Below are 461373 nucleotides of genomic sequence, written 5' to 3'. Positions count from 1 at the left end.
TCGCGAACAGCTGGCGCACCCAGGGCGACGTGGAGTGCTACTGCGGCCCCGGTCCCAACGGCAGCGGCTACCCCCTGACCGACTGGTCGCACGTCTCCTCGCGGTTCGACTCGGCGGCGTCCTGGGCGCCGTACGCGGGTCCGGGCGGCTGGAACGACCTGGACTCCCTGGAGATCGGGGGCGGCGACCAGGTGGGGCTCACGGCCGACCAGCGGCGCTCGGTGTTCACGCTGTGGGCGATGGCGGCCTCCCCCCTGCTGCTGGGCACCGACCTCACCCAACTGGACCCCGTCGACCGGGCGATGCTCACCAATGACCGGCTGATCGGCGTCGATCAGGACGGGGCGGCGGGCGAGCGGATCGTGAACGACGGCTCCCGCCAGGTGTGGCGCAAGCGGGAGGCGAACGGCGACTACGTCGTGGCGCTGTTCAACACCGCGGCCTCCGGCTCGGCGGCGGTCGGCGTCACCTGGCAGCAGGTCGGCTTCACGGGCGACGGCGAGGTCACCGACCTGTGGTCCGGCAAGCACACCGGCGTGGTCGCGGACTCCTACAGCGCGACGCTGCGCCCCGGTGAGACCCGGCTGATCCGGGTCCGGCCGGTGTCCTGACCCGCGCGGGTCCTGCCCGGTGCCACCGGCTCGGGCGGGCCCCACAGGGCACGGCGGGCGGCGGGCGGTGTGTACCGCCTGCCGCCCGCCGGCCGGCCCGGGCCCTTGAGCGGGGCGTGCTCAGGACACCGGACTCCCGTTGACCGAGACCTGGGAGAACGTCAGGTCGTCGGTGTACGCGACGCTGTCCGGCTCGCGGATGCCGGTGAACACGGACCGGGACAGGTGCACGCCCCGCAGGTGGTCCGTCGGCACGCCCACCAGGTGCAGGACCGCCTGGGCGCCGTCGATCTCCATCCGGTCCACGAAGACGTTCCGCACGGAGACCGGCTGGTCGCCGGCCTCGCCGTTGTAGTCCATGGTGATGAAGACGGCCCCCCGCTCCACCCCCTGGCCGGTGATCCGGCGCAGGTGGACGCCGTCCACGAAGCTGCCGCGCTTCTTGTTGGTCTTGATGTACAGGGGGTATTTGACGGGGTAGCGGCCGGGGAAGTGGGGCGGGTTGACGGTGCAGTCCTCGGCGAAGACGCCCCGCACGCCTCCGGACACCTCGCTGCCGACGGCCACCCCGCCCCACCGGCCCGCGAACGCGCAGTCGCGGATGACGATGTTCTCGCTGGGCACGCCGATGCGCCGGCCGTCCTCGTCGCGGCCCGACTTCACGGCGATGCAGTCGTCGTTGGTGTTGAAGCGGCATCCGGTGATCAGGACGTAGGAGCAGGCCTCGGGGTCGCAGCCGTCGGTGTTGTAGAGGGTGCTGTCGACGGTGACGTTCCGCACGGTCACGTTGGTGCAGAGCACCGGGTGCACCGTCCACATCGGCGGGTCCACGAGGGTCACCCCGTCGACGAGGACGTTCCGGCAGCGGTTGAACTGGATCAGCTGCGGGCGCAGGTAGTGCCCGTCGCCGAAGACGCGCTGCGCGACCGGCACGCCCGTGGAGCCCATCTGGCGCAGCAGTTGCTGGTCGGGCCCCTGCATGCCGCTGGTGCGGTACCAGCTCTCCCAGGGGCCGAGGCGCGCCTGCCCGTCGAGGGTGCCGGGGCCCGTGACGGCGACGTCGCGCTGCCCGTAGGCGTAGACGAAGGGCGAGTAGTTCCAGCACTCGGTGCCCTCGAAGCGGGTGAGCACGGCCGGCAGGTAGTCCCCCGGATCCGGGCTGAAGGCGATGGTGGCGCCGTCGGTGACGTGCAGTTCGACGCCGCTGAGCAGGTGGACGGCGCCGGTGAGGAAGCGGCCGGACGGCACGACGACCCGGCCGCCCCCTGAGCGTGCGCAGGCGCCCACCGCGGCGCGGAAGGCGGCGGTGTTCAGCGTCCGGCCGTCCCCTACGGCGCCGAAGTGCGTGATGTCGAAGGTGCGGTGCGGGAACCTCGGCGGTCTGATCCGGGCGAGGATGCGCGGAACCTCGCCCCAGGCGCGGTCACCGGCCGGCGGGGGGCCGTACGCGGGACCGGGGGCCCCAGGGGCGGGGGCTGCCGTGGCCGGTGCCGCGGCGACGGCGGGCGTCACGGCCGCCGCGGCGAGCAGGCCGCCCGCGGTGAGGACGGAGCGGCGGTCCATCGTCATTGACGGTCTCCTTCGTCTTCGTCACTTCTCGCTGCTGTCAGGCGCGCGCCCGGCCGGGGCCGGCCGGGCGCGCGGCGGTGCGGGCGGACCGTTCAGGACCACGCGTGGACGGCGCCTGCCCGTGCTCCCCGGCGGGACGGCGTCATGCCGGGGGGCACGGGCCCCCGCCAGTGCTCAGGACGGCGCCTTCTCGCAGGTGGTGATACCGGGGTGCCAGCGGCAGGCGAGGGCGGCGAAGCCGCCGTCGGCGACCACCGGCACGGTCAGCGTCTGGCCGCCGTGCATCACGTGCGGGACGCGCACCAGGCCGTCAGGGCCGTCCTGTATCACCTCCACCAGCCAAGGGCCCGGGTCGATCCGCAGGGGCACCTTCGCGGTGTGGGCCGCTCCGGCGAACGTTCCGCCGATGAACCACCGTCCGCCGCTCCCCCGGGCGAGCACCGCGCTCTCGCCCGGCTTCCCCGCCAACAGGCGGGTGCGGTCCCAGGCGGCCGGGATCTGCTCCAGGAAGCTGCGCGCCTCGGGGCGCTGGTCGTACGACTCGGGGGTACCCGCGAGATTCTGCACGCCGGACTCGTACAGCACCGACAGGCCCAGCTCGCTCGCGTCGGAGCCCGCGTTGGGGCGCTCGGCGCGCTGGAAGGCGCCCGGGGTGTAGTCCATCGAGCCGATGACGTTGCGGGTGTACGGCAGGGTGGCCAGGTGCTGGGGGGTGTTGGTCTTCTTCTCCTCGCCGTTCACGCCCTCCATCGTCAGCACGTTCGGCCAGGTGCGCTGGATGCCCTTGGGGATCGTGGAGCCGTGGAACTCGACGAGCAGGTGGTGGGCGGCGAGCTCCGGCAGGATCTCGTCGTACCAGCGCATCCGCTCCTGGGACTCGGAGTCCATGAAGTCGATCTTCAGGCCCTTGACGCCCCACTTCTCCAGCGTGGAGAGCCACTGCTCGCGCTCCTCGGCGGTGTCGAGGTCGCGGAAGTGCACCCAGACGAGGACGCCGACGCCCCGCTGCCTGGCGTAGTCGACGAGCTGCGGCATCCAGCTGTCCTGCTGCCAGTTCGGATCGGTGGTGTCCCACTGGTCGGGCGCGAAGTACCAGCCGGCGTCCACGACCTCGTAGGGCCAGCCGCGCTGGGCCGCGTAGTCGACGTAGCCCTCCTGCGCGGTGAGGCTCTGCCCTGCCGTACGGCCGCCCGCGAGCCAGGTCCACAGCGCGGGGCCCGGCTTGATCCAGGAGGTGTCGGCGATCCGTGACGCCGGTGCGAGGTCGTCCGTGAAGGTGGACTCCGTGACGGTCGCGAGGTCGCCGACGATCATCGCCCGCCAGGGCGTGCTCAGGGCGCCGCTCACCGCGACCCGCTGGTCCCACAGCCCGATCCGGTACGTGGAGGAGCCCGCGTCGTGCACCAGGCGGGCCGCGGAGTAGCTGCCGGTGAGATCGGACTCGGCGATCAGGGCGTAGGCGTCGCCCGTCCTGAACAGCGCCTGGTCCATGTACTCGCCGGCGGGCGCCTCGCTCGCCCGGTACTCCTTGAAGAGGTTCTCGTTGTCCTGCCGGTAGGCGCCGAGCCAGGCCTCGGCGCCGGCGGGGAGCGTGAAGGCGGAGGTCTCGCCCAGCACGTCGCCGCTGCCCGAGGGGAGTACGTAGCGGTAGGCCACGCCGTCGTGCGAGGCCCGCACCAGCAGGTCGACACGGGCTCCGCCGGCACCGGCGAACCGGAAGCGGGACTCCCTCATCAGCACCTGGCGCGAGCTCTGCTTGCCGGCGACCGCCCGGTAGTGCTCGGAGACGACGCGGTCGCTGCGGCCCTGGTAGCGCAGGCCCTTCGAGAGGTCGGCCCGCTCGGTGACGATGCCGACCGCCGACGGCTCGATCACCGTCCTGCCGTGGTCGGTGACGTCGAGGGACAGCGTCCCCTCCGCCGGGTCCAGCCGCAGCCGGGCGACGGGGTCCGCGGGGCCGGGGCCGTTCACGGTCCACCCGGCGCCCTGCCCGGGGGGCTGCGCCGGCGCCGAGGCGCGTGCGGGACCGGTGCCGAGCAGTGCCGTCGCCACCAGCCCGGGGACCAGCACGGCCAGCGTGCCGTGCCGGACGCGGTGCACGAAGCCGTGCGGGGTGCGGTGCCGGGTGCGGTGCCGGGTGCCGTGTCTGACAGATCTCAGCATGATTGCCTCCCGAGACCGACACCGTACAGAGTCATCGGATAACTAGACAGGCTTCTGACGGCAATTGGCCACCACGGAGCCTCAAATGGGGTCGATAGATCGGATCTATATATCGAGGACTCGGACAACTCGCCCAGTTCGGCGACGGCCGGCGACCCGCCCCGTATCGCGAACGTATCGAAAATCGCATACGCCGCCGCAACCGTCCGCCCTCTTCAGTGGAGCCACCGACCCCGCGGGTGGGTGATCGGTTGCCGGTAGCGGTTGCCGAGAGACCTGCCCGCGACGGCCGGTTCGTCGATTCCGTCGATCAGAAAGGACCGTGACCATGGACTCGGATCCCGCACGGAGCATCGGCAGGCGGCGGCTGCTCGGGTGGAGCGGGTTGACGGCCGCCGGCGCGGTGGCGGCCGGCGCGCCGCTCATGAACGCCCAGCCCGGCCACGCCGACCCGGCCCCGAACGGCGCCGGCATCCCACCGGACACCCGGCCCGGCGGAGCGTACGACCGGTACGTGGCGCAACTGGCCGCCGAGGACAGGTTCTCCGGCGTGGTGCTGCTCTCGCACCGGGGCAAGGCCGTGCTGTCCCGCAGCTACGGCATGGCCGACAGGGAGAAGGCGATCCCCAATCACGAGGGCGTGGCGGTCAACCTCGCCTCGGCGAGCCAGCCGTTCTGCCCGGTGGCCGTCCTTCAGCTGGCGCAACAGGGCGAGGTGAGGCTGTCGGACACGGTGGGCGCCCACCTGACGGGCTTCGCCGAGGACATCGCCGAGCAGGTCACCCTCCACCACCTGCTCACCAGCACCTCGGGTCTCGACGCCCCGGAGCCGGACCCGCAACGCGTCTTCCACAGCAGCCAGGAGGTGCACGAGTTCTACGAGGGGTGGACCAGGCAGGCGAGGCTGGTGGCCGCCCCCGGCACGGGCTCCCAGAACCACACCGCGGGCGCCGGCGCCGGCCTCGCCATCGCCGCGCAGATCGTGGAGGCCGTGACCGGCACGACGTACTGGGACTACGTGCACGAGAACGTCTTCGGGCGGTGCGGCATGAGCGGCTCGGCGTTCTACACCAGGCCGCAGTGGCTCACCGACGAGCACATCGCGCACTCGTACATGCGGCAGGCCGACGGCAGCCGGGTGGACGCGGTGCGCAACCTGGACAAGGGCAGCCTGGACCCGCAGATACCAGGTAGGAACCCGGGCCGGAGCTTCGTCGGCTACGCCCCGGGCGACGGCTTCGCCACCGCGCCCGACCTGGTCCGGTTCGCGCACGCGCTGGCCGACGGCACGGTGCTGGACCGGCCCTACGCCGACCTGCTGACCGGGGCCAAGATTCCGCATGCGGGTGCCCAGGACGGCCGGCCGGCCCCCGCCCACCCCTCGTTCATGGCGTACAACATGCCGGTCCATATCGTGGGCGGCCAGTGGCAGGCCGGGCGCGGCGGCTCCACCGGCGGCAGCACCGCCAACTGGAACATCTACCCGGACACCGGGTGGGTCGGCGTCGTCCTCAGCAACTACGACGACGTGCCGATACAGGAGATCCTCCAGCAGGAGACGCAGGCCGTCACCGGCCAGTCCTGAAGCGCGGCCACCGCTGAGGCGCCGGCCACCGTGAGGCGCGCCCACCGTTGAGGCACGGCCACCGCTGAGGCGCGCCCACCGCCGGCCGGCACGTGCGCCGGCCGGCTCGCGGTGCTCACCAGCTGATCGCTGCCGCCACCGGCAGGTGGTCGCTGCCGTTCGCGGGCAGCACCCGCGAGCTGTCGGGCTGCACGCCGCGCACCAGGATCTGGTCGATCCGCACCACGGGGAAGGCCGCCGGCCAGGTGAAGCCGAAGCCGTCTCCGGCCGCCTCCTGGGCCGAGCGCATCTGCGAGGTGAGGCCGTCGAACGCGCGGTCCTCCGTGGTGCCGTTCAGGTCGCCGAGCAGCACCGCCCGCTCACCGGCATCGGCGGCGACGGCCCTGCCGAGCGCTTGGGCGCCGATGTTCCGCGAGGCCGTCCAGAAACCGGCCCTGGGATTGGCCCGTACGGACCCCAGGTGGGCCACGTACACCGCCAGCGGCCCGTGGTCCGTGGCCACCGTGGTGCGCAGCGCACGGTTCGACGGCATCTTCTCGCCGGCCGGCTTGGTGTCCCCCAGCGGCCCGTAGTCCACGACGTCGATCGACCGGGTGTCCGACAGCGGCAGCCTGCTCCACAGCCCGACCGTGCCCCGCACCGCGTGGTACGGGTACGCCTTGGCCAGCCCCTTCTCGTACGTGCCCCGGGCCTGCTCGGTCAGCTCCACCAGGGCCAGCACGTCCGCCCCGGAGGCGGCCAGGTCGCGTGCGGTGCCGGCCGGGTCGGGGTTGTCCGTGCCGACGTTCTGCTCGGCCACGGTGAGGTCGCCGCCCGGGTGGGACCTGTCGCCGAGTTGCCCGCCGAAGAGGTTCAGCCACACCGCGACCGGCACCACCAGCGCGAGCACCGCGGAGGCGGAGCGCCGCCACAGCGCCCCGGCCAGCAGCACGGGGACGAGCAGGCCGAACCACGGCAGGAAGGTCTCCACCAGGCTGCCCGCGTTGCCGATCCGGTTCGGAATCCCGGCGTGCAGCGCCATGAGCAGCCCGAGCAGCAGCGCCAGTGCCACGAGTACCGGGCCACGCTTCCAGGGACCTGGCCGGGAGGCGGCGCGTATCGCCCGGCGGATGCGCGCGCGCCAGGTCCGGGCGCCGGTCTCCCGGGGGCCGGCGCCGCGCCGGCCGGTCCCCGCGGTGTCCACCCGCGTCCCCGCCGTGTCCACCTGCGCCCCCGCAGCGTCCACCTGCGTCATCGTCTGTCCTGGCTCGGATCGAGGCCGGCCGGATGGCGTGCTGTGGTTCATGCCGCCAGTGAACGCGGCACGGTGTTGCCGGCATGTATGGGATTTTCGATATGCCGACGATAGGCACCGGCTCGTAGCATCGCGTGCATGCGCGTGCTGATCGTCGAGGACGAACCGTTTCTGGCGGAGGCCATCCGCGACGGCCTGCGCCTGGGGGCGATCGCGGCCGACATCGCGGGTGACGGCGGCAGCGCCCTGGAACTGCTGGGCGTCAACGCCTACGACATCGCCGTCCTCGACCGCGATGTCCCCGGACCGTCCGGTGACGAGATCGCCCGACACATCGTCGCCTCCGGCAGCGGCATGCCGATCCTCATGCTCACCGCCGCCGACCGTCTCGACGACAAGGCCTCCGGATTCGAACTCGGCGCCGACGACTACCTCACCAAGCCGTTCGAGCTGCGCGAGCTCGTCCTCCGGCTCCGGGCGCTCGACCGCAGGCGCGCGCACAACAGGCCACCCGTACTTGAGATCGGGGGCCTGCGGCTGGATCCGTTCCGCAGGGAGGTCCACCGGGACGGCCGTTACGTCGCGCTCACCCGGAAGCAGTTCGCCGTGCTCGACGTCCTCGTCGGCGCCGAGGGCGGTGTCGTCAGCGCCGAAGAACTCCTGGAACGCGCGTGGGACGAGAACGCGGACCCCTTCACCAACGCCGTGCGCATCACCGTCTCGGCACTGCGGAAGCGGCTCGGCGAGCCCTGGATCATCGCCACGGTGCCGGGCGTCGGCTACCGCGTCATCGGCGCGGAGCCGGAGGCCGGACACGAGGGAGGCGGGCGTGACGGCAAGAGAGCGTGACCGGAAGTGGGCGCGACGGGAAGCGAGCCTGATCGGAAGTGGGCGCGACGGGAAGCCAGCCTGACGGGAAGTGACCGTGAACAGACCACCCGGGTTGAGCGTTCGCCTCAGACTCACCCTCAGCTACGCCGGTTTCCTGACGCTCGCCGGCGTCCTGCTGCTCGCGGTGGTGTGGGTGTTCCTCCTGCGCTACGTCCCCGAGCGCGCGCTCATCATTCCCGGCTCCACCGGCAGCACCGACGGCGTCTTTCCCGTCCGGTCCAACCTGCTCCAGGTCTTCGCTCCGAGGGCGGCCGCGGTGCTGGCGTTCCTGCTGGTGTTCGGCCTCGTGGGAGGGTGGGTCCTCGCCGGCCGGATGCTCGCCCCGCTGACCCGCATCACCGACGCCACCCGCCTGGCCTCGACCGGATCGCTCTCCCACCGGATCCGGCTACCGGGCCGCACGGACGAGTTCCGGGAACTCGCCGACGCCTTCGACACGATGCTCGCGCGGCTCGAAGCGCACGTCGGCGAGCAGCAGAGGTTCGCGGCCAACGCCTCGCATGAGCTGCGCACCCCGCTGGCCGTCTCGAAGGCGCTCCTCGACGTGGCCCGCAGCGACCCGGAGCGCGACAGGGGTGAGCTCATCGACCGCCTCCACGCCGTCAACACCCGGGCGATCGACCTCACCGAGGCGCTGCTCCTGCTCAGCCGTGCCAAGCAGCGGTCCTTCACCCGGGAGCGCGTCGACCTGTCCCTCCTGGCGGAGGAGGCCACCGAATCGCTCCTGCCCCTCGCCGAAAGGCAGGGCATCACCGTCGAGACCTCCGGCGACATCACCCCCACCACCGGATCGAAAGCGCTTCTGCTCCAGCTGACCACGAACCTCGTGCAGAACGCGATCGTCCACAACCTGCCCGCACGGGGCACCGTGTGGGTGAACACCAGCGCCCGCCCGAGCGGTGCGGTGCTCACCGTCGAGAACACCGGCGAGCGGATCGCCCCGGAGCTGGCCGCGACGCTCACCGAACCGTTCCAGCGCGGCACCGAGCGCACGCGCACCGGCCACGCGGGCGCCGGCCTCGGCCTGGCCATCGCCGAGACCATCGCCCACGCGCACGACGGAGCACTCACCCTCACCCCGCGCTCCACGGGCGGGATCCGCGTCACCGTGGAACTACCCGCGAAAGACCCGCACTCCGACGCGTGACACGGCCGCGTGCGGCGTACGCGCGCGTCAGGTCGAGCGCCCGCCGCGCGACCCGTCCCCGGACGGGTAAAAGTTCGGGCCGGGCACCCGGGGCGCCGGCGAGCGGCGGGCGGAGAGATCGTTCAATACGGACCTATGGCCTGTTTCCAGCGGAAAGCGGTGCCCCGAGCTACCGTCCGCCCTCTACCGGGCGTAAGGGTGTCGCTGGTCCCGGAGCGGCCCTTGAGGGGCGCGGGGACGGGGCTACCTCATACGCGCCGGTGACATTCGGACGCCGTATTCCGTCTGAATGCCGCCACTTTCCCGTCCGAACTCCGCCAGTCACGGACGGGGAATGCGCAATTGAACGAGCCCGGGGTTATGTCGTCACGCTTTCGAGGCGTTGACAGCCGGATGCGGCCGGCTCTTCAATCGGAGGCACAAGAGCTCAAAACGGACCGTTGCGATCTGCTGGGGGGAAGGTTCCTGGGCTCTGCAATGGTCATGCTTGCACGGCGGGTCCGCCGAGTCCGGTCAACCCGCCTTCTCCTCATTCAGGCACCATCGGAACCGTCCATTCGGGCTCTTCGGCTGCGCGCCCTTTCGCGCGCAGTCACAGCGGAACGAGTCACAAGGAGCTCTCCGAATGACCGTTGAAATCGTGGCGTCCGTCGGTACGGAGGCCATCACCCGGGAAGCTGTGGAGCAGCTTCTCGCCGAGTACCAGTCCACCTACGAGAACAGCAGCCCCGACTACTTCAAGCTGTTCGCGGCCGACGCGACGTTCTTCGTCCTGTCGGTCCCGAACCGCATCGACAGCCGCGAGGAGTTCCAGCGGGTGTTCGCGCTCACGCCGGGCACCACCCGCCGCAGCCAGCTCCTGTCCCCCGAGATCCGGATCATGGGGGACACGGCGCTGGTGAGCATGCACTCCCGGGTGGCCCTCGGTGACGAGCAGCACTACCTGCGCGAGTCCCTCGTGGTGACCCGCGACTCCCGCGGCGCCCTGCGCATCGCCCACCTGCACATCTCGCCGCAGGAGGTGCCGGCCGTGCCCGACACGCCGGAGCGTGCGCTCGAGGAGATCGCGGTGATCGAGGAGCGCACGGCCACCACGGCCAGCACCGTCGGCACCCCGAAGTAACCACCCCGGCCGGAGCAACCCGGCACCGCTGGGGCCCGCCCCGGGCGGGTCCCAGCACCCTCGTCGCGCCGTCACCCCGCGTTCGCGCCCGTCCCCGGACGACCACGCGCGCCCGGCGCACAGCACGTTCCATGGGAATTCTTCTGTATCCGGATCCTGGAGGGGTACGTTGTTGCAGAATATCGCGGCCTGCACTACCGAATACGCCCGGCGGCTCCCGGAGAAAGCCAGACCGCTCATCCGTTACCGCCGTGAGGACTTCGGCTGGCTGGCCGCGTTCCCGGACGGTTCCATGGGCATGTACGACGAGGCGGTGGAACCGCTGCTGCGTGCCGGAGAACCCCCGGAACGCTGCGCGGAACACCTCATCGACCGCCTCTCGGTCGACACGGGATTCCACTTCAGGGCGCCCGCCATGGTGTGGCTGGAGATTACCCGCACCTGCAATCTCCGCTGCCCGCACTGCTTCGTCGAGGGCGGAAAGGCGCGCAGCACCGAAATCAGCACCGAGCGGATCATGGAACTGCTCGACGAATGGGCCGCCATGGGCGTCTTCTCGCTCATCGTGACGGGCGGCGAGCCCACCATCCACCCCGACTTCAGCGACATCGTGCAGCGCGCCTACGACCTGGGGTTCGTCGTCGGGATCCCCACGAACGGCACCACGCTCACCGAGGGCATCGTCGAGCGGCTGCCGCAGGACGACGTCATCATCAGCATGAGCATCGACGGCCTGCACGGCGAGGGGAAGTACCGCAACGAGGGCGAGTTCTCCTACGTGACGCGCCGCCTGGCCGAGCTGCGCGACCGCGGCTTCAACACCAGCATCATGACGACCACCACGCACCAGAACGTGGACGACCTCCCGGTCATCATGAACTGGGCCCGGGACAACGACATCAGCCTGCGCAGCGTGCCGTTCATCCCCATGGGCCGCGGCGCCCTGCACCGCGACCTCGCCAGCACCGTCCACGACGTGGAGAACACCGCCCGCTTCTGGATCGACGAGGAGGAGTGGGCGCGGCAGAAGGACCAGACGCTCGGCCTGTGCGCGGGCAAGGTCCTGGACTTCCTCTACACGATGGTCTTCGCCACCCGCCGCTGCATGAGCGGCCGCGGGGTGTGCTACGTCAACTCCTCCGGTGACGTCTTCCCGTGCAGCACCTGCGCGGGCAACAAGGTGCTCGTCGGCGGGAACGTGCAGCTGACGCCGTTCGCCGACATCTGGAACGACGAGGACTGGCTGATCCGCAAGATCACCTGGGACAACTACAAGGACACCTGCGACGGCTGCCCCATCAACGACGACAAGTACTTCTGCACCGGCCGCTGCCCCAGCCAGTCCAGCATCCTGAGCGGCCGCTACGACGGCTGCGGCACCACGGAGTTCCAGCGGCAGAGCATCATCCGCCGCGAGGAGCTGTTCCGCGAGCACATCATGGCGGAGCCGCTCGTCGAGCTGCGGCGGGGCGGGGCGGACACCGGCGCGGACAGGCCCGCCGCGGACGTCGGCGCCGGCGAGTCCGGGCAGGCGTCATGATGAGGACCGGCCTGATCAGCAGCATGCACCTGAACCACGGCGGGATGTCCCTGCACACCGGGCCCGGGGACCCGATGCCGATGCAGACGTTCGTCCCCGTCGGGCTGCTCTCCCTCAAGGCCGCCGCCGACAGCACCGGTGTGCCCGCAGCCATCGACGTCGTCGAGGTCAACCGCCTCCTCGTCGACGGCACCATCCCCAACACCGACGCCCTCTACGACGACATCGCCGCCGCGGCGCTGGCCGCGGGCGACGACCTGGTCGGCCTGATGACCGACGCGGACTCCCTCACGCACACCGTGCTCATCGGCCAGGCCGTCAAGCGCCGCTCCCCCGAGACCCTCGTCTGCCTCGGCGGGCCCGCCGTCACGCCCATCAGCGCCGAGTTCGTCGAGCGGTTCCCGTGGGCCGACTTCATCGTGCGGGGCGAGGGCGAGCTGACCTTCGCGGAGCTGCTGCGGACCCTGCACGCGGGCGGCGACCCGGCCGACGTGCGCGGCCTGACGTACCGCCGCAAGGGCGAGGCGGTGGTCAACCCGGAGCGGCCGCTGGTGAAGAACATGGCCGAGCTGCCCTGGCCGGCCTACTACGCCTTCGACATGACGACCGACGCCAACCTCTACCTGGACGTCGGCCGCGGCTGCCCGTTCAAGTGCTCGTTCTGCGCCACCGCGCCGTTCTGGGAGCGGCGCTTCCGGATGCGGCCGATCGACGACATCGTCCGGCAGATGGAGTACGTCAGGAAGGAGTTCGGCCGGACCAGCGTCAACTTCTCCCATGACATCTTCACCTGCGACCGGAACTGGACGCACCGGTTCTGCGACGAGCTGATCGCCCGCGACACCGGCGTCACCTGGGGGTGCAGCACCCGCACCGACGTCATCGACGCCGGCCTGCTGGAGAAGATGGGCGCCGCGGGCTGCGAGGAGATCTACTACGGCATCGAGAGCGGCTCGCCGAGGATGCAGCGGTGGATCAAGAAGAACCTCGACCTCGACCACTGCCTGGAGATCGTCAGGGCCACCAAGGCGGCCGGCATCCGCCCCGTCACCGGCTTCATCGTCGGCTACCCGACCGAGACCCGCGAGACCTTCGACGAGACGCTGACGCGGTTCTTCCAGTTCCTCCGGGAGGGCGAGGGCCGCAGCCAGCTCTTCACGCTGGTCCCGCTGCACCAGTCGCCGATGTACAAGACGTACGAGCACACCCTCGACCGCCAGGCCGAGTACTACGACGCCCCGGTGACCGAGTCGCGGGCCGCGCGGATCCAGCAGTACCGCGCGGAGCACAAGGACATCTTCTGCACCGACTTCCGCTTCGCCAGCCCCGACATCGACGGGGCCCTGGTGGACGCGGCCGAGGAGCTCTCCGGGCACGTGGTCGTCCTCGCCTCGCTCTGGCCCCGGCTGCTCGCCCACTACGACTCGCCGCTCGACTGGTACGAGCGCTGGGTCCGCTGGATCGAGCGCTACAACGCCGAGCACTCGCCCGGCACCCGCTACCGCCACCAGTGCGAACCCCGCGACCTGCTGGTCTTCGCCCAGGAGGAGACCAGAAGGCTCGGCATCGAGGACAGCCCGGTCGGGGCCCTGGTGCGCTACGAGATGATGCGCCTCGACGCCGCCGGCCTCCCGGCACCCGGCCCGCGGCCGAACGCGTCCACCGTCGGACCGGACTCCGCGCTGCGGCCGGGCGACTTCCTCGGCGCGCAGTTCCCGTACGACCTCCAGGAGTTGCTGCGCGGGGAGCCCACCCGGCAGGACCCGGACGGCGGCGCGTACGTCGTGACGCGGAAGAGCGCCGCCGACAAGATCGAGACGATCCAGCTCGGCCGGGCGGCACGGGGCCTGCTGGAGCGCGCCGACGGCCGGCGCACCGCCCGGGAACTCATCGCCGAGGTCTTCCCGGAGTCCGCCGACGACGACCCGCAGCGGGCGCTGGACCGCGGCCTCGACCTGATCCGCTCGCTGGCCGGCCTGGGGCTCCTGCTCGATGGCACCGCGAACGGCAGACCCCCGGCGCTCACGCTCGCGCCGGAGGCGACCGCGGTGGAGGCGACCGCGGTGGACGGCACGGCCCCGCGAAGAGCGGAGGCGGGCTGACGTGCGGGGCGCGGAGGTGGTGCGCGTGGAGCGGGCCGTCGGCGCGGTGCTGGCGGCCGACGCCGCCGGCGGTGCGGTGCGGTGCCGCCGCACGGAGTTCCACGGCGGGCGCCTGGACCGTCCGGGCGGCCGGGCCCGGATCTTCTCGGGACCGCCGCCCGCTCCCTGGCGGTTGCCGCTGCCGGAGCCGGCCCCGCTCGACGACCACGGCGAGGCGGTGGCGGCCCTGTCCGCGCTGCGCTCCCGCTTCGGACCGGGCACCCGGCTGCACTACACGCACACGTCCGCGGTCCGCGCGGTCGCCGGCCCCGACGGGGGCCGCCCGGTTCCGCAGACGCGCCGGCTCTGGTCGCTCACCGGCGACCTGCGCACACCGGCCGGGCGCACGGTCCCGATCGGCCGCAGCGGGCGCGGCCCGGGCGGCGCCCGCCTCACCGACCCCGCCGCGCTCGACGCGGCGGGGTGGCTGCTGGCGGCCGTGGACCGGGCCCGGCCGCTGGGGACCGGCGGCCCGCCGGCCGTCCTCGCCCCGCAGGCGGCGGCCGTCCTGCTGCACGAGGCCGCGGGCCACTTCGCCGAGGGCGCGCCCGACGGCGCGCCGCCGCTCGGCCACCGGCTGCGCTGCCGGATCGCCAGCGACCTGGTCAGCCTCGACGACGACCCGCTCGCCGAGGGCGGCCCCGCGCACTACGACCGCGACGACGACGGCATCCTCTGCCTGGGCCGCCAGCGGATCGTGATCGACGGCGTGCTCGTACGGCAGTTGCACAGCGCCGCGAGCGCCGCGCGGGCCGGGGCGATGCCCACCGCCAACGCCCGTGCCGCCTCCGTGCTCCAGCCTCCGCTGCCCCGGATGTCCAACCTGGTCTGCCGCCCCGGCACGGCGTCGCTGGACGAGCTGGTCGAGAACGCCGGGTACGGCCTGCTGGTCCACCGGCTCGCCGACGGCATCCGCTTCGGCAGCGCCGTGGAGGCCGACCTCGTGCTCGGCGAGCGGATCCGCGCCGGCCGCCGCACCGGCGAGTACGTGACCGGGCGCGTCCGGGAGAGAGCCGACGTCCTGACCAGGATCGTCGAGCTGGGCGACCGCAGCGAGTTCTCGGACAACGCCCTGTGCGGAAAGGACCGCCAGATGCTGTTCGACGTCGGCACGTGCGCGCCGGCCGTCCGGCTCACCGAGCTGCGGTGCGGGTCATGACGGCGGTCCGGGTGGTCCGCTGCCACACCGCGGCGCGGGTGTCACCCGGTGGCGGCGAGCGGCGCACCGGCCTCGTGCTGCGGGCGGAGTCCGGCGCACCGGGCGAGTGGCGGCTCACCGCCGACCCGCCTGACGACTCCGGCGCGGACCCCGCCGAACGGGCCCGCACCGCCTGGCGCCTGCTGAGGGAGAAGGCGCGCCCGGTGCTGAGCGGGCACGGGCTGCTGGTGGAGGCGGGCCGCACCCGTACCGAGGTGCTGTGCGACGGGCGGACGGTGCTCAGCCGCAGCCGCGGCTACCTGCTGGTCCGGGACGGCGACCATGTCCTGCACCTGGACGACGCGCCTGCCTCGGCAGTCGCCCTGCCCTGGGTGCGGGCCGTGGAGGCGGACGAGATCCGCCCGGAGGACGCCGTCCTGCTCGGCCCGTCCGCCCTGCTGGCCCTGACGGCCGCGGTCACCGAGGAGCGGGGCGGGGCGGCTCCGGACGGGGCGGCGGTCCCGGACAGGTCGCCGCCGTCGCCGTATCCGCCGCACGACCTCTCGCTGTCCGACCTGCCGGAACTGCTCGATCTCCCCGGCCCGCCGGACCTGTCGGACCTGGCCGATCCGCCGCCGGAGGCGACCACCGGCCGCAGCCGCTGCGACCTGGAGCAGGCCTGCGAGCTGCTGGGCGATCCGGCCCTGTGGCTGGTTCCGCACGGCACCTTCGGCGAGTTCGCGGCGGGCGACCTGCCGGAGACCGCCGCCGCGCGGCTGCCCGCCGCGGTGCCGCCGCCGCGCGCGCTGGTCATCGACTCGCTGACCCCGCAGTCCCGTTCGGCCGGCGGAACCCTGCACTGGACCGCCGCCTACCGCGTGTCCGACAGCACCGGAGCCGGGCGCGGCACCGGACCGCTGCGGCTGCGCGGCGCGCCGGCCGAGCTGCTGGCCGCTGCCGGGGCGCGGTGCGGACCGTCCCGTCCCGGTCTCGGCCGCGACCCCATCGGCCGGCCCCTGTACCGACTGGCCCCCACCGTCAGCACCGCACTCCACGCGGGCCGGGTCCTCGCGCTCTGACGCGCGGACCACCCGCACATCCGACCCGCCCGCCCCGCCGCGTCCGAAGGGCCCGCGGCACCGACCCATCCACACCCATCCACACCCATCCACACGAACGTCAGAGAGGATCCGCCATGCCGGCCATGCCCGCACGCGACGACGAACCACTGAACCTGGACGGCTTCCACGACGTCCTGCTCGCACCGGTCCGCGGCACCGACACCCGGCGCGGACTGCCGATGGCGTACTTCGAACGCCGCCCCAGCCGGTTCGTCGCGAAGATCGCGCTCGCGCTGGGCGTCATCGTCGTCTGCTACACCGCCCTGCTGGAACTGCGCGGTCCGGTGACCATCGCCGTGAGCGTCCCGGTTCTGGGCCTGATGTACGGGTACCTCGTGGAGCTCCAGCACGAGTGCCTGCACGAGCACGCCTTCCGCGCCCGCTGGGCGAACCGGCTCTGGGGGTTCGTCTGCGGCATGTTCATGTTCAGCTCGTACACGCACTACAAGTACGAGCACCTCAGGCACCACGCGTTCCTGGGCACGGAGAAGAACCTGGAGTTCTTCAACTACCGCTTCCGCGGCCTGGACAGCATCCACGGGTTCGCCGGAGCGGCGCTCCACCTCGGCCGGTACGCGGACGTGGTGCGCAACACCGGCCGCTCGCTGCTGCGGCGCCCGATCCCCGGCGTCGGCCGGCCGAAGGCGACCCGCGCCATCCAGAACGAGTACCGGCTGCTGCTCGCCCTCGCGGCCGGCGCGGCGGTGGCGGGCGCCGTGACCCGCGACTGGTTCTTCGTGTGGGCGTGGCTGCTGCCGATCGTGCTGGTCAGCGAGGCCGTCCACTTCCTGATCGAGCTGCCCGAGCACTTCGGTCTGAACACCCAGACGGACCCCGACGTCCTCAGCAACACCCGCACCATCAGGGCCTCGCGGTTCGCGCGGTGGATCACCAACTACAACAACCTGCACACCGCGCACCACTACCACCAGGGCGTCCCCATGGTGAACATCCCCCGGCTGCACGACGCCATCGAGCGGAAGGTGGAGGTCGTCGAGCCGTCGTACTGGAGCTTCTACCGGAAGGTGCTGCGCGGCGAGATCGTCTACCAGGGCGACGAGCAGACCTGCATGACGCGTTGACACCCGATGCCGACCCGAGAGCCGGATAGGACCCGGGAGACCGGATGCGACCCGGGAGACCGGATGCGACCCGAGAGAAGGAGCGGTGCCCGTGAACGCCGTGGTGTCGACGTACAACGAATGGGATCCCCTGGAGGAGGTCGTCGTCGGCCGGGTCGAGGGGGCCATGACGTCCTCGTGGGACGTGCTCGACCGGATCACCGTGCCGCCGTCCTCCTGGGCGAGGATCACCGCCGCGCCCGGCGTCCGGGGCGGGCCGGTGCCGCCGGACGTGGTGGAGAAGGCGGAGAAGGGCCTTCAGGAGTTCATCGGGATCCTTGAGGAGGCGCATGTCACCGTGCGCCGCCCCGATCCGCCGGACTTCTCCCGGCCGTTCGCCACGCCGGGCTGGTCGGTGGCGAACGGCATGTCGGTGGCGAACCCCCGTGACCTGCTGCTCGTCGTCGGGGACGAGTTCATCGAGGTGCCGATGGCGGACCGGAACCGCTACTTCGAGGTGTGGCCGTACCGGAGCCTGCTCACCGAGTACTTCCGGGCCGGCGCCCGCTGGACGGCGGCCCCGAAGCCGCGGCTGGCGGACGACCAGTACCAGCCCGGCTACGAGGTGCCGCCCTGGTCCGAGGACATGGAGTTCTTCGTGACGGAGGCGGAGCCCGTCTTCGACGCGGCGGACGTCATGCGCTGCGGCCGGGACCTGTTCATGGAGCGCAGCCACGTCACCAACCGCCTCGGCGTCGAGTGGCTCAGGCGGCACCTCGGCCCGGAGTACCGCGTCCACGAGATCGTCTCCCGCTATCCGAGGGCGATGCACATCGACACCTCCCTGCTGCCGCTCGCGCCGGGCAGGGTGCTGGTCAACCCGGAGTTCCTCGACCCGGACTCCCTGCCGGAGGCGCTGCGGTCCTGGGACGTCCTGATCCCGCCGGAGCCGGTGATCACCCCGGTCATGGAGCAGGGCCTGATGAGCCGGTGGAGCAGCGTGAACGTCCTGATGCTCGACCCGGAGCACGTGGTGGTGGAGCGGTCGCAGACGCCGCTGATGAAGGCGTTCGAGAGCTGGGGCTTCGAGCCGGTGCCGTGCTCCTTCGAGCACTACACCGTCTTCGGCGGCTCGTTCCACTGCGCCACCCTGGACATCCGGCGCAGGGGCGGCCTGGAGTCGTACTTCTGATGGCGGGCCGGCTCCCTGGGGGCGCCCCGGACCCGGCGGGCGGTCCGGTGCCGGTGCCGTGGCCCGCCCAGCAGTGGGCGGCCGGCGCCCCGCGTCCCGCGCTGCCCGCCCGGGCGGTGCCGGACGCGGTCGCCGACCGGGTGCGCGCGCTGTTCGCGTCCACGGCGGACGAGCCGGTGTGCACCTACGTCTACCGGCCGGAGGCGGCGCGCCGCCGGGCGGCCGCGCTGCGCGCGCGGCTGCCCGGCTGGGCGGAGGTGTACTACGCGGTGAAGGCGAACTCCTACCTGCCGGTGCTCGCGGCCCTCGCCCCGGCCGTCGACGGCTTCGACGTCGCCTCGTCGGCCGAGGCGGACGCCGCGCTGGCCGCGAGCGGCGGGGCCGCCCGGATGATCGTCACCGGGCCCGGCAAGTCGGACCGGCTGCTGGCGGCCGCGGTCCGGGCGGGCGCCGAGTTCATCAGCGTCGAGAGCGAGTTCGAACTGCACCGGGTGGACCTCGCCGCCCGCCGCGCGGGGCGCCGGGTGCCGGTGGTGCTGCGCGTGAACTCCGCGTCGGGCCCGCTGGACGGAGCCCTGCGGATGGACGGCCGCGCCACCCAGTTCGGCGTCGGGGAGGACCGGATCGCGGCGGTCGCCGCCACCGCGCGGCGGCTGACCGGCGTCGTCCCGGTCGGCTACCACTTCCATGTGGTGTCCGGGAACCTCGACGCCGACCGGCACGCCGACCACGTCGCCTCCCGGCTGCGCTGGGCCGTCGCGGCGGCCGAGGAGCACCACGTCGAGCTGCGCGTGGTGGACGTGGGCGGCGGTCTCGGCGTGCCGGCGGTGGGCGGCGCGCCCTTCGACCTCGAACGGTTCGCGGACCGGCTCCGTGCCACTCCCCCGCCGCCCGGTGTGCGGGTGGTGTTCGAGCCCGGCCGCTGGCTGGTCGCGGAGTGCGGCTGGTACGCGGCGCCGGTCACCGATCTCAAGCGGGTGGCCGGCGAGTGGTTCGCCGTCCTGGGCGGCGGCATCAACCACTTCATGCTGCCGGCGCTGCTGGAGGTCGCGGTGGAGGCGGCCGTGCTGCCCGTCGAGCGGTGGCCGTATCCCTGCCGCCGCCCGGAGCTGCGCGAGACGCCCGTCTCGCTGGCCGGCCCGCTGTGCACCCCCGAGGACATCCTGGCCAGGGGGCTCACCGCGGACCGGCTGCGCGTCGGGGACGCCCTGGTGTTCCCCATGGCGGGCGCGTACGGCTGGGAGTTCGCCGTGCGCGGCTTCCTGGGCCACCCGGCGGCGCGGCGGGTGACCGCTCACCCCACCTCGGTGCGCTCCTCGGGGACCGTGCCGGCCAGGGGCGCCTGACGGTCCTGACCCGAGTACCGCAGCAGCCACAGCCCGGGCAGCCCGGCGAACGCCACCATCACCACCGCCGTCCAGCCGAGCCCGCCGAGCACCAGCACCGGTGCGGCGATCGCGGAGCCCAGCGGCGAGGTGCCCTGCATGAGGGTGCGCAGCGCGGCGAACGCCCGGCCGTGCATCTCGGGCGGGATGCGGCGCATCCGCAGGGACTGCGCCCACACCGTCATCGGCGCGCTCAGCATGCCCACGCAGAAGAACCCGGCCCCGACCAGGACGGCCTGCGGCGCGGCGAGCACGGCGAGGAACCCCAGCGCCGCACCCATCTGGCAGAGCGCGATTCGGCGCACGGACCCGCGGCCCGCGCGCCCGCCGGCGATCGACGCGCCCACCAGCTCGCCGGCGGCGAGCGTCGCCGTCAGCGCGCCGAGCGAGAACACCCCGCCCAGCTCGTTCCTGGCGAGCCAGGGGGCGACGACGAGCAGCAGCATGCCGTCGGCGATGTTGAACGCCATGAACGCGGCCGTGGTGGCGACGATCACCTTGTCCCGGCCGACCACCCGCACGGACACCTTCGCGGCGGGCGTGCTCGGGACGCCCTCGGCGGTCGTGGCGGCCTCGGCGGTCGTGGCGGCCTCGGCGGCCTTCGCGGCCTTGGCGGGCGGTGCCAGCGGGCGCCGTACGGTCGCCACGGCCGCGGCGAAGAAGAGGTAGGTGACGGCGTCGACGAGCAGGACGTTGGGGGCGCCCATCACGCCGACGAGCACGCCGGCGAGCGCCGGGCCGACCACGGTGGCGACGCTGAAGCTGAGCGACTCCATGGCATTCGCGGTGTCCAGCTCGGACTCGCCGACGAGTTGCGGGATGGCCGCGGGGAACCCGGCCAGCGGCACCATCTTCAGCAGCCCGTAGACGGCGGCGACGACGAACGGAAGCGCTGTCGGCACGTCCCCGAGGGCGGCGGCGAGCGGCACCGATGCCACGCACACCCCTCGGAACACGCTGTCCACGATCAGCACCGTGCGCTTGTCGAACCGGTCGAGCAGCGGCCCGACGGCGAGCCCGCCGAGCACCACGGGCGCGGTGAAGCACACCCCGAGCAGGCTGAGCTGCCCGGTGCCGCCCTTGTCCAGGACCAGCCAGCTCAGCGCCAGCAGCGTCATCCCGTCGCCGAGCAGCGAGACGGACGCGCCGAACCAGACCCGGCCGAAGTCCCCGGATCCCAGCAGCCGCAGATACGCCCTCACAGGTCACGCCCCTTCCGGCGGGTGGTGGTGTCCGCGGCGGCGTAGGGGCTGCCGGCGTCAGGAACGGCCACGTCGGGAACGGTGACGGGGCCGGCGGGGACGGCAGGCGCTGCCGGGGCGGCCGGCTGGGCGTGGGCGGCCGGCCCGAGGGCCGCCGGCGCGGGAGCCGACGGGAGCAGCCCGCCCTTCTCGTGGTCGAGCAGCCACTGCTTGACGTCCAGTCCGTAGTAGTAGCCGCCCAGGCTGCCGTCCGTGCGCCGGATCCGGTGGCAGGGGACGATCAGCGGGACGAGGTTGGAGGCGCAGGCCGCGCCCGCCGCCCGCGCCGCACCGGGCCGGCCGGCACGCTCGGCCAGCTCGCGGTAGCTGACGGACGTGCCGGGCTCGACGCGGCGCATCTCCCGCCAGGCGGCCTGGCGGAAGTCGTTGCCGAACTGGACGACGGGCAGCTCGTCCAGGGCACGCACGGAACCGTCGAAGTAGGCCCGCACCGCGGACAGGTAGGGCTCCGGGGTGTCGCGGACGCGCGGCGAGCCGTGCCGGTACGGCGGGGGCAGCTCCGCCAGCAGCGACGCCGGGTCGTCGGTGAACCCGGCGGCGACGATGCCGCCGTCCAGGGTGATCATGCTGAACGGGCCGAGCGGGGTCGGCGCCGTCACGGTGTCCATCTAGGGCGTGCCTTTCGAGCGGGGAACACTTCGGACGGGACGGGGAGATATCGGCCCAGGGGGCGTGCGGGGAGCGACCCGCGAACGGGGGGGATGAGACGGGCGGACGGGTCGGGGCGCGGGGTCGCGGGCGGACGGCGTGCGGATGGCCGGTGGTGCCCCGCCCGGGTCATCCGGTGCCGGGTCGAGCCGGTGGTCAGCGCCGCTCCCCGTCTGCCGGCGGCCGGGTGGCGGCGTGCAGGTGCATGACGGCGTAGGAGCGCCAGGGGCGCCAACGCTGGGCGTGCTCGTCCAGGTCGCGGGGGTGGACGGGGGGTCCGGGCGCGGAGCCCGGTACGTCGGGCGCGGAGCCCGGCGCCTCGGGCAGGGAGCGGACGGCCGCCTGGAGAGCCGGGTCGGCGGCGTCGAAGGCGTCCGGGTCGCCCAGGACGTGCATGGCGATCCGCTGGACGGTCCAGGGTTCGACGCCGGGCAGTCCGAGCAGCGCGGCGACCTCCGCCTCGCGGTCGGCGTCCCGCGCCAGGGACAGCTTCTCGTCGGCCGCGGCGGTCGCGAGGGCGCGCACGGCGTCGCATGCGGCGAGCGCTTCCGGGACGGGTTCGAGCGGGCCGCCCTGGGGCGGTGTGCCGGGGGCCGGCTCGGCCGGGACCGGATCGGCCGAGTCCGGATGGGCGGCGACCGGCTCGGCGGGGGGCTCCGCGGGGACTTCGGCGAGCGTCCGCCCCGCTTCCGCGAGGGCGCCGGCCAGGTCGGCCTCGGCCAGTGCCGCGGGGGTCGGGAACAGGATGGCGGGTGCGCCGTCCGGCGCCGTCAGGGGCTCGCCGTGGCGGGCGGCGAGCCAGCCGCAGAGCTGCCGGGCGCCGGGGCCCGGCAGGTACTGCTCGGCCAGCAGCCGGACCGCAAGCTCGAAGCCGTCGGCACAGCCCGGCACGCGCAGGCCCGGCCTCGCCCGCACGAGCGGGCCGAGCCAGGGGGCCCCTGACAGCGCTTCGGCGACGGCGGCCGGGTCGGAGTCGAGGTCGAGGAGGTCGCGGCAGCGCCGGACGGCGGCGGTCACATCGCGCAGGTCCGTCAGCCACAGGCGCACGGTCACCTGCTGCTGTTTCGCGTCGCGGTCGGCGCGGCAGCCGGTGAGGTCCAGCTCGGCCCGGCCGCTGCCGCGCGGCAGCCGCAGGGTCCGGCGGAGCAGGTGGTCGCCGACCTCCTCCACACCGGGCAGCGCCCTGACCCGGAACCAGTCGAGCAGCGCGGAGGCCGCGAGCGGGGGGCGGTAGCGCAGCCGGAGCGCGAGCGGCCCGGCCACCGCCCCGGGCGCCCTCTCGGCCCCCGGCCCACCGGACCGGGCCCCCGAGACGGCGCGCTGCGCGCCACCCGCCGTCCCCCTGGCCCTGCGCAGCTCCCGCGGCGAGCAGCCGAAGGCGGCGCGGAACCCGTCGTTGAACTGGCGGATGCTGGAGTACCCGGCCGCGAAGGCGACGTCGAGCAGCGGCAGCGAGCTGGACTCGATCAGCAGCCTGGCCACCTGGTTGCGGCGGTTCAGGGCGAGGGCGAGCGGGCCCACGCCGACCTCCGCGACGAGCTGGCGGTGCAGGTGGCGCTCGCTCACGGCGAGCTGCCGTGCGACCCCCGCGACGCCCATCTCGTCCACCGCCCCGCCCGCGATCAGCCGCAGCGCTCTGGCGACCAGGTCGCCGCGGACGTTCCACTCGGGCGAGGAGGGGTGGGCCTCCGGGCGGCAGCGGCGGCAGGCCCGGAACCCGGCCGCCTCGGCGGCGGCGGCGATCCGGAAGAAGCGCACGTTCTCCCGCTTCGGCGTGCGCGAGCCGCACACCGGGCGGCAGTAGACGCCCGTGGTCGTGACCGCCACGTAGAAGGTCCCGTCGAACCGGGCGTCTCTGCTGGCCATGGCCCTGTAGTAGGTGTCGAAATCCAGCACTCCGACATTCTTACGGCATTTCCCCCTCCGCGTCTGGCGGGAATCGGACGTGATGATGCGGGGTTCCGGTACGGCATGACCGCGGCAGAGCTGGGCAATTAAAATCATCGGGGCCCAACTCGCTTCAGGATGTGCTCCGGATGCGTCTCCAGGCGCCTTCCAGCCGTGCTCCGGACGCTCTCCGGATCTGCTCCGGATGTGCTCGGGGATGTCCCGTGTCGCCCCGCGACCCGGCCGAAAGGCCGTAGTGACGATGTCCGATGACAGAAATCCGATGACAAGCCGTCAGGGGGAGGCGGGAATATGCGTCCGGGTAATTCCGTGGCCATGGCCGACGCCGGAGAGGCGGAGGCGTTCCTCCGCCAGTACCACCGCGAAATCGGCCGGGCCGACCTGCTGTATCCCCGGCTCGCCGAAGTGCGCCGGGAGATCGGCGAGACGGGTTCGTACACGCACACGCCCGAGGAACTCGCCTTCGGCGCGCGGGTGGCGTGGCGGAACTCCGCCCGCTGCATCGGACGCCTCTACTGGCAGAGCCTCCAGGTCCGCGACCGCAGGCACCTCACGGACGCCGCCGACGTGGCCGCCGAGTGCGTCGCCCACCTGCGCACCGCCACGAACGGCGGCCGGATCCGGCCCGTCATCACCGTCTTCGCCCCGGACGACGCGGCCGGTCCGCCCGTGCTGATCTGGAACGAACAACTCGTCAGGTACGCCGGCCACCTCAGGTTCGAGGGCGGCTACACCGGCGACCCGCGCGGCTACGGGCTCGCCGAACTCGCCACCCGCCTCGGCTGGCGGCCCTCCGGCGGGCCGTTCGACGTGCTGCCCCTGGTCGTCGAGGCCAGGCACGAGGGCCCCCGGCTGTTCGAGATCCCCCGCGAGGAGGTGCTCGAAGTCCCGATCACGCACCCGTCCCTCGACTGGTTCGCCGACCTGGCCCTGCGCTGGCACGCCGTGCCCGCGATCTCCAACATGCGGCTGCGCGTCGGCGGGATCTCCTACTCGGCGGCGCCGTTCAACGGCTGGTACATGGGCACGGAGATCGGCGTCCGCAACCTCTGCGACGCCGACCGCTACGACATCCTGCCCGAGGTGGGCCGCCGCCTCGGCCTGGACACCTCCTGTGACCGCACGCTCTGGCGGGACCACGCCCTGGTCGAGGTCAACCGCGCGGTCCTGCACTCCTTCGACGGCGCGGGCGTGACGATCGCCGACCACCACACGGAGTCCGCCCGGTTCCTGAAGCACCTGGCCAGGGAGGAGTTGGCGGGCCGGTCCTGCCCGGCCGACTGGTCGTGGATCGTGCCGCCCATGTCCGGCGCGCTCACGCCGGTCTTCCACCGCTACTACGACGAGGGCCGCCCGAGCCCCGACTTCCACCTCGACGAGGCCGCCCGGCTGCGCGCCGAGGGCGTCGGACCGCAGCGGGACCCCCGCATCGGCACCCGTACGCCGGCGCGCAGGTGCCCGGTGGCGCACGGCTGAGTGCGGGGCGCCCGGTGGGCCGGGCGGCGCCGGCGAGTGACGGCGAGAGCGAGTGCACGGCGCACATGGCGCGCGGCGCACACGGAGCCACCGCCAGGGCTCCGTGCGGCGGCTCCCCGTTCGGCTCCGGGCCGCGGGCCCGCTCAGCCCCGGGCCGCCGGCTCCACCACCATCCCCGACAGGAACGCCGCGGAGAACTGCTGGACGTCGACCCGGGAGTCGATGACGAGGCGGGCCCGCAGGGGGTGGCGCGCCGGGCGGCCCCGCACCGTGCCGGAGCCCGCGCTCCCGGCCCCGCTTCCGTCACCGCTCCCCGCGCCGTTCCCGGAGGCGGGACCCGTGGCGAGCCCCGTGCCGTCCGCGTACTCGAGCATCAGGGCAGGTGCCGACAGCGCGTCCAGCGACAGCACCAGGTCGGCCTCGTCCCAGGCGTGGGGATCGGAGAAGTCCTGGGAGGCGACGGCCGTGAAGCCCATCCGGCTCTTGAAGGTGAACAGGCCCGCCTGGGCGAGGTGGCCGTACAGGTTCGGGTCGTCGCCGAGGGACGCCCACGCGTACCCCTTCTCCCGGGCCACCTGCATGGCGGTGCAGTACACGGCCCGCGGGTAACTCGCCCTCCGCGCCGGCTCGGTGACAGCGGACCAGCGGACGCGGATCGCGCTCTCGTCGGGGCTCTCCAGCGCGAGGCAGCCGCCGACGAGTTCGTCACCGCGGTGGAGGAACACCCCGAAGTACTTCTCCGGGCCCTGGAGGATGGCCGTGCTGAACCGCCGCGCGAACGCCACGCCGTACCGCATCGCGGAGACCTGCGCCTCGTAGAGGTCGAGGAACCGGTGCAGGCTGTCCGCGGACACCCGGTCCTCCACGGTCTCCCGGACGCCCTCGGCCGCCATCCGCCGCCGCGCCCGGTGGACGTACTGGCGGCTCTTGTGCGGAATTCCGGCGAGAAAGGCGTCCTCGGAGGCCCCGAGGCGGGCCACCCAGGTGAGGGTGGCGGGTTTTCGAACGAATCCGCGGCGGGCCAGTTCGCCCCACACCTCCGGGGGCGGATTCGTCATCCGCACCACGGGGACCGGGCGGTCGAGAAGGGTCCAGGGGGCGGGATCGCGGTCGAGATCCGCGGGTTCGATGGCCGCCACGGTTAATCCGAAGTCGTCGACGATTTCCATGGGTTCCTGGAGTTCCTCTCCCTGCGCAGCGAAAACGCCCCGGACGGAGCGTGGGCATTCTCCCAGCGGCGGTCGCCGATTTCCCGGCTGTGGGCGGAATTTCAGCCGGGCGTGGCAGCGGGCGCCGGCTCGGGCAGCCGGTTGATCGGGTGATCGTCGACCGCCCACAGGTACTGCACGGCATACGCGCGCCACGGCTGCCAGGCCGCCGCCCGCCGGATCAGCGCGGCGGGCGTACCGGGCAGCCCCAGCGCCCTGGCGGCCAGCCGGACGCCGAGGTCGGTCGCGACGAAGGCGTCCGGGTCGCCCAGCCCGCGCATCGCGATCATCTCGACCGTCCAGGGCCCGACGCCGGGCAGCGCGGCGAGGGCCACCCGTGCCTGCCGGGTGTCCCCGCCGGGGATGAGGGCGACGTCGCCGAAGGCCAGCGCGGAGACGAGGGCGAGGAGGGTGTCGCGGCGCGACCGCGGCATGGCGAGCCCGTCCGGGTCGAGCTTCAGCAGCGCCGCCGGCTGGGGGAACAGCCGGGTCAGGCCGCCGTGCGGATCGTCCACGGGCTCGCCGTGCTTCGCGGCGAGACGGCCCGCGAGGGTGCGCGCGGCGGCGGTGGAGACCTGCTGCCCGAGGACGGCCCGTACGGCGAACTCGGCCGGGTCGCTCGTCCGCGGCACCCGGCGCCCGGGGTGCGCCGCGACGAGGGGCGCGAGCAACGGGTCCGCGCGCAGGTGCCCGTCGACGCCCACCGGGTCGGCGTCGAGGTCGAGCATCCAGCGGCACAGCCGCACGGCCTCGGGGAGGTCTCCCCCGTCGCCGAGCTCCAGCTCGCATCCGACGTACCCGTCCATGGGCCGGAGCGAGACGATTCCGGGCCCGCGCGGCAGCCGCAGCGTCCGCCGGTAGGCCCCGTCCCGCCACTCCTCCACGCCGGGCGTCGCGGTGGCCGCGAGATGCCCGAAGAGATTGTCGGGGCAGAGGGGTCCCCGGTACTCCAACCGCACGGAAGCGAACATGGCCCGAGTATCCGGCGTCGGCGCCGGCCGGGAGCCGCAAGTGGACATGTTCACCCTTGTGTCGTGATCACACACCTCTCTCCATGATGCGGTTCTTCAGGTCGAATCAGGACCGAATCGCGTCAATACGCCCTGCACGCAGGCAAAGCCGGCCGCTCCGGGGTAGGTCAGGGGCCTCGACGGAACCCTCCCCGGCTGTGGCGGGAGGGTGGCAGGAGGAAGGGGCATGCCGGTAGGTGAACGGCTTCGGCAAGCCGGTACCTGGTTGTCCAGGAACAGCGGGAACGCACTGATCGTGGTCGTCGTCGGGGCCGTCGCCACGGGTGCGGTGACCCTCGCGACGACGAAGCTGACGCAGGAGGAGAAGCCGCCCACGTGTCCCGGGCAGGCGTGCGACGGCCGGAACCCGGAGGACGAGGGGTGCGGCAGCGACGCCGCCGGCTGGAAGCCCGCCACGGGCAACCCGGTGGAGCTGGAGGTCCGCTACAGCGTCCGCTGCGGGGCGGCGTGGGGCCGGATCAACAAGGGAGAGCCCGGCGACCGGTTGACCGCCCGCGCGGTCGGCGGCCCGGTGCGGGAGGCGACGATCAACTACGGCGACGACCAGTTCACCCGCATGGTGGCCATCGCGGATCCGAAGGACTTCCGGATCGAGGTGTGCGCGCTTCCCACGTCCAAGCCGGACCGCAAGACGACCTGGGAGCGGTACTGCATCCACGCCACGGAGACGACCGTCTTCCGCTGAGAGCGGCCGGGCGCGGCGTTCCGGCGCGGTCGAATCCCGAACAGGACCTCGACAGACGGTGCGGACACGGCACTGCCGCCCGCACGGGAGGGTACGGGCGGCAGTCCGGTGGTGCGTGGCGGTGCCGGTTACGGCCCCGTGACCAGGTACGTCACCTGGTGCGAGGAGTTGGCCGCCGCACCGGTGTTGTTGATGACGTGGCTGATGGTGCCGGTGCCACCCAGCGACACCGTCACCAGGTCGTGGAACCGCACTCCCGAGGTGACGGGCACCTCGAAGGAGTGCGCCTCGACGACGCTGGGGTTGGCGTTGAAGAAGGCGTAGCTGCCCAGGCCCCAGGCCTCGTGGCTGGTGACGCCGGCTCCCACCTTGTAGGCGGGGTAGCCCTGGGTGCTCCCGTTCATCCAGGCAGACTGGTCGGGCGGGTCGTAGGGCAGCTCGTTCTGGAAGAAGTACGTGCGCCCGCCGTTGCCGTTCCAGGTGACCTGCGTCTTCTGGTAGTGCTCGACGAACAGCCCGTACGCGGTGACGTCGTCGCCGTTGACGATCAGCCCGTTGTCGGCGGTGTTGCTGGTCCAGCCGACGCCGCTGCCGTGGTCGGCCCGCCACAGCCACAGATGGTCGGCCAGCACGTCGTCGCTGTTGATGACGACGCTCTGGGTGGCCTTGCCGACGCCCGCGCCGCCGACGCGCACGAAGAAGTCGCTGAGCGTCGTCGGGTCGGCCGAGTGGTCGGCCGAGGAGCCGTCCTGACCGATCCTCACGAGCAGGTTCGAGTTGGTGGTGCCCGCGTCGACGAGCAGCCCGGCCAGCTTGATCCCGTCCACGTCGGCCGTCGAGATCGCGGTCACGCCGTTGTCCGGCACCAGCGTCGCGAGGCCGAGGCCCAGCACCACGGTGTCGGGCCTGGTCACGTTCAGCGTCTGGCTCAGGTGGTAGACACCTGGCGTGAACAGCAGGTTCTTGCCCGCCGCGAGCTGGGCGTTGATGGTGGCGGCACTGGCGCCCGGCTTGACGACGTAGAACTGGTCGAGCGGCAGCGAGCTGCCCGCCGGGGTCTTGCCGTTCCAGGTGGTGCCGGAGCTGTTCGACTGGACCGCGGGCACGAAGACCTGGTAGTCCCCGGCGTCGTCGACGTAGAGGAACGGCTTCTCGCGGGTCTTCGGGGCGGAGCCGACCGTCGTGTATGTCGGGCTCGGGAAGCTCTGCGCCGGTGCGCCCTTGGCGCCGACGAAGACCTGGTTCCAGTTGGAGCCCGTCCAGCTGCCGATCTCGGAGTTCCGGGTCAGCCACTGCTGCTGGCTGCCGGAGTTGATCTGCCCGTCGACCTTGGTGTCCGAGATGAAGCCGCCGCTCGACCAGCCGCCGTCGTCGAGCACGAGGTTGCCCTTGACGTGCATGCGGCGGTAGGGAGCCGCCTGGGAGACCGCCCAGCGGTCCGTGCCGGAGCTCGGCCGCACGGACAGGTTCTCCGCCTCGCGCCAGAAGTTCTGGGTGGCGTTGCCGTCGAACCAGTCGGCCTCCGCGTGCACGGCGCCGTTGATCGTCACGTCGTCGGGGCTCATGCCGAGGCCGGCGACCTGGGTGAAGAAGCCGACGTTGGCGTCCACATTGTAGGTGCCCGGCTTGAACAGCAGCGCGTAGCGCTGGCTGCCGAACTGGTTGGTCTCCTGCTGCGCGAAGACGGAGTTCAGCTTCGCCTGGATCGTCGAGGCCGACATCGAGGGGTCGAAGATCGCGACGTTCGGGCCCAGGTCGGGGTCGTCACCGCTGGGCGGCGGGGTGGTGTCGCCCGCGCCGGGGAAGTTCCACTTCTGGTTGGCGGTCCCCGCGCAGTCCCAGAGCTGGAGCCGGGCGCCGTCGGCGTTGTTGTTGTCCTTGATGTCCAGGCACTTGCCCGACGCGGTGTTCACCAGGTCGTGCCCGGAGGTGTACTGCCACTTCTGGCTGGCGACGCTGCCGTAGCACGTCCACAGGTGCACCGCGGAGCCGTTGCCGGTGCCGCCGTTCACGACGTCGAGGCACTTGCCGAGGGCGGTGAGGCTCCCGTCGGAGTTCTGCGTCCAGGTCTGGTTGGGGCCGCCGTTGCAGCTCCACGTCTGCGCGGGCGTGCCGTCGGCCGTGGAACCGTTGGTGACGTCCAGGCACTTGCCGTTGCCCTGGTTGGAGATCTCGCTGGCCGCGGCGGCGGCGGTACCGCCGCCGACCGCGCCGAGCAGCCCCGCGGCGAGGAACACCGCCGAGGCGAGCGCGGTGGGGGGAGCGAGGCGTCTTCGGCGGCGTGCTGCCAAGGTCATAGCGGGCTCATTTCTGCTCGGAAGCGGTGGGGACCGCCGCCCGAGGTGGTGGGGTGGGCAGCGGGTCTGACGGAGAGCCACACGAGCGGGAGCGGGCCGCTCACGCATGACGGCCCACCCTGACGCGCACCCGGCCGCGCGGAGCTCGTCGGCGGCCGGCGACTACTTGTTCGGCTTTTTCTAAGGCGTGAATTTTCTAAGCCGTGAAGGTAAGGCGTCATGCAATCGCCGTCAACCCTTCACACAGTGATGACAGGTCGGGTGTACGAGGCCTCCCCCGCGCCTGCCTGTCCGGGCCCCGCACCAGCCCGTCCCGGCCCTGGTGACGCCGGGTTGGAGGCGTTCGCGGGCCGCGCGAGGGCGGCCCGGGTCGGCGGCTGCGGGAAGCAGAGGTCCCACGCCGCCGGCGGGAGTGCGCACCGCCCCCGTTCAGGAGGCGGGCTCAGGAAGGCGCGCTCATGGCCCAGGGAGGCGCGCTCACAGCCCCCTGCGCTCGATGACGCGCTGCTCCGCCTCCTCGACGGTGAAGCGGGCCGCGGGGTCATCCCCCGCACGGCGTACGGCGCCGCGCACCAGGGCGAGGTAGAAGAGGGCCGGCGCGCAGGGGGTCCAGCTCTCCTCGGGCTGTTCCGCGACGAAGTCGAGGACGGAGTCGGGGTCGGCGGGCACGAAGACGAAGCGGTCGTGCTCCCACTTGTCCGCCACGCCGCGCGTCCAGCGCAGCCGCAGGGTCTTCTCGTCCAGCTCGGGCAGCACGGCGCGGAAGAAGGCAGCCCACTGGTTGTTGCGCAGGTCGAGCCCGATGCCCAGGAGTTCGAGGTCGAGCTCGTCGGTCCTGTGCACCGCCAGCTCCTCGAACAGGGCCCGCCTGGCGACCGCGTACAGGCTGATCGGGCCCCCGTCCTTGGGGAGGTCGTGGTCGAGGGCCAGCCCCTCGTTCGCGGAGGAGTTCCAGCGCGAGCGGTTCGGGCCGACCACCATGGCGCTGCGGTGGGAGAAGACCATCCTGCCGTCCCGGCCGGTCTCCAGCGCCACGTTCACACCGAAGCTGCAGTTCATGAAAGGGGGCGCCTGGACCGGGTCCCGGCTCTCCAGGTACTGCTCGCGCAGGGTCAGCCCGTTCTTCTGCTTGCGGTCGAGGTTGATCGACGTGGTGAGGAAGTCGTAGTAGTCGGCGTCCTGGAGGGTGAGGGTGACGACGGGGTCCTCCAGGAGGTGGGTGCGCGTCACGACGACCCGCTCGACGGCGAACCGCTTGTTGTTCCAGCGGTGCGGCTCGCCGAGCGCCTCCCGGCGCTCCTCGGCCTCCTGGATGGCGTGCCGCCAGCCGCCGATCTCCTCCGGGAACTCGACCCGCTGCGGCCGGTACTTGATGCGGACGTCCGCTTCCTTGATGGGCCGCGTCCCGTCGCCCTCGAAGATGTGGCAGTCCGTCTCGCGGCCCAGCACGGTGAACTTGTCCCTGTGCACCATCAGTCAGCACTCCTTTGAATAAGGTGAAGCAGGTTGGCCGAGCGGCACGTTGGGCCCGGAAAAAGATGATACGGACGTACTGTGGCCGAGCACCTGGCGTTGATCAGATCCGAGAGACGTGCCTCCACTCTTGTCGGCACCGTGGCGGTATCCGGCTACACCCACCCGGCCGGCGGCCGCCGGCTCCTGCCCGACCTGCGGAACGTCCAAGAGGTGCGCCGCCGGTTCGCCGATGTCGCCCGGATGAGGCTGGGCTTCGCCGAGAGCATCCGCGTCGACGAGGAGGGGGCCACCCGCCGGCATCTCCGGGAGGGCCTGGAGAGCTTCCTGGCGCACGGCGCCGAACGGAAGATCCTCTACTGGACGGGCCACGGGATCGACAGGGGGCGCGACGGATACTACCTCGCCTGCGAGGACACCTGCGCGGACGGCGACTTCGCCCCGGAGCGTGCGATCGCCCTGACGGATCTCGTCGACCGGCTGCTGCGGCCGGACTGCGAGACGGACACGCTCCTGATCGTCGATGCCTGCTTCTCGCACGGCCACCTGCCCGCGGCGCTGGAGCGTGCCCTGTCGGTGGAACGGGCGAGCGTGCGGCGGGCCCGCAGGAACCGCCGCACCGGCTTCGTCGTCATCGGAACGTCCGGGATCGACGCGTCCGTGCCCGACGGGCGGTGGGTGGGGTGGCTGGAGGACGTCCTCGCCGCGCCGGACTTCGTCGCGGCGGACCGCGCCCGCCCCTTCGACCCGGCCGCGCTCTACCTGCCCGTCCCCTACCTGGTCGAGGCCGTCGACGCGATGGCCGCCGCCTCCGGCCTCGACGAGCCCGCCGGGCGCCCGGGCCACACCGAGGTCCGCTCGCTGCCCAACAGCTTCCTGGACAACCCGCACTTCGACGACGGCAACCGCGGGGTCCACACCCCGGCCGTGCTGCGCGACCCGAAGCCGTGGCTCGGCGCCGAGCAGTTCGGCCTTGAGGACGACGGCCATCTGAGGCGTCACTTCGCCGGACGGCAGGGGGCCCTCGGCCGGGTGGTGCGCTGGATGGACACCCACCCGAGGGGGCTGCTGGCCGTGACCGGCCCCGCGGGCACCGGCAAGACGGCACTGCTCGGCCGGCTCGCCCTGACCTCGCTTCCCGAGTGGCGGGACGCCGTCAGCCCGGAGCTGCTGCCCTCCACCCTGCCGCGGGCGGGAACGGTGCACGCGGCCCTGTCCTGCCGGGGGCAGTCGCTCCACTCGCTCACCACGGCGCTGTGGGGGGTGCTGTCCCCGCTCGACGGGACGGGCCGGCGCCCCGGCGGAGCGCTGACGCCCGCGCAGTGCTGCGCGGCGGTCGACGAACTCGTGGAGCGGGTGGGCTCGTTGAACCTGCTCTTCGACGCCCTCGACGAGGCGATGCCCGAGCAGGGGCACGAGATCGCGCGGCATCTGCTGAACCCCCTCTCCGCGCTGTGGGGGGTCCGGGTGGTCGTCGGCACGCGCCCGCAGCCCCGGCGGCGCACGGCCGTGAACGTCCTGGAGGAGACGCTGCTGGACACGCTCGACCAGAGCGTCGCCCCGCTGGTCCTGGGGGACGACGACGAGGCCAGGGACAGCATCGCGGCCATGGCCGCCTCGGTCCTCGCCGGCGAGGGCTCCCCCTACCGCGGTGAGGAACACCTCGACGAGCGCGACTGGATCGCCAAGCTGGTCGCCACCGAGAGCCACGGGTCGTTCCTGGTCGCGCGGCTCACCGCCCGGGAACTCGCCCGCCGGCCCCGGGCCGTGACCGAGACCGAGCTCGCGGACTGGATGGGCTCCGGAGGGATGGACCTGAGCGAGCGCCTCGCCGAGGAGGTCGCCCACCTCACGTCCCAGCCGGGCGCGGAGCGCGCCGAGGAGCTGCTGCGCCCGCTGGCGGTGGTCCAGGGGCGCGGCCTGTCCCGGCGCGGGCCGTGGCTCGTGCTCGCCAACGCCTTGCGCGACGAGGGCAGTCCCGAGCTGGCGGCCGGCGACCTGAGGCGCGTGGCGCTGAGCGCGGCCGGCGGCATCATCTCCGCCGAGCCCGCGCCCGGCAGCGGGGAGGCCGCCTACCACCTGGCCCACCCCAGTTACGGGGCGTACTTCCTGCGGCAGGCCGGGCTCGGTGTCCCCCAGGCGCACGCCAAGGTGGTGGCGGCGCTGCGCGCGCGGGCCGGGGACCGCTGGGCCCTGGCGGACGAGTACACGCTGCACCACCTGGGCGCGCACGCCGCCCAGGTGGGAGAGGAAGAGCTGCGCACCCTCTTCGACGCGCCCGAGTTCCTGCTCCGTACCAGCGCGGACGTGATGCTGCCGCTGGCGTCCACGCTCGCCCGGGAGTGCGACGGGGCGGCCCTGTACGCGCGCGTCGGCGACGCCTTCCGTGACGCCCGGGACCTCACGACCCGCAAGGCCCTGCTGCGGGCGACCGCGTTCGTGAGCCACCGCGAGCGCTCGTACCGGGCGCTGGAGCGGATCGCCGGGTTCCTGCCGTGGCAGGAGTACTGGACGGACCTGCTGCCGGACCCGGTCGAGTGGCGCCGTCCGGCCCCGCTGGGCGGCGCGCGGACGCTGAGCTGGCGCGGCGGTGCGGGGGCGGAGGCGGAAGGGGTGTCCGGGGACACGCTGGCCGCCGGAGGCCGCGGCGAGGTGCTGGTGCTGCACCCGGAGTCGGGCAGACGGCTGCTCACGCGCCGCGCGCAGGGGGCGGACCGGGCGCGCGGGGACGCGCTCACCGAGGTGAGGGAGGTGGGCACGGGTCCGCACTGGACCACCGTCGCCCGCGACGACCGGGCCCTCTACTTCTGGCGGTCCGACGCCCGGCTGCCCGAGTACGTCTACCGCTGGGGCGGCGCGGTGCGCACCCTCGCCGCTGCCGAACGCGGCCTGGAGACCGTCGTACTGGCGGCCGACACCCGGCACGTGTGGGTGTGGCGCTGGCGGCGGGGCGGCAGGCATCGCGGGGGCGAGAGCCTGGTGGACATCCGCATGTCACGGACCGAGCGGCTGGCGGCCCTCGTCCTGGGCTCCCGGCTGTTCGCGCTGGCGGCGGGCGAGCGGGCGGTGCTTTACGAGGTCGACCGCGGTGTCGGCAGGTCGGGCGGCCTGCTGTTTGGGGAGGCGGACCTCGGCCGGCTCACCGCGCCCGCGCTGGCCGCGGCGGCGGCCGCGGAGCCGCCGGGCGGGGAGCCCGGGCAGGCGGGGAGGCGGCGCGGCTGGCTCGCGGTCGCGGACGGCAGCCGGATCTGGGTCTGGCGGTGCGAGACGGACGACACCGCACCCTCCGCCCCGCCCGTGGTGGAACTGGCGCTGTCGTTCGACTCCCCCGCGCGGGGGCTGGCCTTCGGACGCCACGGCGGCGGGACGCTCCTCGCCGCGCACGAGAACCTGACGGTGCGGATCCTGTCCCTGGGGGATCCACGGCTGGAGGCGCGGTTCCGGCTGAGCGCGCCACGGGACGAGGCGATGGCCTTCAAGCCGGGCGGGCAGGGCGTCCTGGCCGTGGCCGACGGTCCGGACATCCGGATGCTGGAGGTCGGGTCCGCGCTGTCGTCGGGGCACGGCATGCCCAGGCGCCCCCACGACCAGAAGCCGCTGGTCGCTCTGGCGGCGGCGCCTGAGGGGCCGCCGCTGCTGTGCCGGGTGTGGGGCGAGCGCGTCCTGGTGTCGCGGCCGGACCGCGGCGCCCCTGCCGGCGAGCCGGCCACTGTGCTCACGCACCTGGCGATGGTGACCGCCGTCCGGGCGGTGCACTGCGGTGACGCCTGGATCGTGGTCGCCGCGGCGGGGCGGACGGTGCGGATGTGGCGCCTGTCCGGGGAGCTGGAGGATCTGGACGCTCTGGAAGCTCCGGAAGCTCCGTCGAAAGGTCCCCGCCACGACCTGGGGCTCGGCGGGGACGACGGGGACCGGGTGCCCTCGCTCGGCCTGGTCGTCGACGGCGCCGCCGGAAGCGTCCGGGTCTACGTGCCGGACGGGCAGCGCATCGAGCACGCGGAGATGCCCCTCGACGCCTCCCGGGCCTGGCGCAGGGGAGAGCCGGTCCCGGCGGGGCTGCGCACCTGCGCGGTCGCCGCGGCGGCGATGCGGGACGGGACGAGCTGGCTGGCCGCGGACCTCGGTGACGAACTGCTGCTGTGGCAGCACGGGGACGCCGGGCCGGAGATCGCCGCGCGCACCGGGCTGCCCGGCCGCGGCGAGGACCCCCAGGCCAGCCGTGTCGCGCTCGGCGAGCTGTACGACCCGGACGACGAGGAGTCGTACCCGCTGCTGGCGTGGGTGGACGGCGGCGCGGTCAAGGTGGCCGAGTACGCGGCCGGTACCGAGAAGCGGCTGACCCTCCCCGGGGAGGTACGGGACGTCACGTCGCTGGTGTTCTGCGGTGCGCCGGAACGGCCCCTGCTGCTGGTGTGCGACGAGCGCAGGTCGCCCGGGGTGTGGGACGTGCGGGCCGAGAGCTGGCTGCACGGCCGCGGGGTCCACCCGCGCGGTTACGCGGTGCGGGTCGCGGACGCGGCCCCGGACCCGGAGGGCCTGGTGGTCGCGCTCCAGGGGGACCACCGCTGCGACCTGATCCGGCTGCCCCACGCGTTCTTCGGCGTGGAGGCGCGGGGGGCGGGGTGAGGGGTGGCGGGCGCCCGGGTGCCGGGCACAGCAGCAGACCACGCACCGGAGCACATAGCGCACCGGACCACCAACGACAGCAAGCCGGACGGGCCCGCGACAGGGGCATGACGGAGGAGAGCGCAGTGAAGCACGACCTCGTGGTGTTCGTACCCGGGATTCTCGGCAGCCGGCTGACCAGGGAGGGCAGGGACGTCTGGAACCAGTCCAGGCACGCGCTGTTCCGGCTCCGGCAGCCCGGCCGGCTGCTGGAGGGCATGGCCCTGCCCGCGGGCATCGGCGACGACCGCCCCGAGGAGAGCCACCGGCTCGTGGCCGACGGGCTGCTCAGGTCCCCCGACGCCATGCCCGGGCTGCTGTCCAGCCTGGGCTACCCGGACGTCCGTGCCGCCCTCGGCGACCTGGCCGAAGGCCAGTACGTCCCCTTCGCGTACGACTGGCGGCTCTCCAACCGGCTGACCGCCCGGGACCTGGAGGCACGGATCCAGCGGGAGCTTGCCCGGTGGCGCGAGCGGGTCGGCGCGCACTACCCGGACCGAGCGGACGAGCCGAAGGTCATCCTGGTCTGCCATTCGATGGGCGGGCTGATCGCCCGCTACTACCTGGAGGTCCTGGGCGGCAGGGAGACGGCACGCACGCTGGTCACGCTGGGCACCCCGCACCGCGGCGCCGCCAAGGCGGTCCGGTTCCTCACCGGCCACGGCATCGGACCGGTCGAGGGGGACGGCCGGCTGCGCGGCACGCGCCTCGCCGCGACCGGCCGCCTGGTGAACGAGGCGCTGCGCGAACTCGCCCTCACCCTGCCCTCCGTGGCGCAGCTCCTGCCGGTCTACGACGCGGTCCGCGTCCCCGGCAAGAGCCGCCGCCGGACGCTCAACGACCCCCGCCACCCGGTGCCCGACCTGCCCACGGCCCTGGTCGAGGACGCCTTCGCGTTCCACCGGGAGTTCGAGGAGGCACGCGACGCGAACCGCCGCACCGACGCCGGCGACCGGCTGCCCTACCGGGTGCACTGCCTCGGCGGCATGGCGCACCCGACGGTGCACGGCGTCGTGCTGTCGCCGGACGGCCTCCGGTTCACCACGGATCTGGACACCAGCCGCCCCTGGTCCGGCGACGGGACGGTGCCGCAGGAGTCCGCGTTCGCGGGCTGGGCGCTCGACTACAAGGAGGACGGGATCTGGAACGGCCACCGCCACGCGGGCATGGCGGGCGGTGACGCGGTGGGCCACCAGCTCGCCGTCATCAGGGAAGGCATGCCGGCCGGCCAGATGCTCGCCGTCGACGAGGAGTTCGGCCTGGAGATCCCGGAGTTCGCGGCCGCGGGCGAGCCCTTCGAGGTACTGGCCTCGGGCGCCCGGCTGCCGGACCGCGACCTCCGGGCGGTGCTCACCCGGGACGGGGTCCCGTCCGGCGAGCCGGTCGCCTTCGCCCCCGACGGCACGGGCGGTTTCCGGGCGGAACTGGAGGGCGGCGAGGGCACCTGGGTGCTGGAAGTGGTCTCCCAGCGGCCGCGCACGGTGTGCCGGGAGGTGGTCACGCTGGTGGCCGCGGTGTGATGCGGCGGCGAACCATCGGGCAGACCATGATGATCGACTCGTGTGCCTCGGGCCGTGGTCGGCCGGATGCGCGCCACCATGGCGAATTCACGCGTGTGCGCTGCTCAGATTGGTGTTCGAGGGTGGCGACCTGTCAGGCCCGCGCCATACCCTGGACCCAGGGCGGCGGCGCCTGGACTACCCTGCAGCGGTTGGGAGTCGGGGAACGTCGGGGCCGTGACGGGGGGGCGCTTGTTAGGCGAGGGCATTGGCGCTCACGCGCCAGGATTCGAGCACGAGCTGGTAGATCAGATGTGCGCGGTGACGGGACTCGATGCTCCGGAGGGGCGCGATCTCTTGATCAATATGCTGGCCGGCCGGTTACCCCAGTTGGGCGACGTCCGCCGGCACGGGCGAACGCGACCCGAGATGCTGGAGATCGTCCGGGCATGTCTGCGGGAACCGCACGGGTTGACCGAGCTGGTCGCCACGCTGCACGACTATGCCCCCAACTCGACTCCCGTGCTCACCATCAGGGAACTCGTTGACGCCTTCCCGGTCCTGGCGGTACTGACCGAGGCCGATGTGTGGGAGGCCCACTCCCTGTTGGCCCGTGTCCCTCATCTCGACGCGCATGGAGTCCTGTACGCGGCCGCGGGTGACCTCACGCTCCCGGACCGCCCGGTGTCGACGCTCCGGGAGGCCTTCGACTTCCTCGCCAGGATCAACGCCCGCCCCGACGGCCTGCTCCCGACGATGGTCCTGGTCGAGCACGTGGTCGCGGCGCTGGAGGAGTCCGACGGCCATCGGTCGGTCGCGCACGGCCTGCGGGAGTGGAACGACCTCCAGGCCGTCAAGCTCGGCCTGAGCGCGCAGCTCAAGGTGCTGCGTGCGGAGATCGCCCAGGCCCAGGCGGCGGAACCGGCTCCCGCCTGCCTCGTTGTCCAGCTGTCCAGACACGGGATGAGCCCGGACCAGTATCTGATGTCGCACTGGCGCCAGATACGTCCGGGCCCGTGGCGGCCTGAGCGTGGAGAGGACCAGGTCGTGGCCTTGAGCGATGTCGAGGCCGCCGTGGAGCGACTGGTCTACCAGGCCGAGAAGGACTGGGCCGGGCGCCCCGGCAGGCCGGTGCTGGAGTTCGTGCTGCCCATCAGCCTCCTGAACCATCCGATGGAGTGGCTGAGGATGGCGTCGCGGTCCGCCTCCGCGACGGCTCTCTGCCTGAGCTATCCGGTGGTGCTGCGCAGCCTGGAGCGCATGCGGGCCCGGGAGTTCCACCGGCGGTGGCGCAACCGCTGGCAGCAGATGATGGGCGACCGCGACATCGTCTGCCACTGGGACACGACGGGGCGGCGCGGCCACGACCCCGTCCAGTGGAACAGCAGGCTGACCGCCGACGAACGGCTCGTCTCCGTCGTCCTCAACGCACCCCCGCTCCCCGGAACCGGCGGCAGCCAGGCCTCCCTGGAGGCCGCACTGCGCGCCGGGGTGCCGCTGGCGGTCTGGGACCGCAGGCCGGCCGCGCCGGGCGAGTTCCACAGGCGGGTGAAGAAGCTGATGAAAGGAAAGGCGATCGAGCTGCCGCAGCGGGTCCAGCAGTTGCGGAACGAGGCGGCCACCGCGGCCGCGACGCAACGGGATTCGCACGCAGGACGGCATCTCGCGGTTCTCTTCGACGACCCGAACCGCATCGTCGACTGGTCCGGTTTTCCAGGGACCGATCCCGGCAGCGCGCGGGGCGGACACCACGACGAGGGGGACTCATGAGCAGCGTCCATCATCCGGTGGAGAACAACCGGAACGGAGCGCCCGTCAGCAGCCGTAGCTGGTGGATCTACCGGGGCACCGGGCAGCCGTTGAGCGACATCCGCCTCGCTGACATACTTCCCCCGCCGCCCGGCTGGCGGGACTTCGACGGCGGTCCGGTTCTGCCGCCCGTGCCGGCCGAGAGCGCCGAGACCGACCGCCGGCTCGGTGTCGTGGGCCGCGCCACCCCCCGCCAGAATCCGCATGACATAGACATGATCAACACTGCCCTGCTGCTCCGCCGGCCCCTTCTCGTGACGGGCCGGCCAGGCATCGGCAAGTCCACGCTGGCCTACCTGGTCGCGCGCGAGCTGGGCCTGGGCCGGGTTCTTCACTGGGGAATCACCTCTCGCAGCAACCTGCGCTCCGGCCTGTACGAGTACGACGCCATCGGCCGGGCCCAGGCCTCCCTCGGGCGTGGGGCGCCCGGTGCACAGGCGGTGGCCGCGGGACCCAGCACCCCTGACGGCGCGTCCGAGCCGGCTCCGGACGGCGGTGGCGGCGGGGCGAAGATCGGCGACTTCGTGCGGCTGGGCCCGCTGGGCACCGCGTTGCTGCCGTACGAGCTGCCGCGCGTCCTGCTCATCGACGAGCTGGACAAGAGCGACATCGATCTGCCCAGCGACCTCCTGCACGTGCTGGAGAACGGCTCCTACGACATCCCGGAGCTGGTCCGCGCCCGCCATCAGGAGAGCCGGGCCCAGGTGTTCACCGACGATCCCGACCGCACGGTCACGGTGACCGACGGGAGAGTACGGTGCCGCGCCTTCCCGTTCATCGTGATCACCAGCAACGGGGAACGGCAGTTCCCGCCGGCCTTCCTCCGCCGCTGCGTCAGGCTGAACGTCTCCCCGCCGCGCGAGGACCAGCTCTCCGCCATGATCGCCGCCCACTTCCGGGACCAGGACGGACGGCATGACACCATGATCCGCGAGTTCGTGCAGCGCAGCCGGGAGAACGGCGGCCTGGCCACGGACCAGTTGCTGAACGCCGTCTTCCTGCGGACAGCAGGCGTCCGGGAGGAAGACGAGTCGTGGAGCGAGCTGCTGGACGCGCTCTGGCGTGAACTGTCGGGAGCGCCGGATGGGTGACGAGCCGCGGCCGTATCCGGAGGCCTTCGAGGTGGCGGAGGCACTCTGGCTGCACGCGTACCAGACGCTTGCGGCGCGGTTGCCCCCGTCCAGCAGTCCGCCACAGCCCCGGCCCGCGAAGCTGTCCGGTCTCTCCGGGCTGCCCGAAACGCCCGAGCGGTCCGAAGCGGTCGGCCCCGGACCGGACAGCGCTTCCGGTGGAGCGGCGGGCCAGGGGGCGAGGGGAACGGCGGACGGCGCGAAGGGCGATACGGCGGGCATCCCGCGGCCCGAGGCGTCGCAGCCCGACGTCACGGTCCCGATACCCTTCCGGCCCGTGCCCGGAGGGTCGATGGTGCCCGCACCCAGGTCCGAACAGCGGTTCCAGGGTGTGCGGGTCCGGGCGGAGCCGGCCGAGCAGTCCCCGGATCTGCGCGACGCGCCGGGCATCAGCCGTGGGATGCGGCCGCTCAAGCAGAGGGTGCCCTCGGCGTTCGAGACCGAGCTCGACGAGGAGACCACCGCCGAGCGAGCCGCCGAGGACGGCCTCTGGCTGCCCTACACCAGGTCGGCGGACGAGCGGCGCTTCGACCTGGTGCTGGTGGTGGACGATCACGCGACCATGGTGATCTGGGGGCAGACGATCACCGAGTTCACCGCCGTGGCGGAGCAGCTCGGGGCCTTCCGCGACGTACGGGTCCGCCGGCTCGGCATGCGCGACGGCCCCGGGGGCGAGGAGGCGGTGCTGCGCGGCCCGGACCCGGACCACGACGCCATCGGTGTCCCCGCCGAGCTGGTGGACCGGACGGGGCGCCGCATCATCCTCGTTCTGACCGACGGTCTGGGGCCGTTGTGGCGGACCGGGGCCGGCCGGAGGGCCCTGGAGCTGTGGTCGGCCGCGGGGCCGACGGCGGTGGTGCATCTGCTGTCCCAGCGGGACTGGCACCGCACCGCCCTGGCTCCCCGGCAGGTGCGGCTGCGAAGCCCGCGCACCGGCGTCCCCAACACCGAACTGTCCGTCCACTTCCCGGAGGAGCAGCGCGACCCGTTCGACCCGCCGCCCGACAAGTGGACGGCCGCGGTCCCCGTGCTGGAGCTGGACGCCGACTGGCTGGGGCGCTGGGCCCGGCTGGTGGCAGGCGAGGAGCCCGGGTGGGTCGAGGCGTCCGTACTGCTGCTGGGGGTCCCCGAGGCCGAGGAGGCCGAGCCGAAGGTCCCCGAGCCGCCGTTCGCTCTCCCGGCCCCATCGGTGCAGGAGCGCATCCGGCGCTTCCGCAGCCATGCCACCCCTACCGCCTTCCGGCTGGCCACCCATCTGGCCGCCGCGGTTCTCGAACCCCGCCTGGTGCGGGACGTACAGCGCAAACTGGTTCCCGAGGCACAACCCGTCCATCTGGCCGAGCTGTTCCTGAGCGGTCTGGTCGAGCAGCCTCAGCACGACGAGTCACAGGGTGCGGCCCCTCACGTTCCGCTCGACTTCGTCGACGGTGCGCGCGAGGCGCTGCTCTCCAGCGCCATGCGCACGGACACGGCACGGGTGCTGAGTTCGGTGTCGGATTTCTACGGCGCCCGTTCCGAGGCGGCCCGCGGGCTGCACGGCGTCCTGCTCGCTCCGGAAGCGGTGCCTGATCCGCCGCTGACGGCGGAGACCTTACCGTTCGTGCGCGTTGAACTGGCTGTTCTTCGCGCCCTCTCAGGACCCTATCTGCTCCGCGCCCACCGGATCAGCGCAGCCCTGGAAGGGGCTCTTCCGGAAGCGTCGATCCCGGATAATTCGGAGCATACAGGCCATAATGTCAGTAATGAACATGTAAATTCCGACACGGGCGGCCCCATGACCGACACCACTGCCAGTCAGCAACAGCGCGCAGACGAGGATTCCGCAAGCGGGACTCCGGCCAAGGCGATTCCGGCCCCGAGCCCGGACGGGCGGTCGGGCACGGGGGCCACGTCACCCGGCAAGCCGATCCCGGGCCCGGCCGCACCGCAATCGCGCCAGCCCGGGCCGCGTACCGCCGTGCCCGCCGTCTGGGGCGACGTTCCCCCGAACAACCCCAATTTCGTGGGTCGGGAGGAACTCCTCGCGCAGGTGCGAGAACAGCTGCTGACCGGCGACACGTCGGCCGTGCTGCCCCACGCCCTGCATGGAATGGGCGGTGTCGGAAAGTCCCAGATCGCCATCGAGTACGTCTACCAGTACGCGTCCGACTACGACGTCGTCTGGTGGATCCCGTCCGAACAGCCGACGATGATCCTGACCGCGCTCACCGAGCTGGCCCACCGGCTGGATCTCAACGTGGGCAGCGAGGCCAACAGGGCCGTCCCGGCGGTCCGCGAGGCACTGCGTCGGGGTCAGCCCTACGACAAATGGCTCCTCGTGTTCGACAACGCCGAGAACGTCGAGGCCGTACGCCCCTACTTCCCGACCGGTGGCACGGGGAAGATCCTCATCACCTCCCGGAACCAGGAGTGGGACCGGGTGGCCAGGACGCTGTCCGTCGACGTCTTCACCCGCGAGGAGAGCAAGGCACTGCTCCGGCGCCGTGCCCGCGATCTGAGCGACACCGACGCCGATCTGCTCGCCGAGGCCCTGGGCGACCTGCCTCTCGCCATCGAACAGGCGGCGGCCTGGCAGGCGGTCACGGGGATGGCCGTGCCCGAGTACCTGCGGCTGATCAAGGAGAAGATCGCCGAGCTCATGCTGGAGCTCGTCCCGTCGCCGGACTACCCGATGTCGGTGGCCGCCGCCTGGGACGTCTCGCTGCGCCAGCTCGAACAGCGCAATCCCGCGGCGCTCCAGCTCCTCCAGGTCTGCTCCTTCTTCGCCCCCGAGCCAATCTCCCGCCGCCTGTTCAACAACGCGCGGAGCACGTCCATCGCCCCCGAGCTGGACGACGCCCTGCGCCACCCGATCAAGCTCGGCCGGGCCATCCGTGAGATCGGCATCTACGCCCTGGCCCGCATCGAGCACCGCCACGACACCATCCAGCTGCACCGGCTGGTCCAGGCCGTGCTGGTCAACCGCATGTCCCCGCAGCAGCAGGCCGACATGCGGCACGGCGCGCACCTGCTCCTCGCGGATGCGAACCCCAACGAGCCAGAAGCGAGGGAACTCTGGCCGCGCTACCAGGCGCTGCTGCCGCACGTGGTGGTGTCACGCGCCGTGGAGTGCGACTCTCCCTGGGTGCGCAGCCTGGTCCGAGGCGTCGGGGAGTTCCTCTATGTCTGGGGCGACCACGCGGGCGCGGCGGCGATGGCCCGAGAGGCGTTGGAGATCTGGACCGAGAAGTTCGGCGCCGAGGACCAGCAGACGCTGGCGATGGCGAAGTGGCTGGCCTTCATCCTGCGCATGCTCGGTGAGTACCGGGAAGCCGCCGAGATGATGCAGCGCACCGCGGACACCTACCTCCGGATCGCGGGTGAGGACGACGAGGGCACCCTCGACGCCCTCATCCAGCTCTGCAGCGGCCTGCGGCTGAGGGCCGAGATGACGCGCGCGCTGGAGATCAACCGGTCGGTCTACGAACGCGCGCTGCGGGCCTTCGGAGAGGACGACCCGGCCACCCTCCGCGCGGCTCACAGTCTGGGCGTCGGCCTGCGGCTGATGGGCCTGTACAAGGAGGCGCGCGAACACGACACGGAGACGGCCAGGCTGCGGGCCCTCCTGCTCGGTGAGAACCACCTCGACACCCTGAACACCCTCAGCGCCCTGTCCCTCGACATCCGCGAGTGCGGCGACTACCTGGAAGCCGTCGCCCACCAGGAGGACGTCTACGCCCGCTATGTCGCCGGCTTCGGCGAGGACAACCCCGCCAGCCTCAGCTGCGCCCGCGTCCTTGCGGTGTGCCGCCGGCGCGCAGGGAACCACGAGGGAGCGCTTCAGCTCGGGGAGATGGCGTTCTCGAAGGTCGAGCGGCGCTATGGAGCCGATCATCCGGACGCTGTCGCCTGCGCGGCCAACCTGGTCGTCGACCTCCGGCAGGACGGTCAGCTGAGGCGCTCCAAGGAACTCGGTGAAGCGACCGTCGAGCGTTACGCGGCGAGCCTCGGGGGCGAGCATCCGTACACCATGTCGGCCCGTACGAATCTGGCCATCACCCTGCGCCATCTGGGGGATCTCGACGCCGCCTGGCTGCACCTCTCCGATGCGCTGCCGGGCCTGCGCGAGTCGCTGGGCGACGAGCACATCCTCACTCTGACCACCGTCATCGGTACGGCCAGCCACCACAGCGCCAAGGAGCGTCACGCGGAGGCCCTGGAGCTTGACGAGCAGGCCCTGGAGGTCCTGACCCGGAGCCACGGGCAGGACCACCCGACCACCCTGGCCTGCGCCAACAACGTGGCCCTGGACCTGCGCGCGCTGAACCGCGTGGACGAGGCCACGGCGCTGCACACCGAGACCCTGGCCCGCTTCCGCCGTAGGCTCGGCGAGAGCCACCCGGCGACCGTCGCCGCCGCCAGCAGCCACCGGGCCGAGGTGGACATCGCCCCCGTGCCCTTCTAGGTCGTGTCCGGCGGATCTTCGTGGATCAGCCTGCGGCGTCTGGTGCCGTGCATCGCAAGGCGGAGGATCGTCCTCGTACGGGGCGTACTCGGATGACTCCGGCAACGCGGCGAGGTGCGGTACTGGGGGCACTCCCCCACTGCCCTGAACGGGCGTGGGAGGTACCCCCACCCACGCCCTTCAGGCAGTGGGGGAGTCGCGGGCCCACGAAGATCCGCCGGACACGACCTAGTCCTCCGGCCGGCGAAACGCGCGAACCGGTCGGGCCAAGGGTCTGGCCGGCTCGGCGTCAGGGACCCTACGGGTGCGGTGCCGGTTCGGCGTCGGTGCCGGCGTTCGGGGCCTGCCCGGGATCCCGTAAGGACCAGGCACCCGGCGCGTTCTCGGCACCGGTCCTGGCTTCCGCGGGTCCGGGCGGCGGTGGGGCGGCCGGAGGGCGGAGCAGCCGTATCAGCGGTCCGGAGGCGGCCGTGGTCAGGAGCGCCATCACCACCAGCAGCGAGTAGAGGCGGGGGCCGATCACTCCGGCCTGCAATCCGACGTTGAGCACGATGAGTTCGGTGAGCCCGCGGGTGTTGAGCAGCACGCCGATCAACAGCGAGTCACGCCAGGCCATCCGGGTGCCGCGCGCCGACAGCGCGCCGGCGGCCACCTTGCTCACCGCCGCCGCGGCACATATCACGGCCAGGAGCAGCAGGTCTGATGCCCGCAGCCCGCCGAGCTTGACCGCTATCCCGGAGATCGTGAAGAACACCGGCAGGAGCAGACCGCCGGTCTCCTGGAGCGGGCGCAGCAACTGGCTGTCCGGGTGGCCGTCGGGCTGGCGGGGCATGACGATCCCGGCCAGCAGGGCGCCGAAGATGACGCGCAGCCCGAGCGCGTTGGTGACCCAGGCCGACCCCAGCGCGAAGGTGACGGCGACGGGGACCTGGTTGGCCATCACGGAGCCGGGCCTGCGCATCCACCACACCAGCAGGGGCCGTAGGGCGAAGACCGTCACCAGTACGAACAGGACCAGCAGGGCGATCCTGATGGTCCAAGCACGCGCCGAGCCGTGCGCACCGCCCAGCAGGACCACCGCCAGCACCGGCCAGCTCAGTGCGTCGATGACACCGGCGGCAGCCATCGCGACCACACCGGACCTGCTGCCGGCCAGCCCCTGGTCCCTGATGATGCTCGCCAGCACCGGAACCGCCGTTATGGACAGGGCGATCGCCACGTAGAGGACGAATGTCGCGTCGATCGGACGCCCGTCGTTGGCGGACGCGAATCCTCCGGGAAAGAGCAGAACGATGCCGGCACCCATCAGCATGGGAATGACGAAACCGCCCAATGAGACCGCGGTCACGGCACGCTGGTTGCGCAGCAGACCGAGGTCCAGTTCATAGCCGACAGCGAAAAGAAAGAGCACCAGGGCCACTTGGGCCAGGGAGGTCAGAATTGGCTGGATCTGATCCGGGAAGAGGGTTTCGTACACCCGGCCCGGTACCAGGCCCAGCAGGCTGGGGCCGAGGGCGATGCCCGCGAACAACTGGCCGATCACCGCTGGCTGGCCGAGCTTGCGAGCTGCCGCACCCAGGGCGGAGGAGGCCGCGATCACCATGGCGAGAGCTGCGGCGACGTGCGTGATGGTGGAGTCCGTGCTCACCGGCGTCCCCCTTCCGGCACGTGCCGCCCGCTGTGGCACACTCTCCACGGAGTGTAGCCGGTTTCCTGGCTAGTGGCCTATTATTGGGTGGATTTGGTATATGCCATCATAGGCGGGGGGCCAAACAGTGACGACGGTGTTGTTCGTGCACGGCACGGGAGTGCGCGAGCCGGGATTAAGCGGAACTCTGGAACTCATACGAGAAGGCTTACAGTCTTTACGACCCGAAGTCGGGATAAAATTCTGCTATTGGGGTGGAAGTGCCGGGTCGATGCTTCATTCGAACGGTATTTCCGTGCCGGGGTACGCGACGGGGCGCGGCATACCCGGATCGAGTGCCCCCGGGGTGGGGGACGACGACCTCGACGAGGAGGTCGAGTTCTGGGGGCTTCTCTATCTCGATCCCCTTCTCGAACTGCGCCTGCTCACCGCGGAACCCTCCGCCCGTGCGGAGCTGGCGCCGGGGACGCGGCCACCGGGCGAGGCCCTTACCGCGGCGGCCCTGTCACTCGCCGGGGACGCCGGCCTGCGGCGGCTGCTGGACGCCGCGGGGATCGGAGAGGACTTCGCCGCCGCCGTGGCCGCCGTACTCACCACCCCCGACTGCCGCCACTTCATGCGCTCCCCCGCTGCGGAGACCGAGGCGGCCGCGCTGGCAAGGGCATTCGTGGCCGAGTCGGTACGCCGCCGGGCCGGGTCGGAGGGAACGGCACAAGCCTTCGACGGCACCGCTCGCGACGAGGCGGTCGCCCGGATCGCAGCCCTCCTCCCCGGGACCGCCCCCGCACCGGACGAGGCCGGAACGCACCGCGGCCCGGTGACCCGGCGGGTCAGGCGGCTGGCCGGACGGCTGGCGGTCGGCCTGGCCTCCGCCCAGGCGGTGAGGCGGCGCTCGGCCCTCACCGACGCGGCCCATCCGGCGGCCGGAGACGTGCTGCTCTACCTGTCCCGGGGCACAGCGATCCGCGAGGCGGTCGCGGAGGCGGTCCGGGCGGCCGAGCCGCCGGTCGTCCTGCTCGCGCACAGCCTCGGCGGCATAGCCTCGCTGGACCTGCTGGTACTGCAACCGCTGCCGGAGGTCGCCCTGCTGGTCACCGTCGGCTCGCAGGCACCGTTCCTCTACGAGCTGGGTGCACTGCCCAGCCTCGAACACGGCAGCCCGCTGCCCCCGCAGGTACCGCGCTGGCTGAACGTGTACGACCGGCGGGACCTGCTCAGTTACGTCGGCGAGGGCGTCTTCCCGGGCCGGGTTCGCGACGTCCCCCTCGACAGCCGGCAGCCCTTCCCCCTCTCCCACGGCGCCTACTGGAGCAACCCGGACCTGTACCGCCTCCTCGCGGAGGAGATGCCGTGACCACCGCCCGCCCCGACCGCACGTACGCCGTCGTCGTCGGCGTGGAGCGCTACGCGGCCGGCCCGCCCTGGGATCTGCCGGGCCCCGGCGCGGACGCCCGGCGCTTCACCGCCTGGCTGCGCGGGCGCGGAGTGCCCGCGGCCAACATCTCCCTGCTGCTCGCCCCTCTGCCCGCGGCCGGCGGGCCGGAGCTCGACGTCACCGCGGGCCCCGCCGGTCGTGAGGCCGTACAGGAGGTGCTGACACGCCGCCTGCCGGCGCTGGAGGGCGATCTGCTCTGGGTGTTCTGGGGCGGCCACGGCGTCACCGACCCGCAGGGACACCGCAGGCTCTTCTACGCCGACGCTTCCACGGACGACCGGCGGAACCTGGACCTGGACGCCTGGCTGACCGCGGCCACCACCGATCTCCTGCCCGGCTTCCAGCGGCAGATCTGGCTGGTGGACTCCTGCCAGACCTTCGTCGAGGACCTCGGCTTCGCCCGCTCCCTGCCGGGCGAACTCCCCCCGGGCGGGGACCGGTTGCCGGGCCGGGAACAGTTCGTCCTGCTGGCCTCCGGGCCGGGGCAGCGTGCCGTCAACGACCCCGCGCGGCAGACCGGAGCGTTCTCCCGGGCCGCGCTGGCCGCCCTGGCCGCCGCGGACGGCGAGGACTGGCCACCTCGGATGAGCGCGGTCGCGGAGACAGTGATCAGAAAGTTCAGGGAGGGGGCACAGCGGCCCACGTCGCTCTGGTACCGGTCCTGGGCCAGCGACGTACGCCACCTCGCGTTCCCCGCCGCCCGCCGCCGCGAGGAACCGGTGCCGGACGCGGGGCTGTCCGAGCTGATCGCGCTGCTGGCGGGATGGCCGAGCATGACCGACCGCGACCAGCGCCAGCTCGTGCTCGGCATGCTGCCCGCCGACCTGTCCGGGGCCATCCCCCGGCTGGGGGCGGCACGTCCCGACATCATCAGCATCGTGCGTACCTGCCGCCGCTATCCCGGAGGCCTGGCAGCCCTCGTCGAGGCGGTCGCCATGGTCGAGCCGGGCTCGCTGGAACAGCGCGAGCTGAAGGACTGGGCCGCCCGATGGTTGACGCCGCAACCAGAGGGCTGACCGGCTGATCACAGTCTTCCGGAACACTTCTGCCTGCGCCATCATGAAGTCATCGGGATGCAGGGCGTTCTCAGGGGGAGCCGCATGAATCCGTCCACGGAGTTCCTGGGGTCCGAGTTGGCCGATCTCAGCGAGATTCCGCTTTCCACCCTTCGGTCCCAGAGTCCGGACGTCTACGCGCGTTCCCTGGAGCGGTTGCTGCATCAGGTCGAACGGCCACGGGTCAATTTCGCCGGTGACGGAGGACCCAAGCGGACTGACTGACGGGCCCCGCGGAAGGAGACCTGTGCAGACCGACGGACACGCCGAACCCGCCCGTGTCGCACACCATCTCGTTCCCTCGGCCCATTTCGAAACCCTGGCCGCGGGCAGGGGCGGCCCCGACACGATCCGCTTCCTGCGGACCACCGAGTACAGCAGACGGCTTCTGCTGCTCAGGGCCCTGCTCGACGCCATCGGCGCCACCCCCGGCGCGCTGGGCCCGCTTCCGCCCGTGGACAGCGCGTGGGAGGTGCTGACGGCAGCCCAGGAGCGCGCCCCGGAGGATTTCAGGGAGCTGCTGCTGCTCCCTCAGATCGGCGTCTGGCTGGGGCACTGCCTGCGGCGGTTGTCCCGTACTGCCTGGGGTGACGGGCCGCTCTGGACCGACCTGGGCCATCTGCACGCGGTGTGCTGCGTCGCGGCGCTGCGCGCGGGCCTGCCGTTGCGCACCACCGTGCCGCTGCGTGACGGCAGCGCGATGTTCCCCACCCTCGGGCTGGCGCGCTTATCGGGCCGCCCGCACTGGGGGACGGCGGAAGTGGTGGTGGAGGCGGGCCGGCTGAGGGTCGACCCGCACGGCGCATCCGTGGGCCCGCCCGCGCCGCCCGAGCCGCTCGACGGCGACGCTCCGGGATGGCAGGGGCTGCGCAGGCTGCGGGCGAACGCGGCCGGGCGGCCGGTGGCCGTCTGGCTGGACGACATCGACCCGTACCGCGACCTCAGCGAGCCCCTGCCTCCGCAGCGCCTCGACAAGCACGAGATCGCCCGCTGGCAGGAACGGTTCGGCCTCGCCCTGGACCTGCTGGCGGACAGCGACCCGAGCATGGCCGCCGCCATCGCGGAGGGGCTGCGCAGCGTCACGGATGTACGGTCGCCGCCGACCGGGGTGGTGCTCAGCGCCTCCTCCGGCGACGCGTTCGGCGGTCTGCTGTCCTCGCTGCCGCCCGATCCGGCCACGTTGGCCGTCACCTTGGTCCATGAGTTCCAGCACACCAAGCTGGGCGCGCTGCTCCATCTGCTGACGCTGGAGCAGGACGGTGGGATCGAGCAGCACTACGCCCCCTGGCGCAACGACCCGCGTCCCCTGAGCGGCCTGCTCCAAGGCACGTACGCGTTCCTGGGAATCACCGACTTCTGGTGCCGGTACCTGGACCACGCGCGGCAGCGGCCGCTGGCCGAGTTCGAGTTCGCCTTACGCAGGCGGCAGGTCCAGGACGGGCTCGGCGTCCTGCTCGCCGATCCCGGGCTGACCTCGCACGGGCGCCGCTTCCTGCGGGGCATGGCCGCCCCGCTGTCCGCCTGGTGGTCGGAGAGCCGGGTCCGGCCGGACATCGTCGCCATGGCCGAGTTCGCCGCCACCGACCACCGCACCGGCTGGCGGATCCGGCATCTGGCCCCCGCCCAGGATGACGTGCGTGCGCTGGCCAGGGCCTTCGCCGCCGGTGCGGCGGCGGACTGCCGAGTAGCCGAGTCCTCCGTCGTCGCGGACCTCACGGCGCCGTGGTCCCTGGCCCGTATCGGCCTGATCCGGCGGAGCCTGGGCGCGCCGCCCGACGGCGACCGTCCCGAGCGTTCCGGCGCCGACCGTGCCCTCGTCGCGCGCGACCCCGCCGCACCCGACGCCTACGCCCGCCTCCTGGCCGACGACCCCGAGGCCCCCGAAGCATGGACCGGCCTCCTCCTCGCCCTCGCCATCGCCGACCCCGCCGCCCGCCCCTTGCTCCGGCGCCCCGAGCTCCCTCGGGCCGTCCACCGCGAACTCCGCGCCGCCGGCATGGCGGCCGACCCGCGGCACATCGCCCTCTGGCTCGCCGCCGGCACCGCCTGCCGGGACGGCCGTGGCACATCGCGCAGGTAGACACGGTCCCGCAGCCGTGCCCGGTGGGGCGGGTGTGGCCAGTAGCCGTAGCCCGCCCATCCGGCCAGGTCCGAGCGCTTCACCGTGGGCCGGGACATACCGCAGGGCACCGGGGTGGAGTCCACGATCCAGCAGTCGTCGAGCCAGAAGTCGCTCGACTTGGCGAGTATCCGGATGACCCGTTTGACCAGCCCGAGCGCGGCCCGCAGCCGCTTGTTGTAGCCCGACTGCTGCGGCAGGTACGGAAACAGATCCCGCAGGTGCTTGCGGGCATAGCGCAGCCAGTGAGCCTCGGAGGTGAAGCCGAGCATCGCCTGGGCGACCGCGACACAGACCAGTTCGGAGTCGGTCAGCACGGGCGGTCTGCCCCTCCATCGGGGTCCTCCCAGCTCGTCGTCGATCTTCACGTACAGTGCAGTCAAGAGGGTGTTCAGGTCTTGCGTCACAACATGATCTTGAACACCCTCTCTTCATGCCCGATCGGCACCCCAGGACTTAGGACTTACTCGTCTAGGTCGTGTCCGGCGGATCTTCGTGGATCAGCCTGCGGCGCCTGGTGCCGTGCATCGCAAGGCGGAGGATCATCCTGGGCGTACCCGGATGACTCCGACAACGCGGCGAGGTGCGGTACTGGGGGCACTCCCCCACTGCCCTGAACGGGCGTGGGAGGTACCCCCACCCACGCCCTTCAGGCAGTGGGGGAGTCGCAGGCCCACGAAGATCCGCCGGACACGACCTAGTCCGGCCCCGCGAGGAGACGCAGCCGCCGCCCGCTGCGGAGGCGCCGCCGGCGAAGGGGACGCGGCCATGACCGAACGCACCGGCCCGGCACCCCCGGCCAGGCGCCCCTCCCCTTCCCCTTCGACGACTGGGGCAGGACATCTCCCCGCGCTACGCACATCTGCGCGGCCTGGACGCGCCCCTGCATCCGGTCGTCACGGTGACCGGCGACCGTGTCTGGCTCGCCACCCGCCACGACGTGGTGCGCAAGCTGCTGGCCGACCCCCGCCTGAGCATGACGGCCGCGCTGGAACCGGACGCGCCTCGCCAGGAGCCGGTCCCGCTGCGTGCCGAGTCCGGCAGCGGGGACTCCCTGGCGCGGCTGCGGGAGGCCGGGCTGCACCAGCTGATCGCCGACGGCATGGGGCTGCGCGCCGTGCGCCGGCACGAGGAGTGGACGCGCCGGCGGGCCGAGGACATCATGGCGGGCCTGATCGCCCAGGGCCCGCCCGCCGACCTCACCCCCGGGTTCGCCGGGCGCCTGCCGTTCGCGGTGGCCTGCCGGACGCTGCTCGGCCCGCTCGACGAGGAGGCGAGGGTGAAGCTGGACGGCTGGGGCGACGTGATCCTCACGTGGCGGGGCCACACGCCCGAGGCAGGGACCTCGGCGATCAACAGCGTGCACCGCTTCTTCCTGGAGCACCTTCCGTATCTCGTCCGGGCCCCCGGCGAGCACCTGGTCAAGCGCCTGGCCCGAGCGGGCAGGGGAGGCCGCCTGCACGCGGAGGACCTGGCGGAACTCGCCGCCCTCTTCTACATCGCCGGCTACCGGACGTCGTCGAGCTTCCTGGCCAACGCGCTGGTCACGCTCGCGCGGCACCCGAAGGCGCTGGCGGCGCTGCGGAGGGATCCCGCGCTCGTCCCGGCGGCCGTGGAGGAACTGCTCCGCTACACCCTCATGGCGACCGGCGGCGCGAAACGCGTGGCGACGCACGACGTGGTCATCGACGGCATGACCGTCAGGGCCGGGGAGTGCGTGCTGCTGTCCCTGGAATCGGCCAATCACGACGCCTCCGCCTTCCCGGACCCCGACCGCTTCGACCCCTCCCGCACGGACGGCGCCCACCTCGGCTTCAGCCACGGCAAGCACCACTGCCCCGGCAACCGCCTGGCGCGGATGCAACTGGCCGCGGTGGTGGGGGCGCTGGCCGGCAGAGCGGCTCCCGAACTGCGGCTCACCGTCCCCGCCGACCGGCTGCAATGGCGGCGCGATGTGGCGTTCCGCATTCCCGAGGGGGTTCCGGTCACGTGGTGAGGCGGGCCCGGCGCGAGTATGGGGCGGGGGTTATGACAGGGCCTTAGGAGTTTCGTCCCGGTGGGTTTCGTCCCCGCACGGACCGAGGGCCACCACGCTCGGCGTGGCGGCCCTCGGATGGCGTCTGTGCAGGCCGATGACCTGCTGGGGGTGCTGCCGCGGTGGGGCGGGTGGGACTCGAACCCACGGCCGACGGATTATGAGTCCGCTGCTCTAACCGGCTGAGCTACCGCCCCATTACGGCGCGTCGCGCACATTTGTGCGCGCCGTCTGCCGCAGCATAGCTGCTCATACGATCTGCTGCTTCGGCTGGTCGGCTTCGTACGACCATGGAGACTTCTCCCGTACGGAAGCGGTTCCCTCAGGCACAAAAAAGGACCCCTGGAGGGGTCCTTCCGGCTGCTCCCCCGACTGGACTCGAACCAGTAACCTGCCGGTTAACAGCCGGCTGCTCTGCCAATTGAGCTACGGAGGATCGAGCTCCCCCGACTGGACTCGAACCAGTAACCTGCCGGTTAACAGCCGGCTGCTCTGCCAATTGAGCTACGGAGGATCGCCTCGGTGCATCGAACGTACCTCCCGGGGTATCCGCCAGGCGGCGCGCGCTCGCTGCACCGCATACATTAGCGCAAGCAGGGGGGTGCTCCGCCAATCGGTTCTCGCGACGGTTCCCCGCTCAGGGGAGACAACGGAAGGGTGGCCGCCCATGCGCTACCGGCTCACATTCGCCGCCGGACTCGCCCTCGGTTATGTACTGGGGACACGGGCGGGGCGCGAGCAGTACGAGAAGATGAAGAGCTGTGCCCAGGGCTTCATGCAGAACCCGGCCGTGCGGAACACCGCCGAGTCCGCGGCACAGCAGAGCCGCGATCTCGCCGGACGCGCGTACCACACGGTCAGCAGCAAGGTCGGTGACCGGATGCCGGACGGGGTGGGCGGTCGCGTGCGCTCGATGCGTGAGCGCGCTCACACCGGCCAGACCCGCGACGACGACTGGGGCACCAGCACTCCCTGACGCGTGGTGCCGGCGCGACGCACGGCACCGGCACTCGCCTGCCGCCCCCGGCGCCCGCACGCCCGGGAGCCGTGACCCGTTCCGCGGAAGCGGATCATGAGGTCGCGGCTCCCGGGCGTGTCGGCCACCGCGCCGTCCCCGCGGCACGGCCGGCCGAAAATCAGCAGAGACCCCCTCCCCGCCCCGGGGCGGGGGGAACCGCGCGAACAACCACAAACCGCGGACAGCCGAGAACCGGCAGAAACCCCCCAACCCCAGGGGCGCGGGGAACTGCGCAAAAAGCCACGGCCTACGTGAAGCAGCCACCCCGCCGACCCCGGCCCCGGCCCGCTCGAAGCCGGCTCCCCGCCGTGCGGCAGAATCGGCGTATGGGGATAGTCGCCGGGCTGGACAGTTCACAGGAATTCACCCGCATCGTCGTCTGCGACACGGACACCGGGGCCGTGCTGCGGCAGGGCTTCGCGCCGCATCCGACGGAGAGCGGCGACGGCAAGCCCTCTGACATCGACCCGCAGGCCTGGCTGCTGTCCCTCGGCGACGCCGCGGGCGGCGGGCTGCTGGAAGGGGTGCGGGCCATCGGCGTCTGCGCGCAGCAGCACGCGCTCGTACCCCTCGACGGGCAGGGCTCCTCGGTCCGCCCCGCGCTGGTCGGCGGCGACAAGCGGGCCCAGTCGGCCGCCGCGGACCTGGTCGACCGGCTCGGCGGCCGGGAGGCGTGGGCCAAGGCCGTCGGGTGCGTGCCGCAGGCGGCGCAGCCGGTGACCAAGCTGCGCTGGCTGGCGCGTGCGGAGCCGGACTCCGCCCAGCGCACCGCCTCCGTGATGGGCGCCCACGACTGGCTGGTGTGGCAGCTCCTGGGCCGCCCGGCGCAGCGCACCACGGACCGGGGCGCGGCGTCCAGCACGGGCTACTGGTCGGCGGCGACCGGCGCGTACCGCCCCGATCTGGTGGAGCTGGCCCTCGGGCACCAGGTGGCACTCCCCGATGTGCTGGGCCCGGCGGAGGCGGCCGGCACCACCCCCGAGGGGCTGCTGATCTCCGCGGGCACGGGCGAGACGATGGCCGCGGCGCTGGGCCTCGGCATCGGGCTCGGGGACGCCGTGGTCTCCCTGGGCGCCTCGGGTTCCGTGATGGCGGTGCACCACGAGGCTCTGATCGACTCCCGCGGCATGATCACCAGCCTGGCCGACGCGACGGGCATGCACCTGCCCGTCGTGCACACCCTCAACGCCGTGCGCACCCTGCGCGGCGCCGCCGAACTGCTCGGCGTCGACCTGGAAGGGCTCTCGGCGCTGGCGATGAAGTCGACGCCCGGCTCCCACGGCCTCGTGCTGCTCCCCTATCTGGAGGGCGAGCGCACCCCGCACCTGCCGCACGCCGCGGGCACCCTCACCGGGCTGAGACGCGAGTCGATGAAACCGGAGCACCTGGCGCGCGCCGCCTTCGAGGGCATGCTGTGCGGCCTGGCGGACGCGCTGGACGTGCTGCGCGGCCGGGGCGTGACGGTGCGCAGGGTCTTCCTGCTGGGCGCGTCTGCCGACCTGCCCGCCGTGCAGGCCGCCGCGCCGCCGCTGCTCGGCGCCCCCATCGTGGTGCCGCAGCCCGCCGACTACGCGGCCATCGGGGCGGCCCGGCAGGCCGCATGGGCGCTCGGCGCCTCGAACGGCAGCCTGACGCCGAACTCCCCGCCGCAGTGGCCGGCCCCGTCGATGGAGGTCTTCGAGCCGGGCGAGGAACTGCCGGTGGGCCAGGCGGTCCGGCAGCAGTACACGGCCGTGCGCGACCAGGTGCACCCCGAGGCGTTCTCGGCCTCGTGACGGCGGGCGCCACCGCGCGCCCCGCGCGTCCTGCCGCGCCCGGTACGGCTCCCCAGGGCACTGCGGCGCAGTGCTCATCCCCCTGCGGTGTACACGATTCCCGCAGGTTTGGTCCGCTCTTGGCTAAAACCACTTGAGGTAACGCGGGTGGAGTGCCCGACGATAGGGGGGTGACGGCCGCTCGGGGAGGCGGTCCGCCAGGGGGAGGCACTGACCGGCCATCGCCCCGGCACGTCCGCCCCCGAGGGTTCCCGCCATCCGCCCTGCCTCCGAGAGAGCAAGAGAAAAGCGTGCTCATACGACTTTTGCGGACCTATCTGCGTCCGTACCAGAGACCTCTCCTGCTGCTGGTGCTCCTGCAACTCCTCCAGACGAGCGCCAGCCTCTACCTGCCCACCCTGAACGCCGACATCATCGACAACGGCGTCGTGAACGGCGACACCGGCTACATCCTCTCCCACGGCGCGGTGATGCTCGGCGCCACGGTCGCCCAGGTGGTGTGCAACGTCGGTGCCGTGTTCTACGGCGCCCGCACCGCCGCCGCGTTCGGCCGGGACATCCGGGGGGACATCTTCGGGAGGGTGCAGTCCTTCTCGGCGCGCGAGGTCGGCCACTTCGGCGCGCCCACGCTGATCACCCGGACCACCAACGACGTGCAGCAGGTGCAGATGCTCATGCTGATGTCGTTCACGCTGATGGTCTCGGCGCCGATCATGTGCGTCGGGGGCGTGATCATGGCGCTCGGCCAGGACGTGCCGCTGTCCGGGGTGCTCGTCGCCGTCGTGCCGGTGCTCGCCGTCGCCGTGAGCCTGATCGTGCGCCGCCTGCGCCCGCTGTTCCGGTCGATGCAGAAGCGCCTGGACACGGTCAACCGCGTGCTGCGCGAGCAGATCACCGGCAACCGCGTCATCCGCGCCTTCGTCCGCGACCCCTACGAGAAGGAACGGTTCGCGGTCGCCAATGACGACCTGACCCAGGCCGCGCTGGGCACCGGGCGGATGCTCGCGCTGATGTTCCCGCTGGTGATGACGGTGGTGAACCTCTCCTCCGTCGCCGTGGTCTGGTTCGGCTCGCACCGCGTGGACAGCGGCGCCATGCAGATCGGCCAGCTCACCGCGTTCCTCGCGTACCTGATGCAGATCGTGATGGCCGTCATGATGGCCACGTTCATGTTCATCATGGTGCCGCGCGCCGAGGTGTGCGCCGAGCGCATCGAGGAGGTCCTGGACACGGAGAGCAGCGTGGCGCCTCCGAAGGCCCCGGTGAGCGAGTTGCGCAGCCACGGCCATCTGGAGATCCGTGCCGCCGGCTTCCGCTACCCGGGCGCCGAGGAACCGGTGCTGAAGGCGGTGGACGTGGTCGCGCGGCCCGGGCGGACCACCGCGGTGATCGGCTCCACGGGCAGCGGCAAGTCGACCCTGCTGGGCCTGGTGCCGAGGCTCTTCGACGTCACGGACGGCTCGGTGCTGGTCGGCGGCACGGACGTGCGGACCATGGACCCGGCGCTGCTGGCGAGGACGGTCGGCCTGGTGCCGCAGAAGCCGTACCTGTTCGCCGGCACGGTCGCCACGAACCTGCGCTACGGCAACCCCGACGCGACGGACGACGAGCTGTGGCACGCGCTGGAGATCGCGCAGGCCAGGGACTTCGTGGCCGAGCTGGAGGGCGGCCTGAACTCGCCGATCGCCCAGGGCGGCACCAACGTCTCGGGCGGCCAGCGGCAGCGCCTCGCCATCGCGCGCACGCTGGTGCAGCGCCCGGAGATCTACCTCTTCGACGACTCGTTCTCGGCACTCGACTACGCCACCGACGCGGCGCTGCGCGCGGCGCTCGGCCGGGAGACCGCGGAGGCGACCGTCGTGATCGTCGCCCAGCGGGTCTCCACGATCCGGGACGCGGACAGCATCATCGTCCTCGACGAGGGCCGGGTGGTCGGCACCGGCCGCCACCACGAGCTGATGGCGGACAACGACACCTACCGGGAGATCGTGCTCTCCCAGCTCACGGAAGCGGAGGCCGCCTGATGGCCGGGCCGGGCGGACGGATGATGGCCGCGGGGCGACCCGAGCGGTCCATGGACTTCAAGGGCTCCGGCAAGCGGCTGATCAGGCAGTTCAAGCCGCAGAAGCCCACGATGATCGCGATGCTCTGCGCCGGGGTGCTCAGCGTGGGCCTGTCGGTGCTGGGTCCGAAGATCCTCGGGCGGGCGACGGACCTGGTGTTCGGCGGCATCATCGGCCGCCGGCTGCCGGCCGGGGTGACGAGGGAGCAGGCCATCGACGGCCTGCGGCAGCGCGGCCAGGGCGGTGTGGCCGACATGCTCTCCGGGCTCGACTTCACCCCCGGCAAGGGGGTCGACTTCGACGCCGTCGGGAGGGTGCTGCTGCTGGCGGCCTGCACGTTCCTCGTCGCGGGGCTGCTGATGTCGGTCTCCACACGGCTCGCGAACCGGGCCATCAACCTCACCGTCTTCCGGCTGCGCGGCGAGGTGCAGGCGAAGATGTCGCGGCTGCCGCTGTCGTACTTCGACAAGCGGCAGCGCGGTGAGGTGCTCAGCCGCGCCACGAACGACCTGGACAACCTGGGCCAGACGCTCCAGCAGACCATGGGGCAGCTCATCAACTCCCTGCTGACCATCGTCGGCGTGCTCGCCGTGATGTTCTGGATCTCCTGGCTGCTGGCGCTGGTCGCGCTGGTCACCGTGCCGCTGTCGTTCGTGATCGCGACCGCCGTCGGCAAGCGCTCGCAGCCGCAGTTCGTGCGCCAGTGGAGCTCCACGGGCAAGCTGAACGCCCACGTGGAGGAGATGTACACCGGCCACACGCTGGTGAAGGTCTTCGGACGCCAGGAGGAGTCGGCGCGGCAGTTCGCCGAGCAGAACGACGAGCTGTACGAGGCCTCGTTCAAGGCGCAGTTCAACAGCGGCATCATGCAGCCGCTGATGATGTTCGTCTCGAACCTCAACTACGTGCTGGTGGCCGTGGTCGGCGGGCTGCGGATCGCGTCGGGCGCGCTGTCCATCGGCGATGTGCAGGCGTTCATCCAGTACTCGCGGCAGTTCTCGATGCCGCTCACGCAGGTGGCGTCGATGGCGAACCTGGTGCAGTCCGGGGTGGCCTCCGCCGAGCGGGTCTTCGAGCTGCTCGACGCGGAGGAGCAGGAGGCCGACCCGGTCCCCGGCCAGAAGCCGGAGCTGCTGCAAGGGCGCGTCGAGCTGGAGCACGTCTCGTTCCGCTACGAGCCGGACAAGCCGCTGATCGAGGACCTGTCGCTGAAGGTCGAGCCGGGCCACACGGTCGCCATCGTGGGACCGACGGGCGCCGGTAAGACCACGCTGGTGAACCTGCTCATGCGGTTCTACGAGGTGACGGGCGGCCGGATCACGCTGGACGGCGTGGACGTGGCGAAGATGTCCCGGGACGACCTGCGCTCCGGCATCGGCATGGTGCTCCAGGACACCTGGCTGTTCGGCGGCACCATCGCGGAGAACATCGCCTACGGCGCCGCCGGGGACGTCACCCGGGAGCAGGTGGAGGAAGCGGCGCTCGCGGCACACGCGGACCGTTTCATCCGGACACTCCCGGACGGCTACGACACCGTGATCGACGACGAGGGCACGGGCGTCAGCTCCGGTGAGAAGCAGCTCATCACCATCGCCCGGGCCTTCCTGTCGGACCCGGTGATCCTGGTGCTGGACGAGGCGACGAGTTCCGTGGACACCCGCACGGAACTGCTCATCCAGAAGGGCATGGCGCAACTGGCGCACGGCCGGACGTCGTTCGTGATCGCCCACCGGCTCTCCACGATCCGGGACGCGGACACGATCCTCGTCATGGAGAACGGCTCCATCGTGGAGCAGGGCACGCACGACTCCCTGCTGCTCGCCGACGGCGCCTACGCGCGGCTGTACAAGGCGCAGTTCGCGCAGGCGGTCGCGGAGGTCGACTGACCGGGGCGGACCCCCGGCACGGCAGGGCTCCCCGGCGCCGCTCGGTGCCGGGGAGCCCTGCCGCCGTTCGGGGACGGGGATGCTCCTATGGCTGTCAAGCCGTGGGAGCCAGGTCGGTTTGAGTGATTCGTCCGGTTGGTGTGCTGGTCAAGGCGCGGTAGACCTCACGGGCGACGAAGCGCTTGAGGCAGCGCATGATGTCCTTCTTGTTCAGTCCTTGCTTGGTGCGGCGTGCGACGTAGGCGCGGGTGCGTTCGTCGAAGCGCATGCGGGTGAGCACGATGGTGTGCAGGGCGTTGTTCGCGGCCCGGTCGCCGCCGCGGTTGAGGCGGTGGCGGTGGGTGCGGCCGGAGGAGGCCGGGATCGGGGCGACGCCGGCCAGGTGCGCGAACGCGCCCTCAGGCCGCATCCGTTCGGGGTTGCCCCCGGCCGAGGCCAGCAGCTGCCCGGCGGCCTCGGGCCCTACGCCGAACAGCTCCAGCAGCGCGGGGGCGGCCTGCTTGACCAGTGGGCCGATCTCGGTCTCCAGCTCGGCTATCTCGGCGTCCAGCGCCTGGTGACGGCGGGCGAGCCGACGCAGTGATGCCCGGGTCGCCGCAAGCGGGCGGGACAGGTCGTCCCCGGGCCGCAGCCGGGCGAGCGTGGTATCAGCGCGGGCCGCTCCAGGTCGGCGACCTGCTCGCGCAGCATCGCGGGAGCCGAAACGAGCAGACCACGGATCTGGTTCATGGCCTGTGTGCGGGCCTTGACCGCGCTGCGGCGGGCGATCCGCAGCACCCGCACCGCCTCGACCACGCCGTCCCGGCTCTTGGGGATGCCGGTGGCCCGGCCGGACAGCACGGCCGTCGCGGCGGCATACGCGTCGATCGGGTCCGACTTGCCCTTCATCCTGCGCGTTTTGCGGTCCGGGCGGTCCACGTCGACGGCGGTGACCCCGGCGGCGGTCAGTACCCGGGCGAGTTCGGCTCCATAAGCGCCGGTGCCCTCGACCCCGACCGCGGTGAGAGCGCCGTGGCCGCGCATCCAGTCCAGCAGGTCGCGGTAGCCGCGGATGGTGGCGGGGAACTCCCGGTCGGCCAGGTGCCGGCCGACCGTGTCGATCACGGCCGCGTGGTGCGTCAGGCCGTGGGTGTCGACTCCGCCGGTGATCTCCGGGCCGCCGTGCGTCATGCTGGTCATGTCCGTCCTTGCCGCTTGTCCGAGCCGAGGGCGGCACGCGCCGGTCGGGCGGGTGGACAAGACAGTGACGGGGCTTCTGGACCAAGCTCCTATAAGGTCACAAACGCCCGTCCGGCCGCGTGCGTGGTGACGCCCGGCGGGTCGACAAATCCCAAACAGGACAGTCGAGACGTCAGTCAGTCGGCGAGTCAGGCCCACCCGCAGCGTCACCACGTCACATCCTCACTGTCAGTCGAGGTAGCCCCTGAGCTGGTCGGCGAGGGCGTGGTCGCGCAGCTTGCCGAGGGTCTTGGACTCGATCTGCCGGATCCGCTCCCGGGTCACCCCGAAGAGCCTGCCGATCTCCTCCAGGGTGCGCGGGCGGCCGTCCACGAGCCCGTACCTGAGCTGCACCACCTTCCGCTCCCGCTCCCCGAGGGTGGAGAGCACCGCGTCCAGGTGCTGGCGCAGCAGCAGGAACGCCGCCGACTCCACGGGCGAGGCCGCGTCGCCGTCCTCGATGAGGTCCCCGAGGGCGACGTCGTCCTCCTCCCCCACCGGCGCGTGCAGCGACACGGGCTCCTGCGCGAGCCGCAGCACCTCGCTGACCCGCTCGTGGGGCAGGTCGAGCTGGGCGGCGACCTCCTGCGGCGTCGGCTCGTGGCCGCGCTCCTGGAGCATCCGGCGCTGCACCCGCACGACGCGGTTGATGAGTTCGACGACGTGCACGGGGACGCGGATGGTGCGCGCCTGGTCGGCGAGGGCGCGGGACACGGCCTGCCGGATCCACCAGGTGGCGTAGGTGGAGAACTTGTAGCCACGCGCGTAGTCGAACTTCTCGACCGCCCTGATCAGCCCGAGGTTGCCCTCCTGCACCAGGTCCAGCATGGTCAGCCCGCGGCCGACGTACCGCTTGGCGACCGAGACGACCAGCCGGAGGTTGCTCTCGATCAGGCGGCGCTTGGCCATCCGGCCCATCACCACGAGGCGGTCGAGGTCCACGGCCAGCTCGGAGTCGAGGTCCGCGGCGCCGGCGAGCCGCTCCTCCGCGAAGAGCCCGGCCTCCACCCGGCGGGCCAGCTCGACCTCGTCCGCGGCGGTGAGCAGCGGGATGCGGCCTATCTCGCGGAGGTACTGCCGGAACAGGTCGGAGGACGGCCCCTGGGGCTCGCCGCGGACCCGTTCCCCCGCCCTCGTGATCTGGCCGGTTTCCATCGCTTCGGCGAGGTCGGGGACGGGCCGTTCGTCCGCCGCCGGGGCCTCGGACTCCTCGGCGCCGGTGCCCGCGGGCCCCGACTCGGGGTGGTGCACGGCCCGGCTCTGTGCGGGCACTGCTGGCAGGACGTCGGTCGCCGCGGCTCTGTCGGTAGAGGTGAGGGTCTGGGTCTGCACGGGGGCGACCTCCAGGGTGATCGCTGCTGAGGCAGGCGACAGCGGTAGGCCCGGACCGGCAACGGCGGCCGCGCCGCCGGCCGTCCCGGACACGATGGGCGGAACCGCGGGGGTGGGGAGCCCGCCTACGGCGGGCCGGCCGCGCTCCGGGGACTCAGGCACCGCAACCCAGTGTGCGCTACGACACATCTCCGCCACGAGGGGCGTGCGACGAGTTTCTGAGTCCGTGCTGTGACCGTTCGGTTACTCTCCCGCGCGGGCTGCCCAGGGGGCGCCTTGGCCGTTCCGGCCACCACGCCGGGGCCCGGGGCACCGTGGCCGTACCGGCCACCCCCCAGGGGCGCGGGGAACTGCGCGAGCAACCACCCACCCGCTGGTGGTCGGGAAACGACAGAAACCAGCCCCTTCAGGCCGGTGTCGACCCACAGGTCGCGCTGTGGCTGGTCGCGCGGTTCCCCGCGCCCCTTGAAGGACGGGGCTTCGCCCCGATCAAGGGTGGCCGGAACCGGCAGGCTCAGGGTTCCCCGCGCCCCTGCTGGGTGAGCGTGAGCAGCCAGACTCACGATCCTCCCGGGTCACCGTGAGCCGCCAGGCTCACAACGCCTCGGCACCCCGGTCCCGCAGCGACTGCCCGTACTGCTGGAGCACCCAGAGCTCGTTCTGCACGGCGGCCAGGTGGGCCGGGTCGCCGCCGGTGGACAGGCGGGTCAGGGTTCCCTGGATCTCGTGCACCCGGCGGTCCACCGCACGCAGCCGGACCTGCACCAGCTGCGTGGCCGCGTAGATCTCGTCGACGGTCCTGCGGAGGATCGTCTCGACGGCCAGCTCGGTCACCATGGCCCGCACCGCGTCGTCGGGCGCGGCCTCGCGGACCCGGGCCAGGTAGTCGTGGCCGTCCTGGGCCCCCTGCTCCGCACCGCCGGCCTCCTCGATGGCGATGCGCACCGCGGTGTACGGCGGGGCCGTGAACTCGTCGGCCCCGTAGGCGTCGAAGGCCGGGGAGACGAGTTCCGGGTACTGGAGCGCGAGCTTCAGCAGCTCGCGCTCGGTGCGGTGGGCGGGGCTGCGGAGGTTGAGCGCGGGGCCGCTGTGCCGCGGGCCGGCCGACGGGGCCGGGGCGGCCTGCTGGGCCCCACGGCCCGCGGGGGCGGGCCCGCGCCCGCCGCGGTCGCGGGCCCAGCGCGCCATCTGCGCCACGCGCCGCACCACGAACTGGGTGTCGAGGATGCCGAGCATGCCCGCGAGCTGCACGGCCACCTCGTGCTGCGAGGCGCTGTTCTTGATCCGCGCCACCACCGGCGCCGCCTCGTCGAGCGCGGCGGCGCGGCCCGCCGGGGTCTCCAGGTCGTAGCGGGCGACGATCTGCCGCAGCGCGAACTCGAAGAGCGGGGTGCGGGGCTGGACGAGGTCGCGGACGGCGTCCTCGCCCTTGGCGATGCGCAGCTCGCAGGGGTCCATGCCGTCGGGCGCGACGGCGATGTACGTCTCGGCCGCGAACTTCTGGTCGTCCTCGAAGGCCCGCAGGGCCGCCTTCTGCCCGGCCGCGTCCCCGTCGAAGGTGAAGATCACCCGGGCCGAGCCGTTGTCCATCAGCAGCCTGCGGAGGATCTTGATGTGCTCGCCGCCGAAGGCCGTGCCGCAGGTCGCGATGGCCGTGGGGACACCGGCGAGGTGGCAGGCCATGACGTCCGTGTAGCCCTCGACGACGACGGCGCGGCTGGCCTTCGCGATCTCCTTCTTGGCGAGGTCGATGCCGTACAGCACCTGGGACTTCTTGTAGATCGCGGTGTCGGGGGTGTTGAGGTACTTGGGCCCGTTGTCGTCCTCGCGCAGGCGGCGGGCGCCGAAGCCGACGACGTCGCCGCCGATGTCCCTGATGGGCCACATCAGCCGGCCTCTGAACCGGTCGATGGGTCCGCGCCGGCCCTCCTGGGAGAGCCCGGAGAGCAGCAGTTCCTTGTCGCTGAAGCCCTTGCCGCGCAGGTAGCGGGTGAGGTGGTCCCAGCCGGCGGGGCTGTAGCCGACGCCGAAGTGCGCGGCCGCCGCCTGGTCGAAGCCGCGCTCGGCGAGGAAGACCCGGCCCGCCTCGGCCTCGGGGGAGGTGTCGAGCTGCTCGGCGTAGAACTGGGCCGCGATGCCGTGCGCCTCTACCAGGCGGATGCGCTCGCCGCGCTGGTGGGAGGGGTTGTAGCCGCCCTCCTCGTAGCGCAGGGTGATGCCGGCGCGGGCGGCGAGGCGCTCGACCGCCTCGGAGAAGGTGAGGTGGTCGACCTTCATCACGAACGTGATGGTGTCGCCGCCCTCCTGGCAGCCGAAGCAGTGGAAGAGGCCCTTGGAGGGACTCACCTGGAAGGACGGGGACTTCTCGTCGTGGAAGGGGCACAGGCCCTTGAGGTTGCCTCCGCCCGCGCCCCGGAGCTGGAGGTACTCGGACACCACCGCGTCGATCGGGACCGCGTCCCGTACCGCTTTCACGTCCTCGTCATTGATCCGCCCTGCCACGCGAGGATTCTACGGCGCCGCCGCGGGGTGCCTTCCCGGTCCGGGGTGTCCGCCGTTCCCTCCGGGCCCGGCACCCCGCATGTCCGGGGCGGACCGGACGGTGCGTCCTCAGCCGGAGAGCGAGCCGGCGAGCCCGTCGAGCGGCACGGACGGGTCGGCGAGGGCCATGGTGTCGACCTGAGCGCCGGAGCGGATCAGGTGCTGGATGTCCTGCGTGACATCCCACACGTTGACGTTCATCCCGGCGAGCACCCGCCCGTCCCGCACCCAGAACGCGATGAACTCCCTCTTGGGCGCGTCCCCGCGCAGCACCACCTCGTCGTACGACCCGGGCGGCGCCCATCCGGAGTACTCGAGGCCGACGTCGTACTGGTCGGAGAAGAAGTACGGCACGCGCTCCTCGCCGGCGTCGCGTCCGAGCATCGCGCGCGCGGCGACGGGTCCGCCCTTGAGGGCGTTGTCCCAGTGCTCGACGCGCAGGCGGCTGCCGAACAGCGGGTGCTGGGCGGCGGCCACGTCGCCGGCGGCGTAGATGTCCGGGTCGGAGGTGCGCAGCGAGGCGTCGACGGCGATGCCGCCGCCCTCCGCGGCAGCGGCCAGGTCGAGCCCCGCGGACTCGGCGAGCGCCGTGCGCGGCGCGGCGCCGATCGCGGCGAGCACGTCGTGCGCCGGGTGCTCCTCGCCGTCGTCGGTGCGGGCCGCGAGCACCATGCCGTCCTGCCCGGCGATCTCCGTGAGCCGGGCGCCGAAGTGGAAGCGGACGCCGTGCTCGGCGTGCAGGTCGGTGAAGATCTGCCCGACCTCGGGCCCGAGGACCGCGTGCAGCGGGGTCGGCTCCGGTTCGACGACGGTGACCTCGGCGCCGTACTCCCGGGCGGCCGCCGCGACCTCCAGGCCGATCCAGCCGGCTCCGGCGATCACCAGGTGCCCGTTGTCACGGCCGAGGGACGCGAGCACGCCGCGCAGCCGCTCGGCGTGCGCGAGCCGCCGCAGGTGGTGCACGCCGGCCAGGTCGGTGCCGGGGATGTCGAGCCGGCGCGGCTCCGCCCCGGTGGCCAGCAGCAGCTTGTCGTAGCGGATCCGGGTGCCGTCGCCGAGCCGTACCGCCTTGTCGGCGCGTTCGACGGCGACCGCGACCTGTCCGAGGTGGAGTTCCACGTCGGCCCCCGCCCACCAGGCCGGCTCGTGGACGAAGACCTTGCTGCGCGGCTCCTTGCCCAGCAGGTAGCCCTTGGACAAGGGAGGGCGCTCGTACGGGTGGTCGCGCTCGTCGCAGATGAGGATCACTCGCCCGTTGAAGCCCTCCGACCGCAGTGTCTCGGCCGCTTTTGCTCCGGCCAGACCTCCACCGACGATGACGAACGTGAGATCCGCGTCGACCACTTGGTGCCTCCTCCTGGTAACCATGGCGCCCACTCCGAGCCTCCCGCACCCTGCGTGTTGCGGGAAGAGGGAGTGGCCCGAACAGGCCAGTCGCCGTCACACCCGGTGCGGGCGCGCCGTGCCCGGCGGGGTGCCCCGGGGCCGCTCGGGCGGCGCGTTCCGCGTTCCGCGGCGGTCATCCCCCTCTGCGGGTGAGCCGGTGGTGCAGGGCGCGGGCCGTGGCGTCGGTGAGCGAGGCGATCTGGTCGACGATCACCCGTTTGCGCGCCCGGTCGTCGGGGGCCGCGTCGAACAGCGCCCGGAACTGCGGGTCGAGGCCCTCGGGCGCCCGGGCGGTGAGCGCCGCGGCCAGCTCGGCGACGACGACGCGCTGGTCGGCGCGGAGCCGCTCCTGCTCGGCGCGCTGCATCACGTACAGGTCGGCGACGGCCTTGAGCACGGCGCACTCGTTGCGGGTGGCGCGCGGCACCATGAGCTGGGCGTCGTACCGGCTGAGCCCGTGCGGCCCGGCGGCGCCCGGCCGGGGCCCCCACCGCGCGCGCGTGGCGGCCTCCGCCGCCAGGCAGAACCGCCCGATGAGCTGGCTGGTGGCGTCCTTGAGGCGCGCCTGGGCGACCGCGGTGCCGTCGTAGCCGTGCGGCCACCACTCCTGCGCGAGCAGCCCGTCGAGCGCCTCGGCCAGCTCCTCGGGGTCGGTGTCCGCGGGGACGTAGCGGCCGATCGCCACGTCGAAGACGGCGCGCCGCTCCGGCTCCGCGTCCAGCACGTTGGGGTCGACGTGCCCGGCGTGCAGGCCGTCCTCCAGGTCGTGCACCGAGTAGGCGACGTCGTCGGACCAGTCCATCACCTGCGCCTCGAAGCAGGTGCGGTACGGCGGTGCGCCCCTGCGGATCCAGTCGAAGACCGGCCGGTCGTCCTCGTACACGCCGAACTTCCGCGAACCCGGGTCAGTGGGGTGGCCGCCGAGCGGCCAGGGGTACTTGGTCGCGGCGTCGAGGGCCGCTCGGGTGAGGTTGAGGCCGACGCTGATGAGCTCGTCGGCCGGTCCCTCCGACTCCCGGCCGGGGCCGCCGAGAGCGCTGTCCGCGGCGCCCGCGCCGGTCACGGTACCGGCCCGCACGAACCGTTTGGGTTCCAGGCGGGTGAGCAGCCTCAGCGACTGGGCGTTGCCCTCGAAGCCGCCGCAGTCCTTCGCGACCTCGTTCAGCGCCTGCTCGCCGTTGTGCCCGAAGGGCGGGTGGCCGAGGTCGTGGGAGAGGCAGGCGGTCTCCACCAGGTCCGGGTCGCAGCCGAGCGCCGCGCCCAGCTCGCGTCCCACCTGCGCGCACTCCAGGGAGTGCGTGAGCCGGGTGCGGGGGCTGGGGTCCCACGCGGGGCCCCGGGCCTGGTCCGCGCCGCCGCGGCCGGGCGTCTCAGGCAGCGTGCCAGGCGTGACGACCTGGGTCTTGCCGGCGAGCCTGCGCAGCGCGGCGGAGTGCAGCACGCGCGCGCGGTCGCGCTGGAACGCGGTGCGCCCCGCCCGCTTGTCGGGCTCCGCGGCCCACCGTTCCAGGGACGCGGCGTCGTAGTGGGCGGCGGGCACGGTGGAGGAGGGCTCGGGCACGGTGCCTGAGGGCTCGGGGTTGCTCCGGGATGCCGGGGAAGCGGCGGAGGAGTTGGAGGAGGCGGAGGGAGAGGGGGCGGCGGAGGAGGCCGACGGGGAAGGGGACGCGGAGGACGCGGAAGCCGAGGAGGGGGAAGCGGAGGGGGTGGAGCCTGCGGAGGGGGAGGACGACGTGGGGTCCACGTTCTCCTCCGTGCCCGGTCTGGTGCCTTCCATGCCCTGACAGTACGCGCAAAGGGGGCGTTCCGGCCGGGGCGGGTTGGTGTCGCGGAGGGGTCCGGTCGGGGAAGGTTCCGGACGGGGGCGCGGTCGCTACCGGGATCCTCGGGTCCCGGGTCAGGCGGACGCGAGTCCGTGGTGCAAGCGGCGGGTGGCGGCGGTGGTCCCGGTGGCCATGGCCTGGTCGTAGCGGTGCAGCACGAGGCGGGCCATCGCGGGATGCGCGCCGAGCGGTGCCGAGGCCCAGCCTGACGCCGCCTCAGCGGCCGCGGCGCACTGCGCGGCGAACCGGCCGGGGGCGGTGAAGTAGGCGGCGACGGCGGCGTTCCGGCCACGGGCGGCGAGCATGCGCAGCGCCTCGGGGACGCCGGGCGACGGCGCGGAGGCGAACGCGGGCGCCACCGGCACGCCGAGCCGCGCGGCGAGCAGGGCCGCCGTGGTGCGGGTGTCCACGGCGGCGTCCGGGTCACGGGAGCCGGCGGCGGCGAGCACCACGGCGTGCGTGCCCGGACCCGGGATGCGCGGGCCCGGGATGCGCTGGCCCGCTTCGAGCAGCCGCTCGTGCAGCACCTCGGCGAGCAGCGGGTGCGGCCCGAGCGGCTCGGCGAGGCGGATGTCCAGGTGCGGGGCGGCGGCGGCCGCGGCCGGTATGTCGTACGAGACGTGGTGGCCGCGCCCCAGCAGCAGCGGCACCAGCACCGCCCGGCCCGGCGGCAGTGCCGCGAGCGTGCGGGACAGCAACGGCTCGTTCAGCTCGATGTGCCCGAGCCGCACCGGCACGTCCGGCCGCAGCCCGCGTACCAGGCGGAGCAGGGCCCGGACGGTGTCGAGCGCCCGCGGGTCACGGCTGCCGTGCGCCACGGCGACCAGCGTCGGGGAAGCCTCGCCGGACCGGGTGGGGAACGCGGGGTGTGCAAGCGCAGGGTGTGCAAGCACGGGGCGTGGGCCTGTGGACACCGTCATGCGGGGATCGTGACCCGGGGACGTTGCGGTCCCGTTGCACGCCTGTCACGGCTGTTTGCAGGGGGCCTCACGGCGGTTGCGGGGGCGGTGTCAGTGGGGTGTCCTACGGTGGGGTCCGCTGGAGCTGCCGGCCTCGGCGGGATCCGCTGGACCTGGCGGCTTCGGTGAGTTCGCTGGGTTCGCGGGGCTCGGCGAGTCCGCTGGATTCGCCGACCTCGGTGGGTCCTGCTGGGTTCGCCGGCTTCGGGGGCCCGCTGGCTTCGGGGTGGCAGGGCGTGACGGGGAGAGGGACACGGGGGGATCCGATGGGGCGGGGCGAGGAGCGACCGGAGGGGCCGGGGCCGGAGGGGCCGGCGGGTGCGGAACGGCGCGCGGGTGCGGAACGGCCGGTGGGTGCGGGACGGCCCGTGGGCATGGAACGGCCCAAGGTGCCGTGGCCGCCGTGGCCGCGGTGGTCGCGGTGGCCGTCGTGGCTGCGCGTGCCGCGGGATCGCGCGGGGCGGCGGCGCGCGGTGCAGGCCCTCATGGTGCTCTGCGTGCTCGCGCTGGCGCCGTCCACGTGGATGTTCCTGACGGCGGACGGAAGCCTGCGCACCCCTGACGACGTGCCGAGCACGGAGGTGGCGGTGGTCTTCGGCGCGGGGCTGTGGGACGGCGAGCCCTCCCCGTACCTGGCGCACCGCCTGGACGCCGCGGCCCGGCTGTACGCCGCGGGCCGCGTCAAGGTCGTGCTGGTCACCGGTGACAACAGCCGCGAGGACTACGACGAGCCGGACGCCATGCGCGCCTACCTCGCCCGGCACGGCGTGCCCGGCGGGCGCGTCGTCACCGACTACGCGGGCTTCGACACCTGGGACTCGTGCGTCCGGGCCAGGAAGATCTTCGGCGTGCGGCGCGCGGTGCTGATCAGCCAGGGCTTCCACATCCGCCGGGCGGTCGCGCTCTGCGAGGCGGCGGGCATCACTGCGTACGGTGTGGCGGCCGACGACGTCCACGACGCCACCTGGTGGTACGGCGCCACGAGAGAGCTGTTCGCCGCGGGCAAGGCCGCCGTGGACGCCGCCCTCCGGCCGGACCCGCACTTCCTGGGCCCCCAGGAGCAGGGCATATCGAGGGCACTCGCCTCGCCGCGGTGAGGCTCGCCGCGGTGAGGCTCGCCGCGGTGAGGAACGGGCGGCCTGCCGGTGCCGCCGCGGGCCCCGAAGCCGCGCTCCACCGCTCCGGGAAGGGCCTCACCGTGCCCCGCCCGGTGCGGGGAGCCCACCGTACCGGCGCCGTAACCGGTGCCGCCGGGCTCCGTAACACGCGCGCGGGAGCGTGCGGTCATGCACCCGCCGACCGTGCCGAGCCGACCGAGCCCGCCGACAAGGCCGAGCCCGCCGCCCGAGCCGACCCCATCGGCGCCGGCGAGCGCGCCGGCCGAGCCGACCCCGCCGGCCCCGGCGAGCACGTCGCCCCGGCCGTCCGCGCCCACCGCCACCCACTGCCCGTACTGCGCGCTCCAGTGCGGCATGAACCTCGCGGCGGGCCCGGCGGGCGTGGACGTCCTGGAGCGCCCGGGGTTCCCGGTGAACCGCGGCGCCCTGTGCGGCAAGGGCCGTACCGCTCCCGCGCTGCTCTCCCCCGCATCCCGGCTGACCGAGCCGCTGGTGCGGGCGCCCTCCGGCCGGCTGGTCCCGGCCGGCTGGCCCGAGGCCCTGGACCGGGTGGCCGAGGGCCTGGCGCGGACGCGGGAGGCGCATGGCGCGGACGCGTGCGGGGTGTTCGGCGGGGGCGGGCTCACCAACGAGAAGGCGTACGCGCTGGGGAAGTTCGCGCGGGTGGCGCTCGGCACGTCGCAGATCGACTACAACGGACGGTTCTGCATGGCGTCCGCGGCGGCCGGGCAGCAGCGGGCGTTCGGGCTCGACCGCGGTCTGCCCTTCCCGCTGGAGGACGTCGCCCGCACCGGCTGCGTGATCCTGGTCGGCTCGAACCTCGCCGAGACGATGCCGCCCGCGCTGCGCTACCTCACGGAGCTCAGGGAGAACGGCGGCCGGCTCATCGTCGTCGACCCGCGCCGCACGAGGACCGCGGAGCACGCGGACCTGCACCTGGCCCCGCGGCCCGGCACCGACCTGGCGCTCGCGCTCGGCCTGCTGCACCTGGTGGTGGCCGAGGGACGCCTCGACGAGGAGTTCATACGGGAGCGGACGACCGGCTGGGAGCAGGCGCGGGCCGCGGCCATGGCGCACTGGCCGGAGCACGTGGAGCGGATCACGGGCGTGCCGGTGCCGCGGCTGCGCGAGGCGGTGCGGATGTTCTGCGCGGCCGGGACGTCGATGGTGCTCACCGCTCGCGGGCCCGAGCAGCAGTCCAAGGGGACGGACACGGTCGGCGCCTGGATCAACCTCTGCCTCGCCACGGGACGCGCGGGCCGGCCGCTGTCCGGATACGGAGCGCTGACCGGTCAGGGCAACGGCCAGGGCGGGCGCGAGCACGGCCAGAAGGCCGACCAGCTTCCCGGCTACCGGAAGCTGACGGATCCGGCGGCGCGCCGGCACGTCGCCGAGGTGTGGGGCGTCGACCCGGACGCCCTGCCGGGTCCCGGCCGCAGCGCGTACGAGCTGCTGGAGGCACTGGGCACGGAGGTGCGGGCGCTCCTGCTGATGGGGTCCAATCCGGTGGTGTCGGCGCCGCGCGCCGCGCACGTGGAGGAACGGCTGCGGCGGCTGGACTTCCTGGTGGTGGCCGACGTGGTGCTCTCGGAGACGGCGGCACTGGCGGACGTGGTGCTGCCGGTGACGCAGTGGGCGGAGGAGACCGGCACGGTCACCAATCTGGAGGGCCGCGTGCTGCTCCGGCGGCAGGCGGTGGCGCCCCCGCCGGGCGTCCGGTCGGACCTGGCCGTGCTCAGCGAGCTGGCCGCCCGGCTGGGCATGGAGAAGGGGTTCCCCACGGACCCGGAGGAGGTCTTCGCGGAACTCCGCCGGGCGTCCGCGGGCGGGCCCGCGGACTACTCCGGCATCACGTACGGCGCCCTGGCGGAGGGCGACGGGATCTTCTGGCCGTGCGGGGCGGAGCCGGAGGGCGGCGCCCCGCAGGAGGATGGACCGCCCGGCACCCCCCGTCTCTTCCTGGACCGCTTCGCCACCGAGGACGGCCGGGCCCGCTTCGTACCGGTGACGCACCGGCCCGCCGCCGAGGAGCCGGACGACGAGTACCCGGTGCTGCTCACCACCGGGCGGGTGCTGGCGCAGTACCAGTCCGGGGCGCAGACGCGGCGGGTGGCCGAGCTGAACGCCGCGGAGCCGGGACCGTTCGTGCAGGTCCACCCGCGGCTGGCGGCGCGGATCCCGGTCGCCGAGGGCGATCGGGTGGCCGTCGTCTCGCGGCGCGGGCGGGCCGTGGCACCGGTCCGCATCAGCACCGCGATCCGGGCGGACACGGTCTTCATGCCGTTCCACTGGCCGGGCGAGGGGCGCGCCAACTCCGTGACGAATCCGGCGCTGGACCCGACCTCGCGGATGCCGGAGTTCAAGGTGTGCGCCGTGCGGCTGGAGCGCGCCGAGGATGCCGGCACCGGCATCGACGCCCACACCGGCAAGGGCACCGGCACCGGCGACTGAGTACGCGAGGGGGCGGCCCGGGGGTTACCCGGCCGTCTCCTGCTCCATCCAGGCCAGGTAGCCGGCGCTGCCGCGCACCACCGGCGTGGCGATGACCTCGGGCGTGTCGTAGTCGTGCGCCCCCAGCAGCCAGGCCTCCAGCTCCGGGTAGCGGCCCTCGCTGGTCTTGAAGAGGATCTGCCACTCCTGCGCGGTCTCGATCTCGCCCTTCCAGCGGTAGACGGATGTCACCGGCCCGTTGATCTGCGCGCACGCCGCGTGCCGTGCCTGCACGGCACCTCGCGCGAGGTGCTCGGCCTTGTCGGCGGCGTCCGTGGTGGTCAGCACCGTCAGCCATGCGGAGGGGCTGATGTCGCTCGTCATCAGGCGTTCTCTCCTGTCGTCCGTCGTGGCGGGGTTCGCCCGCGTCCCTGCCGTGCGTCCTTCCCGCGCGTGATTCCCGCGTCTCTCTCCCGTGCATCCTGCCGCGCGGGTCCACGGATCCGCAGGGATCGCGTAACGGGTTCCCCCGGATCCCGCCGGTTCACCCCGAGCCGGTCGTCCCATGGTTCCCGCCGGCGCACCCACAACCGACCGGCACACCCACAACCCACGGGCGGATCCACAACCCACCGGCGGATCCACATCGCGTCGGCGCACCTACACCCCACAGAGCCACCCCCAACCCATCGGCGGATCGACAACCCACCGGCGCACCCGCACCCCGCCGGCCGCCCCGCGCCCCACCGGCGGATCCGTGTCCCACCGGCGGTCTCAGAACCCCCTTCTCGCGCATGGCCAACTTCCCCACGCCGGTCACCGCTCCCTCACCGCGGCACGCCCCTTTGGGGGTATGGACATGCCAATGAACTCCCCCTACACCTGATGGGACATCAGCGTGCCGCGTTATGCGCGCTCTCCCGCGTTGCCGAGGAGGCCCGACGACACGATGAGATATCTCCGAGGACCCCGTATTCATGCGCCCCTCACGCTTGCCGGCATCCTGGCGGCGGCCATGGCCCTGCTGGCCACGGCGCTCGCCCCGGGTGCCGGCGCCGACACCCCGCCGCACTGGACCCGTTCCGAAGCCATCACCAATGCCGGCGCCGCACTCGCCGGCCATGCCGCGCACCTGGACATCCTGAAGAACGAGAAGAACAGCGTCCGCGATGTGATCGTGGATCAGGACGGCAGCCAGCACGTGCGCTACAACCGCTCGTTCCGGGGCCTGCCCGTGCTGGGTGGCGACTTCGTCGTCCACCTGAAGCCGGACGGCAAGTGGCGCGGCGCGGACCGCGCGACCTCAGGGGACGTGTCCGTCCCCTCCGTGAAACCCTCGCTGTCGTCGCAGCGGGCCGCGACCCTGGGGGCCGACGCGCTGCGAGGCGCGCACCCCGGGCAGCAGCTCACCGGCATCGTGAGCAAGCCCGCGCTGGTGGTGGACGCCCTGCACGGCAAGCCCCGGCTGGCCTGGCAGACCAGTACCGCCGGCAAGGACTCGCTCGGCAACCCGGTCGCCCGCGTGATCGTCACCGACGCGCTGAGCGGCGCCCGGATCGACTCGTGGGACGCGCTGGAGACGGCGACCGGTGACGGCAAGTCGCTGTACGGCGGCACCGTGCCCCTTCAGACCACGCAGGACGGCTCCCAGTACAAGCTGTCGGACGCCACCCGCGGCGGCACCTACACGGGCGACGCCCAGAACAAGACCGACGTGTGCATCCTGAGCATCTGCATCAGCCGTGCCCCGGCGGTGCTGTTCACGGACTCCGACAACCACTGGGGCAGCGGGGCGGAGAGTGACCGCTCGTCCGCGGCCGTCGACGCCCAGTACGGCACGGACGTCACCTGGGACTACTACAAGAACGTGCACGGCAGGAACGGCATCGCCGGCGACGGCAAGGGCTCGTTCAACCGCGTCCACTACGGCAAGGACTACAACAACGCCTTCTGGGACGACTCCTGCTTCTGCATGACGTACGGCGACGGCGACGGGAGCACGTTCGGGCCCCTGGTGGCGCTGGACGTCGCGGGCCACGAGATGTCGCACGGCGTCACCGCGTCCACCGCGGGACTCACCTACTCCGGGGAGTCCGGCGGGCTGAACGAGGCGACGAGTGACATCTTCGGCACGCTGGTGGAGTTCTACGCGAACAACCCGAAGGAGCCGGGCAACTTCCTGATCGGCGAGAACGTGGTCAAGCCCGGGTACGGCGCGAAAGCCTTGCGGTTCATGGACCAGCCGTCCAAGGACGGCAAGTCCGCGGACTGCTGGAGTTCCTCGGTCAAGAACCTCGACGTGCACTACTCGTCCGGGATCGCCAACCACTTCGCGTATCTCCTCGCGGAGGGCTCAGGGGCCAAGGTGATCGGCGGGGAGCAGGAGGACGGCACCACCTGCGACGGCTCCTCGCTGTCCGGCATCGGCACGGACAAGCTGGGCGCCATCTGGTACCGGGCGCTCACGGTCTACATGACCTCCTCCACCGACTACGCGGGTGCGCGCAAGGCCACGCTCTCCGCGGCGTCCGACCTCTACGGCGCCTCCAGCGCCGAGTACAAGGCCGTGGCCGCGGCCTGGACGGCGGTGTCGGTGAAGTAGCACGCGGGCCGGCCGGCGCGGCCGGGACGGGGGGACATCAGAACATCCGCATGCGTGTGCCCCGGCCGCCGGCCGGGGCACACGCCTTTCCCCCTCCCCGCTAGCCGCCGTAAGGACGCACCTCCTTGGCGGCGCGCAGCGCGGTGGCCCACCACACGAGCTGGTCCACCATGCGTTCGGCGGCGGCGTCCGCCGCGGCCGGGTCGCGGTGCCGGCCCTCCTCGTCGAAGTGACTGCCGGCGTTGTGGAAGGAGACGGTGTCGCGGACGCTGACGGCGTGCAGCTCCGCGAAGACCTGCCGGAGGTGCTCCACGGCGCGCAGCCCGCCCGACACGCCCCCGTAGGAGACCAGTGCGACCGGTTTGGCCTGCCATTCCGCGTGGTGCCAGTCGATGAGGCTCTTCAGGGAGGCGGGGTAGGAGTGGTTGTACTCGGGGGTCAGGACGATGAAGGCGTCGGCACCGGCCAGCTTCGGCGAGACGTTGGCCAGTTCCGCCGCCACCTCGGGCGAGGGGCGCGAGGAGATCGCGGTGGGCAGGTCGGCCGCGGCCAGGTCGAGCACGTCGACGTCGAGGTCGGCGCGCTCGCGCAGCCGGGACAGCAGCCAGCCGGCGACGACGGGACCGAACCGCCCCTCGCGGTTGCTGCCGATGACGACGGCGACCCGGACCGGGACGGGCGCCGGCGCGCGGCGGGGCTCGGGATCCGGTGCGCCGTCAGGGGCGGCGGTGGGGGCGGACGTTGCGCGGGATTCTGCGCGGGGTGGTACGGGTGACGTTCCGGGTGACGTGAGAGTGGTCGTCGTGTTCATACGCAGAGGCTCCAACTTGAAGTATTGTTCAAGTCAAGCCGCTTCCGACATGACCCGGCATGGCCCGGCATTACAGTGACGATATGTCGACACATCTCGCACCGGGCGCCAAGGAGATAACGGTGGGCGAGCTCGCCGAGCGGAGCGGCGTCGCCACCTCGGCCCTGCGGTTCTACGAGCGCGAGGGCCTCATCAGCAGCCGCCGCACCTCCGGCAACCAGCGCCGCTACCCCCGCGACACGCTGCGCCGGGTCGCGTTCATCCGCACCTCGCAGCGGCTGGGCATCTCGCTCGCCAGGATCCGCGAGGTGCTGGCCCTGCTGCCGGAGGACCGGACGCCCACCCGGGACGACTGGGCCCGGATCTCCGAGTGCTGGCGGGCCGACCTCGACGAGCGCATCAGGACGCTCCAGCGGCTGCGCGACAACCTCACCGACTGCATCGGCTGCGGCTGCCTCTCCCTGGACCGCTGCGCGCTGTCGAACCCGTACGACGAGCTGGCGGCCCACGGCCCGGGGCCGCGCAGGCTGATCGAGGACTGACGGGGCGGCGGGGACCGCCGGGGCCGAGACGGGGTCACCCGTTCACACGCGTGGGGCTCTCCCTCCGGTTGCGTCCCGGGTGAACGCGGATGACCTGCGGTGACGTATCTGGCGCGGCGTCAGGACGGGCGTGCGCCGGGGCCTTTTGGCGGCACCCGGGAGGCGGCCGGGGGCGACTGGCACTTTCCTCGGTAGGACAGGGGCGCGACTGGCGCAGCGGCACCTCGGGGGTGCAGCGGGCCGCGCCCTCTCGGGAGGAGCACGCACATGCGCGCAGCACGCCTGCTGACCGGTTCCGTCCTCGCCGCCGCCGTCACCGCACCGGCCGCGGCACCCGCCGTCGCCGCCGGCCACGGCACCCTGGTGGTGTCGCCCCTGGACGCCGCCCCGGGAGCCACGATCACGGTGCACACCGCGGCATGCGGCGCGGGCGGCACGGCGACGGGCGACGCCAGCACGGTCGGCGCGGGCACCTTCGCGCTGGCGCCGGGCTCCGGACGGCAGGAGGGCCGCTTCACGATCCCGAGCACGGCACAACCCGGCACCTACGAGATCGTCGCCACCTGCCAGGACCGCACCCGGGTGAGCGGCGACCTGGCGATCAGCCTGACGGCGGCGGAGGGCGGCCCGGTACCCGGGGCGCAGGCCGCGACGGACACCGGCGGCGCGCTGGGCCCGGACCCGGTGCGCACGGCGGGAGCGATCGCCGCGCTCGGGGTGGCGACGGTGGGCGGCACGTGGCTGCTGTATCGCAGGGGGCGCGGCGACGGGCTGTAGGGGGAACCGGAGGGGACGCTGTAGCCAGGGCCAGCACCGTTGGAAGCACAGTCGTGCGAATGTCAGCCGTTCAGGTAAGTGATCTGGACGATGTAGACACGTTCGCTGCGCACGACGATCTGGTACCTGAACATGCCTCCGGGAACGATGATGTCTTCGCCCCGCGGTCCTCCCCTTCGTGACTCCGCCCGTGCACGTGGAGTGCCTCAGCCGCCCTGACGAGTTCGTCGGCCTTCCTCTCGATTTCGACGAGGAACGTCGGCGGGACGTTCCGTGCGGCTTCCTCGGCGCCGAAGACGTACTCCCATGACCAGCTCAAGCGCGCACTGCTTCCATGGCCTCGTCCAGGACCGCGGTCAGTTCGCGTAGGGCGTCCCGTGCCACAGCAGGATCCTTGTCCTCAAGATCGCTGCTCGCTCGGGCATGGCGGGCGGACAGCTCAGGGCGGCGGGCGATCTCGATATCCCTGGCCCAGGCCAGCACCCAGCTCTGCACCGGACTCAGCGACTGCCACTCCACAGCCTTGGTGAAGGCCTCGTCCTTCGTCCGCTGCATCTCCGCCAGACGGCCGGGAGCGAGGACGGCAAGGGCGGCACGCAGCGCGTCCGGCGTCTGCTCGGGACGCGGAATCAGCTCGTGTCCGTGGTCGGCCTGAGTGCTCATGGTGTCCTCCCGGGAATGTACTGGCCAGGTTAGTCGTCCGGGACCGCTGGGGCGTGAAGTCGCAAGCACGGGTACAAAAGTCCTGTTCACGGGTAGTAGAGAGGCGAAAACGGGTGCTGTCCGGGTGCGGGCCAGGGTTCCCTCAGGTTCCGCAGGGAAGATCGTCGGCCGCGCTGCCACGCGGAGGGGCGGGGTCCGGTGGCGTCACGCGCAGTTCCGCCCAGACCGTCTTGCGCGGGAAGGGGCCCTCGGTGGTCCCCCAGCGGTCGGCGAGCGCGTCCACGAGGAGCAGGCCGCGGCCCGACTCGGCGTCCGGTGCCGCCTTCGTGAGCTCCGGCGGGCGCTCACCGCGCGTGTCCGTGACCTCGATGCGGAGGGTGCCCCGGAGCACGGTCAGCGTGACGCGGAAGTCCCGGCCGGCGACGCGGCCGTGCGTCGCCGCGTTCGCCGCCAGCTCGGCCACCACGTGGCACGCGGCCTCCGACGGGAGCCCCCAGCGGCGCAGTTGCTCGTCGGCGAGCAGGCGGGCCAGGCGGGCCCCGCGCGGTGTGGACGACAACTGCACGCGGAAGTGCCGGATGTCGGGGTCGGTTTCGGCCGTGGATGCCGCGTTTTCCTGATTCACATCACTCAGAGTGGCCGACTCTGCTTACGGTGAACCGTGACATGACGGTTGCGTACCGTGACTGTCGGGGTCTTGTCCGGTGCTGTCCGGGCTGTCGGAACGGTTGGTACGGGCAGGAAGCACGGCGGTACGACCAGAGGGGGAACCCATGACGGTGGACGGCGAGGCGGTACGGCCGAAGGGTGAGGCGGACGAGTCGGGGTGGGAGGTGGACCCGGACGACGACTGGGGCATCGCCGTGGTCGCCACGGTGGGACGGCAGTTGAAGCTGCGACGGGAGGCAGCGGGGATGCGGGCCGCCGAGTTCGGTGCGGCGGTCGGGTACGGCGAGGACCTGGTCTACAAGATCGAGGGCGGCAAACGGATCCCCCGGCCCGAGTATCTCGACAAGTCGGACGAGGTGTTGGGGGCGGACGGGCTGCTCTCGGCGATGAAGGAGGACGTGCGGAGGGTTCGGTACCCGAAGAAGGTCCGGGACTTGGCCAAGCTGGAAGCCCAGGCGGCCGAGATCGGGGTGTACGAGTGCAACATCATTGCGGGGCTGTTGCAGACACCCGAGCATGCCAGGGCAGCGATCGAAGCGGCGCAGCCTCCCTACTCACAGGACGATGTGGAGCGGATGGTGGCCGCACGCGTGGAACGGCGTTCCGTCTTCGACCGCGACCCCGCACCCGCGCTCAGCTTTGTGTTGGAAGAGGCACCTCTGAGGCGCCCTCTCGGAGGCACAATGGTGTGGCGAGCACAGCTCGAACGTCTGTTGGAGGTAGGCCGGTTGCGGAGTGTAACCCTCCAGGTGATGCCTACGCACCGCGAAGTCCATTCCGGCCTGGATGGCAGGATCGAGCTGCTGAAGTTCCCTGATGGTACGGCGGTGGGACGCTCGGACGGTGCGTTCAACGGCCGCCCCGTTTCCGATCTGAGGCGGCTACGCGTCCTTGAGCTGCGGTACGGCACCATCCGGGCACAGGCTCTCCCTCCAGGGGAGTCGCTGGCACTCATCGAGCATCTGCTGGGAGAGACATGATCCGCATGACCGCTGCCGGGGGCAGCCCGGAACTGGCGTGGTTCAAGAGTAGTTACAGCGGCGGCAACGACGGCACGTCCTGTGTCGAAGTCGCCACCAGCCCCGGCGCAGTACACGTCCGCGACTCCAAGAACATCGAAGGACCTCGGCTCACGCTCACGCCACGCACCTGGGGGCGCTTCGTGACGTACGCCTCGGAGAGCTGACGACTCGACGTCACCGTGTCCCGCTCCCGCTTACACCGGGAGCGGGAGATGGTTCAATCTTCTTCGCTGCCGACCTTGACTTGATTCAAGAATTCCTTGTTGCCAAGGACCCACGGGTGGTTCGAGCCAAGTGTTCTGGTTCGGATTTCTACAACCTCTTCCAGATGGCCGATCGCCTCGGCGTCATGGCCGAGGCGGTGCAGAATCCTGCCCAGCAATTCCCGAGCGGCCAGAGCGCTGGAGGATTCAGGACCAAAACGTTCCACATCTTTCGCAAAGACTGAGCGAATATACGGTAAGGCCTCGACCGGTTGCCCAACATGATTGAGCGCATAGGCGTAAGCATGTTCTGCGGCAAGGGTAATGGTGTGCCCGTCTCCGACCTCGCGGCGGCAGTCCGCCACCAAGGAGGAACCTGCCACCATCTCGGTGACCAGTGCCGAATTGTCCAGTAAGGGTGACCGCACGATCGAGAGAGCAGCGGTCGTCAGAAGGCGTGACCGCGCGCGCAGTGTGAGAGGGTGCACCGATCCGAGCGCACGAGTTCGCCCCTCCACTGCCCGCCGAACAAGGCGCATGCCTTCCCTCTCTCGGCCAAGGTTGCAGAGAGGGATGGCCAATCCCAAACACGCGTCCAGTGTCTCCGGCGCATCGGGATCCAGCGTCCTTTCACAGACGTCCAGCACACGCGAGTACAAAGTCTCGGACTCGCCAAATCGTCCAAGCCGAAGAAGAGCCCGCGCGACACGCAGACGCAGCCTGATCAGCGCAACGCTGTCCTCACCCAGCCGCGGACTCAACAACTCCAAGGCATCGCTGCACAAGCTGAGCGCCGAGGCGTAGTCATCGGACCTGTGAACGGCGGTGACCAGCCGCAGAGCACACTCCGCCGCAGCTTCCACCGTCGGTTCGCTCGTCGCCCAGGTCATCGTTCTCCGCACGAGTGCGATCACATGCGGGGCGAGCAGGTTCACAACGGGATCCTGCGACCCCCGGTCAGGAACCTCCGGTAACGCCGCGAGACACAGCCGGACAGCAGTGGCAGCGAGCCGCTCCTGCTGGCCGCCGGGCGTGGCACGGGCGACGCTGTTGAGGAGGACACCGTGCGTGCGCAGGCAGCGCATGTCTCCGGGCGCGGGTGCGACCTCGGTGAGGGAGTGGTCGAGGAGTCCCCGCAGGGCCGATTCGACATGCGAAACAGGAAGCTCCGGGCCCAGTTCGGCGCCGAGCAGGATCGACAGGGGCAACGGGTCACTGGACCAGCACGCGAGAAGGCGCAGAAGGTGGCCCGCCTCGGGCATGCCCTGGGAGGCGAGGGCGTCGAGGGACAGTTGCCAGGTGCGGCTGGGCAGGTGCCGGGAGTCGCCCCCGACGGCCGCGGCGCCGCGTTCGATGAGCTCGATGGGGTCGGAGCCCGCGCTGCCGTCGAGCCGGCGACCGTAATCGGCCAGGCTCCAGGGCGAAATCACCTGGTGGGCGAGGAATCCGCCGGCGAGGGTGAGCGCCAGAGGGAGGCGTCCGAGGCGGTCGGCGACCTCCGCGGCGTCGTCGAGTGACCCTGCATGCGGTGCGAGGTCGCGCAGGACGAGAGCTGCTTCCTCGCGTGGGAGTACACCGAACTGGAGCAGTTCCGCCCCGGGCCACCAGTGGGCCGCCGCCTGCCGGGTCGTGACGACGACCGTGCCGGTGGGACTGGTGCGCAGCCAACCGCCGTCGCGGAGGATGGTGGGGTTGTCGGCGTTGTCGAGGACGAGAAGCCAGGGTTGGTCGGAGCGGTCCAGGTAGTCCCAGACGAGATCGGCGGCGGGGCGTAACCCGCTGCGTGCTCCCATCAGTTCGCCGTCGGTGGCTCCGCGGTCGGCCGCGACGGCTAGCATGCCGGCGCGGAGCGAGGTCGGGTCGGAGGCGTTGACCCACAGCCCGAGTCGGCCGGCCTCGCCGGTCGCATGCTGGAAGAGCGTGTAGGCGACGGCGGTCTTGCCGCAGCCGCCCAGGCCGTGGAGCACGTAGACGCCGCCTCCGACACCGGGCTCGACGGCGGCGCGCAGCCGGTCCATCTCCCCTGCACGATCGCGGAGTACGAGGGGGACGCGGCCGACCGCCGGGCGGCGCACCGAGTCCGGTCCCGACCAGTCGGGGGCGTGGTGGTGCTCGGTGATGTGCTGGTCACCGGAGGCCTGGTAGACGCGGCCTTGGCCATCGGCCCGGCCATCGTTGTGGCCGCGCATCGATGGCCTCCCCTTCAGTCGGTCATTGCCCACAACCTCAGAGTAACCAGCGGGCGCCGGTGGCTGCACGGTTCCGGTGAGACCGGCGGGCGTACCGGACCTTGGTGCGGCCCACCGTCGGACGAGCCTCCGGCTCGGCCTTCCGTACGGAAAGCGTTGGAGCCCTCGCGCCGGTCCCGGCATCCTGTTCACATGCTGATCAGGGAAGCCACCGCGAAGGACTGGCACGACATCTGGCCCTTCTTCCACCAGATCGTTGCCGCCGGTGAGACCTTCACGTATCCGATGGATCTTGGGGAACACCAAGGCCGCGACTGGTGGCTCCTGACGTCCCCTGACCGTACGGTCGTCGCGGTGGACGACTCGGGCACCGTCCTGGGTACGGCGAAGATGAATCGCAACCACATGGGCAACGCGGCGCATATCGCGAGCGCGAGCTACATGGTCGACCCGGCGCATGCTGGTCAGGGTGTGGGACGCGCACTGTGCGAGTACACGGTGGAGTGGGCGCGTGCGGCGGGATACCGCGCGATGCAGTTCAACGCCGTCGTCGAGACGAATGTCCACGCCGTGAACCTGTACCGATCACTCGGCTTCGAGGTGCTGGGAACGCTGCCGGAAGGTTTCCGGCATCCGGCAAAGGGCTACGTGGGACTGCACATCATGCACCGCGCACTCTGAGCGCGTGCTCCTGATCTCGTGGTTCGTAACGGGCCTGGTGAAGGGATCGCTCTCCGCGGGCGTGTCGCCTGAATCAGGGCTGTGCCTGTATGCGCCGCTGCTGAAATTCGGTCGTGCCGGCGGGCGCGGGCCCCCTACCGTCTGGCCATGCAGATTGTCGTGACGCTGGACTGTGTCGACACCCAAGCTCAATCGGAGTTTTGGCTCGCTGCGCTCGCGCCCCTGGAGTACCGGCGTGCCTTCGACGCACCTCCCTACCTCAGCATCACCGGGCCCGCTTCGGCGCCGACCCTGCTCTTGCAGAAGGTTCCGGAGCGGAAGGGCGGCAAGAACCGGATGCATCTCGACCTTGACTTCGGCACCGCCGATTTGGCGGCCGAGGTCCACCGACTCGAACGGCTCGGAGCCCGCCAGCTCTCCGGAGAACTGACTGAACACGGTTTCCGTTGGGTGGTACTCGCTGATCCGGAAGGTAATGAGTTCTGCTTGTTCGTCCCTCCTTCGGCCGAGTAATCGGCGACAACTTCACCAGGACTCCCGTACGCGCCCTCGTCGGCTGAGCGGGACAGGCACATGCCCGGCCGCCCTGACGCCATGGACGCCGGGCGGCCGGGTGTGCGGGTGCGCGGGTGTGCGGAGGACGGGCCGGGGGAACCGCTCCTACTTCGGCGGCTCCGCGTACCCCTCGGACCAGTAGCGGTGCCGGGAGTCCCACGAGCGGTTGCAGGACGCCTTGGAGACTCGTCTCACGCCGCCGGCGGCCCCGACAGATAGTGGCCGCCCCGGTCATAGGGCCAGGCGTTGGCCACGCACCCGTGCAGGCCCTTGATCTGCTGCATCATCACGGGGGCCGGCCTGCCGGGACCCGGGCACGTCTGGTGCTGGTGGCCGAGGAAGTGCCCCATCTCGTGGTTGATGATCAGCGCCCGGTAGTCGTGGATGGGGCCGTCGAAGGTGGGCGAGCCGTCGATCCAGCGCTTGAGGTTCACCACGAGCCCGCCGAGCACCTCGCAGTCGTACTCCCCCTCGGTGTCCTCGTGGATGCCTTCCCAGCACAGCGTGTCCGTCGTGCCCGGTGTCGCGATCCTCACCTTGAGGTCGTAGGGCCCGGAACTCACCAGTTGGAACGCGGAGTAGCCGTTGGCGGTCCAGCCCCGGGGGTCGGCGAGTATGCCGGCGATCTCCTTCGCCGTCTGCTCTGCCGATATGTCGATTCCCTTCTCGATCTGGACCATGTAGCGGAGCGGGTTCGGGCCCTGGCCGACTTTCTCTCCGGTGGCCCGCGCGGTGACGAAGGTGCCGGGTCCACCCGACGGGACCGCCGTGGGGGTCGCGCCCTGACCGGAGGCGGGAGACGTCGCGTACGACGTGGTGGAGGCAGCGCCGAACCGGTGGGAGACGACCGCGCTCGCCACGATGAGCACCGCGAGCAGGAGGACGCCCAGGAAGAGCCTTCGCGGCCGGCGCATTATCCGGCCGACCGGGCGCCCTGCGTCATCGCCCCTGTCCCGGGACGGGGACCCCTTCTGCTGCACCATGTGAGAACTCACCTTTTCGACGACGAGCAGGGATCCCCCCGCGTTCAGACCTCGCTCCGCGTTGAGGCCTCGCTCCGCACTGAGGCCTCGCTCCGCGAAGGAGATGACGGTCGGATTCCCAGAAAAGTTGCGACGCGGACAAAGCACCTTCCACGGGGCGAAAGATGCTCGATGCGCCGTCCTGGAACGTAGGCAACCAGAGGGGTGTATCGGTCTTACATCGACGCTGTATCGCCTGCCCGGTCGCTTCTGTGACGGCTCATGCCGGTGCCGGGCGACCGGACGCCCCGGCGCCCCTCACACCCCCCGCCCCCGGCAAGGGAGCGCAGCGTTCCGTGCGGGAAACAGCCGGGATCCGGTCGGGAAACACCCCCGCCGCACGCTCGTGCCATGCCGCAGCAACCGCCGTACGCCCCCGGAACGGGGCGCCCGCCGCACCCCACGGCTCCGGCCCCGGGTACCGCGCCCGCCGCGCCGGTCGTCGTCATCGGCGCGGGCCTCGCCGGGGTGCGCCTCGTCCAGCGGCTCGCCGAACTCCGCGGCACCGCACGGGACGCCGCACCCGCCCCCGTACTCATCGGCGACGAACCGCACCCCCCGTACAACCGGGTCCTGCTCGCCGAGGTGCTCGCCGGCCGCTACGGGCCCGAGGTCATCGCACTGCCCGAGCCGCCCGGCACCTTCCTGCGCACCCGTGCCGTCCGGATCGACCGGGACGGCAGGGCGGTGCACTGCGCGGACGGGGGCGTCGTCCGGTACGGCACGCTCGTCCTCGCCACCGGCTCCAACCCGGTGCTCCCGCCGCTGCGCGGCCTGCTCGCGCCCGGCGCCACCGCGCTGCCGCCCGGCGTGCACGCCTTCCGCACGATGGACGACTGCCTCGCGCTGTCCGCGGCAGCCCGGCCCGGGACCCGGGCGGTGGTCGTGGGCGGCGGCCTGCTCGGGGTCTCCGCGGCCGGCGCGCTGGCCCGCAGGGGGGTCTCGGTGGTGCTGGCCCAGCAGGCCGAGCACCTGATGGAGCGCCAGCTCGACGAGGCGTCCGCCCGGCTGGTGCGCCGTCATCTGGCGGACCTGGGCGTGGAGGTGCACACAGGCTGCCGGGTGCGCGGCGTGGGCTTCGCTGACGGCCCTGATGGCGCTGACGGTGCCGTACGGCATGTGGAGCTCGCCGACGGCTACGTGCTCGGCACCGACCTGCTCGTGCTGGCCTGCGGAGTGCGGCCCCGCACCGGCCTGGCCGCCGACGCCGGTCTCGACGTGCGCCGCGGCATCGTGGTGGACGCCGAGCTGCGCACCTCGGACCCGGACATCCGGGCCCTCGGCGACTGCGCGGAGCACGCCGGCGAGGTGCCCGGCCTCGCCGCGCCCGCGCTCGACCAGGCCGAGCTGCTGGCCCGCGCCCTCACCACCGGGCACCCGCCCGTCCGCTACCGCGGCACCCGCGCCCTGACCCGGCTCACCCTGGCCGAACGGCCCGCGCCCGCCGGCCCGATGGAGCTGGCAGCCTTCGGCGAGCCGGAGCCGCGCCCCGGCGACGACGTCGTCCAGCTCACGGACGCCACGCGCGGCACGTACCGCAAGGTGGTGGTCCGCGGCGACCGGCTGGCCGGCGGGGTGCTGCTGGGCGACCTCGGCACCGTCGGCGCGCTGGCCCGCGCCTGGGAGGCGGACGACGCGCTCTTCGACGACGCCGGCGGCAGTGGCGACGGCGCCCCGCTGCTCCACCTGCTCACCAACGACGGAGGCTCCTGAGCCATGCGCACGGACCCGAACACGCTCCCCGGCGCCCGCCCCGGCGGCGCCCCCGCGTCCGGCCCCGACGCCGCCCGGTCCCACCCGGACGTCCGGGCGCCCGGCCGGGACGAGCCCTCGACCGCACCCCGCACCGCCATGTCCCGCCCGGACGTCCCGGCGCCGGTCCAGAACGTGCCCTCGCCCGGCACCGCGTCCCCGTCCGAGGGCCCCGGCCGCCCCACCCTGGTGCTCGTCGGGCACGGCATGGTCGGGCAGCGGTTCCTGGAGGCGCTGGCCGAGTACGGCCTGACCGGCACGCACCGGGTGGTGGTGCTCGCCGAGGAGCCCCGGCCCGCGTACGACCGGGTGCACCTCACCTCGTACTTCTCCGGCAGCACCCCGGACGACCTGTCGCTCACCGAACCCGCCTTCCTGGCGGAGCACGGCATCGAGCTGCGCCTCGGCGACCCGGCCGAACGGATCGACCGCGCGGCCCGGACGGTCACCGCGCGCTCGGGCCGCGTCGTCGGCTACGACACGCTGGTGCTGGCCACCGGCTCGTACCCGTTCGTGCCGCCGGTGCCGGGCCGGGACGCGGCCGGCTGCTTCGTCTACCGGACCGTCGAGGACCTGCTCGCCATCGAGGAGTACGCCAAGGGGCGCACCACCGGGGCGGTGGTGGGCGGCGGGCTGCTCGGCCTTGAGGCGGCGGGGGCGCTCAAGGGCCTCGGGCTCACCACGCACATCGTGGAGTTCGCGCCGCGCCTGATGCCCGTCCAGGTCGACGCGGCCGGCGGCGCCGCCCTGCTGCGCACCGTCGAGGGCATGGGCCTGTCCGTGCGCACCGGCACCGGAACCCAGGAGATCACCGTCGACGGCGACGGCCGGGCCACCGGCATGCGCCTTTCCGACGGCAGCGAACTCGACGCCGACCTGGTGGTGTTCTCGGCGGGCGTGCGGCCCCGGGACGCGCTCGCCCGGGAGTGCGGGCTCGCCGTCGGCGAGCGGGGCGGCATCACCGTCGACGCCCGGTGCCGTACCTCCGACCCGGCGGTCCTCGCCATCGGCGAGTGCGCGCAGGCCGTGGACGGCCGGGTGTACGGGCTGGTGGCACCCGGCTACGAGATGGCGGAGACGGCCGCGGCGGCGATCGCCGAGGACGCCGCGGGAGCCAAGGAACCCGTAGGAGCCACCGAACCCCCTCCGGCCAGGGCCCGCGAGTTCACCGGCGCCGACACCTCGACCAAGCTGAAGCTGCTCGGCGTGGACGTCGCGTCCTTCGGCGACGCGCACGGCACCACCGAGGGCTGCCTCGACGTCGTCTACGCCGACTCGCGCGCCGGCGTCTACAAGAAGCTCGTGATCGCGGCCGACGGGGCGCTGCTCGGCGGTGTCCTGGTCGGCGACGCGGAGGCGTACGGGACGCTGCGGCCGATGACCGGGACCGTGCCGCCGGTGCCCGCCGAGCGCCTGGTGCTGCCCGCGGGCGCCGAGGGACAGGTGGCGCTCGGCCCCGCCTCGCTCCCCGACGCGGCGGTGATCTGCTCCTGCCACAACGTCAGCAAGGGCACCATCCGCGCGGCCGTCACCGAGCAGGGCTGCGCCACCGTTCCCGAGGTCAAGAAGTGCACCCGCGCCGGCACCGGCTGCGGAAGCTGCGTGAAGGTGCTCGGCAAGCTGGTCGCGGCCGAGCTGGAGGCGAGCGGCGTCGAGGTCGACAAGGGCCTGTGCGGCTGCTTCGCGGCGAGCCGCCAGGAGCTGTACGAGACGGTGCTCGCGCTGCGCATCGGCAGCTTCCGGGAGCTGCTGGACCGCTTCGGGCGGCCCGAGGCGCGCGGCGGCGACGGCTGCGAGGTCTGCAAGCCCGCCGTGGCGTCCGTCATCGCCTCGCTGGCGCCGGTGCTGGACGTCAGCGGCTATGTCCTGGACGGCGAGCAGGCCGCGTTGCAGGACACCAACGACCACTTCCTCGCCAACCTCCAGCGCAACGGCTCCTACTCGGTGGTGCCGCGCATCCCGGGCGGCGAGATCACCCCGGAGAAGCTGATCGTGATCGGCGAGGTGGCACGGGACTTCGGCCTCTACACCAAGATCACCGGTGGCCAGCGGATCGACCTGTTCGGGGCGCGCGTCGAGCAGTTGCCGCGGATCTGGGCACGGCTCGTCGAGGCGGGCTTCGAGTCGGGGCACGCGTACGGCAAGGCCCTGCGGACCGTGAAGTCCTGCGTGGGGCAGACCTGGTGCCGCTACGGGGTGCAGGACTCGGTGCGGATGGCGATCGACCTGGAGCTGCGGTACCGGGGCCTGCGCTCCCCGCACAAGCTGAAGTCCGCGGTCTCCGGCTGCCAGCGGGAGTGCGCGGAGGCCCGGTCGAAGGACTTCGGCGTGATCGCCACGGCCGGTGGCTGGAACCTTTACGTGGGCGGCAACGGCGGCGCCACACCCCGGCACGCCGACCTGCTCGCCCAGGACCTCTCCGACGCCGAACTGGTGCGGCTGATCGACCGCTTCCTGATGTTCTACATCCGCACCGCGGAGCCCCTGGAGCGCACCGCGGTCTGGCTGGAGCGGATCGAGGGCGGCCTCGACCACGTCCGCGACGTGGTGGTGCGCGACTCGCTGGGCATCTGCGCGGAGCTGGAGGCGCTGATGGCGGACCACGTCGCCCACTACCGCGACGAGTGGGCCGAGACCCTGGCCGACCCGGAGCGCCTGGGCCGCTTCGTCTCCTTCGTCAACGCGCCCGACGTGCCGGACCCCACGGTCAGGTTCGTCCCCGAACGCGAACAGATCCGGCCGGACCTGCCCCTGCTCACGGTGGGCAGGCGGCCGTCGGACACCGCCCCCGGATCCGCCGGGCGGCCCGTACTCCTGGAAGGGGCTCCCACGCGATGACGACGGCGGCGGCTGCGGCGATGACGGGCACGTCGGGGGGCGGTACGGCGGAAGGCGGTGCGGCCGTCGGGGACGGTACGGCCGTGGGGAACGCCGCGGTCGGCGGTGCGGCCCTCGGCGGGGCGGCGCACGACGCGGCCCCGCGGGTGCAGCTGCTCGTGGACGGCGGCTGGGTCACGGTCTGCGAGGGGGTGCGCCTCACGCCCGGACGCGGCGTGGCGGTGCTGCTGCCGGACGGCCGGCAGGCCGCCCTCTTCCTCGACCGGGCGGGGCGGCTCCACGCCGTCGACAACCGGGACCCCTTCACCGGCGCCTCCGTGCTCTCCCGCGGGCTGCTGGGCTCGGCGGCGGGGATCCCCTTCGTCGCCTCCCCGCTGCTCAAGCAGCGCTTCGCGCTCACCGACGGGCGCTGCCTGGACGACGACGGGGTGTCGGTGACGGCGTATCAGGCGCGGGTGTCGGGTCCGGCCCCGGCGCGCGGGGTGTCGGCCGCGGCGTCGGCTCCGGCCTGACCGGGCGGGGCGGACGCGGTCCCCATGGACGCCGGCCGCACGGATGCGGGCCGCATGGATGCCGGTCGTACGGATGCGGGCCGCTCGGACGCGGGCCTCTCGGACGCGGGCCCCACGACCCCGTTGCGACCGGGCAGGCCGAGATCGGCGTGCCGGGACAGCCAGAGCTGGTTGCGCGCCACCGCCTCCCCGATCCGCGCGACGCCTTCCCCGTGCCGGTCCCCCACCTTCCCGAAGGTCTCGGCGGCGCTCGCGAGGGCCCTGGCCGCCTCCTCGAACCGCCCACGGAACTGGAGGAACATGCCCATCTTGAACATCGACCGTGCCGCCCCCGGGAAGTCTCCGAGCTGGAGGGAGACCTTCGCGGCCCGGACACCGTCGCTGACCCAGTCCCCCGTGGCCGCGGGGTTCCCCTGGTGGGTGAAGGCGGCCCAGTGGTGGACGTGGTGGAGGTCCGTGCGGGTGGCCTCCCGGCGCAGTACGGGATCGTGGAGGGTGGGCGGCGGGGTGCGGTCCGGGTCGAGCATCCAGAGCTGGGTCTCGCGCAGGGCGTCCGGCGGGGACAGGCTCCGCGCGGTGCGGAAGTAGTGGAAGACGGCCATCATCAGGGCCGTAGAGGCGCCGTCGACGCTCCAGCGCGAGCCGACGACGTCGCCGGCGCCGCGCACGACGAGGGCGGCGGCCAGCGTCAGCGCCTCGTCGTGGTCGCGCGTGGTGAGATCCGTCTCGCACGCGCTGAGGACCACCAGCGGAGCATGGTCGTACCGCGGTTCGGTGGTCGAGGCGTCCAGGATGCGGGCCACGGTCAGGCGTCCCGCCTCCCGGTCGCCGCCCGGCGGCGCCGCCAGTTGGAGGGCGGAGCGCGTGGGGCTCGGGCCCGTGAGGGCGTGGCAGGCGATGTGCAGGACGGAGGCCGGCGCGGAGCCTCCGGGCAGGACGGTGAGCAGGTCGTTCGGGGTGCCTGCCGTGCCGTCCGCGGAGGAGTCGCCGTAGCGCAGGGCGTCCGGGTAGCAGGCCGTGTGCAGTTCTTCGGTCTCGATGTCGGTCCAGACCATGTCGGGATCGTTGACCAGGACGGTGCGTCCGCCGACGGGGATGCGCTCCCGGGCCGCGGCCCGCAGGAACTGGCCGCCGGACGGGGCGTAGCTGATCACCGCCTCCTGGCAGGCGTACCGGTGCACGGGACCGCTGCCGCCGTCCGGGCCGCGGGGCGTGCGGGCGGCGTGCCAGGGGATGACGCCCAGCCGGCCGCAGGGCACGAGCACGATCCGCGGGGGCCGGTCCCGGGAGTCGAGGGCCGCGAGCACCGGGCCGACGGCGGCGCCCCAGGCCCAGTCGCACAGCTTGTCCAGCGTCTCCTGCCAGTGCGCGTCGGCGGCGGCCCGCGACGGCTGCTGGACGGCGGGATCGGCGAGGTGCCGGGAGCGCCGGCTCGCCGCGTCCAGGTACGCCGCCAGCATGGGGCTGTCGATGCCCAGCAGCGGCAGGTTGAGGACGGCGGGCTCCGGGGTGCCGGGCCGCAGGAGCAGCGCGAAGCCGGGCATCCCCGGTTCCTGGCCGGGGATGAGGTAGACGAGGGCCTCGCAGCCGGCCGCGGCGAGGCCGGCCGCCAGCTTGGGCACGTCCGGGACTTCCGTCATCCCCCTCGCGCCGTCATTGGCGGAGACGGACAGGGTCCGGAAGACCTCGCGCCGCAGGTTGCCCGGCAGCTGGGGCCCCGCGGAGGTGTTCAGGAGCTCCCCCGGGAAGCCGTCCCGCTGCGGGTCCTGGTCGAGCTCACGCCAGCGTGCCGCTAGGTCGGGGTGGCCTTGGGCCTCCAGGCGCCCGGCGGTGCCGCGGAAGGCCGCGGCGGCCCGTAGCACCAGCGTGCGCCCCGTCTCCAGGGCCTCGACCGCCGGGGCGACTCGGCCGAACACGGCGTTGTAGTAGGCCAGCCACGCCGCGTGGCTCGACCCCGCCTGGGCCACCGACAGGCTGTGCTCCGCCCCGTGCTGGGTGAGCACATGGACGGTGAACATCTTCAGCGCCTGCTGCCGCAATGCCCAGGGCGCCTTCCATGTCCGTGTCCCGGTGGCTGTGGAACCTGCCCCGCGTCCAGAACGCCTCGGAGATGAGCGCCATCACCTCCCCGGCTCTCGGCGGCATCTGCCTCTCCCGGCCGACGACGTCCCGGATGAGAGCGAGGGCCGGGGAGAGCTCCTCGATGCACAGGTCGAGCAGCTCCCGCTCGCCGAGTTGCTGGGCGGTGCGCAGCAGGGCCCGGCCGAGGCCGTGCCGCAGCTCGATCTGCCTGAGGGCGTTGATGCTGCGGCCCTCGATGATCCGGTGGACCTCCGCGACGGCACGGTCGGCGTTCGCGCGGGTGGGCTCGACCAGGACGAGCTGGATCAGCCCGAAGACCCGCGCCTCCGGGTAGGACGAGGCCATGAAGGTGTTCAGCCGGGCGGGGTCGGCGTCCACCACGTCCCGCCAGTACGCGACGGCGGTGCGCAGTGCGGCCGGATCGCCCGTGAGCACGGCGATCTGGTGGTGCGAGTCGGCCAGCGCGGCGGCCACGGGGATGCGGAACTCGTGGCCGTCCGGCAGCGACGCCTGGAAGCGGGTCAGTTCGGCGACCTGCCGCTTGAGGGCGGTGACGTCGCCGCTGCGGTAGGCGAGCATGATCTCCTGGAACGCCGCGGCGACGGTGACGTAGTGCGAGAGCCCGAGGGAGCCCTCGTCCTGGGTGGCGCGCAGCTTCCGGAAGATCGCACGGGCGGCGTCGGCGTCCCGGAGGCTGCCGCCGAGCGTCGCCGCCTGGGCGAGGGCCGTGGCGAGCAGGCCGACCAGGTTCCGCCCGGCGGCCGTGGCCACCGCGTCGGATCCCGGCAGCGCCTCGATCATCTCCCGGAACCGGCCGACGCACCGCTCCAGGTGCCGCAGGTCGCCGGTCTGGACCATCCGCAGGCAGTCGAGCATCCCGAGCAGGTACTGCTCCTGGGTGTTCAGCCCCGTCCATACCGATCGGACCTCGGGGTTGTACTCGGGCTCCCCGACGGCCGCCTCGTCGACGTCGTCGAAGTCCAGCGTCCCGGGCACCAGGAGGTTCGTCTGCAACAGCAGGGCCGCGTGGAACTTGGCGACGCGGGGCCGCTGGTACGCCTGAGGCGGCAGGCCGCTCAACGCCCGCCGTGCCGCGTCCGCACACCGCCGGATGCCGTCGGCGAGCGGGCCGGGGTCGGGCGCGCCCGCCCTGTACCCGGCGAACAGCGCCAGCAGGGGCATGACGTCGGGCTGGTCCAGCCCCAGCGCGGCCAACTCGGCCTCGGCCTCGGCGACGGTGAGGCGGGGGCCGTACACGTCGTTGCAGGCCCACGTCAGCAGGCGCGAGAACCGCTGCGCGTCCTCGCGGGTCCAGGCCTCGGCCCAGCGCAGCACGGCGCCGACGGCGCCGGCCAGCCCGTCACGGGGCCCTCGCCCCGCCGCTCCCCCTGCCTCGGTATCCGTCCGCCGCATGCGCCGCCTCCCCCGGTCCCAGCGTCCGGAAGGGGGGCGCTTCGCGTCAATCCCCCATCGTGCCCCTTGGGGACGGTGACAATCTGGCGGTCTCGTCGTGGCTGGTCGCGCAGTTCCCCGCACCCCTGAAAGGGGCGCTTCGCGCCCCCTCCCTGCGCAACCAGCGACGGCAGGTGGTCCGGACCGGACCGATCTGCCCCTTGAGGCCGGTGACGATCTGACGGTCTCGTCGTGGCTGGTCGCGCAGTTCCCCGCGCCCCTGAAGGGGCGCTTCGCGCCCCCGCAAGGGGCCCGGGCAGACCGCCCACGCCCACCCCGGCAGGGGCGCGGGGCTGTATCGATGTGCGGCTCCGCCGCGTGGGCGCGAACAACCACCCACCAACCGACGATCCGGAACGGACAGCACCACCCCACCCGGACGGTGTGGACCCGACCGTGTCAGGGCTGAGCGCCCAGCTCCCCACGCCCCAGCCGGCGCCAAGGCACAAGAGCACCCCCGTCGTCGGCCAGCCGCCGCGTCAGCGGCTGTCGCTGGAGTGCGGCGCCGCACTCGCCCGAGCCGCCTCCAGACGGGCCACCGGGATGCGGAACGGCGAGCAGGAGACGTAGTCCAGGCCGACCTCGTGGAAGAAGTGCACCGACTCCGGGTCGCCCCCGTGCTCACCGCAGACGCCGAGCTTGAGGTCGGGCCGGGCGGCGCGGCCCGCGCGGACCGCGTTCTCGACGAGCCGTCCGACGCCGTCGCGGTCGATGGTCTCGAACGGCGACACCCCGAAGATGCCCTTCTCCAGGTAGGCGGTGAAGAAGCTGGCCTCGACGTCGTCCCGGCTGAAGCCCCACACGGTCTGGGTGAGGTCGTTGGTGCCGAACGAGAAGAACTCGGCCGCCTCGGCGATCTCCCCGGCGGTGAGCGCGGCGCGCGGCAGCTCGATCATGGTGCCGAGCGACAGGCCCAGCGTGGTGCCGGTGCTCTTCTCCACCTCCGCGATCACCTGGGTCGCCTCGTCGCGGACGAGTTCCAGCTCCTGCACGGTACCGACCAGCGGGATCATGATCTCGGCGCGCGGGTCGCCCTTCGCCGTGAGGCGTTCCGCGGCGGCCTCGGCGATGGCGCGCACCTGCATGGCGAACAGGCCGGGAATGGCGAGGCCGAGGCGGACGCCGCGCAGGCCCAGCATCGGGTTCTGCTCGTGCAGCCGGTGGACGGCCTGGAGCAGCCGCAGGTCGTTCTCGTTGGCGTCCTTGCGGGACTCCGCGAGGGCGACCCGCACCGACAGCTCGGTGATGTCGGGCAGGAACTCGTGCAGTGGCGGGTCGAGCAGCCGTACCGTCACCGGCAGGCCGTCCATCGCCTCCAGGAGCTCCACGAAGTCCTGCTTCTGGAGGGGCAGCAGCGCCTTCAGCGCGTCGTCGCGCTCGCTGTCGGTGTCCGCGAGGATCAGCCGCTCGACGAACTCGCGGCGCTCGCCGAGGAACATGTGCTCGGTACGGCAGAGCCCGATGCCCTGGGCGCCGAACCTGCGGGCGCGCAGCGCGTCCTCGGCGCTGTCGGCGTTGGCCCGCACCCGCAGCCGCCGCACCCGGTCGGCGTAGGCCATCATCCGGTGCACCGCGACGACCAGTTCGTCGGCGTCGTCGGCGCCGGCGTGCATCCGGCCCTCGAAGTACTCGACGACCGGGGACGGCACCACGGGCACCTCGCCGACGTAGACCTTGCCGGTGGAGCCGTCGATGGAGACCGTGTCGCCCTCCTCGACCACGATGCCGTCCCTGCCGGCCGCGCCGTCGGTGGCCCGCACCGTCATGCGCCGCCGCTTGGTGTCGACCTCCAGGTCCTCGGCGCCGCACACGCAGGTCTTGCCCATGCCGCGGGCGACCACGGCGGCGTGGGAGGTCTTGCCGCCGCGCGAGGTCAGGATGCCCCTGGCGGCGATCATGCCGTCCAGGTCGTCCGGGTTGGTCTCCCGGCGGATCAGGATGACCTTCTCACCCGAGCGGGACCACTTGATGGCGGTGTAAGAGTCGAAGACGGCCTTGCCGGAGGCGGCGCCCGGGGAGGCGGCGATGCCGCGGGCGACCAGCCTGACGCCGTGCTCCTCGGCGCCGCCGTCCGCCACCTTCTCGTCGAAGCGCGGGAACATCAGCTGCGCGAGCTGGGCGCCGTTGACCCGCTGGAGCGCCTCGGCCTCGCTGATCAGGCCCTGGTCCACCAGCTGGGTGGCGATGCGGAAGGCGGCGCCGGCGGTGCGCTTGCCGACCCGGGTCTGGAGCATCCACAGCTTGCCGCGCTCGATGGTGAACTCGATGTCGCAGAGGTCCTTGTAGTGGTTCTCCAGCGTCTCCATGATCCGCAGCAGCTCGTTGTACGAGGTCGAGTCGATGCGTTCGAGCTCGGCGAGCGGCACGGTGTTGCGGATGCCGGCGACGACGTCCTCGCCCTGGGCGTTCTGGAGGTAGTCGCCGTAGACGCCCTGCTGCCCGCTGGCCGGGTCGCGGGTGAAGGCGACGCCGGTGCCGGAGTCCTCGCCGCAGTTGCCGAAGACCATCGAGACGACGCTGACGGCGGTGCCGAGGTCGTGCGGGATGCGCTCCTGGCGGCGGTAGAGGCGGGCGCGGTCGCCGTTCCAGGACGCGAAGACGGCCTTCACGGCGAGGTCCATCTGCTCCCGCGGGTCCTGCGGGAACTCCCGGTCCGCCTCGGTCTTGACGATCTTCTTGAACCGCTTGACCAGTTTCCTGAGGTCGGCGGCGGTCAGGTCGGCGTCGGAGGTGGCACTCGGTGACGCCCCGCCGGCGTCGCCCGCGGCGGCCTCGGTGATCTCTTCGAGCGCCTGGTCGAACAGCTCGCCGTCGATGCCGAGCACCGTCTTGCCGAACATCTGGATGAGCCTGCGGTACGAGTCCCAGGCGAACCGCTCGTCACCGGCCTGAGCTGCAAGGCCCTCCACCGAGGTGTCGGTGAGGCCGATGTTCAGGACCGTGTCCATCATGCCCGGCATGGAGAATTTGGCTCCCGAACGCACCGACACCAGCAGCGGGTCGGTGGGCTCGCCGAGCTTCTTGCCCATCTGCTGCTCAAGGGAGCCGAGGTGCGCACTCACCTCGTCGTACAGGGCGTCTGGTACGGCCCCGCTCTCCAGGTAGACGCGGCACGCCTCCGTGGTGATCGTGAAGCCCGGCGGCACGGGGAGGCCCAGGTTGGTCATCTCGGCGAGATTCGCGCCCTTGCCGCCGAGCAGATCCTTGAGGTCCTTGTTGCCCTCCGTGAAGTCGTAAACGTACTTCGTGGCTGGGTTCCCTGCTTTTTCCGACACGGCTCTCGACTCCTCAAGAACGCGGTGGCTGCCCTGACGTCGGGGAACATACCCAGATCGAAGGCGAGTGGGCACGTCCACACGTGTGCCAGGCGGCCGTAACCACCCGTCCGCCAGCAGATCGAAAGTCAGGGCGACGGCCATTCTTCGGCCACCGCCCGTTCATTTCTTGAAGGCGGTGGGGTGCGAACGGGGAGCATTGGCGCTCACATGAGCGACTATAGCCGCATCTGATTTCAGGCGCCGAAGATCGACGGGGTGGCACTGGGTGCCACCCCTTGGAGAGTTGCAGACGTGCGGATGGCCGCTCGTTCGAGCGAGCAGCCTCGGTAAGTGGCGAAAATCACCCGCCGAGGGTGCCTTTCCGGCACCGTCGGCCGCATCCGTGCGCGCCGGTCGCGCCGGGGGTGCGGGGAGGGCGTGCGACCCCACCGCCCCCAACGGGGCCCCTGTCCTATCCGGACCTTCCGCCGTCACTGGTTGCTCGCTCCCCCACTGCCCGAAAGGCGTGGGAGGTACCCCCATCCCCGCGCCCCTTTGGGGCGCGGCCTCACCTCGGGCACGCGCCCCAGCCCGGTCTCGGGTCTCCCCCAGAAGGGGGATCCGTGTCAGAGGCGCGTCAGCCGTATGTCAGGGGGCTTCGCGACCGTTGCCGCACCAACCGCCGTGAAAGGACATCCGATGAGCCAGACCGTTCCCGTCCCGCAGGGCCTGCCCATGGTGCGCGACGCGGGTCCCTTCGACCCGCCCCGGCAGATCTCCCTGCTGCGCGATGCCCGCCCGGTCAGCCCGCTGGTCTTTCCCGACGGTCACGAGGGCTGGCTCGTCACCGGCTACGAGGAGGTCCGCCGGCTCATGGCCGACACGCGGTTCAGCTCCCGCCAGGACATCGGCATCCTCCACGTGCCGTACGAGATGAGCGGGATGCCCGCGCCCACCGAGCCGTCGCCGCAGGTGCCGGGACTGTTCATCAGCATGGACCCGCCGGACCACACCCGGCTGCGGCGCATGCTCACCGGCGCCTTCACCGTCAAGCGCATGAAGATGCTCGAAGAGCAGATCATCGGCATCGCCGAGCGGCAGCTGGACGATCTGGCGCGCCTCACCCCGCCGGTCGACCTCGTCAAGGAGTTCGCGCTGCCGGTGCCCTCGCTGGTGATCTGCGAAATGCTCGGCGTCCCCTACGCGGACCGGGAGAGCTTCCAGGCCAACTCCGCCCAGTTCCTGGTCAAGGACCAGACGCTCGAGGAGAAGATCGGCGCGTACACCGCACTGACCACGTACCTTTCGGAGCTGGTCACGCGCAAGCGCGCCGAGCCCGGCGAGGACATCCTGTCCGACCTGGCCCGCCACGACGACGTCACCATCGACGAACTGACCGGCGTCGCGTTCCTGCTGCTGCTCGCGGGCCACGAGACGACCGCGAACATGCTGTCCCTCGGTACCTTCGCGCTCCTGGAGCACCCCGAGCAGATGGCCGCGCTGCGTGCCGATCCGGACCTGCTGACCGGCGCCGTCGAGGAACTCATGCGCTACCTGTCCGTCGTCGACATCATCTACCGCTACGCCACGGAGGACATCGAACTCGGCGGCGAGACCATCACGGAGGGATCGACCGTCGTCGTCTCGATGCTGGCCGCCAACCACGACCCCCGGCGTTTCGACGACCCCGACGCCCTGGACGTCCGCCGCAACGCCCGCGGCCACCTGACCTTCGGCCACGGCGTCCACCAGTGCCTCGGCCAGCAGCTGGCCCGTATCGAGATGCGGGCCGGATTCGCCGGGCTGCTGCGCCGCTTCCCGAGCCTCCAGCTCGCCGTCCCCGCCGGCGAGGTGAAGCTCAGGACCGACATGAACATCTACGGCGTCCACGCGCTGCCGGTCACCTGGACGGAGACGGCCCGGTAGTCGGGCCGGTCCACCGCCGGTGAGGGGCGGCCTGCCCCATGCGGACCACCGGCTGGTCCTTCATGCGGGGCTGCGCCCCGATCATCCGCCCTGCCACTCACGCCAATCGTGACACCGCGGCTTCGTCGTGGCTGGTCGCTCCCCCACTGCCTTAAGAGCGTGGGAGGTACCCCCATCCCCGCGCCCCTAAGGGGTCCTCGCACTATGCCCGCCCTGACCGCAGGCGCGCCCCGAAAGGGGCGCGGGGAACTGCGCGAGCAACCGAACACGAGGGAGAGCCCGCCACCAACCCAAGGAGGCACCCCCGACCGCCGGGGCCCGGGCGCAGCCCGTGGACGGAGGGGGCACGGCCCCAGAGAACCGGGGCGCAGCCCCGGGGAACCGGGGTGACCCCTGAACACCGGGGCGGAGCCCCGAGGTCAGCCGCCGGAGGTGTCCTGTTCGGCGTCGGCGCCCAGCCCCGCACAGTCGTTGGGGTCGGTGAGCCACCCGTCCGGCAGGACCACCCGGTTCTTGCCGGACGTGCGGCCCCGCGGCCCCTCCGCCCCGGCGGGCCACGCCTGGTCGAGGTCCAGTTCGGCCAGGCCCTCGGCCAGCTCCGCCAGCGACGAGGACACCGCCAGCCTGCCCCGCATCTGGGACCCGACGGAGAACCCCTTCAGGTACCAGGCCACGTGCTTGCGGAAGTCGATCACCCCGCGCGCCTCGTCCCCGAGCCACTCGCCGAGCAGCGTGGCGTGCCGCAGCATCACGTCGGCGACCTGGCGCAACGTCGGCGCGGCCGGCCCCGCGCCGTGGTGCGCTCCCCCGGCGTGCGCCCCGCCCGCGAGCGGGTCCCCCGCGAACGCGTCGCCGCCCTCGAACGCCGCGACCAGGTCGCCGAAGAGCCACGGCCGGCCCAGGCACCCCCGGCCGACCACCACACCGTCGCAGCCGGTGGCGCGCATCATCCGGACGGCGTCGGAGGCGGACCAGATGTCGCCGTTGCCGAGTACGGGGATCTCGGGGACGTGCTCCTTGAGGCGGGCGATGGCGTCCCAGTCCGCGGTGCCGCCGTAGTGCTGCGCGGCGGTGCGCCCGTGCAGGGCGATCGCGGTCACGCCCTCCTCCACGGCGATCCGGCCCGCGTCGAGGTACGTGAGGTGATCGTCGTCGATGCCCTTGCGCATCTTCATCGTGACCGGCAGATCGCCCGCGCCGCGTACCGCCTCGCGCAGGATCGCGCGCAGCAGCGGCCGCTTGAACGGAAGCGCGGAGCCGCCGCCCTTGCGTGTGACCTTCGGCACGGGGCAGCCGAAGTTGAGGTCGATGTGGTCGGCCAGGCCCTCCTCGGCGATCATGCGCACGGCCTTGCCGACGGTCGCCGGGTCCACTCCGTAGAGCTGGATGGAGCGCGGCCGCTCGCCGGCGTCGAAGTGGACGAGCTGCATGGTCTTCTCGTTGCGCTCGACCAGCGCCCGGGTCGTGATCATCTCGCTCACGAAGAGGCCCTTGAAGGAGGACGTCCCCGCACCCTGCGCGTCCCCGGCGGGCCCCGCGCCCCGCTCGCCGCCCGTCCCCCGGGGGGACTCCTGCTCCCCGCTCCCCCAGCCGCTGCCCGCGGCGAAGTCGCGGCACAGCGTGCGGAACGGCGCGTTGGTGATGCCGGCCATGGGCGCGAGCACGACGGGCGGCCAGACGGTGTGCGGGCCGATCGCGAGGGCGCCCGCCGCGGGAGCCCCCGAGGCGGCGCTCCGCGTGGACGCGGGCGCCTGCCCGGGCGTCCCGGGGGCCTGGGTGGGGGCCGCCGGACGGGCCCCGGCGGGCGCTCCCGTGGGAGCCCCGGCGGTTGCTGCGGGCGGCGCGGTCGTCGTCATGGGCGTGAGCATCCCCTCATTGTCACGTACCGGAGACGTGCGCTCAAGGTCGTTAGTTAGGCGTACTATTGAAGTATGCCGGAGCTCAGTCACCGACGGAGAATGCTGGTTCTTGCCATCTGCTGCATGAGCCTGCTGATCGTCAGCCTCGACAACACCGTACTCAACGTCGCCCTGCCCAGCCTGCAACGGGAACTGCACGCCAGCGTCGCCGGACTGCAGTGGACGATTGACGCGTACACGCTGGTCCTCGCATCGCTGCTGATGCTCTCGGGTTCCACCGCCGACCGGATCGGACGGCGGCGGATCTTCAAGGCGGGCCTGATCGTCTTCACCCTCGGCTCGCTGCTGTGCTCGGTGGCGCCCAGCCTTCCGCTGCTGGTGGTCTTCCGGATGGTCCAGGCAATCGGCGGGTCGATGCTGAACCCGGTCGCCATGTCGATCATCACCAACACCTTCACCGACCCGCGCGAGCGGGCCCGGGCCATCGGCGTGTGGGGCGGTGTCGTCGGGATATCCATGGCGGCGGGACCGCTGGTCGGCGGGCTGCTGGTGGACTCGGTCGGCTGGCGCTCCATTTTCTGGGTGAACCTGCCGGTCGGGGTGGCCGCGCTGCTGCTGACGATGAGGTTCGTGCCCGAGTCGCGGGCCCCGGAGCCGCGCCGCCCCGACCCGGTCGGCCAGGCGCTGGTGATCGTCCTGCTGGGCTCGCTGACGTACGCGATCATCGCCGCGCCGGACGCCGGCTGGGCCTCGCCCCGGGTGCTGGGCCTCGCCGTGCTGGCCGCCGCCGCCCTGGCCGCGCTGATCCGGTACGAGCCGCGCCGCCCCGAGCCGCTGATCGACGTGCGGTTCTTCCGGAGCGCGCCGTTCAGCGGGGCGACGGCGATCGCGGTGAGCGCGTTCGTGGCGCTGGGCGGGTTCCTCTTCCTGAGCACGCTCTTCCTCCAGGAGGTGCGGGGGCTCAGCGCGCTGCGGGCCGGGCTGTGGATGCTGCCGATGGCCGCGATGACGCTGGTGTGCGCTCCGGTGTCCGGACGGCTGGTCGCCAGCCGGGGCCCGCGGTTCCCGCTCGTGCTGGCGGGCGTCGCGATGACGGTGAGCGGGGTGCTGTTCGCCGCGCTGCACGCGGAGACGTCCGACCTCACGCTGTTCACCGGCTACGTGCTCTTCGGCCTCGGCTTCGGCTTCGTGAACGCGCCGATCACCAACACGGCGGTGTCGGGCATGCCCCGTGCCCAGGCCGGGGTGGCCGCCGCGGTGGCGTCCACGAGCCGGCAGATCGGCTCCACCCTGGGCGTGGCGGTGATCGGAGCGGTGCTGGCGTCCGGAGTGGGCGCCGCCGGCTACCGGGAGACCTTCTCCGCCGCCAGCCGCCCCGCGTGGTGGATCCTCACCGCCTGCGGGCTGTGCGTGCTGGCCCTCGGGGCGCTGACCAGCGGGCGCTGGGCCCAGGAGACGGCACGGCGCACCGCGGAGCGGCTCTCGGCGCCGGAGGTACTGCAGGAGCGCGCGGAGAGCCGGGTCGGCTAGGTCGTGTCCGGCAGCGCGAACCACCGAGACGCCCAGGTACGGCACGCCCTCACCCAGCTCCTGCATGGGGCCGCACGCCACAACCTGTCCATTGCGGTCGAAGACCTCGACTTCACCACCGAGAAAACCCGCGAGAAGCACGGTCACCGCAAGCGGTTCCGCAACCTCATCTCCGGCATACCCGTCGCCAGGCTGCGCGCCCGGCTCGCCAGTATGGCCGCCGAACTCGGCATCACCATCGTGGCCGTCGATCCGGCATACACCTCCCGCTGGGGCGCCGAGCACTGGCAGAAGTCCCTCACCACGAAGACTCGCAAGGCCACCCGCCACGACAGCGCTGCCGTGGCAATCGGACGACGCGCCCTCGGGCACCGTATCCGGCGACGGACGACACCGCCCCACGACGACCAGAGCGATCGTCGCGGGCATCGGACCGGCCAGGCCGCAAACGGCACCCGGGGACGTGAGGAACCCCGCCCCCGCATTCCCGGACCACGCACAGGATGCGCGCCGCCGGACGCGGAGCGAACGCGGGCGACCAGTGCATCCACAACCGTTCGGGATGCGCCAGATACGCAGGTTCGGGTCCAAGACTCACTCCTGCTCACTGATGAGGAACGGTTCCATCACGCGTGCGTAGGTCAGCTCCGGCGTGATGGTGCGGACGTCCAGGGCCATCAGGTTCGCGTCGCCGAGGATCGTCTCCAGCGCGGGCACCAGGAAGTCCCTGCCGTGCTGGGGCGCGCCGGGACCGTAGCCGCCGCCTCGGGCGGAGACGACGACGGCCGGACGGCCGGCGCTGGGGGCCGGCCCGGCCAGCCCTGTCGTCCTGCCGACGATCATCGTCTGGTCCAGCCACGCCTTGAAGACCGGCGGGATCGAGTAGTTGTAGAGCGGCACGGCGAACAGGTACGCCTCGGCGCCGAGGAACTCCTCCACCAGCTCGTGCTGGAGGAGGAGGAACTCCTCCACCAGCTCGTGCTGGAGGAGGGCGGCGGCCTTCTGCTCGGGCGTGTGCTCGCCGGCGGGGGTGGTGCGGGCCGTGATGCCGGCCGCGTCCAGGTGGCCGACGGGTTCGAGCGCGAGGTCCCGGCGCACGACGTCGCCCTTCCAGGCGGCCGTGAAGGAATCGGCGACCTGGCGGGAGACCGAGGCGTCGCCGGAGGCGGAGGCGTCGATGCGCAGCAGGCAGGACATGGTGGACTCCGTAGGGGAGGCGGGGAAACGGTGATAGCGGGGAAGGGGCGATAGCGGGGAGTCCGTGACTGCGCGGAGACGGGGAGACGCGGAGACTCGGGGGTCGTGCGGGTCGTGCGGGTCGTACAGGTCGCGGAGGTGGCGGGAGGCCGCCGGGGTGCAGGCCGCCCGGCCGCTCGCGCGCGCCGGCGGACGGCGCGGGGCACGCGGGCACGGGAGCACTCGGGCGCGGGCGCGGCGGGCCGAGCCGCCGCATCGCCCCTGGCACCGCCCCAGGCGTGGCCCCTGACGTCAGGGCGCGGGGTGCCGGGGAACCGCGCAGCCGTCGGGACCGCACGCCTCGTGCGCCTCGCCGAGCACCTGGAGCGGCCGCGGCTCGGGGTGGGCGGCCCGCCACGCCCGTTCCATCGCCGCCAGCAGCTCGTCGGTGCCGAGGGCGCCGGGAATGGCGTACGTGCCGTCAAGGGTGATGAAGGGCGTCCCGCCGGCTCCCAGGCGCTCGGCCTCCTGCTGGTCGGCCGCCACCCGGGCCCGGTAGCGCCCCTCGCGCAGCGCCTCGGCTGCCTCCTCGCGGTCGAGGCCGGCGTCGGCGGCGAAGTCGAGGACCTGGTCCTCGGTCCACAGTTCGCGTCGCTGCCCGAAGTGGGCGCGGAACATGGCCGTCCACACCTCGCCGCCCCGCCCCTTGTCGGTGGCGAGGGCGAGCAGCTCGTGCGCGTGGTCGGTCGGGCCCAGCGTCCGTTCCAGCGCGTGATACGGATCGAGCACCTCCGCGCGGGCGGCGTCCTCGATCGGCCCGAGGATCCGCTCCCCGTTCCGCGCGGGGATCCCGTGCATCTCCAGCAGCCGCCGCTGGGTGACGCCCTCGCGCGGCAGGCCCGGGTGGATCTGGAACGAGCGGTGGACGACCCGGACGTCGCCGGCGTGCTCGAAACGCTCCAGAGCCAGCCGCAGCCGGTGGTCCATCAGGCCGCAGTACGGGCAGATGATGTCCGACCAGAACTCGATCTTCACGGCGGTCCTCTCAATACTTACCTTCTGTTCGTAGCCTCACTGTGCATTAGGATGACAAGCGATACAAAAGGCACATCCATGTGCGCGGGTCATGACGGGCAGGTCATGGCGCATAGGCCAAGCGCGCAGGTCGTGAGAGGGAGGCGGTGGGCGTGGGCGCCGGCAGCGAGATGCGGCGGAGTCGCGCGAACGTGAGGTCGAGCGTGCGCCGGGTCCCCAGCCCGTGCGCGCAGTGGGGCGACAAGGACGCCGACTTCATCCGCGAGATCCTCGACCTGGTCGGCGACAAGTGGAGCGTGCTGGTCATCGGCACGCTCTCCGAGGGAGCCGTGCGGTACTCCGAGCTCGCGGAGGCCATCCCCGGGATCTCCCAGCGGATGCTCACCCTCACCCTCAAGCAGCTCCAGCGCAGCGGGCTCGTCGACCGCACCGCGTACGCCGAGGTCCCGCCGCGCGTCGAGTACTCGCTGACCGGGCTCGGCACCTCGCTGCTGTCCACCGTGCTGGAACTGGCGGCCTGGTCCGCCGACCGGCACGCGGAGATCCGCCGCCACCAGCACGCCTACGACTCCAGGACCGCGTAGCCGCCACGCGGGCGAACCAGCCGGAGAACTCGCCGTCGAGCGCGGTCAGTCAGCGGGCGGGAGTCGACGCACGGCCTCGACCACCGCTCGGGCACGGCGCTTCCGTGTGGCCACCCGCCCGCGCCTGGCGCGGAAGAGGCGTCGGGCCGGGCAGGGAGCCGTCGGCGCCAGGCCAGGAGCCGTCCGTGCCGGGCAGGGAGCGGTCAGCGCCAGGCCAGGAACCGTCGGGGCCGGACAGGAAGCCGTCGGCGCCGGGTGGGAAGCCGTCGGTGCCGGCCGGGGGCGAGCGGCGCCCATGGCACCGCGCGACGGCGGAGAGCGGCCTCACTTCTCGGACCGCTCCTGGGCCTCCTCCGACGGGTCCACCGTCGCCTGGTGCGCCTCCGCCAGGTGCTCCTCGGCCTTCAGCCAGGGCAGGAACTGCGCGGGCTTCTTCCAGCCGCACGTGTCGCAGGTTATGACACGGCGTGGGCCCGTGCGCTGGACCCGGACGGTGTGCTCACGACCGTCCTCGTCCTGGCGCATGACTCTGCTCGAATCCATCTCCAGCATGCCTTCTCCTCCTTGCGGCAGAGCGGCCGACGCCCCGTGGGGGCGCGGGGACCGCACGAGCGGCCGCCACCGGCAGGCGGTGTACCGGCGCCCAGGGGGCGCTCGGCCACCGGCCCTCCGCCGGCGCCTCGTCGCTCGCGCGGTTGTCCCGCGCCCCTCGCTGGGCGCACCGCGTGCAGCAAGGAGTGTGCAGCAACCCCAACATCAACGGGGGATTCTCCACCGCGCGTTCACGTGCACGTCCACGTTTCACGTGCAGGTCCACGTGCGCGCGGGGCCCCTCACGCCCCGTCAGCCGATCGCGCGCGGCAGCCGCAGGCTGAGCAGTACCGTCAGGGCCACGGCGGCCAGTTGGGCCAGCAGCGTCACCACCAGGGCGTCCTGCATGCCGAGGCCGGGCACCAGGCCCAGGAAGAGCGAGCCGAGCGTGGCCACGCCGAGGGCCAGCGCCGACTGCTGCGTGGTGATCATCACACCGCTGCCGACGCCGCCGCGGGCCGGCGGCACCTCGGAGAGGATGATCCGGAAGAGCACCGGAAGCTGGAGCGCCTGCCCGGCCCCGGCCAGTGCGGTGCCGGGCAGCATCGCCACCAGGCCCAGGTCCGGCCATTGCCGCCAGGCGGCGAGCGCCAGCAGCGCGACGCCCGCGCCCTGGAGGAGCCCGCCCGCGGTGACCACCCGGCTGCCGTGCCTGGCGACCAGCCGGGGACCCGCCAGCGAGGCGACGAAGAAGACCACCGCCATCGGCGCGAGCGCCAGGCCCGCCGCCACCGGCCCGAGCTTCGCGCCCTGCTGGAGCGCGACCGCGATGACGAACATGAAGCCGGCGAAGCCGAGCGAGAACGGCACGAGCATCACCAGGCCGCGGCGCATCGACGGCACCCGGAAGAGGCTCGGCGGCACCAGCGGGGTGCGGCCGCGCCTGTCGAGGCCCCGCTCCACGCGGTAGAACGCCCAGGCCGCGACCGGGAAGACCGCCAGCGCGAGCCAGGTCCACAGCGGCCAGCCCGCGGCGCGGCCCTCCGTCAGCGGCAGGAGGAGCGTCAGCAGTGCGGTCCCGAGCAGCAGCGTGCCGGGGGTGTCGATGGGCTCGGGGTGCTGGGAGCGGGTCTCCGGCACCGTGCGCAGCCCCAGCACCAGGCCGGCCAGCACCACCGGCACGTTCACCAGGAACACCGCACGCCATCCGGTGCCCGCGATGTCCGCGGCCACGAGGACGCCGCCGAGTATCTGCCCGGCGACCATGGCCAGGCCGGCCGTCGCGCCGTACAGGCCCATGGCCCGTGCGCGGCGCGGCCCCTGCGTGGCGGACTGGATGGTGGCGAGCACCTGGGGCAGCATCAGCGCCGCCGCGGCGCCCTGCGCGACCCGCGCGCCCACCAGCGACCAGGCGTCCGGCGCCAGGCCGCAGGCCAGCGAGGTGATGCCGAAGGCGGCCATGCCGCCGAGGAAGAGCCGGCGGCGGCCGAACATGTCGCCGAGCCGCCCGCCGAGCACCAGCAGGACCGCGTACGCCACCCCGTAGCCGGCCACGACGAGTTCCATGACCGCCTCGCTCGCGGCCAGGTCGCGGTCGATGGTCGGCAGGGCGACGTTGACGATGAAGAAGTCGATGAGAGGGAGTGCCGCGCCCAGCAGCACCGTGAACAGCCCGGGCCCACCGAGCACCGCCGCCGCGCCGGCCCGGTGGCCGGGCGGGAGGCGGGTCCGGCCCCCGTCCGGGGCCGGGGACGTGGTCCCGGGGGCGCCGGCCGGCGGCGTTCCGAAGTCGATTCCTGTGTCACTCACACGACAAGACTCGGCCACGACTCAGGGGGGTACCAGAGTGTCCTTATCCTGGTAGAAGCAGTACCTGGCAACAGTCTCCGCGGTAGGGCACGCTGGTAGGCATGTCCACTATGACCGAGGAGCAGGCGGTTCGCGACGCGCCCGGGGCACCGGCGGACGGCACGGACCGCCACGGCAGAGACCCCGAGGCACCGCGGTCCTCGGAGTCCGAGGTCAGGCGCGCGGAGCTGGCCGCTTTCCTGCGCAGCCGCCGGGAGCGCATCGCGCCCGAGCAGGTGGGCCTGCCGCGGGGCGCGCGCAGGCGCACCCCGGGCCTGCGCCGCGAGGAGGTCGCGCAGCTCGCCGCGGTGGGTGTGACCTGGTACACGTGGCTGGAGCAGGCCCGCGACATCACGGTCTCCGTCCAGGTGCTGGACGCGCTGGCGCGCACCCTGATGCTGGACGTCAGCGAGCGCGCGCACCTGTTCAACCTCGCCGGGGCCGTGGATCCCGCGCCGCACACGCAGTGCACCTCGGTGACCCCGGCCCTGCGGATGGTCCTGGAGCAGATGGAGCCGTTCCCGGCGTCCGTCCAGAACAGCCGCTACGACATCCTCGCGTACAACCGCACGTACAGCCGGCTCTTCTGCGACCTCGACGCGCTGCCTCCCGAGGACCGCAACTGCATGCTGCTCACGTTCACCCACCCCGAGTGGCGGGCCGCGCTCGTGACGCCGGACGAGACGGCGCGCCTGATGGCCGCCAAGTTCCGCGCCTCCATGGCCGACCACCTGGCGGATCCCGCGTGGAAGATGCTGCTCAAGCGGTTGCAGCGGGAGTCCCCGGACTTCCGGCAGGCATGGGAGCGGCACGAGGTGAGGGGCCCGGCGAGCAAGCGCAAGCAGTTCCGCAACGCCGACGTGGGCCTGCTCACGCTCGACCACACGGACCTCTGGCTCGGCCCGGTCAACGGCCCCCGGGTGCTGACGTACGCGCCCGCGAACGACGAGACCAGGGAGCGCCTGGAGAAGCTGCACGCCCTCGCCCTGGCGGCTGCTTGATGAGCGTCCGGCATCGGGACCGGTCCCGCGTCCGGCGCAGGTGCGTCTGACCGCCGTCCGCGCCCGGCCTGGCGGAGGTCCGCCGAGGCCCGGCCCGGAAGAGGTCCGCCGAGGGCGGGGTTCCCGCGGTGGTCAGCGGGCTGCCGCGCCGGGTGCGCCGGCGGCCCGGTGCAGCGCGGACAGGAACGTGTCGACAGGCTGCGCGCCGGAGACGCCGTACGTGCGGTTCAGGACGAAGAACGGCACTCCCGTCGCACCGAGCGCCTGAGCCTCGCGGATGTCTTCCCGGACGTCGTCCGCGTACGCGTCGCCGGCGAGGACCTCGCGCACGTCATCGGCCGGGACCCCGACCTCGCTGCCCAGCCGGACGAGGGTCTCCACGTCGTCGACGACCTCGCCCTCCATCAGGTGGGCCCGCATCAGCCGCTCGTGCATCTGCGTGCCGAGGCCGTGGGCACGGCCGAGCTGGTTCAGGCGGTGGGCGTCGAAGGTGTTGACGGCGACGGCCCGGTCGAAGTCGTAGGCCAGCCCCTCCGCCGCGCCCAGCTCCACGACCTGCCCGGTCATCGCGCGGACCTGCGCCGGCGAACCGCCCGTCTTCCTGGCGAGGGCCTCGTACACGGGCTCCCGGGCACCTGCACGGTGGGCGGGGTCGAGCTGGAAGCTGCGCCACACCACCTCGACGTCGCCGGCGTGCGCGAAACGGTCGAGTGCTCTGTCGAGCCGGCGCTTGCCGATGTAGCACCACGGGCACACGACGTCCGACCACACCTCGATCTGCAACCGACGCCCGCTCACAGCAGGCACGCCCCGTCCGAGCAGGCGGGGGCGTCCTCGGCCCCGAGCACGAGCAGGGCGGGAGCCGGAGCGGCGCCGGTGGCGTCAGCCGGCTCCTCGCCGGAGCGCGCGGGATCCGGCTGCGCGCCGGCTCCGGGGACTTCGTCGAGCAGCGAGGCACTCACGGAGACATCCTTTGGTTACTTTTTGTGCGTTTCCCCAGTCTGCGGCAGCGCCCAGGGAACCGGAAGAAGGCACTTTCATGTAAGTCACGAACACGGATGTACCCAACACCGTCAAGGCCACCAACGCCGTCAAGGTCGCCAAGGCCGCCAAGGCCACGTCGCCACCGATGACCGCGCCGTAGGCATAAGGGACTACTGGAGCACCTGAGGCGCCTGGGGGACTCCCGGCAGGGCGCTAGGTCCAGACCTATTGACGACAGGTCTGGACCACTGCACTGTCATGTCCAAGACATTCCACGCCGGGAGGCCCGTATGACACGCTCGACGCCCTACCCGCACCGCACGTCACCGCCGCTGCTCCGCCGCTCGTCGGAGCTGTTCCGCCGGGCGTCACGCCTGCTGAGGAAGCCGCGCCTGCTGGGGGCCGCGCTCGCCGCGGCCTGTCTCGTCCCGCTGCTGGGCCTGGGCACGTCCACGGCGTCGGCCGCGGACACCTGTGCCGTCAAGTCCAGACCGGCCGGGAAGGTCCTCCAGGGCTACTGGGAGAACTGGGACGGCTCCTCCAACGGCGTCCACCCGCCGTTCGGCTGGACGCCCATCACCGACTCCGCCATCGCCTCGCACGGCTACAACGTCCTGAACGCCGCGTTCCCCGTGATCCGTTCGGACGGCACCGTGCTGTGGGAGGACGGCATGGACGCGGGCGTGAAGGTCGCGACACCGGCCGAGATGTGCCAGGCCAAGGCCGCCGGACAGACGATCCTGATGTCCATCGGCGGCGCGGCGGCCGGAATCGACCTCGGTTCGAGCGCGGTGGCCGACCGGTTCGTCGCCACGATCGTGCCGATCCTGAAGAAGTACAACTTCGACGGGATCGACATCGACATCGAGACCGGCCTCGTCGGCAGCGGCAACATCAACCAGCTGTCGACCTCCCAGGCCAACCTGGTCCGCATCGTCGACGGCGTGCTCGCCCAGATGCCGTCCAACTTCGGCCTGACGATGGCGCCGGAGACGGCGTACGTCACGGGCGGCAGCGTCACCTACGGCTCCATCTGGGGCGCCTACCTGCCCCTCGTCAAGAAGTACGCCGACAACGGCCGCCTGTGGTGGCTGAACATGCAGTACTACAACGGCAGCATGTACGGCTGCTCCGGCGACAGCTACCAGGCGGGCACCGTCCAGGGCTTCACCACCCAGACCGACTGCCTGAACAAGGGCCTGGTCGTGCAGGGCACCACCGTCAGGGTGCCGTTCGACAAGCAGGTCCCCGGCCTGCCCGCCCAGCCCGGCGCGGGCGGCGGCTACATGGCGCCGAACCTGGTCTCCCAGGCCTGGCAGCACTACGGCACGGGCCTCAAGGGCCTGATGACCTGGTCCCTCAACTGGGACGGCTCGAAGAGCTGGACCTTCGGCAACAACGTCAAGTCGCTCCAGGGGCGTTGACGGCTCGTTGACGGCTCCCACCGGTACCGGCGCGCGGCCCCCTCACCGGGGCGCGTTTCCCCCGGTTGCTCGCGCGGTTCCCCGCGCCCCTCAAGGGGCGCGGGGATGGGGGCACCTCCCACGCCCTCAAGGCAGTGGGGGAGCGACCGGCCACAACCAACCCGCAGACCGCGACCGGCCCAAGGGGGCACCCCCTACCGAAGAGCCCACCGCAGGTGAACCCGCCGCCGAAGCGACCGCCCACCGACAGGTGCCCCGCCGGGCATCCGCCCACCGCCAGGCGACCGCCCACCGCCAGGTGGACGCCCACCGTCAAGTGGACGCCCCCCGTCAGCAGCCGATGAGCCGGGCCGCCAGGTACCCCTCGATCTGGTCCAGGGAGACCCGGTCCTGCTTCATGGAGTCCCGCTCACGCACGGTCACCGCGTTGTCGTCGAGCGTGTCGAAGTCCACGGTCACGCAGAACGGCGTACCGATCTCGTCCTGCCGGCGGTACCGGCGCCCGATCGCCCCGGCGTCGTCGAACTCGATGTTCCAGTGCTGCCGCAGCGCCTGCGCGAGCCCTTTCGCCTTCGGTGACAGCTCGGGGTTGCGGGACAGCGGCAGCACGGCGACCTTCACGGGGGCCAGCCGCGGGTCGAGCCGCATGACCACCCGCTTCTCCATCTTGCCCTTGGCGTTCGGCGCCTCGTCCTCCACGTAGGAGTCGAGCAGGAAGGCGAGCATGGTGCGGCCGACACCGGCCGCCGGCTCGATCACGTACGGCGTCCAGCGCTCCCCGGCCTCCTGGTCGAAGTAGGAGAGGTCCTGGCCGGAGGCCTTGGCGTGCGCGGACAGGTCGTAGTCCGTGCGGTTCGCGACGCCCTCCAGCTCGCCCCACTCGTTGCCGCCGAACTGGAAGCGGTACTCGATGTCAGCGGTGCGCTTGGAGTAGTGGGAGAGCTTCTCCTTCGGGTGCTCGTACCACCGCATGTTCCCCTCGCTCAGCCCGAGGCCCGTGTACCAGGCCCAGCGCTGCTCCATCCAGTACTCCTGCCACTTCTCGTCCTCGCCCGGCTTGACGAAGAACTCCATCTCCATCTGCTCGAACTCACGGGTGCGGAAGATGAAGTTCCCCGGCGTGATCTCGTTGCGGAAGGACTTGCCGAGCTGGGCGATGCCGAACGGCGGCTTCTTCCGCGAGGTCTGCTGCACCTGGGCGAAGTTGGTGAAGATGCCCTGCGCCGTCTCCGGGCGCAGGTAGGCGATCGAGCCGCTGTCCTGGGTGGGGCCGAGGTGGGTCGACAGGAGTCCGGAGAACTGCTTGGGCTCGGTGAACTGGCCCTTGTTCCCGCAGTTCGGGCAGTTGACGTCGGCGAGGCCGTGCTCGGGAACCCGGCCGTGCTTCGCCTCGTAGGCCTCCTCCAGGTGGTCCGCGCGGAACCGCTTGTGGCAGGAGGTGCACTCGGTGAGCGGGTCGGTGAAGGTGGCGACGTGACCCGAGGCCTCCCAGACCTCGGTGGCCAGGATCACAGAGGAGTCGATACCGACGACGTCCTCGCGCGAGGTGACCATGTAGCGCCACCACTGCCGCTTGATGTTCTCCTTGAGCTCGGTGCCCAGCGGTCCGTAGTCCCAGGCGGCCCGCTGACCACCGTAGATCTCGCTGCTCGGGTAGACGAAGCCACGGCGCTTGCTCAGGCTGACGATGGTGTCGATCTTGTCGGCGGCCACGGTGCTCTCTTCTAGGACGACTGACGGTGGACTGGCGCTGCGCCATGCGCCTCGCTGGGGGAGGCCACGAGACGGGTGGGCGAATGCTTCAGGTTACCGGCGGGCAGGGTGCCCGGATCAAATCGGTCCCGCCGATCCGCGGGGGGCCGCCCCGAGCAGGTCTGCGTGGCGTGGTGCCCCCGCTCTGAGCAGCAGCGTCAGCACTTTTGACAATCATTTCCATTTTCGAGGACAATAGCCGTGGACGACGGGAGGACCGGCGTGGCGGCGGTGGCCACGGCGGAGGAAGTGACCACGAGCGGCAGCGGGGCGCATGCGGAGCGTGTACGGACGGCGGCGGTGACGCCGGCCGCGAGCGTCCGGTGCGGCCCGGCTCCGCGTCTCACGCCGGGGGGTGTCCGGCTGGCAGAATGGCGGTGAGCAGCTTGGAGGAGGCAACAGTGGCAGCCCCGGTACGAGGCCGTTCCACCCGGCAGCGTGCGGCCGTAGCGGCCGCTCTGGACGACGTCGAGGAGTTCCGCAGCGCCCAGGAGCTCCACGACATGCTCAAGCACAAGGGCGACTCGGTCGGACTGACCACGGTCTACCGCACGCTCCAGTCGCTCGCCGACGCCGGCGAGGTCGACGTGCTGCGCACCTCCGAGGGCGAGGCCGTGTACCGCCGCTGCTCCTCCGGCAGCCACCACCACCACCTGGTCTGCCGGACGTGCGGCAAGGCGGTGGAGATCGAGGGCCCGGCCGTGGAGCGGTGGGCCGAGACGGTCGCGGCGGAGCACGGATACGTGGAGGTGGCCCACACCCTGGAGATCATGGGCACCTGCGGCGACTGCGTCACCGGCGGGACGGTCCACTAGACGTCACCGACGCGGACGGCGAACCAGCCTCGTCCGTCTGCCGTGTGCGGCGCCCCTGAGGTCGGGTACGACACCCCGCGGGCGTGTACCCCGCGTGCCGCCGTTCACACCCACCGTGCACGTGATGGCACGCGAGCGGTGCATCCTACACGTACCGTCCTCACCCTGGTCGGGATTCACACCAAGCCAATCACATTCGGTCGGTAACAACCAGGTCAGGCCGTACCTATACTCCACTGGCGCAACTGACCAGCCCGGTCCGTCAGTTGGACCTGGGCCGCTGCGCATCGACCGAACAGCCCTGTGTGCCCCGCTGTGAGAACGGCTGAGGTGCGCCCCGGCACGTGTACCACGCGGGGCCGTCCGTGAGAGGACAGAACGTGTCCGTATCCGAAACGGCCGCACCCCCCGCCGATCCCCGCACTCCTCCTGCCGGCCCCGGTGTGGCCGATCCAGGCGCACTGGGTCTGGCCGGCTTCGCCATGACCACCTTCGTGCTCAGCGTCTTCAACGCCGGGCTGCTCAACGAGTCGCTGGAGAACGTCGTCCTCCCCCTGGCGCTCTTCTACGGAGGACTGGCCCAGCTCCTCGCCGGGATGTGGGAGTTCCGGCGCAGCAACGCCTTCGCCGCCACCGCGTTCTCGTCCTTCGGCGCCTTCTGGCTGGCCTTCGCCTTCTACATCTCCCAGGTCGCCCCGCACCTCGACCCGGCACACGCCAACCAGGCGACGGGCCTGTTCCTGCTGGCGTGGACGATCTTCACCGCCTACATGATCATAGCCGCGCTGCGCACCACCGGCGCGGTGCTCGCCGTCTTCGTCGCCCTGACCATCACCTTCCTGGTCCTCACCATCGGCGCCTTCGCGGAGTCGACCGGCATGGACAAGCTGGGCGGCTGGCTCGGCCTGGTCACCGCGGTGGTCGCCTGGTACGCCTCGTGCGCCACGGTCACCAACGCCACCTGGAAGCGGGACGTCCTGCCGGTCTGGCCGCTGAGCTGACCGGCCGCTGAACGACGCAGGCGGAGTCCGCGCCACACGGGAGGCACGGGACCGCTGAGCCCGGTGCCCCGCCCTTGGGCGGGGCACCGGGCGTGCGTGCGGGACCGGACCGCGGCTCCCCCGGTCCGCACCCGGCACGCACCCGGAACGCACCAAGGAGATCCGCAGCTCACCTGGGAGTACGCATGAGCGACGAAACCCTCTCCAACCTGCTCAGGGAGAACCGGCGCTTCGAGCCGCCCGCGGAACTCGCCGCCCGGGCCAACGCCGACGCCGAGACGGTCCGGGCGGCCAGAGAAGACCGGCTGGCCTTCTGGGCGGCCCAGGCGAAGCGCCTAGCCTGGGCCGCTCCGTGGACCGAGGTGCTCGACTTCAGCGCCGCCCCGTTCGCCCGCTGGTTCGTCGGCGGGCGGCTCAACGTCGCGTACAACTGCGTGGACCGGCACGTCGCCGCCGGGCACGGGGACCGGACCGCGTTCCACTGGGAGGGCGAGCCGGGCGACCGGCGCACCATCAGCTACGCGGAGCTCAAGGACGAGGTCTGCCGGGCGGCCAACATGCTCGAATCGCTCGGGGTCCACGAGGGCGACCGGGTCGCCATCTACATGCCGATGATCCCCGAGACCGTCGTCGCCATGCTCGCCTGCGCCCGCATCGGCGCCCCGCACACGGTGGTCTTCGGCGGCTTCTCCGCCGACGCGCTGCGCGGCCGGATCCTCGACTGCGACGCGCACGTCGTCATCACCGCGGACGGCGGCTACCGCAAGGGCGCTCCCGCGGCGCTGAAGCCGGCCGTCGACGAGGCCGTCGCCGCCTGCCCCGACGTGCGCAACGTCGTCGTGGTGCGCAGGACCGGACAGGACGTCGCCTTCACCGAGGGCCGCGACCTGTGGTGGCACGACCTCATGGCCACCCGGTCCGACCAGCACGAGCCGCGCGCGTTCGACGCCGAGCACCCGCTGTACATCATGTACACCTCCGGGACGACCGCGAAGCCCAAGGGCATCCTGCACACCAGCGGCGGCTACCTCACCCAGGCGGCCTGGTCGCACTGGGCGGTCTTCGACCTCAAGCCGGAGACCGACGTCTTCTGGACGGCGGCCGACATCGGCTGGGTCACCGGCCACTCGTACATCGTCTACGGGCCACTGGCCAACGGCGCCACGTCCGTGATGTACGAGGGCACCCCCGACACCCCGCACCAGGGACGCTGGTGGGAGATCATCCAGCGGTACGGGGTGACGCTGCTCTACTGCGCCCCGACCGCGATCCGCACGTTCATGAAGTGGGGGGACGAGATCCCCGCCCGGTACGACCTGTCCTCGCTGCGGATCATGGGCTCGGTGGGCGAGCCGATCAACCCCGAGGCGTGGATGTGGTACCGGCGGAACATCGGCGGCGACCGGACACCGGTGGTGGACACCTGGTGGCAGACGGAGACCGGGGCCCACATGCTCAGCCCGCTGCCCGGGGTCAGCTCCTGCAAGCCGGGCTCGGCGCTGGGCCCGCTGCCGGGCATCGGCGCGGAGGTCGTCGACGACCAGGGCAACGCGGTTCCGAACGGCTCCGGCGGCTACCTGGTGCTCACCGAGCCCTGGCCGGCGATGCTGCGCACGATCTGGGGGGACGACGACCGCTACCGCGAGACGTACTGGTCGCGGTTCCCCGGGAAGTACTTCGCCGGGGACGGCGCGAAGAAGGACGAGGACGGCGACATCTGGCTGCTCGGCCGGGTGGACGACGTGATGAACGTCTCGGGGCACCGGATCTCCACCACCGAGGTGGAGTCGGCGCTCGTCTCGCACCCGTCGGTCGCCGAGGCGGCCGTGGTGGGGGCCGCTGACCCGACGACCGGGCAGGGCATCGTCGCCTTCGTGATCCTGCGCGCGGACGGCGCGGACGGCGACGGCGACGACGGGATCGCCACCACGCTGCGGGCGCACGTCGCGCGGGAGATCGGCCCCATCGCGCGGCCCCGGCAGATCATGGTCGTCCCCGAGCTGCCGAAGACCCGTTCCGGGAAGATCATGCGACGGCTGCTGAGGGATGTGGCGGAGAACCGCGAGCTGGGGGATGTGACGACGCTGACGGACAGCTCCGTCATGGACCTCATCCGCACGGGGCTGCCCTCGGCGCCCGAGGAGTAGGTCCGGCATCCCCGGCCCCCGAGGAACGGGTCCGCGTCCAGTCCGGCGTCCTGCCGGCGCCCCTGCGAAAGGGCGCCGGCGGGACGCCGGAGCGCTCAGGTCGTCGAGGCGGCCAGGGGCCCCTCAGGGCGTTGCGCCCCCCGGAGCGATCAGGCCTCTTCCTGCCGGCCCTGCATCGCGAGCAGCTCCTCGTTGGGGATGGCTCCACCGAAGCGGCGGTCGCGGGAGGCGAACTCCAGGCACGCGCGCCACAGGTCGCGCCGGTCGAAGTCCGGCCACAGCACGTCCTGGAAGACCATCTCCGCGTAGCTGCTCTGCCAGATGAGGTAGTTCGACGTGCGCTGCTCGCCGCTGGGGCGCAGGAAGAGGTCGACGTCCGGCATGTCCGGGTAGTAGAGGTACTTCTTCAACGTGCGCTCGCTGACCTTCTCCGGGTCGAGGCGGCCCGCCGCGACGTCCCGGGCGATCGCCTGGGCGGCGTCGGCGATCTCCGCACGGCCGCCGTAGTTGACGCAGAAGTACAGCGTCATGGCGTCGTTGCCCTTGGTCTGCTCCTGGGCGACCTGGAGCTCCTGGACGACCGACTTCCACATCTTGGGCATCCGGCCGACCCAGCGGATCCGGATGCCGAGCTCGTCCATCTCGTCGCGGCGGCGGCGGATCACGTCGCGGTTGAAGTTCATCAGGAAGCGGACCTCCTCGGGGGACCGCTTCCAGTTCTCGGTGGAGAAGGCGTACAGGGAGAGGTTCTTCACGCCCATTTCGAGGCAGCCCTTGAGCACGTCGAGCACGACGCCCTCGCCGACCTTGTGGCCCTCGGTGCGCGGCAGGCCGCGCTCCTTGGCCCAGCGGCCGTTGCCGTCCATCACGACGGCCACGTGCTGGGGCACCAGCTCGCCCGGGATCTTCGGCGGCCGCGCGCCCGAGGGGTGCGGCTCGGGGGTGCGATAGGTGCGGCGGGACCGGCCGAGGATGCCGCGTCGTACTGCCATGGGGCTCTACTCTCCTGTTTCGCTTATCTTGTCCATGCTGATGGCTCCTGGTCCATGCTGATGGCTCCTACGCCTTCTCCACATAGCGTAGTGAGCGCAGGCCGCGTTCCAGATGCCAGTGCAGGTAGGCCGAGACCATCCCGCTGCCCTCCCGGACGTGCCGGGGCTCGGCGGCGTCCGCCGTGGCCCAGTCGCCGGTCAGCAGGGCGCCGAGCAGGGTGAGGGCCTCCGCCGAGGGGACGATGCTGCCGGGCACCCGGCAGTCGACGCAGACGGAGCCGCCGGCGGCGATCGAGAAGAACCGGTTGGGGCCCGCCATGCCGCACTTCGCGCAGTCGCCGAAGCTGGGGGCGTAGCCGTTGACGGCGAGGGAGCGCAGCAGGAAGGCGTCGAGGACGAGGTGGGGGGCGTGCTCGCCGCGGGCGAGGGTGCGCAGGCCGCCGACGAGCAGCAGGTACTGCTGGACCGCGGGCTCGCCCTCGTGGTCGGTGAACCGCTCGGCGGTCTCCAGCATGGCGGTACCCGCCGTGTACCGGGCGTAGTCGGTGACGATGCCGCCGCCGTACGGGGCGATGGTCTCGCTCTGCGTGCACAGCGGCAGGCCGCGGCTCACCAGGTCGCTGCCGCGGGCGAAGAACTGCACGTCGACGTGCGAGAACGGTTCCAGGCGGGCGCCGAACTTCGACTTCGTCCTGCGTACGCCGCGTGCCACGGCGCGTACGCGGCCGTGGTTCCGTGTCAGCAGCGAGATGATCCTGTCGGCCTCGCCGAGCTTCTGCGTCCGCAGCACTACGCCGTCGTCCCGGTAGAGGCTCATACGGCCATTCTCCCGTACGGGAGCCCTTGCCAGGGCCGGGGGCCGGATACGGCAGGACTTGGGGCTGCGCCCCGGTCCAGCTCTCTGCCTTTGTGCCGGCTTCCGGCTGTCTGGCTCGTCGTGGCTTGTTTGCGCAGTTCCCCGCGCCCCTTCGGGGGCGCCCCCCTTTGGGGGGCTTTAACCCCTGAGGGGGGTCGCGAAAGAAACGGCGGCGTTCGAGCGTAGGAAAGCGAAGAACGATTCATGCGACTTATATTCCGGGGCCCCGGCCGGACGGGGGCGTGATCACCAGGTATCCGTTTGCGTTATTCGCGAGCGGGAATCGCTCGCAGATGCTGTTCGTCGAACGGTGTGCCGGCAGTGGTCTCCGGTGGGTTACCGCCCCGGGCGGGGTCGCGGCAGCTCCGGAAGGCGCCCTTGTCACGGATCGGGAGCGGGCCCCGGGCGCTCGCCCCCGAATCCCCCCTCCGCGCGCCGGGGCGGCTTCCCTGCTACCGTCCGCCGTTCCTCTGAACGAAAATCATGTGAGCGTTCAGACGTGCGCAGTGGCGCACACGAGGAGCGGGGGACGATGGTGGCGGTCCGCGCGGTACCCATGCGGGTGGGAGAGACCGAAGTGCTCGTGGAGACGGTCCAGGTGACCGGCACCGAGCAGACATCGCGCGTCGACGAGGCGGTCGACGGCGTGCGGGAGGCCTTCGGCAGGGCCCAGACGGCGATCGTGGAAGTGGCCACGTCCACCGTCCGGATGATCGAGGCGTCCGGCCGGAAGGCGGCGAGGCCGGACGCGGTGGAGGTGGAGTTCGGCCTCAAGTTCTCGGCGCAGGGCAACGTCATCGTGGCCGGCGCGGCAGGCGAGGCGACCCTGCGCGTGAAACTCACCTACAAGGGCCCCGGCTCGGGCCCGCGGGGCGGGCCGGACGGCACGGAGCAGGACTCCGGCACCGGTGCCGACGGCCAGGAGCCCCGCCGGTCGCCGGCGGGACGGTGACGTCGGCCCATGCCGGACGTCCATGACCGGGGCACCCGGGTCCCCGGCTACCTCGGGCGAGTGCTGGCGCCGTCCGGGCCGCCGGCCGGGACCTGCTTCCAGACCGAGCCGGGCGTGCTCGTCACCGCCCACCACGTGCTCTCCGACATCGGAGCCGGGCACGAGGGCGCTCCGGTCCGCGTCGATCCGCTCGCGGGCGGCGAGGCCTTCGAGGGCACGGTGACGGCGGTCGACGCCGTGCACGACCTGGCGGTGATCAGAGCGGAGCGCGGCCTGCCCTCCTCGGTGACCGGCTGGGCGCGCGCGGAGATCCAGGAGCCCGGCACCGAGGTGCTGGTCACCGGCGTCCCCGAGGTCCCCGACGAGCACGACTACCGGCACCTCGACACCCGGGGCACGTACGAGGGCGGCACCCTGCGCGACGACGAGGTGCCGCTGGCCCGGATCAGGGCCGACGCGGTGTTCAGGGGCATGAGCGGGGCACCGGTCCGCCGGATGCGCGACGACCGCGTCGTGGGAGTGCTGATCGCGCGCTACAACAGCGCCGACGACTGGCTCCGGAACAGCACCTGGGCGGCCCGCAGCGAGGATCTCGCCAGGCTGCTGGCGGGGACCGCGCCGATCAGCCTGCTGCCCCCGTCGGTGCGCACGCACGCCCAGGAGCTCGCGCGCCAGGAGGGCATGCGGTACCTCACCGACGACGAGCTGCCGTTCGTGAGTCCCGACGCCGTCCACGACGCGGCGCCGGCGAATGTGCTCGCACGGCTGGAGACGGGCCCGTCACCCGGCCGGCCGGGGCACGAGGACGCCGTGCGCGGTGTCCTCCTCATCGGTGTGGCCGGGGCCGGCAAGACCCGGACCTGCTTCGAGGTGGCGAAGCTCGCCGAGCAGCGGCAGTGGCGGGTCTTCCACGTCGAGGCGGACGCCCGGCTCTCCGCCGAGGAACTCGGCGCCGTGGTCGCCGAGCAGCGGGAGCGCCGAGTCCTGCTCGTCTTCGACTACCTGGACGGCTACACCGCCCTGGACCTGGAGGGGCTCTCGGAGCGGCTGCGTGACACCAGGACCGAGGTGGCCTGCCTGGCATCCACCCGCCCCGGCTCGGTCGACGCCGCCCTCAGGCAGCACCCGGGCATCGAGCTGACGCGCATCGAACTCCAGCAGGACGAGGCGTACCAGGACCGGGTCTGCCAGGCGATCTTCGACCATGTGGCGGGCGAGGACGCGGAACTGCCGGATCGGCCGAGGCTCGCCCAGCTGTGCGGAAACCGCCCGGTGATCGCCCTGCTGATCGCCCGTGAGATCCGGGCGCGGCTCCAGGAGGGCCTGGACGTCTCGGAACTCTCCTCGCTGCGGAACATCGACCTGCTGCGCTGGCTGACCCGCCGCATCCAGGAGGACTTCGGCGGGGAGGTGGACGGGGAGGCGGGTGCGGCCGAGATGGAGACCCTGCTCCTGGCCTCCTCCGTCGCGGCGGCCGCCTGCCCCCAGGACCGGGTCGCGGTCGAGAACGTCGTGGACGCGTACCTCGACGGGCGCGGGGGCGCCACGCGCCGGCGGGACGGCCCCGGCGTGGTCGCCCGCCTGGTCAAGCTCGGCTGGCTGCTCGACTCGCGCGGCCGGCTCGACATCGTCCACGACATCGTCGCCGACCAGCTCCTGCACCGCGCTCTCATGCCCGACGGCTTCGACCTGCTCGGCGGCACGGCCAGGGAACTCCTGACGTCCTTCCTGCACAGCGCACGCACCTTCGACAGGGCCGCCGCGCACCTGCGCCGCTGGAGCGCCGACCTCGGCGACGACCGGGACCAGTTGCGCGAGACCTACCGGCGGTGGCTGAGGGGCAACGCCACCCGGCTCGGCGAACTGCTCGCCGACGACCACGAGGCCGGCCTCCAGACGCTCCTCGGCCTGCTGTCCGCCGAGCCCTGGCGGGACCCCAGCGCCGAGGCCTGGGACGCGCTCGTGGCCCCCTGGCTGCGCGGCGTGGCCGGCGGGCGACCCGAGCTCGTCCGGGTCCTGCTCGCCAGCTCCGTCCGCAACACCGCCCATGCCGTGCCGGCCAGGCTCGCCGCGGAGGCGCTGGCCTGGGCCGAGGGCAACGGCGACTGGGAGGATGCCTCCCCCGTCTTCGAGTCCCTGCTCCGGGCGAGTGGCCTGCCGGCCGAGCAGGCGCCGGCGTGCGTGGCGGCTGCTCTCGGCCGGCTGGCGGACCACGGCACGGCGCCCAGCGCGGCCGGTGTGCTGGCCGCGCTGCTGGCGAGGGACGACCTCGAATCCGGCGCGGCGGCCGAAGCCCTGGTCCAGGCGCTCGCCTGGGTCCTGGCGAACCCGCGGCTGCCGCGCACCTTCCTGGTGCTGAGCGCTCTCCTGCTCAGGGACGATCTGAGCCGCCGCCAGCGGGACCGCGTCGTCGGCGACGCCCTGTCCTGGCTGCGGTCCTTCGGCAGGCTCGCCAACCACTTCCCCGCGCTGATGCTGAGACGGCTGCTCCTCGCGCCCGGACTCACCACCCGGCTGGCCGGGCTGGTCGTGCGGTGCTCCCTCGACTGGTTGGGCCACAGCGGGGACAAGGAGGACGCCTCCCACGTTTTGGAAGCCCTTCTCAAACGCCAGGACCTGGAGCGGGAGCAGGTGGACGCGGTCGCCTCCAAGGCACTGGCCTGGGCCTCGGCCAAGGGAGCCTCCAACAGCGTCTCCTTCGTGCTCCCGCCGCTCCTCGGCCGCCACGACCTGGGAGCGGAGCAGTCCGCCGCGGCCGTCGACGCCGCGCTCGCCTGGCTCCACGGTCCCGCGACGAGGAGCCAGTCCTTCGTCCTCGCGCCCCTGCTGAACCGCACCGATCTCGACGAACGGCAGATCGCCGACGCCCTTGACCGGGCCCTCGCCTGGCTGCACGTCCACCACACCGACGAGTTCGGCCAGTTCGTCCTCACGCCCCTGCTGGACCGGCCGGCCCTCCCCCGCGACGAGCGGCATGCGGCGGTGGACATGGCGGTTGCCTGGCTGGGCCTGTGGGGCGCCGACGAGCGTGCCCGCTTCGTCCTCAAGGCGTTACTCCAGCTGCGGGGATTCCCCGGGCGGGCACACGACAGGATCCTGTATCTCGCCCTCGCCTGGCTCGAACTGCACCAGCCCACACTGCACGCGGCCTTCGTCCTCCAGGCGCTCCTCGACCGGCGCGACATCGACGAGGCGACGCGGGACGCCGCCCTGCACCACGCCATGGCCTGGCTGGAGATACACCTGCCCGCAGAGCAGGGCTCGTTCGTCCTGCAAGCACTCGTCAAACGCCGCGACCTCGATCCCGGCTCGACCCTGGACGTCGTCACCGCCGCCCTGGGCTGGCTGGAGAAGTACCTGTCCACGGAGCACGCCTCGTTCGTCCTCCAGGCGCTCGTCAAACGCCGCGACCTCGACGCCGACCCGGCCCTGCGCGTCGTCACCACCGCCCTGGAATGGCTGTCCACCCATGACACGGATCCGAACGCGCGCTTCGTGCTGGCACCGCTGCTCGCCGGCCTGGCTCCCGGAGCCGACCAGGTGCCCCGCGCCACCGATCTCGCCCATACCTGGCTCACGGCCAACGGCACGGTGATCGAGGCCGGTTTCGTCCTGGACCCGCTGCTGGCACGGCATGACCTGGACAGGGGCGCGCGGGTCCGCGGCGTGGCGCGCGCCCTCGCCTGGCTGGAGACCCACGGCCGTGCCGAGTCCGCCTGGAGGGTCCTCGCGTCCCTGACGGCCTGTTCGGAGTCCGAGGCGGATCCGAAGACGGCCGAGCGCGACCTGATACGGATCCCGGCCGCCCGAGGCCCGGGCCCCGCCCCCTCACAGGGCTCCCGGCCGGCCGTCCCGCGCCCGCCGACGATGGGGGCGGGCATCGTCAGACACGCGTCCGGATGGCTCGACAGGCACGGCGTCGACGAGCACGGCCGTCAGGTGCTGGCCGGCCTGCTCCGGCGCACCGACATCCCCCCGGCGCTGCTGCCCGAGCTCGCCTCCGCCGCGGTGGACCGGCTGGACGCCGTGGAAGGCGCCGACTACGACCTGCTCTGCGCGCTGCTGCTCCGCGACGACCTCGACCCGGAGCACCGGCGCCGCGCCCTCGACCACGCCGTCGCGTGGTCGAGGGACCACCGGACGGGCAAGGGCACCGCGAGGATCACCAGGATCCTGCTGGGGCACCCCGGTCTCGACGCCGACCGCAGGGCCGAGACCGTCGCCGGCGCTCTGGAGTGGCTCGGCGAGCACGGACCGGGCTGGCCCCTGGTGATCCCCCTGCTCGACGTGCCCGATCTCGGTGCCGGGCAGGCGGAGACGGCCGTCGACCACGCCCTGGCCGCTCTGGAGGCCGTCGACGCCCCCAACGAGCCGGCCGACCGGGTCATCCGGCGGCTCCGGACGCGGCCCGGCCTCACCGGCGAGCAGCGGGAGAGGTTCGCCGCGGTGTGCGGGCGCCTGGACGGCGCCCGCGACGCCCGCGGCACGTGAGCACCGTGGCCGGCGGGCCCGCCCGTCAGCCCCGGCGCACCGCCACCTCCCCCGTCGCCTCGGTCAGCAGGACGTGGACCGGGGTGCCGTCCGCGGTGACGCGGGTGCGGGCGTAGGTGCCCTCGGGGAGGTCCGGGAGCACGGGGCCGACGCCCGCCTCCGCGCGCACCCGGTCCATCAGCTCCCGCATCGCCGCCGGGCGCGGGCGGGTGCCCAGGTACCAGGCGGTTCCGGCGCCGTGGGAGTGCCGGGTCACCGACGGGCCGCCGGAGTCGAAGGACTCGACGGCCTCGGCGCCCTCCAGGTGGATCACCTCCGCCCAGGAGCCGTCGGCGCCCGGATCGAACTCCTCGACACGGACGCCCAGCAGCTCGCGGAACGGCGCCGGGTAACCGCCCAGGTGCACCCGGTCGTGCTCGTCGGTGATGCCCGAGAAGAACGACATCACCAGGGTGCCGCCGCCGTGCACGTACGCGGCCAGGCGAGCGGCGGCGGCCGTGCTCACCGAGTACAGGTTCGGCACCACGAGCAGCTTGTACGGGGCGAGGTCGGCGGTCACCGGGACGACGTCCGTGGCCACGGAGGCGTCGTGGAACGGCTTGTGGTGGGCGAGGGCGGTGCCCAGCATGTCGAGGTCGGCGGGGTGGGCGTCGAGTTCCAGCGCCCACCAGTTCGGCCAGTCGAGCAGCAGCGCGACCTCAGCACGGGCCGGGACGGACCCCAGCAGGTCGGCGTGGCCCGCCAGCTCCGCGCCGAGCGCGGCGACCTCCCGGTGGATCCGGGTGTCGGGGCCGCCGTGCGGCACCATCGCCGAGTGGAACTTCTCCGCGCCGCCGCGTGAGGCGCGCCACTGGAAGAACAGCACCGCGTCCGCGCCGTGCGCCACCGCCTGCCAGCTGTCCAGCCGCATCCGCCCGGACGGCTTGCGGCCGTTGCGGCGCCGCCAGTTGACGGCGCTCGGGGCCTGTTCCAGGAGCAGCCAGGGCTGGCCGCCGCGCAGGCCCCGCATCACGTCGTAGCTGAACGCCGTGCGCTGGAAGGCGGACGCATCGTGCGGGTCGGGATACGAGTCGTAGGAGACGACGTCCAGGTGCGGGGCCCAGGAGAACAGGTCCAGGGTCTTCGCGACCGGCACGAAGTTGGTGGTGACCGGCGTCCCCGGGGTGATCCGGTCCAGCACCTCACGCTCGGCGAGGTAGCAGGCCAGCAGCTCGTCCGAGCAGAACCGCTGGTAGTCGAGCTGCTGGATGGGGTTGCGGAAGGAGGGGGCGGTGCGCGGGGTGAGGATCTGCTCGAAGCCGGTGTACCGCTGCGACCAGAAGTCGGTGGACCAGGCATCGTTGAGGGCGTCGACGGTGCCGTACCGCTCGCGCAGCCAGCGGCGGAACGCCTCGGTGGAGACCGGGCAGTGGCAGTGCCGGGAGATGTGGCAGCCGAACTCGTTGCCGATGTGCCACAGGGCGAGCGCGGGATGGTCCGCGTAGTGCCGGGCCAGCTCGGCCACCAGGCGCGTGGCGTGCTCGCGGTAGACGGGGCTGGACGGGCACCAGTGCTGGCGGGATCCCGGGTACAGCGTGGTGCCGTCCTGGAGCACCGGCAGCGTCTCGGGGTGCCGCTCGGGCAGCCACGGCGGCGGCGAGGCGGTCATGGTGGCCAGGCTGACCGCGATCCCGGCGCCGGCGAGCCGGTCCATGTGGCCGTCGAGCCATCCGAAGTCGTACTCCCCCGGTACGGGTTCCGACCGCGCCCAGCCGAAGATGCCCAGGGTGACGAGGCTGACCCCGGCCTCCCGCATCAGCCGGATGTCCTCGTCGTGCACCTGCGGGCCCCACTGCTCGGGGTTGTAGTCGCCGCCGTAGCCGGGCGCACGGAGTTTGTCGTAGAAGCGCGCGAGCCGTGGCGGCACGGCAGGATGCGCGGGGAGGCGTCCGGAGGCTTCGGTCTGCTCTGGGGTGCTCATCGGGCTCCTTGCACTGAGAGCTGTTCCCGCCCCGAGGGGGCGGGGCCGTTGCGTGGTGCGGCCGCGCCGCGTGGGCGCGCCGGGTCACCACGAAACAGCCGGATCCCCACCGCCGGAAAGGGGGCGGCACCCGATCGGCCGCACGGCCCGGCGGCATTCACCCCGCGGTACCGGCCGCTCGCCCCGTCAAGGCACCGGAACCGGCGCCGGTCACTGCACTCCGCGCGTCTCCTGCACCGCACGCGCCTCGATGCCGCGGAAGTGATCGGCCATGGCCCGCTGCGCGCTGGCCACGTCCCGCTCCCGCAGCGCGGTGAGGATGTCCCGGTGCCGCTTCACGGTGACGTCGGGCGCGGGGTCCTCGGTCCACCCCCGGGCTCCGGCGACGCGGTGGAAGACGTTCCAGAACGCCCCGAGGAGCTGGGGGACGAGTTCGTTGCCGAAGGCGCGGTAGAGCAGTTCGTGGAACTCGCGGTCGAGTTCGGGGAAGGGCTGGCTCTCGCGGCTCGACGTCTCCATCCGGAGCACGATGTCCTCGAGCGCGTCCAGGTCCGCGTCGGTGAGGGAGGGGGCGATGCGACGTATCATCCCCTCCTCCAGGACCTCGCGGACCTGGAGGATCTCCACCAGAGCGTGCGCGTCGTCGCCGAGGAGCGAGAGCGTCCGGAACGTGAGCCCGTCCACGAGGGGGGTCAGGGAGGCTTGGCCGACATACGTGCCGTAGCCGTGCCGGATCTCCACTATGTCGAGGGCCTGGAGGGCCTTCAGGGCCTCCCGCACGGAATTGCGGCTGACCCCGAGGTCCTCCATCAGCTCCGCCTCGGTGGGCAGCGGAGCACCGGGCTTCAGCTTCCGGTCCAGGATGAGCTGGGTGACCTCGCGCTGGATCTGGCTGTTCACCCGCCACCTGCGGGCCGACCGCGGGCCGCGGGTCCCCTTGGAGTTCCTGGGCTCCTCAGACATGCGGTCCATCGTACGCCCGTGGGACGTCCCACGTCCCATGTCGTATCCCATCGATAATCGGCCACCGGGGAGGACCCCCGCGACCGCCCGTCACCACGACAGACGCCGAGCGGGACGCGGGTAGATCCGGAGCGTCAACCTCCGTCCCTGCGCGCCCCCTTGACCGTCCACCCGGCCCGATCTATGGTCGCGCGACAGACGTAGGACGTCCTATCTCCAAGGGCCAGTCCGGCGGGACCAGTCCGGCGGGACCTTTCACGCTTGGGGGAAACTTCCCATGGAGGCACTGTGAGCGACGCGACCTCGCAACCGGCGCTGCACCGCCGGTCCTTCCTCAAGTACACCGGTGCGATCGGCGCGGCCACCGCCATCACCACGTCCCTCTCCGCCTGCTCGTCCGGACCCGAGTCCACCAACGACACCGGCGGCGGGGGCGGGGGCGGTTCGGACTCGATCACCGCGGTCATCGGCTACGGCAACGACCAGAGCTGGGACCCGACGAAGACGGCGTCCGCGTTCACGATGGCGGCGAACCACCACATCTACGAGGGCCTGCTGGACACCGACCCGATCACGCGGCAGCCGTACGCCGCGCTCGCGACCGAGCCGCCGGCGGACCTCCAGGCCACCACGTGGCGCTTCACCCTGCGCTCGGGCGCGAAGTGGCACGACGGCCAGCCCGTCACCGCCGACGATGTGCTCTTCACCTTCGACCGGATCCTGCACCCGGGCATCGCCCTGCTGGCCACCGGGTTCATCCAGCCGTGGCTGAAGGAGGTGCGCAAGGTCGACGAGAAGACGGTGGAGCTGATCCTGAAGTTCCCCTTCCCGGAGGGCGCACCCCGGCTCACGCTCGCGAAGATCATGCCGAAGCACGTCTTCGGGAAGCCGGGCGGCTGGGAGAAGGCGGACGCCGGCACGGCCGTGGGCTCGGGCCCCTACAAGCAGACCGCGCACCACCCGAAGTCGAACACCACCTTCGCGGCGTTCGACGGCTACAACGGCCCGCGCAAGGCCAACTTCAAGACGATGAACTGGCTGTCCATCGTGGACGCCGCGCCCCGGGTCGCCAAGATCTCCGGGGCGAGCGCGGGCGCCCAGATCGCGGACAACATCCCGTACGCCAACATCGACCAGCTCAAGAAGGGCGGGCTGACCGTCGAGGGCGGCGCGGGCATGAACCACATGTTCCTGCTCTTCAACACCGCCCACAAACCGTTCGGCGACGTCCGGGTCCGCCAGGCGCTGTTCTACGCGATCGACACGGAGAAGCTGATCCAGGTGGGCCTGCGCGGGCACGGCAAGCCCGCGTCCTCGTTCCTGGACACCGGCAACCCGACGTACCGCAAGGCCAAGACCGTCTACTCGTACGACCCGGACAAGGCACGGCAGCTCCTGAAGGAGGCCGGCGTCTCGAATCTGTCCGTCGAGCTCCAGTCCAGCAACGTCAGCTGGATAGTGGACTGCCTGCCGACCATCAAGGCGTCCTGGGACGCCATCGGCGTCAAGACCACGCTGAACCCGCAGGAGACCTCCGCGGTCTTCGCGAAGCTCGACCAGAAGAAGGACTTCCAGGTCGTGGCGTCGGCGTCGAACCCGAACCAGTTCGGCATCGACGCGGACCTGATCATGCACTACAACTACGGCCCGCAGAACACCTGGATGGGGTACGCCCGCTGGGAGGGCAACTCCACCGCCAAGCATCTGTTCACCCTCATGGACCGGGCCACGCGTGAGCCCGACCCGCAGAAGAAGAAGCAGATGACGCAGGACTACATCGACATCGTCGCCGAGAACGCGGTGATATACCCCGTGGTCCACACCGAGCTGATCACGGCCTGGGACGCGAAGAAGATCACCGGAGTGCGCCCCCAGCCGTACCCCGGCATAAACCTTCTCCAGGCCAAGCCCGTCAAGGGCTGAGCTCCGCGCGGGAGCCCGGGCCGGCCACCGCCGCCCGGGCTCCGAGCTGCCCACCCGCCGCCCACCGCCGGCGTCGCGGGGAAGCGCTCACCTCCGGCGCCACCGAGGAAGGGCTCCGCCCCTTCCTCTTCTCCCGTCTCTAGGAGCCACCGTGCTAGCGATCGCCAGGATCCTGGCCCGCCGCATCGCCCTGCTCGTCCCGTTGCTGCTCGGCATCGTGCTGTTCGTCTTCATCATCATGCGGTTCTCGGACAGCGATCCGGCCTCCGCCTACTTCCAGGGGGCCAACCCGAGCCCGGCGCAACTGCACCAGTTCCGCCTGGAGAACGGCCTGCTCGATCCGTTCCCGGTGCGCTACGTGCACTTCGTGGGTGATCTGCTCCACGGCGACATGGGCATCAGCGTGCTCAACCGCGCCCCGGTCAGCGACCAGATCGCGACCGCCCTGCCGCTGACCATGCAGCTCACCCTGATGGGCCTGGTCATCGCCGTGGTGCTGTCACTCGTGCTGGGCGTCACCGCCGCCATCTACCGGGACCGGATGGCCGACCAGATCATCCGCGTGGTCTCGCTCACCGGAGTGGCCGCACCCGGTTTCTGGCTGGCGCTGCTGATGATCCAGTACCTGGCCGTGACCGCCGGGTGGTTCCCCTCCGGCGGGTACATCAACCCCGCGGACTCGTTCTCGGGCTGGCTGAAGACGATGGCGCTGCCCGCGTTCTCGCTGTCGCTGCCCATCGCCGCCCAGCTCACCCGGATCGTCCGCACGGCCGTCGTCGAGGAGCTGGACAAGGACTACGTGCGCACCGCGATCGGCAGCGGCCTGCCACCGGTCGTGGTGGTCGGCCGCAACGTCCTGCGCAACGCCCTGGTCAACCCGCTGACGGTACTGGGCCTCCAGGTCGGCTACCTGCTGGGCGGCGCCGTGGTCACCGAGACGATCTTCGCCCTGCCGGGCATGGGCAAGCTGATGATCGACGCGGTGAAGAACGGCGACCCGGCCGTGGTGCAGGGCGTGGTGCTCACCACGGCCATCGGATTCGTGGTGATCAACCTCGCCATCGACATCCTCTACCTCCTGGTCAACCCGCGTCTGAGGAGTGCCGCCTGATGACCGAGCAGGTGACTACGGCGGCCTCCCCGCCCCCCTCGCCCCAGGCACCCCGGCAGCCGCAGCTGCGCGGCGCCCTGCGGCGGCTGGCGCTGCGCCGGCTGCCCGTGCCGTCCCGGATCGCCCTCGTGGTGATCGTGCTGGTCGTGCTGATGGCGCTGCTGGCGCCGCTGATCGCCCCGCACGACCCGCTCGACCAGGCGCCCATGGTGGGCGAGGGCGGGCCCTCGGGCGGGCACTGGATGGGCCAGGACAGCCTCGGCCGGGACATCCTCAGCAGGCTGATGTACGGGGCGCGCTGGTCGCTCGCGATCGGCCTGGGCGCCACGCTGCTCGCGCTGGTCGCGGGCGCCGTGCTCGGTGCCCTCGCGGCCACCTCGCGCAAGGCCGTCGACGAGACGGTGATGCGCGTGATGGACGTCATCATGGCGTTCCCCGGCATCGCGCTGGCCGCCGTCCTCATCACCGTCTTCGGCGGCACCATCCCGATCCTGATCGGCGCGATCGGGTTCCTCTTCATGCCGCCGATCGCGCGCGTGATCCGGGCGAACGTGCTCGACCAGTACGGCGAGGACTACGTCGTCGCCGAGCGGCTGATCGGCGCCAGGACCCCGTACATCGTCATCCGGCACGTCGCGATCAACTGCGCCGCACCGATCCTGGTCTACTGCACGGTCAAGGTCGCCGAGGCCATCGTCTTCGAGGCGTCGCTGTCCTTCATCGGCGCCGGCGTCCGCCCGCCCGACCCCTCCTGGGGCAGCGTCATCTCCGACGGCAAGAACATGGTGCTCACCGGCGGCTGGTGGGCGACCGTCTTCCCGGGCCTGCTGATGCTGGTGACGGTGCTGGCGCTGAACGTCCTCTCCGAGGGCGTCTCGGACGCGTGGGCCGCACCCGCCGAGCGCCGCGGCGTCGCGGACGGCGACCTGGCCGCGCGGCCCGGCGAGACGGGGACAGGGGACACCGCGGACGCCGTGGACGCGCTGGAGGCGGCCAGGCCCGGCACGGGCAAGGTCACCGAGCTGCCCTCGCTCGACGAGGCCGCGGCCCGGCTGCGGGAGCGCGCGAGGCCGCTGCCGGGGGGCGAGCCCGTGCTGCGCGTCGAGGGCCTCGCGATCGGCTTCGAGGAGCGGCACCGCGGCGTGGACATCGTCGACGGCATCAGCTTCGAGGTGCGCCCAGGAGAGGTGCTCGGCCTGGTCGGCGAGTCCGGCTGCGGCAAGTCGCTGACCGCTCTGACGGTGATGGGCCTCGCCCCCAAGGGCGCCCGGATCGGCGGCCGGATCGTCTTCGACGGCAAGGAGCTCACCGGGATGCGGATGAGCACCCGGCGCCGGCTCCTCGGCCACGACATGGCGATGATCTACCAGGACGCGCTGTCGTCGCTGAACCCCGCGATGACCGTCCGGGCACAGCTCAAGCAGCTCATCCGCAGGGGCGGCGGGCGCAGCGCCGAGGAGCTGCTGCGGATGGTGGGGCTCGACCCCGAGCGGACGCTGCGCAGCTACCCGCACGAGCTGTCCGGCGGTCAGCGGCAGCGGGTGCTGATCGCGATGGCGCTCTCCCGCAACCCGAAGCTGATCATCGCCGACGAGCCCACCACGGCCCTCGACGTCACGGTCCAGGCGCAGATCGTCGAGCTGCTGCTGCGGCTCCGCGAGGAGCTGGGCTTCGCCCTGGTCCTGGTCTCCCACGACCTCGCGCTGGTCGCGGACGTGACGGACCGGATCGTGGTGATGTACGGCGGGCAGATCGTGGAGACCGCGGCGACCGCCTCCCTGGTGGCCGCCCCCGCCCACCACTACACGCGGGGCCTGCTGGGCTCCGTGCTGTCGCTGGAGTCGGCCGCCGAGCGGATGACGCAGATCCGCGGAGTGGTGCCGTCCCCGGCGGACTTCCCCGCGGGATGCCGGTTCGCCGACCGGTGCCCGATGGCGAGCGAGGTCTGCCGCACCACGACGCCCGCGCTGGCCGGCGGCGAGGCCGCCACGCACGCCGTGGCCTGTCACCATCCGGCGGTGCAGCTGCCGGTGTCCGTACCGCCCGCGGGCGAGGCAGCCCGCACGGCCGGGGAAGCGAGGCCCTGAAGTGACCCGGGAGAGCGAAGGCGCGGCAGCGCGCGAGGACAGCGGCACGGCTGCCGAGACGGCGTCCGGCGGTGCGGCGCGGGAGGAACCGGCGGCACCGGACGGCGGCGCGGAGAACGGAACGGAGAGCGGCGCGGAGAACGGCACGGCGGCCGACGGCGCGGGCGCGGCGGCGGACGGACGGGGCACGGAGGCCGGTGGAGGCGGCGGCGCGGAGCCGCGGCCGGACGCCGCCGGCGGACGGAGCGTCCCGAAGTCCGCGGCGAACGGGGCCGGCACCGCGCTGGTCTCCCTCGGCGACGCGAGCGTGGTGTACCGGGCGCGCACCGGCGGGCTCTTCAGGCGCGACCGCGTGTACGCGCTCACCGAGGCGGACTTCAGCGTCGCGCCGGGCGAGACCGTGGGCGTGGTGGGCGAGTCGGGCTGCGGCAAGTCGACCCTGGCGAAGGTGCTGGTGGGCGTGGAGCGCCCGACGTCGGGCACCGTCTCCCTCGGCGGCCGGGACCTGTGGACGCTGGCGGCCGGCGAGCGCCGGCGGCTGGTCGGCAGCACCATCGGCATGGTCTTCCAGGACCCGTCCACGGCGCTCAACCGCCGGCTGACGATCCGCCAGATCCTGCGCGACCCGCTGGACGTGCACCACGTGGGAACGCCCGAGCAGCGCGAGGGGCGGGTGCGGGAGCTGATGGGCCTGGTCGGGCTGCCGAAGGTGCTGGCCGAGTCGCTGCCGGGGCAGCTCTCGGGCGGGCAGCGGCAGCGGGTCGCGATCGCCCGCGCGCTCGCGCTCGAACCCGCGCTCGTCGTCGCGGACGAGCCGACCAGCGCGCTGGACGTCTCCGTGCGCGCCCAGATCCTCAACCTCCTGCTCGACCTGAAGGAGCGCCTCGGCCTCGCCCTGGTGTTCGTCTCGCACGACATCCAGACGGTACGCCGGATGAGTGACCGCGTGATCACCATGTACCTCGGACGGATCGTCGAGGAGTCGCCCGCCGGTGAGGTCACCGGGCACGCCCGGCACCCCTACACCCGGGCGCTGTTCTCGGCCACGCCCGGGCTGCTGGACCCGATCGACCCGATCCCGCTGGTCGGTCCGGTGCCCTCGGCGACACGCCCGCCGAGCGGCTGCCCGTTCCGCACCCGCTGCTGGCGGGCAGATCACTCGTGCGCGCAGGCCATGCCGGCCGCCGAGGAGGCGGGGCACGGCCACCGCTTCCGCTGCTTCCACCCCGTGGGCGCGGACGAGTCGATCCATGACCTGGTCCTCCAGGCCACAGCACCAAAGGAGTACCCATGACCCTCCCCACCCCGATGACCGGTGTCGTCCCGCCCGTATGCACTCCCCTGACGCCGGACAACGAGGTGGACACCGCCTCCCTCACCAGGCTCGTCGATCACCTGGTGGGGGCGGGCGTGGACGGACTCTTCGTCCTCGGCTCCTCGTCCGAGGCGGCCTATCTGCCCGACCGGTTCCGAAGAACGGTCGTGGAGACCGTCGTCGGACACGTGGCCGGGCAGCTCCCGGTGCTCGCCGGGGCGATCGACATGGCCACCTGGCGGGTCCTCGACCACGCCTGCGCCGCCGTCGACGCGGGTGCCGACGGCATCGTCGCGACGGCCCCCTTCTACACCCGCACCCACCCCGTCGAGATCGCCGCGCACTTCCGGGCGCTCGCCGAGCGGACCGGCGTACCGGTCTTCGCCTACGACCTGCCGGTGTCCGTGCACACCAAGCTGGCCCCGGAACTGGTGCTGGAGCTGGCCGCCGAGGGCGTCCTGGCCGGCCTCAAGGACTCCAGCGGGGACGAGGGGGCCATGCGCCGCGTCGTCGTGGGGGCCAGGAAGCGCGCCGACATCACCGGATTCAGCGTCCTGACCGGCTCCGAGGTGACGGTCGACTCGGCGCTCGCGATGGGCGCGGACGGCGTGGTGCCGGGCCTCGGCAACGTCGACCCGGAGGGGTACGTACGGCTGTACCGGTACTGCCGGGAGGGCGACTGGCAGCGGGCGCGCGCCGAGCAGGAACGGCTCTGCGCGCTCTTCGGGATGGTCCGTGTGGGCGACCCGGCCCGGATGGGCGGCAGCTCGTCCGGACTCGGCGCGTTCAAGGCGGCGCTGCATCTGCGCGGCATCATCGCCTGTCCCGCCACGGCGCAGCCGCAGGTGCCGCTGAGCGCGGACGAGGTGGAACAGGTCGGCAAGCGGCTGGCGGCGGCGGGGCTGTTGTAGGGCCCTGCCCTGTGCTTGTTGCGGGGCAGGGCCCTACCCCGCGCCCCTGAAGAACGGCGCTGCGCCCCTACAGGCCGCGCAGGCGCCGGAACTCGATCCGCTCGTACGTCCCCTGCGCCCCGGTCTCGTAGAGCAGCCCCACCGTCGCGGGATCGACCTGCACCAGGTCGGAGTACGCGGCCGGCAGCTCGGAGATCGTCACCGCGCGGGTGAACGTGGCGCCGCCGTCCGCGCTGCTGAACACGGCCATCGCGGCCCGCGAGGTGGGCACGGAGGGGCCGGAGAACAGCAGCGGCCCCTTCTTCCCCTGGGCCTGGAGCACGCTGCCCTGGACGACGGGCACGTCGTCCAGGCCGTGCTGGACGGCGTACGGCTTCACCAGGCTCCGGCCGCCGTCGGCGGAGTACGCGTCCACGCGGTTGCCGGCGGCCGTGCCGTTCTGGTCGCGGGCGTTGAAGTAGAGGCGGCCGTCCGGGAGTTCCGCGGCGCTGGACTCGTTCGCGTTGACCACGCCGTCGTAGGTGCCGTCGACGAAGCCGATCCGCCAGTGCCGGCCGCCGTCGTCGCTGTAGAGCGCGTGCGCGCCGTAGTACTTGGCCTCCTGGCCGGTGTCCGCGGAGCCGTCGGGCGGTGCGGCCGAGTAGTTGGCGGGGACCACGAGGCGGCCCTTGTGCGGGCCGTGCGCGAGCGCGATGGCGTGGCCGGGCCCGGTGGCGTACCAGCGCCAGTCGGAGTGCTTCACGTCGGCGGTGATCTCGTGCGGCGCGGAGAAGGTGCGGCCGTCGTCCGTGGACGTCTGCACGAAGACCCGGCGGCTCTGCTCGGGGGTGACCTCGCCGCGCATGATCTGCGCCTCGGTGACGGCACCGCTGTTGAAGCAGGTGAGCAGGACGACATGGCCGGTGCGCGGGTCGACGACGGGGGCGGGGTTGCCGCGGGTGTCGCCGTCGCCGGCGGCGACCACGTCGAGCGGGCCCCAGGTGCAGCCGCCGTCGAGGGAGCGCTTGCTGACCACGTCGATGTTGCCGGAGTCCCCGGCCCCGCCGACCCGTCCCTCGGCGAAGGCCAGCAGGGCGCCGTCGCGGGTGCGCACGGCGGCCGGGATGCGGAAGGTGTCGTAGCCGTCCTGTCCCGCGGAGAACGGCACCGACGAGGTGCACGGGGCGCGGCCCGCCTCACCGGCCGGAGCGGCCCGTTCGGCGGCGGAGGCTGCGGGGGTGAGGGAGGTGGCGGCGAACAAAGCGGCTCCGGCGACGGCAAGGCTGAGGGTCAGGCGGCTCTGGGCAGTCATCGCTCCCCTTGGGAAGAGTGCGGGTGGTGCCGGCCAGGACGGGGGACGTCGGACTGAACACGGGATGTCGGGCTGGACACGGATGTCGGGCTGGACATGGGACGTCGGACGTCCTTCGACGCAACCTAATGCGGTGGGAGTGGCTGGGCAATACCCGGGTGACGGGGAGTGCGGAAGCGAATACGGCGCGGGCTTGCGCGGGTTCACACCCCTGGTGGTTCACACCCCTGGGATCGGGCGGCACGGGCCCCAGGTCTCCGTCCAGGAGCCCGGAGGACACGCCCCTCCCGGACCATGCCTACGGGGGCCTCGGCCCGGGGAACGGCGGCCCAGGGGCCGGGGCGACGCCCTAGGAGCGGGCGGCCCGGGCGGCCGCCAGGAGCCGGGTCACCTCGTCCGCGCCCATCGTGAGCGCGCTGCCGACGGTCCCGAGGACCTTGCGCTCGGCCGGCGAGTAGGGCCCGTCGGCCAGCGCGATGCGCGCGCCCTGCACGAGGACGGACTCCCGGCCCGCGGGGGCGAGGTGCGGCGTCAGCGGGTCGAGCGCCTCGTGCAGCTCTATGGCGAGCCCGGTCAGCCCGCTGTCGCACTGCTCGGGCAGCCGTCCGGCGTCCGCGGCGAGCGCCTCGATGAGCGAGGTGAGCTGTTCCTCGGTGCACTGCTCGAAGCCGGCGCCGCGCACCACGCCCACCGCGGCCTCCAGCGCCGGGCGCTCGCAGGTGCCGTCGGCGGCGAGCACGGCGAGCGCGACGGTGTGCACGGCGTCCCTGAGCATCGCGGAGAAGCGGTGCGTGGTGGGGTGGTCGAGGACGTCCATGCCGAACCGGTCGTGGCAGGCGGCGCACTCGACGACGGGGCCCGTGGTGCCGCGCGGCACCAGCGGCACGCCCAGCACGGTGAACCTGCGGCGGCCGGTGCGGCGCTGGTAGTTGCGGTCACCGCCGCAGCCGGGGCAGAAGAACTCGCCGTCGGCCACGGTCGTCCACGTGGTGCGGGTTCCCAGGAGGCCCGACATTCGGGAGGTATCCGTACGGGAAGTACCTCGTCCGTTACGTCCCCATCCTGGCAGCACGTGGCACCCCTCCATAACGCCGCGGCAACAGCATCGTTGCGCCCGGTGTCGCCGCCGCCCCCGAAGAGCGGCGTACGGAAACCGAGCGGTCGCGTTGGCGTGATGTTAGCCACATTGCCGATGCGGCGTCAGTACCCCGTACATGACCTTGGCCGGGAGACGATGCGGCCCCGTGCGCTCCAAGAGCTCACGGGGCCGCGAAACGCGCCGGTCACATCCCCTATCGGGCCGCCCGGTTGACCGCGGAGACGACTGCCTTCAGCGAGGCACGTGTCGTATTCGCGTCGATCCCGATGCCCCACAGGACGGAGTCGCCGATGGCACATTCGATGTACGAGGCGGCCTGCGCGGAGGCGCCCTCGCTCATCGTGTGCTCCTGGTAGTCCAGGAGGCGTACGTCCAGGCCGATGGAGCCCAGGGCGTCGAAGAAGGCGGAGATCGGGCCGTTGCCCGAGCCGGTCAGCACGGTGTCGACGCCGTCCACCTCGGCCTCCACCGTGAGGGTGTCCACGCCGTCCTTGGTGTCGGTGGTGGTCTGCCCGGTCCTGACCTGGATGCGGCCCCAGGGGTTCTCGGGGTTGGGCAGGTACTCGTCGCGGAAGGTCGACCAGATGTCCGCCGGCGTGACCTCGCCGCCCTCGGCGTCGGTCTTGGCCTGGATGATCTTCGAGAACTCGATCTGCATCCGGCGCGGCAGGTCGAGCTTGTGCTCGTTCTTCAGCACGTAGGCGATGCCGCCCTTGCCGGACTGCGAGTTGACGCGGATCACGGCCTCGTAGGAGCGGCCCACGTCCTTGGGGTCGATCGGCAGGTACGGCACGGCCCAGGTGATGTCGTCCACGGTCCCGCCCGCGGCCTGCGCGCGCGCGTCCATCGACTCGAAGCCCTTCTTGATGGCGTCCTGGTGGGAGCCGGAGAAGGCGGTGTAGACGAGGTCGCCGGCGTACGGGTGGCGCGGGTGGACCTCCATCTGGTTGCAGTACTGCGCGGTGCGGCGGATCTCGTCTATGTCCGAGAAGTCGATCTGCGGGTCGACGCCCTGGCTGAACAGGTTCATGCCCAGGGTGACCAGGTCGACGTTGCCGGTCCGCTCGCCCTGGCCGAACAGGCAGCCCTCGATCCGGTCCGCGCCGGCCATCAGCGCCAGCTCGGCGGCCGCCACGGCGGTGCCGCGGTCGTTGTGCGGGTGGACCGACAGGCAGACGTACTCGCGGCGGGAGAGGTTGCGGGACATCCACTCGAAGCGGTCGGCGTGCGTGGAGGGCGTGGAGCGCTCGACGGTCGCGGGCAGGTTCAGGATGATCTCGCGGCCCTCACCGGGCTGCCAGACGTCCATCACGCCCTCGCAGACCTCCAGCGCGAAGTCCAGCTCGGTGTCCGTGAAGATCTCCGGCGAGTACTGGTACCCGAAGGTCGTCCGGTCGTCGAGCAGCTTGTCCGCGTACTCCATGACCAGCCGGGTGCCGTCCACCGCGATCTGCTTGACCTGGTCCTTCGAGCCGCGGAAGACCACGTCGCGCCAGACGGGCGCGGTGGCGTTGTACAGGTGCACGGTGGCGCGGCGCGCGCCCTTCAGGGACTCGACGGTCCGCTCGATCAGCTCGTCGCGCGCCTGCGTCAGCACCGAGATGGTGACGTCCTCGGGGATGGCGTCGGACTCGATGACGGAGCGCACGAAGTCGAAGTCGGTCTGGCCGGAGGACGGGAAGCCGACCTCGATCTCCTTGTAGCCCATGCGCACCAGCAGGTCGAACATCTCGCGCTTGCGGGCCGGGGACATGGGGTCGATCAGGGCCTGGTTGCCGTCGCGCAGGTCCGTGGAGAGCCAGCGGGGGGCCCTGGTGATGCGCTGGTCCGGCCAGGTCCGGTCGGGGATGTCCACCTGGTCGTACGGCTCGTACTTGTGGACCGGCATGGCGGTCGGACGCTGGAAGTGCGTCGCGCTGGTGATCGGTGTGGGCTGCGTCATGATGCGGGCTCTCCTGGATCCGCGGAAGGCGGCCGACAGTGCGCATCACCGAACTCCGCGGGGAGGGGGTCGGCCTCGACTACAGGCCCTCGCCGCGGCAGCTAAGGAGAAGCAGCCCGAAACGCATGATGCACCGCACTCTAACCGAGAGGTGCGGGATACGCGGCGGCGTATCACTATGCGGGATCGCGATGCGGGATGCGGGATCTCCAAGCGGGATCCCGCTGGATCGTTGTGGATCGCCGCGGATCGCTGTGGATCACAACGAGGGGGTCGCTGTCACGGGCTGGTGTCAATTTTCACTCCATTTCACCAATCGGGACGCCCAGTAGTGACATCACGGTCACGCAGTGCCACCGTCGTGTGTATGACCGCCACCGAGCACGCGAGCCACCAGGCCGGCCTCTCCTCCTCGGGCCCGTCCGCACCTCCCGCTCCTCTCACCACGTGCTGCACGATCGTCCCGCCGCACGTCCTCGACGCGCTGGCCCAGCACGACGACGAGGCGCTCGCCGGACCCGCCCGCCGCACGCTGGAGCGGGACGCCCAGCTGCGGACGAGCAGGCGTACCGCCACCCTGACGGCAGCCGCAGCCCCGGCGGGGGAGCCTCCGGCCGGCGCCGCCGCCAAGGTGAACCGCGCCATCCACGACGCCCGGCACGGCACCGACCTGCCAGGACCCGAGGTGCGCGGCGAGGGCGACCGCGCCTCGGACGACGCCTCGGTCAACCGCGCCTACTCCGGTCTCGGCGCCACCTTCGAGCTGTACCAGAAGGCCTACGGGCGCAACTCCATCGACGGCAGGGGCCTGGCCCTGGTCGCGAGCGTGCACTACGACCGGGAGTACAACAACGCCTTCTGGAACGGCGAGCAGATGGTGTTCGGCGACGGCGACGGCGAGGTCTTCGTGGACTTCACGCTCCCCGTGGACGTCATCGGCCACGAGCTGACGCACGGCGTGACCCAGCACACCGCGAACCTCGCCTACTCCGGCCAGTCCGGCGCGCTCAACGAGTCCGTGTCGGACGTCTTCGGCTCACTGATCAAGCAGTACAGCCTCGGCCAGAGCGCGGACGAGGCCGACTGGCTGATCGGCGAGGGCCTGCTGGCGCCCCGCGTGAGCGGCAAGGCGCTGCGCTCCATGAAGGCCCCCGGCACGGCCTACGACGACGACGTGCTCGGCAAGGACCCCCAGCCCGCCACGATGGACGGCTACGTCGACACCACCGACGACAACGGCGGCGTGCACATCAACTCCGGCATCCCGAACCACGCCTTCTACCTGCTCGCCACGGAGCTCGGCGGGAACGCCTGGGAGAAGGCGGGCCAGATCTGGTACGACGTCCTGACCGGCGGCGACCTCGCGGAGAACGCCGGCTTCGCCGCCTTCGCCCGGCTCACCGTCACGGCTGCCGCCGGCCGGTTCGGCGGAACGGGCTCCGCGGAGGCGCGTGCGGTGGTGAAGGCGTGGAACGAAGTGGGCGTCTCGTCCTCGTAGCGGCGGCGCGCCGGGAGCCGGGCTCGTCTGAGTGGTCCGTTACGCACGGGAGCGGCGGTGTCGCTTCCCGTTTGCGTACCCCACCCGCTAGACAGGACACATGCGTATCCAGGTGAAGCGGACCGGAGGGTTCGCGGGCGTCGAGCGGCACGCGGCGGTGGACGTGTCGGCTCGGGACGACGCGGAGGAGTGGCAGGCCCTGGCGGACCAGGTGCTGTCCGAGGGGCGCGGCACCCCGCCGCTCGGGGTGCCGGACGGCTTCCAGTACCAGATCACGGTCGGTCAGAAGACGGTGTACTGCGCGGATCCGCGGCTTACCGAGGCGCAGCGCAAGCTGATCACTCGGGTTTTGAAGGAGGGCGCGTAGCGCCTCCCTTCAGGACCCACCGGTACGGGTGGGCGGGGCGTCGGGGGTCTCCCCGGCCGGGGCTGCCCCTTGCGCAGTTCCCCGCGCCCCTTTCGTGCGGGGCTGCGCCCCGATCCAGCCGCCCCCTCACGCCGGCAGTCGACAGTCCGCCTCGTCGTGGCTGGTCGCTCCCCCACTGCCTTGAGGGCGTGGGAGGTGCCCCCACCCGCGCCCCTTGTCGGCTGGGGTTGTCCGTTCGGGCGACCACACAGGGGCGCGGGGAACTGCGCGAGCAACCCGCATCGACCGGTGGTCCGGAGACGACCGAGACCCACCCCTCGGAGCGGTGACAGGCTGCCCGAAGGGCCAGCCACACAGGGGCGCGGGGAACTGCGCGAGCAACCCGCATCGACCGGTGGTCCGGAGACGACCGAGACCCACCCCCTGAGGCGGTGGCGACCCGCAGGGTCGCGTCACGGTGATGGGGCGCCGAAGATCGACGGGCGGCCGTCCGGCTCCTGTGTGCACGGTGGAAGCAGCGGTGGGGGCTGACCACGCACGTGGGGAGAGCATCATGGCCAAGCGCAGCGCCCGGACCCCGGCCACCCCGGACGTGCTGGAGAACCCCCTCCGCAACCACGGCGTGGCCTTCACGCAGGCCGAGCGGGACGAGCTGGGGCTCACCGGACGCCTGCCGTCCGCCGTGCTGACGCTGGAGAAGCAGGCCGAGCGCGCGTACATGCAGATGCAGGCGCAGGGCGGCGACCTGGCGAAGAACGTGTACATGGAACAGCTCCACGACCGCGACGAGACCCTGTACTACAAGGTGCTCACCGATCACCTCGTGGAGATGTTGCCGATCGTGTACGACCCCACGGTGGGCACGGCGATCGAGAAGTTCTCCCACGAGTACCGCCGCCCGCGGGGCGTCTTCCTGTCCATCGACCACCCGGACGACATGGAGAAGGCGTTCGCCACGCTCCAGCTCGGGCCCGACGACGTCGACCTGATCGTGTGCACCGACGCCGAGGAGATCCTGGGCATCGGCGACTGGGGCGTGGGCGGCATCGAGATCTCCGTGGGCAAGCTGGCCATCTACACCGCGGCGGCCGGCATCGCACCACAGCGCGTCATCCCCGTGTCACTGGACGTGGGCACGGACCGCGAGTCGCTGCTGAGGGACCCCTTCTACCTCGGCAACCGGCACCCCCGGGTCCGCGGCGCCGACTACGACGCGTTCATCGAGAAGTACCTGCGGACGGCTTCCTCGATGTTCCCCCGCGCGCTCCTGCACTTCGAGGACTTCGGTCCCAGCAACGCCCGCCGGATCCTGGAGACCTACGGCGACTCCTACCGGATCTTCAACGACGACATGCAGGGCACCGGCGCGATCACCCTGGCCGCGGCACTGTCGGCGGTCAAGGTGAGCGGAGTGCCGATGCGGGACCAGCGGCTCGTGGTCTTCGGCGCCGGAACCGCCGGGGTGGGCATCGCCGACCAGCTCCGTGACGCCATGATCCGCGACGGCGCGCACCGCCAGGAGGCCACCGGGCAGGTCTGGCTGATCGACAAGCAGGGCCTGCTCACCAGCGACATGACCGATCTCCGTGACTTCCAGCAGCCCTACGCGCGCGACCCGGCGGAGGTCGCAGCATGGGCGGCCGACGGCGGCGCGATCTCCCTGCTGGAGACCGTGCGCCGGGTCAGGCCGACGATCCTGCTGGGCACCTCCACCCTGCCCGGGGCGTTCACCCGCGAGGTCGTCGAGGCCATGGCCGCCGGCACGGAGCGCCCGATCATCTTCCCGCTCTCCAACCCGACCTCGCGCATCGAGGCCATGCCCGCCGACATCGTCGCCTGGTCGAAGGGCAAGGCCCTGGTGACCGTCGGCATCCCGGTCCCGCCGGTGGACTTCGGCGGGACCACGTACCGGATCGGTCAGGCCAACAACGCGCTGCTGTACCCCGGCATCGGCCTGGGCACGATCGTCTCCGGAGCGTCGAAGGTGACCCCCGGCATGCTGATCGCGGCGGCCCACGCGGTGGCGGACCAGGTCGACGCCGGGCAGCCGGGCGCCTCGCTGCTCCCGCCGGTGGAGAACCTCAGGGAGTCCTCCGTGCGCACCGCGACGGCCGTGGTCGAGGCGGCCGCGAAGGACGACGTCGCCACCACCGCCCCCGCCGACCCGATCCAGGCCGTCCGGGAGGCCATGTGGCAGCCCGTGTACACCGGCGGAGCGGCGGCATGAGCGCGCGGCGAAGGGGCGAGGGCGGGGGTGACCGCGCGCCGCGGATACGCGACGTGCCCGTCGGCCTGGACGCGACCGGCACCCGGCGCGAGACGGACTCGATGGGCGCCGTCGACGTCCCGGCGGACCGGTACTGGGGCGCGCAGACCCAGCGGTCCCTGATCCACTTCTCCATCGGGGACGACCGGATGCCCAAGGCCGTCTACCACGCCTACGGCCACGTCAAGAAGGCCGCCGCGATCGTCAACGGCCGCGCCGGCCGGCTGCCGGGCTGGCAGGCCGGCCTGATCGGGAAGGTGGCGGACGAGGTCATCGCGGGGAAGCTCGACGACCACTTCCCGCTGTACGTGTGGCAGACCGGCTCCGGGACGCAGTCCAACATGAACACCAACGAGGTGATCAGCAACCGCGCGATCCAGCTGGTCGGCGGCGAGCTGGGCAGCAAGTCGCCCATCCACCCCAACGACCACGTCAACATGGGGCAGTCCTCCAACGACACCTTCCCCACCGCCATGCACATCGCCGCGCTCAAGGTGGTCAACGAACGACTGCTGCCCAGCGTCCGGGCGCTGCAGAAGGCGATCGAGGCCAAGGCGGGCCGGTGGAGCGACGTGGTGAAGATCGGCCGCACCCACCTGGAGGACGCCGTCCCGCTGACCATCGGGCAGGAGTGGACCGGCTACGCCCACCAGCTCTCCCAGTCCGTCGAGCGGGTCGGCCGGTCGGCTGAGGGGCTGCACGAACTGGCCGCGGGCGGCACGGCGGTCGGCACGGGCCTGAACGCGCCACGGGGGTTCGGTGAGGACGTGGCCGCGGAGATCGCCGCGGCGACCGGCTACCCGTTCACCACGGCCGCCGACAAGTTCGCCGCCCAAGGGGGCCTCGATGCCATGGTCGGCGCCTCGGCCGGGTTGCGCGCCCTTGCCGTACCGCTGATGAAGATCGCCAACGACATCCGGTGGCTCGCCTCGGGACCGCGCTGCGGCCTGGGCGAGCTGCACCTCCCGGCGAACGAGCCCGGATCCTCGATCATGCCCGGCAAGGTCAATCCGACCCAGTGCGAGGCGATGGTCATGGTCTGCATCCAGGTGCTGTCCGAGGACTCGGCCATCGCCTTCGCCGGCTCGCAGGGCAACTTCGAACTCAACGCCATGCGCCCGGTCATCATCGACAACTTCCTGCACGCGGCCACCATCCTCGCCGACGCCTGCGCGAAGCTGCGCGAGTACTGCATCGAGGGCACCGAGCTCAACCGCGACCGGCTCGACGCCTATGTCGACCGCTCCCTCATGCTCGTCACCGCCCTCTCGCCCGCCATCGGCTACGACAGGGCCTCGGCCATCGCGCACAAGGCCGACGACGAGGGCACGACGCTGCGCCAGGCGGCGCTGGCCTCCGGCTGCGTCTCCGCCGAGGAGTTCGACCGCGTCGTCGACCCGGCGGCGATGGCGGGGCGGGGGGACGGGGACCGGGACGGCGGGCGGAAACGGCACGGCTGAACGGCCCCCTGGCGCCGTGCACTCGCCGGAACCCACCACCGGAACCGACCAAACGAAGCCCGTCTGGGGGTACCTCCCAGGCTCTTTGGCACTGGGGGAGATTGAGGACGAGCCCGAAGGGCGACGGGGGGTCCGGGGCGGAGCCCCGCGTCGGTCACCGCGGGCCGGTGTCCCAGTCCGCGTCGGTCACCGCGGAACACGGCTCACAGAGCCACCGCACCGCACAGGTGAACCCTGACCCCCAGCTCGGCGAAGAGCACCGCTTTCACGGCCAACGCCGCGTCAGCGGCCCCCGCATCGGGCGCGTACGCCACGTTGAGGTGGTTGGCCCGGTGCCGGGCCATGAACTGGTCGCGGCTGACCCCGTGCAGCTCGGCGTGCATGATCGGCCACTGCGGGGTGGTGGCGTCGAGCCTGCGCCGGGTCTCCTCCTCGGGCAGCTCCAGCGCGGTCGCCCGGCCGAGGTCGGCGTGCAGGACTCCGTCCATCAGGAACACCCGCGACCACACCAGTTCGCCCGGCTTGGAGACCCCGCTGAGGGTGCCGCCGCCCAGCGGGAAGTACATCGGCGGCTGACGCATGCTCCACGACTTGTGGTAGCCGCCGTGGTGGGAGGCGGGCACGGCGCCGGAGATCTCCATGACCCAGACGAACCTGCCGTCGTACTCGTCGCCCCAGCGGATGTCGTGCAGGGTGGTGGCCGGGTCGAGGCCCATCGCCGTCCAGATGCGGTTGGTGACGAGCGAGTCGACGGCGACGCCCTCGTCCACCTCGTTGAAGTGGGGCAGCGGGGCGCCGGGGTACAGCTCGCGGGAGCCGTCGCGGCTCAGTACCGGCGGTCGTTGGACGTTGTTGAGCAGGCCCTCGGCGAGGTCGCTGGCCGGCACGGTGTCCTTCAGGCCCTGCTGGTACTGGATCCGGCGCCCGCTCATCGGCTCTGCAGCCCGGCAAGCGCGTGGACGGTCGCCGACGTGTCGACGTACAGGCCCCGGTAGAGCCGGTACAGCTCGTCGTAGCGGCGGGTGTGCTCGGGCCGCGGCGAGACGACCTCCCGGACGGGGTTCCAGGCGTCCACCGAGACCTCGCCGAGGAGCCCGGCCGCGAGCAGCGCGCCCCCGTAACTGGCACCGATGGAGGTGGTGCGGACCTCCTGCGCCAGGCCCGTGACGTCCGAGACGATCTGCGTCCACAGCGCGCCCTGCGTGCCGCCGCCGACCGCGACCACCCGGCGGATGTCGCCGCCGGCGGCGGCGAGCACCTCCAGGTTGTGCCGGACGCCGAAGGCGGTGGCCTCCAGCGCGGCCCGGTAGAGGTCGCCCCGGGTGTGCGAGAGGGTGAGCCCGGCGATCACGCCCCGGGCGTCCGGGTCCATCAGCGGGGTCCGCTCGCCGGCGAAGTACGGCAGCATCAGCAGGCCGTTCGCGCCTATGCCGGACTCCGCGGCGAGCCGGACGAGTTCGGCGTGGTCGCCGGCCGCGAAGAGGTCCCGGAGCCAGTTGGTCACGGCGCCCGAGGTGGCCATGCCGCCCGCCAGGTTGCGGGTGCCCGGCAGCGCCCCGACGGTCCCCCACAGCGAGGGGCTGGTCAGCGGCTCCGGCACGGTGTGGATCAGGAACATCGTCGTGCCGTACATCAGCATCAGGTCGCCGGTGCCCTGGGCGCCGACGCTCAGGGCCTCCGCCCAGGCGTCGACGGTTCCGGTGATCACGGGGATCCCCGCGGGCAGGCCGGTGGCGCGGGCGCCCTCGGGGGTGACCTCGCCCGCGGGCTCACCCGACCAGGCGAGCGGCGGCAGTTCGATGCCGGGCGCCACCTCGGCGGCCCAGGGCGCGTACCAGTCGAGGGCCGTGGTGTCGTACAGCGGTGTGCACTGGCTGGCCGAGTGGTGGTCGAGCAGGTAGTTGCCGGTGAGCCGGCGGACCAGCCAGGAGCTGGGCATGTAGAGGCGCCGGGCGCGCCGGTAGACGTCCGGTTCCCGCTCGGCGATCCAGGCGATCTTCGGGCCGGCCGCCTGGGTGCTGAGCGCGGAGCCGCAGCGCGCGATGATCCGCGCGGGGCCGAGGTGCCGTTCGATCCGCTCGATCTGGTCGACCGAGCGGGTGTCGACGCCGTAGAGGATCGCGGGGCGGAGCGGGGTGTCGTGCTCGTCGGTGAGCAGTACGCAGGGGCCCATGCCGCTGACGCCGACCGCCGCGACCTTCAGCCCCAGCGCGCCGGCCTCGGCGGTCAGCTCCCGCGCGAGTTCGGTGAACTCCCGCCACCAGACGTCCGCGTCCATCTCGAACATGCCGGGCCCCGGCCGGTCCGGCGCGTGCTCGCGGACGGCCGTGCGGAGCAGGGCCCCGTCCGGGCCGACGAGGACGCCCTTGCTGCTGGAGGTGCCGATGTCCACGCCGATGACCGCACCGGCGACCTGGCCGGTCCCGGGAAGGGCCGCCGAACCGGTTCCCGGGCCGGGTGTTGCGTTGGGAGGCATGACCGCACGCTGACAGAAATCGATTTCACGGTCAAGAGGGCGAGCCCGACAGTGCCTTGGCTCCACCGGAGACTGCGAGGCAACGGTTTTCAGCCGTCCTCGACCCTTGACACCCCTCGGGCCCAACCCTACGTTTCGGTGAAATGGATTTCATGGGTGTCGCACCGTCCGTTCCTCGCCGGTGACCGGCGCACCCGTGGCCCGCAGGGCGCTCACTCACCCGTAACTTCCCCGTGAGGGCACACACGATGACGACCTTTGGACTCGACGGAATCGCGCGCTCCTCGCGTGCGGTCAGCCGTTCCATCAGCGCCGAGAACCCGACCGGCGGCAAGTCCGCGGGTGGCATGGCCACCGAGGGCACGGGAGCCGTCGCGGCCGGCAGGCTGGGGCGCGGCTGGAAGATATCCCCGAGCATGGACATCGCCCCCGGCGAGACGGCGGAGCTGGCCTCGATCGAGGGGCCGGGCACCATCCGCCACCTGTGGTGTACCACCGCGCCCCACCAGGCGTGGCGCGCGAGCCTGCTGCGCCTGTACTGGGAGGGCGAGGACAAGCCCGCGGTGGAGGTGCCGCTGGGCGACTTCTTCTGCAACGGCTGGAACGTCTTCAGCCAGGTGTCCTCGGTGCCCGTCGCGGTCAATCCGAACGGCGGCTTCAACGCGTACTGGCCGATGCCGTTCCGCAGGGCCGCGCGGATCACGCTGGAGAACCTGGCCGCGGAGCAGATGACGCTCTACTACCAGGTGGACTACGAGCTGGACGGCGTGCCCGACGACGCCGCGTACTTCCACGCCCAGTGGCGGCGCAGCCATCCGGTTCCGTCCGGCGAGGTGCACACCCTGCTGGACGGCGTCACGGGCGCCGGCAGCTACGTGGGCACCTACCTGGCCTGGGGCGTGAACAGTCCCGGCTGGTGGGGTGAGGGCGAGGTCAAGTTCTACCTGGACGGCGACGAGGAGTTCCCCACCATCTGCGGCACCGGTACCGAGGACTACTTCGGCGGCGCCTGGAACTTCGACGTGCCCGAGCAGGGCTACACCGCGTACACCACCCCGTACCTGGGGCTGAACCAGATCCTGCGGCCCGACGGGCTCTACCGCAGCCAGCAGCGGTTCGGGATGTACCGCTGGCACATCCCGGACCCGGTGCGGTTCGCCGAGGACCTGCGGGTGACGGTGCAGAGCCTGGGCATCGGCCCCGGCCAGGGCAACGGCCTGCCGCACCGCTACCGGCACACCAGCGACGACATCGCGAGCACGGCGTTCTTCTACCTGGACGCCCCCAGCTCCGCGTCCCGCCCGGCCGCGCCGGACCTGCTGACGCTTGAGGTCGACTGAGGTGCCGCGGCGCCGCTGAGGCACGCGGCGCCGGTGGACCGCCGGGAGCGTCCGGCGGGCCGTCGTCATCCGCGTCACCCCTCGCCCTCCCTCGCCATCACCCCACTTCACGTACGTCCCTCTCCGTACGTCCCTCTCCGTACGTCCCTCTCCGTACGTCCCTCTCCGTACGTCCCTCTCCGTACGTCCGTCTCCGTACGTCCCCTCCCGACAGGAGCGCACGCATGCTCCACCACGGCAACGACGCCGGGCGTCCTCCGGGCGCGGCGGCCACGCGGGCGGCCGGTCCCTCGCGCCGCCGGTTCCTCACCACGATGACCGCCGCCGGGGCCGCGGCCGCCTCCCCGGCGCTGCTCACCGGGTGCGGCACGGCCCAGGCCAAGGGCGGCGCCCTGAAGTTCTGGAACTTCTACGGGCCGCAGCGCTCGCCCGACCCGGCGATCGAAGCGCAGTCCAAGTGGTTCACCGACATGGTCGCGCGGTGGAACGCCACCCACCGGGCCCGGATCGAGCTGGTCTACCTGCCGCCGGTCACCTACCGCAACGGCTTCAAGCTGCCCTCCGCCTTCGCCACCGGGGACGGCCCCGACATCTTCCTGCTGAGCCCCGGCGACTTCCTGCGCTACTACAACGGCGGGGTGCTCGCCGACCTCACCCCGCATCTCGACAAGGGCGTCGTGGAGGACTACGGCAGCACGCTCGCGAGCCGCACGGTGGGCGGCCGGGTGTACGCGCTGCCGATGGAGGTCGAGCCGCTGGCGATGTTCTACTCCGTGGACGTCTTCGAGAAGGCGGGCCTGTCCGAGGGCGACATCCCCACCACCTGGGACCGGATGCTCGACATCGGCGACAAGCTGCGCACGACGACCCGCGCGGGCGTGGTCTTCGAGACCATTCCGGGCTACTACCAGAACTTCACCTGGTACCCGTGGATGTGGCAGGGCAGCGGCGACGTCCTGGACGGACAGGGCCGGGTCGCGTTCGACTCCAAGGCCACGCGCGATGCGCTGCGGCTGTGGCAGGACGCGGTCCAGCACGGTATCGCGCCCCGCACCCAGCCTGATGCGGAGGACGTGATCGGTGCCTTCAAGGCCGGCCACGTCGCGATGTGGCAGAACGGCATCTGGAACGTCTCCAGCTTCAAGGCCGCCGCCCCCGCCTACCGCTACGGCGTCTTCAAGCTGCCGGCGCCGCCCGGCGGCACGTACGTGACGGCGGTGGGCGGCTGGTCGTTCTGCGCCAACGCGCAGGGCCGGGACCCCGAGGCCGCCGCCGAGTTCTGCGCCTGGGCGCTCGGCTCGATGAAGGACGAGTCGATCAACCGGATGGTGGACTGGTGCATCCGCGCCAAGTCGGATGTGGCGCCGCGCACCAGCGCGCTGGAGCGCGGGGCGGCGCGCGGCGGTTACGACTCCGCGACCATGAAGAAGTTCAAGGACGAGATCTTCCCCGGGGCCCGTGCCGAGCCGCGCTATCCCCCGGTCGTCTACAAGGCGATCTCCGACGCCATCCAGGGCACGATGCTCGCCGGCCACGACGTCGACGAGGAGGCCGCGCGCGCCGCAGCCTCCATCGAGGCCTATACCAAGAGCTACGAGGGGGCGAGCCTGATATGAGCAGCGTCGCCGCACGGGGCCGCACCACGGCCGCGCCTGGCGTGGCCGCCCCGGCGCCACCCCGGCGCCGGATGAGCCGCAAGCACCGCGAGTGGCTGGCCGCCGGCCTCTTCCTCGCGCCCGACGCGCTGGGCCTGCTGCTGTTCGTGGGGATCCCGATGGTGCTCTCCATCGTGCTGAGCTTCTTCCAGGTCAGCGGCTTCGGCAGCTACCAGTGGATCGGACTCGGCAACTACGACCGGATGTTCCACGACCCGCTGTTCTGGCAGTCGATGAAGATCACGGGGATCTACGTGGTGGTCCTCGTGCCGGTGCTCTTCTGCGTGAGCCTCGGCCTCGGGCTGCTGGTCAAGCAGCGGCTGCCCGGCATCGGCGTCTACCGGACCGCGCTCTTCCTGCCGTATGTGATCAGCCTCGTCGTGGTGGGCGTGCTCTGGAAGTTCATGCTCGACGACCAGGTGGGCGTGGTGAACCGCGCCATGCGGGCGGCCGGTTTCGACGGCGCCTCCTGGCTGGGCTCGCCTGGCCTCGCGCTCGGCTGCGTCATCGCCGTGATGGTGTGGGTGATGATGGGCTACTACATGATCATCTTTCTCGCGGGCCTCCAGGAGATCCCCAGGGAGTACTACGAGGCCGCCAGGATCGACGGTGCGGGACCGTGGACGGCGTTCCGCACCATCACCTGGCCGCTGCTCCGGCCCACCAGCTTCTTCGTGCTGCTGATGTCGACGGTCGCCGCCATCACCGGCGGACTCGACCTGATCTTCGTGCTCACCAACGGCGGCCCGGCCAACGGCACCTCGCTGGCGATCTTCTACATCTACCAGCAGGCCTTCGGCTTCGGGGAGTTCGGCTACGCGTCGGCCATGGGCTCGTTCCTGGTGCTGATCATGCTCGTCTGCACGGGAGTGATCTTCAAGCTGACGCGGGGCGGGAGGTTCGATGATGGCAAGTGAGACGAGGACGAGCGGCCCGGCGCGCACGGCGCGCACGAGGGGCGTCCCGCCGGCCGGACGGGGTGAGCCGGGCGCCGGGGCCGGCGCGGTGGGCGGTGCGGTGGGCGGCGGACGGACCGGGGCCGCCGGGCGCTCGGGGCTCTCGGGGCGGGCCGGGCTGACCGTGCTGGCCATCGTGCTGTCGCTGGTCAGCATCTTCCCGGTGCTGTGGATGATGACGTCCGCCTTCAAGACCCGGTCGACGGTGACCGACGGGCGGCTGATCCCCCGCGAGTTCACCGTCGACAACTTCGTCTACGTCTTCACCGAGGTCCCGTTCGCGCGCTACCTGTGGAACAGCTTCCTCATCTCCGCCGTGATCACGATCGCGGCGCTGTTCTTCCACTCGATGGCCGCCTACGCGCTCGCCCGGCTGCGCTTCCCCGGCCGCGAGACGATATTTTTGGCGATCTTCTCGACGCTGCTGGTGACCATCCCGGTCGTGCTGATCCCGCTGTTCCTGGTCGCCCGCGAACTGCACCTGCTCAACAGCTACGCGGGCCTGATCATCCCGGCGATCTTCAACGCCTTCGGCATCTTCCTGCTGCGGCAGTTCTACCTGGGGCTGCCCAAGGAACTGGAGGAGGCCGCGATCGTGGACGGCTGCGGGCACTGGCGGGTCTACTGGAACATCGTGCTGCCGATGTCGCGCCCGGTGCTCTCCGCTCTGGCGGTGTTCTTCTTCCTCGCCAACTGGAACGCGTTCGTGTGGCCGCTGGTCTCCACGAACGACGAGAGCCTCACGGTCGTCCAGCTCGGCATCGCCTCGTTCCAGACGCAGTACAGCTCGAACTGGAACTACATCCTGGCGGCGGCCACGATCGCGGCCCTGCCGATGCTGGCGCTGTTCTTCGCCTTCCAGCGGCAGATCGTGGAGTCGATCAAGACGTCCGGGATGAAGTGAGGGGACGCCGACGCGCGCCGGCGGTTGGGGGTTTCGGTGGGGGCCGCCGTGGCGGGCGGTCCCCCGGCGTGAGGCCGGCAGGCTAGCGGCGGGGCCCCGCCGTGCTCTCCCGGGCGTGCAGCGTGGTGCGCAGGACGACGGTCTGGAGGGCGGCCGTGCCGCCCGACATCCGTTGCAGCAGCAGGTCCGCGGCCGTGCGGCCCAGTTCGTACGACGGCAGCTCGACCGTCGTCAGCGAGGGCCGCACCAGCGACGCCCAGGGAATGTCGCCGAACGACAGCACGCCCAGGTCCGGCGGCTCCTGCCCGGCCTCGCGCAGCGCCTCCAGGACGCCGATGGCCATCAGGTTGTTCGCGACGAACACGGCGTCGGGCGGCTCGGGCATGGCCAGCAGCTCGCGCATCGCGAGCCGGCCGCCCTCGACGCGGAAGTCGGCGTGCCGCACGTAGCCGCCGGTTCCGGCGTCCGCCGGCCGGGGTGCCGCGGAGGCCAGCGCGGCGCGGTAGCCGGCGAGCCGCTCCTCCGAGGTGGAGGCGCCCTGGGGGCCGGTGATGCAGGCGATCCTGCGGTAGCCGGACTTGAGGAGGTGGCGGGTGGCGACCTCGCCGCCGTGGTGGTTGTCCACCATCACCGCGTCCACATCGGCCTCGTGGGGCCTGCGGTCGACGGCCACGACCGGGATGCCGCGCTCGATCAGCGGCCCCAGATCCGTACTGTCCCGGGAGGCCGCCGCGACGATCACCCCGGCCATCTGCTCGCCGAGCGCCACCTGAAGGTAGCGGCGCTCCTTCTCGGTGTCCTCGTCGGAGTTGCAGAGCACCACCGAGAGGCTGGTGCGCTGCGCCGCGTCCTCGACGCCGCGTGCCAGGGACGTGAAGAACGGATTGCCGATGTCCGGTATGACCAGGCCGATCACGCTGGACTGCTGCTTGCGCAGCGAGCGGGCCACGCGGTTGGGCGCGAACCCCAGCGCGGCCGCCGCCTGCTGGACGGAGAGGGCCCGTGCGGGCGTGACCTTGCCGCCGTTGAAGACGCGGGACACGGTCGCCGGTGAGACACCGGCGGCACGCGCCACGTCATGGATCGTCACCACCTGTGTCCATGTCCTTTCCGCGCCCTCTCCCTACTAGGGTACCTGGGCGTGAAAAGGATTTCATCCCGGTGTTCCCGGCGTCCGGCGCGGGGGGCCGGCGCATCCGCGCTCCGGCTCCGGCTCCGGCCACAGCGCTCCGGTGGCCTGGGCCGGTCCCCCGACGCCGGTCCGTCATCGCCGTCACTGTCGAGCGTGCCAGGACGGACGTCGGAATCGAGCGTGCCGGAAACGTCAGAAGCCGAGCTTGCGCAGCTGCCTCGGGTCCCGCTGCCAGTCCTTGGCGACCTTGACGTGCAGGTCGAGGAAGACGGGGGTGCCGAGCAGGGCCTCGATCTGCTGGCGGGACTTGATGCCGACGTCCTTCAGGCGCTTTCCCTTGGGGCCGATGACGATGCCCTTCTGGCTGGGGCGCTCGATGTAGACGTTGGCGTGGATGTCCAGCAGCGGCCGGTCCGCGGGGCGGTCGGGGCGCGGCAGCATCTCCTCCACGACGACCGCGATGGAGTGCGGCAGTTCGTCGCGGACGCCCTCAAGGGCGGCCTCGCGGATCAGTTCGGCGACCATCACCTGCTCCGGCTCGTCCGTGAGGTCGCCCTCCGGGTAGAGGGCGGGGCCCTCGGGGAGCAGCGGGATCAGGAGGTCGGCGAGGAGGCCGACCTGGCCGTCGGCGGGGCGGCCCCGGCGCGGGGCGGGGGTCCCGGGGGGCGCATCCTGCGGCGCGCCGGCACGCGCGGCTTCCGCGGGCGCGGTCCCGTCGGCCTCCCCGGTTCCCGTCCCTGCGGGGGCGCCGGCCTCTCCCACCGCCGTCCCCGCGGCGGCGCCGGCCTTCCCGGTCGCGGCGGCTCCGGTGCCGGCGGCGACGGGGCTCTGCCCGGCTGCGGGGCCCGGGATGGCCTCCACCGCGGAGACCGGGATGATCTCCGCCCACTCGATGCCGAGGTCCTTGCCGAGCTGGTCGACGGCCATGAGCTGTTCGGCGAGCGTCTGGTGGTCGACGAGGTCGGCCTTGGTGACGATGGCGACCTTGGGGGTCTTCCTGATGCCCGCGAGCTCCTTGGCGATGAAGCGGTCGCCGGGGCCGATGCGCTGGTCGGCGGGGAGGCAGAAGCCGATGACGTCGACCTCGGCCCAGGTGGTGCGCACGACGTCGTTCAGCCGCTCGCCGAGCAGGGTCCTGGGCTTGTGCAGCCCAGGCGTGTCGACGAGGACGAGCTGCGCCTCGGGCCGGTGCACGATGCCGCGGACCGTGTGGCGGGTGGTCTGAGGGCGGGTGGAGGTGATGGCCACCTTCTGTCCGACCAGGGCGTTCGTCAGGGTGGACTTGCCCGCGTTGGGGCGGCCCACGAAGCAGGCGAAGCCTGCCCGGTGGGGCTGCTGGGCCGACTCTGACGGCTGGGTGCGGCTGGTCATGCTGCCTATTGTCGCCGATGGCGGGGGGCGCTGTGCACGCAGTCGGGTACGGTGCGGAGCGCGCCGGGCGATCAGAGCCGTGGGAGCCGGCTCGCGCGCCCGCAGGACCCGCACGCACGCGGTGACGCGGGATGCGGACTCGTCCGGCCTGCCCGGCGCCGCTCTCCGCCGGCGGGACGCCGGACAGCCGGCCGGGGCCGGGGCCGCTCACCATGAGCCGAGGCCGAGGACCCGCCGGGCACACGCCGCTGCCGGGGCAGCGCCCTGCATCGGTCCATCACGTTCGGGAGCAGATGAATCCCCTGGTCACGTGATTCACTCCACCTGACCCCGTGCCCCTTCCGCCGCCCCATGAAAATGGGGTTTCAAGCTGGAGCCCGCGGGAAGGAGACGCCCTTCCCGCCCGAGAGATGTGGACGTTCGCCATGCCCGCCACGAAGAAGGCCGCTGCACGGCTGTCTCCACCCGGCCGGCCACCGCAGGGCGCGCCGGCCGCCGGGACGCCGGAGGACGACTTCGGAGTCGGTTACTACAACAGGTTGTTCACGTCCCTGAGCATCGACGCGGAGGGCAGGATCCCAGCGTCCGCGCTGGTCAGCCGTCTTCGGGAGTCCGGTATCTCGGAGACCGATCCGCGCATGGCGGAGGTGTGGTCGGCGCTGCGAGGCGATGCGGACACCGAAGGGCGGTCGGGGATCGATCTCGACCGGTTCATCGGTCTCTGCAAGGTGGGCGGGAACGTCCTCACGAAGGCGGTCAGGGGCGATTTCGTCATACCGGACTTCGGCCCGTTCCAGAAGGAGATCTCCCGTATCTACGAGGATCTCAAGCAGGTCGAGGAAGGGCATGTCGCCGACTACATCCCCCAGCTGAGCCGCGTCTCCCCGGAGAAGTTCGGGGTCGCGTTGTGCACGGTGGACGGGCAGCGTTTCGCCGCGGGAGACGCCGACACCGCCTTCTGCATCCAGTCCATAAGCAAAACGATCAACTACTGCCTGGCGTTGGAGGAGCACGGCACCGAACTCGTTCACCGCCACGTCGGCCGGGAGCCCAGCGGCCGCGGGTTCAACGAACTGACCCTCAACGGTGAGGGTCTCCCCCACAACCCGATGATCAACTCCGGGGCCATCATGTGCTGCTCCCTGCTGCACAGCGACTGGGACCTGGCGGACCGCTTCGACCACGTGGCGGGAACCTGGCACAGGCTTTCCGGGGGTGGGACCGTGGGATTCAACAACGCCGTCTACCTCTCGGAACGGCGCACGGCCGACCGCAATTTCGCCCTCGGCTACTTCATGCGCGAGAAGCGCTCCTTCCCCCTCGGCACCGACCTCATGGAGACGTTGGACTTCTACTTCCAGTGCTGCTCCATCGAACTCGACACGCGGTCCCTGTCGGTCGTCGCGGCGACCCTGGCCCACTACGGCGTGAACCCTCTAACCGGCGAGCGGATCCTCTCCGCCGACACCGTGCGCAAGTGCCTCTCGCTCATGTCCTCGTGCGGAATGTACGACTACTCCGGCGAGTTCGCCTTCACCATCGGCCTGCCTGCCAAGAGCGGCGTCTCCGGTGGACTGATGATCGTGGTCCCCGGTGTCATGGGGGTGTGTGTCTGGTCCCCGCGACTGGACGCGCTGGGCAATCCGGTACGCGGGGTCGGCTTCTGCAAGGAACTCGTGACGCGTTACAACTTCCACGTCTACGACACCTTCACTCCCGGCGAGGGGTCCGGCAAGCGCGATCCTCGGCGAGGCAGGAACGAGGAGCGGATCGCGTCGACGACGCGGCTGCTGTGGGCGGCGAGCCAGGGTGACCTGGACGAGGTCCGGGCGGTGCTCGCCACCGGGAAGGACCCGGGTTCCGTCGACTACGACAAGAGGACCGCCCTGCACCTCGCCGCCTCGGAGGGGCACGCCGACACCGTCCGGTTCCTGCTCGACCACGGCGCCGACCCCGAGGCCAGGGACCGCTGGGGCGGCACGCCGCTGTCCGACGCCGAGCGCGGAGGGCACGACAGCGTGGTCGCGCTCCTGACTCCGTCGCCGGCCGCGGTGCGCTGAGCGCGCACGGCGGCCACCGGGTTACGGGGGGTCAGGCTCACGGGGCGGCATGCAGGGCGCAGATGAGGCCCCGGTAACACCCGGGTTACGCGAAACACCCCGGAAACGCCCATGTCGCGGGAGCGAAACGGGCGGACGCGACCCTCGATCGGAGCCGCCCGTGCTGCCCTCCCCCCGTGGGAGGCGCCGCACCAGCGGCCCCCGAAGGGCCACCGGAGGAGCGATCCCGTGCAGACCGTGCAGACCCTGGCGCCGCAGGCCGCCGCGCAGACCGCCGGACTCGACAGCGGCGACACCGCCTGGCTGCTCGCCGCCACCGCACTCGTCCTGCTGATGACACCGGGACTCGCGCTCTTCTACGGCGGCATGGTGCGCACGAAGAGCGTGCTCAACATGCTTCTGATGAGCTTCGTCTCCATCGCCCTGGTCACGGTCGTGTGGCTGGTCGCCGGCTACTCGCTCGCGTTCGGCGACGACGCCTTCGCCGGGCTCATCGGAGACGCCGGCCACCTCGGCATGGCGGGGATCGGCCCGGACACCCTCACCGGTACCGTCCCCACGCTCCTCTTCAGCACCTTCCAGCTCACCTTCGCCATGATCACGGCGGCCCTGATCAGCGGGGCCATCGCGGACCGCACCAGGTTCACGGCGTGGCTGGTCTTCGTGCCGGTGTGGACGCTGCTGGTATACGTCCCGGTGGCGCACTGGGTGTGGGGGCCGGACGGCTGGATCGCCCACTCGCTGGGTGCCCTGGACTTCGCGGGCGGGCTGGTGGTGGAGATCGCGTCCGGCGCGTCGGGGCTCGCCGTCGCGCTGGTGCTCGGGCCGCGCATCGGGTTCAAGAAGGACGCGATGCGCCCCCACAGCCTTCCGCTGGTGATGCTCGGCGCGGGCCTGCTCTGGTTCGGCTGGCTCGGCTTCAACGGCGGCTCCGCCCTCGCCGCCGACGGCCTCGCGGCGGCCTCGATGCTCAACACCGTCGTGGCCGGCTGCACGGGCCTGCTCGGCTGGCTCTTCGTGGAGCAGCGCCGCGACGGCCACCCCACCACGTTCGGCGCCGCGTCGGGCGCGGTCGCGGGGCTGGTGGCGATCACGCCGTCGTGCGGGACGGTAGCGATGCCGGGCGCGGCGGTGATCGGCCTGGCCGCGGGCGTGGTCTGCTCCTACGCGGTGGCGTGGAAGTTCCGCCTGAACTACGACGACTCGCTCGACGTCGTCGGCGTGCACTTCGTCGGCGGCGTCATCGGCACGCTCCTCATCGGCCTCTTCGCGACGGCCTCGATGACGGGCGGCGCCAAGGGCCTGTTCTACAGCGGCGGAGCCGCCCAACTCGGCAAGCAGGCCGTGGCGGTGGTGTGCGTGGCGGCGTACACGTTCGCGGTGACGTACGCCATCGGCAAGGCCATCCAGGCTCTGATGGGCTTCAGGGCCTCCGGCGACGAGGAGATGACGGGCCTTGACCAGACACTGCACGCGGAGACGGCCTACGATCACGGGGTGCTCGGCCACGGCGCCCCGCAGACACCGTCTCTCACGCCTGGCCTGACGAAGGACAGGAGCCCCGCCGAATGAAGCTGATCACCGCGGTCGTCAAGCCGCACCGCCTGGACGAGGTGAAGACCGCGCTCCAGGAACTCGGCGTGAACGGCCTGACGGTCACGGAGGCCAGCGGCTACGGCAGGCAGCGCGGCCACACCGAGGTCTACCGGGGCGCCGAGTACCGCGTGGACCTGGTGCCGAAGGTCCGCATCGAGGTCGTCGTCGAGGACGCCCAGGCGGACGCCGTCGTCGACACGGTGGTGCGCGCGGCGCGTACCGGAAAGATCGGGGACGGCAAGGTGTGGGCGGTGCCGGTGGACTCGGTGGTGCGGGTGCGGACGGGTGAGCGGGGGCCGGACGCTCTCTAGCCGGCCACCCGGGCCCCCCGAAGGGGGTTGTTCCGGTCACTCCGGGACCTCCGCCCGGTGGCGGGTTGCTCGCGCAGTTCCCCGCGCCCTCGGGGCGCTGATCGGCCTTGAAGGCGCGCCCCGAAAGGGGCGCGGGGTGGGGGTACCTCCCACGCCCTCAAGGCAGTGGGGGAGCGGCCAGCCACGACGAGGCCGCAGCGAGACCACGCTCCCGAGGGGGCAGACGCCGGGGCGCAGCCCCGAAAAAGCCCCGCCGGCAGGCCAGGAGGCGGGCGACCGCGCCCGGGGACCCGCTCAGCCCGCCGGAGTCGTGGACCTGACGCTGCCGTCGGGCCCGGCAAGCAGGATGGGGGTCGCAGGACCACCAAGATCCGCCACCGCCGCACGATCGGCGCCGGACGGCGCCCCCGCCTCGGTCACCACCGCCGCCGCCTCCAACGACCGCGCCCCGGACGCCACCGCCATGGCCACCGCCGTCTGCAACGCGCTCAGCTTCAGCGAGTCCAGCGCCACCGTCCCGGCGACGTAGGTGCGACCGGTCTCGTCCCGTACGGCCGCGCCCTCCGGCACGGAGTTGCGGGCCCGGGCCGAGCGGGCCAGGGTGACGATCTTGCGGTCCTCGGGGTCGAGGGCACTGCTGTCGATCATGCCCCGAGGATACTTGACGTGTTCCCTGGCCTGAAGTCCAGGGATTCCGGCCTGGGTCGTCTGACCCTTCCGGGGGCTTCCTGCTTCACCGCGCTGTGCGGGCACGTGTGCCCGTCTTACCGGCACTCCACAGGCGTTTAGCGTCTCCGCCCGTCCGGCGGCGACGATACGGCGTCCTTCGAACAGGACGTTACGGGCTGCGTTGTGGTCGCGGTCGTGAACGGTTATCTCTAGCGCATTCGCTCTTGTCGCAGGTAGTAGCCGTGCCAATGCCGTTAGGGACGTTGGTCACGCGGAGTTGGTGCGCATCATCTTCCGCAAGCTCTGGCGGGAAGCTGTCAGGTCGTCCTCCAACTCGGTGACGCGCTCACGTAGCACCTGGTTGTCCGCCTTGGCCTGGGAGAGCTGATGGGAGAGGTCATCCCGTTCACGGGACAACTCGTCGGTGACCGCGACCAGGTTGGAGCTGTCTTGCTGGTCCAGCTCTGCTCCGAGCTGAAGCCGGAGCCGTTCCCGCAGCTTGTCCCGCTCCGCCCTCAGCTCCTTGATCTGCTGCCTGGCCAGGGCGAGGTCGGTCTTCAGGCTGTCAAGGCTGACCTGTGACTGCGGTGGGACAGCGGCCGGAGGCGTCTCGATTCCGTGCTCCAGCTGGTCCTGCCGCGCTGCCTCGATGTACTCGCGGACGCCCACGGCGTAGACGAGCCAGGTGGAGACGCCCGCGGCCTTCGCGACGCTTGCGAACGTGATCTTCACCCCGTCGCGCTGCATCCTCGCCAACACATCCAGGACGCGCGCTCGCTTTGCTTCGCTGTCCTTTTGCCGCGCGGCCTTCAAAGCAGTTGCGCGGGGATCTCCGGGGACGTTCACGGCTTCTCCTCGCGCTGGTTGACCACGGTCAGCGGAAGCAGCTTGTGCACGGAGGTCGCCCGCGCCTTCCGCAGCGTCTTGCTGGCCTCTTCGATCTCCTGCCGCTCTTCCTCGCTCAGCCCGGCGAGTGAGGTTTTCTCAACGAAGATCATTTCGCGATTCCGTTGAGGACGAGTGCGGCACGGGCGATGTCGCCGATCCGGCTGGGACTGAGCGAGACCTTCTTGAGCGCGCGCCAGCGTTCCTTGAGTTCGGCGGCTGCGCGTTCGCCGAGGGCGCGCAGATCTCTGATCAGGGTGTTCGTGGTTCGGGTATCGGTGTGGAGGGCTTGCTCAGATCTACCCTGGGGGCGGCGCACCGGGATGTGGATGCCGATTCCGGCGCCGATGTAACCCTTGTCGGCAAGAGTCGGCAAACCGTCGGCGGCGGCCTTGTACAGAACGGGCAGGACGTGGATACGGGCCGCTGTGATGTCGGGGGTGGAGCCGGGCTCGACATCGGAGACCCACAGCGGGGTGCCGTTCGGGGAGGACAGGAACTGCACGTTGCCGCCGAACGCCTTGTGCTTCTGGCTGAACCACAGGTCGTTGCCGTTGTCGCGGACGCCGGCGAGACGGTCGGACTCGATGAGTGTGCCGTCCAAAATCACGTGCGTCATTCCTTCCCGCCGGCAGCGGTTCAGGACGTCGTGCAAGTCGGGGGCTTGGGCGGCCAGCGCGTCGATGCCTTCGTGGAGGTAGCGGTAGCCGGTGGCCTGGGAGACCCCGGCGTCGCGGGCCAGACAGTGCACGCACGCCTGCTCGCGGAACCAGCGCAGCACCAGCACGGCCTGACGGAACGGACCCAGCGCCCGCGACCCCCGCGGAGTGCCCAACCGTCGCCGGTGGGCGGCCAGCAGTCGTGAAAGGTGATCCACGACATGGCGCGGAACATCGAGCGTGGCAACATAGGTGACCAACGTGAAGCCTCTGGTGGGTCGGACGAGTTCTTGTGGTGAGACCTGTCCTACCAGGGGCTTTACGTCTGCTCACGACCAGGATGAGTTCGTCCGATCCACCCCGAGGCGAGCGGTTCACAACGCTTCGCGAAGATCATTTCTCTGAGAAAACCTCAGTTGGCCACGCATCGTGGAAACGACCTCCCGGAAGCTGTCGATCTGCGCGGTGAGGTTGTCGAGCACAAACGGGGCCGCTCCGATGGCGTCCGCCATCTCCTTGTCGGCCTTGAGGCTGCGGACGTGGTCTTCGATCGCAGGCAGGTAGGACGGGTCGGGGCGGTAGAAGCTGCACCCCGCGCACTGGAAGCGGATGGGGCAGGAGCCGCCGCCTGCCTTGACGTTGCTGGGCTCGGTGCAGTTGCCAAACGGCACCGCGACGGACCCGATCTCATAACGCTGAGCGGGAATCGGGGACGAGTTTCCGAACCGGTCAACCGCCAACGGCGCCATGGCTTTGACCGCCTCGCGCTTCCGCTTCAGCGTGACCTGGTAATAGCCCATGGTGGTGTCCATCGACTTGTGGTCCATCAGGTCGCGGAGTACATCCACCGGCACCCCTGCATCCGCGTGCCTTTGGGCATAGGTGTGCCGGAAGGCGTGCGCGGTGATCTTCGACCGGTCGAACGGCAGCGGCTCCCCATCGGGGTCGATGATGTCGCTGTCGATCTGCGGGATGGAGCGAACCCAATCGCGGAGGGTGTGAGCCAAGCTGTCGACGTGGAGGCGTCCTTTCCCGCGTGCCTTGTGCATAGGGCTCGGGAACAGCCAAGGCAAAGCCGATTCCGCCAGCGAAAGCTCAGCCCGGTGCTTTTCCCACGTCAGGATGGTGTCGGCAAGCTCTTGGGTGACGGGGAGGCGGCGACCGTGGCGACGGGCCTTGTGGTTGTCGTAGATGAGCTGCGGATGCCCGTCGACGACCTCGATGCACCCTGTCTTCAAGGTCACCACTTCGCCGATTCGCCGCCCGGTGTCGCGCAGGATCGTGTAGGCGGTTCGATAGAACAGCCGGAAGGTCTCTTCGCTCCATCCGTGATGGCTTCTGGTAAGGAAGTGGAGGTTTGCGTCGAGCTGCTGGATGACAACGTCTGGCAGGGCTCGCCCGGCCTGCTCTTCGTTAGCCTCTGTGAGCTTGATGCGGTGGTGTCGGGCACGGCTGAACGAGCCCTGCACGTCTTCCATGAGACAGCTGGAGCGAGCGAAGTCCAGGACGTTGAACCACCCTCCGAGAAAGGCGACGAGGCTGCTGGCTGCATAGGGAAAGTCATCGTCTTTGCGGGCGTCCTTGATGGCCTGAACAACGGCTGTCATGTCGGCGCCGTTGAGGCGAGAAGACACTTCTCCACCGCCAGGGCGCCGTGCGAGCGCGTCTGAGGCGATGCTGAATGCTTTGAGACTGACGCGAAGCGTCTGCATATCAGGGCGAACCGAGCGGCCCCACTCCTTGATGATCTCCCTGAGCCACCTTTGTCGGACGGTGGTGAAGTCGATGGTGCCGCTGTGTGTGCCGTAGCGCCGATGCGAAGCAGCCCACAGGCCCATCGCGGCACCATCCCATACGTCTTCTAGGCTCGGGTCATCGCCGGAGAACTGCCGGAATTCGTATTCAACGGTGTATTGCATCGCCCCCAGCAGTGATCGTCCAGCTGTACTGTTCCGCATCCCACCAAAGTCAAGCGACGCGATGTCGAGGCCGCGGAGCGTGTCCACGTCCGACAGATGCTGAACCACCAGCCGTACCATTGTGGGATCGAGGCGACGTCCGGCCCTTTCGCGGGCCTGGAGAGCGAACAAGACCTCGATCCTGACCACAGGATTCAGGCCTCCAAGCCAGAATTGGTGACTGCGTAGGACCGGGAGAACGGCAGACCGGGAACAGGCCTCCCAATCTTTCCGGGACTGGTGTGACCGGCAGAGCTGGTATGTGATCTGCTCGCGGTTGCAGCCAATGAGGTTTTCTCAACGAAGATCATTTCAAGATTCCGTTGAGGACGAGTGCGGCACGGGCGATGTCGCCGATCCGGCTGGGACTGAGCGAGACCTTCTTGAGCGCGCGCCAGCGTTCCTTGAGTTCGGCGGCTGCGCGTTCGCCGAGGGCGCGCAGATCTCTGATCAGGGTGTTCGTGGTTCGGGTATCGGTGTGGAGGGCTTGCTCAGATCTACCCTGGGGGCGGCGCACCGGGATGTGGATGCCGATTCCGGCGCCGATGTAACCCTTGTCGGCAAGAGTCGGCAAACCGTCGGCGGCGGCCTTGTACAGAACGGGCAGGACGTGGATACGGGCCGCTGTGATGTCGGGGGTGGAGCCGGGCTCGACATCGGAGACCCACAGCGGGGTGCCGTTCGGGGAGGACAGGAACTGCACGTTGCCGCCGAACGCCTTGTGCTTCTGGCTGAACCACAGGTCGTTGCCGTTGTCGCGGACGCCGGCGAGACGGTCGGACTCGATGAGTGTGCCGTCCAAAATCACGTGCGTCATTCCTTCCCGCCGGCAGCGGTTCAGGACGTCGTGCAAGTCGGGGGCTTGGGCGGCCAGCGCGTCGATGCCTTCGTGGAGGTAGCGGTAGCCGGTGGCCTGGGAGACCCCGGCGTCGCGGGCCAGACAGTGCACGCACGCCTGCTCGCGGAACCAGCGCAGCACCAGCACGGCCTGACGGAACGGACCCAGCGCCCGCGACCCCCGCGGAGTGCCCAACCGTCGCCGGTGGGCGGCCAGCAGTCGTGAAAGGTGATCCACGACATGGCGCGGAACATCGAGCGTGGCAACATAGGTGACCAACGTGAAGCCTCTGGTGGGTCGGACGAGTTCTTGTGGTGAGACCTGTCCTACCAGGGGCTTTACGTCTGCTCACGACCAGGATGAGTTCGTCCGATCCACCCCGAGGCGAGCGGTTCACAACGCTTCGCGAAGATCATTTCTCTGAGAAAACCTCACTGGCGCACTTCCCGAGAGTCCTTGCTGATCGCGCTGCCCGAGAAACGGCCGGCCGAGAAGTGCCCCTCACGGAGCAGGCGCCACCGCTTGGTGGCCACCGCGCGGGGCGCCCCTGCCAGGGGACCGGAACCGTTACACCCCCGCCGCGCCCGCGCCAGCGCCCCGCTCCACCGGAGCAACCGGTTCCACAAGAACGGTGACGATCTTGTTCCGCCGCCCCGCCGCCGACTCGGCGGTCAACTTGAGCCCCCGCCCGTCCGGCAGCGCCACCTCCGCCGACGCCCCGGCGATCGGCACCCGCCCGAGCGCCTTGGCGAGCAACCCGCCGACGGTCTCCACGTCCTCGTCGTCGAAGGCCTCCAGGCCGTACAGCTCGCCGAGGTCGCCGATGTCGAGCCGGGCGGTGACCCGGTACCGGTCGTCGTCGAGCTTCTCCACGGACGGCTGTTCGCGGTCGTACTCGTCGGTGATCTCGCCGACGATCTCCTCCAGGATGTCCTCGATGGTGATGATGCCGGCGGTCCCGCCGTACTCGTCGATGACGACGGCGACGTGGGTGCGCTCCTGCTGCATCTCGCGGAGCAGGTCGCCGGCGTTCTTGGTGTCGGGGACGAAGGTGGCGGGCCGCATCGCGGTGGAGACCAGCTCGGACTCGGCCTCGCGGCTGATGTGCGTGCGGCGGGCCAGATCCTTGAGGTAGACGATGCCGACGATGTCGTCCTCGCTCTCGCCGGTCACCGGGATCCGGGAGAAGCCGGAGCGCAGCGCGAGTGTGAGGGCCTGGCGGATGGTCTTGTACCGCTCGATCACGACGAGGTCGGTGCGGGGCACCATGACCTCCCGGACGAGCGTGTCGCCCAGCTCGAAGACGGAGTGCACCATGCGGCGCTCCTCGTCCTCGATCAGGGACTCCTGCTCGGCGAGGTCGACCAGCGCGCGCAGCTCGGCCTCGGACGCGAACGGGCCCCTGCGGAAGCCCTTGCCGGGGGTGACGGCGTTGCCGAGGAGGATCAGCAGGGAGGGGATCGGGCCCATGATCCTGGCCAGCGGCAGCAGGACGTACGCGGCGACCGTGGCCGTGTTCAGCGGGTGCTGGCGGCCGATGGTGCGCGGCGAGACGCCCACGGCGACATAGCTGACCAGCACCATCACGCCGATCGCGACGAGCAGCGCCTCCCAGGTGCTGTCGAACCCCCGCAGGGACACGTAGGTCACCATGGCCGCCGCCGCCATCTCGCACGCCACCCGGACGAGCAGCGCCACGTTGAGGTAGCGGGTGGGGTCCGCGGCGATCTGGGCCAGCTTGGCGCTGCCGCGGCGGCCGGAGCGCACGGCCTCCTCCGCGCGGAAGCTGGAGGTGCGCGCGAGACCGGCCTCGGCACACGCGGCCAGCCACGCGATCAGGACGAGCAGGACCGCGCCGATGATCAACTGGACGGTCACGGCGCTACGAGACCGTGGGGGCCGGGGACGGTCCCGGCACGCCCTGCTCGGCGCGCCAGCCGTCCACGATGGCCGACTGGAGGCGGAACATCTCGGCCTTCTCGTCGGGCTCCTCGTGGTCGTAGCCCAGCAGGTGGAGCACGCCATGCACGGTGAGGAGCTGGAGCTCCTCGTCCATGCTGTGCCGGGTGGGGGCCTCCTCGGCCTGCCGGGCGGCGACCTCGGGGCAGAGCACGACGTCGCCGAGCAGGCCCTGCGGGGGCTCGTCGTCGTCCTTGGACGGCGGGCGGAGCTCGTCCATGGGGAAGGACATGACGTCCGTCGGCCCCGGCAGGTCCATCCACTGCATGTGGAGCTGCTCCATGGCGCCCTCGTCCACGACGATCACCGAGAGCTCGCTGAGCGGGTGGATGCGCATCCGGGTGAGGGTGTAGCGGGCGATGTCGAGGATCGCCCGCTCGTCCACCTCGCTACCGGATTCGTTGTTGACGTCGATCGACATGACTGCTGCTCGGTCCACTTTCCGTTACTGGGCCAGCGGGGTACGGCACCCTCGGCGGCGGTTCAGCGGCCGCCCCGGTGGGACTGGCCGCCGTTGACCGTGCCGTTGCGGCTGTCGAACTCCTCGTACGCGTCGACAATACGGCCGACCAGCTTGTGGCGGACGACGTCACCCGACGTGAGCCGGGAGAAGTGGACGTCGTCCACGCCCTCCAGGATCTCCTGGACCTGGCGCAGGCCGCTCTTGGTGCCGCTGGGCAGGTCGATCTGGGTCACGTCACCGGTGATCACGATCTTCGAGTCGAAGCCCAGGCGGGTGAGGAACATCTTCATCTGCTCGGGGTTCGTGTTCTGCGCCTCGTCCAGAATGATGAACGCGTCGTTCAGCGTGCGGCCGCGCATGTAGGCCAGCGGGGCGACCTCGATCGTCCCGGCCGCCATCAGGCGGGGGATGGAATCGGGGTCGAGCATGTCGTGCAGCGCGTCGTACAGCGGGCGCAGGTAGGGGTCGATCTTCTCGTAGAGCGTGCCCGGCAGGAAGCCGAGGCGCTCGCCGGCCTCCACCGCGGGGCGGGTCAGGATGATGCGGTTGACCTGCTTGGACTGCAGGGCCTGCACGGCCTTGGCCATCGCCAGGTAGGTCTTGCCGGTGCCGGCGGGGCCGATGCCGAAGACGACCGTGTGCTTGTCGATGGCGTCGACGTAGCGCTTCTGGTTCAGGGTCTTGGGGCGGATGGTGCGGCCGCGGGAGGAGAGGATGTTCTGCGTGAGGACCTCCGCGGGGGTCTCCTCGACGTCGCTCTCGCCGTTCTCACTCGCCCTGAGCATGGCGATCGAGCGTTCCACCGCGTCCTCCGTCATCGGCTGCCCCGTGCGGAGCACCAGCATCATCTCGTCGAACAGGCGCTGCACGAGGGCGACTTCCGCCGGATCGCCCACGGCGCTGATCTCGTTGCCCCGGACGTGGATGTCGGCCGCCGGGAAGGCCTTCTCGATCACACGCAGCAGGGCGTCTCCCGAGCCCAGGACCGTGACCATGGGGTGCTGTGCGGGGACGGTGAAGTGCGCTCGTGCCTGCCGCTGCCGCTGCGCTGGGTCGTGTGCTGTGGGTGTGTGAGTCATGGGCCGGCTCTTGAGGCCTGCAGTTCCTCCTGTGTGCGGCATCCTGCCATGCCGCCGGGGCGCTCCCGGCAGGTTCCAGGGTACGTCGGGGCACCGACAACCAAGACCCCCTTTTCCTGGAGTATCGGGGCCGGGACCGCGGCGCGGGAGCGGGCCGGGCGGGGTCGGCGGGGTGCGGCCGGGGCCCGTCCTCGGTCCGCCCGGCTCCCCCGCCGGCGCCCGGTCACGCTCCGTGGGCGCGTGTGACGGGGCGGATGCGCAAGTGGACGTTCACACGCGGCGGAAGCCGATCGTGGGCACCGCTCGGCGCAGCGGCCAGGTGCGGGCCGTGGTGGGCAGGAGCGTGTCCAGGAAGGCGTACCGCCGCAGCGCGGACGGGTTCTGGTCGTCGTACTGCTGCACGTGCCGCCACCAGGCGGCGATCTCGGACCAGCCGGGCGCCGAGAGCGACCCGCCGAACTCCTGAACGGACAGCGCCGCCGTGAGCCCCGCGAACGCCAGCCGGTCGGCCAGCGGCCAGCCCGCGAGCGTCCCGGTCACGAAGCCGGCGACGAAGACGTCCCCTGCGCCGGTCGTGTCCAGCGCCTCCACGTCGATGGCCGGCACCTCGGCCTCCTCGCCGGACGCGCCGTCCACGGCGTACGCCCCCTCGGAACCGAGCGTCACCACCGCGAGCGGCACCTGCTCGGCCAGCAGGCGTGCGGCGCGCCGCGGGCAGCTGGTGCGGGTGTACCGCATGGCCTCCTCGGCGTTCGGCAGGAACGCCTCGCAGTGCCGGAGGTCGGAGAGCTCGGCGAGGTCCCAGTGCCCGGTGTCGTCCCAGCCGACGTCCGCGAAGATGCGGGTGCCGCGCCGGCCCGCCTCCGCGATCCACGGTGCCGAGCGGCCGGGCGTGAGTGCGGCGACGGCGGCACGCGCGCGTGGCGGGCAGCGGGGCGCGGGCTCCTCCGGCGGGGGCTCGTGGCCGTGCGAGACCATCGTCCGCTCGCCCTCGTAGGCCATCGACACGGTCACCGGGGAGTGCCAGCCGGGTACCGTGCGCGACGAGGCCAGGTCGATTCCCTCGCCCTGCTCCAGCGCGTCCCAGCAGTACTCGCCGTAGTGGTCGTCCCCGAACGCCGCGGCGAGCGACGTGCGCAGGCCGAGCCTGGCCAGGGCGGTCGCCATGTTGGCGATGCCGCCCGGGCTGGAGCCCATGCCGCGGGCCCAGGACTCGGTGCCGCGCACCGGGGCGCTGTCGAGTCCGGTGAAGATGATGTCGAGGAAGACCGTCCCGGTGAGGTAGACGTCGATGGCGGGGTCCTGGGCGGCCCGCACTGCCGTGAGCGGGTCGAGGGGGACCGGACGCATCGGCTCTGCGTCGTCTTCCGTCACGGTGCACCTCCCCTGCGTGATGCTGACCAGGCCAGTGTGCCCGATGGGGGTGACAGGGGGTGGGGCCGCGCCCCGTTGCGGCGGGTTCTCTGGTACCGGCGGGGCTGCCGCCCCGGTCACCACGCCTGCCTCCTCACGGCGGGCGTGACGTGCGGGCTCGCCGTGACTTTTGCGCAGTTCCCCGCGCCCCTTTTATGCGGGGCTGCGCCCCGATCGCCCGCCCTGCCCCTTCACGCCCATTCCGGCGTGCGGCCTCGCCGTGGCTTGTCGCGCAGTTCCCCGCGCCCCTTTCGTGCGGGGCTGCGCCCCGATCAGTCGCCCTGCCCCCTCACGCCCGTTCCCACGTGCCGCGCCGTCGTGGCTTGTCGCGCAGTTCCCCGCGCCCCCTCCATGCGGGGCTGCGCCCCGATCAGTCGCCCTGCCCCCTTGCTGTCGTCGTGGCGTCTCTCGCGCGGTCCCCGCGTCCCTGCTTGGGGCGGCGGGTGCGTGCTCGTGGGGGTGTCCGTGGGATGGGGTACGTTCCGGGCCATGAGGCTGACGATTCTCGGTGGTGGCGGTTTTCGGGTTCCGCTCGTGTACCGGGCCCTCGGTGGGGGCGAGGTCTCCGAGTTGGTGTTGTACGACCCGGATCCGGCGCGGGTCGGGGTGGTGCAATCCGTGCTGGAGCAGGTGCGGGATGCGGATGCCGCGGGCGGGGGTGGGGCCTCTTTTCCCGTCGTGCGCGTCGCTGAGGGGCTCGACGACGCCCTGCGCGGGGCGGACTTCGTCTTCTCCGCGATCCGGGTGGGGGGTACGGCGGGCCGGGTGCGGGACGAGCGGGTGCCGCTCGGTGAGGGTGTGCTCGGGCAGGAGACCGTGGGGGCGGGCGGCGTGCTGTACGGGCTGCGTACGGTTCCCGTGGCCCTGCATATCGCGGAGCGGGCCGCGGCCGTGGCCCCGCGCGCGTGGGTCATCAACTTCACCAATCCCGCCGGCATGGTGACCGAGGCCATGTCAGCGGTGCTCGGCGAGCGGGTCATCGGCATCTGCGACTCCCCGGTGGGCCTCGTGCGGCGCGCGGCGCGGGCGGCGGGCAGCGATCCCGACCTGTTCCTCGGTGCGCCCCCGGCCGGTGCCGACGGTGCCGGCTCCCCCGCCCCGTCCTACGACTACGTGGGCCTCAACCACCTCGGCTGGCTGCGGACCCTGCACGACGGCACCCGCGACCTGCTCCCCGGCCTGCTCGCGGACGCCGACGCGCTCGGGGGCTTCGAGGAGGGCAAGCTGTTCGGCGCCGGCTGGCTCCAGGCGCTGGGCGCCCTGCCGAACGAGTACCTGCACTACTACTACTTCCGCCGGGAGACCCTCGCCGCGGTGCTCGGCGCCGAGGAGACCCGGGGCGCGTTCCTCGACCACCAGCAGCGCGACTTCTTCGCACGGGCCGCACGTGAGCCCGAGCGGGCGTACGAGCTGTGGGAGGACACCCGGCTACAGCGGGAGGAGACCTACGGGGCGGACAGCCGCGCGGCCAGCGGCGGCGGGCAGCGCGACACCTGCGATCTGGACGGCGGCGGCTACGACCGGGTGGCTCTCGCCCTGATGCGGGCCATCGCCGCCGACCGCCGCACCCGCCTGATCCTCAACGTGCCCAACGGCACCACCGTCCCCGAACTACCCCCGGACGCCATCATCGAGACCGTCTGCGAGGTCGGCGCGGAGGGCGCCAGGCCGCTGCCGGCCGCCCCGCTGGGACCGGCCGAGCTGGGCCTGATGCTCCAGCTCAAGGCGGTGGAGCGCGCGACGATCGACGCCGCCCTCTTCAAGGACCGCACCGCCGCCCTGCGCGCCCTCGCGCTCCACCCCCTCGTCGACTCCCCCGCCGTCGCCGCCCGCATCCTGGAACGGGCCGCCGAGGCGTGAACCGGCCCGGGGCAACCGGCCCCGCCCCTGGCCCGGAAGGGCGGACGCCCGAGGGCCTGGCGGTACCCGGGCCCCGGAGAGCCCGCCAGTGTCCCCGTCGGCCCGCATACCGCCGTCATCGGCTGTCGAGGCGGATCCGGGCCCAGGAGTTGTTGACGTATCCCTTCGGGTTCCACAGGTGGGCCGGGGACTCGGGCATGGCCGAGCCGCTGGAGTCCCACGCCCGCGCCGTGATCTCGGCCGCCCCCGCGGGCAGGTCCACCACGATGCGCCAGCGCCGCCACACCCACGGGTCCGCGTCCGCCTCCAGCTCGGCCTGGGCCCAGGAGTGCCCGCCGTCCACGGACACGTCCACGCGCGCGACGCTGCGGCCGTCGCCCGCCAGTGCGTAGCCGACGACCTCGGTCGGCCCGGGCGGCACCCGGGCGCCGTCGTCGGGGCTGAGGATGTCGCAGTTCAACGCGAGCGGCCCGAGCGAGATGCCGTCGCCGGGGCCGGCCTGGACGGGGTCGGCGCCGGGAGGCAGCAGGCGGTAGGCGGTGGCCTGGAAGTAGTTGACCGACGGCTCGGCCTGAACGGTGACGCGGGTGAGCCACTTGACGCTGCGGGCGCCGATCCAGCCGGGCACCACCACCCGCAGCAGCGCCCCGTGCACCCGTGGCAGCGGCCGGCCGTCCATCGCCCAGGCCAGCAGCACCTCCGGCCCCAGGGCCTTGGCCACGGGGATGGACGCCCCGAAGGACTGGGGCGGGTCGGCCACCGGGGAGACGTCCGGGGCGGCGAACGCGACGTGGGCCGCCTCCGGACGGGGTCCAGCCGCGGCCAGCACGTCGCCGAGCCGGGCACCGCTCCAGCGGGCGGTGGAGACGGCGCCGGATCGCCACGGGTCCTCGCCGGGGATGTCGCGCACCTCGGCGAGCCCGGCGCGCCGGTTGCCGGCGCACTGGAGCGTCGCGTCCAGCTCGGCCTCGTCGAAGCGGGACCGCAGCTCTTGCAGGGACAGTTCCATCGGCCGCTCCACGAGGCCGTCCACACGCAGCCGCCACGCCACCGGGTCGGTCTCGGGGATCGGACCGTGGTTTCGGCTGTAGAAGGACTCGACCGGCGTCAACGGCATCTCGGCCAGCGCGGTGCGGGGTGGCTCCGCGTTGAACGGTTCCCGCTCGTGCACCACCATGTCGTCCCTCTTGCCCCACAGGTCCATGCCGGCAGGTGTACCCGCCGCCGCATGGCGGGGCCGCGCCGCGAGGCCCACCGTCCCCCGTACGGCGCCCTGAGCGGCACCTTTCCGCTCGCCCGGGGCGCCGCGTCCTCCCGGGGCGGACGGGCAGGGCGGACGGAGAAGGCGGGCGGGGAAGGGGCACGCGCAGGCATCCTCCCCGCCGGGACACGGCGCGCCCGCGGGTGGTCGGGCCGGCCGCTGTGGTGCGGCCGGCCCGGACGCGGGCGGGAGCCCGGCCAGGCAGGTCCGGCCCCGTCTTCGTCAGGCGCCCTGCGCCGCCGTTCCACGGCCGTGGCGACCCGGCAGGGCCCGTCCGGTGCGGGCCGCGCCCGGCGACGACGGCCGCTCTCGCCTGACCGCCGGTGCCGCGGCCGGTGGCGGTGTGGCCCGCACCCGGTCGTTGCGGCCGCCCCCGCGGATCAGCAGCACGCTCAGCGCCGCGAGGAAACCGATCACCGTCAGGCCCACGAGCCCCGCCTTGGTGGAGCCCGTGGCGTCCTCGATGATCCCGAACGCCGTCGGGGCCACGAAGCCGCCGAGGTTGCCCAGCGAGTTGATCAGGGCGATGCCGGGAGCCGCGGCCCGCGCGTCGAGGTAGCTCTGCGGGATCGTCCAGAAGATCGGCGAGGCCGGCTTGAACCCCATCGCCGCCAGGCAGAGCGCGCCCAGGCCCACCCACGGCGAGACGAACACCGCGAGCAGCGTGCCGACACCGCCCAGTACCAGCAGCACCATCAGCACCGGACGCCGCTTGCCGATCCGGTCGGAGAGCCGCCCGGCCACCCACACCGCGAGGATCGCGAACAGCCAGGGCACCGCGGTGAGCAGCCCCACCTGGAAGTCGCTGAGCCCGCCGATGTCGTCCACGATCGACGGCAGCCAGAACGTGACCGCGTACAGCGCGACGTTGATCGCGAAGTAGATCCACAGGAAGAGCAGCATCTGCGGGTCGGCCAGCAGCCGCCAGCGGGAGACCTGCTCGGTGCGGCGCTGCTCAGCGCGGACCTGCTGCTCCGCGTCGATGACGGCGACGAGGCCGGTCTTCTCCTCGTCGGTGAGCCAGCGGGCGCCCTCGATGCCCGAGTCCAGGAACCGGTACACGACGAAGCCGAGCACGATCGAGAAGACGCCCTCGATGAAGAACATCCACTGCCAGCCCGCGTGCCCCCACACCCCGTGCATCTCCAGCAGGGCGCCGGAGATCGGCCCCACCACGACGGTGGCCGTGCCGGAGCCCATGAGGAAGATGGAGGTCGCCCGGCCGCGGTGCGAGTCGGGCAGCCAGCGGCTGAAGTAGTAGATGACCGCGGGGAAGAAGCCCGCCTCGGCGACGCCCAGCAGGAACCGCAGGGCGTAGAACGTCTCCGCGTTCGTCACGAACGCCATGGCGCCCGCCACGACACCCCAGGAGATCATGATCCGGGTGAGCCAGACCTTGGCCCCGAAGCGCTCCATCAGCATGTTGCTGGGCACTTCGAAGATGGCGTAGGCGATGAAGAAGATGCCCGCCCCGAGCCCGAAGGCGCCGGCGGACAGCCCCACGTCGGCGCGCAACTGGTCCTGCGCGAAGCCGAGGTTGACCCGGTCCATGTAGTTCGCCACGAACATGATGAAGAAGAGCGGCACGACCCGCCGGAAGATCTTGTGCACCGCGGAGCGCACGGCCGGCGGCAGCTCCGGAGCGGCGCCCGGCGAGCCGGACGCGGGGGGCGCGGGGGACGCTCCGGGCGTGGACGCGGGGGACGTTCCTGGCGCGGACGCGGGGGTGGAGTCGGACGCGGGGGTGGGGTCGGGGTCGGGACCGGGGAGTTCGGGGGAGGTGCCGGACACGAGCGGCTCGCTTCCTTGCGGCCGGCCGGCCCGCACCGCGCGACACGGCGCGGCGCGGGTCCGGTGATCGGCGATATGTCGACTTGTCGTTGGGGGGCGCGGCACCCGGGCGGCCCGGGACGGCCGCGTTCGACGCGACTACCAGCGCGGCACGGCCGGAGTGGTCCACCCCGGCTGGGTGACGCGCATGGCGGCCGCGTCGTCGCGGTCGCGCATCGATCCGTCGTCGTCGAGCCAGCGCCGGTGCAGGAACGCCAGCCGGTCGCGGTCGACCTCGACGCCCAGGCCGGGCGCGTCGGAGACGGTGACGCCGCCGCCGTCGAAGGTGAGGCGTTCGGTGAGCACGTCCTCGGACTGCCAGGGGTAGTGGGAGTCGCAGGCGTGGTGCAGGCCCGGCACGGTGGCCGCGACATGGGTCATGGCGGCCAGGCTGATGCCGAGGTGGGTGTTGGAGTGCATGGATATGCCGACGCCGAAGGTGCGGCAGATGGCGGCGAGCTGCTGGGTGTTGCGCAGCCCGCCCCAGTAGTGGTGGTCGGAGAGCACGACCTGGACGGCGTCCTTGGTGAAGGCCTCCGGGATCTCCGCGAAGGTCGTCACGCACATGTTGGTGGCCAGCGGTACGTCCGTCCGTGCCGCCACCTCGGCCATGTTCGACGTGCCGAGGGTGGGGTCCTCCAGGTACTCCAGGACACCGGCCAGCTCCTCGGCGACCTTCAGCGAGGTGGGCACGGACCAGGCGCCGTTGGGGTCGAGCCGCAGCGGGCGGCCCGGGAACGCCTCGGCGAGCGCCTGGACGGCGGCCACCTCCTCGTCCGGCGGGAACACCCCGCCCTTCAGCTTGAACGAGCCGAAGCCGTACCGCTCCGTGAACCTGCGGGCCTGCTCGACGACCCCGGCCGGGTCCAGCGCCTCGCCCCAGTCGTCGGGCTCGCTCGCGACGCCCTCGGGGTGGGCGCCGTACTTGTAGAAGAGGTAGGCGCTGTACTCGACGGTGTCGCGGACCTTGCCGCCGAGCAGGGCGTGCACGGGCACCCCGAGCGCCTTGCCGAGCGCGTCCAGGCAGGCCACCTCGAAACCGGAGGCGACGGACAGCCGCAGCTTGTCGGCCGTCTGCACCCCGCGCAGCCCGCCCACGTCCACCGCCTCGCTCACGCGCGCCTGGTCGACCGCGACCTCGTCGACGGCGCCGAGGAGCCCATTCAGACCGCTCACCTGCCGCCCGGTGAGCCGCTCGGCGAACGGCCTGGCCAGCTCCAGGTACTTGGCGTCGCCGTACGTCTCGCCGAAGCCGGATACGCCCTCGGCGGTGACCACCTCGATGATCAGCCGGGGGGTGTACGGCTGGTGCACGCCCTGCGTGTTCAGCAGCGGCGGGTCGGCGACGAGGATCGGCGTCAGACGCACCTCGGCGATGGTCAGGTCACGGCTCACGGGGCGGCTCCCAGGAGATCGCGTCCGGCCCCGTTCCGCGGGGGCGTGTCCGGTCGTGATCTCTCTATATAGATGTCGTCTACGTATGAAGACGTAGATTAGGTACGCGAACGTGATGGCGTCAACGGTCGTGCAGCCCCCCGTACGATCAGCGCATGCGGGAGAGAGACGACGCGAGGCGCGGCGACCGGGCGGGGGGCGGCGCGGCGGGCTCCGCGGGCGGGCCGGCCGAGGGCGCGGCCGCACAGGGCGGCGGCGGGGTGCGCGAGGTGAAGTCCGCCGCGCGCACCGTCGAGTTGCTGGAGGTGCTCGCGGCCCGCGCCGACCGGCCGGCGCGGCTCCAGGAACTGGCCGAGGGGCTCGGGGTGCCGCGCAGCTCCATGTACGCGCTGCTGCAGACGCTGATCCAACGGGGCTGGGTGCGCACCGACGTGACCGGGTCGCTGTACGGCATCGGCATCCACGCGCTCCTCACCGGCACCGGCTACCTGGACTCCGACCCCCGGGTGCGGGCGGTGCGGCCGTTCCTCGACGAGGCGTCGGACGCGGTCGGCGAGACCATCCACCTCGGGCGTCTCGACGGCATGGACGTGGCGTACCTCGCGACCCGGGAGTCGCACGAATACCTGCGGACGATCAGCCGGGTGGGGCGGCGGCTGCCCGCGCACGTGGGCGCGCTGGGCAAGGCGCTGCTGGCCCAGCGGCCGGACGAGGAGCTGCCGCCCGGGCCGTACGAGCGGTTCACCCCCAACACGCTCACCGACCGGGTCGCGCTGGCGGCCGACCTCGCGGAGGTCCGGCGGCGGGGGTACGCGGTGGACCGGGAGGAGGGGGTGGCCGGGATCGTGGGGTACGGGTTCGCGCTGCGGTACGAGCGGCCGGCGGTGGACGCGATCAGTTGCTCCGTGCCGGTTGCGCGGGTCACGGCCTCGCATGAGGGGCGGATCGTGTCCGTGATGCGGGGGATCCGCGAGCGGATCGAATCTGCGGTGCCGGATGGGGGGAGCCGGGTTCAGTGGCGGTGAGGGGTTTTTCGGCGCCGAGGTTTTCGCCCTTCGGGCTCGTCCTCAAGCGCCGGACGGGCTTTCTCTTCGCCCTCCGGTCTCGTCTTCAAGCGCCAGACAGGCTGTTCATCGCGCTGCGCGCTCGTCCTCAAGCGCCGGACCGGCTTCTTCGTCGTCCTCCGGGCTCGTCCTCAAACGCCGGACGGGCTATTCATCGCGCTGCGCGCTTCCTCAAGCGCCGGACCGGCTTGATCGGTCCTCACTGCCGCCGTTTCGGCAGGGTGACCCTCACCAGGTCCGAGGCCACCGTCAGTTCGCCCTCGAAGCCCGCCTCCCTCGCCTCGGTGGCGAAGGCCGTGGGGTCCGTGTAGCGCTGGCTGAAGTGGGTGAGGACCAGGTGGTGGACGCCCGCGTCGCGGGCCGTGCGGGCCGCCTGGGCCGCGGTGAGGTGGCCGTACTCCTCGGCGAGCGAGCTGTCCTCGTCGAGGAAGGTGGACTCGATGACGAGCAGGTCGCAGCCGTCGGCCAGGGCGGGCACCGCGTCGCAGAGGCGGGTGTCCATGACGAACGCGAAGCGCTGGCCGCGGCGGACCTCGCTGACCTGGTCCAGCGTGACGCCGCGCAGTTCGCCGGTGCGCTGGAGGAGGCCGATGTCGGGGCCCGCGATGCCGTGGGCGGCCAGCCGGTCGGGCAGCATGCGGTGGCCGTCGGGCTCCACCAGGCGGTAGCCGAAGGACTCCACCGGGTGGGCCAGGCGGCGTGCCTCCAGGCGGTAGGCGGGCGTGTCCGCGAGGACGGCGCCGCCGCCGGACACCGGGACCTCGGTGAGCGGGACCGTCTCGCGGTAGGCCGTCGCGTACCGCAGCCGGTCGAAGAACCGCTTGCCGCTGCCCGGATAGTGGGCGGTGATCTCGTGCGGCACCCGGTCCAGGTTGATGCGCTGGATGACCCCGGCGAGGCCCAGCGAGTGGTCGCCGTGGAAGTGGGTGACGCAGATCCGGTTCAGGTCGTGCGCGGCGACCCCGGCGCGCAGCATCTGCCGCTGGGTGCCCTCGCCGGGGTCGAACAGGATGCCCTCGCCGTCCCAGAGCAGCACGTAACCGTTGTGGTTGCGCGCCCGGGTGGGCACCTGGCTCGCGGTGCCGAGCACCACCAGTTCACGTACGGACACGTTCGGCCGTTCGAGGTGTGCGGGCGGCCCGGGCTAGCCGGGCGGCCACTGGAGGCCGCGGCCGCCCAGCACGTGCGCGTGGGCGTGGAAGACGGTCTGGCCGGCGCCGGCACCGGTGTTGAACACCACGCGGTACCCGGTGGCGTCCACCTTCTCCCCCGCGGCGATCTCGGCGGTCTCCCGCATCATGTCGGCGGCGATGGCGGGCTCCGCCGCGGCGAGTGAGGCCGCGTCGGGGTAGTGCACCCGGGGGATGACCAGGACATGGGTGGGAGCCTGGGGGTTGATGTCCCGGAACGCGACGGTCGTCTCGGTCTCGCGGACCACCGTCGCCGGCACCTCCCCCGCGACGATCTTGCAGAACAGGCAGTCGGCCTGCGGCTCTCCGGCCACGTCATGCCTCCTCGACGTCGTTCGGTTCGGCCGACGGCGGCGGCCGGCGGCCCGGCCGCGGTCCGCCCGGCGCTCCGGTGGCGTCGCCCCGGCCCTGCGGCCCTGGTGCTCCCGGCGCTCCGGCCGCGGTCCGCCGCGACAGGTACCGTGGCATGCTATCCGGCCGCCGGCTTCCTCCTGCGAAGAGCCCGGTGGCTGAGCCAGCGGGTGATCAGCAGGGTCCACAGCGCCACGTCGCCGGCCGCCCCCATGAGCAGCGCGTCCGCGCGGGGCAGCGCGACCGCCGCGACGTCGTAGCAGGCCACCAGGACCGCGGCGTACGCCATCGTCCGGACGGGGCCCGAGGCCCGCGCCAGCGTCAGCAGCAGGCGGCGCAGCCGGGGCGGGGTCCGGCTGCGGTTCCACAGCGCCCAGCCGGTGCCCAGGGCGGCCAGCGCGGCCGCGGTCACCGGCACGGCGGGCAGCAGCGGGCCGCCGTCCCTGGCGCCGGCGGTGCCCACGACGGCGACGACCAGGCCGGCCAGCGCGGCCCAGCCGGCGCCCGAGGCCACCGACCAGGCCATCACCTGGAGGTTGTACGGGGCGGACCGGTCGGTGGCGTCAAGCGCCGCGGCGTCGGCGAAGCCCTCCACGGCGCGGGCCCAGCGTCGGGGGCGCAGCCGGCTGCCCCGCATGTGCAGCAGGGAGAGGTTGTACCGGGTGGCGGCGTCCTCCGGATCGAGCCGCAGGGCCCGCTCGTAGGCCCGCTGGGCGGTGGGGGTGTCGCCGAGGCGGTGCGCGGCGAGTCCGACGAGGAAGTGGTTGCCGGCCTCCTCCGGCCCCAGTTCGACGGCCCGCAGCGCGACCCGGTACGTCTCCTGCCGGCGCCCCCGGTCGTCGGCCTTGAGGAGGACGTAGCCCAGGGTGCGGTAGCCGGCCCAGTTGTCCGGGAGCAGCCGGATCACCTCGCGGGCGGCGTGCTCCGCTTCGGCCGCGCGGGACAGCCGGGCGAGCAGCCCGGCCCGCACCACCCACGCCTGCGCGTACCGGGGATCGGCGCCGAGCGCGGCGTCGGCGGCCTCCAGCGCGCCGGTGAGGTCGCCGCCGTCCCTGTGGCAGTAGGCCAGCACCGTGAGGGCCGCGGCGTCGTCGGGCCGCTCGGCCAGGTGCGGGGCGAGCACCGCGGCGGCCTGCTGCGGGCGGCCAGCGGCGAGCAGTGCGTGGGCCCGTTCGACGGCGTGCCCGGCCGCGTGTCCGGTCACAGCTTGCGGTGCCGCCTCAGATAGGCGAGCAGGTCGTCGTAGGTGCCGCCGTCGTTGGCGAAGAGGGCGACGTTGCGGGCGGCGGCGAACCACGGCTCGGTGGAGGGCCGCACCGCGCGGGCCGCGTCCAGCAGGTCCCGGGTGCCGATCATGCGGATCCGGCCGCTGCGGGCCGAGTCGAGCAGGGCGGCCTCGGCGGCGCTCTCGCAGACGTGCGCGAGGTCGGCCCCGGAGAACCCGTCGGTGGCCTTGACCAGCTTGCCCAGGTCGACGGAGGCGATGGGCCGCTCCCGCAGGTGGTACTGGAGGATCGCCTCGCGTGCCGCGGCGTCGGGCGGCAGCACCAGCAGGGTGCGGTCGAGCCGGCCGGGGCGGCGCAGGGCGATGTCGACGTCCCAGGGGACGTTGGTGGCGGCGAGGACGAAGACGCCCTCGTTGCCGCCGTCGACGCCGTCGAGCTCGGCGAGGAGCTGGTTGACGACGTTGCGCAGCCCGCTGTGGTGCATCCGGCTGCGCTTGGCGCCCAGCGCGTCCAGCTCGTCGAGGAAGACGACACAGGGGGCCTGGCCGCGGGCGGTGCGGAAGATGTCGTGGACGTTCCGCTCGGACCTGCCGATCCACATGTCGAGCACGTCGCTGACCGCCACCGGCAGGAACGCGGCGCCCAGCTCGCCCGCGACGGCCCGCGCGATGAAGGTCTTACCGCAGCCCGGCGGCCCGTACAGCAGGAGGCCGCCGCGCAGGCTCTTGCCGTACAGCCTGCGCAGCTCGGGGTTGCGCAGGGGCGCGAGGAAGGCGGCTTCGAGGCGGTCCTTGACCTCCTGCATGCCGCCGACGTCGGCGAGCCGCACCGAGTGGACGGCCTCCACCTCCCAGGCGGGGGCGTCGCCCGGGTCGCCGCCTCCATCGGCGGCCAGCGGGGGCTCGGGGCGGCGCGGCACACCGGTGCCGCCGGCGCCGCTGACGTCTCCGGGCGATCCTGTGCCGTGGGGACCGCCGAGCCCGCCATCCGGGCCTGCGGCGCCGCGCCCGTCGTCCGAGCCGGGGCCGCCGTCGGAGCCGGATGCGAAACGCGGCGGCACCATGCCCCGGACCTCCTGCTCCGCGGCGTTCCAGTCGAACTCCTCGCCGGCGGCCGGGCGTCGTTCCGCGGGAGGCCCTTCCGCGGCGGGAGGTTCGGAGGCGGGAGCGGTGCCTGTGGCGCCCGGGTCCGCTGGGGACGAGGTGCCGGCTCCCTCGGCGCCCGGGTCCTCCCACGACCGGCTGCCGGCTCCCCCGGCACCCGGCCCGGGAACGCCACCGGGCGCACCGCCGGTTGGACGACCCGCACCCGCGCCGTCCGGGCCGTCCGGGCCGTTCCCCGTAGTGGCCGCCGGACCGGGAACGGGGCCCGGCGCGGTGGCCGGGCCCATCGCCCGCAGCATCAGTTCCCGGGCCGCCGTGTCGCCGGGCGCCCGCTGGAGCGCCACCGCCGCCTCGGAGACCGCCGCGTCCCGCTGCCCCGCGTCGAGGAGCAACTCGGCGAGGTGCAGGCGGAGCGGGATGTCGTCCGGGGCGGCGGCGACGGCCGAGCGGAGGCTGCGTATGAGGGGCGACTCGTCGGACATGCCGTCACCCTACGACCCGGCGTTCACGCCCCCGCACCTGCGCCCGGCGCTCCCCACCGGGGCGCCGGCAGCGGCGGCGGGGTCTTCGCGGGGCGCTCCTCCAGCGCGGCGAGCGCCAGCCTGATCGCCTCGTCGAGCTGCGGGTCGCGGCCCGCCGCGTGGTCCTGGGGCGTGGTGACCACCTCGACGTCCGGGTCGACGCCGTGGTTCTCCACGTCCCAGCCGTAACCCTCCACCCAGAAGGCGTACTTGGGCTGGGTGACGAGGGTGCCGTCCACGAGGGGGTAGCGGCTGTCGATGCCGATCACCCCGCCCCAGGTGCGGGTGCCGACGACGGGGCCGATGCCGAGGGCCTTGATCGCGGCGTTGACGATGTCGCCGTCCGAACCGGAGTACTCGTTGGCGACGGCGACGACCGGGCCGCGCGGCGCGTCCTCGGGATAGCTGTAGGGCCGCAGGCCCCGCGGCGCGTCCCAGCCGATGATCCGGCGGGCCAGCTTCTCGATCACGAGTTGCGAGGTGTGCCCGCCGCGGTTCTCCCGCACGTCCACCACGAGGCCGTCGTGGGCCACCTCGACCCGCAGGTCCCGGTGGATCTGCGCCCAGCCGGGGGCCTGCATGTCCGGTACGTGGAGGTAGCCGAGCCGGCCGCCCGACTGCTCGTGGACGTAGGCGCGGCGCTCGGCGACCCAGGCGTGGTAGCGCAGCGGCTCCTCGTCGTCGAGCGGTACGACCACCGCGTACCGCGGCTCGCCGCCGCCCGCGGGCGAGATGGTCAGCTCCACGGGCTTGCCCGCCGTGCCGACGAGCAGCGGCCCGGGTCCGGTGACCGGGTCGACGGGCTGGCCGGCGATCGCGATCACCGCGTCACCCGTGCGGACCGCCGCGCCCGGTGCGGCGAGCGGGGAGCGCGCGCCCGGGTCGGAGGTCTCGGAGGGGAGGATGCGGTCGATCCGCCACAGCCCGTCCTCGTGCCGCGACAGGTCGGCGCCCAGCAGGCCCTGCCGGGTCGAGGAGGTGCCGTAGCCGCCGGAGGGCGACACATAGGCGTGCGAGGTGCCCAGCTCCCCCTGCACCTCCCAGAGGAGGTCGACGAGGTCGTCGTGGGTGGCGACGCGCCCCAGCAGCGGGCGGTAGCGGTCCAGCACGCCGTCCCAGTCGACGCCGCCCAGGTCGGGGCGCCAGAAGTGGTCCCGCATCAGGCGGCCCGCCTCGGCGTACATCTGGCGCCACTCGGCGACCGGGTCGATGTTCTGCCGCACCCGGGAGAGGTCGACGGTGATGTTGGTGTCGCTGTCGTCGTCGTGCGAGGCGCGCCGGTCGCTCGGCACCACCTTCAGCTTGCTGTCGGTCCACAGCAGCACCCGCTTGCCGTCGCCGCTGACGGAGAAGTGGTCGGCGCCCGACGCCAGGTGCTCCGTGCTCTGCTGGACGAGGTCGTAGCGCTCCAGGTCGGACTTGGGGTCCTGGTCCTCGGGCCTGGCGCGGGAGGAGCCGAGCACGCCGAGCACGGGGTGCCGCAGCCACAGCAGCCCGTCCTTGGCGGCCCGCAGGGTCGAGTAGCGGCCGGCCTCCACGGGGAACGGCACGATGCGGTCGGCGAGGCCGTCCAGGTCGATCCGGGTGGCCGGGGCGCCCTCGCTGTCGGGCGTCTCGTCCTTGTCGGGCGCCTCGAAGGGGCGGCCGTGCCGCTGCGGCCCGAAGGGCGCGGGCGTGGTGGCCGAGAGGGTGATCAGGTGCGGCCGGGAGCCGTCCACGAACGCCAGGTCGAAGACGTGCTCGTCGTAGATCGGGTCGAACGACCGCTCCGAGAGGAACGCGAGGTGCTTGCCGTCCAGCGTGAACGCGGGCGCGTAGTCGCGGAACCTGAGCGGGGTGGCCTCGCTGACCGTGAGGTCGGCGGTGCCGGCGAGCTTCAGGTGCCGCAGCGGGCGGGGGCCGGGGTGCGACCATGCCAGCCAGGCCGAGTCCGGCGAGAAGACCAGTCCCGAGGCCTCGCCGTGCTCGCTCCTGTCCACCTCGCGCACCTCACCGGACTCCCGCTCCACGAGCAGCACGCGGCCGTCGTGGGAGGCGACGGCGGCGCGGCTGCCGTCCGGGGCCATGGCGAGGCCCAGCACCCGGCCGAGCTGCCCGGCGGCGATCCTGCGGGGCGTGGCGCCGGGCGCGAGGCCGGTGGCGGGCGCGAACTCCAGCGCGTCGTCGCCCTCCGCGTCGGTCACCCAGACCACCTGCTCCTCGCCGTCGGCGCGGAAGGTGCGCGGCAGCCGGGCCCGCACGCCCGCCGTGGCGGCCAGCACGCGGCTGGGGCCCTCGCGGTGGGTGACCCAGTGGATGGCGCCGCGGACCGACACGGCGCTGCCCCGGCCGGTGTGGTCGGGCGCGGCGGAGCCGAACCAGCGGGAGGCGTTCAGCGGCCGGGGCTGGAGGTCGGTGCGCTGGCCGCCGAGGCGGATGTCGAGCCGCCGGGGCTCGGCGCCGTCCAGGTCGTCCAGGATCCACAGCTCGCCCGCGCGCGCGTAGACGACGCGGCGGCCGTCGGTGGCGGCGTGCCGGGCGTAGTAGCCGTACAGGGGGGCCTTGGACGCCTCGGGGGCCTCGGGGGCCTCGGGGGTGGACTCCTCGGCCCGTGCCGTCTCGTCCGTGGGGCCGGCGGGTGGCTCGGAGGTCGCCCCGGCGCCGTCCCCGGTGCCGTCCGCGGCGGGGGCCGCGCCTTCGGCGGCGGGCGCGGGGGCGTCCGCGGGCCCTTCCGCGCCGGCGCCGTCCGCGGCCGGTGCCGAAGGGGCCGCGGGCGGTGTCCCGGGGCCGCCGCCGAGGTCCGTGTGCCGGCGCAGGTCGGAGCCGTCCGGCAGGGAGGAGTAGACGGCGCCGACGCCCTCGTGGTCGCAGAGGAAGGCGATCCGGTCGCCGACCCACATGGGCCACTCGATGTTGCCGTCGATCTGCTCGTGGACGCGGACGAACTCGCCGTTGCCCTCGCGGTCGATCCAGAGCTTGCCCATGCTGCCGCCGCGGTACCGCTTCCACCAGGCGGCCTCGCGGCTCATCGGCACGGACACCAGCAGGACCTGGCCCGCGGGCCCGTGCGCGACCGAGCCGGCCGGCCCGTAGGGCAGCGTCTCGGCGGGGCCGCCGTCCAGCGGGACCGCGCGGGCCCAGGTGCGGCGCAGCGACGCCTGGCCGTACGCGGTGACGGCGAGCACCCGGCCGTCGGGCGTCCAGCCGCGCACGGCGGTCTGGTTGCTGCCCCAGTGCGTCAGCCGCCGGGACGGCCCGCCGTCGAGGGGCGCGACGTGGACCTCGGGCGCTCCGTCGCGGCGGGAGGTCCAGGCCACGGTCGTGCCGTCCGGGGAGATCCGGGGGTGGCCGACCGGCATGTTGTCCGCGCTGACCCGCCAGGCGCGACCGCCGTCGAGAGGCGCGACCCAGACGTCGTCCTCTGCCGTGAAAGCGATGAACTCACCGTGAAGATGAGGAAACCGTAGGTACCCAGACTGTGTCACACGATCAGCCTAGGCAGGGCGGACCGTACCGGTCAGCGGTTTGGATCACTCCAGGCCGTGGGAAAAGCCTCAGTTCCGCATCCACGGGGCCGCCGCCGCGGGCGCCGCGCGGGTACCCGGCGGCGCCCTGAGCACCGCTTCCACCGGAGCGGCCACGCGCGCGTGGGCTCCGGTCAGCCCTCGGTCAGCCCTGCATCAGCAACCATTCCTGGAGTTCCACCAGGTTCCCCTCGGGGTCCTTCAGGTGCGCGACGCGCATCCGCTCGGTCATCGGCCCCGGGCCCTGTACCAGTTGGCCGCCGCGCCCGGCGATCTCGGCACAGTATGCGTCGAGGTCGTCGACCCGGAGCACCACGAGGGAACGGTGCCCGCTCGCGGCTTCCGCGAGCTCCCCCAGCACCTCGGACATCGCCACCCGGTCCTGCAGCGCCACACCGGCGGAGCCGACGGCCGGGCTGAACTTCTCGTAGGGCCCGTCCACCGCGCCCGACTGGGGTTTCAGCCCGAGGACGTCCGCGTAGAACCGGTAACAGGCGGGGAAGTCGGAGACCAGCAGCCTGACCTGGGCGAGTTCCAACGTGTCTCCTCGGTGTAGGTGACCACTCGGGTGTGGATACCGATGACCACTGATGACCACTAGGGGATGGCGACCATACTGGGTCGTGACCACCGGGGTGTGTGGACGGTCGGCCGTTAATCGAAACCATCGGGCGTCGGGACCATCAAGGGTCGGTGACCATGGGGCGGCGCTGACCACCAGGCGTTCGGCGGCCACCGGGGGGCGACCATCGGATGTCGGTGACCAGGTGACCAATGGCGGGGGCTGTCTGATCGTACGGGCCGCCCCGGAAAGGGGCGCGGGGAACTGCTGGGGGTACCTCCCACGCCCTACAGGCAGTGGAGGACAGCCACGACGCACCGGCAGACCGCGCTCCCCAGAAGAGGCACCCCCTACCGCCAAGGCCGAAGGCCAAAAAAGGGGCGCGGGGAACTGCGCAAACACCCACGACAACCCGTACACGCCACCCCCGAAAGACACCCCCCACCGCCAAGGCCGAAGGCCAAAAGCCGGACCGCGGGCCCAGGAAGCCGGCACCGCAGCCGAAGCCGGAACCGCGGGCAGCCCGAGCCGGAACCGGGGCTAGCCCCACCGCCCGCTGCGCCCGAGCAGCACCGCAGCCGCCACGGTCCCCGCGGTGGACGTCCGCAGCACGCTGCGCCCGAGCCGGCACACCCTGGCCCCCGCCTCGGCGAAGAGCGCGAGCTCCGCAGGGGACACCCCACCCTCGGGCCCGACGACGAGCACGATCTCGCCACGCACGGGCAACACAGTCGTCGCCAGCGGCTCCGCCGGGTGAGCGGGATCCTCGTGCAGCACGACGGCCAGTTCGGCACGCGCCAGAACCGCGGCCACCTGCTTGCCCGACATCGCATCGGCCACGTCGGGAAAGCGCACCCGGCGCGACTGCTTGCCCGACTCGCGTGCGGTCGCCCGCCACTTGCCGAGCGCCTTGAGGCCCCGCTCGCCCTTCCACTGCGTGACGCAGCGCTCCGCCGCCCACGGCACGATCGTGTCGACCCCGGTCTCCGTCATGGTCTCCACGGCACGCTCGCCGCGGTCGCCCTTCGGGAGGGCCTGGACGACGGTGATACGGGGCTCGGGGGCGGGTTCCTCGCGGACCGGCCCCCTGCTGAGCACCAGCCGGTCCTTGCCCTCGGCATCCAGCACCACGCAGGCGGCCCAGCGGCCCGCGCCGTCGGTGAGCACCGCCTCCTCGCCGGGCCGCAGCCGCTTCACCGCGACGGCGTGCCGTCCCTCGGGCCCGTCGAGCACGTACCGGGGCCCGTCGGCCCGGGGAGGTTCCGCGGGGCCGGGGTCGCCGGGCGATCCGGTGCCCTCGGGCGCGCCCAGGTCGTCGACGACGAAGACGGGTGCCGTCACACCGCACCGCCGTCCCCCGCCGGGGCTCCGGCGGGTCCCACGGGGTCCGCGGGGGTCGCGGACGCCTCGGCCGGGGCGAGGTGCCCGGGTCTGCGGGGCGGCGCCCAGGCGGCCGTCCTGGCGTCGTCGAGTTCGGTGGCCAGCTGCTCGACGAGCCGTGCGGCGGGCAGCTCCCGGGTCATCCGGTAGCCCTGGCCCGCCCACAGCGCCATGCCCTGCTGGTCGCCGGCCGCGGTGGCGGCCGCGCGCAGGGGTGAGGTCAGGTGGTGTATCTGGGGGTAGGCGGAGGGGGCGTAGGGGCCGTGCTCGCGCATGAAGCGGTTGACGAGGCCGCGGGCGGGCCTGCCGGTGAACGCGCGGGTGATCTCCGTACGGGCGAACAGCGAGCCGCTGACGGCCTCCTTGTGCAGCGGATGGGCGCCCGACTCGGGGGTGACGAGGAAGGCGGTACCGAGCTGCCCGGCGACCGCTCCGGCGGCGAGCACCGCGGCGATCTGGGTGCCGCGCATCAGGCCGCCGCTGGCGATCAGCGGGAGCTCCACGGCCTCGCGGGCCTCGGCGACCAGGCTGAGCAGCCCGTATCCGGCGCCGTCACGCTCCGGCTGGTCGCGGTGGGTGCCCTGGTGGCCGCCCGCCTCGATGCCCTGGAGGCAGATCGCGTCGGCGCCGGCCTGCTCGGCGTCCCGCGCCTCCTGAGGGGTGGTGGCGGTCACCACGGTGAGGGTGCCGGCCCGGGAGAGGGCGGTGAGCACCTCGCCCGCGGGACAGCCGAAGGTGAACGACACCACGGCCACCGGGTCGTCGAGCAGTACGGCGAGTTTGGCGTCGAAGCCGTCGTCGCCACCGCAGTCGGAGTCGCCCAGCTCCGTCTCGTACCAGGCGGCCTCGCCGGCGAGTTGCTCCCGGTAGACGGTGACGGCGCCCGGGTCCGCGTAGTCGGGCCCCGCCAGGAAGAGATTGACGCCGAACGGCCGGTCCGTGAGTCCGCGCAACTGCTTGATCTCGTGGTACATCCCGTCGGCCGTCTTGTAGCCGGCGGCGAGGAAGCCGAGTCCTCCGGCCTCGCTGACGGCGGCGGCGAGCCGCGGGCACGAAGCACCGCCTGCCATGGGGGCCTGCACGATCGGAAGAGGGAGGAGATCGGTCAGTGCGGAGGACATGACCGCATGGTGTCACGTCCCCCACACAAGTCCGAAACCAGCCTTACGCAAGGCATATGCCTCGGTCACCGACCGACGTCATCGCCCGTTGAAGGCATCTTTCAGCCGGGAGAACAGGCCCTGCTGGCCTGGCTGGAACTGTCCCGTCGGACGCTCCTCGCCACGCAGCTTGGCCAGCTCCCTGAGCAGCCGTTCCTGCTCGGGGTCGAGCTTGCCGGGGGTCTGGACCTCGACATGCACGATCAGGTCACCGCGGCCGCCACCACGCAGGTGGGTGATGCCGCGGCCGTGCAGCGGGACCGACTGGCCGGACTGGGTGCCTGGCCGGATATCGATCTCCTCCATGCCGTCCAGGGTCTCCAGCGGCACCTTGGTGCCGAGCGCGCCGGCGGTCATCGGGATGGTGACCGTGCAGTGCAGGTCGTCGCCGCGGCGCTGGAAGACCTGGTGGGGCAGTTCGTGGATCTCCACGTAGAGGTCGCCGGCCGGGCCGCCGCCCGGGCCGACCTCGCCCTCGCCGGCGAGTTGGATCCGGGTGCCGTTGTCGACGCCTGCCGGGATCTTGACGGTGAGGGTGCGGCGGGAGCGGATGCGGCCGTCGCCGGCGCACTCCGGGCAGGGGGTGGGCACGACCGTGCCGAAGCCCTGGCACTGCGGGCAGGGCCTGGACGTCATGACCTGGCCCAGGAACGACCGGGTGACCTGCGAGACCTCGCCGCGGCCGCGGCACATGTCGCAGGTCTGCGCGGTGGTGCCCGGTGCGGCGCCCTCGCCGTTGCAGGTGGAGCAGACGACGGCCGTGTCGACCTGGATGTCCTTCGTGGTGCCGAAGGCCGCCTCGTTGAGCTCGATCTCCAGCCTTATCATCGCGTCCTGGCCGCGCCGGGTGCGCGACCTGGGCCCACGCTGGGACGCCGTGCCGAAGAAGGCGTCCATGATGTCGGAGAAGTTGCCGAAGCCGCCCGCGCCGAAGCCTCCGGGGCCGCCCGCGCCGCCCGTCTGGGACAGCGGGTCCCCGCCGAGGTCGTAGACCTGCTTCTTCTGCGGGTCCGACAAGACCTCGTAAGCGGCGTTGATCTCCTTGAACCGCTCCTGCGTCTTCGGATCGGGATTGACGTCCGGGTGCAGCTCGCGGGCGAGCCTGCGGAACGCTTTCTTGATCTCGTCCTGGGACGCGTCGCGGCGGACGCCCAGGACCGCGTAGTAATCCGTGGCCACTTACGACTCCGCCAGGATCTGTCCGACGTAACGTGCCACTGCGCGTACTGCTCCCATCGTTCCCGGATAGTCCATGCGGGTCGGTCCGACCACGCCGAGCTTGGCGAGTGCCTCCCCGCCCGAACCGTAGCCGACGGAGACCACGGACGTGGAGTTGAGTCCCTCGTGCGCGTTCTCATGACCGATCCGTACCGTCATGCCGGAGTCCGTCGACTCCCCGAGGAGCTTGAGGAGCACCACTTGCTCCTCAAGGGCTTCGAGCACCGGCCGGATGGTGAGGGGGAAGTCGTGTCCGAAGCGGGTGAGATTGGCGGTGCCGCCGATCATCAAGCGCTCCTCGGTCTCCTCCACCAGTGTCTCCAGCAGGGTGGAGAGCACGGTCTGGACGGTGCCGCGGTCCTCGGCCTCGAAGGCCTCCGGCAGATCCTGCACGAGTTGCGGCACGTCCGCGAAGCGGCGGCCGCCGATCCTGCTGTTCAGCCTGGCGCGCAGATCGGCGAGCGAGGTCTCGCCGAACGGGGCGGGACAGTCCACCATGCGCTGCTCCACCCGGCCGGTGTCCGTGATCAGCACCAGCATCAACCGTGCCGGCGCCATCGACAGCAGTTCCACGTGCCGAACCGTGGAACGGGTCAGCGAAGGGTACTGCACGACGGCCACCTGGCGGGTCAGCTGGGCGAGCAGACGGACCGTGCGGGCCACGACGTCGTCGAGGTCCACGGCGCCGTCCAGGAAGTTCTGGATGGCGCGGCGCTCGGGTGCGCTCATCGGCTTGACGCCGGCGAGCCTGTCGACGAAGAGGCGGTAGCCCTTGTCCGTGGGGATCCGGCCGGCGCTGGTGTGCGGCTGGGCGATGAAGCCCTCGTCCTCCAGGACGGCCATGTCGTTGCGCACGGTGGCGGGCGAGACGCCGAGGTTGTGACGCTCGGTGAGCGCCTTCGACCCGACCGGCTCCTCGGTACCGACGTAGTCCTGGACGATGGCGCGCAGCACTTCCAGCCTGCGTTCACTGAGCATCGCGCACCTCCAGTTCCGTCCACCCGGACAGGTCGTCCGGCCTCGTACCCCCGGCCCCTACGTCCGGTCTCCCCACCCTGGACCCAAGCCATCCCCGATTCGCCAGGACCGGCCCCCCTTGGCACTCACCACACACGAGTGCCAATTTTCCCCGCCCAGTGTACGGCGCGGGGGTGCCGCGCGGGCAAGAGCACGGGGGCGCCGGCACGGCCCCCTTCCGACGCCGGACCACCACCGCGGCCACCGGAGAGCTGGTCGCTCCCCTAGTGCCTTGAGGGCGTGAGAGGCACCCCCATCCCGCGCCCCTTCCAAGCGGGGCTGCGCCCCGATCACCCGCCCGCCACCTCACGCCCGTCGAGACACTGCCGCCACCTCGTGGCTGTCCCCCGCTGCCTGAAGGGCGTGGGAGGTGCCCCCAGCAGTTCCCCGCGCTCCCTGTGGGCGCAGCCCCACATTGACGGGGCGTAACCCCGTTTTCAGGGGCGCGGGGAACCGCGCGACCAGCCACGACGAACCCGCCACACTCTCACGAACGCGAGAGGGCCGCGACATGACCGGGGCGAAGCCCCCGACCAGAAGGGGCGCGGGGAACCGCGCAGCAAGCGACGACGAACCCGCCACACCGTCACCGGCCCCCACATACTCGGCCACCCGGGGGCGCCAGCCCCCTACGCCGTGACGAAGTCGATCAACTCCTCGACACGCCCCAGAAGCGCCGGTTCCAGATCCTTGTAGCTGTGCACGCACGAAAGGATCCGCGCCCACGCCGCGCCCGTGTTCTCCGGCCACCCCAGCCCCCGGCACACCCCCGTCTTCCAGTCCTGCCCGCGCGGCACGCGCGGCCACGCCGCGATCCCCACGGAGGACGGTTTCACGGCCTCCCAGACGTCGATGTACGGGTGGCCGACGACCAGGGTGTCCGGCCCGGTCACGGAGGCCGCGATCCGGGACTCCTTGGTGCCGGGCAGCAGGTGGTCGACGAGCACGCCGAGGCGCGCGCCGGGCGCGGGTCCGAAGGCGTCGACGATCGCCGGGAGGTCGTCCACGCCCTCCAGGTACTCGACCACCACGCCCTCGATGCGCAGGTCGTCGCCCCACACCTTCTCGACGAGTTCGGCGTCGTGGCGCCCCTCGACATAGATGCGCCCCGCCCGCGCGACCCGGGCCCGCGCACCCGGCACGGCGACGGACCCGGAGACCGTGCGTGCCGGCACCGCGGGGGCGCCGGCGGAGGGCGGCCTGACCAGGGTCACGGGTCTGCCCTCCAGCAGGAAGCCACGGGGCTGGAGCGGGAACGCGCGGTGCTTGCCGAAGCGGTCCTCCAGCGTGACCGTACCCGCCTCGCAGCGGATCACCGCCCCGCAGAACCCGGTCCCGGCCTCCTCCACCACGAGCCCCGGCTCCGCCGGCACCTCGGGCGCCGGCTGCTGTCTCTTCCAGGGCGGGGTGAAGTCGGGTGAGTACTGGCGCATTCGGCCGACGATAGAAGAGCCGGCGCCCCGGCGGTCACGACACGCCGTAACGCAGGGCGAGTTGATCGCGCTGCTTCCGGACGAACCCGGCATTCACCGCGGCACCGTGCCCGGGCACGTAGACGGCGCCGGGGCCGCCGAGGGCCAGCAGCCGGTCCAGTGCCGCGGGCCACCGCTCCGGGACGGCGTCCGGGCCGGCCTGCGGCTCTCCGGACTCCTCCACGAGGTCCCCGCAGAACACCACGTCCCGCTCCCCCGCCCCGCCGGGCACCAGCACCGCCAGGTCGTGCGCGGTGTGCCCGGGTCCCGCGTTCACCAGCAGCACCTGGAGTCCCCCGCCGAGATCGAGCGTGCGCTCTGCTGGGACGGCGTGCCAGGCGGGGGCGCCGTCGCGGCGGGCGGCGTCGGTGCCGGTGCCTGCCACACCTCTGTCGGCCGTTTCCCGAACGAGGCGCGTCAGGGCGGCGGCTTCGGCGGCCTCCCCCGGGGCGACACCGTGGTGCACCGCGTCCGCGCGCAGGTCGTCGGCGCCGGAAGCGATCAGTGTCCCGGTGCCGGGCGCGGCGTGGATCTGCGCATCCGCGAACGCCGGGGCGCCCAGCACATGGTCGAAGTGCGGATGGGTGAGCGCGAGGTGGGTCACCCGACTTCCGGGGCCGAGCAGCCCTTCGGCCGCGGCCCGCAGGCGCGCCCCCTCGGCCAGGGTCGAGCCCGCGTCGACCAGCAGGGCCGCGCCGCGCCCCGCGACCAGCCCGCTGGTGCAGTCCCACCCCGGCAGCCTGCACCGCCCGGCCCGTGCGGACAGTTCCTCCCAGCCGGCGCCGTGCCACGCGACCCGCATCCGCTCCCGCCTCTCAGCTCAGCCCCTGCCACGCGCGCCCGTGCGTCTGCGCGGCGCCTGTCCCGTTCCGCCGTGTCGCGCCGAGACAGGCGCTCAGTCCGGGCGCCCCAGTCCAGGCGCCCCGGTCCGGGCGTGTCAGTCCACCAGGTCCCGGACGACGGCGTCGGCGAGGAGCCGGCCGCGCAGCGTGAGGACCGCCCGCCCGGCCTCGTAAGGAGCCGCTTCGAGGAAGCCCTCGGCGACCGCCCGCCGGGCCGCCGCGGCTCCGTCCCCGTGCAGCAGGGACAGCGGGCAGCCGTCCCGGAGCCGCAGTTCCAGGAGGATCCGCTCGACCCGCCGGTCCTCCGCGGTGAGCACCTCGCGCCCGGCGCCGGGCGAGCGTCCGGTGGCCAGCCGCGCCGCGTACGCGCCGGGGTGCTTGACGTTCCACCACCGCACCCCGCCGACGTGGCTGTGCGCACCGGGTCCGGCGCCCCACCAGTCGGCTCCGCGCCAGTACAGCTCGTTGTGCAGGCAGCGGCCCGCGGGGGACGCGGCCCAGTTCGACACCTCGTACCACGCGTAGCCGGCCGCGGAGAGCACGTCATCGGCGATCAGGTAGCGGTCCGCGTGCTCGTCGTCGTCCGTCATCGGTATCTCGCCGCGGCGGATCCGGCGCGCCAGTCCCGTGCCCTCCTCCACGATCAGCGCGTACGCCGACACGTGGTCCGGTCCGGCGCCGATCGCCGCGTCCAGGGAGGCCCGCCAGTCGTCGTCCGACTCGCCCGGGGTGCCGTAGATCAGGTCGAGATTCACATGCGCGAACCCCGCGGCACGGGCCTCTGCCACGCACGCCTCGGGGCGGCCGGGGGTGTGCCGGCGGTCCAGGACGTCGAGGACGTGCTGGCGCGCGCTCTGCATGCCGAAGGAGATCCGGTTGAAGCCGCCGGCCCGCAGGCGGGCCAGATAGGCGGGGTCGACGGACTCCGGGTTGGCCTCGGTGGTGATCTCCGCGTCGTCCGCGAGCCCGAACTCGGACCGGATCGCGTCCAGCATCCGCACGAGGTCGTCGGCGGCTAGCAGCGTGGGCGTGCCGCCGCCGACGAACACGGTGCGCACCGGGCGCGGGTCGTCGCCGAGCACCTTGCGGGCCAGGCGGACCTCGTCGATCAGGGTGCCCGCGTAGTTGTCCCGCGAGGCGAGCACGCCGCCGGTGCCGCGCAGCTCCGTGGCGGTGTAGGTGTTGAAGTCGCAGTAGCCGCAGCGGGTGGCGCAGTACGGGACGTGCAGGTAGAACCCGAGGGGGCGGTCGGCGCCGCCGTCGAGGGCGTGCGCCGGCAAGGTTCCGTCCTCGGGGACGGGCTCGCCGTCGGGCAACACGGAAGGCATACGTGCCATTGTCTCGTATACCGGCAGAACCCCGGGCCTCCCCGCACAGGGGGTGCCTACGGCACCGCGGTGCCGGTCCTGCGCGGTGGCGGTCTCGGTGCGGGTCGTGCCGGGTTCGTCGCGCGGTTCCCCGCGCCCCATTCTTGCGGCACCATGCGGCGCCAGTCCCGCCCCTCCAGGCACGTGACCAGCTGCCACGCCATCGCGGCTGTCCCCCACTGCCTGAAGGGCGTGGGAGGTACCCCCAGCAGTTCCCCGCGCCCCTTATCGCGGCGCCTGCGGCGCCAGTCCCGCCCCTCCAGGAGCGTGCCCATCTGCCACGCCATCGTGACTAGTCGCGCCGTTCCCCGCGCCCCTTTCAGGCGCGCCTACGGCGCCCATCCCGCCCCACCAGGCACGTGACCATCTACCACGCCATCGTGACTAGTCGCGCCGTTCCCCGCGCCCCTTTCAGGCGCGCCTACGGCGCCCATCCCGCCCCACCAGGCACGTGACCATCTACCACGCCATCATGGCTGATCGCGCCGTTCCCCGCGCCCCTTTCAGGCGCGCCTACGGCGCCCATCCCGCCCCACCAAGCGCGTAACCACCCACCACGCCATCGTGGCTGATCGCGCACAGAAGACAGGGCTGCGCCCCGATAGGGGCGCGGGGAACTGCGCGAGCAACCGAGTCGCACGCCGCGGCCTTCAGACCGCCCCAGGCACCGCTTACGGCGCCGAAGGCGCCCTCCAAGGGGCGCGGGGAACTGCGCGAGCGACCCGGTACGGCCCGCAGAGCACACCATCACCCCAGCGGGCGTGATGGCGCCGCAGGCGCCGCGATAAGGGGCGCGGGGAACTGCGCAACCGGCCACGGCGCACCGGACCCGCCCCATCGCCGCCACCCCACCCGTGGCGCCGGGGCGCGCGCAGGGAGCGAGCGGGCCCGGCGCCCGAGCCGGAAGGAGGAGGACGGAACCGGGGCGCGGGATCAGGCCTCGCGCGCCCCCGCGTACATCTCATCGATCAGATGCCGGTACTCCCGCTCCACCACAGGCCGCTTCAACTTGAGGCTCGGCGTCAGCTCCCCGTGCTCGATGTCGAGGTCCCGCGGCAGCAGCCGGAACTTCCTGATGGTCTGCCACCGCTGCAACCCCTCGTTGAGCCGCTGCACGTACCCGTCGATGAGCGCGACCGTCGCCGGCGCGGCGACGACCTCCGCGTACGACTTGCCGGCGAGCCCGTGCTCGTTGGCCCAGTCCATGATCGAGGGCTCGTCGAGCGCGATCAGCGCGGAGCAGAAGTTCCGGTCGGCGCCGTGCACCAGGATGTTGGAGACGAACGGGCAGACCGCCTTGAAGTTCCCCTCGACCTCGGCCGGCGCTATGTACTTGCCGCCGGAGGTTTTGATCAGGTCCTTCTTGCGGTCCGTGATGGTGAGGTAGCCGTCCGCCGAGAGCTCGCCGATGTCCCCGGTGTGGAACCACCCGTCGCTCTCCAGCACCTCCGCGGTCTTCTCCGGAAGCCCGTGGTAGCCCTGCATGATGCCGGGGCCGCGGAGCAGGATCTCGCCGTCGTCGGCGATCCGCACCTCCGTGCCGGGCACGGGCTTGCCGACCGTGCCGGTGCGGTAGGCCTCGCCCGGGTTGACGAAGGACGCCGCGGACGACTCCGTGAGGCCGTAGCCCTCCAGGATGTGCACTCCCGCACCGGCGAAGAAGTAGCCGATCTCGGGGGCGAGCGCGGCGGAGCCGGAGACGCAGGCCCGCATCCGGCCGCCGAAGGCCTCGCGCAGCTTGGCGTAGACGAGCGCGTCGGCGATCTTGTGCTTGACGCTCAGGCCGAAGGGCGCGGAGGCGTTGCCGGTGCGCCGGTAGGTGTCCTGGGTGGCCTTCGCGTAGTCGCGGGCCACCTCCGCGGCCCACTGGAAGATCTTGTACTTGGCGGCCCCGCCGGCCCTGGCCTTGGCCGCCACGCCGTTGTAGACCTTCTCGAAGATGCGCGGCACCGCGGCCATGTAGGTGGGCTGCACCACCGGCAGGTTCTCGATGATCTTGTCGACCCGGCCGTCGACGGCGGTGACGTGCCCGAGCTCGACCTGGCCGCTGGTGAGGACCTTCCCGAAGACGTGCGCGAGCGGGAGCCACAGGTACTGCACGTCGTCCGGGTAGATGAGCCCGGTGGAGGCGATGGCCTTGGCCATGTACGACCAGCTGTCGTGCGGCAGCCGCACGCCCTTGGGGCGGCCGGTGGTGCCCGAGGTGTAGATGAGGGTGGCCAGCTGGTCGGCCCTGATGGCCGAGACCCGCTTGCCGATGAGGTCGGGCTCCTTCTCCAGGCGGGCCGCGCCGCGCGCCTCCAGCTCGTCGAGGCTGATCACCCAGCCCTCGGGCTCGTCGGCCGGGGCCCCGTCCCGGATGCCGCGCGGGTCGATCACGACCACGTGGGCAAGACCGGGCAGGTCGGCACGCTGCGCGCGGGCCTTGGCGAGCTGCTCGGCGTCCTCGGCCACCAGCACCTTGCTGCCGGAGTCGGCGAGGATGAACGCGGACTCGTCGGCGTTCGTCTGCGGGTAGATGGTGGTGGTGGCCGCGCCCGCGCACAGGATGCCGAGGTCGGTGAGGACCCACTCGATCCGGGTGGCCGAGGCGAGCGCGACGCGCTCCTCCGGCTCTATGCCGAGCTCTATCAGGCCCGCGGCGATGGCACTCACCCGCTCGGCCGTCTGCCCCCAACTCAGCGACTTCCAGTCGTCCGGGCCCGTACCGGAGGCGGGCGGGACCGGATACCGGAAGGCCTCCTTCTCGGGCGTGGCCGCCACGCGCTCCAAGAAGACGTTCGCCACCGACGGCGGACGGTTCTCGATCAGGGTTTGTGTGTCGCTCACGACTTCCTCCGGGCCCGCGACAGTGTGCGTCTCGGCTGGGCGGCTGACTGCCCGCGGCTTGGCTGCTGTTTAACTCACGAGTAACTACCGAGTGGTGATCAGGGTAGAGGGCAGCCGCGCCGCGCGTAAGAGGCCTTGACGCGTCTCTTTACACGACACCCGGTCTCTTTGCAGAGGGTCCCGCTTTTGTGCACACCTGGACCGGCGCTCGTGTGCTAGAGACCGGTCAATTCATAGCCCGAGCCCCCGGCAACGCGGGCGAACCCACCCCCGGGACGCACCCCAAGAGCACCCGAAGGGGTGCGGCTCCGCCCCGAAAGGAGCGGGGTGAGCCGCCCGATCCGCCCCGGCGAACCCACCGGGCCGCGTCCGTCCGCTACGCCGGAGAGGGAGGCCGTGCGGGGCGGACCTCCACCGCACCGGTCCGCTCCGCACGGAGCGGACCGGCACGCCCGGCCCCGCCCCGAGGCCACCGCCTACTTCTTCTTGCCGCCGTCATCGCTCGACAACACCGCGATAAACGCCTCCTGCGGAACCTCCACAGAACCCACCATCTTCATCCGCTTCTTGCCCTCCTTCTGCTTCTCCAGCAGCTTCCGCTTACGCGAGATGTCGCCGCCGTAGCACTTGGCGAGGACGTCCTTGCGGATGGCGCGGATGGTCTCCCTGGCGATGACCCGGGAGCCGATCGCGGCCTGGACGGGCACTTCGAAGTTCTGCCGCGGGATGAGCTCCTTGAGCTTGGCGACCAGCCGCACGCCGTACGAGTACGCCTGGTCCCTGTGGGTGATAGCGGAGAACGCGTCGACCTTGTCGCCGTGCAGCAGGATGTCGACCTTGACGAGGTGCGCGCTCTGCTCTCCCGTGGGCTCGTAGTCCAGTGACGCGTAGCCGCGGGTCTTGGACTTGAGCTGGTCGAAGAAGTCGAAGACGATCTCGGCGAGCGGCAGCGTGTAGCGGATCTCGACGCGGTCCTCGGAGAGGTAGTCCATGCCCAGCATCACGCCGCGCCGGGTCTGGCAGAGCTCCATGATCGCGCCGATGAACTCGCTCGGGGCGAGGATCGTGGCCCGCACGACCGGCTCGTAGACCTCTGCGATCTTCCCCTCGGGAAACTCGCTCGGATTGGTGACGGTGTGCTCGACCGCGTCCTCCATGATCACGCGGTAGACCACGTTCGGAGCGGTGGCGATGAGGTCCAGGCCGAACTCGCGCTCCAGCCGCTCCCGCACCACGTCGAGGTGGAGCAGCCCGAGGAAGCCGACGCGGAATCCGAAGCCGAGGGCCGCGGAGGTCTCCGGCTCGTAGACCAGCGCGGCGTCGTTGAGCTGGAGCTTGTCGAGGGCCTCGCGCAGCTCGGGGTAGTCCGAGCCGTCCAGCGGATACAGGCCGGAGAAGACCATCGGCTTGGGGTCCTTGTAGCCGCCGAGCGGCTTGTCGGCGCCCTTGGACTGCTCGGTGATGGTGTCGCCGACCTTCGACTGCCGGACGTCCTTCACTCCGGTGATCAGATAGCCCACCTCGCCGACGCCGAGGCCGTCGGCGGGCAGCATCTCCGGGGAGTTCGTGCCGATCTCCAGCAGCTCGTGGGTGGCGCCGGTGGACATCATCCGGATCCGCTCGCGCTTGCCCAGCTGCCCGTCGACGACACGCACGTACGTCACCACGCCGCGGTACGAGTCGTAGACCGAGTCGAAGATCATGGCGCGGGCGGGCGCGTCGCGGACGCCGACCGGCGGCGGGATCTCGGCGACCACCTTGTCGAGCAGCGCCTCCACCCCGAGGCCGGTCTTCGCGGAGACCCGCAGGACGTCGTCGGGCTCGCACCCGACGAGGTTCGCGAGCTCCTCGGAGAACTTCTCCGGCTGCGCGGCCGGGAGATCGATCTTGTTGAGGACGGGGATGATGGTGAGGTCGTTCTCCATCGCCAGGTAGAGGTTGGCGAGAGTCTGGGCCTCGATGCCCTGGGCGGCGTCGACGAGCAGGATGGTGCCCTCGCAGGCCGCCAGGGAGCGTGACACCTCGTAGGTGAAGTCCACGTGGCCAGGGGTGTCGATCATGTTCAGGATGTGGGTCCTGCCGTGCTCGGGGCCCTCGGTGGGGGCCCAGGGCAGCCGGACGGCCTGGGACTTGATCGTGATGCCGCGCTCGCGCTCGATGTCCATCCGGTCGAGATACTGAGCGCGCATCTGCCGCTGCTCGACCACGCCGGTGAGCTGGAGCATCCGGTCGGCGAGGGTGGACTTGCCGTGGTCGATGTGCGCGATGATGCAGAAATTGCGGATCCGAGCCGGGTCGGTACGGCTCGGCTCAGGCACATGGTCAGTGGTCGCGGGCACGCAGGGTCCTGTCTCTTGAGGCGTCCATGCCTCTGCTGACTTCGAGGGCAGATCGATACGTAGCTCCCATCGTCCCATGAGCCGGGCTCTGCGACCGGTTTGGGCTGCTTGGACACTGGCTGCTAGCCTGGACCGCTGTGTCTTCGGACGCTTCCCGACCGTGTCGGACCAGCCGCTGAAAGCGGCGCGGTGCACGCGGCACGGCGGGCGCCCGGCCGAGACACGTGTGAAAGACCATCCTTCTGTAGCTGAACCTGTACCTGAAAAGGCTCTTTCGTGGCGAACATCAAGTCCCAGATCAAGCGGATCAAGACCAATGAGAAGGCCCGGCAGCGCAACAAGGCCGTGAAGTCCTCTCTCAAGACCGCGATCCGCCGCACCCGTGAGGCGATTGCCGAGGGTGACTTCGAGAAGGCCACGGCCGCCTCGCGCGAGGCCTCGCGCAAGCTGGACAAGGCCGTCTCGAAGGGCGTGATCCACAAGAACCAGGCCGCCAACAAGAAGTCGGCCATGGCGTCGAAGGTCGCGTCCCTCAAGGGCTGAGCCGCCCTGCCCCAGCCGGGCGGTCCGGGGTAACCAGTCCCCGACCGCACGATCGCCCAGGCGATCACCCGGCCAGCAGGGCCCCCGATGGCCGACATGATCATACGAACGGCCATCTGAACGCTTGACCGCCGGCGGGACCCCGAGCGGGCCCTCTCTCATCCGCTGCCCACCGGCACCCCGGCTCCGTACCAGTCCGCGTTCGCCACGACGCTGCGGCGGAGCCCGTTCCAGCAGTTCCGGAACCCCCCTTTCCGGCCCTTTCCCCAGGGCCGGGGAGGGGGTTCTCGGCTTTTCCGGGGTTTTCTGCGGTTTTCTGGGGCTTCGGGGGTTCGGGGGTTCTAACGCCGGGAGCGGGCCGCGCGGGCGATGGTGACGACCGCCTTCTCCAAGGCGTACTCCGGGTCGTCTCCGCCGCCCTTGACGCCCGCGTCCGCCTCGGCGACCGCCCGGAGCGCCACGGCGATCCCGTCAGGCGTCCACCCCCGCATCTGCTGGCGGACGCGGTCGATCTTCCAGGGCGGCATGCCCAGCTCCCTGGCGAGGTCCGCCGGGCGGCCGCCTCGCGCGGCGGACAGTTTGCCGATCGCCCGCACGCCCTGCGCCAGCGCACTGGTGATCAGTACCGGCGCGACCCCGGTCGACAGCGACCAGCGCAGCGCCTCCAGGGCCTCCGCCGCCCGGCCCTCCACCGCGCGATCGGCGACGGTGAAGCTGGAGGCCTCGGCACGGCCCGTGTAGTAGCGCCCGACGACGGCCTCGTCGATGGTGCCGTCCACGTCCGCGACCAGCTGGGCCGTGGCCGAGGCCAGCTCCCGCAGGTCGCTGCCGAGCGCGTCGACCAGGGCCTGGCACGCCTCGGGGGTCGCGGACCGGCCCAGCGCCCGGAACTCCGCCCGCACGAACGACAGCCGGTCGGCCGGCTTGGTCACCTTGGGGCAGGCGACCTCACGCGCGCCCGCCTTGCGCGCCGCGTCGAGCAGGCCCTTGCCCTTGGCTCCCCCCGCGTGCATGAGCACCAGGGTGATCTCCGGCGCGGGCGCCGTCAGATAGGCCCTGACATCCTTGATCGTGTCCGCGGAGAGGTCCTGCGCCTGGCGGACGACCACGACCTTGCGCTCGGCGAACAGCGAGGGACTCGTCAGCTCGGCCAGCGTGCCCGGCGCCAGCTGGTCCGGGGTGAGGTCCCTGACGTCCGTGTCCGGGTCGGCTGCCCGTGCCGCCGCCACCACCTGCTGCATGGCCCGCTCCAGCAGCAGCTCCTCCTGCCCCACGGCAACGGTGACGGGAGCCAACGGGTCGGACGTGTCGGCCCTGCGCGGGCTCGCGGTGCGTTCGCTGTTCCTGGCCATCGCGCCAAGCATCCCACGCACCACTGACAGCCCGGCTCGGCCAGGTCCGGCCCCGGGGCGTCTGCGGTCACCGGGTCACCGGGTCACCGGGTCACCGGGTCACCGGGTCACCGGGTCACCGGGTCACCGGCAGATGAGAGTCAGAGGCCACCGTCGGGGCGCCGGCCCGTGGGGGCGGACTCGGGTCGCCGCGGCTCAGGGGTCCTCGCGCCAGCCGTCCCACTCCTCGACGAACTCGTCCAGTTCCCGGGCATCGAGCCGGCCCCCGGCGTCCTCGACGAGCAGCAGCCACTGGGCGTCCTCGGCGTCGTCCTCCCCGGCGAGGGAGTCCCGCACCATCTGGGGCTCCTCCGCGAGGCCGAAACGCTCGCCCAGCGCCTCGGCCGCCTCCTCCGCGGCATCGCGGTCGGGCAGCACCAGAACGTGCCTGACATCGACCACGCCGTCACTCAGCTCGTCCACCGGCCCCGCACCACTCGCATCGCTCCCACGCCCCTTCTCACCTCCGCATTCTCCGGCATCCCGCCTGAGGCGACGACCGGGGCCCGGTCCGGCGGACCGCCGCCGACGCGCGGATGCGGTGGGGGTTCACATCGTGTATCCCGGCGGCGGGGGCGCTCCTCGCACGCCGGGCCCTGCGGCTCCGCGCCACCACGCCTCCCCGAGCCGGCTCACCGCCTGGGGACGAACTGCACGTCGAGGTCCACCGTGACGCTCGGCCCGACGACCGCGATGCCCTGGGCCAGCCTCGCCTGCCAGCTGACCGTGAAGTCGTCCCGGTGGAGCTCGGCCGTGGCATGGCAGGCCGCCCTGGTCTCGCCCTCCATGCCGTTGCCCAGGCCCTGGTAGTCGGCTTCGAGCGTGACCGTCCGCGTGACGCCGTGCAGGGTCAGCGCCCCGGGTATCGCCCAGCGGCTGCCGCCCTTGTACACGAGGCGCTCGCTGTAGAACTCCAGCGTCGGGAACCGCGCCACATCGAGGAAATCCGCGGACCGCAGGTGGTTGTCGCGCACCACCAGGTTGGTGTCGATCGAGGCCGCGTCGATGACCACGTGCATCGCGGACTGTTCGACCGGATCCGCGATCCGTATCGCACCTGCAAACGTGTTGAACCGGCCGTCAATGCGCGCGAGGCCGATATGCCGGGCGGTGAAACCGATCGAGGTGTGCATCGGCTCGATCTCCCACTTCCCCGGCGCGGGCAGCGGTGGCGGCTGCGAGATCCGGAGAGTGAGGTCGCCGAGCGAGGCGAGGGAGTTCTCCATGACCGTCGCGGTGGCCCGGTAGGGCGCATAGCCCTCCGCCGAGACGGCCAGGCTGTACTCCCCGGCGGGCACGGTCGCCATGAAGCTGCCGTACGGGTCCACGCTTCCTGCGACGACCGTGCGTCCGAGGGCGTCGCTGACCGCCAACTCGGCGTGCCGCACCGGCTCGTTGACGGGATCGAACACCCGGCAGCTCAGTGCCCCCGCGTCCGGTGGTACCGGCATGGCCGAGAGGAGCCCCTCCCCCAGCCCTCGTGCGGCTTGGTCGCCCCTCCTGTGGCCGAACATGGCGAACACCCCAGTGCGATGTGAGAACTTGCCAGGACGTGTGAACGTAAAGCCCTGAACGCCTGCGGAGGCGATCAACTTTGCGAAGATACCTTCACCTATCGTCGCAGCGTTCGACACAAAGGGAACCGGCCTCGCGAGAATCCGGCACTTGCGCTGGTTACTTTCCCGTTTGGGCGAAATCGTTCACACGCTTTGTCGCGGAGATCCCTGTACCGCCTTCCCCTACTCCTCTCCGACGGCCCGTCATGTGGCCATTGTCACCATGGCGATTCGGGCGATTCGGCTACCTTCAACCCGCTCCCGGCAGTGCCGACGACCGCCAGCGACCCGTCCCGATCCGTTCGCAACACTTTCGCCCCGCCCGCCTGGAGAGCCGCGACCGTACGAGGGGATGGGTGCCCGTACGGGTTGTTCGTCCCGCAAGAAATCAGTGCGAGCCTGGGCGACACCGTCCGTATGAGCAGCGGGTCCTGGTAGGCCGAGCCATGGTGGGCGACCTTCAGGACGTCCACGTGCCCGAGGCCCGCTCCTGAGGGACTGGCCAACAGTGCTTGCTGTGCCAGCGGTTCAAGGTCGCCCAACAGCAGGAGCCGTAGGCCGCCGGTGCGGACCATCAGTGCCACACTCGCGTCATTGGGGCTGTCGGGGCCAGGTGCCGGCCGCGGAGGAGGCCAGAGCACCTGCCATTCCAGCGACCCCGTCCTCCGCCGCTCCCCCGCCACCGCCTGCGTGACGGGGATGTGCCGGGCCTCCGCCGCCCTGCGCACGGACTCCGCCTCGCCCAGCGGCTCCCGGAACCCCGTGGTCTCGATCGCCCCGACGTCCCTGCCGTGCAGCACACCGGGGAGGCCGGCAACGTGGTCGGCGTGGAAGTGGGTGAGCAGCACCATCCGGACGCGGGTCACCCCGAGCCTGCGCAGGCAGTGGTCGACGAGCACCGGGTCGGGCCCCGCGTCGACCACCACGGCCGTGCCATCGCCCGCCGCGAGCACCGTGGCATCCCCCTGGCCCACGTCGCACATCACGAACCGCCAGCCGGGCGGCGGCCAACCCGACAGCACCCGCGGCAACGGCCTCGGCTGGAGAACGAAGAGGAGCAGCGCGCAGAGGCAGATCAGACTCACCCATGGGTGTCTGATCAGCTTCCGTCCCGCCGCGACCACCGCCACACCCACGGCGAGGAGCAGCAGGGCGCCCAGCCAGCCGCCCGGCCAGTCGACGCCGGCCCCCGGCAGATCGGCGCCGGTGCGGGCGACGTCCGCCAGCCACCCTGCCGGCCACCCCGCGCACCAGGCGAACACCCTGGCCACCGGCATGGCCACCGGCGCCGCCACCAGCGCACCGAACCCCAGCACCGTGGCGGGAGCCACCGCGAACTCGGCCAGCAGATTGCAGGGCACCGCGACCAGGCTCACCCGCGACGCCAGCACCACCAGCACGGGGGCGCACACCACCTGAGCGGCAGCAGCTGCCGCCAGCGCCTCAGCGACCCGCGGCGGAACGCCCCGGCCCCGCAGCGCCTCCGCCCACCCGGGCGCCAGCGTGAGCAAGGCCCCGGTCGCCAGCACGGAGAGCAGGAAGCCGTAGCTGCGCGCCAGCCACGGGTCGTACAGGACCAGCATCAGCACCACCGCCGCCAACGCGGGGACCAGTGATCTACGCCGGCCCGTCGCGATGGCGAGCAGCGCGATCCCGCCGCAGGCCGCCGCGCGCAGCACGCTGGGTTCCGGCCGGCACACCACCACGAACCCGATCGCCAGTACCCCGCCGAGCAGCGCCGTGGCGCGCAGGCCGATGCCCAGGCGCGGTGCCAGCCCGCGCCGCTCCGCCCGTTGCGCCAGGCCCGGCGGCCCGATCAGCAGGGCCAGCAGGATGGTGAAGTTGGCCCCGCTCACCGCCAGGACGTGCGTGAGGTCGGTGGCGTCGAACGCCTCATGGAGCTCGGGCGGCACCCGTGAGGTGTCCCCGACCACCAGCCCCGGCAGCAGCGCCCGCGCATCCGGTGCGAGGTCCTGCGTCGCCGTACGCAGCCCGGCACGGAGCCTGCCGGCGAGCCGCTGCGGAGCCGACGGCTTCCGGACCACCTCCGGCGGCCCGCCACCGCCGACCCTGACCACGGCGGCGATCCGGTCGTCCCCGGAGAGCGGCGGGGCAAGCCGTGCCCGCACGCGCACCCGGGTGGTGGGGAGCAGCCGCTCCCACGGTGAGGCTCGGGCCGTGACGGCCTGGGGGGCCGTGTCGTCGGATGGGGCGGTGCCGTCCAGTGGGGCCGCCTCGGCTGGTGAGGTCTCGACCGGTGGCACTGTGCCGTCCGATGGGGCCGCCTCGGCTGGTGAGACCGTCTCCCCCGTGCCCGGCGGACCCGCTCCGGCCGGCTGATGGGCGACTGCGCCACGGGCCCCGGATGGGGACGGGGGCGAGGGCTGGGACGGGGACTGTGGCGGTGCATGGGGGTCTCCGGCGGCCCGCTCACCCGCCGTCCTCGGGGCCGGCGCGTCGGCGATCACCAGGACCGGGGTCCTGGTGGCGCGGGCCGTGCCGTCGGCCGTGGTGACGCGTACGGCCCGAGCGTCGAAGACGATCACCGTCCGTGCCATGTGGTCGCCGGTGACCCGGGGCCGTGTCCGGTGCGGATCCGAGGTGACCTCCACGTCGACGGTGACACGGGCGTACCCGCGGGCCAGCGCCGGGATGGGGCCGCGTCTCAGGTCGGCACCGTGCAGGGCCGCGGAGGACGCGGAGGCGGCGACGCAGAGCAGGGTCGCCGTCGCGGACACGCGAAGCCACGTCCGACGCCGCTCCCTGCTCTGCCGGGCGCCGCGTTCGGCTCTCCTCGCCAGCAGGGCGAGGGCGGCGGCGAGCAGCAGGGACACCACCACGAGCGGGACGGTCCAGCGCGGCCCTGCGTGCAGCGCCACGGCTGCCGTGCCCCAGGTCGCGAGGGCCGGCGGAACCAGGCGCAGGTCCGGCGGGCCCTCCTGACGGGGGTGGGAGGCCCCGAGCCGGCCCGGGGCGTTCCGGTGGACCGCCGGGCGATCCTCCGGGGGCGGGCCCGTGGACCGAGCCGTGGAGGCACCCGGGGCCGGATACGGCTCCCGACCGGGCCGGGCTGCCACCGGAGCGCGGGCTGCCTGCGGGACGACGGCACGCGGGGGCTCCCCAGCGGCACGCGGCGGCTCCCTGCCAGCACGCGGCAGCTCCCCGGTTCGCGCGTCGGTCGCCACGCGGGGGCGAGGGCCGAGGGCTCGTTCGGCCAGCTGTCGCACCGTCCTGCTGCGAGGGCCACCAACTCGTCCGGCTGTTTGTCGCACCGCCCCACTGCGAGGGCCGGTGGCTCGTCGTGCCCCAGCAGATCCGATATCGGGGCCGGGACGGCCCTTGCCGACCGCGCCGGAATCGGTGTCGCCGTTCGTCCTCCGGGCGCTCATAGCCGTACGAGTTTCTGGAGGTCGGCGAAGCGGCGGTCGCCGATGCCGTTGACTTCGCGGAGTTCGTCCACCGAGTGGAAGGAGCCGTGCTGCGTCCGGTAGTCGATGATGTGCTGGGCGAGGACGGGGCCGACGCCCGGGAGCGTGTCGAGCTGGTCCACGGTGGCGGAGTTCAGGCTGACCGGGGCCACGGGCACCGCCGCGCCTCCCGCGCCGCCGCCGGACGCCTGAGCGCCCGTCGCGCCAGCTCCCACGACCGCCCCCGCCGGCGCGCCGGCCGCCTCCGGCTGCTTGCCGACGAGCACCTGTTCGCCGTCGACCAGGAGCCGGGCGCGGTTGAGGCCGTCGGTGGAGACGCCCGGGCGGACTCCGCCCGCTGCCTCCAGCGCATCGGCGACCCGGGAGCCCACGGGCAGCCGCTGCAAGCCCGGGTGCAGCACCTTGCCGCCGACATCGACGACGATCACGGTCCCGCCGGTGCCGGCCGGGTTTGCCGTGCTGTGCGCGGCAGGTGCTTCCTCGGCGGTTTCCCGGGGGACGCCCTCGGGAGCGGCGCGCACCACGTCCGGAGCCTTGACCGGCTGGCTGCGGCCGACCCAGAAGTGCTGCGCGGCGAAGGCCGCCGCGGCGACCAGCACCACCGCAAGGGCGATGACGCTGCGGCTCTCCAGGCCGCAGCGGGCCTGCAACGACTGCATCCACAGGGGCAGGCGGTCGCGTACGGCGGCGGATGCCCGCGTCCTCCAGGAACCCGCCTTGTCGAGCCCGACCTTGTCGAGCCCGCCGGGCTCGACGTGCGCGGGGTGTGCGGCACGGCCGCCGTCCGCCGGAGGGCCCACCACCGGCCAGGGCCCTTCCTGTTCGCCCAGACGCCCCGGCTGCCGCATGGGATCCCCACGACGCGCCTCCCGCCCCGCCTGCCACCCGTGGTCGCCATGTGGCGCCTCCCGCCCCGACTCGCCCCCGCGCACCGCCTGCACCGGATCGACGGCATCTCCCCATCCGGCGTCTTCAGTGCCATGCGATACCGACCCGGAAACCCCTCCCTCCGGATGCGCGAAAGATGTCGCCTCACCGGGAGCTTCCTCCTCATGGGGAGCTGCCTCCGGATCGGGAGGCGGCCCCTCACCGGGAAGTCCCCCTGCATCGGGCGTCTCCTCACCAGGAAGCGCCCCCGCACCCGGAGCAAACCCCTCGTCGAGACGCACCCCCTCCCGACCCGGCGGAGTGGCCACGCCCCCGTCCTCGACCACCGCCCCGTCCCGATAGGTGCGCACCGCCGGTCCGCGGGCCCTCGGTGGGTCGCCGAACAGCGCCGTCGTGCGTAACCGCATGGCCTCCCGCACGGCCTGGTGCCTGCGTGCACGGGCGCTGCGCATGCGGAGCCGGGACGGGCGGATGCGGCCGTCGGAGCCGGGGCCGCGGCCGGGCCCACTGCTCGCTGCGGATGTACTGCGTACGGAGAGTGATCGAGGTGCCATGCCCGTGACGCTAAAGGAACCCGCGGAACACAGTGGATCTTGGTCAATTCCCGTGGATTACTGAACAGTTGTGGAAAACTCCCTCACCCGAACGCAGGAATGACCACGACTCCACGACTCCACGACGACCACGGAGACCACGGATATAAGGGATATAAGGGAGATCAGGGAGACCGCGAAGATCACCGAGATCACGGGGAGAACACTGGGAGCACGCGAACCCCACGAACCTTCCGGCACCGCACCCCGCTCAGCGCGGTGACACCACGGCCCCGAGCAGTCCCGGCCCCGTGTGCGCCCCGATGACCGCGCCGACCTCGCTGACGTGCAGGTCGACGAGGCCGGGCACCCGGTCCCGCAGCCGGTCGGCGAGGAGTGCCGCACGCTCGGGTGCGGCGAGGTGGTGCACGGCGATGTCGACCTCGGCGGCGCCTGCCCGCTCGGCGACGACCTCCTCCAGGCGGGCGACGGCCCGGGAAGCCGTCCGTACCTTCTCCAGCAGCTCGATGCGGCCCGCGTCGAGCTGGAGCAGCGGTTTCACGGCGAGTGCGGAGCCCAGCAGCGCCTGTGCGGCGCCGATCCGGCCGCCCCGGCGGAGGTAGTCGAGCGTGTCGACATAGAAGTACGTGGCCGTTCCCGCGGCTCGTTTCTCCGCGGCGTTGACGGCCTCGTCGATGGTGCCGTCGGCCTCCGCCGTCTCGGCGGCGGCCAGGGCGCAGAAGCCGAGGGCCATGGCGACCAGGCCGGTGTCCACGACCCGTACCGGGACGGGCGCCTCGCGGGCCGCGAGGACCGCGGCGTCGTAGGTCCCGGAGATCTCGGCGGAGAGGTGGAGGGAGACGATGCCGTGCGCACCCGCTTCCGCCACGTTGCGGTAGGTCTCGGCGAAGACGGCCGGGCTCGGCCTTGACGTGGTCACCGGCCGACGCTTCTGGAGGGCCTGGGCGAGGGAGCGGGCCGAGATCTCGGTGCCCTCGTCCAGCGCCTGGTCACCGAGGACGACGGTCAGCGGGACGGAGGTGATGCCGTGCCGCTCCGCCATCCGTTGCGGCAGGTAGGCCGTGGAATCGGTGACGATGGCGACATGGCGGGACATGAGCTGGAGATTACCCGCAGCGGGTGTCGGTCGGCAGCCCCGTCCCGTCCGGCCGTGTGCAGGTCATGTGGTGTTCTCGGGACGGTGATTCTTCTGCCACGGATAGGCGGGCCGCCGAACCGGAGGGGTGATCTCCGGGCGGGTGGCCCGCTGCGTGCCGGCCTCCCGGGTCGGGCCCGAGGGATCGGGCCAGGTCTGGTCGGCTCCCGGGGTGTCCGGAGCCGGGGGCTCCGGCCAGGCGGACGCGGGCCGGTCGGTTCGAGGCTGGTGCGTCGCGGGACCCGGATCGGGGCGGGTGTGCCCGCTCGGGTGCGGGGAGTCGCTGTCGTGCGCCCAGTGTCGCAGCGCCCCCGCCTCCACGTCGATCTGCGCGCTCAGGGTGTCCAGGTCGTCGTCCGCGAAGCGGTGGGCGCGGTCGCGGGCGGCCCAGCGCAGGGCGTCCGCGGATTCCGTGATCCGCTCGGTGCGTTGGCGCAGTTCGGGGAGGCGGGCGGCCATGGTGGCGCGGTCGGGTTCGCGTTCGAGGCGCTTCAGCTCGTCGTCCAGCTCGTGCCCGTGGGCGCTGAGGCGGCTGAAGAGGCTCAGGGACTCCTTCAGCGACTCGTCGTCCGCCATCTTGGCTTCCAGGGCGTCCTGGGTCGCGCGCATCGTGGTGCGCAGGTGGAGCCGGAGCTGGGCCAGCTCGCCGGCCGGGCCGGGCTGCGCGTACGACTTGGCGCGCAGGGCGGAGTCCTCGACGGTGCGCCGGGCCTGGCTGACGTGCCGGTCGACGGTGCGCTTGGCGGCGCCCACCACCCTGACGGTGGCGTACGTGCCGAGCGCCACGAACAGCAGGAACAGCACCGCCACGACGGCGATCACGGTCTCCATGACCCCTCCTTACGGTGCTGTCGGCCCGAGGGCGGGCCCCTCGGGGCAACCGTCCGGGCGCTCGCGCGGCTTCCGCTCCTCCACCGTAAACGCAAAACACCCACCGGAGGTTCCGCCGGAACCGGCGAGCTGCCCGGGACCCGCACCCGTACCGACGGCCAACCGGACCATCGACACCATCGACACCATGGGCACCATGGGCACCATGGGCACCGTCGGCCCCAATGACGTCACCACCTGCACCACGAGCAGCAGCACCACATGCACCACCCGCCCCACAGGCAGCAACAGCACCCGCTCCCGCACCCCGGTGCCGCGAACGGAACAGGTACCCCGGAAGGGGGAACGGAGGTGCGGGTGGCGAAGCCCCCGCCAGGCGAGGCGAAGCCGAGCAAAAAAAGACGAGGGCGACATGGTCCGCGCTTTCCGCGGACACACCTCACCCTCGCACGAGTGGAGCTAAGGAGAATTGAACTCCTGACCTCCTGCATGCCATGCAGGCGCTCTACCAACTGAGCTATAGCCCCGAGTGGCCTCTCCGGTTGCCCGGCGGCTGCGCCAACATTACACGGTCCTCCCGGTGGATCACCAAATCGTTTCGGGCCCCCAGGGCCGCGGCAGCCGCTCCCGTACGTCACCCGACGGCCGCGTTGGGTCACCACCGCGCCTGCCGTACGCCGCGGTGAACCGCCGCCCCTCAGCGCACCGTCACGCCGTGGCGAACGAGTAGAAGCGCTTGAGCGTGCAGTGCTCGTCCAGCAGCCGGCCGTAGATCGGCTCGCCCTCGAGTTCCCGGTAGGTCTCGATGGGGTCGCCTTTTATGATCAGCGCCCGCGCGCATTCCTCGCACCAGTACTGGTAGTCCGGGTTGACGGGCTCCATGTCCCGGACGATCGGCGTGCCGCTGCCGCACCAATCGCACTTGCGCCTGTGTGCACCCATCGATCAGCTCCAGCTATGGCCGCAGGCCGTGCACACGTAGGAGATTCCACCGTTGTCGCCGAGCATCTGGGCGACGTGGGAGGACCCGCAGGACGGACAGAGGAGGCGGGTCTCGAGTAGAGGGTCGACGGGTGGCGCACCGGGCGGGACGTTGCGGGGGGAGCGGGCGGGGAACTGCGTTGAGGGAGTGGTCCGATCCGGGTTCATCACCGCTTCGGGGAGGCGGTCGGCCTCCCCGAGGATGCTCGCTGGCATCGCTTCTCCCTCCCGTCGGGCATCCCCTTCCGGCGGGTTTGATTCTGCCACGGGGGATGCGGGACGGTCATCGACGCAGGCGTACCAGTCCGGACACGTTACCGAGGTCGTGGCCGCCCCGGCCAGGGCATGCGCGCTGTTCGAGAAGGTTTCGCCGGCGGGTCGACCGCGCGGAAATCTCGCCCTCGACCGGGTGGCCGTCCGCGGCAACCAGGGACGCGTCCAAGCCGACGGGGAGCGTTCGTGCCCGAACTTCCCTCAGCCAGCAGGGAGTTGGCACGCCCGCGGAACACCGGATGCGCGAGCCGCCGGCAACGGCCCCCGGCCCAGGCCGCCCACGATGCCACGGGCATCACGCGCGACACCAGCAGCCACCGACGAAAACGGTGCCCCAGAAAGGGTGACCCGCAAAGGCTGCCCCGCAAATGAACCCCGGGAAGGGCGCCCCGCGAAGCCCGGGAACGGCGCCCCGCGAAGAACCCCGGGAACGGCGCCGCGGCAAGGGGGGTGCGGGTGGCGAAGCCCCCGCCAGGCGAGGCGAAGCCGAGCAAAAAAAGACGAGGGCGACATGGTCCGCGCTTTCCGCGGACACACCTCACCCTCGCACGAGTGGAGCTAAGGAGAATTGAACTCCTGACCTCCTGCATGCCATGCAGGCGCTCTACCAACTGAGCTATAGCCCCTCGTGTTCGTCCCGCTCCGTGCGGCGAACAAGCAGAACTTTAGCCTGCGAGCTGCCGGAATGTGAAATCCGGGCTGTCGCCGGGCGCCGGCGGGTCAGTCGTCGTCGCCGAGCACCGGCTCGGGCAGGGTGCCGGCGTTGTGCTCCAGCAGCCGCCAGCCGCGCAGGCCCTCGCCGACGACGGACCAGCAGCAGTTGGAGAGCCCGCCGAGGCTCTCCCAGTGCCGTGGTTCGAGGCCGAGGAGGCGGCCGATGGTGGTGCGGATGGTGCCGCCGTGGCTGACCACCACCAGGGTGCCGTCCGCGGGCAGTTTCTCCGCGTGGCGCAGCACGACGGGCGCGGCGCGGTCGGCGACCTCGGTCTCCAGCTCGCCGCCGCCCCTGCGCACCGGCTCGCCGCGCTTCCACGCCGCGTACTGGTCGCCGTACGAGGCGATGATCTCCTCGTGCGTGAGGCCCTGCCAGACGCCCGCGTACGTCTCCCGAAGGGCGTCGTCGTAGGTGACGTCGAGGCCGGTCACCCGGACCAGCTCGGCGGCCGTGTCGACGGCCCTGCTGAGGTCGGAGGAGAGGATCGCGTGCGGGCGCAGCGAGGCGAGCAGCCGGGCGGCCCGCCGGGCCTGGCCGCGTCCCGCCTCGGTGAGCTCGATGTCGGTGGTGCCCTGGAAGCGGCGCTCCAGGTTCCAGGCCGTCTGTCCGTGCCGCCACAGGATGATGCGGCGGCCGCGAGGGGTGCTCATCGCACTTCCCCGCCCAGCTCGCGGAGCTCCTTGGCCTCCTCCGCCGCCCGCTCGCGCTGTGCGTACTCCTCGGTCTTGCCCCGGGTGGCCTTGGCGTCGGCGGGCAGCTCGATCTCCGGGCAGTCCTTCCAGAGCCGCTCCAGGGCGTAGAAGACGCGCTCCTCGTTGTGCTGGACGTGCACGACGATGTCGACGTAGTCGAGCAGCACCCAGCGGGCCTCGCGGTCCCCCTCACGGCGTACCGGCTTCGCGCCCAGTTCCTTGTTCAGCCGCTCCTCGACCTCGTCGACGATCGACTTGACCTGGCGGTCGTTGGGCGCGGAGGCCAGCAGGAAGGCGTCGGTGATCGCCAGCACGTCGCTGACGTCGTACGCGATGATGTCGTGCGCGAGCTTGTCGGCTGCGGCCTGGGCGGCCGCGTTGATGAGCTCGAAGGAACGGTCAGTGGCTGTCACACTTCAGCTTTCGGTCGGGACATGGCGGCACACGGGCGCGTGGAAACGGGCCCTGTGGCCGACGGTCAGTACCCCAAGGGTCTCACGGACGTCCGACAGCGCCTCAAACGATTACCGGCGGCTGTCATGGCGTCACCCCCGAGCGGCGGGGGTGACGCCCGGCGCGCGCCCTAGGGCGACGTGCTCCCCTGCTCGGAGTGGTAGTCCTCGCCGAGGGTCACGGAGACGTCGGCGTTGGCGGCGACGTCGCCCTTCCTGACCGCGCTCGCGGGCAGGCCGAGAGTCTTGGCGACCTCGGACGCGTCCTGCTTCTTCGCCGCGTCCGCGTAGGTGACCTGCGACGACGTCTGCACGGGGGCGTTCGCCCCGGCGTCGATGAAGGTGTAGCCGCCGTTGACGAGGGCGACGCGCGAGGACTCGGTGGCCGCCTTGGCGCCGGACGCGTTCTTGACGCCCACCCGGACCGCGGCGTCCTTGGCGGGGGCCTTGACGGTGCCGCCCAGGACGTCCTTGACGACGCTGTCGGTGGCCTGCTCGCTGACCGTGCCGTCCTGCTGGACCGGGAGCACCATGGTCTTGTAGTCGCCGCCCTTGGCGTGGTCGGCGAGCTTGGCGAGGAACGCGCCGAGGTCCTTGTCGGTGAGCGAGGGGTCCATGATCTGGGCGAGGGTCTGCACGGTGACCGTGGAGGACTGCGGGTCGGACGACATCTTGCGCAGCACCCCCTGCATGACCTGACCGAAGCGGTCGAGCTGTGCGGTCTCCGGCTCGCCCGGCGCGCGGTAGGTGGCGTAGGCCACGGCCATGGGGCCGCTGAGGGTCTGGTCCTCGCCCTTCTTCACCAGTGGTGCGGTTGTCCCCTTCTGCCCCTTCTTGGGGTTGGGGTCGGGCACGTTGGCGTCGGTGGTGATGTCGATGTTGCCGACGAGTTCGACGAGGTTGTTGAGGTAGGGGGTGTCGAGCCGCCAGGTGCCCTCGATCCGGGTGCCCAGGAGGGTGTCGATCGAGTCGCGGGTGCCGCTCGAACCGTCGTCGTCGACGGACTTGGCGAGAGTGGTCGAGGTGCCGTCGTCGTCGGTCAGGCCCAGCGAGTTGGGCAGCAGGATGGTGGTGCCGTGCTGGGTGGTGGTGTTGTTGACGAGCAGCGCCGTGGAGGTGCCGCCGCCCTTGGTGTTGTGCAGGTGGACGACGATGACGTCGCGGTTCTGCGGCCCTGCCTCCTGCGCGGCGCCCTTGGCGTCGCTGCCCGAGAGGCTGGGCAGCTTGCCCGCGTACCAGAGGTAGCCGACGCCGCCGGCGAGGACCAGCGCCAGGACGACCACCAGGGCGATGACGCGGCTGCGCGCCCGCCGCCTGGCCTCCTCGCGCCGTTCGGTGCGGCTCTCGGTGAACTTGAGCCAGTCGATGACGTCCTCGGAGTCCTCGGTGGGCTCCTCGACGAACGAGAACTGCTCGGTGCGGTACTCGCCGTCGGGCCCCGGGCCGCCGTGTCCCCCGGCATCGGGGCCGCGCTCCCGCGGCGGCTGCACGGGCGGCTGCTGCGATCCGGTGTCCGTGGCGGGCCCGTAGGGGTCGTAGGAGTCCCTGTCGTGGGGCTGCCCGCCGTAGGGGGCTCTTGCGGGGTGTACGCCGGTTCCGTACGGGTCCTGCGACCTCGGCGGAGCCGGCGGGACTATCGGCTGCCGGCCGGTGGCCCCCGGGTCGTAGGGCGCGACGGGGGGCTGCCGGCCGGTCCCGTACGGGTCATGCGGGGAGACGGTCGGCCGGCGGCCCGTGCCGTACGCGTCCTGAGGCGGCACGACGGGCTGCTGCGCGGTCCCGTACGCGTCGTGCGGGGGAACGGGGGGCTGCTGGCCCGTGCCGTACGGGTCCTGCGGCGCGGCGCCGGGCTGCCGGCCGGTGCCGTACGGATCGTGCGGGGGAACGGGGCGCTGGTGACCGGTGCCATAGGGGTCATGCGGCACGCGGGGCTGCTGGCCGGTCCCCTGCGGGTCGTAGGGCGGCACGGGCGGCTGCTGGCCGGTCCCGTAGGGGTCGTCGTACCCGTACGGCCGGCCGTAGGGCTGCCGGCCGTCCTGGGTGGCGCGCTCGGGCGGCACCTCCCGGTACACGGGTTGACCGTAGGCGTCGTAGCCGACGAGCTCGTACTGGTCCCCCGGGTATCCGTCGTGTCGCTCGTTCACAGGTGGCCCTCCCGGCTCAGGTGCCGCGGTACAGGTTGCGCTTGGCGATGTAACGCACCACGCCGTCCGGCACGAGGTACCAGACGGGTTCGCCTGCCGCGACCCTCGCACGGCAGTCTGTGGAGGAGATCGCCAGCGCGGGGACCTCCACGAGCGTGACACCGCCTTCGGGCAGGCCCGGGTCGGCGAGCGGGTGCCCGGGGCGCGTGACGCCGATGAAGTGCGCGAGGGAGAACAGTTCGTCGGTGTCGCGCCAGGTGAGGATCTGGTTCAGGGCGTCGGCGCCGGTGATGAAGAAGAGATCCGTGTCGGGGTTGAGGTCGCGCAGCTCGCGCAGGGTGTCGGTGGTGTAGGTGCGGCCGGCGCGGTCGACGTCGATCCGGCTGACCGAGAACTGCGGGTTCTCCACGGTGGCGATGACCGTCATCAGGTACCGGTCCTCGGCCGCGGAGACCTCCTTCGCGTCCTTCTGCCAGGGCTGGCCCGTCGGGACGAACACGACCTCGTCGAGCTGGAACTGCGAGGCGACCTCACTCGCTGCGACCAGGTGGCCGTGGTGGATCGGGTCGAACGTTCCGCCCATCACACCCAGGCGGCGCTTGCCCGTGCTCACCGGGCCCGCCGGCACGTCCCGGCGGGCGGCCGGCCTGTGCTGACCGGTAGGCATGTCCTGCTCTCCCATGCGTGCTGACCCTACCTGCCCGGCACGGGGCCCGGGTGGGCCCCACCGGCGGCGGGAAGGGAACCGCTCGGGGTCAGCGGTCCCGGTTGAAGCGGGTGGTGATCCACAGCAGCAGAAGCAGCACGAAGAGTGCGCCGCCTCCGGTGAGGTACGGGCTGAGGCTCGGGTGGTTGCCGCCGCCCTCGCCCTCGGCGGCGAGCGTGATCATCTGGGTGGCGGTGCTGTGGAGGCTCATCGTCGGCAGGACCTATCCGGAAGGTGGGTTCGGGCTGAGGACTGAAGACTTCCGGGCCATCGTATGCGGGCGGCCCGGCGGAGCTCACGCCGACTCGGGTCTACGGCTTCCGGCCGACGTCCCCGTTCTCCCCCCGAGCACGGCCAGCGGCCGCCGAGGCCCCGGCGTCCTGCTGTGCGCTCCGGGCCCCGGAGACGTCCTCGCCCCCGGTTCCGGAGGCGTCCCCGCCGCCGGCCTTCGGGGTCTGCCGCACGGCGCCGTTCTCGGGCGAGCGGTCGCTGCGGTAGCCGCGGAGCAGGAACCACGCCATCAGCACGGCGCCGACCAGCAGCACCGCCAGAACCGTACGCAGAAGGGCGCCCGGTCCCTGCTTGTCCGCCGCGCTCGCGGCACCTGCGAACCAGACGGTGTGAGCGATGTACTGCATGGGGGGCGACTCCTGGGTAGCTGTCGCGGCTCGCACAAATGTCATGGAATGTGCACAGCCACACTCGTGCGCTGCCCTGTCACGGTATCTCCGCTTAGGCTGGTGCCCGCCTCGGGGGCACCGACACCGCATGGGGGATGGCATGACCGACGCCGACTACGAGCCGCACGACCGGGTACCCGGCAGGTCCCGCTCGCGGTTCCCCGGGATCTCCTCCCGGGCGTACGAACATCCCGCGGACCGCTCCGCCCTGGTGGCACTGCGCAGGCTCAGCGGGTTCGACACCGTGTTCAAGGCGCTCAGCAGCCTGCTGCCGGAGCGCAGCCTGCGGCTGCTGTTCCTGTCCGACTCGGTGCGGGTCTCCGACGCCCAGTTCGTGCACCTCAACGACATGCTGCGGGACGCCTGCTACATCCTGGACCTGAAGAAGATCCCGCCGATGTACGTCAACCAGGACCCCCAGCCGAACGCGATGTGCATCGGCCTGGACGAGCCGATCATCGTGGTCACCACGGGGCTCGTGGAGTTGCTCGACGAGGAGGAGATGCGGGCGGCCATCGGCCACGAGGTGGGCCACGCGCTGTCCGGGCACTCGGTGTACCGCACCGTCCTGCTCTTCCTCACCAACCTCGCGATGCGCGTCGCGTGGATCCCCCTCGGCAACGTCGCCGTGATGGCGATCGTGACGGGGCTGCGCGAGTGGTTCCGCAAGTCCGAGCTGTCCGCGGACCGCGCGGGCCTGCTGGTCGGCCAGGACCTGCGGGCCTCGATGCGCGGCCTGATGAAGATGGCGGGCGGCAACCACCTGCACGAGATGAACGTCGACGCGTTCCTGGAGCAGGCGGAGGAGTACGAGGCCGGGGGCGACCTGCGGGACTCCGTGCTGAAGATCCTCAACATCCTCCCGCGCACGCACCCGTTCGCGACGGTGCGCGCCGCGGAGCTGAAGGCATGGGGCGAGTCCCGTGACTACCAGCGGATCCTCGACGGCCACTACCCGCAGCGCGACGACGACGGGAACACCTCCGTCTCCGACTCGTTCCGGCAGTCGGCGGCCTCGTACGCGAGCGACGTGCGCAACTCGAAGGACCCGCTGATGAAGCTCGTCTCCGACCTCGCGGGCGGTGCGGGCGACCTGGGCGGCAAGATGCGCAGCGCGTTCGGCTCCTTCGGCGGCGGCACGGCTCCCCGCGACCGCGCCTCCGATCGCGACCCCTCCCAGGACGACGAGCCGGGCCCGTGGGACAAGCCCCGGCCCGAGACGGACTGACGGGCGGCAGGGGGCGGGGGCGTCGCACACGCGGGAGCGACGCGCACGGGGGCCGCTCACGCGGAGGCTACGCGCGCGGGGGCCACGTGTGCGTAGTGCCACTTACACGGAGGCACGCGCGCGTGGGCCGCGTTTTCCGCTCGGGAGCCCGAGGCCCGGCACCGCGCTCAGCCGGCGCTTGCCGTGCCGCCCTGCCCGCTCGTGCCCCGGCCCACCGCGGTGCCCGCCGTTCCGGTGGAGGCGGCCGGGCTGGGCTCGGCGGTCGGGGACAGCGTCCCGCAGAGCTCCGCGGCCCGGCCGGTCGCATACGGGTCGGTGCCGGCGTGCGGGCCGCCCGGCTGCGCCTTCTGCCCGGCGAGCAGCGGCCGCAGGCGGTCCGCGGAACCGGCCGAGCAGGACAGCGGCCCCGCCTGCACGGAGGAACCGGACACGGCCGCCTGATGCAGCCTGAGGTCGTCGCGGTCGAAGCGGAACACCATCTGGCGGCGGATCGTGAACAGCGAGACCTGGCCGGGTCCGCCCCTGCCGTGCGCGGCGGGACGCAGGGCGTAGACGAACGTGTGGTCGGAGGTGACCTCCAGGGTCTCCGGGCTGGTCTCGGTGACGTACAGGGTGCCCTGGACGCGGATCTCGGGGTCGGCCAACCGGGTGGTGGCGGGGTCGAAGCGGACCAGCCAGCCCGTGGGTGCGTGCCGCCCGTCCGCGGCGGGGTGGGCGAAGCTCCGGTCGAACTGGTCGATCTGCTGCGCGTCCACCAGCAGACGCACCTGGCGCACCGTGCGGCCCGCGAGGACCTCCGGGTCGAGCGAGGACTCGACGAGGTAGTCCTTGGCGGTGGACAGCGCGGTCACCACCTGGCTGTCGGAGAAGTGCGCGGTGCTCCGCGAGACGGGGAGGTTGATGCCCTGCGCACCGACCCTGAACTGCGCGGCGGGGCTGTGCGCGAAGAGGTACGTCGCGTTGTCGGCGCCCGGCACCGGCTTGGGTGGGGCGAGCGGGACGACGGTCATCTGGAGGGGCTCGGCGCGCGGCACGGGCGGGGGCTGGTTCGGCCGGCGCACTCCCAGGTAGACGGCGGTGCCGAAGGCGACGGCGATCAGCAGGACGAGGGCCAGGGCCTGCCGGGGCAGCCCGCGCTTCACGGAGGGGAGGCGGCGCACCGCCGGGGCGTGGTCGGCCATCCGCTCCTGGGCGGAGAACTCCTGGAGCCGGGCAGCCGCCACGAACGATTCGTCGAAGACGACGGATCGGTACTCGTCCTCACCGCCACCCGGCACTCCTTCGGGTGCGCCGTCCGGTGGGTGTCCTCCAGGCCCGCCCATACTCTCAGGGTAGGTCGCGGGGCTCTCAGGTAAACGCACTGCTGCACGACAACTTCGAACAGCTTCCACCCCCGCCCGGCGGCCGACTGCGCGCGCCGCGGCGCCGCCTGACGGCCTGTACTGCGGCTCGGGCGCCGGCAGCGGCGTGCGGGGCTCCGGCGGGCGTGCGCGCCCTGCGTGCGCCAGACGGGAGTTTGACGACAGGCCCTGGGCCGTGTCCGGCGGATCTTCGTGGGCCCGCGACTCCCCCACAGCCTGAAAGGCGCGGGTGGGGGTACCTCCCACGCCCGTTCAGGGCAGTGGGGGAGTGCCCCCAGCACCAGACGCCGCAGGCTGATCCACGAAGATCCGCCGGACACGGCCTAGGGGCCGTGGGACGCGGCGGAGGCAGCGGGCCGGCTGTGCTCGGGCGCGCTCTGGCCGTGCTCCGCGGATGCGCGGGTACGGCCACTCGGGCTGCCGCCGGAGGAGTGATCCGGGTCGTCGTCCTCGGAGGTGCCCTGGGTACCGCTCTGGCCGCCGCCCGGCGTCTTCCCGATCTCCGTCGAGGTGGGCGGCGGCACCCGGTCCTGGCGGCCGGAGGACGCACCGCGGTAGACGGCCGTGAAGGCCAGGGCGACCATGCCGACCCCCATCACCACGGCGAGTACCCAGGCCACCGGGCGGTACCAGCGGGCGGAGGAGCCGTAGCGCAGGCGGCGGCCGTAGCCGTCCTCCAGGAGGTCGGGGTCGTAGAGGTCGTCGTCCAGCTCGCGGCCGTACCGGCCGCCGCCGTCCGGGTGGAAGCCGTCCCCGTAGAGGTCGTCCTCGGAGCGCGAGCGGCGGGTGCGGGCGCGGCGGGCCTCCGCCTCGGCCGCCTCCGCGCGTGCCTCGGCGGCCTCCAGCAGGCGCTCCACGGCCGTGGCCTCGTGGACGGGCGCCGACCTCACGAACTCCTCGTCGAAGACCACGGAGGCGAACTCGTCGTCCGCGCCTCCGTGGTTGTGGTTCTCGTCGGGCTCCTTGCCGTCCGAGAACGGCGCGCCCCCCACATCCTCCGGCACATGACCAGCCTAGACCTGGGGGTTCAATTTGGGCAGACGGTAAGGAAATTCTCCCGGCTCGTGAGACGGCGCGAGACGGCGCGCCGCAGCCCCGGAGCCGCCCCCGGTCTCCGGGCCCGGATCCGGGGGCAGCCGTGTCAGCCGAGGTCAGGGGCGTGTGTGGCCGTCGCCGGTGACGATGTACTTGGTGCTGGTGAGCTCGGGGAGGCCCATGGGACCGCGGGCGTGCAGCTTCTGGGTGGAGATGCCGATCTCGGCGCCGAAGCCGAACTGGCCGCCGTCCGTGAACCGCGTCGAGGCGTTCACGGCGACGGTGGTGGCGTCGACGAGCTGTGTGAAGCGGCGGGCGGCCTGCTGTGAGGTGGTGACGATGGCCTCCGTGTGCCCGGACGACCACAGCCTGATGTGCTCCACGGCCCGGTCCAGGGAGTCGACGACGCCGGCCGCGATGTCGTAGGAGAGGTACTCGGTCTCCCAGTCGTCCGTGGTGGCCGGCACGACCGTGGCCTTGGAGCCCTCGGCATAGGCGAGCACGCGCGCGTCCGCGTGCACCGTCACGCCTGCCTCGGCGAGGGCGTCCAGGGCGCGCGGCAGGAAGGCGGCCGCGATGTCCTGGTGCACGAGGAGGGTCTCCGCGGCGTTGCAGACGCTGGGGCGCTGGGCCTTGGAGTTGATCAGGATGTCGACCGCCATGTCCAGGTCCGCCTGGGCGTCGACGTAGACGTGGCAGTTGCCCGTGCCGGTCTCGATGACGGGGACGCTGGACTCCTCGACGACCGCCCGGATCAGGGAGGCGCCGCCGCGGGGGATGAGGACGTCGACGAGGCCCCGGGCGCGCATCAGCTCCCGTACGGACTCGCGGCTCTCCCCGGGCACGAGCTGGACGGCGTCGGCGGGCAGCCCGGCGCCGCCGACCGCGTCGCGCAGCACCCGCACCAGGGCGGTGTTCGACTGGTAGGCGGAGGAGGAGCCGCGCAGCAGGACGGCGTTTCCGGACTTGAGGCAGAGGGCCGCGGCGTCGACCGTGACGTTGGGCCGGGCCTCGTAGATGATGCCGACCACGCCGAGCGGGACGCGGACCTGGCGGAGGTCGATGCCGTTCGGCAGGGTGGAGCCGCGGACCACCTCGCCGACCGGGTCGGGCAGGGCCGCGACGTCGCGCACGTCCGAGGCCATGGCGCGGACCCGCTTCGGGGTCAGCGTGAGGCGGTCCACGAGCGCGTCACCGGTGCCGGCCTTGCGGGCGGCGGCCACGTCGAGCTGGTTGGCCTCGACGATCTCGCTGGTACGGACCTCCAGGGCGTCCGCGATGGCCAGCAGTACGTCGTCCTTGGTGGCCCGCGGCAGCGGCGCGAGGTCGGCCGCGGCGGCGCGTGACCGGTAGGCGGCCTGCGCGACCGGGGACATCGAGTCGTACGGCGAGCCCGTGAAGTTCTCGGAGAGCGACGTCATGCTGGCAGCGTAATGCGACCCGGGTGGCGTTCCACGCGGTGTTCCACACCCCGAGACGGCCGGCCGGGGCACGGCGGCAGACGGGGGCGCACGGGCGCGTGGCGCCGGAGCGGGCGCGCACGGGCATCGGAGGTCGCGGGAGCGGCGGTCAGGGCGTGCACGGGAACGGGCGGCGCCCACGGCCGGGCCTGCGCCCGGGGCGGGGTGGGCGGCCTGAAGGGCGCGGGCGAAGCCACCGGGACGCACAGGTTCAGGACCGCCGGAAGGCACGGGCTCAGAAAGGGTGCACGCCGACCGGTGTAGCGGGCAGGGGGCCGTGGCCGGCGGCCAGGCGCTGGTGGTAGGTCTCCCGGTCGATGACCTCCAGGCCGACGATCTCCCAGGGCGGAAGCTTCGCGGTCTGCCGGTGCTCGCCCCACAGCCGCAGCGCCACCGCCGCGGCGTCGTGCAGGTCGCGGGCCTCTTCCCAGTAGCGGATCTCCGCGTGATCGTTGGCATACCGGCTGGTCAGCAGGAAGGGGTGGTCCTGGGCGAGCTGCTCAAGGCCCTGCCTGACGTCCTTGAGAGGGGCCTCCGAGCCGGAGACACTGAGGGTGATGTGCCACAAGCGGGGCGCCTGATCGGTGGCGTCGTGCAGCGGCTCCTCGGCCGCGACGCTCACCAGGGGCCGCCCATGGCCCACCGCGGTCAAGGCGCGGGGGGCACCGCCGCCGCGGGACGCCGCCTCTGCGGGTGCTCGTCTCACGGGGTCTCCTTTGCTGGGGGTACCTCCCGGGCCGCCGAGGGCGTTCGGGGAGGTCGAGCGGAATTCACTGCTCAAAGTTGAGCAGGCCGAGCGGTGCCGCGGGGCGCTTTTGCGGAACGTACACACCGGCAGGGTGGCCCGTCCGTCCTGGCCGGCGGGACGCGGCGGACCTCCGGATTCCGCGCCGCGGGCGGCCGGGACTCCCGCGCTCCTCGGACGACGGCTCGGGGGCCGTGCGGGGAGAGCCTTGCGCCGCGGCGCGGGCCGCGCGCCCGTGCACGCACGCGCTACCGCTACGGAGCCGGCCTCGCCGCTACCACGGCACGGTCCGTTGCGCGCCCGCGCACGCGGGGCAGCGCTTACGAGCCGCCGGCCAGGGGCTACGCGCTGCCGGCCGGGGCTACGGCCCCGGGCCCCGGGCTACCGCCCACCGCCCACCGCCCACCACTCACCGCTCACCGGCCGCCGGCTACGGGTGCAGCAGGACCAGGTCGTCCCTGTGTACGACCTCGCGCTCGTAGGCGGGCCCGAGCTCCTGGGCCAGGTCGCGGGTGGAGCGGCCGATGAGCCGGGGGATCTCCTTGGCGTCGAAGCTGACGAGTCCCCGAGCGACGGCGCGTCCCGAGCTGTCGCACAGCTCGACGGGGTCGCCCGCGGTGAAGTCGCCCTCGACGCCCTTGATGCCGGCGGGCAGCAGCGATTTGCGGCCCTCCACGACCGCCCGGACCGCCCCGTCGTCGAGGATCAGGGCGCCCTGCGGGGTGGAGGCGTGCTGGAGCCAGAGCAGCCGGTCGGCGGAGCGCCGCTCGGCGGGCCGGAAGTAGGTGCCGGTGTCCCGGCCCGCGAGGGCGTCGGCGGCCCGGCTCGCGGAGGTGAGGACGACGGGGATGCCGGCCGCGGCCGCGATCCGGGCTGCCTCGACCTTGGTGACCATGCCGCCGGTGCCGACGCCCGCCCGGCCGCTGCCGGCGATCGGCACGCCGTCCAGGTCGGCGGGGTCGCGCACCTCGGCGATCCGGGTGCTGCCCGGCAGGCCCGGGTCGCCGTCGTAGACGCCGTCGACGTCCGAGAGCAGCACCAGGAGGTCGGCGTGCACGAGATGGGCGACGAGGGCGGCGAGGCGGTCGTTGTCGCCGAAGCGGATCTCGTCGGTGGCGACGGTGTCGTTCTCGTTGACGACCGGCAGCGCGCCCATGGCGAGCAGTTTGTCGAGGGTGCGGGCGGCGTTGCGGTGGTGGGCGCGGCGGCTGGTGTCGTCGCTGGTGAGCAGGATCTGGCCGACGCGGACGCCGTACCGGGCGAAGGAGGCCGTGTAGCGGGCCACCAGCAGTCCCTGGCCGACGCTGGCGGCGGCCTGCTGGCGGGCCAGGTCGGTGGGCCGGCGGCGCAGCCCCAAGGGGGCGAGTCCCGCGGCGATCGCGCCGGACGACACGAGCACGATCTCCCGCTCGCCCGGGCCCCGGCGTGCCCGGCCCTCGGCGGCGCCCGCGCGGGCCGGCCCGCCTGCCGGCAGGCACGCGGCGAGCACGTCCACGAGTGCGTCCACGCGGTCGGCGTCCAGGCCGCCCGCGGCGGTGGTCAGCGAGGAGGAGCCGACCTTGACCACGACCCGGCGGGCGTCGACCACCGAGGCCCTGCGGATGCCATCGCCCTCGTTCACCCCTGAACCGCGCTCCCCATGGTCGTGCCTGATCGTGGTGCCCGCCTGCCGGTCCGTGCAGACGTCAGCAATCTACGTGAGGCGGGGTGCGGGGCGCGGGCGGCGTCCAGTCGGTGGACTGCCACAACCCCTGGTCACCACGCGGGTCCATCACTGCGGTCCATCAGCGCGGTCCATCACTGCGGCCCACCACGCCGGTCCATCAGCGCGGTGGCCATCATCCCGTGGCCATTACCAAGCCGCCGTCCGGTGCGTTGAGCGTGGAGCACGACCACGTACCGCAGACAGCGCGGCCGGCCCCGCCCGGGGCGGCACCCTCCGTACCACCGGAGGGCGGCACGCGCGCGTACCGCTTGGAGCAGGAGCACCCCCGATGCCTCCCACCGGCCGCCTCCGCCGCCTCGCCCGGCTCGCCGCCCTCCTGCTGCCGGCGGCGTCCTTCGCCGGGCTGGCGGCCGGTGCGGTGCTCCCCCGTGTGCCGCTGCTGATCTCCTCGGCGGTGGTGGGTCTCGCGATGGAGGCCGTACTGTACCGCTGGCAGCGCGGCGTGAGGACAGCACTCGCCCGGGTCCGCGCGGACACCGCGCTCCGGGCGGCGCTGCGCGACCTGTTCCTGGTCACGGGCCTACTGCGACTGGACGGCGCGGAGCCGGGTGCCCGTCACCTGCCGATCGTCTACGGTCTGCTGTCCTTCTACGCGCTGCACTTCGCGACCCACGCCGTGGCCCTGCTGGTCCGCCGGAGCCGGACGCTGCCCGTCGTCACCCGCAACGTGGACGCCTCGGCGCTGGGGCTGAGACCGGCTCCCCCGGCACTGCTGCTGCGCCGCCCGGGGCACCGGGTACTGCTGTTCGGGCTGCCCTCGACGGCAGGACTGCTGGTCGCCGTGGCCGCGAGCCTGCCGGTGGCGGCCGCGGCCGGGGTCGCGGTGTCCGTCGGGTGTGCGGCGGCGGGCCTCGGCGAGCTGCTGCTGCACCTGCTGCCGGGCCGCAGGGCGCCGGGCGAGGCGGAGGTGCTGGCATGGTTCGACGCCTGGCTCGCCCGGTACCGGCCCACGGTCGGCATGTACTTCTCCGGCGGCGCCTCCTCCGCCTACCAGGCGAACATGTGGCTGGAGCCGCTGGCCCGGCTCGACGGCCGCCCCCTGATCGTCCTGCGGGAACGCCCCATGGTGCAGAGGATCGCCGCCACGGACATCCCTGTCGTGTGCGTCCCCAAGGTGGCCCACCTGATGCGCCTGGAGCGCTCCACCCTCCAGATGCTGATCCATCCGGCCAACTCCGGGAAGACGTCGCAGATCCTGCGGGTCCCCACGCTGAAGCACGCCTTCGTCAACCACGGCGAGAGCGACAAGCTGTCGTCCTGCAACCCGTACGCGAAGGCGTACGACCAGGTGTGGGTGGCGGGCCCGGCGGCACGCGCGCGTTATGCGCTCGCCGACGTCGGCGTCGACGACGCGGACGTGGTCGAGATCGGACGGCCCCAGCTGGACGCCGTCCGGCCCGCGGACGGCACGGACGCGCGCGGCGCGGCAGTCGAGAACGGCGCCGGGAGGGGCGCCGGGAGGGGCGCCGACCGCTGCCTCACCGTGCTGTACGCGCCCACCTGGGAGGGCTGGGACGGCGACCCGGGCAACACGTCGGTGGTCCAGGCCGGGGAGAACGTCGTACGGGCACTGCTCGCCGACGTGCGCGTGCGACTGCTGTACCGGCCGCACCCCCTGACCGGCTCGGTGGATCCGAGGGCGCGCGAGGCGAACGAGCGCATCCAGGCGATGATCCGCGCGGCGAACGCCGAGCCGGCGGCGGATGGAGCGGGTGGCGGGGAGCGGTGGGCGGACGGCGCCGGAGAGCGGCGGCCCGGCCGGGACCGGCAGCCGGACCCTGGCGGCGACCGGCGGCGCGGCCCCACGGGTGACCCGCGGCACGACGGCAGGCGTGCCGCGGCGGAGCTGGCCCTGCGCACCGCGGAGCTCGACCGGCTGACCACCGCGGTCTTCCGGCGCGCGGCGGACGACGTGGAGCGGATGCTGCTCCAGGGCGCCCCGGAGCCCGGCCGCGCGGCAACGGTCGCGAGGGCCGCCGAGGCGTGGGAGGACGCCTACTGGGCCGCACCGCCCGCCGGACGGCACCAGGTCCTCACGGGCGCCCGCCCCGGGCTGTACTCCTGCTTCAACCACGCGGACCTGCTCATCGGCGACGTGTCCTCGGTGATCTCCGACTTCCTGGCGAGCGGGAAGCCGTACGCGGTGGCGAACACCAGCGGGCTGGCGGAAGAGGAGTTCCGGGAGGCGTTCCCGACGGTGCGGGCGGCCACGGTGCTCGGCCCGGACGCCGGCCAGGTGCCCGCCCTACTGCGGAGCGCCCGGAACCCGGCGGAGGACGAGCTGGCCCGCGCGCGTGCCGAGCTGAAGCTGCGGCTGCTCGGCCCGTCGGAGCCGCCGTCCGCGGTCCGGTTCGCCGCGGCGGCGCGGGCCCTGTGCGAGGAAGCGGCCGGGCGCCGCTCGCGCATGACCCGCCGCTCGGCGTCCACGGTGCCGGGCCAGGCGGGCGCGGCGGCACGCGGGCATGCCCCCGCGCGGGGGCGGATGGCCGCTCAGGAGCCCGCGGAGATCCCGGGGCAGCAGGTGTCCGGGTCCGGCACGAAAGAGCCTCAGACGGGCGTACAGGACATCCGCCCGGCCCGGCACCGCCCCTGAGCCGCGGACCCGGCCGACACGCCGGTCGCCCCGCCCCACCCGCGCGCCCCGCGCCGCGCCGACCCACGCACTGGCGACGGACGCCCAGGACCGTCGTCCCCGCACCCAGCCCCACCCAGCCCCACACCCGGGACCGGCCCCTGGCGCCCGCGCCCTCAGGACGCCCTCAGGACGCCGTCAGGTCCCTCCTCCGCCCCCGCCACACCCGCAGGGCCACCCGGCGGGCCGTGCGCAGGCCGGGCCTTCGCCGTCTGCGCCTCAGGCCGGGGATGGCGGCGGTCTCCCCCGCGGACGGCGTGTAGACGGAGTCCGGGATGCCCGCGGCCGCGTCGCGGAAGTGCGGGTAGGCCAGGTAGGCGCGGCGGCCGCGGCGTTCGAGGACCGCCGCCGGGGACTTCTTGCCCTTGAGGAAGGTGAGGACGTCCGCGAGCAGATCGGCGCGGCCCTTCGCCACCAGGTGCAGCCTGAGCCGCTGGTCGACCTTGAGCAGGGCGGCGACGCCCTCCGTCCAGTAGGCGTCCATCAGGGGCCTGGCCAGCTCCATCTTCTCCCGCCGCGTCTCCTCGTCGAGCTTCAGGAAGGAGGGGCCGAACTGCGGCAGGAGCGTGATGACCAGCGGCCGCATCATGAGCGTGTCGCGGCGGGGCCCGGCGGGCACCCGCTCCGCGATCAGGCGCATCAGGGCGCGCGCCGAGTCGAAGCGGGGGACGTGGCTGCCGCGCTTCGTCGCGTGGTTGCCGTCCTCGCGGCCCACCAGGTGGTAGCAGGCGTGGTCCGCCACGATGGAGACGCCGTCGGCGCGCAGGTAGGCGTCCATGGTGAACAGCGCGTCCTCGCCGGTCGTCAGCGACTCGTCGAACCGCAGGCCGTGCCGCTCGATCAGCGCGCGCCGGAAGAGCTTCTGGGCGCTGAGGGTGTACTTGATGTTCGACGAGAAGACGTCGGTGCGGGGAACGTCGCCGTTCCTGAACATGGACTTCGGGGCCCCGCGGTTGACCCCCTCGATCCTGCCGAGCACCACGTCGGTGCCGTTCCGGTCGGCGATCGCGACCATCCGCTCCAGCGCCTCGTCGCCGAGATAGTCGTCCGCGTCGAGGAGGAAGACGTAGCGGCCGCGGGCCAGGCCCAGGCCGACGTTGCGGGGGCCGCTGGGGCCGCCCGAGTTCTCCTGCCTGACCACCCGGACCGAGAGGTCCGTGCGCTCCGCGAACTTCTCCAGGTACTCGCCCGTCCCGTCCGTGGAACCGTCGTCGACGGCGATGACCTCGACGCGGTCGGCGGGCAGCGTCTGCGCCTCGACCGACTCCAGACAGCGGATCAGGTACGGCATCGCCTCGTATGCCCCGACAATGACGCTCACGTCAGGAACGTTCATCCGGCCCCCCAGATTTTCTGCTTTCCTCCAACGGTCACCAGGAAGACAGGCCACCGGGCGTTCACGTTGTATGCATGATCCGTTTCCCTCACGTGAGGTACGTCACGCGCACGTGCATACGAAGACCCGGCCCCGGGGCATGGCCCCGGAACCGGGTCTGCGGTTCCGCCTGTGACCGGACGGAGGACCGGCCGGTGCCGGCCCGTGACCGGGCCGAGGATCAGGCGATCGGCGCCTCGCTCTCGGCGGACGCCGCGTCCGGCTCGGCGTCGGACTCCGCGTCCGGCCCCTCGCCGGGCACCTCCTCGGGCACGCCGTCCTGCTCGACGCGCGGCGCGGGGATGCTGGCGAGCTCGGTGACGGCGCCCAGGCGCTCGTTGCGCACCTCCGCACGGCCCTTGAGGGCGCGCACCGCGGCGTTGAAGCGCTCCATGGACGTCGGCTCGTCCGGGCCGAGCAGGTACTCCTTGAGTTCGGCCCGGGCCGCGGCGAGCGGGTCCGCGCCGGTGTCCCGGACCGCGGCGAGCAGCTCGGGCAGCTCGTTCGCGCTGTTGGAGAGGATCACGGCGGCGCGCACGGCGGTGTTCTGCCGCTTGAACTCCTCGGCGCCGAGCTCGGCGGAGTCGGTGACGGCGTACGGCTTGCCGCTGGCGATGAAGTCCGAGACGACGCTGGAGATGTCGGAGACCATGGCGTCGCTGACGTTGAAGCAGTCGTAGAGGCGGGGCTCCGCGCCGGAGATCACCATGTGCTGCCAGGTCGGGAAGGAGCGCCAGTACGCGGCGTTCCACTCGTCCCTGAGCTGCTTGGCGCGGGCCTCGCGCGCGGGGTCCGCGATGCCGTCGCGGGAGGCCTCCGCCTCGTCGCGCTCGTCGTTGCCGCCGGCGAGGCCGGCGAGCTCCGTCTCGATCCTGGCCAGCTCGGCGCGGGCGGCGGTCCTGGCCTCCTCGTCGACGGTCCAGGCGGGGTCGGCGTCGCGCTGTGCGGCGGCCTTCTCCACCAGGGCGACGATGCGCTCGTGGGCGGCCTTGGCGGCCTTGCTGCGGGTGCCGGTGAACGGGTGCGGCTTGTAGAGGACGCGCACCGCGGGGTCGGCCGCGAGCAGCCCCCGGACGATGTTCTCGCCGGCGAGCAGCAGCGAGGTGTTGCCCGGGTCGTCGTCCCAGCCCTCCCAGGTGGGCGCGTACAGGACGGTGGCGACACGGCCCTGAGGGGTGCTCCTCCCCGGCTCGGCACCGGCCTCGGCCTCGGCGGCTGCGCCCGGCGTGCCGCTCCCGGCGGGCTGAATGGGCGCGAGCTGGGGCCGGCCCACCTCCACGATGTCATCGTCCCGCACGCCGACGTCGGCGAGGGCGTACCGGTCGCGCCCGGCGCGGCCCGCGGTCCACACCTCGTCGTAGACCTTGCTGAACGGGTTGACGCTGGCGATCTTGTCGCTGTCGCCGTGGCCGATGAAGACGTGCTTCATGGTGGGCACGCGCAGCATGTGGATGTTCTTGCCGACGTTCGCGGCGTAGAGCGCGACGCGGACGGACGAGAGGTCCATGTTCATCAGGTGCACGCCGCCGGGCACGCAGATGACGGGCACGCTGGTGCGGGCGAGCTTCTTCAGGATGACGCGCTCGCGCAGGATCACCAGGGGGCGGGTGTCGAGCTGCTCCAGGCTGTCCAGCCACATGTTGACCTGGTAGGCGGAGTCCTTGGAGCCGGAGAAGTAGAGCACCGTCTCGGGCCGGTACTCGCGCAGCCACTCGTCCACCTTGCCGAGGACGCCCTCCGCGCTGGACGGGATCCGCTTGCCGCGCACGTAGGGCAGCAGGGCGAGCAGGTAGCACAGCCCCAGCAGCAGGGTGACGCCGATGCCGGCGAAGCCGACCGCGGACATGTCGGCGACCGCCGCGACGAGCAGGCCCACGACGGCGGCGATGTCCAGGTGCAGCATCTTCTCCGCGGCCCGGTGGGTGAGCAGCCGCGGCGGCGCGTCCGGGATGTGGACCTTGGACAGGTCGACGTTGCGGGTGGCCACCGGCAGCCTGCGGCGCAGCTTGATCAGCGTGGTCAGCGCGCTGTGCGGGGCCTGGAAGCCGAAGAAGACCAGGAAGCAGGCGATGGCCCCGTAGAAGATCGGGTGGGTGGAGAGGTCCATCCGCGCCAGCAGCAGGATGAGCAGCAGCTCGCGCACCAGGAACCGGATCGACAGGCCCGCGCGGATCTTGGCGAGCCGGTTGACCAGGTAGCTCCCGCGCTGGTGGAGGAATCTGTCCGCCAGATACGTCACGGCACCCGCTGCCGCGAAGCCCCCCACGCTCGGTACCAGCGCGGCCACGGTGAGGCCGGCGTACCCCAGCAACAGGAGGACGGCTGCGGTGAGCTCGGCGGCGCTGCCCACACGGGCGACGCGGATGGCGGTGGATATCACTGAAGGACCTACTTCTCGGGGGGCATACCGGCTTTTCAGATGTACGGGCCGGGCGGCCGGACCCGTCTCGTGGTGCGTGGTCTGGTACGTGGGCGGGGTGGCCCCGCGCTGTGCGCGGAGTGTGGCCGGGCGCCGGGCGCGGGTGGCCGAAGGTGCACGGATCGTGCGTGCCGTGCAGGCCGTGTGGAGTCCGGCCCCGACGGGCGCGGGCCCTCAAGATCGCCGTATGGCGCCCCCGAAGGCCCTCGTCCAGGATTGTCGCGGAACGCTACATGCTCGCCTGCCTGTCCAGGCCGGCGGCCAGGGCCTGCTCGAATCCGGACGCCTGGTGCGCCGGCCTGGTGGGGTCCTGCTGGCGCACGTCGATGACGTGGCCGGTGAGCTCGGAGACCAGCACGTCCAGGGAGGCACGGGCCACGGCCTCGGAGGACAGCAGGCTGCCGGCCGGCTCCTGGCCGAAGGCCTTGGTGCGCATCGGGGTCGCCGTGCGCTCCGGGTTGATGCAGTTGACCCGGATGCCGTCGCCCGCCCACTCGTCGGAGAGCGCCTGGGTGAGGTTCACCATGGCGGCCTTGGTGGAGGAGTACAGGCTGTACTCGGCGCGGCCGCGGGTGTAGCTGCTGGAGGTGTAGAGCAGGAGCTGGCCCTGGGTCTCCGCGAGGTACTTGTACGAGGCGCGGGCGATCTGCACCGGTGCCAGGTAGTTGACCTTGAGGGCTTCCTCGATGGTGGCGTTGCCGGTCTCGGCGAGCTTGCCGATGCGCAGGACGCCGGCGGTGTTGATGACGTAGTCGATGCGGCCGGTCTCCGCGTACGCCTGCGAGAGGGCGTCGTCGACGTGCTCCGGGTTCTCGACGTGCGTGCCGGTGGTGGAGCGGCCCAGCGCGAAGGTCCTGGCGCCGTAGCTCTCGGCGAGGTCGGCGATGTCCTTGCCGATGCCGTAGGAGCCGCCGAAGACCACCATCGTCTTGCCGGTCAGCAGCTTGCGGTAGGCGTCCTCGTCGGCCTGCTCGGGGGCGGCGCCGGAGGCCAGCTGGAAGAGCTTGTCGGCGATGAAGACGTCGACGGGCTGGGTGACCTTCATGTTGAACTCGTCGCCCGCGACCACGTGGATCGGCACGTCCGGCAGGTACTTCAGCACCACGGAGCAGTCGTCGGTGGCCTGGAAGTGCGGGTCGTCGGCCGCGATCTCGTACGCCCTGCGGATGGTGGAGAGTTTGAAGGCCTGCGGGGTCTGGCCGCGGCGCAGCCGGGACCGGTCGGGGATCTCGGTGATGAACTCGCCGTCCTCGCCGTGCGTGCGGGTGACGATGATCGTGTCCGCGGACGGGATGGCGACGTCGACGGCCTGGTAGCGCTCCAGGGCGGCCACGCAGTCGTCGATCACGCGCTGCGAGATCAGCGGGCGCACCGCGTCGTGGAAGAGGAGGTTGCGGTCCTCACCCTCGGCCAGACCTTCGCTCAGCGCCTCGATGGCGCGCTCGGTGGTCTCGCTCCTGGTCGAGCCGCCCTCGATGATGGTGGTGACCTTGCTCAGCCCCGCCTTGGCGACGATCTTCTCCACGTCCGGCACGTAGCCCGGAGCCATCAGCACCAGCACGTCGTCGATGGAGTCCGCGCGCTCGAAGGTGCTGAGCGTGTGCTCGATGACCGCCTTGCCGGCGATCTTCAGCAGCTGCTTCGGAATCGACAGACCCACCCTTTGGCCGGTACCACCGGCCAGGATCACTGCTGTGGTGCGGGGCTTGGCTATGACCTGGGACACGGGCTACCTACCTCGGAGCTACTGGGAACTTTGCGATGGTCCCACTCGCGGTTACCGCCATGCAAGGTGACCGATGTGTACCGCACATGTGCCGTCAATCGCTGGTTCACCTTGATGCGCCAGCCAGAGGCCACCAGATCTCCCCCGTGCCGCTGTGATCGATTGCACATGGGAATCCGGCACCGCCGAACCGGATCCCAGCCGGGATCATTCCGCGGAGCCGTATGCGTTCACGCCCGGCCCTGAAGCACCCACCAGCAGACTCTTCGCCGGAAACCGATGGCAGAGCCGAACCTTTGCATATGCAGTTACGGCTCCCAGTGTGCCCGCTCCCGGGGTGAAACTCTCCGCGCGTCACTCCGGAGCCGTTCGGGCCGCGATCCCCGAGCTGAACGGTGTCCGCGCCCTCGCCGTCACGCCGGCGACGGGTGTGACCAGGCCCATTTCGTCACCTGAACGTAACCTTCAGGCTGAGAGAGGTAACTCACAGAGCGGCCGGGCTTCCGGGGGCGGCCGAGCAGGGTCGCTGGCGCCCTGGCTTCGCAGCACAGGCCGCGCGCTCCGGGCGGGGCCGCACCGGGTAGGGCGGGCTCGCTCCGGGGCGAGCGGGCTCGGGCCGGCTCCCGCGCCGGATGGGCTCCGACGCCGGGCCGGCTTCCGCGCCGTCCCGGCCCCGCGCCGTCCCGGCCCCGCGCCGGGACGGCTCCGGCGCCGGATGGGCGGGGCGGGCGGGTCAGAACGGCCCGAACTCGTCGTACTCCCGCTCGGACTCGTCCCGTTCGGCCTGGCGGTCCTTGCGGCGCTGGGCGGCGGGGCGTGGGGCGTCGAGGCGGTGGTCCTCGCCGCGGCGGCCGAGCATCTCGGCGCCGGCGAGCATGGTGGGCTCCCAGTCGAAGACGACGGCGTTCTCCTCGGGGCCGATGGCCACGCCGTCACCGGGGCGGGCGCCGGCCTTCAGGAGTTCGTCCTCGACGCCGAGGCGGTTGAGGCGGTCGGCGAGGTAGCCGACGGCCTCGTCGTTGTTGAAGTCGGTCTGGCGCACCCAGCGTTCGGGCTTGTCGCCGCGGACCCGGAAGAGCCCGTCGGCTTCCAGGGTGACGCTGAAGCCCGCGTCGTCGACGGCCTTGGGGCGGATGACGACCCGGGTGCTCTCCTCCCGGGGCCGCGCGGCGCGCGCCTGCGCGACGAAGTCGGCGAGCGCGAACGACAGCTCCCTGAGCCCGCTGTGGCTGACGGCGGACACCTCGAGGACCCGGTGGCCGCGTGCCTCCAGTTCGGGCCGGACCATCTCGGCGAGGTCCTTGCCGTCCGGCACGTCGGTCTTGTTGAGGACGACGACGCGGGGGCGGCCGTCCAGGCCGCCGTACTGCCTCAGCTCCTCCTCGATGACGTCGAGGTCGGAGACCGGGTCGCGGTCGGACTCCAGGGCGGCCGTGTCGAGGACGTGCACCAGGACGCTGCACCGCTCGACGTGCCGCAGGAACTCCAGGCCGAGGCCCTTGCCCTGGCTGGCGCCGGGGATCAGCCCCGGCACGTCGGCGATGGTGTAGACGGTGGCGCCGGCGGTCACCACGCCCAGGTTGGGCACGAGGGTGGTGAACGGGTAGTCCGCGATCTTCGGCTTGGCGGCGGAGAGCACCGAGATCAGCGACGACTTGCCCGCGCTCGGGTAGCCGACGAGCGCGACGTCGGCGACGGTCTTCAGCTCCAGCACCACGTCGCCGGAGTGGCCGGGCTCGCCCAGCAGCGCGAAGCCGGGCGCCTTGCGGCGCGCCGAGGCGAGGGCGGCGTTGCCGAGGCCGCCGCGGCCGCCCTGTGCGGCGATGCACGAGGTGCCGTGGCCCACCAGGTCGGCGAGGACGGTGCCGTCCCCGCCGAGCACGACGGTGCCGTCCGGCACGGGCAGCACGAGGTCCTGCCCGTCCTTGCCGGCGCGGTGGCCGCCCTCGCCGGGGCGGCCGTTGGTGGCCTTGCGGTGCGGGCTGTGGTGGTAGTCGAGCAGCGTGGTCACGGACTGGTCGACGACGAGGATCACGTCGCCGCCGCGCCCGCCGTTGCCGCCGTCGGGCCCGCCGAGGGGCTTGAACTTCTCCCGGTGCACGGAGGCGCAGCCGTGGCCTCCGTTACCCGCGGCGACATGCAGTTCGACGCGGTCCACGAAGGTGGTCATGGTCAGTGCCTCCAGAACGTCAGGGTTCGCCGGGCTGTCCTGCGCCGCGGCGGTGTGCGCCGGGGCCTTGTCCCCCGGGGCTTTCATACGCAGAAGGCGGACCCGCTTCCCCGCACCGGGAGAAGGGAGGTCCGCCTTCGGCAGTGGCTGTGGCGATCGGTGCCGTACCGATCAGCTCTGATCCGGCAGGGTGCCGGTCAGGGGACGGGAACGATGTTCACGACCCGGCGGCCGCGGCTGGTGCCGAACTGCACCGAACCGGCCTCCAGGGCGAACAGCGTGTCGTCCCCGCCGCGGCCCACGCCCGAACCGGGGTGGAAGTGCGTGCCGCGCTGGCGGAGGATGATCTCACCGGCGTTGACGACCTGGCCGCCGAAGCGCTTGACGCCGAGCCGCTGAGCGTTGGAGTCGCGACCGTTCCGGGTGGACGATGCGCCCTTCTTGTGTGCCATGTGTTCTCAGTCCCTTACTTCGCAGCCGTGGGGATCTCGGTGACCTTGATCGCCGTGTACTGCTGGCGGTGGCCCTGCCGGCGGCGGTAGCCGGTCTTGTTCTTGTAGCGCAGGATGTCGATCTTCCTGCCCTTGTGGTGGTCCACGACCTCGGCCTGGACCTTGACGCCGGCCAGCGCCAGCGGGTCGCTGGTGACGGTCTCGCCGTCGACGAGCAGCAGCGCGGAGAGCTCCACCGCGTCACCGACCTGGGCCGTGGAAATCTTGTCTACCTCAACGATGTCACCGACCGACACTTTGTGCTGGCGGCCACCACTGCGCACGATGGCGTACACGCGGATCTCACTCTCTGTGCTCGAAGCGGGACCTCTGACGCCAGCCGCTCACACGGGCAGAACCCGGCAACCTACGGGAACGACCCCGGCGGAAGGAACGGCCTCTTCGGACGGGCTCCTTGGGGAACCATCCGGAGGAAGGTGCTCAGAGGCGCGGCGTACAAACGCCGACGGCCAAGATTACACGGGCCACGTTCCCCCGACCAAACCGACCACCGCACCCGGAGGGGGCGCGGGGAACTGCGCGATCAACCCCCACCCGCCCGCGGCCGGCAGACAACCGCAAGGGGCACGACCGCACCCGAAGGGGCGCGGGGATGGGGGTACCTCCCACGCCCTCAAGGCAGTGGGGGAGCAACCAACCCCGTCGTGGCGAACGAGACGGCCCCCCGCACCCCGACCGGGGCACGAGGGACCGCAGGTCAACGCACCGTCACTCGTCCGCAGAAGCCGTAACGGAAGCCGGAGACTGCTGCTCGGCCGCCGTCGTCGTCTTCGACGACTTCTTGGCGGACGCCTTCTTCGCGGACGCCGCCTTCTTGGTGGCGGCCTTGGCCGCCGTCTTCCCGGCGGGCGCCTTCTTGGCGGCACTCTTGGCGGCCGTGGCCTTCTTGGCGGCCGTCTTCTTGGCGGACGCCGTCTTCTTCGCCGCGGTCGTCGTCTTGGCGGCGGCCTTCTTCGCCGTCGCCCGCTTCGCCGTCTTGCGCGCCGCCCGCTTGGCCGCGGCGGCGCTCTCGGCGTCCTCCGCCTCCTCGCCGGGCTCCTCCGCCTCAAGTGCCTCGGGAGCCTCGGCGCCTTCCGCGGTCTCCTCCGCCTCGGCTGCCGCGGCCTCCTCGGCCGCCTCCTCGTCGCGGCCCGCGGCCTCGTTGGCCTCCGAGACCTCGGCCTCCGCTGCCGCGCCCGGGGAGACGACCACGACGGCGGTCTCCTCGGAAGCGGTCGGCGCGGTGGCCTTGCGCACGGCACGGCGCCGCGGGCGGGCCGGAGCCGCGCCCTCCGCGCCCTCGGGCTCCACGGCGGCCGGCTCGGCCGCGGGCAGGGCCTCGGGCTCCGGCGCCGCGCTCTCCGGCACCGTCACCTCCGCCTCCTGCGGCGCCCCCGCCGGGGCCGCCGACTCGCGGGTCACCCTGCGGCGGCCGCGGCCCCTGGGGGCCGGCGCGGACGCGGCGGGCGCGAGCGCGGACTCGGCCAGCGGCTGGCCGGGCTCGCTCGCGGTCTCCTCGGGCTCGGCGAGCGCCTGCGGCTCGGCCGCGGCCTGCTCGGACCTGGCCGTGGCCTCGGCGCGCCCCTGCGCCTCCGCGGTGACCCTGGGCGCGCCCGCGGGGGCGGACACGCGGCGGGTGGCACGGCGGCGGCTGCGGCGCCCGACCCGTCCGGCGGCGGCCTCCGCCTCGGCGACGCTGCTGTAGAGCTCCTCGTCCGGCTCGAACTCGGGGCTGGGCAGCGCCACCGGCTCGGCGACCTCCGCGGCCACCTCGGCGGCCGTCTCGGCCGGCAGGTCCCGGTCGGCGGGCTGCGGCTCGGGACCGGCCTGCTCCGGCACGGTCTCGGCGGCGCGGCCGCGCTTCTTGCGCTTGCCTCCGCCGCCCACCGCGGACGGCTGCTCCATGTGCACGATCAGGCCGCGGCCGTTGCAGTGCACGCAGGTCTCGGAGAACGACTCCAGGAGGCCCTGCCCGACCCGCTTGCGGGTCATCTGGACCAGGCCGAGCGAGGTGACCTCGGCGACCTGGTGCTTGGTGCGGTCCCGGCCCAGGCACTCGAGCAGGCGCCGCAGCACCAGGTCGCGGTTGGACTCCAGCACCATGTCGATGAAGTCGATGACGACGATGCCGCCCAGGTCGCGCAGCCGGAGCTGGCGGACGATCTCCTCGGCCGCCTCCAGGTTGTTCCTGGTGACGGTCTCCTCGAGGTTGCCGCCCTGGCCGGTGAACTTGCCCGTGTTGACGTCGACGACGACCATCGCCTCGGTCTTGTCGATCACCAGCGAGCCGCCACTCGGCAGCCAGACCTTGCGGTCCAGCGCCTTCAGGAGCTGCTCGTCGATCCGGTAGGTGGCGAACACGTCCGTCTCGGAGGTCCAGCGCGTCAGCCGTCCGGCGAGGTCCGGGGCGACGTGCGAGACGTAGCCGTGGATGGTCCCCCAGGCCTCGTCACCGCTGACGATCACCTTGGAGAAGTCCTCGTTGAAGATGTCGCGCACGACGCGGACGGTGAGGTCCGGCTCGCCGTACAGCAGCGTCGGGGCGTTGCCGGTCTTGGCCTTCTTGCGGATCTCGTCCCACTGCGACTGGAGGCGCTCCACGTCCCTGCGGAGCTCGTCCTCGCTCGCGCCCTCCGCGGCGGTGCGCACGATCACGCCCGCGTTCTCGGGGACGATCTTCTTGAGGATCGTCTTCAGGCGGGCACGCTCGGTGTCGGGCAGCTTGCGGCTGATCCCGGTCATGGAGCCCTCGGGCACGTACACCAGGTAGCGGCCCGGCAGGGAGACCTGGCTGGTGAGGCGGGCTCCCTTGTGGCCGATGGGGTCCTTGGTGACCTGGACGAGCACCGACTGGCCGGACTTCAGCGCGCTCTCGATGCGCCGGGGGCCGCCGGAGAGGCCGAGGGCCTCGAAGTTGACCTCGCCGGCGTACAGGACGGCGTTGCGGCCCTTGCCGATGTCGATGAAGGCGGCCTCCATGGAGGGCAGCACGTTCTGGACCTTGCCCAGGTAGACGTTGCCCACGTAGGAGGTCGACTGCTCCTTGTTGACGTAGTGCTCGACGAGGACGTTGTCCTCAAGGACGCCGATCTGCGTGCGGTCGCCGTGCTGGCGCACCACCATGACGCGCTCGACGGCCTCACGGCGCGCCAGGAACTCCGCCTCGGTGATGATCGGCACCCTGCGGCGGCCCTGCTCGCGGCCCTCGCGGCGGCGCTGCTTCTTCGCCTCCAGGCGCGTCGAGCCCTTGATGGACTGCACCTCGTCGGAGCTGGTCGGCCGCTCGTCCTTCTTGCGGGGCTCGCGGACCTTGACGACGGTGCGCTCCGGGTCGTCCGAGGAGTCTCCTCCCTCGGACCCCGAGTCGCCCGCGCGGCGGCGCCTGCGGCGGCGGCGCCGGCTGCTGCTGGAACCCGAGTCGTCGGAGTCGTCACGCCGCTCGGCGCCCTCGGCCTCTTCCTCGTCGTCGCCGTGCTCGGCGTCCCCGCGGTCGCCGTCGTCGTGGTCGTCGTGCTCGCCGGAGTCGCCGCCGTCCGCGGACTCGCCGCGGCGGCGCCTGCGGCCGCCCCGGCGGCGCCTGCGGCGCGAACCGGTCTCCTCGCCGTCGTCGCCGTCGGCCGCGTCATCGGCTTCGTCGGAGTCCTGCCCGGACGCGTCGGAGTCCGGCTCGTCCGCGGGCCGCTCGGCGGGGGTTTCGGCGGCGGCACGGCGGCGCCTGCGGCGGCGCGAACGGCTCTCCGTCTCCTCCGTCTCGTCGAAGTCCTCGGAGGCATCGGCAGCCGGGCCCTCGTCGGCAGCCTCCGCGGCGGCCTCGGCGGCGGCACGCTCGGGCGTCTGGAACCTGGGCTCGGCGAACACCGGCGCCTGGAAGACGGCGACGGCGGGGCGTGCCGGCCGCTTCTCGGGCTCGTCCTGCGCGTGTGCCGACACGACCGGCCGGTCCGGATCCGCGGCGGAAAGCTGCGACGGCACGGAGGGCCCCGGCTGGGACGTCTCGGACTGCTGCGGCACGGACGGCGCCGTCATGGCCGCGGACTGCGCGGACGCAGCCGCGGTCTGCTGCCCCGGCTCCGCGAAGCCGCCGGCCGCCTTCCGCGTCGCCCGGCGCCGCGCGCGGCGCGGCTCGGCGGGCTCGTCGGTGCCGTCGTCGGAGGGGGTCGTGCCGGGTCCGGCGAGGGGTTCGGTGCCGGTCTCCGCGGCGGGCTCGGTGCCCGGTCCGGCGGAGGACTCGGTGGAGGTCTCGGGGGCGGAGGCGGCGCGCTCGGCCCGCTTCCTCCTGCGCCTGGTCGCGGGGCCGCCGGCCGCCTCTTCGGCGTCGGCCGGGGCACGGCTGGCGGGTACGGAGGCGGTCTCGGCGGTGGTCTCGGAGGCGTCGGTGGTGCCGGCCTGCGGGGTCTTCGTGCCGGTCGCGGTAGAGGCGGCGGTCCCGGCGGAGGCTTCGGTGTCCTCAGCGGTGGCCGACTCCTCCGTGTCGTCGGTGGCCTGGGTGGCCTGGGCGTCCTCGGTGTCGTCGGCGCTCTGCTCGGCGCTCGGGGACTGCGCCACGTCCTGCGCGGCGTCCTCGGCCTGCTCTGCGTTGTCCGCGGTGGCCTCGGCGGCCTGTGCGGTCTCCGCCCCGGCGGACGCGGCGGCTTCGCCGGTCCCGGCGGCGGGCGTTTCGGCCGCGACAGCGGCCTTCGGTGCGCCCGCGGGCGCCGACGCACGGCGACGCGTGCGGCGGAAGGGTGCGGCGGAGGTCTCCGTACCGGTGGCGCCGGTCTCGTGAGCGTCCTGCGCGTCGGGTGCGGAACCGTTGGCGGGAGCGGTGGGCTCCGCCGCGGCGGATACGGATGCGGTCGTCTCGGCGACGGCCGGGGTGGGTGCCGTGAAGGAGGCGGCGTCGGCCGACTCCGCACCCTTGGGCGGCGTGCCGGCGGGTGCGACGGCACGGCGGCGCCGCCGCGGGGGTGCCGCGGACTCGGCCGGCTGCTCGGTGGCGGGCTCCGGGGCGACGGCCTCGGTGCCGGCCTGCGCGTCGGCGGCCTGCGTGCTGGCGTACGCGGTGGTGTCACCGGCCGGCGGATCGGTGGGTTCCCCGACGGCCGGCTCGGACGCCGGGCCCGTGCCGCCGGTCGCGGCGGTGGGGAGGGTCATGGAAGCGGCCTCCGGCTCGGCACCGTTCTGAGACGCGCTGGTCTCGGGCGGGCCCGCCGGTCGGGACGCTGCTCGGCGACGACGCGGTGGGAGCGTGTCGCTGGGGGTCGTCATGAAGTTTTCCGAGCCCTCATTGGGTTCGTTCGGCTCAAGCATGCGGGCGGTTCTCCCGTCAGGCTCCCGGGCGCCGCGCTGTACCGGTGACGTCCGCGGTCCGCGTGTTGTACGCGGGACCGCCTTCCGGGGCGCGGGCGCCGCACGGGAGCTCTCTGTGTCCTGTCTCGCCGGTTCCGTAAGCCGGTGCGAACGGCCTGGCGAAAGTCTTCTGGTCGGTGCGCTGCCCGACCCAGGTGGCTCCCGAGTACGAGGGCGGCGCTACGACGACCGTCCTACGCGGGACCTTCCGGCGCCGCTGCCTGCGCGGCGGCGAGTGCGGCGGCCCCTGGCCCCTCGGCCGGGGCGGCCGTGCCTGCCTCGCGGTCGGGCGCGAGCGGGTCGGTCACCGTGCCGCTCTCCTCATCGAATGGCCCCTGCGCCAGCCTGGTCACCTCTACGGGGACCGGCGGCGCCAGGTCGGCCACAGCTCGGAGACCGGACAGAACGTCGTCGGGTCGCACGGCAGGCGTCACGTGCCGAACAACCAGGCGCAGTATCGCACAGGGCTGGGCCTCCGGCCTATCAGGCACGGTGTCCAAGCTGCCGGGACCCGTCGTCCCCGTACCGGGAACCGCGATGTCCACGACGGCCGCGCGGGCGTCGAAGGTCCGCATGCCGCTCTTGGTCCTGCGCTGAACCTCCACCGTGTCCGCGGCCTTGAAGGCGGCCACGGCACGCTCGGCGTCGGCCGGCGTGACACCCGCCATGCGCAGCTCCCACACGGATGCGGTGAGCCGCTCGGCGAGGTGTGGAGTGCGGGCCTCCACGGACTCGATGACGTCGAGCCCGGTCGGCAGCGACTCGTCGAGGAGCTCGCGCACCTTGTCCGGGTCACGCTGCTCCGCGAGTGCGATCTCCAGATACTCGGCCTCACTGCCCGTACCCGTGGGGGCGGCGTTGGCGTACGACACCTTGGGGTGGGGCGTGAAGCCCGCCGAGTAGGCCATGGGGACCTCGGCCCGGCGCAGTGCGCGCTCGAAGGCGCGCTGGAAGTCTCGGTGGCTGGTGAACCGGAGGCGGCCGCGCTTGGTGTAGCGCAGTCGGATGCGCTGCACCGCGGGTGCGGGCGGCGGGCCTTCGGGCTGTCGCTTGCCCAGTGGTACGTCTCCTTGCCTGCTGCGGTCCGCGGCGCCTTACCCCTGCGTGGCCGGCGGCGCTCGTCCGTCGCCGTCCGGCCGGGTGCGGCTCCGCACCGGCGGAACTCAGACGCGCCCGAACCTTCCCTCAAGAGTACGCGCCAGGTGGCCGTGGAGTTCCCCACACGGGGCCGGAGAGGCCCCGGAGAGGGCCCCACGGGATCCCGTGACGCCTTGAGCGGCCCCTGCGACCGTGCGTGACAGGGCTTGCGGGCGGGTCTCCGCACGCCGCGTCGGCCCCACCGGCAAGGCGTACGGGCTCGGCATGACCGACGAGATGCTGGCCCTCGCCCTGCGCAACGCGGAGAAGGCCGGCGCGACGAACGTCGAGTTCCTCAAGGGGACCATCGAGGCGATCCCGCTGCCCGGCGGCACCATCGACGTCGTGATCTCCAACTGCGTGATCAACCTGTCCACGGACAAGCCGGCCGTGTTCGCGGAGGCGTTCGGCGTCCTGCGGCCGGGCGGCCGGATCGGCGTGTCCGACGTCGTCGCCGACGACGCACTGACGCCCGAGCAGCGCGCGGAGCGCGGCGACCGCGTCGGCTGCATCGCGGGCGCCCTCTCCTTCACGGAGTACCGCGACGGCCTGGAGGCGGCCGGTTTCACCGAGGTCACCATCGATCCGACCCTGCCGTCGCCGACGGCATGCACTCGGCCATCGTCCGGGCCGGCAAGCCGGCGACCGCCACCGTCGGGGCCGCGGCCCACGAGTCCGAGCCCGCAGGGAGCCGTTGCGGCGTGGACGCCTGCCGCACCCCGGCCGAGACCTCCGCGGACCCCGCCCTCACCGTCGCGGACGCCGAGGCCGCCTCAGGCTGCGGTCGCCAGGGCTGAGGCCCGCACGGCACGACGCCGAGGCGGCCCTCCCCGCCGTTACGTCTCCCGGCCGGTACGACAAAGCGGCCTCGGGGCGGCCGGGTCACCGCTCCGGCCGCGCCACCCGGATGAGGGTCTGCTGCCCGTTCGCGACGAGCTTCCGCTCCTCGCCCCGGACGCCGAACACCTCCAACTGGCAGACCGTGAGGGTGCGTCCGGACTTCAGGACGGTTCCGACGGCCTCGATGTGGTCGCCGACGGCGGGCGAGAGAAGGTTGATCTTGTACTCGACGGTGAGGACCTCGGTGTCGTCGGGGAACAGCGTGTAGGCCGCGTAGCCACCCGCGCTGTCCGCGATGGCGCTGGTGGCGCCCGCGTGGAAGTAGCCGTGCTGCTGGGTGACCTCGGGACGGCTCGGGAGCACGATGTGCACGCGCCCCGGCGCGATGTGCGCTATCCGCGCCCCGAGGTGGGCCATCAGCCCCTGGCGCCCGAAGCTGGACCGTATCCGCTCCTGCACCTCGGGGCCGGCCTCGTCCTGCTGCGTCCGCTCTTCCACGTGTTCCCTTTCGCGGATTCCACGAGATTTCACCGTGTACGTATGGGTGGGCAGGAAACATCAGCCGACGAGGCGTTCCACCAGCAGGAACACCCCGACAGCGATCATCATGGCACCGGAGGAACGGGTGACCGCCCGGGCGGCCGACGGCCGGGACTTCAGGATGGTGCGGGCCAGCAGGCCGACGGAGAGGTAGACGACGGCGCAGGCGGTCATGTGGAGCATCCCGAGCAGTGCGGTCTGTGCGGCGACCGGCCAGCCACCGGAGAGGTGGATGAACTGCGGGAACAGCGAGAAGTACAGCAGCAGCGCCTTCGGGTTCAGCCCGCTGATCCCGGCCCCCTTGAGCATCGTCTGCCACCGGGAGGAACTCATGGCCACCCCCGAGGCCGCGAGCGCCGCCGGCCGCCTCAGCACACCCCACCCGAGCCACACGAGGTAGCCGGCACCGGCGACGGTCAGCGCGGTGAGCAGGGTCGCCGCGCTCGCCACGATCACGACCAGGCCCGCGACGGCGAGGAGCGTGTAACCCGCGTACCCGGCCACCAACCCGGCGACCGCCGGGACGACCGACCGGTCCCGCAGGCCCGCGGATATCGCATAGGCCCAGTCGGCGCCCGGGGTCATCACCAGCAACAGGTCCACGGCCAGGAATGCCGTCAACGTGGTCGTCTCCACGGCTCACCCCTCTCACGCGCTTCGTTACGTGAGGAAGGTTAGGTTCGATCGTCCGGAATGTGCTCCCGCATTTACCCCGAGAACGGCTCCATTGAGGGAGAATCTTCCCCATGGATGCGTTGGATCGGAAGATTCTTACCGAGCTACAGCTGGATGGCCGCCTGACGATCACCGAGCTCGCCGCCCGCGTGAAGCTGAGCGTCTCGCCCTGCCACCGCCGTCTCCGCGACCTCGAAAGAGAGGGTGCGATCCGCGGCTACCGCGCGGTCGTGGACCCCTCGGCCGTCGGTCTGGACTTCGAAGCCGTGGTCTTCGCCACCCTGCGCTGGGAGGCCCCCGACACCGTCAGCGCGTTCGAGGAGGCCGTGGCCGCCGTCCCGCATGTGACGCAGGCCCAGCGCCTGTTCGGCGAGCCCGACTACCTCCTGCGGGTCGCCACGACGGACCTGGCAGCCTTCCAGCAGCTCTACGACCAGCAGTTGGCGAGGTTGCCCGGAGTTGAGCGCCTGACGTCCACGCTCGTCATGAAGCACGTGGTCGCCGACCGCCCCCTGCCCACCTAGCAGTAGCCCGGGGGGCGCCGGGACACGTGCGGTGCCGTGAGATCGCCCCTGTGAAGCAGGCATGACGGCGACAACCGGCCTACGGAAACCACGACACGAGCCTCCGCCCCCTGGTGCTCGGCCCCGATCTCACTGATGTGGGATTCGAATCGCCCATACAGCCCCAGACACGCGATATAGACCCCTTTCAGGGCATACCGACCCATAGCGGCCGCAGCCATCGCCGGTTGGGCATCGAGTGCACTCCAGGAGGTCTTCGTGTCAGTTATCGCGGTACAGGGAACGCCGGAACCGAGAATCACAGGGCGACACCACAGGGACGAGCGCACCTGGGGGAGGGTCGCGCGGGCCTGGGTGGGATGGGCGGTGCTCGCGGGCCTGGCGGTCCCGCTCGCCGCGGCATCGCCCGCCGCCGCACAGGAGGCGCCCGCGCACGACGACCCCGTCCGCGCCTACGTCACCAACCTCGACAGCGACACGGTGTCGGTGATCGACACCAGGACCAACACCGTCACCCACACCATCCCCGTCGGCGACCGCCCCGACGGCGTGGCCATCACTCCGAAAGGCGACCGCGTCTACGTCGCCAACCAGCTGGGCGACTCGGTGTCGGTGATCAGCACCAGGACCAACACGGTCACCCACACCATCCCCGTTGGCGACGCGCCCAACGGCGTGGCCATCACCCCGAAGGGCGACCGCGTCTACGTCGTCAACTTCAACAGCGACAGCGTGTCGGTGATCGACACGAAGACCAACACCGTCAAGACCACCGTCCCCGTGGGCAACGGGCCCGAAGACGTGGCCATCACCCCGAACGGCGAGCGCGCCTACGTGGCCAACGACCTCGACGACAGCGTGTCCGTGATCGACACCAGGACCAACACCGTCACCCACACCATCGCCGCCCCCGACGGGCCCGTCGCCCTGGCCATCACCCCGAACGGCCAGCATGTCTACGTCGCCAACGCCGCCAGCGACAACGTGTCGGTGATCAGCACCAGGACCAACACCGTCGTCACCACCATCCCCACCGGCGGTGACCTCCCCAACGGCGTGGGCATCACCCCGAACGGCCGGCTCGCCTACGTCACCAACCTCAACAGCGGCACCGTGTCGGTGATCGACACCAGGACCAACACCGTCACCCACACCATCCCCGTCGGCACCTGGCCGCGGAACGTCGCCTTCACCCCGGACGGCGAGCGCGCCTATGTCGCTAACGAGCTGAGCGACAACGTGTCGGTGATCGACACCGAAACCAACACCGTCGCGACCACCGTCCCCGTCGGCAACGGACCTTTCGGCGTGGCCATCACCCCGAAAGCCGCCGCACCGAAAAAGCCTCACAGCGCGACTTCATCCTGAATGAGCGCAGGAGGGACTTCACATCCACTCCACCTCCGAGTGGATGACCGAGGAGCCCTCGCTGCGTGGCAGGGGCGTCCGGGGCAACCGCCGCGCGGGCGATCTCGGCCGCCTGCCCGGCAAACCCGCCGGCTCCCATGCGGCGGACACCTCGCCCTCGGCCACGCCCTCGGCCGCCCCTGCCGGCGCACCCACGATGCGTCCCAGCGCCCCGCTCAGGGGCTGCGGTCAGTGCGCGTGCCCGCTGGTGGACGACGTCTTGACCGTCAAGGGCAGCAGCTCCCTGCCGGTCAGCTCCTTGCCGGTCGGGCCGACCTGTATGGGCTGTGTCCATCCGCGGGCAGATGGACACAGCCCCACATGCGCTACTTGTTGACGACCGTCAGCGGCAGAAGCTTCTTCCCCGTCGGGCCGACCTGAATGTCCAGGTCGAGCTGCGGACACACCCCGCAGTCGAAGCACGGCGTCCAGCGGCAGTCCTCGACCTCCGTCTCGTCGAGCGCGTCCTGCCAGTCCTCCCAGAGCCAGTCCTTGTCCAGGCCGGAGTCCAGGTGGTCCCAGGGCAGGACCTCCTCGTAGCCGCGTTCCCTGGTGGTGTACCAGTCGACGTCGACGCCGAAGGCGGGGAGGGTGGCGGCGGCGCAGGACATCCAGCGGTCGTAGCTGAAGTGCTCGCGCCAGCCGTCGAAGCGGCCGCCGTCCTCGTAGACCGCGCGGATGACGGCGCCGATGCGCCGGTCGCCGCGGGAGAGCAGGCCCTCGACGATGCCGGGCTTGCCGTCGTGGTAGCGGAAGCCGATGGAGCGGCCGTACTTCTTGTCGCCGCGGATCCTGTCGCGCAGCTTCTCCAGGCGGGCGTCGGTCTCCTCGGCGCTCAGCTGCGGCGACCACTGGAACGGGGTGTGCGGCTTGGGTACGAAGCCGCCGATCGAGACGGTGCAGCGGATGTCGTTGGAGCCGGAGACCTCCCGGCCCTTCTGGATGACCTTGGTGGCCATGTCCGCGATCTGCAGGACGTCGTCGTCGGTCTCCGTCGGCAGGCCGCACATGAAGTACAGCTTCACCTGGCGCCAGCCGTTGCCGTACGCGGTGGCGACGGTGCGGATCAGGTCGTCCTCGGAGACCATCTTGTTGATGACCTTGCGGATGCGCTCGCTGCCGCCCTCGGGTGCGAAGGTGAGGCCGGAGCGGCGGCCGTTGCGGGTGAGCTCGTTCGCCAGGTCGATGTTGAAGGCGTCGACCCGGGTGGACGGCAGGGACAGGCCGATCTTGTCGTCCGTGTAGCGGTCCGCCAGGCCCTTCGCGATGTCGCCGATCTCCGAGTGGTCCGCGGAGGACAGCGACAGCAGCCCGACCTCCTCGAAACCGGTCGCCTCCAGGCCCTTGTGCACCATCTCGCCGATGCCCGTGATGGAGCGCTCGCGCACCGGGCGGGTGATCATGCCCGCCTGGCAGAACCGGCACCCGCGGGTGCAGCCGCGGAAGATCTCCACGGACATCCGCTCGTGCACCGTCTCCGCGAGCGGCACCAGGGGCTGCTTCGGGTACGGCCACTCGTCGAGGTCCATGACGGTGTGCTTGCTCACCCGCCACGGCACGCCCGAGCGGTTGGGGACGACCCGGGCGATCCGGCCGTCGGGCAGGTACTCGACGTCGTAGAACGCGGGCACGTACACGCCGCCGGTCCTCGCGAGCCGCAGCAGCAGTTCCTCACGGCCGCCCGGCCTGCCCTCGGCCTTCCAGGCGCGGATGGTGTCGGTGATGGTGAGGACGGCCTGCTCGCCGTCGCCGACGACCGCGGCGTCGATGAAGTCCGCGACGGGCTCGGGGTTGAACGCGGCGTGGCCGCCGGCCAGCACGATCGGGTCGTCGTCGCCGCGGTCCCGGGCCTGGAGCGGGATGCCCGCGAGGTCGAGCGCGGCGAGCATGTTGGTGTAGCCGAGCTCGGTGGAGAAGCTCATGCCGAGCACGTCGAAGGCCCGCACCGGGCGGTGGCTGTCGACCGTGAACTGCGGCACGCCGTGCTCACGCATCAGCGCCTCAAGGTCCGGCCAGACGCTGTAGGTGCGCTCCGCGAGGACGCCCTCGCGCTCGTTCAGCACCTCGTAGAGGATCATGACGCCCTGGTTGGGCAGGCCGACCTCGTAGGCGTCGGGGTACATGAGCGCCCAGCGCACGTCACAGGAGTCCCAGGGCTTGACCGTGGAGTTGAGCTCCCCACCGACGTACTGGATCGGTTTCTGCACATGCGGGAGCAGGGCTTCGAGCTGTGGGAAGACCGACTCGACAGACATCTCGGGACTTTCGTGAGCGGACACAGATGACCCTCAACCCTAACGCGGCTCGGGTACCGCTCCGTACGCCCGCTCGCGGCCCAGGCGCCGGCCGCGGGGCGGGCAAGCCCCCGCCCGGCTCACGTCTCCCGCTCGGCTACGTCACCTCTCCCGCTCGGCGATGTCACTTCTCCCGCTCGGCGGCGTTCCTCTCGTCCTGTGCCGCCTGCCGTTCCTCGCGCCCGTACATCAGCCCGTAGGCGAACGCGTTCTCGCCCGCCCCGTGCGCCTCTTCGGACAGCTCGCGGAGGGTGGCGCGGGCCATCACGCTGTCCTGGTGGTCGCCGAGCAGGGACTGCAGGCGCCTGGCCGCGGTGACCGTCTTGTCGGCCTTGGAGCCGAGCACCGGACGTGCCGCCTCGGCGGTGTACCGCAGCCGCTTGGCGGCCTTGCGGGCGCTGTGCAGTCCCGCGTCGCGGTCGGAGCCCGGGGGCTGGTTCAGTGCCTGGGTGAGGCGGCCGGTGAGCCGTCCGCGGTCGCGCCGCATCGCCTTGGAGAGCACCTTTTCGGGCTTGCGGGTGGCCGCGGGGAGCAGTGGCGGGTCGGCGAGGAGGCGGTCCAGCGTGTCGAGCAGCCGGAGGTAGCGCTCGCCGTCCAGGACCTCGGCGAGCCTGCCGCGCGTGTCGCCGCGCCGCTCGTCCGACCAGGTCTCCATGCGGCCGCGGACGGGCCCGGGGGCCAGTTCGGGCGGCAGGCCGTCGAGCGCGGTGGAGAGCCGTTCGGCGAGCACCTCGCGGTCGCGGTCGATGCCCAGCTCGCCGGCGAGCCACTTGAGCTCGTCGCCGACGGGGGCGGTCACCGTGCGGTCCAGGACCTTGCGGTACGACCGCAGGACGCTGCGCATCCGGCGGGTGGCGACGCGCATGCGGTGCACGGAGTCCGGCAGGTCGCGGCGGACGGCGGGGTCGAGGTCGACCAGGGTGTCGCGCTGCCTGTGGAGGTAGTCGAGGACGGGTGCCGCCGCGGGCATCGGGGTGTCGCCGGGCTCCGCTGCGGGGCGGCGTTCCGCGGCGGCCGCGGCGGGCTGCCCGGCGCCGGTCTCCTCCAGGGCCCTGGCCAGCTTCGACGCCGAGCGGGACGGTCGCCAGCCCGCCTTGCGCAGTTCCTCCTCGACCGCGTCCAGGAACTCGTACGGGGCGCCGTCGGCCAGTTCGACCTCGGTCTCGGTCCACTCGGCCGTACCGGCACGGGCCGCGTCGGACGGGGCCGCCAGCCGCTCGGCGCGCACCCGGTCGAGGGCCGCCTCGGCGAGGAGGGTGCCGGTGTCGTCGAGGAGGTGGATCAGCCGGCGGGCCGAGCGGAGCCGTACGACGGGCTCCAGGGGCTCGTCGCGGACCCTGGAGCGCACCAGCGAGGCGATCTCCTCGGGGGGTGCGGCCGGTGCCTCGCACTCGGCGTCCGGGCCCCGCGGGGACCGGGCGGCACCGGCGCCTCGTGCGGCCTTCGCGCCCCGCCCGGCCTGGGCGCCGGCCTTGGCGCGCCCCCCGGCGCCCTCGGCCCGGGAGGCCGTCGCTTCCGGGCCGGCCGCTTCCCGGCCGGCCGACAGCGGTACGCGGATCTCCTCCCGGATGCCCTCGGCCAGGGAGACCGGGAACTTGATGTGCCACCCCGCGTCGGTGCCGCCGGTGCGGCGGCGCAGGATGATGCGGTCGGCGGCGAGCCGCTGGTCGGACGTGTCGTAGTAGATCGCGTCCAGCTCCAGCAGGCCCTTGTCCTCCACCGAGGCGACGCCCGCGACCGGGCTCAGGTCCGGAAGGTCCGCGGCTCCGCGGGGGCCTTCGTACTTCCGTTCGATCTCGCGCTGTGTCTTCGCCGTCATGCGATACCACACACCGTGCGACGTCGTGTCGTCCTACTGTCCGGGACAGTCACCGGTCCCGCGCGGAGTCGGCCGCCCGGGTCCGCCCGGTCCGCCGCCCCGTCCCGCCCGGAGCGGGTGCGCGGACCGGCCCGGCGCCGGCTCCGCCGCCACCGATGACTTCTTCCCTTCCGGTGCCCCCACCGGACGGCGGGAAACCACGCCCCTGCGCGGTGGGGGCCGGCCGCCGGCCTACCCCAGCCCCAACGGCCTCTGCACCCGGATCGACTGGAGCAGCCCCACCGCCATCCACACGGCGAACATCGACGATCCTCCGTACGACACGAACGGCAGCGGAAGGCCGGCCACCGGCATGATGCCCAGCGTCATGCCGACGTTCTCGAACGACTGGAAGGCGAACCAGGCGATGATGCCCGCGGCCACCACGGTGCCGTACAGCTCGGTCGTCTCACGGGCGATGCGGCACGCGCGCCAGAGCACCACCCCGAGCAGCACGAGGATCAGCGCCGCTCCGACGAAGCCCAGCTCCTCCCCCGCCACCGTGAAGACGAAGTCGGTCTGCTGCTCGGGCACGAACTGCCCGGTGGTCTGGGAGCCGTGGAAGAGCCCGGTGCCCGTGAGCCCGCCGGAGCCGATGGCGATCCGGGCCTGGTTGGTGTTGTAGCCGACGCCGGCCGGGTCCAGGTCCGGGTTGGCGAAGGCGGCGAAGCGGTTGATCTGGTACTGGTCGAGGATGTGGAGCTGCCAGATCGCGCCCGCGCCGGCCCCGCCGGCGGCGATCAGGCCGAAGACCCAGCGGTTGGAGGCGCCGGAGGCGAGCAGCACGCCGAGGATGATGAAGACCATCACCATCACCGAGCCGAGGTCCGGCATCAGCAGCACGATCACGATCGGCACCACGGCGAGGCCGAGGGACTGCAGGACGGTGCGGTGGTCGGGGTGCTCGCGGTCGCCCGCGTCGACCCGCGCGGCCAGCAGCATCGCCATGCCCAGGATGATGGTGATCTTGACGAACTCGCCCGGCTGGAGCGAGAACCCGGCGGGGAACACGATCCAGGCGTGCGCGCCGTTGACGGTCGCCCCGAGCGGGGTGAGCACCAGCAGGACCAGCAGCACCGAGATGCCGTAGAGGATGGGCACGGCGGTGCGCAGGGTGCGGTGGCCCACCCAGATGACGCCGATCATCAGCGCGATGCCGATGCCGGTGTTCAGCAGGTGCCGCAGCAGGAAGTAGTACGGGTCGCCCTGGTTGATCGCGGTGCGGTTGCGCGTGGCGGAGTAGACGAGGACCGCGCCGACCATGGACAGCAGGATCGACGAGAGCATCAGCGGCCAGTCCAGCTTGCGCAGCACCGAGTCGCGTGCGAGCAGCCTGGTCCAGGAGGAGCGCTGGGGTCCGTATCCGGAGACGGAGAAGCCGTGCGGGGCGACCATCGTCAGCTACGCCTCCAGACCACGGGCTCGCCGGGCGGCGCCGCGTACGGGCTCGTACTGCCCTGCTGTCCACCGGCGGGGCCCACGACGGCGGGCGTCGCCTCCTCGCCGCCCGCGGGCGCGGCCAGGACGACCGGCTGTGCGGCCGGCTGGAGGCCCGGGGCGGCCAGCGCGGCCGGCTGCTGGTAGGCCACCGGTTGCAGGGCGCCGCCCGGTGGCTGCCCGGCCCCCAGGGCGGCCTGCTGCCCCTGGCCGCCGGGATCCTGGACGCCGGGCTGCTGGCCGCCCTGCTGGTCGCCTGGGGGCTGGGCCCCCGGCTCCTGGCCCGGGATCAGCTCACCGGTCTGCTGGTTGGTGCCCTGCCCGGCGCCCGCCTTGCCCCCGGTCTCGTCGCCGTGCGGGTTGTACGGCTTGACCTGCGGGGCGTCGATGGAGCCGTCCGACTGGATCTTGGGCAGGCTCCCCTGCGGCGCGGACAGCAGCGCCTTCTTCTTGTCGATCTTGCCGGACTGGTCGACGCCGTAGAGCGCGTCGTAGATCTTGCGGACCGCGGGACCCGAGGCCCCGGAACCCGTACCACCCTGGGAGATCGTCATGACGACGGCGTAGTCCTTGGTGAACGTCGAGAACCAGGACGTGGTCTGCTTGCCGTAGACCTCCGCCGTACCGGTCTTGGCGTGCATCGGGATCTGCTTCTGCGGCCAGCCCTGGAAACGCCAGGCGGCCGTACCGCGGGTCGCCACTCCCGCCAGTGCTTGCTGTATCTCGCCGTTCAGCTTCTTGTTCATCGGCAGCTTGAACTGCACCTGGGGCTTGATCTCGTTCACGTGCTTGCCGTCGGCGCTGACGATCGCCTTGCCGATGCTGGGCTTGTACACCGTGCCGCCGTTGGAGATGGCCGAGTAGATCGAGGCCTCCTGGATGGGCGTGACGAGCGTGTCGCCCTGGCCGATGGCGTAGTTGACGGAGTCACCGGCGCGCAGCCTGTTGCCGTCGAGGCAGTTCTCGTAGGCGATCTTCTGGACGTAGCTGCCGTTCTTCTTTCCGGACTTGCACCAGGCGTCCTTGTTGGCCTCCCAGTAGTCCTGCTTCCACTGGCGGTCGGGGACCCGGCCGGTGACCTCGTTCGGAAGGTCGATGCCGGTCTCCTTGCCGAGGCCGAACTGGTGGGCGGTCTTGAAGAACCAGTCGTTGGGCTTCTTCTTGGGGTGGCTGCCGCCGTCCCTCTTCCACTCGTCGTACCCGACGCGGTAGAAGACGGTGTCGCAGGAGACCTCCAGGGCCCGGCCGAGGCTGATGTCGCCGTAGTTCTCCGACTCGTAGTTCATGAAGGTCTGGCTGCCGATGTTGAACGAGCTGGTGCAGGCGTAGTTCCCGTTGAAGGGGTGCCCGCCGTTCACGGCGGCCGTGGTGGAGACCACCTTGAAGGTGGAGCCGGGTGCCGACTGGCCCTGGATGGCGCGGTTCAGCAGCGGGTAGTTCGAGTCCTTGCCGGTGAGCCTGGCGTAGTCCTTGCCGGAGATGCCGCCCACCCAGGCGTTCGGGTCGTACGAGGGGTTGGAGGCCATGGCGACCACCCGGCCGGTCTTGGCCTCCATCACGACGACGGCGCCGGAGTCGGCCTTGTACTTCTCGTGGGTGACCGGGTCGATCTGGGTGCGGGCCACCTTCATCGCGTCGTTCAGCTCGTACTCGGCGACCCGCTGCACCCGGGCGTCGATGCTGGTGATGACGTTGTCCCCCGGCTGGCCCTTGTCGCTGTCGGCCTGGCCGATGACCCGGCCGAGGTTGTCCACCTCGTAGCGGGTGACGCCCGACTTGCCGCGCAGCTGCTTGTCGTACTCCTGCTCCAGGCCGTTGCGGCCGACCTCGTCGGAGCGCATGTACGGCGAGTCGGTGTGCTCGGCCTTCTTGATCTCCTCGTCCGTGACGGGCGAGAGGTAGCCGAGGACCTGGGCGGTGTTGGCGTCGCCCGGGGACGGGTAGCGGCGCACGGCGGTGGGCTCGGCGGTGATGCCGGGGAAGTCCTCGGAGCGCTCGCGGATCTGGAGGGCCTGCTTGGGGGTGGCCTCGTCGGTGATCGGGATCGGCTGGTACGGGGAGCCGTTCCAGCAGGGCTGCTTGGTCTGGGCGTCGCAGAGCCGGACGCGGTCCATCACGTCCTTGGGCTTCATGCCCAGCACCGCCGCGAGCTTGGTGAGCACCGCGCTGCCGCCGTCGTCCATCTTCATCAGCTTGGTGCGCGAGGCGGACACGACGAGGCGAGTCTCGTTGTCGGCGAGCGGCACGCCACGGGCGTCCAGGATCGAGCCCCGGACGGCCGGCGCGACGACCTGCTGGACGTGGTTGCCCGAGGCCTTCCTGGCGTACGCATCCCCCTCGCGGATCTGCAGGAACCACAGGCGCCCGCCGAGCGTGAGGAAGAGGGAGACGACAAGGATCTGGATGACCACCAGCCTGATCTGGACGCGCGGCGTGCGACCGGTCGCCGGGATGTTCGTCACGGGTTCCTCCCCTCAGTCGGTGCGGTGCAGGTGCGCGGGTGCGGCGGCGGGCGGTGTGGTCACAGCCGCTTGACCCCCTTGATGCGGCCGGCCCTGGCCATCCGCGCCTTCGCCGCTCTTATCCGCAGTCCGTTACGGCGCTGGTCGCCGATGTTCAGGCCCGTGCCGGAGGAGAGCCAGCCGGAGGCGACGTCGGCGGACGTGCCGCTCTTGGAGGCCTCCGCGAGCGGGTCGTTCTCGGCGCGCCTGGCGAGGGCGATGAGGAACGGCACGGTGAACGGCGCCAGCATCAGGTCGTAGATGACGGCCGTGATCAGCAGGCTGAGCAGTCCGACGTGCCGGGCGGCGGTGTCGCCGACCAGGGCGCCCACGCCGGCGTAGAGCAGCGTGGAGGCGATGGCGGCGCCGGCGACCACCAGCATCGGGCGCAGCACGGAGTTGAGCCGGCCGAGTTCGGGCTTGGCGAGGCCCGCGGCGTAGCCGACGACGCAGAGCACGAGCGCGTAGCGGCCCGCGGCGTGGTCGGCGGGCGGTGCGAGGTCGGCCAGCAGGCCCGCGCCGAACCCGATCAGGGCGCCGCCCACGTGGCCGTAGACCAGGGCGAGGGCGAGCACGGTGAGCAGCAGCAGGTCGGGGACGGCGCCCGGCAGGTGGAGCCGGGCCAGGATGCACACCTGGAGGACCAGGGCGACGATCACGAGTGCCGTGGAGAGCAGGATCCGGTTGAAGCGCATCGTTTCCAGCTCTCCTACTGCTCCGGCTGCGGGTCGTCGTCACCCTGTGGTTGTTGGGCGTTGCCTTGTTGTTGTTGGGCGTTGTCCTGCGGCTGCCCGCCGCCGTCCTGGGGCTGCTGCGCGCCGCCCTGCTGGTCGCCGCCGCCGGGGTTCTGGTCGCCCTGGCCCTGGTTCTGCGGGGCGCCGGGGGTGACCGTCACCGTGACGGTGGGGGCGGGCGTCGGCTTGGCGGCGGGCGGCAGGACGGCGTCGCGCGGGTCCGTGCGCGGCGGCTGGACGACCACGCCGACGATGTCGAGCTTCGTGAACGACACGAACGGCTGCACGTAGACCGTGCGGGTGAGGCCGCCGCCCGACGCCTCGACACGGCTGACCGTGCCGACCGGGACGCCGGGCACGAACGGCTTGTCCGCCTCCGAGCCGAAGGTGACCATGCGGTCGCCCTTCTTCACCCGTGCCTTGCCGTTGAGGAGCTGCACGCGCATGGGGCGGTCGCCGCTGCCCGAGGCGAAGCCGAGCTCGTCGGTCTTCTCCATCCGGGTGCCGACGCTGAAGTCGGGGTCGTTGGCGAGCAGGACGGTGGCGCTGTCGGGCCCCACCGTGGTGACGCGGCCGACCAGGCCGTCGCCGTTGAGGACGGTCATGTCACGCCTTATGCCGTCGCTCGCGCCCGCGTCGATGGTGACGGTCCAGGAGAAGCCCTGGGCGGCCCCGATCGCGATGACCTGGGCGCCCTTGATGCTGTAGCGGCCGGTTCCGGCGGTCTTCAGCATCTTGTCGAACTGGTGGAGCTGGCTGCGGGTGCGGTCGTCGCTGCCCAGCTTGGCCTTCAGGGCGGCGTTCTGCCGCTCCAGTTCGGAGATCCGGTCGTGGCGGTGGCCGGAGTCGCGGACCGCCGAGATGGCGTTGCCGACCGGGTCGACGGCGCCCGCGAGGCCGTTCTCGACCGGGCCGAAGGCGGTGGCGGCGGCCTGCCGGGCACCGTCGACCGGGGAGCCCTCGCCGCCGCGGATGTCCACCGTGATCAGTGCGAACGCGATGGCGACCAGCAGCACCAGGAGCAGCCGGCTCTCTCGTGTGTCCCTCACGTGCGGCGGCCGTGCCTTCCTCTTCGGAATTCTCGGTGTGATCGTTTGTCGAAGGGTGGGGGGTGGGGATGCTGTTACGTGTGTGGCCGGCGGTGCCGGCGTCGGTCAGACGTCCCGAAGAGCCCGGGGACGGGTACTTCGAGGCACTGCGGGCCCGGAGGAGCGAGGAACCGCCGCACGGGACGGTGGGTCCGTACGGCGGGTTCCGGGCCGGTCGTTCATCGGCGCGGCTGGGCGTCCAGGACCTGCTGGAGTGCCTCGAACTCCTCGACGCACTTGCCCGACCCCAGCGCCACGCTGTCCAGGGGGTTCTCGGCGATGTGGATGGGCATCCCGGTCTCGCGGCGCAGCCGCTCGTCCAGACCGCGCAACATGGCGCCGCCGCCGGTGAGCACGATGCCGCGGTCCATGACGTCGCCGGAGAGCTCCGGCGGGCACTTGTCCAGCGTCGTCTTGACGGCGTCCACGATGGCGTTGACCGGCTCCTCCATGGCTCTGCGCACCTCGGCCGCGGAGATGACCACGGTCTTCGGCAGGCCGGAGACCAGGTCGCGGCCGCGGATCTCGGTGTGCTCGTCGGCGTCGATCTCGTAGGCGGAACCGATGGTGATCTTGATCTGCTCCGCGGTGCGCTCGCCCAGCAGGAGGGAGTACTCCTTCTTGATGTGCTGGATGATCGCGTTGTCCAGCTCGTCGCCCGCGACGCGGATCGACTGGGCGGTGACGATGCCGCCGAGCGAGATGACGGCGACCTCCGTGGTGCCACCGCCGATGTCCACGACCATGTTGCCGGTGGCCTCGTGGACGGGCAGGCCGGAGCCGATGGCGGCGGCCATGGGTTCCTCGATGATGTGCACCTGGCGCGCGCCGGCCTGCGTGGAGGCCTCGATGACGGCCCTGCGCTCGACACCGGTGATGCCCGAGGGAACGCAGACGACGACCCGCGGACGGGCCAGGTAGCGGCGCTTGTGGATCTTCAGGATGAAATACCGGAGCATCCGCTCGGTGATCTCGAAGTCGGCGATCACACCGTCCTTCAGCGGCCGCACGGCCACGATGTTCCCCGGTGTGCGGCCGATCATCCGCTTGGCCTCGGTTCCCACGGCGAGGATGCCACCGGTGTTGGTGTTGATCGCGACCACCGAGGGTTCGTTGAGAACGATGCCCCGGCCCCTGACGTACACCAGCGTGTTGGCGGTCCCGAGGTCGACAGCCATGTCACGGCCGATGAACGACATAGTGCTCCCCATGAGGATGCGTCTGGCCTTCCCAAGTGCGTGTGATGGCTTTTCAGGTCGGCAAAGGTGGGTGCGGCGGGTGCTGCTGTGGCGTGAAGGCTTCTATCGTAGTCCGGCCTGCACAGACCCTGCGCGAGGGTCTTCGCCATTGTCAGCAGATGATCCGCCGCCTCGCTAATGCAGACGTGCCGATGGTGGCATGCGTTCCCCCGATCGGCGCGCATATGCCCACCGGCCCCGGTTTCTTCGCCGCACCTGGCCGGATGCGAGGGTAGCTGACTTGCCGTCAGCCGTGGTCATGGCCCTTCGGGCATACCCGTAAGGGCGGTCGCAGGTCCGGTCGGGGTGGCGTGAACGGCACGTTCGCGGGCGGTGGGCCTGCTCGGACGGCGGCGTGCGTATGAATCGCGTACGGCATCCGTATGAACTACGTGGCCCACGCGGAGTACGCACGTAGTCCGGGGCTGGCCGGGGTGGGTGCGTCCGGCCCCCGTACCCGCGGCGGTGGGTGCGCGGGGCCGGGTGCGCGGGGTGGGGCGCCCGAGGAGGGACCCTCGGGTCAGGCGAGGCCCTCGGGTCAGGCGAGGCCGGGGAAGAAGATCTTCAGCTCGCGCTGGGCGGACTCCTCCGAGTCCGAGGCGTGGATGAGGTTCTCCCGCGTGATGGTGCCGTAGTCGCCGCGGATGGTACCGGGCTCCGCGGCGATCGGGTCGGTCGGACCGGCGAGCCTCCGCACCCCCTCGATCACCCGCTCGCCCTCGGCGACGAGCGCCACCACGGGACCGGATCCCATGAACTCCACCAGCGGCTCGTAGAACGGCTTGCCCACGTGCTCGGCGTAGTGCTGCTCCAGGGTGGCCCGGTCGAGCGTACGCAGCTCCAGTGCGGTGATCCGCCAGTCCGCCTTCTGCTCTATACGGCGGATGATCTCGCCGACCAGCGAGCGGCGGACGGCGTCCGGCTTGAGGAGGACGAGAGTGCGCTGGGTCACGGCGGTGGCTCCTTCGATGGGCACGAGTGCGGGCACTGAGATTACCGGGCGCACCCCGGTGCCCCTTCACGTGCGGCCGTGCTCGGTGGCTCTCCTCGGCCCACGCGGCCGGCGACGAGGCGGAGGGCCTCTCCGGGCGGAGCACGGTCTTGCGGCTGCGGGCGCGGTGGCCTTGAGGCGGTCGCGTCTGCACCTTCTCGCCGGTGGCGACCTACACGTTCGTTGTGGTCGCTCGCGCAGTTCCCCGCGCCCCTTTCGGGGCGCATGCCCCGATGTAAGGCGAAGCCCTGACCAGGGGCACGTGAGCTGATGTGAGGCTCAGCCCCGAAAGGGGCGCGGGGAACTGCGCGCTCAGCCGGGACGAGACCCGCAGACCGCCAGACGCAGAAGGGGCAGACGCGACCGCCTCAAGGCCACCTTCCGCAACTGTGGCGCAGCCGCACCCCCGCGCACCGCAACGGGGAACCGCACCCCCACCGCGGAGCGGACGCCACGCCGGGCCGGCGGCCGGACGGGGACCGGGGCCACCCCTCACATCGGCTCACCGGCGGCCTCTCGGGCCGCCCTCGCCGCCTTCGCCACGTCGACCTTGCGCCCGAAGTGCACCGAGCACCACCACAGCCCCGCGAAGGCCGCGCCCAGGATGAACATCGCGGGCACCGCGAAGCCGGCGGCGACCAGCGCCACCTGGAGGGCCCAGCCGAGCTGCACCCCGCCGGGCCGGGTGACCATGCCGCAGAGCAGCAGGCTGAGCAGCATCACGGCACCGCAGACCGTCCAGACCGTGGTGACGGACAGGGCGGGGTCCTTCATGGCGACGAGGCCGGCGAAGCCGACGACGAAGAACTCCCCGATCAGGGTCGACGCGCAGAGCGTACGCACAGGTCAGCCCCTTCCCAGGAGCAGTCGGGCCTCGCCGACGGTGAAGACGGAGCCGGTGATGAGGACACCCGCGCTCGCGTACTCACCCTCTTCCTCGGCGAGGGTGATCGCGGCCTCCAGGGCGTCGTCGAGGCGGGGCTCGACCTGGACGCGGTCCTCGCCGAAGACCTCCACGGCGACGCCGGCCAGCTCGTCCGCGCTCAGGGCGCGTGCCTGGGAGTACTGGGTGGCGACGATCTCGGTGAAGACCGGTTCGAAGGCCTCCAGCAGGCCCCGGACGTCCTTGCCGTCGCTGGCACCGACCACCCCGATGAGCCGGCTGAAGCCGAAGACCTCGCTGACCGCGTCGGCCGTGGCACGGGCGCCGGCCGGGTTGTGCGCGGCGTCCAGGACGACGGTGGGCGAGCGGCGCACCACCTCCATGCGGCCCGGGGAGGCCACGGTGGCGAAGGCCTTGCGGACGGTGTCGATGTCGAGGGGGCGGCCGTGCTCGGCGCCGACGCCGAAGAACGCCTCCACGGCGGCGAGGGCCACCGCGGCGTTGCGTGCCTGGTGGGCGCCGTGCAGCGGGAGGAAGACCTCCTCGTACTCGCCGCCGAGGCCCCGCAGGGTCAGCAGCTGCCCGCCGACCGCGACCTGACGGGCGACCACGCCGAACTCCAGGCCCTCCCTGGCGACGGTCGCATCGGCCTCGGCCGCACGCTTGAGCAGCACCTGCGCGGCGTCCACGGGCTGCTGGGCGAGGATGACGGTGGCGCCCTGCTTGATGATCCCGGCCTTCTCCACGGCGATCTCGCCGGGGGTGTTGCCGAGGCGGTCGGTGTGGTCGAGGTCGATGGGGGTGACCACGGCCACGGAGCCGTCGATCACGTTGGTGGCGTCCCAGGAGCCGCCCATCCCGACCTCGACGACGGCGACGTCCACGGGCGCGTCGGCGAACGCGGCGTACGCCATGCCGGTCAGCACCTCGAAGAAGGAGAGCCGGTACTCCTGCCGCTCGTCCACCATCTCGACGTACGGCTTGATGTCGCGGTAGGTCTCGACGAACCGCTCGGGCGACATCGGGGCGCCGTCGAGGCTGATGCGCTCCGTGATCGACTGCACGTGCGGCGAGGTGTACCGGCCGGTGCGCAGCTCGAAGGCGGTGAACAGTGCCTCGACGATCCGGGCGGTGGACGTCTTGCCGTTGGTGCCCGTGATGTGGATCGACGGGTACGTGTGCTGGGGCTCTCCCAGGATGTCCATCAGGGCGGTGATCCGGGTGACCGAGGGCTCCAGCTTGGTCTCGCCCCAGCGGGTCGCCAGCTCCGTCTCGACCTCGCGCAGGGCCGCGTCGACCTCCGGGTCCGCGGGGCGGGCCGGCACGTCCGCGTCGGGCGGCCCTGACTGGGCGCGCAGGGTGCGGCTGCCGGCCTCGATCACCGCGAGGTCGGGATCGCGGTCGGTCTCGGCGGACACGATGTCGTCGAACCGCTCCAGAGGATCCGGCTCGCCCTCACCCTCGCCACCGGGCGCGCTGTCGTTCGGGGGGTTCTCACTCACACCCCCAGTCTACGGAGCCCCCGGCGCCCTCCGGCCGCGCCCCGGCCCACCCATGGACACACCCCCCACGCGGTGCTCCGCCCGGCCCACCCAGAGGCGCACCCCCATGCCGGGCTCCGCCCCGCCCCACGCAAGGGACGCACCCCTCCGCTGGGCTCCACCCCGGCCCACGCAAGGGACGCACCCCTCCGCTGGGCTCCACCCCGGCCCACCCAAGGGGCGCGGGGAACTGCGCGAGCAACCACCCACCCACCGATGGTCCGGACACAACCGAAACCGCCCCACCGGGAGGGCTCCAGGCCGCAAGGCCACCGGGCCCCGGGCCTCGGCCCGGGTCAGGCCGAAGGCAACCGTCCGAGCTGCCCCTCGATCCGGCTGATGTCCTCCTCGGCCTTGGCCAGCCGCAGGCGAATCTTCTCGACCACAGGCTCCGGCGCCTTCGCCAGGAACGACTCGTTCCCGAGCTTCCCCTCGGCCTGGGCCCGCTCCTTCCGAGCAGCGGCGAGATCCTTTTCGAGCCGCTTCCGCTCGGCCGTGACGTCGATCGCCCCCGACAGGTCGAGCGCCACCTCCGCGCCGGCCACGGGCAGTGTCGCCGTGGCCGTGAAGGACTCGCCCTCCGGCTGCAGCCGCAGCAGCTGGCGGATGGCGGCCTCGTGCGCCGCGAGCGGCGTGCCGGACAGCCGGAGCCGGGCGGGGACCCGCTGGCCCGGCTGGAGCCCCTGGTCCGCGCGGAACCGCCGGACCTCGGTGATCACCTGCTGGAGAACGGCAATCTCGCGGCCCGCGGCGGCGTCCCGGAAGCCGCTGTCCGCGGGCCAGTCCGCGATCACCACGGACTCGCCGCCGGTGAGGGTGGTCCACAGGACCTCGGTGACGAACGGCACGATGGGGTGCAGCAGCCGCAGGGTGACGTCGAGGACCTCGCCGAGGACGCGCTTGCTGACGTCCGCGGCCTCGCCGCCCGCCTGGAAGGTGGTCTTGGACAGCTCCACGTACCAGTCGAAGACCTCGTCCCAGGCGAAGTGGAACAGCGCGTCGGAGACCTTCGCGAACTGGTAGTCGTCGTAGTGGGCGTCGACCTCGGCGACGGTCTCGCCCAGCCGGGACAGGATCCAGCGGTCGGTCGCGGAGAGCCGCTCCGGCTCGGGCAGCGGACCCTCGATCGTGGCGCCGTTCATCAGCGCGAAGCGGGTGGCGTTCCAGATCTTGTTGGCGAAGTTGCGGGAGCCCTGCACCCACTCCTCGCCGATCGGGACGTCCACGCCGGGGTTGGCGCCGCGCGCGAGGGTGAACCGGAGCGCGTCGGAGCCGTACTCGTCCATCCAGTCGAGCGGGTTGACGGCGTTGCCGAACGACTTCGACATCTTCTTGCCGAACTGGTCGCGGACCATGCCGTGCAGGGCGATGGTGCCGAACGGCGCGGTGCCGTCCATCGCGTAGAGGCCGAACATCATCATCCGGGCGACCCAGAAGAACAGGATGTCGTAGCCGGTGACCAGCACGGAGTTCGGATAGAACTTCGCGAGGCTGCCGGTCCGCTCGGGCCAGCCGAGCGTGGAGAACGGCCACAGGCCGGAGGAGAACCAGGTGTCGAGGACGTCCGTGTCCTGCGTCCAGCCCTCGCCGCTCGGGGGCTGCTCGTCGGGACCGACGCAGACGACCTCGCCGTTCGGCCCGTACCAGACGGGGATGCGGTGGCCCCACCAGAGCTGGCGCGAGATGCACCAGTCGTGGAGGTTGTCGACCCAGTCGAAGTAGCGCTTCTCCATCTCCTGCGGGTGGATGGCGACCCGGCCGTCGCGCACCGCGTCACCGGCGGCCTTCGCGAGCGGTCCGACCTTGACCCACCACTGCATGGAGAGCCGGGGCTCGATGGTGGTCTTGCAGCGCGAGCAGTGGCCCACGGAGTGGACGTAGGGGCGCTTCTCGGCCACGATCCGGCCCTCGGCGCGCAGCGCCGCCACGATGGCGCTGCGCGCCTCCAGGCGGTCGAGCCCCTGGAAGGGCCCGGGGACCGTGATCACGGCGTGCTCGTCCATCACGGTCAGCGAGGGGAGGTCGTGCCGCTGGCCGATCTCGAAGTCGTTGGGGTCGTGCGCCGGGGTCACCTTGACCGCGCCGGTGCCGAACTCGGGGTCGACGTGGGCGTCGGCGACGACGGGGATGGAGCGCCCGGTGAGCGGCAGCTGGATGCTGCGGCCCACCAGGTGGGCGTACCGCTGGTCGTCGGGGTGCACGGCCACGGCGGTGTCGCCGAGCATGGTCTCGGCGCGGGTGGTGGCGACGACGATGGCGTCGTCCCCGTTCCCGTACCTCATCGAGACGAGCTCGCCGTCGTCGTCCTGGTACTCGACCTCGATGTCGGAGATGGCGGTCAGGCACCGCGGGCACCAGTTGATGATGCGCTCGGCGCGGTAGATCAGCTCGTCGTCGTAGAGCTTCTTGAAGATCGTCTGGACGGCCTGGGAGAGGCCCTCGTCCATGGTGAACCGCTCACGCCCCCACGCGACGCCGTCGCCGAGGCGGCGCATCTGGCCGGAGATCTGCCCGCCGGACTCGCTCTTCCACTGCCAGACGCGCTCCACGAACGCCTCGCGCCCGAGGTCGTGCCGCGACTTGCCCTCCTTGCCGAGCTCGCGCTCGACGACGTTCTGCGTGGCGATGCCGGCGTGGTCCATGCCGGGCTGCCAGAGGGTCTCGTAGCCCTGCATGCGCTTACGGCGCGTGAGCGCGTCGATGAGGGTGTGCTCGAAGGCGTGCCCCAGGTGGAGGCTGCCGGTCACGTTCGGCGGCGGGATGACGACGGTGTACGGCTCCTTGCCGCTGTTCTCGTCGGCCTCGAAGTAACCGCGTTCTACCCAGCGCTCGTACAGCTTCCCCTCTACCTCGGCCGGTGCGTACTGCGTCGGGAGTTCCGCGGGGGACGCCTGGTTCTGCGCTTGAGTCTTCTCGGTCACGTGGTCAGTTTAGAGCCGTCACCGCCCCGCCTCGAAACCCGCAGGTTTCGTAACGGTGCCGGTCCCGAGTCCCCACAGATGCGCTGGTTGGGCCAGGATGTGCGGAACACATAAGTACATGAGGGGGAACCAAGTAATGAGTCACAACCAGCCGGGCCCGTACGGGGGGCAGCCTCAACAGCCCGGGCCGGGCGCCCAGCCGAACCCCTACGGCGGCCAGCCTCAGGCACCTGGGCCCGGCTACGGCTACCCGCAGCAGCCACCGCAGCAGCCCGGCCCGTACGGCTACCCGCAGCAGCCGGGGGCGGCCCCGCAGCAGGGCCCGTACGGCCGGCCGCAGCAGCCGGGCCCGTACAGCCAGCCGCAGCAGCCCGGCCCTTACGGCCAGCAGCAGAATCCGTACGGCCAGCAGCCCGGCTACGGCCAGCAGCCGCCGTACGGCACGCAGCCGCCGGCCGCGGGGGGCGGGAAGAAGAAGACGGGTGCCGTCGTCGGCACCGTCGTGGCGCTGGTGGCGATCGGCGCGGGTGTGTGGTGGTTCACATCGGGCAGCGGCAGCAGCGGCCTCGCGGACGACGGCCCGCACAAGCTGACCACGCCCGGCTCGATCCTCGGGGGCGACTTCAAGCGGCAGGGCCCGGCCAGCAGTCCCGAGGACGCCACGTCCTCCGACGCGAAGGACCTGGCGAAGAGCGGTGTCACCAACGCCAAGGAAGTCCACGCGATCTACTCGACGCTGAGCCTGGACGACCCCAGCTCGCTCTCCCCCACCGATATCGCGTCCTCGAAGACGGTCACCTTCAGCGGTGTGTACGGCAAGGTGAGCGATCCGGGCGCCGCCATCGACGAGGCCTTCACCGGTATGAAGAAGGACGACACCGACAAGAGCGTGACGTGGGTCGGCGACCCCAAGTCCGTCAGCCCCGGCGGTCTGGACGGCGCGCTCATGAAGTGCCAGGAGGCGCAGGCGAAGAACCAGCAGACCGGCAAGCAGGACACCGAGTACGTCTGCATGTGGGCCGACTACAGCACCGTCGGTTTCGCCGTGCCGGTGGAGGGCGGCATGGGCATACCGCTCGACCAGTCCGCGCAGCGGACGGCCGACCTGCGCAAGGAAGTGCGCGTCAAGTCGTAGTGAACGGCGCGCTCTGACCGGTGCACGGTTCCGGCGAGCACGACAAGGAGGCGCCCCGGCGGTTTCGCCGGGGCGCCTCCTTCTGTGCGTGTGCCGTGCCGCGTGCGCGGGCGCCTGTGGTGCGGTCGCGGACCCCGAACCGCGCGCCGGCTAGGCCGACTTCTGCTCGCCGGTGCCCCGGCCGCGGACGTCGCGGGGGATGAGCGTCGGGTTGACGTTCGAGTGGACGACGTCGGCGGTGATGACGACGCGGGCGACGTCCTTCCTGGACGGCACCTCGTACATCGTCGACATCAGCACCTCCTCGATGATGGCGCGCAGGCCGCGGGCGCCGGTCTGCCGGAGGATGGCCTGGTCGGCGATGGCCTCCAGGGCGCCGCGCTCGAAGTCCAGCTCGACGCCGTCGAGTTCGAAGAGGCGCTGGTACTGCTTCACCAGGGCGTTCCGCGGCTCGACGAGGATCTGCAACAGGGCCTCGCGGTCCAGGTTGTGGACCGAGGTGATGACGGGCAGGCGGCCGATGAACTCGGGAATCATGCCGAACTTGACCAGGTCCTCCGGCATGACGTCCTCGAACTGGTCCTTCTCCTCCAGCTCCCGCTTGGAGCGGATGGTCGCGCCGAAGCCGATGCCCTTGGCGCCGGCCCGCCCCTCGATGATCTTCTCCAGGCCCGCGAACGCACCGCCCACGATGAACAGGACGTTCGTGGTGTCGATCTGGATGAACTCCTGGTGCGGGTGCTTGCGGCCGCCCTGGGGCGGGACGGAGGCGGTGGTGCCCTCCAGGATCTTCAGCAGCGCCTGCTGCACGCCCTCGCCGGAGACGTCCCGCGTGATCGACGGGTTCTCGCTCTTGCGGGCCACCTTGTCGATCTCGTCGATGTAGATGATGCCCGTCTCGGCCTTCTTGACGTCGTAGTCCGCGGCCTGGATGAGCTTCAGGAGGATGTTCTCGACGTCCTCGCCGACGTAGCCCGCCTCGGTGAGTGCCGTGGCGTCGGCGATCGCGAAGGGGACGTTCAGCATGCGGGCCAGCGTCTGCGCCAGCAGGGTCTTTCCTGAGCCGGTCGGGCCGAGGAGCAGGATGTTGGACTTGGCCAACTCGATGGCGTCCTCGCGGCCTTGGCCGCCGCCGTTCTCGCCGGCCTGGACCCGCTTGTAGTGGTTGTACACCGCGACCGACAGGGCCTTCTTCGCGGCCTCCTGGCCGACGACGTAGCCCTCCAGGAACTCGTAGATCTCGCGGGGTTTGGGAAGTTCTTCCCAGCGCACCTCGCTCGTCTCGGCGAGTTCCTCCTCGATGATCTCGTTGCAGAGGTCGATGCACTCGTCGCAGATGTACACACCGGGGCCTGCGATGAGCTTTTTGACCTGCTTCTGGCTCTTTCCGCAGAACGAGCACTTGAGCAGATCGCCGCCGTCACCGATGCGTGCCACGAGGTGCTTCCCCAATCGCCTGGGAGACGCCATGATCGGCGGCTCCTGGTGCCTCTATCCGACGGTACCTTGCCTCGGCCCCCGTTCGGGCCCCCCTTGGCACGGTTCACTTCGCCGCGGCCGGGCCGTGGCCGCTGCGCGGCCCGGCGCTGCCGACGCCAAGGGGGAGTTCCCGGGGGGATCCGCCTGCAGGTCAGACGGCGGTCGAGCTGTTCATCTTCCGGGTGGAGATGATCTGGTCGATCAGACCGTACGACAGCGCGTCCTCGGCGGTGAGGATCTTGTCACGCTCGATGTCGTCGCGGATCTTCTCGACGGGGGTGCTGGAGTGCTTGGCCAGCATGTCCTCCAGCTGCGAGCGCATCCGGAGGATTTCGTTCGCCGCGATCTCCAGGTCCGAGACCTGGCCCCGGCCCGTCTCGCTGTAGGGCTGGTGGATCAGGACGCGGGCGTTCGGCAGGGCCATGCGCTTGCCGGGCGTGCCGGCCGCCAGCAGGACCGCGGCGGCCGAGGCGGCCTGGCCCATGCAGACGGTCTGGATGTCCGGCTTGACGAACTGCATCGTGTCGTAGATCGCCGTGAGCGCGGTGAAGGAGCCGCCGGGGCTGTTGATGTACACCGAGATGTCACGGTCGGGGTCCATCGACTCCAGGCACAGCAGCTGCGCCATGACGTCGTTGGCCGAGGCGTCGTCGATCTGGACGCCGAGGAAGATCACGCGCTCTTCGAAGAGCTTCGCGTACGGGTCGTACTCGCGCACGCCCTGCGAGGTGCGCTCGACGAAGCGCGGGATCACGTAACGGGACTCGGCGGTCGGGCCCGAGAACCGGGCCGCGGGGTTGCCTCCCGCGTCGTCGTGGCGGCGGTGGAGGTCGTACAGGCCGCTGCCGGGGAAGTCGTTCACTGGGTCTCCTAGAGGGGCTGAGACGGTCGGCTACGGGGCTTCACGGGGCTCTCAGGCCCCGGTGCCGCCGCCGCCCGGCATACCGGCGGCCGTGGGCATGATGTCGTCGATGAGGCCGTACTCCTTGGCCTCGATCGGGTCGAACCAGCGGTCGCGGTCGGAGTCGCGGATGATCTGCTCCACCGACTGGCCGGTGTGCTGCGAGGTGAGCTCCGCCATCCGCTTCTTGGTGTGCAGCAGCCGCTCTGCGTGGATCTTGATGTCGGACGCGGAGCCCGCGAGACCCGCGGACGGCTGGTGAATGAGGATCTCCGCGTTCGGCAGGGCGAACCGCTTGCCCGGGGTGCCCGCGCTCAGCAGGAACTGTCCCATGGAAGCCGCCATGCCCATGGCGATGGTGACCACGTCGTTCTTGATGTACTGCATGGTGTCGTAGATCGCCATGCCGGCCGTGATCGAGCCACCGGGGCTGTTGATGTACAGGAAGATGTCTTTTTCCGGGTCTGCGGCGAGGAGCAGCAGCTGTGCGGTGATCTTGTTCGCGATCTCGTCGTCCACCGGCTGGCCGAGGAAGATGATCCGCTCATTGAGCAGCCGGTTGTAGACCTGGTCGCCGAGGCCACCACCGATGGAAGGCTCGCCGGCGGCGGAAGGCATCAGATTCGTCACGTATCCACCTGCTCGTCTTGACGACGGCGCCGGGCCGTCTCACGTCTTCTCCTGGGCCTGGGCCTCCGTCACGTCGCCGCCTGGGGCGGCTGCGCAGACTCCCCTGCCCTCGTATTCATGGACCCTAACGCGCAGGCAGGCGGGTGCCATCCCGGTCTGGGAACTGTTCGCTGTCAGCGCAGGTACGGCCGGCACCTGGCCTGGCCGGTGCCCGTGTTGGCCTGGACGTGTGGCTCGGCGTGACCGGGGCTTGGCTGTCCGCCCGAGGTCTGAGTTACCGGCGAGTATCCGCTTTCCGCACCACGGGTCCTCAGGGGCGCGGAGAACTGCGCGACCAGCCCCCTCCGGCCGGTGGCCGGGCACGAGGCCGCAAGGGGCTGGGCCAGTGGCCGACTGCGGGCACCTCGTGGCTGATCGCGCAGTTCCCCGCGCCCCTATTGGGCGGGGCTGCGCCCCGATCAGGGGCGCGGGGAACTGCGCGATCAAGTACCACCGGCCGACGGTGCAGCATGGGACCTCAAGGGGCTGGGCCCGTGGCCGCACAGTGTTACGGCCCCGCGCCCCTTCCGGGGCGCGCCTGGACCGGGTCTCAGGCCTCGGGCTTCTGGTCGGCCTCGGTCGCCTCCGCGCCGCCTTCGGCGGCCCCGGCCTCGGCGGCATCCGTCGGCTCCTCGCCGCCTTCGGCGGCATCCTCCTCGTCGGAGAGGTCGACGATCTCGCCGTTCGTGTCCTTGACCGTCGCCGCCTGGACGACCACAGCGAGTGCCTTGCCGCGGGCGACCTCGCCCACCAGCATCGGCACCTGGTTGCCCTCGACGACCGCCTGGGCGAACTGGTCGGGGGTCATGCCGGAGGACGCCGCACGCCGCATGAGGTGCTCGGTCAGCTCGTCCTGGCTGACGTTGAGCTTCTCCACGGCGACCAGCTCGTCCAGGACGAACTGGGTCTTGATCCCCTTGACCGCGGCTTCCTTGGTCTCGGTGTCGAACTCCTCCTCGCTCTTGCCCTGGATCTCCAGGTACCTGGGGAGGTCGAGGCCCATCTGGGCGAGCTGGTGGTGCTCCAGGTTGTGCCTGCGGGTCTCGATCTCGTCCTCGAGGAGCTTCTCGGGGACGGGGACCTCGACCAGGTCGAGGAGCTTGTCGAGCACCCGCTCCTGGGCCTGCGTGGCCTGGTCGTACTCCTTGGTGTTCAGCAGGCGCTTGCGGCTGTCCTCGCGCATCTCGTCGAGCGTGTCGAACTCGGACGCGAGCTGGGCGAAGTCGTCGTCGAGCTCGGGGAGCTCCCGGCTGGCCACCTGGGTGACCTTGACGGTGACCTCGGCCTCCTTGCCGGACGCCGAGCCGCCCTTCAGCTCGGAGGTGAAGGTGGCCTCGCCACCGGCCTCCAGGCCCGTCACGGCCTCGTCGATGCCGTCCAGCAGCTCTCCGGAGCCGATCGTGTACGTCACGCCGGACGCCACGCCGTCCTCCAGCACCTCGCCCTCGACCCTGGCCTCCAGGTCGATGGTGACGACGTCGCCGTCCTCGGCGGGGCGCTCGACGGGCGAGGTGGACGCGAAGCGCTCGCGCAGCTCCTCGACCGCCTTGTCGACGTCCTCGTCGCTGACCTCGATGGTGTCGACCTCGACCTCGATGCCCGAGTAGTCGGGGATCTCGATCGCGGGCCGGATGTCGACCTCGGCGGTGAAGGACAGCAGCTCGCCGTCCTTGAGCTCCTTGATGTCGACCTCGGGCTGACCGAGGACCTTCAGGTCACCCTCGTTGACCGCGTCGGTGTAGAACTTCGGGAGCGCCTCGTTGACGGCCTCTTCCAGGACGGCGCCGCGACCGAACCGCTGGTCGATGATCCGGGCCGGGATCTTGCCCTTGCGGAAGCCCTTCACCGTGACCTGCTGGTTGATCTTCTTGTACGCCGCGTCGAGGCTGGGCTTGAGCTCCTCGAAGGGCACCTCGACAGTGAGCCGAACCCGGGTCGGGTTCAGGGTCTCCACGGCGCTCTTCACGGTTCGGTCTCCTTGTGGCTGACATCTGGGTTTCTGCACGGGACGCGCTGCTGCGCGGCCCCGGCGGCACGCCCTGTTCTGCTCGGACGTCCCTGGGAGGAAGTCCTGCACTGCCCCGCTGTCCTGAGGCAGCCATGAGAGCGACGCAGACACACAGACGTGCAGCTTGCATAGTAACCGCGCGCCGTAGGGGACCCACAACGTGATCACGCCCCCCGTGGCGCCCCCGGGGCACCCGGGGGCGACTGTGAGGGTGCTGGTCGGGGTGGCGGGATTTGAACCCACGGCCTTCCGCTCCCAAAGCGGACGCGCTACCAAGCTGCGCCACACCCCGTCGGTGCGACACGTAGGGTACATGCCCGCAGGCAGTGCGGCTGCCGTATTGCTCGGTGCGGGGTCACAGGGGGCGCAGGAGGCGCCTGAGTGCGCGTGAGGGGGACGGCCGGGGTGTGCGTCCGGCACGGCCGACCCGCTAGGATGCTCTGCGTGCGGTTCCGCTGACGTGCAGCGTCGGGCGGGGCAGGCCGTGCGGGCGTAGCTCAATGGTAGAGCCCTAGTCTTCCAAACTAGCTACGCGGGTTCGATTCCCGTCGCCCGCTCCACACATGTCAGGGCCAGGTCGGAGGTTCGTCCTCCAGCCTGGCCCTCAGTCGATTCCGGCTCCGGCCCCTCACCCCTGCTCCGACTCCGGCTCCCTTTCCGGCACTCTTCGGCCTCGCCGCACGGCTCGCGGCCCGTCCGGCGGATCCCCGCCGGACGGGCCGTTGCCATGTTCGGCCGGTGCCTGCCCGTGCCCGAACCGCCGCCGGGCGTGGCACGGCAGGCACTTCGGAGCGGCCGGCGACCTGGCCGAGGTCAGAATTTGATCGAGCTGATGGTGTCGGCTATCGAGTTCAGGAAGCGGTTGATGTCCGGCGCCATGCCCGTGGAGGCCAGGAAGAAGCCGAAGAGCACGGCGATCACGGCGGGGCCTGGCTTCAGCGATCCACCGCGTATGAGGACGACGAGGACGATCGCACACAGAAGGACTACGGACAGCGAAATGGCCACAACTGATCACACACCCTCGGTCGGTCAACTTTCCCGGCCCGGGGGGTACAGCCCCGCACTCCCCCGCCAGAACCATCGTGCCACCAACAGGGCCGGGGTATGCAGCGGGTGACGGAACGTCGGCCGCGTGTACGAGGAGTGTCCGCGGCACGACCGCGCCCCGCCGCCCCGAACGACGCGAACGACCGGCGCTCGTCGGCCAATTCAAGTGGGGTGCGTCACATTCGCATGCGGGCCGCTCATTCCCCGCGAACCGCACGGGGATGATCACCGAATTCGGCCGAGCCGTACGCCGTGAGACGCGCGGCACATCTCGCACGGCGGCGCGAGCGGCGGCGCATCTCGCGCCCCACGGGCGTACTCGGAGAACGGCGCCCTGAATTCCCGGGCGCGAGTTGGGACTCCAGTGAATCCAGCATCACGGCATGGGGTGTTTTGGGCGTAATGTACCGATCAAACGCCACCAACCGGGACGTATCACGAGGGGTGGAATGGTCGGTTCCGGGGTGTTGTCCGGCAGCGGGCGCCGGCCGTCGAAGCGAGATCATTGAATGCCGGAGGCGCGGCCGGCATTAACCCGTATTCGGATACGGGGTTTTACGGAATCACATGAGCGGGGCTAAACTCCGTCAGATGTTCGACGCCGCCACCTCCTCTTACACAGTGAGTCCACAGGTTCCAGGGCCCGAATGGCCGAGTTCCCGGTGGGAGGTCCCGCGATGAACTCGCTGCATCCCTTCGGCCGGCAGCCGGCACCGCTCCCTCAGGAACAGCAGGGGCCAGGCGGCGTACCGACTCCGCGCTCCGATGACTCCGGCCGTCCCGCGCAGGCCGGGACCGCGTCGGCGTCCTCCACGGCCGGCAGACCGGCCAAGCAGCGCGACGCGTTCTTCGACAACGCCAAGTACCTGGCGATCGTCCTGGTGGCCATGGGCCACGCCTGGGAGCCGCTGCGGGACAGCAGCCGGGCCGCGACCGCCCTCTACATGCTGGTGTACACGTTCCACATGCCGGCGTTCATCATCATCTCCGGCTACTTCTCGCGCAGCTTCGACATGCGTCCCGACCGCCTGCGGCGACTGGTGACCGGCGTCCTCGTCCCCTACGTGGTCTTCGAGATCGCCTACTCGCTGTTCAAGCGCTGGGCGGACCACGACCCGTCGCAGGAGATCAGCCTCCTCGACCCCTGGTTCCTGACGTGGTTCCTGATCGCGCTGTTCATCTGGCGCATGACCACCCCGATCTGGAAGATGATCCGCTGGCCGCTGCCCGTCGCGCTGGCCATCGCCGTGCTGGGGGCGATCTCCCCCGACATCGGTGACGACCTCGACCTCCAGCGCGTGCTGCAGTTCCTGCCCTTCTTCGTGCTGGGCCTCACCCTGAAACCCGAGCACTTCCAGCTGGTGCGGCGCAGGTCGGTGCGGATCGCCGCGGTGCCCGTCTTCCTCTTCGCGGGCGTCTTCGCGTACTGGGCGGCCACGCGGATGAACTCGTCCTGGTTCTTCCACCGCGACGCCGCCCAGGAGCTCGGCATGCCCTGGTGGGTCGGGATCGTGATGACCCTCGCGCTCTTCGGCTGCTCGCTGGTCCTCACCGCCTGCTTCTTCGCCTGGGTGCCGGGCCGGAAGATGTGGTTCACCACGCTGGGCGCGGGCACCCTCTACGGCTACCTGCTGCACGGCTTCGTCGTGAAGGCCGCGGGCTTCTACGGCTGGTACGACGACTTCCCGATCCTGCACAAGCCCGCCGGGGAGATCCTGGTGACGGTGATCGCGGCGGTCCTCGTGACGGTGCTGTGCACCGCGCCCGTGCGGCGGATCTTCCGGTTCGTGATGGAACCCGACATGAAGTGGGCCTTCAAGCAGGATCCGGCGCAGGCGGCCAGAGAGCGCAGCGGAACGCGCGCCTGACCTGATGGCGACCGTCATGGCCTGATGGTTATGACGGTCACGACCTGGCGGTTGCGGGGCCCGGAGCCCGCCTACGCGGGCCCGGGCCCTTTGCCTGTCGCGCGGGCGGTATGCCTGGCGCGCGGGCCGATCCGCGGCCGGCCGATCTCCCGGCAGGCGGCGCGTGGCCAGCCGGTCTCCCGGTCGGCGGCACGCGGCCGGCGGGTCTCCCGGGCCACCCGCGGCTAGCCGGTCTCCCGGCAGATCAGCAGCAGCGCGCGGTCGTCGTTGACGTCCTTCGCGACCGCCTCGATGAGGTGCCAGGCCGCGCCGTGGAAGCCCCCCGCCACATAGCGGTCGGCCTCACCGGTCAGGCGGTCCAGGCCCTCGGTGAGGTCACGGTCCGAGGTCTCCACCAGACCGTCCGTGAACAGCATGAGAACGTCGCCGGGGCGCAGCGTGCCCTTGATCGGGTCGAACTGCGCCCCGTCGTACACGCCCAGCAGGGGACCCTCGGCGGCCTTCTCCTCCCACCGGCCGCTGCCGGCGCTGAGCTGGAGCCCAGGCGGATGGCCTGCGGAGAAGAGCTCGTAGTCGCCCGACTCCAGGTCGAGCACCAGGTGGATGGAGGTCGCGAAGCCCTCGTCCCAGTCCTGCCGGATCAGGTAGCCGTTGGCGGCGGGCAGGAACGCGTGCGGGGGCAGCGAGCCGAGCAGGCCGCCGAAGGCGCCGGAGAGCAGCAGCGCGCGGGAGCCCGCGTCCATGCCCTTGCCGGAGACATCCGTGAGGACGACCTCCAGGGTGCGCCCGCCGTTCGTGCGCGCCGCCACCACGAAGTCACCGGAGAACGACTGCCCGCCGGCCGGCCGCAGCGCCATCTCGCGGTGCCAGTCCGGCGGCAGCGCCGGCAGCTTGCTCTGCACCCGGATGCGTTCCCTGAGGTCGAAGAGCATGGTGCCGCCGCGCCGCCAGGGCACGCCCACACGGCTGCGGAACTGCGCGATGAGCAGCCCGAAGAACCCGCATGCGGCGACCGCGAGCACCACGCCCGGCGTCACCCGGGACGGACCCTGGGTGTACGGGCCGAGGGCTATGGACTCCACGATGAGGGCGGTGGCCGCCCCCGCGTACAGCCCCAGCAGGCTCGCGGGCCGCAGCAGCAGCCCGCCCGCGACGATGGGCAGCACCAGGAGGGCGGGCGAGATCCAGACGCTGTTCACCACCGTGCCGCCGGCGATCAGCGGCACGGTCAGCAGCAGGCCGGCGAGCGCGATCCAGTCCGAGCCGTCGCCTCTGAAGTAGTCGACCCCGGATTTGCGCAGGCCGATGCGCACCCGGTGGAGTTGCCTCTTCATCCGGGCGGAGAACGTGTCCGCTGCCGCACGTCGTGTCGCCATCGCTCGTTGGACCCTATCCAGCGATGCCCACTCTTCGCACGGGAGGTTCCGGTTGTCCCCCGGTGGACTCCTGTCCGACGGGCGCCCGCAACCCTCCGGTCGGTCGCGCGACGGGCCCGGGGCGCCCGCCGCCCGGCGTCCGGCCGGCTGCCGGGACACAAATCCCTCGCTCCCGTTCGGGCCGCCTGGTAGGGATGCCCCCATGACGACAGATGTGCGAGTACTCGACCCGGCCGACTGGGACGCCTGGTACGCGTCGCTGGAGCGGGCGTTCGGAGGGTCGGGGGAGGCCGCGGAGGAGCGCGCGCTGTGGAACGACCTCACCGAGTGCGACCGCTCCCTGGGCATCCGCGACGGCGGCGAGTGGGTCGGCACGGCGGGGGCCTTCTCGTTCCGGATCTCGGTGCCGGGCGGCGCGGTGGTGCCGGCCGCGGGCGTCACGATGGTGAGCGTGGCGGCCACGCACCGGCGGCGGGGGCTGCTCACGGCGCTGATGCGCCGGCAGCTCGACGACGTCCGTGCCCGCGGCGAGTCGCTGTCCGTGCTGACGGCGTCGGAGCCGGCCATCTACGGCCGGTTCGGGTACGGCATCGGCACCCTTCAGGGGAGCCTGGAGATCGACACCGGCCGGGTGGAGGTGAGCGGTCCCCCGGGCACCGACGACGTGCGGCTGCGGTTCGCCCGGCCCGCCGACGCCGTCGCGGCGTGCGAGGCCGTGTACGCGCGGGTGGTGAGCCGCCGGCCGGGGTTCCTGGCGCGGGGGACGGGCTCCGGCTGGGCCCGGCTCCCCCTGCTGGACCCGGTGAGCGAGCGGCAGGGGGCGTCACCGCTGCAGTGCGTGCTGGCCGAGCGGGACGGCGAGGTCGTGGGGTACGCCCGCTACCACAACAAGTCGGAGTGGGACGCCCGCGGGCCGCGGGGCACCGTCCACCTCCGGGACGTGGAAGCGCTCGACCCGGCCGGGTACGCCGCGCTGTGGCGCTTCCTGGCGTCGATCGACCTGACGTCGACGGTGAAGGCGCACAACAGGCCCGTGGACGACCCCGTACTCCACCTGGTGAGCGACATCCGGCGGTGCGGGATGCGGGTGCGCGACGGGCTGCACGCACGCCTGGTGGACGTCGCGGGGGCGCTCCAGGCGCGCACGTACCGCACCGCCGTGGATGTCGTCCTGGACGTGTCCGACGCGTTCTGCCCGTGGAACGAGGGGCGTTGGCGGCTGACCGCCGATCCCGGGAAGGCGGCCGTGTGCGAGCGGACCCGGGACGCGGCGGATCTCTCGCTTTCCGTGCGGGAGCTGGGGGCGGCGTTCCTGGGCGGGCGGAGCCTTGCGGTGATGGCGGGGGCCGGGTGGGTTCGGGAACTGCGTTCCGGGGCGGTGGGGGAGGCTTCCGCCGCGTTCGGGTGGGATGTTGCGGCGTGGTTGCCGCACGGGTTCTGAGTGGCGGTTTGCGGCCGGGGGGTGGGGGGCGGGTGCAGGTGCGGGTGTTTGCGCAGTTCCCCGCGCCCCTACACGCGGCGCTGCGCGCCGTCACGCCGCGCCCAGCCCCCTGCGCACTCGTCGCGACCCACCGCCAGTGAATGGTTGCTCGCGCCGTTCCCCGCGCCCCCATACGCGGCGCTGCGCGCCGTCCGTGTCGTTGGGCTCAGTGGGGCTGGCAGGTGGGGCACCAGAAGAGGTTGCGGGCGGCGAGATCGGCGGTGCGGATCTCGCCGCCGCAGAGGTGACAGGGCTGGTTGGCCCTGCGGTACACGTACACCTCGCCGCCGTGGTCGTCGACGCGGGGCGGGCGGCCCATGGCCTCCGGGGTGTGTGCGGGGCGGACGGTGTCGATGCGGTTGGTGCGCACGCCGTCGCGCATCAGGTCGACCAGGTCGGCCCATATCGCGTCCCACTCGGTGCGGGTGATGTCCCGTCCGGCGCGGTAGGGGTCGATGCCGTGGCGGAAGAGGACCTCCGCGCGGTAGACGTTGCCGACGCCCGCGATCACCTTCTGGTCCAGCAGCAGCGCCGCGATGCTGGTGCGGCTGCGGGAGATCCTGCGGTGGGCGCGCTCGGCGCCGTCCCCCTCGACGTCCTGGGTGCGCAGCGGGTCGGGGCCGAGGCGCTCGTGCACCGCGTCCTTCTCGCCGTCCGCGATCAGCGCGCACGTCGTCGGTCCGCGCAGGTCCGCGTAGGCGTCCCGGCCCGCCAGCCTGAGCCGCACCGTGTCGGCGGGCGGCGGCGCGGGGGGCGTCCCGAAGCCGTACTTGCCGAACAGGCCCAGGTGGACGTGGACCCACCCGGCCGCTCCGAACCCCAGGAAGAGGTGCTTGCCGTGCGCCTCGGCGCCGGTCAGCACGGTGCCGTCGAGCAGGGCGGCCGCGTCGGAGAACTTCCCCTGGGGACTGCTCACCGCGACGGTCCTGTCCTGGAAGCGCCCGCGGTGTTCGGCCGCCAGCCGGTGGATCGTGTGCCCCTCGGGCACGACCGGCCTCCTTCGTCTGCGGTGTGTGGGGTGCGCCCCTGGCGCCGGGCCGCCGCGCCCAGCCGGGCGCTACGGCTGCTGCGGGTGGTGCGCCGGGATGGGCGGCAGCTCGCCCGTGTCCTCGTACGCCGCGAGCATGGCGATGCGGCGGGCGTGCCGCTCGTCGCCCGAGTACGGGGTGTTCAGGAAGATCTCGACGAACTTCAGGGCCTCGTCCGTGCCGTGCATGCGGGAGCCGATCGCCACGACGTTGGCGTCGTTGTGCTCGCGGCCGAGCGCCGCCGTCTGCTCGTTCCACGCGAGGGCCGCGCGGACCCCCTTCACCTTGTTCGCGGCGATCTGCTCGCCGTTGCCGGAGCCGCCGATCACGATGCCCAGCGACCCGGGGTCGCCGGCCGCACCCTCGGCGGCGCGCAGGCAGAACGGAGGGTAGTCGTCGGAGGCGTCGTAGACGTGCGGGCCGCAGTCGACGGGCTCGTGCCCCTGGGCCTTGAGCCACTGCACGAGGTGGCCCTTCAGTTCGTATCCGGCATGGTCGGAGCCGACGTATACACGCATGCGCAGAGTGTGTCACGGAACATCCGCCACCGGCGTCCCAGGGTGATACGCGCGCGTGCGTCGTGCCCCGGAGCCGCGCCACGAAAACGGCAGGCCCGCCGTACAACGATCAGGAGTCGGGTCTTCCGTACGGTATGACGGTGAGCTTGAATGCGTGGGCTTCTGAACCGATGACCTGAAGGATCCCCCCATGATCTCGCGGCGATCCCCCGCGCAGGCAGACCCCGGCCCCGGGGAGCCCGGAGCACCCGGCGGCGAGGGCGGCGACGCCCTCCGGGCGGGGCTCAAGAACCGCCACCTTTCGATGATCGCCATCGGGGGGGTGATCGGCGCCGGCCTGTTTGTGGGGTCCAGTGCCGGCATCGCCGCCACGGGGCCCGCCATCCTGCTGTCGTACGCGCTGGTCGGCGCGCTGGTCGTGCTCGTGATGCGGATGCTCGGGGAGATGGCGGCGGCCCGGCCGTCCTCTGGCTCGTTCTCGGAGTACGCCGACCGGGCGCTCGGGCGCTGGGCGGGCTTCTCCATCGGCTGGCTGTACTGGTTCTTCTGGGTGGTGGTGCTGGCGGTGGAGGCCACCGCGGGCGCCGTGATCCTGAACGGCTGGGTGCCCGCCGTCCCCCAGTGGGCCTGGGCGCTGATCGTCATGCTGCTGCTCACCGGGTCGAACCTGGCCTCGGTCGGCTCGTACGGCGAGTTCGAGTTCTGGTTCGCCGGGATCAAGGTGGTCGCGATCGGGCTGTTCATCGTGGTCGGGGTGCTCGCCGCGTTCGGCGCGCTGCCCGGCTCGGACAACCCCGCCGCGGGCTTCGGCCACCTCACGGACTCCGGCGGCTTCCTGCCGAAGGGCCCCGGGTCGATCCTCACCGGCGTGCTGACGGTCGTCTTCTCCTTCATGGGCAGCGAGATCGTCACCCTGGCGGCCGGCGAGTCGGCGAACCCGCAGCGCGCCGTGACGAAGGCCACCAACAGCGTGATCTGGCGGATCTCGGTGTTCTACCTGGGCTCCATCCTCGTCGTGCTGCTCCTGCTGCCGTGGAACGCGCCGTCCATCACCAAGGACGGCTCCTACGTGGCCGCCCTGGACTCGGTCGGCATCGCGCACGCCGGCGAGGTCATGAACGTCATCGTGCTCACCGCCGTGCTGTCCTGCCTGAACTCCGGCCTCTACACGGCGTCCAGGATGGCGTTCTCGCTCGGCAGGCGGGGCGACGCGCCCCGGTCGTTCGCCAGGACCAGCGGCCGGGGCGTGCCGCGGGCGGCGATCCTCGGCTCCGTGGTCTTCGGCTTCCTGGCGGTGTTCTTCAACTACCGGTGGCCCGACACGGTCTTCGCGTTCCTGCTGAACTCCTCCGGAGCGGTCGCCCTCTTCGTCTGGCTGGTGATCTGCTGCACGCAGCTGCGGATGCGCGGGATCGTGCTGCGGGAGGCGCCGGAGCGGCTCGTCGTGCGGATGTGGCTGTTCCCGTACCTCACCTGGGCGACCATCGCGATGATCGTCTTCGTGCTGGGCTACATGCTCACCGACGACGCGGGACGCGACCAGGTGCTGGCGTCGCTGCTGGCCGCGGTGGTCGTGGTGGCCGCGGCGCTGGTCCTCCAGTGGCGGCGGAAGCAGGCGGGGACGCCCCGGGCGGCGGGCGAGGCGCCCGCCACCGAGACCTCCGAGAAAACCTGACGGAAGGTGTCAGGTTAGAGCGCGAGCCTCCGGGTGCGGTCCGCAGGGGACCGCCGCACCCCTGCGGCGCCGCACGACGGCATCCGCAGCACCGCACCCAGGAGGCTCTTGTGAGCTCGCAGTCCCTCGCCGCCCCCGGCCGCCTCGTCCTGCGGCCCGGAGACGACGGATACGCATCGGAGACGGCCGGCTTCCAGACGGGGTTCGCGCAGCGGCCCGCGCTGGTCTGCGCGGCGGCCTCGGCCGGCGACGTCACGGCGGCCGTGGCCTACGCGGCCGAGCGGGGCATGCCGGTCGACGTCCAGGCGACGGGGCACGGGATGCCCGGCGCCGCCGAGGGCCGGCTGCTGATCACCACTCGGCGGATGGACGCGGTGACCGTCGACCCGGTGTCCCGCACCGCGCGGATCGCGGCCGGCGCGCGTTCGGGGCAGGTCGTCGCGGCCGCCGCGGCGCACGGCCTCGCCCCGCTGAACGGCTCGTCGCCCGGCGTCGGCGCCGTCTCCTACACGCTCGGCGGGGGCCTCGGCATCCTCGGCCGCGCCTTCGGCCACGCCGCGGACCACGTGCGGAGCCTGGACGTGGTGACCGCCGACGGGCGGCCGCGGCACGTCACGCTCCAGAGCGACCCGGAGCTGTTCTGGGCGCTGCTCGGCGGCGGGGCGGACTTCGGCGTGGTGACGGAGCTTCAGACCGCGCTGGTGCCCGTGGCACGGCTGTACGGCGGCTCGCTGGCGTTCGACTGCGGGGACGCCTCGGGCGGGGGCGCCGTCGACCCCGGGGACGTGCTGCTCGGCTACGCGGAGTGGACGCGGAACCTGCCGGACGGGCTGACGTCGTCGCTCGCCGCGGTGCCCTACCCGGACCTGCCGGCACTGCCGGAGGGGCTGCGGGGGCGGTACGTGCTCTCGGTGCGGATCGCGTACCCGGGTTCCGCGGACGAGGGCGAGCGGCTGGTGGCGCCGCTGCGGGCGCTCGGTCCCGTGCTGTCGGACTCGCTGCGGGAGATGCCGTACGCGCAGAGCCGCACCATCCACGACGACCCCGACTCGCCGCACGCCTACTACGGGGACAGCGCGGTGCTCAGCGCGCTCGACGCGGGGGCGGCCGGCGAGCTGCTCGGGCTGACCGGCCCCGGCGCGCCCATGATGAGCGTCCTCCAGATCAACCACCTGGGGGGTGCGCTGGCCGCGCCACCGCCGGTGCCGAACGCGGTGCCGCACCGCGCGGGGCGGTTCCTCGTGCGGCTGCTGTCCGTGCTGGACGCCACCGGCCGGCAGGGCGCCCGCGCCCACGCCGAGAAGGCGCTCGGCCTGCTCGCCCCCTGGACGATCGGGCGCGCGCTGAACTTCTCGTTCGGCGGGGGCGACCGCCCGGAGGGGCTCTACGAGCCGGGGACGGCTGCCCGCCTGGCCGCGCTGAAGGAGCGGTACGACCCCGCGGGTCTGTTCCGGAGGGGGTACGGATTGACGGGCGCCGGAGGCTGATGCCCCGAGGCCGTGTCCGGTGGATCTTCGTGGATCAGCCTGCGGCGTCTGGTGCTGGGGCCTTGGGCGCCGCGGATCAGCGCTTGAGGAAGCGCCAGGCCGTGGGCAGGACGCCCATGGCCAGGGCGGCCTTCAGCGCGTCTCCGATGAGGAACGGGGTGAGGCCCGCCGCTATCGCCTGGGCGGCGGACATGCCCGTGACGGCGGCCAGGTACGGGACGCCGACCGCGTAGACGAGCGCGGAGCCGACCACCATCGTGCCCGCCGTGCGCAGCACGGAGCGGTCGCCGCCGCGACGCGCCAGCGCCCCGGTCACGGTGGCCGCGAGCAGCAGGCCGAGCACGTAGCCGAACGAGGCACCGCCCGCGCCCGAGCCGCCCTGCGCGAACCAGGGCATCCCCGCCACGCCGGCGAGCGCGTACAGGGCGAGCGAGAGGAAGCCGCGGCCCGTGCCGAGGGCCGTACCGACCAGCAGGGCGGCGAAGGTCTGGCCGGTCACCGGCACCGGGGAGCCGGGCACCGGCACCGCGAGCTGGGCGGCCGCGCCGGTGAGCGCGGCACCGCCGATGACGAGGGCGGCGTCGCGCACACGCGCGCGTGCCGTGGACTGCGCGGGCAGCAGGTCGGCGAGGACACCGGGACGGGAGGAGACGGCAGCGGTACTCATCGGGAGGCTCCACGGGATCGAAGGGACATTGCAGGCGGTGCGGGAAGGCCCCTACAGGCCAGCACAGGCCGGGACAGGCCAGGACATCGTGACGCTAACGCAGGCGGCGCGCCCCGATCACCGTCAGCCGCCGACAAGCGCGTGCCACCCCGTTGGTACGTTCCACACAAAGGACGCGGTCTACGCCTGCGCACGCGTGATGCTGGTCACCATGACCCGGCCCGGTGGCCGGGAACGCGGGCCCGGGATGCCGGGGGCGCGGGTCCGGGGCGCCTGGAGCGAACTGTGGGGTCCCGCCAATTTCTTTCGCGGGTCTCGCTCATCCGGCCGCGGGCGGCCACGGCGCCGTTAACGTCGTCGTCCCGGCACCGCCGACCGCGTCCCCGCTGATCGAAAGCGCTCGCCCCATGCATCACGAGCGGCCCGATGGGCCCGCCGACGAGGCCGCCGGAGCAGCCCGGCCCGCTGCCTCCGCCACGTCCGCCACCTCCTCGGAGATCCGCCCGGGGATCCCCGCGCCCGGCCGCGAACCGCGCCCCACCGCGGCGAGTGCCGCACCGCCCTCCGGTGCCGCACCGGTGACCGGCAGGGCACGCGCGTCCGGAGCCGCACCGCCGACCGACGACGCATACGCGCCCGGTGGCGCAGGCGGCACGCCCTCGGGAGTGCTGGCCCCCGAGAGCGAACCGCTCTCCGCGGGCCTGAAGCAGCGTCACCTCACCATGCTCGGCCTCGGGGGCGTGATGGGGGCCGGGCTCTTCGTGGGCTCCGGCGCGGGCATCGCGGTCGCCGGGCCCGGCATCGTGGTGTCCTACCTGGTGGCGGGGGCGCTCGTCACCTGCGTGATGCGGATGCTGGGCGAGATGTCGGCGGCGCTGCCCGCCTCGGGGTCGTTCTCGGTGCACGCGGAGCGCGGCCTCGGCCGGTGGGCGGGGTTCACGGCCGGCTGGATGTACTGGTTCATGCTGGTCGTCGTGCTCGCCGTGGAGGCGACCGGGGCCGCGGGGATCGCGCACGGCTGGCTGCCGGGGGTTCCGCAGTGGGCCTGGGTGGGGGCCTTCATGCTGGTCTTCACGGTGAGCAATCTGGCCGCGGTGCGCAGCTTCGGGGAGTTCGAGTTCTGGTTCGCCGCCCTGAAGGTCGCGGCGATCGTGCTGTTCCTGCTGCTCGGCGTGCTGGCGATCCTGGGGCTCCTGCCGGACACGCGGGCGGTGGGCCTGCACAACCTCACCGGCGCCCGGGGCGGCTTCCTGCCGAGCGGCTGGGACGGCGTGCTGTCCGGCGTGCTCGCGGTCGTCTTCGCCTTCGGCGGGCTTGAGGTGGTCACCATCGCGGCGGCCGAGTCGGACGACCCGGCGGTGTCGGTGGCGCGCGCCGTGCGCAGCGCGGCGTACCGGATCGTCTTCTTCTACGTCGGCTCGATGCTGGTCATCGTCACGGTGCTGCCGTGGACGGCCCAGAAGGCAGGACTGAGCCCCTACGTGACCGTTCTCGACGCGCTGCGGGTGCCCTCGGCCGCCACGATCATGAACATCGTGGTCTTCGTGGCCCTGCTGTCGTCGCTCAACGCCAACCTGTACGGCTCGTCCCGGATGATCTTCTCGCTGGCCGAGCGCGGCGAGGCCCCCAAGGCGCTGCTGAAGGTCGCGCAGGGGGTGCCGCGGGCCGAAAGGCGGCGGGGCGAGGACGTCGGGGAGGGCGAGGACCACGAGGGGGCGCGGGCACCCGCGCTCGGGCCGTCCGGCGGCCGAGGAGGTGGAGGCGGTGGAGGCGTGCCGCGGCGAGCGGTGTTCGCCTCGGTCGTGTTCGGATTCGTCTCGGTCGTGCTCAATCTGAAGTGGCCCGACACGGTCTTCCTCTACCTGCTGAACGCGGCCGGCGCCGTGCTGCTCTACGTCTGGGCGCTGATCGCCGCCACGCAACTGCGGCTGCGCCGCCTGCTGGAGCGCGAGGCGCCGGAACGGCTGGTGCTCAGGATGTGGGCGTACCCCTGGCTCAGCCGGGCGGTGCTCGTGGTGATGGCCGCGGTGCTGGGCCTCATGGCGCACGATCCGTCCACCCGGCCGCAGGTGCTCTGGTCGACGGGCGCCCTGGCCGTGCTGCTCGCGGTCGCCGGGGCCCGGGAGCTCCGCGCGCGGCGCGCCCGCCGGCCCGGTCAGGACGGGACCTGAGCCGGTCCGGCACCAGGCAGCGCCAGGCGCGCCCGGCGCGGACAGCCGAAGGCCCCCGCGGGGAGACGACCCGCGGGGGCCCTTGTACGCGGTACGCGCGCGTGGGCAACGCCACGCGCCGGGGTCACTCGAAGATCGGGCCCACCGTGCGGGTGCGCTTGATCTCGTAGAAGCCGGGGATCGAGGCGACCATCAGGGTGCCGTCCCAGAGCTGTGCCGCCGCGTCGCCCTTGGGCGCCGGGGTGACGACCGGGCCGAAGAAGGCGACCTCCTTGCCCTCCGGTCCCGGTACCGCGATCACGGGGGTGCCGACCTCCTGGCCCACCTTGTCGATGCCGACCTTGTGCGAGGCGCGCAGCTGGGCGTCGTACTCGTCGGAGTCGGCGTAGTCGGCGAGGGACGCGGGCAGGCCGGCGTCCTCAAGGGCCCCCAGGACGGCCTCCCGGGTGGGGCCCTCGCCGCGGTTGTGGAAGCGCGTGCCCAGGGCGGTGTACAGCTTGCCCAGCACCTCGTCGCCGTGCTGCTCCTGGGCGGCGATCACCACGCGCACCGGGCCCCACGCCTTCTTCATGCCCTCCCGGTAGTTCTCGGGGAGGGTGTCCAGCTTGGGTTCGTTGAGCACCGCCAGGCTCATCACGTGCCAGCGGACCTCGATGTCGCGGACCTTCTCCACCTCGAGCACCCAGCGGGACGTCATCCAGGCCCACGGGCAGAGCGGGTCGAACCAGAAGTCGACGGGAGTCTTCTCGGACATCTTTACTCCTCATGAAACATGGGCTCATCGCAGGGCGTACGCCGCCCGGCGCAGACGACCGTACGGCTGATCATGCACGTTGTACCGCCCGTGGCACCGCTCCCGTACCACGGGAGTCCCGCACGGGCGGTACTCCTGCGGCAACGCCACAGGTCACCCGCGCCATTCCCGCTGTGCCCCGTCAGCGGTCCGTGGCAAGATCGGTGCCGTCCGAACCCCGTGCGCGTCCCGGCCGTGCATGCCGGCGCCGGTGGGCCGGTACCGGTGTAGTTCCAGGCCGGCGGGCAGAAGAGCCCCAGGGCCCTACGAGAGTCCCTTCGCGTCACACAAGCGAGTCACGTCACACAAGCGAAACGACGAACAACCCAAGCGAGCCGCTAGAAGGAGTGCCGCCCGTGCCCGGTGAGAACCTGTCCCGCGACGAGGCCCGGGAGCGGGCCGCCCTGCTGTCGGTGGACGCATACGAGGTCGCGCTCGACGTGCGCTCCGCCGTGGGCACCGCCCAGAACCCCCCGAAACGGGGGGACGGCGACGCGGCGGGCGACGACGTGCAGCCCACCTTCCGCTCGGTCACCACGATCAGGTTCCGCTGCGCCGAGCCGGGCGCGGGCAGCTTCGCCGACCTGATCGCGCCGAGCGTCACGGCCGTCTCGCTGAACGGCAGGGACCTCGACCCGGCGGACGTCTTCGACGGCAGCAGGATCACCCTGGAGGACCTCGCCTCGGAGAACGAGCTGGTGGTGGACGCCCAGTGCGCGTACAGCCGCACCGGCGAGGGCCTGCACCGCTTCGTCGACCCGGAGGACGGCGAGGTCTACCTGTACACGCAGTACGAGCCCGCGGACTCCCGCCGGGTCTTCGCGAACTTCGAGCAGCCGGACCTCAAGGCGCCGTTCCGCTTCGAGGTGACCGCGCCCGACGGGTGGGGGGTCTGGAGCAACGGGGCGGGCGAGCAGGTCGACTCCGTGTGGCGGTTCGCGGAGACCAAGCCCATCTCCACGTACATCACGGCGGTCGTCGCGGGGCCCTACCACTACGTGACCGACTCCTACACCCGGATCCTGGACGACGGCGGCACCCTCGAGATCCCGCTCGGCGCGATGTGCCGCAGGAGCCTGGCCCGGTACTTCGACACGGACGACGTCTTCCTGATCACCAAGCAGGGCCTGGACTTCTTCCACGACCACTTCGGCTACCCGTACCCGTTCGGGAAGTACGACCAGGCGTTCGTGCCCGAGTACAACCTGGGCGCGATGGAGAACCCGGGCTGCGTCACCTTCCGCGAGGAGTACATCTACCGCGGCCGGGTGACGGAGGCCGCGTACGAGCGGCGGGCCAACACCATCCTGCACGAGATGGCGCACATGTGGTTCGGCGACCTGGTCACCATGCGCTGGTGGGACGACCTGTGGCTGAAGGAGTCGTTCGCGGACTTCATGGGGGCGTTCTCGCTGGTGGAGGCCACCCGCTGGACGGACGGCTGGATCACCTTCGCCAACAACCGCAAGTCCTGGGCGTACCGCGCCGACCAGCTCCCCTCGACCCACCCGATCACCGCGGACATCCGCGACCTCCAGGACGCCAAGCTCAACTTCGACGGGATCACGTACGCCAAGGGCGCATCGGTGCTCAAGCAGCTCGTCGCCTATGTCGGCCAGGACGCCTTCCTGGAGGGCGCCCGGCGCTACTTCAAGCGGCACGCCTACGGCAACACCCGTCTCGGCGACCTGCTGTCGGTGCTGGAGGAGACGTCCGGGCGGGACATGGCCACCTGGTCGCGCGCGTGGCTGCAGACCGCGGGGGTGGCCTCGCTGACCCCGCAGGTGCTGCTGGGCGAGGACGGGCGGGTCGCGGAGCTGGCCGTCGTCCAGGAGGCCCCCGAGTCGCACCCCACGCTCCGCCCGCACCGGGTGCGCGTGGGCCTGTACCGGCGCGCCGATCTGGAGGGCGTCGAGCCGGGCGCCCTGGTGCGGTACGCGAGCGCCGAGACCGATGTCGAGGGAGCCCGCTCGGTCGTCGCGGAACTGGCCGGAGCCGAGGCCCCCGAGCTGGTCCTCGTCAACGACGACGACCTGACCTACTGCAAGACCCGCTTCGACGAGACGTCCCTGGACACCCTGCGGGCGGGGCTCGGCGACGTGATGGAGCCGCTCCCGCGCGCGTTGTGCTGGTCGGCGCTGTGGAACCTCACCCGGGACGCGCTGCTGCCCGCGCGCGAGTTCGTCTCCCTGGCGCTGCGGTTCGCGGGCCGGGAGAGCGACATCGGCGTGCTCCAGATGGTGCACGCGTGGGCCCGCTCGGCCGTGGCCCACTACGCGGCGCCCGAGTGGCGCGAGGAGGGCGGCAGGCTGCTCGCCCAGGGCGCGCTGCGCGAGCTGCGGCTCGCCGCGCCCGGCAGCCAGCGGCAGCTCGCCTGGGCTCGGTTCTACGCGTCGGTGGCGGCCGACAAGGCCGATCTGGAGGTCCTCCAGGGCCTGCTGGACGGCACCGCGACCGTGGAGGGCCTGGAGGTCGACCAGGAGCTGCGCTGGACGTTCCTGGAGCCGCTGGCGGTGCACGGCGCCGCCGACGAGAGCGCCCTCGCGGCCGAGCTGGGGCGCGACGCCACGGCATCGGGCAAGCGGCACCAGGTGCGGTGCCTGGCGGCCCGGCCGTCCGCGCAGGTCAAGGCGGAGGCGTGGGAGTCGGTGGTGGGGTCTGACGAGCTGTCCAACGCCCTCGTCGAGGCGGTGATCGCGGGCTTCTCGCAGCCGTCGCAGCGCGAGCTGCTGGCGCCGTACACGGAGCGGTACTTCGAGGTGATCTCCCGGATCTGGGAGGAGCGGTCGATCCAGATCGGGATGCATGTGGTGCGGGGCTTCTTCCCGGGCCTGCAGGGCGCTCCCGCGCTGGACGCCGCCGACGCGTGGCTCGCGGCCCACGAGGACGCCCCGCCCGCGCTGCGGCGGCTGGTGCTGGAGGCCCGCGACGACCTGGCGAGGGCGCTGCGGGGGCAGCGGGCGGACGCGGAGGCGGCTGCGGCGACGGCCGTGGTCGCGGGGTAGGCGTCGGGCGAGGCGGGGCCCCGGCTGGGGCCCCGGCTCGTGGCGCACGGTCGAGGGCAGCTGGTGGCGCACGTCGAGGGCAGTGGGCGGCGGACAGCGAGGGCAGCGGGCGGCGGACAGCGAGCCGCACACTCGTCAACACAGCCTTGACGGACATGCTTTCGGAGGTTCCGGGGTTCTTGTCTGGGTTTGTCGACGGGTTGGTAACAGCGGTTCGTCGGCGGTCCCGTGGCGGGGACATTGCCGGTCATGAACCACAACAGCCCTGTTTCCCCCCGGCCCTTGAGCCATCTCTGCCAGGCCCAGCGGCGGGTCCTCAGCACGGCCCAGCTCCGGGCGCACGGTGTCACCCTCGCGCAGGCACGGGAGCGGTGCCGGCCCGGCGGCGACTGGCAGCGGCTCCTGCCCGGTGTCTTCCTGCTCCACCCGGGCCCGCCCACCGCGGAGGAGCGGCTGCACGCCGCGCTGCTGTACGCGGTGCGCCCGGGGACCGCCGCCGGGCCGCTGACCGCCGTGACCGCCCCGCAGGGCCCCGGTCACCACGGCACCGCGGGGCTCTCCGGCGGCCAGGTCGGGGGCGGCCGCCCCGAGGCCGCCCCGCGGTCCGGCGCCCGCTCGGCCGAGGGGCCCGGCGAGGCGATGGTGACGGGCCTCGCCGCCCTCGCCCTGCACCGGTTCGGCACCGCTCCCCCGCTGGCCGCGCTGGACCCGATCGACGTGCTGGTGCCCCGCACCCGGCGGCTGCGCTCGGTCTCCTTCGCACGTCTGGTGCGCTGCGCGACGCTGCCGGAACCCGACCGGGTCAGAGGCGTGCCGGTGGCGCCGGTGCCCCGGGCGCTCGCCGACGCCGTGGCGCAGTTGGCCGGCACCACCGCGGTGCACAGGGTGCTGGCCGAGGCGGTGCACGGCGGACACTGCGACGTGGCCGCCGCGGCCGCCGAGCTGCGGCGCGCGAGGCTGCTGGAGCTGCCGCACGTGGCCGAGGCCGTGCAGGCGCTGCTCGACGGGCACCGGTCGCTCGCCGAGGACCTGCTGTACCGGACGGTGCGGGAGCACCACCTGCCGGAACCGCTGTGGAACGTCGACCTCCAGCTCCCCGGCGGCCCGCACCTCGGCGCCGTGGACGCCTACTGGCCGGACCACGCCGTCGCCCTGGAACTGGACACCGAGGCGCCCAGAACGAGCGGCGGCGACTGGGAGGAGGACGTCCTGTGGGCGGAGTTCGCCCGCCGGCGTGAACACCTGGAACGCCTCGGCATCATCGTCGTGCGCACCGCGCCCCACTCCCTGTGCGAGGCGCCCCGGCAACAGGCCGCGGTGTTCCGCACGGCCCTGATGGCCGCGGCCGACCGCGACCCGGCGGCGTACGTACGCGTACTGCCGCGGTGAGGGGCGCCCCTCCGGGGGATGGCCATTCCTTGGTAAGCGTGGTGAGGCTCCGTACGATGAGCAACCGGGGGACGGGCCGCGCGGGACGAACGTCAAGACGAACGTCAACGGGGGAGATCAGCACATGGCGTGGGACGAGTGGGAGCACCTGAAGGCGGACGCGGCGAAGCGCAGGAGCGCGGGCATGCAGATCGACCACGTGCCCGACCCGCTGCCGGGAAACGCCAGGGACGGCGACCTGGTCGTCCACGACGACGAGCTGGGCAAGCTCGGCAACATGGCGCACGACCTGCGCGACCGGCTGAGCGTCGAGGGTGACTACGCCCGCGCCAGTACCTTCGACGCCTCGGTCCAGCTGTTCAACGACGGCCTCGACACGGGCTCGGCGCTCACCGAGTTGCACGACGCCTGGAACAGCCAGCTGAGCACGCTCAAGGAAGCCTGCGCGCACATCTCCAACCACCTCGACTTCACTCGCGGCCAGCACGGCAAGGACGACGCGGCGATCCAGACCGGGGTGCGGGACGTGGACGGGAATCTGCTGACTCCGTCCCGGATCAACGAGTACTTCGAGTAGGGGCCGCGGAGATGCTGACGGTCGACCAGTTACGGAACCTGCGGCTCGGGCAGTTGAAGACCGCTGTCGACGACTGGAAGCACATGGTCGGCAAGCTGAAGGAGTTGAACGACGGCGGCGGGGGCGGGGGCGGCGTCACGGCGCAGGGCCTCAAGGCCCGTACGGGGGCGGCGAACTGGAACGGGGTCAACGCCACGGTCGGCAAGGAGTTCGTCACGAAGACGGCCTCGCAGTTCGACGACGCGGTGGTGGAGGCCGAGGGCGTGCACGCGCTGCTGAGCGACGCCCACAGCCGTTTCACCAAGCACAAGAAGGACCTCAACGACACCATCGACGACCTCGCGAAACGCGACATCACGGTCAACGGCAAGGGGCGTGTGTCGTCGGCGGCGCCCTCGGGCGCGGCGGCGGGCGATGTCAAGCCGCCTACCAGAGAAGCGCTGGACGCGGCCCAGGCGCGCATCGACAAGATCATGGACGCGGCCGACGAGGACGACCGCGTGATCGCCCGCGCGCTGCGCGCCTACGCCAGGAACAAGTACGACTTCTCCGATCACGCGGTGAAGGGAGCGGCGGACGCGGAGAAGCAGCAGGGGAAGCAGGACGCGAAGTACTGGACGGACAGGATAAAGAAGGGCGACGTGGCGAAGTGGAGCGACGCGGACGTCGCCCGCTTCAACGAGGTCCTGAAGGAGCAGAAGGACAACCCGGCGTTCGCGGAGGCCTTCGCCACCGGCCTCGGCGCCGACGGCACGCTCCAGTTCTGGCGCGATCTGGCGGCGCCGCCCGGGGGCGCGCTCGACGGCGAGCGGGCCCGGATACTCGCGCACGTCCAGGACAACCTGAGCATGACGCTCGCGTCGGCCACCCACAGCCACAGCCCCGCGATGGAGCAGTGGAAGCACGACGTGATCGCGGCGGGCGACAAGACGTTCCCGGTCGACCCGAGGATGCCCGCGGGCCCGAAGGGCTTCCAGATCATGAGCAGCCTGATGGGCAAGGGCACGTTCGACGGAAAGTTCCTCGACGACTACGGCAAGAGCCTGCTGACGTACGAGCGCGGGATCCGCGGCGGCCCGGAAGCACTCTGGTTCGACACGACGAACCTCAACTATCCGCCCACCGACGACATCAACGACCCCGTCCCCGGCTTCCTCGAAGCGCTCGGCCACAACCCCGAGGAGTCCGTCGCCTTCTTCGACGAGTCCAGCGGCGACGGCGGCGACAGGATGAGCAACTTCGACTACCTCGTCGGCGGCGGCGACGGCTCCCGGGAGTGGCCGAAGAACGACGACGGCGAGAAGTGGGGCCAGAGGAGCCTGGGCCACGCGCTGGAGGCGGCCACGGAGGGCGTGCCGTACGGATCGGATGCCAAGCATCCGCCGCACAGCGAGGAGTCCGCCGCCCTGGTCCACCGGCTGGTCGAGGAGTTCGGCGGCGCCACCGACCGCTTGGAGGGTTCCGAACTCCGCCCGAGCCTGGGGAGGATCACGGCGGACTACATGCGGGACGTGCAGGGAGGGATCAACGGCTCCGGAGGGGTGCACGTCGAGACCTACGGGGTCGATGCCGATCTCGGCGGCATCGACGGCCATGGCCTGGGCCGTTTTCTCGGATATGTCGGCAAGGACCCCGACGCCTACGGCGCGATCATCAATGCTCAGCAGGCGGTCACTACGGAGTTGGTCAACGACGCATTCCGCGACGGTGGCTACGACGACATCACCGAAGAGGTGCAGAACCGCGTCGATCCCGGGTCGGGAATCGCCGGGATCCTGGCAGAGTCCCGTACCAAGGCGATCTACGACGAAAGAATCGCCTCGGACGAGGAGTTCAACGACGGCATCACCAAGATGAACGATCTGGCGGGGCAGGCCATCGGCTACGGCGTGTCGCAGATCCCGGTCGGCGGCGATGTCGCAAGCCAGGTCATTGACAAGGTCCGCGGCGCGGTCGTCGACCACTACGCCCAGGACCACAGCGCCGAGGCCCACAGGGACCGAGAGGACTTCCTGGAGAACCAGCAGAGGTCATCGGTGGACGCGGTTCACGACGCGGTCTACACCGCCGCCGTCAACGCGGGGGTGGACTCGAAGAACGCGGAGAGCCAAGCCGAGGCCGCCGCCAGACAGGTGCGAGACACCTATAACCAGGGACGCCAATCGGGAGGGTGACGAGACAAAGTGAGACTCACGAAGGTGCCGGGCGGCCGCGGGGGCGTCCTGGCGATCGCCGCACTGCTTCTCGTCGCGGTCGGGATCGGTGCGTGGCAACTATGGTGGCCCGCTGTCGGCGTGCCGGACCGCGTGTGCCAGCAAGCGATACCGGGGCGATATGCCGCCGATGTGCTGCCCAAGAGGGGGGAGCACTTCGATGAGGAGTTCGTCTATGCCTTCACGACGGCAGGTATCTACTGGAGGCACTCGGGCACCTGCACCCTGTCCGGTGGCGGGAGGGGTCTGGGAATCGATTTCGTCCGGCAGCGGACCTCGGACTACGACAGCGCCGATCTGGCCGAGGACCGCGGGCGGCCGGGCAACAGGCCGGTCAGGCTCGGCCCCGCGCTGGGCTTCGCACACGGGTGGCGAGTCGACCTCTTCACGGACTGCTCGTCCCCGAACGGAAAGGCGTTTCTCAGGGTCGAGGTCAGCATGGATGGATCCGGCAAACCGGACGACGAGGAGCTCCAGAACCTGGCTGACCTGGCAGGCGGCACCATGCGCGCCGTAGCCAACAAGCGGATCGCCTGCAAGGAAGGCACCCCCAAACTGCCGGACGGCGCCCCGAAGCTCGGATGACCGGGCTCGGCTCTGGCACCGCTGCCAGGCCGAGCCCGCCGCAGGGGCCGCAAGGCCCCGACAAGGGGCGCGGGGAACTGCGCGAGAAGGCCCCACCCCCCGGCAGCTGAACACGAACCCGCAAGGGGCACCCTCCAGGGGCGCGGGGAACCGCGCAAACAAGCCCACCGCCCGCCGGCCGAGAAGAAACCCGCAAGGGGCTGGCCCCGACGGCCCGCCGCAGGCGAGGGAGCCCGCCGCCAGGCGAAAGGGGGTGGCCGCTCAAGCGCGAAGCACAAGCTCCGTGTTCCGGTCCCCCGACGCCCCGCCAAGATCGCTCCGCGCCCCCGGCTGGTTCGCGGACAGCTCCCGGTACAGCGCCGCGAGCCCCGTCTGCGACAGGTCGGAGAAGTCCGTGCGGTGCGGGGCCGCGGACTCCACGAGCGTGGTGTGCAGCGAGAGCGTGCCGTCGTGGTTGTCGACCAGCTCGAAGACCCGGGCGAGCTGCGGGTAGTCGACGTGGGAGGCCGTGGTGACCTCCCAGAACGTGCCGCGCGGCTTGATCTCGTTGCGGTGGGTGTGGCCGTTGATCCAGGCCAGCACCCGCGGGTGGCTCCCCAGCACCTCGACGAGCTCGTCGCCGCCGTGCCGGGCGTCGCCGGGGCGGGCCGGGTCGGTGCGGAGGTTGTCCATCGTGGTGCTGGTGTGGTGGCTGAAGACCAGCACGTAGCCGTCCCGGTGCTCCTTCAGGGTCCGCTTCAGCCACGCCAGCTGCTCGTCGCCGATCGAGCCCTCGTATCCGCCGCCGGGGTTGATGGTGTCGAGGCTGATGCCGAGGACGTCGTCGGCGATCTGGAACGTGTAGTACTGGGTGCCCGCGGCGAGGTTGTCCGCGGTGTAGCCGTGGCCGACCGGGCCGGGGCCCTCGTGGGCGGGGTCGAGGTGGGCCTTGAGGTACTCGGCGGGCGTGAACGGCGCACGGGACGGGTCGGGGGTGACGGTCCGCATGCGCCGGCGCTCGCTGCGCAGCAGCTGGGCGATCAGGCTGCCCACCGGGTCGGTGTCCTTGTGGATGCCGTCGTAGATCGCCTTGGTCTCGGCACCCGGCAGCGAGAACAGCTTGCGGTCGCCCACCGCGAAGTCGGCGAGGTACGACTCCCCCGTCCCGTAGCAGCCGAGCACGAGCCCGTCGTGGTTGCCGACCGTGGAGTACCAGGGGAGGTTCAGGCCGGGGCTGCGCAGGGTGCGGATGGCGGCGTCGAGGTAGCCGGGCAGGGCCGGGAAGCCGAGCTGCTTGTCCGTGTCGCGCAGGGCCGCGTCCTGGGGCTGCCAGTAGAGCGCGAGGCCGCTGTCCTGCACGCCCTCGTAGCGGTTCGGATCACCGGTGTTGGGGGTGATCAGGCCGCCGCTCATGGTCTTCATGAACCAGTCGAGCTCGCTGCGGGCGTTGTTGTCCGTGTTGTCGCCGGTGGTCACGACGAACCGCAGCGGCGCGCCGGTCACCGGGGCGCCGCGCAGCGCGTTGATGCGCTCCACCAGGGAGACGGCGCCGGCGACGGTGAGCGCCTCGTGCGGCCGCCAGGCGTTGAGGACCTGCCGGCGCAGGAACTCCAGCCGCAGCGGGTGCTGCACGTCCTGCAGGTGCAGGTCGGTGAACTGGACGAACGCGGCCAGCGCGGTGCGCCGCTCGGCGCGCCCCGAGCCGGGCGCGGCCAGCTCGGCGCGCGTGACGCGCTCCCAGCCGGGGCCGGAGGAGAGCCGCCGGTAGCCGGGGCCCGAGGCCGAGGCGACGGTGTCGAGGGTGGTGCCCGCCCGGTAGGGGGCGAGGGGCGCGGCCGGGGCCTTGCGGGAGTGCAGGACCTCCTCGGCCGCGCCGGGCGCCGTGGGCGTGGCGGCCCCGGCCGTCCCGGAACCGCCGAGGCCCACCGCGCATCCGATCCCGGCGCTGAGCGAGAGCCCGCCGGCGGCCGCCAGAAGGGTGCGGCGGTCGACGTTGCGTGCTGCGGTGGTGGCAGTGGTGGCCACAGAGCGTAGGCGCGGCATGGCGCGGTCTCCCCGAGTGCTGACGCGTCGGCAAAAGGCGCGGAGGGCTCGGGGCCCGAACCTCCCGCTTCCATTCGATCGTTGGCACACGGGGTGGCCTGTGCGTTAACAGGGCGGCAACGGCCAACGCCGATCCCCCGACGTGGATCTCGACGGCGTTCGCCGGCCATGGAGACCTTGTCCGCCGGAGGGGGAACGGTCACGGGGAGTTCATTTTCCGGGGTAACGAACGGTCAGCGGAGACCCTTCCGTCGCGGAGACCCTTCCGTCGCGGAGACCCTTCCGTCGCGGAGACCCTTCCGTCGCGGAGACCCTTGCCGGGGAGACCCTTCCGCCGGGGAGACCCTTGCCGGGGAGACCCTTCCGCCGGGGAGACGCCGCCCTCAGCCTGCCGCCGGCCGGACCCTGCCGTCGGCGGGCCGCTCGCGCCACATGGTGAGGCCCACGTCGACCAGGTCCACGCGGTCGAGCGCGGGCACCTCCTCCAGCGGGTGCCAGGCGGCCAGGTCGGTGGAGCCGCCGATCTCGTTGCGCAGCCGGCCGCCGGTGATCCGGCCCTCGTAGACGATGCGCACCCCGTGGGAGTCGACCATGTCGCCGGGCTCGCGCTCGTACTGGCGGATCCGGGAGTGGACGCCGAGCAGGACGCCGGGGGCCACGGCGTACCCGGTCTCCTCGTCGACCTCGCGGATCACCGTGTCGTAGGGGTCCTCGCCGTGGTCCGTCCCGCCGCCCGGCAGCGTCCACTGCTTGATTCCCAAGTGCCGGTCGACCCAGCGGGCCAGCAGCACCTGCCCGTCCCGGACACACACCGCGTAGGCGGCGACTCTGAGTTGTTTCTGCATGGCCAGACGTTAGGGGTGCGCGGCCCGCGGACGGCCGGTGGGGTGGAGGGCGTACGGCGGCGCGGGCGCGGGTCCCTACGGCGGAGCGGGTCCGTACCGGGGCACGGATGCGCGGGGGGCGCAGGGCACGGACCGGGGCAGGAGGCGCGTATTGCAGCACGGTCTCATTTCCCTTTGCCCAACTTCCGGCGGCCGGGCGGTGATTAGATCGGTCCGAACGCTCATCCGGACCCCCATACCGGACTGCACGATCGCTCCGATCCGTCCGTATCCGTCAGGAGCAGGGATGCCGCATGAAGACGCATGACCCGCACAGCGCACCGAGATCCGGTGCGAGACACAGACGCACGGCCCGTGTGGCCCTGGCCGCGGCCCTGGTGGCCGCGCTGTCCGCGGGCACTCCGCTGCCCGCGGCCTTCTCGGCCGACGCCGGCCGGGACCCCGGGCCGACCCCGAGGTCGGCCGCCGCCAAGCTAGGCTCGGCCGACGCGAACCTGCTGGCCGGCGCCAAGGCCGCGGGCGAGAAGAACGTCACGATGATGATCGCGACCGCGCCGGGCGCCACCGGCCAGGTCGCGGACCAGCTCAAGGCGGTCAGGGGCGGCTCCGTCGGCCGCGTCTACGACAAGCTGGGCTACGTGCGCGCGACCGTGCCGACCGCGCGGGCGGACGCGGCCATCAAGGCGGCGGAGAAGCTCTCCACGGTGCACGGCATCGACCTCCGCCAGGAGATCAAGCTCGACGACCCGCACCCGGACGCGAGCGGCACCGCGAAGGCAGCGCAGGGCGCCGGCAGGGACGCGGGCAAGGGGGCAGGCAAGGGCGCGAGCGGCGCCGCCAAGGGCAGTTACCCGGCCCCCGGCAAGCGCACCCCCGCCAGGAACCCGTACAACCCGTCGTACGAGACCGGCGCCGTCGACTTCGTCAAGCAGCACCCCAAGGCGGACGGCCGGGGGGTCACCATCGGCATCCTGGACTCCGGCGTCGACATCGCCCACCCGGCGCTGCAGAAGACCACCACCGGCCAGCGCAAGATCGTCGACTGGGTGACGTCCACCGACCCGATCCTGGACGGCGACGCGACCTGGCGCCCGATGACCACGGCGGTCGAGGGGCCCACGTTCACGTACGGCGGCGCGACCTGGAAGGCGCCCGCGGGCGCGTACCAGGTGAGCGTCTTCAAGGAGTCCGCCTCGCTCGGCGGCGACGCGCAGGGCGACCTGAACCGCGACGGCGACACCACCGACTCGTGGGGCGTGCTCTACGACCCGTCGGCCGGCACCGTCCGCGTCGACCTGGACGGCGACCACGACTTCGGCGACGAGCCGGCCATGAAGCCGTACAAGGACGCCCACCAGGTCGGCCACTTCGGCACCGACGACCCGGCCACGGCCGTCGTCGAGCAGATCCCGTTCGTGGTGGAGGTCCGCAAGGACGTCCCCATGGACCCGTACGGCGGCGACCGGGTCGGCAAGAAGGCCGACTTCGTGAACATCGGCGTCATAGAGGCCGAGCACGGTACGCACGTCGCGGGCATCACCTCGGCGAACGGCCTGTTCGGCGGGGCGATGAACGGCGCGGCGCCGGGTGCCCGGATCGTCTCCTCGCGGGCCTGCACCTGGACCGGCAGCTGCACCAACGTCGCGCTCACCGAGGGCATGATCGACCTGGTGGCCAACCGCGGCGTCGACATCGTCAACATGTCGATAGGCGGCCTGCCCGCGCTGAACGACGGCAACAACGCCCGCGCGGAGCTGTACACGCGCCTCATCGACACCTACGGCGTGCAGCTGGTGATATCCGCCGGCAACGACGGTCCCGGTGTCAACACGGTCGGCGACCCCGGGCTCGCGGACAAGGTGATCTCCGTGGGGGCCGCCATCTCCAAGGACACCTGGGCCGCCGACTACGGTTCGCAGGTGAAGACGCCGTACGCGATGCTGCCGTTCTCGTCCGGCGGGCCGCGTGAGGACGGCGGGTTCACGCCGACGATCTCCGCGCCGGGCGCGGCGGTCAACTCCACCCAGACGTGGCTGCCCGGCGCGCCGGTCGCCGAGGCCGGCTACAGCCTGCCGCCCGGCTACTCCATGCTCCAGGGCACCTCGATGGCCTCCCCGCAGGCCGCGGGCGGCGCGGCGCTGCTGCTGTCAGCCGCGAAGCAGGCGGGCATCGCGCTCTCCCCCGCGACCCTGCGGACCGCGCTGACGTCCACCGCGAAGCACATCGACGGCACCCAGGCCTACCGCGAGGGCGCGGGCCTGATCGACGTCGTGGGCGCCTGGAAGGCCATCGAGCGGGGCGCGCGCACCCACACGGCGGACACGCACTCCTTCACCGTCAAGGCGCCCGTCGACACGGTGCTCGCCGGGTCGCTGGCGACCCCGGGCTCCGGCATCGGCGTGTACGACCGCGAGGGCGGTCTGAAGGTGGGCGGGCAGAAGACCTACGACGTGACGCTGACCCGGACCTCGGGACCGGCCGGCACCATCCGGCACCAGCTGCGGCTGAAGAACGGCGACGGCACCTTCCGGATCCTCGGCGGCGACTCGGTCGGGCTGCCGCTGCACAAGGCGGTCACCGTCCGCGTGGCGGCGAAGCCGCGGTCGGCGGGCGTGCACAGCGCGATCCTGACGGTGGACGACACCCGCACCGAGGGCATCGACCAGCAGGTCCTCAACACGGTGGTGGTCTCGGCGCCGCTCGCGGGCCCGTCCTTCACGGCCACGCAGTCCGGCTCCGTGCAGCGCAACGCCAGCCGCTCGTACTTCCTGACGGTGCCCAAGGGCGCCAAGAACCTCCAGGTGGCGCTGGGCGGCCTGGCCGAGGGCAGCCAGACGCGGTTCATAGCGATCCACCCGTACGGCGTGCCGTCCGACGACACCTCCACCCCGAGCTGCTACCCGAACTACGACAACCCCGCCAACGTCTGCCGCCCCGACCTGCGCACCTACGCGAATCCGCAGCCCGGGGTCTGGGAGATCGAGGTGGAGGCCCGCCGCACGTCCCCGGTGCTGGACAACCCGTACCGGCTCGACGTCTCGGTGCTGGGCGTGACCTTCGACCCGGCCGTGCAGACGGTCCCGGAGGCCAAGGCCGGCACCCCGGCCGCGGTGTCCTGGACGGCGACGAACGACTTCGCGGCCGTCGACGGCACCCTGGCGGGCGGCGCGCTCGGCTCTGCGATGACGGCGCGGCCGTCCATCGGCGAGGGCGAGACGCAGACGACCGAGGTCGTGGTGCCGGAGGGCGCGGAGAGCCTCGACGCGGCCATCGGCGGTGTCTCGGACGCGTCGGCCGACCTCGACCTGACGGTCTACGACGCGGACGGCAACGTCGTCGCGCAGTCCGCGGACGGCGACTCCGACGAGTCCGTGAGCATCGCCTTCCCCGACCCGGGCACGTACACGGTCGAGGTCGCGGGCTACTCGGTGCCGTCCGGTTCGACGGAGTACGACTACCGGGACGTGTTCTACTCGAACTCCCTCGGTGAGGTCTCCGTCGACCCCTCGCAGCACGTGAAGCTCGCGAGCGGCGCGTCGGCGCCCGTCTCGGCCGAGGTCGTCGCCAAGGCTCCGGCCGCGGACGGCCGGCGGCTCTTCGGCGAGGTCCAGCTCCTGAACGAGCGGGGGATGGTCGCGGGGACGGCCAGCGTGACGATCGAGAGGGTGACGCAGTAGCGGCAACCCGACTGCCCCGGGGCGGGCGGTACCGTCACGCCCGCCCCTTACCGGGGTCTGTTGCTTCTTGCGCTGCCGCGCGGGGTTTCCTGCGCGGCTTGCGCTGCGCGCACCAGCGGATCGAGGTGCCACTGACCGGTCGTGTCCCGACCATCTGGACGGTCGTGGTTGCTCGCGCAGTTCCCCGCGCCCCTGCAGGGCGCCTTGGGCACCGGACGGCGAAAGTGGCCGTTCGCCGTTCCTGGACTCGTGAGGCGGACGCTGATCGCTTTGGGCAACCCGTAAAGGGGCGCGGGGAACTGCGCGACCAGCCACGACGCGACCGTCACGTCGCCACCGGCCCAAGGGGGCACTCTCCGCCGCCACCGGCCGCCAGGCAGCCGCCCCGCCGTGCGCCGGTCACGGCGCCCCGCACCCCCCGGAGGGGAAGAGCTGGGCGCCCCCGCCACCCCTTGCCGTACCCACGCCCGCGCGCCCGCCAGGGCACCCGCGTCGCCGGCGGCCCAGAGGCCCGGGGTGTCCGAACCCGCCACGGTGCCGGCGATGACCCGGTCCCCGAGCCCCGGTACCGGCAGGGTGTGCGGGGTGAGGGCGCACCGGGAGGTCCGCGTAGAAGCGCAGCACCACCACCTGGCGCTGGGAGTCGGGCAGGGCGTCGAGCCCCTGGGCGAGTGCCGGCGCGAGGACCCTGTTCTCCTCGGGGCTCTCCTCGTGCCGGGACGCGTCCTGGCGCAGCGCGGCGAGCCGCTCGCCCAGGCGCTCCTGCCTGCGGCGCGCCCGGTGCCAGTCCATGGCGGGGTTCGAGGCGACGACCGCGGCCCACGCGGACAGGTCCCGGGGTGCCTCGTGGCCCTTCGCGGCGCGTTCGAGCAGCCGGAGCCTGATCTGCTGCACCGCGTCCGGCAGGTCGGCGTGAGGTACGCCGCCGAGCGCCAGGACGGCCCGCACCCGGTCCTCCTGGGCGGTGTCCAGCAGGCCGCCGGGTTCTCCCCCGGCCGCAGCCTTGCGGGCCGTCCGTGCGCCGTCTCGGCCGGGCAGTCGCAATCCGATCCCCTCCCGCGTCTGTCCTACGACGCGGGAGGGGACCGAAACGTTCGCGGAACCCGCCCCCGGATTCGCCGGGCGCCCGGCGTGGGGCGGGGGCGTGGGGCAGGTCACCCGTCCCGGCTGGCGGACAAACGATTGGACAGGTCACCCTCGGACATACGCATCATGGATGGTCGGAATGGGTTCGCCCGACCGTCAGGGCGGGCCGCCGGGCCATGACAGCGAAGCAGAGGAGAGTCCCCGTGAGGGTCGGAATCGTCGGAGCCACCGGTCAGGTGGGCACGGTCATGCGCAGGATCCTCGACGAGCGGGACTTCCCGGTGAAGGAGCTGCGCCTCTTCGCCTCCGCACGGTCGGCCGGCTCGACGCTCGACTGGAAGGGCACCGCGGTGACCGTGGAGGACGCCGCCACGGCCGACTACAGCGGCCTGGACATCGTGCTCTTCTCCGCCGGCGGCGCGACCTCGAAGGCGCTCGCGGAGAAGGTCGCGGGCCAGGGCGCCGTGGTGATCGACAACTCCTCCGCGTGGCGCCGCGACCCCGACGTGCCGCTGGTCGTCTCCGAGGTGAACCCGCACGCGGTGGCCGACCGGCCGAAGGGCATCATCGCCAACCCGAACTGCACCACGATGGCCGCGATGCCGGTCCTGAAGCCGCTGCACGCGGAGGCGGGCCTTCAGTCGCTGGTGGTCGCGACCTACCAGGCGGTGTCCGGCTCCGGCCTGAAGGGCGTGGCCGAGCTGCACGACCAGGCCCAGCAGGTGGCCGACAAGGCGGACAGGCTCACGCACGACGGTGACGCGGTCGACTTCCCCGAGCCGTCCGTCTACAAGCGCCCGATCGCGTTCAACGTCCTGCCCTTCGCCGGCGCGCTCGTCGACGACGGCCTCGGCGAGACCGACGAGGAGCAGAAGCTGCGGCACGAGTCCCGGAAGATCCTGGAGATCCCGGACCTCAAGATCTCCGGCACCTGCGTCCGGGTCCCGGTCTTCTCGGGGCACTCCCTCCAGGTGAACGCCCGTTTCGCCCGCCCACTGAGCGTGGCCCGCGCCCAGGAGCTGCTGGCCGCGGCGCCCGGCGTGGAGCTGTCCGACATCCCCACCCCGCTCCAGGCCGCCGGCCGCGACCCCTCGTACGTGGGCCGGATCCGCGCCGACGAGACGGTGGAGAACGGCCTCGCCCTCTTCGTGTCGACCGACAACCTCCGCAAGGGGGCCGCGCTGAACGCCGTGCAGATCGCGGAGCTGGTGGCGGCGGAGCTCGCGGCCGCCTGACGGCCCGGCCGGCGCAGACGTCACAGCGGTAAGGGGCGACCTCCCATGGGGGCCGCCCCTTACCGTTTCCGTGGCTCAGCGCGTCCGTGGATCACCGGTCATCGGCTTACCGCGCGCGTCATCGGCTTACCGCGTCATCCCGACGCGTCGGGACGTACACGGGCTTGCGACGCGTGGCGACCCGTGCGCGCGCCTGCCGGGGCCCGCACGCCGCTCAGGGCCTGCGCACCTCGAAGTGGAGGCAGCCGTACTCGACGGCACGGACGTGCACGAGGGCGACCTCCGGGTCGGAGAACGCCTCGTCGAGGGCCGTGTCGAAGGCGGCGACGGCGTCCTCGGGGATCTCCAGCAGCCGGCCGCCGGCGATGCGGCCGTCGGAGTCGTACCGGCGCAGGGTGCGCAGGGCGCCCGTGCGGCTGAAGGGGTAGCCGTCCGGATCGGCGGCGGGGCCGTCGCAGGGCTCGGCGTGGATGAAGACGGGGCCCTGCTCGTCGTAGGCCCCGGGCCGGGCGCCGGTGGCGGCCGCCCAGCGCCTGAGCGGCGCGTACGAGACGAGCGCGATCCGCTCACCGGAGGTGATCGGCTCCAGGCAGCAGCGCAGCGGACTGCCCGCGTCGTCCTCGGTGGCGGTGTACGGCACGCAGGGGCGGCCCGCGTCGTCGGTGCGGCGCAGCTCGGCCAGGGCGTCCGGCTCGATGGGGCGGGGGGTGTGGGTCAGGCGCGGTGCGGTGTGTGTGGTCATACGGCGAGCATCCGCCCGCAAGCGGCGGCGTACCGGCGGATATCGGACGCCTAGTCCCGGGGGGTGGTCCTCAGGGGGGCGCCCTCAGAGGGCCAGCTGAATGCGGAGCGCCGCGTCGATCTCGGCCATGATCCGGGGAGGGACGGCCCCTATGGGGCGTCGGAACCTGCTGACGTCCATGGAGCGGATCTGCTCGCACTGCACCTTGGAGTCCCGTTGCAGCCCGCCGTCCCCCGCCTGCAACAGCACCTGGAACGGCAGGATCCGGGTGGTGTTGGACGTGACGGGAACGACGGTGAGGATGCCCCGGCGGCCCCGGGTTGCCGCGCGGTTGGCCGCCTCGTTGGTGACGAGCACGGCGGGGCGCAGCTTGTTGGCCTCGTGCCCTCGGGCGGGCTCGAAGTCGACGAGCCAGATGTCTCCGCGCTTCACTTGCCGGACCAGTCCTCTTCCGTGATGCCGTCGCCCGAGGACCTGCCCCAGAACTCCTCTTCCCCGCTCGCCTGCCACTCGTCCCAGGCCGCCAGGTACTGATCCTCCAGGTCGACGTCACGGAGCATCCTGATGGCAGCCTGGATCACCGCGGACCTGGAGCCCGCGTCGTTCTTCGCGCCGTACTCGTCGACGAAGGAGACGTCCTCCTCGGGCAGACTCACACTGATCTTCATACTCCGTATCCTACCGCCGTTCCTACCAACCAGGCCACCTGGAATCCGCCTCGGCCGGCCGGCACCGACATGGAAGGATGACCGCAAAGGCCATGACCCACGAGGAGATGAACGAGTGCCTGGCACCAATCTGACCCGCGACGAGGCCCGGCAGCGGGCGAAACTGCTCACCGTCCACTCCTATGAGATCGATCTCGATCTCTCGGGCGCGCAGGACGGCGGCACGTTCCGCTCACGCACCACGGTCCGCTTCGACTCCGCGGAGGCGGGCGCGGAGACCTTCATCGACCTGGTGGCGCCCGAGGCCCTGGAAATCGTCCTGAACGGCACGGCGCTCGCTCCTCAGACCGCCTTCGCCGACTCGCGCATCACGCTGCCCGGCCTGCGGGAGCGCGGCAACGAGCTGACGGTCGTCGCCGACTGCGCGTACACCAACACCGGGGAGGGCCTGCACCGGTTCGTCGACCCGGTGGACCAGCAGGCGTACCTCTACACGCAGTTCGAGGTGCCGGACGCGCGCCGCGTCTTCGCCAACTTCGAGCAGCCGGACCTCAAGGCGACCTTCCAGTTCACCGTGAAGGCGCCCGAGGGCTGGACCGTGGTCTCCAACTCGCCGGCGACGGAGCCGAAGGACGGCGTCTGGAGCTTCGAGCCCACACCGCGCATGTCCAGCTACATCACGGCGCTGATCGCGGGCCCCTACCACGCGGTCCACAGCGTCTACGAGAAGGACGGGCAGCGGGTGCCTCTCGGCATCTACTGCCGGCCCTCGCTCGCCGAGTACCTCGACGCGGACGCGATCTTCGACGTGACCCGCGTCGCGTTCGACTACTTCCAGGAGAAGTTCGACTACCCGTACCCCTTCGCGAAGTACGACCAGCTGTTCGTGCCGGAGTTCAACGCCGGCGCGATGGAGAACGCCGGCGCGGTCACCATCCGCGACCAGTACGTCTTCCGCTCGAAGGTGACGGACGCGGCGTACGAGGCGCGCGCCACGACGATCACGCACGAGCTGGCCCACATGTGGTTCGGCGACCTGGTCACCATGGAGTGGTGGAACGACCTCTGGCTCAACGAGTCGTTCGCCACCTTCGCCGAGGCCTCCTGCCTCGCCGAGGCCACCGGCTCCCGCTGGCCGCACTCCTGGACGACCTTCGCGAACTCCATGAAGACCTGGGCGTACCGCCAGGACCAGCTGCCGTCCACGCACCCGATCATGGCCGACATCAACGATCTCGACGACGTGCTGGTGAACTTCGACGGCATCACCTACGCCAAGGGCGCGAGCGTCCTGAAGCAGCTGGTGGCCTACGTCGGGCAGGACGAGTTCTTCCGCGGCGTGCAGGCGTACTTCAAGCGGCACGCGTTCGGCAACACCCGGCTGAGCGACCTGCTGACGGCGCTGGAGGAGACCTCCGGGCGCGACCTGAAGTCGTGGTCGAAGCTGTGGCTGGAGACGGCCGGCATCAACGTCATGCGGCCCGAGATCGAGACGGACGCCGAGGGCGCCATCACCTCCTTCGCGGTACGCCAGGAGGCGCCCGCGCTGCCGGCGGGTGCCAAGGGCGAGGCGACGCTGCGCCCGCACCGCATCGCGATCGGCTGCTACGAGCTGCGGGACGGCGGCGACGGCGGGCAGCGGCTGGTGCGCACCGAGCGCGTGGAGCTGGACGTCGACGGTGAGCTGACGGCCGTGCCGCAGTTGCAGGGCAAGCCGCGGCCCGCGGTCGTCCTGCTCAACGACGACGACCTCACGTACACCAAGATCCGGCTCGACGACGAATCCCTGAAGACCGTCGTGGCGCACCTGGGCGACTTCGAGTCGGGCCTCGCGCGTGCGCTGTGCTGGGCGGCGGCGTGGGACATGACGCGCGACGCCCAGCTGCCCACCCGGGCCTACCTGGACCTCGTCCTGTCCGGCATCGGCAAGGAGTCGGACATCGGCGTCGTCCAGTCGCTGCACCGCCAGGTGAAGCTGGCGCTCGACCTGTACGCCAACCCGTCCTGGCGGGAGGCGGGCCTGACCCGCTGGACCGAGGCGACGCTCGCGCACCTGCGGGCGGCCGAGGCGGGCAGCGACCACCAGCTCGCCTGGGCGCGCACCTTCTCGGCGACCGCGCGCACGCCCGAGCAGCTCGACCTGCTGGAAGGGCTGCTGGAGGGCACGCAGACGATCGAGGGGCTGGCCGTCGACACCGAGCTGCGCTGGTCGTTCGTGCAGCGGCTCGCGGCCGTCGGGCGGTACGACGACGCGGAGATCAGCGCGGAGTACGAGCGCGACAAGACCGCGGCGGGCGAGCGGCACGCGGCGACGGCACGGGCGGCCCGGCCGACCGCCGAGGCGAAGGCCGAGGCGTGGGAGCAGGTCGTGGAGTCCGACAAGCTGCCGAACGCCGTGCAGGAGGCGGTGATCGGCGGCTTCATCCAGACCGACCAGCACGAGTTGCTCGCGCCGTACACGGAGAAGTACTTCGCCGCGGTGAAGGACATCTGGGACAGCCGCTCGCACGAGATGGCCCAGCAGGTGGCGCACGGGCTGTACCCGGGCGTGCAGGTCGAGCAGGCGACGCTGGACGCGACGGACGCGTGGCTGGAGGCGGTGCAGCCGAGTGCGGCGCTGCGGCGTGTGGTTCTTGAGTCACGCGCCGGCGTGGAGCGGTCCCTGCGGGCGCAGGCGGCGGACGTCTAGGGAACCCTCGGCCGGGGTGCGCCCCCTTTGGGGCGAGCCCCGGCTGCGGCGGGGCCTGGGGGGCGCCCGCCACGACGCGCCTGCGGCGGGCCACCGGGGGCCGAGCCCCTCGCGGTCTCGCTCCCGGCCACCGGCCGGCGGGGGCTGGTCGCGCCGTTCCCCGGCGCCCCTTCTGTCGGGGCTGCGCCCCTACCGCACCACCAGGTGGGCATGAGGCATCAGCCCGGCCCATCCGCCGGTGGAGCTTGCTCGCGCAGTTCCCCGCGCCCCTATCGGGGCGCACCCGCGCCGGACCGCCGGAGCACCGGCGGCACCCCGGTCGACATCGGGTCGGAAGAGTCCGTGGCCCACGCCGCATACCCGTCCGGGCGCACCAGCACCGTGGTGCGCCGCCCGGTCTCCCAGTGCACCGGCACCACATGCCCCGGGAGATCGCCGGTGGCCGTACCCGCGGGGGTGATCAGGACGAAGCGGCCGCCGCGCAGCGCCTCGTGGAGGCGGGTGCCGCCGGCCAGGCGGACGTCCGGGACCCGCTTGCCGGTGAGCGGGTGGCTGCCGCGTGGCGCGCGGTACGCGTAGCCGATGCCGGTGACCTGGCCGAGGAGCCGGGACATGGCGGGGCGGAGCGCTCCGAGGACGGCGGTCGCCCCGGCGCGCGCGGCCAGGGTCCAGGGCCGCTTGGCCATGGCGAGCCTGACGAGGCCACCGCTGCTGCGCAGCACGGCCCTGCCGATCGGGAACCGCTCGGCCTCGTAGCTGTCCAGCAGCGCCTCGGGCTCCCGGCCCGCCAGCACCGCGGCCAGCTTCCAGCTCAGGTTGGCGGCATCTTGCAGACCGGTGTTCATGCCCTGGCCGCCCGCCGGGGTGTGCACGTGCGCGGCGTCCCCGGCGAGGAACACCCGGCCCACCCGGTAGGCGGGGGCCTGCCGTTCGTCGCTGTGGAAGCGCGACATCCAGCGCGCGTCGTGCATGCCGAAGTCCTGGCCGAGCGCGAGCCGGGTGATCTCCTTGACCTCGTCCAGGTCGAGCGGCACGGTATCGGGCACGTTGCGTGCGCGGTTCCAGCCGATGACCCGGTGGTACCCGTCGCCGAAGGGCACGATGAAGGCGAAGGCGTCTCCGATGGCGTTCACCGTGAGCGCCTCCTCCGGCGGCCGGGCCAGCCGGACGTCCGCGAGGACCACCGAGCGGATGACCGACCGTCCGGGGAAGGGCAGCCCCACGGCCCCCCGCACGGCGCTGTGCAGCCCGTCGGCACCGACCACGTAGGCGGCACGGAGCTCCTCCGGCCCATGGGCGCCGCGCATGTGGAGCGTCACGCCGTCCGCGTCCTGGTCGAGCCCTGTCACCTCGGTCTCGTGGGCGAAGCGCACCCCGGCGGCCACCGCGCGCCGCCGCAGCGCCGCCTCCACCTCGTACTGCGGAACCACGAGGAGGAAGTTGAAGCGGGACGGCAGGGTGTCGAGCCGGACGGTCAGGCGGGAGAAGAGCCGCAGGCTCTCCACCGGCCGTCCCTTCGCGACCAGTTCGTCGGCGAGGCTGCTCGACGGGGCGGTGGGACCCGACGGACCCGCGGGGCCCTCGCCCGGCTCGCAGGCGGGGGTGGCGGGGACGGCCCGGGCGTCCAGTTGCTCCAGGCTGCGGGCGTGCAGCACGAAGGCCCGGGAGAGGTTGCTGATGGCCGGTGCGCGCTTCTCGACCAGGGTGACGGGCACCCCGGCCTCGGCGAGGTCCCCGGCGAGCAGCAGGCCCGTGGGGCCCGCGCCCACGACGGCCACGGAGCCGTCGGGGGTGCCGGAGGGGACGGTGGGGCGGGTCGTGGCGGTCGTGCGGTTCATCACTGCCTCCTGATGTCGACGACCGTTGGTCAACACTTGTTGGTCAACGCTCGTTGGCCAACGTAGGACAGGAACTCATGGACCGTCAACAAGCGTTGGCATACAGTTGTTGACATGGCTGAGAACGAACAGTCCCCACGACCCGAAGGGCCCGCGGGGCCCGAACGGTCCGCTCGCCCCCGCCGCTCCGACGCCTCCCGGTCCGCGATCCTCGCGGCCGCCCGCGAGCGCTTCGCCTCGGACGGGTACGAGCGCGCCACGATCCGCGCGATCGCCAAGGACGCGGGCATAGACCCGTCGATGGTGATGCGCTACTACGGCAACAAGGAGGGGCTGTTCGCCGCGGCCGTCGAGTTCGACCTGCGGATGCCGGACCTGACCGCCGTCCCGCAGGGCGGCCTCGGCCGGGTGCTGGTGCGGCACTTCCTGAGCGTCTGGGAGGAGGCGGAGGTCCTCCAGGCGCTGCTGAGGGTGGGGGTCACCAACAGCGCGGGGGCCGAGCGCATACGGCGGATCTTCACGGAGCAGCTGCTGCCGGTGGCCCGGTCGGTCTGTCCGGATCCGGCCCAGGCGCCGGTGCGGGCCGCGCTGGTCGCCGCGCAGATCCTGGGCATGGCACTGGGCCGGTACGTGCTGTGCTTCCCGCCCGCGGTCGCGATGAGCCACGACGACGTCGTGTACTGGCTGGCCCCGACGGTCCAGCGCTACCTCTCGGAGGAGGACACGCGCCAGGCCCCGGGGGACGGCTCGGCGAACGCGGACTCGGCGAGCGCGGACTCGGCGGCCCCCTTGGCCGGGTGAGCGGCCGGCGGCCCGGTGGTGCCGGGCGCCCGACGGTGCCGTCTGCCCGGCGGTGTCGATCGCCCGCCGGTGCCGAGCGCCGCCCATCGGACACACCGAAGGCGCCGCTCAGGCGTGTACGCGAGCGGCGCCCTCGGGACGGCGGTGCCGGAAGCGGGTGGTCAGCTCTGCTTCTGGCTCTTGCGGGGCTTGCTGCCCAGCGTCACCAGAGCGGCGATGATGAGGAAGATCGCGAGCGGCGTGAAGACGAAGAGGCCCAGCGTCTCGGCCACCGAGAGGCCGTGGCCCGGGTCGTCGCCGTCGTCGCGGGTGAGCGCGAGCGCGGGGGACGTGAGGAACAGAGTCATCAGCGTCGTGACGGCGCCGAGGGCACCTGCACGCAGCGCACTGGAGCGCCGGGCCTGCTGGTCGTTTTTCTTCTCCACGCTGCCCAACGTAGCGAACGCCCGTCGGGGCCGCGCGCCCGGGGTCCCGTAACGGCAGGCGGGAAGCGGTCCGGGCCGCCGCCTGCCGCTCACCGCTCGCCGCGCAGCACCTTCAGGAGCGCGTGCAGCCGGCGCGAGGACGTGAGCTGCTCCAGCGTGACGGGCCGTCCGTCGGCGTCCGCGATCGGCAGGCGCCAGTTCGGGTACTCGCGCCAGGTGCCCGGGAGGTTCTGCGGGCGCCGGTCGCCGATCATGTCGGGCAGCCAGACGCCGATCAGCCGGGCGGGCGTGCGCAGCAGGAAGCGGTACACCGCACGGATCCGCTCCTCGTCCCCGGCGAACTGGAAGTCCTCGGCGGAGGCGTCCCCGCCGCGCTTGCCGGTCGCGACCCCGCCCGAGGTGCCGTCCTCCAGCATGCCGAGACGCCCCAGCAGCTCCAGCCACTCCGCGGCCTCCTCGGCGGCCACGGCCTGCTCCTCGGCGAGCGGGCGGGTCAGGAGGCCGAGGCCGTGCCGCAGGGCGACGTGCTCGCCGGTGAGCCGGGCCGAGGTGGGCGGCAGGTCGTGGGTGGTGGCCGTGGCCAGGCAGTCCGTGCGCCACCGCTCCGGGGGCAGCGGCTGCCCGTCGCCCTCCCAGTCGCGTTCGAACCAGAGGACGGACGTGCCCAGCATCCCGTGCCCGCGCAGCGTCCTGCGCACCCCCGGGGCGACGGTGCCCAGGTCCTCCCCGATCACCAGGGCGCCCGTGCGGTGCGCCTCCAGTGACAGCACGGCGAGCATCGCGTCCGCGTCGTAGTGGACGTACGTGCCCTGGGTGGGCTCCTTGCCCTGCGGTACCCACCAGAGCCGGAAGAGCCCCATCACATGGTCGATCCGCAGCCCGCCCGCGTGCCGGAACATGGCGCGCAGCAGGGCCCGGTACGGCGCGTAGCCCGAGGCCGCGAGCCGGTCGGGGCGCCAGGGCGGCAGGCCCCAGTCCTGGCCGCGGGCGTTGAACGCGTCCGGAGGGGCCCCGACGGACATGCCGGGGGCCAGGTGCTCCTGCTGCGCCCAGGCGTCGGAACCGTTCGGATGCACGCCGACGGCGAGGTCGTGCACCAGGCCCACCGGCATGCCCGCCGCGCGTGCGGTCCGCTGGGCGGCGGCGAGCTGGCAGTCCGCGAGCCAGGCGAGGCGGCTGTGGAAGTCGACGAGGTCCAGCAGCTCCACGCGCGCGCGTGCCGTCTCCGGGGAGCGCGGGTCCCGCAGCCCCTCGGGCCAGCCGTGCCAGTCGGGGCCGTGCACGTCGGCGAGCGCGCTCCAGGTGGCATGGTCCTCCAGGTGGCGCCCGCCGGCGGCGAGGAAGGCGTTGTAGGCGGCGCGCCGACCCGGGCTCAGGGGGACGCGGGCGATCAGTACTTCCAGGGCGCGGCGCTTGAGCGCCCAGACGGCGTCGCGGTCGATCAGGGCGCCGTCGCGCAGGACCTCGCCGCGCAGTGCGGCGGCGCGCTCCAGGGTCTCGGCGATCTCCGTGCGGTCCTTGAGGTCCAGGTAGGCGTATTCGTGGACCTTCTCGATGCGCAGGTGGACGGGGTCGGCGACGTACCGGCTGGAGGGCCGGTACGGCGAGGGGTCGCTCGGCACTGCGGGCACCGCCACGTGCAACGGGTTGACCTGTACGAACCCGCTGCCCATCACATGGCCGGCCCAGGCCGCGAGCTCCGCGAGGTCGCCCAGGTCGCCCATGCCCCAGGAGCGCTCCGAGAGCAGGGAGTACAGCTGCAGGAGCAGGCCGTGCACCCGCTCGCCCCGGGGCCCCGGCATCCGCTCCGGGGCGACCACGAGGTGCACCCGGGCGCGGCGGCCGTCCGGGGCCGCGGCGGTGAGGGTGTGCACGCCCGGGGGCAGCGCCGGCGGGGCGCCGCCCCCGGGCACGTCCTGCGGGGCCTCGCCGTTCCGCTGAGCGCCGTTCCCTGGGGTGCGGTCCCCGGATGTGCCGTTCCCGGACGTGCCCCTCGGAGCGCGGCCGCCCCGGCGGCCGTTCCTTTCCGAGGCGTCACTGCCCGAGGTGCCGCTCCCCGAGACGCCACTGTCCGAGGTGCCGTTCGCCCGCCCGCCGTTCCCGGAGGGCGGGCCGGTGGGGGCGGTGGTCGTCCAGGCGTGCGTTCGGCCCTGTTCCGTCTCGACGCGCAGCCGCGTCCCCTCCGGCAGGCCGGCGAGCGCGGCGGGATCACGGCCCTGCCACCAGACGACCGTCGGTGGCAGGAGCCGTTCGGCGAGTTCCGCCTCGCGCGCGTGCAGGGCCGCCTCGGCCGCCTCGGGGCTGCCGGCGTCCACGCCCAGCGCCGCGAGGGCCGCCACGACGGCGGCGTCCGCGACGCGGACCGTCTGGCCCGGCGAGGATTCGTACGAGATGGCGACGCCGTACAGCTCTGCCAGCCGGGCCAGGGACATCTACTCCACCGAGGGGTCCGTGCCCGCGGCCGTGCCGGTGGCGGTGGGCTCGCTCGTGAGGGGGGCCGCGTCGGCGAGCGGGGGCTCGCTCGTGAGGGGCGCGGCGTCGGCGAGGGGCGGCTCGCTGGTCAGCGGCGCCTCGGTCTCGGCGGTTTCCGCGCTGAAGGCCCCGGAGTCGTCCGGTGCGGGGCCGGGCTCCGGCACGGCGGTGAGCAGCGGGGCGACGCCGATGACGGCGGGGGCCTCGGGCCGGTACCTGGGGGCGGGACGGTACGCGCCGCGCCTGCGGTCCGCGGCGGATGCCGTGTCCCGGTGGCCCGTACCGTCCGGGCGTTTGGAGAGGGTCGAGGGCAGAAGGTGCGCCGTTGCGGCCACAGGGGGCCTCCTAGTCAGGGGCGGCAGTTCAGGTCGAGGCAGCGCCTACCCAGCGGGCGGATCAACAGACGTCCTACGCCTCTCAACGTGTCCTTGGTCACATTCTGACCCAGAGGTGGTGCCCGATCCAGGAGCCACGGCCCGGCGGCGCGGGACGGCTGCCGGAGCGTGACGCACCCCCTCGCTCACACACCCGGGGTCCTGCGGGCACGCGCCGTCGCCGAAGGGCCCGCGGCGCCGTCACCAGGCCCGCCACCGGCGCGGCCACCAGGCCACCACCAGCCCGGCCGGCGGACCGCGGCCCGCCCGGGCCCAGGTACGACAATGGCCCGGATGTCAGGCGGATATGCCGTCGATCCGAGCCATGGCGTCGTCCGCGCCGTACGGCTGCAAGTAGGGCAGCCAGCGCGGGTCCCTATGCCCGGTGCCGATGATGCGCCAGGCCAGGCCGGTGGGTGGCGCCGGTTTGTGCCGTAGTCGCCACCCCAGCTCCATCAGGTGGCGGTCGGCCTTGACGTGGTTGCAGCGGCGGCAGGAGGCGACCACATTGTCCCAGACGTGCTGGCCGCCGCGGCTGCGCGGGATGACGTGGTCGACGCTGGTGGCGACGCCGCCGCAGTACATGCAGCGGCCGCCGTCGCGCGCGAACAGGGCACGGCGGGTCAGTGGAACGGGCCCCCTGTAGGGGACCCGTACGAACCTTTTCAGGCGCACCACGCTGGGCGCGGGCACCGTGACGGTGGCGCTGTGCATGAAGGCGCCGGATTCCTCAAGAGAGACTGCCTTGTTCTCAAGGACGAGGATGAGCGCGCGGCGGAGCGGTACGACACCGAGGGGCTCGTACGACGCGTTGAGGACCAGGACATGCGGCACGGATGCCTCCTTGTACGCCGGCGGCGCGTGGCTCGCGCCGGGACGATCTGATTCAGTCTCCCCTCATGCCTGGTCGAAGCGCCAGCATGAACCGGTAACGGGCTGGAAGTGTTTTCCACCACATGTCCTTCATCCCCAGGTGAACACGGTCTCTCCCCCGAACATCACGGCGATGCACACACGATGCCCCGTTAGTGTGGTCCACGGGTTCCTGGGGTGCGGACGTCGGTGATCATGTTCTGATGGCGGCGGCCCTGCTCACAGTGCTGCCGCCCGGGCCGCCGAAGCACGCTCGGCAGCGCTCTGCGCGCAACCGCTGCCCACGGCCGCCGCACAGACGTCCGCCCACGGAGGTATCCGCAGTGTTCGTGTCCGTCCTGCCCGCCCAGGCTCCGCCGAACCCGGCCCCCGAGCCGCACCCGCTCCAGGACGCCCACCAGAGGGTCACCCTCACGGCAAGCTGGTTCGAGCAGAACTGGTCCACATGGTTCGGCATCGGCCTGCGGATCCTGCTGATCGTCGTGATAGCGCTGGTACTGCGGACGGTCATCCAGCGCACCATCACCCGGCTCATCGACCGGATGAACCGCACGGCACAGGCCGTGGACGGCACGGCGCTCGGCGGGCTGCTGGTCAACGCGGAAAGACGCAGGCAGCGCTCCCAGGCGATCGGCTCGGTGCTCCGCTCCGTGGCGTCGTTCCTGGTGCTGGGCACGGCCGCGCTGATGATCCTCTCGACGTTCAGGATCAACCTGGCCCCGCTGCTGGCCTCGGCCGGGGTGGCGGGCGTCGCGATCGGCTTCGGCGCGCGCAACCTCGTCACGGACTTCCTCTCCGGGGTCTTCATGATCCTGGAGGACCAGTACGGCGTCGGGGACAACGTCGACGCGGGCGTGGCCTCCGGCGAGGTCGTCGAGGTGGGCCTCAGGGTCACCAAGCTGCGCGGCGACGACGGTGCGATCTGGTACGTCCGCAACGGCGAGGTCAAGCGGGTCGGCAACCTCAGCCAGGGCTGGGCCACCGCGCACGTGGACGTCACGGTGCGCCCGGACGAGGACCTGGACCGGGTCCGCGCGAAGCTCGTCGAGGTGAGCCGGGGCCTCGCGGCGGACGAGCCGTGGAACGAGCGCCTGTGGGGTCCCGTGGAGGTGCTGGGCCTGGACAGCGTGATGCTGGACTCGATGGTGGTGCACCTGTCGGCGAAGACCATGCCGGGGCAGTCGCTGAGTATCGAGCGGGAGCTGCGCTGGCGCATCAAGCGGGCCTTCGACGAGGCCGGCATCCGGATCGCGAGGCGGTCTCCGGGCCAGGAGGATGTTCCGGCGGCGGATCCCGCGGACGGGGTGGCCCCACCCTCCGCGCTCGCCGCCCCCGCGGAACCCGCCGTCCCCGCCCCCGCTCGGCCCTCGACCAGCAAGTAGCCGCTGCCGCGGGGGGCGCCCTATCGGGCGGACGGCACCGTGGTGACCCTTTGCGCAGTTCCCCGCGCCCCTGTCTTTCGGGGCTTCGCCCCCCACCGCACCACCAGGTGGGCATGATGCATCAGTCCGGACCATCCGCCGGCGGAGCTTGCTCGCGCAGTTCCCCGCGCCCCTGTCGGGGCGCCAGGGTGCCCCTACGACCCACGGGCCCCACCCCGGAGCGCGGGGCTGTGTCGAGATGCGGGCTCCGCCCCGTGGGCGCGACCAGGCACAGCAAAACCCGCACCATCACAGCGACGAGCAACCACCCCCATCAGGGGCGCGGGGCTGTGTCGATATGCGGCTCCGCCGCGTGGGCGCGACAAGCCGCGGCATACCCGCGCCATCACACCGTCGAGAAACCACCCCGAAAAGGGGCGCGGGGAACTGCGCAAAAGAGGGGCGCGGGGAACTGCGCGAACGGCAACTGCGGTACCGCCCGCCCTCGCCTCGGCCCCCGCCCCGCCCCCGGCCCCGGCCCCGAATGAGCGCCCCACCCCGGAAGGGGAGGTAACGACTTGGTTGCCGCCAGGGCGTTCACCCTTGACGCCCGGTTCCGGCCACGCCTACCTTGATCGGCCAATAGGAAACTTTCCTAACAATGCTGCTCAGGGCCGCGAAGGGCGGGTGACGTCTGCATGGCAGGTTCCACCGGAACCCCCGGCACCCCGCGCGTGCTGCGCGCCATGAACGACCGCGCCGCCCTGGACCTGCTGCTCGCCCACGGCCCGCTGTCGCGCACGAGGATCGGCAATCTGACCGGCCTGTCCAAGCCGACCGCGTCCCAGTTGCTGGCCCGCCTGGAGGCCGCCGGCCTGGTCCTGGCGACCGGCACCAGCGAGGGCCGCCCCGGCCCCAACGCCCAGCTCTACGCCGTCAATCCGGCCGCCGCGTACGCCGCGGGCCTCGACGTCACCCCGGACCGGATCGTCGCCGCGGTCGCCGACATCACCGGCACCACGGTCGGCCGCCACGAGCTGCGCACCCCGGGCCGGCACCCGGGAACCTCCGTCGTCAAGCAGGTCACCGAGGCCGTCGACAAGGCGGTCAAGGCGGCGGGGCTGACCCGCGGCGACCTGCACCGCGTGGTGATCGGCACGCCGGGCGCGTTCGATCCGAGCACCGGCCGGCTGCGCTACGCCTCGCACCTGCCCGGCTGGCACTCCCCCACGCTCCTGGACGAGCTGGCCGGGGCGCTGCCGGTGCCCCTGGAGTACGAGAACGACGTCAATCTGGCGGCCCTCGCCGAGCAGCGCCTCGGAGCGGCCCGCGGCCACGACGACTTCGTCCTGCTGTGGAACGAGGAGGGCCTCGGCGCCGCGCTCGTCATCGGCGGCCGGCTGCACCGGGGCTTTCGCGGCGGCGCGGGCGAGGTCGGCTTCCTGCCGGTGCCCGGCGCGCCCCTCGTACGGCAGGTGACACGGGCCAACAGCGGCGGCTACCAGGAGCTGGCCGGCTCGCAGGCGGTGCCGGGGCTCGCCCGTGAGGTGGGCGTCTCTCCGGTGCCGCAGGGGCCGTACGCGCAGGTGGCGGCCGAGCTGGTCGCAGCTGCCGCGGCCAGTCAGGAAGGGCCCCACCTGCGGCTGCTGACGACGTACGCGACCGCGCTGGCCACCGGCCTCGCCTCCCTGGTGTCCGTGCTCGACCCCGAACTCGTCGTGCTCAGCGGCGCCCTGTTCACCGCGGGCGGCGAGCCCCTGCGTGCGCTGGTGCAGGCCGAGCTCGACGAGCTGGCCGCCTCCCGGCCGCGGCTCGTGGTGGGCGAGGTGACGGAGCACCCCGTGCTGCGCGGCGCCCTGGAGAGCGCGCTGGCCGCCACCCGTGACGAGGTCTTCGACACCGCTCGACGCTGACACCCGCCGCCCCTTCATCCCTGGGAGATGTCATGTCCGTTAGCTCTCGCAAGGCCGCGGCGGTACTCGCCGTCGCCTGTACCACGCTGCTCGCGGCGGCCTGTACGGGGCAGTCGGGCTCCGGCGCCACCGACGACGCGTCCAAGGAGACCACGATCACGTTCTGGCACGGCTGGAGCGAGCCGAGCGAGGTGAAGGCGGTCGCCGACGACGTGAAGGCCTTCGAGAAGGCCCACCCGAACATCCACGTGAAGGTCGTCGGCAACATCAACGACGACAAGGTCAACCAGGCGCTGCGCGCGGGCGGCTCGGACGCGCCGGACGTGGTGTCGTCCTTCACCACCAACAACGTCGGCAAGTTCTGCTCGTCGGGCGCCTTCGTCGACCTGAAGCCGTTCATGGAGAAGTCGGGCATCGACCCGGCGACGACGTTCCCGAAGCCGATGGCCGAGTACACCCAGTACAACGGCGTGCGCTGCACGCTCCCGCTGCTCGGCGACGCCTACGGCCTCTACTACAACGAGGACGCGTTCAAGGCCGCCGGCATCAAGGCGCCGCCGAAGACGTGGGCGGAGTTCGAGGCGGACGCCAAGAAGCTGACGAAGCCCAAGGGCGACTCCTACGAGCAGCTGGGCTTCATGCCGACCTACCACGGCTACGAGTCCACGACCGAGCACTACTTCGCCCAGTGGTCGCCCACGTACTTCGGCAAGGACGGCAAGTCGACGGTGGCCACGGACCCGGGCCTCGCGCAGGGCTTCGCGTTCCAGAAGAAGCTCGTCGACGACCTGGGCGGCTTCCAGAAGCTGGAGAAGTACCGGTCCACGTTCGGCGACGAGTGGGGCGCCAAGCACCCCTTCCAGACCGGCCAGGTCGCCATGCAGCTCGACGGCGAGTGGCGGCTGGGCATGGCGGAGTCCGTCCACCCGAAGTTCCACATCGGCGTCGCCCCGCTGCCGGTCCCCGACGACCAGAGCGAGACCTACGGCAAGGGCTACATCACCGGCACCATCGCCGGGATACCGGCCAGCAGCAAGAAGCAGAACGCCGCCTGGGAGTTCGTGAAGTTCCTGACCACGGACACCGGCGCGGTGGTGGACTTCGCCAACGCCATCCACAACGTGCCCTCGACGCTGGCGGCCCTGAAGTCCCCGAAGCTGAAGTACGACCCGCGCTTCAAGACGTTCCTGGACATCGCCCAGAACCCGCACAGCACCACCACCCCGGCCTCTCCCAACGGCGGCCAGTACCTCGTGTCGATCCAGAACCTCGGCTTCTCGTACGAGAAGGGCGAGACCAAGGACCTGAAGGCGGGGCTCGCGAAGACCGCCAAGGAGATCGACACGGACATCGCCCAGGTGAAGTGACGGCCGGGAGTCCGCGATGAGCACCTACACCCTGCGCGCGAAGCGCCGCCGCGCCGCCCTGCGCACCGCCGCGTTCATGTCGCCCTGGCTGATCGGCTTCTCGGTCTTCTTCGCCTATCCGCTGGTCTCGACGGTCTACTTCTCGCTGATGAAGTACGACGGGTTCAGGCAGCCGGCGTGGAACTCGTTCGGCAACTGGACCTACATCTTCGGGTCGTACCCGTTGTTCTGGCCCGCGCTGTGGAACACCCTCTGGCTGGTGCTGGTCATGGTCACCTGCCGGGTGGTCTTCGGTCTTGGCATCGGCGTGCTGATCACCAAGGTCAGGACGGCCACGGGCGCCTTCCGCACGCTGTTCTACCTGCCGTACCTGGCCCCTCCGGTGGCGGCGACCATGGCCTTCGCCTTCCTGCTCAACCCCGGCACGGGCCCGGTGAACTCGCTGCTGGACCGGGCCGGGCTGCCCGCGCCCGGCTGGTTCAACGACCCGTCGTGGTCCAAGCCCGCGCTGACCCTGCTGGCGCTGTGGGGCGTGGGCGACCTGATGGTCATCTTCATGGCCGCGCTGCTCGACGTGCCCAGGGAGCAGTACGAGGCGGCCGAGCTGGACGGGACGTCCGCCTGGCAGCGGTTCCGCTTCGTCACGCTGCCGAACATCTCGCCCATCGTGATGTTCGCCGTGGTCACCGGCGTCATCCAGACGATGCAGTACTACACGCAGCCCCTGATCGCCGGGAAGGTCGCCTCCGGCGTCATCGGGGGCTCCGGGCAGCAGTTCGAGCCCGGATATCCCGACAAGTCGACACTGACGCTGCCGCAGCTCGTCTACAACCTCGGCTTCCAGCGCTTCGACTACGGCTCCGCGTGCGTGATCGCACTGGTGCTGTTCGCGCTGGCCATGGTCTTCACGGCGCTGCTGATGCGGCGCCGGGGCGGGCTGATCGGGGCGGGTGAGTGAGTCCGATGACCGACATCTCCACGGCCCCCGCGCCCGTCCGCCCCGCTCCCGCGACCCCCACGGGACCGGCCGCCCGCGCCGGGCGCCGCGGGGCGCTCCTGGAGTGGATAGGGATCCACGCCCTCGGGGTGGCCGCCGCGCTCTTCTTCGTCCTGCCGTTCGTCTTCGTGGCCCTGACGTCCCTGATGTCCGACCAGCAGACCCTGACCCGGGACCTGATCCCGGGCACATGGCAGTGGTCCAACTACCGCACCGTCTTCGACACGCCCGGCTTCCTGACCTGGTGGCGGAACACGCTGCTGTACGCGGGCCTCGGCACCGTTTTGACCGTGCTGTCTTCGGTGCCCGTGGCGTACGCGCTGGCCAAGTTCCGCTTCCGCGGCCGGCACCTGTCGCTGATGCTGGTGATCTCGATGATGATGCTGCCACCGCAGGTGATCATCATCCCGATGTACCTGTTCTGGGCCAAGCAGCTCGGCCTGTCCGGCACCCTGTGGCCGCTGATCATCCCCATGGCGTTCGGCGACGCGTTCTCCATCTTCCTGCTGCGGCAGTTCCTGATGACCATCCCGGACGAGTACCTGGACGCCGCCCGCGTGGACGGGTGCAGCGAGCTGCGGACGCTGCTCAAGGTCGTGCTCCCCATGGCGCGGCCGGGCATCGCGGCGATCGCGCTCTTCCAGTTCTTCTACGCCTGGAACGACTACTTCGGGCCGCAGATCTACGCCTCCGAGAATCCCGGCGCCTGGACGCTCAGTTATGGGCTCGAATCGTTCAAGGGCGCTCACCACACCGACTGGAATCTGACCATGGCCGCGACCGTTCTGGTCATGGCCCCTGTGATCGTCGTGTTCTTCTTCGCGCAGCGCGCGTTCGTCGAGGGGATCACGCTGACCGGAGTGAAGGGCTGAGTGGACCCCATGCAGGAGACCACGGGGGCGGCAGTCCCCCGTCCCTCGCGAGAACCCGGCCCCGCCCCCGCCACGGGCCCCGTGCCGCGGAAGATCGTCGTGGTGGGCGGCGGCTCCACCTACACGCCCGAGCTGATCGACGGCTTCGCGCGGCTGCGGGACGTCCTGCCGATCGCCGAACTGGTCCTCGTCGACCCGTCGGCACACCGGCTCGAACTCGTCGGCGGCCTGGCCCGGCGGATCTTCGCCAAGCAGGGCCACCCGGGCACCATCACCACCACCGCCGACCTGGACGCCGCCGTGGACGGCGCCGACGCGGTGCTGCTGCAGCTGCGCGTCGGCGGCCAGGCCGCCCGCCAGCAGGACGAGACCTGGCCCCTGGAGTGCGGCTGCGTCGGCCAGGAGACGACGGGCGCGGGCGGCCTCGCCAAGGCGCTGCGCACCGTCCCCGTGGTCCTCGACATCGCCGAACGGGTCCGCCGCCTCGCCCCGGACGCCTGGATCATCGACTTCACCAACCCGGTCGGCATCGTCACCCGGGCACTGCTCCAGGCCGGGCACCGGGCCGTCGGGCTGTGCAACGTGGCCATCGGCTTCCAGCGGAAGTTCGCCCAGCTCCTCGGCGTCGAGCCGGCCGACGTCCACCTCGGTCACGTCGGGCTGAACCACCTCACCTGGGAGACGAGTGTGCGACTCGGCGGCCCCCAGGGGGAGGACAGGCTGCCCGCCCTCCTCAGGGAGCACGGCGACGCCATCGCCTCCGACCTGCACCTCCCCGGCTCCCTCATCCACCGGCTGGGCGTCGTCCCGTCGTACTACCTGCGGTACTACTACGCGCACGACGAGGTGGTGGAGGAACTGCGCACCAAGCCGTCCCGGGCCGCCGAGGTGGCCGCCATGGAGAAGCGGCTCCTTGAGATGTACGGCGACCCGGCGCTGGACGAGAAGCCGGCCCTGCTCGCCAAGCGCGGCGGCGCCTACTACTCGGAGGCCGCCGTCGACCTCGCCGCGGCGCTGCTCGGCGGCGCCAAGGAGCCGTCCGCGGACGGCCGGCACGCCGGCAGCCCGCACCAGGTCGTGAACACCCTGAACAACGGCACCCTGCCGTTCCTCCCGGACGACGCCGTGATCGAGGTCCAGGCCGCCGTCGGCCCCACGGGTGCCGCGCCGCTGCCGGTGCCGGCGCTCGACCCGCTGTACGCGGGCCTGGTGGCGCAGGTGACGGCGTACGAGGACCTGGCGCTGGACGCCGCCCTGCGCGGCGGGCGCGACCGGGTCTTCCGTGCGCTGCTCTGCCACCCGCTGATCGGCCAGCACGCCTACGCCGACGCCCTGACCGACAAGTTGATCGCGCACAACCAGGAGCACCTCGCGTGGGCATGACGCCTCCTTCCGCCACGTCCGGCACACCCCGCACCACCCTCCCCGGGCCCGCCCCGGACGAGGGGCGGGCCGGCGCGGACGCGGATCCGGACGGCGCCGTGCTCGCCGCGGACGGGCCCGTGCCCGCCGTGGACGGCACCGTCCTCGCCGTGGACGCCGGGAACAGCAAGACGGACGTCGCCCTGGTGGCGGCCGACGGCCGGGTCGTCGGCACCGCACGGGGCGGCGGGTTCCGGCCGGCCCAGGTCGGCGCCGAGGCGGCCGTGGACGTGGTGGCCGAGGCGGTGGAGCGGGCCGCCGCGGACGCCGCCGCGGCCGGGACCGGGGCCGGCACGGTCAGCCATGTCTCCGCGTGCCTCGCCAACGCCGACCTTCCGGTGGAGGAGGAGGAACTCGCCGCCGAGCTGCGCCGCCGCGGCTGGAGCGGCAGCGTGGAGGTGCGCAACGACACCTTCGCCATCCTGCGGGCGGGCGTGGCCGAGCCGAGGGGCGTCGCCGTGGTCTGCGGCGCCGGCATCAACTGCGTGGGCATGCTCCCGGACGGGCGCACGGCCCGCTTCCCCGCGATCGGGCGGATATCCGGCGACTGGGGCGGCGGCGGGGGCCTGGCCGAGGAGGCGCTGTGGCACGCGGCGCGCGCCGAGGACGGCCGCGGCGGCCCGACGGCGCTGGCCACCACGCTCCCCGGCCACTTCGGGCTCTCCTCGATGTACGACCTGATCGCGGCGCTGCACCTCAAGGACATCGAGGAGACGCGGCGCTTCGAACTGACCCCCGTGGTCTTCGCCACCGCCGCGGAGGGCGACCCGGTGGCACGCTCGCTCGTCGACCGGCTCGCGAACGAGGTGGTGACCATGGCCACGGTCGCGCTGCGCAGGCTGGACCTGCTCGACGAGGAGGTTCCGGTCCTGCTCGGCGGCGGCCTGCTGGCCGCCCGCCACCCCCAACTGGACGACGGCGTCCGGGCCCTGCTCGCCGAGCGCGCTCCGCGCGCGGTGCCGCAGGTCGTCACGGCACGGCCGGTGCTGGGCGCCGCGCTGCTGGGCTTGGACCACCTGCGCGCGCCCCAGGAGGCGCACGCCCGCGTACGGGCGTTTTTCGGGGCGGGTGACTGACGGACGCGCCGGCCACCCGCGGCGCACGCCGGTGCGCAGGGAACCGAAACGTCCCCCGAAACGTGTTCCAGAGCAGATGGGTCACGGCGCACGCGGGGTGCGCGGTGGCCCTGCCGGTCGGTGAGCGCCCCGGTCCGGTGCGCGGGGCGGCGCCCGCCCCGGTCCGGACACGCCATCGGTGCAAGATCGCGCCAACGCTGGTGTGAATGCCGGTCGCTGCGGCCATACTTGCGCCCGTGGACTTCTTCCCGCGCACGTCGCGCATCGGGCGGAAGTGACGTCGGACGACCGAGGGGGAGGTCAGGGTGGCACACCCGCCGAAGGGCAGCCAAGCACCGCCGGGCCCCGGGGCACCGGGACCGGCGGCGGTGCCGGCCGTGCCCGCGGCCAGAGGTGTCCCCGCCCCCACCGCGCCCCCACCCGGTTCCAGACGGCCGGACGCGCCCGGCCCCGGCCGCTCCGGACGCGTCCCCGACCGGCGCTCCGCATGGGCGGAGGGCGTCGAGCGGCTGCGCGCGGGCGCCGCGACCGAGCCCGGCAGGCTGCGCATCATCGGCGCCGTACTGGCCCTGCTCGTCCTCGCCTTCGGCGCCGTCACCGCCTGGCAGACCACCGACCGGGCGGGCGCGGCCGACCAGGTGCTCCACCACAGCCAGCCGCTCAGCTCCGACGCCGCAGACATCTACCGTTCCCTCGCCGACGCCAACACCGCCGAGTCCACCGGCTTCCTCGTCGGCGGCCAGGAGCCGGCGAACGTCCAGAGCCGCTATGCCAAGGACATCGAGACGGCCGCCGACAAGCTCGCCAGGGCCGCCGCGAACACCGAGGCCGACTCCGAGTCCGCCAAGGCCATCGCCGAGCTGAACAAGCTCCTGCCGCGCTACACCGGCCTCATCGAGCGCGCCCGCGCCAACAACCGCAACGGCCTTCCGCTGGGCGCCGCCTACCTCCGCTACGCGAACGACATGATGCAGTCGCAGATGCTGCTGGAGGCCGAGAAGCTCTACAAGACCGAGAACGCCCAGCTCGACGCCGACTACGACGACGCGACGCCCTACCCGTGGGCGGCGGTCGGCCTGGGCGCGGTGGCCCTGGCCGCCCTCGTCTGGGCCCAGCGGCGCACCTACCGGCACACGAACCGCATCTTCAACTCCGGCCTGCTCGCGGCCACCGCCGCCTGCACGGTGGCGCTGCTCTGGCTGGCCGTCGGGCACACGGTCGCGCGCGTGGACCTGCGGGAGTCCTACGACCACGGGGTGCGGTCCCTGACCGTCCTGGACGACGCGCGCATCGACTCCCTGAAGGCCCGCGGCAACGAGAACCTCACCCTGATCAGCCGCGGTGCGGAGACGCTCGACGTGAAGGGCGCTACGGTCGACAAGTTCGACTACGAGTTCAACCAGCAGATGGCGGACCTCGGCGGCGCCGACGGCGGCGGGGGCCTGCTCGCCGCGGCCGCGGCCCTCGCCGACGACGCGGCCGGCAAGGCACCCGTCACCCGGGCCATGGCCCGCGTGAAGGAGTGGCAGGCCCGGCACAAGGACGCCCGCGGCAAGGACAACGCCGGCGACTACGACGGCGCGCTGAAGAAGATCATCGGCGACCCGGCCGAGCAGTCCACGGGCAGGAACCAGCAGTCCACGGGCGACTCCTTCGACGCGGTCGACGAGCAGCTCGGCAAGGCGCTGACCCACGAGCAGGTCGAGTTCTCGCAGGTCGCGCAGGACGGCCGGGACGCGATGTCGGGCCTGCCGGCCGGCGCCGCGGTGCTGGCCGTGCTGGGCGCGGCAGGTGCGGTGCTCGGCATCGGGCGCAGGCTTGCGGAGTACCGGTGAGAGGGGCGGGAGGCATGAGCGAGGCACCGAACGGCGGCCGTGACGTCACGGGCGCCCCCAGGGAGCCGGACACGGCGCGGCGCCCCGCGGCGCACCCGGTCGGCCTGCTGAACGGCGCGCGCCGGACGGCGGCCCGGCTGCGCGGCTGGGGCGGGGTGGCCGCGATGGCGGTGGCCTGCGTGCTGACGGCCGCCCTCACCCTCCTGCCGCTGGCGCACGTCCAGGACCTGGTGGCCACCGAGGACGCCGGGGGCCCGGGCGTGGCGCACACGCAGCGCGCGGCCTCCGCGTCGTGCGACCACCCGGAGGCCAGCCTGCGCCCGTCGGCCGCCGACGGGCCGACGATCGACGCGATCAAGAAGAAGGGCTACCTCGTCGCCGGCATCGACGTGAGCAGCTACCGCTGGGGCTACCGGGATCCGAACAAGATCGGCAACAGCGACCCGGAGGGCTTCGACATAGACCTCGTCCACGAGATCGCCCGGCAGCTCCTGGGAGATCCCGACGCCGTGCAGTACCGCGCCGTGCCCACCAGCCAGCGCGTCGACGCGATCAAGCGGGGCGACGTCGACATCGTGGTGCGCACGATGACCATCAACTGCGAGCGCGCCAAGGACGTGGCGTTCTCCACGGCCTACTTCGAGACCGGGCAGCAGTTGCTGGCCCCCAAGAACTCCGGCATCACCGGCTACAACGACACGCTCAAGGGCAAGCGGGTCTGCTCGGCGGACGGCTCCACGGCCCTCAGCGAGCTCAGGCGCGAGTCCTTCGGTGCCGATATCTCCACCACGGTGCCCAACCAACTCGACTGCCTGGTCCGGCTCCAGCTCGGCGAGGCCGACGCCATAGTGACCGACAGCGCGCTCGCCGCGGGCCAGGCCGCGCAGGACCCCACGATCGAGATCAAGGGGGCCCCGTTCACGGAGGAGTTCTACGGCGTGGCGATGAAGAAGGGCGCGGACGACCTGGTCCGCCGGGTCAACCGGATCCTCGACGACTACCGCAAGAGCGGCTGGCGGAAGTCCTACGACACATGGCTCCGCGACGACCTGGGCGCCACGTCGGGGCCCCCGAAGCCGAGGTACGTCACATGAGCGGGGACCGGGGTCCGTCCCACGGCAGATGGGAGGGCACGTGACGGAGCCTCCTCCACTGCCTGAACGGCGTGGGAGGTACCCCCAGTAGGCGCGGAGTCGAGGCGGGACACGCGGCCCGAGGAGGGCCGGGGGCCGAGGAGTCCGGGCGGAGGCTGAAACGCCGCCGCCCTGGGCAGGAACCGTGAGCAGCCACCGGGCAGGACGAGAGCGGAGAGGTGATCGATGGGCGTCGCGGGGCCCCCTGGGTCGGTGATGGACCGGGACGAGGTGGACCGTGCGCTGGCGCGGCTCGGCGCGGAGCACGAGGCGATCGAGACCTCGCTCTTCGCCCTCCAGGACCACGCCGGCCGCAGGCTCCTCGAAGGTGCCGAGCTGACCGGTGTAACGCGCGAGCGCTGGGCGGCGGCGGAGGCTTCCATCACGCTGCTGTGGACCTGCTTCGACTCCTACACGGACGCCCTGCGCGCGGCACGCGACATGCGCGCGCGGCGGCGCTGGCCGAACCGTGAGGACCTGGTCGAGCTGACGGAGCTGCTGCGCGGTGACAGCGTCGCCGTCCCCGGCTCCGCGAGCGCGGAGGGCCCGGCCCGGCTGAGCGAGCTGCTCTCCCTCCAGACGCTGGTGACGCGGATGAACGACCTGTACGCGGCCTCGCTGGACCTGGTCGTGGCGGCCGACGCGGTGTGGTCCGCGCTGCCCGCCCGTATCGACCTGCTCTCCGCGGAGCTCCAGCGCACCCGGCAGCTCGCGCACTCCGTGGGCGTGCGCCCCGGGGAGCATCCCGCCGGCGACGACCTGGAGCGCATCACGCGCGCGCTGACCTCCCTGCGGGAGCAGGTGGTCTCCGATCCGCTCGCCTTCTGGCGGCCCTCGGCCACCGGCAGCTCCGCGCCGGGCGGCGGGCGGCCCGACACCGAGCGGTACGACCGCGAGGCCAGGGCCCTGGAGGACGTCCGCCGGGAGATCGACGCGGTGCTGACGGTCCGCCAGGACGCCGAGGCCCGGCTGGTGAACCTCCGGGACATCCTCTCCCGAGCGGACCGCACCCTCGCCGAGGCGCGTCTCGCGCGCGGGGAGGTGCTGGCGAAGATCGCGGCGTCCGAGGTGCCCGCGGTCTCGGGCCCGCCGACCGCCCTCCAGGAGCAGCTGGCCGCGGCAGCCGAGTACCGCAGGAACGGCCAGTGGCACCGCCTCTCCCCGCTGCTGGAGTCCCTGGAGGAGAAGGCCGAGGACGAGCTGCTGCGGGCCCGCGAGTCGCTCACCGCGGTCACCGCGCCGCTCGCGGTCCGCGCGGAGCTGCGCGGCCGCCTCGACGCGTACAAGGCGAAGATCGCCCAGCACGGCATGGCGGAGGACCCGCTGCTCGTCGAGCGCTACGACGCGGCGCGCCGGATGCTGTGGAGCGCTCCGTGCGACCTGCGCGCCGCGGAGGCCTCGGTGCTGCGCTACCAGCACGCGGCCGCCGAGGCGCTCTCCAGCCGGGTCCCCGAGCAGGGCGGGCCCGCATCCGCCAGGGGGGACGCATGAGCGGTGGGGCCTGCCAGCGGCCGGACTGCTCCGGCGCCTACGAGGACGTGGGCGGCGGGGAGCTGTACTGCGACACCTGCGGTCTGGCGCCGGTGGTGTCGGCCAACGGCATGGTGGGGTCCTCGCCGACCGGCATCGCGGGGCAGCCCAGGGGCGGCGGCGAGGGTCCTTCGAGCGGCTCGACGGCAGACGGGTCGGGCGGGTCGTCCGCTTCGGCGCACTCGGCCCGCTCAGCGCGTTCCGGCACGGGACGGTCCGCCCGCTCGGCGACCTCCCGTAGATCGGTCTCGGGGCGCCTGTCGCGGTCGCTGACCGGGGACACGACGGCCCGTTCGGTGTCGGTGCGCAGCTCCGGCTCCGGTGCCGGCGGCTCGGCGCGCGGCAGGCTGGGCGCGGGCCTGGTGGCGGTTCCGGAGGTGCCGCGGCCCGACCCGCGCGCGATGGTGCTCGAACGCCCCGAGGTGCCGGAGCGCAAGCGGTTCTGCTCGCGCACGGACTGCGGTGCCCCGGTGGGCCGGCCGCGCGGCGAGCGCCCGGGGCGCACGGAGGGGTTCTGCACCAAGTGCGGGCACCCGTACTCGTTCGTTCCGAAGCTCCAGCCCGGCGACATCGTGCACGGCCAGTACGAGGTGGCGGGCTGCCTGGCGCACGGCGGCCTCGGCTGGATCTACCTCGCGGTGGACCGGGCCGTATCCGACCGCTGGGTGGTGCTCAAGGGCCTGCTGGACACCGGCGACCAGGACGCGATGGCCGCCGCGATCTCCGAGCGGCGGTTCCTGGCGGAGATCGAGCACTCCAACATCGTGCGGATCTACAACTTCGTCGAGCACCTGGACCAGCGCACCGGCTCCATGGACGGCTACATCGTCATGGAGTACGTCGGCGGCAAGTCGCTCAAGGAGATCGCCAACGGCCGGCGCACCACGGACGGCAGGCGCGATCCGCTCCCCGTCGAGCAGGCCTGCGCCTACGGCATCGAGACCCTGGAAGCCCTCGGCCACCTGCACAGCCGCAACCTTCTGTACTGCGACTTCAAGGTCGACAACGCCATCCAGACGGAGGACCAGCTCAAGCTGATCGACATGGGCGCGGTACGGCGGATGGACGACGAGGAGTCGGCCATCTTCGGCACGGTCGGCTACCAGGCCCCCGAGGTCGCCGAGGTGGGCCCGTCGGTCGCCTCCGACCTGTACACGGTCGCGCGCACCCTCGCCGTCCTCACGTTCGACTTCCAGGGCTACACCAACGTCTTCGTGGACTCCCTCCCGGACCCGGACAACATCGACGTCTTCCGCGACTACGAGTCCTTCTACCGCCTGCTGGTGCGCGCCACCGACCCGGACCCGGCCCGCAGGTTCGCCTCCGCGGAGGAGATGGCGGAGCAGCTCACGGGCGTGCTGCGGGAGGTCGTCGCGTTGCAGACCGGCCGGCCGCGGCCCGCGCTGTCCACGCTCTTCGGGCCCGAGTTGAAGGTCACCGACACCGAGCTCTTCAAGGAGGCCTCGCCCGAGGTGTCCCGGTTCGGCCTGCGCCCGCTGCCCGCGCCGCGCAGGAGCGCGGCCGTGGCGTCCGTGGCCGGCACCGCCGCGGTGGCAGCGGGCCCGGCGCCCGGCGGCGCGCCCGCCCTGGCACCGGTCACCGGCGCCCAGGCCCAGGAGGCCCTCGCGGCCGGGCTGCCGCCGGCGCCACCGCCGCCCACGCCCCTGGCGGGGCCTTCGGGTTCGGGACCGGTCTCCCTCGGCAGCGCCATCGCCGGCGCCGCCGCGCTGGCCCTGCCGATCCCCCGGGTCGACGCGAACGACCCGAACGCCGGCTTCCTGGCCGGACTCATCGCGTCCGCCCCCAGCGAGCTGATCAGCGCGCTGCGCACCGCCCCCGCGGGCTCCCTGGAGCTGCGCCTGCGCGAGCTGCGCGCCCGTCTGGAGATGGGGGAACTGGCCTCCGCCGCGGCCGCCCTGGACGCCCTGGAGCGCGACCACGCGAGCGACTGGCGCGTCGTCTGGTACCAGGGCGTGGTGGCGCTGGCGACCGGCGACCACGCCCGCGCGGCGCTCTCCTTCGACGCCGTCTACGACGCCTTCCCCGGCGAGCCCGCGCCCAAGATCGCCCTGGGCATCTGCGCGGAGGTGCTCGGCCAGCTCGACAACGCCGCCGAGTACTACCGGCTGGTGTGGACGACCGACCCGAGCTACGTCAGCGCGGCGTTCGGCCTCGCCCGGGTGCGGTTCGCGGCCGGCGACCGCAGCGGGGCCGTGCGCACGCTGGAGTCCGTGCCGGAGTCGTCGATCCACTACACGGCCGCCCGGGTGGCCGCGGTCCGGGCCAGGCTCCGGCACCGGCTCGGGGCACCGCACGACGCGCCCGGCGGCGACCCCTCGTTCCTGGCGGACCTGACGGCGGCGGCCGGCCAGGTGGAATCCCTGGTGGCGTTCGGTCTCGACGCGGTCCGCAGAGAACTGCTGTCGACCGAGGTTCTGGGGACGGCCCTCGACTGGGTACTCTCCGGTAGCCAAGGTTCCGCCCCGCCCCGCGGTGGCGGAAGACCCGTGCTGCTCGGCAGCGAACTGGACGAGCGTGGCCTGCGTTTGGGCCTGGAACGCTCGTACCGGACGCTCGCCCGGCTCACGGACAGCCGCAAGGAGCGGATCGAACTGGTGGAGCGGGCCAACCGCCTCCGCCCCCGGACGTTGGTGTGAACATGTCGCAGATGCCCCAGTCGGCCGCCGGGTCGAGCTGCCCCAACCCGGCCTGTGAGGAACCGGTCGAGTCGGGCGATCGCTTCTGCGGCGGGTGCGGGCTCGACCTGTCCGCGCTGTGGGCGGCGGCCGACCGGCCCACCCTGGCGGTGGGCGGCGTGCCCGCCGAGCGGGGGTCCGCGGCGGGGGGTTCCGGCGCGACGCGGGGTGCCGCGGCGCAGGGTTCCGCGGGTTCGGCTCACCCCGGGCCCGCCCGGCCCGCGCCGTATCCGGCCGTCCCGTCACCCTCGGTGGACGGGTACGCAGGCCGGGCCGAGCACGGCGCCGACGGGGAGCCGGCACCGGGCGTCGACGGGTTCTGGGCGGCGGCCCCCGCGGCTTCGGGCCACTCCACCGGTCCCGACGGCGCCTCCGCGGCGTCCGTCGAGTGGCCCGCGGCGCCCGGCACCGAGGGTTCGGAGCCCCCCGCGCCGGTGCACCTGCCGAGCGACCTGCCCGGCACCGACTCGCAGGGCGACCAGCTCCCGATGGGGAACGGCTTGGCGGCCCACCCCGCCGTCCCGGGGCAGTCCCCCGTGCCGTCGCCCCCGCCCGCCGCCGCGGCCTGGCCCGCGTCGCCACCGGCCCCCGCCGCCGAGCCGGACGACTACGAACTGGCCGCGCCGCAGCCGCCCGCCGGATCGGCCGGGATGGTCCGGGACGATCCGCCCGCCGTGGGTGCCGCGGGCGTGCCGGCGGATCCGCGCACCGTCGAGGACGACACGCTGTCCACGCCCCTGCCGGACGTCCGGCTCTGCGTCTTCTGCGCCGCGGGCCGGATCGACCGGGACGACTACTGCGAGAACTGCGGCAAGGCCCAGCCCCGCGAGCGCGACCACATCGAGCAGGAGCTCGCCACGGTGGCCGCCGTCAGCGACCGCGGCCTCAGGCACCACCGCAACGAGGACGCGTTCGCGGTGTCGTCGACCGTGCTCCAGGACGGCGCGCCGGCCGTGCTCGCCGTCGTCTGCGACGGTGTGTCGTCGGCGACCCGTCCGGACGACGCCTCCATCACCGCGTCCCGTACCGCCACCCAGTCGCTGCTCGCGGCGCTGCCCCGCGGCACGCACCCCCAGCAGGCCATGCACGAGGCGATCATCGCCGCGGCGGACGCCGTCAACGCCCTGGCCGAAGAGCCCGCGACGCTCCGCGAGCAGGGCCCGAACCAGAACGCCCCGGCCTGCACGCTGGTCGGCGCGATCGTCGCGAAGGACCTCCTGATCGTCGGCTGGGTCGGCGACAGCCGCGCGTACTGGGTGCCGGTGGACCGCAGCGCGCCCCCGGCCCGGCTCACCGAGGACGACTCCTGGGCGGCCCAGATGGTCGCCACCGGGCTGATGAACGAGGCCGAGGCCTACGCCGACGAGCGCGCCCACGCCATCACGGGCTGGCTCGGCGCCGACGCCTACGAGCTGGAGCCGCACACCGCCGCCTTCAAGCCCGACCGGCCGGGCGTGGTCGTGGTGTGCACGGACGGCCTGTGGAACTACGCGGAGGCGGCCGGCGACATGGCGTCCGTCCTGCCGCCGGACGCCGCGCAGCGCCCGCTGGCCGCAGCCCAGGTCCTGGTCGGCCACGCCCTCGACGGCGGCGGCCACGACAACGTAACAGTGGCCGTACTGCCGTTCCCGGCTCCGGCGCCAGGGGCAGGATCGGCCTGAGGGGGGCCGGGGCGCCCGCCGCCGGCGCGGGTCCCGGCCATGGTCACAGCCGGCGAGGAGAGAGGGAACCCACCCGCCGTGGGCAAGCCTGAGGGGGAGCGGATGCCATGGCCAGATTCTCCAAGACCGACGTCCCGCAGTTCGCGGTCGACGTCTACCAGAACGAGTACCTGCCCGACGGCGGCCGCGAGGTCAACGCCATCGTGACGGTCACCGCGACCGGCGGCGGCACCTCGGGCGCGCAGCTTGCCGGCGCGGGGCGGGTACCGGACGCGGCGGTGGCCGTCATGGTGGACTGCTCGGGTTCGATGGACTACCCGCCGACCAAGATGCGGGGCGCCAGGGAGGCGACGGCCGCCGCCGTCGACACCCTGCGCGACGGCGTCCACTTCGCGGTGATCGGCGGTACGCACAAGGCCACGGAGGTCTATCCGGGCGCGGGCCGGCTCGCCGTCGCCGACGCGGAGACCAGGGAGCAGGCCAAGCAGGCGCTGCGGAAGCTCACCGCCGGCGGCGGCACCGCGATCGGCACCTGGCTGCGGCTCGCGGAGCGGCTGCTGTCGACCGCGGACGTCGGCATCCGGCACGGCATCCTGCTCACCGACGGCCGCAACGAACACGAGTCCGGCGACGAGCTGCGCGCCGCCCTGGAGACCTGCGCGGGCCACTTCACCTGCGACGCGCGCGGCGTCGGCACGGACTGGGAGGTCAAGGAGGTCACCGGCATCGCCTCGGCGCTGCTCGGCAGCGCCGACATCGTCGCCGACCCGTCAGGGCTCGCCGAGGACTTCACCCGGATGATGGAGACGGCCATGGGCAAGGAGGTCGCGGACGTCTCGCTGCGGCTGTGGACCCCCGTGGGCGCCGAGGTGGTGTTCGTCAAGCAGGTCGCGCCGGCGGTCGAGGAGCTGACCGCCCGGCGCACCGACGCGTCCCCGCGCGCGGGCGACTATCCGACCGGCTCGTGGGGCGACGAGTCCCGCGACTACCACGTCTGCGTGCGGGTGCCCGCCGCGGGCGTCGGGCAGGAGATGCTCGCCGCCCGCGCGGCCCTGGTGATCCCGGAGGACGGCGGCACGGTGCGGACGCTGGCGCAGGGCCTGGTCCGCGCGGTGTGGACGGACGACCTGGCCGCCTCCACCTCGATCAACGCGCAGGTCGCCCACTACACCGGCCAGGCCGAGCTGGCGCAGGTCATCCGGGAGGGCCTGGACGCCCGCAAGGCGGGGGACGACTACGGCGCGACGGCCAAGCTGGGCCGGGCCGTTCAGCTAGCGGGCTCCCTGGGGAACGAGGACACCGCCAAGCTGCTGGCCAAGGTGGTCGACGTGGTGGATGTCGCGGCGGGTACTGTGCGTCTGAAGGCACGGGTCGCGGATGCGGACGAAATGACCCTGGAGACGAGGTCGACGAAGACGGTCCGCGTGAAGAAGTCGGCGAGGAAGCCGGCACCGTAGGAGCAGTCCACGTAGAGCCGTCACCGTAGGAACCGTCACCGTAGGAGCCGTCACCGTAGGAGCCGCAGCGAGGTTGAGGAGGCCAGAGGAGCCGCCCCGGTCACGAATGGTGGGGGTCCCGCAGAACTCCGGGACACGGAAGTTGCGTCATATGCTTCAGGGCTGTCGCGCCGTCGCTGTCGCGGCACCGCAGGATCGTCCCTGGTGGATGTCCGGGATTCCCAACGGGGACGGCACGTCATCATGCCGAAACCGGCCTCGCGCCAGGGGTGCGCAAGGCAGACTCGGACGACAGCAGGCTCAAGGACGAACCGGAACGTCCTGACTCGCCGGCCACCGGGCCGGAGAAGGAGAGGGGGAAGCGCCACCATGCTGACCTGCCCGAACGGACACCAGTCGCGCTCCGAGGACTGGTGCGAGGTCTGCGGTCACCGCATGGCCAACTCCGTGCCCCCGCCTCCCCCGCCCCCGAGCGCGTACGGCTACCCGCAGGCCCCCGGACCCTCCGGTCCCGGCGCGGGGCAGAGAGAGACGGAGCTCTGCCCGCAGTGCCACACGCCGCGCGAGGGGGGCGCGCCGTTCTGCGAGGAGTGCCGCTGGAACTTCCTGACGAACACGGCGACCTCCTACACCCCCGCGGCCCCGCGCAACATGCCGAACACCGGCGGCCCCGGCCAGGGCCCCGGCGGCGCACCGCCGATGCACTTCCAGCAGTCGCCGCCGGCCGGGCGGGAGCCGTACGAGTACCAGAGCTCGCGGCCCTCGCAGGTGAACCGCCCCGCTGAGCCCCTGAGCCCCGGCCAGGGGTCGTTCGGCGGCGACGGGGGCGGCCAGGCGCCCCCGCCCCGGGGCCCGGGCGGTCCCGGGGCGCCGAGCGCAGGCGGTGCCCCCGCCGCGTTCCAGCAGCAGCCCGGCGGCACGCCACCCCCGCCGTCCGTCTTCCCGCAGGAGAACGGCCAGGTACCCGGCCCGCCCCCGCCTCCGCCCGCGCGCGGCGACGACGACTGGGTGATCTCGCCGCCCGCGCACCCCGCGCCCACGGCAGGCGGCCCGATGGCGCCGCCGGCCCCCGGTGACCAGTCCCAGCCCGGCCCGCCCGGCTACCGGCAGCCCGGCCCCCCGCCGCCCGGTGTCGGCGGTCCTGGCGGTCCCGGCGGTCCCGGTATGCCGGGCGCGCCCGGAGGCTACGCCCCGCCCACCAGCTGGACGATCACGATCGGTCCGGACCGCGAGTACTTCATGGCGATGATGCAGCGCTCGGGTCCCGAGGCGGCGGGCCTCAACCTCCCGGCGTACTCGCCGGAGCAGCAGCGCCCGCTGACCGGCGAGCGCGTCACCATCGGCCGCCGCCGGCACTCCACCGGCGACACCCCGGACATCGACCTCTCGGTCCCCCCGGAGGACCCGGGCGTATCGCACCAGCACGCGATGCTCGTGAAGCAGCCCGACGGCTCCTGGTCGGTCGTCGACCAGAACTCCACCAACGGAACGACGGTCAACGGCGCCGAGGACCCCATCCAGCCCTTCGTCCCCGTCCCCCTCCAGGACGGCGACCGGGTCCACGTCGGAGCGTGGACGACGATCACGATCCGCCGCGGCTAGGCGCCCCGTAAGGGACGCAGGGAACCGCGAGCCAAGCCGGAGGGCTGGCTGGGGGCAGCCCTATAAGGGGCGCGGGGAACTGCGCAAAAAGCCCCCACCGGCCGGTGGAAAAAAGCGAAACAGCAAGAACCACCCACCCATAAGGGGTGCGGGGAACTGCGCAAAAAGCCCCCACCGGCCGCCGGAAAGAAACGAAACAGCAAGGGGCAGAGCCCCATAAGGGGCGCGGGAACTGCGCAAAAGGCCCCCACCGCCCGGTGGCCGAAAACGAGCCGAGCCCCCTCGCAGCCCCGGGCCCACCGCAGGCGAGCGGTGGAGCCCGGGGCGCACAGCCCCAACACCCCGGAACACCACCCACGCCGGGGAAGCCGTCAGGGCCGGGAACGGCACCCCACGCCGGAACGGCCCCCCAGCCCGGGACGGCACCCCAGCCGGGGGAAAGACGACGTCGTGGGGACCGCCCACAACGAGGCCCGCCCCACGAGGGTCAAAGCTCCCAACCGTACCCGTACGGCCCCCGCGGCGCGTCCAACCACACCCACGCCCGCTCACCGTCAACGGTGATCCCGTACCGCTCACGCCCCGGATGCCCCTCCCGGTCCCACACCCGCAGCGCCTCCCGCGGACCGAGCCGCCCCTCCGTCAGCACCAGCAGGAACCGGAACGAGTCGTCCTCCAGCGCCCCGCGCGGCAGCCGGCCCGCCGAAGGAGGCGCGGGCGACCGCCGCCCGGCCCCGCGCGAGCTGCCGCGCAACGGCACGAAGTACGCGGGCGAGGGCAGGAAGCGCCCCTCCGCCCGGTCGGGCCCCTGCGCCTCCAGCGCGACGAGGCCCGTGGCGAACGGCGTGAGGATCCGTGCGCCGGGCCGGCACTGCGCGAGCCAGGGCCGCGGCAGGTCGTCCAGCGTGCAGGTGGCGATGATCCGGTCGTAGGGGGCGCGCTCGGGGCAGCCGCGCGTGCCGTCGCCGGTGACGACGGCCGGACGGTATCCCGCCGCGGCGAGGTGGTCGCGCGCGGAGTCGGTGATCTCGGGGTCGAGGTCCACCGTGGTGACCTGCTCGTCGCCGAGCCGGTGCGCCAGCAACGCCGCGTTGTAGCCGGTGCCGGCGCCGATCTCCAGGACCGTGTGCCCCTCGTCGAGGCGCAGGTCGGCGAGCATGCGTGCCATCAGGGACGGCTGGCTGCTGGACGAGAGCAGTTCGCCGTCCCGCACCCGGGTGGCCAGCGCGCTGTCCTGGTACGCGCCGCGCAGCCACCCGGCCCGCCGCCCGGGGTCCGGGTCCTCGCCCCACAGCCGCTCGTAGCCGCCCTCGGCGCTCTCGGAGCCCACGTAGTAGTAGGGCACGAAGAGGTGCCGGGGCACCTCCGCGAACGCCGCGCGCAGGGCCGGATCGTCGTCGAAGGCTCCGCCGGCCGCGATCTGCCGCACCAGCGCAGCCCGCGCGGCGACGGCCAGGCCTTCGAGGCCGTCGTCGAGGGCGTAGGAGGTCATGTCTCCACTGTGCTGCGGGCCCGCCGCGGACGCGAGCCCCGGGGCCCGGGCCGGGGCCGGGGCGGGGCCGCGGCCGGGGTGCGACCGGTCTCCGTGGCCCCCGGGCCCGCCAACCGCGGCGTGCGGTCTGAGACCATGGACGGCGTGAATGAGATTCCGCGCGGCACGCTTCAGGAGCAGTCCTTCTACGAGCAGGTCGGGGGCGAGGAGACCTTCCGGCGCCTGGTGCACCGCTTCTATCAGGGCGTCGCCGAGGACCCGTTGCTGCGGCCGATGTACCCGGAGGAGGATCTCGGCCCTGCGGAGGAGCGCCTCACGCTCTTCCTGATCCAGTACTGGGGCGGCCCGACGACGTACAGCGAGCAGCGGGGCCACCCGCGGCTGCGGATGCGGCACGCCCCGTTCGCGGTGAACCGCGACGCCCACGACGCCTGGCTCAGGCACATGCGGGACGCCGTCGACGAACTGGGTCTGAGCGAGGAGCACGAGGCCACGCTCTGGAAGTACCTCACCTACGCGGCCGCCTCCATGGTGAACACGGCCGGCTGACGTCCGAGAGGTCCCTGCTGCCGGCCGAACCCGGCCCGGCACCGAAGCCGCCCGGCACCGGTCCCGGCGCACGCACCGATCCGGTGCAAGCCCCCGCCGACGGGCGGCGCCCCCGCTCCCTAGGCCGGTGTCACGCTGAGTGCCGGGGTGCCCGCCTTGCGGACCGCCACGGAACCGTACGGCGTGCGCAGCCGCAGCCACGCGCCCGTGGCGAGCAGCGTGACGGCCGGTCCGGCGTCGTTCCCGGTACCGAGGTCGTTCCCCGTGCCGGGCAGGTCGGGGCCCTGGTCGGCGGGGCCCTCGCCGGGAGTGCCGCCGTCGCCGTGCCCGCCGGGGGCCGGCCCCGGCAGGAACCCCAGTGCCTGCGCCGCGTGTGCCGCGCGCACCGGGAGATCCGTGTCACCGACCGGCCGGGACCAGATGTCCTCACCGATCCTGTCGAGCTCCGTACGGGTCCGCCGGTCCTCGCCCAGCTCCTCCGTGCGCGCCCGGAACTCCGCGATCACTCCGGCGACCAGCCTCCGCAGCGCCCGTGGTGCGGGCAGCCCCGGCTGCGGCCGCCAGCCCCCGCGGGGCGGGAGGAGGCCGGCCCAGGGCGGCCCGGTGACCGGCTCGGGCACGACGGCCGTCGCCGCCCGCTCGTCGATGGACTCCAGCAGGTCGCCGGCGGAGACGGTGACGTCCAGGGCCTCGTCGAGCCCGTGCTCGTACGGCTTGGCGAGCCGGGCCGTGCGGATGGCCAGGACCTCGAAGGACGGGGGCCGGCCGAAGACCGCGAGGGCCGTACCGGAGGCCTGGATGCGGACGGCCGCCGCCCGGTCGTAGCGGAGCAGCCGCCCCAGGAAGGCGGCGAGGTCGGCCGCCTCCCCCGGGTCGGTGAACTGCACCGTCTGGCGCCCGGCGGTCATACGACGAGTGCCCCTGAGGAAGCGGAGCCCGCGCCGCCCCGGGAGCCACCGCGACGGGAGCCCTCACGCCCGGCGGGCACCTGGCCCTCCTCGCGGAACCCCTCCAGGAAGGCCTGCTCCTCGTCGGTGATCCGCCGCGGCCGCTGCGCCTTGAGGTCGTAGGGCACCACGAGGGTCTTGGCACGCGCGTACACCGTGCCGGTCACGGAGCCGTTGTCCTCGCTGTCCTTGATCTCGTACGCGATGGTGACCGACGCGGCTGTGATGCCGGCCACCCACGACTCGATGATCACCGGCTCGTGCCGGTGCACCAGCGGCCGCAGGTAGTCGATCTCGTGGCGGGCCACGACGGACCCGCCGGAGAACGACGCCGAGCCGTCCTCCCGCGCCAGCCGGAACATGAGGTCGATGCGCGCCTCTTCCAGGTACCTCAGGAAGACGACGTTGTTGACGTGCCCGAAGGCGTCCATGTCCGACCAGCGCAGGGAACAGCGGTAGACGTGCCGAGCCACAGCTTCCGCCCGCCCTCAGCCCCGGGTGAGCTTCTTGTAGGTGGCGCGGTGCGGACGCGCGGCGTCCGGCCCGAGCCGCTCGATCTTGTTCTTCTCGTAGGACTCGAAGTTCCCCTCGAACCAGAACCACTTGGAGTCGCCCTCGTACGCGAGGATGTGCGTCGCCACGCGGTCCAGGAACCACCGGTCGTGGGAGACGACGACGGCGCAGCCGGGGAAGTCCAGCAGCGCGTTCTCCAGGGAGGAGAGCGTCTCCACGTCCAGGTCGTTGGTGGGCTCGTCGAGGAGCAGCAGGTTGCCGCCCTGCTTGAGGGTGAGCGCCAGGTTCAGGCGGTTGCGCTCACCGCCGGAGAGCACGCCGGCGGGCTTCTGCTGGTCCGGTCCCTTGAAGCCGAAGGCGCTCACGTACGCGCGCGAGGGCATCTCGACCTGGCCGACGTTGATGTAGTCCAGCTCGTCCGAGACGACCGCCCAGAGCGTCTTCTTCGGGTCGATGTTGGCGCGGTTCTGGTCGACGTAGGAGATCTTGACGGTGTCGCCGACCTTGATCGTGCCGGAGTCGGCGGCCTCCAGGCCCTGGATCATCTTGAACAGGGTGGTCTTGCCCGCGCCGTTCGGGCCGATGACGCCCACGATGCCGTTGCGCGGCAGCGTGAAGGAGAGGTCCTCGATGAGCACCTTGTCGCCGAAGGCCTTGTTCAGCTTCTCGATCTCGACGACGACGTTGCCGAGCCGGGGACCCGGCGGGATCTGGATCTCCTCGAAGTCCAGCTTCCGCATCTTCTCGGCCTCGGCGGCCATCTCCTCGTAGCGGGCGAGGCGGGCCTTGGACTTCGCCTGGCGGCCCTTGGCGTTGGAGCGGACCCAGTCCAGCTCCTCCTTCAGCCGCTTGGCGCGCTTGGCGTCCTTCTGTCCCTCGACCTTGAGGCGCGTCTGCTTGGTCTCCAGGTACTTGGAGTAGTTGCCCTCGTACCCGTGCAGCCGGCCGCGGTCGACCTCGCAGATCCACCCGGCGACGTTGTCCAGGAAGTACCTGTCGTGCGTGACGGCCACGACGGTGCCCGCGTACTTGGCGAGGTGCTGCTCCAGCCAGGTCACGGACTCGGCGTCGAGGTGGTTGGTGGGCTCGTCGAGGAGCAGCAGGTCGGGCTGCTCCAGCAGCAGCTTGCAGAGCGCGACACGGCGCTTCTCACCGCCGGAGAGGTTGGCCACGGGCCAGTCGCCGGGCGGGCAGCCCAGCGCGTCCATGGCCTGCTCCAGCTGGGCGTCCAGGTCCCACGCGCCCGCGTGGTCCAGGTCCTCCTGGAGCTTGCCCATCTCCTCCATCAGCGCGTCGGTGTACTCGGTCGCCATCTGCTCGGCGATCTCGTTGAACCGGTCGAGCTTGCCCTTGATGCCGGCGACGCCCTCCTGCACGTTCTCCAGGACGGTCTTCTCGTCGTTGAGCGTCGGCTCCTGCAACAGGATGCCGACGGTGTAGCCGGGGGAGAGGAACGCGTCGCCGTTGGACGGCTGCTCCAGACCGGCCATGATCTTCAGGACGGTGGACTTGCCCGCGCCGTTCGGCCCGACGACCCCGATCTTCGCGCCGGGCAGGAAGCTCAGGGTGACGTCGTCGAGGATCACCTTGTCGCCGTGCGCCTTGCGCGCCTTGCGCATGGTGTAAATGAACTCAGCCAAAAGAAACCGTCCGAGCTTGAGCCTGCATTGTCCGTGTCGATGGCTGTCGAATGTCGCCGTCGACTCCGCCGCATGAGGGCAGACACACCCATCTTGCCGTACGGCGGGCCCCCCGAGGAAACCGGCTGGTGCGCAGCACGTCGGCGGGCCCGGCCCGCGGCACCGCCTCCCTGGTCCGCGCCCGCCGGCCCTGTTCACCGGCCTCGGACGGCCGTGCCCACCGGTGCCGTCTGTACGGGCGACCGGACGCCGCCATCACCCTTTGTGACGAAGGGTCCGTGAGCCACGCCACCCTGCCGCCCCGGTGCGGGCTCCCCGTGCCCGGAGGGACGTGGGGACGTGCCTGTAGGAGCCGTGCGCCGTGCCCGCAGGAGTGGGTGCGGGGACATGCCGGTAGCGGTGCGGGGACCGCGCGGGCAACCCGCCGGCGCACGACGGCCCCGGCTCGCCTCGGGGGGCGGGCCGGGGCCGGCTGCTCACCGAGTGCCGCGCGGCACCGGGTGAGCGGGCGTGCCGTGCGTCAGTGCTGGGCGGGGGACTTCTTCTTGCGGACCAGGAAGACCGCGACACCGCCGATCACGACCAGGGCGATGGCTATGCCCGCGATCAGAGGCGTGGCGCTGGAGCTACCGGTCTCGGCGAGGTCGCCTCCCGAGATGCCGCCGGAGACACCGCCGGCCGACGCCGGGCTCGGCTGGGACATCGGCTGCATGCCGCTGTCACTGCGGGTCTTGCAGTCCAGGACGCCCTTGAAGTGCTTCTCGAAACCGTTCGCGCCCTTGATCGCGAAGTCGTAGGCCTGGTCCTCCTGCAACGGGACCGTCACCGTCTCGGACTTGCCGGCCGCGATGGTGTGCTCGAGGCCCATGAGCTGGAACGTGAACGGCTGGTCACCCTCGTTCGTGGCGGTGATGTCGACGCCGTTCCTGTCGCAGTTCTTCTCCGCGGAGAGCGCCGGAATGGGGCCCTTCTTGGCCCAGTCGGCGGTGGCCGCCGCGGAGACCGTGGACTCGCTGGAGCCCGCGAGGATCTGCGTCTGGCTGCGGGTGTCGGAGGCGAACGCGCGGCCCACGGGGACGGTGGTGGACGCCTGCACCGTCAGCGTGGCCGTGGCGTCCTGGGCACTCTGCGGGACGTCGAAGAAGAGCTGGCTGCCGTTGACCGCGGTGGTGACGGGCTTGCCGTTCCTGTCGACGATCTTCACGCCGCTGACGGCCGCGTCCATGGGCGGGGTGACCGTGACCTGGCCGGCGTTGGTCCGCACCGTTACCGGTCCGAGCTTCTCGCCCACGTGGCCGGAGACCGCCGGCGGCTCCAGGGTCAGGGACGCCTTCGGCTCCGCGACGCTCTGCGCGTGCTCCTCCAGGTAGTCAGCGAGCTTCTCGGCGGCCGGGCTCACGGCGTCCACGTCGGCCTTGTCCGAGTAGCGCCAGATGGCGACCTGGGTGCCCGCGGCGGCGTCCTGCTCGCTGAGGGTCTTCGCACCTGCCTTCTTGGCGAGCGCGGCGAGATCGTTGACCTGCGGGTAGGAGTTCTGCAGGATCCAGCTGATCCTGCCCGCGTCGGGGTTGCCGTTCAGCGAGGTGCCGCTCCAGGGAGTCTCCTGGTACTTGGCGTCCTTCTGCGTCGGGTTGTGTATGTCGATGCAGTACGTCTGCAGGGTGCCGCCGTTGTCGACGGTCATCTCGAACAGACCGGCGGAGACCTTCTCGTTCGTGCCGTGGTCGTGGATGACCGCGTCACCGAACGTCTTGAGTCCACCGATCGTCGCGGTGGCCCCACCGTGCTGCTGCGGCGCCTCGTCGGCGGCGGAGGTGCCCGCGGCGGCTATGGTGCCCGCCACCACCAAGCCGGACACCAGGGTCGCGGCGGCGAAGCGGGTGACACCTCGCCGGTACACAGAGAGTGCAGAAAACACAGAATTCCCCTTCGGGCGGGAACTGTGGACATGGGGGGTTTGGTCGCCCGCCAGCAGAATCGGATTCCCCGTGAGCTACGCCCGGCATCCTAGAAAGAGCGGTTGGACAGGATCCCCACTCATACCGTCGTACAACCGATCCGACTCGCAATCGTTATTCAGAAGAGCGGTTCCGAACCTGCCTTATCGACAAATTGATGTCGCCGATCCGTCAATACGGGCAGAACGGGCGGGGGTTGTTCGAGGTCGGCGTGTTCGTGGCCGGCGCGGCCGTCGGGTCGGCGTGACCCTCCGGTCGGCGCGGCGCTCCGGTCGGCGTGCCGTCAGCCGGTCCTCACCCCGGTGTCTCCGCCGGAGCGGGTGCACCGGTCGCCGGTTCCTCCCCCGGAGTTGGGTCCGCCTCCGGTACGGGGTCCCGTTCCCAGGCGGGTTCGTCACCCGGGGCGGTGGTGGCACTCGTCCCGGTGCCGGCTCCCGGCGCGCCCGGCTGCTGCTCGCCGGACGAGTGGTCGGTGCGCTGCGCCCTGCGGAAGGCGGACGTGCCCCGGGAGAGGTCGTGGCCGACCGTGAGGGCGTCGATGTCGGCCGACATCCACTGCTGCCCTCCGCCACGCTCCTCGTTGCGCACCCGCAGCTTGCCCTGCACGATGACCGGCTCCCCCACGGACAGCGAGGCCGACACGTTGCTTCCCAGCGCCCGCCACGCCCAGACGGTGAAGAAGTTGGTGTGCCCGTCCGACCAGAGGCCCGTCGCGGGATCCCTGCGCCGGGCGGTCGCCGCCAGGCGGAAGCGTGCGACCGATCCGGACGGCAGCTCCCGGAAGACCGGTGTGGTCGCCACGTTCCCCACCACCGTCACCAGCGTCTCGTTCATTTTCCGAACCCCCCTGTGTGATCCGCGGATCGCCTCGATCCGCGGATCCTCTTCAGAACCCTTCAGGCGCTTGCGCCGGCGGTCCGAGTCCCTTCCGACCGGCCTCTCTCCGACCGGCCCGTCCCCGGCCGCGGATTCAGATTGCACCCGCGGCAGGAATCCCGCTGAGGCCTGTGGACACCCCGACTGTTGTGGACAACCCCGTCACCCGAGCGGGTGAACACGCCACGTCGCGCGGGTCATCGGCGCGGCTGCCGGGTCCAGGAGCAGGCCGCGGCGCCGGGCCCAGGGCAGGCCTGTGCAAGGCCTTCGCCGGGTCCACGCCGTGCGGGCACGGCTGTCCGTCGGGGGCAACGTGCGGACCGCTCAGGACATCGAGGCGGACCCGCGCAGGCCATCGAGGCGGACCCGAGCAGGAGATCGAGGCGGGCCTCGCTCCGGGGATCGAGCGGGCCCCCTCCGCTTCACCCCACCCGGGCCGCCGTCGGCTGCGCCGGCCCCAGCACCCGCACGTACTGCCCGCGTACCTCCGCGTACCGCAGGAGTTCCGCCGAGACGGGATCCAGGACCCTGGCGCGCCCGCAACCCGCCGCCGCCTCCCGGAGGCGGCGTTCCGCTTCGAGCCCGTAGCGGCGCGCCGGGCCACGGGCCGCCATCCGGCAGCCCCAGTCGACGCCGGGTCCGCCGATGACGCCGATCGCCATCAGCATCACCGGCAGCCCCAGGTTCGGCGCGCAGAGGCCGATGATCTGCCCGGCCAGCCACAGGCCGCCGAAGATCTGCATGATCGTCATGGTCGCCTGGGCCAACACCGCCAGGGGCCACCAGCCGGGCCGCGGGGGCTTGTCGAAGTCCCCGACGGACAGGGCCAGCTCGTCCAGCGCCCTGGGAAGCCCGCGCGCGCCCCGCACGGCCGCCTCCCGCACCGCCTGGGCCCAGGGACCGGGCAGCCCGGCAGCGGCCTCCTCGGCCACCGTGCGCACCGCCTGCTCGACACGCTGTCTGGCGGTGGCCTCGTCGGCCGCGGTGTGCTGGGCCGACCGGCGGATCCGGGGGAACCGCCAGGCCTCGTACCAGCGCCACAGACGCAGCCAGGGCGAGCCACAGGCCTTGTTGGCGTTCCTGCGCCAGGCACGCTCCGCCGCCACGCCCGCGGCTGTCGCGCCGATGGCCTCCGCGAGCCGGTCCGCGAACTCCTCGCGCGCCTCCTCGCTGAGCCCGGCATGCCGCCCCGCCGCGTACACCGGCCGCAGCCTGCCCGCGGCGGCGGTCACGTCGGCCGCGATACGGCGCCCGGCGGCACCCCGCCGAGCGACGAACTGCCCGATGGTGCCGCGCAACTCCCCGATGCCGCGGCCGGTCACCGCGGACACCGCCAGCACGGTGGCGCCGGGCTCGCCGTACTCCCCCAGGGCCACGCCGTCCTCGTCGAGCAGCCGCCGCAGGTCGTCCAGGACCTGGTCCGCGGCCTCACCCGGCAACCGGTCCACCTGGTTGAGCACGATGAACATCACCTCGGCGTGTCCAGCCATCGGGCGCAGGTAACGGTCGTGCAGGACGGCGTCGGCGTACTTCTCCGGGTCGACGACCCAGATGACGGCGTCGACGAGCGCGAGGACACGGTCCACCTGCTCGCGGTGGGCGACCGCCGCCGAGTCGTGGTCCGGGAGGTCCACCAGGATGAGGCCGTTCAGCTGGGCCTCGGCCTCCGGGTTGTGCGGCGGTCTGCGGCGCAGCCGGGCGGGGATCCCCAGCCGGTCGAGCAGCGGCGCCGCGTCGTCCGACCAGCTGCACGCCACGGGGAACGACGTCGTCGGCCGGCGCGCCCCCGTGTCCGAGATCGTCACCCCGGCGAGGGCGTTGAACAACGACGACTTGCCGCTGCCGGTGGCCCCCGCGAGAGCGATCACGGTGTGCCGCCCGGAGAGCCTGCCGCGGGCCGACGCCTCGTCGAGGACCCGCCCCGCCTCCGCGAGCGTGCCGCTGTCCACGCGCGTCCGGGAGAGGCCCACCAGCTCGCGCAGCGCGTCGAGACGGTCCCGCAACGGCGCGTCGTACACGGACTCACTCATACGGGCCTCCCCGTCCGGGGCAACGCTCCCAGGGAGGCTGCCGGCACTGCCACCCAGGTCCACCACGTCGTCCTCCTGGCTGCCGGCCATAGCGCGGCGGGCGATCAGTCCGTCGTCCCAAACGGCCTCGGACTGATGGTCGGACAGATCCTCGGGCTGGTCGGGGAGCGGGTCGGACGGTGGCTGGTGGGGCGGCGTGGGGGCTGTTGGGTCGGGCGTGGCCGCCGGGCTGATGGGGGCTGTCTGGTCGGCCGGAGCTGTTTGTTCGGCGGGAGGCGTCCGTTCCGTCGGAGGCTTCTCTTCCGCGGGAGGCGTCTGTTCCGCGGGGGTCGGCGCCCGGTCGGCGGGGGGTGCCGAGCCGGTGGGGGCTGCCGATCCGGTGGCGAGTGCGGGTTCGGCAGGAGCGGGCGGTACGACGGGATCGGCGGGCGGTACGGGATCGGCGGGCGCCTTGGATGCGCCCTCTGCCCCAACTGCGGCCCCCAGTGCGGAAGGCGGCAGGGCGTCAGCAGGGTCCGGAGACGGCGTGGCAGACGACGTGACCGACGACTGCCCTGCCGCAGGTCCGGACTGCTCGGACTGCGTGGGCAGCGGAACGGTTCCCGGCTGTGCCTCCGGCGGCTGCGGCTGCTCTCCGGCCGCCTCAGGGGGCTGCGGCCCGGCGTCGGGCGCCGCGGGAGCCGCCGGGGCCGCGGGCGCGGCGTGAGGGGCTTGCGGCTCGGGCGTGGGGTCGTGAGCCTCGGGCAGGGCGATGCGTGCCTCCGCCGCGGGAGCCGGCAGCTCCGTCTCCGGAGTGAGCGGCTCGGCCATGGAAGCCAGCGGCTCGGACGTGGGAGCGAGCGGGCCAGGTGCAACGACCACCTGCGCCGGGGGCTCCGGCACGGGCACGACAGGGGCGGGCCCAGGTGCGGGGGCCTCGGAGACAACGTGCTCCAGGGCCGCGGCCCCCGCCTCGCCAGGCTCCACCTCCGGACACTCGTCCCCGACTCCGACGGGCTCGGCCTCACCGGACTCCCCCGGCCGCAGACCCCCGACGAACTCCACGGCCATGGCCTCAGCAGCCGCCACGGCCTCGACCGGCTCCGCCACGGCGCCCTCAAACGCATCGGGCTCCCGCTCGCCGGCCTCGGTCGGGGGCACAACTCCGGCAGGCTGATCCGCAGCAGGCTCATCCACAGCAGCCTCATCCACAGCAGCCTCATCCACAGCAGCCGCAGCCGCCTCAGCCGGAGCAGGCTCCGGCACAGGAGCCCCAGGCGCGAACGGCTCCCCCTCCCCGGACTCGGCCACCGACGCCCCCGATCCGGGGTACACCTCGCGCGGCGCGTCAGACTCGGAACCGCGTTCCTCCTGCGGCCCGGGCCCCGGCCGGGACCCGTGGTCGGCCCGCAGCCCGGTCTCCGGCTGGAACGCTGGATCCCGTTGAACATCCGCACCCGTACGGAGCCCGTCCCCCGGACCCGGGCCCGGACCCGGGGCCAGTGCCGGTGCCGGTGCCGGCGGTGATTCAGGCCGCCGTTCAGGCCGCGGCTCAGGCTTGGGCCCAGGCTCCACAGTGGGCGTGGAGAGGGTCGCCGGAGCGGGTTGGGAGGGCGCCACGGGCTTCGCCCCGGCCCCGGCCCGGGCTCCCGCCTCAGCCTCCGTCTCAGCCCCGGCCTCGGCCTCGGCCTCGATCCGGGACACCAGCACGGACACCGGCTTCCGTGGGGACGCTGCCGGGATGAGCGCGGCCAGGACCTCGGAGTCGCTGTGCGGAACGAGAATGGGCACAGGGTGCGGCAGGGTCCCGCCGCGGCTCCTGACGGCCCGTTGGGATTCCGAGGAGAGCGAGGAGGGCTGGGCGCCGGAACCGGCTTCGGGCTCACCGCCCCCCTCGGTGCCGGCAGCGTGCTCCCGATCGGCGGTACGTCCCATGCCGGGATCGTGCCGCGGCTGGGGGGTGAGCACCTGGGCGCCGGGCGTGCCCTCCGAAGCGCTCGGAGAGACCGTGCCCGCCGAAGCGCTCGAAGCTCCCGAAGGGACCGTGCGTCCCGCGGAACCGTCCTGCACGCGCGCGTGCCCGTCGCCGGCGCGGCCCCCGGCGAGACCCCCTTCACCGGCTCCGCGCCCGGCGAGGTCGCCCCCCGGGCCGTCGCCACCCGGGCCGTCAGCACCTGGGCCGTCACCCGGCTCGCCGCTCCCAGGGCGAACGGTCCCCCCGTGGTCCTCCCCGTCCGCACGCCCCTCACCGGCCGCCTGCGGGACAGGCCCCACCTGGTCGGTCCGGTCGGCGTGGTCCGCCTCACCCGTCACAGCGGTCACTGCGGGCACCTCTCCTTCTGCAGTACGGACAGTGCGGCGATCAGTTCGGCCTGCGGCTCCGCTCGGACGTCGAGGGAGTCGAGGGGGGCGAGGCGCCGCTCGCGTTCGGTGTGCAGGATCCGTTCGACGTAATTGACCAGGAGCTGCCCGCCGCGGTCACGCAGCCGGAGCGCGCTGCGCGCCCCGATCCGGTCGGCGAGCTTCTCGCCCGCGGAACGGGCCCTGCGGCCGCCGAGGAGCGAGGTGGCGAGCAGCGCCGCGACGGCCTCGGGGTCGATCGGCGAGTTCTTCTCCAGGGCCCGCGCCTCGTCCTCCGCGTACTCCTCGATGACGCGCCGCCAGCGGCGCACCGCGAGGCCGATCCGGTGCTCCGCGTGCTCCAGGCCGGCGTCACGGGGCACCAGGGCGGTGGCGCCGGCGCCCGGTTCGCGCCGCCAGCGCTCCTCGATGCGCTCGTCCGCCGCGGCCACGGCGCACAGCAGCAGCGCGCCCAGGCTCTCCACGAGCCCGTCCAGCAGTTCTTCGGCACCGCAGTCCAGCGGGTAGCTGCGCCAGCGTTTCAGCGCGTCTCCGGCGAGCACGGCACCGGCCTGCAAACGTCCGCGTACGCGCGCGTGCTCGTGGTCGTACGCGGCCTCGACCGCCGAGACGAGCCGCACCGCCGCGGCGTGCTGCGCGGCCACGGCGCTGGCCAGCTCGGGCATCCGGGTCGTCAGCGAGTTGAGGACCCCGTTGGCCGTACGGGTGACGGCGTGAGCCCGCACGTTGGGGTCCTGGACGCACTCGGTGAGCAGGTCCCGCAGCGGTGCCACGGCGCTCGCGGGCAGCAGGCCGCCGCCGCCCGCGGACTCGGGCAGCTCGGGCACGGTGAAGCGCGGGACCGCTCCGAGTCCCGCCTTGGTGAGCAGCGCGTCGTACTGGGCCGACACCTCGTCGACGACCTGGTGGGGCACCCTGTCGAGGACGATGGCGAGTGCGGCGTCGTACTGCTTGGCGATGCGGAGCAGGTGCCAGGGCACCGCGTCGGCGTAGCGCGCCGCCGTCGTGACCATGATCCAGACGTCGGCGGCGCAGATCAGCTCGGCGGCGAGGAGGCGGTTCTCGACGACCAGCGAGTCGATGTCGGGGGCGTCCAGCAGGGCGAGCCCGCGGGGCAGGTTGGGTGCCGTCTCGATCCGCAGCACCTGCTCGTCGGCGCCCGCAGGGGTCCGCCCGCCGCTCTGGGACCGGCCGCCGCGGACCGTTCGACCGGTCTTCGAGGAGGGCGAGGAAGGCCAGGGACCGTCGCGGAAGCCCTGGCCCTTGTCCCTGGAGAGGGCCGGTCCCCCGCCGTCGGCCCCGGCCCGTCCTGCGCTGCCCGTGACGGCCCTTCCGCCCTCCCTGACGACCCGCGCCCCGCGTCCGGGGATGCCCTGCCCGGCGTCCTCGGGGACGCGGTAGGCGTGCCCCACGACACGCCGGCCATCGGCGGCCTCAGGACGGACGGTTCCCGTCGTGCGGTTGTAGGGGTCGGTCGCGCCATAGGGATCACGGTCGCGGTAGGGGTCGCGGTCCCCGTAAGGGTCGTGGCCGCCGTAGGAGTCGTGGCCGCCGTGGGGCCCGGGAGCGCCGTAGGCGTCGCCGTACGGGTCGCTTCTGCCGTAGCCGTCGGTCCCGCCGTAGCCGTCGGCGTGTTCATAGGGGTCGCGGTAGCCGTCCCTGCCGGGAGGCTCGCCGTACGGGTCGGTGTAACCGTCGCCGTACGGGTCGCTTCTGCCGTAGCCGTCGGTCCCGCCGTAGCCGTCGGCGTGTTCATAGGGGTCGCGGTAGCCGTCCCTGCCGGGAGGCTCGCCGTACGGGTCGGTGTAACCGTCGCCGTATCCGTCCCCGTAGGAGTCGCCGTAACTCTCCCCCAGGGACTCCCCGAGGGTCGTGCCGCTGCCGCCCCGGAAGGCGTCTTCATAGGGATCGCCGCCGTGCGGCCCGGTGGCGGAAGCGGGAGACCCGCCCGCCGGACCGCGCGCCCCTGTGCGGTGCGCGCCGGAACCGCCCGCGGCCGCCCGGTTCCCCTGGGGGCCCTGGGCGCCGTGGGCCCCGTCGGGCTCCGCGGAGCCGGGCGGCCACACGCGCGTGAGGTCGGGCAGGATCCGCATACCACTGAACCAGTGCTGGTCGTCCGGATGGCAGACAAGCACGGGCGTGCGCGTCGTCGGCCGCAGCACCCCGGCCTCGCTGACCTGACGGCCCACCAGGGAGTTGACGAGGGTCGATTTCCCGGCACCGGTGGACCCGCCCACCACCGCGAGCAGCGGGGCCTGTGGCGCCTTGAGCCGGGGCAGGAGGTAGTCGTCGAGCTGCGACAGCAGCTCCGCCCGGTTGGCACGCGCGCGTGGAGCCCCCGGAAGGGGCAGCGGAAAGCGCGCGGCGGCGACGCGCTCTCGGAGAGCGGAGAGCGCGTCCAGCAGCTGAGGCCGTACATCCAAGGTCACCACATGCGAAGAATGCCCAATTTCGGATGCTTTCTGAAGCATATGGGCGCGTCTGCGTGCCGATCAGACACGCGAGGCGGAAGGGATGCCGGGGGCGAAGGCATAACGAGTGCACAACACCCGGGGCCAGAGGCTCCAAAAGCGATGCGGGATTCGGAACTGCCTGCGATTATCAGGACCGCTTCACCGAACCTCCACATCGTGGCACGATCAGGAGGCAACAGGGACGCGGAGCAAGGAGCCCTATCCTTGTCACCGGCCCAGGCAGATCACGGCCCGCCCCACCGGACCGCGACCGGCCAGCAGCACCCGGCCCCCGTAGCTCAGTGGATAGAGCAGGCGCCTTCTAAGCGCTTGGCCGCAGGTTCGAGTCCTGCCGGGGGCGCGCTCGACTGTCAAGCGTGTACCTGCTGCTCTGACCTGCGGGAATCCAGGGTTATCGATCTTTGCGGCACGGCCTCACGTGTCGCAGCGCGAAACTCCGGGTCCTCTGGTCGGCTGCGTGCTCCGGCCCCTCAGGTGCCTGATCCTGCTTGTCACGGACCGAGCGTCTCGCCTGCCGGCCGGCTATCAGCCAGCCCATGGCCTCCGCGGCTTCCTTGTCCCGCTCAGGGCTCAGGGGAACGAAGCGCGGAGTGGCCGGGACGAGCAGCTGGGTGCGCGAGCCTCGCCGGCGTGGCGATGCGGTTCTCTTCCCGAACACCAGGTCGAGGTGGCAGGCGATCCCCACACGTAGGAGCGAGCTTCACGGTGGGCGGGCGGCTCGGCTTCGGTCGGCAGGTGCGGGCATGGAGCGCGTAGGCCTGCGGCGCGTGCGGGCCTGACGTGTCACAGCATGTGTGCCGCCCACGGGAACACCGCCGAACTCGCACTGGGTGGCCCTGACACCGGAGCATCGCCCTGGGTTGGTCAGGCTGACGTCGCTTCGGTGCGCTTTCGCCGGCGGAACCCGGCCGCCCCCCACAAGCCCCGGGCCTACGGAGGTGGAACCCCCGATCTTGTTTAGTGGCTGACGAAGTGTCACCCTTCGGGGGTCGCTGGATCCGGCGGGCGCGCCCGGCCCGGTCTTCGCGATCAATGGTCCCGCGCCGCCGTGAGGCGGTGAGGGAGCGCGAGCACAGCCCGAGCAGCCGTCGGCACACCACCCCAGCGGCGGTCGCGGACAGCCGGCAGGTGCGCTCGGGTACCACTCGGGCGAGGTCGCCGGGCGCTCCACCAGGGGTCGCCCGGGCACGGCACAGAGGTCGCTCGTGCACCCGAAACGGAGTCGGTGCACTCTCGATTTGCACCCTCTCCAACTGGGCTGTTAGCTCTACCTGTTGACCGAAACCGGAAGCTCATGGAGTGCCCTCTGCCGGTTCGGTCGACGGTGATAGCCTGCCGCCCTCAGCGACCTTGATCCGTATGCCCAGGTGACGGCCTGGAGGCGGTCTGCCCCTCGTACGACATTCCTGCAGTCCTTGTGACGGGTTGCGGATCCTCGCGATGCGTGTCCGTCGGCAGCCTGCCTGCCACGCGCCGGGAAAGGTTTCCATGACTGAAGACGTGCTCCTCTGGTGCCTGGTTGCGATAGCGGTGATAGCCATAGCAGCAGTTGTGGCGCTCACACTGCGCAACAGAGCCGTCGGGGTGAGGAGGAAGGAAGCCGAGGCGGCCCTCGGGCAGCGGCTGAGTTACGCCGAGGCCGAGTACAGCCGCGCCCGGACCGAGCTGGAGAAGGTCCGCCGGGAGCAGGACGGCGTCATCCGGGAGGCCGAGCAGGGGGCCGAGGAGAGCACCAAGGCGGTCCTCAAGGGTGCGGCCCGCTTCCTCCAGAGCCTCGCCGCCGAGCAGACGGCGCTGCTGGACGAGATCCAGCGCAAGTACGGCGGGCACAGCGTCCTCACCGACCTGATGGACGTCAACCACGCCAACGCGCAGATGGCCCGGAAGGCACAGGGCATCGCGGTCATGTGCGGCGCGCCCATCGGCCGCCGCAACCAGCCGGCCAGCGTCTACGACGTCGTCCGCAGCGCCCAGAGCCAGATCCGCAACTTCCAGCGGGTCGAGATCATGCAGTCGAGCGGCATCGCGCTGAAGGCGTCGGCCGTCGCGCCGGTCGCCCTGGCCGTGGCCGAACTGCTCGACAACGCCGCCAGCTTCTCGCAGGCGGACGCACCGATCGAGGTGACCTTCCAGCAGGTTCAGAAGAACCTGTGCATCATCATCGACGACGCCGGCGTCAGCATGAGCGACGAGGACCGGCAGAAGGCGACCGCGCTGCTGTCCGGCGACTCCGTCCCCCAGCTGTCCCAGCTGGGCACCCAGCCGAGGTTCGGTTTCCCCGTCGTCGGCCTGATCGCCCGCCAGTACGGCTTCAAGGTGGATGTCACCGGAGTCTCCCGCTATGGCGGCGTCAGGGCCGTCGTCCTGCTGCCCGAGGAGCTGTGGACCATGGAGGAGATCCCGGCGCCGGCCCCCGAGGCCTTGGCACCGGTGAGCGGCATCCGGCGTGCCGAGGACGGTGAGCAGGGCAGTGCGCGTACGGTGCACGGCCTGCCGAAGCGCGGCGGTCGCAAGTCGCCCATCGTGGGTGTTTCCTCCACAGGGATCACCGCCCACACGGAGCAGAGGCCCACCAGAGTCCCTCGGGGCTCCGGCGGCGGTCTGGGGGCCTTCCAACGCGGCACGCTGACGGGGCGTGACCTTGACGCTGCGACGCCCGAAGGGTCCGAAGACTCATGACCACCACGGACATGTCATGGATGGTCCAGGACATAGTGGACAACGTCCCGAAGGCGCGGCATGCCGTGGTGCTGTCCGCGGACGGGATCGCCCGTGGGGCGACGGACGCCCTGACCGACAAGGACGTGCGGACCATCTCCGCCGCCATGGCCGGGATGCAGTCGCTCAGCCGGGCCACCGCCCACTTCGCCGGACCGTCGCAGGACCGGCAGTGGAGCCAGACCATCATCGAGTTCTCGCAGGGCTGGGTGTTCCTGATCGGGGCCGGGCAGGGCGCCTACCTGGCCGCCGCCGCGGAGCCCGGTGTCGACATGCAGCAGATCTCCTTCCGCATGCACCGGCTGGTCGCCCGGCTGGGCAACAACCTCACCTCGCTGCCGCGGTTGAACGCGGGTGACGCGCCTCGGGCCGGGGGCGACGCCGCGGCGCGGCCCCAGGGCCCGGTGGGTTCGGGGTTCGTGATCGCCGAGCTGGACGAGGCGATCGCTTCCGTGCGGGGCGCCCGGCACGCGCTGCTGCTCGGGGCGGACGGTCTGCCCCACGGGGCGAGCACGGGGATCGGCAGGGACCTGGCGGACACGATCTCCGCGGCGATGACGGGCATCCACGCCTACAGCCGTGCGACCGCGCCGTTCGCGAGCGGGCAGCGGGACGACGAATGGCGCCAGACGGTCATCGAGTTCCAGCACGGCTGGATCTTCCTGATCGCGGCCGGTGACGGTGCCTTCGTGGCAGCGGCCGCCGAACCGGACTGCGACATCGAGGAGTTCACCACGCACCTGAGTGACCTGATTCCCACGCTCATCGCGCCGAAGGCGTCGCAGAGCGAGGGGGCCGGCGATGCATGACGACGACGGGCCCGAGCTGACGTCCGCGCTGGTCCCCCTTTTCGTCATCGCGAAGGGACGTGCGTTGCCCGCGGACAACGAGTACGAGCACACCACGCTCGTCACCGCCCAGGAGGGCACCTCCGCCGCGGCTCGCACGCTGTCACCGGAAGCCCAGGCGGTCATGGACCTGATCGCCGACGGCTTCCTGTCCGTGGCCGAGGTCTCCGGCTACACGCGGCTGCCGCTGGGTGTCGTGCGCATCCTTCTGGCGCAGATGGCCGAGGATGGCCTGATTTTCGTGAGGAATCCGGTGGCGCGTACCGAGCGCGCCGACCGCGAACTGCTCACTGCCGTGCTTGATGGCCTGAAGACTCGATTCGGAGCGTAAGCCGTGTATCTGGATCCAGCTGTCTCCCGTTCCGTGAAGATCCTCGTGGTGGGCCACTTCGGGGTCGGGAAGACCACCTGTATCGGAAGTATCTCCGAGATCGAACCGCTCCAGACCGAGGAGGAGATCACCGAGGCCAGCGAGAGCTTCGACGATCTCTCGGGCACCCCGGACAAGACGACCACGACGGTGGCGATGGACTTCGGGCGCCTGACCCTCAGCGAGGACCTGGTCCTCTACCTGTTCGGGACGCCGGGACAGGAGCGCTTCAAGGAGATGTGGGAGGGCCTGTCCCGGGGCGCGCTGGGCGCCCTGGTCCTGGTGGACCCCGAGCGGCTGGGTGAGAGCTTCGCCGTCCTGGATCTGGTCGAGCAGTTCGGCCTGACGTACGCCATCGGTGTCAATCGCTTCGACGAAACCCCCGACTATCCGCTCGATGAGGTGCGCGAGGCACTCAATCTCTCCGAGGACACCCCCGTCGTCCACTGCGACGTCCGTGACGAGGACTCCTCGGCGCAGGCACTCATCACCCTCGTGAAGCACCTCATGTCCATACTCGGCTAGGAGCCTCGGCATGAATCAGCAACCCGACACGAGCGGCAGGCCGGCAGGTTGCCCCGCTCACGGCAACGTCCCCCTGTACGGGCCCGAATTCGGCTCCGACCCCGAGCGCGTCTACGAGCACCTGCGCTCGATGGGGCCCAGTGCCCCGGTCGACGTGGCGCCGGACGTCCAGGTCGAGCTGGTGACCAGTTACGACGCGAGCCTGTACATCCTGCAGAACCCCGCCTCGTTCGTGCGGGACTCGCGCCGCTGGAACGCGCTGAACGAGGGCCGCGTGCCCGCGGACAGCCCGGCCCTGCCCATGATGGGCTACCGCCCCAACGCGCTGTTCAGCGACGGCGCGGCACACGCGCGTCTGCGGCAGGCGGTCACGGACAGCCTCGCCACCGTCGACCAGGCTCGGCTCGTCCGCCTGACCCAGAACTCGGCCGACTACCTGATCAGCCTCTTCAGCACCGAGCCCCGCGGCGAGGCCGAGCTGATGGGGGCCTACGCCCAGCCGCTGCCGCTGCTGGTCTTCAGCGAGTTGTTCGGCTGCCCGCCCGAGATCGGCGACCGCGTCATCACCGGGATCAGCGGCATCTTCGAGGGCACCGCGGGCGCCGACCAGATCCTGGGCGGCGCGCTCGCCGAGCTCATCGCCCTCAAGCGCCATCAGCCCGGCCAGGACCTCACCACCCGCCTGATGGTGCACTCCGCCCGGCTGACCGACGAGGAGGTGCTGCACCAGCTGGTGACCCTGCTCTCCGGCGGAACGGCTCCCCTGGCCGCCGCGATCGGCACCAGCAGCGCGCTGTACCTCAGCGACGACTGGCCGACCGGCCTGCCGATCGAGGAGGCGGTCGTGAAAACCCTGTGGAAGTACGCGCCGATCGCCAACTACGCGGGCCACTACCCCACTCAGGACGTCGAACTGGGCGGCCGGACGCTCAAGGCCAACGACCCGGTGCTGATCTCCTTCGCGGCGGCCAACAACGACCCCAAGCTCACCGAACACCGTGAGCAGCTCAGCGCCAAGGCCCACCTGGCCTTCGGCGCCGGACCCCACGCCTGCCCGGCCAAGGACCCGGCGTTCATGATCGCGGTCACGGCCGTCGAGTCCCTGCTCAACCGGCTGCCCGACGTCGAGATGCGGGTCGCCTTCAAGGAACTCGACTGGGCACCGACGCCGTGGAGCCGCTCCCTGCTGGACGTCCCCCTCCGGTTCACCCCGCGCGCCGTGCCGCCGGCCACCCCCGCCCGGCCCGCGGCACCGCGTTCCGACCAGGCGGCGCTGCCGCCGTCCGCGGTCCCGCAGGCGCCCCCGGCTCCCGTGCCTGCCCAGAGTGCGGGGCAGCCCAAGGGAGGGATGTTCAGCCGCTTCGTTTCGTGGATGAGGGGTGAGTGACGTAAGTAACCACAGAAGAACACTGTGTTAGTGGATGCTTCAATCACCCCCGGGGTAGAGATGACGGCGGCAGAAAGGGGCCGTCATCTTGGGCAGTGTCACGACTCCGTCATCCGACCGTCGGGCCACCGTTTCCCTATTCTCCCGTCTCCGTACAGCCGTAGGACAGGCCGATCCTTTCCCGATCTACGCAGAACTCAGGGAGCGGGGCCCAGTGAGCCCCGCCCCCTGGGGCGGCTTCCTCGTCACCGGTTTCCGCACCTGTGACGAGGTGCTGCGCAGCAGCGCCTGGCTCGAACCGGACGCCCGCTGGAGAGAACGACAAGGGGCGAGCACACGCTGGAGCGCCCCTTCCTCGCGCGAGATCAGCCGCACCCTGCCCGCCCTCAACCCCCCGGACCACACCCGGGTGCGCCGGTCGGCGGGCAACTTCGACCGCACCACCATCGACCGCATCGGCCGAAGAGTGGACCGCGTGGTCGAACGCCTCCTCGCGGGCCTGAGGGACCGTCTCCACTCAGGGGAGGCGGACTTCGTCGCGCTGGTGGGCGAGGAGCTTCCCGTCGTCACCATCGGCGACTGGCTGGGGCTCCCGAGCTCGGACTTCCCCCGCCTGCGCGAACTCACCCACGACCAGGTCTTCACCCAGGAGCTGCTGCCCTCGGCCAGCCAGTTAGCGCGATCCGACGCCGCCATGGACGAACTGCGCGCCTACTTCCTCGACCTGGTGCGCGAGCGGCGCAGGCGTCCCGGCGAGGATCCGGTGTCCGGGTGGATACGGACCTGGGACTTGCTGGAACCCGACCAGGACAAGGCGGATGAGGCGGTCTACTTCCTCGCCCTCTTCGTCCTCCTGGCAGCCCTGGAGACCACCGCCACCCTCCTGTCCACCATGGCGCTCCTCCTCGTCGAGCACCCCGACTCCTGGAACCTGCTCGCCGCGCAACCCGACCTCGTCCCCGCGTTCGTGGAGGAGTCGCTGCGCTACGACCCTCCCACGCACGTGATCAGCCGGATAGCCGCCCGGGACTGCCTCCTGGAGGGCTTCGAGGTCCGTGCCGACGACATGGTCCACCTCCTGGTGGGTGCCGCTCATCGGGACCCTGCCCGGTTCAGCCATCCCGAATCGTTCGACGTCCGCCGAAAACCCGCCCATCTCTCCTTCAGCGGTGGGATCCACTACTGCCTCGGAGCGCCCCTGGCCCGGCTGGAGGCCCAGGCCCTTCTGAGGCGGATGGTCACGCACCTTCCCCGCCTCACCCTGGTCCGCCGCCCCTCACGGGCGCCCAGAGTGGCGTTCAGGCGTCTGATGAACCTGGATGTCGCCCTCGCATGAACACTCACACCACCCCCGCCGCCGCGCCGGTGTCCGCCTTCAAGCCCATAGGCATCGCGCAGGCCGGCCCGGTCCTCCATGTCAGGCTCAATCCCTCCGTCCAGGACGACACCCTGAGCATCGCCGTCCTGGACGAACTCATCGCCGTCCTCGACAGCCTCAACGAACGTCCCGACGTCCGCATCCTGGTCCTCTCCTCCATGGGCGACGACTTCTCCCTGGGAGCCGACCGCCGGGAGTACCAGGACGCCCTGGCCAGGGACCCGACCGGAGCCGCGATGCGCCGCATCGCGGACAAGGCCCACCGCCTGTGCCAGGCCCTGGAGAACACCCACGCGATCACCATCGCCCGGCTCCACGGCAAGGTCACGGGTGCCGGCCTCGCCCTCGCGGCACACTGCGATCTCCGCGCGGGCGCGGACACCTGCCGGTTCCGCATGCCGGAACTCGGCGTGGGTCTCGCGCCCACCTGGGGCGGCTCCATGGGCCGCCTGATCGCGGAGGCCGGCGTGGCGAGGATCCGCGAACTCATGCTCACCTGCGACATCTTCGACGCGGCCACCGCCCACCGACTCCATATCCTCCACAAAGTCACCCCTCTCGACCAGCTCGACGACGCCATCACCGCCTGGACGAAACCCCTCGCCAGGCGATCCCCCGAGGCGCTCGTCCTGACCAAACGCATGCTCACCGGCTACGCGAAGGCCGCCCGCACGGCCGACATCGCACTGCTCGACTCCCACCTCCTGACCGCTTACGTGAACCCGCGCCGGGGCCGTGACTGACGACACCCCGGCGAGAGTCCACGCAGGGTCGGCCATGGGGCGCTGAGGGATTGGTAGGCGCGGCGGCGGGGGACGCCGCGGTCTTCGAAGCGTGCGGGCGAACAGCAAGGAGTCGCCGTCGGCAACCTCGGGCCGACCACCACGGTCGCCCCGGGGCGGCGGCGACCACCTGCCTCGAACGGATACCGACTCTCTGGACGTACCGCCCGCTCCCTGGACGTACCGCCCGTCACAGCCATCGGCCTGGACGCCGCCCACCTCCTCGGCGCCGACGACGACGCGCCGGCACGCCCGGGGGGCCGAGTTCGCGGCGCGCATCGGTGTCGAGCCGCGCATGGTGACCGGTGGGCACATGGCCCCGCTGAACCGCCCGCAGGAGATCGCGTCTGCTCTGCGGGCGCTGCTCGACGACGGCATCTGAGCCCAGGAGCGGGGCCAGGTTGGCCCCGGCGGGGGTGAAGCGGAACGATGCCGTGCATGGGACTGCATGCCAAGTACGGGCTCACACGGGTGATCAACGCACGGGGGCCGTTCACACCGCTCGGCGTCTCGCGGAGCGAGAGCCGGGTCACCGCCGCGGTCGCGGAGGCGCTGTCGGGCTTCTTCGTGGTGGAGGAGCTGCAGGAGCGGGCCGACCGCGCGCTCGCCCGGTTCTCCGGGGCCCAGGCGGGGGCCGTCGTGCACTGCACGGCGTCGGCCATCACCCTGTCGGTCGCGGCCACGATGACCGGCCGTTCCGCGGAGCGGATCGCAGCGCTGCCGGACACGACCGGCATGCCGGCGGCCGTGGTCCTTCCGGCGGGGCACGCCATCGACTACGGCCACCCCATCGTGCAGGCCGTGCGGCTGGCGGGGGCCACCGCCGTGCCCGTGGGATCGGACGAGCGGTGCACGCGCGCCGATCTGGAGGCGGGTCTCGCGCGGCCTGACGTGGCGTGCCTGCTCCTGGTGTCGTCCCGGCTGGTGCGGGGGGCCGGTGTTCCGCTGTCCCAGGCGGTGGCGCTCGCGCACGGTCGGGGGGTGCCGGCCGTCATCGACGGTGCCGCCCAGGACCTCCGCGTCGAGGAGCTGTTGGACACCGGCGCGGACCTCGTGACGGTCAGCGGGCAGAAGTACCTGGGCTCCCCGACGGCGGGCCTGGTGGTCGGACGTGCCGAGCTGGTCGCGGCGGTCCGTGCGCAGGAACGGGGCATCGGCCGGGCGATGAAGGCGAGCAAGGAGGCCGTCGTCGGCGTTCTCGCCGCGCTGGAGGCCCGGCACGAGCTGGACATCGCGGCGTGGGGGCGAGGCCAGGCGGACAAGGTGGAGCGGTTCGTCGAGCGGGTCGGAGCCCTTCCGGGGATCGAGGCCGGCGCCACCGCGGACCCGACCGGCCTGCCCTTCCCGCGTGCGAGGATCAGCGTGGATCCCGCCGCGGCGGGGATGGACGCCGCCGCGCTGGCCGTGGCCCTACGGGTGGGCTCGCCGTCCGTCTGGGTCATGACCGACGAGCAGGAGGCGGGAGTTCTGGTCCTCGAACTCGTGCCGCTGGCGGATCCCGAACTCGACGCGATCGTGCACAGGCTGGCGGAGCTGCTTCCGGGCTGACATCGGCGCGCGTTGCGGACACGGCGGTGGGCGCACCAGAGGCGAGGGCACCGGCGGCGAGGAAGACCCGGTCCCTGGACGAACACAACTTGCCCCGCCTGATAAGGACGTGAGGCCCTCGGTCAGCCGGCCGTCCGTCGACAGCGGAGGGTTGGCCAGCTGCGGCAGGTAGTGCTCGAAGAAGAGCTTCGCGGAGAGCTGCCCTCTCGTGCCGACCCCGGTCTTCTTGAACACCACCTTGAGATGGTCCTGCACGGTGCAGCCCGATATGTGGAGGCTCCGGGCGATGTCCTCGGTGGAGCGGGTCAGACTTCTGTGTGGTGGGGAGCCGTGGCGATGCCGTCCACGGCGGTGGTGGTCCGGGGGGATCGTGTGAGCACAGAGAGTCTGCCGCATGCACCTGTCGACCGTCGCGCCGTCCTCTCGGAGGCGACGGCGGCCGCGGTCGAACGCAGCCGGCCGGTGGCCCGGGAGCTTCAGCACGGGGTGGAGACCGTCGTCGCGAAGCTCGCCGGGCACCTGGACGCGCTCCCGCCCGAAGGCGACCCGGACGGGCTGCACCAGCTCGCCGGCGAGCTGGTCGACGAGGTCTGCGATGAGCTGGAGGAGTTGATCGGGGACCGGGTCGACGGGCTCGACGCGTTCAACATCGTGCTCTTCGGCCGCACCGGCGCCGGAAAGAGCAGCCTCATGGAGGCGCTGAGCCACGGCGACGGCGGCTCGATATCGCCGTGGGGCGCGGCGGACTGGAGCACCGACGTGCGTCCGACCACGTGGCAGACCTGCTGGGTGTTCGACACCCCCGGGATAGCCGGGTGGGGCCGGACCATGGCGCGCGCCGACCTGTGCGGCAGCAAGCGCAGCGAGCTGGCGATGGCGCTCGACTCCGCCGCGGCCCTCGCCCGGATCGGCGCCAAGGCCGCCCCGGAGCGGGTCCTGTGCGTGGCGAGCGATCCGTACGGGCTCCAGGGCAGCGCGCGCGAGCACTTCGACGCGTTCCGGCACTGGGACGGCATGGACGAGTTCGAGGAGGCGTTCGCCCGGCTGCGGCCGGCGCTCCTCGCGAACGGCGTGGACGTCTCGCTGCTGCACGGCGGACTCGCGCGCCTCGGCGGCCTGGTGCGGACCGCGCAGGAGGAGTCGGCTGCCGCACGGGAGCGCGGCGGCCGGCTCGGTTCGCTGCGTGCGGAGGCCGCCGATCAGCTGCGCGAGGGTGCGGCCATCCGAAGCGCCCGCGCCGACCGGCTGGAGTTCGTCGTCGGCGAGTTCCTGGACCGCGAGCTCGGCAAGGCGATGCGCAGCAAGAACGCGGACGAGCGCCGGGCTCTCGCCGGGCGCCTGGAGCAGTGGATCGACAACACCGAGCTGCGCGCCCCGGTCGGAGCCTGGCACGCGGAGACGACGCGCGAATCGGCCGCCTGGGAGCGCACGGCGGCCAGGACCCTGAAGCGCCGGCTCGACTCGCGCGGCTTCCAGACCACGTTCCCGGACGCCGGCGAGAAGGTGAGCCTGGGGTTCCTGAGCGGACACCGCGGCAAGAAGCGCGCCAGGACGCCGCCAAGGGCATGGGGCGGCTCGGCGTCGCCATCGCCAAGGCCGACGCGAGGTTCGTGGCACGCGTCGGCGCCGTGTTCAACCGCACCATCGAGCCGGGGCAACTGGCCCGGCGTGCGGCCCAGCTGGGCCGGGCAGGCGCGGTGCTCCAGACCGCGGCCGGTGTCGTCGATCTGGTCACCCTGGGGCTCAGCCGGGCCCTGAAGCCGTGGCAGGGCCCGGCCCGGCGGGCAGCGGAGAAGCAGGCCGGGCGCCCAACCACCGAGCCCGGCCGTCGAGCCCGGCTGCCGAGCCCGGTCATCGAGCCCGGCTCGGGCTCCTTCGAAGCCGCACCCGACGTGCACCCCATCGCACCCAACTGCTCTTCCGGGACCGTGAGTTCGGCGTTATGGTCACCGCGGCCGGCGGCGCGCTCGTCCTGCCCGGCGGCACAGCGCGCCGGGCGCGTCGCCACGACGCGAACGGAATTGGGGTCCCACCATGACCAGCTCCCCCGAGATGAGGGACGTCGACACCAGCAAGGCGCACTCGGCCCGCATGTACGACTACTACCTCGGCGGCACGAACCACTTCGCCGTCGACGAGGAGGCCGCCGCGAAGGTCGCGCGGGTCTGGCCCGCCGTCATGACGTGCGCTCAGGAGAACCGGGCCTACATGCACCGGGTCACGCGCGTCCTCGTCCGGGAGCACGGCATCCGGCAGTGGCTGGACATCGGCACCGGGATCCCGACGGAGCCCAACCTCCACCAGGTGGCCCAGAGCCTGGCCCCGGAGGCCCGGATCGTCTACGTCGACCACGATCCGCTGGTGCTGACGTACGCGCAGACCCTGGTGCGGAGCACCCCCGAGGGCCGCATCGCGTGCGTACTCGCGGACTTCAACGACCCCGAGGCCATCCTGAACGCCCCGGAGGTCGAGCAGGTCCTCGACCTGTCCGAGCCCGTAGCGCTCTCCCTCAACGCGCTGCTGCACTTCGTCACCGACGCCCAGGATCCGTACGGGACCCTGAACCAGCTGCTGGACGCCCTCCCGTCCGGCAGCGTCCTGACCCTCTCGCACTCCACCGCGGACTTCGACCCGGCCACCTGGGAGAAGATCGTCCAGATCTACTACGCCAGCGGGACACCCTTCCGCGTCCGCGACAAGGACGAGGTCACCCGCTTCTTCGACGGCCTCGACCTCGTCGAGCCCGGCGTCGAGGTGGTGCACCGCTGGCGCCCGGATGCCGGCGAGGCCGCCGAGGGGCGCAAGGAGCGCACGGACGCGGAGATCAGCCTCTGGGGCGGGGTGGGCATCAAGCGCTAGCGGCACGGTGACGTGAGGGCCGGCCCCATTGCGGGTGCCGGCCCTCACCTCTCACCCGCCGCACGCCGGGTCTTCCCAGGTCTCCGGGGAACGGTGCCGCGACGGCGGCACGTGCTACGGTCCTCACAGTCAGACCTGACTGTGAACCGAGGAGGCTCCGTGGCGACCCGCGACGAGCAGGGCGCGGCCACGCGCGCACGTCTCGTGGACGCGGCCGTGGAATCGCTGATCGAGTCGGGCTACGCCTCGACCAGCGCGGTCAGCGTCCAGCGCCGGGCGGGCGTCAGCCGGGGTGCGCTGCTGCACCACTTCCCCACCCGGGAGGCCCTGTTCACCGCGGCCGTCCACCGCCTCGTGGAAGCCAACCTGGAGGCCATGCGGCAGGAGCTGGCCGCCGCTCCGGCGGGCGGTGATCCGGTCGCCCGGGGCATGGGGGTGCTCCGCAGGTCGAGTTGGCGCCCGTCGTTCGGGGCGGAGCTGGAGCTGTGGAGCGCGGCGCGCACGGACGCACCGCTCCGCCGGGCGCTCAGGGACGCCGAGCGCGGGGCACTGGGCAAGCTGCACTCCATGATCGACGAGATCTTCGGCCCGGAGATCGTGACCGGCTCACCGCACTACCGGCTGGTGGTGGACGTGACGGTGCAGCTCATCCGCGGCCTCGCCGTCACGGCCTCGCTCTACGAGCACCCCGACCGCGCCGAACCGCTGATAGGCCAGTGGGCCGACCTCGTCCGGACGCTGCTCGGGGACGGCCTTCGAACCGGGCCGGCGACCGCTCCCTCGAATCCGAAGCCGGAGCCGGGTCCGGAGGCGGAGCCGGGTCCGGAGGCGGAGCCGGGTCCGGAGGCGGACCCGGACCCGCAGCCCCACCCGTAGCCGTAGCCAGTCCTTCGAGCGCAGCCCCTGCACCGAACCCTGATTCCTCCCCCGCACCCCCGCCCCACCCCAGAAGGCGCAACCATGCCCGCCACGCACGAGGTCATCAACCAGGTCCCGCCGCTGCCCGACCACAACACCGCCGACGACCCGGCCCTCCTTGAAGCGCTCGCCCGCGGCGGCGCGGACTGGGCGGGTCCCGAGCTGCGCGCCGCGGGCCTGCTGGCCGGCAGCGGGGAAGCCCGTGAGTGGGCCAGGCTCGCGAACGAGAACACGCCCGTCCTGCACACACACGACCGCACGGGCAACCGCATCGACGAGGTCGAGTACCACCCGGCGTGGCACAACCTCATGCGCGCCGCAGTCGGCTTCGGCCTGACGGGCGCCGCCTGGCAGGAGGAGCGGGCCGGCGCGCACACCGCCCACGCGGCGCTCTCCTACGCCTGGGGCCAGGTGGAGACGGGGCACATGTGCCCCATCGGCATGACCTACTCCGCGGTGCCGACGCTGCGGCACTCCGCCGACCTGGCCGAACGGTACGTACCCCTGCTCGCCTCCACCGACTACCAGCCGGGCGCGCAGCCGCCGCTCGCCAAGCGCGGGCTGCTGGCCGGGATGTCGATGACGGAGAAGCAGGGCGGGTCCGACATACGCGCCAACTCCAGCCGTGCCACCCCCTCCGCGGACGGCAGCTACCGGATCACCGGCCACAAGTGGTTCACGTCCGCCCCGATGTGCGACGTCTTCCTCGTCCTGGCGCGGGCGGCCGGGGGGCTGTCGTGCTTCCTCATGCCGCGGATCCTGCCCGACGGCACCCGCAACGCCATCCGGCTGCAACGCCTCAAGGACAAGGTGGGCAACCGCTCCAACGCCTCCGCCGAGGTGGAGTACGACGGGGCCCAGGCCTGGCTGATCGGCGAGGAGGGCGCCGGCTTGAAGATCATCCTGGACATGGTCAACGCGAGCCGGCTGCACGTGAGCGTGGACAGCGCTTCCGCCATGAGGGCCGGCACCGTCGCGGCGGTCCACCACGCCTCGCACCGGCGCGCCTTCGGTGCCCCGCTGATCGACCAGCCGCTGATGCGCAACGTCCTCGCCGATCTCGCGCTGGAGAGCGAAGCGGCGCTCGCCCTGGTCATGCGCATCGCCCAGGCCGCGGACGGCGCCCAGGCGGGCTCCGACAGCGAGTCCGCCTTCCGCCGGATCGGGGTCGCCCTCTGCAAGTACTGGGTCCCCAAGCGCACCCCCGCGCACGCCGCGGAGGCGCTGGAGTGCCTGGGCGGAAACGGATACGTCGAGGAGTCGGGCCTCGGGCGGCTGTACCGCGAGGCACCGCTCAACTCGATCTGGGAGGGCTCGGGCAACGTCGTCGCGCTGGACGTGCTGCGCGCCCTGCGCCGTGCCCCGCAGACGGCGGACGCCTTCCTCGCGGAGCTCGACACCGCGTCGGGCGCCGACCACCGTTACGACCGGGCCGTCCACCGGCTGCGCACCAGGCTCTCCGGCCTCGCGGCCGGCCCGGAGGCGGACATGCAGTTCGACGCCCGGCGGACGGCGGAGGCGATGGCCATAACGCTCCAGGCCTCGCTGCTGCTGCGCCACGGCCACCCGGCCGTGGCCGACGCCTTCTGCGCGAGCCGGCTCGACGGCGACGGGGGCCATGCCTTCGGGACGCTGCCCGCCTCCGCGGACACCAAGCCGATCATCGAGCGGGCCCGCGTGGCCAGACCGGGCGGCTGAGGGCGATGTGACGGCGGAGTGGTCCCGCCACGGGACCGCTCACGTCCCCGAGCAGGAGGGCAGGACCAGCCGCGCACCGGCTGCCGGCCGTCGCACGACGGTCAGGATGCGGCGGCTGCGCTGTCGACCGCGGCGCGGTGCGCCTTCACCTCGGCAGCGTGCACCGCGGCCCACGCGAGCAGGCCCTCCACGGGTTCGAGCAGGCTGCGCCCCAGATCGGTGAGCTCGTACTCGACGCGCGGCGGCACCTCCGGATAGGCGGTGCGCGTCAGCATGCCGTCCCGCTGGAGGTTGCGCAGGTTCAGCGTGAGCATCCGCTGGGAGATGCCTCCCGTGTCGCGCTGGATCTGCGTGAAGCGCCGAGCACCGCCGGCCAGGCTGGTGATGATCAGCAAGGTCCACTTGTCGCCGACCTGGTCGAGGACTTCGCGGGCGAACGCGCCGTCCGGGCCGTAGCTCGCGCAGACAGGTGAGAGCGAGGACTCCCGTGAGGTCAACAGAGGCACCCTTCAATGTTCCTTAGTGACATATATGTGCCTTTTGTAAGGCTTCGCGAAGTATTGCAGGCTGGGTCACGCACAAAAGGTAACCACTGTGCGAGCCGCGGTGTTCCGCGTGCTCTCCCCTGCCTGCAATCCGGAGACCTCTCATGTCCTACCTCCTGCACATCGACTCGTCCTCCCAGCACAAGGGCTCTGTCTCCCGCGCTGTCGGCACGTCCTTCCTCGACACCTGGAGTCTCGACGGTCGCGCCCTGCCCGTGATCCACCGGGACCTGGCCGCCACCCCCGTCCCCCACCTCTCGGAGGTGGGGATCTCGGCGCGCACCACCGGTGCCCACGCGCTCACGAGCGAGGAGCGTGACGCGGCGGCGATACAGGAGGAACTCGTCACCGAGTTCCTCGACGCGGCGGCCTACCTCTTCACCGTGCCCATGTACAACCTCGGCGTGCCCTCGGCGTTCAAGGCGTGGCTCGACCAGATCACGATCGTCGGCCGGACCATGGTCCCGGGCGAGCCGGCGGGAAAGCGGGCCGTGGTGATCTCCAGTCGCGGCGGCGGCTACGGCCCCGGCACCCCCAACGAGGGCAGAGACCACGTCGTCCCCTTCCTCAGGTCGCTCATGGGGGACCTGCTCGGCCTCGACGTCCGGTTCGTGGTCCCGGAGCTCACGATGGCCGCCGCGACACCCGCCATGTCGTCGCTGGTCGACCTGGCCGAGAAGTCCCGGGCGGCCGCGGAGGAGGAGGCGGGCCGGCAGGCGCGGGAACTCCTCGCGGCACTCGCGCCCCGTCCGGCCTGAGCGCACCTCCCGGCGAGCGGAGTCCTGGCATCGAACTCGACGGCACCACGGTCGGGCTCGTCGGCTACGGCGCCATCGGCTCCCTCGTCGCCCGGGTGCTGCGGGCGTTCGGCGCTCGCGTCCTCGTCGCCGACCCGTACACCGACCCGGCGAAGGCCGCCGCCGACGGCGTCGAGCCGGTCGCCCTGGACGAGCTGATGCGCCGCAGCCCGGTGGTGAGCCTGCACGCCCGGCTCACCGCCGAGACGCACCACCTCGTCAACGCGGACAACCTGCGGTTGCTGCCCCCGGGAGCCGTGCTGGTCAACTCCGCCCGCAGCGGCCTGCTCGACTACGCGCCGCTGCCGGAGCTGCTCGAATCCGGCCGGCTCGGCGCGCTCGCCCTCGACGTGTACGACATCGAACCGCCGCCGTCGAACTGGCCGCTGCTGAGCGCCCCCAACGTCGTCACCACGCCCCACCTGGCCGGCGCCACCCGCCAGACGGCACACCGCGCGGCGCGCATGAGCGCCGGTGAAGCCGCCCGCCACCTGCGTGGCGAACCGCTGCGCTGGGTGGCCAACCCCGACGTGCGGACGAAGGACGTGCGGACGAAGGACGTGCGGACGAAGGGTGCCTCGCGATGATCATCGGCGTCGACGTCGGCACCTCGGTCACCAAGGCCCAGCTGGTCGGCCAGGACGGCCGCACCACACCGGCCCACCAGTCCCGCAGCACCGTCCACACCCTGCCCGGCAACCGTGTCGAGCAGGATCTGGACGAGGTCATCGACACGGTCGTCACCGTCGTCCGGGCCGCGGCCGGCGATGCACGGCGCCTCGGTGAGAGCGTGGACGCCCTGGCCATCACGGGGCAGGGCGACGGGCTGTGGCTGCGCGACGCCGACGGGAACGGCGTGGGCAGGGCCATCTCCTGGATGGACGGCCGCGCCGCGGAGGTCGTGGACACCTGGACGGCGGACGGCGTGGCACTCGGCGTCCACCGGCGCACCGGTGCGGGGTTGTTCCCCGGCTCGGCGGCCCCGCTGCTGGCCCACGTCGCCACGCACGAGCCGGAGCGGCTGTCCGCGGCCACCGTGGCCGGCTACTGCGTGGACGCCATCGCCCAGCGGTTCACGGGCCAGTCGTGGGTGGACGCCTCCGACGCGTCCCAGCCGTTCCTGGACGTCGTCTCCCGCACCTACGACGACGAGGCACTCGACCTGTGCGGGCTCTCCGAGCACCGCGCCCTGCTGGCCGAGCCCGCGTCGCCCGGAGCGCTGCTCGAACTCCGCGCCGACGTCGCCGGCTTCCTCGGGCTGCCCGCCGGGCTGCCCGTCTCCACCGGGCCGTTCGACATCCCGGCCTGCGGCTTCGGCTCCGGCATCACGCGCCCCGGCGACGGCAACCTCATCATCGGCACCACCCTCGCCAGCCAGGTGCTCTGCGAGGAGGCGGCGCCGGTCGCGGGCGGCGACCCCGCCGGCATGCTGCTGGCGACGCCGTACCCGGAGCGGTACCTGAAGGTGATGCCCGCCATGATGGGCACGGCCGGCCTGGACTGGCTGCTGCGGATGTTCGACCTCGAAGTCCGGGAGCTGGACGCGCTGCTGGCCCGGTCGCCGCTGGGCGCCGGGGGCGTGACGGCGCTGCCCTTCCTCTCGGCGAGCGGCGAGCGGCCCCCTTCGTCGACGCCCGGGCCCGCGGCCGTTTCGACGGGCTCTCCCCGCTGACGTCACGCGCCGATCTGGTGCGCGCGCTGTGCGAGTCCGTCGCCTACTCGGCACGCCACTGCATGGAGACGCTGGGCGTCACCGGGACCGTCACCGCATGCGGAGGCGGGACCAGGTCGGCAGAGTGGGCCCAGGTTTTCGCCGGGGTCCTCGGCACCGACCTGGTGGTCTGCGACGCGGACGCGGGCATTCTCGGTGCCGCGCAGGTCGCCTGGGACTCCCTGGGCGAGCCTGCCGACGCCGAACGGTGGCGCGCCGCCCGCCGCACCGTGACCGCCGAGCCGTCCTCGGCGGCGTACTACGAGCAGGGCTACGCGGACTAGCGCCGCACCCTGGCGACCGCCCGCGAGGGCTGGTCATGAGCATCCCGGACCCGCCCGCGCATCAGCCGCAACCGCTGCTCCGTGCCGCCCACGCCCAGACCGCAGGAGGTCGCCATGACCCGGCTGTACAACGACCCCTCCCGGTTCGCCGAGGACATGGTGACCGGATTCGCCGCGGCGCACCCCGAGCACGTACGGGCGGTCCCGGGCGGTGTGGTCCGCGCGGTGCGCCCGCCCGAGGGCAAGGTCGCCGTGCTGACCGGCGGCGGCAGCGGGCACTACCCCGCGTTCTGCGGCGTGGTCGGACCGGGCTTCGCCGACGGGTCGGTGATCGGCGACGTCTTCACCTCGCCGTCCGCCGCGCGGGCACACTCGGTGGGGACGGCGGCCGAGACCGGCGGCGGCGTCCTCTTCCTCTTCGGCAACTACGCCGGAGACGTGATGAACTTCGGCCTCGCCGCCGACCGGCTGACCGCTGACGGCGTTCCCGCACGGTGCTTCGCCGTCACGGACGACGTCGCCAGCGCCCCGGCCGACGACGCGGCGAAACGGCGCGGCATAGCGGGCGGGTTCGTGGTCTTCAAGACGGCGTCCGCCGCCGCCGAGGAGGGCGCCTCGCTCGCCGAGGTCCAGCGGATCGCCGCGCACGCCAACGCCCGTACCCGCACGCTCGGCGTGGCCTTCGACGGCTGCACCCTGCCGGGCCAGGCCGAGCCGCTGTTCACCGTGCGCGCCGGGGCGCTCGGCCTCGGACTCGGGGTCCACGGGGAACCGGGGGTGAGCGAGACCGAGCTGACCGGCGCCGACGACCTCGCCCGCACCCTGGCCGGCTCGGTGCTGGCGGAGCGCCCGGACGGCGCGGGACCGCGGGTCGCCGTCCTCCTCAACGGCCTGGGCGCCACCAAGTACGAGGAGCTGTACGTCCTGTGGGCCTCCGTCTCGCGGCTCCTGTCCGAAGCGGGCCTCGAACTCGTCAGGCCGGAGGTCGGCGAGCTGGTCACCAGCCTCGACATGGCGGGCTGCTCGCTCACCGTGAGCTGGCTGGACGAGGAACTGGAACGGCTCTGGCTCGCTCCGGCCGACACCCCGGCCTACCGCAGGGGGACGGTGGGTGCGCCGGCCCCGAACGCGGCGGTCGCCACCGCCCCGGTGCCGCACGCGACGGCGCGCTCCGACCGCAACGGCACGGCGCGCTCCCACCGCCACGCTGCGGAGGGCTCCGGCCCCAGCGCCGCGGACCACGCGGCCCTACCGGTCCCTGCCGCCCGGTCCGACGCCTCCGCTCCCGCCGAGGCCCCCGCGGCAGGGGCCGCCGGCGGCGCGTCCGAGGTCTCCGCCTACGCGGTGCGAGCCCTCCAGGCCGCCCATGACGTCCTGCACGGACACCAGGAGATCCTGGGACGGCTGGACGCCGTCGCCGGAGACGGCGACCACGGACGGGGGATGTGCAAGGGCGTCACCGGTGCCCTCGCCGCCGCGGCGCGGTCCCATGAGGAACGCGCCTGTCCGGCGGCGGTCCTGGCCGCGGCGGGCGACGCCTGGGCCGCCCAGGCGGGCGGCACGTCGGGCGCCCTGTGGGGTGCGGCGCTGCGGGCGCTGGGCTCACGCCTGCCCGCCGACCGTGCCCCCGTCCCCGCGGAGCTGGTGACCGCCGCGACGTCCGCCCTGGAGTCGGTGACCGCGCTCGGCGGCGCCCGCCTCGGTGACAAGACGCTGGTCGACGCGTTGCAGCCGTTCGTGACCTCGTTCGGCGACCGGGTGGACGCCGGTGCGCCCCTCACCGAAGCGTTCGCAGGCGCCGGCGAGGACGCCCGGTCCGCCGCCGACGCCACCGCCGATCTCCGGCCGCGGCTGGGACGCGCACGCCCGCTGGCCGACCGCAGCATCGGCAGCCCCGACCCCGGCGCGGTCTCGCTCGCCCTCGTGCTCGGAGCCCTGCCGCGGACCTGACTCCGGGCCGGCGGCCCTCCCCCGACCCGTGAGGACCCACTGATGACCGCACCATCCGCCACTCCCCTACGCGTCGTGGTCGGCAGCGACGACGCCGGTCTCGACTACAAGGAAGCCCTCAAGCGCGACCTGGAGAACGATCCCCGGGTGTGCGAGGTCCTGGACGTCGGCGTGCGCCCCGACGAGCACACCGCCTACCCGCACGTCGCCGTCAAGGCCGCCCGGCTGGTGGCCGAGGGAGCGGCCGACCGCGCCCTGCTCGTCTGCGGCACCGGCCTCGGCGTGGCCATCAGCGCCAACAAGGTCCCCGGCATCCGGGCCGTCACCGCCCACGACACCTACTCGGTGCGCCGCTCCGTACTCAGCAACAACGCCCAGGTGCTCTGCCTCGGCCAGCGCGTCATCGGCCTGGAACTCGCCCGCAGCTTCCTCGACGACTGGCTCGGCCTGCACTTCGACAGCTCGTCGGCCTCGGCGGAGAAGGTCGCCGCGATCGACGCCTACGAGCAACTCGGCTGAGGTCCGGTCCGCCGGTCGGAGGCCGGTGCCGCCAGGCGGCAGGCGGCGGCGCGGCGGCCCGGGTTGCGACGCGGCGACCGAGTTACGACGCGGGCTTGTCGTCCGTGAGGGCGCGGGCGAGGTTGCGCCCGGAGCCGCCGCTGACACCGGGGCCCGGCCAGGTCGCCCCGCCGATCTGCCACAGGCCGGGGACGGCGGTGCCGTATCCCCCGCGGTGGGCCGCGATGGGCCGCCGGCTGAACGCCTGGACCAGGGAGTTGTCCCCCTGAGCGTGATCGCCGGGCCCGGCGTTGGGGTTCTGCCGCGCGAGATCGGCGGGCGTGGTGATGTGGCGCTCCACGACGAGGCCGGCGAGACCCGGCGCGTGCAGCTCGGCCTCGGCGACGAGCCGGTCCGCGAACGCCTCGGCCGTGGCGGCGTCCCATCCGGCGGTCCCGTAGGACGTTCCCGCGGCGTCCGCGGACGGGCTGTGCGGTACGTCGAGCGCCTGGAGCCGCACCACGGCGTGCCCCTCCGGAGCGCGGGTGGGGTCGACGGCGGTGGGCTCGTGCCAGGAGACGGACGGATACACCGGCAGCACGCCGGCCTCGGCCTGCCGGACGGACGTCACCAGCGCGTCCACGCCACGCCCCAGGTTGATCGCACCGCCCTGGTCGAGCCGGCTGTCGGTGAAGCGGGGCCGGGCGGACAGGGCCAGATTGACCTGGAAGCAGCCGCGCCGGTACTGGTAGGCCCCGGCCTGGCCGCGCACCCCGGCGGAGATGCCCGGCGCGTCCCGCAGCAGGCGGCCGTACAGGAGGTCCGGGGTCGTGGACGCGACGACCGCCTCCCTCGCCATGACCGTCGCCCCGTCGGAGGTCCGCACGCCGGCGGCGCTGCCGTCGCGCACGAGGATCTCGTCCACGTCGACACCGACGTGGACGCTGCCGCCGCGCTCGGCGACCAGGGCGGCCAGCGCCTCGGCGAGCCGGCCGGACCCGCCCACCGGCGTGGGGTTGCCGATCGCGAAGGTGGCCAGGGCCACCACCGCCCACAGGGCGCTCGCGGGGGCCTCGGGGCCCGCGCCCAGGTGCAGCGGCCACGGCAGTGCGAGGCAACGCATCTCCTCGGTCCTGAAGTGGTCCCGCACCAGATCCAGCGCGCTGCCCGTGAGGAGGCGCTCGAACGGCACCGTGCTCTGCCGGCTCCCGCTGCTCAGCCCGGCGAGCGCGGTCCCCGCGTCGGGACCGTCCAGGCCGTCGTTGAGCAGGCCGAACACGGCCGGGAGATAGGGGCCCACGGCGGAGAAGAGACCGCCCCAGCCGGAGGACTCCCCGAGCCGGTCGAGTTCCGCGGCGAGAGCTTCCGGGTCGACGGGGGCGAGCGCCGTGCGGCCGTCCGGGAGGGAGGAGCCGGTGGCCAGCGGCGCCACCGTGTACTCCAGGCCGTGCCGGCGCAGATCCGGGCCCAGCTCGGCCCAGACCGGGCCGCCGAAGAGGGCGGGGTGCAGGGCCGACCAGCGGTCGTGGAGGTAGCCGGGCGCGCCCAGCTCCTCCGTCCGTACCCAACCGCCCGGCTGGTCCATCCGGTCGATCAGGCACACGCTCCGTCCGGCCCCAAGTAGGTAGGCGGCAGCGACCAGAGCGTTGTGACCTGCGCCGATGAACACCACGTCCGCTTCTGCGGGAAGATCCTTCATAGTCGCGGATGCTAGGCGGAGCACAGGCCCAGTGGCGGGCCGGTGACCACTGGGCGGTCACCCGCGTCGAAAGCCGGCCGGCAGGTGGGTGACGGCGGCGGGGCGACGGCCGACTCCGTCCACCGCGCATGCGCACCTGCGATCTCCGGGAATACGGAACGCCGGGCCCGGGTTGCTCGGGCATGCACGAGAGGAGCGGGCGCGTGCCTGCCGAGGGAGCGCCTGCCGAGGGACCTCCTGCCGACGACGACGCGCGGTCCGTCATCGGCGCCGCCTTCACGGTGCTGCGGTCCCTGCGCGAGCGGGGGCCGTCACGGGTCAGCGACCTCCAGCGCGCTTGCGGCCTCCCCCGTACCACCGTCCACCGCCTGCTCTGCCAGCTCCAGGCCGTGGATGCCGTACGGCGTACGGAGGGCCGCTGGAGCATCGGCCCGCTCCTGGTCGAGCTGGGCTCCGGCCCGTTCGCCGAGCCCGGGGAGCCCGGGCTGCGCCACGTCGCCCGGCGTCCCCTGCTGGACCTCGCCAGGGCCTCCGGCGCCCTCGTCGCCATCAGCGTCGAGACCGCGGGCCACGGGCTGGTCCTCGACGTCCTGCCGAGCGTCCGACCGCTCAAGGGACCCGAGCCCCGTCCCGGCATGGCCCTGCACCCGGACGAACTCGCCCCCCTGGGACTGGACGTCTCCCGCGTCGCATCGGTTCGGGCCCACCACCGGGCCCACCGGGGCGACCTGCGCCCCGTCCTCGACCTCGGCCACGCCGATCCCCGCGTGACCTGCGTCGCGGCGCCCCTGCGGATCTCCGCCCGCGACGTGGGAGCCGTCTGGGTCATGCTGCCCGGCGCCGCCGACGTGTCGGACGCGGTCGTGGGGGCAACCTGGAGAACGGCCCGGCGTATCGCGGCCGAGTTGCCCGGGAGCGGGTCCTCCGGCTGACGGGGGCCACCGGCGGGTCGCACCGCTCAGGGCCGGGGAGACGGCCTAAGGGGTCCTTGCACTATGCCCGCCCGGCTCGCGCGGCCTGGCACCGCACCTCGCCGCGTTGCCGAAAAGCCCTGGTAGCTCCTCCCCCACTCTCGGCTTCGCTCGCGCGGGGGGACCGGGGGGACCCCCATCAAGGACTCTCCGGCGCCTTGCGATGCTCCCCCACAGCCTGAAAGACGTGGGTGGGGGTACCTCCCACGCCCGTTCAGGGCAGTGGGGGAGTGCCCCCAGCACCAGACCACGCGCCCTATCGGACGCTCATAGTGCAAGGACCCCTAAGTTGGAGTGTCCCGGTGGTGCGGCGAGCGCCCGAGCCGTGCGAGACCCACCCGCCGACGACCGACCGTTCGTGGAGGCACCGTTCATGCCCGGCACCAGTCACCTGCGCGGGGCCCTGGCCCTCGTGTCCGCCCTCCTCGCGATCGCCGCCCTCACCTCGTGCACGGCGGGCGGCGGCGACGGGACGGACACGCCGTCCTCCCCCGCGCCGGCGCCGTCCGGCACGGCGAGCGCGGGCAGGCCCAACATCGTGTTCGTGCTGACCGACGACCTCTCGTGGAACCTGATCCGCTACATGCCGCACGTCCGGCAGATGCAGAAGGCCGGCACCACCTTCTCGAACCACCACGTGACCGACTCGCTCTGCTGCCCCTCCCGCACGTCCATCTTCACCGGCGAGTACCCGCACGACACGGGCGTCTTCACCAACAGCGGCGACGACGGCGGATACGGCGCCTTCCTGAGGAACGGCAACGAGAGGAAATGCTTCGCACCGGCCCTGCGGAAGGCCGGCTACCGCACCGGTTTCATGGGCAAGTACATCAACGGCTACCAGCCCGCCGACAGGAACGGCAGCTCGCGGCAGGGCGTCCCGCCGGGCTGGGACGAGTGGGACGCCGCGGGCAACGGCTACCCGGAGTTCGACTACAACCTGAACGAGAACGGCAAGGTGGTGCACTACGGGCACGGCCCGCAGGACTACCTGACCGACGTCCTGTCCGGCAAGGCCACGTCGTTCGTCGACTCATCGGCGCAGGCGAAGAAGCCCTTCATGCTGGAGGTGGCGACGTTCGCGCCGCACGCGCCCGCCACCCCCGCACCGCGCGACGCGGGCAGCTTCCCCGGCGTCAAGGCGCCCCGGAGCGCCGCGTACGGCCGCCCTTCCGAGCCCACGCCCGCCTGGCAGAAGAAGATCACGCCGCTGACCGCGCAGGACGACCGGAGGATCGACCGCCAGTTCGCGAAGCGCGTGCGCTCCGTGCAGTCGGTGGACGAGATGATCGGCCGGCTGCAGGACGAGCTGAAGGCGAAGGGGCTGGCGGACGACACGGACATCGTCTTCAGCTCCGACAACGGCTTCCACCTCGGCGAGCACCGGCTCCGCGCGGGCAAGCAGACCGCCTACGACACGGACATCAAGGTCCCGCTGATCGCCACGGGCCCCGGGATCCCCGCGGGCAGGCGTGTCACGGCGCTCACGGAGAACATCGACCTCAACCCGACCTTCCAGGGCCTCGCCGGCGCGCGGCCGCCGTCCACCGTGGACGGGCGCAGCCTGGTGGACCTCCTGCACGGCGGACGGCAGCCCGGCGACTGGCGGCAGGCCGTGCTCGTCGAGCACCACCACCCGGCGTCCAGGAAGGACGATCCCGACGCGGTCCCGGAGGACAGCGGCGACCCGCCGACCTACGAGGCGCTGAGGACGGCCGACGCCCTGTACGTCGAGTACGCCGACGGGGAACGGGAGTACTACGACACGTCCTCGGACCCGGACGAGTTGAGAAACCTCGCGCCCTCCATGTCGCCGTCCCGCCGGGCCTCGTTGCACGCCACGCTCATGGCGCTGGAGCACTGCCACGGCACCGCGAGCTGCCGTGCGGCGGCGCGCCTGCACGGCTAGCGGCAGGCCTGCACGACTGGCTGACGGGACGCCAGGTACACGGCACGCCTGCACGACCAGCTGCACGGCACGGCCAGGGCGCTTCGTCCGGGCCTCGGGCTCAGGGCACGAAGGCGCGCCGCGTCTGGTACCGGAAGTCCCGTGGCGCGACCTGGTGCGTCCGGTGGAAGCAGCGGGTGAAGTACGACGCGCTGCCGAACCCGCAGCGCTCGGCGATCTCGGTGACCGGCGCCTCCGTCGTGGCGAGCAGGGTGGCCGCGTGGCGCAGGCGCAGTTCGCCCAGGAACGCGGTCGGCGTGGTGCGAAGGTGCCGCCGCATCGTGCGGGACAGATGCGCGGGGCTGACGTGCGCCAGCGCCAGCATCCGGGGCAGTCCGGCCCGCAGGTGCTCCTCCTCGCGCATCGCCGCGCACGTGGCGACCAGCCAGCCGGGCGCACCGGAGGGGGCGGGGGCGGCCTCGGGCAGCAGCGGGACCATCTCGGTCCAGAACCGGACCAGGTCCAGCGTCGTCGGCGCCTCGTGGAAGCGCTCCAGCGCGAGGCGGCACGCCTCGACCGCCACCGCCTGAGGGGCCGCGGTGTTGAGCGGCGGCAGCGGAGCGGCGTCCCAACCGCCCGCGCCGGCCAGGGCGGCCAGCGCGGTGAAACCGTGCCAGGTGGTGGCGGGGAAGGCGATGTTGAAGAAGCGCATGCCGTCCGGCTCGGCGCCGCTCAGCCCGTGCTGGTCACCCGGGCGCACCAGGACGACGTCACCGCGCTCCAGCCGCTGGGTGCCGGTGGCCAGCCGCTGCTCGCCCTCCCCCTCGGCCACGACCATCACCTCGTAGTAGTCGTGGTGGCCGTGCGGGAGGGAGTCCCCGCGCAGGTCCACCAGCGCGGCGTGGTACGGACGGCCGCGAGCGTACGTCTCGAAGCGCTCCTCGGGCACCAGCATGTCAACAGAGTACAAGTCGACGTCGTGGCAGTGCTATCTGAACAGCCCCGCCCGCTGGCACAGTGTCGCCGGAAGTCAAGTCGCGCCATGCGGCTGGAGCGCGGCCGCGGGGCGCCGAGACCCGGGAGCCGCCATGACCCTCACCCCCGATCCACCCTCCGCACTGGAGCAGTACGAGCGGGACGGATACGTCGTCTTCCGCGACGTGATCGACCAGGACCTCGTCGCCGAGGCGGCCGACCACGTCGCCTGGCTGGGCCGGCAGCACCCCGAGGTGCGGCCGGAGCAGTTGGGGCACATGTTCCTGCGGGACGACCCGTTCTGGGTCCGCCTGATCGGCGACCCGAGACTCCTCGACATCGCCGAGCTGTTCGTCGGCCCGGACGTCGCCCTGTTCGCCTCGCACTACATCAGCAAGCCGCCGTTCTCGGGTCAGCCCGTGCTCTGGCACCAGGACGGCGCGTTCTGGCCACTGGAGCCGATGCGGGTGGTCACCCTGTGGCTGGCCGTCGACCACTCCACGCCGGAGAACGGCTGCGTCCGGCTGCTCCCCGGCAGCCACACCATGGACCTCGCCGCGATCCGCGAGAACACCGAGGTCGACAACGTGCTGGGGGCGGAGACGGTCGCGGAGATCGACGAGTCCCAGGCCGTCGACATGGTGCTGCGCCCCGGCGACGTCGAGGTGCACCACCCGAACATCGTGCACGGCAGCAAGGCGAACACCTCCCCGAACCGGCGCTGCGGGCTGACCATCCGCTACATCCCGACCTCGACCCGGATCACCGACGACGAGCAGCCCTATCCCAGCGCGTTCCTGCTCCGCGGAGAGCCGGGTGTGAACGTCTACCAGCCCCCTCCCGCCTACGATCCCGAGCGGCACTTCCCGTTCCGTGACGCTCCGGCACCGGCACCGGCACCGGCTCCGGCTCCGGCTCCGGCACCTATGACCGGCGCGGACGACGTCGCGGCCGACGCCCTCGCGGAACCCAAGGGCTGAAGGGTGCGGCGTGCCCCGGCGGACACTCCGCCAGGGCACGTCGGAGGGATCCGCCGCCGGGACCTGCCGCCAAGGCCCGCCGCCGAGGCCCGCCGCCAAGGCCCGCCGCCGAGGCCCGCCGCCGAGGCCCGCCGCCAGGTCCGCGACCGGGGTCCGCGGCACGTGGTGACGCCCTTGTAGCGGGTCACGCCCGCCACCGATACTCGTCCCGACCCCCGGCCCGGCCCTCCTCGGAGTGACATGAAGCCCACATCAGCCCCGGACGCCTCCGCGACTCCGTCACCGGCCCCCTCCGCCCCCGGCCTACCGCTGTCCGCCGCGTTCTACCGTGCTCTCGGGGACGGCCGGTACGAGAGCGCTCCCGCCACCGCGGGGCCGTGGAGTCCGAAGACGCAGCACGGGGGACCGCCCTCGGCGCTGATGGGCCGGGCGATGGAACGGCACGCGCCCCGGGCGGGCTTCCGGATCGCCCGCATCACCTTGGAACTGCCCCGCCCGGTGCCGGTGGCCGACCTTCAGGTCGAGGTGCGGACGGTGCGCTCCGGTTCACGCGCCGAACTCCTCGAAGGAGAGATCACCTCCGGCGGCCAGCTCGTGCTGCTGGGCCGGGCCTGGAGGATGATCGCCAGCCCCGACGACACCCCGCGCCTGCGACCGGAGCCCGGCCCGCCCCCGCTGCCGGGAGAGCAGCCGCCGGCCGCCATGGCCGGTGCCTACCTGGACGGGTACATCGCGGCCATGGAGTGGCGACACGAACCGGGGGAGGGATTCGACACGCCCGGCCCCGGCACGGCATGGGCGAGGCAGCGCATACCGCTGGTGGAGGGCGAGCAGGACACGCCGCTGACCCGCGCGCTCACCCTCGCCGACAGCAGCTGGGCGCTCGCCTCCGAGCTCGACTACCAGGCGCGGCTCGTCATCAACACCGACGTCACGCTCGCCCTGCACCGTGAACCGGTCGGCGAATGGCTCTGCGTGCGCTCGGCGACCGCGGCGAGTCCCGCCGGCTCCGGGCTGGCACTGGGGCAGCTCGACGACACCGCCGGCGACTGCGGCCGGATCCTGCAGACCCTCCTGGTCGCCGAACGGTGAGCGGGGGCCGGGGCCCGGCAGGCGGCGTCGGGAAGCTTCCGGGGCCTTCAGGTGCCCGCAGGGACCGGCGGCTTCACCTGAGCTCCTCGGCCAGTCCGACGACGATGCCCTCGGGACCGCGGACGTAGCAGAGCAGGTAGGCGTCCTCGTACCGCACCACCTCGCCGACGAGTTCCGCGCCGAGGGCCCGCAGGCGGGCGACGACGTCCTCGATGTCGTCGACGGCGAACATGACCCGGCGGATGCCCAGCGTGTTCGCCGGCGCGTCCTCGGGCCCGGCACCGATCGCCTCGGGCGTGTGGAACTTCGCCAGCTCGATCCGGCCCTGGCCGTTCGGGATCCGCAGCATGGCGACGTCCTGCCGGACCCCGTCCAGCCCGATGACGCGGTCCACCCAGCGCCCCTCGACGGGCCCCTTGCCCTCCGGCTCCATGCCGAGTTCGACGAAGAACGCGATGACGGCGTCCAGGTCGTCGACGACGATGAGGACGTTGTCCATCCGCTGGATCGTCATGCCGGCCTCCTGGGTGTGATGGGGCCGCAGTGGCCGCTTCCACCCCTGGGACGCAGCAGCCATGCCGTTCTCGACATCCGCCGCCCCACGAGGGCACCCCTGGTCGTCAGTGGCCGCGGAACGCCTCCTCCAGCCACCACGACGGCGCGCTCGTCACCTTCGCGTCGACGAGCATGGGCCGGCTCCTGTCACCGGCCAGCCAGGTGGCCACGGCGCCGAGGTCGGACACGGTACGCACCTGTGCCGCCTCCCAGCCGTTGCCGCGCGCTATCGCGGCGATGTCGGTGTCCGGGAACCGGACGGTCGCCAGGTCGTGGCCGTCCGGGCCGAAGTGGTGGACCTCGGCCCCGTACCCGGCGTCGTCGTACACCACGGCGAGCATCGGGATGCCGAGCCGTGCCACGGTCTCCAGCTCGGCCGCGCCCATCAGCACGCCGCCGTCCCCGAGCGCGGCCACCGGTAGGCGCGACGGCTGCGCGAGTGCCGCGCCTATCGCGGTGGCGAGCCCGAGGCCGATCGACTGGAACGCCTGGGTGAAGCAGAACCCGTTCTCGTCGGGGACCGAGAGGTACGCGCTCGGGTAGCCCATGAAGTTCCCGGAGTCGACGGACACGACGCGCTCGGCGGGCAGCAGCTCGTCGAGCGCCGCCGACAGCGCCCGCGGGTCGATGTGGTCGGGCGTCGAGTCGTCGTCGTGGGGCACGTCGCGCCAGCGTCCCTCGGCGGCGATCCGCTCGCGGACGGCCTCGGTGCGGTAACCGGTGTGCGCGGTGCCCAGCGCCTCCAGTGCGGCGCGTGCGGTGTCGATGACCGGTCCGTGCACGCCGATGTGGATGTCGCGGTGCGCGCCGAGCGCGTGGCTGTCGACGTCCACCTGCGCGACGGTGGCGTCCGGGCCGATCAGCCTGCCGTGCCGCATCGTCCACATGTTCAGCGCGCAGCCCCAGCCGACGATGAGATCCGCGGCCGTGATCAGCTCGGCGGCCAGCGGTGTGGCGAATCCGCCGGAGACGTCCAGCGACCACGGATCGCCGTGGAAGAGGCCCTTCGCCACGGCGCTCGTCGCGAGCAGCGCGCCGCACGCCCCCGCGAGGTCGCTGAGCGCTTCACGGCTGCCCGGCAGTCGCGCCCCGCGGCCCGCGACGAAGACCGGACGTTCCGCGCTGCGCAACGCCTCGACCAGAGCGGCGAGCTCGTCGCCGGACGTGGCGTAGGGCTCGCCGGCGGGCGGCGCGGGCAGGGCGACCGGTCCGGCCGCCGGCATCTCCTGTACCGCGAGCGGCAGGTTGAGCAGCACGGTGCGGCGCTCGGTGACCGCCGTGCGGTACGCGGACACCGTGGTGTCGACCGCGGACTCCGCCGCCGTCACGCGCATCGCCGTCGCGCCCACCGCGGTGGCCAGCGCGTGCTGGTCGACGTGGAAGTTGGACCGCGGCTCCGTCACGTCGGCGGCGAGCACGACGAGCGGCGTGCGGCTCTTGGCCGCCTCGGCGATGCCCGTCATGGCGTTGGTCAGGCCGGGGCCCTGGTGCAGGGACACCGCGGCGAGGCGCCCGCTCATGCGCGTGTACCCGTCCGCCATGACCACCGCGCCGCACTCGTGCCGTGCCGCGACGAATCTCGCGCCGGCCGCCGTCATCGCGTTGGTCAGGTGGAAGTTGCCGGAGCCGACGACGCCGAAGACGTGGTCGACGCCGAGCCGGGCCAGCGTGCTGCCGACGGCCCCGGCGACGGTGTTCCCGGGGGCGACGGGGGCCGCCGGGTCGATGGGGTCCATGGCGTCAGTGCTCCACGAGGGCCAGGGCCCGCACCGGGCTGCCCGAGCCGCCGACGATGCGCAGCGGGCCGGTCACCACCATGGCGCCGGTGGCCGGCAGCCGGGCGAGGTTCTGCAACTGCGTCAGCCCGTACTTGCCGGCGCCGTGCATCATCGTGTGGCACGGGAACATCGGATCGAAGCCGGCCGCGGCGCCCGCGTCGGTGCCGACCGTCTCGACGCCGAGCCCGATCACCGGCGACTGTTCGGCGAGCCAGCGCGCGCACGCGACCGACAGGCCCGGCGTGTGCGGCCCGGCCTCGTCGGCGTTGAGGAACTCCTCCTGCTCGTGCGAGCGGGCGTCCCAGCCGGTGCGGAACAGCAGCCAGCCGCCCTCGGGCAGCGGGCCGTGCCGCTCCTGCCACGCCTGGACGTGCTCGATCTCAAGGAGGAAGTCGGGGTTCTCCGCGACCTCGGCGGAGTAGTCGAGCACCACCGCGGGCGCTATCAGCCGGCCCGGCGGGACGGAGGCGACGTCCTCGCCGTCCTTGCCGGTGACCCAGTGGTTGGGCGCGTCGAAGTGCGTACCGGTGTGCTCGCCGGTACGGAAGTTGTTCCAGTACCAGGCAGGACCCCGCGCGTCGTAGCTGCTGATCTCCTCCAGCTCGAACTTCGCGGTCTGCCCGAACTCCGGCGGCAACCGCAGCGTCGGGGTGTCCGCGGTGAGGGGCGCGGTGAGATCGACGACCTCCACCTGCCCGGACGCGAGTGCGTCGCGCAGGTCCTGCAGGATCGGCATGGGGTGCCTCCTTCGTAGGGTGTCACCGTAGTGCGGAGCCGATCAGCTGTGCAGACTCCCGGCCGACCCGGCGAACCCGCGCGGCCACGGCACCGGTGAGCCGGTGCCGGTGGCGTCCCGGCCGCACGGGGGCCCTTGCCACCCCGTGCGGCCGGGCGTGCGCCAGCCCCCCTCGTCAGTGGGCCTTGTCCGTGAACTCGGTGGTGTACGTCTTCTTCAGGTCGATGGTCGCGTCCTTCAGGTTCGGGTTGAAGGACTTCAGCACCCGCTGCACCGTGGCCGGTCCGTCGGCCGGCATCCTGCCGTCCTTGGTGAACATCGGCAGGGTGCTGTCGATCGCGTGGGCGTACAGGCCCTGACCGCCCTGCGCGTAGTCGCTGGGCATCTTCGCCGCGATCTCCTCGGCGTCGTGCGTGGACATCCACTTGAGCGTGCGCACGAAGGCGTTGGCGAGCTTCTGGACGGTGTCCTTGTGCCCGTTCGCCCAGTCCGTGTTCATGTAGAGGCTGGAGGACGGGTACAGCCCGCCGAGGGCCTTCTGGGATCCCTCCGGGGTCCGCATGTCGACGAGGACCTTGCCCAACTTCTTGTCGAGGATCTGGGCGACGGTCGGGTCGGTGGTCATGCCGCCGTCGATGGATCCCTTCTGGAGGGCGGAGATGAAGGTCTGCCCGGCCCCGACGGCGACGTTGGTGAACTGGTCCGTCGAGACGCCGGCGTTGACACCGAGGTACTTCGTGAGGAAGTCGGTGGAGGATCCGAGGCCGGTGACGCCGAGCTTCTTGCCCGCGAAGTCCTTGGGCGACTTGATGCCGCCCGCCGCCTTGTTGGACACGATCTCGACCTCACCCGGCGTCTGGGCGAGCTGGACCACGGACTCGACCTGCTTGCCCTTCGTCTGCAGGTCGAGGGTGTGATCGTAGAAACCGACGACGCCCTGGACGTTCCCGGCGATCAGGGACGTGGTGGCGTCGATGCCGGCCGGCTCGGTGAGGAGCTCGATGTTGAGGCCCTCGTCCTTGAAGTAGCCGAGCCGCTGGGCCAGCATCGCGGGCAGGTAGATGACCTTGTCGATGCCTCCCACCATGATCTTCACCTTGCCGCCCTTGCCGCCTCCGCCGCCGTCCGACGAGTGCGAGGACACCTCGTCGGCGCAGCCGCTCAGCGCGGCCAGGGCGGCGAGCGCGGTCATCACGGTGGTCACTTTGGTGACCGTCCTGGTGGTCTTCTTCGAGGTCACGGTGCGACGGGACATGCACGGCTCCAGGGTGGTGAAGGGTGGGGAAGGTCAGCGGGGGGCGGCGGAAGGCCGGACGGAAGGCCGGCGTCGGGAGGTCAGCGGCAGGAGGTCAGCGGGCCTCGCTGTCGGCGGGCTTCCAGCGGAACAGCCGGTTCTCCATGAAGGTGAGCAGGCCCTCGGCGAGCAGGGCGACGACGGCGAGGATGACCATGGCCGCGTAGACACCGGCGGAGTTGAAGGTGCCCTGGGAGGCGGAGACGAGCAGCCCGATGCCCTTCGTCGCTCCGATGTACTCGCCGACGATGGCGCCGATGAGGGCGAAGCCGAAGCTCACGTGGAGGCTGGTGAAGATCCACGAGGTGGCCGCGGGGATGACGACCTGGAAGGTGACCTGGCGGTCGCGGGCCCCGAGGATGCGGGCGTTGTCGATGAGGTGCCGGTCGACCTCCCGGGCGCCCTGGAAGGCGTTGAAGAAGACCGGGAAGAAGACGAGGACGACCGCGGAGGCGACCTTGGACGCCGGCCCCAGGCCGAACCAGATGAGGAAGATCGGGGCGAGGACGATGCGCGGCAGGGCGTTGAGGACCTTGATGTAGGGGCCCATGACGTCGGCGAGGAACCGGACGCGGCCCAGCGCGATGCCCAGCACGACTCCGCCGAACACGCCGATGACCCAGCCGAGCAGCGCTTCGTAGAGGGTGTACCAGATCTGCTCGCCCAGCGATCCCTGCGGGGTGCCGTGCAGGAGCCACTGCTGGATCTGGCCCCAGATCTTCGAGGGCATCGAGAAGTTGAACGGGTCGATGATCCCCGAGCGGGAGAACCACTCCCAGATGCCGAGGACGAGGACGAGGAGGGCGGCGCGGCAGAAGAGGACGACGACGCGGCGCCGGCGTGCGGCGCGGCTGCGCTCCTCGGAGCGTCCGGGCTTGGCGGCGGCCTCGGGTGCGGTCGCGGTGTGGGTGTCAGGCGACATTCTGGGCACCCCTTTCACGGGTGATGCGGACCTCTTCGCCCAGGGACGACCAGATCTCCCGGTAGATCTCGACGAAGTGCGGCTCCAGGCGGACGGACTCGACGCGGCGGGGGCGCGGGAGGTCGATGGTGAAGATCTCCTTCACGGTCGCGGGGCCGGCGGTCATCACGACGACCTTGTCGGCGAGCGCGATGGACTCCTCCAGGTCGTGGGTGACGAACACGACCGAGGATCCGGTGCCCGCCCACAGCTCCATCAGCTCGTCCGACATCAGGGCGCGGGTCTGCACGTCGAGGGCGGAGAACGGCTCGTCCATGAGCAGGATCGACGGGTCGTTGACGAACGTCGAGGCGAGCGCGACGCGCTTGCGCTGGCCGCCGGAGAGCTGGTGGGGGTAGCGGTCCTCGAAGGCGGTCAGGCCGACGCGGGCCAGCCACTCGCGGGCCCGCTCCTTGGCGTCCGCCTTGGGCGCGCCCCGGAACCGGGGGCCCGCCATCACGTTGGACAGGACGGTGCGCCAGGGAAAGACGGCGTCCTGCTGGAAGACGAAGCCGACCCGCTCGTCGATGCCGCGCACCGGCGTGCCGGACAGCATCACCTCGCCGTCGGTCGGCTCCTCGAGGCCGCTGACCAGGGTGAGGGTGGTCGACTTCCCGCAACCGGTGGGGCCGACGACGGCGACGAACTCTCCTTGCTGCACGATGAGGTCGAGGTCGCGCACGGCGGTGTGTGAGCCACCGGACGGCGTCCGGAAGGCCTTGCGGACTCCGCGCAGTTCGATGGCCGGACTCGATGGGCTTGTCATGCCGCGGAACTTAGGAACGCCGCCGACGCGGGGAAAGCTTTGGCCCGCAACCACCGGTTGTTCCTGTTGAGCGGCATTCTGCTCATTGTGCCGACGGCCGGCGCACGAGCTGGTGCGCGGGACCTTCCCTGGCCGAAACCTCGCCGGTTACGGTGCGTTCGCACCGGTGAAACGTCCGGTCGCGTGGGGAGGTACCGGAAGGGCAGGTGGCATCGTGGCCCGATTGCGCATCGGCTGGCCGAGGCAGGTCTTCGCCCAGGTGCTGATCGCCCAGCTCCTCATCACCACGGGCGTCCTGCTCCTGCTGACCGGGCTGTTCCTCCAGCCGCTGCGCACCCAGCTCGACGACCAGGCCGAGCACCAGGCGCTGGCCATCGCCCAGACCACCGCGGCCGATCCGGACATCGCCGCGGGGCTGCTGACGAGCGATCCCAGCCCGCTGGGCCCCGTGCAGCGGCAGACCGAACGCACCCGTGAGGCGACGGGGGCCCTGTATGTCGTGGTCATGGACATGCGCGGGATCCGCTGGTCCCACACGGACGTGCGGCAGATCGGCCACCTCGTGTCGACGGATCCCTCCATCCCGTTGCACGGGCACGTCGTCCTCCAGGTCGACCGGGGAACCCTCGGCACCTCGGCGCGGGCGAAGGTGCCGCTGCGCGACGGCGGCGGCCGGATGATCGGCGCGGTGTCGGTGGGGATCGCCTACTCCGGTGTGCGGGACCGCCTGCTCGCGGCCCTGCCCGGGCTGCTGCGGTACGCGGGCACGGCACTCGCCGTCGGCGCCTGTGCCGCGTTCCTGGTGTCCCGCACCCTGCGCAAGCGCACGCACGGCGTCTCGGTCGGCGACATCTCCGCGCTGCTCTCGGAGCGCGAGGCCATGCTGCACGCCGTGCGTGAGGGCATCATCGCCCTCGACGACCGCGAGCGGGTCCGCCTGGTGAACGACGAGGCGGCGCGCCTGCTCGCCATCGAGGGCGACGCCGAGGGGCGCGACCTCGACGAGATCCTTCCGCCGGGGCGCTCCCGCGACGTGATCGCCGGGCAGGTCACGGGCCGCGACCTGCTCACCGTGCGCGGGAACCGCGTGCTGATCGCCAACCGGATGCCGACCCCGGACGGCGGCTCGGTCGTCACCCTGCGGGATCGGACCGAGGTCGAGCTGCTCGGCAGGGAGCTGGACTCCATCAAGGGCCTGCTGGACGCCCTGCGGGCCCAGGACCACGAGCACGCCAACCGCCTGCACACGGTGCTCGGCTTCCTCGAACTGGACATGCCCGACCGGGCCCGCGACTACGTCGCCGGGCTCACGAGCGCCCGCCGCGCCTTGGCCGAGGAGATCTCCGAACGCGTCCGCATGCCGATGGTCTCCGCCCTGCTGGTCGGCAAGTCCGCCATCGCCTCGGAACGCGGGGTGAGCCTGCGGCTGTCCGACCGGACCCACCTGCCCACGGGTCTGATCGACGCGCGGGACATCGTGACCGTGCTGGGCAACCTGATCGACAACGCCCTGGACGTGGTGGGCGGCGGGCAGGCCGGGGCCCGGTCCGTGGTCGAGGTGGAGGCCTTCGTGGAAGCCGACACGGTCGTGATCCGCGTCAGCGACAACGGCCCGGGGGTTCCGGTGGAACTGCGCAACACCATCTTTCAGGAGGGCTGGACAACCAAGGCGTCCCCGACCCATCGTGGCCGTGGCCTCGGACTGGCCATGGTCCGCAGCCTCGCCGAACGCTACGGCGGAACGGCCCGCGTGGCCGCCCGGGCCGGCGGCGGCTCCGTCTTCACCGTCACGTTCCCCGACATCGTCGCCGGCCCGCCGCCCGCACCGCCTCAGCCCGTCCTGACAGGAGAGCCGTCATGATGGAAGTTCTTGTGGTCGACGACGACTTCCACGTCGCGGAGGTCAACGCGGCCTATGTGGGCAAGGTGCCGGGCTTCCACGTCATGGGCACCGCCCACACCGCCCTGCAGGCCCTGCACGTGCTGGAGCGCGACCGGGTCGACCTCCTGCTGCTGGACCACTACCTGCCCGACCGGACCGGCCTCGACCTGGTGCGCGGCATGCGGCAGCGGGGCATGCGCAGCGACGTCATCATGGTCACCGCCGCGCAGGACGTGGAGGTCGTCGAGGCCGCCCTGCGCTACGGCGTGCTGCACTATCTCGTCAAGCCGTTCACCTTCGAGGGCCTGCGCTCCCGGCTGGAGAGCTACGCCGAGCTGCGGCGCGCCCTCCGGGACGCGAGCGCGCGCACCGCGACGGGGCAGCCGGGACAGGCCGGGCAGACGGGGCAGCGGCAGATCGACCGCATCTTCGGCACGGTACGGACCCCGTCGAGCGCGTCCACCGCGCCGGCCAAGGGCTGGTCCGGGCCGACCGTGGACCTCATCTGCCAGGTCGTCGCGCGGGCCGAGAGCCCCCTGTCGGCCCAGGAGGTCGCGGCCCGCGCGGGGATCAGCCGCTCGACGGCGCAGCGCTACCTGCGCTACCTCCAGGACAACGGGTCCCTGGAACTCTCGCTGCGCTACGGCGACGCCGGCCGGCCCGAACACCGCTACGCGGCCCCGCCGCCGCCCGCCGACCGCACGCAGCCGCCGCAGGGGCGGGCGTCCAGTCCGTAGGCTCGGTCCCCAGCGATACCTGACTCATGTCAAGCTAAGGCAGATATGGACCCGCCGAGGAGGCCCCCACCCCTTACGGCATGTCGCCGAAGGACTTCTCCAGGGACGGCCCCGGAACGACGTCGATGTCGTCGGCGTCCACGCCGTGGCCCTGGTTGCAGCGCAGACCGACGTGGACCATGGCGCCGCAGTCGCGATGGCGCAGGCGGACCGGACCGCCTTCGGGCGCGAGGTGGCGGTCACCCCACTCCATGAGCGCGAAGAGGGCGGTCAGCAGCTGGAGGCCCTGGTCGGTCAGCGCGTACCGGTCCCGGGTGCGCTGACCGGGCTCGCGGTACGGGATCCTGGCGTGGCTCCGGCAGAAGGCAGCGGCCGCCACGACCGGCCGTGTCGCCATCATCGGCCCGCGCACGACCGGCCAGCTCCGGGAGGACCTCGGCTCCCTGGACGTGCGGTTGGACGCCGCGATGTCGACACGGCTGGACGAACTGAGCGGCATCCAGTACGGCCAGCCCTACGAGGTCCAGGCCGCCCGCGCCGCGAACGTGACCGGCGGCGAGGGAGCGGACTTCCGGCGCCGTGCTCTGCCGGTCGCGCAGACAGGACGTCCGCGGCGTGTGCTGAGTGCCGCCTGCCGCGCACCTTCGCCGTCCGGTCAGTGAACGCCCGCGGGTGTGGGTCAGCGCCAGCCGAGTGCGGGGGCGACCTGCGTGAGGATGCTCTCCAACACGTGGCTGTTGTAGTCGACGCCGAGCTGGTTGGGCACGGTCAGCAGGAGCGTGTCGGCCTCCGCGATGGCCTCGTCCTCGGCGAGCTGCTTCACCAGGACGTCGGGCTCGGCGGCGTAGGTACGGCCGAAGATCGCGCGCGTGCTGGCGTCGATGTACCCGACGTGGTCCGCGCTGTCGCCCTCGCGGCCGAAGTACGCGCGGTCCTGGTCGCTGGTGATCGCGAAGACGCTGCGCGAGACGGAGACGCGCGGCTCCCGCTTCCAGCCCGCCTCGGCCCACGCCTCGCGGAACGCGCGGATCTGCGCGGCCTGCTGCACGTGGAACGGGGCGCCGCCCTCGTCGTCCTTGAGGGTCGAGCTCATCAGGTTCATGCCGAGCTTGGCCGCCCAGGTGGCGGTGGCGTTGGACCCGGCGCCCCACCAGATGCGCTCAAGCAGCCCTTCCGAGTGCGGCTCGACCCGCAGCAGCCCGGGCGGGTTGGCGAACATCGGCTGCGGGTTGGGCTGGGCGAAGCCCTTGCCCTCAAGGACGGTCAGCAGCACCTCGGTGTGCTTGCGCGCCATGTCGGCGTCGGTGTCGTCGTCGCCGGGCGCGTAGCCGAAGTAGCGCCAGCCGTCGATGACCTGCTCCGGGGAGCCGCGGCTGATGCCGAGCTGGAGCCTGCCGCCGGAGATGAGGTCGGCGGCGCCGGCGTCCTCGGCCATGTAGAGGGGGTTCTCGTAGCGCATGTCGATCACGCCGGTGCCGATCTCGATCCGCGACGTCCTGGCGCCGATCGCTGCCAGCAGCGGGAACGGCGAGGCCAGCTGCCGGGCGAAGTGGTGGACGCGGAAGTAGGCACCGTCGGCCCCGAGCTCCTCGGCCGCCACGGCCAGGTCGATGGCCTGGAGCAACGAGTCCGACGCCGACCTCGTCTGCGAGTGCCTGGTGTCGGACCAGTGCCCGAAGGACAGAAAACCGATGCGCTTCATGGCCGGCACAACATCCCACCGAGCTGATTGATTCCTCAACTAATTAGGTCACGCCGTCCGCTCATGCCCTGCGCTGACCGGGGCACGCCGTCCCTGCTCCCATGGTCTCACGGGGAGCGTCGTCGCAGCTCACAGCCACAGGGCGCCCTCGGGGCGCCTCGACAGGCGGGCCCCCGCGACGCCGGCGCCATGAGGAGGCAGCGTCGGCTACCCGCGGTTCCCCCGGGCATGCCGCAGCTTGTGGACGAAGCGGTGCATGTGCGGGTCGAGGCGCCCGGCCGGCTCCTCAAGCACCTGGTCCCAGGTCAGCCACCGGATGGCGTCGAACTCGTCCTGGTCGTAGGAGGTGATCATGTCGGCGCCGGCGTCGAGGAGGTACCAGAGCGAGACGTCGGTGTGGGAGCCCTCTCCCCGGGTCCGGGTGACGGTGAGGAAGAAGGGACGCCGGCAGGTGGCCGGCGACGCCACGGCCTCGATGCCCAGTTCCTCACGGCATTCGCGGACCACCGCGGCCCACTGGTCCTCACCCGGCTCGACGTGTCCGCCGGGCGGCAGCCACAGGCCCGCCTTGCGGTGCGCGACGAGCAGCAGCTGCCCGCGTGCGTCGTCGAGGACGACGAAGTAGCTCACCAGGTGCGTCGCCGGAACATCCGGCTTGCGCACCCGGTGGAGCGGGGCTCCGCCGGCGATCCAGTCCCTGGCGCTCTCCAGATGGGTGCGCTCCAGGTCGTCCCACGGCTCGATGGCGCCGACCAGCTCCAGGAGGTGCCCACGCAGCTGGTCGTCCGGGGTGTGGGGCGGGTGGTCCGCTGCCGTTGAGGTCATCCGGGCATCCTGGCAGCGGCCACTGACAGTCGCCGCGGGCGCGGTGGCCGGCGGCGGCTCAACCACCGCGGCGAGGCGCGCCTACGTGAGGTGATCACGCCTACGTGAGGTGATGCGGAACCCGCACGGGCATGCCCCGGGCAGGCCGCATTCCCCGGTCCCGGGGGTTCGCCCCGGGAAGGAGGGGTACGCGGTGCCGGTGTTCCGGATTCCTCGGCGAGCACGGGCACGGCGACGGCCGCTGCGCTTCGACGGGTGGATCGCCGGCACAGGCACCGCGTCGGGTACGCGCATCGTGCTGGGACGCTGGGAGCGCTCGCCGTTCGGGGCGTTCAGCGACGTCATGCTCGAACATGCCGACGGGGAACGGCTCCTGCTCGCGCCCAGCCGCGAGACCGCCGACTTCGTCAGCTCCACCTACGCCTTCGACACGGTGCGTGTCGTGCCCGTCGACGCCCGCTCCGAGGGGAACGTGTGGAGCGTGGCCGCGGGGCCGCTGCGCCTCCGCTTCACCACCCGCCGGCGAGGGGCGTTGGGATGGCTGCTGCACCTCGTGCCGGGTGCGCTCGCCGGCCGGCCGGCGTGGGCCGCGCTGACGGATCTCCCCGCCCGCCTGCTCCTGCCCGGCGTGCGGACGCGCGGCACGGCGGGCGCGGGGGCGCGCCCCGGCACACGGACGGGCGCGCGGCCTCGTCGCCAGTGGTACGGCGCGCGGGACCTGCGGCCGATCGGGACGGTCTCCGCGGTCCTCGACGGCGTCGACCTCGGCGGGATGACGCCCGTCGCACCCGCCGTGCGCTTCGGATTCGCCTCGGCGCCTCGGAAGCCCGCCGTCGCACGGATCATCACGACGGTCGACCCGGTGCCCAGGTGATACGGAGGCGCATACGCGCCACGGTCTGGGGACCCGTCCACCGGAGGTAGGAGTTCGCCGCCATGGACACGCTTCTGATCACCTTCGGGCACGGCACCGCGGACCGCGAGCAGATCATCGACCTGCTGCACCACGCCGGCGTCGCGGCGGTCGTGGACGTGCGTACGGCCCCCGGCTCGCGCCGGAACCCGGACCTGCGGAGGGATCGTCTCGCCGAGTGGATGCCGGGGAGCGGTATCGCCTACCGGTGGGAGCCGGACCTGGGCGGATTCCGCAAGCCCGCCCCCGACAGCCCGGACACCGTCTGGCGCAACGCCTCCTTCCGCGCCTATGCCGCACACACGCGCTCGCGCGAGTTCGTCGCCGCCATGGATCGCCTGCTGCGCGATGCCGCTTCCGTCCGGACGGCGGTCATGTGCAGCGAAGCGGTCTGGTGGCGCTGCCACCGCCGCCTCATCGCCGACTTCGCCGAGCTCGCCCGTGCGGTGCCGGCCCGCCACCTCATGCACGACGGGAGGATCAACCCGCACATCCCGACAGCCGGTGCGCGCCTGCGCGAGGACGGTCTTCTCGTCTACGACGCCGAGCCGGACTGAGGGACGGCGGCAGGCCACCGCCGAGGACACCGCGGCCACCGCGCCGCGCAGGCCCCTCCCGTGCCGCGCCCGCACTCACCCCTCCCGCTTCATCCACTCGCTGCCGCCCAGCGGGTAGTCGTAGCCGGGGCGGTTCGTGTCGGCGCTGGTGCGGAACGGCGTGCCGTCGTCGTCGACATGCACGGTGCCGTGGCGGGCGCCGCTGGACCACTCCAGGGTCAGGTCCCAGCGGACGTCGTGTGCCTTGCTGTGGGCGGTGACGTAGAAGACCTCCGGGTCGGACTCGCTGACCTTGTACGGGAAGTCGCGCTGGCCGTTCCTGACGGTGGCGGTCGGGCTGCCGTCGTCGAGGTCGACGTCGAACGACTTGGTCTCCACGCCGCCGCCGCAGCCGACGCCCATCGAGTAGTCGTTCCAGGCGAGCGGCGCGCCCTTCGCCACGACGCGTACGTGCAGCGCCTCCAGGACGACGGTGTCCCGCCCCGCCCCCTGCACGGTGAGGGCGACGCGCTGCTCCCCCGACGAGACCGCACCGTACGCGGCGGCCCAGCGGGGCGCGTCCTGCTCCGCCGCGGGCGGGCCGACCTGGTCAAAGCCCGTTTCCGCGTTCCAGCGTCCCCAACTGCCCGGCTTTCGTGGCGGCTGGGACGGATCACCGAGCAAGCTCCGGTCATCCAAGCACCACGTGCACCGCACCGCCGAAAGGGATCACCGCATGTCCACCATCCGCAGCCCCCGCACCCGCCTGCTGACCGCCGCCGCGACCGTCGCCATGGCCGCCCTCTCCCTGACCGCGTGCAACGACGGAACGGGCGTCCACGACGAGGGTGCGCCGGCAGGCGCCTCATCGGCTTCGGCCTCCGCGTCCACGCCGTCCGGGTCGGGTGCGTCCTCCCCCGAGGACGCGAAGACCGCCCCCGCCGGTTCGAAGCAGGGCGCGGACGTGCCCGCGGCGAAGAAGGAGGGCAAGGGCAGGGCCGGCAGCGGAACAGGCGGTTATGGCACGAGTGGCACCAAGGCCGTCACCTGCCAGGGCTCCAACACCAGGACGGTCGCGGCTCCCCTGAACCGCCCCGTGAACCACATGCTGCTCACGGTCACCAACACGGGCAGCACCACCTGCTACCTCTACGGCTACCCGGCCGTCCGCTTCACCGACGCCCAGTCGGTTCCGCCGGCCATCGAGGAGTCCCACCCGCAGGCCGTCGTCACGCTCACCCCGGGCGAGTCCGGCTACGCCTCCGTGAGCCTGTCGGCCGCCGACGGCAGCGGCACGAACGGCCGCACCGTGAAGTTGCTCACCGTCTACTTCCAGGGCCGCACCGCCGCCGAGAAGGTCCCCTCGGCCGCCCACCCGCCGCTGCCCGCCGCGGGCGTCTTCATCGACGACTCCCTCAAGGTGACGTACTGGCAGCAGTCGATGGACGACGCCATCAGCTGGTGACGCCGCCGGGCGGGATGGCGGGGCATGACCGGCGAGCCGTTCGCGCCCCCGTCCGCCGGTGGTCCGGGAGGGTCCGCGGCGGCGACAGCAGCGGCTCGATCGAGGGGGCGGTTCAAGCGCCGCCAGGTCGACGTGCTGTCCTTGGCAAAGTTGTCGACCTGACGGCGCCGTCTGTGGTCGGCCGCCGCGTGGACGAGGACGCCGGGAGCGGCCGGTCGGAAGGTGCCTTCAGTTCCCGTCGCTGGCGTCAGGCGGGTGTCCGTCCGGAGAAGTCGCGTACCGGTGGGGTGCGCGGCGCTCTCCGGCGGGGTGGAACTCGGTCACAGGTCGAGTGTCGTTGCTGCCGGGGATCACGTCCAACACCGGTTGAGTGCTGCCATGATACCTTCAGGGTATGGAGCCGGACCTGCGACTGATGCGCTATGTCATCGCCGTCGCGGACGAGGGCGGCTTCCAGAAGGCGGCGCTGCGCCTGCACATGGCACAGCCGCCGTTGAGCCGTCAGATCGCCGGGCTGGAGCAGAGCATGGGCGTCACGCTCTTCGAGCGCAGGCCCACCCGCCTCACCGAGGCGGGACGCGTCTTCGCCGAGGGGGCTCGCATGATCGTCGCGGAGGCCGACGCGCTGATCGCCCGCACCGTCCGCGCCCAGCACGGCGAGCTGGGCACCGTGCGGGTCGGCTACGTCCTCTCGGCCGCCTACGACACCATGCCGCGCCTGATCCGGACGGTCTCCGAGACCCATCCGGATCTGCGCGTCATAGCCCGTGAGGCCTGGGGCTCGGTGCTCGACGACGCCTTGCGGAGCGGCGAGCTGGACGTGGTGGTCTCCCACACGCTGCCCGACCGCCCGGAGTACCGCCGCCAGTCCCTGCGCCGGGAGAACTTCGTCGCGGTCGTCGACGTCGGCCACCCGTTCGCCGGGCGGGGCTCCGTCGCGCTCGCCGAGTTCGCCGGCCAGACGTTCAGCTTCTACGCCCGGGACCTGGTCCCCGCCCACTACGACAGGCTCACGGCGATGCTCGCCGGGACGGGGAAGACCTTCGGCTTCCGGGAGGACCCCATTCCCGGGATGCGCCACATCAACCTGGGCGACGCGAAGAGCTTCACGCTCGTACCCGCCTCGATGGCCGAGAGCCTCGGGTCCTCGACGGCCGCGATCGAACTGACCGACGTCACCGCCACCCTGGACCTCGACCTCGTGTGGCGGGACGGCCAGGCGACACCGGCCGTGCGGGCCTTCCTGGCCGACGCCGGCAGGCTCACCAGGAACGCGGAGTGGGCCTGAGCCGGGCCGCTGGGCCGGCTCAGGCCCACTGGGCCGGGCCGCTGGGCCGCCGACGGGTCCGCACACTCCCCGCTGATCCGCGGGGCCGCCGGGGTCGGCCGGTGTCGCGGACGGGGCCGCGTTAGCGTGGTGGCAGGTGGCCGACCGGTCGCCGGCCCGTAGGAGTCCGGAGGGTGCGATGACGCAGGTTCGCGGGGACCGTGCGGCCCTGTTCGCCCATCTGCGGAGCAGCCAGACGCAGGAGGCGTTCTTCGCCCGGGTCGCGGACGACGTGGACTGGACGGTTCAGGGCACGCATCCGCTGGCCGGCCGCTACCGCGGCAAGAAGGCGTTCAGACAGGCCACCTTCGAGCGGCTGGCCGGTGTCCTGCCGGAGGGTGCGGGGCTGAAGGTCGAGCATCTGTTCGTCGACGGGGACACCACGATCGCCGAACTCGTCGCCGACGCGCGCAGCAACGAGGGCGACCGGTTCGACAACCGCTACTGCTGGGTGTGCCGGTTCGACGGCGACATGATCGTGGAGGTGCGGGCGTACCTGGACTCGATGATGGTGGCGTACACGATCCTCCACAACGAACAGCGGTCCTCCTGACGCGAACAGCGGTCTTCCTGACGCGAACGGGGGTCGTCCGGGCGCGAACAGCGGTCGTCCGGGCGCGAACAGCGACGTTCCCGGCCCGCGCCCGGACGCTCCGCGGGGTCGGGCAGCAGGTCGAGGACGAACGGGCCGGCGTCGGCGGTGACCCGGTAGCCCGAGCCGCGCCGCCGCCCTCCGGCGTGGGCCACCAGCAGCTCGGGGACGCGGGCACGGTCGAGGGCGTGCGCGCCCATCCGCGGCTCACCGTCCCCCGGATCACCGCTCGCCGTCGACTTCCTCGCCGTGGATCAGCACCGGCCCGCCGTTCGGTGAGCCGGCCCGCCGGGGCTCCAGCACGAGCTTGATCCGCTGGGTGGTGGCGTCGGTGGCCTTCCCGTCGGTGCCCAGCTCGGCGACCCGGAACCTGACCTTCCCACCGGCCCCGGCCTCCCTGCCCACGGTGAGGGCCAGTTCCAGCTCGACGGGTCCCAGTTCGAACCGCACCCCGGCGTCCTCGCCGGCACGCATGGCCGCGGCGAGCTCCGCCCTCAACCGCGCTATGAGTTCCGCCAGTTCAAGGGCCGCCATCCCACCATCCTCGATCCCGGGAGCGTTGGGCTGCACGCGTGACGACGGGGGATTTCAAACGTACATCAGTTCCTACGGAGGGATGGCCTGTCGGGGGCGACCGGTAGTCTGCGGTGGTCGAGGCGGTCCGCGATCCGGTCGCCGGATGCCGCCCCGTTCCACGCAGGCATCACAGGCGTTCCCCACCCACAGGGATCAAGGACCGTACGCCGGTCGGGCGGAATTCCCGTGGAAGTGCCCCGGCCTCGCGGGCGGGCGCCGCGGCGGACGCGACGGTGGCGGAGGGCCGGCCCGCCCGAGAGGCCCTGCGTGCCGGTCGCCCGTTGCGGACGCCTGGAGCGGGCTCCCGCGGCGGCTCCCGGAAGCGGGCGACCGGAGCCGCGGGTGTGAAGGAGACGACGTATGGAACGGCTGGACGCGGCCGACGCGCGCATCGAGTACACGGATGCCGGCGAGGGCCAGCCCGTGCTGCTCTTGCACGGGGGCTTCACCGGCGACTGGTTCGTGCCGGTGGCGCGGAACCTCGCCGGGGACGGGTACCGCGTGCTGCACATGCACCGGGCCGGGTACGGCGGGAGCGAGGACCTGGTGGGCGGGGTCGGCGTGGCCGCGCACGCCGAGCACGCGGCCCAGGTCCTCCAGGCGTCGGGCGCGGGGCGCGCCCACGTGGTCGGGCACTCCGCGGGTGCGTCCGTCGCCCTCCAGCTCGCGCACGCACGGCCGGATCTGGTGGGGTCGCTGGTGCTGCTGGAGACGGCCTTCCCCTATGCCCCGGACGAGCCGAAGACCCCGGTGATGCCCCGTGCGGTGGCGGCAGCCCGGGAGGGGGATTACGAGCGTGCCTTCGACCTGTTCCTCGGCGGCGTGAGCGGCCCGGGCTTCCGCGACGTGTTCGTGCGCGAACTCGGGGAGGACGGCCTGCGCGACGCGATCCGGACCAGCGAGTACTTCTTCACCGTCGAGGCCGCCGCGTTCGCCGCGTGGTCGTTCGGCCCTGCCGAGCTGTCCGCGCTCACCGTCCCCGTGCTGCTGGTCCTGGGCGAGGTCGGCGAGCGGCTGGGCACCCCCCACCGGGCGCGCAGCGCCCAGCTCGCCGCCTCCCTGCCGGACTCCGAGACCCGTGTGCTGCCCGGCGTCAGCCACGCGATGCCCTTGGAGGATCCGCCGCTGATCACCCGGACGATCGAGGAGTTCGTGTCCCGGCATCCCCTGTGAGCGGGGATCGCTCGTGACCGGGCATCGCTTGTGAGCGGGCATCGCTCGTGGGCAAGCGTCCGCTGGTGAGCCGGCGTCCCTTGTGGGCGTGTATCCCTCCTCACCGGGCACCCCTTGTGAGCCGGCACCGCTCGTGACCCGGCATCTCGGTGACCGCGCGATGCCCGGCGGGCCGGCACGGCAGACTGCTCGCTGCACGGCGGTTCCCGCCGCGTCCGACGCCCGCATCGCAGAGGGAGCATCATGCAGACGTCCGTACCGTTCACGTCCGGAACCGACGGCTACCCCACCTACCGGATCCCCGCACTCGTGCGCACCGGCGCGGGCACGCTGCTCGCGTTCGCCGAGGGGCGCACCTCGACGAGCGACACGGGCGCGATCGACATCGTGCTGCGCCGCAGCCTCGACGGCGGCGTGACGTGGCAGCCGCTCCAGGCCGTCGCCAAGGGCGGCACCGCGACCCGCGGCAACCCGGCCGCGGTCGCCCTGCCGTCGGGGCGCGTCGTGCTGGTCTCCTCGTACAACGACGGCGGGGTGACGGAGACGCAGATCATGCAGGGCAAGGCCGCCGCGCGCCGCGTGTTCGTGCAGCACTCCGACGACGAGGGAGCGACCTGGTCGTCCCCGGCCGAGATCACCTCCCAGGTACGCCGCTCGACGTGGCGGTGGTACGCGACCGGCCCGGGCGCGGGCATCGTGACCCGCTCCGGCCGCATGGCCATCCCGGCGAACCACTCGCTGGCACCGGCGTCCGGCTCCGGCGACCTGGGCAGCGAGGCGAAGTACTACGGCGCCCACGCGATCCTCAGCGACGACGACGGCGCCACGTGGCGGATCGGGTTCGTCTGCTCGAACCCGAACGGCGGCGTGAACGAGAACGAGTCGAACGGCTGCGAGCTGCCCGATGGGCGCCTGTACTTCAGCTGCCGCAACCAGGGCGGCTCGTCCCCCGGCACCCGGGCGGACGCGTACAGCGCCGACGGCGGGCAGAGCCTCGTCATGGACTACCGGCCGCAGGCGACGCTCACCACGCCGGTCGTCCAGGGCAGCGTCATAGCCGTCGGCGACGCGCTGCTGTACTCCGGTCCCACCGGCCCCGACCGCGCCGCCATGGCGCTCTGGGTGTCCACGGACCAGGGCGTCACCTGGGAGCTGCGGCGCCACGTCTCCGGGCTGCCCGCCGCGTACTCGTCGCTGGCGCTGCTCGACGACAGCACGGTCGGGCTGCTGTACGAGACGGGCGACTGGTCGCTGTACCGCCGCATCGAGCACGTGCGCATAGCGCTGGCGGACCTCGGTCTGTGACCGGCGGCGCCCTGCCGGCCCCGGGTCGCCGGCGGGCGATCCGGGGCCGGGGCCGGAGCGGTTCCCAGGCTGTTCCAGGGGCCGGAACCCCCGGGGGCCGGTTCCAGGGGCCGGAACCCCCCGGGGGCCGGTTCCAGGGGCCGGAACCCCCGAGGGCCGGTTCCAGGGGGCCGGAACCCGGGGGTCAGCCTTCCTTCACCCCTGGCTTCCCGTCCTCCACGACGTAGCTGGCCCGGGTGGAGACCGGCGCGCCGGGGGTGGTCACGTAGGGCACCACCCGGAAGTCGCTGCGCAGCCGCTCGGGCGTGACGTTCACGCGGACGTAGCCGCGCTGCCCGTTGAAGAACTTCATGTGCGGGTTGGACGCCAGGAGGTTCTGGCCGTCCGCGTTCATGTCAGCGCCGTCCGCGCCGGTGGCGATGGACGTGCCGACGAACTCGCTGGCCACCGTGGGCGAGTCGGGGTCGGCGAAGTCGCGCTTGAGGTCCCAAGCGTAGTTCTGGTGGCGGTCGCCGGTGACGACCACGAGGTTGCGCACGCCCTGGTCCTGGGCGGCGCCGAGCACGCGGTTGCGGTCGGCCACGTAGCCGTCCCACGGGTCGTCCCACACCTTCGTGACGTCGGGGCTCGGATCCAGGTCGGTCTGGCCCATGGCGACCTGGTTGCCCAGGATCTGCCACCGCGCCCTGGAGGAGCCGAAGCCCGCCAGCAGCCACTCCCGCTGCTCGGCACCGAGGATGGAGACGTTCGGGTCGAACCGCGCGGTGCAGTCGGCCGACTCGGTGTCCCCGCACGGCTGGTCGTCGCGGAACTGGCGGGTGTCGAGGATGGTGAAGTCGGCGAGTGTGCCGTAGGTCAGCCTGCGGTGCAGGCGCATGTCGGGCCCGGTGGGCATCTGGGCCCTGCGGAACGGCAGGTGCTCGTACATCGCCTGGAACGCCGCAGCCCGGCGCTGCCGGAACACCGCCGGGTCCTGGTCGGGCTCCTTGTCGACCTGCGAGATGTCGCCGGCCCAGTTGTTCTCGACCTCGTGGTCGTCGTTGACGTTGACCCACGGGAACGCGGCGTGGGCCGCCTGGAGCGGGGCCTCCGCCTTGTAGAGCGCGTACTGGAGGCGGTAGCGCGGCAGGTCGAAGGTCTCGGTGGTGAACTGCGCGGGGACCGTGGCGCCGCGCTTGTTGGTGCCCACGCCCGACTCGTAGATGTAGTCGCCCAGGTGCACGACGAGGTCGAGGTCCTCGGCCGCCATGTGCTCGTAGGCGGTGTAGAAGCCGTCCTGCCAGGCCTGGCAGGACGCGAAGGCGAAGTTGAGCGAGCGGAGCCGGGCGTGCGTCGCGGGCGCCGTCCTGGTCCGGCCGACCGGGGAGATCGCGCCGCCGGTACGGAACCTGTAGAAGTACACGTGGTCCGGGGCGAGGCCGTGGATCTCGGGGTGGACGGAGTGCGCGAGCTCGGGCGTGGCCACCACGCTCCCGCGCCGGACCACGGAACGGAACCTCTCGTCCCCGGCCACCTCGTACTCCACCCGGACGGGCTTCGGGGGCATGCCGCCCGCGCCGTCCGCTGCGAACGGGTCCGGGGCCAGCCGCGTCCACAGCACGACGCCGTCGGGCAGCGGATCACCCGAGGCCACGCCGAGCGTGAAGGGGTTGTCGCCGGTCCGGGGAGCGGCAAAAGCGGAGGAGGCGCTCCAGACTCCGGTGCCGAGCAGCACGGCGGCGGCGCCCGCGCCCCCGAGCCGCACGACATCCCTACGGGATACCGGATTTGCTGATCTTCCCATGTCGATCCTCGTGGGGTAGAGGGGCAGGGCTCGTCAGCAAGATGTTCTGGAGTGAATCTGACGCCCGGACATGGTGACGATGACCGGAGGGTGAAGTTACGGACCGTACGGGTGACCGGTCCGGCTGCCACCGCCGTCCGCGACGGCCGCGAGGTCCGGACCGCTCTCCGGAAGGGCGGCAGAGGTCTCGTGACCTCCCGTCAGGGAGCCCGCCCACGCGTCGCCGAGGGTCCAGATGGCGACGCCCATCAGCACGATGTCCTTCATGAGGAACTGGCCGGGCTGCGCGGACAGCACCGGAAGGCCGTTCGAGACGCTGTGGATCACGCCGGGGCTGGTGAACAGGAAGCTGAGGGTGCCGAGGAACAGCACGATCGACAGGAGGCTGCCGAGCGCGGACAGCCTCGGCCAGAGGGGGCGCAGGGCCAGCAGGACGCCCGCGACGATCTCCATGGTGCCCAGCAGGACGGCCACGGTCTTGACGTCGAGGACGTCGTAGATCCAGCTCATCAGGGGGCTGTGCTCGATGAGGACCCGGCTGTCCATCTTCACGTACTTGCCGGCGCCGAACCAGATGAGGACGAGGACCAGTCCGTACCGGCTCACCAGCCGGCCGGTCCGCAGCGCCAGCGTGGGGATCCGGCGGTCCGGGGGCGTGTGGGGGTGGGGGGTGGCCGGTTGGGGGGTGGGCAACGTGGGGCTCCTTCGTGTCGCGCAGGGGTCGTTACCGGAAGCGCCGGGGCGGAGGCGGTCGAGTCCGCGGCGGCCGGCGGCGGCCGGGTCCCGCGAGGACCGACACACCGTCAGACCGGCCTTCCGTCTCCATTCGCGCGCGGCGGGCGGGGGTTCTTACCCGGTGGGCGCGGGCGACTGCGGGGGAACGGCGGGGGGAGACGGGATCGGCGAGCGGCGTGCCCTCCGGCTTCCCCCGCGCCCCGTGCTGTGCCAGGGCTCGGTACCCGAGGCGTGCCGGACCGCTCCCGGGCGGGTCCGGGGGCGGACTCCGCGCGCCAGGGACGCAGGCAACGGGGAGAGGACGGCGATGGCGGGGAGTCAGGGAGAGGGCTGGCGGCCCGCACGCCCGGCCGGCTGGCGCCGGCGGATGGCGCGGCTCCCGCTCCTGATGTACCGCGCGGGCCTCGGACCGCTGTTCGGCAACCGGCTCCTCGTGCTGCACCACACCGGCCGGGTCTCCGGCCTCGATCGCACCGTCGTGCTCGAAGTGGTCGCCCTGGACCGCGAGGTGCCCGCCTGGACGCTCGCCTCCGGATTCGGCCCGACGGCGGACTGGTACCGGAACCTGAAGGAGTCCCCGCGGACCACGATCCAGGTCGGCAGCCACCGCGTCCCCGTCACCGCGCACTTCCTCTCCGCGGAGGAGGGCGGCCGGATCATGGCCCGTTACGCCCCTCGGCACCCGCGCGTCGCCCGGCGCCTGTGCGCGTTCATGGGCTTCGAGGTGGACGGCAGCGAGGACTCCTTCCGCCGCGCCGGTGAGCGGATCCCCTTCGTCCGGCTGGTCCGCTCCCCCGCGCCGGGCCCGGCGGCGGGCTGACAGGCCGACGGTCGCCGACCGGACGCCCGGGTGGCGGCGGCCCCGAAGCCCTCGGGGCTGCAAGGGCCTCGGGACCTCAGACGTCTCGGGGCCCTCCGTGTCGTGTCCCCGCGGCCCCGGGCGCCCCGGTGGCCTCAGAGGCCCCGGACGGCGTCGGTGAGCGCCTCGTCGAGGATGGCGGTGCCGCGTGCGATCTCCTCGTCGCTCGCGGTCAGCGGCGGCGCGATCCTGAAGATGCCTCCCATTCCCGGCAACTGGACGATGTTCATGTGCAGCCCGAGTTCGAAGCAGCGCCGGGTGACGGCCGCGCCGAGCCGGTCGGCGCCGCCGGTGCCCAGAACCCGGTCGCCGGCAAGTTCCACCCCCAGCAGCAGCCCGCGTCCGCGGATGTCCCCGACGACCTCGTGGCGGGCGGCGATCCCGTCGAGCTGGGAGCGCAGGGCCGTCCCGAGCAGGCGCGCACGCTCGTCGAGGCGGTCGCGGGCGAGGACGTCGAGGACGGTGTTGCCGACGGCGGCCGGCAGCGGGTCGTTGACGTGGGTGGTGAAGAACAGGAACCCCCGCTCGTGCGCCTCCTGCTCGATCTCCGGGCTGGTCAGCACGGCGGCCAGCGGCAGACCCGCGCCGAGCGTCTTGGAGAGCGTGATGATGTCCGGGACGACGCCGTCGTGTTCGAAGGCGTACCAGTCGCCGGTGCGGCACAGCCCCGTCTGGGCCTCGTCGAGGATCAGGAGCATGCCCCGTTCCCGGCACTTCTGCGCCAGGGCGGCGAGGTAGCCGGGCGGGAGCTCGATGACGCCGCCGGAGCTGAGGATCGGCTCCACCAGGCACGCGGCGAGGCTGCCGACCGACTGGGCGTCGATGAGGTCGAAGCCCAGGTCGAGCTGGCGCGGCCAGTCGAGCGAGCCGTCGGCGTCGACGACGTCGGGGTGGAAGCGGTCCGGAACCGGCAGCGCGAAGTTGCCGGGCGCGGCGGGTCCGTAGCCCTTGCGGCCCGCGCTGTAGGTGGCGTTCGCGGCGGCCTGGGTCATCCCGTGCCAGGACCTGGCGAACGAGACGATCTCGTGGCGGCCGGTGACGAGCTTGGCCATCCGCACCGCGGCCTCGTTCGCCTCCGCCCCGGTGGTCAGCAGGAGCGCCTTCTCCAGGGGGTCGGGCAGGGTCTCGGCGAGCCGGCGGGAGAGCTCGGCGACCGGGCGGCTGAGCATGCCGCTGTGGAGGTGGTCGAGGAGGGCGATCTGGTCGCGGACCGTGGCGACGATCGCCGGGTGGGAGTGCCCGAGGATCGCGCTCATCTGGCCGGAGGTGAAGTCGAGCAGTTCACGGCCGCTCTCGGTGAACACCGACGTGCCCGCGGCGCGGGCGATGACCTCCGGGGTGAACGCGGCGTGGCCGCTGTAGCGGATGAGGTGGCGCTCTTCGGCGAGGCGCTCCGCGGCGACGCGGGTCGTTTCGGGATGCATGGGCCCGACGTTAGGGATGCACCGTCGCGTGCGTCCATCGCGCGGGTGCTGCGCGTGCGTCTCATGGATGCCTGCGCGTCCGTCGCACGGATGCCCGCGCGTGCGTCTCATGGATGCCCGCGCGTCCATCGCACGGATGCCCGCGCGTCCATCGCACGGATGCCCGCGCGTCCATCGCACGGATGCCGCGCATCCGCCGCTTGGATGCCGCCGTGTCCGTCGCACGGGTACCGCGCGTGCATCGCACGGATCCGGCCGTTCTGGGCTTGCACCAGGCGGCGAGGCGCTTTTACTTCCGCGGCGTTCACACCCTGGCCATCGGCGGCGAACTGTGCGGATGCCGTCCGATGCCATCGTGTGCCCGAGGCCGCCGGGTGCGCTCGAAATCGCGCACGCGCGCGCGTGCCCCCGATCGGTCCGGCACCACGTCCGAAAAGGCTCTAGCGACGGCGAGGAACCGATGAGCCAGCACGAGGATGTCCGTCCTGAACAGGCCGTCGCAGAACGCGACGCCGCCACCGCGACCGACACCGCGCCTGACACCGCCGCCGGGGCCAGGCCTCTGCTCGACGAACCACAGAACGCGGCGGCCGGGGTGGCGATGTGGCTCTTCGTCATCGGGCCGCCGATCTGCCTGCTCGTCGCCGTGCCGCTCGCGTGGGGATGGGGCGTGAACGCCCTGGACCTCGGCATGGCCGTGGTCACCTACCTGGTGTCGGGCCTCGGCATCGCCATGGGCTACCACCGCCTCTTCACGCACCGCTCGTTCAAGGCGCGGCGGGGCCTGCGGATCGCCCTGGCCATCGCCGGCTCGCTGGGCGTCGAGGGCTCGCCGGTCCAGTGGGTGGCCAACCACCGCCGCCACCACGCCTTCGCCGACCGCGAGGGCGACCCGCACTCCCCCTGGCGCTACGGGAACGACACCCGGGCCCTGCTCAAGGGGCTCGTCCACGCGCACATCGGGTGGATGCTGAAGCGCGAGCTGAGCAACCGCGAGAGGTTCGCCCCCGACATCGCCGCCGATCCCGACATGCAGCTCATCGGCCGGCTCTTCGGACTGCTGACCGCGGTCTCGCTGCTGGGCCCGGGGCTGGTCGGCGGCCTCGTCACCGGCACCTGGAGCGGTGCGCTGGCCGGGTTCTTCTGGGCCGGCCTGATGCGGATGGCGCTGCTGCACCACGTCACCTGGTCGGTGAACTCGATCTGCCACGTCGCGGGCAAGCGCCCGTTCGCCAGCCGCGACAAGGCCACCAACTTCTGGCCGCTCGCGCTGCTGTCGTTCGGCGAGAGCTGGCACAACTCGCACCACGCCGACCCCACCTGCGCGCGCCACGGCGTGCTGCCGGGGCAGCTGGACATCGCGGCCCGCCTCATCTGGATCTTCGAGAAGCTGAACTGGGTCCACGACGTCCGCTGGCCGAGCGAGAAGCGGCGCACCGCCCGGGCACTGCCCGGAACGGCCGATCCGCACGGGTCCGCGGCCTGACGGTCACGGCACTCGGGCGCGCCTGACGTCGTCGGGCGCGCCCGATGCCGTTCCGGGGCACTCGCCGTCGTTCGAGCTTGCCCATGTCGTTCGGGCGCGCCGATGCCGTTCGACGCGCCCGATGTCGTTCTGCGGCTCGACGTCGTTCGATGCCCCCGGTCTCGTTCTGGCGCGCCAGCTCCCCCGCGGCGCCGGGGAGATGATTCCGGCCGTCCTACGGAGACGCGCCGCACCGGCGGATTCCGTGCGGCCCGAGGACAGGCCGTACCCCTGACATCCGTTCGTCCGCAGACGCGGCATACCGGTGCGGTCCGCCGCGGGAACGAAGGGGCGCCCGGGGCGCGCGATGCCGGCGAACGGGTGCACGAATCTGGCCTGGAGGCGCTGTTACGGCGACATGTCCTCGGGTAAAGTCCCCGTAATCTTGGGAGCGCTCCCATGAGTCGCCGGAAACCCCCCGTTCCTTACCGGAAGACGGAGACCGACCATGCACTCTCACACCTCCCCCCACCGCTGGGCGCTACGGGTGGCAGCACCCATGCTGGCCGCGATCGCCGGCCTGCTGACCCTGTTCATGAGCCCCGCCGGAGCCCACGGCTCGGTCGTGGACCCCGCCTCCCGCAGCTACGGCTGCTACGAGCGCTGGGGCAGCGACCACATGAACCCGGCCATGGAGCAGGAAGACCCCATGTGCTGGCAGGCCTTCCAGGCCAACCCCAACACCATGTGGAACTGGATGAGCCTGTACCGGGACAACCTGGCCGGCAAGTTCCAGCAGAACATCCCCGACGGCCAGCTGTGCAGCGCCGGCCACGCGCAGGGCGGCCTGGCCAACTCGCTGGACGTGCCGGGTCGCTGGACCACCACGAACGTCGGCAGCAACTTCAGCCTGCGCCTGCACGACCAGGCCAGCCACGGCGCCGACTACTTCCTGGTGTACGTCACCAAGCAGGGCTACGACCCGACCAGCCAGTCGCTGAAGTGGAGCGACCTGGAGCAGGTGACGAAGACCGGCAGGTACGCGCCGGCCACGGACTACACCTTCAGCGCCAGCGCCCCGGGCCGCACCGGCCACCACATCGTCTACACCATCTGGCAGGCGTCGCACCTCGACCAGACGTACTTCATATGCAGCGACGTCAACTTCGGCTGATCGACCGGCCGGACACGGCCGGCTGAGCAGACCGGCTGAGCAGACCGGTCAAGCAGACCGGCCGAGCAGACCGGCCGAGCTGGTCGGTTAAGCAGACCGGCTGAGCAGACCGGTCAAGCCCGCCTGTCGAGCCCGCCTGTCGAACCGTCCGGCTGGAGACCCCGCACCGATCCACCGGGTCCCGAACGGGGCCCGGTGGACTCTTCGTTCGCCTCGCAAGGGGCCGCGCCTAGGAGATCGGCGGGCCGAAGAGCCTGTCCAGGACGGGAAGGGCGGCGCGGAGCGTGCGCTGGTCGTCGGCCGACAGCGCCTCCACGCGTGCGGCCAGCAGTGCCACGCGTTCCCGGGTGACGTCGGCCCAGACCTTCTGGCCCAGCTCGGTGATCTCCACCTGGCTGCCGCGCACGGCCGGTCCGCTGCGCGTCACCCACCCGAGCTCGATCATGCGGTTGACGATCTGGGTCATGCTCGGCGGACGGACCCCCTCCGCACGGGCCAGCTCCCCCACGCCGCACGGGCCGGCGCGCAGCAGGCTCAGCACGGCCCCCTGGGTGATGGTCACCGCGAGGCCCTGCGTGTCCCGGCGCATGGCCTGGCTGATCCGCAGGAACCGCGGGCGCAGGTAGGCAGCCAGGTCCCCGGGGTCCGGGTCCCCGTGCCTCGGGTCACGTTCCTGATCGCCCATGTGGTGCCTCCCGCGTACAGCCTGGCATGACGGCCGGGGGTGGGACCGGGCTTCGGGGCCATCCGGCGACCGTTTTATAGTTAGCCTAACTTTATCGAGGCGGCGCAGCTCAGGCGTGCGACGGCAGCGGAGAAGGGAGGGCAGCGGTGAACGTCGAAGAGGACGGCCCGGCCGGGCCCCGACACATACCGGCCGATCCCCGGCGCGCTTCCGGCGAGGCTCCCGCCCCTGGCGGGCGGGCCGGCGCGGGGGCGCCCGGTGCGGGTGCGTCCGATGCGGAGGCACCGGCGGCCGGGGCGCCCGTCAGGGGAGCCGGGCTGGTGCTCTTCGCCATGTGCCTGGGCCTCATGCTCTCCATGCTGAACTCGACCCTGGTCAACGTGACCATGCCGCAGATCGGCAGCTCGCTGCACACGTCGGTGACCGGACTCCAGTGGGTCGCCGACATCTACACCCTCGGTTACGCCAGCCTCCTGCTGCCGGGCGGCGCGCTCGGCAACCGGCTGGGCCGGCGCAGCACGTTCCTCGTCGGCGTCTCCGCCTTCCTGCTCGGCTCGCTGCTGTGCGCCGTGTCCCCGACCACGTCCGTGCTGCTCGTCTCGCGTGCCATCCAGGCCCTCGGCACCGCCGTCATGCTCCCCCAGACGCTGGCCATCGTGGTCACCGAGTACACCGAGCCCTCCGCGCGGGCGCGGGCGGTGGGGATCTGGGCCGGGGTCGCCGGCATAGGCCTCGCCGCGGGCCCCGTCCTCGGCGGTCTCGCGCTCACCGTCGCGAACTGGCGGGCCGGCTTCGCCCTCGTGCTCGTCCTGGCCGTGGTCACGCTGGCGCTGGGGTACCGCGTGGTGCCCGCCGCCCGTCACGGGCGGCCGGGGCAGGCTCCCCCGGTGGACTTCGCCGGCATCGTCCTGGGCGTGCTCACGCTGACGGCCCTGGTGTACGGGCTGATCGAGTCCGGTACGTACGGGTGGGGCTCGCCCAGGATCACCGGGGCGCTCGTCGCCGCCGCGGCCGGCGCGGGGCTCTTCCTCGGCACCGAGCATCTCGTGGCGCGGCGCGGGGGCCACCCGCTGATGCCGCTCGAACTGTGGCGCGTGCGCGGCTTCGTGGCGGCCAACGCGGCCGGACTGGCGTACTTCCTGACCCTCTTCGGCGTGCTGTTCTTCTACAGCCTCGACCTGCAACAGCAGCAGGGGTACTCCGCCCTGACCACCGGAGTGCTCTTCCTGCCGCTGACCGCGTGCATGGCCGCGTTCGCGCCCGTGGCCGGGAGGCTGACGGCACGCGTGGGCGGCCGGAGCGTCCTCGTCACCGGACTGCTCGTGACGGCCGCCGGGTGCCTGGCGCTGGCCACCGAGGCACCCAGGCCGGGCCTCGCGGATCTGGAATGGCGGCTGTCGCTGGTCGGCATCGGATGCGGTCTGATGAGTTCGACCATGAGCAACGTGGCGGTCTCCAGCGTGCCCCCGCACCACGTCAACACCGCCGCCGCCCTGCACAACACGTGCCGGCAGATCGGCGCCACCATGGGCATCGCCGTGCTCGGCGCCATCCTGTACGCCCGCCAGCGGGCGGCCGTCGCCGCGCCGTTCGACCGCCTCGACACCTCGGCCCGGGTGGCGGTGTCGACCGCGATCCACGCCGGGCAGGCCGATCCGGGCCAGGCGGCCCACGTCTCCGCCGCCACGCGCCGGGCCCTGAACGACGCCTCCCACAGCGGATTCACCAGCGGCCTGCACATGGCGATGCTCCTGTGCGCCCTGGTCCTCCTCGCGTGCGCCGCCGCGGCCCTGGTCCTGTTCCGGACGCGCGGCCCGGGCGGCGTTCGGCACGCCTGACGCGAACGGGTCTCCGCACCGAGCGCGTGTCTCCCGGCCTCCCTCAAGGGATCGCGAAACTTTCGACAGCTTTCGATGCAGGTACCGCCAATCACGATCTCCCACTCCGCCTCATCCGTCGATCGACCTGCAAGGCCGGTGAGGGGACAGGTATCTGACCAGGCACCATTCACCCTCGCGTGACTCCTGGCCAGAATGCGGTTTTCGCAATTGTTGCGGGAACTGTTGACAGGTTCATGGCTCAGGCCAACACTGTCGGCATCGGCAGACCTGACCAGCTGCCGATCCGGGTCACGAGCCGCGACCCGCTCCCCCGGTCGTCGACCGCTCGGCGACCGGCATGCCCCGCCCCCGCCACGCCGCGTCGCACGACGCCCGCGTGCGGGGTCGCATCACCCTGACCACCGGCATGCCCGCCGGGTCGTATCACGCTGCCTGGCGTCCCCCGCCAGCCCTCATGAGGAGGAAGCATGCACACGAACGACGGCCCCGCACAGCCGATCAGCCGCCGGAGCCTCATCGGCCGCGCAGGCGCTCTGGCACTCGTCACGACCGGGCTGGTCGTGCCCGGCACCGCCTACGCGGACACGACCATCAGCACCAACCAGACCGGCACCAACAACGGCTTCTACTACTCGTTCTGGACCGACGGCGGCGGCCAGGTCTCCATGACCCTGAAGTCCGGCGGCGCCTACAGCACGCAGTGGTCCAACGTCGGGAACTTCGTCTGCGGCAAGGGCTGGAGCAACGGCGGGCGCCGGAACGTGAACTACTCGGGCAGCTTCAACCCGTCCGGCAACGCCTACCTGGCCCTCTACGGCTGGACCTCGAACCCGCTCGTCGAGTACTACATCGTCGACAACTGGGGCACCTACCGGCCCACGGGGACGTACAAGGGCACGGTGTCCAGCGACGGCGGCACGTACGACGTCTACCAGACGACGCGGTACAACGCCCCGTCCGTCGAGGGCACCAAGACGTTCAACCAGTACTGGAGCGTCCGGCAGTCGAAGCGGACGGGCGGCACGATCACCACGGGCAACCACTTCGACGCGTGGAGCCGGTACGGGATGCGGCTGGGCAGCTTCGCGTACTACATGATCCTCGCGACGGAGGGCTACCAGAGCAGCGGGAGCTCGAACATCACCTCCGTGAGCGGCTGACGGTCCCCTTCCGTGGCGCGGCGGCCCGCGGCTGCCGCGCCACACCGGGGGGTGTCACTCCGCGGGGTGTCACTCCCCGAAGTCGTAGTCCTCGACGACGACGTCCGGATCGTCGTCGTCGAACGCCTCGTTGAGGAGCGCACCGCCGATCAGCCCCGCGGCGCCGGCCCCGATGAGCGCGCCCGCGCCGAACCTGCGGCCTCCGTGCTCGCCGTGGTGGCCGCCGTAGTGGTGGTCGCCGTGGTGGCCCGGGTAGCCCTGGTGGGGGTAGCCCTGCTGCGGGTACCCGTACGGGGCTCCCTGCGGATAGCCGGACTGGGGGTATCCCGGCTGGGGATATCCCGGTTGCGGGTAGCCCGGCTGCGGCTGCGGGTAGCCCTCCTGGGCCGGCGTGTAGTACGGGGGCGCCGTCGTCTGCACGCGCTGCGCGCAGGCGTTGCAGGCGTCGACGGGCCGGGGCGTGCCCCACTGCGGCGACCACAGCACCGGTCCCGCGGCCGGGCCGTGGGAGGGGTCGAAGAAGCACAGCATGGGCTGGCCGGCCGGCGGCGGGGCTGCCGGGGTGTACCCCGCCGGTTGCGGCCCCGGAGCGCCGGGCGCCGGCGGCACGAAGGTGGCGGGCCCGGCCGGCGCGGGTCCGGTCCCGGAGTGCGGGGGCGGCGGGGGCGAGACCGGGCCGTCGAACGCGGGCGGGCCCGGGACCGCCCCGGGCGGGACGGCCCCGGTCTGCGGCTGGGACGGGAAGGCATCCGCCGGGCGGGGGGCGGCGGGCGCGGGGGCCCGGCTCGGGATCTCGACGCCGTAGTCGGCCGCGATGCCCGCGAGCCCCGTGGTGTAGCCCTGCCCGATCGCGCGGAACTTCCACTCGGCGCCGTGCCGGTACAGCTCGCCGAAGACGACGGCGGTCTCCACCGTCAGGCCCCGGCCGTCGAGGTCGTAGCGGGCCAGTTCGGCGCCGCCGTCCCCGTCGGCCACGCGCACGTGCGCGCTCTGGACCTGGCCGAAGCCGAGGCCGGCGGCACCGGAGCCGGGGAAGGACACCGCGAAGACGACCTTGTCGACCTCCTCGGGCACGCGCGCGAGGTCGACCTCGATCTGCTCGTCGTCCCCACCCGCCGCCGCGGCGCCGCTTCCCGCGTGGCGGACCGAGCCGTCCGGGCTGGTGAGGTTGTCGAGGAAGACGACGTGCCGGGCGGACAGGGCCCGCCCGTCCTGGCCGCACAGCAGTGCGCCGGCCTCGGGACCGCCGGGGGCCGGCTGTCCCGGCTGCCATCCGAGGCCCACGGTCACCGCGGTCAGCCCGGGGGCCTGTTTGGTCAGGGATACGTTCCCGCCCTTGGTCAGTCGTACGACCATGCCTGTCCTCCGGAGTGCATTGGCGTGCCGCCCCTCGCCGTGGCCGGCGCTCCCCCTGTGCGTCCGAACATGTGCCGGACCGGGGCCGGCTCCGGGCTCCCGTCCGGCGGCACCGGAACCCACCCCATTGTAGGTTCCGCCGCGCCGAAGTCCTCGGTCCCGGACCCTCAGTTCGGCACCCGTTCGCGGAGCCGTCCGAGCAGCTGGTCGCCGATGCGGACGACCTCCGGCTTGTAGGGGGTGTCGGAGAGCACGAAGTGGGTGATGCCCAGCTCGCCGTACCTCCGCAGGGCCGTGGCGACGTCGTCCGGGGAGCCGACCAGCCAGGTGGTGCCCGCGCCGCCGCCTCCGAAGCGTCCGGGAGCGGTGTAGAGGCAGGAGTCGAGCACCTCGCCGCGCTCCGCGAGATCGTGCAGCCGCCGCTGGCCGACCGCCCGGCGCCGCGGGCCGGACAGCAGGGAACCGCTCCGGTCGGCCATCCTCGCGACCTTCGCCTCGGCGTCGTGCCAGGCCTGCTCGGTCGTGTCGCGGACCAGGGTCGTGATCCGCAGGCCGAACTCCAGCGGGGCGTGGGTCCGTCCGAGGATCGCGCTCAGCGACCTGAGGCGGTCGATCCGCTCGGCCACGCCCTCAAGCGGCTCTCCCCAGAACAACTGGACGTCGGCCTCCGTGGCCGAGACCCGCTCCGCCGCCTCCGAGGCGCCGCCGAAGTAGAGCCGCGGGGTGCGCCCGTCGTCGGCGCCGAAGGGCCGCGGGCTCAGCGTCGAGCCCTCGACGCCGAAGAACTCCCCCCGGAACGTCACGTTCTCCTCGGTCCACAGCCGCCGCACGAGCTGGAGGAACTCCTTCGTGCGGTCGTAGCGGCGGGCCGGGTCGCCCTGCCCGTCCCCGTACGCGCCGCCGTTGTCCAGGCCGCTGACGATGTTGATGAGCAGCCGGCCGCCGCTGAGCCGGTCGAGCGTGGCCGCGGCGCTGGCGAAGTGCGCGGGGCGCCAGTATCCGGGGCGCACCGCCACCAGGGGCTTGAACGTGGTGGTGCGCGCCGCGAGGGCGGTGGCCACGGTGAACGTGTCCGGGCGGCCCCAGCCGGTGCCGATGAGGGCACCGCCCCAGCCGTGGTCCTCGGCGGCACGGGCCAGTTCGGTGGAGAAGTCGAGGGTTCCCCACCCGTCCTTCGTGTCGTCGCCGCGGTGGCCGGGCTCGACGGTGTTGGGGATGTACCAGAGGAATTCCGGGCTCATACGAGGGCTCCGAATCGCGTGGGAAGTGCGTCGTACGCGGCAGTCGCGCGCAGACGGCAGACGGCAGACGGCAGACGGCAGACGGCAGACGGCAGACGGCAGACGGCAGACGGCAGACGGCAGACGGCGGTACGGGACCTGGCAACCGCTCGGTGCGCAGGCCCGCAGGCGCACGTGGGGGTCGGTCCGCAGGGCTCCTGGATCCGGCGCATCGGCGGAGTGAGCGTGCGTCAGGAGACGGGCCGGCTTCAGGTGATGGTGCCGGGACCGGGCGACGCGGCCGGCATCAGGTGATGCGGCCGGGATCAGGCGATGCGGCCCGGATCAGGCGGCGAAGACGATCAGGCGCCGGGCCGGTGCGCCGGGCGACAGCAACGACACAGCGCGCTGGCCGACCTGCTCAGGTCGACATGAAGGCGAGCGGTCAGTCGCATCCCGGTATGCACGTACACGAAGCTAAGCGATCGGCGGAACGCTGGCAATGAGCCCGGACCGGCCTCGGCGGCGCGCACCGCGCCGTTATGCGCGGTGCGCGCCCAGCCCGCTGCCGCCGTCCGCCACGTGGGGCCGCAGCACCATGGCGTCGTCGTAGTCGCCGCTGTTCTGCGTGCGGTACGTGGGCTGCGCGGTCTCCGCCTCGGCGAGGCGCGTGCGGAGGTCCGCGGCGGCGGCGCGGTAGCGCTCGTCTGACAGGTGGTTGGCGCCGTAGACCACGACGGGCGGCAGGACGGACATGCCCGTGTAGAAGAGCGTGCCGTGCAGCAGCGGGAACAGCACCTCGTCGAAGGAGCCGTCGATGCCGCGCGGCCCGTAGCCGTCGGAGGCGGCGCCGACCGTCACCACGGCGAGCGCGCGCTTGCCCGCCAGTCCCCCGGCCCCGTACCGCAGGCTGCGTCCGGGCCGGTCGGGATCGGGGATGCCGTAGGCGTAACCGCGCACGAAGACGCGGTCGATCCAGCCCTTGAGGATGGCGGGCACCCCGCCCCACCACAGGGGGAACTGCACCACGACCAGATCGGCGCGGTCGAGCCTGGCCTGCTCGGCGAGGATGTCGGGGCTGAGGGTGCCTTCCTCCAGGGCCCGTTGCGAGGCCCGGTCGACGCGCAACCGCTCGCCGCCGGCCATGTCGCATGCGGAGTCTTCCACTCCGTGGTCCGGGTCGTAGTCCTGCCGGTCGACCACGGGATTCCACTTCATGGCGTACAGGTCGGACACCTCGACGTGGTGACCGGCTTCCGTCAGCGCGTCCACCCCCGCGCGGTGCAGGGAGCCGTTCAGCGACCGGGCGTCGGGGTGGGCCAGGATCCAGAGCACGTTCATGGGCCTCACTGTGCCCTCGGGCCCCTGCCGGGCGCCGCTGGCGCGAAGACAACATGTGCAAGGATCTGGCCAGAGGGCCGACCGGAGCCGAGCCGGGGAGCCGCACGAGGGCGCGTGGGGCGGCGGGAGGGCGCACGAAGCCGCGTGAAGGCGCGCAAGCCTGCCCCGCGAGAGGTCACCCGCTCGTCAGGTGACGCCGCCAGGAAGGGCCGGCGCACAGGCGGGGCGGGGTGCCGGGGAGGACCGGCGCACCGGCCCGCCCGCGCTCGCGCCGACCTCTCCGGCAGGCTTCCGGCAGGCCCCGGGTCAGGCGAGCGCCGCCGCTCCGGTCTGCTTCTTGCGCGCCCGGTACGCCGCCGCCTTGATCTTGTTGCCGCAGGACTCCATGCCGCACCACTGCCGGCGCATGCCGCGCGAGCGGTCGATGTAGATCCGGGTGCACTCGGGGTTGCCGCACTCCTTGAGCAGCGGGACGTCGGGCCCGCCGAGGAGTTCGACGGCGTGCCGCGCCACCAGGGAGAGGGCCTCCACGGCGGTCGCCTGCGTCCACCGTCCGGAGGGGGTGAGCTGCGGTGTCGCGGCGGGCACCCGGGCCGCGCCGTTCACCAGGGCGAGCGCCTGCGCACCGTACTCCTGACCGGCCCGCCGGGCGCCCACCAGCTCGTAGATCGCCTCGCGCACCCCCACCGCCTGCTGGAGGTCGAACTCGTGGCATGCCGTGACGGAGTCGACGAGCCCTGACTCCACGTGCCAGTCGACGAGCCTGCCGGGCGATGTGAGAACCTCCAGGCGCGCCGTACGGCGGGCCCGGAGCGTCACCAGGAAGTCGAGCGCGGGGTTGCCGCAGACAAACGCATGCTCCATGTCACCACTTTGACAGGTGACTGCTTCCCTGGCAATCCACGCGGGGGCGGGCGCCGACCGGGTCGGCCGAGCACCGGCCGCGCAGAGGCCGGCCGATCCCGGACCTGCGATCCCGGGCCTGGGGGACCACGCGGCACGAAGCCCGGTCGATCTCCTGCGGCACTCACCCTGCGTGGCGGTCCCGGCGCCGATGGAGCGCACAGGGAGTGCGGGTGAGGGTGTGCGCCGGTGGCGTTCTGGGGCACTTTGGTCGGGAATGCTCGCGCCGAGTCCTCGTCTGCACCTCTTCGTGGGGTTTCGAATCCGGTACCGTCCTCCGTCGTTTGTGTACCGACCGTAATGGGGCAGAGCATCCGACAGACGTGCGGCACGGCGAGAGGGGTCTCGGCTGATGGTTCCAGGGCGCCATGGGTGAGTGGTTCGTGGTCCTGCCCGACAGCGACCGCGCCCTGCCCGCGGCCCGCGCGCTGCTGCCGCGCGCGGACGACATCGTCGAGCACGCCTCGGGGCGGCCCTGGCTGGTGGGCCACTGGCCGGACGGCCGGGTGACGGTCGCCGCGGCCGGTTCGGCGCGGGTGGCGGTGATCGGCTTCTGCCCCCTCTCCGCCGCGTCGTTGAGCAGGCGGCTGGCCGGGGTGCGGTCGGTGGAGGGAGCACAGGCGGTGGTCTCCGCGGCGCCGGGCTGCTTCCATCTGGTCGCGTCGGTGGGCGGCCGGGTGCGCGCCCAGGGGTCGCTGGCGTCGGTGCGGCGGATGGTGCACTGCCGGTTCCGCGGGGCGGCGATCGGCGCGGACTCGGCGCGCGTCCTGGCCCGGCTGACCGGTGCCGACTGGGACCCGGCGTGGCTGGCGTTACGTCTCGCGCTGCGCACCACACCGTTCCCGCTCCACGAGTCGACGCCCTGGCGCGGGGTCCGCGCGGTGCCCGGGGACCACTGGCTGGCGCTGGAACCGGACGGCTCCGCGAGCACCCGGCGCCGCTGGACGCCCCCGGATCCGGCGCTCGCGCTGGCGGAGGGCGCACCGCTGGTGCGGGAGGCGCTGGCCGCGGCGGTGGCCGCCCGAACCGCCGAGTCGGGCACGGTCAGCGTCGACCTGTCGGACGGCGTGGAGGCCGCGGGCCTCGCCTTCCTGGCCGCCCGGGGGCCGGCCGAACTGGTCACCCACCGCTGGGCGGAGCCGGGCCCGGGCGGCGAACACGTCCGGTACGCCTCGCTGGTCGCCGCTACCCTGCCCGCAGCCCGGCACCGGGCCGCCCCCCTCGCGGCCATGGCGCCGGAGTTCGCCGGCCTCGGCCCCGACGCGCCCTCGGCCGACCTGGACGAGCCGTTCGCCTGGCTGCGCGGCCGGGCGCGGCTCGCCGAACTGGCGCGCGCCATGGCGGCCGAGGGCTCCCGGGTGCACCTGGCCGGGCACGGCGGCCAGGAACTGTTCCGGCCGGGCGGCACCTACGTGCACGATCTGGTGCGGACACGTCCGGGCACCGCCCTGCGGCACCTGCACGGCTTGCGCGCCGGATCCCGGGGGCCGTGGGCCGCCACGCTGCGGGCGCTGGCGGACTGCCGCAGCCCGGCCCGGGAGATGCGCGACCACGCCGCCGCCCTCACCGCGCCCTGGCCGGGCGGATCGGGAACCGCGTTCACATGGTCGCCGCCGCCGCGGCTGCCCGGGTGGGTGACGGGAGACGCCGCCGACGCCGCCCGCGGGCTGCTGCTCGCCGCGGCCCGCGAGCCGGTGGCACCGCTGGCCGCCCAACGCGCCCAGCACGAGGCGCTGCTGAGGGCCCGCGCGACGGGCGCCGCGGCCCGCCTGGCCGACCGCCTGACCATGGCCGGCCGGATGCGGTTCACCCTGCCGTACCTGGACGACGAGGTGCTCGGCGCGGTGCTGGCGGTGCGCCTGGAGGAGCGCTGCCCGCCCCGGGAGTTCAAGCCGCTGCTGGCCGCGGCCCTGCGCGGCGCCGTCCCCGAGGGGTTGCTGCTCCGGGCGCCAGAGGGCGAGCCGGGCTTCGGGCGGTCCGCGGAGGCGGCGGCCGGACTGCTCCGGCACCGGGCCGAGTTGCTGGCGCTGTTCGACGGTTCGGAGCTGGCCCGGCACGGCCTCGTCGACGACGCGGAGGTACGGCAGGCGCTGCTCCGGCCGGGCGCCGGCCCGCCCGGCGCCGCGGAGCTGGACGCGACGCTGGCCTGCGAGAGCTGGTTGCGCGCCCTCGCCGCCGAGCAGCGCACGGCCCGGCCCGCGGAGCGCGTCCCCGTCGGCCTTCGCCCCGCAGCCGTGCCCTCCGGCATCCCGCGCCCCGGCACGCGGCGACCGGCGGCCGGCGCGGGCCGTCCCGGGCGCCGGGTCCCCCGGCCGGCCGGGGCCCCGCTCACCCTGTACCCGCACGTCAGCGCGGTGGCCACGGCGGGCGGGATGGTGCTGTGGGACCGCGCCACCGGACGTTACTGGCAGCTCAACGCCAGCGCGGCGCTGGTGGTGCGGACGCTGCTCGACGGCGCGAACCCGGAGGAGGCCGCCGGCCACCTGGCCGCCACGCACCCGCCGGCCGCCCCGCACGCCAAGCAGGACGTGGCCGGTCTCCTCGCGCAACTGCACAGCGCGCGCCTGGCCGTACCGTCCGGGCGGGCGGAGCACCGGCCATGAGGCACCGCCTCCGCACCTTCTGAGGGCCGAGGCACCGCCTCCGCACTCTCTGAGGGCCCCGCCCGGAACACCCCTGCCCGCCCTTGCCGGTCCGCGGGCCGGGCGGGCACACCGGCGGGGGTGTCCTGTTCCCAGCGCCCCATCTCCGTACGCCCGTTCAAAGCATCACCTGATTGGCTATCGGATACGTAGCGCGTGACCACCCGCCGGGGCGACCCGCCGGGCGTCCATCTCCGTCCGCCCCCCCACCGACACGGAGGCCCCCATGACCGGATCACGTCGCAGACGGCGTGCTCTCCTCGCCACGATCCTCGGAGCGTTGCTTCTGGTGACCGCGGCGGTGAGCGGCGGCGGGTCCGCCCGCGGAAAGGCACCCTCCGGGTGGAAGGCGGCCGGCACGCTCCGGGACGGCGCCACCTACCTCATGGAGGTGCCGGCCCGCTGGAACGGCACCGTGCTGCTGTTCGGCCACGGCATGGTGACCGTCGAGCCCGGCCGGGAGCCGCCCAACCCGGCGAAGGACGCGCCGGGTTGGGGGGACACCCGGGAGCTGCTGCTCGACGAGGGGTACGCCCTGATCGGTTCCTCGTACGTCTCGCCCGGCTGGGTGGTGGACAGCGCGGTCGGCGACCAGATCGCGACGCTCACTGCGTTCGAGGACCTCTTCGGCCCGGCCCGGCGGACCCTCGCCTGGGGCGAGTCGCTCGGCGGGATGATCACCACGAAGCTCGCCGAGGAGTACGGCGACCGGATCGACGGGTCGCTGTCCACGTGCGGCACGGTGGCCGGCGGCGTCGCCCGCTGGAACAACCAGCTCGACCTGTCCTTCGCGTTGCGCACCCTGCTGGCGCCGGGCAGCGGCATCCGGCTCACCGGGTTCCGGGACCCGGCACAGGCCGACGCCTCGGCCGCGGCCCTCGGTTCGGCGACCGCCCGCGCGCAGCGCACCCCGTGGGGCCGGGCCCGGATCGCGCTGGCCGCCGCGCTCGCGGGCGTCGCCGGGTACAACGCGCCGGATCAGCGGCAGCCCGGACCGGGCGACTGGGCGACCACCGAGGCGAACCAGTACGCGATCGTCTCCGGGACGCTGATCCCCTCCACCACGCGGTGGCGCCGGGACGCCGAGTCGCACGCCGGCGGTTCGATGTCCTGGAACTCCGGCGTCGACTACTCGGCCATGCTGGCCCGCTCCCCGCACCGCGAGGAGGCCAGGGCCCTGTACAGGTCGGCGGGCCTGTCGCTGGCAGCGGACCTGTCCGCGCTCGGCCACGCGCCCCGCCTGGACGCCGACGGTTCGGCCGTCGGCTTCATGGCGCGGACCTCCTCGTACTCGGGGCGGCTCACCAAGCCGCAGCTGGACGTGCACACCGTCCACGACGGCCTCGTCCCCGTGCAGAACGAGCGGGCCTACGCCGACAGCGCCCGTGCGTCCGGCTCCTCGTCACTGCTGCGCCAGACCTACGTGCGCAGGGCCGGACACTGCGCCTTCACCCGGGACGAGGCGCTGGCGGCGGTCCACGCCCTCGACCGGCGGGTCGCCACGGGGCACTGGGGCGACACCGGCGCCCGGGCCATGAACGCCGCGGCGCACGAGCGCGGTGCGGTGGCGCGGACCGCGTACGTCCCCTCCCGGCCGCCGCCGTTCCCCCGCCCCTACGACCTGGAGCGGCAGGGCGCCGGTCGCCCCGGCGGCCTCGCCGCCCCGGGCTCCGTGCGGGCCGGGCCGCGCCCCGCGCCGCCCACCGTGCCGGCGGACCTCCGAACGCGCCCGTACGCAGGGGGAGCCGGCGCCGGGGACTGACCGGTGGCGCGCCGGGTGTCCCGCCGGCTGCCGAAGCCGGTTGCGGGCGGCCCGCCGGGTGTCCGGCGGGCCGCCCGCATCCCTGGCCCGCGGGCGCCGCCCGCGCACCGCCGGGCCCGGGACCTGCGGCCGCGCCTGTCAGGGGTGGAGCAGCCGCAGGTCGATCGCGTCGGCCATGACCTGCATGCCGGCATCGTTGGGGTGGATGTGGTCGCCCGCGTCGTAGTCCGGGTAGAGGGCGGTCGGGTGCGCGGGGTCGCGCATGGCGCGGTCGAAGTCGATGACGCCGTCGAACGCTCCGCCGGTGCGGATCCACTGGTTGACGTCCTGCCGGATCGCCTCGGCCGCGGGCGTGTAGTAGCCGTTGCCCTCGTCGGGCATCAGGGTGGCACCGATGACGCGGACGTGCTTGGCGCGCGCCGCCTTGATGAGGGTGCGGTAGCCGTCCTCCAGGTCCGCGGCGGTCAGCGGGGCGCCGTTCGGACCGGCGTTGTTGCCGATGTCGTTGATGCCCTCGAAGAGGATCACGTCCTTGACGCCGGGCTGGCCGAGGGCGTCGTGGCCGAAGCGCTTGAGGGCACTGACGCCCTGCCAGAGGTTGGGCACGTCCGTGAGCACGCGGTTGCCGCCGATGCCGGCGTCGACCACGCCGAGGCGCTGGGGGCCCGGCTCGGCGCCGAGCCGGCGGCCGAGGAAGTCGGGCCAGCCGGTGTAGGTGCCGGTGGACGAGTGGTAGCCGTCGGTGATCGAGTCACCGAACGCGACGACGGTGCCCTTCGCGGTCGGCGAGACGACGTCGAGGCCGGACAGGTAGTACCAGGAGGTCGTGGGGGAGCCGAACGCCGCCGCGCCCTCGTCGCCGGTGTGGTCGCCGGAGGCGGTGTACGTGGTGTCGAAGGCGTCGGAGTGCCAGGTGGAGGCGCCGGTCGCGCCGGGCACGTAGAGGCTGACGAGGAGGTTCTCGCCGGTGCCGACGGTGATCGGCACGGTGTCGCTGACCGACTCCCCGCCCGCGGGGATCGTGAACCCGCCCTGGTGGCCGAAGGTGACGGTCCGTGTGGTGCCCGGCCGTGCCTGACCCCCGCTCTGCTGGGCGGCCACGGTCACGGCGCCGACGTTCAGCGGGGTGTCGCTGTAGCGGTTGGAGAGCGTGATGCGGATGTCGGAGCCGGCGACGCTGCTGTGCGCCACCATCCGGATGGTCTGCTCGTCGAAGGCGGGTCCCGCGGTGGTCATGCTGGGCGACCAGGCGCTGACACGGGTGCCGTGGGCGGGGTGCGCTGCGGCGCTCGTCGCGGCGGCGTGCGCGGTGCCCGGCGGCACCACCACGGCCGACACCGCCGCGGCCAGGGCGCAGGCAGCGGTCAGCAGGAGGGCTCTGCGGCGGGCCCCGCGGGGTGCCGCCTGGCCTCTGTTCTGGTGGGACATCGTCGTTCTCCACTCTTCTCGTCGCGCGCAGCGGACCGCGCCCGCCGCGCAGGGGTGACGTGCCGCGGGAGTACCGGGAGCGCTCGGGGCGTGCGGGAGCGCTCGGGAGTACGGGTAGCGGTGCCCGGCCCCCGGGCCCGCGTGAAGGGGGTGGTGTGCCGGCCGGCCCGGCGCGCCGCAGCGGGCGCGCCGGGCCGGGGCGACTCAGGGGTTGTGCAGCGTGACCGAGCCGCCGGGCCTGACGGAGACCTGGTGCGTCCTGCCGCCGGCCACGACGGCCGTGTCACGGCCGCCGACGCTCTTCAGGGTGACCTTGGTGACCTTGCCGTTCCGCCAGCTCAGGTCGGCGACGAAGCCGCCGCGCACGCCGACGCCCGTGACCGATCCGGACGCCGCCCACGCGGAGGGCAGCGCGGGCAGCAGCTCGACGTGTCCGGGACGCGAGTAGAGCAGCATCTCGGAGACGGCGGAGGGGGTGCCGAAGTTGGCGTCGATCTGGAAGATCTCGCGGCCCTGGTCGACCTGGTACATGTCGAAGAGGTTCTGCGCGCTGCCGTTGCCGCTGATCTGAGACGGCTTCAGGTTGGTGACGACGAGCTGGTAGGCCTTGTCGGCGTCCTTCAGGCGGGCCCAGCACAGGCTCCGCCAGGCGTTCGACCAGCCGTAGCTGTTCATGCCGCGGGCGGTGAGCAGCGCCGTGGCGCCGTCCACGATGTCCTTCGGGGTGGAGCCGTCCGGGCGGATCCGGTCGCCGGGGAAGAGGCCGAAGAGCGGGGAGAGGTGCCGGTGCTCGGTCTCGCCGAGGTTGTCCGGCGACATCCACTCCTCCAGCCAGCCGCTCGTGGGGCTGACCACGGGCAGGTAGAGGCGGTCCCGCAGGCCGTCCACGGTCTTGCGGTGATCGGCCTCGACGCCCAGCACCTCGGTGGCGGTGAGGTAGTTGCCGAAGAGGTTCCAGACCACTTCCTGGGCGTAGGTGATGCCCTTGGCGTCCTGGGGGCCCTGTTCGGGCGACCAGTCGTTGTCGTCGATCAGCACCTCGCGCGAGGCACCGGAGGCGTCGGTGACGGTGGTGGTGACGAGGCGGGCCTCCCAGAACTCCACGGCGCCCTTGAGGAGGGGGAAGATCTTCTCCAGGTAGGCGCGGTCCTGGGTGTACTCCCAGTGCTCGAACAGGCTCTGGCATATCCAGGCGTTCGCGCCCGGGTGCCACCACCAGCCGGATCCGCCGTAGGGGTTGGTGGAGAAGGCGACGGCCCAGCCGCCGACCTTCCCGCTGGAGTTGCGGTACCGGTTGGTGGGCGTGTTGAAGAGCCGCTGGGTGACGTCGGTCCACGACGAGAGCTGCGCGACGCAGTAGTCCGCGAACGCGTCGAAGCACTGGGACAGGCCCGTGCGGTCGGCCATCCAGTAGTTCATCTGGATGTTGATGTCGGTGTGGTAGTCGCCCATCCAGTCCGGGTCGTTGCCGTCCAGCCACACGGACTGCAACCCCATCGGCAGGCTGCCGCGCGATCCGGAGATCATCAGGTAGCGGCCGAACTGGAGGTAGGCGGCCTCCAGCTCCGGGTCGGGGACGTCGTCGCGGTAGCGGGCCTGGAGACGGTCCCAGGTGTCCAGGGCGCGCTGCCCGGCGGAGGAGCTGCCGAGGTCCAGGGAGAGCTGCTCGAACACGGGGCGGAAGTCCGCGACGTGCGTGTGCAGCAGGGCGGTCTCGGAGTGCCCGGCCGCGTTCAGGACCTTGGTGCGGGCGAGCTTCTCCGGGTCCACCGACGGGTTCCTGAACCCCGCGGCGGCGTCGGGCGCGTAGTCGGTGCCGCCGCTGACGACGACCATGAGGTCCTGGCAGCCGGTGAACGTGATGCTCGCCCCGTCGACGGCGACCTTGCCGGTGCTGCTGCGGGCGGTGACGGCGGCCCCGTACTTCAGGCCGTTGGCGAGGACGGCGCCGAACGACGCGTAGCCCGCCCCGGCGCTCGCGGTGGTGGTCTCGCCGTGCGTGCCGGCGAGGCTGATGGTGCCCGTGTAGCTGCCGCCGCCGCGCTGGCCGAAGTGCAGGACGATGACGTCGTCCGGCTTGCTGGCGAAGACCTGCCGCTCGTAGGTGGCGCCCTTCAGCCGGTAGGTGGTGGTGACCAGGCCCTGTGCCATGTCCAGGGTCCGGCGGTAGTCGTCGACGGCGCCGAGGTCGTGGGCGGGGATGTCGACGGTGAGCTGTGCCAGCAGGGTGAGGGAGCCGAAGTCGGCGCGCCCGTAGGGGAACTGCCCGTCGCCGTCGAGGGTGTCGTTGAGACCGCCGGTCCACAGGGTGGCGTCGGTGATCATCAGCAGCTCGCTCGCCGGGTCGTTGCCGGCGAGGGCGCCGAGGCGGCCGTTGCCGACCGGCAGGCCCTGCTGGATCATCGAGGTCGGCGCGGCGGGGGCCCGCCACCAGAGCTGGTTGCGTGCGGCGTCGGAGGGCGACAGCAGCGGGGATTCGGCCGGGCGCTGCGGGGCCGCCGAGGCGGTGAAGGCGGGCAGGCCTACTGCTCCGGCCGCCCCGGCCGCGGCGGCGAGCGCGAGGAAGCCTCTGCGGCTGGCGCCGCGCCGGCCGATTTCGGGTGCGTCCGGTGCTTCGGGTGCTTCGGGTGCTTCGGTGTGCGGGATGTCCACGGTGACACTCCATGTCCGAGGGATAGGGCGCGTAGCGCCCTTATTTAGGGGCGCGAGGGACTGCGCGAGCAACCCACCACCGGCTGGTGGTCCGGATGCGACAGAGACTGCCCCTTCGGGTCAGTGGCGATCTGACGGTCTCGTCGTGGCTGGTCGCGCAGTTCCCCGCGCCCCTTCGGGGCTGCGCCCCGGCCCGCCCAGGGGCGCGGGGAACTACGCGAGAACCGTCTCGTCGTGGCTGGTCGCGCCCACGCGGCGGAGCCGCATATCAACACAGCCCCGCGCCCCTTGAGGTACCGGGGCTCAACCCCGATAGGGGCGCCGGCTGTCAGACGTCGCGCGGGACGTCGATCCTGTCGATGTCGGGTGCGTATCCGTCACCGCTGTCGAAGGTGATCGTGTTCGTGCCCTTCTTCAGCGCCAGCTGGACCCCGACCGTGTCCGTCGTGTTCCAGTCGCCCGTGGAGGCGAAGGGCAGGCTGGTGCCGTGGCCGCCGTTCGAGAAGACGGTCACCGAGCGGGGGTCGCCGCTGACGTAGTGGACGTTGACCGTGTAGATGCCGTCCTTCTTGACGGTGACGTCGTTGAACCGCAGCGCGCCGCCCTGGTAGAGGTTGCCGACCTTCTTGGCGCCGGAGCAGGTGTCGCAGCCGGCGACGGAGGCGTTGCCGGTGAGGGTGTTCGCGGCGGACTCGGCCTCGTAGCCGGTGGTGGCCAGGTGGGCGCCGGGGCGCACGGTGAACAGCCGCGAGCCGTGGGCGGGCAGCGTCTCGGTGATCGCGTCCTTGTGCGTGCCGACGTTCTGCTTGCGCCACAGGTCGCGCACGGCGGCGTTGCCGGTGAAGCCGAGGGCGGCCCAGTGGGCGGTCACGGAGGCCGGGGAGGTGCCGAGGTTGAACAGGGCGACGGTGTAGCTGCCGTCCTTGTTCCGGCTGGCCCAGACCTGCTGGTCCCCCACGGGCGTCACGGGCCGTGCCACGGGCGCGTCGCTCTGGTCGACGCCGATGACCTCGCGGTTGGTGAGCAGCGAGACGCCGTAGTCGTCGAGCTTGGTGAGGTCGTCACCGGTGTACAGCGGCGACTTGTTGATGGCCCACAGGGTCATGTAGCTCTGCCGCTCGGCCTGCGTGATGCCGTCCATCTCCCCGCTGCCGACATCGAGGCTGTCGAGGTCGTTCCAGCCGCCGGGGCCCGCCTCGTGGGACCACGCCGGGGCGTCGTTCCAGCGGTCGTTGATGGAGTTCTCCCAGCTGACGAGCGTGTTGCAGTAGCACTCGACGTCGGTGTCGATGCGCCAGCCGTTGGAGTACTTCTTCCAGTCGGCGGCGTGCCCGATGTCGAGGGACCAGGAGAGTTCGAGGTGGATCGAGCGCCCGGTCGCCGCTATCGCCCGCTGCCAGGCGGCGACGTCGGGGACGTTGTCGTAGTTGTCGCCGGTCTTGAACGAGCCCGGACCGACGCCGTCCAGCTTGAGGAAGTCATAGCCCCAGTCGGCGAACATCTGCGCCTGGGAGTCGATGTACTTCTCCGCGCAGGGTCGGGAGAAGTCCAGCTTGTAGGCGCTGTCCCAGCCGTTGGTGGTGCGCAGGTCGGGGTAGACGATGTCGGCGGTGGTGCAGTCGGTGGTGCCCCAGATGGGGGCCTTGCCGTCGGCGTAGCCCTCCTTCTCCAGGCCGGCGGGCAGGTAGATGCCCGCCTTGAGGCCCTTGGCGTGGATGTGGTCGGCGACCGACTTCATGCCGTGCGGGAAGCGGACCGGGTCCGGGGTCTGGCGGCCGTACTGGTCGAACTCCGGCTTCCACGTGTTGTCGCGCCACCAGCCGGCGTCGATGTTGACGTGGTCGTAGCCGAAGGGCTTGAGCTTGGCGGCGAGGGCGTCCGTCTGCTTCAGGACGTTGGCCTCGGTGAGGTAGCTGTAGTCGCCGTCCGGGTTGAGGCCCGGGTACTTGGACGACTGCATGCTCCAGCTCGACCAGCCCATGTAGGGCTTGGCGGCGATGGCGGGGGCCTTCGCGCCGGCGGCCGCGGGCGTTGCCGTCGCCGGGGCGTGCGCGGCCGGCGCGGCGGGCTTGTCCGGGGACTGGGTGGACGCGACCGCGGTGGGCGCGGCGACCGCCAGCGCGGCGGTGGCCGCCAGCACCAGCACGGATCTCAGGGAGCGGCGCACGGGACGCGGGGGTGCGCCGTGCTGTTCTGTCGGGTGCGCGGGTGACCGCATGGCCGGACCTCCTGTTGTCGGATCGCGGGGGAAGCGCGGTGGAACCTGACGGGGACGTGCGCTCCTGACGCCAGGGGGGTGCCGGCCGGTCGCTGGGCGAGGGTCGGGACGTCGGGGCGGCGGCTCAGCCCTTGCCGGAGCCGATGGTGAGTCCGCTGATGAACTGGCGCTGGAGCGCGAAGTAGACCAGCAGCGTGGGGATCGCGGTCATGAGGGCGCCGGCCGCGATCAGATTGGGGTTGGTGAAGTACTGGCCCTGGAGGTTGGCCAGGGCCGAGGTGATCGGACGCTTGTCGCCGGTCTGGATCAGCACGAGGGACCAGAAGAAGTCGTTGTAGATCCAGATGGACTCCAGGGTCGCGAGCGCCGCGAACGCGGGGCGGCACAGCGGCAGCACGATCTGGAAGAACTGGCGCCACACGGGGGCGCCGTCGACGCGGGCGGCCTCGAAGATCTCCTTGGGGATCGTCTTCATGTAGTTGCTCAGCACGAAGGTGCAGAAGCCGCACTGGTAGGCGATGTGGATGAAGATGATGCCCCAGAGGGAGTTGTAGACGAGCAGGGAGTCGCTCATCCACACGGGCAGGGGCAGCAGCAGGTAGAGCTTGTACAGCGGGGTGATCAGCACCTGGGCGGGTATCAGGTTGCCCGCGGTGAACAGCATCAGCAGCGCGACGTTCCACCGGAAGTCGAACCGCGACACGAAGAACGCCACCGCCGAGGCGAACAGCAGCGTGCCGTGCACCGCCGGAACGGTGATGAGCACCGAGTTCCAGAAGAAGTGCGGCATCCCGGACTGGCTCCAGGCGTCCGAGAAGTTCTGGAGGCTGATGCTGTGCGGCCAGGACAGGTAGCCGTGCCGGGTGGTGTCGGAGTAGGGGCGCAGGGAGGTGTAGACCGCCCACAGCAGCGGGACGAGCCACACCACCGCGATGCCGCCGAGCATCAGGTGCCGCCCGGTCTGCCGCGGGGGCCTGCTCGGGGCGGTCGCCCGGGGGGCCAGCGGGGTGCGTGACCGGGAGGCCGGCGGGGTGGCGGTCGCGGTCACTGGTCCTCCTTGCGGAAGGTCTGGACGAGGAAGGTCGCGATCGCGGCGAGGGAGACCAGCAGCAGGATGACCGCGAGGGCGGAGCCGTAGCCGATGTGGCTGGACTCGCCGATGATGTTGTCGCTGATGAGCAGCGAGAGCAGCTGCATGCCGGGCTTGCTGCCGGTGCCGCCGCCGAGCACGTAGACGATGTCGAAGGCGCGCAGCGACTCCATCACCGTGACGACCAGGATGATGATGTTGACCGGTTTGAGCGCCGGCAGCACCACGCGGAAGAACGTCTGGCGCCCGCCCGCGCCGTCGAGTGCGGCGGCCTCCTTCAGGGCGGGGTCGAAGCCCTTCAGGCCGGCCAGGTAGAGGATCATGATGTAGCCGCTGTGCCGCCAGCCGGACGCGACCAGGACGGCCCAGAGGTTGAGGTGCGGGTCGCCCAGCCAGTCGATGTGGCTCCCCGACGAGGCGGCGCCGATGACACCGTTCAGCAGGCCGGTGTCGGGGTTGTAGATGATCTCCCAGATGAACCCGACGACCGCCAGGGAGAGCACCATCGGCATGAAGATCGCCGTCTGGTAGATCCGGGTGAAGCGGAGCTTCCGGTCCAGCTGGTAGGCGAGGAAGACGCCGAACGGGGTGGGCAGCAGGGCCGTGAACAGCAGCCAGAGCACGTTGTGCTCCACCGCCGGCCAGAACGGCGGGTAGTTGGTGAAGATCTCCTTGTAGTTGTCGAACCCGACCCAGCGCATGTCGGCCAGCGCGAGGCCGTCCCAGTTGGTGAAGGACAGGCCGATGGAGGCCAGCGCGGGCAGCCAGACGAAGAACAGCAGGGCGAGCAGCGGAATGCCGACGACAACCGTCAGGAAGAGGCGGTCACCACGATCGAGGCTGCGCTGACGGGGGCGACGGGACTGCCCGCGCGCGGGGGACCGGGGTGCGGTGCCCTCGGGGCCGGGCGCGGTGCGCACGGATGACATGGTGGACCTCTCCGGGTGGGGTCGGGCCGCTCGGTCAGGCCGTGAAGAAGTGCGAGCGCTGCGACTCGATCTTCTTCAGCAGGGCCGAGCCGTCGTCGGGGTGGCTGAGCCACTCGGCGAAGCCGGGCTCGATCACGGTGGAGATGAATCCCGGATCGCTGTCGCGGTCCGCGAACTGCGTGATCTGCTTGGCGCCGGCGATGAGCGCGGCGGACTTCTTCTGGAGCGCGTTGTACGAGCTCGTGTCGGCGCCGGAGTTGACGGCGACGTTGCTGGGGTCGACGCCGCCGTAGACGTTCTCGGCCTTGGCGCTGCCGAGGAACTCCGCGAACTTCTTGGCACCGTCCAGGTTCTTCGGCCTGCGACTGAGCATGAAGCCGTCCGTGGGCGCCTCCACCGCGTCCTGGCCGTACGCGGGGTCGATCTCCGGGAACGGGAAGAAGTCGATGTCGGAGCGGAGCGAGTCGTCGGTGACCTGCTGGCCGAGGAAGAGGCCGATGATCGCCATGCCGGACTTCTTGTCGAGCAGCGACTGCGCGGCGTCCTGCCAGGACCTGCCGGCCGCGCCCGTCTGGTAGTAGGGGGCGATCTCGCGCCAGAGGTCGATGGCGCGGGCGACCCGCTTGTCGGTCCAGGCGACCTTGCCGCGCATCAGCGACATGTGGAAGTCGTAGCCGTTGGCGCGGAGGTTGAGGTAGTCGAAGGCGCCGAGGATGCTCCAGTTGTCGCTGGCGCCGTAGCCGGAGGCGATCGGGGAGAGCCCGTCCTTCTTCATCTGCTTGGCGAGCGCCGTGAACTGGCTCCAGTTCGCCGGGACCTCGTAGCCGTACTTCTTGAACACGCTCTTCCGGTAGAAGACCGCCCAGGGGTAGTTGTACAGCGGCACGAAGTAGAACTTGCCGTCCTCGCCCCTGGAGAGCTGCTTCGTGGCGTCGCTGAAGCCGCTGCCTATCTTGTCCCACACGTCGTCGATGGGGGTGGCGAGGCCCTTCTTGGCGAAGTACTGCATGCGGTAGCCCGCGTACCAGGTGAAGACGTCCTCCGGCGTGCCCTGGAGGTACGTGGAGATGTTGTTGGAGAACGTGTCGTGGTCGACGGTGTTCGTCTTGACGGTGAGCTTGCTGTCCTTCTGGAAGGCGTCCGTCAGGGCGGCGTAGGCCTTCTTCGGCGTGGCGTCCGCGCCGTTCGACCCGAACGTGACCTGCTTCGGGTCGGCCGCCGCACCCGAGCCGCAGGCGGCGAGGGCGGGGGCGGCCAGGGCGGCGGCGGAGGCGCCCAGCAGGCCCTGGACCACCTTTCTGCGGCTCGGGCCTTGGAGGGTCCAGGGGGTGCGGCTCTGCAGCGTCATCGCTACTCCTAGTAGGTGTCTGTTCCTATGAAGGACTGGATCGCGGTGGCCGCGGCCCCGCGCGCCCACTCCTCGAAGGGCAGCGGACGTGTCATCACGTCGCACTGTGCGGCGGCACCGAAGGCGGACGCGGCCAGCGCGTCGCGGATGCCCTCGGCGAACAGGTCGTAGGCGGCGAGGCCCTCGCCGGAGATGATCACCCGCTCGGGGCCGAGCACGTTGACCACGGACCCGATGGCCCTGCCGATCGCCTCGCCGGCCCGTGCGTAGACCTCCCGGGCGCCGGGGTCCCCGCGGTGGGCGAGGTCCAGCGCCTCGGCGGCCGTGGCCACGGACAGTCCGGTGGCCTCGCGGACCCGGCGCAGGATGGCCGGGTCCGCCGCGATCGCCTCCACGCAGCCGTTGTTGCCGCAGTGGCAGGGCGGGCCGAGCGGGTCGATGGACAGGTGCCCGATCTCGCCGGCCACGCCGTGCGCGCCCGACACCACCCGGCCGTGCACCACCAGGCCGCAGCCGATGCCCGCGCCCACGGTCACCAGCGCGAAGTCGGAGAGCCCGACCCCGGCGCCGAACCACTGCTCGGCGACCGTGAGGGCGCGCACGTCGTTGTCGACGGTGACCGGCAGCCCGGTCGCGGTCTCCACGATCTCGGCGAGCGGGATGTCCCGCCACTCCAGGAAGGGCGAGTAGCGGACGGTGCCGGTGCGGCGGTCCACGTCGCCCGAGACCGCGATGCCGAGTCCCTGCACCCCCACGCCGAACCCGTCGGCCTCCGTGAGGAGTTCCTGCACGAGTGCGGTGATCGACGGCAGCACGGCCTCCGGCGAGCGGCCGGTGAGCCCCACGTGCCGGGCGACGCGGACGCGGCAGCACAGGTCGGCCAGGACCGCGATGATCTCGTCGCCCGTCACCTTGATCCCGATGAACAGTGCCCTGCCGCCGTCCACCCGCACCCGGTTGGCGGGCCGGCCGAGCGCGGCCCGCACTCCGTCGTCCGCGCCCTCGACCAGGTAACCGACCTCCATCAGCGGGCGGACCGCCTTGGTGACCGCGGCAGCGGACAGCAGGGTCCGCTGCGCGATCTCGGCCCGGGTGAGCGGGCCGTGCGACAGGAGGGTGGTGAAGACGAGGGAAGCGGCCGGCGTCGTCGCCGGGACCGCCTCACGAGGAGGCGTCGAACGCATGGCCGGAAACATAGGGTTGTTCTTTTCCGCTGTCAATGAAAGAAACAAGTCCCTTTTGAAGAGCCTTTGCCTGCCGTCTCATGCCTGCGATTACGAGAGCTCGGCGTGGTATTGACAGTTGATCCAAGGGACGCTTGGCTGCTCACAACTACTTCTCATGACCCCGCTTGGCGCCATCCGGCCCCTGAACCCCCCGCAGCGCCCCCGCGATGGCGTGCCTCCGATCCCGGAAGGCGCCGTCCGGACCCGCCGGCCGACCCACCGGGGCGCGAACCGGCCACCGTGGCGCCGAACGGCACCATGGCGCCGACCGATCGCCCCGAACCCTTCGAACGCGAGGATCAATGTCTGCGATCTCCTTCGACCCGGCCCGTGGGGTCTGGCTGCTCTCCACCGCGCGCACCTCCTACGCACTGCGGGTCGACGAGACGGGAGCGCCCTGCCACCTCGGGTGGGGGCCGCGGCTGACCCTCGCGGCGGCCGGGGAGCTGCGGACGCCTCCGGCCGGGGAGTCCAGCAGCTTCGCGGGCCGCCCGGCGGCCGGCGAGGAACTGCCCGTGGACGGCGGCGCCCGCTACGGCGCGCCGTCGCTGCGGGTGCGGTTCGCCGACGGCACGCGTGCCTTCGAATGGCAGCAGGTGGGTCACCGCACCTGGGAGCCCGCGCCCGGAACCGCCGAGCTCGCCCTGGAGTTCCGCGACCGCCACTACCCGCTCGACGTCACCCTGCACTACCGCGTGCACACCGGCACCGACGTCATCGAGCGCTGGACCGTGCTGCGCAACACCGGGCGGGAACCGCTCACCGTGCTCCGCGCGGACTCCGCCGCCTGGACGCTGCCGCCGCGCGACGGCTACCGCCTCAGCCATGTCACGGGCCAGTGGTCGGCGGAGGGCCTGCTGCACCGGGAGCCGGTCCCGGGCGCCGAGACGGTCCTCACCAGCCGCCGCGGCATCACCAGCCACCACGCCAACCCGTGGGTGATGCTGGACGCCGGCGACGCCACCGAGGACCGCGGCGAGGTGTGGAGCGCGGCGCTGGCCTGGAGCGGAAGCTGGCAGATCACCGTGCAGCGCACCCCCGACGGGCGGACCGCGTTCACCGGCGGCGCCGGGCACGACGGCACGGCGCTGCCGCTGGGCCCCGGCGAGGAGCACACCACTCCCCCGTTCGCGGGCGTCTTCACCGACGGCGGCTTCGGCGCGGCCAGTCGCGCCTGGCACGCCTACGTCCGGGCGCATGTCCTGCCGCACCCCGACGAGCTGCGCCCGGTCCTCTTCAACTCCTGGGAGGCCACCGGCTTCGGGGTGAGCGAGCAGGGGCAGCGCGAGCTCGCCCGGCGTGCCGTGGAGCTGGGGGTGGAGCTGTACGTCGTGGACGACGGCTGGTTCGGCGGACGGCGCGACGACACCGCGGGCCTCGGCGACTGGACCCCGGCCGAGAAGAGCTTCCCGAACGGCCTCACCCCGCTCATCGACGAGGTGCACCGGCTCGGCATGCGCTTCGGCCTCTGGGTGGAACCCGAGATGGTCAACCCGGACAGCGACCTGTACCGCGCCCACCCCGACTGGGTCCTGCACTTCCCGCACCGCACCCGCACCGAGCTGCGCAACCAGCTCGTGCTCAACTTCGCCCGCGACGACGTCGCCGACTGGGCCCACGCCTGGCTGACCCGGCTGGTCGCCGACAACGGCATCGACTTCCTCAAGTGGGACATGAACCGCGCCTTCAGCGAGGCCGGCTGGCCGGGCCGCGAGGACGGCCACGACCTGCTGTGGACCCGGTACGTACAGAACCTGTACCGCGTCATCGACCGGCTCCGCGCGGACCACCCGGGGCTGCGCATCGAGGCGTGCAGCGGGGGCGGCGGCCGCGTCGACCTCGGCGCGCTCTCCCGAACCGACCAGGCCTGGCCGTCCGACAACACGGACGCGGCGGACCGGGTCTCCATCCAGCACGGCTACGGCCAGATCTACCCGGCGGGCACGATGGCGGCCTGGGTGACGGACGTGCCCAACCAGCTCACCGGCCGGACGGTGCCGCTGCGCTACCGCTTCCACGTGGCGATGGCGGGTGTGCTGGCGATCGGCGGGGACCTGGCGCGCTGGACACCGGAAGAACTCGCCGAGGCGGCCGAGCTGGTGTCGGAGTACAAGAAGGTCCGCCACATCGTGCAGCACGGCGCCCTCCACCGGCTCCGCGGCCCCGGCGACGACGGCCCCACCGCCGTGCAGTACCTCACCGGCGACAGCCAGGAGGCACTCGTCCTGGTCTGGCAGCGGGCCCCGCGGCACGGCACCCCCCGCCCCGTCCTGCGCCTGGCCGCCCTGGCCCCGGAGGCCCGCTACCGGGACACCCGCACGGGCGAGGTGCACCACGCGTCGGTCCTCATGGGGTACGGGATCTCGCCGGAACTGCCGATCGGGGACTGGGCCAGCGCGGCGGTGCATCTGGTGAGGGTGGAGGGGTAGCGCCCCGGGGGGGCGCGGGTTGGCCGGGTACGCCCGGGGGCGCACCGCCCCGCCCGGAGGGTGGTGCACGCGTCCCGCCGTGCACCGAAGAGCGGTGAGGCGAAGAGGCGGTGAGGCGAAGGGGCGGCGGGCGGCAGGCGGCGGGCGGCAGGCGAGAATTCCAACAGTGCTTACATAAGCACTGTTATAATGCTCGTCATGGCTGATGAACCGGTATCCGGCGCACCCGTGGACGACCCCTCACTGCACAGCCTCTGGCGCCCGTTGCGGCTTCTCCAGGCGGCGATGGACGACGACATCGCGCGCATCTACACGTCCGGGCGGATCGACGGGCTCAAGCCGAGCTACGTGATGGAGCTGCTGCGGCTGCACGCCCGCGGTCCGATGACCATCAAGGAACTGGCCGAGTCCGTCAGCCGCACCCACTCCGCGCTCAGCCAGAAAGTGGCCGCGATGCGCGCGGCGGGCTGGGTCGAGACGGTCGCGGGAGACGACGCCCGCAGCAAGAAGGTGACGCTGACGGACCGCGCCCGAGCCGTCGTCGGCCGCCTCGCCGCGGAGTGGCGCGCCACGGAGGCCGCCCTCGGGGACCTGGAGGCGGAACTCCCCTATCCCCTCAGCAGGGTCGTCACCGACATCGAACGCGCCCTGGAACGCAGGAGCTTCCACGACCGCGTCGCCCAGAAGCTGGCCGAGGACCCGGAGTGGCGATAGGGAGGCCAGGCCCGGCAGCGCGAGGTGACGGTGCAACGGCCCCGGGGTGTGCGGTGCACTGTGTAATGGCGCGCACGCCGGGGCGAGAGGCCCGGCCTGAACATGGCGGAGGGCACGAAGGGCGCCGGGCGCGGGAGCGTGGGCGTGGGCGTGGGCGTGGGCGTGGGCGGCAACAGCAACAGCAACAGCAACAGCAACAGCAACAGCAACAGCAACAGCAACGGTGCCATGGTCGGGCTTCGGGGAGGCCGGGCGCATGGGCGTGAGACGGGCACTGATCGACACGGCCCCGCTGCGGTCGTCCCCGGCGTTCCGACGGCTGTGGGCGGGCCAGGCACTGTCCGGTGTGGGCGGCCAGATGACGCTGGTCGCGGTGGTGTTCCAGGTCTGGCAGACGACGAGGAGCACCGCGTGGACCGGCGCGGTCGGGCTGGCCCAGGCCCTTCCGCTGGTGGTGCTCGGGCTCTACGCGGGCTCGCTCGCCGACCGGGTGGAGCGCCGGTCCTTCTATCTGCTGATGCTCGGTGGGCAGGCGGCCTGCTCCCTGCTGCTGGCGGTGCAGGGCATCTTCGGCCACCTCCCGGCTGCCGGGGTGCTGGGCCTGGTCGCCGTCCAGTCCTGCTTCACCGCGGGCAGCGGCCCGGTGTCCCGCACCTTCATCCCGCGCCTGCTCCCGAAACAGCACCTGGCCGCCGGCCTCGCACTGCGCAGGCTCACCTTCCAGGGCGCCATGCTGCTCGGCCCCGCGCTGGGCAGCCTCACGGTGGGCGGGCTGGGCGTCGGCGGCTGCTACCTGATCGACGCGCTCACGTTCGCGGCGGCGTACTACGGGGCGTGGGGCCTGCCCCGGATGGCGCCGGGTGAGGAGCCAGCCCGGCCGGGCGCCCGGGGGATGCTGGACGGCATGGCCTTCGTGGTCCGGACACCCGCGGTCCGCGGCGCGCTGCTCACGGATCTCGCCACCACCGTGCTGTCGATGCCGGTCAGCCTGTTCCCGCTGCTCAACGCGGAACGGTTCGGCGATGACCCGCGCACCCTCGGCCTGTTCCTGACCGCGGTGGCGGCCGGCGGAGTGGGGGCATCGGTGTTCTCCGGGACGTTCACCAGGCTGCCGCGCCCCGGCCTGGTCATGCTCGCCGGCTCCGCCTCCTGGGGCGTGGCACTCGCGCTGTTCGCCCTGGCTCCGGGGCCGTGGACGGGTTTGGCCGCCCTCGTCCTGGCCGGTGCGGCCGACACCGTTTCCGTGGTCTCCCGGAGCATCGTCGTCCAGAGCCGGACGCCGGCCGCGCTGCTCGGCAGGGTCGGCGCCGCCGAGCAGATCGTCGGGCAGGCGGGCCCGGACCTCGGGAACCTGCGCGCCGGCCTGGTCGCCGACGCCACCTCCGGCGCCACGGCCCTGATCAGCGGCGGCCTGCTCTGCCTGGGCGCGGTGGCCCTGGTCGCCTTCTTCACCCCGGCCCTGCGCGGCTCCCCGGCTCCCCTGCGCTCGCCTGCCTCGTCGCCAGGTCAGTGAGCCGCGGGGGAGTTCCGGACCGGAAGCGCACGACCCGGGCCCACGCACGTCGTACCCGATGCCCGGCCCGCCTGGCCGGGGCACGCCGTGCGGCACATACGGCACGCCTCACTTCGGTGGTGGCCTGCCACGAAGCCGTCCCGTCAGGTGAAGGCCCTGCGGTACGCCCCGGGGCTGAGACCCGTGGTCCGTTTGAAGCGGTCACGGAACGCGGTCGGCGAGCCGAAGCCGACCTGGGAACCGATGCGTTCGACTGAGTGCTGCGTGGTCTCCAGCAGGTGCTGCGCCTGCCGGACCCGTGCGCGGTGGAGCCACTGGAGGGGCGTGGTGCCGGTCTGCTCGCGGAAGCGGCGGATCAGCGTACGGCTGCTGACGCCGGCGCGCTCGGCGATCTCGTCGAGGGTGAGGTCCCGTCCGATGTTGTCCCGCAGCCAGGCCAACAGGGGTTCGAGAGCGGAGCCCTTCGGGGTGGGCGTGTGGTCGTGCACGATGAACTGCGCCTGCCCGCCCTCCCGCTCCAACGGCATCACCGACAGCCGCGCGGCGTCGGCGGCCACGGCGGAGCCGTAGTCGCGCCGGATCATGTGCAGGCAGAGGTCGAGCCCGGCCGCCGCGCCGGCCGAGGTGAGGATCTGCCCGTTGTCGACGTAGAGCACGTCGGGATCGACGTCGATGTCCGGGTAGCCGGCGGCGAGGCTGTCCTTGGCGAGCCAGTGGGTGGTGGCGCGCAGACCGTCGAGCAGCCCGCAGGCGGCCAGCACGAACGTGCCCGTGCAGATGGAGGCGATCCGGGTTCCCCCGGCCGCCGCCTCCCGCAGCGCGGTACGGACGGCGGGCGTCACCGGGGCCTCCGGTTCGGCGGTGCCGGGCACGATGACGGTGTCCGCGCCCTTCAGTCCCTCCAGCCCCCAACGGGCCCGGATCGTAAACGTCCCCGCGTCGACCTCCGGCTCCTCGGCACACACCCGTACCTGGTAACCGGGGCGCCCGTCGGGGAGCCGGGTGCGGCTGAACACCTCGATGGGGGTCGCCAGGTCGAACGGAATCACCTTCCCCAGCGCGATCACGGCAACGGTGTGCATGTCCAGAACATACCCCCTCGCATCTGTCCACCGACCCTGCCAGCCCGGCCGCTCCCCTACCTTCTGCCAGGTCAGAGGGGATGGGAAGCCGTTTGGCACTATCCCGTTGATTACTGTCACAAACGCCACTGGGGCCGGCGGTCCCGCCCGGTTAGCGTCATGACGACTCGGAGCACGACCGTTCCCACCCCCTGTAGGACCCCATATGCACACCCATGCCTTTTCCTTCGACGCCTTCGCCTCCGGCCACCCCGTCATCGCGGTGGCCCGGGAAGGCGCGCCCCTCACCGGCACCTCCCGGGCCGGGGAGCCGCCCACTCGCCCGGCGATCAGTCCTCGGCACGCCGCTCTCGCCCCGGCGGAGCGCTCATGACCAAACTGCTCCTCTCCCTGCACGTCCTGGCGGCCATACTCGCCGTCGGCCCGGTGACCGTCGCCGCAAGCATGTTCCCCGGTGTCCTCCGCCGCCTCCGGGGCAATCCGGGCGGCGAGGATGCGGCGATCCTGCGGGTGCTGCACCGTATCTGCCGCGTCTACGCAGCCATCGGGATCGCCCTTCTCCTCTTCGGATTCGGGACCGCGATCAGCCTGGGCGTCCTCTCCAGCCCCTGGCTGATCACCTCGATCATCCTGACGTTCGCTGCAGCGGCCGTGCTGATCCTCCTGATCCTGCCGGCGCAGGAGGACGCGCTCTCCTCGGCCTTGGAACCCGGCGCCGACTCCCCCCTTCCGTCCATCGGCCGCCTCGCCATGACGACCGGTGTCTTCAACCTGCTCTGGGCCACCGTCACCATCCTCATGATCATTCGCCCCGGCTCCACCACGGGAGCGTGACGCCCGTACGGCCGGAGAGGCCGACGACCGCCGCGCCCTCCTGGAGGGACCACCCGTTCGCGGTGACGGGAAGCCCGTTCGGCGAGAGGCCGGCGCCTGCCCCCTCCCCCCGGCGCACCGCGTCAGGGCGTGTATCGGTCCGCCGGGTGGGCCCGGGAGAGCTTCGGAATCAGGTCCTTGCGTGCCTGGTCGAAGCTGGTCCAGTCGGTGATGTCGGGCATCGAGGGGATGGTCACGGGCTCACCCGCGTCGAAGCCGGCGAGCACGGCGTCAACCGCGTCCTCGGGTGACATCACCGCGTCCGCGGACAGCGATTCGAGTTCGATTCCCGACCCGTCCCAGAACGCCGTGTCCACACCACCGGGCACGGCCAGCTGGGCCCTGACCGGGCCATCGCCCAGCTCCTGCTGGAGCGCCTGGGTGAAGGCGATGACATAGCTCTTGGTGCCGCTGTACACCGCGCTGACGGGATAGATGTTGAGCGCCAGCGCCGAGGAGAGGTTGATGATGGCACCCCGGCCGCGCCGCGTCAGGCCGGCCAGCGCCGCGATGGCGAGCCGGGTGAAGGCCGTCGTGTTGACGGCGATCATCTCGGCTGCCGCGTCGGGGTCGGCTCCGGTGAGCGGGCTGAACCCGCTCAGCCCCGCGTTGTTGACCAGCAACTCGATGGACTCGTCGCTCCGCAGCCTGTCCTCGACGACCACCGACTGTGCGCGGTCCGCCAGGTCAGCGGCCAGGACTTCCACGCGCCGGCCCGTCTGCTCGGCAAGCTCCCCTGCCAGGGTCTCCAGCTTCGGCCTGTTACGGGCGACCAGGATAAGGTCGTGGCCGCGAGCCGCCAGGCGGTCGGCGAAGACGGCACCCATACCGCCCGAGGCACCGGTGACGACGGCGGTCCCTGTGGCCCGGTCGGTCATGGTCTGCTCCCTTGCTCATTCCTGTCGGCCCACCGAGCGGACCCACGCCGCACGGCATCGCCCTGCACACGGCCCCGCGCGGGGTCCGGAGTCGTGCCGGGGTCGTCCCCGTCCTCCCCGTCCTCCCCGTCGTCCGGGTGGAGGGCCGTACCGCACCGGCCTGCGGAAGCGACCGAACCCAGTAGCCCGGACGCGGCTTTGACGGCGGCCCGGCCAGAACGCGGTCCCGCACCAGGGTGAGCGCTGTGCCGGGCCTGGCGCCCACACGGCGCTGATCAACGGCCTTCGCCCTCTACCCCGAGACGGGCTCCGAGCACGGTCGGTGCCGCGCGAGCCGGCCCGGCAACACGCTCCCGCGGGCATGATGGCAAGACCTCACCGCCAAGGCGCTCCACTCTTCCCACACACGCCGGACCCGCACGAGGACACAACCCGTACGGCGCACACCTGGACTCCCCCGGCCGGACGAGCAGAGCACCGGGGCCGGCGATCACAGGCCCCTCAGGCCTTGGCCCAGGACTGGCACTGGCACTGGCACTGGCACTGGCACTGGCACTGGCACTGGCACTGGCACTGGCACTGGCACTGGCACTGGCAACAGCGTGACGGGCGCCTCACATACGGGCGTCCCCGGCCGAACAAGAATTCATCGAAGCCACCCCCGACGGCACCCCACCCCAGCCCTGGCCCGCCGTCTCCCACGGCGTGCCGGGAACCTCATTCAGACCGGTTCTGCTCCTTGGACGACCTCAGCCGGGACACCACGAAGTGCCCCACGGCCAGGACGACCAGGATCACAACCGCCGTGGTCGCGTAACCGCCGTACTTCTCCACGACCCGCCAGTTGCTCCCCAGCCAGTAGCCGGCCAGGATGAACGCCGCGTTCCATATCAGGCTGCCCATCGCCGTGAGAGCGGTGAAGGTCAGGATCGGCATCCGCTCGATGCCCGCCGGTATGGAGATCATGCTGCGGATCACCGGCACCATCCGGGCTATGAACACCGCCTTGGCGCCGTGGCGCCCGAACCAGGCCTCCGCCCTGTCCACGTCGTGCACCCTGATCAGGGGGATGCGTGCGGCCACCGCACGCGTGCGGTCGCGCCCGAGCAGCGCGCCCACGTAGTAGACGACGAGGGAGCCCAGGACCGATCCCGCGGTGGCCCAGAAGATCGCGCCCGTCAGGCTCATCTGGCCTTCGCTCGCCGCGAAGCCCGCGATGGGCAGGATGACCTCGCTGGGTACGAACGGGATGACCGTGTCGACCGCGTTGGCCACGCCTGCTCCGGGCGCGCCCAACGTCCCCATGACATCGGTGGCCCAGCCGACGACACCCCCGGCGTGCTCCACTCTGCTGCTCGCTTCGATCATGCGCCAACCGTAAGAAACGGGCACGGGGCGGCGCCATGCGGTTCACCGCACAGCCGGGGTGCGGTAAACCGCAGTGCGGAAAACCTCACTGCGGTGAACCGCAGTGAACATCTGCGGTGAACCGCATGGTCCGGCGGACAGCCCGGACCGTAGCGTCGCAGCATGATCTGTTTGCTGAAGACATGGCGAGTCGTCCTGCGGTCCCGGAAGCCGCCGACCACGGTCCCTTCCGCCCGCGCACTCGGTGGGCGAGACGGAAGGGACCGGGCCGGCAGTTCAAGGGGCGGGAGCCAGCGTCCGCCGGGCCGTCCGTCGCTGCGCGGCGGCGACCGGGTCGAGCGTCGGCACCGCGGCAAGGAGCCTCCGGGTGTAGGGGTCGCGCGGCGCCGCGTACACCTCGTCGACCGAGCCGTACTCCACCACGCTCCCCCGCCTCATGACCGCGACCCGGTCACTGACCTGCCGTACGACCGCGAGATCGTGCGCGATGAACACGAGCGCGAGCCCGAACTCCCGCTGCACCTCCGCCAGCAGCTCCGTCACATGAGCCTGGGTAGTGACGTCGAGCGAGGACACCGGTTCGTCGCAGACGATCAGGTCCGGACGGGGAGCGAGCGCGCGGGCGATCCCTACACGCTGGCGCTGTCCTCCGCTGAACTCGTGCGGATAGCGGTCGTAGAAGGCGGGGTCGAGGCCGACGCGTTCGAGGAGGTCTCCGACCCGGGTACGGAGCCGGGCCCCATCCCGCTCGCCGCGGGCACGCAGCGGATCCGCGATGGTCTCGCCGATGCTGCGTCTGGGGTTGAGTGAGGCGACGGGGTCCTGGAAGACCATCTGGACCCGTGGTCGGCCGGCGCCTCCGTAGGCGAGCGTTCCCGCGGTCGGCTCCAGCAGCCCCACGAGCATCCGCCCCAGCGTGGTCTTGCCGCTGCCGCTCTCGCCGACGACGCCCAGCGTCTCGCCGCTGTGCAGGGTCAGGGACACGTCGTCGACGGCGGTGACGGCGCGCCGCCCCCGCCCGAAGTCGCGGCGCAGGCCGGTGGCGCTGAGCAGGACGTCGCCCGTGACGGGGCGGCGCTGCTCCTTGGGCCCGTCGACCCGGGGGACGGAGCCGAGGAGCTCCCGCGTGTACGGCTCGGCGGGCGCTCGCAGGACGGTGCCGATGGGCCCGCGTTCGAGGGCACGGCCCGCACGCATCACGAGGACCTCGTCGACGCTCTCCGCGGCCACCCCGACATCGTGGGTGACCAGCAGCAGCCCCATCCCGGTCTCCTCGCGCAGGCCGTGGAGCAGATCGAGGATCTGCGCCTGGACGGTGACGTCGAGGGCGGTCGTCGGTTCGTCCGCGATGAGGAGGGCGGGTTCGCAGGCCATCGCCATGGCGATCAGGGCACGCTGGCGCATCCCGCCGCTGAACTCGTGGGGCCGCATACGCGCTCGGCGGGCGGCGTCGGGGATGCCGACCAGGTCGAGTACCTGAAAGGCCCGCTCCCGGGCCGCCCGGCGACCCGCACGGGTGTGCGTGCGGTACACCTCGGCGATCTGGTCGCCGACGGCGTAATAGGGGTCCAGCGAGGACAGCGGGTCCTGGAAGACCATCGCGGCACGGGCGCCGCGCAGTCGCCGGAGTTCGTCGTCGGTGGCCTGCTGGACATCCGTTCCGGCCACCGTCAGCGAGCCGCCGACGTGGGTCCCGGTGCCGCGGTGCAGGCCGAGCAGTGCCGCGGCGACGGTGCTCTTGCCGGAGCCCGACTCGCCCACCAGGGCGAGGGCGGCGCCCTCGGCCAGGGTGAAGGAGAGGTCGTCCACGGCCCGGGTGGTGCCGTAGTCGACGGTCAGCCCCCGTACGTCCACCAGGCTCATACGAGCACCACCCTCCGGTCGGCCACGGCGTACAGGAGATCCGCGACGAGGTTGGCCACCACCACGAAGAAGCCCGTGACGAGCACCATTCCGACCACCACGGGAAGGTCGACGACGTTGACCGCGCCCACGAGTGCCTGGCCGAGACCGGGCAGCCCGAAGAGCGTCTCGGTGAGGACGGCTCCGCCGAACATCGAGCCGAAGTCGTTCGCGGCGAGGGCGATGACGGGGGCGAGCGCGCCGCGCAGTGCGTGCCGTCCGAGGATCGAGCGCTCGTGGACGCCGTAGGCGCGGAAGGTGCGCACATGGTCCTCGGCCAGGGTCTCCAGGACCGCGGCCCGGGTCACCCGGGCGTACCGGGCAGCCTCGATGAGCGCGAGGGAGAACCACGGGAGCAGAAGGTTCCACGCCCACTGCTCGGGATCCTGGGTCAGGGGGACGTACTGGGGGAAGGGCAGCCAGTGGAGCTGGCCGCAGACGATGATCATCAGAAGGAGGCCGATGACGAACACGGGGGTCGCGGTGCCGGCGAGGGTGAGCCCGGTCAGGAGCCGTTCGGAGGGGCGGCCGCGTCGCCAGGCGGCCAGCAGACCGGTGCCGACGCCGAGGAGCAGATAGATCACCAGCGCACCGAGCGCGAGTGATCCGGTGACCGGGAGCTTGGCGCTGATCATCTCGGTGACCTGCTGGTCGCTCTGGTACGACACGCCGAGGCAGGGCGCGGCGCAGTGTTCGAGCGAGGTGCCGGTGGAGAAGGTGCGGCCCGCGACGATGCCGCGCAGGAAGTCCCAGTAGCGCTGGTAGATCGGGTCGTCCAGATGGAGTTGGGCGGCGACCTGGTGTACCTGCGCGGGCGAGCAGCGCTCTCCGCAGGTGATCTGTGCGACGTTGCCGGGGACGATGTAGAACACCGCGTAGACGATCACGCTGATGGCCAGCAGGGTGGCGATGGCGGAGACCACCCGGCGCAGGAAGAAACCCCCGAGCCCGCCGGGGGCGGCCAGTCCGCTCAGCAGGAGGGAGCGGCGGCGGAAGGTGATCGTGCTCATGCCTTCGCCTCCCGCTTCCGGCCGGTGCCGATGCGCAGCCGCGACGCGGCCCGCGGGTCGAGGGCGGTGCGCACCCCGTCTCCGAGGACGGTCATGGCGAGCACGGTGACGAACAGCGCGCCGGCCGGGAAGAGCAGGTACTGCGGCGCCGCCTGGTACCACACGTTGGCGGAAGTGATCATCTGTCCCCAGGAGGGAGTGGGCGGCTTGACGCCGACCCCCAGGAAGGAGAGGCCGGCTTCGACGGTGATGTTCACCGGCACCAGCAGCGCCCCGTAGGTGAGGACGGGGGCTGCGAGGGCCGGCAGGAGTTCACGGCGGGCGATGTGCCAGGTGCTCCAGCCGCTGAGACGAGCGGCGGCGACATGGTCGAGTTCCTTGAGGGTGATCGTGTGGGCCCGCACGATCTTCGCCGTGGAGCCCCAGGCGATCAGCCCGATGATGACGGCGACCAGCACGGGACGCGGGACGGAGGAGGGGACGATGGCCAGCACGGCCAGCGCCATGATCATGAGGGGGAGGGCGATGAAGATATCGGTGAACCGGCTGAGGGCCTGGTCGAGCCAGCCGCTGCCGAGGCCCGCGGCCATCCCGACGACGAGCCCGATCAGGAGTTGGACGAGGGTGGCGGCGAGGGCGACGCCCAGGGAGACCCGGGCGCCGTAGACGAGGCGGGCGAAGAGGTCGCGGCCCGTCTGGGGTTCCACGCCGAGCCAGTGGTGGGCGCTGATGCCGCCGAGGTGGCCGATCGGGACGCCGCCGCGGGCGGAGTCGACGAGGTGCGGATGGTAGGAGGTGGGGTCCTGGCCCTCCAGGGCGGTGAGCAGGGGCGCGCCGAGCGCGGCCAGGACGAGCAGGACGACGATTCCGGCGGCGACCAGGGCGGCCGGCTGCGCGCGCAGCCGGCGCAGGAACTGGAGGCGACCGGAGGCGGGATGGGGTGTCACCTCGTCGGTGACCGTCCCGCCGGGCAGCAGGGCCTCACTCATGGTGTGGGTCTCCCGCCGTGCTACTTGACCGCGACCTGGGAGACGTCGAGGACGCCGGTCCAGTTGCCGATCACGATGTTCTTGACGTCCTTGCCGTAGAGCCGCTTGTAGACGGGGTGGAACAGCGGTACGTCCAGGGCCTGCTCGCCGATGCGCTTGTCGAGGGCGCCCCAGCGCGCGGCGGCGGCGTTCACGTCCGTCAGCTGGTTGATCGCGTCGATGTCCTTGTTGACGGCGGGGTCGTTCAGCTGGGCGTGGTTGAAGTTGGCGCCGTCCTTGACGATCTGCCGGCCGTCGAAGATGGGGGCGAGGAACGGGCCTCCGGAGGGCCAGTCGGCGCCCCAGCGGGCGAGGAAGAAGCCGGGCTCCTTCTTCACGCTCTTGTAGGCGTCCCTGTACTGGTTGACCTCCATGCCCTGGAGCTTGACGGTGATGCCGGCCTTCTTCAGGGCGTCCTGGACGGCCGTGGCTATCTCGGGGCCGGCCTCGGGGTCCGCGTTGGCATGGGTGAGGGTGACGGTGATGCCGTGCGGGTAGCCGGCGTCGGCGAGGACCTGCCGGGCCTTCTGCGGGTTGCCGGACTTGCCGGCGGGGAACGGGTCGTACGGCGTGTAGCCGAAGGCCTTCTGGTTCGGGAGGAAGGTGGTGGCGGGCTCGGCGAGGGAGGTGCCGCCGACGGCGTTGATGACCGAGGAGCGGTCGATGGCGTACGCGATGGCCTCGCGGACCTTCGGGTTGTCGAACGGCTTCACCTTGGGGTTGAACGCCAGGTAGTTGGTGTAGCCGAAGTGGCCGGTGCCGACACGGGCGGCGAGTGTCTTGTCGCCGCTGACCTTGGCCAGTTCGGCGGGGCCCAGGTTGGTGTCGGTGGTGACGGCGGCGGCGTCGGCGCCCTGGCTCGCGGACAGCCGCTGGTTGATCACCGCAGAGTCGAGGCCGGAGCGGACGTCGATGCGGTCGGGGTAGGCCTTGCGCTGGGAGTCGTTGGAGGCGGACCAGTGGGGGTTGCGCCCCAGGACGAGGTGCTCCCCGTCGTTCTCGTTGCTGATGACCCGGTAGGGGCCTGAGGAGACGGGGTGGTTCTCGTACTTGGTGCCGTCGTCCTTCTTCTGCGGCACGGGGGCGAACTGCGTGCCGGTGGCGAGGAAGGGGAAGTCGCCCTCGGGCTTGTTCAGGTGGAAGACGATGGTCCGCTCGTCGGGCGTCTCGATCGAGGCGAGCCCCTTCTTGTCCTTGTAGGGGCCCTGGTAGTCGGCGCCGCCGACGAGCCAGTCCCGCAGGTACGGGGCGCCGCCGGAGAGTTCGGCGGCGAACGACCGCTCGATGCCGTACTTGATGTCGGTGCTGGTGATGGGGGAACCGTCCTCGTACGTGAGGCCCTTCTTCAGGGTGTACGTCCAGACGGTGGCGTTCTTGCTGGGGGTGCCGATGTCCGTGGCGAGGTCGGGCACGACCTTGTTGCCCGCGGCGCCGTTGGCGCGGTTGCGGGTGGTCAGGGTGCGGAAGACCAGGGAGGGCACGTTGCCGCCGCCGGAGGTGTACAGCCGGGCCGGGTCGAAGTCGGTCTGCGGCTCGATATTGAGGACGCTGAGGGTGCCGCCCTTGTGCGGGGTTCCCTTGGAGCCTTCGTCGTTGCTCTGGGGCCCCGCGCAGGCGACCGCCGCGGCGGCGAGGGCCAGGCTGGCGGATGCGGCCGCAGCGCGGCGGGCTGCGGTGGGCGACGGTTGACGCATGGGGGCCTCTCAGAGGTGTCGGCCATCGGCTCCGGCCGGCGGAACCGCCCGGTGGGGAATGGGCCTGCGGAGACGGACATGGTGCATGGACCGGCTCCGCGGGTGCGCCGGAACCGGGCGTTGCGAGTGGTGCAAGCGGGCGCCGTGCCGACCGGGCCCCGTACGGGTGGGACGGGTGGTGCTGCGGCGTCGCCGAACAAGGAGGAGCGAAGGGGCCGCCAGCGGTCTTCGTGCACCATAGGGCGGGGCACCGGGTCGGGTGCCGAACCCGTGGCAGAGCTGTCGGCTCGCCGGAGGACGGCGGTTCAGCGACAGTGAATATCGGCCACGCTCAGCGCACTGACACCGATCAGCGCAAGCTCGATGGCGGCGCGCAGCGTGACGTGGCTGATAAACATGCGGAAAATATGAACGAGCCCTCCCCTTGGTGTCAATGTGACATTGGCCCCTGGGCCCGGGTGATCCTGTGAGGGTTCGGGGGTCGAGGGCCTGGCTGCCCGGTGGGCCACGGACTATGCCGCCGGCAGCCGACGGTGCCTTCGGGGTCGGTGACTACCCGGCGGCCGACGCCGTTTCAGCGGTCGGCGGTGCCCGGCAGCCGTCAGCACCACGCCGGCGGCACCTCGGCGCCCCCACCCACAGCCCACCGCCTCACCGGCGCCCGCACACCTCCCGATAAGGCAGGCCCCGCACATAAGCGGGCCACTGCCCGGCCGTCAGCGTGCCCGACGTGGTGGCGCAGACCCGGGCGGCCGCCGCTGTCGGGCTCGTGGGGAGCAGGGTGACCGTGTGGTCGTCGCCGGCGCTGGCGAGGGCCCGGCCGTCGGGGCTGAAGGCGGTCTCGTCCACGGGGGCCTGGTGGACGGGGAGGGGCTTGCCCTGGGCGGTGGGGTGGCCGGGGTCGGCGACGTTCCACAGGCGCACCGTGTGGTCGTCGGCGCTGCTGGCCAGGGTGCGGCCGTCCGGGCTGAAGGAGACGGAGAAGACGAAGCTGGTGTGGCCGCTGAGGGGCCGGCCCAGCGCGGCGGGGTGCGCAGGGTCCGCCACGTCGAACAGGCGGACCGTGTGGTCGACGTTGGCCGTGGCGAGAGTCCGGCCGTCGGGGCTGAACGCGAGCCCGAGGACCCCACCGCTGCGGGCGGCCAGTGGGGGGCACCAGGGGCGGGGGTGGGCCGGGTCGGCGACGTTCCACAGGCGGGTGGTGTCGTCGGCCCCTGCGGTGGCGAGAGCGCGGCCGTCGGGGCTGAAGGCGAGGGCCATCACCGCGTCGGTGTGGGCCGTCAGCGGGTGGCCGAGGACGGTCGGGTGCGCGGGGTCCGACACGTCCCAGAAGCGGACCGTGTGGTCGTGGCCCGCGCCGGCGAGCACCCGCCCGTCGGGGCTGAACGCGACCGAGGCCACCGCGTCGGTGTTGCCGGTGAGGGGGTGGCCCAGTGCGGCAGGACGGGCCGGGTCCGTGAGGTTCCAGAGGCGGACGGTGTGGTCGCGGCCGGCGCTGGCCAGTACCCGGCCGTCGGGGCTGAACGCCACGTGGTTGACGGCGTTGGTGTGGCCGGTGAGAGGGCGGCCGAGCGGGACCGGGCGGCCCGGATCGGACACGTTCCACAGGCGGATCGCCCGGTCCGTGCTGCCCGCGGCCAGCACCCTTCCGTCGGGCCGGAAGGCCACCGTGTTGACGAAACTGGGCGCGGGCAGCAGCGCCCGGGGCAGATCCCACAGCCGGACGGTGCGGTCGGCGCCGGCGCTCGCGAGGGCGTGGCCGTCGGGTGTGAACGCCAGCCAGTAGACGTACTCCGTGTGTCCCGTCAGCGGCTCGCCCAGAGGCATGGGGTGGGCCGGGTCGGTGAGGTTCCACAGCCGTACGGTGTGGTCGGCGCCGGCCGTGGCCAGGACCTGGCCGTCGGGGCTGAACGCGACGGCGTAGACGGTGTCCGTGTGCCCGGTCAGCGGGCCGGTCAGCGACTTGGGGCGGGCCGGGTGGGAGACGTCCCAGAGGCGGACGGTGTGGTCGCCTCCGACACTGGCCATGACCTGGCCGTCCGGGCGGAACGCGACGGCGTAGACGGTGTCCGTGTGGCCGGTCAGGGGGCGCGTCCACAGCCGGGGACGGGCGGGGTCGGTGACGTTCCACAGCCGGATGGTGTGGTCGTGGCCCGCCGCGGCGACCGTCCGCCCGTCGGGGCTGAAGGCCGCCGAGGCCACCGCGCCCGCGTGCGCGTCGAGCGGGCGGCCCAACGGGGCAGGGTGAGCGGGACGGGTCACGTCCCACAGCCGTACCGTGCCGTCGTCGCCCGCGCTGGCCAGTGTCCGGCCGTCCGGGCTGAACGACACCGAGAAGACGTGTCCGGTGTGGCCGGTCAGCGGAGGCGCCCATGGCCGGGGGTGGGCCGGGTCCGTGACGTTCCAGAGGCGGACGGTGTGGTCGCGGCCCGCGGCGGCCAGCGTCCGCCCGTCCGGGCTGAACGCCAGCCAGTAGACGCCTCCGGAGCGGCTTCGCAGAGGGGGGCCGAGCGCGGTGGGGTGGCCGAGCGCGGTGGGGTGGCCGGGTGCGGCGGGGTAGGCGGGTGCGGCGGGATGGCCGAGCGCGTCGGGATGGCCGAGCGCGGCGGGCTGGGGGCGGTCGGCGGGCTGGGGGCGGTCGGCGGCCTGGGGGCGGTCGGCGGGCTGACCGAGCGCGGCAGGCTGAGCGCGGTCCGCGGGCTGAGCACGATCGGCAGGCTGAGCACGATCGGCAGGCTGAGCGCGGTCCGCGGTGGTCCACAGGCGGATGGTGTCGTCGGCCCCGGCGGAGGCCAGCAGATGCCCCCGCGGGCTCGCGGCCACCGCGTAGACCGTGCCGGTGTGCCCGGTCAGCGGGGTGGCGAGCGGGGTGGTCTGGGTGCTGAGCAGGTCGCCGGCGGCGGCCGCGTTCGGCCGGATGCGGTACGCGGCGAGGTCGAGGCGTGCGGCCAGCGACTGGTCCGTGCCGCGTAGCTGCTCGGCCTCGGCCGTCAGCTCTCCGGCGACGGCGGTGTCCCGTTCACCGCGGGCGGTGGCCCGCTGCTGGAACGCGATTCCCGCGCCGAGCAGGGCGAGGACGGACAGCAGCGCGAGCGCGGCGACGGCGGCCCGGCGGATCCGGCCGCCGCGGTCCTCCTGGCGGCCGGACGCCGCCAGGAACTCCCCCATACGGGTGCTCAGTCCCAGCTCGTCGTGGTGCGAGCGGGCCCAGTCCCGGGCTGCCGCGAGCCGCGCGCCCCGGTACAGGGCGCTGCGGTCGCGGCCCTCGCGCTCCCAGGCGGCGGCCGCGGCGGCGAGTTGCTGCTGGACGGCGAGCCCGGCGCGGTCCTCGCCGATCCACTCGCTCAGCCGGGGCCAGGCGTGCAGCAGCGCCTCGTGGGTGATCTCGACGGTGTCGGTGTCCAGGGTGACCAGGCGGGCGCGGGCCAGCGCGTCGAGGACGGGGCCCGCGGCGGGGGCGAGCTCGTCGCGCGCCAGGCGGCGCTTGTAGTCCTCGGTGCCCTGGCCGAGGGAGACCAGGCGCAGGAAGATGCCGCGGGCCTGCCGCTGCTGGGCGGGGGTGAGGCCGCTGTACACGGTCTCCGCGGTGTTGGCGAGGGCGTGCGCGATCCCGCCGGCGGCCTCGTAGCCGCTGAGGGTGAGGGTGTTGCCGCGCCTGCGGCGCCACGTCTCGCGCATCGCGTGGGAGACCAGCGGCAGCACGCCCGGCTGCCCGGTGGCCTCGGCCACCACCCGCGCGAGCAGCGCGCTCTCCACGGTGCCGGACTCGGTGACGGCGGGCTGGCTGACGGCGCGCCGCAGCTCCTCGGTGGACATCGGACCGACCAGCACCTGGGCGGTGTTCAGCGCGTCGACGAGGTGCTGGTGGCGCAGGCAGGACGACGAGAAGTCGGCGCGGACCGCGAGGACGATCCGGACCCGGCTGCCGGGGGCGTGCGCGGCGGCGGCCAGCGCCTCGATGAACGCGGTGCGCTCGTCCTCACCGGCGCACAGCGTGAAGACCTCCTCGAACTGGTCGATCACGAGGAGCAGTTCGGCGTCCGCCGGCCGGTCCGCGAGTACCCGGCGGACGGCGGGGGCCAGGTCCACCGGGCCCGCCCGGTCAGCGGCAGCCTCGCCGCCTGCGGCGTCCGGACCGCCACCGGCACGCGCCTCGCCGGCGACATCCGGCCCGCCGGCGGCATCCGGCCCGCCGGCGGCATCCGGCCCGCCGGCGGCATCCGGCCCAAGACCGGCATCCGGCCGGCCACCAGCACCCGCCCCGCCACCGTCGTGCGGCCCGCCACCCGTTCCGGACGGTCCCGGCGGTCCACCGGAACCATCCGGGTCCCCGCCGCCCGATGCCTCCGTCAGCCGCGCGAGGCACGCCCGCAGGGGGTGCGCGCCGGGGCTGACGAGCACGGCCGGCCAGGGCGGGGTGCCCGACTCCGCGTCACCCGCCGCCGCCCGGGGCAGCAGGCCGGCCCGCAGCAGCGACGACTTCCCGGAACCGGAGGCGCCGAGCACCACGGTGAGACGGTGGGCCCTGACGCGTGCGCACAGGTCGTCGGTGAGCCGTTCCCGGCCGAAGTACCGGGCGGCGTCGTCCGGCTGGAACGGCGCCAGACCGGCGTAGGGGCAGGGGCCGAGGTCGTCCGCGAAGTCAGGCTCGGGCTCGCGGGAGGCCGTGGCGGCGAGCTCGGTGGCGAGCCGGTGCCAGCGGGCCTCCCACGCGTCGGTGTCCCCCGAGCACGCGCGGACGTAGGCGAGGGTGACCGGCAGGCTGGGCAGCTTCCGGCCCGCGGCGGCGTCGGCGAGCGTCGTCGACGAGTAGCGGGCCTTCCGGGACAGCTGGCGGTAGGGCGGGCTGCCCGCCTTCTCCCGCAGCTTGCGCAGGTCCGCCGCGAACCGCACCAGCGGGCCGCCGTCGTCGTCCAGGCGCCGCTCGGTACGGGGCACGGGCTGCCTCCATCGCTCTGCTCCGCTGGCTCTTCGTGGGCTCATTGTGCGAACGCGTTGTCCGGTCGTCCAGCCACCGACAACGGACAACGAACGTGCGCTACAACCGAATCGGCCATCCCCGCGGTGCCCGCGCACGTGCCGTTCACGGGCGGCACGCGCCCGCCCATGGGGGACCGCGGCCGCGCGGGACCTTCCCGCACGACATCCCCGGAGGCCGCCGCAGCCGCGGCCACTCCCGGCCCACGCACGGCAACGCACGCCTGCACAACCGCGCAACGGCCACGCACACGCACAGCGCCTCAGGCACGGCCACGCACGCCTGCACAACCCTGCACGGCCGAGCACGCCCACGGCACCTCACGCACAGCACGCACAGCCATGTACGCCCACAGCACCGCACGCACGGATCAGCGCGTCCCGAGCCGGAACCACCGGCCGGTACCCATGGGACACAAGGGGGTTGCAGCAAGATGACCGCAACGACGACGAGAACCCGCGGCCCGGCCGCGCCGAGAACCCGCGCCTCGCTGCGGCGGGCCGGCCGCGCCGCGGCGGGGCTGCTGACGGCCGTGGTCACGGCCGGCGTTCTGCTCGCCGTACCGGGCACGGCGTCCGCCGCGACGACGGCCGAGATCAAGCTCGCCCAGACCGACCTGAACGGCCTCGCGTACGGCGCGGGCGCCGTGGACGGGATCGTGGGCCCCCAGACCACGGACGCGACCGGCGCGTTCCAGGCCGACCAGTGCCTGGACGTGGACGGCGTGATCGGGCCGCAGACGCTGGGCGGTCTCCAGACCGTCGTCAAGGCGGTCCAGGAGAAGGCCGGGATCACCGAGGACGGGGACTACACGGCGGCTACCACCGCCGCGGTGAAGACCTACCAGAGCGCCCACGGCCTGGACGCCGACGGCATCGCGGGCCCGGACACCATGAAGTCCATGGGCATCGAGCGCGTGGTCGCGAGCTGCCACGCGGGCAACGCCCAGCGCGACGAGATCGTCAGCGTCGCCAAGGGCGAGCTGGGTACCCGAGCCGACAGCCGCAACTGCGTGCCCGGCAAGCCGTACAGCATCTGCGCGGACTGGTGCGCGTCCTTCGCCACCTGGGTCTGGCGGACCGCGGGCGAGAACATCCCGTCGATGACGTACGTGCCCAGCGTCTACGACTGGGCGGTCCAGCACGGCCGCTGGTACGGCACGAGCCAGTTGCACGCCGCCCTGCCCGGTGACCTGATCATCTTCGGCAGCGCGAACAACCGGTACCACATCGGCGTCGTGGACACCGTGAGCGGCTCCACGGTGCACGTGATCTCCGGCAACACGTCGAACCCCGCCGGCTCCGGCCAGATCGGCGTGTACGACAAGAGCTACTCCTTGTCGTCCTCCGTCTTCTACGGGCTGGTCCGCGCCTAGCCCGCTCCTGGACCCCCACCGGCGCCGCGGCCGGCGCTCCCCCACGGCAGCGCCGGCCGCGGCACCACCCGCTCCCATCCGCACACCACGACGGAGGACCCACCATGACGCGAGCAACAGGCCCGCGGCGGACACGCCGGACAGCGAAGGCGACGTTGACGACGAGGACGACGAGGACGACGAGGACGACGACAGGAGAGCAGCGGACGGCAGAAACTCAGCAGACGACGAGAACGCCGCGCCCAACAGCCGCCCCCCGCAGGGCGAGACCCTTCGGCCGGGCCCCCCTGCTCGCGGCCCTCGCCGCCGGCCTGACCCTCCTCGGCCTCGCCCCGGCGGCGGCCTCGGACGCCACGGGGCACGCGGCCACCGCGGACACCGCCAGGCACCCGGCAGCCGCGGACACCGCCGGGCACCACCCCGCCCCCTCGCACATGGCGGCCGACCACGCGGGCTCCGGCCTCACCGCCGCGCCCCGGCGGGCCGCTCCCTCCGCCGCGGCGCTCGCCGGGACGCTCAAGGGGCTGGACGTGAGCGGTTACCAGGAGAACGTGAACTGGGCGTCGGTGGCGTCCAAGGGCGCGGCGTTCGCGTACGTCAAGGCGACCGAGGGCACGGGCTACACCAGTGGCCAGTACTCCCAGCAGTACAACGGCTCGGCGGCCGCGGGGCTGCTCCGCGGCGCCTACCACTTCGCGCTGCCGGACAGGTCGGGCGGCGCCGCCCAGGCCGACTACTTCCTCGCGCACGGCGGCGGTTGGACGGACGACGGCAAGACCCTGCCGGGTGCGCTGGACATCGAGTACAACCCGTACGGGGCCACGTGCTACGGGCTCGGCCAGAGCGCGATGGTGAGCTGGATCCGGGCGTTCCGCGACGAGTACCACGGCCGCACGGGCCGCTATCCGACCGTCTACTCCACCACGGACTGGTGGATCAACTGCACGGGCAACTACGCCGGCTTCTCCGACGATCCGCTCTGGATCGCGAACTACGGGGGCTCGGCCACCCCGCTGCCCAACGGCTGGACGGGCTGGACCATCTGGCAGACGGCGAGCAGCGGCACGTTCCCGGGAGACCAGGATGTCTTCAACGGCACCCTGGACGACCTCAAGGCGTTCGCGCACGGCGCCTACACCGCCCCGCCGGCCCCGGGCTCGCACTGGCCGACGGTCTCGCAGGGCCAGAGCGGGCGCCTGGTCACCACCGCCCAGTACCTGCTCGACGCGCACGGTGCGGCGCTGACGGTGAACGGCACGTTCGACGCCGCCACCCGGAACGCGGTGGTCTCCTTCCAGTCCGCCTCGGGCCTGTCCCCGGACGGCGTGGTCGGGCCGGCGACCTGGCAGTCCCTCATCACCTACGTCAGCCAGGGCGACACCGGCGCGGCGGTGAAGGCTGTGCAGGCCGAGCTGAACGAGCACGGGGCGTCGCTGGAGGTCGACGGCGACTTCGGACCGGCGACGCGGGCCGCCGTCGTGTCGTTCCAGTCCGGTGCGGGGCTGACCGCGGACGGCATCGTGGGACCGAACACCTGGCAGGCCCTGCTGGGCTAGGTCCAATGCCGGTGACTTAGGTGTCCTGGGCTCGTTGGTTGTGGTGTGGCGAGGGTGGGGCAGGTCAAGTCGTCTGTGGGTGAGCGGTTGTCGGACCGGATCGCGATCGGGGTGTTGACGCGTTCGTTTCCGCCGGAGCTGGTGGATGAGGTGATCGCGGAGGCCGGGCGGGGCGAGCAGCGCAATCGGCTGCTGCCGGCCCGCGTGGTCGTGTACTTCGTGCTGGCGATGTGTCTGTTCTTCGGGCAGCCGTATGAAGAGGTCGCGCGGCTGCTGGGCGAGGGGCTGGGGGACCGGAAGCGGTCCTGGCGGGTACCGACGACTGCCGCGATCGGGCGGGCGCGTCGGCGCCTGGGCGTGCAGCCGTTGAAGATGCTGTTCGCGCGGGTGTGCTGTCCGGTGGCGGTGCCGCAGACGGCGGGTGCCTGGTATCGGCGGTGGCGCCTGGTGGCGGTGGACGGCACGACCCTGGACCTGGCGGACACCGCGGACAATGACAGCTTCTTCGGCCGCCCGGGTTCGGGGCGGGGGACGGGTGCATTCCCGCAGGCCAGGGTAGTGGCGCTGGCTGAGTGCGGGACGCACGCGGTGTTCGGCGCGGCCATCGGGCCGCTGTCGGTGAGCGAGCCGGTGCTGTCCCGGCAACTGTTCGGCGAGCTGCGGGCGGGGATGCTACTGCTGGCCGACCGGGGCTTTTACGGCTTCGAGTTGTGGCAGGCCGCCCGGGCCACGGGCGCGGACCTGCTGTGGCGGATGCGTAAAAGCGCGGCCCTGCCCGTGGTGCAGGTGCTGGCCGACGGCTCCTACCTCAGCACGATCCATGCCGAGCCGGACCGCAGGAGCCGCCGCAACCCGGTGGTGGTCCGGGTGATCGAGTACACCCTTGCCCGCACCGGCGATGCCACCGTCTACCGCCTGCTGACCACCGTGCTCGACCCTGAACAGGCACCGGCGAAGGACCTGGCCGCGCTTTACACCCAGCGGTGGGAGATCGAGACCACACTGGACGAGATCAAAACCCACCAGCGCGGCCCGAAGCTCGTCCTACGCTCGAAGTACCCGTGGGGCGTGGAGCAGGAGATCTACGGCTTCCTCCTGGTGCATCACGCCATCCGGCAGCTGATACACCGGGCCGCCACCGGCCACGGTCTTGATCCCGACCGGCTCTCCTTCACACGCTCCCTGCGGATCGTGCGCCGCCAGGTCCCAGCCCAGGCGGCGTTTTCCCCCCGGCAGACTCGCCCGGGCGCTGACCCGCACCCTGGCTGAGATCGCCGAACGCCTGCTGCCCCCACGCCGCCACCGGGCCTGCCCCCGAGTGATCAAACGCAAGATGTCCAACTGGCGACTCAAACGGGCCGAGCACCACCACCAGACACCACCCGCACCAGACACCGTCACCATCACTCGGCGGAACAGAACCTAAGTCACCGGCATTGGGGCTAGGTCGTGTCCGGCGGCCCCGTCCCGGCCGGCCCACGAGCCGTCCCCGCCGGCCGCCCCGCGACCCCCCGGCCCGCCCCGGGTGCCCCGCTCGCTCGTGCGGGGCACCCGGGGGCGCGAGCCCCGTACGGACGCGCATCCCCTGCACCGAACCCGACACGGAGGGACAATCGGTGGCGTAATCCTCGACGGACGGCGGGACGGCATGGTCATCGTTTCGCGCGGTTTCCGGGGCCGGGCCCGGGACGGCGGGCACGCGCTTCCTCCCGGCCAGTACGAGGTCGGGGACTTCCCGGTGCTGTCCGCGGGGCCCACGCCGCGGGTGGACCGGGCGGCGTGGCAGTTCACGATCCGCACCGAGACCGGCGACCTGCACAGCTGGGACTGGGCGCGGTTCACGGCCCTGCCCACCGAGACGCCCACCCTGGACCTGCACTGCGTCACCAAGTGGTCGAAGTTCGGCACCGAGTGGGAGGGCGTCAGCCTCGACGTGCTGATGGCGGACGTGGAGACGGCCGCCGACTTCGCGCTCGTGCACGCCTACGGCGGGTACACCACCAACCTGCCCCTCGCGGACCTGCTCGACGGGCAGGCCTGGATCGCCTACCGCTACGACGGCGCCGACCTCCCGCCCGAGCACGGCGGTCCGGCCCGGTTGCTGGTCCCCCACCTGTACCTGTGGAAGTCCGCCAAGTGGGTGCGCGAGATCGAGCTGCGCACCGAGGACGAGCCGGGCTTCTGGGAGACCGCCGGCTACCACGACTACGGAGACCCATGGCGCGAGCAGCGGTACCAGGGCGACTAGGCGCACCGGAGCCCACGGCCGGAAGCGGGATGCCCGGCGGGATGTCCGGCGGTATGCCGGGCAGGCTGTCGGGCGGGCGGCTGCGCTGGCTGCCCGCTGAGCTGACGGCCCGCCGCTCGGAGTCCGCGTCCGCGTACACCCTCGTCTTCGACGTGCCGGGCTGGCCGGGGCACCTGGCGGGCCAGCACGTCGACGTGCGGCTCACCGCGGAGGACGGCTACAGCACCGAGCGCAGCTACTCGGTGGCGTCCGCGCCGGACGGCGACCGCCTGGAGCTGACGGTGCAGCGGGTACCGGACGGGGAGGTGTCCTCCTACCTCGTGGACGTCATCGAGGCCGGGGACATGGTGGAGGTGCGGGGGCCGGTGGGCGGCTGGTTCGTCTGGCGTCCCGAGCAGACGGAGCCGGTGCTGCTGGTCGCCGGCGGCTCCGGTCTGGTGCCGCTGATGGCGATGGTCCGCACCCGCCGCTCCGCCGGCAACCCGGCGCCGTTCCGGCTGCTGTACTCCGTGCGCGCCCCCGAGGACCGGCTCTACGCCCCCGAGCTGGACCGTGCGGATCCGGGCCTGCGGACGGCCTGCCTCTACACCCGCACGACGCCGGCGGGGTGGGCCCGGCCCGCCGGGCGGCTGACCATGCGGGACCTGTCCGAGGCGGGCTGGCCGCCGGGGTCCGCCCCGCTCTGCTACGTGTGCGGGCCCACCGGCTTCGTCGAGACGGCCGCCGACCTGCTGGTGACCATGGGCCACGCCCCGGAACGCATCCGCACCGAGCGGTTCGGCCCCACCGGAGGATGAGCATGCAGCCCGACACCCCCCACGCCGCACCCGGCACCCGCACCGGCGGAAGCACGGAGGCGGGCACCGGCCCCCGCACGGGAACGGCGCGGAGCGCAGGTGCAGACACAGGCACAGGCACAGGCGCGGGCGCAGACACGGGCAAAGGCGCAGACGGGAGCACCGCCACCGCCTCCGATCCGTACCGCGCGCAGTACGAGGACGGCAACGCGCTGGCCGGACCCCTGTCCGAGCTGCTGGCCGTGGACCCCACGAGCGCCCTCGGCCGGTGCACCGGCTGCGGCGCCGGCTGGCCGCTGGCACGCCTGCGCGTCTACTCCCACGCACCCGGACACGTAGCCCGCTGCCCCGACTGCGACCGCGTCATCCTGCGCCTCGTGGCCACCCCCGACCGCCTGGTCCTCGACCTCCGCGGCACGGTCGCGCTCTCGTTCCCGCGGGAGCCCTGAGCGGGCAGCCCGTGTCCCGACGTGGGGCTGCGCCCCGGCCCGCCCAAGGGGCGCGGGGCTGTGCTGATGTGCGGCTCCGCCGCGTGGGCGCGACCAGCCACGACTGGGGGCACCTCCCCCGCCCTTCAGGCAGTGGGGGACGTCAGGTCGCCACCGTCCCGAGGGGGCTGGTTCTGTCGTGTCCGGACCACCGGCAGGTGGATGGTTACTCGCGCGGTTCCCCGCGCCCCTGACGGGGCGCGAAGCGCCATCAAAGGCTCCAGGGAACTGCTGGGGCACCTCCCGCAGTGGGGGACGGCCACGGCCGGCCGGTGGGGGAGCGGAGGGCCGCGGGCCGGCCCTCACTGCTCGGTCGAACGCTGCCGCCCCGTGCGCATCTTCTCCGGGTCCTCGTCCCGGATCCGCGCCATGTTGGCCTCGTCCTCCGTGTCGATGCGGCGGGCCTCGGCCGCGATCTCGGACAGGCTGCGGGCCGGGATGACGACGGCGCCGGAGCTGTCGGCGTAGACGTAGTCGCCGGGGATGACGCAGACGCCGCCGATCGCGATGGGCACGTTCGCCGCCGCGGGGGCCACCGTGTCGCCGCCCCAGTGGGTGGCCTCGCCCGCGCACCAGGCCGAGAAGTCGTAGGCGGCGAGTTCCCCGAAGTCGCGCAGCCGGCCGTCGGTGAGCACCCCCGCGAGGCCGTGGTTCTGCACCCGGGACAGCTTCGTGCCGCCGCCGTGCGAGTGCTCCGGGTAGCCGCCGCTGGACATCACCAGCACCTTGCCGCGCGGCGCGTCCCCCACCGCGCGGTAGAACCAGCCGCCGAAGCCGAGCTGGTCGGCCTCGGTGAGGTCGTCGCGGTAGGGCAGGTAGGACATCGTCACCGCCGGGCCGAACAGGAACCGTTCGGGACTTGGGCTGACCAGGCTCAGGATGTGCGCGCGGTGGCCGTGGTGGCGGCCCATCGCGTCCACCAGCGAAGCGCACGACAGCCCTTCGACCAGCGCCCTCGGATCGGTCTTCTGCTCAGCCATGCCGGTGTCTCCCTTGCGGCCGTGAACGGTGCGGCCCGTGCGGCGGGCCCGCCGGGTCAGCGGGGCGAGGCGCGCCGCACGGGGCTGTCCTCCAGGGCGGCGCGGTCCCACCGGGCGTGGTCGGCGGCGGCCTCGTAGCTGCTCTGGAGGAAGTCCAGCAGCGTCCGGTCGGGGTCGTCGGCGGTGCGCACAGCCTCGTAGGGCAGCAGGAACTCGCCGGCGTCCGCGCTGTAGGAGGCGGCGGCGGGCGCCACGGGGTGCCGGGCGAAGCCCGCGGGCTCCGGATAGACGTACGAGTAGAAGCTGCCCTCGGCCGAGCCGCCGGGCCAGAAGCCGCAGCTGGACACCTCGTGCGAGTAGGCCTCCACCATCACCCAGTCGGCGAGGTGCGGCGCGCCTCCGGGATGCCGTGGCGCGGGCCGCCCGGAGAACCGGCTGACCGTGAGGTCCATCGAGCCCCAGAAGAAGTGCACCGGGCTGACCTTGCCGATGAACCTGGACCGGAACTGCGTGAACACCCGCTGCACGGACGTGAGCTGCTCCCAGAACCCGTGGGCGTACTCCGGCTGGTACGAGGCGTGCTCGGTGTCCTCCGGGAACGGGACGGCGGTCTCGACCTCGACCGGGCCGGCCCGCAGCCGGGGTTCGATGCCGAGCGCGCCGAGCGCGGCCATGGTCTCGCGGTAGAAGGCGGCGACCGGCTTCGGCTCCAGCGCCACCTGCCGCTCCCCGCCGTCGCTGGAGCGCACGTGCAGCCGGTGGTCGCAGAAGTCGAACTCCATCTCGAAGGTGCGCTCCCCGTACGGGATGGCCGACGTGGTCAGGCCCCGCGGGGACACGTACAGCGGGACCTGCCACCAGTGGTTCACCATCGGGGCCTCGGCCAGCCGCACCTTGCCCACGATCTGGGTCCACAGGTGCAGGGTGTCCCTGGTGTCCGCCCACTCCTCAAGGGGCACGCTCGGCCAGTCCTCGACGGTGTGCGACGGAGGCTGCGGGGTGCCAGGCATGTACGGCCCTCCGTTTCCCTGGTCGCCGGGGAGACCTCCGGTGGTGATCGCCTCCGCGACCGGTGGTGATCGTCTCTGCGCCCGATCGCAATCGCCTCCGTGACCGTCCGCGACCGATCGGGATCGCCTCCGTGACCCACGGGGATCGTCCCTGTCACCGACGGGGATCGCCTCTGTCACCGATGGCGGTGGTCCGGTGACCACTCGGTCGGACGGGCGGCGCGTCCGCCCGGGGCCCCCGCCCCGCCTGAATTGTCCGCCCCGTCCCCGGGCGCCGCCACTCGTCCCCGCCGCGGGGCGGCACCCTCGCCGCGGGGCGGGTCCCCCGCTCACCCCCGGGCCACTCCCCGGGTCACCCGTGCCGCACCCTTGCGGCACCGCCCCCGCCTGCCGAGACAGGGAGTATGGGATTCCTCGTCCGCTTCCTCGACCGCGCCGCGGCGCTGCTCTTCGGGGGCAGCCGCGACCACCACGGCGTGCTGCCGCCGCTGCTGGTGGTGCTCACCTTCGTGAGCGGCCTGGTGGACGCGGTCAGCTTCCTGGGCCTCGACCACGTCTTCGTCGCCAACATGACGGGCAACATGGCCTTCCTGGCGTTCGCGCTGGCCGGTGCGGGGGGCCTGTCCGCGTCGGCATCGCTGCTGGCCGTGGCGTGCTTCGTCACCGGGGTGGTGGCCGGGGGGCGGTGGGCGGTGCGGTTCTGGGCCGCCGAGCGGATCTTCGCGCCGCTGGTCGGCGCCCAGGCCCTCCTGGTGGCCGGCGCGCTCGCCGCGGGCGCCGCGGGCGCGGTGTCGTACGTGCTGATCGTCATGCTCGCGCTGGGGATGGGCCTGCAGAACGCCGTGGTGCACCGGCTCGGCGTGCCCGACCTGACCACGACGGTCCTCACCCGGACGCTCACCGGCCTGGTCGCCGACCCTGCCGGCCCCTCCCGGGTGCGCCGGGCGGTGTCGGTGACGGTGCTGGTGTGCGGCGCGCTCACCGGCGGGGCGCTCCAGGTCCACCAGGGGACCGTGCCGGTGCTGATCGTCGCCCTCGCCCTGCTGGCCGCCGTCCCCCTGGCGGCACTGGCCGGGGACCGCCGCACGGGACCGGCGCGGGCGTGAGCCGCGAGCGCGTGAGCCGCGTGCGGCTCGCGCCCGGTCTGACCGCCTGGTCGCGCCTCTGGCGTGGGCGCAGGTACGAATCCGGTCGCGCTCCTAGCGTGGAGGCATGAACGAATCACGCATCGCCCTGGTGACCGGAGCGAACCAAGGCCTCGGCCGGGCGCTGGTGGAGGGCCTCGCCGCCCGCCTCGGCCCGTCGGACCTGGTCCTGCTCACCGGGCGCACCCCGCAGCGGGTGGAGACCGCCGCCCGGGAGGTCGCCCACGCGCGCGGCACCCGCAGCCACGTGACGGGCCGGGCCCTCGACGTGCGCGACGCGGAGGCGGTGGAGGCACTCGCCGGTGAGCTGGCCGAGCGCTACGGCTCAGTGCACACCGTGATCTCCAACGCCGTGGCGCCGCTGGCGCCGGACCGCTCGCAGGCGGAGCAGGCCGACGACTTCATCGACGTGGCCAACGGCGGTGCGCACGCGGTGCTCCGCTCGTTCGCCCCGGTGCTGCGGCCCGGCGGGCGGCTGATCGTGGTGGCCAGTTCGCTGGGCACGCTGGGCCATCTGGACGAACGGCTCCATCCGCTGTTCGACGGGGCCTCGCTGGACGAGGTGGAGGCCGCCGTCGAGGCCTGGCGCGGCGCGATCCATGCGGGCACGGCCCAGGAGGAGGGCTGGCCGGTGTGGGTGAACCCGCCGTCCAAGGTGGCGCAGGTCGCCGCGGTGCGGGCCGTCGCCGCCGAGCGCAGGGAACGCGATCTGGCCGAGGGCACGCTGATCGCCGCGGTCTGCCCGGGCATGGTGGACACCCGGACCTCTCGCCCGTGGCTCAGCGACTACCGGGAGGTACGGTCGCCCCAGGACGCCGCCGAGCCGATCCTCGACCTGGTGCTCGCCGCCGAGGCGGACCCCGAGCAGTACGGGGAGCTGATCCGTGAGGGCGCGGTCCTGCCCTGGCACGAAGGCACCCCGCCGGTCGAACAGGAGAGGATCGTCATCCCCTGACCGGGCCCGTGACGGGCGCCGGAACGCGGAGCACCGCTGGACACCGCTGGACACCGCGGCGCCACGACCGCACACACGGCCGGAAACCGACCCCCAAACCCGGACGAGGCGGACGGTCGGGACCGCTGGTCCACCATCCCCACAGGCCCTTCGCGCCACCGACACCGGCCGTCTGATATCAATTCGGCTGAGCGTACCTGTTGACGCGATGGAATCCATGGTGCGTACGCCGGGGTGGGATGGACGCTGTTGGCCTCTGACCGGGCCTGGGCCTTTGACCGGGCCGCTCCCTTGCCACGACGAGAGCGCATGACGTGCGGTTGCGGTGAAAGGGAACGTAGTGCACAGGCGGAAGAAGACCCTCCGATGGCTGTCGGTGGCCGTCGCGAGCGGTGCGGTGGCGGCGGGGGCGTTCGCGTACCTGCCCGCGCTGGCGGAGGCCACCGGCGACAACGAGCAGAAGGACGTCCAGCTCCAGTTCCAGCAGGCGGCCACGGAGTACCAGGTGCCGCTCGCGGTGCTGATGGGCGTGGCGCACGAGGAGTCGGGCTGGCTGGCGCACAAGGGCTACAGCACCGGGGGCGGCTGGGGCCTGATGAACCTCACCGACGTCACGCCGCAGATGCTGGCCACCGGTGACGCGGGCGCCGCGGGCCGCAAGGACATGGCGGCGGTCGTCGACCGCCCGCAGTCGCACACGCTCCAGAAGGCGTCGGACCTCACCGGGATCTCCGAGGACGACCTGCGGCACGACACCGGCAGCAACATCCGCGGCGGCGCCGCCCTGCTGGCCTCCTACCAGAAGCAGCTGGCGGGCAAGGTCGGCGGCAAGCCGTCCGACTGGACCGGCGCGGTCGCCAGGTACAGCCAGATGTCGGACAAGAAGGCCGCGAAGGGCTTCGCCGACGACGTCTTCCACACCATCAGGTCCGGCGGCAAGGGGAAGGTGGCGGCCGACCAGAGCGTGCACCTGTCGGCCGACCCGTCCGCGCAGCCCTCCGAGGCGCAGGTGGACCGGCTGAAGCTGAAGGACGTCTCGGCGCCCGAGGCGGAGTGCCCGGCCACGGTGAACTGCCAGTTCGTGCCGGCCGACCCCTCCAACGGCCAGGTGTCCGACCGGCCGGCGAACGGCATCAAGATCACGGAGATCGTCCTCCACACCACGGAGGAGTCGTACGCCGACACCATCACCACCTTCCAGACGCCCGGGGGCTCCTCGGCGCAGTACGTGATGCAGTCCTCCGACGGCGCCGTCACGCAGATGGTGCCGAACAAGGACGTCGCGTTCGGCGACGGCAACTACTGGAGCAACCTCCACTCGGTGCAGATCGAGCACGAGGGCTTCTCCGCGCGCGGCGCCGAGTGGTACACGGACGCCGCGTACAAGCAGACGGCCCGCCTGGTGCAGTACCTCGCCGCGCGCTACGGCGTCCCGCTGGACCGCCAGCACATCGTCGGCCACGACGACGTGCCCGCGCCGTCCGACTCGGGGCTCGCCGGCCAGCACTGGGACCCGGGCTACGCCTGGGACTGGTCGCGTTTCATGCGGCTGGTGGGCTCCCCGACCGATCTCGGGCGGCACGGCGTCGGCCCGGTCGGCTCGGCCGTGACGATCGCCCCCGGGTTCGCCGGCAACGAGCAGAGCTACACCGTCTGCCCCGAGGACGACCCCACGGGCGGCACCCCGGAGTGCACGAAGATCACGGCACCGTCCAACTCGCTGTTCGTGCGCAGCGCTCCGGCCGACGACGCGCCGCTGCTGCTCGACCCCGTCCTGCACCCGGACGCCACGGCGGGCACGGACAGGGTCAACGACTGGAGCGACACCGTCCAGGACGGCCAGCAGTTCGTGGTGGCCGGCAAGCAGGGCGACTGGACGGCGATCTGGTTCGACGGCCAGAAGGGGTGGATCCACAACCCCGGCGGCCGCAACACCCTTCCGGCGCACGGCGTGCGCATCGTGAAGGCCGCGGGCGACACCGCGGCACCGGTCTACGGCACGGCCTACCCGGACGCCGCCGAGTACCCGGCCGGGCACTCGCCGTCCACGCAGAAGCCGCTGACCGCCGCCAACTACAAGATCCCGGCGGGACAGGCGTACGTCGCCGACCAGCAGGCCGTCCCCAGCGATGACTTCTTCGCCAAGGACGGCGTGGTGGTGACCGGCGCGAAGAAGTACTACACGATCCAGTTCAACCACCGGTACGTACAGGTCGACTCGGCGGACGTCACCGCGACGCGCTGATCGCACGCACAGGACGGGCCGGGCCGATTCGGTCCGGCCCGGCCTGCTGCCCGGCCGTCTTACTGCCCGGCCGTCTTGCTGCTGGCCGTCTTGCTGCCGGCCGCCCTGCTACCCGACCCGTCCTGCTGCCCGGCAGGTCGGAGCAGCCGCCCCGCCGGTCGCGCCGGAGGGCGCCGGGCCCCGCGCCCCCACCCCTCCCCGCGCAAGGGACACGCGCCGCCCGGACCCGGCGGCTAGCCTGCTCGCGTGATGACCGCCGAGCACGTGCTGTCCGTCCTGGGCCTGCTGCACGACGCGGGAGCCGACGTCTGGATCGCCGGAGGCTGGGGCATCGACGCCCTGGTCGGCGAGCAGACGCGGGACCACCGCGACCTGGACCTCCTGCACCGCGGCGACCAGGAGCCGGCCGTGCTGGCGGCACTCGGCGGTGCCGGTTTCGCCGAGACCGCCGACTGGCGACCCGTCCGCTTCGTCCTGGCCGCACCCGACGGCCGCGAGCTGGACCTGCACCCCCTGGCCTTCGCCGCCGACGGCTCCGCGCTCCAGGCCTCCGCCGACCCCGCGCACCCGTTCTCCTATCCCGCCGGCTGCTTCGTCACCGGAACCGTGGCCGGGGTCCGGGTGCCCTGCATCTCCGCGGCCCAGCAGGTCCACTTCCACCAGGGCTACGAGCCCGCCGGGCACGACCGGCAGGACATGGCCCACCTGCGGAGGGTGTTCGGCATCGCCACGCACTTCTGACCGGCCGGGAACCGCCCAGGTCAGGGGCACCGTCAGGCAGGCCCGCGAGCAGGACTCACGCCCACGCTCTCCGAACAGATGACGACGAAGAGTAGCTTTTCCGTCTTGTCACGATTTACCGGGACGGCGGGGGGTAACTCGGGGTGCGTACGGACAGAGGATGAGGTGAGGACATGCTGCTCTTGCTGGGTATCCTGCTGGTGGCCGGGACGGCCGCCTTCGCGGGACTGCTGATCTCCTACAACACAGGCGCCGGCCCGGACTACACGGTGACCCTGCTCGGCAACCAGCCCTTCACGATCAACACACTCGGCGCGTTCATCGGCGGCATCTGCCTGACGCTGCTCTTCGGGCTCGGCCTGTCGATGCTGCTGGGCGGCTCCTCGCTGATGCGCCGCCGCAAGGGCCAGCACCGCGCCTACCGACGCGACATGCGGCAGGCCACGGCCGAGCGCGACGCGATGGCGCGGCGGCTGCCCGAGACCGGCACCCCGCACCACGAGGGCAGCACGTCCTACGCGCCGACGCAGACGCGCCGCCCGTTCTTCAACCTGCACCGCCCCCACCTGCGCCATTGACCGGGAGCCGGCGGCCGGCCGGTGTGACCGGCCGCCGGCGAGGGAACGGGTGCCGTTACCGGGCGCCCGCCACGGGTGGCGTCACCTGACGCCGGCCGGGGCGGCGGACGGGGCCGCGGACGGCAGCGGCTTGAGGCTGCCGGGCACCGAGCGCATCGCGTTGTACCAGACCGGGGCCATCTTGTCGTAGCCCGCCTTGGACGGGTGGACGCCGTCCGCGAGGTCCGCCTCCGTGAGGGCGGAGTGCATGTCGACGAGGTGGACGTGCGAGCCCTTGCTCCGGACGATGCCGGGGATGGCGGCGTTGTACGTGTTCACCATCGAGGCGTGCGGCTCGCCCTGCTCCGTGATGATCTGCGCGACGAAGAGCTCGACGCGGGGCTTGGTGGCGAGGATGTGGTCGATCAGCGCCGAGAGCCGGTCGGGCGCGTGCGCGACGTCGTGGTTCTGGTTGATGTCGTTCGTGCCGATGTGCAGCAGGACCGTGCGCGGGTCGCTGGCGTTCAGCCAGTTGACGATGTTGGCGTCGAGCTGGTCGATGCGCCAGCCCGAGTGGCCCTCGTGGTCGTGGTCGCCGAGCTGGGACGGACCGTTGGTCAGCGAGCCGACGAAGTCCACCCGGTAGCCGCCGGCGGCCAGGCGCTGCCACAGGTTGACGCGGTAGCCGCCGGGGTAGGGCGTGTAGCCGTCGGTGATGGAGTCGCCGAGCGGCATGATCCGGACACCGCCGTTGGACTCGCCGGGCTCCGCCGCGAACGCCGTCCCGGAGGGCAGCGCGAAGATCGCGGTCATCAGTGCTGCCACCAGGGCGCCGAGCATGGACATGACAGTCACACGGAAACGTCTGCGCACTTCAGCTTCCTCTCGTCGAGCCGCCGCAGGATGCAGGTACGGAGAGCGGGTGCAGATGCGGGGCGAATGCGGGTCGGAACGCAGGTACGGAATTGCGGGTGCGTCATATGACCGCGCGCGCAAAGGGCGCGGGCGTAGTGCGGATGGGCAGTGCAGGTGCGTAGTGCGCGCGTAGTGCGGGTGCGGAATGCAAGGTGCTGCGCCGTGCACCGCGGAGAAGCGGTCTCACTCGATGAAAGTTCATCCGATTGACTTACGTCAATACGCGTGACGCCAGGTAATCACCGCCCATCACAGGAGGAACACGGGTATTCCACCCAGGGGTGCGAGGGTTCGCCCGTCGAACGGGGAGACGAGCACGCCCCCCTGACAACTAAGTACTTTTCCTCCGCCACATCCGTCGCCGGCACTCGGATGTCCATTTCCGGACGCTCGACCGTCAGCCCTCGCGCTCTCGACCGTCAATTCCCCTACGGCCATTCATTCGATGGCGGGGCAACTCGGCTTATTTGTATGCCACACAGTCCTATGGTGCTAACAACTTGTTAGTGTGACGAACCCTCAGACCCCCACGGGGTCCACCAGCATGGGCAGGCGCGCCTTCTCCACGTCGGCCGCCGCCCTCACCGGCGCCGGACTGCTGACCGGCCCGGCGGCGGCCGCGGCCGCACCGCCGGCGAACGTCCCGGCGGCAGTCCCCGGGCAGCGCACGGCCGCCGCGCCGGCGCGCAGCCGGGCCGTGGCCCGCGCCATCCTTGTCATGGACGAGCACGAGAAGGTGCTCACACCCGAGTACCTCCGGGTACTCAAGGAGGGCCTGCCGCGCGCCGGCGGCGCCGCGAAGCGCGTCCTGGTGCTCGGCGCGGGCCCGTCCGGCATGCTCGCGGCGCACCTGCTGAAGCAGGCGGGCCACCACGTGACCGTCCTGGAGGCGAACGGCAACCGCGCCGGCGGCCGGATCAAGACCTTCCGCACGGGCGGCCACGAGCAGGCCGAGCAGCCGTTCGCCGACCCGCGCCAGTACGCGGAGGCGGGCGCGATGCGGCTGCCCGACAGCCACCCCCTGCTGATGGCGCTGATCAAGCAGTTCGGCATCACGAAGCAGCCGTTCGTGCTGGTCGCCGAGGACGGCCAGGGGCGCCGCACCGACCGCGCCTGGATCCAGGCCAACGGCACGCTCGTCCGCGGCGCCGACTACACCAGGAACCCGCGCCCGGTGAACCGCGCCTTCGGCGTCCCCGACAAGTACCTCGACATGCCCGCGGGCGCCATCCTCGACAGCGTCCTCGACCCGGTGCGCGACGAGGTCAGCACGGTCGGCCCCGACGGCAAGCGGAAGGACAAGCCGCCGGCCGAGGCCCTGGAGGGCTGGACCCGGATCGTCGAGAAGTTCGGCGACCACTCGATGTTCCGGTTCCTCACCGAGCACGCCGGACTCGACACCCGCACCGTCGACCTGATCGGCACCGTCAAGAACCTCACCTCCCGGCTCTCGCTCTCCTTCCTGCACAGCTTCTTCGACGCGGCGCTGATCAGCCCGGACACCACGTTCTACGAACTCGCGGGCGGCACCGCCACGTTCGCCGACGCGCTGCTGGAGCGGGTGCGGGGCGAGGTGCGCTTCGACCGGCGGGTGACCCGCATCGAGTACTGGGATCCGGACCGCCCCGGCCACGGCGACGCCACCCACGTCTCCGAGCGGGGGCCGCACGTCTGGGTCGACACCGTCTCGGAGGGCCGTGACGGGCACGTGGTCCGCGAGCAGTTCACCGGCGACCTGGCCATCGTCACGGTGCCCTTCTCGGGCCTGCGCCAGGTGCAGATCACCCCGGCCCCGTCGTACCCCAAGCGCCGCGCCCTGATCGAGTTGCACTACGACACGGCCACCAAGGTGCTGCTGGAGTTCAGCCGGCGCTGGTGGGAGTTCACCGAGGACGACTGGAAGCGGGAGCTCGCCACCATCGACCCGGGCCTGTACGACGACTACCGGCTGGGCAGGACCCCGGACGACGGGCAACTGCTGGGCGCGCACGGCTCGGTGCCGCGTGGCCACATCAGTGAGGCGCAGCGCGGGCACTACGCGGCGACGCGGTGGGTCACCCGCGACCAGCCCGAAGCGGTGCACGTCTTCGGCGGCGGCTCCGTCAGCGACAACGCCAACCGGTTCATGTACCACCCGTCGCATCCGGTGCGGGGCAGTTCCGGCGGGGTGATCCTGGCGGCGTACAGCTGGGCGGACGACGCGGTGCGCTGGGACTGTCTGGACGACGAGGCCCGCTACCCGCACGCGCTGCGCGGCCTGGAGGAGGTCTACGGCCAGCGCGTCGAGGTGTTCTACACCGGCGCCGGCAGGACCCAGAGCTGGATGCGCGACCCGTACGCGTACGGCGAGGCGTCCGTGCTCCTGCCCGGCCAGCACACGGAGGTCTTCCCCGACATCGCCACCCCCGAGGGCCCGCTGCACTTCGCGGGCGACCACACCTCCCTGAAGCCCGCCTGGATCGAGGGCGCCCTCGAATCGGGCGTCAGGGCGGCCCTGGAGGTACACGGCGCCGCCCACGGCGGCAACTGACCGCGCCTACCCGTCGCACAGTTCCCCGCGCCCCTCAGGCTGGGCTCCGCCCCGGCCCACTCAGGGGCGCGGGGCTGTGTCGATGTGCGGCTCCGCGCCCCTGGGCAGCCCCGGGGGAAGCCCCACGTACAGCGCGCCCGTGAAGCAGCCGGGGCGAAGCCCCACATGCGGGCGCGCCCCGATCGGGGCGCAGGGGTTTACCAGAACGTAACGCTCCGCGGCGGTTCAGCTCGACACAACGTGACTAATGTATGCCTCCAATAATTAGTCTCAGCGTGAGAGGAATTGTGCCAAGTAACGCGTCTTCCCCGCTCCCCCGCGCGTCCAACCGCAGCGCCGTGCTGTCCGCGCTGCTGTCCGGCGCCGAGATGGACCGCCAGCAACTGATCGCCGGCACGGGGCTCAGCCGGGCCACGGTCTTCCGGATCGTCGACGACCTGATGGCCGACGACCTCGTGCGCGAGGGCGGCCGGCGGCTGCGCGAGGGTCCCGGGCGGCAGTCCACGTCCGTCGGGTTCAACGGCCGCTCCGCACTGGTCTGCGGCATCGACCTGGGCGGCACCAACTGCCGCGTGGTGATCGCAGACGCCCTGGGGCGGGCCCTGATCAGGAGCCGGGACGCCACCCCGCGCGACACCACGGCCGAGGAGCTGGCGGCCTGGGTGGCCGGCCGGGTGGGCGACCTGGTCGCCGAGCACGGCGACGGCGTCCCCCTGCACACCGTCACCATCGGCCTGCCCGGCGTGGTGACCGGCGACGGCGGCACCGTCGTCAACTCGCACAACCTCGGCCAGATCAAGGGCACCGAGTTCATACAGACCGTCTCCCGACTGGTCGGGGTGCCCACGGTGGTCGGCAACGACTCCAACCTCGCCCTGCTCGGGGAGCTCCAGTACGGGGCGCTGCCGGACCGCGACACGGCGGTACTGCTCGCCATGGGCACCGGCCTCGGTACCGCGGTCTCCCTCGGCGGCCAGGTGCTGGTCGGCCGCACAGGACTGCTCGGCGAGTTCGGCCGGCTGCCGCTGCCGGGCCGCCCGCAGCGGCTGCGCGACCTGCTCTCCGGCGCCGACCTCGTGGCGTACGCCCGCAGCAAGGGAGTGGAGGTGCCCCGCGCACAGGCCCTCTTCCTCGAACCCGAGCGGTACCGCGAGCTGCTCGGCGAGGTGCACGACGCGCTCACCCACCTGGTGACGATCGTCGCGCTCGCCTACGAGCCCGCCACGGTCGTCCTGACCGGTGGCTTCTCCGAGTCCTTCGAGTCCGGGCAGCTCTCCGCGATCAGCGAGGAGGTGGCCGGCACCGTCGGCGTGCGCAGCGTGGTGAAGCGGTCCGACCTGGGCGACGCGGCGGGCCTGCTCGGCGCGATGGCGTCCTCGCTCGGCCGGCTCTACGACTCCCTCGGCGTCAGCGCCGACCACATGGCCGCCATCGAGGTCGACCGCGGCCTCGTCGTCGAGCGGCTCGCCGCATGCCCCACAACGAGTACGAAGCACAGAGCCCAGCAGGCAGAAAGCTCCGGAA

General features: G+C 72.4%; 340 protein-coding genes, 8 tRNA genes and 9 pseudogenes (2 of these 357 running past the window's edge). 163 read left to right on the top strand and 194 right to left on the bottom strand.

The window, feature by feature from the left end:
• Window positions 1-611: the end of a glycoside hydrolase family 27 protein gene (locus Sm713_RS16430; protein WP_249416331.1), read on the top strand. It extends 733 nt beyond the left edge of the window; only the last 611 of its 1344 coding nucleotides appear in the window; its start codon lies off the left edge, out of view; it ends in the stop codon at window positions 609-611.
• A gap of 120 nt (window positions 612-731) precedes the next feature.
• Here Sm713_RS16430 and Sm713_RS16425 read toward each other — a convergent pair whose 3' ends face one another.
• Entirely contained in the window at window positions 732-2180 is a 1449-nt protein-coding gene (locus Sm713_RS16425; RefSeq protein WP_249416330.1) for a glycoside hydrolase family 28 protein, read from the bottom strand.
• A 174-nt stretch (window positions 2181-2354) separates the two neighbouring features.
• Complete coding sequence (locus Sm713_RS16420) at window positions 2355-4343, bottom strand: glycoside hydrolase family 97 protein (protein WP_212910354.1); 1989 nt, start codon at window positions 4341-4343, stop codon at window positions 2355-2357.
• Between the two features lie 328 nt (window positions 4344-4671).
• Between Sm713_RS16420 and Sm713_RS16415 the strand changes: the two genes are divergently transcribed.
• Window positions 4672-5928, top strand: coding sequence for a serine hydrolase (locus Sm713_RS16415; protein ID WP_212910353.1), 1257 nt, complete (start codon window positions 4672-4674; stop codon window positions 5926-5928).
• A 115-nt stretch (window positions 5929-6043) separates the two neighbouring features.
• Here the strand turns inward: Sm713_RS16415 and Sm713_RS16410 are convergent, their stop codons facing one another.
• Window positions 6044-7162, bottom strand: a complete 1119-nt coding sequence (locus Sm713_RS16410; RefSeq protein ID WP_212910352.1) for an endonuclease/exonuclease/phosphatase family protein — start codon at window positions 7160-7162, stop codon at window positions 6044-6046.
• Between the two features lie 138 nt (window positions 7163-7300).
• Here Sm713_RS16410 and Sm713_RS16405 point away from each other — a divergent pair, with 138 nt between their 5' ends.
• The 10 genes from Sm713_RS16405 (at window position 7301) to Sm713_RS16360 (ending at window position 19862) form a co-directional block, all read left to right on the top strand.
• Window positions 7301-8011, top strand: a complete 711-nt coding sequence (locus tag Sm713_RS16405; protein WP_212910351.1) for a response regulator transcription factor — start codon at window positions 7301-7303, stop codon at window positions 8009-8011.
• A gap of 76 nt (window positions 8012-8087) precedes the next feature.
• The gene (locus Sm713_RS16400) at window positions 8088-9200 is read left to right on the top strand and encodes a HAMP domain-containing sensor histidine kinase (protein ID WP_212910350.1); all 1113 of its coding nucleotides are present in this window, start codon (window positions 8088-8090) and stop codon (window positions 9198-9200) included.
• Window positions 9201-9825: 625 nt separating this feature from the next.
• The gene (locus tag Sm713_RS16395; RefSeq protein ID WP_212910349.1) at window positions 9826-10323 is read left to right on the top strand and encodes a nuclear transport factor 2 family protein; all 498 of its coding nucleotides are present in this window, start codon (window positions 9826-9828) and stop codon (window positions 10321-10323) included.
• A 169-nt stretch (window positions 10324-10492) separates the two neighbouring features.
• Entirely contained in the window at window positions 10493-11863 is a 1371-nt protein-coding gene (locus tag Sm713_RS16390) for a radical SAM/SPASM domain-containing protein (RefSeq protein ID WP_212910348.1), read from the top strand.
• Window positions 11860-13965 (top strand): B12-binding domain-containing radical SAM protein, encoded by a 2106-nt coding sequence (locus tag Sm713_RS16385; protein WP_212910347.1) that lies wholly within the window; start codon window positions 11860-11862, stop codon window positions 13963-13965. The genes Sm713_RS16390 and Sm713_RS16385 overlap by 4 nt, the downstream gene beginning before the upstream one ends.
• Before the next feature lies 1 nt (window position 13966).
• Window positions 13967-15163 (top strand): metallopeptidase TldD-related protein, encoded by a 1197-nt coding sequence (locus Sm713_RS16380; protein ID WP_212910346.1) that lies wholly within the window; start codon window positions 13967-13969, stop codon window positions 15161-15163.
• On the top strand, window positions 15160-16221 hold the full coding sequence (locus Sm713_RS16375) for a hypothetical protein (RefSeq protein ID WP_212910345.1): 1062 nt from the start codon (window positions 15160-15162) through the stop codon (window positions 16219-16221). Before Sm713_RS16380 ends, Sm713_RS16375 begins: the two co-directional genes overlap by 4 nt.
• Before the next feature lie 116 nt (window positions 16222-16337).
• Entirely contained in the window at window positions 16338-17345 is a 1008-nt protein-coding gene (locus tag Sm713_RS16370) for a fatty acid desaturase (protein ID WP_212910344.1), read from the top strand.
• A 91-nt stretch (window positions 17346-17436) separates the two neighbouring features.
• The gene (locus Sm713_RS16365; protein WP_249416329.1) at window positions 17437-18516 is read left to right on the top strand and encodes an amidinotransferase; all 1080 of its coding nucleotides are present in this window, start codon (window positions 17437-17439) and stop codon (window positions 18514-18516) included.
• On the top strand, window positions 18516-19862 hold the full coding sequence (locus Sm713_RS16360; protein WP_212910342.1) for an alanine racemase: 1347 nt from the start codon (window positions 18516-18518) through the stop codon (window positions 19860-19862). The genes Sm713_RS16365 and Sm713_RS16360 overlap by 1 nt, the downstream gene beginning before the upstream one ends.
• Here Sm713_RS16360 and Sm713_RS16355 read toward each other — a convergent pair.
• The 3 genes from Sm713_RS16355 to Sm713_RS16345 all read right to left on the bottom strand — a co-directional run bounded on the left by Sm713_RS16355 (window position 19811) and on the right by Sm713_RS16345 (window position 23707).
• The gene (locus Sm713_RS16355) at window positions 19811-21103 is read right to left on the bottom strand and encodes an MFS transporter (protein ID WP_212910341.1); all 1293 of its coding nucleotides are present in this window, start codon (window positions 21101-21103) and stop codon (window positions 19811-19813) included. The two genes, Sm713_RS16360 and Sm713_RS16355, sit on opposite strands and share 52 nt — an antisense overlap.
• Entirely contained in the window at window positions 21100-21771 is a 672-nt protein-coding gene (locus tag Sm713_RS16350) for a methylated-DNA--[protein]-cysteine S-methyltransferase (protein ID WP_212910340.1), read from the bottom strand. Before Sm713_RS16350 ends, Sm713_RS16355 begins: the two co-directional genes overlap by 4 nt.
• Window positions 21772-21967: 196 nt before the next feature.
• On the bottom strand, window positions 21968-23707 hold the full coding sequence (locus Sm713_RS16345) for a DNA-3-methyladenine glycosylase 2 family protein (RefSeq protein ID WP_212910339.1): 1740 nt from the start codon (window positions 23705-23707) through the stop codon (window positions 21968-21970).
• 303 nt (window positions 23708-24010) lie between these two features.
• Between Sm713_RS16345 and Sm713_RS16340 the strand changes: the two genes are divergently transcribed.
• Window positions 24011-25195, top strand: coding sequence for a nitric oxide synthase oxygenase (locus Sm713_RS16340; protein WP_249416328.1), 1185 nt, complete (start codon window positions 24011-24013; stop codon window positions 25193-25195).
• Between the two features lie 143 nt (window positions 25196-25338).
• On the opposite strand, the gene Sm713_RS16335 is transcribed toward Sm713_RS16340, so the two are convergent.
• Window positions 25339-26364 carry a GNAT family N-acetyltransferase gene (locus Sm713_RS16335; RefSeq protein WP_212910338.1) on the bottom strand — a complete coding sequence of 342 codons (1026 nt, stop codon included), beginning with the start codon at window positions 26362-26364 and terminating at the stop codon, window positions 25339-25341.
• 101 nt (window positions 26365-26465) lie between these two features.
• A pseudogene (locus tag Sm713_RS16330) lies at window positions 26466-27407 on the bottom strand (DNA-3-methyladenine glycosylase); the annotation flags it as partial.
• 232 nt (window positions 27408-27639) lie between these two features.
• Here Sm713_RS16330 and Sm713_RS16325 point away from each other — a divergent pair.
• Window positions 27640-28119 carry a DUF2690 domain-containing protein gene (locus Sm713_RS16325; protein WP_212910337.1) on the top strand — a complete coding sequence of 160 codons (480 nt, stop codon included), beginning with the start codon at window positions 27640-27642 and terminating at the stop codon, window positions 28117-28119.
• Between the two features lie 128 nt (window positions 28120-28247).
• Here the strand turns inward: Sm713_RS16325 and Sm713_RS16320 are convergent, their stop codons facing one another.
• Together Sm713_RS16320 and Sm713_RS16315 are read right to left on the bottom strand one after the other, a co-directional pair.
• Window positions 28248-30416: a ricin-type beta-trefoil lectin domain protein gene (locus Sm713_RS16320; RefSeq protein WP_212910336.1), complete on the bottom strand. Its 2169-nt coding sequence runs from the start codon at window positions 30414-30416 to the stop codon at window positions 28248-28250.
• 477 nt (window positions 30417-30893) lie between these two features.
• The gene (locus Sm713_RS16315) at window positions 30894-31889 is read right to left on the bottom strand and encodes a translation initiation factor 2 (protein WP_212910335.1); all 996 of its coding nucleotides are present in this window, start codon (window positions 31887-31889) and stop codon (window positions 30894-30896) included.
• Window positions 31890-32030: 141 nt separating this feature from the next.
• Here Sm713_RS16315 and Sm713_RS16310 point away from each other — a divergent pair, with 141 nt between their 5' ends.
• The 5 genes from Sm713_RS16310 (at window position 32031) to fxsT (ending at window position 45436) form a co-directional block, all read left to right on the top strand.
• A complete protein-coding gene (locus Sm713_RS16310; protein ID WP_212910334.1) occupies window positions 32031-36515 on the top strand; it encodes a peptidase C14 caspase catalytic subunit p20 in 4485 nt (1494 codons plus the stop codon).
• 125 nt (window positions 36516-36640) lie between these two features.
• Entirely contained in the window at window positions 36641-38074 is a 1434-nt protein-coding gene (locus Sm713_RS16305; RefSeq protein WP_212910333.1) for a hypothetical protein, read from the top strand.
• Between the two features lie 66 nt (window positions 38075-38140).
• Window positions 38141-39823: a hypothetical protein gene (locus tag Sm713_RS16300; RefSeq protein WP_308293184.1), complete on the top strand. Its 1683-nt coding sequence runs from the start codon at window positions 38141-38143 to the stop codon at window positions 39821-39823.
• Window positions 39820-40953: a MoxR family ATPase gene (locus tag Sm713_RS16295; protein ID WP_212910331.1), complete on the top strand. Its 1134-nt coding sequence runs from the start codon at window positions 39820-39822 to the stop codon at window positions 40951-40953. Before Sm713_RS16300 ends, Sm713_RS16295 begins: the two co-directional genes overlap by 4 nt.
• Window positions 40946-45436: an FxSxx-COOH system tetratricopeptide repeat protein gene (fxsT, locus tag Sm713_RS16290; RefSeq protein ID WP_212910330.1), complete on the top strand. Its 4491-nt coding sequence runs from the start codon at window positions 40946-40948 to the stop codon at window positions 45434-45436. The genes Sm713_RS16295 and fxsT overlap by 8 nt, the downstream gene beginning before the upstream one ends.
• A 298-nt stretch (window positions 45437-45734) precedes the next feature.
• Here the strand turns inward: fxsT and Sm713_RS16285 are convergent, their stop codons facing one another.
• Window positions 45735-47084 carry a cation:proton antiporter gene (locus tag Sm713_RS16285; protein ID WP_212910329.1) on the bottom strand — a complete coding sequence of 450 codons (1350 nt, stop codon included), beginning with the start codon at window positions 47082-47084 and terminating at the stop codon, window positions 45735-45737.
• A 271-nt stretch (window positions 47085-47355) separates the two neighbouring features.
• Here Sm713_RS16285 and Sm713_RS16280 point away from each other — a divergent pair, with 271 nt between their 5' ends.
• From Sm713_RS16280 to Sm713_RS16270, 3 genes are all read left to right on the top strand, one after another.
• Window positions 47356-48438 (top strand): hypothetical protein, encoded by a 1083-nt coding sequence (locus Sm713_RS16280; protein WP_249416326.1) that lies wholly within the window; start codon window positions 47356-47358, stop codon window positions 48436-48438.
• Window positions 48435-49535 carry a caspase family protein gene (locus tag Sm713_RS16275; RefSeq protein WP_212910327.1) on the top strand — a complete coding sequence of 367 codons (1101 nt, stop codon included), beginning with the start codon at window positions 48435-48437 and terminating at the stop codon, window positions 49533-49535. Before Sm713_RS16280 ends, Sm713_RS16275 begins: the two co-directional genes overlap by 4 nt.
• A gap of 286 nt (window positions 49536-49821) precedes the next feature.
• Window positions 49822-51654 carry an HEXXH motif domain-containing protein gene (locus Sm713_RS16270; protein ID WP_212910326.1) on the top strand — a complete coding sequence of 611 codons (1833 nt, stop codon included), beginning with the start codon at window positions 49822-49824 and terminating at the stop codon, window positions 51652-51654.
• 41 nt (window positions 51655-51695) lie between these two features.
• Here the strand turns inward: Sm713_RS16270 and Sm713_RS40455 are convergent.
• Window positions 51696-52100 (bottom strand): annotated as a pseudogene (locus Sm713_RS40455) (IS982 family transposase); the annotation flags it as partial.
• 494 nt (window positions 52101-52594) lie between these two features.
• Between Sm713_RS40455 and Sm713_RS16265 the strand changes: the two are divergent.
• Window positions 52595-53689: a cytochrome P450 gene (locus tag Sm713_RS16265; RefSeq protein WP_212910325.1), complete on the top strand. Its 1095-nt coding sequence runs from the start codon at window positions 52595-52597 to the stop codon at window positions 53687-53689.
• 162 nt (window positions 53690-53851) lie between these two features.
• Here Sm713_RS16265 and Sm713_RS16260 read toward each other — a convergent pair.
• The 3 genes from Sm713_RS16260 to Sm713_RS16250 form a co-directional block, all read right to left on the bottom strand.
• Window positions 53852-53925, bottom strand: a tRNA-Ile gene (locus Sm713_RS16260).
• A gap of 166 nt (window positions 53926-54091) precedes the next feature.
• Window positions 54092-54164: transfer RNA gene (locus tag Sm713_RS16255), tRNA-Asn, on the bottom strand.
• 5 nt (window positions 54165-54169) lie between these two features.
• Window positions 54170-54242 (bottom strand) — tRNA-Asn (locus tag Sm713_RS16250).
• A 153-nt stretch (window positions 54243-54395) separates the two neighbouring features.
• Between Sm713_RS16250 and Sm713_RS16245 the strand changes: the two genes are divergently transcribed.
• The 4 genes from Sm713_RS16245 (at window position 54396) to Sm713_RS16230 (ending at window position 60470) form a co-directional block, all read left to right on the top strand.
• Window positions 54396-54704, top strand: a complete 309-nt coding sequence (locus Sm713_RS16245) for a YtxH domain-containing protein (protein WP_212910324.1) — start codon at window positions 54396-54398, stop codon at window positions 54702-54704.
• A 368-nt stretch (window positions 54705-55072) separates the two neighbouring features.
• Window positions 55073-56521 (top strand): FGGY family carbohydrate kinase, encoded by a 1449-nt coding sequence (locus Sm713_RS16240; RefSeq protein ID WP_212910323.1) that lies wholly within the window; start codon window positions 55073-55075, stop codon window positions 56519-56521.
• Window positions 56522-56811: 290 nt separating this feature from the next.
• Entirely contained in the window at window positions 56812-58545 is a 1734-nt protein-coding gene (locus Sm713_RS16235; protein ID WP_212910322.1) for an ABC transporter ATP-binding protein, read from the top strand.
• Window positions 58545-60470, top strand: a complete 1926-nt coding sequence (locus Sm713_RS16230) for an ABC transporter ATP-binding protein (RefSeq protein ID WP_212910321.1) — start codon at window positions 58545-58547, stop codon at window positions 60468-60470. The genes Sm713_RS16235 and Sm713_RS16230 overlap by 1 nt, the downstream gene beginning before the upstream one ends.
• A gap of 94 nt (window positions 60471-60564) precedes the next feature.
• Here the strand turns inward: Sm713_RS16230 and Sm713_RS40450 are convergent, their stop codons facing one another.
• The 6 genes from Sm713_RS40450 to Sm713_RS16205 form a co-directional block, all read right to left on the bottom strand.
• Complete coding sequence (locus Sm713_RS40450) at window positions 60565-60909, bottom strand: IS110 family transposase (RefSeq protein WP_249416615.1); 345 nt, start codon at window positions 60907-60909, stop codon at window positions 60565-60567.
• Between the two features lie 95 nt (window positions 60910-61004).
• On the bottom strand, window positions 61005-61649 hold the full coding sequence (locus Sm713_RS40445; RefSeq protein WP_249416325.1) for a transposase: 645 nt from the start codon (window positions 61647-61649) through the stop codon (window positions 61005-61007).
• A 228-nt stretch (window positions 61650-61877) separates the two neighbouring features.
• Entirely contained in the window at window positions 61878-63182 is a 1305-nt protein-coding gene (locus Sm713_RS16220) for an RNA polymerase sigma factor (RefSeq protein WP_249416324.1), read from the bottom strand.
• A gap of 432 nt (window positions 63183-63614) precedes the next feature.
• Entirely contained in the window at window positions 63615-65522 is a 1908-nt protein-coding gene (dnaG, locus tag Sm713_RS16215; protein WP_212910320.1) for a DNA primase, read from the bottom strand.
• Between the two features lie 108 nt (window positions 65523-65630).
• Complete coding sequence (locus Sm713_RS16210) at window positions 65631-66905, bottom strand: NAD(P)/FAD-dependent oxidoreductase (protein WP_212910319.1); 1275 nt, start codon at window positions 66903-66905, stop codon at window positions 65631-65633.
• Between the two features lie 175 nt (window positions 66906-67080).
• The gene (locus tag Sm713_RS16205; RefSeq protein WP_212910318.1) at window positions 67081-68508 is read right to left on the bottom strand and encodes a deoxyguanosinetriphosphate triphosphohydrolase; all 1428 of its coding nucleotides are present in this window, start codon (window positions 68506-68508) and stop codon (window positions 67081-67083) included.
• 1 nt (window position 68509) lies between these two features.
• Here Sm713_RS16205 and Sm713_RS16200 point away from each other — a divergent pair, with 1 nt between their 5' ends.
• Window positions 68510-68731, top strand: coding sequence for a hypothetical protein (locus tag Sm713_RS16200; protein ID WP_212910317.1), 222 nt, complete (start codon window positions 68510-68512; stop codon window positions 68729-68731).
• Between the two features lie 113 nt (window positions 68732-68844).
• Here the strand turns inward: Sm713_RS16200 and Sm713_RS16195 are convergent, their stop codons facing one another.
• Window positions 68845-69690 carry a sirohydrochlorin chelatase gene (locus Sm713_RS16195; RefSeq protein WP_212910316.1) on the bottom strand — a complete coding sequence of 282 codons (846 nt, stop codon included), beginning with the start codon at window positions 69688-69690 and terminating at the stop codon, window positions 68845-68847.
• Window positions 69691-70103: 413 nt separating this feature from the next.
• On the opposite strand from Sm713_RS16195, the gene Sm713_RS16190 reads away from it, so the two are divergent.
• Window positions 70104-70826 (top strand): vancomycin high temperature exclusion protein, encoded by a 723-nt coding sequence (locus Sm713_RS16190; RefSeq protein WP_212910315.1) that lies wholly within the window; start codon window positions 70104-70106, stop codon window positions 70824-70826.
• Window positions 70827-71030: 204 nt separating this feature from the next.
• On the top strand, window positions 71031-73298 hold the full coding sequence (locus Sm713_RS16185; RefSeq protein WP_374196050.1) for a molybdopterin oxidoreductase family protein: 2268 nt from the start codon (window positions 71031-71033) through the stop codon (window positions 73296-73298).
• Between the two features lie 24 nt (window positions 73299-73322).
• On the opposite strand, the gene cutA is transcribed toward Sm713_RS16185, so the two are convergent.
• Window positions 73323-73661 carry a divalent-cation tolerance protein CutA gene (cutA, locus tag Sm713_RS16180; protein WP_212910313.1) on the bottom strand — a complete coding sequence of 113 codons (339 nt, stop codon included), beginning with the start codon at window positions 73659-73661 and terminating at the stop codon, window positions 73323-73325.
• A gap of 565 nt (window positions 73662-74226) precedes the next feature.
• On the opposite strand from cutA, the gene Sm713_RS16175 reads away from it, so the two are divergent.
• Window positions 74227-75879, top strand: a complete 1653-nt coding sequence (locus Sm713_RS16175; RefSeq protein ID WP_212910312.1) for a M4 family metallopeptidase — start codon at window positions 74227-74229, stop codon at window positions 75877-75879.
• Between the two features lie 100 nt (window positions 75880-75979).
• Here the strand turns inward: Sm713_RS16175 and Sm713_RS16170 are convergent, their stop codons facing one another.
• Window positions 75980-76690, bottom strand: coding sequence for an NADPH-dependent FMN reductase (locus Sm713_RS16170; protein ID WP_212910311.1), 711 nt, complete (start codon window positions 76688-76690; stop codon window positions 75980-75982).
• An 83-nt stretch (window positions 76691-76773) separates the two neighbouring features.
• Between Sm713_RS16170 and soxR the strand changes: the two genes are divergently transcribed.
• Together soxR and Sm713_RS16160 are read left to right on the top strand one after the other, a co-directional pair.
• Window positions 76774-77232 (top strand): redox-sensitive transcriptional activator SoxR, encoded by a 459-nt coding sequence (soxR, locus tag Sm713_RS16165; RefSeq protein ID WP_212910310.1) that lies wholly within the window; start codon window positions 76774-76776, stop codon window positions 77230-77232.
• Window positions 77233-77499: 267 nt separating this feature from the next.
• Window positions 77500-78009, top strand: coding sequence for a hypothetical protein (locus Sm713_RS16160; protein ID WP_212910309.1), 510 nt, complete (start codon window positions 77500-77502; stop codon window positions 78007-78009).
• Between the two features lie 315 nt (window positions 78010-78324).
• Here Sm713_RS16160 and Sm713_RS16155 read toward each other — a convergent pair whose 3' ends face one another.
• Together Sm713_RS16155 and Sm713_RS16150 are read right to left on the bottom strand one after the other, a co-directional pair.
• Window positions 78325-78672, bottom strand: coding sequence for a hypothetical protein (locus Sm713_RS16155; protein ID WP_212910308.1), 348 nt, complete (start codon window positions 78670-78672; stop codon window positions 78325-78327).
• A 142-nt stretch (window positions 78673-78814) separates the two neighbouring features.
• A complete protein-coding gene (locus Sm713_RS16150; RefSeq protein WP_212912043.1) occupies window positions 78815-79306 on the bottom strand; it encodes an ATP-binding protein in 492 nt (163 codons plus the stop codon).
• 139 nt (window positions 79307-79445) lie between these two features.
• On the opposite strand from Sm713_RS16150, the gene Sm713_RS16145 reads away from it, so the two are divergent.
• Window positions 79446-80321 (top strand): helix-turn-helix transcriptional regulator, encoded by an 876-nt coding sequence (locus Sm713_RS16145; protein ID WP_212910307.1) that lies wholly within the window; start codon window positions 79446-79448, stop codon window positions 80319-80321.
• Complete coding sequence (locus Sm713_RS16140; protein WP_212910306.1) at window positions 80318-80527, top strand: DUF397 domain-containing protein; 210 nt, start codon at window positions 80318-80320, stop codon at window positions 80525-80527. Before Sm713_RS16145 ends, Sm713_RS16140 begins: the two co-directional genes overlap by 4 nt.
• A 53-nt stretch (window positions 80528-80580) precedes the next feature.
• Here Sm713_RS16140 and Sm713_RS16135 read toward each other — a convergent pair whose 3' ends face one another.
• Window positions 80581-82755, bottom strand: a complete 2175-nt coding sequence (locus tag Sm713_RS16135) for a tetratricopeptide repeat protein (protein WP_212910305.1) — start codon at window positions 82753-82755, stop codon at window positions 80581-80583.
• Between the two features lie 192 nt (window positions 82756-82947).
• On the opposite strand from Sm713_RS16135, the gene Sm713_RS16130 reads away from it, so the two are divergent.
• Together Sm713_RS16130 and Sm713_RS16125 are read left to right on the top strand one after the other, a co-directional pair.
• Entirely contained in the window at window positions 82948-83436 is a 489-nt protein-coding gene (locus Sm713_RS16130) for a GNAT family N-acetyltransferase (protein WP_212910304.1), read from the top strand.
• Window positions 83437-83583: 147 nt separating this feature from the next.
• The gene (locus Sm713_RS16125; RefSeq protein ID WP_212910303.1) at window positions 83584-83949 is read left to right on the top strand and encodes a VOC family protein; all 366 of its coding nucleotides are present in this window, start codon (window positions 83584-83586) and stop codon (window positions 83947-83949) included.
• Window positions 83950-84182: 233 nt separating this feature from the next.
• On the opposite strand, the gene Sm713_RS16120 is transcribed toward Sm713_RS16125, so the two are convergent.
• Window positions 84183-84974, bottom strand: a complete 792-nt coding sequence (locus Sm713_RS16120) for a DUF3152 domain-containing protein (RefSeq protein WP_212910302.1) — start codon at window positions 84972-84974, stop codon at window positions 84183-84185.
• Between the two features lie 390 nt (window positions 84975-85364).
• Between Sm713_RS16120 and Sm713_RS16115 the strand changes: the two genes are divergently transcribed.
• The 3 genes from Sm713_RS16115 to nirD all read left to right on the top strand — a co-directional run bounded on the left by Sm713_RS16115 (window position 85365) and on the right by nirD (window position 90115).
• Window positions 85365-86726 (top strand): NAD(P)/FAD-dependent oxidoreductase, encoded by a 1362-nt coding sequence (locus Sm713_RS16115; protein ID WP_212910301.1) that lies wholly within the window; start codon window positions 85365-85367, stop codon window positions 86724-86726.
• A 246-nt stretch (window positions 86727-86972) separates the two neighbouring features.
• The gene (gene nirB / locus Sm713_RS16110; protein WP_249416612.1) at window positions 86973-89603 is read left to right on the top strand and encodes a nitrite reductase large subunit NirB; all 2631 of its coding nucleotides are present in this window, start codon (window positions 86973-86975) and stop codon (window positions 89601-89603) included.
• A 20-nt stretch (window positions 89604-89623) separates the two neighbouring features.
• Window positions 89624-90115, top strand: coding sequence for a nitrite reductase small subunit NirD (nirD, locus tag Sm713_RS16105; protein ID WP_212912041.1), 492 nt, complete (start codon window positions 89624-89626; stop codon window positions 90113-90115).
• On the opposite strand, the gene Sm713_RS16100 is transcribed toward nirD, so the two are convergent.
• The 3 genes from Sm713_RS16100 to ppdK all read right to left on the bottom strand — a co-directional run bounded on the left by Sm713_RS16100 (window position 90049) and on the right by ppdK (window position 97005).
• Window positions 90049-91575 (bottom strand): CHAT domain-containing protein, encoded by a 1527-nt coding sequence (locus tag Sm713_RS16100; RefSeq protein WP_249416610.1) that lies wholly within the window; start codon window positions 91573-91575, stop codon window positions 90049-90051. The two genes, nirD and Sm713_RS16100, sit on opposite strands and share 67 nt — an antisense overlap.
• Before the next feature lie 316 nt (window positions 91576-91891).
• Window positions 91892-93610 (bottom strand): hypothetical protein, encoded by a 1719-nt coding sequence (locus Sm713_RS40440; RefSeq protein WP_249416321.1) that lies wholly within the window; start codon window positions 93608-93610, stop codon window positions 91892-91894.
• Window positions 93611-94128: 518 nt separating this feature from the next.
• The gene (gene ppdK, locus Sm713_RS16095) at window positions 94129-97005 is read right to left on the bottom strand and encodes a pyruvate, phosphate dikinase (protein ID WP_374195989.1); all 2877 of its coding nucleotides are present in this window, start codon (window positions 97003-97005) and stop codon (window positions 94129-94131) included.
• Window positions 97006-97605: 600 nt separating this feature from the next.
• Here ppdK and Sm713_RS16090 point away from each other — a divergent pair.
• The gene (locus tag Sm713_RS16090; RefSeq protein WP_212910298.1) at window positions 97606-98832 is read left to right on the top strand and encodes a cytochrome P450; all 1227 of its coding nucleotides are present in this window, start codon (window positions 97606-97608) and stop codon (window positions 98830-98832) included.
• A gap of 419 nt (window positions 98833-99251) precedes the next feature.
• Here Sm713_RS16090 and dusB read toward each other — a convergent pair whose 3' ends face one another.
• Window positions 99252-100688, bottom strand: coding sequence for a tRNA dihydrouridine synthase DusB (gene dusB / locus Sm713_RS16085; RefSeq protein ID WP_212910297.1), 1437 nt, complete (start codon window positions 100686-100688; stop codon window positions 99252-99254).
• A gap of 75 nt (window positions 100689-100763) precedes the next feature.
• On the opposite strand from dusB, the gene Sm713_RS16080 reads away from it, so the two are divergent.
• Together Sm713_RS16080 and Sm713_RS40435 are read left to right on the top strand one after the other, a co-directional pair.
• Window positions 100764-102221 (top strand): MFS transporter, encoded by a 1458-nt coding sequence (locus tag Sm713_RS16080; RefSeq protein WP_212910296.1) that lies wholly within the window; start codon window positions 100764-100766, stop codon window positions 102219-102221.
• Between the two features lie 3 nt (window positions 102222-102224).
• Window positions 102225-102833: pseudogene (locus Sm713_RS40435) on the top strand (IS200/IS605 family accessory protein TnpB-related protein); the annotation flags it as partial.
• On the opposite strand, the gene Sm713_RS16075 reads toward Sm713_RS40435, so the two are convergent.
• Both Sm713_RS16075 and Sm713_RS16070 read right to left on the bottom strand, forming a co-directional pair.
• Entirely contained in the window at window positions 102816-103418 is a 603-nt protein-coding gene (locus tag Sm713_RS16075) for an FMN-dependent NADH-azoreductase (protein WP_212910295.1), read from the bottom strand. The pseudogene Sm713_RS40435 and the gene Sm713_RS16075 sit on opposite strands and share 18 nt — an antisense overlap.
• Window positions 103419-103709: 291 nt before the next feature.
• The gene (locus Sm713_RS16070) at window positions 103710-104432 is read right to left on the bottom strand and encodes a DsbA family protein (protein WP_212910294.1); all 723 of its coding nucleotides are present in this window, start codon (window positions 104430-104432) and stop codon (window positions 103710-103712) included.
• 191 nt (window positions 104433-104623) lie between these two features.
• On the opposite strand from Sm713_RS16070, the gene Sm713_RS16065 reads away from it, so the two are divergent.
• On the top strand, window positions 104624-105016 hold the full coding sequence (locus Sm713_RS16065; RefSeq protein WP_249416320.1) for a helix-turn-helix domain-containing protein: 393 nt from the start codon (window positions 104624-104626) through the stop codon (window positions 105014-105016).
• A 324-nt stretch (window positions 105017-105340) separates the two neighbouring features.
• Here Sm713_RS16065 and Sm713_RS16060 read toward each other — a convergent pair whose 3' ends face one another.
• Both Sm713_RS16060 and Sm713_RS16055 read right to left on the bottom strand, forming a co-directional pair.
• On the bottom strand, window positions 105341-105568 hold the full coding sequence (locus Sm713_RS16060) for a hypothetical protein (protein ID WP_212910293.1): 228 nt from the start codon (window positions 105566-105568) through the stop codon (window positions 105341-105343).
• A 291-nt stretch (window positions 105569-105859) separates the two neighbouring features.
• Window positions 105860-107236 carry an MFS transporter gene (locus Sm713_RS16055; protein ID WP_249416608.1) on the bottom strand — a complete coding sequence of 459 codons (1377 nt, stop codon included), beginning with the start codon at window positions 107234-107236 and terminating at the stop codon, window positions 105860-105862.
• Window positions 107237-107457: 221 nt separating this feature from the next.
• On the opposite strand from Sm713_RS16055, the gene Sm713_RS16050 reads away from it, so the two are divergent.
• Complete coding sequence (locus Sm713_RS16050) at window positions 107458-108396, top strand: helix-turn-helix transcriptional regulator (protein ID WP_212910292.1); 939 nt, start codon at window positions 107458-107460, stop codon at window positions 108394-108396.
• 132 nt (window positions 108397-108528) lie between these two features.
• Here Sm713_RS16050 and Sm713_RS16045 read toward each other — a convergent pair whose 3' ends face one another.
• Both Sm713_RS16045 and Sm713_RS16040 read right to left on the bottom strand, forming a co-directional pair.
• Complete coding sequence (locus tag Sm713_RS16045) at window positions 108529-109203, bottom strand: DsbA family oxidoreductase (RefSeq protein ID WP_249416319.1); 675 nt, start codon at window positions 109201-109203, stop codon at window positions 108529-108531.
• Complete coding sequence (locus Sm713_RS16040) at window positions 109191-109358, bottom strand: hypothetical protein (protein ID WP_212910291.1); 168 nt, start codon at window positions 109356-109358, stop codon at window positions 109191-109193. Before Sm713_RS16040 ends, Sm713_RS16045 begins: the two co-directional genes overlap by 13 nt.
• A gap of 396 nt (window positions 109359-109754) precedes the next feature.
• Between Sm713_RS16040 and Sm713_RS16035 the strand changes: the two genes are divergently transcribed.
• Window positions 109755-110804, top strand: a complete 1050-nt coding sequence (locus Sm713_RS16035; RefSeq protein ID WP_249416607.1) for a chitinase — start codon at window positions 109755-109757, stop codon at window positions 110802-110804.
• A gap of 330 nt (window positions 110805-111134) precedes the next feature.
• Here Sm713_RS16035 and Sm713_RS16030 read toward each other — a convergent pair whose 3' ends face one another.
• Window positions 111135-112517 carry a glycine--tRNA ligase gene (locus Sm713_RS16030; protein ID WP_212910289.1) on the bottom strand — a complete coding sequence of 461 codons (1383 nt, stop codon included), beginning with the start codon at window positions 112515-112517 and terminating at the stop codon, window positions 111135-111137.
• 410 nt (window positions 112518-112927) lie between these two features.
• Between Sm713_RS16030 and Sm713_RS16025 the strand changes: the two genes are divergently transcribed.
• The 3 genes from Sm713_RS16025 to acs all read left to right on the top strand — a co-directional run bounded on the left by Sm713_RS16025 (window position 112928) and on the right by acs (window position 116519).
• Window positions 112928-113371 carry a transcriptional repressor gene (locus tag Sm713_RS16025; RefSeq protein WP_212910288.1) on the top strand — a complete coding sequence of 148 codons (444 nt, stop codon included), beginning with the start codon at window positions 112928-112930 and terminating at the stop codon, window positions 113369-113371.
• Window positions 113372-113751: 380 nt separating this feature from the next.
• Complete coding sequence (locus Sm713_RS16020) at window positions 113752-114372, top strand: acetate uptake transporter (RefSeq protein ID WP_249416317.1); 621 nt, start codon at window positions 113752-113754, stop codon at window positions 114370-114372.
• Window positions 114373-114557: 185 nt separating this feature from the next.
• Window positions 114558-116519 (top strand): acetate--CoA ligase, encoded by a 1962-nt coding sequence (gene acs, locus Sm713_RS16015; RefSeq protein ID WP_212910287.1) that lies wholly within the window; start codon window positions 114558-114560, stop codon window positions 116517-116519.
• A gap of 149 nt (window positions 116520-116668) precedes the next feature.
• On the opposite strand, the gene Sm713_RS16010 is transcribed toward acs, so the two are convergent.
• Together Sm713_RS16010 and recO are read right to left on the bottom strand one after the other, a co-directional pair.
• Complete coding sequence (locus Sm713_RS16010; protein WP_212910286.1) at window positions 116669-117511, bottom strand: isoprenyl transferase; 843 nt, start codon at window positions 117509-117511, stop codon at window positions 116669-116671.
• 67 nt (window positions 117512-117578) lie between these two features.
• A complete protein-coding gene (gene recO / locus Sm713_RS16005) occupies window positions 117579-118328 on the bottom strand; it encodes a DNA repair protein RecO (RefSeq protein WP_212910285.1) in 750 nt (249 codons plus the stop codon).
• A 538-nt stretch (window positions 118329-118866) separates the two neighbouring features.
• Here recO and Sm713_RS16000 point away from each other — a divergent pair.
• Both Sm713_RS16000 and Sm713_RS15995 read left to right on the top strand, forming a co-directional pair.
• Window positions 118867-119319, top strand: coding sequence for a CU044_2847 family protein (locus tag Sm713_RS16000; protein WP_212910284.1), 453 nt, complete (start codon window positions 118867-118869; stop codon window positions 119317-119319).
• Window positions 119320-119328: 9 nt separating this feature from the next.
• On the top strand, window positions 119329-123810 hold the full coding sequence (locus tag Sm713_RS15995; RefSeq protein ID WP_212910283.1) for a serine protease: 4482 nt from the start codon (window positions 119329-119331) through the stop codon (window positions 123808-123810).
• A gap of 25 nt (window positions 123811-123835) precedes the next feature.
• On the opposite strand, the gene Sm713_RS15990 is transcribed toward Sm713_RS15995, so the two are convergent.
• Both Sm713_RS15990 and Sm713_RS15985 read right to left on the bottom strand, forming a co-directional pair.
• Window positions 123836-125770 (bottom strand): beta-galactosidase, encoded by a 1935-nt coding sequence (locus Sm713_RS15990; protein ID WP_212910282.1) that lies wholly within the window; start codon window positions 125768-125770, stop codon window positions 123836-123838.
• Between the two features lie 210 nt (window positions 125771-125980).
• Complete coding sequence (locus Sm713_RS15985; protein ID WP_212910281.1) at window positions 125981-126742, bottom strand: FadR/GntR family transcriptional regulator; 762 nt, start codon at window positions 126740-126742, stop codon at window positions 125981-125983.
• A 279-nt stretch (window positions 126743-127021) separates the two neighbouring features.
• On the opposite strand from Sm713_RS15985, the gene Sm713_RS15980 reads away from it, so the two are divergent.
• The 5 genes from Sm713_RS15980 to Sm713_RS15960 all read left to right on the top strand — a co-directional run bounded on the left by Sm713_RS15980 (window position 127022) and on the right by Sm713_RS15960 (window position 134080).
• On the top strand, window positions 127022-128656 hold the full coding sequence (locus tag Sm713_RS15980) for an ABC transporter substrate-binding protein (protein ID WP_212910280.1): 1635 nt from the start codon (window positions 127022-127024) through the stop codon (window positions 128654-128656).
• Window positions 128657-128807: 151 nt separating this feature from the next.
• On the top strand, window positions 128808-129767 hold the full coding sequence (locus Sm713_RS15975; RefSeq protein ID WP_212910279.1) for an ABC transporter permease: 960 nt from the start codon (window positions 128808-128810) through the stop codon (window positions 129765-129767).
• Window positions 129767-131854, top strand: coding sequence for a dipeptide/oligopeptide/nickel ABC transporter permease/ATP-binding protein (locus Sm713_RS15970; RefSeq protein ID WP_212910278.1), 2088 nt, complete (start codon window positions 129767-129769; stop codon window positions 131852-131854). Before Sm713_RS15975 ends, Sm713_RS15970 begins: the two co-directional genes overlap by 1 nt.
• Window positions 131855-132137: 283 nt before the next feature.
• The gene (locus tag Sm713_RS15965; RefSeq protein WP_212912036.1) at window positions 132138-133148 is read left to right on the top strand and encodes an ABC transporter ATP-binding protein; all 1011 of its coding nucleotides are present in this window, start codon (window positions 132138-132140) and stop codon (window positions 133146-133148) included.
• Window positions 133145-134080, top strand: coding sequence for a dihydrodipicolinate synthase family protein (locus Sm713_RS15960; RefSeq protein WP_212910277.1), 936 nt, complete (start codon window positions 133145-133147; stop codon window positions 134078-134080). The genes Sm713_RS15965 and Sm713_RS15960 overlap by 4 nt, the downstream gene beginning before the upstream one ends.
• Window positions 134081-134147: 67 nt before the next feature.
• Here the strand turns inward: Sm713_RS15960 and Sm713_RS15955 are convergent, their stop codons facing one another.
• From Sm713_RS15955 to leuA, 3 genes are all read right to left on the bottom strand, one after another.
• Window positions 134148-135371 carry an exo-alpha-sialidase gene (locus Sm713_RS15955; RefSeq protein ID WP_212910276.1) on the bottom strand — a complete coding sequence of 408 codons (1224 nt, stop codon included), beginning with the start codon at window positions 135369-135371 and terminating at the stop codon, window positions 134148-134150.
• 349 nt (window positions 135372-135720) lie between these two features.
• Complete coding sequence (locus Sm713_RS15950; protein WP_212910275.1) at window positions 135721-136443, bottom strand: TerB family tellurite resistance protein; 723 nt, start codon at window positions 136441-136443, stop codon at window positions 135721-135723.
• A 220-nt stretch (window positions 136444-136663) separates the two neighbouring features.
• A complete protein-coding gene (leuA, locus tag Sm713_RS15945; RefSeq protein ID WP_212910274.1) occupies window positions 136664-138412 on the bottom strand; it encodes a 2-isopropylmalate synthase in 1749 nt (582 codons plus the stop codon).
• Window positions 138413-138779: 367 nt separating this feature from the next.
• Here leuA and Sm713_RS15940 point away from each other — a divergent pair, with 367 nt between their 5' ends.
• The 4 genes from Sm713_RS15940 to fumC all read left to right on the top strand — a co-directional run bounded on the left by Sm713_RS15940 (window position 138780) and on the right by fumC (window position 144003).
• Window positions 138780-139910 (top strand): M4 family metallopeptidase, encoded by a 1131-nt coding sequence (locus Sm713_RS15940; protein WP_212910273.1) that lies wholly within the window; start codon window positions 138780-138782, stop codon window positions 139908-139910.
• Window positions 139911-140010: 100 nt separating this feature from the next.
• A complete protein-coding gene (locus tag Sm713_RS15935) occupies window positions 140011-140277 on the top strand; it encodes a protealysin inhibitor emfourin (protein ID WP_212910272.1) in 267 nt (88 codons plus the stop codon).
• A gap of 553 nt (window positions 140278-140830) precedes the next feature.
• Complete coding sequence (locus Sm713_RS15930; protein WP_212910271.1) at window positions 140831-142504, top strand: NAD-dependent malic enzyme; 1674 nt, start codon at window positions 140831-140833, stop codon at window positions 142502-142504.
• A complete protein-coding gene (gene fumC, locus Sm713_RS15925; protein WP_212910270.1) occupies window positions 142501-144003 on the top strand; it encodes a class II fumarate hydratase in 1503 nt (500 codons plus the stop codon). Before Sm713_RS15930 ends, fumC begins: the two co-directional genes overlap by 4 nt.
• A 203-nt stretch (window positions 144004-144206) precedes the next feature.
• On the opposite strand, the gene Sm713_RS15920 is transcribed toward fumC, so the two are convergent.
• Both Sm713_RS15920 and Sm713_RS15915 read right to left on the bottom strand, forming a co-directional pair.
• Window positions 144207-144935, bottom strand: coding sequence for a hypothetical protein (locus Sm713_RS15920; RefSeq protein ID WP_249416316.1), 729 nt, complete (start codon window positions 144933-144935; stop codon window positions 144207-144209).
• Complete coding sequence (locus Sm713_RS15915) at window positions 144932-146479, bottom strand: FGGY-family carbohydrate kinase (protein ID WP_212910269.1); 1548 nt, start codon at window positions 146477-146479, stop codon at window positions 144932-144934. The genes Sm713_RS15920 and Sm713_RS15915 overlap by 4 nt, the downstream gene beginning before the upstream one ends.
• 248 nt (window positions 146480-146727) lie before the next feature.
• Between Sm713_RS15915 and Sm713_RS15910 the strand changes: the two genes are divergently transcribed.
• The 4 genes from Sm713_RS15910 to Sm713_RS15895 all read left to right on the top strand — a co-directional run bounded on the left by Sm713_RS15910 (window position 146728) and on the right by Sm713_RS15895 (window position 151334).
• Complete coding sequence (locus Sm713_RS15910) at window positions 146728-147819, top strand: glycoside hydrolase family 172 protein (protein WP_212910268.1); 1092 nt, start codon at window positions 146728-146730, stop codon at window positions 147817-147819.
• A 224-nt stretch (window positions 147820-148043) separates the two neighbouring features.
• Window positions 148044-149435 carry a sugar ABC transporter substrate-binding protein gene (locus Sm713_RS15905; protein ID WP_212910267.1) on the top strand — a complete coding sequence of 464 codons (1392 nt, stop codon included), beginning with the start codon at window positions 148044-148046 and terminating at the stop codon, window positions 149433-149435.
• A complete protein-coding gene (locus Sm713_RS15900; RefSeq protein WP_212910266.1) occupies window positions 149432-150391 on the top strand; it encodes a carbohydrate ABC transporter permease in 960 nt (319 codons plus the stop codon). Before Sm713_RS15905 ends, Sm713_RS15900 begins: the two co-directional genes overlap by 4 nt.
• Window positions 150378-151334 carry a carbohydrate ABC transporter permease gene (locus tag Sm713_RS15895; RefSeq protein ID WP_249416315.1) on the top strand — a complete coding sequence of 319 codons (957 nt, stop codon included), beginning with the start codon at window positions 150378-150380 and terminating at the stop codon, window positions 151332-151334. Before Sm713_RS15900 ends, Sm713_RS15895 begins: the two co-directional genes overlap by 14 nt.
• Window positions 151335-151416: 82 nt before the next feature.
• Here Sm713_RS15895 and Sm713_RS15890 read toward each other — a convergent pair whose 3' ends face one another.
• Together Sm713_RS15890 and Sm713_RS15885 are read right to left on the bottom strand one after the other, a co-directional pair.
• The gene (locus tag Sm713_RS15890; protein WP_212910265.1) at window positions 151417-152427 is read right to left on the bottom strand and encodes a LacI family DNA-binding transcriptional regulator; all 1011 of its coding nucleotides are present in this window, start codon (window positions 152425-152427) and stop codon (window positions 151417-151419) included.
• 231 nt (window positions 152428-152658) lie between these two features.
• On the bottom strand, window positions 152659-153837 hold the full coding sequence (locus tag Sm713_RS15885) for a GTPase Era (protein ID WP_212910264.1): 1179 nt from the start codon (window positions 153835-153837) through the stop codon (window positions 152659-152661).
• 425 nt (window positions 153838-154262) lie between these two features.
• On the opposite strand from Sm713_RS15885, the gene glsA reads away from it, so the two are divergent.
• From glsA to Sm713_RS15870, 3 genes are all read left to right on the top strand, one after another.
• Complete coding sequence (glsA, locus tag Sm713_RS15880; protein ID WP_212910263.1) at window positions 154263-155897, top strand: glutaminase A; 1635 nt, start codon at window positions 154263-154265, stop codon at window positions 155895-155897.
• A 228-nt stretch (window positions 155898-156125) separates the two neighbouring features.
• Window positions 156126-157469, top strand: a complete 1344-nt coding sequence (locus Sm713_RS15875) for an ammonium transporter (RefSeq protein ID WP_283249778.1) — start codon at window positions 156126-156128, stop codon at window positions 157467-157469.
• Entirely contained in the window at window positions 157466-157804 is a 339-nt protein-coding gene (locus tag Sm713_RS15870; protein WP_212910261.1) for a P-II family nitrogen regulator, read from the top strand. Before Sm713_RS15875 ends, Sm713_RS15870 begins: the two co-directional genes overlap by 4 nt.
• 294 nt (window positions 157805-158098) lie before the next feature.
• On the opposite strand, the gene Sm713_RS15865 is transcribed toward Sm713_RS15870, so the two are convergent.
• The 10 genes from Sm713_RS15865 to Sm713_RS15820 all read right to left on the bottom strand — a co-directional run bounded on the left by Sm713_RS15865 (window position 158099) and on the right by Sm713_RS15820 (window position 167664).
• Window positions 158099-158452: a cytidine deaminase gene (locus Sm713_RS15865; protein ID WP_212910260.1), complete on the bottom strand. Its 354-nt coding sequence runs from the start codon at window positions 158450-158452 to the stop codon at window positions 158099-158101.
• A gap of 288 nt (window positions 158453-158740) precedes the next feature.
• A complete protein-coding gene (locus Sm713_RS15860; protein WP_249416313.1) occupies window positions 158741-159319 on the bottom strand; it encodes a DUF6262 family protein in 579 nt (192 codons plus the stop codon).
• On the bottom strand, window positions 159316-159471 hold the full coding sequence (locus tag Sm713_RS15855) for a hypothetical protein (RefSeq protein WP_212910258.1): 156 nt from the start codon (window positions 159469-159471) through the stop codon (window positions 159316-159318). Before Sm713_RS15855 ends, Sm713_RS15860 begins: the two co-directional genes overlap by 4 nt.
• A complete protein-coding gene (locus Sm713_RS15850; RefSeq protein ID WP_212910257.1) occupies window positions 159468-160277 on the bottom strand; it encodes a transposase family protein in 810 nt (269 codons plus the stop codon). The genes Sm713_RS15855 and Sm713_RS15850 overlap by 4 nt, the downstream gene beginning before the upstream one ends.
• A 114-nt stretch (window positions 160278-160391) precedes the next feature.
• Entirely contained in the window at window positions 160392-162044 is a 1653-nt protein-coding gene (locus tag Sm713_RS15845; RefSeq protein WP_212910256.1) for a site-specific integrase, read from the bottom strand.
• Window positions 162045-162282: 238 nt separating this feature from the next.
• Window positions 162283-163092, bottom strand: a complete 810-nt coding sequence (locus tag Sm713_RS15840; RefSeq protein WP_212907842.1) for a transposase family protein — start codon at window positions 163090-163092, stop codon at window positions 162283-162285.
• Between the two features lie 288 nt (window positions 163093-163380).
• Window positions 163381-164691: a hemolysin family protein gene (locus Sm713_RS15835; protein WP_212910255.1), complete on the bottom strand. Its 1311-nt coding sequence runs from the start codon at window positions 164689-164691 to the stop codon at window positions 163381-163383.
• Between the two features lie 4 nt (window positions 164692-164695).
• Entirely contained in the window at window positions 164696-165193 is a 498-nt protein-coding gene (gene ybeY, locus Sm713_RS15830; RefSeq protein WP_212910254.1) for an rRNA maturation RNase YbeY, read from the bottom strand.
• A 62-nt stretch (window positions 165194-165255) separates the two neighbouring features.
• The gene (locus Sm713_RS15825) at window positions 165256-166314 is read right to left on the bottom strand and encodes a PhoH family protein (RefSeq protein WP_212910253.1); all 1059 of its coding nucleotides are present in this window, start codon (window positions 166312-166314) and stop codon (window positions 165256-165258) included.
• Window positions 166315-166584: 270 nt separating this feature from the next.
• Entirely contained in the window at window positions 166585-167664 is a 1080-nt protein-coding gene (locus Sm713_RS15820; protein ID WP_212912034.1) for a carbohydrate kinase family protein, read from the bottom strand.
• Between the two features lie 552 nt (window positions 167665-168216).
• On the opposite strand from Sm713_RS15820, the gene Sm713_RS15815 reads away from it, so the two are divergent.
• On the top strand, window positions 168217-169587 hold the full coding sequence (locus Sm713_RS15815) for a 6-phospho-beta-glucosidase (RefSeq protein WP_212910252.1): 1371 nt from the start codon (window positions 168217-168219) through the stop codon (window positions 169585-169587).
• Between the two features lie 115 nt (window positions 169588-169702).
• On the opposite strand, the gene Sm713_RS15810 is transcribed toward Sm713_RS15815, so the two are convergent.
• The 3 genes from Sm713_RS15810 to Sm713_RS15800 all read right to left on the bottom strand — a co-directional run bounded on the left by Sm713_RS15810 (window position 169703) and on the right by Sm713_RS15800 (window position 174073).
• Window positions 169703-170791 (bottom strand): sulfite oxidase, encoded by a 1089-nt coding sequence (locus Sm713_RS15810; RefSeq protein ID WP_212910251.1) that lies wholly within the window; start codon window positions 170789-170791, stop codon window positions 169703-169705.
• Window positions 170792-171070: 279 nt separating this feature from the next.
• A complete protein-coding gene (locus Sm713_RS15805) occupies window positions 171071-172417 on the bottom strand; it encodes an MFS transporter (protein ID WP_212912033.1) in 1347 nt (448 codons plus the stop codon).
• A gap of 360 nt (window positions 172418-172777) precedes the next feature.
• Entirely contained in the window at window positions 172778-174073 is a 1296-nt protein-coding gene (locus Sm713_RS15800; RefSeq protein ID WP_212910250.1) for a glucarate dehydratase family protein, read from the bottom strand.
• 155 nt (window positions 174074-174228) lie between these two features.
• Here Sm713_RS15800 and Sm713_RS15795 point away from each other — a divergent pair, with 155 nt between their 5' ends.
• Window positions 174229-175098 (top strand): IclR family transcriptional regulator, encoded by an 870-nt coding sequence (locus Sm713_RS15795; protein WP_212910249.1) that lies wholly within the window; start codon window positions 174229-174231, stop codon window positions 175096-175098.
• 238 nt (window positions 175099-175336) lie between these two features.
• Here the strand turns inward: Sm713_RS15795 and Sm713_RS15790 are convergent, their stop codons facing one another.
• From Sm713_RS15790 to lepA, 15 genes are all read right to left on the bottom strand, one after another.
• On the bottom strand, window positions 175337-176248 hold the full coding sequence (locus Sm713_RS15790) for a ribonuclease Z (protein WP_212910248.1): 912 nt from the start codon (window positions 176246-176248) through the stop codon (window positions 175337-175339).
• Between the two features lie 33 nt (window positions 176249-176281).
• Window positions 176282-176641: a histidine triad nucleotide-binding protein gene (locus Sm713_RS15785; RefSeq protein WP_212910247.1), complete on the bottom strand. Its 360-nt coding sequence runs from the start codon at window positions 176639-176641 to the stop codon at window positions 176282-176284.
• 155 nt (window positions 176642-176796) lie between these two features.
• Window positions 176797-177882, bottom strand: coding sequence for a tetratricopeptide repeat protein (locus Sm713_RS15780; protein ID WP_212910246.1), 1086 nt, complete (start codon window positions 177880-177882; stop codon window positions 176797-176799).
• Window positions 177879-179489: an ATP-binding protein gene (locus Sm713_RS15775; RefSeq protein WP_212910245.1), complete on the bottom strand. Its 1611-nt coding sequence runs from the start codon at window positions 179487-179489 to the stop codon at window positions 177879-177881. Before Sm713_RS15775 ends, Sm713_RS15780 begins: the two co-directional genes overlap by 4 nt.
• Window positions 179490-179512: 23 nt before the next feature.
• Window positions 179513-182992 (bottom strand): S41 family peptidase, encoded by a 3480-nt coding sequence (locus Sm713_RS15770; protein ID WP_249416312.1) that lies wholly within the window; start codon window positions 182990-182992, stop codon window positions 179513-179515.
• 184 nt (window positions 182993-183176) lie between these two features.
• The gene (locus Sm713_RS15760) at window positions 183177-183569 is read right to left on the bottom strand and encodes a VOC family protein (protein WP_212910244.1); all 393 of its coding nucleotides are present in this window, start codon (window positions 183567-183569) and stop codon (window positions 183177-183179) included.
• Window positions 183570-184133: 564 nt separating this feature from the next.
• The gene (locus Sm713_RS15755; protein ID WP_249416311.1) at window positions 184134-184934 is read right to left on the bottom strand and encodes a 16S rRNA (uracil(1498)-N(3))-methyltransferase; all 801 of its coding nucleotides are present in this window, start codon (window positions 184932-184934) and stop codon (window positions 184134-184136) included.
• Entirely contained in the window at window positions 184931-186094 is a 1164-nt protein-coding gene (locus Sm713_RS15750; protein ID WP_249416310.1) for a nitronate monooxygenase, read from the bottom strand. The genes Sm713_RS15755 and Sm713_RS15750 overlap by 4 nt, the downstream gene beginning before the upstream one ends.
• Window positions 186095-186172: 78 nt before the next feature.
• Window positions 186173-187312: a molecular chaperone DnaJ gene (gene dnaJ, locus Sm713_RS15745; protein WP_212910242.1), complete on the bottom strand. Its 1140-nt coding sequence runs from the start codon at window positions 187310-187312 to the stop codon at window positions 186173-186175.
• Window positions 187313-188329 carry a heat-inducible transcriptional repressor HrcA gene (gene hrcA, locus Sm713_RS15740; RefSeq protein WP_212910241.1) on the bottom strand — a complete coding sequence of 339 codons (1017 nt, stop codon included), beginning with the start codon at window positions 188327-188329 and terminating at the stop codon, window positions 187313-187315. It lies immediately after the preceding gene.
• Between the two features lie 668 nt (window positions 188330-188997).
• Entirely contained in the window at window positions 188998-189801 is an 804-nt protein-coding gene (locus Sm713_RS15735) for a DUF3097 domain-containing protein (RefSeq protein ID WP_212910240.1), read from the bottom strand.
• Window positions 189802-189835: 34 nt separating this feature from the next.
• A complete protein-coding gene (locus tag Sm713_RS15730) occupies window positions 189836-190642 on the bottom strand; it encodes an MBL fold metallo-hydrolase (protein ID WP_212910239.1) in 807 nt (268 codons plus the stop codon).
• A 135-nt stretch (window positions 190643-190777) separates the two neighbouring features.
• Complete coding sequence (hemW, locus tag Sm713_RS15725; RefSeq protein WP_212910238.1) at window positions 190778-192010, bottom strand: radical SAM family heme chaperone HemW; 1233 nt, start codon at window positions 192008-192010, stop codon at window positions 190778-190780.
• A 972-nt stretch (window positions 192011-192982) separates the two neighbouring features.
• Window positions 192983-194878, bottom strand: a complete 1896-nt coding sequence (locus tag Sm713_RS15720) for a long-chain fatty acid--CoA ligase (protein ID WP_212910237.1) — start codon at window positions 194876-194878, stop codon at window positions 192983-192985.
• Window positions 194879-195354: 476 nt separating this feature from the next.
• Window positions 195355-197217: a translation elongation factor 4 gene (lepA, locus tag Sm713_RS15715; protein WP_212910236.1), complete on the bottom strand. Its 1863-nt coding sequence runs from the start codon at window positions 197215-197217 to the stop codon at window positions 195355-195357.
• A gap of 276 nt (window positions 197218-197493) precedes the next feature.
• Here lepA and rpsT point away from each other — a divergent pair, with 276 nt between their 5' ends.
• Window positions 197494-197760: a 30S ribosomal protein S20 gene (gene rpsT / locus Sm713_RS15710; protein ID WP_212910235.1), complete on the top strand. Its 267-nt coding sequence runs from the start codon at window positions 197494-197496 to the stop codon at window positions 197758-197760.
• 341 nt (window positions 197761-198101) lie between these two features.
• Here the strand turns inward: rpsT and holA are convergent, their stop codons facing one another.
• The 17 genes from holA to Sm713_RS15625 all read right to left on the bottom strand — a co-directional run bounded on the left by holA (window position 198102) and on the right by Sm713_RS15625 (window position 214144).
• The gene (gene holA, locus Sm713_RS15705) at window positions 198102-199112 is read right to left on the bottom strand and encodes a DNA polymerase III subunit delta (RefSeq protein ID WP_212910234.1); all 1011 of its coding nucleotides are present in this window, start codon (window positions 199110-199112) and stop codon (window positions 198102-198104) included.
• A gap of 195 nt (window positions 199113-199307) precedes the next feature.
• Window positions 199308-199553 carry a hypothetical protein gene (locus Sm713_RS15700; protein ID WP_212912032.1) on the bottom strand — a complete coding sequence of 82 codons (246 nt, stop codon included), beginning with the start codon at window positions 199551-199553 and terminating at the stop codon, window positions 199308-199310.
• 230 nt (window positions 199554-199783) lie between these two features.
• Window positions 199784-200665, bottom strand: a complete 882-nt coding sequence (locus Sm713_RS15695; protein WP_212910233.1) for a YceI family protein — start codon at window positions 200663-200665, stop codon at window positions 199784-199786.
• Window positions 200666-200925: 260 nt separating this feature from the next.
• The gene (locus Sm713_RS15690; RefSeq protein ID WP_249416308.1) at window positions 200926-203586 is read right to left on the bottom strand and encodes a ComEC/Rec2 family competence protein; all 2661 of its coding nucleotides are present in this window, start codon (window positions 203584-203586) and stop codon (window positions 200926-200928) included.
• A 506-nt stretch (window positions 203587-204092) separates the two neighbouring features.
• Window positions 204093-204938: a helix-hairpin-helix domain-containing protein gene (locus Sm713_RS15685; protein WP_249416307.1), complete on the bottom strand. Its 846-nt coding sequence runs from the start codon at window positions 204936-204938 to the stop codon at window positions 204093-204095.
• An 889-nt stretch (window positions 204939-205827) separates the two neighbouring features.
• Entirely contained in the window at window positions 205828-206673 is an 846-nt protein-coding gene (locus tag Sm713_RS15680) for a DegV family protein (protein ID WP_212910230.1), read from the bottom strand.
• Between the two features lie 63 nt (window positions 206674-206736).
• Window positions 206737-207543, bottom strand: a complete 807-nt coding sequence (locus tag Sm713_RS15675) for a hypothetical protein (protein ID WP_212910229.1) — start codon at window positions 207541-207543, stop codon at window positions 206737-206739.
• A 454-nt stretch (window positions 207544-207997) separates the two neighbouring features.
• Window positions 207998-208070 (bottom strand) — tRNA-Ala (locus tag Sm713_RS15670).
• 181 nt (window positions 208071-208251) lie between these two features.
• Entirely contained in the window at window positions 208252-208485 is a 234-nt protein-coding gene (locus tag Sm713_RS15665) for a hypothetical protein (protein WP_016643127.1), read from the bottom strand.
• Between the two features lie 3 nt (window positions 208486-208488).
• On the bottom strand, window positions 208489-208740 hold the full coding sequence (locus Sm713_RS41685; protein WP_212910228.1) for a hypothetical protein: 252 nt from the start codon (window positions 208738-208740) through the stop codon (window positions 208489-208491).
• 610 nt (window positions 208741-209350) lie between these two features.
• Window positions 209351-209423: transfer RNA gene (locus tag Sm713_RS15655), tRNA-Ala, on the bottom strand.
• Window positions 209424-209517: 94 nt separating this feature from the next.
• Window positions 209518-210162, bottom strand: coding sequence for a histidine phosphatase family protein (locus Sm713_RS15650; protein ID WP_212910227.1), 645 nt, complete (start codon window positions 210160-210162; stop codon window positions 209518-209520).
• Complete coding sequence (gene rsfS / locus Sm713_RS15645) at window positions 210159-210617, bottom strand: ribosome silencing factor (RefSeq protein ID WP_212910226.1); 459 nt, start codon at window positions 210615-210617, stop codon at window positions 210159-210161. Before rsfS ends, Sm713_RS15650 begins: the two co-directional genes overlap by 4 nt.
• 170 nt (window positions 210618-210787) lie before the next feature.
• Window positions 210788-212800 (bottom strand): LCP family protein, encoded by a 2013-nt coding sequence (locus Sm713_RS15640; protein ID WP_212910225.1) that lies wholly within the window; start codon window positions 212798-212800, stop codon window positions 210788-210790.
• A 16-nt stretch (window positions 212801-212816) separates the two neighbouring features.
• On the bottom strand, window positions 212817-213482 hold the full coding sequence (gene nadD, locus Sm713_RS15635) for a nicotinate-nucleotide adenylyltransferase (protein ID WP_212910224.1): 666 nt from the start codon (window positions 213480-213482) through the stop codon (window positions 212817-212819).
• Between the two features lie 73 nt (window positions 213483-213555).
• Window positions 213556-213717 (bottom strand): hypothetical protein, encoded by a 162-nt coding sequence (locus tag Sm713_RS15630; protein ID WP_212910223.1) that lies wholly within the window; start codon window positions 213715-213717, stop codon window positions 213556-213558.
• A 100-nt stretch (window positions 213718-213817) separates the two neighbouring features.
• A complete protein-coding gene (locus Sm713_RS15625; RefSeq protein ID WP_212912241.1) occupies window positions 213818-214144 on the bottom strand; it encodes a hypothetical protein in 327 nt (108 codons plus the stop codon).
• Between the two features lie 142 nt (window positions 214145-214286).
• Between Sm713_RS15625 and Sm713_RS15620 the strand changes: the two genes are divergently transcribed.
• Window positions 214287-215414: a M48 family metallopeptidase gene (locus Sm713_RS15620; RefSeq protein WP_212910222.1), complete on the top strand. Its 1128-nt coding sequence runs from the start codon at window positions 214287-214289 to the stop codon at window positions 215412-215414.
• Between the two features lie 167 nt (window positions 215415-215581).
• On the opposite strand, the gene Sm713_RS15615 is transcribed toward Sm713_RS15620, so the two are convergent.
• From Sm713_RS15615 to proB, 5 genes are all read right to left on the bottom strand, one after another.
• Window positions 215582-216736, bottom strand: coding sequence for a hypothetical protein (locus tag Sm713_RS15615; protein WP_249416306.1), 1155 nt, complete (start codon window positions 216734-216736; stop codon window positions 215582-215584).
• A gap of 362 nt (window positions 216737-217098) precedes the next feature.
• Window positions 217099-217779: a hypothetical protein gene (locus Sm713_RS15610; protein ID WP_212910221.1), complete on the bottom strand. Its 681-nt coding sequence runs from the start codon at window positions 217777-217779 to the stop codon at window positions 217099-217101.
• Window positions 217780-217926: 147 nt separating this feature from the next.
• Complete coding sequence (locus Sm713_RS15605; protein WP_212910220.1) at window positions 217927-219231, bottom strand: glutamate-5-semialdehyde dehydrogenase; 1305 nt, start codon at window positions 219229-219231, stop codon at window positions 217927-217929.
• 274 nt (window positions 219232-219505) lie between these two features.
• Window positions 219506-219976, bottom strand: coding sequence for a hypothetical protein (locus Sm713_RS15600; protein ID WP_212910219.1), 471 nt, complete (start codon window positions 219974-219976; stop codon window positions 219506-219508).
• 469 nt (window positions 219977-220445) lie between these two features.
• On the bottom strand, window positions 220446-221603 hold the full coding sequence (proB, locus tag Sm713_RS15595; RefSeq protein WP_212912031.1) for a glutamate 5-kinase: 1158 nt from the start codon (window positions 221601-221603) through the stop codon (window positions 220446-220448).
• A 406-nt stretch (window positions 221604-222009) separates the two neighbouring features.
• On the opposite strand from proB, the gene Sm713_RS40425 reads away from it, so the two are divergent.
• Window positions 222010-224334 (top strand): hypothetical protein, encoded by a 2325-nt coding sequence (locus tag Sm713_RS40425; RefSeq protein ID WP_249416305.1) that lies wholly within the window; start codon window positions 222010-222012, stop codon window positions 224332-224334.
• A 166-nt stretch (window positions 224335-224500) separates the two neighbouring features.
• Here the strand turns inward: Sm713_RS40425 and Sm713_RS15580 are convergent, their stop codons facing one another.
• The 8 genes from Sm713_RS15580 to Sm713_RS15545 form a co-directional block, all read right to left on the bottom strand.
• Window positions 224501-225709 (bottom strand): glycosyltransferase family 2 protein, encoded by a 1209-nt coding sequence (locus Sm713_RS15580; RefSeq protein WP_212910218.1) that lies wholly within the window; start codon window positions 225707-225709, stop codon window positions 224501-224503.
• 220 nt (window positions 225710-225929) lie between these two features.
• A complete protein-coding gene (locus Sm713_RS15575; RefSeq protein ID WP_212910217.1) occupies window positions 225930-228128 on the bottom strand; it encodes a hypothetical protein in 2199 nt (732 codons plus the stop codon).
• A 268-nt stretch (window positions 228129-228396) separates the two neighbouring features.
• Window positions 228397-229893 carry a bifunctional cytidylyltransferase/SDR family oxidoreductase gene (locus Sm713_RS15570; protein ID WP_212910216.1) on the bottom strand — a complete coding sequence of 499 codons (1497 nt, stop codon included), beginning with the start codon at window positions 229891-229893 and terminating at the stop codon, window positions 228397-228399.
• Between the two features lie 733 nt (window positions 229894-230626).
• Window positions 230627-232063 (bottom strand): GTPase ObgE, encoded by a 1437-nt coding sequence (gene obgE / locus Sm713_RS15565; RefSeq protein ID WP_212912030.1) that lies wholly within the window; start codon window positions 232061-232063, stop codon window positions 230627-230629.
• Between the two features lie 197 nt (window positions 232064-232260).
• On the bottom strand, window positions 232261-232515 hold the full coding sequence (rpmA, locus tag Sm713_RS15560) for a 50S ribosomal protein L27 (RefSeq protein ID WP_212910215.1): 255 nt from the start codon (window positions 232513-232515) through the stop codon (window positions 232261-232263).
• Between the two features lie 14 nt (window positions 232516-232529).
• Entirely contained in the window at window positions 232530-232850 is a 321-nt protein-coding gene (gene rplU, locus Sm713_RS15555; protein ID WP_212910214.1) for a 50S ribosomal protein L21, read from the bottom strand.
• 433 nt (window positions 232851-233283) lie between these two features.
• A complete protein-coding gene (locus Sm713_RS15550; RefSeq protein WP_374195988.1) occupies window positions 233284-237687 on the bottom strand; it encodes an Rne/Rng family ribonuclease in 4404 nt (1467 codons plus the stop codon).
• A gap of 389 nt (window positions 237688-238076) precedes the next feature.
• Window positions 238077-238898 (bottom strand): TIGR03936 family radical SAM-associated protein, encoded by an 822-nt coding sequence (locus Sm713_RS15545; RefSeq protein WP_212910212.1) that lies wholly within the window; start codon window positions 238896-238898, stop codon window positions 238077-238079.
• 298 nt (window positions 238899-239196) lie between these two features.
• On the opposite strand from Sm713_RS15545, the pseudogene Sm713_RS15540 reads away from it, so the two are divergent.
• Window positions 239197-239816, top strand: a pseudogene (locus tag Sm713_RS15540) (methyltransferase domain-containing protein); the annotation flags it as partial.
• A gap of 85 nt (window positions 239817-239901) precedes the next feature.
• Here Sm713_RS15540 and Sm713_RS15535 read toward each other — a convergent pair.
• Together Sm713_RS15535 and Sm713_RS15530 are read right to left on the bottom strand one after the other, a co-directional pair.
• Window positions 239902-240276 (bottom strand): PaaI family thioesterase, encoded by a 375-nt coding sequence (locus tag Sm713_RS15535; RefSeq protein ID WP_374196049.1) that lies wholly within the window; start codon window positions 240274-240276, stop codon window positions 239902-239904.
• A gap of 141 nt (window positions 240277-240417) precedes the next feature.
• Window positions 240418-241035 carry a LysE family translocator gene (locus Sm713_RS15530; protein ID WP_212910210.1) on the bottom strand — a complete coding sequence of 206 codons (618 nt, stop codon included), beginning with the start codon at window positions 241033-241035 and terminating at the stop codon, window positions 240418-240420.
• Window positions 241036-241145: 110 nt separating this feature from the next.
• Here Sm713_RS15530 and Sm713_RS15525 point away from each other — a divergent pair, with 110 nt between their 5' ends.
• Together Sm713_RS15525 and Sm713_RS15520 are read left to right on the top strand one after the other, a co-directional pair.
• A complete protein-coding gene (locus Sm713_RS15525; RefSeq protein ID WP_212910209.1) occupies window positions 241146-241598 on the top strand; it encodes an Lrp/AsnC family transcriptional regulator in 453 nt (150 codons plus the stop codon).
• Window positions 241599-241952: 354 nt separating this feature from the next.
• Window positions 241953-242966 carry a beta-propeller fold lactonase family protein gene (locus Sm713_RS15520; protein WP_212910208.1) on the top strand — a complete coding sequence of 338 codons (1014 nt, stop codon included), beginning with the start codon at window positions 241953-241955 and terminating at the stop codon, window positions 242964-242966.
• 365 nt (window positions 242967-243331) lie between these two features.
• Here Sm713_RS15520 and Sm713_RS15515 read toward each other — a convergent pair whose 3' ends face one another.
• The 11 genes from Sm713_RS15515 to Sm713_RS15465 all read right to left on the bottom strand — a co-directional run bounded on the left by Sm713_RS15515 (window position 243332) and on the right by Sm713_RS15465 (window position 260491).
• Window positions 243332-245260, bottom strand: coding sequence for a TIGR03960 family B12-binding radical SAM protein (locus Sm713_RS15515; RefSeq protein ID WP_212910207.1), 1929 nt, complete (start codon window positions 245258-245260; stop codon window positions 243332-243334).
• A gap of 163 nt (window positions 245261-245423) precedes the next feature.
• Complete coding sequence (locus tag Sm713_RS15510; protein WP_212910206.1) at window positions 245424-247118, bottom strand: CYTH and CHAD domain-containing protein; 1695 nt, start codon at window positions 247116-247118, stop codon at window positions 245424-245426.
• A 231-nt stretch (window positions 247119-247349) separates the two neighbouring features.
• On the bottom strand, window positions 247350-248552 hold the full coding sequence (gene rodA / locus Sm713_RS15505) for a rod shape-determining protein RodA (protein ID WP_212910205.1): 1203 nt from the start codon (window positions 248550-248552) through the stop codon (window positions 247350-247352).
• Between the two features lie 2 nt (window positions 248553-248554).
• Window positions 248555-251056 (bottom strand): penicillin-binding protein 2, encoded by a 2502-nt coding sequence (gene mrdA, locus Sm713_RS15500; RefSeq protein ID WP_212910204.1) that lies wholly within the window; start codon window positions 251054-251056, stop codon window positions 248555-248557.
• Between the two features lie 59 nt (window positions 251057-251115).
• The gene (mreD, locus tag Sm713_RS15495; protein ID WP_212910203.1) at window positions 251116-251790 is read right to left on the bottom strand and encodes a rod shape-determining protein MreD; all 675 of its coding nucleotides are present in this window, start codon (window positions 251788-251790) and stop codon (window positions 251116-251118) included.
• A 14-nt stretch (window positions 251791-251804) separates the two neighbouring features.
• A complete protein-coding gene (mreC, locus tag Sm713_RS15490) occupies window positions 251805-252878 on the bottom strand; it encodes a rod shape-determining protein MreC (protein WP_212910202.1) in 1074 nt (357 codons plus the stop codon).
• A 218-nt stretch (window positions 252879-253096) separates the two neighbouring features.
• Window positions 253097-254116 carry a rod shape-determining protein gene (locus tag Sm713_RS15485; protein WP_212912029.1) on the bottom strand — a complete coding sequence of 340 codons (1020 nt, stop codon included), beginning with the start codon at window positions 254114-254116 and terminating at the stop codon, window positions 253097-253099.
• A gap of 577 nt (window positions 254117-254693) precedes the next feature.
• Window positions 254694-255107, bottom strand: a complete 414-nt coding sequence (gene ndk / locus Sm713_RS15480) for a nucleoside-diphosphate kinase (RefSeq protein ID WP_212910201.1) — start codon at window positions 255105-255107, stop codon at window positions 254694-254696.
• Window positions 255108-255638: 531 nt separating this feature from the next.
• Window positions 255639-255989 (bottom strand): DUF4233 domain-containing protein, encoded by a 351-nt coding sequence (locus tag Sm713_RS15475; protein WP_212910200.1) that lies wholly within the window; start codon window positions 255987-255989, stop codon window positions 255639-255641.
• Window positions 255990-255992: 3 nt separating this feature from the next.
• On the bottom strand, window positions 255993-257531 hold the full coding sequence (locus Sm713_RS15470; RefSeq protein WP_283249777.1) for a folylpolyglutamate synthase/dihydrofolate synthase family protein: 1539 nt from the start codon (window positions 257529-257531) through the stop codon (window positions 255993-255995).
• Window positions 257532-257866: 335 nt separating this feature from the next.
• Entirely contained in the window at window positions 257867-260491 is a 2625-nt protein-coding gene (locus Sm713_RS15465) for a valine--tRNA ligase (RefSeq protein WP_212910199.1), read from the bottom strand.
• A gap of 136 nt (window positions 260492-260627) precedes the next feature.
• Between Sm713_RS15465 and Sm713_RS15460 the strand changes: the two genes are divergently transcribed.
• A complete protein-coding gene (locus tag Sm713_RS15460; protein ID WP_212910198.1) occupies window positions 260628-261626 on the top strand; it encodes a hypothetical protein in 999 nt (332 codons plus the stop codon).
• Between the two features lie 150 nt (window positions 261627-261776).
• Here the strand turns inward: Sm713_RS15460 and clpX are convergent, their stop codons facing one another.
• From clpX to Sm713_RS15435, 5 genes are all read right to left on the bottom strand, one after another.
• The gene (clpX, locus tag Sm713_RS15455) at window positions 261777-263063 is read right to left on the bottom strand and encodes an ATP-dependent Clp protease ATP-binding subunit ClpX (protein ID WP_212910197.1); all 1287 of its coding nucleotides are present in this window, start codon (window positions 263061-263063) and stop codon (window positions 261777-261779) included.
• A gap of 193 nt (window positions 263064-263256) precedes the next feature.
• A complete protein-coding gene (locus Sm713_RS15450; RefSeq protein WP_212910196.1) occupies window positions 263257-263967 on the bottom strand; it encodes an ATP-dependent Clp protease proteolytic subunit in 711 nt (236 codons plus the stop codon).
• A gap of 51 nt (window positions 263968-264018) precedes the next feature.
• Window positions 264019-264624, bottom strand: a complete 606-nt coding sequence (locus Sm713_RS15445) for an ATP-dependent Clp protease proteolytic subunit (RefSeq protein WP_212912027.1) — start codon at window positions 264622-264624, stop codon at window positions 264019-264021.
• A 601-nt stretch (window positions 264625-265225) separates the two neighbouring features.
• Window positions 265226-266641: a trigger factor gene (tig, locus tag Sm713_RS15440; RefSeq protein WP_212910195.1), complete on the bottom strand. Its 1416-nt coding sequence runs from the start codon at window positions 266639-266641 to the stop codon at window positions 265226-265228.
• Between the two features lie 257 nt (window positions 266642-266898).
• Window positions 266899-266975, bottom strand: a tRNA-Pro gene (locus Sm713_RS15435).
• Between the two features lie 194 nt (window positions 266976-267169).
• Here Sm713_RS15435 and Sm713_RS15430 point away from each other — a divergent pair.
• Window positions 267170-267243 (top strand) — tRNA-Gly (locus Sm713_RS15430).
• A 253-nt stretch (window positions 267244-267496) separates the two neighbouring features.
• Here Sm713_RS15430 and Sm713_RS15425 read toward each other — a convergent pair.
• Window positions 267497-267691 carry a hypothetical protein gene (locus Sm713_RS15425; RefSeq protein WP_212910194.1) on the bottom strand — a complete coding sequence of 65 codons (195 nt, stop codon included), beginning with the start codon at window positions 267689-267691 and terminating at the stop codon, window positions 267497-267499.
• A 719-nt stretch (window positions 267692-268410) separates the two neighbouring features.
• Here Sm713_RS15425 and Sm713_RS15420 point away from each other — a divergent pair.
• The gene (locus Sm713_RS15420; RefSeq protein ID WP_212910193.1) at window positions 268411-269601 is read left to right on the top strand and encodes an acyltransferase family protein; all 1191 of its coding nucleotides are present in this window, start codon (window positions 268411-268413) and stop codon (window positions 269599-269601) included.
• A gap of 224 nt (window positions 269602-269825) precedes the next feature.
• Here the strand turns inward: Sm713_RS15420 and Sm713_RS15415 are convergent, their stop codons facing one another.
• A complete protein-coding gene (locus Sm713_RS15415) occupies window positions 269826-270977 on the bottom strand; it encodes a PP2C family protein-serine/threonine phosphatase (protein ID WP_212910192.1) in 1152 nt (383 codons plus the stop codon).
• A 202-nt stretch (window positions 270978-271179) separates the two neighbouring features.
• Between Sm713_RS15415 and Sm713_RS15410 the strand changes: the two genes are divergently transcribed.
• The gene (locus tag Sm713_RS15410; protein WP_212910191.1) at window positions 271180-272418 is read left to right on the top strand and encodes a GNAT family N-acetyltransferase; all 1239 of its coding nucleotides are present in this window, start codon (window positions 271180-271182) and stop codon (window positions 272416-272418) included.
• 205 nt (window positions 272419-272623) lie between these two features.
• Here Sm713_RS15410 and Sm713_RS15405 read toward each other — a convergent pair whose 3' ends face one another.
• Both Sm713_RS15405 and Sm713_RS15400 read right to left on the bottom strand, forming a co-directional pair.
• On the bottom strand, window positions 272624-273445 hold the full coding sequence (locus tag Sm713_RS15405) for an Fpg/Nei family DNA glycosylase (protein WP_212910190.1): 822 nt from the start codon (window positions 273443-273445) through the stop codon (window positions 272624-272626).
• 69 nt (window positions 273446-273514) lie between these two features.
• Window positions 273515-274003, bottom strand: a complete 489-nt coding sequence (locus Sm713_RS15400) for a ribose-5-phosphate isomerase (RefSeq protein WP_212910189.1) — start codon at window positions 274001-274003, stop codon at window positions 273515-273517.
• 190 nt (window positions 274004-274193) lie between these two features.
• On the opposite strand from Sm713_RS15400, the gene Sm713_RS15395 reads away from it, so the two are divergent.
• A complete protein-coding gene (locus Sm713_RS15395) occupies window positions 274194-275678 on the top strand; it encodes an amino acid permease (protein ID WP_212910188.1) in 1485 nt (494 codons plus the stop codon).
• Window positions 275679-275788: 110 nt separating this feature from the next.
• Window positions 275789-277165: an FAD-binding oxidoreductase gene (locus Sm713_RS15390; protein WP_212910187.1), complete on the top strand. Its 1377-nt coding sequence runs from the start codon at window positions 275789-275791 to the stop codon at window positions 277163-277165.
• Window positions 277166-277241: 76 nt separating this feature from the next.
• Here the strand turns inward: Sm713_RS15390 and Sm713_RS15385 are convergent, their stop codons facing one another.
• Window positions 277242-277832 carry a biotin transporter BioY gene (locus tag Sm713_RS15385; protein ID WP_212910186.1) on the bottom strand — a complete coding sequence of 197 codons (591 nt, stop codon included), beginning with the start codon at window positions 277830-277832 and terminating at the stop codon, window positions 277242-277244.
• 722 nt (window positions 277833-278554) lie between these two features.
• On the opposite strand from Sm713_RS15385, the gene Sm713_RS15380 reads away from it, so the two are divergent.
• A complete protein-coding gene (locus tag Sm713_RS15380; RefSeq protein ID WP_212912026.1) occupies window positions 278555-280003 on the top strand; it encodes an amino acid permease in 1449 nt (482 codons plus the stop codon).
• A gap of 124 nt (window positions 280004-280127) precedes the next feature.
• Here Sm713_RS15380 and Sm713_RS15375 read toward each other — a convergent pair whose 3' ends face one another.
• Window positions 280128-280757, bottom strand: a complete 630-nt coding sequence (locus tag Sm713_RS15375) for a DsbA family protein (RefSeq protein WP_212910185.1) — start codon at window positions 280755-280757, stop codon at window positions 280128-280130.
• 395 nt (window positions 280758-281152) lie between these two features.
• On the opposite strand from Sm713_RS15375, the gene pepN (Sm713_RS15370) reads away from it, so the two are divergent.
• The 5 genes from pepN (Sm713_RS15370) to Sm713_RS15350 all read left to right on the top strand — a co-directional run bounded on the left by pepN (Sm713_RS15370) (window position 281153) and on the right by Sm713_RS15350 (window position 288565).
• Window positions 281153-283801 (top strand): aminopeptidase N, encoded by a 2649-nt coding sequence (gene pepN, locus Sm713_RS15370; RefSeq protein ID WP_212910184.1) that lies wholly within the window; start codon window positions 281153-281155, stop codon window positions 283799-283801.
• Window positions 283802-284050: 249 nt separating this feature from the next.
• Complete coding sequence (locus Sm713_RS15365) at window positions 284051-285190, top strand: hypothetical protein (RefSeq protein ID WP_212910183.1); 1140 nt, start codon at window positions 284051-284053, stop codon at window positions 285188-285190.
• A 124-nt stretch (window positions 285191-285314) separates the two neighbouring features.
• Window positions 285315-285767: a hypothetical protein gene (locus tag Sm713_RS15360; RefSeq protein ID WP_212910182.1), complete on the top strand. Its 453-nt coding sequence runs from the start codon at window positions 285315-285317 to the stop codon at window positions 285765-285767.
• Between the two features lie 11 nt (window positions 285768-285778).
• Window positions 285779-287941 carry a hypothetical protein gene (locus tag Sm713_RS15355; protein ID WP_212910181.1) on the top strand — a complete coding sequence of 721 codons (2163 nt, stop codon included), beginning with the start codon at window positions 285779-285781 and terminating at the stop codon, window positions 287939-287941.
• 24 nt (window positions 287942-287965) lie between these two features.
• Window positions 287966-288565 carry a hypothetical protein gene (locus Sm713_RS15350; RefSeq protein WP_212910180.1) on the top strand — a complete coding sequence of 200 codons (600 nt, stop codon included), beginning with the start codon at window positions 287966-287968 and terminating at the stop codon, window positions 288563-288565.
• Between the two features lie 261 nt (window positions 288566-288826).
• Here the strand turns inward: Sm713_RS15350 and Sm713_RS15345 are convergent, their stop codons facing one another.
• Complete coding sequence (locus tag Sm713_RS15345) at window positions 288827-290587, bottom strand: TIGR03767 family metallophosphoesterase (RefSeq protein WP_212910179.1); 1761 nt, start codon at window positions 290585-290587, stop codon at window positions 288827-288829.
• Window positions 290588-290970: 383 nt separating this feature from the next.
• Window positions 290971-291432, bottom strand: a complete 462-nt coding sequence (locus tag Sm713_RS15340; RefSeq protein WP_212910178.1) for an NUDIX hydrolase — start codon at window positions 291430-291432, stop codon at window positions 290971-290973.
• Between the two features lie 293 nt (window positions 291433-291725).
• Here Sm713_RS15340 and Sm713_RS15335 point away from each other — a divergent pair, with 293 nt between their 5' ends.
• Window positions 291726-295109 (top strand): S8 family serine peptidase, encoded by a 3384-nt coding sequence (locus Sm713_RS15335; RefSeq protein ID WP_212910177.1) that lies wholly within the window; start codon window positions 291726-291728, stop codon window positions 295107-295109.
• Window positions 295110-295508: 399 nt separating this feature from the next.
• On the opposite strand, the gene Sm713_RS15330 is transcribed toward Sm713_RS15335, so the two are convergent.
• Window positions 295509-296084, bottom strand: a complete 576-nt coding sequence (locus tag Sm713_RS15330) for a sigma-70 family RNA polymerase sigma factor (RefSeq protein ID WP_249416604.1) — start codon at window positions 296082-296084, stop codon at window positions 295509-295511.
• Window positions 296085-296398: 314 nt separating this feature from the next.
• On the opposite strand from Sm713_RS15330, the gene Sm713_RS15325 reads away from it, so the two are divergent.
• Window positions 296399-297430: an aspartate-semialdehyde dehydrogenase gene (locus Sm713_RS15325; protein WP_212910176.1), complete on the top strand. Its 1032-nt coding sequence runs from the start codon at window positions 296399-296401 to the stop codon at window positions 297428-297430.
• Window positions 297431-297644: 214 nt separating this feature from the next.
• Here the strand turns inward: Sm713_RS15325 and Sm713_RS15320 are convergent, their stop codons facing one another.
• From Sm713_RS15320 to Sm713_RS15310, 3 genes are all read right to left on the bottom strand, one after another.
• A complete protein-coding gene (locus Sm713_RS15320; protein WP_212910175.1) occupies window positions 297645-298172 on the bottom strand; it encodes a DUF1203 domain-containing protein in 528 nt (175 codons plus the stop codon).
• Between the two features lie 84 nt (window positions 298173-298256).
• Window positions 298257-298604, bottom strand: coding sequence for a type II toxin-antitoxin system PemK/MazF family toxin (locus Sm713_RS15315; RefSeq protein ID WP_212910174.1), 348 nt, complete (start codon window positions 298602-298604; stop codon window positions 298257-298259).
• Window positions 298601-298840, bottom strand: a complete 240-nt coding sequence (locus Sm713_RS15310; protein WP_212910173.1) for a ribbon-helix-helix domain-containing protein — start codon at window positions 298838-298840, stop codon at window positions 298601-298603. Before Sm713_RS15310 ends, Sm713_RS15315 begins: the two co-directional genes overlap by 4 nt.
• 115 nt (window positions 298841-298955) lie before the next feature.
• Here Sm713_RS15310 and pepN (Sm713_RS15305) point away from each other — a divergent pair, with 115 nt between their 5' ends.
• The gene (gene pepN / locus Sm713_RS15305; protein WP_212910172.1) at window positions 298956-301529 is read left to right on the top strand and encodes an aminopeptidase N; all 2574 of its coding nucleotides are present in this window, start codon (window positions 298956-298958) and stop codon (window positions 301527-301529) included.
• A 269-nt stretch (window positions 301530-301798) separates the two neighbouring features.
• Here pepN (Sm713_RS15305) and Sm713_RS15300 read toward each other — a convergent pair whose 3' ends face one another.
• A complete protein-coding gene (locus Sm713_RS15300; RefSeq protein ID WP_212910171.1) occupies window positions 301799-303367 on the bottom strand; it encodes an FAD-dependent monooxygenase in 1569 nt (522 codons plus the stop codon).
• 114 nt (window positions 303368-303481) lie between these two features.
• Between Sm713_RS15300 and Sm713_RS15295 the strand changes: the two genes are divergently transcribed.
• On the top strand, window positions 303482-304168 hold the full coding sequence (locus tag Sm713_RS15295; RefSeq protein ID WP_212910170.1) for a TetR family transcriptional regulator: 687 nt from the start codon (window positions 303482-303484) through the stop codon (window positions 304166-304168).
• 161 nt (window positions 304169-304329) lie between these two features.
• Here the strand turns inward: Sm713_RS15295 and Sm713_RS15290 are convergent, their stop codons facing one another.
• The 4 genes from Sm713_RS15290 to Sm713_RS15275 all read right to left on the bottom strand — a co-directional run bounded on the left by Sm713_RS15290 (window position 304330) and on the right by Sm713_RS15275 (window position 308273).
• Window positions 304330-304593, bottom strand: coding sequence for a hypothetical protein (locus Sm713_RS15290; protein ID WP_308293166.1), 264 nt, complete (start codon window positions 304591-304593; stop codon window positions 304330-304332).
• Window positions 304594-304682: 89 nt separating this feature from the next.
• A complete protein-coding gene (gene malQ, locus Sm713_RS15285) occupies window positions 304683-307025 on the bottom strand; it encodes a 4-alpha-glucanotransferase (RefSeq protein WP_212910168.1) in 2343 nt (780 codons plus the stop codon).
• Window positions 307026-307400, bottom strand: a complete 375-nt coding sequence (locus Sm713_RS15280; RefSeq protein WP_212910167.1) for a hypothetical protein — start codon at window positions 307398-307400, stop codon at window positions 307026-307028. It lies immediately after the preceding gene.
• Between the two features lie 336 nt (window positions 307401-307736).
• Window positions 307737-308273, bottom strand: a complete 537-nt coding sequence (locus Sm713_RS15275) for an HNH endonuclease (RefSeq protein ID WP_212910166.1) — start codon at window positions 308271-308273, stop codon at window positions 307737-307739.
• Window positions 308274-308635: 362 nt separating this feature from the next.
• On the opposite strand from Sm713_RS15275, the gene Sm713_RS15270 reads away from it, so the two are divergent.
• From Sm713_RS15270 to Sm713_RS15205, 14 genes are all read left to right on the top strand, one after another.
• Window positions 308636-309694 (top strand): mechanosensitive ion channel family protein, encoded by a 1059-nt coding sequence (locus tag Sm713_RS15270; protein ID WP_249416303.1) that lies wholly within the window; start codon window positions 308636-308638, stop codon window positions 309692-309694.
• Between the two features lie 677 nt (window positions 309695-310371).
• Window positions 310372-311586 (top strand): ROK family transcriptional regulator, encoded by a 1215-nt coding sequence (locus Sm713_RS15265; protein ID WP_212910164.1) that lies wholly within the window; start codon window positions 310372-310374, stop codon window positions 311584-311586.
• Window positions 311587-311618: 32 nt separating this feature from the next.
• Window positions 311619-312953 (top strand): ABC transporter substrate-binding protein, encoded by a 1335-nt coding sequence (locus tag Sm713_RS15260; protein WP_212910163.1) that lies wholly within the window; start codon window positions 311619-311621, stop codon window positions 312951-312953.
• Between the two features lie 16 nt (window positions 312954-312969).
• A complete protein-coding gene (locus tag Sm713_RS15255) occupies window positions 312970-313911 on the top strand; it encodes a carbohydrate ABC transporter permease (RefSeq protein WP_212910162.1) in 942 nt (313 codons plus the stop codon).
• Window positions 313912-313916: 5 nt separating this feature from the next.
• Window positions 313917-314822, top strand: coding sequence for a carbohydrate ABC transporter permease (locus Sm713_RS15250; RefSeq protein WP_212910161.1), 906 nt, complete (start codon window positions 313917-313919; stop codon window positions 314820-314822).
• 102 nt (window positions 314823-314924) lie between these two features.
• A complete protein-coding gene (locus Sm713_RS15245) occupies window positions 314925-316205 on the top strand; it encodes a 6-phospho-beta-glucosidase (RefSeq protein ID WP_249416603.1) in 1281 nt (426 codons plus the stop codon).
• Window positions 316202-317320 (top strand): BadF/BadG/BcrA/BcrD ATPase family protein, encoded by a 1119-nt coding sequence (locus tag Sm713_RS15240; RefSeq protein WP_212910159.1) that lies wholly within the window; start codon window positions 316202-316204, stop codon window positions 317318-317320. The genes Sm713_RS15245 and Sm713_RS15240 overlap by 4 nt, the downstream gene beginning before the upstream one ends.
• 305 nt (window positions 317321-317625) lie before the next feature.
• Window positions 317626-319155, top strand: a complete 1530-nt coding sequence (locus tag Sm713_RS15235; RefSeq protein WP_212910158.1) for a hypothetical protein — start codon at window positions 317626-317628, stop codon at window positions 319153-319155.
• A 164-nt stretch (window positions 319156-319319) separates the two neighbouring features.
• Window positions 319320-320249 (top strand): glutamate ABC transporter substrate-binding protein, encoded by a 930-nt coding sequence (locus Sm713_RS15230; RefSeq protein WP_249416601.1) that lies wholly within the window; start codon window positions 319320-319322, stop codon window positions 320247-320249.
• Between the two features lie 225 nt (window positions 320250-320474).
• The gene (locus Sm713_RS15225; protein ID WP_212910156.1) at window positions 320475-321779 is read left to right on the top strand and encodes a hypothetical protein; all 1305 of its coding nucleotides are present in this window, start codon (window positions 320475-320477) and stop codon (window positions 321777-321779) included.
• A complete protein-coding gene (locus Sm713_RS15220; protein ID WP_212910155.1) occupies window positions 321776-324475 on the top strand; it encodes a serine/threonine-protein kinase in 2700 nt (899 codons plus the stop codon). Before Sm713_RS15225 ends, Sm713_RS15220 begins: the two co-directional genes overlap by 4 nt.
• A gap of 2 nt (window positions 324476-324477) precedes the next feature.
• On the top strand, window positions 324478-326175 hold the full coding sequence (locus tag Sm713_RS15215) for a protein phosphatase 2C domain-containing protein (protein ID WP_212910154.1): 1698 nt from the start codon (window positions 324478-324480) through the stop codon (window positions 326173-326175).
• A 107-nt stretch (window positions 326176-326282) separates the two neighbouring features.
• Window positions 326283-327632 carry a VWA domain-containing protein gene (locus Sm713_RS15210; RefSeq protein ID WP_212910153.1) on the top strand — a complete coding sequence of 450 codons (1350 nt, stop codon included), beginning with the start codon at window positions 326283-326285 and terminating at the stop codon, window positions 327630-327632.
• Between the two features lie 369 nt (window positions 327633-328001).
• Entirely contained in the window at window positions 328002-329234 is a 1233-nt protein-coding gene (locus Sm713_RS15205; RefSeq protein WP_212910152.1) for an FHA domain-containing protein, read from the top strand.
• 487 nt (window positions 329235-329721) lie between these two features.
• Here Sm713_RS15205 and Sm713_RS15200 read toward each other — a convergent pair whose 3' ends face one another.
• Complete coding sequence (locus Sm713_RS15200; RefSeq protein WP_212910151.1) at window positions 329722-330726, bottom strand: methyltransferase domain-containing protein; 1005 nt, start codon at window positions 330724-330726, stop codon at window positions 329722-329724.
• Window positions 330727-330861: 135 nt separating this feature from the next.
• Here Sm713_RS15200 and Sm713_RS15195 point away from each other — a divergent pair, with 135 nt between their 5' ends.
• Window positions 330862-331275 (top strand): globin, encoded by a 414-nt coding sequence (locus Sm713_RS15195; RefSeq protein ID WP_212910150.1) that lies wholly within the window; start codon window positions 330862-330864, stop codon window positions 331273-331275.
• A gap of 119 nt (window positions 331276-331394) precedes the next feature.
• Here the strand turns inward: Sm713_RS15195 and Sm713_RS15190 are convergent, their stop codons facing one another.
• The 8 genes and pseudogenes from Sm713_RS15190 to Sm713_RS41675 form a co-directional block, all read right to left on the bottom strand.
• Window positions 331395-332183, bottom strand: a complete 789-nt coding sequence (locus Sm713_RS15190) for a hypothetical protein (protein ID WP_212910149.1) — start codon at window positions 332181-332183, stop codon at window positions 331395-331397.
• Window positions 332180-332695, bottom strand: a complete 516-nt coding sequence (locus Sm713_RS15185; RefSeq protein ID WP_212910148.1) for a thioesterase family protein — start codon at window positions 332693-332695, stop codon at window positions 332180-332182. Before Sm713_RS15185 ends, Sm713_RS15190 begins: the two co-directional genes overlap by 4 nt.
• 15 nt (window positions 332696-332710) lie before the next feature.
• Window positions 332711-334375, bottom strand: coding sequence for an energy-dependent translational throttle protein EttA (gene ettA, locus Sm713_RS15180; RefSeq protein WP_212910147.1), 1665 nt, complete (start codon window positions 334373-334375; stop codon window positions 332711-332713).
• Window positions 334376-334895: 520 nt separating this feature from the next.
• Entirely contained in the window at window positions 334896-336275 is a 1380-nt protein-coding gene (locus tag Sm713_RS15175) for a Cys-Gln thioester bond-forming surface protein (protein ID WP_212910146.1), read from the bottom strand.
• A gap of 352 nt (window positions 336276-336627) precedes the next feature.
• Complete coding sequence (locus Sm713_RS15170) at window positions 336628-337167, bottom strand: single-stranded DNA-binding protein (RefSeq protein ID WP_212910145.1); 540 nt, start codon at window positions 337165-337167, stop codon at window positions 336628-336630.
• Between the two features lie 464 nt (window positions 337168-337631).
• Window positions 337632-339239 carry a GTPase gene (locus Sm713_RS15165; RefSeq protein WP_374195987.1) on the bottom strand — a complete coding sequence of 536 codons (1608 nt, stop codon included), beginning with the start codon at window positions 339237-339239 and terminating at the stop codon, window positions 337632-337634.
• A gap of 2297 nt (window positions 339240-341536) precedes the next feature.
• A pseudogene (locus Sm713_RS41680) lies at window positions 341537-342727 on the bottom strand (ATP-binding protein); the annotation flags it as partial.
• A gap of 906 nt (window positions 342728-343633) precedes the next feature.
• Window positions 343634-344011: pseudogene (locus Sm713_RS41675) on the bottom strand (dynamin family protein); the annotation flags it as partial.
• Window positions 344012-344320: 309 nt separating this feature from the next.
• Between Sm713_RS41675 and Sm713_RS15150 the strand changes: the two are divergent.
• The 14 genes from Sm713_RS15150 (at window position 344321) to Sm713_RS15085 (ending at window position 359084) form a co-directional block, all read left to right on the top strand.
• A tRNA-Arg gene (locus Sm713_RS15150) sits at window positions 344321-344393 on the top strand.
• Window positions 344394-345541: 1148 nt separating this feature from the next.
• Window positions 345542-346732 carry an ATP-binding protein gene (locus tag Sm713_RS15145; RefSeq protein WP_212910143.1) on the top strand — a complete coding sequence of 397 codons (1191 nt, stop codon included), beginning with the start codon at window positions 345542-345544 and terminating at the stop codon, window positions 346730-346732.
• 20 nt (window positions 346733-346752) lie between these two features.
• Entirely contained in the window at window positions 346753-347580 is an 828-nt protein-coding gene (locus Sm713_RS15140; protein ID WP_212912025.1) for a roadblock/LC7 domain-containing protein, read from the top strand.
• Entirely contained in the window at window positions 347573-347950 is a 378-nt protein-coding gene (locus Sm713_RS15135) for a DUF742 domain-containing protein (protein WP_212910142.1), read from the top strand. The genes Sm713_RS15140 and Sm713_RS15135 overlap by 8 nt, the downstream gene beginning before the upstream one ends.
• 3 nt (window positions 347951-347953) lie before the next feature.
• The gene (locus Sm713_RS15130; RefSeq protein WP_212910141.1) at window positions 347954-348514 is read left to right on the top strand and encodes an ATP/GTP-binding protein; all 561 of its coding nucleotides are present in this window, start codon (window positions 347954-347956) and stop codon (window positions 348512-348514) included.
• A gap of 10 nt (window positions 348515-348524) precedes the next feature.
• Window positions 348525-349901, top strand: coding sequence for a cytochrome P450 (locus Sm713_RS15125; protein WP_212910140.1), 1377 nt, complete (start codon window positions 348525-348527; stop codon window positions 349899-349901).
• Window positions 349902-349989: 88 nt separating this feature from the next.
• Entirely contained in the window at window positions 349990-351237 is a 1248-nt protein-coding gene (locus Sm713_RS15120) for a cytochrome P450 (protein ID WP_212910139.1), read from the top strand.
• On the top strand, window positions 351234-352022 hold the full coding sequence (locus Sm713_RS15115; RefSeq protein WP_212910138.1) for an enoyl-CoA hydratase/isomerase family protein: 789 nt from the start codon (window positions 351234-351236) through the stop codon (window positions 352020-352022). Before Sm713_RS15120 ends, Sm713_RS15115 begins: the two co-directional genes overlap by 4 nt.
• 91 nt (window positions 352023-352113) lie before the next feature.
• The gene (locus Sm713_RS15110; protein ID WP_212910137.1) at window positions 352114-352443 is read left to right on the top strand and encodes a hypothetical protein; all 330 of its coding nucleotides are present in this window, start codon (window positions 352114-352116) and stop codon (window positions 352441-352443) included.
• 56 nt (window positions 352444-352499) lie between these two features.
• Entirely contained in the window at window positions 352500-353609 is a 1110-nt protein-coding gene (locus Sm713_RS15105) for an aminotransferase class V-fold PLP-dependent enzyme (RefSeq protein ID WP_212910136.1), read from the top strand.
• 372 nt (window positions 353610-353981) lie between these two features.
• Window positions 353982-355367 (top strand): GTPase, encoded by a 1386-nt coding sequence (locus Sm713_RS15100; protein ID WP_212910135.1) that lies wholly within the window; start codon window positions 353982-353984, stop codon window positions 355365-355367.
• Between the two features lie 276 nt (window positions 355368-355643).
• Complete coding sequence (locus Sm713_RS15095) at window positions 355644-356468, top strand: SAM-dependent methyltransferase (protein WP_212910134.1); 825 nt, start codon at window positions 355644-355646, stop codon at window positions 356466-356468.
• Window positions 356469-356627: 159 nt separating this feature from the next.
• Window positions 356628-357344, top strand: a complete 717-nt coding sequence (locus Sm713_RS40415) for a TetR/AcrR family transcriptional regulator (RefSeq protein WP_249416301.1) — start codon at window positions 356628-356630, stop codon at window positions 357342-357344.
• A gap of 84 nt (window positions 357345-357428) precedes the next feature.
• Window positions 357429-359084 carry an acyl-CoA dehydrogenase family protein gene (locus tag Sm713_RS15085; protein ID WP_212910133.1) on the top strand — a complete coding sequence of 552 codons (1656 nt, stop codon included), beginning with the start codon at window positions 357429-357431 and terminating at the stop codon, window positions 359082-359084.
• A gap of 101 nt (window positions 359085-359185) precedes the next feature.
• On the opposite strand, the gene Sm713_RS15080 is transcribed toward Sm713_RS15085, so the two are convergent.
• Window positions 359186-359590, bottom strand: coding sequence for a helix-turn-helix domain-containing protein (locus Sm713_RS15080; RefSeq protein ID WP_212910132.1), 405 nt, complete (start codon window positions 359588-359590; stop codon window positions 359186-359188).
• A gap of 143 nt (window positions 359591-359733) precedes the next feature.
• Here Sm713_RS15080 and Sm713_RS15075 point away from each other — a divergent pair, with 143 nt between their 5' ends.
• The 5 genes and pseudogenes from Sm713_RS15075 (at window position 359734) to Sm713_RS15055 (ending at window position 364890) form a co-directional block, all read left to right on the top strand.
• Window positions 359734-360387 carry an FMN-dependent NADH-azoreductase gene (locus Sm713_RS15075; protein WP_212910131.1) on the top strand — a complete coding sequence of 218 codons (654 nt, stop codon included), beginning with the start codon at window positions 359734-359736 and terminating at the stop codon, window positions 360385-360387.
• Between the two features lie 26 nt (window positions 360388-360413).
• A pseudogene (locus Sm713_RS15070) lies at window positions 360414-361013 on the top strand (NAD(P)-dependent oxidoreductase); the annotation flags it as partial.
• A pseudogene (locus Sm713_RS15065) lies at window positions 361010-362421 on the top strand (FGGY family carbohydrate kinase). The pseudogenes Sm713_RS15070 and Sm713_RS15065, both read left to right, overlap by 4 nt.
• A 114-nt stretch (window positions 362422-362535) precedes the next feature.
• On the top strand, window positions 362536-364371 hold the full coding sequence (locus Sm713_RS15060) for a dihydroxyacetone kinase family protein (protein WP_212910130.1): 1836 nt from the start codon (window positions 362536-362538) through the stop codon (window positions 364369-364371).
• Between the two features lie 42 nt (window positions 364372-364413).
• On the top strand, window positions 364414-364890 hold the full coding sequence (locus Sm713_RS15055) for a ribose-5-phosphate isomerase (RefSeq protein WP_212910129.1): 477 nt from the start codon (window positions 364414-364416) through the stop codon (window positions 364888-364890).
• 82 nt (window positions 364891-364972) lie between these two features.
• On the opposite strand, the gene Sm713_RS15050 is transcribed toward Sm713_RS15055, so the two are convergent.
• Entirely contained in the window at window positions 364973-366568 is a 1596-nt protein-coding gene (locus Sm713_RS15050; protein WP_212910128.1) for an NAD(P)/FAD-dependent oxidoreductase, read from the bottom strand.
• Between the two features lie 203 nt (window positions 366569-366771).
• Here Sm713_RS15050 and Sm713_RS15045 point away from each other — a divergent pair, with 203 nt between their 5' ends.
• Both Sm713_RS15045 and Sm713_RS15040 read left to right on the top strand, forming a co-directional pair.
• Window positions 366772-367500, top strand: a complete 729-nt coding sequence (locus Sm713_RS15045) for a helix-turn-helix domain-containing protein (protein WP_212910127.1) — start codon at window positions 366772-366774, stop codon at window positions 367498-367500.
• 412 nt (window positions 367501-367912) lie between these two features.
• On the top strand, window positions 367913-369448 hold the full coding sequence (locus Sm713_RS15040; RefSeq protein ID WP_212910126.1) for a sulfatase: 1536 nt from the start codon (window positions 367913-367915) through the stop codon (window positions 369446-369448).
• A 100-nt stretch (window positions 369449-369548) separates the two neighbouring features.
• Here the strand turns inward: Sm713_RS15040 and Sm713_RS15035 are convergent, their stop codons facing one another.
• A complete protein-coding gene (locus tag Sm713_RS15035) occupies window positions 369549-370382 on the bottom strand; it encodes an AraC family transcriptional regulator (protein ID WP_249416300.1) in 834 nt (277 codons plus the stop codon).
• Between the two features lie 133 nt (window positions 370383-370515).
• Here Sm713_RS15035 and Sm713_RS15030 point away from each other — a divergent pair, with 133 nt between their 5' ends.
• Window positions 370516-371382: a phytanoyl-CoA dioxygenase family protein gene (locus tag Sm713_RS15030; protein ID WP_212910125.1), complete on the top strand. Its 867-nt coding sequence runs from the start codon at window positions 370516-370518 to the stop codon at window positions 371380-371382.
• Between the two features lie 240 nt (window positions 371383-371622).
• A complete protein-coding gene (locus tag Sm713_RS15025) occupies window positions 371623-372474 on the top strand; it encodes a thioesterase family protein (RefSeq protein WP_212910124.1) in 852 nt (283 codons plus the stop codon).
• Between the two features lie 73 nt (window positions 372475-372547).
• Here the strand turns inward: Sm713_RS15025 and Sm713_RS15020 are convergent, their stop codons facing one another.
• The 6 genes from Sm713_RS15020 to Sm713_RS14995 all read right to left on the bottom strand — a co-directional run bounded on the left by Sm713_RS15020 (window position 372548) and on the right by Sm713_RS14995 (window position 378564).
• The gene (locus Sm713_RS15020; protein WP_212910123.1) at window positions 372548-372988 is read right to left on the bottom strand and encodes a VOC family protein; all 441 of its coding nucleotides are present in this window, start codon (window positions 372986-372988) and stop codon (window positions 372548-372550) included.
• Window positions 372989-373094: 106 nt separating this feature from the next.
• The gene (locus tag Sm713_RS15015; RefSeq protein ID WP_212910122.1) at window positions 373095-374765 is read right to left on the bottom strand and encodes a thiamine pyrophosphate-binding protein; all 1671 of its coding nucleotides are present in this window, start codon (window positions 374763-374765) and stop codon (window positions 373095-373097) included.
• 4 nt (window positions 374766-374769) lie between these two features.
• Window positions 374770-375543 carry a cyclase family protein gene (locus Sm713_RS15010; protein ID WP_212910121.1) on the bottom strand — a complete coding sequence of 258 codons (774 nt, stop codon included), beginning with the start codon at window positions 375541-375543 and terminating at the stop codon, window positions 374770-374772.
• A 175-nt stretch (window positions 375544-375718) separates the two neighbouring features.
• Complete coding sequence (locus Sm713_RS15005; protein WP_212912023.1) at window positions 375719-376735, bottom strand: ABC transporter substrate-binding protein; 1017 nt, start codon at window positions 376733-376735, stop codon at window positions 375719-375721.
• A 157-nt stretch (window positions 376736-376892) separates the two neighbouring features.
• Window positions 376893-377759 (bottom strand): ABC transporter permease, encoded by an 867-nt coding sequence (locus tag Sm713_RS15000; protein ID WP_212910120.1) that lies wholly within the window; start codon window positions 377757-377759, stop codon window positions 376893-376895.
• A complete protein-coding gene (locus Sm713_RS14995; protein WP_212910119.1) occupies window positions 377749-378564 on the bottom strand; it encodes an ABC transporter ATP-binding protein in 816 nt (271 codons plus the stop codon). Before Sm713_RS14995 ends, Sm713_RS15000 begins: the two co-directional genes overlap by 11 nt.
• A 214-nt stretch (window positions 378565-378778) precedes the next feature.
• On the opposite strand from Sm713_RS14995, the gene Sm713_RS14990 reads away from it, so the two are divergent.
• A complete protein-coding gene (locus Sm713_RS14990) occupies window positions 378779-380425 on the top strand; it encodes a sensor histidine kinase (RefSeq protein WP_212910118.1) in 1647 nt (548 codons plus the stop codon).
• Window positions 380422-381183 (top strand): response regulator, encoded by a 762-nt coding sequence (locus tag Sm713_RS14985; protein ID WP_212910117.1) that lies wholly within the window; start codon window positions 380422-380424, stop codon window positions 381181-381183. The genes Sm713_RS14990 and Sm713_RS14985 overlap by 4 nt, the downstream gene beginning before the upstream one ends.
• A 73-nt stretch (window positions 381184-381256) precedes the next feature.
• On the opposite strand, the gene Sm713_RS14980 is transcribed toward Sm713_RS14985, so the two are convergent.
• A complete protein-coding gene (locus Sm713_RS14980; RefSeq protein ID WP_212910116.1) occupies window positions 381257-381562 on the bottom strand; it encodes a helix-turn-helix transcriptional regulator in 306 nt (101 codons plus the stop codon).
• A gap of 88 nt (window positions 381563-381650) precedes the next feature.
• Between Sm713_RS14980 and Sm713_RS14975 the strand changes: the two genes are divergently transcribed.
• On the top strand, window positions 381651-381845 hold the full coding sequence (locus tag Sm713_RS14975) for a hypothetical protein (RefSeq protein ID WP_212910115.1): 195 nt from the start codon (window positions 381651-381653) through the stop codon (window positions 381843-381845).
• A 17-nt stretch (window positions 381846-381862) separates the two neighbouring features.
• Here the strand turns inward: Sm713_RS14975 and Sm713_RS14970 are convergent, their stop codons facing one another.
• Together Sm713_RS14970 and Sm713_RS14965 are read right to left on the bottom strand one after the other, a co-directional pair.
• Window positions 381863-382885, bottom strand: coding sequence for an LLM class flavin-dependent oxidoreductase (locus Sm713_RS14970; protein WP_212910114.1), 1023 nt, complete (start codon window positions 382883-382885; stop codon window positions 381863-381865).
• A 207-nt stretch (window positions 382886-383092) separates the two neighbouring features.
• Window positions 383093-383710, bottom strand: a complete 618-nt coding sequence (locus tag Sm713_RS14965) for an NUDIX hydrolase (RefSeq protein ID WP_212910113.1) — start codon at window positions 383708-383710, stop codon at window positions 383093-383095.
• Window positions 383711-383903: 193 nt separating this feature from the next.
• On the opposite strand from Sm713_RS14965, the gene Sm713_RS14960 reads away from it, so the two are divergent.
• Both Sm713_RS14960 and Sm713_RS14955 read left to right on the top strand, forming a co-directional pair.
• A complete protein-coding gene (locus Sm713_RS14960) occupies window positions 383904-384584 on the top strand; it encodes a hypothetical protein (protein WP_249416299.1) in 681 nt (226 codons plus the stop codon).
• 62 nt (window positions 384585-384646) lie between these two features.
• Complete coding sequence (locus Sm713_RS14955) at window positions 384647-385180, top strand: DUF488 family protein (RefSeq protein WP_212910112.1); 534 nt, start codon at window positions 384647-384649, stop codon at window positions 385178-385180.
• Between the two features lie 75 nt (window positions 385181-385255).
• Here Sm713_RS14955 and Sm713_RS14950 read toward each other — a convergent pair.
• Window positions 385256-385771 (bottom strand): annotated as a pseudogene (locus Sm713_RS14950) (transcriptional regulator); the annotation flags it as partial.
• 124 nt (window positions 385772-385895) lie between these two features.
• Here Sm713_RS14950 and Sm713_RS14945 point away from each other — a divergent pair.
• The 3 genes from Sm713_RS14945 (at window position 385896) to Sm713_RS14935 (ending at window position 388504) form a co-directional block, all read left to right on the top strand.
• Entirely contained in the window at window positions 385896-386624 is a 729-nt protein-coding gene (locus Sm713_RS14945; RefSeq protein ID WP_212910111.1) for a DUF4232 domain-containing protein, read from the top strand.
• 394 nt (window positions 386625-387018) lie between these two features.
• The gene (locus Sm713_RS14940) at window positions 387019-387912 is read left to right on the top strand and encodes a LysR family transcriptional regulator (protein ID WP_212910110.1); all 894 of its coding nucleotides are present in this window, start codon (window positions 387019-387021) and stop codon (window positions 387910-387912) included.
• Between the two features lie 178 nt (window positions 387913-388090).
• A complete protein-coding gene (locus Sm713_RS14935; protein ID WP_212910109.1) occupies window positions 388091-388504 on the top strand; it encodes a nuclear transport factor 2 family protein in 414 nt (137 codons plus the stop codon).
• Between the two features lie 261 nt (window positions 388505-388765).
• On the opposite strand, the gene Sm713_RS14930 is transcribed toward Sm713_RS14935, so the two are convergent.
• Entirely contained in the window at window positions 388766-389077 is a 312-nt protein-coding gene (locus Sm713_RS14930; RefSeq protein WP_212910108.1) for a trypco2 family protein, read from the bottom strand.
• 402 nt (window positions 389078-389479) lie between these two features.
• Here Sm713_RS14930 and Sm713_RS14925 point away from each other — a divergent pair, with 402 nt between their 5' ends.
• On the top strand, window positions 389480-390292 hold the full coding sequence (locus Sm713_RS14925; protein ID WP_212910107.1) for an alpha/beta fold hydrolase: 813 nt from the start codon (window positions 389480-389482) through the stop codon (window positions 390290-390292).
• A gap of 243 nt (window positions 390293-390535) precedes the next feature.
• Window positions 390536-391597, top strand: a complete 1062-nt coding sequence (locus tag Sm713_RS14920; RefSeq protein WP_212910106.1) for an exo-alpha-sialidase — start codon at window positions 390536-390538, stop codon at window positions 391595-391597.
• Window positions 391598-391781: 184 nt separating this feature from the next.
• Here the strand turns inward: Sm713_RS14920 and Sm713_RS14915 are convergent, their stop codons facing one another.
• Together Sm713_RS14915 and Sm713_RS14910 are read right to left on the bottom strand one after the other, a co-directional pair.
• A complete protein-coding gene (locus Sm713_RS14915; protein WP_212910105.1) occupies window positions 391782-393380 on the bottom strand; it encodes an alkaline phosphatase in 1599 nt (532 codons plus the stop codon).
• 96 nt (window positions 393381-393476) lie between these two features.
• Window positions 393477-394073: a DUF417 family protein gene (locus Sm713_RS14910; protein ID WP_212910104.1), complete on the bottom strand. Its 597-nt coding sequence runs from the start codon at window positions 394071-394073 to the stop codon at window positions 393477-393479.
• Between the two features lie 349 nt (window positions 394074-394422).
• Between Sm713_RS14910 and Sm713_RS14905 the strand changes: the two genes are divergently transcribed.
• Complete coding sequence (locus Sm713_RS14905) at window positions 394423-394935, top strand: nitroreductase family deazaflavin-dependent oxidoreductase (RefSeq protein WP_212910103.1); 513 nt, start codon at window positions 394423-394425, stop codon at window positions 394933-394935.
• 134 nt (window positions 394936-395069) lie between these two features.
• On the opposite strand, the gene Sm713_RS14900 is transcribed toward Sm713_RS14905, so the two are convergent.
• Window positions 395070-396398, bottom strand: coding sequence for an aspartate aminotransferase family protein (locus Sm713_RS14900; protein ID WP_212910102.1), 1329 nt, complete (start codon window positions 396396-396398; stop codon window positions 395070-395072).
• Between the two features lie 460 nt (window positions 396399-396858).
• On the opposite strand from Sm713_RS14900, the gene Sm713_RS14895 reads away from it, so the two are divergent.
• Window positions 396859-397884: an acyl-CoA desaturase gene (locus Sm713_RS14895; protein ID WP_212910101.1), complete on the top strand. Its 1026-nt coding sequence runs from the start codon at window positions 396859-396861 to the stop codon at window positions 397882-397884.
• Between the two features lie 487 nt (window positions 397885-398371).
• The gene (locus Sm713_RS14890) at window positions 398372-399037 is read left to right on the top strand and encodes a lytic polysaccharide monooxygenase (protein ID WP_212910100.1); all 666 of its coding nucleotides are present in this window, start codon (window positions 398372-398374) and stop codon (window positions 399035-399037) included.
• A 229-nt stretch (window positions 399038-399266) separates the two neighbouring features.
• On the opposite strand, the gene Sm713_RS14885 is transcribed toward Sm713_RS14890, so the two are convergent.
• A complete protein-coding gene (locus Sm713_RS14885) occupies window positions 399267-399722 on the bottom strand; it encodes a MarR family winged helix-turn-helix transcriptional regulator (protein ID WP_212910099.1) in 456 nt (151 codons plus the stop codon).
• Between the two features lie 146 nt (window positions 399723-399868).
• On the opposite strand from Sm713_RS14885, the gene Sm713_RS14880 reads away from it, so the two are divergent.
• Window positions 399869-401560, top strand: coding sequence for an MFS transporter (locus Sm713_RS14880; RefSeq protein ID WP_212910098.1), 1692 nt, complete (start codon window positions 399869-399871; stop codon window positions 401558-401560).
• A 470-nt stretch (window positions 401561-402030) separates the two neighbouring features.
• Entirely contained in the window at window positions 402031-402723 is a 693-nt protein-coding gene (locus Sm713_RS14875) for a glycoside hydrolase family 11 protein (protein WP_212910097.1), read from the top strand.
• 69 nt (window positions 402724-402792) lie between these two features.
• Here Sm713_RS14875 and Sm713_RS41190 read toward each other — a convergent pair whose 3' ends face one another.
• From Sm713_RS41190 to Sm713_RS14855, 5 genes are all read right to left on the bottom strand, one after another.
• Window positions 402793-404079 (bottom strand): TerD family protein, encoded by a 1287-nt coding sequence (locus Sm713_RS41190; protein WP_212910096.1) that lies wholly within the window; start codon window positions 404077-404079, stop codon window positions 402793-402795.
• A 167-nt stretch (window positions 404080-404246) separates the two neighbouring features.
• Window positions 404247-405320, bottom strand: a complete 1074-nt coding sequence (locus Sm713_RS14865) for an LLM class flavin-dependent oxidoreductase (protein WP_212910095.1) — start codon at window positions 405318-405320, stop codon at window positions 404247-404249.
• Between the two features lie 341 nt (window positions 405321-405661).
• On the bottom strand, window positions 405662-405754 hold the full coding sequence (locus tag Sm713_RS41670; RefSeq protein ID WP_374196048.1) for a putative leader peptide: 93 nt from the start codon (window positions 405752-405754) through the stop codon (window positions 405662-405664).
• Window positions 405755-405839: 85 nt separating this feature from the next.
• Window positions 405840-406640, bottom strand: a complete 801-nt coding sequence (locus tag Sm713_RS14860; RefSeq protein ID WP_212910094.1) for an NAD(P)H-dependent oxidoreductase — start codon at window positions 406638-406640, stop codon at window positions 405840-405842.
• Between the two features lie 306 nt (window positions 406641-406946).
• Entirely contained in the window at window positions 406947-407504 is a 558-nt protein-coding gene (locus tag Sm713_RS14855; protein WP_212910093.1) for an ABATE domain-containing protein, read from the bottom strand.
• Window positions 407505-407911: 407 nt separating this feature from the next.
• On the opposite strand from Sm713_RS14855, the gene Sm713_RS14850 reads away from it, so the two are divergent.
• Both Sm713_RS14850 and Sm713_RS14845 read left to right on the top strand, forming a co-directional pair.
• Window positions 407912-410146, top strand: a complete 2235-nt coding sequence (locus Sm713_RS14850) for a lasso peptide biosynthesis PqqD family chaperone (RefSeq protein WP_212910092.1) — start codon at window positions 407912-407914, stop codon at window positions 410144-410146.
• A 265-nt stretch (window positions 410147-410411) separates the two neighbouring features.
• Window positions 410412-411947: a hypothetical protein gene (locus Sm713_RS14845; protein WP_212910091.1), complete on the top strand. Its 1536-nt coding sequence runs from the start codon at window positions 410412-410414 to the stop codon at window positions 411945-411947.
• Window positions 411948-412085: 138 nt separating this feature from the next.
• Here Sm713_RS14845 and Sm713_RS14840 read toward each other — a convergent pair whose 3' ends face one another.
• From Sm713_RS14840 to Sm713_RS14810, 7 genes are all read right to left on the bottom strand, one after another.
• Window positions 412086-413375: an SGNH/GDSL hydrolase family protein gene (locus tag Sm713_RS14840; RefSeq protein WP_212910090.1), complete on the bottom strand. Its 1290-nt coding sequence runs from the start codon at window positions 413373-413375 to the stop codon at window positions 412086-412088.
• Between the two features lie 204 nt (window positions 413376-413579).
• Entirely contained in the window at window positions 413580-415970 is a 2391-nt protein-coding gene (locus Sm713_RS14835) for a glycoside hydrolase N-terminal domain-containing protein (RefSeq protein WP_212912021.1), read from the bottom strand.
• Between the two features lie 385 nt (window positions 415971-416355).
• Window positions 416356-418245 (bottom strand): carbohydrate-binding protein, encoded by a 1890-nt coding sequence (locus Sm713_RS14830; protein ID WP_249416298.1) that lies wholly within the window; start codon window positions 418243-418245, stop codon window positions 416356-416358.
• 124 nt (window positions 418246-418369) lie between these two features.
• Window positions 418370-419293, bottom strand: coding sequence for a carbohydrate ABC transporter permease (locus tag Sm713_RS14825; RefSeq protein WP_374195986.1), 924 nt, complete (start codon window positions 419291-419293; stop codon window positions 418370-418372).
• Window positions 419290-420264 (bottom strand): carbohydrate ABC transporter permease, encoded by a 975-nt coding sequence (locus Sm713_RS14820; protein WP_212910089.1) that lies wholly within the window; start codon window positions 420262-420264, stop codon window positions 419290-419292. The genes Sm713_RS14825 and Sm713_RS14820 overlap by 4 nt, the downstream gene beginning before the upstream one ends.
• 34 nt (window positions 420265-420298) lie before the next feature.
• The gene (locus Sm713_RS14815) at window positions 420299-421612 is read right to left on the bottom strand and encodes an ABC transporter substrate-binding protein (RefSeq protein WP_212910088.1); all 1314 of its coding nucleotides are present in this window, start codon (window positions 421610-421612) and stop codon (window positions 420299-420301) included.
• Window positions 421613-421620: 8 nt separating this feature from the next.
• On the bottom strand, window positions 421621-422796 hold the full coding sequence (locus tag Sm713_RS14810) for an ROK family transcriptional regulator (RefSeq protein ID WP_212910087.1): 1176 nt from the start codon (window positions 422794-422796) through the stop codon (window positions 421621-421623).
• A gap of 344 nt (window positions 422797-423140) precedes the next feature.
• Between Sm713_RS14810 and Sm713_RS14805 the strand changes: the two genes are divergently transcribed.
• The 3 genes from Sm713_RS14805 to Sm713_RS14795 all read left to right on the top strand — a co-directional run bounded on the left by Sm713_RS14805 (window position 423141) and on the right by Sm713_RS14795 (window position 427494).
• On the top strand, window positions 423141-425267 hold the full coding sequence (locus Sm713_RS14805) for an alpha-galactosidase (RefSeq protein WP_212910086.1): 2127 nt from the start codon (window positions 423141-423143) through the stop codon (window positions 425265-425267).
• A gap of 198 nt (window positions 425268-425465) precedes the next feature.
• On the top strand, window positions 425466-425981 hold the full coding sequence (locus Sm713_RS14800) for a MarR family winged helix-turn-helix transcriptional regulator (RefSeq protein ID WP_249416297.1): 516 nt from the start codon (window positions 425466-425468) through the stop codon (window positions 425979-425981).
• 256 nt (window positions 425982-426237) lie between these two features.
• A complete protein-coding gene (locus Sm713_RS14795) occupies window positions 426238-427494 on the top strand; it encodes an MFS transporter (protein WP_212910085.1) in 1257 nt (418 codons plus the stop codon).
• Between the two features lie 143 nt (window positions 427495-427637).
• Here Sm713_RS14795 and Sm713_RS14790 read toward each other — a convergent pair whose 3' ends face one another.
• Window positions 427638-428576 carry a GlxA family transcriptional regulator gene (locus Sm713_RS14790; protein ID WP_212910084.1) on the bottom strand — a complete coding sequence of 313 codons (939 nt, stop codon included), beginning with the start codon at window positions 428574-428576 and terminating at the stop codon, window positions 427638-427640.
• Between the two features lie 369 nt (window positions 428577-428945).
• Here Sm713_RS14790 and Sm713_RS14785 point away from each other — a divergent pair, with 369 nt between their 5' ends.
• Window positions 428946-429410: a DUF2269 family protein gene (locus Sm713_RS14785; RefSeq protein ID WP_212910083.1), complete on the top strand. Its 465-nt coding sequence runs from the start codon at window positions 428946-428948 to the stop codon at window positions 429408-429410.
• 122 nt (window positions 429411-429532) lie between these two features.
• Here Sm713_RS14785 and Sm713_RS14780 read toward each other — a convergent pair whose 3' ends face one another.
• The 8 genes from Sm713_RS14780 to Sm713_RS14750 all read right to left on the bottom strand — a co-directional run bounded on the left by Sm713_RS14780 (window position 429533) and on the right by Sm713_RS14750 (window position 442267).
• Window positions 429533-430327 carry an SDR family oxidoreductase gene (locus Sm713_RS14780; RefSeq protein ID WP_212910082.1) on the bottom strand — a complete coding sequence of 265 codons (795 nt, stop codon included), beginning with the start codon at window positions 430325-430327 and terminating at the stop codon, window positions 429533-429535.
• Window positions 430328-431044: 717 nt separating this feature from the next.
• Window positions 431045-431695 carry a DedA family protein gene (locus tag Sm713_RS14775; protein ID WP_212910081.1) on the bottom strand — a complete coding sequence of 217 codons (651 nt, stop codon included), beginning with the start codon at window positions 431693-431695 and terminating at the stop codon, window positions 431045-431047.
• 276 nt (window positions 431696-431971) lie between these two features.
• Window positions 431972-433558, bottom strand: coding sequence for an ABC transporter ATP-binding protein (locus Sm713_RS14770; protein ID WP_212910080.1), 1587 nt, complete (start codon window positions 433556-433558; stop codon window positions 431972-431974).
• On the bottom strand, window positions 433555-434607 hold the full coding sequence (locus Sm713_RS14765) for an ABC transporter permease (RefSeq protein WP_212910079.1): 1053 nt from the start codon (window positions 434605-434607) through the stop codon (window positions 433555-433557). The genes Sm713_RS14770 and Sm713_RS14765 overlap by 4 nt, the downstream gene beginning before the upstream one ends.
• Entirely contained in the window at window positions 434604-435596 is a 993-nt protein-coding gene (locus Sm713_RS14760; protein WP_212910078.1) for an ABC transporter permease, read from the bottom strand. Before Sm713_RS14760 ends, Sm713_RS14765 begins: the two co-directional genes overlap by 4 nt.
• A gap of 20 nt (window positions 435597-435616) precedes the next feature.
• Window positions 435617-437329, bottom strand: coding sequence for an ABC transporter substrate-binding protein (locus Sm713_RS14755; RefSeq protein WP_212910077.1), 1713 nt, complete (start codon window positions 437327-437329; stop codon window positions 435617-435619).
• Window positions 437330-437634: 305 nt separating this feature from the next.
• On the bottom strand, window positions 437635-437727 hold the full coding sequence (locus tag Sm713_RS41665; RefSeq protein WP_374195985.1) for an Ms4533A family Cys-rich leader peptide: 93 nt from the start codon (window positions 437725-437727) through the stop codon (window positions 437635-437637).
• 253 nt (window positions 437728-437980) lie between these two features.
• On the bottom strand, window positions 437981-442267 hold the full coding sequence (locus Sm713_RS14750) for a WD40 repeat domain-containing protein (protein ID WP_212910076.1): 4287 nt from the start codon (window positions 442265-442267) through the stop codon (window positions 437981-437983).
• 473 nt (window positions 442268-442740) lie between these two features.
• On the opposite strand from Sm713_RS14750, the gene Sm713_RS14745 reads away from it, so the two are divergent.
• The 6 genes from Sm713_RS14745 (at window position 442741) to Sm713_RS40390 (ending at window position 448732) form a co-directional block, all read left to right on the top strand.
• Window positions 442741-443682, top strand: coding sequence for a peptidoglycan-binding protein (locus Sm713_RS14745; protein WP_212910075.1), 942 nt, complete (start codon window positions 442741-442743; stop codon window positions 443680-443682).
• Between the two features lie 104 nt (window positions 443683-443786).
• On the top strand, window positions 443787-445238 hold the full coding sequence (locus Sm713_RS41475) for a GH25 family lysozyme (protein ID WP_212910074.1): 1452 nt from the start codon (window positions 443787-443789) through the stop codon (window positions 445236-445238).
• 45 nt (window positions 445239-445283) lie between these two features.
• Window positions 445284-446507, top strand: a complete 1224-nt coding sequence (locus Sm713_RS14735; RefSeq protein ID WP_212908174.1) for an IS4 family transposase — start codon at window positions 445284-445286, stop codon at window positions 446505-446507.
• A 379-nt stretch (window positions 446508-446886) separates the two neighbouring features.
• Window positions 446887-447486: a sulfite oxidase-like oxidoreductase gene (locus Sm713_RS14730; RefSeq protein ID WP_212910073.1), complete on the top strand. Its 600-nt coding sequence runs from the start codon at window positions 446887-446889 to the stop codon at window positions 447484-447486.
• 41 nt (window positions 447487-447527) lie between these two features.
• Window positions 447528-448283 carry a ferredoxin reductase gene (locus Sm713_RS14725; protein WP_374195984.1) on the top strand — a complete coding sequence of 252 codons (756 nt, stop codon included), beginning with the start codon at window positions 447528-447530 and terminating at the stop codon, window positions 448281-448283.
• 2 nt (window positions 448284-448285) lie between these two features.
• Window positions 448286-448732 (top strand): DUF6510 family protein, encoded by a 447-nt coding sequence (locus Sm713_RS40390; RefSeq protein WP_249416296.1) that lies wholly within the window; start codon window positions 448286-448288, stop codon window positions 448730-448732.
• A gap of 341 nt (window positions 448733-449073) precedes the next feature.
• Here the strand turns inward: Sm713_RS40390 and Sm713_RS14715 are convergent, their stop codons facing one another.
• Both Sm713_RS14715 and Sm713_RS14710 read right to left on the bottom strand, forming a co-directional pair.
• Window positions 449074-449751, bottom strand: coding sequence for an RraA family protein (locus Sm713_RS14715; protein WP_212910071.1), 678 nt, complete (start codon window positions 449749-449751; stop codon window positions 449074-449076).
• Between the two features lie 56 nt (window positions 449752-449807).
• The gene (locus Sm713_RS14710) at window positions 449808-450761 is read right to left on the bottom strand and encodes a DUF5996 family protein (protein WP_212910070.1); all 954 of its coding nucleotides are present in this window, start codon (window positions 450759-450761) and stop codon (window positions 449808-449810) included.
• A gap of 404 nt (window positions 450762-451165) precedes the next feature.
• On the opposite strand from Sm713_RS14710, the gene Sm713_RS14705 reads away from it, so the two are divergent.
• The 5 genes from Sm713_RS14705 to Sm713_RS14685 all read left to right on the top strand — a co-directional run bounded on the left by Sm713_RS14705 (window position 451166) and on the right by Sm713_RS14685 (window position 456425).
• Window positions 451166-451867, top strand: coding sequence for a YoaK family protein (locus Sm713_RS14705; protein ID WP_212910069.1), 702 nt, complete (start codon window positions 451166-451168; stop codon window positions 451865-451867).
• Between the two features lie 106 nt (window positions 451868-451973).
• Window positions 451974-452861 (top strand): SDR family NAD(P)-dependent oxidoreductase, encoded by an 888-nt coding sequence (locus Sm713_RS14700; protein ID WP_212910068.1) that lies wholly within the window; start codon window positions 451974-451976, stop codon window positions 452859-452861.
• 340 nt (window positions 452862-453201) lie between these two features.
• Entirely contained in the window at window positions 453202-455106 is a 1905-nt protein-coding gene (locus Sm713_RS14695) for an N-acetylmuramoyl-L-alanine amidase (RefSeq protein WP_212910067.1), read from the top strand.
• A 249-nt stretch (window positions 455107-455355) separates the two neighbouring features.
• Window positions 455356-455847 carry a nucleotidyltransferase domain-containing protein gene (locus Sm713_RS14690; protein WP_212912016.1) on the top strand — a complete coding sequence of 164 codons (492 nt, stop codon included), beginning with the start codon at window positions 455356-455358 and terminating at the stop codon, window positions 455845-455847.
• A gap of 173 nt (window positions 455848-456020) precedes the next feature.
• Entirely contained in the window at window positions 456021-456425 is a 405-nt protein-coding gene (locus tag Sm713_RS14685; RefSeq protein WP_212910066.1) for a hypothetical protein, read from the top strand.
• An 81-nt stretch (window positions 456426-456506) separates the two neighbouring features.
• Here Sm713_RS14685 and Sm713_RS14680 read toward each other — a convergent pair whose 3' ends face one another.
• Complete coding sequence (locus tag Sm713_RS14680; protein WP_212912015.1) at window positions 456507-457250, bottom strand: SGNH/GDSL hydrolase family protein; 744 nt, start codon at window positions 457248-457250, stop codon at window positions 456507-456509.
• Between the two features lie 613 nt (window positions 457251-457863).
• Here Sm713_RS14680 and Sm713_RS14675 point away from each other — a divergent pair.
• Together Sm713_RS14675 and Sm713_RS14670 are read left to right on the top strand one after the other, a co-directional pair.
• The gene (locus tag Sm713_RS14675) at window positions 457864-459849 is read left to right on the top strand and encodes an FAD-dependent oxidoreductase (protein ID WP_212912014.1); all 1986 of its coding nucleotides are present in this window, start codon (window positions 457864-457866) and stop codon (window positions 459847-459849) included.
• 287 nt (window positions 459850-460136) lie between these two features.
• Window positions 460137-461373, top strand: the 5' portion of a protein-coding gene (locus Sm713_RS14670) for an ROK family protein (protein ID WP_212910065.1). Its footprint extends 5 nt past the window's final position; only the first 1237 of its 1242 coding nucleotides appear in the window; it begins with the start codon at window positions 460137-460139; its stop codon lies beyond the right edge, outside the window.

Origin of the sequence: Streptomyces sp. TS71-3 (assembly GCF_018327685.1) — a bacterium.
Lineage (GTDB): Bacteria > Actinomycetota > Actinomycetes > Streptomycetales > Streptomycetaceae > Streptomyces.
This window is presented reverse-complemented; position numbering and strand designations above follow the sequence as displayed.

Bases quoted from the DNA above. Each gene is read 5' to 3' on its own strand.
- Sm713_RS16425 (WP_249416330.1), bottom strand. From the start codon at position 2,180: ATGACGATGGACCGCCGCTCCGTCCTCACCGCGGGCGGCCTGCTCGCC.
- Sm713_RS16420 (WP_212910354.1), bottom strand. From the start codon at position 4,343: ATGCTGAGATCTGTCAGACACGGCACCCGGCACCGCACCCGGCACCGC.
- Sm713_RS16415 (WP_212910353.1), top strand. From the start codon at position 4,672: ATGGACTCGGATCCCGCACGGAGCATCGGCAGGCGGCGGCTGCTCGGG.
- Sm713_RS16410 (WP_212910352.1), bottom strand. From the start codon at position 7,162: ATGACGCAGGTGGACGCTGCGGGGGCGCAGGTGGACACGGCGGGGACG.
- Sm713_RS16405 (WP_212910351.1), top strand. From the start codon at position 7,301: ATGCGCGTGCTGATCGTCGAGGACGAACCGTTTCTGGCGGAGGCCATC.
- Sm713_RS16395 (WP_212910349.1), top strand. From the start codon at position 9,826: ATGACCGTTGAAATCGTGGCGTCCGTCGGTACGGAGGCCATCACCCGG.
- Sm713_RS16385 (WP_212910347.1), top strand. From the start codon at position 11,860: ATGATGAGGACCGGCCTGATCAGCAGCATGCACCTGAACCACGGCGGG.
- Sm713_RS16375 (WP_212910345.1), top strand. From the start codon at position 15,160: ATGACGGCGGTCCGGGTGGTCCGCTGCCACACCGCGGCGCGGGTGTCA.
- Sm713_RS16370 (WP_212910344.1), top strand. From the start codon at position 16,338: ATGCCGGCCATGCCCGCACGCGACGACGAACCACTGAACCTGGACGGC.
- Sm713_RS16360 (WP_212910342.1), top strand. From the start codon at position 18,516: ATGGCGGGCCGGCTCCCTGGGGGCGCCCCGGACCCGGCGGGCGGTCCG.
- Sm713_RS16350 (WP_212910340.1), bottom strand. From the start codon at position 21,771: ATGGACACCGTGACGGCGCCGACCCCGCTCGGCCCGTTCAGCATGATC.
- Sm713_RS16340 (WP_249416328.1), top strand. From the start codon at position 24,011: ATGCGTCCGGGTAATTCCGTGGCCATGGCCGACGCCGGAGAGGCGGAG.
- Sm713_RS16335 (WP_212910338.1), bottom strand. From the start codon at position 26,364: ATGGAAATCGTCGACGACTTCGGATTAACCGTGGCGGCCATCGAACCC.
- Sm713_RS16320 (WP_212910336.1), bottom strand. From the start codon at position 30,416: ATGACCTTGGCAGCACGCCGCCGAAGACGCCTCGCTCCCCCCACCGCG.
- Sm713_RS16315 (WP_212910335.1), bottom strand. From the start codon at position 31,889: ATGGTGCACAGGGACAAGTTCACCGTGCTGGGCCGCGAGACGGACTGC.
- Sm713_RS16300 (WP_308293184.1), top strand. From the start codon at position 38,141: ATGCGCGCCACCATGGCGAATTCACGCGTGTGCGCTGCTCAGATTGGT.
- Sm713_RS16295 (WP_212910331.1), top strand. From the start codon at position 39,820: ATGAGCAGCGTCCATCATCCGGTGGAGAACAACCGGAACGGAGCGCCC.
- fxsT (WP_212910330.1), top strand. From the start codon at position 40,946: ATGGGTGACGAGCCGCGGCCGTATCCGGAGGCCTTCGAGGTGGCGGAG.
- Sm713_RS16280 (WP_249416326.1), top strand. From the start codon at position 47,356: ATGCTTCATTCGAACGGTATTTCCGTGCCGGGGTACGCGACGGGGCGC.
- Sm713_RS16245 (WP_212910324.1), top strand. From the start codon at position 54,396: ATGCGCTACCGGCTCACATTCGCCGCCGGACTCGCCCTCGGTTATGTA.
- Sm713_RS16240 (WP_212910323.1), top strand. From the start codon at position 55,073: ATGGGGATAGTCGCCGGGCTGGACAGTTCACAGGAATTCACCCGCATC.
- Sm713_RS16230 (WP_212910321.1), top strand. From the start codon at position 58,545: ATGGCCGGGCCGGGCGGACGGATGATGGCCGCGGGGCGACCCGAGCGG.
- Sm713_RS40445 (WP_249416325.1), bottom strand. From the start codon at position 61,649: ATGACCAGCATGACGCACGGCGGCCCGGAGATCACCGGCGGAGTCGAC.
- Sm713_RS16195 (WP_212910316.1), bottom strand. From the start codon at position 69,690: ATGACGGTGTCCACAGGCCCACGCCCCGTGCTTGCACACCCTGCGCTT.
- Sm713_RS16190 (WP_212910315.1), top strand. From the start codon at position 70,104: ATGGAACGGCCCAAGGTGCCGTGGCCGCCGTGGCCGCGGTGGTCGCGG.
- cutA (WP_212910313.1), bottom strand. From the start codon at position 73,661: ATGACGAGCGACATCAGCCCCTCCGCATGGCTGACGGTGCTGACCACC.
- Sm713_RS16175 (WP_212910312.1), top strand. From the start codon at position 74,227: ATGAGATATCTCCGAGGACCCCGTATTCATGCGCCCCTCACGCTTGCC.
- Sm713_RS16170 (WP_212910311.1), bottom strand. From the start codon at position 76,690: ATGAACACGACGACCACTCTCACGTCACCCGGAACGTCACCCGTACCA.
- soxR (WP_212910310.1), top strand. From the start codon at position 76,774: ATGTCGACACATCTCGCACCGGGCGCCAAGGAGATAACGGTGGGCGAG.
- Sm713_RS16160 (WP_212910309.1), top strand. From the start codon at position 77,500: ATGCGCGCAGCACGCCTGCTGACCGGTTCCGTCCTCGCCGCCGCCGTC.
- Sm713_RS16155 (WP_212910308.1), bottom strand. From the start codon at position 78,672: ATGAGCACTCAGGCCGACCACGGACACGAGCTGATTCCGCGTCCCGAG.
- Sm713_RS16145 (WP_212910307.1), top strand. From the start codon at position 79,446: ATGACGGTGGACGGCGAGGCGGTACGGCCGAAGGGTGAGGCGGACGAG.
- Sm713_RS16140 (WP_212910306.1), top strand. From the start codon at position 80,318: ATGATCCGCATGACCGCTGCCGGGGGCAGCCCGGAACTGGCGTGGTTC.
- Sm713_RS16135 (WP_212910305.1), bottom strand. From the start codon at position 82,755: ATGCGCGGCCACAACGATGGCCGGGCCGATGGCCAAGGCCGCGTCTAC.
- Sm713_RS16130 (WP_212910304.1), top strand. From the start codon at position 82,948: ATGCTGATCAGGGAAGCCACCGCGAAGGACTGGCACGACATCTGGCCC.
- Sm713_RS16125 (WP_212910303.1), top strand. From the start codon at position 83,584: ATGCAGATTGTCGTGACGCTGGACTGTGTCGACACCCAAGCTCAATCG.
- Sm713_RS16120 (WP_212910302.1), bottom strand. From the start codon at position 84,974: ATGGTGCAGCAGAAGGGGTCCCCGTCCCGGGACAGGGGCGATGACGCA.
- Sm713_RS16115 (WP_212910301.1), top strand. From the start codon at position 85,365: ATGCCGCAGCAACCGCCGTACGCCCCCGGAACGGGGCGCCCGCCGCAC.
- nirB (WP_249416612.1), top strand. From the start codon at position 86,973: ATGGTCGGGCAGCGGTTCCTGGAGGCGCTGGCCGAGTACGGCCTGACC.
- nirD (WP_212912041.1), top strand. From the start codon at position 89,624: ATGACGGGCACGTCGGGGGGCGGTACGGCGGAAGGCGGTGCGGCCGTC.
- Sm713_RS16100 (WP_249416610.1), bottom strand. From the start codon at position 91,575: ATGCTGGCGGCGTACCTGGACGCGGCGAGCCGGCGCTCCCGGCACCTC.
- Sm713_RS40440 (WP_249416321.1), bottom strand. From the start codon at position 93,610: ATGCGGCGGACGGATACCGAGGCAGGGGGAGCGGCGGGGCGAGGGCCC.
- Sm713_RS16090 (WP_212910298.1), top strand. From the start codon at position 97,606: ATGAGCCAGACCGTTCCCGTCCCGCAGGGCCTGCCCATGGTGCGCGAC.
- dusB (WP_212910297.1), bottom strand. From the start codon at position 100,688: ATGACGACGACCGCGCCGCCCGCAGCAACCGCCGGGGCTCCCACGGGA.
- Sm713_RS16080 (WP_212910296.1), top strand. From the start codon at position 100,764: ATGCCGGAGCTCAGTCACCGACGGAGAATGCTGGTTCTTGCCATCTGC.
- Sm713_RS16075 (WP_212910295.1), bottom strand. From the start codon at position 103,418: ATGTCCTGCCTGCTGCGCATCGACGCCTCCGCCTCCGGCGACGCCTCG.
- Sm713_RS16060 (WP_212910293.1), bottom strand. From the start codon at position 105,568: ATGCTGGAGATGGATTCGAGCAGAGTCATGCGCCAGGACGAGGACGGT.
- Sm713_RS16050 (WP_212910292.1), top strand. From the start codon at position 107,458: ATGTCCACTATGACCGAGGAGCAGGCGGTTCGCGACGCGCCCGGGGCA.
- Sm713_RS16025 (WP_212910288.1), top strand. From the start codon at position 112,928: ATGGCGGTGAGCAGCTTGGAGGAGGCAACAGTGGCAGCCCCGGTACGA.
- acs (WP_212910287.1), top strand. From the start codon at position 114,558: ATGAGCGACGAAACCCTCTCCAACCTGCTCAGGGAGAACCGGCGCTTC.
- Sm713_RS16010 (WP_212910286.1), bottom strand. From the start codon at position 117,511: ATGGCAGTACGACGCGGCATCCTCGGCCGGTCCCGCCGCACCTATCGC.
- recO (WP_212910285.1), bottom strand. From the start codon at position 118,328: ATGAGCCTCTACCGGGACGACGGCGTAGTGCTGCGGACGCAGAAGCTC.
- Sm713_RS15995 (WP_212910283.1), top strand. From the start codon at position 119,329: ATGCCGGACGTCCATGACCGGGGCACCCGGGTCCCCGGCTACCTCGGG.
- Sm713_RS15990 (WP_212910282.1), bottom strand. From the start codon at position 125,770: ATGAGCACCCCAGAGCAGACCGAAGCCTCCGGACGCCTCCCCGCGCAT.
- Sm713_RS15985 (WP_212910281.1), bottom strand. From the start codon at position 126,742: ATGGACCGCATGTCTGAGGAGCCCAGGAACTCCAAGGGGACCCGCGGC.
- Sm713_RS15970 (WP_212910278.1), top strand. From the start codon at position 129,767: ATGACCGAGCAGGTGACTACGGCGGCCTCCCCGCCCCCCTCGCCCCAG.
- Sm713_RS15960 (WP_212910277.1), top strand. From the start codon at position 133,145: ATGACCCTCCCCACCCCGATGACCGGTGTCGTCCCGCCCGTATGCACT.
- Sm713_RS15955 (WP_212910276.1), bottom strand. From the start codon at position 135,371: ATGACTGCCCAGAGCCGCCTGACCCTCAGCCTTGCCGTCGCCGGAGCC.
- leuA (WP_212910274.1), bottom strand. From the start codon at position 138,412: ATGACGCAGCCCACACCGATCACCAGCGCGACGCACTTCCAGCGTCCG.
- Sm713_RS15940 (WP_212910273.1), top strand. From the start codon at position 138,780: ATGACCGCCACCGAGCACGCGAGCCACCAGGCCGGCCTCTCCTCCTCG.
- Sm713_RS15935 (WP_212910272.1), top strand. From the start codon at position 140,011: ATGCGTATCCAGGTGAAGCGGACCGGAGGGTTCGCGGGCGTCGAGCGG.
- Sm713_RS15930 (WP_212910271.1), top strand. From the start codon at position 140,831: ATGGCCAAGCGCAGCGCCCGGACCCCGGCCACCCCGGACGTGCTGGAG.
- fumC (WP_212910270.1), top strand. From the start codon at position 142,501: ATGAGCGCGCGGCGAAGGGGCGAGGGCGGGGGTGACCGCGCGCCGCGG.
- Sm713_RS15920 (WP_249416316.1), bottom strand. From the start codon at position 144,935: ATGAGCGGGCGCCGGATCCAGTACCAGCAGGGCCTGAAGGACACCGTG.
- Sm713_RS15915 (WP_212910269.1), bottom strand. From the start codon at position 146,479: ATGCCTCCCAACGCAACACCCGGCCCGGGAACCGGTTCGGCGGCCCTT.
- Sm713_RS15910 (WP_212910268.1), top strand. From the start codon at position 146,728: ATGACGACCTTTGGACTCGACGGAATCGCGCGCTCCTCGCGTGCGGTC.
- Sm713_RS15905 (WP_212910267.1), top strand. From the start codon at position 148,044: ATGCTCCACCACGGCAACGACGCCGGGCGTCCTCCGGGCGCGGCGGCC.
- Sm713_RS15900 (WP_212910266.1), top strand. From the start codon at position 149,432: ATGAGCAGCGTCGCCGCACGGGGCCGCACCACGGCCGCGCCTGGCGTG.
- Sm713_RS15895 (WP_249416315.1), top strand. From the start codon at position 150,378: ATGATGGCAAGTGAGACGAGGACGAGCGGCCCGGCGCGCACGGCGCGC.
- Sm713_RS15885 (WP_212910264.1), bottom strand. From the start codon at position 153,837: ATGACCAGCCGCACCCAGCCGTCAGAGTCGGCCCAGCAGCCCCACCGG.
- glsA (WP_212910263.1), top strand. From the start codon at position 154,263: ATGCCCGCCACGAAGAAGGCCGCTGCACGGCTGTCTCCACCCGGCCGG.
- Sm713_RS15870 (WP_212910261.1), top strand. From the start codon at position 157,466: ATGAAGCTGATCACCGCGGTCGTCAAGCCGCACCGCCTGGACGAGGTG.
- Sm713_RS15865 (WP_212910260.1), bottom strand. From the start codon at position 158,452: ATGATCGACAGCAGTGCCCTCGACCCCGAGGACCGCAAGATCGTCACC.
- Sm713_RS15855 (WP_212910258.1), bottom strand. From the start codon at position 159,471: ATGATCTTCGTTGAGAAAACCTCACTCGCCGGGCTGAGCGAGGAAGAG.
- ybeY (WP_212910254.1), bottom strand. From the start codon at position 165,193: ATGTCGATCGACGTCAACAACGAATCCGGTAGCGAGGTGGACGAGCGG.
- Sm713_RS15825 (WP_212910253.1), bottom strand. From the start codon at position 166,314: ATGACTCACACACCCACAGCACACGACCCAGCGCAGCGGCAGCGGCAG.
- Sm713_RS15820 (WP_212912034.1), bottom strand. From the start codon at position 167,664: ATGCGTCCGGTCCCCCTCGACCCGCTCACGGCAGTGCGGGCCGCCCAG.
- Sm713_RS15815 (WP_212910252.1), top strand. From the start codon at position 168,217: ATGAGGCTGACGATTCTCGGTGGTGGCGGTTTTCGGGTTCCGCTCGTG.
- Sm713_RS15810 (WP_212910251.1), bottom strand. From the start codon at position 170,791: ATGGACCTGTGGGGCAAGAGGGACGACATGGTGGTGCACGAGCGGGAA.
- Sm713_RS15805 (WP_212912033.1), bottom strand. From the start codon at position 172,417: ATGTTCGTGGCGAACTACATGGACCGGGTCAACCTCGGCTTCGCGCAG.
- Sm713_RS15795 (WP_212910249.1), top strand. From the start codon at position 174,229: ATGCGGGAGAGAGACGACGCGAGGCGCGGCGACCGGGCGGGGGGCGGC.
- Sm713_RS15775 (WP_212910245.1), bottom strand. From the start codon at position 179,489: ATGTCCGACGAGTCGCCCCTCATACGCAGCCTCCGCTCGGCCGTCGCC.
- Sm713_RS15750 (WP_249416310.1), bottom strand. From the start codon at position 186,094: ATGTCCTCCGCACTGACCGATCTCCTCCCTCTTCCGATCGTGCAGGCC.
- hrcA (WP_212910241.1), bottom strand. From the start codon at position 188,329: ATGCTCAGTGAACGCAGGCTGGAAGTGCTGCGCGCCATCGTCCAGGAC.
- Sm713_RS15735 (WP_212910240.1), bottom strand. From the start codon at position 189,801: ATGCGCCAGTACTCACCCGACTTCACCCCGCCCTGGAAGAGACAGCAG.
- Sm713_RS15730 (WP_212910239.1), bottom strand. From the start codon at position 190,642: ATGCGGGTCGCGTGGCACGGCGCCGGCTGGGAGGAACTGTCCGCACGG.
- hemW (WP_212910238.1), bottom strand. From the start codon at position 192,010: ATGCCTTCCGTGTTGCCCGACGGCGAGCCCGTCCCCGAGGACGGAACC.
- holA (WP_212910234.1), bottom strand. From the start codon at position 199,112: ATGGCCAGGAACAGCGAACGCACCGCGAGCCCGCGCAGGGCCGACACG.
- Sm713_RS15695 (WP_212910233.1), bottom strand. From the start codon at position 200,665: ATGTTCGGCCACAGGAGGGGCGACCAAGCCGCACGAGGGCTGGGGGAG.
- Sm713_RS15680 (WP_212910230.1), bottom strand. From the start codon at position 206,673: ATGTCCCGCCATGTCGCCATCGTCACCGATTCCACGGCCTACCTGCCG.
- Sm713_RS15675 (WP_212910229.1), bottom strand. From the start codon at position 207,543: ATGGAGACCGTGATCGCCGTCGTGGCGGTGCTGTTCCTGCTGTTCGTG.
- Sm713_RS15665 (WP_016643127.1), bottom strand. From the start codon at position 208,485: ATGGGTGCACACAGGCGCAAGTGCGATTGGTGCGGCAGCGGCACGCCG.
- Sm713_RS41685 (WP_212910228.1), bottom strand. From the start codon at position 208,740: ATGCCAGCGAGCATCCTCGGGGAGGCCGACCGCCTCCCCGAAGCGGTG.
- Sm713_RS15650 (WP_212910227.1), bottom strand. From the start codon at position 210,162: ATGAGCACCCCTCGCGGCCGCCGCATCATCCTGTGGCGGCACGGACAG.
- nadD (WP_212910224.1), bottom strand. From the start codon at position 213,482: ATGGGAGAGCAGGACATGCCTACCGGTCAGCACAGGCCGGCCGCCCGC.
- Sm713_RS15630 (WP_212910223.1), bottom strand. From the start codon at position 213,717: ATGAGCCTCCACAGCACCGCCACCCAGATGATCACGCTCGCCGCCGAG.
- Sm713_RS15625 (WP_212912241.1), bottom strand. From the start codon at position 214,144: ATGCAGTACATCGCTCACACCGTCTGGTTCGCAGGTGCCGCGAGCGCG.
- Sm713_RS15620 (WP_212910222.1), top strand. From the start codon at position 214,287: ATGACCGACGCCGACTACGAGCCGCACGACCGGGTACCCGGCAGGTCC.
- Sm713_RS15615 (WP_249416306.1), bottom strand. From the start codon at position 216,736: ATGGGCGGGCCTGGAGGACACCCACCGGACGGCGCACCCGAAGGAGTG.
- Sm713_RS15605 (WP_212910220.1), bottom strand. From the start codon at position 219,231: ATGACGTCGCTCTCCGAGAACTTCACGGGCTCGCCGTACGACTCGATG.
- Sm713_RS40425 (WP_249416305.1), top strand. From the start codon at position 222,010: ATGCCTCCCACCGGCCGCCTCCGCCGCCTCGCCCGGCTCGCCGCCCTC.
- Sm713_RS15580 (WP_212910218.1), bottom strand. From the start codon at position 225,709: ATGAACGTTCCTGACGTGAGCGTCATTGTCGGGGCATACGAGGCGATG.
- obgE (WP_212912030.1), bottom strand. From the start codon at position 232,063: ATGACCACCTTCGTGGACCGCGTCGAACTGCATGTCGCCGCGGGTAAC.
- rpmA (WP_212910215.1), bottom strand. From the start codon at position 232,515: ATGGCACACAAGAAGGGCGCATCGTCCACCCGGAACGGTCGCGACTCC.
- Sm713_RS15550 (WP_374195988.1), bottom strand. From the start codon at position 237,687: ATGACCCTCCCCACCGCCGCGACCGGCGGCACGGGCCCGGCGTCCGAG.
- Sm713_RS15535 (WP_374196049.1), bottom strand. From the start codon at position 240,276: ATGGCCCACCTCGGGGCGCGGATAGCGCACATCGCGCCGGGGCGCGTG.
- Sm713_RS15525 (WP_212910209.1), top strand. From the start codon at position 241,146: ATGGATGCGTTGGATCGGAAGATTCTTACCGAGCTACAGCTGGATGGC.
- Sm713_RS15515 (WP_212910207.1), bottom strand. From the start codon at position 245,260: ATGTCTGTCGAGTCGGTCTTCCCACAGCTCGAAGCCCTGCTCCCGCAT.
- Sm713_RS15510 (WP_212910206.1), bottom strand. From the start codon at position 247,118: ATGACGGCGAAGACACAGCGCGAGATCGAACGGAAGTACGAAGGCCCC.
- rodA (WP_212910205.1), bottom strand. From the start codon at position 248,552: ATGGTCGCCCCGCACGGCTTCTCCGTCTCCGGATACGGACCCCAGCGC.
- mreD (WP_212910203.1), bottom strand. From the start codon at position 251,790: ATGCGCTTCAACCGGATCCTGCTCTCCACGGCACTCGTGATCGTCGCC.
- Sm713_RS15485 (WP_212912029.1), bottom strand. From the start codon at position 254,116: ATGTCGTTCATCGGCCGTGACATGGCTGTCGACCTCGGGACCGCCAAC.
- Sm713_RS15460 (WP_212910198.1), top strand. From the start codon at position 260,628: ATGAGTCACAACCAGCCGGGCCCGTACGGGGGGCAGCCTCAACAGCCC.
- Sm713_RS15445 (WP_212912027.1), bottom strand. From the start codon at position 264,624: ATGCCTTCCGCCGCCGGCGAGCCTTCCATCGGTGGTGGCCTCGGCGAC.
- Sm713_RS15420 (WP_212910193.1), top strand. From the start codon at position 268,411: ATGAACTCGCTGCATCCCTTCGGCCGGCAGCCGGCACCGCTCCCTCAG.
- Sm713_RS15415 (WP_212910192.1), bottom strand. From the start codon at position 270,977: ATGGCGACACGACGTGCGGCAGCGGACACGTTCTCCGCCCGGATGAAG.
- Sm713_RS15410 (WP_212910191.1), top strand. From the start codon at position 271,180: ATGACGACAGATGTGCGAGTACTCGACCCGGCCGACTGGGACGCCTGG.
- Sm713_RS15400 (WP_212910189.1), bottom strand. From the start codon at position 274,003: ATGCGTGTATACGTCGGCTCCGACCATGCCGGATACGAACTGAAGGGC.
- Sm713_RS15395 (WP_212910188.1), top strand. From the start codon at position 274,194: ATGATCTCGCGGCGATCCCCCGCGCAGGCAGACCCCGGCCCCGGGGAG.
- Sm713_RS15385 (WP_212910186.1), bottom strand. From the start codon at position 277,832: ATGAGTACCGCTGCCGTCTCCTCCCGTCCCGGTGTCCTCGCCGACCTG.
- Sm713_RS15380 (WP_212912026.1), top strand. From the start codon at position 278,555: ATGCTCGGCCTCGGGGGCGTGATGGGGGCCGGGCTCTTCGTGGGCTCC.
- Sm713_RS15375 (WP_212910185.1), bottom strand. From the start codon at position 280,757: ATGTCCGAGAAGACTCCCGTCGACTTCTGGTTCGACCCGCTCTGCCCG.
- Sm713_RS15365 (WP_212910183.1), top strand. From the start codon at position 284,051: ATGAACCACAACAGCCCTGTTTCCCCCCGGCCCTTGAGCCATCTCTGC.
- Sm713_RS15360 (WP_212910182.1), top strand. From the start codon at position 285,315: ATGGCGTGGGACGAGTGGGAGCACCTGAAGGCGGACGCGGCGAAGCGC.
- Sm713_RS15355 (WP_212910181.1), top strand. From the start codon at position 285,779: ATGCTGACGGTCGACCAGTTACGGAACCTGCGGCTCGGGCAGTTGAAG.
- Sm713_RS15345 (WP_212910179.1), bottom strand. From the start codon at position 290,587: ATGCCGCGCCTACGCTCTGTGGCCACCACTGCCACCACCGCAGCACGC.
- Sm713_RS15340 (WP_212910178.1), bottom strand. From the start codon at position 291,432: ATGCAGAAACAACTCAGAGTCGCCGCCTACGCGGTGTGTGTCCGGGAC.
- Sm713_RS15335 (WP_212910177.1), top strand. From the start codon at position 291,726: ATGAAGACGCATGACCCGCACAGCGCACCGAGATCCGGTGCGAGACAC.
- Sm713_RS15320 (WP_212910175.1), bottom strand. From the start codon at position 298,172: ATGACCACACACACCGCACCGCGCCTGACCCACACCCCCCGCCCCATC.
- Sm713_RS15310 (WP_212910173.1), bottom strand. From the start codon at position 298,840: ATGAAGATCAGTGTGAGTCTGCCCGAGGAGGACGTCTCCTTCGTCGAC.
- Sm713_RS15300 (WP_212910171.1), bottom strand. From the start codon at position 303,367: ATGAACCGCACGACCGCCACGACCCGCCCCACCGTCCCCTCCGGCACC.
- Sm713_RS15295 (WP_212910170.1), top strand. From the start codon at position 303,482: ATGGCTGAGAACGAACAGTCCCCACGACCCGAAGGGCCCGCGGGGCCC.
- malQ (WP_212910168.1), bottom strand. From the start codon at position 307,025: ATGTCCCTGGCCCGGCTGGCAGAGCTGTACGGCGTCGCCATCTCGTAC.
- Sm713_RS15265 (WP_212910164.1), top strand. From the start codon at position 310,372: ATGGCAGGTTCCACCGGAACCCCCGGCACCCCGCGCGTGCTGCGCGCC.
- Sm713_RS15260 (WP_212910163.1), top strand. From the start codon at position 311,619: ATGTCCGTTAGCTCTCGCAAGGCCGCGGCGGTACTCGCCGTCGCCTGT.
- Sm713_RS15255 (WP_212910162.1), top strand. From the start codon at position 312,970: ATGAGCACCTACACCCTGCGCGCGAAGCGCCGCCGCGCCGCCCTGCGC.
- Sm713_RS15250 (WP_212910161.1), top strand. From the start codon at position 313,917: ATGACCGACATCTCCACGGCCCCCGCGCCCGTCCGCCCCGCTCCCGCG.
- Sm713_RS15240 (WP_212910159.1), top strand. From the start codon at position 316,202: ATGACGCCTCCTTCCGCCACGTCCGGCACACCCCGCACCACCCTCCCC.
- Sm713_RS15230 (WP_249416601.1), top strand. From the start codon at position 319,320: ATGGCGGTGGCCTGCGTGCTGACGGCCGCCCTCACCCTCCTGCCGCTG.
- Sm713_RS15225 (WP_212910156.1), top strand. From the start codon at position 320,475: ATGGGCGTCGCGGGGCCCCCTGGGTCGGTGATGGACCGGGACGAGGTG.
- Sm713_RS15220 (WP_212910155.1), top strand. From the start codon at position 321,776: ATGAGCGGTGGGGCCTGCCAGCGGCCGGACTGCTCCGGCGCCTACGAG.
- Sm713_RS15215 (WP_212910154.1), top strand. From the start codon at position 324,478: ATGTCGCAGATGCCCCAGTCGGCCGCCGGGTCGAGCTGCCCCAACCCG.
- Sm713_RS15210 (WP_212910153.1), top strand. From the start codon at position 326,283: ATGGCCAGATTCTCCAAGACCGACGTCCCGCAGTTCGCGGTCGACGTC.
- Sm713_RS15205 (WP_212910152.1), top strand. From the start codon at position 328,002: ATGCTGACCTGCCCGAACGGACACCAGTCGCGCTCCGAGGACTGGTGC.
- Sm713_RS15200 (WP_212910151.1), bottom strand. From the start codon at position 330,726: ATGACCTCCTACGCCCTCGACGACGGCCTCGAAGGCCTGGCCGTCGCC.
- Sm713_RS15195 (WP_212910150.1), top strand. From the start codon at position 330,862: ATGGACGGCGTGAATGAGATTCCGCGCGGCACGCTTCAGGAGCAGTCC.
- Sm713_RS15190 (WP_212910149.1), bottom strand. From the start codon at position 332,183: ATGACCGCCGGGCGCCAGACGGTGCAGTTCACCGACCCGGGGGAGGCG.
- Sm713_RS15170 (WP_212910145.1), bottom strand. From the start codon at position 337,167: ATGAACGAGACGCTGGTGACGGTGGTGGGGAACGTGGCGACCACACCG.
- Sm713_RS15165 (WP_374195987.1), bottom strand. From the start codon at position 339,239: ATGAGTGAGTCCGTGTACGACGCGCCGTTGCGGGACCGTCTCGACGCG.
- Sm713_RS15145 (WP_212910143.1), top strand. From the start codon at position 345,542: ATGACTGAAGACGTGCTCCTCTGGTGCCTGGTTGCGATAGCGGTGATA.
- Sm713_RS15140 (WP_212912025.1), top strand. From the start codon at position 346,753: ATGGTCCAGGACATAGTGGACAACGTCCCGAAGGCGCGGCATGCCGTG.
- Sm713_RS15135 (WP_212910142.1), top strand. From the start codon at position 347,573: ATGCATGACGACGACGGGCCCGAGCTGACGTCCGCGCTGGTCCCCCTT.
- Sm713_RS15125 (WP_212910140.1), top strand. From the start codon at position 348,525: ATGAATCAGCAACCCGACACGAGCGGCAGGCCGGCAGGTTGCCCCGCT.
- Sm713_RS15115 (WP_212910138.1), top strand. From the start codon at position 351,234: ATGAACACTCACACCACCCCCGCCGCCGCGCCGGTGTCCGCCTTCAAG.
- Sm713_RS15105 (WP_212910136.1), top strand. From the start codon at position 352,500: ATGGGACTGCATGCCAAGTACGGGCTCACACGGGTGATCAACGCACGG.
- Sm713_RS15095 (WP_212910134.1), top strand. From the start codon at position 355,644: ATGACCAGCTCCCCCGAGATGAGGGACGTCGACACCAGCAAGGCGCAC.
- Sm713_RS15085 (WP_212910133.1), top strand. From the start codon at position 357,429: ATGCCCGCCACGCACGAGGTCATCAACCAGGTCCCGCCGCTGCCCGAC.
- Sm713_RS15075 (WP_212910131.1), top strand. From the start codon at position 359,734: ATGTCCTACCTCCTGCACATCGACTCGTCCTCCCAGCACAAGGGCTCT.
- Sm713_RS15060 (WP_212910130.1), top strand. From the start codon at position 362,536: ATGACCCGGCTGTACAACGACCCCTCCCGGTTCGCCGAGGACATGGTG.
- Sm713_RS15055 (WP_212910129.1), top strand. From the start codon at position 364,414: ATGACCGCACCATCCGCCACTCCCCTACGCGTCGTGGTCGGCAGCGAC.
- Sm713_RS15050 (WP_212910128.1), bottom strand. From the start codon at position 366,568: ATGAAGGATCTTCCCGCAGAAGCGGACGTGGTGTTCATCGGCGCAGGT.
- Sm713_RS15040 (WP_212910126.1), top strand. From the start codon at position 367,913: ATGCCCGGCACCAGTCACCTGCGCGGGGCCCTGGCCCTCGTGTCCGCC.
- Sm713_RS15035 (WP_249416300.1), bottom strand. From the start codon at position 370,382: ATGCTGGTGCCCGAGGAGCGCTTCGAGACGTACGCTCGCGGCCGTCCG.
- Sm713_RS15030 (WP_212910125.1), top strand. From the start codon at position 370,516: ATGACCCTCACCCCCGATCCACCCTCCGCACTGGAGCAGTACGAGCGG.
- Sm713_RS15025 (WP_212910124.1), top strand. From the start codon at position 371,623: ATGAAGCCCACATCAGCCCCGGACGCCTCCGCGACTCCGTCACCGGCC.
- Sm713_RS15020 (WP_212910123.1), bottom strand. From the start codon at position 372,988: ATGACGATCCAGCGGATGGACAACGTCCTCATCGTCGTCGACGACCTG.
- Sm713_RS15015 (WP_212910122.1), bottom strand. From the start codon at position 374,765: ATGGACCCCATCGACCCGGCGGCCCCCGTCGCCCCCGGGAACACCGTC.
- Sm713_RS15010 (WP_212910121.1), bottom strand. From the start codon at position 375,543: ATGCCGATCCTGCAGGACCTGCGCGACGCACTCGCGTCCGGGCAGGTG.
- Sm713_RS15005 (WP_212912023.1), bottom strand. From the start codon at position 376,735: ATGACCGCGCTCGCCGCCCTGGCCGCGCTGAGCGGCTGCGCCGACGAG.
- Sm713_RS15000 (WP_212910120.1), bottom strand. From the start codon at position 377,759: ATGTCGCCTGACACCCACACCGCGACCGCACCCGAGGCCGCCGCCAAG.
- Sm713_RS14995 (WP_212910119.1), bottom strand. From the start codon at position 378,564: ATGACAAGCCCATCGAGTCCGGCCATCGAACTGCGCGGAGTCCGCAAG.
- Sm713_RS14985 (WP_212910117.1), top strand. From the start codon at position 380,422: ATGATGGAAGTTCTTGTGGTCGACGACGACTTCCACGTCGCGGAGGTC.
- Sm713_RS14975 (WP_212910115.1), top strand. From the start codon at position 381,651: ATGTCGACACGGCTGGACGAACTGAGCGGCATCCAGTACGGCCAGCCC.
- Sm713_RS14970 (WP_212910114.1), bottom strand. From the start codon at position 382,885: ATGAAGCGCATCGGTTTTCTGTCCTTCGGGCACTGGTCCGACACCAGG.
- Sm713_RS14965 (WP_212910113.1), bottom strand. From the start codon at position 383,710: ATGACCTCAACGGCAGCGGACCACCCGCCCCACACCCCGGACGACCAG.
- Sm713_RS14955 (WP_212910112.1), top strand. From the start codon at position 384,647: ATGGACACGCTTCTGATCACCTTCGGGCACGGCACCGCGGACCGCGAG.
- Sm713_RS14945 (WP_212910111.1), top strand. From the start codon at position 385,896: ATGTCCACCATCCGCAGCCCCCGCACCCGCCTGCTGACCGCCGCCGCG.
- Sm713_RS14940 (WP_212910110.1), top strand. From the start codon at position 387,019: ATGGAGCCGGACCTGCGACTGATGCGCTATGTCATCGCCGTCGCGGAC.
- Sm713_RS14935 (WP_212910109.1), top strand. From the start codon at position 388,091: ATGACGCAGGTTCGCGGGGACCGTGCGGCCCTGTTCGCCCATCTGCGG.
- Sm713_RS14930 (WP_212910108.1), bottom strand. From the start codon at position 389,077: ATGGCGGCCCTTGAACTGGCGGAACTCATAGCGCGGTTGAGGGCGGAG.
- Sm713_RS14925 (WP_212910107.1), top strand. From the start codon at position 389,480: ATGGAACGGCTGGACGCGGCCGACGCGCGCATCGAGTACACGGATGCC.
- Sm713_RS14920 (WP_212910106.1), top strand. From the start codon at position 390,536: ATGCAGACGTCCGTACCGTTCACGTCCGGAACCGACGGCTACCCCACC.
- Sm713_RS14915 (WP_212910105.1), bottom strand. From the start codon at position 393,380: ATGGGAAGATCAGCAAATCCGGTATCCCGTAGGGATGTCGTGCGGCTC.
- Sm713_RS14905 (WP_212910103.1), top strand. From the start codon at position 394,423: ATGGCGGGGAGTCAGGGAGAGGGCTGGCGGCCCGCACGCCCGGCCGGC.
- Sm713_RS14900 (WP_212910102.1), bottom strand. From the start codon at position 396,398: ATGCATCCCGAAACGACCCGCGTCGCCGCGGAGCGCCTCGCCGAAGAG.
- Sm713_RS14895 (WP_212910101.1), top strand. From the start codon at position 396,859: ATGAGCCAGCACGAGGATGTCCGTCCTGAACAGGCCGTCGCAGAACGC.
- Sm713_RS14890 (WP_212910100.1), top strand. From the start codon at position 398,372: ATGCACTCTCACACCTCCCCCCACCGCTGGGCGCTACGGGTGGCAGCA.
- Sm713_RS14885 (WP_212910099.1), bottom strand. From the start codon at position 399,722: ATGGGCGATCAGGAACGTGACCCGAGGCACGGGGACCCGGACCCCGGG.
- Sm713_RS14875 (WP_212910097.1), top strand. From the start codon at position 402,031: ATGCACACGAACGACGGCCCCGCACAGCCGATCAGCCGCCGGAGCCTC.
- Sm713_RS41190 (WP_212910096.1), bottom strand. From the start codon at position 404,079: ATGGTCGTACGACTGACCAAGGGCGGGAACGTATCCCTGACCAAACAG.
- Sm713_RS14865 (WP_212910095.1), bottom strand. From the start codon at position 405,320: ATGAGCCCGGAATTCCTCTGGTACATCCCCAACACCGTCGAGCCCGGC.
- Sm713_RS41670 (WP_374196048.1), bottom strand. From the start codon at position 405,754: ATGCGACTGACCGCTCGCCTTCATGTCGACCTGAGCAGGTCGGCCAGC.
- Sm713_RS14860 (WP_212910094.1), bottom strand. From the start codon at position 406,640: ATGAACGTGCTCTGGATCCTGGCCCACCCCGACGCCCGGTCGCTGAAC.
- Sm713_RS14855 (WP_212910093.1), bottom strand. From the start codon at position 407,504: ATGGAGCATGCGTTTGTCTGCGGCAACCCCGCGCTCGACTTCCTGGTG.
- Sm713_RS14850 (WP_212910092.1), top strand. From the start codon at position 407,912: ATGGGTGAGTGGTTCGTGGTCCTGCCCGACAGCGACCGCGCCCTGCCC.
- Sm713_RS14845 (WP_212910091.1), top strand. From the start codon at position 410,412: ATGACCGGATCACGTCGCAGACGGCGTGCTCTCCTCGCCACGATCCTC.
- Sm713_RS14840 (WP_212910090.1), bottom strand. From the start codon at position 413,375: ATGTCCCACCAGAACAGAGGCCAGGCGGCACCCCGCGGGGCCCGCCGC.
- Sm713_RS14830 (WP_249416298.1), bottom strand. From the start codon at position 418,245: ATGCGGTCACCCGCGCACCCGACAGAACAGCACGGCGCACCCCCGCGT.
- Sm713_RS14820 (WP_212910089.1), bottom strand. From the start codon at position 420,264: ATGTCATCCGTGCGCACCGCGCCCGGCCCCGAGGGCACCGCACCCCGG.
- Sm713_RS14815 (WP_212910088.1), bottom strand. From the start codon at position 421,612: ATGACGCTGCAGAGCCGCACCCCCTGGACCCTCCAAGGCCCGAGCCGC.
- Sm713_RS14810 (WP_212910087.1), bottom strand. From the start codon at position 422,796: ATGCGTTCGACGCCTCCTCGTGAGGCGGTCCCGGCGACGACGCCGGCC.
- Sm713_RS14805 (WP_212910086.1), top strand. From the start codon at position 423,141: ATGTCTGCGATCTCCTTCGACCCGGCCCGTGGGGTCTGGCTGCTCTCC.
- Sm713_RS14800 (WP_249416297.1), top strand. From the start codon at position 425,466: ATGGCTGATGAACCGGTATCCGGCGCACCCGTGGACGACCCCTCACTG.
- Sm713_RS14795 (WP_212910085.1), top strand. From the start codon at position 426,238: ATGGGCGTGAGACGGGCACTGATCGACACGGCCCCGCTGCGGTCGTCC.
- Sm713_RS14790 (WP_212910084.1), bottom strand. From the start codon at position 428,576: ATGCACACCGTTGCCGTGATCGCGCTGGGGAAGGTGATTCCGTTCGAC.
- Sm713_RS14785 (WP_212910083.1), top strand. From the start codon at position 428,946: ATGACCAAACTGCTCCTCTCCCTGCACGTCCTGGCGGCCATACTCGCC.
- Sm713_RS14780 (WP_212910082.1), bottom strand. From the start codon at position 430,327: ATGACCGACCGGGCCACAGGGACCGCCGTCGTCACCGGTGCCTCGGGC.
- Sm713_RS14775 (WP_212910081.1), bottom strand. From the start codon at position 431,695: ATGATCGAAGCGAGCAGCAGAGTGGAGCACGCCGGGGGTGTCGTCGGC.
- Sm713_RS14770 (WP_212910080.1), bottom strand. From the start codon at position 433,558: ATGAGCCTGGTGGACGTACGGGGGCTGACCGTCGACTACGGCACCACC.
- Sm713_RS14765 (WP_212910079.1), bottom strand. From the start codon at position 434,607: ATGAGCACGATCACCTTCCGCCGCCGCTCCCTCCTGCTGAGCGGACTG.
- Sm713_RS14760 (WP_212910078.1), bottom strand. From the start codon at position 435,596: ATGAGTGAGGCCCTGCTGCCCGGCGGGACGGTCACCGACGAGGTGACA.
- Sm713_RS14755 (WP_212910077.1), bottom strand. From the start codon at position 437,329: ATGCGTCAACCGTCGCCCACCGCAGCCCGCCGCGCTGCGGCCGCATCC.
- Sm713_RS41665 (WP_374195985.1), bottom strand. From the start codon at position 437,727: ATGTTTATCAGCCACGTCACGCTGCGCGCCGCCATCGAGCTTGCGCTG.
- Sm713_RS14745 (WP_212910075.1), top strand. From the start codon at position 442,741: ATGACCGCAACGACGACGAGAACCCGCGGCCCGGCCGCGCCGAGAACC.
- Sm713_RS41475 (WP_212910074.1), top strand. From the start codon at position 443,787: ATGACGCGAGCAACAGGCCCGCGGCGGACACGCCGGACAGCGAAGGCG.
- Sm713_RS14730 (WP_212910073.1), top strand. From the start codon at position 446,887: ATGGTCATCGTTTCGCGCGGTTTCCGGGGCCGGGCCCGGGACGGCGGG.
- Sm713_RS14725 (WP_374195984.1), top strand. From the start codon at position 447,528: ATGTCCGGCGGTATGCCGGGCAGGCTGTCGGGCGGGCGGCTGCGCTGG.
- Sm713_RS40390 (WP_249416296.1), top strand. From the start codon at position 448,286: ATGCAGCCCGACACCCCCCACGCCGCACCCGGCACCCGCACCGGCGGA.
- Sm713_RS14715 (WP_212910071.1), bottom strand. From the start codon at position 449,751: ATGGCTGAGCAGAAGACCGATCCGAGGGCGCTGGTCGAAGGGCTGTCG.
- Sm713_RS14710 (WP_212910070.1), bottom strand. From the start codon at position 450,761: ATGCCTGGCACCCCGCAGCCTCCGTCGCACACCGTCGAGGACTGGCCG.
- Sm713_RS14705 (WP_212910069.1), top strand. From the start codon at position 451,166: ATGGGATTCCTCGTCCGCTTCCTCGACCGCGCCGCGGCGCTGCTCTTC.
- Sm713_RS14700 (WP_212910068.1), top strand. From the start codon at position 451,974: ATGAACGAATCACGCATCGCCCTGGTGACCGGAGCGAACCAAGGCCTC.
- Sm713_RS14690 (WP_212912016.1), top strand. From the start codon at position 455,356: ATGACCGCCGAGCACGTGCTGTCCGTCCTGGGCCTGCTGCACGACGCG.
- Sm713_RS14685 (WP_212910066.1), top strand. From the start codon at position 456,021: ATGCTGCTCTTGCTGGGTATCCTGCTGGTGGCCGGGACGGCCGCCTTC.
- Sm713_RS14680 (WP_212912015.1), bottom strand. From the start codon at position 457,250: ATGTCCATGCTCGGCGCCCTGGTGGCAGCACTGATGACCGCGATCTTC.
- Sm713_RS14675 (WP_212912014.1), top strand. From the start codon at position 457,864: ATGGGCAGGCGCGCCTTCTCCACGTCGGCCGCCGCCCTCACCGGCGCC.